408 protein-coding genes, 5 tRNA genes, 6 pseudogenes, 3 riboswitches and 1 other annotated feature (2 of these 423 cut by a window edge) are annotated in these 461,373 nt (G+C 62.9%); of the genes and pseudogenes, 184 read left to right on the top strand and 235 right to left on the bottom strand.

Annotated features, from left to right (window positions below):
* From HQ843_RS13415 to ligD, 3 genes are all read right to left on the bottom strand, one after another.
* On the bottom strand, window positions 1-315 hold the 5' portion of the coding sequence (locus HQ843_RS13415; protein ID WP_180897843.1) for a hypothetical protein. Its footprint begins 234 nt before the window's first position; 315 of the gene's 549 nt are visible here — the first part of the coding sequence; the start codon lies at window positions 313-315; its stop codon lies off the left edge, out of view.
* 1 nt (window position 316) lies between these two features.
* A complete protein-coding gene (locus HQ843_RS13410) occupies window positions 317-1,957 on the bottom strand; it encodes an anti-phage dCTP deaminase (protein WP_180897844.1) in 1,641 nt (546 codons plus the stop codon).
* 294 nt (window positions 1,958-2,251) lie between these two features.
* Window positions 2,252-3,148, bottom strand: a complete 897-nt coding sequence (gene ligD, locus HQ843_RS13405) for a non-homologous end-joining DNA ligase (RefSeq protein WP_246710105.1) — start codon at window positions 3,146-3,148, stop codon at window positions 2,252-2,254.
* Window positions 3,149-3,375: 227 nt separating this feature from the next.
* Window positions 3,376-3,431: a sequence feature (sul1 is cis-regulatory element that is thought to sense ions involved in sulfur or methionine metabolism; They are found in Alphaproteobacteria), on the top strand.
* A gap of 66 nt (window positions 3,432-3,497) precedes the next feature.
* Here ligD and HQ843_RS13400 point away from each other — a divergent pair.
* On the top strand, window positions 3,498-4,994 hold the full coding sequence (locus tag HQ843_RS13400; RefSeq protein WP_180897845.1) for a SulP family inorganic anion transporter: 1,497 nt from the start codon (window positions 3,498-3,500) through the stop codon (window positions 4,992-4,994).
* 66 nt (window positions 4,995-5,060) lie between these two features.
* The gene (locus tag HQ843_RS13395) at window positions 5,061-5,909 is read left to right on the top strand and encodes a universal stress protein (protein ID WP_180897846.1); all 849 of its coding nucleotides are present in this window, start codon (window positions 5,061-5,063) and stop codon (window positions 5,907-5,909) included.
* A gap of 116 nt (window positions 5,910-6,025) precedes the next feature.
* Here the strand turns inward: HQ843_RS13395 and HQ843_RS13390 are convergent, their stop codons facing one another.
* The 4 genes from HQ843_RS13390 to HQ843_RS13375 form a co-directional block, all read right to left on the bottom strand.
* Window positions 6,026-6,235 (bottom strand): cold-shock protein, encoded by a 210-nt coding sequence (locus tag HQ843_RS13390; RefSeq protein WP_018067558.1) that lies wholly within the window; start codon window positions 6,233-6,235, stop codon window positions 6,026-6,028.
* A 353-nt stretch (window positions 6,236-6,588) separates the two neighbouring features.
* The gene (locus HQ843_RS13385) at window positions 6,589-6,732 is read right to left on the bottom strand and encodes a DUF1127 domain-containing protein (RefSeq protein ID WP_180897847.1); all 144 of its coding nucleotides are present in this window, start codon (window positions 6,730-6,732) and stop codon (window positions 6,589-6,591) included.
* Between the two features lie 347 nt (window positions 6,733-7,079).
* Complete coding sequence (locus HQ843_RS13380; protein WP_180897848.1) at window positions 7,080-7,223, bottom strand: DUF1127 domain-containing protein; 144 nt, start codon at window positions 7,221-7,223, stop codon at window positions 7,080-7,082.
* Window positions 7,224-7,472: 249 nt separating this feature from the next.
* Window positions 7,473-7,547 (bottom strand) — tRNA-Thr (locus HQ843_RS13375).
* A gap of 138 nt (window positions 7,548-7,685) precedes the next feature.
* Here HQ843_RS13375 and HQ843_RS13370 point away from each other — a divergent pair.
* The 9 genes from HQ843_RS13370 (at window position 7,686) to HQ843_RS13330 (ending at window position 14,120) form a co-directional block, all read left to right on the top strand.
* Entirely contained in the window at window positions 7,686-7,871 is a 186-nt protein-coding gene (locus tag HQ843_RS13370; protein ID WP_180897849.1) for a hypothetical protein, read from the top strand.
* 221 nt (window positions 7,872-8,092) lie between these two features.
* Entirely contained in the window at window positions 8,093-9,385 is a 1,293-nt protein-coding gene (murA, locus tag HQ843_RS13365; protein WP_180897850.1) for a UDP-N-acetylglucosamine 1-carboxyvinyltransferase, read from the top strand.
* 193 nt (window positions 9,386-9,578) lie between these two features.
* The gene (locus HQ843_RS13360) at window positions 9,579-10,016 is read left to right on the top strand and encodes a DUF2948 family protein (protein ID WP_180902205.1); all 438 of its coding nucleotides are present in this window, start codon (window positions 9,579-9,581) and stop codon (window positions 10,014-10,016) included.
* A 31-nt stretch (window positions 10,017-10,047) separates the two neighbouring features.
* A complete protein-coding gene (hisD, locus tag HQ843_RS13355; RefSeq protein WP_180897851.1) occupies window positions 10,048-11,346 on the top strand; it encodes a histidinol dehydrogenase in 1,299 nt (432 codons plus the stop codon).
* Window positions 11,347-11,348: 2 nt separating this feature from the next.
* Window positions 11,349-11,822, top strand: coding sequence for a UPF0262 family protein (locus tag HQ843_RS13350; RefSeq protein WP_180897852.1), 474 nt, complete (start codon window positions 11,349-11,351; stop codon window positions 11,820-11,822).
* A gap of 247 nt (window positions 11,823-12,069) precedes the next feature.
* On the top strand, window positions 12,070-12,288 hold the full coding sequence (gene infA / locus HQ843_RS13345; RefSeq protein WP_018067566.1) for a translation initiation factor IF-1: 219 nt from the start codon (window positions 12,070-12,072) through the stop codon (window positions 12,286-12,288).
* A gap of 25 nt (window positions 12,289-12,313) precedes the next feature.
* Window positions 12,314-12,934 (top strand): Maf family nucleotide pyrophosphatase, encoded by a 621-nt coding sequence (locus HQ843_RS13340; RefSeq protein WP_180897853.1) that lies wholly within the window; start codon window positions 12,314-12,316, stop codon window positions 12,932-12,934.
* Window positions 12,931-13,131, top strand: a complete 201-nt coding sequence (gene yacG, locus HQ843_RS13335) for a DNA gyrase inhibitor YacG (RefSeq protein ID WP_246710104.1) — start codon at window positions 12,931-12,933, stop codon at window positions 13,129-13,131. The genes HQ843_RS13340 and yacG overlap by 4 nt, the downstream gene beginning before the upstream one ends.
* A 314-nt stretch (window positions 13,132-13,445) precedes the next feature.
* Window positions 13,446-14,120: a ceramidase domain-containing protein gene (locus tag HQ843_RS13330; RefSeq protein WP_180897855.1), complete on the top strand. Its 675-nt coding sequence runs from the start codon at window positions 13,446-13,448 to the stop codon at window positions 14,118-14,120.
* Here the strand turns inward: HQ843_RS13330 and xth are convergent.
* From xth to HQ843_RS13290, 8 genes are all read right to left on the bottom strand, one after another.
* Window positions 14,117-14,920, bottom strand: a complete 804-nt coding sequence (gene xth / locus HQ843_RS13325) for an exodeoxyribonuclease III (RefSeq protein WP_180897856.1) — start codon at window positions 14,918-14,920, stop codon at window positions 14,117-14,119. The genes HQ843_RS13330 and xth overlap by 4 nt on opposite strands.
* A 66-nt stretch (window positions 14,921-14,986) precedes the next feature.
* Complete coding sequence (locus tag HQ843_RS13320; RefSeq protein WP_180897857.1) at window positions 14,987-15,718, bottom strand: outer membrane lipoprotein carrier protein LolA; 732 nt, start codon at window positions 15,716-15,718, stop codon at window positions 14,987-14,989.
* Between the two features lie 99 nt (window positions 15,719-15,817).
* Complete coding sequence (locus HQ843_RS13315; RefSeq protein WP_180897858.1) at window positions 15,818-18,502, bottom strand: FtsK/SpoIIIE family DNA translocase; 2,685 nt, start codon at window positions 18,500-18,502, stop codon at window positions 15,818-15,820.
* 388 nt (window positions 18,503-18,890) lie between these two features.
* The gene (locus HQ843_RS13310; RefSeq protein ID WP_180897859.1) at window positions 18,891-20,441 is read right to left on the bottom strand and encodes a tripartite tricarboxylate transporter permease; all 1,551 of its coding nucleotides are present in this window, start codon (window positions 20,439-20,441) and stop codon (window positions 18,891-18,893) included.
* Window positions 20,442-20,450: 9 nt separating this feature from the next.
* Window positions 20,451-20,882 carry a tripartite tricarboxylate transporter TctB family protein gene (locus tag HQ843_RS13305; protein ID WP_180897860.1) on the bottom strand — a complete coding sequence of 144 codons (432 nt, stop codon included), beginning with the start codon at window positions 20,880-20,882 and terminating at the stop codon, window positions 20,451-20,453.
* 103 nt (window positions 20,883-20,985) lie between these two features.
* The gene (locus HQ843_RS13300) at window positions 20,986-21,966 is read right to left on the bottom strand and encodes a Bug family tripartite tricarboxylate transporter substrate binding protein (protein WP_180897861.1); all 981 of its coding nucleotides are present in this window, start codon (window positions 21,964-21,966) and stop codon (window positions 20,986-20,988) included.
* A 26-nt stretch (window positions 21,967-21,992) separates the two neighbouring features.
* Window positions 21,993-22,793 carry a citryl-CoA lyase gene (locus HQ843_RS13295; protein WP_180897862.1) on the bottom strand — a complete coding sequence of 267 codons (801 nt, stop codon included), beginning with the start codon at window positions 22,791-22,793 and terminating at the stop codon, window positions 21,993-21,995.
* On the bottom strand, window positions 22,790-24,001 hold the full coding sequence (locus HQ843_RS13290; RefSeq protein WP_210275224.1) for a CaiB/BaiF CoA transferase family protein: 1,212 nt from the start codon (window positions 23,999-24,001) through the stop codon (window positions 22,790-22,792). The genes HQ843_RS13295 and HQ843_RS13290 overlap by 4 nt, the downstream gene beginning before the upstream one ends.
* Window positions 24,002-24,099: 98 nt before the next feature.
* On the opposite strand from HQ843_RS13290, the gene HQ843_RS13285 reads away from it, so the two are divergent.
* Window positions 24,100-24,786, top strand: coding sequence for an IclR family transcriptional regulator (locus HQ843_RS13285; RefSeq protein ID WP_180897863.1), 687 nt, complete (start codon window positions 24,100-24,102; stop codon window positions 24,784-24,786).
* 18 nt (window positions 24,787-24,804) lie between these two features.
* Here HQ843_RS13285 and purD read toward each other — a convergent pair whose 3' ends face one another.
* Complete coding sequence (gene purD, locus HQ843_RS13280; RefSeq protein ID WP_180897864.1) at window positions 24,805-26,076, bottom strand: phosphoribosylamine--glycine ligase; 1,272 nt, start codon at window positions 26,074-26,076, stop codon at window positions 24,805-24,807.
* A 183-nt stretch (window positions 26,077-26,259) separates the two neighbouring features.
* Here purD and HQ843_RS13275 point away from each other — a divergent pair, with 183 nt between their 5' ends.
* The 3 genes from HQ843_RS13275 to ubiA all read left to right on the top strand — a co-directional run bounded on the left by HQ843_RS13275 (window position 26,260) and on the right by ubiA (window position 31,137).
* Complete coding sequence (locus tag HQ843_RS13275) at window positions 26,260-28,545, top strand: Tex family protein (RefSeq protein WP_180897865.1); 2,286 nt, start codon at window positions 26,260-26,262, stop codon at window positions 28,543-28,545.
* Between the two features lie 351 nt (window positions 28,546-28,896).
* Window positions 28,897-30,159: an SAM-dependent methyltransferase gene (locus HQ843_RS13270; RefSeq protein WP_180897866.1), complete on the top strand. Its 1,263-nt coding sequence runs from the start codon at window positions 28,897-28,899 to the stop codon at window positions 30,157-30,159.
* Between the two features lie 24 nt (window positions 30,160-30,183).
* Window positions 30,184-31,137 carry a 4-hydroxybenzoate octaprenyltransferase gene (gene ubiA / locus HQ843_RS13265; protein ID WP_180897867.1) on the top strand — a complete coding sequence of 318 codons (954 nt, stop codon included), beginning with the start codon at window positions 30,184-30,186 and terminating at the stop codon, window positions 31,135-31,137.
* 17 nt (window positions 31,138-31,154) lie between these two features.
* Here ubiA and HQ843_RS13260 read toward each other — a convergent pair whose 3' ends face one another.
* Entirely contained in the window at window positions 31,155-31,715 is a 561-nt protein-coding gene (locus HQ843_RS13260) for a DUF6101 family protein (RefSeq protein WP_180897868.1), read from the bottom strand.
* 461 nt (window positions 31,716-32,176) lie between these two features.
* A complete protein-coding gene (gene glyS / locus HQ843_RS13255; protein WP_180897869.1) occupies window positions 32,177-34,291 on the bottom strand; it encodes a glycine--tRNA ligase subunit beta in 2,115 nt (704 codons plus the stop codon).
* A gap of 174 nt (window positions 34,292-34,465) precedes the next feature.
* Here glyS and HQ843_RS13250 point away from each other — a divergent pair, with 174 nt between their 5' ends.
* Window positions 34,466-35,050: a hypothetical protein gene (locus HQ843_RS13250; RefSeq protein WP_180897870.1), complete on the top strand. Its 585-nt coding sequence runs from the start codon at window positions 34,466-34,468 to the stop codon at window positions 35,048-35,050.
* Between the two features lie 5 nt (window positions 35,051-35,055).
* On the opposite strand, the gene HQ843_RS13245 is transcribed toward HQ843_RS13250, so the two are convergent.
* The 9 genes from HQ843_RS13245 to HQ843_RS13205 all read right to left on the bottom strand — a co-directional run bounded on the left by HQ843_RS13245 (window position 35,056) and on the right by HQ843_RS13205 (window position 44,721).
* On the bottom strand, window positions 35,056-36,966 hold the full coding sequence (locus HQ843_RS13245; RefSeq protein WP_180897871.1) for a DUF2207 domain-containing protein: 1,911 nt from the start codon (window positions 36,964-36,966) through the stop codon (window positions 35,056-35,058).
* Between the two features lie 430 nt (window positions 36,967-37,396).
* Window positions 37,397-38,644, bottom strand: coding sequence for a 3-phosphoshikimate 1-carboxyvinyltransferase (locus tag HQ843_RS13240; protein WP_180897872.1), 1,248 nt, complete (start codon window positions 38,642-38,644; stop codon window positions 37,397-37,399).
* A 44-nt stretch (window positions 38,645-38,688) separates the two neighbouring features.
* Window positions 38,689-39,249, bottom strand: a complete 561-nt coding sequence (locus HQ843_RS13235; RefSeq protein ID WP_180897873.1) for a LemA family protein — start codon at window positions 39,247-39,249, stop codon at window positions 38,689-38,691.
* A gap of 48 nt (window positions 39,250-39,297) precedes the next feature.
* Window positions 39,298-40,248, bottom strand: coding sequence for a glycine--tRNA ligase subunit alpha (locus HQ843_RS13230; RefSeq protein ID WP_180897874.1), 951 nt, complete (start codon window positions 40,246-40,248; stop codon window positions 39,298-39,300).
* Between the two features lie 97 nt (window positions 40,249-40,345).
* Window positions 40,346-41,833: a sodium/proline symporter PutP gene (putP, locus tag HQ843_RS13225; RefSeq protein WP_180897875.1), complete on the bottom strand. Its 1,488-nt coding sequence runs from the start codon at window positions 41,831-41,833 to the stop codon at window positions 40,346-40,348.
* Window positions 41,834-42,198: 365 nt separating this feature from the next.
* A complete protein-coding gene (locus tag HQ843_RS13220) occupies window positions 42,199-42,387 on the bottom strand; it encodes a hypothetical protein (protein ID WP_180897876.1) in 189 nt (62 codons plus the stop codon).
* A 121-nt stretch (window positions 42,388-42,508) separates the two neighbouring features.
* Complete coding sequence (locus HQ843_RS13215) at window positions 42,509-43,375, bottom strand: S49 family peptidase (RefSeq protein ID WP_180897877.1); 867 nt, start codon at window positions 43,373-43,375, stop codon at window positions 42,509-42,511.
* Window positions 43,376-43,696: 321 nt separating this feature from the next.
* A complete protein-coding gene (locus HQ843_RS13210) occupies window positions 43,697-44,494 on the bottom strand; it encodes a tRNA1(Val) (adenine(37)-N6)-methyltransferase (RefSeq protein ID WP_180897878.1) in 798 nt (265 codons plus the stop codon).
* Complete coding sequence (locus tag HQ843_RS13205; RefSeq protein ID WP_180897879.1) at window positions 44,491-44,721, bottom strand: putative signal transducing protein; 231 nt, start codon at window positions 44,719-44,721, stop codon at window positions 44,491-44,493. The genes HQ843_RS13210 and HQ843_RS13205 overlap by 4 nt, the downstream gene beginning before the upstream one ends.
* Before the next feature lie 102 nt (window positions 44,722-44,823).
* Here HQ843_RS13205 and HQ843_RS13200 point away from each other — a divergent pair, with 102 nt between their 5' ends.
* From HQ843_RS13200 to moaB, 4 genes are all read left to right on the top strand, one after another.
* A complete protein-coding gene (locus tag HQ843_RS13200; RefSeq protein ID WP_180897880.1) occupies window positions 44,824-45,840 on the top strand; it encodes a polyprenyl synthetase family protein in 1,017 nt (338 codons plus the stop codon).
* An 82-nt stretch (window positions 45,841-45,922) separates the two neighbouring features.
* Entirely contained in the window at window positions 45,923-47,728 is a 1,806-nt protein-coding gene (locus HQ843_RS13195) for a tetratricopeptide repeat protein (protein WP_180897881.1), read from the top strand.
* Window positions 47,725-48,624 (top strand): 4-(cytidine 5'-diphospho)-2-C-methyl-D-erythritol kinase, encoded by a 900-nt coding sequence (locus tag HQ843_RS13190; RefSeq protein ID WP_180897882.1) that lies wholly within the window; start codon window positions 47,725-47,727, stop codon window positions 48,622-48,624. Before HQ843_RS13195 ends, HQ843_RS13190 begins: the two co-directional genes overlap by 4 nt.
* A complete protein-coding gene (gene moaB / locus HQ843_RS13185; RefSeq protein ID WP_180897883.1) occupies window positions 48,621-49,154 on the top strand; it encodes a molybdenum cofactor biosynthesis protein B in 534 nt (177 codons plus the stop codon). Before HQ843_RS13190 ends, moaB begins: the two co-directional genes overlap by 4 nt.
* 6 nt (window positions 49,155-49,160) lie before the next feature.
* Here the strand turns inward: moaB and HQ843_RS13180 are convergent, their stop codons facing one another.
* A complete protein-coding gene (locus tag HQ843_RS13180; protein WP_180897884.1) occupies window positions 49,161-49,682 on the bottom strand; it encodes a glycosyl transferase in 522 nt (173 codons plus the stop codon).
* A gap of 182 nt (window positions 49,683-49,864) precedes the next feature.
* On the opposite strand from HQ843_RS13180, the gene HQ843_RS13175 reads away from it, so the two are divergent.
* Both HQ843_RS13175 and HQ843_RS13170 read left to right on the top strand, forming a co-directional pair.
* Entirely contained in the window at window positions 49,865-50,977 is a 1,113-nt protein-coding gene (locus HQ843_RS13175) for a PA0069 family radical SAM protein (protein ID WP_371822178.1), read from the top strand.
* Window positions 50,978-51,106: 129 nt separating this feature from the next.
* Window positions 51,107-51,763, top strand: a complete 657-nt coding sequence (locus tag HQ843_RS13170) for a ribonuclease HII (protein WP_180897885.1) — start codon at window positions 51,107-51,109, stop codon at window positions 51,761-51,763.
* A gap of 50 nt (window positions 51,764-51,813) precedes the next feature.
* Here the strand turns inward: HQ843_RS13170 and HQ843_RS13165 are convergent.
* The 6 genes from HQ843_RS13165 to HQ843_RS13140 form a co-directional block, all read right to left on the bottom strand.
* Window positions 51,814-51,890: transfer RNA gene (locus HQ843_RS13165), tRNA-Pro, on the bottom strand.
* 188 nt (window positions 51,891-52,078) lie between these two features.
* The gene (gene iolB / locus HQ843_RS13160; RefSeq protein WP_180897886.1) at window positions 52,079-52,894 is read right to left on the bottom strand and encodes a 5-deoxy-glucuronate isomerase; all 816 of its coding nucleotides are present in this window, start codon (window positions 52,892-52,894) and stop codon (window positions 52,079-52,081) included.
* A gap of 34 nt (window positions 52,895-52,928) precedes the next feature.
* On the bottom strand, window positions 52,929-53,831 hold the full coding sequence (gene iolE, locus HQ843_RS13155) for a myo-inosose-2 dehydratase (protein WP_180897887.1): 903 nt from the start codon (window positions 53,829-53,831) through the stop codon (window positions 52,929-52,931).
* Window positions 53,832-53,833: 2 nt separating this feature from the next.
* Window positions 53,834-55,657, bottom strand: coding sequence for a 3D-(3,5/4)-trihydroxycyclohexane-1,2-dione acylhydrolase (decyclizing) (gene iolD, locus HQ843_RS13150; RefSeq protein WP_180897888.1), 1,824 nt, complete (start codon window positions 55,655-55,657; stop codon window positions 53,834-53,836).
* Window positions 55,654-57,564 carry a bifunctional 5-dehydro-2-deoxygluconokinase/5-dehydro-2-deoxyphosphogluconate aldolase gene (locus HQ843_RS13145; protein ID WP_180897889.1) on the bottom strand — a complete coding sequence of 637 codons (1,911 nt, stop codon included), beginning with the start codon at window positions 57,562-57,564 and terminating at the stop codon, window positions 55,654-55,656. The genes iolD and HQ843_RS13145 overlap by 4 nt, the downstream gene beginning before the upstream one ends.
* A gap of 127 nt (window positions 57,565-57,691) precedes the next feature.
* Entirely contained in the window at window positions 57,692-58,501 is an 810-nt protein-coding gene (locus HQ843_RS13140) for a MurR/RpiR family transcriptional regulator (protein ID WP_180897890.1), read from the bottom strand.
* Window positions 58,502-58,619: 118 nt separating this feature from the next.
* Between HQ843_RS13140 and iolG the strand changes: the two genes are divergently transcribed.
* Both iolG and HQ843_RS13130 read left to right on the top strand, forming a co-directional pair.
* Window positions 58,620-59,612 carry an inositol 2-dehydrogenase gene (iolG, locus tag HQ843_RS13135; protein WP_180897891.1) on the top strand — a complete coding sequence of 331 codons (993 nt, stop codon included), beginning with the start codon at window positions 58,620-58,622 and terminating at the stop codon, window positions 59,610-59,612.
* Between the two features lie 456 nt (window positions 59,613-60,068).
* Window positions 60,069-61,076 (top strand): LacI family DNA-binding transcriptional regulator, encoded by a 1,008-nt coding sequence (locus HQ843_RS13130; RefSeq protein WP_180897892.1) that lies wholly within the window; start codon window positions 60,069-60,071, stop codon window positions 61,074-61,076.
* A gap of 133 nt (window positions 61,077-61,209) precedes the next feature.
* Here HQ843_RS13130 and HQ843_RS13125 read toward each other — a convergent pair whose 3' ends face one another.
* Window positions 61,210-61,686 carry an Lrp/AsnC family transcriptional regulator gene (locus HQ843_RS13125; RefSeq protein ID WP_180897893.1) on the bottom strand — a complete coding sequence of 159 codons (477 nt, stop codon included), beginning with the start codon at window positions 61,684-61,686 and terminating at the stop codon, window positions 61,210-61,212.
* 105 nt (window positions 61,687-61,791) lie between these two features.
* Here HQ843_RS13125 and putA point away from each other — a divergent pair, with 105 nt between their 5' ends.
* Window positions 61,792-65,220, top strand: a complete 3,429-nt coding sequence (putA, locus tag HQ843_RS13120; protein WP_180897894.1) for a bifunctional proline dehydrogenase/L-glutamate gamma-semialdehyde dehydrogenase PutA — start codon at window positions 61,792-61,794, stop codon at window positions 65,218-65,220.
* 14 nt (window positions 65,221-65,234) lie between these two features.
* Here putA and HQ843_RS13115 read toward each other — a convergent pair whose 3' ends face one another.
* The 7 genes from HQ843_RS13115 to HQ843_RS13085 all read right to left on the bottom strand — a co-directional run bounded on the left by HQ843_RS13115 (window position 65,235) and on the right by HQ843_RS13085 (window position 70,899).
* Window positions 65,235-65,876, bottom strand: a complete 642-nt coding sequence (locus HQ843_RS13115) for a nucleoside triphosphate hydrolase (protein ID WP_180897895.1) — start codon at window positions 65,874-65,876, stop codon at window positions 65,235-65,237.
* A 220-nt stretch (window positions 65,877-66,096) separates the two neighbouring features.
* Window positions 66,097-66,786 (bottom strand): hypothetical protein, encoded by a 690-nt coding sequence (locus tag HQ843_RS13110; protein WP_180897896.1) that lies wholly within the window; start codon window positions 66,784-66,786, stop codon window positions 66,097-66,099.
* The gene (gene hpaH / locus HQ843_RS13105; protein ID WP_180897897.1) at window positions 66,783-67,565 is read right to left on the bottom strand and encodes a 2-oxo-hept-4-ene-1,7-dioate hydratase; all 783 of its coding nucleotides are present in this window, start codon (window positions 67,563-67,565) and stop codon (window positions 66,783-66,785) included. The genes HQ843_RS13110 and hpaH overlap by 4 nt, the downstream gene beginning before the upstream one ends.
* A gap of 9 nt (window positions 67,566-67,574) precedes the next feature.
* Window positions 67,575-67,940 (bottom strand): YciI family protein, encoded by a 366-nt coding sequence (locus HQ843_RS13100; protein WP_180897898.1) that lies wholly within the window; start codon window positions 67,938-67,940, stop codon window positions 67,575-67,577.
* 9 nt (window positions 67,941-67,949) lie between these two features.
* Window positions 67,950-69,104, bottom strand: a complete 1,155-nt coding sequence (locus HQ843_RS13095) for an oxidoreductase (protein ID WP_180897899.1) — start codon at window positions 69,102-69,104, stop codon at window positions 67,950-67,952.
* A gap of 7 nt (window positions 69,105-69,111) precedes the next feature.
* Complete coding sequence (locus HQ843_RS13090) at window positions 69,112-69,996, bottom strand: VOC family protein (protein ID WP_180897900.1); 885 nt, start codon at window positions 69,994-69,996, stop codon at window positions 69,112-69,114.
* A 27-nt stretch (window positions 69,997-70,023) separates the two neighbouring features.
* Window positions 70,024-70,899, bottom strand: a complete 876-nt coding sequence (locus tag HQ843_RS13085) for a fumarylacetoacetate hydrolase family protein (RefSeq protein ID WP_180897901.1) — start codon at window positions 70,897-70,899, stop codon at window positions 70,024-70,026.
* 120 nt (window positions 70,900-71,019) lie between these two features.
* Between HQ843_RS13085 and HQ843_RS13080 the strand changes: the two genes are divergently transcribed.
* From HQ843_RS13080 to HQ843_RS13070, 3 genes are read left to right on the top strand one after another with little or no spacing between them, the layout of a single operon-like run.
* Window positions 71,020-72,066 (top strand): TRAP transporter substrate-binding protein, encoded by a 1,047-nt coding sequence (locus tag HQ843_RS13080; RefSeq protein WP_180897902.1) that lies wholly within the window; start codon window positions 71,020-71,022, stop codon window positions 72,064-72,066.
* A gap of 3 nt (window positions 72,067-72,069) precedes the next feature.
* Window positions 72,070-72,552, top strand: a complete 483-nt coding sequence (locus HQ843_RS13075; protein WP_180897903.1) for a TRAP transporter small permease — start codon at window positions 72,070-72,072, stop codon at window positions 72,550-72,552.
* Window positions 72,549-73,841 carry a TRAP transporter large permease gene (locus tag HQ843_RS13070; protein WP_180897904.1) on the top strand — a complete coding sequence of 431 codons (1,293 nt, stop codon included), beginning with the start codon at window positions 72,549-72,551 and terminating at the stop codon, window positions 73,839-73,841. The genes HQ843_RS13075 and HQ843_RS13070 overlap by 4 nt, the downstream gene beginning before the upstream one ends.
* Window positions 73,842-73,846: 5 nt before the next feature.
* On the opposite strand, the gene HQ843_RS13065 is transcribed toward HQ843_RS13070, so the two are convergent.
* On the bottom strand, window positions 73,847-74,524 hold the full coding sequence (locus tag HQ843_RS13065) for a GntR family transcriptional regulator (RefSeq protein ID WP_180897905.1): 678 nt from the start codon (window positions 74,522-74,524) through the stop codon (window positions 73,847-73,849).
* Window positions 74,525-74,693: 169 nt separating this feature from the next.
* Here HQ843_RS13065 and HQ843_RS13060 point away from each other — a divergent pair, with 169 nt between their 5' ends.
* From HQ843_RS13060 to HQ843_RS13040, 5 genes are all read left to right on the top strand, one after another.
* Window positions 74,694-76,169, top strand: coding sequence for a 2-hydroxymuconic semialdehyde dehydrogenase (locus tag HQ843_RS13060; protein ID WP_246710374.1), 1,476 nt, complete (start codon window positions 74,694-74,696; stop codon window positions 76,167-76,169).
* Window positions 76,170-76,205: 36 nt separating this feature from the next.
* Window positions 76,206-77,075, top strand: coding sequence for a VOC family protein (locus tag HQ843_RS13055; RefSeq protein ID WP_180897906.1), 870 nt, complete (start codon window positions 76,206-76,208; stop codon window positions 77,073-77,075).
* Between the two features lie 54 nt (window positions 77,076-77,129).
* Complete coding sequence (locus HQ843_RS13050) at window positions 77,130-77,987, top strand: VOC family protein (RefSeq protein WP_180897907.1); 858 nt, start codon at window positions 77,130-77,132, stop codon at window positions 77,985-77,987.
* Window positions 77,988-78,089: 102 nt separating this feature from the next.
* Window positions 78,090-78,962: a hypothetical protein gene (locus HQ843_RS13045; RefSeq protein WP_180897908.1), complete on the top strand. Its 873-nt coding sequence runs from the start codon at window positions 78,090-78,092 to the stop codon at window positions 78,960-78,962.
* Window positions 78,959-79,642, top strand: coding sequence for a class II aldolase/adducin family protein (locus tag HQ843_RS13040; protein WP_180903503.1), 684 nt, complete (start codon window positions 78,959-78,961; stop codon window positions 79,640-79,642). Before HQ843_RS13045 ends, HQ843_RS13040 begins: the two co-directional genes overlap by 4 nt.
* Here the strand turns inward: HQ843_RS13040 and HQ843_RS13035 are convergent, their stop codons facing one another.
* The 6 genes from HQ843_RS13035 to HQ843_RS13010 all read right to left on the bottom strand — a co-directional run bounded on the left by HQ843_RS13035 (window position 79,643) and on the right by HQ843_RS13010 (window position 85,337).
* The gene (locus HQ843_RS13035) at window positions 79,643-80,494 is read right to left on the bottom strand and encodes a TAXI family TRAP transporter solute-binding subunit (RefSeq protein WP_180897909.1); all 852 of its coding nucleotides are present in this window, start codon (window positions 80,492-80,494) and stop codon (window positions 79,643-79,645) included.
* Complete coding sequence (locus HQ843_RS13030) at window positions 80,491-81,846, bottom strand: TRAP transporter large permease (RefSeq protein WP_180897910.1); 1,356 nt, start codon at window positions 81,844-81,846, stop codon at window positions 80,491-80,493. Before HQ843_RS13030 ends, HQ843_RS13035 begins: the two co-directional genes overlap by 4 nt.
* Complete coding sequence (locus HQ843_RS13025; RefSeq protein WP_180897911.1) at window positions 81,843-82,382, bottom strand: TRAP transporter small permease; 540 nt, start codon at window positions 82,380-82,382, stop codon at window positions 81,843-81,845. The genes HQ843_RS13030 and HQ843_RS13025 overlap by 4 nt, the downstream gene beginning before the upstream one ends.
* Window positions 82,383-82,451: 69 nt before the next feature.
* Entirely contained in the window at window positions 82,452-83,462 is a 1,011-nt protein-coding gene (locus HQ843_RS13020; RefSeq protein WP_180897912.1) for a TRAP transporter substrate-binding protein, read from the bottom strand.
* Between the two features lie 135 nt (window positions 83,463-83,597).
* Entirely contained in the window at window positions 83,598-84,413 is an 816-nt protein-coding gene (locus tag HQ843_RS13015) for an SDR family NAD(P)-dependent oxidoreductase (protein ID WP_180897913.1), read from the bottom strand.
* 96 nt (window positions 84,414-84,509) lie between these two features.
* On the bottom strand, window positions 84,510-85,337 hold the full coding sequence (locus HQ843_RS13010; RefSeq protein WP_180897914.1) for an AtaL-like protein: 828 nt from the start codon (window positions 85,335-85,337) through the stop codon (window positions 84,510-84,512).
* A gap of 265 nt (window positions 85,338-85,602) precedes the next feature.
* Between HQ843_RS13010 and HQ843_RS13005 the strand changes: the two genes are divergently transcribed.
* Together HQ843_RS13005 and HQ843_RS13000 are read left to right on the top strand one after the other, a co-directional pair.
* The gene (locus HQ843_RS13005; RefSeq protein WP_180897915.1) at window positions 85,603-86,271 is read left to right on the top strand and encodes a TetR/AcrR family transcriptional regulator; all 669 of its coding nucleotides are present in this window, start codon (window positions 85,603-85,605) and stop codon (window positions 86,269-86,271) included.
* Window positions 86,272-86,401: 130 nt separating this feature from the next.
* On the top strand, window positions 86,402-87,622 hold the full coding sequence (locus HQ843_RS13000; RefSeq protein WP_180897916.1) for an acyl-CoA dehydrogenase family protein: 1,221 nt from the start codon (window positions 86,402-86,404) through the stop codon (window positions 87,620-87,622).
* 36 nt (window positions 87,623-87,658) lie between these two features.
* On the opposite strand, the gene HQ843_RS12995 is transcribed toward HQ843_RS13000, so the two are convergent.
* Window positions 87,659-88,162 (bottom strand): flavin reductase family protein, encoded by a 504-nt coding sequence (locus HQ843_RS12995; RefSeq protein ID WP_180897917.1) that lies wholly within the window; start codon window positions 88,160-88,162, stop codon window positions 87,659-87,661.
* A 163-nt stretch (window positions 88,163-88,325) separates the two neighbouring features.
* Here HQ843_RS12995 and HQ843_RS12990 point away from each other — a divergent pair, with 163 nt between their 5' ends.
* The 11 genes from HQ843_RS12990 (at window position 88,326) to HQ843_RS12940 (ending at window position 100,325) form a co-directional block, all read left to right on the top strand.
* Window positions 88,326-89,099, top strand: coding sequence for an HpcH/HpaI aldolase family protein (locus HQ843_RS12990; RefSeq protein ID WP_180897918.1), 774 nt, complete (start codon window positions 88,326-88,328; stop codon window positions 89,097-89,099).
* 153 nt (window positions 89,100-89,252) lie between these two features.
* Window positions 89,253-90,212 (top strand): LysR substrate-binding domain-containing protein, encoded by a 960-nt coding sequence (locus HQ843_RS12985; RefSeq protein ID WP_180897919.1) that lies wholly within the window; start codon window positions 89,253-89,255, stop codon window positions 90,210-90,212.
* Window positions 90,213-90,378: 166 nt separating this feature from the next.
* Complete coding sequence (gene dctP, locus HQ843_RS12980) at window positions 90,379-91,437, top strand: TRAP transporter substrate-binding protein DctP (protein WP_180897920.1); 1,059 nt, start codon at window positions 90,379-90,381, stop codon at window positions 91,435-91,437.
* An 11-nt stretch (window positions 91,438-91,448) separates the two neighbouring features.
* Complete coding sequence (locus HQ843_RS12975) at window positions 91,449-91,973, top strand: TRAP transporter small permease (RefSeq protein WP_180897921.1); 525 nt, start codon at window positions 91,449-91,451, stop codon at window positions 91,971-91,973.
* Entirely contained in the window at window positions 91,973-93,268 is a 1,296-nt protein-coding gene (locus HQ843_RS12970; protein ID WP_180897922.1) for a TRAP transporter large permease, read from the top strand. The genes HQ843_RS12975 and HQ843_RS12970 overlap by 1 nt, the downstream gene beginning before the upstream one ends.
* Window positions 93,269-93,293: 25 nt before the next feature.
* Window positions 93,294-94,913 (top strand): alkaline phosphatase family protein, encoded by a 1,620-nt coding sequence (locus HQ843_RS12965; RefSeq protein ID WP_180897923.1) that lies wholly within the window; start codon window positions 93,294-93,296, stop codon window positions 94,911-94,913.
* Window positions 94,914-94,956: 43 nt separating this feature from the next.
* A complete protein-coding gene (locus HQ843_RS12960) occupies window positions 94,957-95,970 on the top strand; it encodes an ABC transporter permease (RefSeq protein ID WP_180897924.1) in 1,014 nt (337 codons plus the stop codon).
* Window positions 95,971-96,016: 46 nt separating this feature from the next.
* Window positions 96,017-97,126, top strand: a complete 1,110-nt coding sequence (locus tag HQ843_RS12955; protein WP_246710373.1) for a sugar ABC transporter substrate-binding protein — start codon at window positions 96,017-96,019, stop codon at window positions 97,124-97,126.
* A 51-nt stretch (window positions 97,127-97,177) separates the two neighbouring features.
* The gene (locus tag HQ843_RS12950) at window positions 97,178-98,686 is read left to right on the top strand and encodes a sugar ABC transporter ATP-binding protein (RefSeq protein ID WP_180897925.1); all 1,509 of its coding nucleotides are present in this window, start codon (window positions 97,178-97,180) and stop codon (window positions 98,684-98,686) included.
* Window positions 98,687-98,737: 51 nt separating this feature from the next.
* Entirely contained in the window at window positions 98,738-99,517 is a 780-nt protein-coding gene (locus HQ843_RS12945; protein WP_180897926.1) for an SDR family NAD(P)-dependent oxidoreductase, read from the top strand.
* A 40-nt stretch (window positions 99,518-99,557) separates the two neighbouring features.
* Window positions 99,558-100,325: an SDR family NAD(P)-dependent oxidoreductase gene (locus HQ843_RS12940; RefSeq protein WP_180897927.1), complete on the top strand. Its 768-nt coding sequence runs from the start codon at window positions 99,558-99,560 to the stop codon at window positions 100,323-100,325.
* A gap of 233 nt (window positions 100,326-100,558) precedes the next feature.
* Here the strand turns inward: HQ843_RS12940 and HQ843_RS12935 are convergent, their stop codons facing one another.
* The 5 genes from HQ843_RS12935 to HQ843_RS12915 all read right to left on the bottom strand — a co-directional run bounded on the left by HQ843_RS12935 (window position 100,559) and on the right by HQ843_RS12915 (window position 107,287).
* Window positions 100,559-102,550 (bottom strand): TRAP transporter permease, encoded by a 1,992-nt coding sequence (locus HQ843_RS12935; protein ID WP_180897928.1) that lies wholly within the window; start codon window positions 102,548-102,550, stop codon window positions 100,559-100,561.
* Window positions 102,551-102,563: 13 nt separating this feature from the next.
* Window positions 102,564-103,697, bottom strand: a complete 1,134-nt coding sequence (locus HQ843_RS12930; RefSeq protein ID WP_180897929.1) for a TAXI family TRAP transporter solute-binding subunit — start codon at window positions 103,695-103,697, stop codon at window positions 102,564-102,566.
* A gap of 243 nt (window positions 103,698-103,940) precedes the next feature.
* On the bottom strand, window positions 103,941-104,804 hold the full coding sequence (locus tag HQ843_RS12925) for a helix-turn-helix domain-containing protein (RefSeq protein ID WP_180897930.1): 864 nt from the start codon (window positions 104,802-104,804) through the stop codon (window positions 103,941-103,943).
* A gap of 157 nt (window positions 104,805-104,961) precedes the next feature.
* Window positions 104,962-105,369 (bottom strand): lipocalin-like domain-containing protein, encoded by a 408-nt coding sequence (locus HQ843_RS12920; RefSeq protein WP_180897931.1) that lies wholly within the window; start codon window positions 105,367-105,369, stop codon window positions 104,962-104,964.
* A gap of 1 nt (window position 105,370) precedes the next feature.
* The gene (locus tag HQ843_RS12915) at window positions 105,371-107,287 is read right to left on the bottom strand and encodes a flavin-containing monooxygenase (protein ID WP_180897932.1); all 1,917 of its coding nucleotides are present in this window, start codon (window positions 107,285-107,287) and stop codon (window positions 105,371-105,373) included.
* Window positions 107,288-107,444: 157 nt separating this feature from the next.
* On the opposite strand from HQ843_RS12915, the gene HQ843_RS12910 reads away from it, so the two are divergent.
* Both HQ843_RS12910 and HQ843_RS12905 read left to right on the top strand, forming a co-directional pair.
* Window positions 107,445-108,374, top strand: coding sequence for a DUF6282 family protein (locus tag HQ843_RS12910; protein ID WP_180897933.1), 930 nt, complete (start codon window positions 107,445-107,447; stop codon window positions 108,372-108,374).
* Window positions 108,371-109,282, top strand: coding sequence for a DUF6282 family protein (locus tag HQ843_RS12905; protein WP_180897934.1), 912 nt, complete (start codon window positions 108,371-108,373; stop codon window positions 109,280-109,282). Before HQ843_RS12910 ends, HQ843_RS12905 begins: the two co-directional genes overlap by 4 nt.
* 313 nt (window positions 109,283-109,595) lie before the next feature.
* Here HQ843_RS12905 and HQ843_RS12900 read toward each other — a convergent pair whose 3' ends face one another.
* The 3 genes from HQ843_RS12900 to HQ843_RS12890 are packed head-to-tail and all read right to left on the bottom strand — an operon-like array spanning window position 109,596 to window position 112,245.
* On the bottom strand, window positions 109,596-110,513 hold the full coding sequence (locus HQ843_RS12900; RefSeq protein WP_180897935.1) for a DUF6282 family protein: 918 nt from the start codon (window positions 110,511-110,513) through the stop codon (window positions 109,596-109,598).
* A gap of 11 nt (window positions 110,514-110,524) precedes the next feature.
* On the bottom strand, window positions 110,525-111,448 hold the full coding sequence (locus tag HQ843_RS12895; protein ID WP_180897936.1) for a cupin domain-containing protein: 924 nt from the start codon (window positions 111,446-111,448) through the stop codon (window positions 110,525-110,527).
* 11 nt (window positions 111,449-111,459) lie between these two features.
* Complete coding sequence (locus HQ843_RS12890; RefSeq protein WP_246710372.1) at window positions 111,460-112,245, bottom strand: HpcH/HpaI aldolase family protein; 786 nt, start codon at window positions 112,243-112,245, stop codon at window positions 111,460-111,462.
* Between the two features lie 192 nt (window positions 112,246-112,437).
* Here HQ843_RS12890 and HQ843_RS12885 point away from each other — a divergent pair, with 192 nt between their 5' ends.
* Together HQ843_RS12885 and HQ843_RS12880 are read left to right on the top strand one after the other, a co-directional pair.
* Window positions 112,438-113,181: an SDR family NAD(P)-dependent oxidoreductase gene (locus tag HQ843_RS12885; protein WP_180897938.1), complete on the top strand. Its 744-nt coding sequence runs from the start codon at window positions 112,438-112,440 to the stop codon at window positions 113,179-113,181.
* A 35-nt stretch (window positions 113,182-113,216) separates the two neighbouring features.
* Complete coding sequence (locus HQ843_RS12880; protein ID WP_180897939.1) at window positions 113,217-114,212, top strand: alpha/beta fold hydrolase; 996 nt, start codon at window positions 113,217-113,219, stop codon at window positions 114,210-114,212.
* Between the two features lie 184 nt (window positions 114,213-114,396).
* Here HQ843_RS12880 and HQ843_RS12875 read toward each other — a convergent pair whose 3' ends face one another.
* The 4 genes from HQ843_RS12875 to HQ843_RS12860 form a co-directional block, all read right to left on the bottom strand.
* A complete protein-coding gene (locus tag HQ843_RS12875; RefSeq protein ID WP_180897940.1) occupies window positions 114,397-115,929 on the bottom strand; it encodes a tripartite tricarboxylate transporter permease in 1,533 nt (510 codons plus the stop codon).
* Between the two features lie 12 nt (window positions 115,930-115,941).
* Window positions 115,942-116,370 carry a tripartite tricarboxylate transporter TctB family protein gene (locus HQ843_RS12870; RefSeq protein ID WP_180897941.1) on the bottom strand — a complete coding sequence of 143 codons (429 nt, stop codon included), beginning with the start codon at window positions 116,368-116,370 and terminating at the stop codon, window positions 115,942-115,944.
* A 19-nt stretch (window positions 116,371-116,389) separates the two neighbouring features.
* Window positions 116,390-117,346 carry a Bug family tripartite tricarboxylate transporter substrate binding protein gene (locus HQ843_RS12865; RefSeq protein ID WP_180897942.1) on the bottom strand — a complete coding sequence of 319 codons (957 nt, stop codon included), beginning with the start codon at window positions 117,344-117,346 and terminating at the stop codon, window positions 116,390-116,392.
* A 132-nt stretch (window positions 117,347-117,478) separates the two neighbouring features.
* Complete coding sequence (locus HQ843_RS12860) at window positions 117,479-118,357, bottom strand: MBL fold metallo-hydrolase (protein WP_180897943.1); 879 nt, start codon at window positions 118,355-118,357, stop codon at window positions 117,479-117,481.
* A 192-nt stretch (window positions 118,358-118,549) separates the two neighbouring features.
* Between HQ843_RS12860 and HQ843_RS12855 the strand changes: the two genes are divergently transcribed.
* Entirely contained in the window at window positions 118,550-119,368 is an 819-nt protein-coding gene (locus HQ843_RS12855; RefSeq protein WP_180897944.1) for a sugar phosphate isomerase/epimerase family protein, read from the top strand.
* Between the two features lie 24 nt (window positions 119,369-119,392).
* Complete coding sequence (locus HQ843_RS12850) at window positions 119,393-119,875, top strand: nuclear transport factor 2 family protein (protein WP_180897945.1); 483 nt, start codon at window positions 119,393-119,395, stop codon at window positions 119,873-119,875.
* 10 nt (window positions 119,876-119,885) lie between these two features.
* On the opposite strand, the gene HQ843_RS12845 is transcribed toward HQ843_RS12850, so the two are convergent.
* Window positions 119,886-120,947, bottom strand: a complete 1,062-nt coding sequence (locus tag HQ843_RS12845) for a cytochrome c3 family protein (protein WP_180897946.1) — start codon at window positions 120,945-120,947, stop codon at window positions 119,886-119,888.
* Between the two features lie 241 nt (window positions 120,948-121,188).
* On the opposite strand from HQ843_RS12845, the gene HQ843_RS12840 reads away from it, so the two are divergent.
* The 9 genes from HQ843_RS12840 to HQ843_RS12800 are packed head-to-tail and all read left to right on the top strand — an operon-like array spanning window position 121,189 to window position 128,138.
* On the top strand, window positions 121,189-122,457 hold the full coding sequence (locus HQ843_RS12840) for a Na(+)-translocating NADH-quinone reductase subunit A (RefSeq protein WP_180897947.1): 1,269 nt from the start codon (window positions 121,189-121,191) through the stop codon (window positions 122,455-122,457).
* On the top strand, window positions 122,454-123,266 hold the full coding sequence (locus HQ843_RS12835) for an RnfABCDGE type electron transport complex subunit D (protein WP_246710371.1): 813 nt from the start codon (window positions 122,454-122,456) through the stop codon (window positions 123,264-123,266). The genes HQ843_RS12840 and HQ843_RS12835 overlap by 4 nt, the downstream gene beginning before the upstream one ends.
* Window positions 123,259-124,059 (top strand): FMN-binding protein, encoded by an 801-nt coding sequence (locus HQ843_RS12830; RefSeq protein WP_180897948.1) that lies wholly within the window; start codon window positions 123,259-123,261, stop codon window positions 124,057-124,059. The genes HQ843_RS12835 and HQ843_RS12830 overlap by 8 nt, the downstream gene beginning before the upstream one ends.
* Window position 124,060: 1 nt before the next feature.
* Window positions 124,061-124,726: an NADH:ubiquinone reductase (Na(+)-transporting) subunit D gene (locus HQ843_RS12825; protein ID WP_180897949.1), complete on the top strand. Its 666-nt coding sequence runs from the start codon at window positions 124,061-124,063 to the stop codon at window positions 124,724-124,726.
* On the top strand, window positions 124,723-125,334 hold the full coding sequence (nqrE, locus tag HQ843_RS12820) for an NADH:ubiquinone reductase (Na(+)-transporting) subunit E (protein ID WP_180897950.1): 612 nt from the start codon (window positions 124,723-124,725) through the stop codon (window positions 125,332-125,334). Before HQ843_RS12825 ends, nqrE begins: the two co-directional genes overlap by 4 nt.
* Window positions 125,331-126,557 carry an NADH:ubiquinone reductase (Na(+)-transporting) subunit F gene (gene nqrF, locus HQ843_RS12815; protein WP_180897951.1) on the top strand — a complete coding sequence of 409 codons (1,227 nt, stop codon included), beginning with the start codon at window positions 125,331-125,333 and terminating at the stop codon, window positions 126,555-126,557. The genes nqrE and nqrF overlap by 4 nt, the downstream gene beginning before the upstream one ends.
* Before the next feature lie 3 nt (window positions 126,558-126,560).
* Window positions 126,561-127,562, top strand: a complete 1,002-nt coding sequence (locus HQ843_RS12810) for an FAD:protein FMN transferase (RefSeq protein WP_180897952.1) — start codon at window positions 126,561-126,563, stop codon at window positions 127,560-127,562.
* 19 nt (window positions 127,563-127,581) lie between these two features.
* Window positions 127,582-127,749, top strand: a complete 168-nt coding sequence (gene nqrM / locus HQ843_RS12805; RefSeq protein ID WP_180897953.1) for a (Na+)-NQR maturation NqrM — start codon at window positions 127,582-127,584, stop codon at window positions 127,747-127,749.
* On the top strand, window positions 127,746-128,138 hold the full coding sequence (locus tag HQ843_RS12800; RefSeq protein WP_180897954.1) for a CBS domain-containing protein: 393 nt from the start codon (window positions 127,746-127,748) through the stop codon (window positions 128,136-128,138). Before nqrM ends, HQ843_RS12800 begins: the two co-directional genes overlap by 4 nt.
* 65 nt (window positions 128,139-128,203) lie before the next feature.
* On the opposite strand, the gene HQ843_RS12795 is transcribed toward HQ843_RS12800, so the two are convergent.
* From HQ843_RS12795 to HQ843_RS12750, 10 genes are all read right to left on the bottom strand, one after another.
* Complete coding sequence (locus HQ843_RS12795; RefSeq protein ID WP_180897955.1) at window positions 128,204-129,349, bottom strand: mandelate racemase/muconate lactonizing enzyme family protein; 1,146 nt, start codon at window positions 129,347-129,349, stop codon at window positions 128,204-128,206.
* Window positions 129,350-129,352: 3 nt separating this feature from the next.
* Entirely contained in the window at window positions 129,353-130,390 is a 1,038-nt protein-coding gene (locus HQ843_RS12790; protein WP_180897956.1) for a tagatose 1,6-diphosphate aldolase, read from the bottom strand.
* Window positions 130,387-131,313: a PfkB family carbohydrate kinase gene (locus HQ843_RS12785; protein WP_180897957.1), complete on the bottom strand. Its 927-nt coding sequence runs from the start codon at window positions 131,311-131,313 to the stop codon at window positions 130,387-130,389. Before HQ843_RS12785 ends, HQ843_RS12790 begins: the two co-directional genes overlap by 4 nt.
* The gene (locus HQ843_RS12780) at window positions 131,310-132,767 is read right to left on the bottom strand and encodes an NAD-dependent succinate-semialdehyde dehydrogenase (RefSeq protein ID WP_180897958.1); all 1,458 of its coding nucleotides are present in this window, start codon (window positions 132,765-132,767) and stop codon (window positions 131,310-131,312) included. The genes HQ843_RS12785 and HQ843_RS12780 overlap by 4 nt, the downstream gene beginning before the upstream one ends.
* Window positions 132,764-133,849, bottom strand: coding sequence for an ABC transporter ATP-binding protein (locus tag HQ843_RS12775; protein ID WP_180897959.1), 1,086 nt, complete (start codon window positions 133,847-133,849; stop codon window positions 132,764-132,766). Before HQ843_RS12775 ends, HQ843_RS12780 begins: the two co-directional genes overlap by 4 nt.
* Window positions 133,849-134,862 (bottom strand): alcohol dehydrogenase catalytic domain-containing protein, encoded by a 1,014-nt coding sequence (locus tag HQ843_RS12770; protein WP_246710370.1) that lies wholly within the window; start codon window positions 134,860-134,862, stop codon window positions 133,849-133,851. Before HQ843_RS12770 ends, HQ843_RS12775 begins: the two co-directional genes overlap by 1 nt.
* Window positions 134,859-135,686 carry a carbohydrate ABC transporter permease gene (locus tag HQ843_RS12765; RefSeq protein ID WP_180897960.1) on the bottom strand — a complete coding sequence of 276 codons (828 nt, stop codon included), beginning with the start codon at window positions 135,684-135,686 and terminating at the stop codon, window positions 134,859-134,861. The genes HQ843_RS12770 and HQ843_RS12765 overlap by 4 nt, the downstream gene beginning before the upstream one ends.
* Before the next feature lies 1 nt (window position 135,687).
* Complete coding sequence (locus HQ843_RS12760) at window positions 135,688-136,557, bottom strand: carbohydrate ABC transporter permease (RefSeq protein ID WP_180897961.1); 870 nt, start codon at window positions 136,555-136,557, stop codon at window positions 135,688-135,690.
* A gap of 9 nt (window positions 136,558-136,566) precedes the next feature.
* Window positions 136,567-137,304 (bottom strand): SDR family NAD(P)-dependent oxidoreductase, encoded by a 738-nt coding sequence (locus HQ843_RS12755; protein WP_246710369.1) that lies wholly within the window; start codon window positions 137,302-137,304, stop codon window positions 136,567-136,569.
* A gap of 146 nt (window positions 137,305-137,450) precedes the next feature.
* Window positions 137,451-138,746 carry an ABC transporter substrate-binding protein gene (locus tag HQ843_RS12750; protein WP_180897962.1) on the bottom strand — a complete coding sequence of 432 codons (1,296 nt, stop codon included), beginning with the start codon at window positions 138,744-138,746 and terminating at the stop codon, window positions 137,451-137,453.
* 193 nt (window positions 138,747-138,939) lie between these two features.
* Here HQ843_RS12750 and HQ843_RS12745 point away from each other — a divergent pair, with 193 nt between their 5' ends.
* From HQ843_RS12745 to HQ843_RS12660, 18 genes and pseudogenes are all read left to right on the top strand, one after another.
* Window positions 138,940-139,953 (top strand): LacI family DNA-binding transcriptional regulator, encoded by a 1,014-nt coding sequence (locus tag HQ843_RS12745; RefSeq protein ID WP_180897963.1) that lies wholly within the window; start codon window positions 138,940-138,942, stop codon window positions 139,951-139,953.
* 260 nt (window positions 139,954-140,213) lie between these two features.
* A complete protein-coding gene (locus tag HQ843_RS12740; protein ID WP_180897964.1) occupies window positions 140,214-140,534 on the top strand; it encodes an FGGY family carbohydrate kinase in 321 nt (106 codons plus the stop codon).
* Window positions 140,535-140,584: 50 nt separating this feature from the next.
* Window positions 140,585-140,779, top strand: a complete 195-nt coding sequence (locus HQ843_RS12735) for a sugar ABC transporter permease (RefSeq protein WP_180897965.1) — start codon at window positions 140,585-140,587, stop codon at window positions 140,777-140,779.
* 2 nt (window positions 140,780-140,781) lie between these two features.
* Window positions 140,782-141,288 (top strand): carbohydrate ABC transporter permease, encoded by a 507-nt coding sequence (locus tag HQ843_RS12730; protein WP_180897966.1) that lies wholly within the window; start codon window positions 140,782-140,784, stop codon window positions 141,286-141,288.
* A gap of 10 nt (window positions 141,289-141,298) precedes the next feature.
* Window positions 141,299-141,820 (top strand): annotated as a pseudogene (locus HQ843_RS12725) (ABC transporter ATP-binding protein); the annotation flags it as partial.
* 134 nt (window positions 141,821-141,954) lie between these two features.
* A complete protein-coding gene (locus HQ843_RS12720) occupies window positions 141,955-143,433 on the top strand; it encodes a sugar ABC transporter ATP-binding protein (RefSeq protein ID WP_180903500.1) in 1,479 nt (492 codons plus the stop codon).
* Window positions 143,434-143,570: 137 nt separating this feature from the next.
* Complete coding sequence (locus HQ843_RS12715) at window positions 143,571-144,536, top strand: ABC transporter permease (protein ID WP_180902213.1); 966 nt, start codon at window positions 143,571-143,573, stop codon at window positions 144,534-144,536.
* An 82-nt stretch (window positions 144,537-144,618) separates the two neighbouring features.
* On the top strand, window positions 144,619-145,614 hold the full coding sequence (locus HQ843_RS12710) for a substrate-binding domain-containing protein (RefSeq protein ID WP_180897968.1): 996 nt from the start codon (window positions 144,619-144,621) through the stop codon (window positions 145,612-145,614).
* Window positions 145,615-145,702: 88 nt separating this feature from the next.
* On the top strand, window positions 145,703-146,458 hold the full coding sequence (locus HQ843_RS12705) for a GolD/DthD family dehydrogenase (protein WP_180897969.1): 756 nt from the start codon (window positions 145,703-145,705) through the stop codon (window positions 146,456-146,458).
* A gap of 24 nt (window positions 146,459-146,482) precedes the next feature.
* Window positions 146,483-148,234, top strand: a complete 1,752-nt coding sequence (dhaL, locus tag HQ843_RS12700) for a dihydroxyacetone kinase subunit DhaL (protein ID WP_210275225.1) — start codon at window positions 146,483-146,485, stop codon at window positions 148,232-148,234.
* Between the two features lie 67 nt (window positions 148,235-148,301).
* Entirely contained in the window at window positions 148,302-148,964 is a 663-nt protein-coding gene (gene dhaL, locus HQ843_RS12695; RefSeq protein ID WP_246710368.1) for a dihydroxyacetone kinase subunit DhaL, read from the top strand.
* The gene (locus HQ843_RS12690; protein WP_180897971.1) at window positions 148,964-151,027 is read left to right on the top strand and encodes a bifunctional sugar-binding transcriptional regulator/dihydroxyacetone kinase subunit DhaK; all 2,064 of its coding nucleotides are present in this window, start codon (window positions 148,964-148,966) and stop codon (window positions 151,025-151,027) included. The genes dhaL (HQ843_RS12695) and HQ843_RS12690 overlap by 1 nt, the downstream gene beginning before the upstream one ends.
* Before the next feature lie 161 nt (window positions 151,028-151,188).
* Window positions 151,189-152,232 (top strand): LacI family DNA-binding transcriptional regulator, encoded by a 1,044-nt coding sequence (locus tag HQ843_RS12685; protein ID WP_180897972.1) that lies wholly within the window; start codon window positions 151,189-151,191, stop codon window positions 152,230-152,232.
* Between the two features lie 44 nt (window positions 152,233-152,276).
* On the top strand, window positions 152,277-153,518 hold the full coding sequence (locus HQ843_RS12680) for an ABC transporter substrate-binding protein (RefSeq protein WP_246710367.1): 1,242 nt from the start codon (window positions 152,277-152,279) through the stop codon (window positions 153,516-153,518).
* A gap of 287 nt (window positions 153,519-153,805) precedes the next feature.
* On the top strand, window positions 153,806-154,702 hold the full coding sequence (locus HQ843_RS12675; protein WP_371822034.1) for a carbohydrate ABC transporter permease: 897 nt from the start codon (window positions 153,806-153,808) through the stop codon (window positions 154,700-154,702).
* The gene (locus HQ843_RS12670; protein WP_180897974.1) at window positions 154,699-155,541 is read left to right on the top strand and encodes a carbohydrate ABC transporter permease; all 843 of its coding nucleotides are present in this window, start codon (window positions 154,699-154,701) and stop codon (window positions 155,539-155,541) included. Before HQ843_RS12675 ends, HQ843_RS12670 begins: the two co-directional genes overlap by 4 nt.
* A gap of 4 nt (window positions 155,542-155,545) precedes the next feature.
* Window positions 155,546-157,165: an FAD-dependent oxidoreductase gene (locus HQ843_RS12665; protein ID WP_180897975.1), complete on the top strand. Its 1,620-nt coding sequence runs from the start codon at window positions 155,546-155,548 to the stop codon at window positions 157,163-157,165.
* Between the two features lie 5 nt (window positions 157,166-157,170).
* Window positions 157,171-158,211, top strand: a complete 1,041-nt coding sequence (locus HQ843_RS12660) for an ABC transporter ATP-binding protein (protein WP_180897976.1) — start codon at window positions 157,171-157,173, stop codon at window positions 158,209-158,211.
* A gap of 6 nt (window positions 158,212-158,217) precedes the next feature.
* Here HQ843_RS12660 and HQ843_RS12655 read toward each other — a convergent pair whose 3' ends face one another.
* The 20 genes from HQ843_RS12655 to HQ843_RS12560 form a co-directional block, all read right to left on the bottom strand.
* Window positions 158,218-158,715 (bottom strand): cytochrome b, encoded by a 498-nt coding sequence (locus HQ843_RS12655; RefSeq protein WP_180897977.1) that lies wholly within the window; start codon window positions 158,713-158,715, stop codon window positions 158,218-158,220.
* Between the two features lie 360 nt (window positions 158,716-159,075).
* Entirely contained in the window at window positions 159,076-160,482 is a 1,407-nt protein-coding gene (gene lpdA, locus HQ843_RS12650; RefSeq protein WP_180897978.1) for a dihydrolipoyl dehydrogenase, read from the bottom strand.
* 99 nt (window positions 160,483-160,581) lie between these two features.
* Window positions 160,582-161,220 carry a LysE family transporter gene (locus tag HQ843_RS12645; RefSeq protein WP_180897979.1) on the bottom strand — a complete coding sequence of 213 codons (639 nt, stop codon included), beginning with the start codon at window positions 161,218-161,220 and terminating at the stop codon, window positions 160,582-160,584.
* A gap of 19 nt (window positions 161,221-161,239) precedes the next feature.
* Window positions 161,240-161,854 carry a LysE family translocator gene (locus HQ843_RS12640; RefSeq protein WP_180897980.1) on the bottom strand — a complete coding sequence of 205 codons (615 nt, stop codon included), beginning with the start codon at window positions 161,852-161,854 and terminating at the stop codon, window positions 161,240-161,242.
* A gap of 36 nt (window positions 161,855-161,890) precedes the next feature.
* On the bottom strand, window positions 161,891-163,123 hold the full coding sequence (gene odhB / locus HQ843_RS12635) for a 2-oxoglutarate dehydrogenase complex dihydrolipoyllysine-residue succinyltransferase (RefSeq protein WP_180897981.1): 1,233 nt from the start codon (window positions 163,121-163,123) through the stop codon (window positions 161,891-161,893).
* Between the two features lie 96 nt (window positions 163,124-163,219).
* A complete protein-coding gene (locus HQ843_RS12630; protein ID WP_180897982.1) occupies window positions 163,220-166,204 on the bottom strand; it encodes a 2-oxoglutarate dehydrogenase E1 component in 2,985 nt (994 codons plus the stop codon).
* Window positions 166,205-166,364: 160 nt separating this feature from the next.
* A complete protein-coding gene (sucD, locus tag HQ843_RS12625) occupies window positions 166,365-167,270 on the bottom strand; it encodes a succinate--CoA ligase subunit alpha (RefSeq protein WP_180897983.1) in 906 nt (301 codons plus the stop codon).
* A 6-nt stretch (window positions 167,271-167,276) separates the two neighbouring features.
* Complete coding sequence (gene sucC, locus HQ843_RS12620; protein ID WP_180897984.1) at window positions 167,277-168,473, bottom strand: ADP-forming succinate--CoA ligase subunit beta; 1,197 nt, start codon at window positions 168,471-168,473, stop codon at window positions 167,277-167,279.
* A 29-nt stretch (window positions 168,474-168,502) separates the two neighbouring features.
* Window positions 168,503-169,465 carry a malate dehydrogenase gene (gene mdh / locus HQ843_RS12615; protein WP_180897985.1) on the bottom strand — a complete coding sequence of 321 codons (963 nt, stop codon included), beginning with the start codon at window positions 169,463-169,465 and terminating at the stop codon, window positions 168,503-168,505.
* A 174-nt stretch (window positions 169,466-169,639) separates the two neighbouring features.
* A complete protein-coding gene (zapE, locus tag HQ843_RS12610; protein ID WP_180903498.1) occupies window positions 169,640-170,794 on the bottom strand; it encodes a cell division protein ZapE in 1,155 nt (384 codons plus the stop codon).
* Window positions 170,795-170,886: 92 nt separating this feature from the next.
* Window positions 170,887-171,474: an AprI/Inh family metalloprotease inhibitor gene (locus HQ843_RS12605; RefSeq protein WP_180897986.1), complete on the bottom strand. Its 588-nt coding sequence runs from the start codon at window positions 171,472-171,474 to the stop codon at window positions 170,887-170,889.
* 255 nt (window positions 171,475-171,729) lie between these two features.
* Window positions 171,730-172,509, bottom strand: coding sequence for a succinate dehydrogenase iron-sulfur subunit (locus tag HQ843_RS12600; protein ID WP_180897987.1), 780 nt, complete (start codon window positions 172,507-172,509; stop codon window positions 171,730-171,732).
* 38 nt (window positions 172,510-172,547) lie between these two features.
* Window positions 172,548-172,985, bottom strand: a complete 438-nt coding sequence (locus HQ843_RS12595) for a type II toxin-antitoxin system VapC family toxin (RefSeq protein WP_180897988.1) — start codon at window positions 172,983-172,985, stop codon at window positions 172,548-172,550.
* Complete coding sequence (locus HQ843_RS12590) at window positions 172,982-173,218, bottom strand: FitA-like ribbon-helix-helix domain-containing protein (protein WP_180897989.1); 237 nt, start codon at window positions 173,216-173,218, stop codon at window positions 172,982-172,984. Before HQ843_RS12590 ends, HQ843_RS12595 begins: the two co-directional genes overlap by 4 nt.
* A 14-nt stretch (window positions 173,219-173,232) precedes the next feature.
* The gene (gene sdhA / locus HQ843_RS12585; protein WP_180897990.1) at window positions 173,233-175,074 is read right to left on the bottom strand and encodes a succinate dehydrogenase flavoprotein subunit; all 1,842 of its coding nucleotides are present in this window, start codon (window positions 175,072-175,074) and stop codon (window positions 173,233-173,235) included.
* 7 nt (window positions 175,075-175,081) lie between these two features.
* Window positions 175,082-175,462, bottom strand: a complete 381-nt coding sequence (gene sdhD, locus HQ843_RS12580) for a succinate dehydrogenase, hydrophobic membrane anchor protein (RefSeq protein ID WP_180897991.1) — start codon at window positions 175,460-175,462, stop codon at window positions 175,082-175,084.
* Window positions 175,463-175,472: 10 nt separating this feature from the next.
* Window positions 175,473-175,865 carry a succinate dehydrogenase, cytochrome b556 subunit gene (gene sdhC / locus HQ843_RS12575; protein WP_180897992.1) on the bottom strand — a complete coding sequence of 131 codons (393 nt, stop codon included), beginning with the start codon at window positions 175,863-175,865 and terminating at the stop codon, window positions 175,473-175,475.
* A 280-nt stretch (window positions 175,866-176,145) separates the two neighbouring features.
* On the bottom strand, window positions 176,146-176,796 hold the full coding sequence (locus tag HQ843_RS12570) for a class I SAM-dependent methyltransferase (protein WP_180897993.1): 651 nt from the start codon (window positions 176,794-176,796) through the stop codon (window positions 176,146-176,148).
* Window positions 176,797-176,999: 203 nt separating this feature from the next.
* Window positions 177,000-177,605 (bottom strand): 3-isopropylmalate dehydratase small subunit, encoded by a 606-nt coding sequence (gene leuD / locus HQ843_RS12565; RefSeq protein WP_180897994.1) that lies wholly within the window; start codon window positions 177,603-177,605, stop codon window positions 177,000-177,002.
* A 155-nt stretch (window positions 177,606-177,760) separates the two neighbouring features.
* Window positions 177,761-178,000 carry a hypothetical protein gene (locus tag HQ843_RS12560; protein ID WP_180897995.1) on the bottom strand — a complete coding sequence of 80 codons (240 nt, stop codon included), beginning with the start codon at window positions 177,998-178,000 and terminating at the stop codon, window positions 177,761-177,763.
* A gap of 155 nt (window positions 178,001-178,155) precedes the next feature.
* On the opposite strand from HQ843_RS12560, the gene HQ843_RS12555 reads away from it, so the two are divergent.
* Together HQ843_RS12555 and HQ843_RS12550 are read left to right on the top strand one after the other, a co-directional pair.
* The gene (locus HQ843_RS12555; protein ID WP_180897996.1) at window positions 178,156-179,055 is read left to right on the top strand and encodes an HpcH/HpaI aldolase/citrate lyase family protein; all 900 of its coding nucleotides are present in this window, start codon (window positions 178,156-178,158) and stop codon (window positions 179,053-179,055) included.
* Window positions 179,052-179,258, top strand: a complete 207-nt coding sequence (locus tag HQ843_RS12550) for a DUF1737 domain-containing protein (RefSeq protein ID WP_180897997.1) — start codon at window positions 179,052-179,054, stop codon at window positions 179,256-179,258. The genes HQ843_RS12555 and HQ843_RS12550 overlap by 4 nt, the downstream gene beginning before the upstream one ends.
* A gap of 24 nt (window positions 179,259-179,282) precedes the next feature.
* Here the strand turns inward: HQ843_RS12550 and HQ843_RS12545 are convergent, their stop codons facing one another.
* The 7 genes from HQ843_RS12545 to HQ843_RS12515 all read right to left on the bottom strand — a co-directional run bounded on the left by HQ843_RS12545 (window position 179,283) and on the right by HQ843_RS12515 (window position 187,730).
* Window positions 179,283-179,681: a bleomycin resistance protein gene (locus tag HQ843_RS12545; protein WP_180897998.1), complete on the bottom strand. Its 399-nt coding sequence runs from the start codon at window positions 179,679-179,681 to the stop codon at window positions 179,283-179,285.
* Entirely contained in the window at window positions 179,678-180,685 is a 1,008-nt protein-coding gene (locus HQ843_RS12540; protein WP_180897999.1) for a class I SAM-dependent methyltransferase, read from the bottom strand. The genes HQ843_RS12545 and HQ843_RS12540 overlap by 4 nt, the downstream gene beginning before the upstream one ends.
* Window positions 180,686-180,949: 264 nt before the next feature.
* Window positions 180,950-183,088, bottom strand: a complete 2,139-nt coding sequence (gene pnp / locus HQ843_RS12535) for a polyribonucleotide nucleotidyltransferase (RefSeq protein WP_180898000.1) — start codon at window positions 183,086-183,088, stop codon at window positions 180,950-180,952.
* 275 nt (window positions 183,089-183,363) lie between these two features.
* Entirely contained in the window at window positions 183,364-183,633 is a 270-nt protein-coding gene (gene rpsO, locus HQ843_RS12530) for a 30S ribosomal protein S15 (protein ID WP_180898001.1), read from the bottom strand.
* 272 nt (window positions 183,634-183,905) lie between these two features.
* Window positions 183,906-185,234: a cytochrome c gene (locus tag HQ843_RS12525; RefSeq protein ID WP_180898002.1), complete on the bottom strand. Its 1,329-nt coding sequence runs from the start codon at window positions 185,232-185,234 to the stop codon at window positions 183,906-183,908.
* A 12-nt stretch (window positions 185,235-185,246) separates the two neighbouring features.
* Window positions 185,247-187,019, bottom strand: coding sequence for a GMC family oxidoreductase (locus HQ843_RS12520; RefSeq protein ID WP_180898003.1), 1,773 nt, complete (start codon window positions 187,017-187,019; stop codon window positions 185,247-185,249).
* Window positions 187,020-187,022: 3 nt separating this feature from the next.
* Window positions 187,023-187,730, bottom strand: a complete 708-nt coding sequence (locus HQ843_RS12515) for a gluconate 2-dehydrogenase subunit 3 family protein (RefSeq protein WP_180898004.1) — start codon at window positions 187,728-187,730, stop codon at window positions 187,023-187,025.
* A gap of 459 nt (window positions 187,731-188,189) precedes the next feature.
* On the opposite strand from HQ843_RS12515, the gene HQ843_RS12510 reads away from it, so the two are divergent.
* Window positions 188,190-189,878 (top strand): aspartate-alanine antiporter-like transporter, encoded by a 1,689-nt coding sequence (locus HQ843_RS12510; RefSeq protein ID WP_180898005.1) that lies wholly within the window; start codon window positions 188,190-188,192, stop codon window positions 189,876-189,878.
* A gap of 11 nt (window positions 189,879-189,889) precedes the next feature.
* Here HQ843_RS12510 and clcA read toward each other — a convergent pair whose 3' ends face one another.
* Window positions 189,890-191,233 (bottom strand): H(+)/Cl(-) exchange transporter ClcA, encoded by a 1,344-nt coding sequence (gene clcA / locus HQ843_RS12505; RefSeq protein ID WP_180898006.1) that lies wholly within the window; start codon window positions 191,231-191,233, stop codon window positions 189,890-189,892.
* 331 nt (window positions 191,234-191,564) lie between these two features.
* Between clcA and HQ843_RS12500 the strand changes: the two genes are divergently transcribed.
* Entirely contained in the window at window positions 191,565-192,791 is a 1,227-nt protein-coding gene (locus tag HQ843_RS12500) for an META domain-containing protein (RefSeq protein WP_180898007.1), read from the top strand.
* A gap of 19 nt (window positions 192,792-192,810) precedes the next feature.
* Here the strand turns inward: HQ843_RS12500 and HQ843_RS12495 are convergent, their stop codons facing one another.
* The 10 genes from HQ843_RS12495 to HQ843_RS12450 all read right to left on the bottom strand — a co-directional run bounded on the left by HQ843_RS12495 (window position 192,811) and on the right by HQ843_RS12450 (window position 201,986).
* Complete coding sequence (locus tag HQ843_RS12495) at window positions 192,811-194,052, bottom strand: ArsB/NhaD family transporter (protein ID WP_180898008.1); 1,242 nt, start codon at window positions 194,050-194,052, stop codon at window positions 192,811-192,813.
* A 78-nt stretch (window positions 194,053-194,130) separates the two neighbouring features.
* Window positions 194,131-195,372 carry an ammonium transporter gene (locus HQ843_RS12490; RefSeq protein ID WP_180898009.1) on the bottom strand — a complete coding sequence of 414 codons (1,242 nt, stop codon included), beginning with the start codon at window positions 195,370-195,372 and terminating at the stop codon, window positions 194,131-194,133.
* Between the two features lie 62 nt (window positions 195,373-195,434).
* Complete coding sequence (gene yut, locus HQ843_RS12485; protein WP_180898010.1) at window positions 195,435-196,421, bottom strand: urea transporter; 987 nt, start codon at window positions 196,419-196,421, stop codon at window positions 195,435-195,437.
* Between the two features lie 26 nt (window positions 196,422-196,447).
* Entirely contained in the window at window positions 196,448-197,383 is a 936-nt protein-coding gene (locus HQ843_RS12480; protein ID WP_180898011.1) for an urease accessory protein UreD, read from the bottom strand.
* 4 nt (window positions 197,384-197,387) lie between these two features.
* Complete coding sequence (ureG, locus tag HQ843_RS12475) at window positions 197,388-198,032, bottom strand: urease accessory protein UreG (protein ID WP_180898012.1); 645 nt, start codon at window positions 198,030-198,032, stop codon at window positions 197,388-197,390.
* A 47-nt stretch (window positions 198,033-198,079) separates the two neighbouring features.
* Window positions 198,080-198,802 (bottom strand): urease accessory protein UreF, encoded by a 723-nt coding sequence (locus HQ843_RS12470; protein WP_246710365.1) that lies wholly within the window; start codon window positions 198,800-198,802, stop codon window positions 198,080-198,082.
* A 21-nt stretch (window positions 198,803-198,823) separates the two neighbouring features.
* A complete protein-coding gene (gene ureE, locus HQ843_RS12465) occupies window positions 198,824-199,399 on the bottom strand; it encodes an urease accessory protein UreE (RefSeq protein ID WP_180898013.1) in 576 nt (191 codons plus the stop codon).
* A 111-nt stretch (window positions 199,400-199,510) separates the two neighbouring features.
* Window positions 199,511-201,229, bottom strand: a complete 1,719-nt coding sequence (locus HQ843_RS12460) for an urease subunit alpha (protein ID WP_180898014.1) — start codon at window positions 201,227-201,229, stop codon at window positions 199,511-199,513.
* 36 nt (window positions 201,230-201,265) lie between these two features.
* Window positions 201,266-201,700, bottom strand: a complete 435-nt coding sequence (locus HQ843_RS12455) for an urease subunit beta (protein ID WP_246710364.1) — start codon at window positions 201,698-201,700, stop codon at window positions 201,266-201,268.
* A complete protein-coding gene (locus tag HQ843_RS12450; protein ID WP_026173120.1) occupies window positions 201,684-201,986 on the bottom strand; it encodes an urease subunit gamma in 303 nt (100 codons plus the stop codon). Before HQ843_RS12450 ends, HQ843_RS12455 begins: the two co-directional genes overlap by 17 nt.
* A gap of 27 nt (window positions 201,987-202,013) precedes the next feature.
* Here HQ843_RS12450 and HQ843_RS12445 point away from each other — a divergent pair, with 27 nt between their 5' ends.
* Both HQ843_RS12445 and HQ843_RS12440 read left to right on the top strand, forming a co-directional pair.
* Window positions 202,014-202,400: a hypothetical protein gene (locus HQ843_RS12445; protein ID WP_180898016.1), complete on the top strand. Its 387-nt coding sequence runs from the start codon at window positions 202,014-202,016 to the stop codon at window positions 202,398-202,400.
* On the top strand, window positions 202,400-203,326 hold the full coding sequence (locus HQ843_RS12440) for an FUSC family protein (protein WP_180898017.1): 927 nt from the start codon (window positions 202,400-202,402) through the stop codon (window positions 203,324-203,326). Before HQ843_RS12445 ends, HQ843_RS12440 begins: the two co-directional genes overlap by 1 nt.
* An 18-nt stretch (window positions 203,327-203,344) precedes the next feature.
* Here the strand turns inward: HQ843_RS12440 and nikR are convergent, their stop codons facing one another.
* The 6 genes from nikR to HQ843_RS12410 all read right to left on the bottom strand — a co-directional run bounded on the left by nikR (window position 203,345) and on the right by HQ843_RS12410 (window position 208,671).
* On the bottom strand, window positions 203,345-203,773 hold the full coding sequence (gene nikR / locus HQ843_RS12435; protein ID WP_180898018.1) for a nickel-responsive transcriptional regulator NikR: 429 nt from the start codon (window positions 203,771-203,773) through the stop codon (window positions 203,345-203,347).
* A gap of 90 nt (window positions 203,774-203,863) precedes the next feature.
* A complete protein-coding gene (locus tag HQ843_RS12430) occupies window positions 203,864-204,451 on the bottom strand; it encodes an ABC transporter ATP-binding protein (RefSeq protein ID WP_180898019.1) in 588 nt (195 codons plus the stop codon).
* Complete coding sequence (locus HQ843_RS12425) at window positions 204,444-205,241, bottom strand: ATP-binding cassette domain-containing protein (protein WP_180898020.1); 798 nt, start codon at window positions 205,239-205,241, stop codon at window positions 204,444-204,446. The genes HQ843_RS12430 and HQ843_RS12425 overlap by 8 nt, the downstream gene beginning before the upstream one ends.
* Window positions 205,238-206,104 (bottom strand): ABC transporter permease, encoded by an 867-nt coding sequence (locus HQ843_RS12420; RefSeq protein WP_180898021.1) that lies wholly within the window; start codon window positions 206,102-206,104, stop codon window positions 205,238-205,240. Before HQ843_RS12420 ends, HQ843_RS12425 begins: the two co-directional genes overlap by 4 nt.
* Window positions 206,097-207,116 (bottom strand): ABC transporter permease, encoded by a 1,020-nt coding sequence (locus HQ843_RS12415; protein ID WP_180898022.1) that lies wholly within the window; start codon window positions 207,114-207,116, stop codon window positions 206,097-206,099. The genes HQ843_RS12420 and HQ843_RS12415 overlap by 8 nt, the downstream gene beginning before the upstream one ends.
* Window positions 207,109-208,671: an ABC transporter substrate-binding protein gene (locus HQ843_RS12410; protein ID WP_180898023.1), complete on the bottom strand. Its 1,563-nt coding sequence runs from the start codon at window positions 208,669-208,671 to the stop codon at window positions 207,109-207,111. The genes HQ843_RS12415 and HQ843_RS12410 overlap by 8 nt, the downstream gene beginning before the upstream one ends.
* Window positions 208,672-208,845: 174 nt before the next feature.
* Here HQ843_RS12410 and HQ843_RS12405 point away from each other — a divergent pair, with 174 nt between their 5' ends.
* Window positions 208,846-209,565, top strand: coding sequence for a helix-turn-helix transcriptional regulator (locus HQ843_RS12405; RefSeq protein WP_180898024.1), 720 nt, complete (start codon window positions 208,846-208,848; stop codon window positions 209,563-209,565).
* Window positions 209,566-209,678: 113 nt separating this feature from the next.
* Here the strand turns inward: HQ843_RS12405 and HQ843_RS12400 are convergent, their stop codons facing one another.
* Window positions 209,679-211,073, bottom strand: a complete 1,395-nt coding sequence (locus HQ843_RS12400) for a glutamate decarboxylase (protein WP_180898025.1) — start codon at window positions 211,071-211,073, stop codon at window positions 209,679-209,681.
* Between the two features lie 223 nt (window positions 211,074-211,296).
* Between HQ843_RS12400 and HQ843_RS12395 the strand changes: the two genes are divergently transcribed.
* The 12 genes from HQ843_RS12395 (at window position 211,297) to HQ843_RS12340 (ending at window position 225,987) form a co-directional block, all read left to right on the top strand.
* Entirely contained in the window at window positions 211,297-212,328 is a 1,032-nt protein-coding gene (locus HQ843_RS12395; RefSeq protein WP_180898026.1) for a magnesium transporter, read from the top strand.
* Window positions 212,329-212,518: 190 nt separating this feature from the next.
* Window positions 212,519-213,610, top strand: a complete 1,092-nt coding sequence (locus HQ843_RS12390; RefSeq protein WP_180898027.1) for an alpha/beta hydrolase — start codon at window positions 212,519-212,521, stop codon at window positions 213,608-213,610.
* A 154-nt stretch (window positions 213,611-213,764) separates the two neighbouring features.
* Window positions 213,765-215,213, top strand: coding sequence for a metal-dependent hydrolase family protein (locus HQ843_RS12385; RefSeq protein WP_180898028.1), 1,449 nt, complete (start codon window positions 213,765-213,767; stop codon window positions 215,211-215,213).
* A 3-nt stretch (window positions 215,214-215,216) separates the two neighbouring features.
* The gene (locus HQ843_RS12380; RefSeq protein ID WP_180898029.1) at window positions 215,217-216,047 is read left to right on the top strand and encodes a porin family protein; all 831 of its coding nucleotides are present in this window, start codon (window positions 215,217-215,219) and stop codon (window positions 216,045-216,047) included.
* Window positions 216,048-216,336: 289 nt separating this feature from the next.
* Entirely contained in the window at window positions 216,337-216,531 is a 195-nt protein-coding gene (locus tag HQ843_RS12375; RefSeq protein WP_246710363.1) for a YtcA family lipoprotein, read from the top strand.
* Between the two features lie 4 nt (window positions 216,532-216,535).
* Window positions 216,536-217,570: a multidrug transporter subunit MdtN gene (gene mdtN / locus HQ843_RS12370; protein ID WP_180898031.1), complete on the top strand. Its 1,035-nt coding sequence runs from the start codon at window positions 216,536-216,538 to the stop codon at window positions 217,568-217,570.
* Entirely contained in the window at window positions 217,554-219,401 is a 1,848-nt protein-coding gene (locus HQ843_RS12365) for an FUSC family protein (RefSeq protein WP_180898032.1), read from the top strand. Before mdtN ends, HQ843_RS12365 begins: the two co-directional genes overlap by 17 nt.
* Window positions 219,398-220,879, top strand: a complete 1,482-nt coding sequence (locus tag HQ843_RS12360; RefSeq protein ID WP_180898033.1) for a TolC family protein — start codon at window positions 219,398-219,400, stop codon at window positions 220,877-220,879. The genes HQ843_RS12365 and HQ843_RS12360 overlap by 4 nt, the downstream gene beginning before the upstream one ends.
* Window positions 220,880-220,947: 68 nt before the next feature.
* Entirely contained in the window at window positions 220,948-222,069 is a 1,122-nt protein-coding gene (locus HQ843_RS12355) for a calcium:proton antiporter (protein ID WP_180898034.1), read from the top strand.
* Between the two features lie 31 nt (window positions 222,070-222,100).
* Window positions 222,101-223,789 (top strand): aspartate-alanine antiporter, encoded by a 1,689-nt coding sequence (gene aspT / locus HQ843_RS12350; protein WP_180903496.1) that lies wholly within the window; start codon window positions 222,101-222,103, stop codon window positions 223,787-223,789.
* 24 nt (window positions 223,790-223,813) lie between these two features.
* Window positions 223,814-224,662, top strand: a complete 849-nt coding sequence (locus HQ843_RS12345) for a YrhK family protein (RefSeq protein WP_180898035.1) — start codon at window positions 223,814-223,816, stop codon at window positions 224,660-224,662.
* A gap of 227 nt (window positions 224,663-224,889) precedes the next feature.
* A complete protein-coding gene (locus HQ843_RS12340; protein ID WP_180898036.1) occupies window positions 224,890-225,987 on the top strand; it encodes a linear amide C-N hydrolase in 1,098 nt (365 codons plus the stop codon).
* A gap of 122 nt (window positions 225,988-226,109) precedes the next feature.
* On the opposite strand, the gene HQ843_RS12335 is transcribed toward HQ843_RS12340, so the two are convergent.
* The 8 genes from HQ843_RS12335 to HQ843_RS12300 form a co-directional block, all read right to left on the bottom strand.
* Window positions 226,110-228,017, bottom strand: a complete 1,908-nt coding sequence (locus tag HQ843_RS12335) for a heavy metal translocating P-type ATPase (RefSeq protein WP_180898037.1) — start codon at window positions 228,015-228,017, stop codon at window positions 226,110-226,112.
* Window positions 228,018-228,301: 284 nt separating this feature from the next.
* The gene (locus HQ843_RS12330) at window positions 228,302-228,814 is read right to left on the bottom strand and encodes a hypothetical protein (RefSeq protein ID WP_180898038.1); all 513 of its coding nucleotides are present in this window, start codon (window positions 228,812-228,814) and stop codon (window positions 228,302-228,304) included.
* On the bottom strand, window positions 228,807-230,111 hold the full coding sequence (locus HQ843_RS12325; protein WP_180898039.1) for a hypothetical protein: 1,305 nt from the start codon (window positions 230,109-230,111) through the stop codon (window positions 228,807-228,809). Before HQ843_RS12325 ends, HQ843_RS12330 begins: the two co-directional genes overlap by 8 nt.
* Window positions 230,108-230,866 (bottom strand): ABC transporter ATP-binding protein, encoded by a 759-nt coding sequence (locus tag HQ843_RS12320; RefSeq protein WP_180898040.1) that lies wholly within the window; start codon window positions 230,864-230,866, stop codon window positions 230,108-230,110. Before HQ843_RS12320 ends, HQ843_RS12325 begins: the two co-directional genes overlap by 4 nt.
* Window positions 230,863-231,918: a FecCD family ABC transporter permease gene (locus tag HQ843_RS12315; protein ID WP_180898041.1), complete on the bottom strand. Its 1,056-nt coding sequence runs from the start codon at window positions 231,916-231,918 to the stop codon at window positions 230,863-230,865. The genes HQ843_RS12320 and HQ843_RS12315 overlap by 4 nt, the downstream gene beginning before the upstream one ends.
* The gene (locus HQ843_RS12310; RefSeq protein ID WP_180898042.1) at window positions 231,915-233,003 is read right to left on the bottom strand and encodes an ABC transporter substrate-binding protein; all 1,089 of its coding nucleotides are present in this window, start codon (window positions 233,001-233,003) and stop codon (window positions 231,915-231,917) included. Before HQ843_RS12310 ends, HQ843_RS12315 begins: the two co-directional genes overlap by 4 nt.
* Before the next feature lie 339 nt (window positions 233,004-233,342).
* Window positions 233,343-233,419: transfer RNA gene (locus HQ843_RS12305), tRNA-Arg, on the bottom strand.
* A 60-nt stretch (window positions 233,420-233,479) separates the two neighbouring features.
* Complete coding sequence (locus HQ843_RS12300; protein ID WP_180903494.1) at window positions 233,480-234,643, bottom strand: M20 aminoacylase family protein; 1,164 nt, start codon at window positions 234,641-234,643, stop codon at window positions 233,480-233,482.
* A 148-nt stretch (window positions 234,644-234,791) separates the two neighbouring features.
* On the opposite strand from HQ843_RS12300, the gene HQ843_RS12295 reads away from it, so the two are divergent.
* Both HQ843_RS12295 and HQ843_RS12290 read left to right on the top strand, forming a co-directional pair.
* Entirely contained in the window at window positions 234,792-235,919 is a 1,128-nt protein-coding gene (locus HQ843_RS12295; protein ID WP_180898043.1) for a D-alanyl-D-alanine carboxypeptidase family protein, read from the top strand.
* An 8-nt stretch (window positions 235,920-235,927) separates the two neighbouring features.
* Window positions 235,928-237,016 (top strand): CobW family GTP-binding protein, encoded by a 1,089-nt coding sequence (locus tag HQ843_RS12290; RefSeq protein WP_180898044.1) that lies wholly within the window; start codon window positions 235,928-235,930, stop codon window positions 237,014-237,016.
* A gap of 23 nt (window positions 237,017-237,039) precedes the next feature.
* Here HQ843_RS12290 and HQ843_RS12285 read toward each other — a convergent pair whose 3' ends face one another.
* From HQ843_RS12285 to xerD, 4 genes are all read right to left on the bottom strand, one after another.
* Window positions 237,040-237,282, bottom strand: a complete 243-nt coding sequence (locus HQ843_RS12285) for a sulfurtransferase TusA family protein (protein ID WP_180898045.1) — start codon at window positions 237,280-237,282, stop codon at window positions 237,040-237,042.
* Window positions 237,279-238,484: a L,D-transpeptidase family protein gene (locus HQ843_RS12280; protein WP_180898046.1), complete on the bottom strand. Its 1,206-nt coding sequence runs from the start codon at window positions 238,482-238,484 to the stop codon at window positions 237,279-237,281. The genes HQ843_RS12285 and HQ843_RS12280 overlap by 4 nt, the downstream gene beginning before the upstream one ends.
* A gap of 144 nt (window positions 238,485-238,628) precedes the next feature.
* Window positions 238,629-239,582: an acetyl-CoA carboxylase carboxyltransferase subunit alpha gene (locus tag HQ843_RS12275; protein WP_180898047.1), complete on the bottom strand. Its 954-nt coding sequence runs from the start codon at window positions 239,580-239,582 to the stop codon at window positions 238,629-238,631.
* A 74-nt stretch (window positions 239,583-239,656) separates the two neighbouring features.
* On the bottom strand, window positions 239,657-240,595 hold the full coding sequence (xerD, locus tag HQ843_RS12270) for a site-specific tyrosine recombinase XerD (RefSeq protein ID WP_180898048.1): 939 nt from the start codon (window positions 240,593-240,595) through the stop codon (window positions 239,657-239,659).
* 100 nt (window positions 240,596-240,695) lie between these two features.
* Here xerD and HQ843_RS12265 point away from each other — a divergent pair, with 100 nt between their 5' ends.
* The 3 genes from HQ843_RS12265 to HQ843_RS12255 are packed head-to-tail and all read left to right on the top strand — an operon-like array spanning window position 240,696 to window position 243,725.
* Entirely contained in the window at window positions 240,696-241,289 is a 594-nt protein-coding gene (locus tag HQ843_RS12265; protein ID WP_180898049.1) for a shikimate kinase, read from the top strand.
* Window positions 241,282-242,409 carry a 3-dehydroquinate synthase gene (gene aroB, locus HQ843_RS12260; protein ID WP_180898050.1) on the top strand — a complete coding sequence of 376 codons (1,128 nt, stop codon included), beginning with the start codon at window positions 241,282-241,284 and terminating at the stop codon, window positions 242,407-242,409. The genes HQ843_RS12265 and aroB overlap by 8 nt, the downstream gene beginning before the upstream one ends.
* A complete protein-coding gene (locus HQ843_RS12255; RefSeq protein WP_180898051.1) occupies window positions 242,406-243,725 on the top strand; it encodes an HlyC/CorC family transporter in 1,320 nt (439 codons plus the stop codon). The genes aroB and HQ843_RS12255 overlap by 4 nt, the downstream gene beginning before the upstream one ends.
* A gap of 398 nt (window positions 243,726-244,123) precedes the next feature.
* On the opposite strand, the gene infB is transcribed toward HQ843_RS12255, so the two are convergent.
* The 4 genes from infB to rimP all read right to left on the bottom strand — a co-directional run bounded on the left by infB (window position 244,124) and on the right by rimP (window position 249,968).
* A complete protein-coding gene (gene infB, locus HQ843_RS12250) occupies window positions 244,124-246,856 on the bottom strand; it encodes a translation initiation factor IF-2 (protein WP_180898052.1) in 2,733 nt (910 codons plus the stop codon).
* 100 nt (window positions 246,857-246,956) lie between these two features.
* Entirely contained in the window at window positions 246,957-247,613 is a 657-nt protein-coding gene (locus HQ843_RS12245) for an RNA-binding protein (protein ID WP_180898053.1), read from the bottom strand.
* A 2-nt stretch (window positions 247,614-247,615) separates the two neighbouring features.
* The gene (gene nusA, locus HQ843_RS12240) at window positions 247,616-249,262 is read right to left on the bottom strand and encodes a transcription termination factor NusA (protein ID WP_180898054.1); all 1,647 of its coding nucleotides are present in this window, start codon (window positions 249,260-249,262) and stop codon (window positions 247,616-247,618) included.
* An 88-nt stretch (window positions 249,263-249,350) separates the two neighbouring features.
* The gene (rimP, locus tag HQ843_RS12235) at window positions 249,351-249,968 is read right to left on the bottom strand and encodes a ribosome maturation factor RimP (RefSeq protein WP_180898055.1); all 618 of its coding nucleotides are present in this window, start codon (window positions 249,966-249,968) and stop codon (window positions 249,351-249,353) included.
* Window positions 249,969-250,273: 305 nt separating this feature from the next.
* On the opposite strand from rimP, the gene HQ843_RS12230 reads away from it, so the two are divergent.
* Window positions 250,274-251,914 carry an MFS transporter gene (locus HQ843_RS12230; protein WP_180898056.1) on the top strand — a complete coding sequence of 547 codons (1,641 nt, stop codon included), beginning with the start codon at window positions 250,274-250,276 and terminating at the stop codon, window positions 251,912-251,914.
* A 287-nt stretch (window positions 251,915-252,201) separates the two neighbouring features.
* Here HQ843_RS12230 and HQ843_RS12225 read toward each other — a convergent pair whose 3' ends face one another.
* Window positions 252,202-253,488 carry a lytic murein transglycosylase gene (locus tag HQ843_RS12225; RefSeq protein WP_246710361.1) on the bottom strand — a complete coding sequence of 429 codons (1,287 nt, stop codon included), beginning with the start codon at window positions 253,486-253,488 and terminating at the stop codon, window positions 252,202-252,204.
* Between the two features lie 105 nt (window positions 253,489-253,593).
* Window positions 253,594-254,001: a DUF805 domain-containing protein gene (locus tag HQ843_RS12220; protein ID WP_180898057.1), complete on the bottom strand. Its 408-nt coding sequence runs from the start codon at window positions 253,999-254,001 to the stop codon at window positions 253,594-253,596.
* A 203-nt stretch (window positions 254,002-254,204) separates the two neighbouring features.
* Here HQ843_RS12220 and HQ843_RS12215 point away from each other — a divergent pair, with 203 nt between their 5' ends.
* The 4 genes from HQ843_RS12215 to HQ843_RS12200 all read left to right on the top strand — a co-directional run bounded on the left by HQ843_RS12215 (window position 254,205) and on the right by HQ843_RS12200 (window position 257,918).
* Window positions 254,205-255,044, top strand: a complete 840-nt coding sequence (locus tag HQ843_RS12215) for an undecaprenyl-diphosphate phosphatase (RefSeq protein ID WP_180898058.1) — start codon at window positions 254,205-254,207, stop codon at window positions 255,042-255,044.
* Window positions 255,045-255,160: 116 nt separating this feature from the next.
* The gene (locus tag HQ843_RS12210; protein WP_180898059.1) at window positions 255,161-255,853 is read left to right on the top strand and encodes a glutathione S-transferase family protein; all 693 of its coding nucleotides are present in this window, start codon (window positions 255,161-255,163) and stop codon (window positions 255,851-255,853) included.
* A gap of 68 nt (window positions 255,854-255,921) precedes the next feature.
* On the top strand, window positions 255,922-257,061 hold the full coding sequence (queG, locus tag HQ843_RS12205) for a tRNA epoxyqueuosine(34) reductase QueG (RefSeq protein ID WP_180898060.1): 1,140 nt from the start codon (window positions 255,922-255,924) through the stop codon (window positions 257,059-257,061).
* Window positions 257,052-257,918 carry an SDR family oxidoreductase gene (locus tag HQ843_RS12200; protein WP_180898061.1) on the top strand — a complete coding sequence of 289 codons (867 nt, stop codon included), beginning with the start codon at window positions 257,052-257,054 and terminating at the stop codon, window positions 257,916-257,918. The genes queG and HQ843_RS12200 overlap by 10 nt, the downstream gene beginning before the upstream one ends.
* Before the next feature lie 251 nt (window positions 257,919-258,169).
* On the opposite strand, the gene HQ843_RS12195 is transcribed toward HQ843_RS12200, so the two are convergent.
* Entirely contained in the window at window positions 258,170-258,964 is a 795-nt protein-coding gene (locus HQ843_RS12195; RefSeq protein ID WP_180898062.1) for a tetratricopeptide repeat protein, read from the bottom strand.
* Window positions 258,965-259,081: 117 nt separating this feature from the next.
* Here HQ843_RS12195 and HQ843_RS12190 point away from each other — a divergent pair, with 117 nt between their 5' ends.
* Together HQ843_RS12190 and HQ843_RS12185 are read left to right on the top strand one after the other, a co-directional pair.
* Window positions 259,082-260,455 (top strand): leucyl aminopeptidase family protein, encoded by a 1,374-nt coding sequence (locus HQ843_RS12190; RefSeq protein ID WP_180898063.1) that lies wholly within the window; start codon window positions 259,082-259,084, stop codon window positions 260,453-260,455.
* Window positions 260,456-260,458: 3 nt separating this feature from the next.
* Window positions 260,459-261,316, top strand: a complete 858-nt coding sequence (locus HQ843_RS12185) for a C40 family peptidase (protein WP_180898064.1) — start codon at window positions 260,459-260,461, stop codon at window positions 261,314-261,316.
* A 213-nt stretch (window positions 261,317-261,529) separates the two neighbouring features.
* Here the strand turns inward: HQ843_RS12185 and HQ843_RS12180 are convergent, their stop codons facing one another.
* Complete coding sequence (locus HQ843_RS12180) at window positions 261,530-264,001, bottom strand: heavy metal translocating P-type ATPase (RefSeq protein ID WP_180898065.1); 2,472 nt, start codon at window positions 263,999-264,001, stop codon at window positions 261,530-261,532.
* A 242-nt stretch (window positions 264,002-264,243) separates the two neighbouring features.
* Window positions 264,244-264,447 carry a heavy-metal-associated domain-containing protein gene (locus HQ843_RS12175; RefSeq protein WP_180898066.1) on the bottom strand — a complete coding sequence of 68 codons (204 nt, stop codon included), beginning with the start codon at window positions 264,445-264,447 and terminating at the stop codon, window positions 264,244-264,246.
* A 169-nt stretch (window positions 264,448-264,616) separates the two neighbouring features.
* Between HQ843_RS12175 and HQ843_RS12170 the strand changes: the two genes are divergently transcribed.
* The 4 genes from HQ843_RS12170 to HQ843_RS12155 all read left to right on the top strand — a co-directional run bounded on the left by HQ843_RS12170 (window position 264,617) and on the right by HQ843_RS12155 (window position 268,264).
* On the top strand, window positions 264,617-265,249 hold the full coding sequence (locus HQ843_RS12170; protein WP_180898067.1) for a LysE family translocator: 633 nt from the start codon (window positions 264,617-264,619) through the stop codon (window positions 265,247-265,249).
* Window positions 265,250-265,288: 39 nt separating this feature from the next.
* Window positions 265,289-265,366, top strand: a riboswitch (SAM riboswitch).
* 59 nt (window positions 265,367-265,425) lie between these two features.
* Window positions 265,426-266,358, top strand: coding sequence for a homoserine O-succinyltransferase (locus HQ843_RS12165; RefSeq protein WP_180898068.1), 933 nt, complete (start codon window positions 265,426-265,428; stop codon window positions 266,356-266,358).
* Window positions 266,359-266,416: 58 nt separating this feature from the next.
* Window positions 266,417-267,454 (top strand): aldose epimerase family protein, encoded by a 1,038-nt coding sequence (locus HQ843_RS12160; RefSeq protein WP_180898069.1) that lies wholly within the window; start codon window positions 266,417-266,419, stop codon window positions 267,452-267,454.
* Between the two features lie 15 nt (window positions 267,455-267,469).
* A complete protein-coding gene (locus HQ843_RS12155; protein WP_180898070.1) occupies window positions 267,470-268,264 on the top strand; it encodes a YdcF family protein in 795 nt (264 codons plus the stop codon).
* 5 nt (window positions 268,265-268,269) lie between these two features.
* Here the strand turns inward: HQ843_RS12155 and irrA are convergent, their stop codons facing one another.
* The gene (gene irrA, locus HQ843_RS12150; protein ID WP_180898071.1) at window positions 268,270-268,686 is read right to left on the bottom strand and encodes an iron response transcriptional regulator IrrA; all 417 of its coding nucleotides are present in this window, start codon (window positions 268,684-268,686) and stop codon (window positions 268,270-268,272) included.
* A gap of 302 nt (window positions 268,687-268,988) precedes the next feature.
* Here irrA and fabA point away from each other — a divergent pair, with 302 nt between their 5' ends.
* The 4 genes from fabA to HQ843_RS12130 all read left to right on the top strand — a co-directional run bounded on the left by fabA (window position 268,989) and on the right by HQ843_RS12130 (window position 273,359).
* Entirely contained in the window at window positions 268,989-269,504 is a 516-nt protein-coding gene (fabA, locus tag HQ843_RS12145) for a 3-hydroxyacyl-[acyl-carrier-protein] dehydratase FabA (RefSeq protein WP_180898072.1), read from the top strand.
* Window positions 269,505-269,540: 36 nt separating this feature from the next.
* Window positions 269,541-270,767 carry a beta-ketoacyl-ACP synthase I gene (gene fabB, locus HQ843_RS12140; RefSeq protein WP_180898073.1) on the top strand — a complete coding sequence of 409 codons (1,227 nt, stop codon included), beginning with the start codon at window positions 269,541-269,543 and terminating at the stop codon, window positions 270,765-270,767.
* A 7-nt stretch (window positions 270,768-270,774) separates the two neighbouring features.
* Window positions 270,775-271,584 (top strand): enoyl-ACP reductase FabI, encoded by an 810-nt coding sequence (gene fabI / locus HQ843_RS12135; RefSeq protein ID WP_180898074.1) that lies wholly within the window; start codon window positions 270,775-270,777, stop codon window positions 271,582-271,584.
* 698 nt (window positions 271,585-272,282) lie between these two features.
* Window positions 272,283-273,359 carry a porin gene (locus HQ843_RS12130; RefSeq protein ID WP_180898075.1) on the top strand — a complete coding sequence of 359 codons (1,077 nt, stop codon included), beginning with the start codon at window positions 272,283-272,285 and terminating at the stop codon, window positions 273,357-273,359.
* A gap of 91 nt (window positions 273,360-273,450) precedes the next feature.
* Here HQ843_RS12130 and HQ843_RS12125 read toward each other — a convergent pair whose 3' ends face one another.
* The 4 genes from HQ843_RS12125 to HQ843_RS12110 are packed head-to-tail and all read right to left on the bottom strand — an operon-like array spanning window position 273,451 to window position 277,716.
* Window positions 273,451-275,034 carry a 5-guanidino-2-oxopentanoate decarboxylase gene (locus tag HQ843_RS12125; RefSeq protein WP_180898076.1) on the bottom strand — a complete coding sequence of 528 codons (1,584 nt, stop codon included), beginning with the start codon at window positions 275,032-275,034 and terminating at the stop codon, window positions 273,451-273,453.
* Window positions 275,031-276,227 (bottom strand): pyridoxal phosphate-dependent aminotransferase, encoded by a 1,197-nt coding sequence (locus HQ843_RS12120; RefSeq protein WP_180898077.1) that lies wholly within the window; start codon window positions 276,225-276,227, stop codon window positions 275,031-275,033. The genes HQ843_RS12125 and HQ843_RS12120 overlap by 4 nt, the downstream gene beginning before the upstream one ends.
* A 9-nt stretch (window positions 276,228-276,236) precedes the next feature.
* The gene (locus tag HQ843_RS12115; RefSeq protein ID WP_180898078.1) at window positions 276,237-276,866 is read right to left on the bottom strand and encodes a TetR/AcrR family transcriptional regulator; all 630 of its coding nucleotides are present in this window, start codon (window positions 276,864-276,866) and stop codon (window positions 276,237-276,239) included.
* Window position 276,867: 1 nt separating this feature from the next.
* A complete protein-coding gene (locus HQ843_RS12110; protein ID WP_180902218.1) occupies window positions 276,868-277,716 on the bottom strand; it encodes a dimethylarginine dimethylaminohydrolase family protein in 849 nt (282 codons plus the stop codon).
* A 178-nt stretch (window positions 277,717-277,894) separates the two neighbouring features.
* Between HQ843_RS12110 and HQ843_RS12105 the strand changes: the two genes are divergently transcribed.
* The 4 genes from HQ843_RS12105 (at window position 277,895) to HQ843_RS12090 (ending at window position 281,269) form a co-directional block, all read left to right on the top strand.
* Complete coding sequence (locus tag HQ843_RS12105) at window positions 277,895-278,686, top strand: ABC transporter ATP-binding protein (protein ID WP_180898079.1); 792 nt, start codon at window positions 277,895-277,897, stop codon at window positions 278,684-278,686.
* Between the two features lie 50 nt (window positions 278,687-278,736).
* On the top strand, window positions 278,737-279,516 hold the full coding sequence (locus HQ843_RS12100; protein WP_180898080.1) for a transporter substrate-binding domain-containing protein: 780 nt from the start codon (window positions 278,737-278,739) through the stop codon (window positions 279,514-279,516).
* Window positions 279,517-279,728: 212 nt separating this feature from the next.
* Window positions 279,729-280,439, top strand: coding sequence for an ABC transporter permease (locus HQ843_RS12095; protein ID WP_180898081.1), 711 nt, complete (start codon window positions 279,729-279,731; stop codon window positions 280,437-280,439).
* Window positions 280,436-281,269 (top strand): ABC transporter permease, encoded by an 834-nt coding sequence (locus HQ843_RS12090; protein WP_180898082.1) that lies wholly within the window; start codon window positions 280,436-280,438, stop codon window positions 281,267-281,269. Before HQ843_RS12095 ends, HQ843_RS12090 begins: the two co-directional genes overlap by 4 nt.
* A gap of 45 nt (window positions 281,270-281,314) precedes the next feature.
* Here HQ843_RS12090 and HQ843_RS12085 read toward each other — a convergent pair whose 3' ends face one another.
* Window positions 281,315-282,343 carry an alpha/beta hydrolase family protein gene (locus HQ843_RS12085; RefSeq protein WP_180898083.1) on the bottom strand — a complete coding sequence of 343 codons (1,029 nt, stop codon included), beginning with the start codon at window positions 282,341-282,343 and terminating at the stop codon, window positions 281,315-281,317.
* Between the two features lie 438 nt (window positions 282,344-282,781).
* Between HQ843_RS12085 and HQ843_RS12080 the strand changes: the two genes are divergently transcribed.
* Window positions 282,782-283,456, top strand: coding sequence for a hypothetical protein (locus HQ843_RS12080; RefSeq protein ID WP_180903492.1), 675 nt, complete (start codon window positions 282,782-282,784; stop codon window positions 283,454-283,456).
* A 236-nt stretch (window positions 283,457-283,692) separates the two neighbouring features.
* Window positions 283,693-284,697: a helix-turn-helix domain-containing protein gene (locus HQ843_RS12075; RefSeq protein WP_180903490.1), complete on the top strand. Its 1,005-nt coding sequence runs from the start codon at window positions 283,693-283,695 to the stop codon at window positions 284,695-284,697.
* Window positions 284,698-285,277: 580 nt separating this feature from the next.
* Here the strand turns inward: HQ843_RS12075 and HQ843_RS12070 are convergent.
* From HQ843_RS12070 to HQ843_RS12060, 3 genes are read right to left on the bottom strand one after another with little or no spacing between them, the layout of a single operon-like run.
* On the bottom strand, window positions 285,278-285,796 hold the full coding sequence (locus tag HQ843_RS12070) for a methylated-DNA--[protein]-cysteine S-methyltransferase (protein WP_180898087.1): 519 nt from the start codon (window positions 285,794-285,796) through the stop codon (window positions 285,278-285,280).
* Window positions 285,793-286,353, bottom strand: coding sequence for a bifunctional transcriptional activator/DNA repair enzyme AdaA (locus HQ843_RS12065; RefSeq protein WP_180898088.1), 561 nt, complete (start codon window positions 286,351-286,353; stop codon window positions 285,793-285,795). Before HQ843_RS12065 ends, HQ843_RS12070 begins: the two co-directional genes overlap by 4 nt.
* Window positions 286,354-286,399: 46 nt before the next feature.
* Window positions 286,400-287,293: an AraC family transcriptional regulator gene (locus tag HQ843_RS12060; RefSeq protein WP_180898089.1), complete on the bottom strand. Its 894-nt coding sequence runs from the start codon at window positions 287,291-287,293 to the stop codon at window positions 286,400-286,402.
* 96 nt (window positions 287,294-287,389) lie between these two features.
* Here HQ843_RS12060 and HQ843_RS12055 point away from each other — a divergent pair, with 96 nt between their 5' ends.
* The 5 genes from HQ843_RS12055 to HQ843_RS12035 all read left to right on the top strand — a co-directional run bounded on the left by HQ843_RS12055 (window position 287,390) and on the right by HQ843_RS12035 (window position 294,052).
* Window positions 287,390-288,133 (top strand): SDR family oxidoreductase, encoded by a 744-nt coding sequence (locus HQ843_RS12055; RefSeq protein WP_180898090.1) that lies wholly within the window; start codon window positions 287,390-287,392, stop codon window positions 288,131-288,133.
* 159 nt (window positions 288,134-288,292) lie between these two features.
* On the top strand, window positions 288,293-288,775 hold the full coding sequence (locus HQ843_RS12050) for an ImuA family protein (protein ID WP_246710360.1): 483 nt from the start codon (window positions 288,293-288,295) through the stop codon (window positions 288,773-288,775).
* The gene (locus HQ843_RS12045) at window positions 288,723-290,171 is read left to right on the top strand and encodes a Y-family DNA polymerase (protein ID WP_246710359.1); all 1,449 of its coding nucleotides are present in this window, start codon (window positions 288,723-288,725) and stop codon (window positions 290,169-290,171) included. Before HQ843_RS12050 ends, HQ843_RS12045 begins: the two co-directional genes overlap by 53 nt.
* 9 nt (window positions 290,172-290,180) lie before the next feature.
* Complete coding sequence (locus HQ843_RS12040) at window positions 290,181-293,510, top strand: error-prone DNA polymerase (RefSeq protein WP_180898093.1); 3,330 nt, start codon at window positions 290,181-290,183, stop codon at window positions 293,508-293,510.
* A gap of 38 nt (window positions 293,511-293,548) precedes the next feature.
* The gene (locus tag HQ843_RS12035) at window positions 293,549-294,052 is read left to right on the top strand and encodes an AAA family ATPase (RefSeq protein WP_180898094.1); all 504 of its coding nucleotides are present in this window, start codon (window positions 293,549-293,551) and stop codon (window positions 294,050-294,052) included.
* A 45-nt stretch (window positions 294,053-294,097) separates the two neighbouring features.
* Here the strand turns inward: HQ843_RS12035 and HQ843_RS12030 are convergent, their stop codons facing one another.
* From HQ843_RS12030 to HQ843_RS12010, 5 genes are all read right to left on the bottom strand, one after another.
* Window positions 294,098-294,745 (bottom strand): pyridoxamine 5'-phosphate oxidase family protein, encoded by a 648-nt coding sequence (locus HQ843_RS12030; RefSeq protein WP_180898095.1) that lies wholly within the window; start codon window positions 294,743-294,745, stop codon window positions 294,098-294,100.
* Window positions 294,746-295,044: 299 nt separating this feature from the next.
* Window positions 295,045-295,485 carry a 6,7-dimethyl-8-ribityllumazine synthase gene (ribH, locus tag HQ843_RS12025; RefSeq protein WP_180898096.1) on the bottom strand — a complete coding sequence of 147 codons (441 nt, stop codon included), beginning with the start codon at window positions 295,483-295,485 and terminating at the stop codon, window positions 295,045-295,047.
* A gap of 49 nt (window positions 295,486-295,534) precedes the next feature.
* The gene (ribB, locus tag HQ843_RS12020) at window positions 295,535-296,746 is read right to left on the bottom strand and encodes a 3,4-dihydroxy-2-butanone-4-phosphate synthase (RefSeq protein WP_210275226.1); all 1,212 of its coding nucleotides are present in this window, start codon (window positions 296,744-296,746) and stop codon (window positions 295,535-295,537) included.
* A complete protein-coding gene (ribD, locus tag HQ843_RS12015) occupies window positions 296,743-297,750 on the bottom strand; it encodes a bifunctional diaminohydroxyphosphoribosylaminopyrimidine deaminase/5-amino-6-(5-phosphoribosylamino)uracil reductase RibD (protein ID WP_180898097.1) in 1,008 nt (335 codons plus the stop codon). Before ribD ends, ribB begins: the two co-directional genes overlap by 4 nt.
* Window positions 297,751-297,849: 99 nt before the next feature.
* Window positions 297,850-298,004, bottom strand: a riboswitch (FMN riboswitch).
* Window positions 298,005-298,113: 109 nt separating this feature from the next.
* Entirely contained in the window at window positions 298,114-298,467 is a 354-nt protein-coding gene (locus HQ843_RS12010; protein ID WP_180898098.1) for a DUF1428 domain-containing protein, read from the bottom strand.
* Window positions 298,468-298,535: 68 nt separating this feature from the next.
* On the opposite strand from HQ843_RS12010, the gene HQ843_RS12005 reads away from it, so the two are divergent.
* Window positions 298,536-299,018, top strand: a complete 483-nt coding sequence (locus tag HQ843_RS12005) for a MarR family winged helix-turn-helix transcriptional regulator (RefSeq protein ID WP_180898099.1) — start codon at window positions 298,536-298,538, stop codon at window positions 299,016-299,018.
* On the opposite strand, the gene uxuA is transcribed toward HQ843_RS12005, so the two are convergent.
* Window positions 298,999-300,195, bottom strand: coding sequence for a mannonate dehydratase (gene uxuA, locus HQ843_RS12000; RefSeq protein WP_180898100.1), 1,197 nt, complete (start codon window positions 300,193-300,195; stop codon window positions 298,999-299,001). The genes HQ843_RS12005 and uxuA overlap by 20 nt on opposite strands.
* Window positions 300,196-300,403: 208 nt before the next feature.
* Here uxuA and HQ843_RS11995 point away from each other — a divergent pair, with 208 nt between their 5' ends.
* From HQ843_RS11995 to HQ843_RS11975, 5 genes are all read left to right on the top strand, one after another.
* Entirely contained in the window at window positions 300,404-301,099 is a 696-nt protein-coding gene (locus tag HQ843_RS11995; protein ID WP_246710358.1) for a GntR family transcriptional regulator, read from the top strand.
* Window positions 301,100-301,152: 53 nt separating this feature from the next.
* Window positions 301,153-302,136, top strand: coding sequence for a C4-dicarboxylate TRAP transporter substrate-binding protein (locus HQ843_RS11990; protein WP_180898101.1), 984 nt, complete (start codon window positions 301,153-301,155; stop codon window positions 302,134-302,136).
* A 146-nt stretch (window positions 302,137-302,282) separates the two neighbouring features.
* Window positions 302,283-302,807 carry a TRAP transporter small permease gene (locus HQ843_RS11985; protein WP_180898102.1) on the top strand — a complete coding sequence of 175 codons (525 nt, stop codon included), beginning with the start codon at window positions 302,283-302,285 and terminating at the stop codon, window positions 302,805-302,807.
* A 4-nt stretch (window positions 302,808-302,811) separates the two neighbouring features.
* Complete coding sequence (locus HQ843_RS11980; RefSeq protein WP_180898103.1) at window positions 302,812-304,092, top strand: TRAP transporter large permease; 1,281 nt, start codon at window positions 302,812-302,814, stop codon at window positions 304,090-304,092.
* A 205-nt stretch (window positions 304,093-304,297) separates the two neighbouring features.
* Window positions 304,298-305,605, top strand: a complete 1,308-nt coding sequence (locus tag HQ843_RS11975) for a diguanylate cyclase (RefSeq protein ID WP_180898104.1) — start codon at window positions 304,298-304,300, stop codon at window positions 305,603-305,605.
* Between the two features lie 61 nt (window positions 305,606-305,666).
* On the opposite strand, the gene HQ843_RS11970 is transcribed toward HQ843_RS11975, so the two are convergent.
* The 6 genes from HQ843_RS11970 to HQ843_RS11945 all read right to left on the bottom strand — a co-directional run bounded on the left by HQ843_RS11970 (window position 305,667) and on the right by HQ843_RS11945 (window position 315,258).
* The gene (locus HQ843_RS11970) at window positions 305,667-306,788 is read right to left on the bottom strand and encodes a Gfo/Idh/MocA family protein (RefSeq protein ID WP_180898105.1); all 1,122 of its coding nucleotides are present in this window, start codon (window positions 306,786-306,788) and stop codon (window positions 305,667-305,669) included.
* Window positions 306,789-306,891: 103 nt separating this feature from the next.
* Window positions 306,892-307,884: a TRAP transporter substrate-binding protein gene (locus tag HQ843_RS11965; protein WP_180898106.1), complete on the bottom strand. Its 993-nt coding sequence runs from the start codon at window positions 307,882-307,884 to the stop codon at window positions 306,892-306,894.
* Window positions 307,885-307,896: 12 nt separating this feature from the next.
* Entirely contained in the window at window positions 307,897-309,726 is a 1,830-nt protein-coding gene (locus HQ843_RS11960) for a TRAP transporter large permease (protein ID WP_180898107.1), read from the bottom strand.
* 126 nt (window positions 309,727-309,852) lie between these two features.
* A riboswitch (TPP riboswitch) is annotated at window positions 309,853-309,955 on the bottom strand.
* Between the two features lie 123 nt (window positions 309,956-310,078).
* Window positions 310,079-311,218, bottom strand: coding sequence for a lytic murein transglycosylase (locus HQ843_RS11955; protein WP_180898108.1), 1,140 nt, complete (start codon window positions 311,216-311,218; stop codon window positions 310,079-310,081).
* A gap of 222 nt (window positions 311,219-311,440) precedes the next feature.
* A complete protein-coding gene (locus HQ843_RS11950; protein ID WP_180898109.1) occupies window positions 311,441-313,555 on the bottom strand; it encodes a GumC family protein in 2,115 nt (704 codons plus the stop codon).
* Between the two features lie 560 nt (window positions 313,556-314,115).
* Entirely contained in the window at window positions 314,116-315,258 is a 1,143-nt protein-coding gene (locus HQ843_RS11945; protein ID WP_246710357.1) for a glycosyltransferase family 4 protein, read from the bottom strand.
* 331 nt (window positions 315,259-315,589) lie between these two features.
* Here HQ843_RS11945 and HQ843_RS30035 point away from each other — a divergent pair, with 331 nt between their 5' ends.
* A complete protein-coding gene (locus HQ843_RS30035; protein ID WP_180898110.1) occupies window positions 315,590-315,829 on the top strand; it encodes a glycosyltransferase in 240 nt (79 codons plus the stop codon).
* A 108-nt stretch (window positions 315,830-315,937) separates the two neighbouring features.
* Here HQ843_RS30035 and cysQ read toward each other — a convergent pair whose 3' ends face one another.
* Genes cysQ through cysD form a run of 3 tightly spaced genes read right to left on the bottom strand, consistent with a single transcriptional unit; the run spans window position 315,938 to window position 319,529 of the window.
* Window positions 315,938-316,732 carry a 3'(2'),5'-bisphosphate nucleotidase CysQ gene (cysQ, locus tag HQ843_RS11935; RefSeq protein ID WP_180902222.1) on the bottom strand — a complete coding sequence of 265 codons (795 nt, stop codon included), beginning with the start codon at window positions 316,730-316,732 and terminating at the stop codon, window positions 315,938-315,940.
* A 5-nt stretch (window positions 316,733-316,737) separates the two neighbouring features.
* Window positions 316,738-318,630, bottom strand: coding sequence for a bifunctional sulfate adenylyltransferase/adenylyl-sulfate kinase NodQ (gene nodQ, locus HQ843_RS11930; RefSeq protein WP_180898111.1), 1,893 nt, complete (start codon window positions 318,628-318,630; stop codon window positions 316,738-316,740).
* On the bottom strand, window positions 318,630-319,529 hold the full coding sequence (gene cysD / locus HQ843_RS11925) for a sulfate adenylyltransferase subunit CysD (protein ID WP_180898112.1): 900 nt from the start codon (window positions 319,527-319,529) through the stop codon (window positions 318,630-318,632). The genes nodQ and cysD overlap by 1 nt, the downstream gene beginning before the upstream one ends.
* Before the next feature lie 376 nt (window positions 319,530-319,905).
* Between cysD and HQ843_RS11920 the strand changes: the two genes are divergently transcribed.
* The 4 genes from HQ843_RS11920 to HQ843_RS11905 all read left to right on the top strand — a co-directional run bounded on the left by HQ843_RS11920 (window position 319,906) and on the right by HQ843_RS11905 (window position 323,580).
* The gene (locus tag HQ843_RS11920) at window positions 319,906-320,904 is read left to right on the top strand and encodes a TRAP transporter substrate-binding protein (RefSeq protein WP_180898113.1); all 999 of its coding nucleotides are present in this window, start codon (window positions 319,906-319,908) and stop codon (window positions 320,902-320,904) included.
* Window positions 320,905-320,974: 70 nt separating this feature from the next.
* Window positions 320,975-321,478 (top strand): TRAP transporter small permease, encoded by a 504-nt coding sequence (locus tag HQ843_RS11915; protein ID WP_180898114.1) that lies wholly within the window; start codon window positions 320,975-320,977, stop codon window positions 321,476-321,478.
* Complete coding sequence (locus HQ843_RS11910) at window positions 321,475-322,743, top strand: TRAP transporter large permease (protein WP_180898115.1); 1,269 nt, start codon at window positions 321,475-321,477, stop codon at window positions 322,741-322,743. The genes HQ843_RS11915 and HQ843_RS11910 overlap by 4 nt, the downstream gene beginning before the upstream one ends.
* A 135-nt stretch (window positions 322,744-322,878) precedes the next feature.
* Entirely contained in the window at window positions 322,879-323,580 is a 702-nt protein-coding gene (locus HQ843_RS11905; RefSeq protein ID WP_180898116.1) for a Crp/Fnr family transcriptional regulator, read from the top strand.
* Between the two features lie 6 nt (window positions 323,581-323,586).
* On the opposite strand, the gene trpA is transcribed toward HQ843_RS11905, so the two are convergent.
* From trpA to HQ843_RS11850, 11 genes are all read right to left on the bottom strand, one after another.
* Window positions 323,587-324,420, bottom strand: a complete 834-nt coding sequence (gene trpA, locus HQ843_RS11900) for a tryptophan synthase subunit alpha (RefSeq protein WP_180898117.1) — start codon at window positions 324,418-324,420, stop codon at window positions 323,587-323,589.
* A gap of 1 nt (window position 324,421) precedes the next feature.
* Window positions 324,422-325,609, bottom strand: coding sequence for a tryptophan synthase subunit beta (gene trpB, locus HQ843_RS11895; RefSeq protein ID WP_180903488.1), 1,188 nt, complete (start codon window positions 325,607-325,609; stop codon window positions 324,422-324,424).
* Between the two features lies 1 nt (window position 325,610).
* Complete coding sequence (locus HQ843_RS11890; protein WP_180898118.1) at window positions 325,611-326,543, bottom strand: ABC transporter permease; 933 nt, start codon at window positions 326,541-326,543, stop codon at window positions 325,611-325,613.
* Window positions 326,540-328,054 (bottom strand): sugar ABC transporter ATP-binding protein, encoded by a 1,515-nt coding sequence (locus HQ843_RS11885; RefSeq protein ID WP_180898119.1) that lies wholly within the window; start codon window positions 328,052-328,054, stop codon window positions 326,540-326,542. Before HQ843_RS11885 ends, HQ843_RS11890 begins: the two co-directional genes overlap by 4 nt.
* 69 nt (window positions 328,055-328,123) lie before the next feature.
* Window positions 328,124-329,041 carry a sugar ABC transporter substrate-binding protein gene (locus HQ843_RS11880; protein ID WP_180898120.1) on the bottom strand — a complete coding sequence of 306 codons (918 nt, stop codon included), beginning with the start codon at window positions 329,039-329,041 and terminating at the stop codon, window positions 328,124-328,126.
* A gap of 40 nt (window positions 329,042-329,081) precedes the next feature.
* A complete protein-coding gene (locus HQ843_RS11875; protein ID WP_180898121.1) occupies window positions 329,082-330,557 on the bottom strand; it encodes a xylulokinase in 1,476 nt (491 codons plus the stop codon).
* The gene (locus tag HQ843_RS11870) at window positions 330,550-331,329 is read right to left on the bottom strand and encodes a tryptophan synthase subunit alpha (protein WP_180898122.1); all 780 of its coding nucleotides are present in this window, start codon (window positions 331,327-331,329) and stop codon (window positions 330,550-330,552) included. The genes HQ843_RS11875 and HQ843_RS11870 overlap by 8 nt, the downstream gene beginning before the upstream one ends.
* Window positions 331,330-331,511: 182 nt before the next feature.
* Window positions 331,512-332,450, bottom strand: a complete 939-nt coding sequence (locus HQ843_RS11865; protein WP_180898123.1) for an AraC family transcriptional regulator — start codon at window positions 332,448-332,450, stop codon at window positions 331,512-331,514.
* Between the two features lie 289 nt (window positions 332,451-332,739).
* On the bottom strand, window positions 332,740-333,978 hold the full coding sequence (locus HQ843_RS11860; protein WP_180898124.1) for a styrene monooxygenase/indole monooxygenase family protein: 1,239 nt from the start codon (window positions 333,976-333,978) through the stop codon (window positions 332,740-332,742).
* A 36-nt stretch (window positions 333,979-334,014) separates the two neighbouring features.
* Entirely contained in the window at window positions 334,015-334,794 is a 780-nt protein-coding gene (locus tag HQ843_RS11855; RefSeq protein WP_180898125.1) for an SDR family oxidoreductase, read from the bottom strand.
* 39 nt (window positions 334,795-334,833) lie between these two features.
* Complete coding sequence (locus HQ843_RS11850; RefSeq protein ID WP_180898126.1) at window positions 334,834-335,337, bottom strand: flavin reductase family protein; 504 nt, start codon at window positions 335,335-335,337, stop codon at window positions 334,834-334,836.
* Window positions 335,338-335,484: 147 nt separating this feature from the next.
* Between HQ843_RS11850 and HQ843_RS11845 the strand changes: the two genes are divergently transcribed.
* A complete protein-coding gene (locus HQ843_RS11845) occupies window positions 335,485-336,474 on the top strand; it encodes an AraC family transcriptional regulator (RefSeq protein ID WP_180898127.1) in 990 nt (329 codons plus the stop codon).
* Between the two features lie 55 nt (window positions 336,475-336,529).
* On the opposite strand, the gene HQ843_RS11840 is transcribed toward HQ843_RS11845, so the two are convergent.
* Complete coding sequence (locus HQ843_RS11840) at window positions 336,530-337,438, bottom strand: LysR family transcriptional regulator (protein WP_180898128.1); 909 nt, start codon at window positions 337,436-337,438, stop codon at window positions 336,530-336,532.
* Between the two features lie 159 nt (window positions 337,439-337,597).
* Between HQ843_RS11840 and HQ843_RS11835 the strand changes: the two genes are divergently transcribed.
* The 8 genes from HQ843_RS11835 to HQ843_RS11800 all read left to right on the top strand — a co-directional run bounded on the left by HQ843_RS11835 (window position 337,598) and on the right by HQ843_RS11800 (window position 352,812).
* A complete protein-coding gene (locus tag HQ843_RS11835; protein ID WP_180898129.1) occupies window positions 337,598-338,485 on the top strand; it encodes a carbon-nitrogen hydrolase family protein in 888 nt (295 codons plus the stop codon).
* Window positions 338,486-338,564: 79 nt separating this feature from the next.
* The gene (locus tag HQ843_RS11830; protein WP_246710356.1) at window positions 338,565-340,157 is read left to right on the top strand and encodes an ABC transporter substrate-binding protein; all 1,593 of its coding nucleotides are present in this window, start codon (window positions 338,565-338,567) and stop codon (window positions 340,155-340,157) included.
* A 9-nt stretch (window positions 340,158-340,166) separates the two neighbouring features.
* Window positions 340,167-341,828 (top strand): dipeptide ABC transporter ATP-binding protein, encoded by a 1,662-nt coding sequence (locus HQ843_RS11825; protein ID WP_180898130.1) that lies wholly within the window; start codon window positions 340,167-340,169, stop codon window positions 341,826-341,828.
* Window positions 341,825-342,757, top strand: a complete 933-nt coding sequence (locus HQ843_RS11820; protein WP_180898131.1) for an ABC transporter permease — start codon at window positions 341,825-341,827, stop codon at window positions 342,755-342,757. Before HQ843_RS11825 ends, HQ843_RS11820 begins: the two co-directional genes overlap by 4 nt.
* The gene (locus HQ843_RS11815; protein WP_180898132.1) at window positions 342,754-343,614 is read left to right on the top strand and encodes an ABC transporter permease; all 861 of its coding nucleotides are present in this window, start codon (window positions 342,754-342,756) and stop codon (window positions 343,612-343,614) included. The genes HQ843_RS11820 and HQ843_RS11815 overlap by 4 nt, the downstream gene beginning before the upstream one ends.
* A 35-nt stretch (window positions 343,615-343,649) precedes the next feature.
* Complete coding sequence (locus HQ843_RS11810; RefSeq protein WP_180898133.1) at window positions 343,650-344,141, top strand: hypothetical protein; 492 nt, start codon at window positions 343,650-343,652, stop codon at window positions 344,139-344,141.
* Window positions 344,142-344,400: 259 nt separating this feature from the next.
* On the top strand, window positions 344,401-351,390 hold the full coding sequence (locus tag HQ843_RS11805; protein WP_180898134.1) for an autotransporter outer membrane beta-barrel domain-containing protein: 6,990 nt from the start codon (window positions 344,401-344,403) through the stop codon (window positions 351,388-351,390).
* Window positions 351,391-351,618: 228 nt separating this feature from the next.
* On the top strand, window positions 351,619-352,812 hold the full coding sequence (locus HQ843_RS11800) for a TIGR03032 family protein (protein ID WP_246710355.1): 1,194 nt from the start codon (window positions 351,619-351,621) through the stop codon (window positions 352,810-352,812).
* 63 nt (window positions 352,813-352,875) lie between these two features.
* Here HQ843_RS11800 and HQ843_RS11795 read toward each other — a convergent pair whose 3' ends face one another.
* Window positions 352,876-353,814 carry a LysR family transcriptional regulator gene (locus HQ843_RS11795; RefSeq protein WP_180898135.1) on the bottom strand — a complete coding sequence of 313 codons (939 nt, stop codon included), beginning with the start codon at window positions 353,812-353,814 and terminating at the stop codon, window positions 352,876-352,878.
* Between the two features lie 122 nt (window positions 353,815-353,936).
* Between HQ843_RS11795 and uraD the strand changes: the two genes are divergently transcribed.
* From uraD to HQ843_RS11770, 5 genes are read left to right on the top strand one after another with little or no spacing between them, the layout of a single operon-like run.
* Window positions 353,937-354,491, top strand: a complete 555-nt coding sequence (uraD, locus tag HQ843_RS11790; RefSeq protein WP_180898136.1) for a 2-oxo-4-hydroxy-4-carboxy-5-ureidoimidazoline decarboxylase — start codon at window positions 353,937-353,939, stop codon at window positions 354,489-354,491.
* A 6-nt stretch (window positions 354,492-354,497) separates the two neighbouring features.
* Window positions 354,498-355,493: a TRAP transporter substrate-binding protein gene (locus tag HQ843_RS11785; RefSeq protein WP_180898137.1), complete on the top strand. Its 996-nt coding sequence runs from the start codon at window positions 354,498-354,500 to the stop codon at window positions 355,491-355,493.
* Between the two features lie 5 nt (window positions 355,494-355,498).
* Complete coding sequence (locus HQ843_RS11780) at window positions 355,499-355,984, top strand: TRAP transporter small permease (RefSeq protein WP_180898138.1); 486 nt, start codon at window positions 355,499-355,501, stop codon at window positions 355,982-355,984.
* Window positions 355,981-357,261 carry a TRAP transporter large permease gene (locus HQ843_RS11775; protein ID WP_180898139.1) on the top strand — a complete coding sequence of 427 codons (1,281 nt, stop codon included), beginning with the start codon at window positions 355,981-355,983 and terminating at the stop codon, window positions 357,259-357,261. Before HQ843_RS11780 ends, HQ843_RS11775 begins: the two co-directional genes overlap by 4 nt.
* Complete coding sequence (locus HQ843_RS11770) at window positions 357,261-358,007, top strand: aspartate/glutamate racemase family protein (protein WP_180898140.1); 747 nt, start codon at window positions 357,261-357,263, stop codon at window positions 358,005-358,007. The genes HQ843_RS11775 and HQ843_RS11770 overlap by 1 nt, the downstream gene beginning before the upstream one ends.
* 91 nt (window positions 358,008-358,098) lie before the next feature.
* On the opposite strand, the gene cysG is transcribed toward HQ843_RS11770, so the two are convergent.
* The 9 genes from cysG to HQ843_RS11725 all read right to left on the bottom strand — a co-directional run bounded on the left by cysG (window position 358,099) and on the right by HQ843_RS11725 (window position 372,510).
* Complete coding sequence (gene cysG, locus HQ843_RS11765) at window positions 358,099-359,580, bottom strand: siroheme synthase CysG (RefSeq protein WP_246710354.1); 1,482 nt, start codon at window positions 359,578-359,580, stop codon at window positions 358,099-358,101.
* An 11-nt stretch (window positions 359,581-359,591) separates the two neighbouring features.
* On the bottom strand, window positions 359,592-359,927 hold the full coding sequence (gene nirD, locus HQ843_RS11760; protein ID WP_180898141.1) for a nitrite reductase small subunit NirD: 336 nt from the start codon (window positions 359,925-359,927) through the stop codon (window positions 359,592-359,594).
* A 10-nt stretch (window positions 359,928-359,937) separates the two neighbouring features.
* On the bottom strand, window positions 359,938-362,385 hold the full coding sequence (gene nirB, locus HQ843_RS11755; RefSeq protein WP_180898142.1) for a nitrite reductase large subunit NirB: 2,448 nt from the start codon (window positions 362,383-362,385) through the stop codon (window positions 359,938-359,940).
* Between the two features lie 5 nt (window positions 362,386-362,390).
* The gene (locus tag HQ843_RS11750) at window positions 362,391-364,157 is read right to left on the bottom strand and encodes an ABC transporter ATP-binding protein (RefSeq protein ID WP_180898143.1); all 1,767 of its coding nucleotides are present in this window, start codon (window positions 364,155-364,157) and stop codon (window positions 362,391-362,393) included.
* Between the two features lie 7 nt (window positions 364,158-364,164).
* The gene (locus HQ843_RS11745; protein ID WP_180898144.1) at window positions 364,165-365,241 is read right to left on the bottom strand and encodes an ABC transporter permease; all 1,077 of its coding nucleotides are present in this window, start codon (window positions 365,239-365,241) and stop codon (window positions 364,165-364,167) included.
* Window positions 365,242-365,281: 40 nt separating this feature from the next.
* Complete coding sequence (locus tag HQ843_RS11740; protein ID WP_180898145.1) at window positions 365,282-366,655, bottom strand: CmpA/NrtA family ABC transporter substrate-binding protein; 1,374 nt, start codon at window positions 366,653-366,655, stop codon at window positions 365,282-365,284.
* A 259-nt stretch (window positions 366,656-366,914) separates the two neighbouring features.
* Window positions 366,915-368,135: a CmpA/NrtA family ABC transporter substrate-binding protein gene (locus tag HQ843_RS11735; protein ID WP_180898146.1), complete on the bottom strand. Its 1,221-nt coding sequence runs from the start codon at window positions 368,133-368,135 to the stop codon at window positions 366,915-366,917.
* Window positions 368,136-368,137: 2 nt separating this feature from the next.
* Entirely contained in the window at window positions 368,138-368,728 is a 591-nt protein-coding gene (locus tag HQ843_RS11730; protein ID WP_180898147.1) for an ANTAR domain-containing response regulator, read from the bottom strand.
* A gap of 29 nt (window positions 368,729-368,757) precedes the next feature.
* Window positions 368,758-372,510: a bifunctional nitrate reductase/sulfite reductase flavoprotein subunit alpha gene (locus HQ843_RS11725; protein ID WP_180898148.1), complete on the bottom strand. Its 3,753-nt coding sequence runs from the start codon at window positions 372,508-372,510 to the stop codon at window positions 368,758-368,760.
* A gap of 301 nt (window positions 372,511-372,811) precedes the next feature.
* Here HQ843_RS11725 and HQ843_RS30030 point away from each other — a divergent pair, with 301 nt between their 5' ends.
* Complete coding sequence (locus HQ843_RS30030) at window positions 372,812-373,339, top strand: DUF488 domain-containing protein (RefSeq protein ID WP_180898149.1); 528 nt, start codon at window positions 372,812-372,814, stop codon at window positions 373,337-373,339.
* A gap of 5 nt (window positions 373,340-373,344) precedes the next feature.
* Here the strand turns inward: HQ843_RS30030 and HQ843_RS11715 are convergent, their stop codons facing one another.
* The 11 genes and pseudogenes from HQ843_RS11715 to HQ843_RS11665 form a co-directional block, all read right to left on the bottom strand.
* The gene (locus HQ843_RS11715; protein ID WP_180898150.1) at window positions 373,345-373,635 is read right to left on the bottom strand and encodes a DUF6522 family protein; all 291 of its coding nucleotides are present in this window, start codon (window positions 373,633-373,635) and stop codon (window positions 373,345-373,347) included.
* A complete protein-coding gene (locus HQ843_RS11710) occupies window positions 373,632-374,135 on the bottom strand; it encodes a group III truncated hemoglobin (protein WP_180898151.1) in 504 nt (167 codons plus the stop codon). Before HQ843_RS11710 ends, HQ843_RS11715 begins: the two co-directional genes overlap by 4 nt.
* A 49-nt stretch (window positions 374,136-374,184) precedes the next feature.
* Window positions 374,185-374,706, bottom strand: a complete 522-nt coding sequence (gene mog, locus HQ843_RS11705) for a molybdopterin adenylyltransferase (RefSeq protein WP_180898152.1) — start codon at window positions 374,704-374,706, stop codon at window positions 374,185-374,187.
* A 74-nt stretch (window positions 374,707-374,780) separates the two neighbouring features.
* Window positions 374,781-375,008: pseudogene (locus tag HQ843_RS11700) on the bottom strand (GTP 3',8-cyclase MoaA); the annotation flags it as partial.
* The gene (locus tag HQ843_RS11695) at window positions 374,998-375,564 is read right to left on the bottom strand and encodes a DUF2478 domain-containing protein (protein ID WP_180898153.1); all 567 of its coding nucleotides are present in this window, start codon (window positions 375,562-375,564) and stop codon (window positions 374,998-375,000) included. The pseudogene HQ843_RS11700 and the gene HQ843_RS11695, both read right to left, overlap by 11 nt.
* A gap of 10 nt (window positions 375,565-375,574) precedes the next feature.
* Complete coding sequence (locus HQ843_RS11690) at window positions 375,575-376,480, bottom strand: peptidylprolyl isomerase (protein ID WP_180898154.1); 906 nt, start codon at window positions 376,478-376,480, stop codon at window positions 375,575-375,577.
* Window positions 376,481-376,486: 6 nt separating this feature from the next.
* Complete coding sequence (gene narI, locus HQ843_RS11685; RefSeq protein WP_180898155.1) at window positions 376,487-377,206, bottom strand: respiratory nitrate reductase subunit gamma; 720 nt, start codon at window positions 377,204-377,206, stop codon at window positions 376,487-376,489.
* A gap of 10 nt (window positions 377,207-377,216) precedes the next feature.
* A complete protein-coding gene (gene narJ / locus HQ843_RS11680; protein ID WP_180898156.1) occupies window positions 377,217-377,927 on the bottom strand; it encodes a nitrate reductase molybdenum cofactor assembly chaperone in 711 nt (236 codons plus the stop codon).
* Window positions 377,927-379,465, bottom strand: coding sequence for a nitrate reductase subunit beta (gene narH, locus HQ843_RS11675; RefSeq protein ID WP_180898157.1), 1,539 nt, complete (start codon window positions 379,463-379,465; stop codon window positions 377,927-377,929). The genes narJ and narH overlap by 1 nt, the downstream gene beginning before the upstream one ends.
* On the bottom strand, window positions 379,462-383,205 hold the full coding sequence (locus HQ843_RS11670) for a nitrate reductase subunit alpha (RefSeq protein ID WP_180898158.1): 3,744 nt from the start codon (window positions 383,203-383,205) through the stop codon (window positions 379,462-379,464). Before HQ843_RS11670 ends, narH begins: the two co-directional genes overlap by 4 nt.
* Window positions 383,206-383,229: 24 nt before the next feature.
* Complete coding sequence (locus HQ843_RS11665) at window positions 383,230-385,911, bottom strand: nitrate/nitrite transporter (RefSeq protein ID WP_180898159.1); 2,682 nt, start codon at window positions 385,909-385,911, stop codon at window positions 383,230-383,232.
* A gap of 241 nt (window positions 385,912-386,152) precedes the next feature.
* On the opposite strand from HQ843_RS11665, the gene HQ843_RS11660 reads away from it, so the two are divergent.
* Together HQ843_RS11660 and HQ843_RS11655 are read left to right on the top strand one after the other, a co-directional pair.
* Entirely contained in the window at window positions 386,153-386,854 is a 702-nt protein-coding gene (locus tag HQ843_RS11660; RefSeq protein ID WP_180898160.1) for a cyclic nucleotide-binding domain-containing protein, read from the top strand.
* A 2-nt stretch (window positions 386,855-386,856) separates the two neighbouring features.
* Complete coding sequence (locus HQ843_RS11655; RefSeq protein WP_246710353.1) at window positions 386,857-387,342, top strand: deoxycytidylate deaminase; 486 nt, start codon at window positions 386,857-386,859, stop codon at window positions 387,340-387,342.
* A 90-nt stretch (window positions 387,343-387,432) separates the two neighbouring features.
* Here the strand turns inward: HQ843_RS11655 and HQ843_RS11650 are convergent, their stop codons facing one another.
* The 6 genes from HQ843_RS11650 to HQ843_RS11625 all read right to left on the bottom strand — a co-directional run bounded on the left by HQ843_RS11650 (window position 387,433) and on the right by HQ843_RS11625 (window position 394,070).
* A complete protein-coding gene (locus tag HQ843_RS11650) occupies window positions 387,433-388,548 on the bottom strand; it encodes a mannitol dehydrogenase family protein (RefSeq protein ID WP_180898161.1) in 1,116 nt (371 codons plus the stop codon).
* 143 nt (window positions 388,549-388,691) lie between these two features.
* Window positions 388,692-390,194: a UxaA family hydrolase gene (locus HQ843_RS11645; RefSeq protein ID WP_180898162.1), complete on the bottom strand. Its 1,503-nt coding sequence runs from the start codon at window positions 390,192-390,194 to the stop codon at window positions 388,692-388,694.
* The gene (locus HQ843_RS11640) at window positions 390,191-391,231 is read right to left on the bottom strand and encodes a zinc-binding alcohol dehydrogenase family protein (protein ID WP_180898163.1); all 1,041 of its coding nucleotides are present in this window, start codon (window positions 391,229-391,231) and stop codon (window positions 390,191-390,193) included. The genes HQ843_RS11645 and HQ843_RS11640 overlap by 4 nt, the downstream gene beginning before the upstream one ends.
* A complete protein-coding gene (locus HQ843_RS11635; RefSeq protein WP_180898164.1) occupies window positions 391,228-391,998 on the bottom strand; it encodes an ATP-binding cassette domain-containing protein in 771 nt (256 codons plus the stop codon). The genes HQ843_RS11640 and HQ843_RS11635 overlap by 4 nt, the downstream gene beginning before the upstream one ends.
* Window positions 391,999-392,064: 66 nt before the next feature.
* Window positions 392,065-393,009 (bottom strand): ABC transporter substrate-binding protein, encoded by a 945-nt coding sequence (locus HQ843_RS11630; protein WP_180898165.1) that lies wholly within the window; start codon window positions 393,007-393,009, stop codon window positions 392,065-392,067.
* A 35-nt stretch (window positions 393,010-393,044) separates the two neighbouring features.
* Complete coding sequence (locus tag HQ843_RS11625; RefSeq protein ID WP_180898166.1) at window positions 393,045-394,070, bottom strand: ABC transporter permease; 1,026 nt, start codon at window positions 394,068-394,070, stop codon at window positions 393,045-393,047.
* 131 nt (window positions 394,071-394,201) lie between these two features.
* Between HQ843_RS11625 and HQ843_RS11620 the strand changes: the two genes are divergently transcribed.
* On the top strand, window positions 394,202-395,104 hold the full coding sequence (locus HQ843_RS11620) for a GntR family transcriptional regulator (RefSeq protein ID WP_180898167.1): 903 nt from the start codon (window positions 394,202-394,204) through the stop codon (window positions 395,102-395,104).
* 94 nt (window positions 395,105-395,198) lie between these two features.
* Here HQ843_RS11620 and metC read toward each other — a convergent pair whose 3' ends face one another.
* The 6 genes from metC to HQ843_RS11590 all read right to left on the bottom strand — a co-directional run bounded on the left by metC (window position 395,199) and on the right by HQ843_RS11590 (window position 401,737).
* On the bottom strand, window positions 395,199-396,362 hold the full coding sequence (gene metC, locus HQ843_RS11615; protein WP_180898168.1) for a cystathionine beta-lyase: 1,164 nt from the start codon (window positions 396,360-396,362) through the stop codon (window positions 395,199-395,201).
* A 1-nt stretch (window position 396,363) separates the two neighbouring features.
* Entirely contained in the window at window positions 396,364-397,953 is a 1,590-nt protein-coding gene (locus HQ843_RS11610) for a rhodanese-like domain-containing protein (protein WP_180898169.1), read from the bottom strand.
* A 13-nt stretch (window positions 397,954-397,966) separates the two neighbouring features.
* Window positions 397,967-398,572 (bottom strand): cysteine dioxygenase family protein, encoded by a 606-nt coding sequence (locus tag HQ843_RS11605; RefSeq protein ID WP_180898170.1) that lies wholly within the window; start codon window positions 398,570-398,572, stop codon window positions 397,967-397,969.
* Between the two features lie 42 nt (window positions 398,573-398,614).
* Window positions 398,615-400,165 (bottom strand): tripartite tricarboxylate transporter permease, encoded by a 1,551-nt coding sequence (locus tag HQ843_RS11600; protein ID WP_180898171.1) that lies wholly within the window; start codon window positions 400,163-400,165, stop codon window positions 398,615-398,617.
* A 2-nt stretch (window positions 400,166-400,167) separates the two neighbouring features.
* Complete coding sequence (locus tag HQ843_RS11595; RefSeq protein WP_180898172.1) at window positions 400,168-400,653, bottom strand: tripartite tricarboxylate transporter TctB family protein; 486 nt, start codon at window positions 400,651-400,653, stop codon at window positions 400,168-400,170.
* 133 nt (window positions 400,654-400,786) lie between these two features.
* Entirely contained in the window at window positions 400,787-401,737 is a 951-nt protein-coding gene (locus HQ843_RS11590) for a tripartite tricarboxylate transporter substrate binding protein (protein ID WP_180898173.1), read from the bottom strand.
* A gap of 110 nt (window positions 401,738-401,847) precedes the next feature.
* Between HQ843_RS11590 and HQ843_RS11585 the strand changes: the two genes are divergently transcribed.
* The 5 genes from HQ843_RS11585 (at window position 401,848) to HQ843_RS11565 (ending at window position 407,647) form a co-directional block, all read left to right on the top strand.
* Window positions 401,848-402,711, top strand: a complete 864-nt coding sequence (locus HQ843_RS11585; protein WP_180898174.1) for a LysR substrate-binding domain-containing protein — start codon at window positions 401,848-401,850, stop codon at window positions 402,709-402,711.
* 126 nt (window positions 402,712-402,837) lie between these two features.
* Window positions 402,838-403,323: a GtrA family protein gene (locus HQ843_RS11580; protein WP_371824617.1), complete on the top strand. Its 486-nt coding sequence runs from the start codon at window positions 402,838-402,840 to the stop codon at window positions 403,321-403,323.
* Window positions 403,316-404,284, top strand: coding sequence for a glycosyltransferase family 2 protein (locus HQ843_RS11575; RefSeq protein WP_180898176.1), 969 nt, complete (start codon window positions 403,316-403,318; stop codon window positions 404,282-404,284). Before HQ843_RS11580 ends, HQ843_RS11575 begins: the two co-directional genes overlap by 8 nt.
* A gap of 57 nt (window positions 404,285-404,341) precedes the next feature.
* Window positions 404,342-405,955 carry a hypothetical protein gene (locus HQ843_RS11570; protein ID WP_180898177.1) on the top strand — a complete coding sequence of 538 codons (1,614 nt, stop codon included), beginning with the start codon at window positions 404,342-404,344 and terminating at the stop codon, window positions 405,953-405,955.
* 126 nt (window positions 405,956-406,081) lie between these two features.
* Complete coding sequence (locus tag HQ843_RS11565) at window positions 406,082-407,647, top strand: hypothetical protein (RefSeq protein WP_180898178.1); 1,566 nt, start codon at window positions 406,082-406,084, stop codon at window positions 407,645-407,647.
* A 278-nt stretch (window positions 407,648-407,925) separates the two neighbouring features.
* Here HQ843_RS11565 and HQ843_RS11560 read toward each other — a convergent pair whose 3' ends face one another.
* The 6 genes from HQ843_RS11560 to HQ843_RS11535 all read right to left on the bottom strand — a co-directional run bounded on the left by HQ843_RS11560 (window position 407,926) and on the right by HQ843_RS11535 (window position 414,288).
* Complete coding sequence (locus HQ843_RS11560; protein WP_180898179.1) at window positions 407,926-408,810, bottom strand: aminoglycoside phosphotransferase family protein; 885 nt, start codon at window positions 408,808-408,810, stop codon at window positions 407,926-407,928.
* Complete coding sequence (pdeM, locus tag HQ843_RS11555; protein WP_246710352.1) at window positions 408,810-409,532, bottom strand: ligase-associated DNA damage response endonuclease PdeM; 723 nt, start codon at window positions 409,530-409,532, stop codon at window positions 408,810-408,812. Before pdeM ends, HQ843_RS11560 begins: the two co-directional genes overlap by 1 nt.
* Window positions 409,513-412,062, bottom strand: a complete 2,550-nt coding sequence (locus HQ843_RS11550) for a ligase-associated DNA damage response DEXH box helicase (protein WP_180898181.1) — start codon at window positions 412,060-412,062, stop codon at window positions 409,513-409,515. The genes pdeM and HQ843_RS11550 overlap by 20 nt, the downstream gene beginning before the upstream one ends.
* Window positions 412,063-412,111: 49 nt before the next feature.
* On the bottom strand, window positions 412,112-412,747 hold the full coding sequence (locus tag HQ843_RS11545; RefSeq protein WP_180898182.1) for a YitT family protein: 636 nt from the start codon (window positions 412,745-412,747) through the stop codon (window positions 412,112-412,114).
* A gap of 188 nt (window positions 412,748-412,935) precedes the next feature.
* Window positions 412,936-413,241 carry an XRE family transcriptional regulator gene (locus HQ843_RS11540; protein ID WP_180898183.1) on the bottom strand — a complete coding sequence of 102 codons (306 nt, stop codon included), beginning with the start codon at window positions 413,239-413,241 and terminating at the stop codon, window positions 412,936-412,938.
* Between the two features lie 99 nt (window positions 413,242-413,340).
* Entirely contained in the window at window positions 413,341-414,288 is a 948-nt protein-coding gene (locus HQ843_RS11535) for a methyltransferase (RefSeq protein WP_180898184.1), read from the bottom strand.
* Window positions 414,289-414,417: 129 nt separating this feature from the next.
* On the opposite strand from HQ843_RS11535, the gene HQ843_RS11530 reads away from it, so the two are divergent.
* Window positions 414,418-414,684, top strand: coding sequence for a DUF6460 domain-containing protein (locus HQ843_RS11530; RefSeq protein WP_180898185.1), 267 nt, complete (start codon window positions 414,418-414,420; stop codon window positions 414,682-414,684).
* Complete coding sequence (locus tag HQ843_RS11525) at window positions 414,681-415,172, top strand: CAP domain-containing protein (RefSeq protein ID WP_246710351.1); 492 nt, start codon at window positions 414,681-414,683, stop codon at window positions 415,170-415,172. Before HQ843_RS11530 ends, HQ843_RS11525 begins: the two co-directional genes overlap by 4 nt.
* Window positions 415,173-415,175: 3 nt before the next feature.
* Here HQ843_RS11525 and HQ843_RS11520 read toward each other — a convergent pair whose 3' ends face one another.
* Complete coding sequence (locus tag HQ843_RS11520) at window positions 415,176-416,252, bottom strand: quinone-dependent dihydroorotate dehydrogenase (RefSeq protein ID WP_180898186.1); 1,077 nt, start codon at window positions 416,250-416,252, stop codon at window positions 415,176-415,178.
* Entirely contained in the window at window positions 416,252-416,599 is a 348-nt protein-coding gene (locus HQ843_RS11515) for a DUF952 domain-containing protein (RefSeq protein ID WP_180898187.1), read from the bottom strand. The genes HQ843_RS11520 and HQ843_RS11515 overlap by 1 nt, the downstream gene beginning before the upstream one ends.
* 254 nt (window positions 416,600-416,853) lie before the next feature.
* Here HQ843_RS11515 and HQ843_RS11510 point away from each other — a divergent pair, with 254 nt between their 5' ends.
* The 5 genes from HQ843_RS11510 (at window position 416,854) to HQ843_RS11490 (ending at window position 424,001) form a co-directional block, all read left to right on the top strand.
* Window positions 416,854-417,501, top strand: a complete 648-nt coding sequence (locus tag HQ843_RS11510; protein ID WP_180898188.1) for a response regulator — start codon at window positions 416,854-416,856, stop codon at window positions 417,499-417,501.
* Between the two features lie 103 nt (window positions 417,502-417,604).
* Window positions 417,605-418,279 (top strand): S24 family peptidase, encoded by a 675-nt coding sequence (locus HQ843_RS11505; protein WP_180898189.1) that lies wholly within the window; start codon window positions 417,605-417,607, stop codon window positions 418,277-418,279.
* Between the two features lie 22 nt (window positions 418,280-418,301).
* Window positions 418,302-418,718, top strand: a complete 417-nt coding sequence (locus tag HQ843_RS11500) for a tellurite resistance TerB family protein (protein ID WP_180898190.1) — start codon at window positions 418,302-418,304, stop codon at window positions 418,716-418,718.
* A 304-nt stretch (window positions 418,719-419,022) separates the two neighbouring features.
* Window positions 419,023-420,807 carry a glycosyltransferase family 2 protein gene (locus HQ843_RS11495; protein ID WP_180898191.1) on the top strand — a complete coding sequence of 595 codons (1,785 nt, stop codon included), beginning with the start codon at window positions 419,023-419,025 and terminating at the stop codon, window positions 420,805-420,807.
* A 260-nt stretch (window positions 420,808-421,067) separates the two neighbouring features.
* On the top strand, window positions 421,068-424,001 hold the full coding sequence (locus HQ843_RS11490; protein WP_246710350.1) for an autotransporter outer membrane beta-barrel domain-containing protein: 2,934 nt from the start codon (window positions 421,068-421,070) through the stop codon (window positions 423,999-424,001).
* Between the two features lie 109 nt (window positions 424,002-424,110).
* Here HQ843_RS11490 and HQ843_RS11485 read toward each other — a convergent pair.
* From HQ843_RS11485 to HQ843_RS11475, 3 genes are all read right to left on the bottom strand, one after another.
* Window positions 424,111-424,184 (bottom strand) — tRNA-Gly (locus tag HQ843_RS11485).
* Between the two features lie 56 nt (window positions 424,185-424,240).
* Window positions 424,241-425,617 carry an FAD-containing oxidoreductase gene (locus HQ843_RS11480; RefSeq protein WP_180898192.1) on the bottom strand — a complete coding sequence of 459 codons (1,377 nt, stop codon included), beginning with the start codon at window positions 425,615-425,617 and terminating at the stop codon, window positions 424,241-424,243.
* The gene (locus tag HQ843_RS11475) at window positions 425,614-426,072 is read right to left on the bottom strand and encodes a DUF4126 family protein (RefSeq protein WP_180898193.1); all 459 of its coding nucleotides are present in this window, start codon (window positions 426,070-426,072) and stop codon (window positions 425,614-425,616) included. Before HQ843_RS11475 ends, HQ843_RS11480 begins: the two co-directional genes overlap by 4 nt.
* A 328-nt stretch (window positions 426,073-426,400) precedes the next feature.
* Between HQ843_RS11475 and HQ843_RS11470 the strand changes: the two genes are divergently transcribed.
* Window positions 426,401-427,468 carry a DUF475 domain-containing protein gene (locus HQ843_RS11470; RefSeq protein ID WP_180898194.1) on the top strand — a complete coding sequence of 356 codons (1,068 nt, stop codon included), beginning with the start codon at window positions 426,401-426,403 and terminating at the stop codon, window positions 427,466-427,468.
* 45 nt (window positions 427,469-427,513) lie between these two features.
* Here HQ843_RS11470 and HQ843_RS11465 read toward each other — a convergent pair whose 3' ends face one another.
* Window positions 427,514-431,017, bottom strand: a complete 3,504-nt coding sequence (locus HQ843_RS11465; RefSeq protein WP_180898195.1) for a PAS-domain containing protein — start codon at window positions 431,015-431,017, stop codon at window positions 427,514-427,516.
* 186 nt (window positions 431,018-431,203) lie between these two features.
* Here HQ843_RS11465 and HQ843_RS11460 point away from each other — a divergent pair, with 186 nt between their 5' ends.
* Window positions 431,204-432,370: a pyridoxal phosphate-dependent aminotransferase gene (locus tag HQ843_RS11460; RefSeq protein ID WP_180898196.1), complete on the top strand. Its 1,167-nt coding sequence runs from the start codon at window positions 431,204-431,206 to the stop codon at window positions 432,368-432,370.
* Between the two features lie 208 nt (window positions 432,371-432,578).
* Here HQ843_RS11460 and galE read toward each other — a convergent pair whose 3' ends face one another.
* The 3 genes from galE to galK are packed head-to-tail and all read right to left on the bottom strand — an operon-like array spanning window position 432,579 to window position 435,829.
* A complete protein-coding gene (galE, locus tag HQ843_RS11455) occupies window positions 432,579-433,571 on the bottom strand; it encodes a UDP-glucose 4-epimerase GalE (protein ID WP_180898197.1) in 993 nt (330 codons plus the stop codon).
* A 54-nt stretch (window positions 433,572-433,625) separates the two neighbouring features.
* Entirely contained in the window at window positions 433,626-434,663 is a 1,038-nt protein-coding gene (locus HQ843_RS11450) for a UDP-glucose--hexose-1-phosphate uridylyltransferase (protein WP_180898198.1), read from the bottom strand.
* Window positions 434,664-434,671: 8 nt separating this feature from the next.
* A complete protein-coding gene (gene galK / locus HQ843_RS11445) occupies window positions 434,672-435,829 on the bottom strand; it encodes a galactokinase (RefSeq protein WP_180898199.1) in 1,158 nt (385 codons plus the stop codon).
* A 285-nt stretch (window positions 435,830-436,114) separates the two neighbouring features.
* On the opposite strand from galK, the gene HQ843_RS11440 reads away from it, so the two are divergent.
* The 4 genes from HQ843_RS11440 to HQ843_RS11425 are packed head-to-tail and all read left to right on the top strand — an operon-like array spanning window position 436,115 to window position 439,590.
* Window positions 436,115-436,999: a metal ABC transporter substrate-binding protein gene (locus tag HQ843_RS11440; RefSeq protein WP_180898200.1), complete on the top strand. Its 885-nt coding sequence runs from the start codon at window positions 436,115-436,117 to the stop codon at window positions 436,997-436,999.
* Window positions 436,996-437,880: a manganese/iron ABC transporter ATP-binding protein gene (locus HQ843_RS11435; protein WP_305793952.1), complete on the top strand. Its 885-nt coding sequence runs from the start codon at window positions 436,996-436,998 to the stop codon at window positions 437,878-437,880. The genes HQ843_RS11440 and HQ843_RS11435 overlap by 4 nt, the downstream gene beginning before the upstream one ends.
* A complete protein-coding gene (locus HQ843_RS11430) occupies window positions 437,873-438,736 on the top strand; it encodes a metal ABC transporter permease (protein ID WP_180898201.1) in 864 nt (287 codons plus the stop codon). The genes HQ843_RS11435 and HQ843_RS11430 overlap by 8 nt, the downstream gene beginning before the upstream one ends.
* Window positions 438,733-439,590, top strand: a complete 858-nt coding sequence (locus HQ843_RS11425) for a metal ABC transporter permease (RefSeq protein WP_180898202.1) — start codon at window positions 438,733-438,735, stop codon at window positions 439,588-439,590. Before HQ843_RS11430 ends, HQ843_RS11425 begins: the two co-directional genes overlap by 4 nt.
* On the opposite strand, the gene pyrC is transcribed toward HQ843_RS11425, so the two are convergent.
* Window positions 439,566-440,609: a dihydroorotase gene (gene pyrC, locus HQ843_RS11420; RefSeq protein ID WP_180898203.1), complete on the bottom strand. Its 1,044-nt coding sequence runs from the start codon at window positions 440,607-440,609 to the stop codon at window positions 439,566-439,568. The two genes, HQ843_RS11425 and pyrC, sit on opposite strands and share 25 nt — an antisense overlap.
* 172 nt (window positions 440,610-440,781) lie before the next feature.
* Between pyrC and HQ843_RS11415 the strand changes: the two genes are divergently transcribed.
* Together HQ843_RS11415 and HQ843_RS11410 are read left to right on the top strand one after the other, a co-directional pair.
* Window positions 440,782-441,549, top strand: coding sequence for a LamB/YcsF family protein (locus HQ843_RS11415; RefSeq protein ID WP_180898204.1), 768 nt, complete (start codon window positions 440,782-440,784; stop codon window positions 441,547-441,549).
* 116 nt (window positions 441,550-441,665) lie between these two features.
* Complete coding sequence (locus HQ843_RS11410; protein WP_180898205.1) at window positions 441,666-442,841, top strand: MFS transporter; 1,176 nt, start codon at window positions 441,666-441,668, stop codon at window positions 442,839-442,841.
* Between the two features lie 242 nt (window positions 442,842-443,083).
* On the opposite strand, the gene lysS is transcribed toward HQ843_RS11410, so the two are convergent.
* From lysS to HQ843_RS11395, 3 genes are all read right to left on the bottom strand, one after another.
* Window positions 443,084-444,577 (bottom strand): lysine--tRNA ligase, encoded by a 1,494-nt coding sequence (gene lysS, locus HQ843_RS11405; protein WP_180898206.1) that lies wholly within the window; start codon window positions 444,575-444,577, stop codon window positions 443,084-443,086.
* Window position 444,578: 1 nt separating this feature from the next.
* A complete protein-coding gene (gene gltX, locus HQ843_RS11400; RefSeq protein ID WP_180898207.1) occupies window positions 444,579-446,045 on the bottom strand; it encodes a glutamate--tRNA ligase in 1,467 nt (488 codons plus the stop codon).
* A gap of 113 nt (window positions 446,046-446,158) precedes the next feature.
* Window positions 446,159-447,364 (bottom strand): ISAs1 family transposase, encoded by a 1,206-nt coding sequence (locus tag HQ843_RS11395; RefSeq protein ID WP_180898208.1) that lies wholly within the window; start codon window positions 447,362-447,364, stop codon window positions 446,159-446,161.
* A gap of 212 nt (window positions 447,365-447,576) precedes the next feature.
* Between HQ843_RS11395 and HQ843_RS11390 the strand changes: the two genes are divergently transcribed.
* From HQ843_RS11390 to dhaL (HQ843_RS11375), 4 genes are all read left to right on the top strand, one after another.
* Window positions 447,577-448,521 (top strand): substrate-binding domain-containing protein, encoded by a 945-nt coding sequence (locus HQ843_RS11390; protein WP_180898209.1) that lies wholly within the window; start codon window positions 447,577-447,579, stop codon window positions 448,519-448,521.
* A gap of 113 nt (window positions 448,522-448,634) precedes the next feature.
* Window positions 448,635-450,164: a sugar ABC transporter ATP-binding protein gene (locus HQ843_RS11385; protein WP_180898210.1), complete on the top strand. Its 1,530-nt coding sequence runs from the start codon at window positions 448,635-448,637 to the stop codon at window positions 450,162-450,164.
* Window positions 450,154-451,146, top strand: a complete 993-nt coding sequence (locus tag HQ843_RS11380; protein WP_180898211.1) for an ABC transporter permease — start codon at window positions 450,154-450,156, stop codon at window positions 451,144-451,146. The genes HQ843_RS11385 and HQ843_RS11380 overlap by 11 nt, the downstream gene beginning before the upstream one ends.
* Window positions 451,147-451,166: 20 nt before the next feature.
* Complete coding sequence (gene dhaL / locus HQ843_RS11375) at window positions 451,167-452,927, top strand: dihydroxyacetone kinase subunit DhaL (RefSeq protein WP_180898212.1); 1,761 nt, start codon at window positions 451,167-451,169, stop codon at window positions 452,925-452,927.
* A 206-nt stretch (window positions 452,928-453,133) separates the two neighbouring features.
* Here dhaL (HQ843_RS11375) and HQ843_RS11370 read toward each other — a convergent pair whose 3' ends face one another.
* The 5 genes and pseudogenes from HQ843_RS11370 to HQ843_RS30025 form a co-directional block, all read right to left on the bottom strand.
* Window positions 453,134-454,108 carry a sugar-binding transcriptional regulator gene (locus HQ843_RS11370; RefSeq protein ID WP_246710349.1) on the bottom strand — a complete coding sequence of 325 codons (975 nt, stop codon included), beginning with the start codon at window positions 454,106-454,108 and terminating at the stop codon, window positions 453,134-453,136.
* 243 nt (window positions 454,109-454,351) lie between these two features.
* Window positions 454,352-454,622 (bottom strand): annotated as a pseudogene (locus tag HQ843_RS11365) (IS256 family transposase); the annotation flags it as partial.
* Window positions 454,623-455,059: 437 nt separating this feature from the next.
* Entirely contained in the window at window positions 455,060-457,009 is a 1,950-nt protein-coding gene (locus HQ843_RS11360; protein WP_180898213.1) for a MacB family efflux pump subunit, read from the bottom strand.
* A gap of 3 nt (window positions 457,010-457,012) precedes the next feature.
* Entirely contained in the window at window positions 457,013-458,206 is a 1,194-nt protein-coding gene (locus HQ843_RS11355; RefSeq protein ID WP_180898214.1) for an efflux RND transporter periplasmic adaptor subunit, read from the bottom strand.
* A gap of 269 nt (window positions 458,207-458,475) precedes the next feature.
* Window positions 458,476-458,600, bottom strand: a pseudogene (locus HQ843_RS30025) (IS3 family transposase); the annotation flags it as partial.
* Window positions 458,601-458,748: 148 nt separating this feature from the next.
* Here HQ843_RS30025 and HQ843_RS11350 point away from each other — a divergent pair.
* Together HQ843_RS11350 and HQ843_RS11345 are read left to right on the top strand one after the other, a co-directional pair.
* Window positions 458,749-458,907: pseudogene (locus tag HQ843_RS11350) on the top strand (IS5/IS1182 family transposase); the annotation flags it as partial.
* A 188-nt stretch (window positions 458,908-459,095) separates the two neighbouring features.
* Window positions 459,096-459,519 (top strand): annotated as a pseudogene (locus HQ843_RS11345) (IS110 family transposase); the annotation flags it as partial.
* A gap of 133 nt (window positions 459,520-459,652) precedes the next feature.
* On the opposite strand, the gene HQ843_RS11340 reads toward HQ843_RS11345, so the two are convergent.
* The 3 genes from HQ843_RS11340 to HQ843_RS11330 form a co-directional block, all read right to left on the bottom strand.
* Entirely contained in the window at window positions 459,653-459,838 is a 186-nt protein-coding gene (locus HQ843_RS11340) for a hypothetical protein (protein WP_180898215.1), read from the bottom strand.
* A gap of 93 nt (window positions 459,839-459,931) precedes the next feature.
* A complete protein-coding gene (locus HQ843_RS11335) occupies window positions 459,932-461,083 on the bottom strand; it encodes a tyrosine-type recombinase/integrase (RefSeq protein WP_246710348.1) in 1,152 nt (383 codons plus the stop codon).
* Between the two features lie 256 nt (window positions 461,084-461,339).
* Window positions 461,340-461,373: transfer RNA gene (locus HQ843_RS11330), tRNA-Ser, on the bottom strand; it runs 56 nt beyond the window's last position.

Here is a 461,373-nt window from a genome sequence, read left to right as displayed (position 1 = left end):
AGCCGATTTGAAATAAGCGAATAAAGTATCTCTGTTGGAGCCGTATTGGTCAAAACGCGCCACATACCGAAGATCAATTATTGACCTAGGCTTGTGCGCTAGAACCGCTCTTTGGAGGGTGCGACCATGCACTTTATCCATAGCAACGATAAAAATCATCAAATCAGGAAGAGTCGGCGCGTCGAATAAATCGAGCTGATGGACGAGCGGCAGATGCTGATCAGTGTGACCCGCAGATACCACATGTGTCTGCGGGTTTGCGCGACCATGCCAGCCACCGGTATTCTCGACAAGTGTCAATTGCGGCTTGGTCACGTTATTTCGCCAAGGCTGCTTCGAGTTCAGGATAGCCTACCGTTAAAGCGGCCCATTCGCTACCCCAGTCTGGTGCCCGCATTTCAAATTCTCCGCTTACTTTATTCTTTAGCTGCCACGTCTTCTCGAATGCACGAATGTACATCCGAGGTGCGACTCCTACGAACGGTCTGAAAAGCACTTTAGACTCTTTGAGCTTAACATCGTCTTTATCCTCTTCCGCTGTGACGCGCAACTGCACGATATCCTTCGGTATTGGCGGTGTCCACTCTGACGGAGTCACCTCGATGGAATCACAATGCAATTTTCTTGCTAAGCTCTTCGGGTAGGGCTCGATAAACTGGACTTCGTAAACGCCAGCGCTAACGATGTGTCTAGCACAATAGTGACATGGATATGTCGTTACGAACAGCCTCGTGCCAACGGTCGAAACACCTTCGCGCCCCGCTGATAGCAATGCATCCATTTCAGCATGAACCGCCCTACTAAACTCAATAAGGCCTCCGAGCCGGGTTTTGCGAATCCGAGCAGCCAATTCGATTTTATTCGAAACGTCTTTTAGTTCCGGAAGAACCTCAATTAAGTCGTCAATTATGTCGTTCTGCTCTCGATTACTGCTGCAAAAAACCTCGGCACGAAAAGCACAACGGTGATCGTCAATACCGCCGCTTGAGGTGGAAAAACGTTCGCCATATACACCACCACCCGCTGAAGGTACCTCGTTTGTTCCAGTTGCAATCACGGTGCCATCAGCGTCCACCAACGCCGCCCCGACTTGTCGAGAAAGACAGGCACTGCGTACTCGCGCCGAATGCGCGTGATGCATCGCAGTTTCCTCGATGGTCGGTCGCTCGACACGGTCATGCGCGATAATGCTCACAAACCTGCTCAAGTCTGTGTCGAGCAAATTCTTGCTACCGTTAAGATCGTCGCGCGTATTGTCAACGAAGAAATCTGCCTCGTAGAATGCTTCAGAAACGTGCTGTCCGTGTTTTCGGGCGGAATCATCCGAGTCGCGCTCCATGAAGCACTTCACGGCATCCTTTGTTTTTTGCTGCCCTTTTTCCGGCCCACGGAAGTATTTTTCCAAGATTCGATTACGGCGTACGTCCTCTTCGCAGACGACGCCAATTAGACCGAATGCGTTTCCGTAGGTTCGGCGCAATAAATGTATTTCAGATGGATGCCTTATCGAGTCTATGAGGTATACTCGTTTCGTATTGTCAGGGGTAACTTTCTCACCTTTGACATACGCTTGACCAATATGACCAGCCCGTCGTCGCGCAATTTCGCGCATAGCTGCCTTGGCAACCTCTGCCATGTCATGCTCGCGCATTGCGTCGCCAAGTTCCTGCAGTTCAGTAACCACTTCCAAGGTCTTTGGTTCAAGACCGGGGAGGTTTCGACTATTTTCTTCTGCCCAAACCCGTATCAAGTCGCTCGCCTTTATCAACTCGACGTCATAGGAGCCGGACCTACAAACACGTTCAAGTGCCCTAATCGTCTGCGAAGCCCCCGCGCCAACCGGGCCTACTACGGCAAAAAAAAGTTCATTCGAATGGCTGTTAGCCAAAACACTCCTACTATCTGGCCTCGGCCCCTCCTTTTTTTCCAGTTTTTTTACAGTAGCCGACTTAGCCATATTCCGCCTTCCCAAGCTCGATTTAATTCATCCTCATTCTGGGTATCAAATAAAGTGCTAAGCGCATACTTTAATACATGCAATCAAAAAACATATAAAAGCGTCAGCAAATACCGATCGTAGACCTCCTAGTAGCGAGGTCAGTGAGGTGGCCCGAAAGTATTTTACGCGTTCTAGAATGAAGAAGAGTAGTCAAGGGCAAAGCAAATAGGTTGATGCTAGAAACCATTTTTTAGCGACCTGTATTCCAACGGTGCTTACGAAGCCGCTCGCCTATTTCAACCACCAGCCCCCTCACCCCACCCGCTTCTCCAGCCGCCCGATCACCGCCTTCCCCAGCGTCTGCGGCTTCACCGCCAGCGCCGGTTCCTTCCCCTTCAGCCGCCCCGCCATATTCCCGATCGTAAACGCCGAGGCGCTCTTCAGCCCCTCCAATTCCTCCCAGGTCACCGGCGTTGCCACGGGGGCGCCGGGGCGGGCGCGGAGGGAATAGGGGAGGATGGCGGTGGCGCCGCGTTCGTTGCGGAGCCAGTCGATGAAGATGCGGTTGTTGCGTTTGGCCTTCGACATGGTGGCGGTGTAGCGCTCGGGCGCTTCCTCGGCCAGCATATGGGCGAAGGTTCTGGAAAACGCCTTGAGCGTGTCCCAGCTCACAGTCCGCCGCAGCGGCACGATGACGTGGATGCCCTTGCCGCCGGTGACCATGGCGGTCGATTTGAGCCCGATGGCGGAAAGCGTCTCGCGCATCTCGAAGGCGGCCTTCTTCGTTTCGGTAAAGCCGAGGCCCTCATCCGGGTCGAGGTCGAAGATCAGCCGGTCGGGCGCTTCCAGCCGGTCGGCGCGCGCGCCCCAGCCGTGAAACTCGATCGTGCCCATCTGGGCGGCGGCAACCAAGCCGGCCACATCCTTGGCATAGAGATATTCGCCGGTCTCGCCGTCCTTTTCCGCGATATCGATGCGGGCGAGTTCGTCGGGAAAGCCCTTGCCCGCATGTTTCTGGAAGAAGCTCTCGCCATCGATGCCGGTGGGGCAGCGGAACAGCGACACCGGCCGGGGCCCGGCGATTTCCAGCATGCGCGCGCCGACCAGCGCATAATGACGCGCGACATCGGCCTTGGTGACACCGGCCTTGCCGTAAAGCTGGCGATCCGGATGGGTGATCTCGATGCCGGCGACCGCAACCTTCGACATCCGCGCCTGACCTTTCCGTATCGCTTCTGAAGCCATTGTCCACGCACCCGATACAAAATACGCTGCAGGCGTCTTCAACGCGCTGTCGGGCCCTTTGGTTCCGCGCGGGTCTGGCAAGGCTGATCCAAGGGCAACGGGGAAGCGGCGTTTGGCGCATTTCCGCCATATTCTGCCCGGCCAAACCTTGCCCCCGCGCACGCACCCCGCTATTGAATGCCTCATTGAACCCCGGACCCGGTGAAAACCCGGGTGGCTCTTCCGGCCGCCGATCCGCCGGACAACCGTTGAAACCTGTTTCCTCCCAAGGCCCGCGCCTCGCGCGCCGCAAACAGATTTTCAGGGACCATACATGACATTTTCGCTTATCCAGTACCGCCGCGAGTGGTTCGGCACGCCCCGTGCCGATATCCTTTCCGGCCTCGTCGTGGCGATGGCGCTCATTCCGGAAGCCATCGCCTTTTCCATCATCGCCGGCGTCGACCCCAAGGTCGGCCTGTTCGCCTCGTTCTCGATTGCGGTGATCATCGCCTTTGTCGGCGGGCGGCCGGGCATGATCTCGGCAGCAACGGCTGCCACCGCCGTGCTGATGACGCCGCTGGTCGCCGGCCACGGGCTTGAATATCTGCTCGCCGCCACCGTGCTTGCCGGCGTCATTCAGATGATCTTCGGCGTATTGAAACTGGGCGCGCTGATGCGCTTCGTCTCGCGCTCGGTGATGACCGGCTTCGTCAATGCGCTGGCGATCCTGATCTTCATGGCGCAATTGCCGGAACTGACCGATGTCACGCCGATGACCTATGTGCTGGTCGCGGCGGCCCTTGCGATCATCTACATCCTGCCGCGCTTCACCAAGGCCGTCCCCTCGCCGCTGGTTGCGATCGTGCTGGTCACCTTCGCCGCCGTGGCGCTTGGCCTCGATGTCCGCAATGTCGGCGATATGGGCGAATTGCCGGAGAGCTTCCCGTTCTTCCATCTGCCGATGGTGCCGCTCTCGCTTGAAACGCTGCTTATCATCCTGCCCTATTCGCTGGCGGTCGCCGTGGTCGGCCTGCTGGAAAGCCTGATGACCGCGCAGCTTATCGATGACCTGACCGACACCCGCTCAAACCGCAACCAGGAATGCGCCGGCCAGGGCATCGCCAATTTCTGCACCGGCTTCATCGGCGGCATGGCCGGCTGCGCCATGATCGGCCAGTCGATGATCAACATCAAATCCGGCGGCCGGGGCCGGCTTTCGACCTTCGTCGCCGGCGTCGTGCTGCTGATCCTGGTGGTCGTGCTCGACCAGTGGGTGCGCCAGATCCCGATGCCGGCGCTGGTGGCCGTGATGATCATGGTTTCGATCGGCACCTTCTCATGGTCGTCGATCAGGAACCTCAGGGATCATCCCCGCTCCTCCTCGATCGTCATGATCGCGGTGGTGGCGGTGGTCGTCGCCACCCATAACCTCGCCATCGGCGTTCTGGTGGGCGTGCTGCTTTCCGGCATCTTCTTTGCCTGGAAGATCGCGCAGTTCTTCGGCGTGCGTTCCGAACTGTCGCAGGACGGCAATACCAGGACCTACCACGTCGAAGGACAGTTGTTCTTCGCCTCGGTGGAGGATTTCAATGCCGCCTTCGATTTCCATGAAGTGCTCGAGACCGTGGTCATCGATCTGACCCGCGCCCATATCTGGGATATTTCAAGTGTTGCGGCCCTCGACATGGTTGTGATGAAATTCCGCCGCGAAGGCGCGGAAGTTGAGGTCATCGGCCTCAATGAGGCAAGCGCCACGATCGTTGATCGGCTCGCGGTTCACGACAAGCCCGACGCACTCGAAGAATACATGAAACAACAGGGCCATTAAGCGCGACCAGGAAAAGTGGATGCCGCTTTTCCGTCCGGACGCGCGTATAAAAACAGGGAGACCACCATGGAAAAGCTGACAGCTTTCATCGACGCCTCGAACTACGCCGAAAGCGTGTGCGACCACGCCGCATGGATTGCGGGACAGCTCGGCATTTCCGTCGAACTCGTCCATGTTCTGGAGCGCAGTACCCAGCCGCATGCCAACCTCTCCGGCTCCATCGGCCTTGGCGCGCGCTCGGCGCTGCTGGAGGAGCTTGCGGAGGCGGACGCCCATAATGCCAGGCTTGCGCAAAAGCGCGGCCGGCTGCTGCTGGAGGCCGCCGTCGAGCGGCTTTCCACGGAGGGCGTCACCGCCGTCACCACCAAGATGCGCAATGGCGATTTCGTCGAGGCGATCGAGGAGGTCGGCGCGGATTCGCGCCTGATCGTGATCGGCAAGCGTGGCGAGGGCGCCGATTTCGCCACCGGCCATCTCGGCTCCAATCTGGAGCGGGCGGTGCGCACGGCAAAACGGCCGGTGTTCGTCGCCGCCCGCGCGTTCAAGCCGATCCACAAGGTGCTGATCGCCTATGATGGCGGCGCCAGCGCCGACAAGGCCGTGGAACGGGTGACGACAAGCCCGATCCTGGACAAGACCGACGTTACGCTTCTTGCCGTCTGCAAGGAGGGAGACGCGCTTGCGGACAAGGCGGCCGATGCCGTGAAACGGCTTGAGGACAGCAATGTCGCAGCAAGGCTGGTCACGCGGCCCGGTCACGCCGAAAAGGTGATCGAGGAAGTGGCGGCCGAGGAAAAGACCGACCTTCTGGTCATGGGCGCTTACGGCCATTCCCGCATCCGCACGCTGGTGATCGGCTCGACCACCACGGCCGTGCTGCGCGCCTGCAAGATCCCGGTCCTGCTGGTGCGCTGAGTTTCATCGATCTCCCCTGCCGGGGAGATCGCGACGACCGTCGCCCCCCACAACGAAAAACCCTCCGAAGCGGATGCTCCGGAGGGTTTTCAATTTCAGCCGATGGCTTTCGCCAATCAGGCGGCGCTGAGGTTTTCAGCGGCGCTCTTGCCGGTGCGGCGGTCGGCGACAACTTCGAAATTGACCTTCTGGCCTTCCGAAAGCGTGGTCATGCCGGAGCGCTCAACAGCGGAAATGTGAACGAATACGTCCTTGCTGCCGTCTTCAGGCTCGATGAAGCCATAGCCCTTGGTGGAATTGAAGAATTTTACTGTTCCGACGCTCATAACGATTTCCTTTCAAATCGTGCGTTCAAAGATCACATGATCTACATCATGCAGTGCTCGACTTTGATAGGAAGATCGTTCTGGGCGCTCTCGCGCAGACGTAACTTAACAAACAAATTCGATGGCTAAAGTTTTACGCGACATTGGTGCGCGTAGCAATACGCTAAATTTTTAAATTTGGGTACGGTTACCGCGATAAGGGTACGGTCGGGGCAGAAGCGAATGCCGGTTTTCGCCCTGAGGCGGGGCCGATCAGCGCCCGCCGGAAACAGGAACGCCCCCTGCCCGGGAGGATGGGCAGAGGGCGCGTGGGAAAATTTGCCGCCGGCTTTGGGCGGCTGAACCGCTATCGCTTACTTGACCGCTTTGCGGGCAATGTGGCGGATATCTTCGCGGTTGATACCGAGATCGGCCAGCTCGCGGCTGTTCATGCGATTGAGTTCGCTGACGGTCTGACGGTATTTCATCCAGCTGTTGAAGCTACGTGCCATGCTCATGTCTATCTCCCTTCGTTTGAAGGTTTTCGGCGTCGCATTCGTTGCGGCGCATCCCTGTCTTTCGACACTTCCGATATAGTGGTTTCAGGCAGTGCCTGGCAGATAGGCAAAAGCAGAAGTCCTATGCGCTGAGTGCAGGGCTTGGCCTTTTCTCCGCTGAAACCGGCGCGGAACCGGCAACAATGCTGACATGCAGACAAAAAAATAACGCTCACCGGGGGAGGAGGAGTCCGGTGAGCGTCATTTTGGTTGGCCGGTGATTTGGGAGGAGGAGGAGGATCACCGACCTATCGAGGGGCATTTGGGAGGAGGAGGAGAATGCCCCACGAATTCCAAATTTGCTTGCGTCAGAATGCAGCCTTGCGGGCGATCCGACGAATGTCCTGACGGTTGATGCCGAGATCGGAGAGTTCACGGGTCGACATACGGTCAAGCTCGACAACGGTCTGGCGATACTTCATCCAGTTGTTGAAAGTGCGTGCTACGCCCATGTCCATTCTCCTTCGTTCGCAAGCGTCTGATTGACGCTCATCAATTCGTCTTGACGGGGATATAATCGGTTAGCCCCGGGGCGAACAGAGACGTTTAAGCATTGCGCCTATGCAAAAAACGCAGGGCTCGGAGGAACCGGAATGATGCCGCCTCGCAAAGGTGCAAAAAGCCCGCCGTCGCTGGCGAGATGTCTGCTGCCGGAAAACCGACGTTTCGAAGTCGAACGATAAATTCGGAAGAAAAATGACTGGTGCTGCCGGAGAGATTCGAACTCTCGACCTCTCCCTTACCAAGGGAGTGCTCTACCCCTGAGCTACGGCAGCACGGTTCCGACTTGCGGAAGGTTTCCCGCACCGGTCCGGTGCAGGCAAGCGGCCTATTGCCATAGCTCGACTTGGAGTGCAAGACGCTTCAAGAGAATTCTTTCGCTTCCCGACAGTTTTGCCGAAACGATGACCGCCATGGACGACAAGCCGCACAAGAAAGCATCCGAGCGCGCAGCCGACGAACGCAAGGCCCGCGCGGCGCAGAAGCTCAGGGAAAACCTGATGCGGCGCAAGCAGCAGTCGCGGGCGCGCCGCAAGGGCGCCGCCGACGAAACCGATGGCCTGCCGGCGGCCGACAGCCGGGAAGACGGCGATCATTAACCCTGCATTTTCATATGGCGGTCTGTTTGGCCGTGCCGCCACGCCCCTGCCATTTTTGGCCGGTCCTTGTGGCTCCCATGTGCCTTAAATCCAATCTCGCGCAAATCAGCCGGTTTCGGCAACGACTTGTCAACCAATGCGATTGATCATACGGGCCGTTTCGTCTAATGCGACGCCCCATACTTTCAAGGAGAGGCCGGGCCTGCCCGGAATAACATCATATGGATAGAATCAGAGTTGTCGGCGGCAATCCGCTCAAGGGCGTCATCCCCATTTCCGGCGCGAAGAACGCCGCCCTTCCTCTGATGATCGCCTCGCTCCTGACCAGCGACACGCTGACGCTGGAGAATGTGCCGCATCTGGCCGATGTCGAATCGCTGATGCGCATTCTGGGCAGCCATGGCGTCGATATCTCGGTCAAGGGCCGGCGCGAGCGCCAGGGCGACGGCTACGCCCGCACGATGCATTTCTCCTGCCCGACGATTACCGACACCACCGCCTCCTATGAACTGGTGCGCAAGATGCGGGCCTCGTTCTGGGTCATCGGTCCGCTTCTGGCGCGCGAGGGCATCGCGCGGGTTTCGCTGCCCGGAGGCTGCGCGATCGGCACCCGTCCGGTCGACCTGTTCATCGAGGGCCTGAAGGCGATGGGCGCCGAGATCGAGATCGACAGCGGCTATATCGACGCCAGGGCGCCGAAGGGCGGACTTGCCGGCGGACGTTATGTGTTCCCCAAGGTCTCTGTCGGCGCAACCCACACGCTGATGATGGCGGCGACGCTTGCAAACGGCACGACCGTGCTGGAAAACGCCGCGCGCGAACCGGAAGTCGTCGACCTTGCCAACTGCCTGAAGGCCATGGGCGCGAAGATCGAAGGCGAAGGCACGGCAACGATCGCCATCGAGGGCGTCACCTCGCTGTCCGGCGCGCGCCATACCGTGCTGCCGGACCGGATCGAAACCGGCACCTATGCCATGGCGGTGGCCATGACCGGCGGCGCGGTCACCCTTGAAAATACCGATGCCAGACTGCTTTCGGCGGCATTGGCAGCGCTCAGCGCCACAGGCGCCGAGATCACCACCACCGAAACCGGCATCCATGTCGTCGGCCACGGCGACGATATCCGTCCCGTCGACGTCACCACCGAGCCCTATCCCGGTTTCCCGACCGACCTGCAGGCGCAGTTCATGGCGCTGATGACCCGCGCCAGGGGCACGGCGCGCATTGTCGAGACAATCTTCGAAAACCGGTTCATGCACGTGCAGGAACTGGCCCGGCTTGGCGCCGACATCGCGCTTTCCGGCCAGACCGCGACGATCCGCGGCGTGAAGGAACTCCACGGCGCGCCGGTGATGGCAACCGACCTGCGCGCATCCGTGTCGCTGGTCATTGCCGGGCTTGCCGCCAGGGGCGAGACCAATGTCTCGCGCGTCTACCATCTCGACCGCGGCTTCGAGCGCCTGGAGGAAAAACTCACCAATTGCGGCGCGGAAATCGAGCGTATTTCAGACTAGCGCCGATAAACTGGCCGGAAACTGCCCAGGGACGGGCTCCAGCGGTTGCGAAAGCCCGCCCTTGGCTCTATCTCGGTCTAAAGCGTCGGGCGAAAAAGTGGAAACCGGTTTTTCGTCAACCCGACGCGGTAAACGAAGAATCTGGAACATCGCATGGTGTTCCAGTCACCAACCGCCGGGAATTTTTCACATGATGACCGATCCCCTGAAGCTTATGGCGCTGGACGAGGAAGACCTCGCCGTGATCTCGGCGCATATGCAGGATGCCGTCTTCCTCTCGCCGGATGTGTCTTTCTCGAAGGTCGCGGGGCAGCTTCAGCTCCTCACCAACCGGTTCGTCTGGGAAAAGAAGCGCGGTTTCTTCAAAAAGCCCGAACGGCGGCGCGCGGCGCTGGTGTTCAAGCGGGTGACGGCGGTGCGCAGCATCGGTCTCGATCGCAAGGCGCGCGACGAGGTCAACAATCTGCTGTCGATCCAGTTCGAGAAAGCCGGCGAAGGGCCCGAAGGCTCGATCGTGCTCACCCTGTCCGGGGATGGCGAGATCGTTGCCGACGTCGAATGCATCGAAGCGCTGATGAGCGATCTTTCCGGAAGCTGGGAAGCGCGCGCCAGACCGCACCACCCCCGCTGATTTTTTTCCGTAATGAGTGACCGAGGCAAACATGGCGATCTGGCTGAACGCGGCGGATGAGGGTTTCGAGAGCGCCTTCGCGGACCTGCTTTCGATGAAGCGCGAGGTTTCGAAGGATGTCTCCGACGTCGTCGAAACGATCCTCGCCCGCGTCCGGGCAGAGGGCGACGCAGCGCTTGCCGATTATTCGGCGCGTTTCGACAGCATCGATTTCACCGTCACCCCGATGCGGGTCGGCGCTGACGAGATCGAGGCCGCCCATGCAGCCGTCGACCCGAAGGTGATCGCGGCGCTGACGCTTGCCGAAAAGCGCATCCGCAGCCACCACGCAAGGCAATTGCCGAAGGACGATTTCTACGAGGACGATATCGGCGTCGGCCTTGGCCATCGCTGGACGGCGGTCGAGGCGGTCGGGCTTTACGTGCCGGGCGGCACCGCGAGCTATCCGAGTTCGGTTCTGATGAACGCGGTTCCGGCGAAGGTCGCGGGCGTGGAACGCATCGTCATGGTGGTGCCGGCCATGAAGGGCGCGGTCAATCCGGTTGTGCTCGCGGCCGCGAAGATCGCCGGCGTTACCGAAATCTACCGGATCGGCGGCGCCCAGGCCGTCGCCGCCCTTGCCTATGGCACCGACACAATAGCGCCGGTCTCCAAGATCGTCGGTCCCGGCAATGCCTATGTCGCGGCCGCCAAGCGCGCGGTTTTCGGCACGGTCGGCATCGACATGATCGCCGGCCCGTCTGAGGTGCTGGTGATCGCCGACGGCGACAACAATCCCGATTGGATCGCAGCCGATCTGCTGGCGCAGGCCGAGCACGATACCGGCGCGCAGGCAATCCTGATCACCACCGACGCCGCTCTCGGCCGCGCCGTCGAAGACGCCGTCGAACGGCAGTTGAAGACGCTGCCCCGCGCCGAGATCGCGACCGCGAGCTGGCGCGATTTCGGCGCGATCATCACCGTGCCGGATCTCGATGCCGCCATGCCGATCGCAAACCGCATCGCGCCGGAACACCTGGAGCTTGCCGTCGACGACCCGGAAGCGCTGATTCCGCGCGTTCGAAATGCCGGCGCGATCTTCGTCGGCCATTTCACGCCCGAGGCGATCGGCGATTATGTCGGCGGATCCAACCATGTTCTGCCGACGGCCCGCTCCGCCCGGTTTTCCTCCGGCCTGTCGGTGCTCGACTTCATGAAGCGCACCTCGATCCTCAGACTTGGCCCCGATCAGCTGAATGCGCTTGCGCCGGCGGCCATCGAGCTTGCAGAATGCGAGGGCTTGAGCGCCCACGGGCGATCGGTATCCATCCGCCTCAACCGCAAGGAATAGAGATGAGCGAGGGCGAATTCAGGCTGAGCGATGTCGAACTCGACGAGAGCATCGGCCGGGCCTCGCCCGATGTCGAGCACGAACGCGCGGTCGCGATTTTCGACCTTCTTGAGGAAAACGAATTCAAGCCCGCCGGCCATGTCGGCGGCCCCTACAAGCTGACGCTGTCGATCATCGAGAAACGGCTGGTGTTCGACATCACGCTCGAAAACGGCGAGAAGGTCGCGACCCACATCCTGTCGCTGACGCCGTTCAGGCGGATCGTGAAGGACTATTTCATGATCTGCGACAGCTATTACGAAGCGATCAAATCCGCCTCCCCCGCCAAGATCGAAGCGATCGACATGGGCCGGCGCGGCGTCCACAACGAAGGCTCGCAAACCCTGCAGGATCGGCTGAAGGGCAAGATCGAAATGGATTTCGACACTGCCAGACGGCTGTTCACGCTTTTCTGCGTGCTTTACTGGCGCGGTTGATCGGCCCGGGCCGCGCCTTGCGGGCCCGCACGGAACAAAAAGCGTATATGGCCCCAAACAAGGTTCACAAACGTTGAACTATTGTGTAGGTTCCGCCGCAAATCCCGCAGCCGCGCGCGCTTTCAAACGCTGCGATCAGGTTGCGAACCATTGAAAACAAGAACCGCCCCGTCGGCCGTCGGCCTCAGCGGGGTCGTGGCGTTTGGCGCATGTGACGCCAACGCAGCAGAGAGAAGAAACGACATACATGGCAAAAGAAGAAGTACTTGAATTTCCGGGCGTCGTCGTCGAGCTTCTGCCGAACGCGACCTTCCGGGTCAAGCTCGAAAACGAGCACGAAATTATCGCCCACACCGCCGGCCGCATGCGCAAGAACCGCATCCGCGTTCTCGCCGGCGACAAGGTCCTGGTCGAGATGACCCCATACGACCTGACCAAGGGACGCATCACCTACCGCTTCAAGTAGAAGCGCACGGCGTCGAGGATCCGGCTTGACCGCAACGAACCCCAAACTCGTGCTGGCATCGGCCTCTCCCAGAAGGGTGGAGCTTCTCGCCCAGATCGGCGTGACGCCCGACCGTGTCTATCCCGCCGATATCGACGAAACCCCGCTTGCGAAGGAAACGCCGCGCCAGCTTGCCGGCAGGCTTGCCCGCCAGAAGGCGGAAGCCGTTTGTCGCGCGCTTTCAGGCGATGCCGAATGGCGGGGCGCGCTTGTGATCGCGGCGGATACGGTGGTGGCCGTCGGAAGGCGGGTGCTGCCGAAGGCCGAGACCGAAGACGAGGCCAGCGCCTGCCTTGCGCTTCTTTCCGGACGCGGACACAGGGTCTATACCGGGCTCTGCGTTCATCCGGTCGGTGAAGACGGTCACAAGGGCCGGGTGGTCGAAACCCGCGTCACCTTCAAGCACCTCTCGAAACAGGAAATCGCGGCCTATCTCGCCTCGCGCGACTGGCACGGCAAGGCCGGCGGCTACGCCATACAGGGCCCGGCGGCGGCCTTCATAAGCCAGATCGTCGGCTCGCATTCCGCCGTGATCGGCCTGCCGCTTCATGAGACAGCGATGCTGCTTTCCGGACGCGGTTTCGATATCGCAGGAGAATGGACATGAACACCAAAGCAAGCGTGGAACCGCTCCGCAAACCGCGCAAGTGCCCCGAATGCGGACGCCCGTCGACCCGCGAGGACTATCCGTTCTGCAGCAATCGCTGCCGCGAACTCGACCTGTCGCGCTGGCTGACCGGCTCCTACGCCATCCCCGTCGCCGAAGACGAATCGAAGGCGGACGGCGACGAAGGCGAGTTCTGAGGCTTGGGGAAGCGCCGGAAAACTCCGGCTCAGCTTGTACACCCACCCCTCAAGCAATCACGGCGCCCCCTCCCCGCCGTCATCCCGGCCCTGAGCCGGGATCCAGGGCCATACGACGGGCGTCTCAGACCGCATGTCAGGCAATACCGCTTCGGCAAACCGCCCTGGATGCCGGGTCGAGCCCGGCATGACGGAGAAAATTGGGCAGGGCTTTGTCAGCAATCTATGCCGGAAAATTCCGGCTGCCCCTTGCATAAGGGCGCAAAACACGGAAACCATCCGGGGCGTTGCAGAAAACTGCCCCGGTGGAGACGATGGACCCAGCACCCTATATCGACATCTATTGCGAACGCGCGGCCGCCGGCTTCTGGGCCGAACCGGTCAACGCGCTCACCAATCTGGCCTTCATCATCGCCGCGCTCGTCGCCTGGCCCACCGCCTGGCGCAGACCCGAGCGGGGCCTGCTGGAACTGACGGTCATTGCGCTGGTTGCGGTGATCGGCGTCGGATCGTTCCTGTTCCACACGCTCGCAACGCCGTTTTCCGCCGCACTCGACGTCATCCCGATCTGGCTGTTTTTCTTTCTCTACATCCTGCTGCTGTTCGTGCGGGTGGCCGGAGAGAAAACCTTCGACATTATCGGCTACATGATCGGGACGATCATGGGCTTCGCCCTGCTCGTCTATCTCGTCGGGCTCGCTTCACGCGGCGGCGAGGCACCGCTCAACGGCTCGCTGCAATACGCCCCTGCCCTCGTCGCCATGGCGATCGCATCTGTGGTCGCGGTCTGGCGCGATCATCCCGTCTGGCGTTATTTCGCCGGCGCGACCGCGATCTTCATCATGTCGCTGACGTTCCGCAGCCTCGACCAGTCCACCTGCATGGCAACGGCGGGGCTCGGCACCCATTTCCTCTGGCATATTCTCAACGCCACGGTGCTCGGCATATTGCTGCAGGGCGCGGTTCGGGAACTGCCGCCGAAGAACTAAAACGAAAACGACGCCGTTACCGGCACATGGTCCGACGGCTTTTCCCAGCCGCGGGCCGCAGTCAGGATATCGAAGCGTTCGAAGGCGGGAACGAGGTCCGGCGAGGTCCAGATATGGTCGAGACGGCGTCCGCGATTGGCGGCCTGCCAGTCCTTGGCGCGGTAGCTCCACCAGGTGTAGAGCTTTTCGTCTTCCGGCGTGACATGGCGCATCAGATCCACCCAGCCGCCTTTGGCGATCAGATCCTTCATGCCCTCGGTCTCGACCGGCGTGTGACTGACGACCTTCAGGAGCTGCTTGTGGGACCACACGTCGTTTTCCATCGGCGCGATATTGAGATCGCCAACCAGAATGGAGCCAATTCCATCGCCCTGATCCGCCTTCAGCACCTTCATCTCTTCCAGAAAATCGAGTTTGTGGCGGAATTTCGGGTTGATCTCGGGATCGGGTTCGTCGCCGCCGGCCGGCACATAGAAATTATGCAGCCTGACCTTCCGGCCCCCGGCATCGAACACCACCGAGATGTGGCGGGTGTCGCCCATGGCGCAGTAATCGGTCGAAAACCCTTCGCCCAGCGGAATCCGCGAGACGATGGCGACCCCGTGATAGCCCTTCTGGCCATGCACCTCGATATGCTCGTAGCCGAGTTCACGCAGCGGCTTGTAGGGGAACTGGTCGTTCAGGCATTTTATCTCCTGAAGGCACAGGATATCAGGCTGATAATCCCTGAGGAACCGTTCGACGATCGGCATGCGCAGGCGCACCGAATTGATATTCCAGGTGGTAAGACTCAAATCCACGAGCGCGCGCCTTCCTTGCTGAACGGACATCAGCAATAGGCGATTCGCCCGGCGGCCGAAAGGGCGTCAGTTGTCGCTGCCCGGGCTCGCCATGATCTGGTCGTAGGGAATACGGAACACCGAGCGGGCGAATTTGACGCCGGTGCGGACATTGGAGAGGATCACGGTGGTATCCTTGCCCTGGGCATCCGTGATCGTCCACTGGCGCAGGTCGAAGCTCTTGCTGTCGAACATCATCGTGATCACCTGATCGCCGAAGATCGACTTGTCGCCGAGCACGATCACCGTCAGCCCGTTCTGCTCGCGTACATCGCGCACCATGCGGTGCTGGAGATCGATCTGGTCGGCGAGAAGCAGCGACAGCGGCGTGCGCGACAGCGGATAGAAATCCCAGGTATCGAGATCACCGTTGCCGACCGCGACGTTGCGGTTGTCGGCAATCACCTTCAGCGTCGAGGGCGGATCGTAGTCGAAGCGCAGCTTGCCGGGGCGTTCCAGATAGAACTTGCCGCCCGCCTGCTCGCCGCGCGGTCCGAACTGCATGAACTCGCCGGTCATCGACTTGACCGAGGAAAAATGGTCGGCAACGCGCTGTGCCGCGGCGCCGGAGGAAGCGGAAGTTGCCTGCGCCATCTGGACAGTACCATCGCGCTTTGTCGGCATCGGTACGTCGCCCCCTGTCGGAAGCGTCTGCGCAAAAGCCGGCAGCCCGATCAGCAGCGCGGCGCCTGCCACAAGACCGCCGAGAAACCGGCGACGGGCGCGGATCGTGGACGAAGTGTTCTTAAGCTTGCTCATATATCCGATCCTGAAAACTGATTGCGGCCCGGTTGCGCCTCGAAGGCGGCGTTTTCGGGGCGAAACGTCCTGATTGTCACTGGCAGCCAAGATGGTGCGTCAATTCGGACCTTCAATGATATCGCGTTCCGTCGGCACCAGAATCTCGCGCTTGCCGGCGTGATTGGCGGGGCCGATGATGCCTTCCTGCTCCATCCGCTCGATCAGGCTTGCCGCGCGGTTGTAACCGATGCCGAGGCGGCGCTGAACGTAGGAGGTCGATGCCTTGCCGTCCCGCAACACGATCGCCACCGCCTGATCGTAAGGGTCGTCCGACTTCGCCAGATTACCGGAGCCGCCGCCATCGCCGTCATAACCGCCATCGCCGTCATCATCGTCATCGGCGGTGATCGCGTCGAGATATTCCGGCGTGCCCTGGGTCTTGAGATAGGCGACGATTTCCTCGACCTCCGGGTCGGAGACGAACGGACCGTGGACGCGCTGGATGCGGCCGCCGCCGGCCATGTGCAGCATGTCGCCCTGGCCGAGAAGCTGTTCGGCCCCCTGCTCGCCAAGGATTGTGCGGCTGTCGATCTTGGAGGTCACCTGGAACGAGATGCGGGTCGGGAAGTTGGCCTTGATCGTGCCGGTGATGACATCGACAGACGGGCGCTGGGTCGCCATGATCACGTGGATGCCGGCCGCGCGCGCCATCTGCGCCAGACGCTGGACCGCGCCCTCGATATCCTTGCCGGCGACCATCATCAGGTCGGCCATCTCATCGATGATCACGACGATATACGGCATCGGCTCGAGATCGAATTCCTCCGTCTCGTAGACCGCCTCGCCGGTTTCGCGGTCGAAACCGGTCTGGACGGTGCGCGACAGGGTCTCGCCCTTCTCCTCGGCCAGCGCGACGCGGCTGTTGAAGCCGTCGATGTTGCGCACGCCGAGCTTGGCCATGCTCTTGTAGCGCTCCTCCATCTCGCGCACGGTCCATTTCAGCGCCACGACCGCCTTCTTCGGGTCGGTCACCACCGGCGACAGCAGATGCGGAATGCCGTCATAGACCGAAAGCTCGAGCATTTTCGGGTCGATCATGATCAGGCGGCACTGCTCGGGCGAAAGCCGGTAAAGCAGCGACAGGATCATGGTATTGACCGCGACGGATTTACCGGAGCCCGTGGTGCCGGCAATCAGCAGATGCGGCATCTTGGCAAGGTCTGCCGTGACCGATTCGCCGCCGATGGTCTTGCCGAGCGCCATGGCGAGCTTGGCCTTGGAATTCTGGAAATCCTGGCTCGCGATGATCTCGCGCAGGAACACGGTTTCGCGGTGCGGGTTGGGCAGTTCGATGCCGATGGCGTTGCGGCCGGGAATGACGGCGACGCGGGCGGAAATCGCCGCCATCGAGCGGGCGATGTCGTCGGCAAGGCCGATGACGCGCGAGGATTTGATGCCGGGCGCCGGTTCCAGTTCGTAAAGCGTGACGACCGGGCCGGGACGGACGTGGATGATCTCGCCCTTGACGCCGAAATCTTCGAGCACCTTTTCGAGCGTGCGGGCGTTCTCCTCCAGCACCTCTTTCGACAGCGCCTTGTCACGGGCAAGGCCCTTGGGCTCGGAGAGCAGCGCCGCCGAGGGCAGTTCGAAGCCGCGCGGGGAAAACGGCCCGCGAACGGGCCTGCGCACGGTTTCCGCGCTCACAGGCTTAGGCGGCGGCGCGGGTGCGGCAACCACCGGCGCGCGCGGCGGCTGGCGGCCGACGCGCGGCTCGGCGGACATGCGTCCGGTCGGCCCGAAATCGGCGCTCAGCACGCCCTCCGGAAGGTCGTCCTCATCATCGAGATCGTTATCCGCATGCCCGTCATAATCGAAGGGCGGCGGGTCGGCCGGGGCGTAGCCGGTCTCGCGCCGGCGATCGGGATCGACGAGGCTCGGCTCGCCGCTGCGGCGCCAGGACGGATAAGCCGGCTGATCGTCGTCCAGCCGCTCGAAACTGTCCTCGTTGAAATCGTAAGGCGCGTCGAACTCCTGCTCCTCGTCCCGCCGACGGCCGAAGACCTTGTTGAAGCGGGCGCGTGAAATGTACCAGAAATGAGCGGCATGACCGATCACCGGAGCCAGCGAGAAGCCCCCGTCACGCTCCTCGGCAAGATCGGAAACGGTCGGCGCGCCCGGATCGCTGGACTGGCGCTTTGCGGCAGGCCTTTCCGGAGCGATCCGCGGCTGGCGGATGATCAGGCCGGCTGCATAAAGCTGCAGGAACAGCGCCGGCAGCGCAAAAATGCCGCCGACGATCATCGCGGCCAAGCCTTCGGGATACTGACCGATGAAAAGCGCCGGGAAACGCAGGATCAGATCGCCGGAAACGCCGCCGAGTCCGTTCGGCAGCGGCCATGTCGGCGGCGGCGGCACGCAGCCGAGAACGGCGGCGGTGAGGATCGCGGCGCCGACCCAGGCGAAGAACCGCGAGGGCTTGCGATAGATCCGCCTTCCCGCCATCATCGCCAGCGACCAGGACAGCACCGGCAGCAGCGCGAACACGCTGGCAAGCCCGAACGCCTGCATCACGATATCGGCGAAATCGGCGCCCGGATAGCCGAGGATATTGGTCGGCAACCGGCCTGTGGCATGGAGCGCGCTCGGATCGTCGACATTCCACGTCGCCATCGCCGCGATTGCAAGGCAGAGCACCACAAACAGCGCGAATCCGAAAAGCGCTGCAACATAGCGCCGGACAAATCCGATGAGCGAGAACTCACCGCCGCTTCTGTGTTCAAACCGCTCTGCCCGTGCAGCCATACCCGATACCCTCAAAACAATATCATCAACCGAAAGCATCCGCCCGAAAACAGGACGGTCTTCGGGAGATTCGCGAGTGAGGCTAGCAGCGATGGGTTAAAGCCTCTTTAACCATCGCCGGTTGAGGCGATGCAGGCCCGGACGGAAAACGGCCGGGCGTTGCAGCCCGACCGTCAAAAACCGCGCGCCAGCACGATCCGCATCTGATGAGAACGGCGACCGCTCCAAGCTATTGAATCTACGCATCGTGTTTTCCGAAAATCGATTCCGATTTTCGGGCCGACGCGCTAGCGTTTGTCTGGGAAAAGTGGAATCCGGTTTTCCCGAAAAGACAAACGAAAACAAATAAATCTAGAGTCTGTCTGGTTCGATTTGAACCTGACAGACTCTAGTCGCCTTCCGAGACCTCCTCGGTGCGCAGCTTCGAGGGGTCGATGCGGCGGTTCATCAGGCTCAGCACGATCGGCAGCATGAAGCCGGCGATTGCGAGAACCCAGAGCGAGATCGACAGCGGCGAAGCCCAGAGCGTGCTCCAGTTACCGTCCGAAATCGTCATGGCGCGCCTGAGGTTGACCTCCATCTGGTTGCCCAGAAGAACGCCCATGATGACCGGCACCAGGGGCACGTCAAGCTTGCGCAACAGCCAGCCGCCCAGACCGAACAGGACCATCACCGTCAGGTCGAAGACCGAGCCGGATATGCCGTAGATACCGACGAAGGAGATCATCGCCACCGCCGGCATCAGATAGCGGGTCGGCACCAGCAACAGCCGCACGAACAGCCCGACCATCGGGATGTTCAAAAGCAGGAGCATGAAATTGCCAATCATCAGCGCGGCGATCAGGCCCCACACGACATCGGGGTTCTGGGTGAACAGCAGCGGGCCGGGGGTGATGTTCAGCGCCAGCAGCATGGCAAGCAGCACCGCCGTCGTGCCGGAACCGGGAACGCCGAGCGCCAGCATCGGCACCAGAGCGCCGCCGGCGGCGGCATTGTTGCCGGCTTCGGGTGCGGCCACGCCGCGCGGATCGCCCTTGCCGAAGGTGTTCTTGCCGTTCTTCAGGCTACGCTCGGCGCCATAGGCAAGGAACGATCCGAGCGAAGCGCCGGCACCCGGCAGAACGCCGGCCAGGAAGCCGATCACCGTGCCGCGTGCCATCGAGCCGCTGGTTGCGCGCAGCATCTTCCACCGCGGAAGAATGCGACCGATCTTGACCTTCTCCTCCTTGCCGCCGGCCTTGTCGACATCGCTGCCGCGATGTTCGAGGAAGGTGAAGACTTCCGAAAGCGCGAACAGCCCGACAATGGCGACCAGGAAGTCGATCCCGTCATAGAGATGGATCTCGCCGAAGGTGAGCCGGGGAACGCCGGTCTGCTGGTCGACGCCGATCATGGCGATGCCGAGGCCCAGCGCCGCCGCGAGAGCGGATTTCGCCTGGTTGCGGCTGGTAACCCCGCCAAGCGTCGCAAACGCCAGAGCATAAAGCGCGAAATACTCCGCCGGACCGAACAGAAGCGCCACCTTGACGAGCTGCGGCGCGAGCACGGCAAGACCGCAGATCGCGAAGAAGGAACCGACGAACGAGGCGATGCCGGACAGCGCCAGCGCCTCGCCGGCACGACCCTGCTGGGCCATGGGATAACCGTCGAGCGTCGTCATCATCGCCGGCTCGTCACCGGGAATGTTGAGCAGGATCGATGAAATGCGACCGCCATACATCGCGCCGAAATAGATCGAGGTCAGCAGGATCAGCGCCGGCGTGGCGGGCAGGCCAAGCGTGAAGGCAAGCGGGATAAGGATGGCGACGCCGTTTGACGGGCCAAGGCCCGGCAGAGCGCCGATAATCGTTCCGAGAAAGCAGCCGAGCAGCGCCAGCGCCAGGTTCTGGAACGTCAGGGCGACGGTGAAACCGTCGGCCAGTGCGGAAATGGTCTGCATGGTTTCCCCCTAGATGCCGAGCGGCCCGGTTGCCAGATGCAAGCCGAGAACGAGATGGAAGACGACATAGATGCCGACCGAAATGCAAATGCCGGCGATCGCTGCCTTCAGTGCCGGCGCGCCGAGCCGCCAGGACAGGAAGCCCGCGGCCACCATCGTGGCGATCACAAAGCCGGCGATCGGCAGGAAATAGGCATAGGCGAACAGCAAGCAGGCCGAGATTGCGATTTCAGCCAGTGATTTCGCCTTCGGCCATTCGGGCTCGCCGTCCGGCATGAGAATGATGAAGAGGCTCGCCACTGCCAGGATAACCCCGATAATGATGGGAAATGTCTTGGGGCCCACCGGATCGCTCATGAAGCTTTCCTGGGTCAGCAGCGCCTGCCAGATATAGATGGCGGCTATGACGATGCCGAAGCCGCCGAAAATACGATCACTCATGGAATGCCTCCCCATGGGCAGATTGTTACCGGGCGCTTTATACGCCTTGCGAATACGAAAAAGGGCCGGCCGGTCTCCCAACCGGCCGGCCCTCGCATCGATACTACTTCAAAATGCCGATCTCGCGCGACAATTCCTGAATCTCGGCGATGGATTCCATCACGAAGGCCTGGAATTCCGGGCCGCTCTTGTCGAGAGGGGCCAGGCCGCTCTGGGTCATGATCTGCTGCCATTCGTCGGACGTGTAGACCGTCTGGACGGCATCAACCCAGTAATCATAGGCTTCGTCGCTGATCTTGCCGGGGGCATAGAAACCGCGCCAGTTGGCGCCGACGACATCGATTCCCTGTTCCTTGGCCGTCGGGAAGCTGGAGAAGTCGCCGGGCATGCGTTCGGGCGCGAGAACCGCAATCACCTTGATATCACCGGAATCGACGAAGCCCTTGGCTTCGGATGCGTCGCCGGTGAAGGCCTGTACGGAACCTGCCAGAAGCTGGGTCACGGCCTCGCCGCCGCCTTCGAAGGCGACGTATTTGACCTGGCGCACGTCCTGAACGCCGGCCTTGCGGGCTGCCATCAATACCTTCAGATGGTCCCAGCCGCCAACGGCGGAGCCGCCCGCGATCGCGATGCTTTTCGGGTCTTCCTTGATCTTGTCCAGCAGTTCGGGAAGCGTGTTGATCGGCGAATCCTTGGCGACGGCGATGATGCCATAGTCAGCGCCGACCGAGCCGATCCAGCGAACCTGATCGGCATTGTTGCCCGGGAATGCGCCCTGCGCCAGACGCGTTGCGGTGGCGGAAGAAGCTGCCACCAGCAGGTCCTCGTCGCTGTCGCGCTTGGTCACAACCGAGGCAAAAGCCACGCCGCCCGAGCCGCCAACCAGGTTGACCACCTGCATGGTGCCGGGCACCAGCTTCAGGTCCTGCATCACCTTGCCGACCTGGCGGCAGGTGAAGTCCCAGCCGCCGCCGGGTGCTGCGGGCGCAATGCATTCGGTTGCGCTCGGCTCGAACGCCGCTGCCGGGCTTGCCACGGCAAGCCCCAGCGAGAGCGCTGCCAAGAGGTTACGTATTTTCGTCATGATGGTCCTCCCTTTTTTCGACCATTTCAGGATATCGGATTGGGCCCCGTGTAGGTCCACCGGTAATGCGGAGGCGTCGGCCCCTTGTTGCGGCCCCCCTGCTGCATCTGTTCATAGGCGTGCGACATGGCGCCGACCGAGCGCGACAGGCAGAACAGCCCGCGGGCAAGCGGCGCCGGGAAGCCGAGTTCGCCATAGATCACGGCGGTCGCGCCGTCGATATTCATGGGCACCGGTTTGCCGCGGGCGGCCTCCAGATGCGCGCCGAGCGCGCGGCCGACTGCGGCGAACCTGCCGCTGACCACGCCGTTCGCCGCGGCCTCGTCCACAAGCGCCAGAAGGCGCGGACTGCGCGGGTCGACGGGCTTGTGAAAGCGGTGGCCGAAGCCCGGAATATATTTGCCGCGGGTGGCCTGGAACTCGGCGACGCAATCGGCGACCGCTTCGTCAAGCGGCGCGCCATCGGTCGCGGCCGAATCAATCAGGCGATAAAGCTCAAGCGCCTGTTCGCCGGCTCCGCCATGGACGTCATCCAGCATATTGACCGCATTGGCCATTGCGCCGTTGAGCGACAGGCCGCAGGTCACCGCCATCCGGGCAGCCGCGATCGAGGGCGCTTGCGGGCCGTGATCGACGGCGGCGACGAGGGCCGCTTCCAGCAGATCCGCCTCCGGCTTCGAGGGCAGGTCGCCGCGCGTCATCAGCCACACCATCTGTGCAAAGCTGACATTGCCGATGAGTTCCTCGATCGGCCTGCCGCGCATGCGGATCTGGCCCGGGGCCATGTCGATGATTTCGGTGCTCCACCAGTCGGCGACGTCGCTCATATGACCCCTGCATCCTTCAGTTCGTTGATCTGCTGGCCGGTGAGGCCGAGATCGGTATAGATTTCGTCGTTGTGCTGGCCGAGAATCGGCGGCGCGTCTTCAACGGCGGGTGCCTTGCCATCGAGTTTGAAGCCGGTTCTGACGACTGTAATATCTCTTTCGACGCCGGGCACTTGGCCAAAAGTCGCAAGCAGGCCCCGCTCGGTGATCTGTGGATGGGCGAGAACCTCCGGCACGGAAAGCACAGCCCCTGCGGGCACGCCGATCCGGTTCATCTCCCGCGCCCATTCGCGCGCGGGCCGGGTGACCAGCACGGTTTCTATTTCGGCTTTCAGCGACAGACGGTTCTGCTTGCGCAGTTCGCGGTTGAGAAAGCGCGGGTCCTCAAGCAGTTCCGGCCGGCCGATATGGCGCGCCAGCGCCTCCCACTGCTCGTCCTTGTTGGCCGCGATATTGATGGGCGCATCTTCGGCCTGGAACGTGCCGGATGGTGCCGATGTCAGGTTCTCGTTGCCATTGGGGGTCGGCGCCACACCGCCGATGAGATAGTTCGAGACGGCCCAGCCCATGGTGGCGATCGTCGCTTCCAGCATCGAGACATCGATGAAGCTGCCCCGTTCCGGCGCATTGAGTGCCGCGGCGATCGCGAAGGCGGCGGTCATGCCGCCGATCGTGTCGGCGATCGGATAGCCGACGCGCATCGGTGCGCTGTCTGCATCACCGGTTATCGACATGACGCCGGAACTGCCCTGAATGATCTGATCATAGGCCGGCCGATGCACCCAGGGACCCTCCTGGCCGAAGCCCGAGATCGCGCAGTAGATCAGCTTCGGGTTGACGGCCTTCAACACCTCGTAGTCGAGGCCGAGCCGCTTCATCACGCCCGGCCGGTAGTTTTCCACCAGCACGTCGGCGGTTGCGACCAGTTGTTTGAGAAGCGCCTTGCCGGCCTCGTCCTTGAGGTTGAGCGTCACGGATTTCTTGCCGGCGTTCTGCGCGAGAAACGAGATGCCCATATTGCGCTTGTTCAGCTCTGGATCGACGCCGAGCTGCCGGGCCAGATCGCCGCCCCGGACATTTTCGACCTTGATCACCTCCGCCCCCATATGAGCGAGCTGATGACAGCAGAACGGACCCGCCAGAACATTGCTAAGGTCCAATATCCTGATGCCTTCGAGGGGAGACGGTTTTTGTTGATTATACGTCAATTTACCCTTGCCAATCAGATTTTATCGTTCTATCTAACGAAACGCTGCTCACAATAACAGAACGGTATTCAATCGTCCAGTCCACTGAGGGATTCTCCATGGGTCAGCTCGCCGAGCAAAAAGGCGTCGACGCCGTCGATCGGGCACTTGCTATTCTCGAATGCTTCGCGACGGCAGATCAGCCGCTTTCACTGGCGCAGATCGCGCGGGAAACAGGGCTCTACAAGAGCACTATCCTGCGGCTTCTCAACTCGCTGATACGGTTTGGCTATCTGGAGCGGGACGAGCTTGGGCAATACCGGCTGGCGAGCACGGTCTGGCGGCTGGGAGCGCAATACCGCGCATCCTTCTCGCTCGGCGACGGGATCAGGGCAGAGCTTGCCCACCTGGCGAAGGCGACGGGGGAAACGGCGTCATTCTACGTGCGCCGCGGCGACGCCCGGCTGTGCCTTTATCGCAGCGAGCCGGAGCGCGCGATCCGCCACTCGGTTGCAGAAGGCGTCGAATTGCCCATCGGGCTGGGAGCCTCGGGAAAGGTGCTGCAGGCTTTCGACAGGGATAGCGGATCAAAGTGGGATGATATCCGTGAGGCAGGCTTTGCCACCTCGCGCGGCGAGCGCAACCCGGATGTGGCGGCGATTGCCGCCCCCGTCTTCGACCAGAGCGGCAGGCTGCGCGGCGCAATCGCGGTATCGGGTCCGGTCACGCGGCTTGATGAGGTTGCCACCGCAAGGGTTGCGAAACTCCTGACCGAGCGCGCAGCCGCGCTGATTATTCCAGCCTGATAACCGGGATTCTGCTTTTCAGCCCTCTTCGCGGGCAACCGCGCGCCAGCCGATATCGCGGCGGCAGAAGCCTTCCGGCCAGTCGATGCTCTCGATCAGTTCATAAGCGCGGGTCTGCGCCTCGGTGACATTGGGGCCGAGCGCGGTGACGTTCAGCACCCGACCGCCATTGGCGACAAGCCTGCCGTCCTTCACCGCCGTGCCGGCATGGAAGGTGCGGGCGGAGCCATCGTCGGCGGGCAACGCCTTGATCTCGCTGCCCTTCCTGTAGCCGCCCGGATACCCCTTGGACGCCATCACCACCGTCAGCGCGGTCTGCTCGCTCCACACGGCCGAAACGCCATCGAGCGTGCCGTCGGCGCAGGCGACGAGTATCGGCAGCAGATCGCTCTTCAGCCGCATCATCATCACCTGGCATTCGGGATCGCCGAAACGCGCATTGTATTCGATCAGCTCCGGCCCCTTTTCGGTGATCATCAGCCCGGCATAGAGCACGCCCTGAAACGGATGTCCCATTTCCGCCATGCCGCGGATCGTGGGTTCGATGATCTCCTTCATCGTGCGCTCGATCATCGCCGCGTCCATCACCGGCGCCGGCGAATAGGCGCCCATGCCGCCGGTGTTGGGTCCGGTATCGCCATCGCCGACGGCCTTGTGATCCTGGGCGGTGGCCAGCGGCAGCGCGTGCTTTCCGTCCGACAGGCAGAAGAAGCTCGCTTCCTCGCCCACCAGAAATTCCTCGACCACGACTTCCGCGCCGGCCGCGCCGAACGTGCCTGAGAAGCAGTCATCGATCGCGGCGAGTGCCTCGTCATTGGTGCGGGCCACGGTGACGCCCTTGCCGGCGGCAAGGCCATCGGCCTTGATCACGATCGGCGCGCCGATTTCGTGCACATAGGCCTTGGCGGCTTCCGCATTGTCGAACCGCTGATAGGCGCCGGTCGGGATATCGTAGCGCGCGCACAGATCCTTGGTGAAGCCCTTGGAGCCTTCAAGCTGCGCGGCCGCTTTGGTCGGCCCGAACACTTTCAGCCCGGCCGCCTGCAGATCATCCGCGAGGCCGGCAACCAGCGGGGCCTCGGGGCCGACGACCACGAGGTCGATCGCTTTTTCCCCGCAGAACGCCACCACCGCCGCGTGGTCGGTAACATCGAGCGCCACGCAGACGGCATGGGCTGCGATGCCCGGATTGCCGGGAGCGGCATAGAAAGCGCCGATTTCGGGGGATTGCGCGAGTTTCCAGGCCAGCGCATGCTCGCGCCCGCCCGAACCGATCAGAAGGACATTCATGGGTCCGCTCCGTTTGTCACCTGCTCGCGGTTGGGTAAGCAGGCGGGCGGCAAAGGTCAAGGCCGGGATGCGTTAACATCCGGGGCAATATTGTGGACGGTCGCAAACGCCATCGCCAAAGCCATTGTTTCGGCGCTATGAACGCCTAAATTCACCGCTCCCGTGGAAGATGGAATGAAATTGATGGCCGCAGCAAAAATCGCCCGCATCGTCGCCGAGGAAATCAAGGCCCGCCCAGATCAGGTGGACGCCGCGCTGAAGCTTCTGGATGACGGGGCGACCGTGCCGTTCGTTGCGCGCTACCGCAAGGAGGCTACCGGCGGGCTCGATGACGGACAGTTACGCACTCTTGCCGAGCGCGTCACCTATCTGCGCGAACTGGAGGCGCGGCGCGCCACGATCGTCGAATCGATCACCGGCCAGGGCAAGATGACGGACGAGCTGTCCGGCAAGATCGCCGCTGTTGCCACCAAGTCCGAACTCGAAGACCTCTATCTCCCCTACAAGCCAAAGCGCCGCACCCGCGCGATGATCGCCCGCGAGAACGGCCTTCAGCCGCTGGCCGATGCGATTTTCCAGAACCGGAACGTGGACCCGGAAAAGCTTGCCGAGGCCTACATCAATGAAAAGGTCGCCGATACCCGCGCCGCGCTCGACGGCGTCCGCGATATCCTGTCGGAGGAGTTCGCGGAAAACGCCGAACTCGTCGGCAGGCTGCGGCACTATATGCGCGACAATGCGATGCTCTACGCCACGGTGGTGGCGGGCAAGGAAGAGGCCGGACAGAAATTCTCCGACTATTTCGATCATGCCGAAAAATTCGCGACCGCGCCGGGCCATCGCGTGCTCGCCATGCTGCGCGGCTTCAACGAGGAAGTACTGTCGGTCGCGATCGAGGCCGACCGCGATAACCCCGCCCCGGTCAAACCCGCCCAGCAGATGATCGCCCGCTTCTTCGATATCGGCAAGGAGGGCAAGGCCAACGCCTTCCTGATGCAGGTCGCCGGCTGGTGCTGGCGGGTCAAGCTTTCCACCTCGCTGTCGCTCGATCTGATGCGGGAAATGCGCGAGCGCGCCGAGGACGAGGCGATCCATGTGTTCGCCCGCAATCTGAAGGACCTGCTGCTGGCAGCCCCCGCCGGCTCCCGCGTCACGCTCGGCCTCGATCCGGGCATCCGCACCGGCGTCAAGGTCGCGGCCGTCGACGGCACCGGCAAGCTACTCGATACCGCGACCATCTATCCGTTCCAGCCGCGCAACGACATTCAGGGCGCGATGGCCGTGCTGAAGGCGCTGATCGCGCGCCACAACGTCTCGCTGATCGCGATCGGCAACGGCACGGCCAGCCGCGAAACCGAAAAACTGGTCGCCGACGTGCTGAAGACGGTTCCCGAGCCGAAGCCGATGAAGGTGATCGTGTCGGAGGCCGGCGCTTCGGTCTATTCGGCCTCGGAGATGGCGGCGAAGGAGTTTCCGGAGCTTGACGTTTCGCTGCGCGGCGCGGTCTCGATCGCCCGGCGATTGCAGGACCCGCTGGCCGAACTCGTCAAGATCGAGCCGAAATCGATCGGCGTCGGCCAGTATCAGCACGATGTCGACCAGATGAAACTGTCGCGCTCGCTCGATGCCGTGGTCGAGGACGCGGTCAACGGCGTCGGCGTCGACCTCAACACCGCTTCCGCGCCGCTGCTTGCCCGCGTTTCCGGTCTCGGCCCCTCGATTGCCGAGGCGATCGTGCTGCACCGCGACGCCAATGGCGCGTTCAGGAGCCGCAGGGAATTGCTGAAGGTTGCCCGGCTTGGTCCGCGCGCCTTCGAACAGAGCGCCGGGTTTCTGCGCATCCGCGACGGCGTCGAGCCGCTCGATTCGTCCGCCGTCCATCCGGAGGCCTATGACGTGGCGAAGAAGATCGTCGCCGCCTGCGGGCGCGACCTGCGCGCGCTGATGGGCGACAGCGCCGCCCTGAAGACCGTCGATCCGCGCGCCTTCGTCGATGACCGATTCGGCCTGCCGACCGTGCGCGACATTCTGTCAGAACTCGAAAAGCCCGGCCGCGACCCGCGTCCCGAATTCAGGACCGCGAGCTTTGCCGACGGCATCGACGCGATTTCCGATCTGAAACCCGGCATGATGCTGGAAGGCACCGTCACCAATGTCGCCGCCTTCGGCGCGTTCGTCGATATCGGCGTGCATCAGGACGGGCTGGTGCACGTCTCGCAGCTCGCCGACCGCTTCGTCAAGGATCCGCATGAGGTTGTGAAAGCCGGCGACGTGGTGAAGGTCCGCGTCGTCGACGTGGATGTCAAACGCAAGCGCATCGCCCTGTCGATGAAGAAGGATGACGGCGCCCCGCCCGTCAGAGCGCCCCGCAATGACCGCCCGCAGGAACGCAGCAATAATCGCGGCGGCAAGCAGCAAGCCCAGGGCGCATTCGGCGCGGCGCTTGCGGATGCGATGCGCAAGAAGTGAGCGCTCAGCTCCACCGATCGGCGCCCGCGGATAGCCCGTCTGTGATTTGCCGACGATGACCTCAACAACGAGGCTGCGACTGCAGCCGCCGGAACGGACGGAAAAAGCTCGCCGCCCCGTTTCGATCGCTTTCGCGCCGCAATACCCATTTTCGCGATTCGGCTTGCTATCGGAATTGATACCTTCGCCGACACAATCCAGGGATGCATCAGAGAAGATTTCCCGCAAAAGGCATGTCAACCGTCCAACTTACCATTGCATTGTCGCGTTTCCCCCGCCTTGTTTCTTGCGTCAAGTTGAATAATGTGCGTCAAATAATATGTGACATACGCAGGCATTCGGGGGATTGCGATGGCTTCACCGCTGTTCAACCTGATCGAAAAGATCATCAATACCGGGACATTAAGGGTCAAGGACGCAACAGGAGCAATAACGAGTTTCGGAGATGGCACCGGTGATCCGGTCGCGATCCGGTTCGCCGACAGGGAAGCCGAAAAACTGGTGGCCACCAACCCGGCGCTCGCCCTCGGCGAGATGTATATGCAGGGCCGGTTCATCATGGAGGAAGGCGATATCTACGACTTCCTGTCGCTGGTGCGCCGCAACACGCTCGAGATCGTATTCTCGCCGCTGATGGCGGCAAGGGTGTTCTGGCGCACGGGACTTGCGCAGTTGCAGACGCGGCTGCCGATCAACCGCAACCGCAAGAATGTCTCCCATCACTACGACCTGACGCCGCCGCTGTTCAGCCTGTTTCTGGACGAGGACTGGCAGTATTCCTGCGCCTATTTCGATCCGCCGGATATCTCGCTTGATGAGGCGCAACTGGCCAAGAAGCGCCATATCGCAGCCAAGCTGAGACTGAACGAGGGCCAGCGCGTGCTGGAAATCGGCTCCGGTTGGGGCGGGCTCAGCATGTATCTCGCCGAGATGGCCGGCGTTGACTGCACCGGCATCACGCTTTCCCACGAGCAGCATAACATTTCGGAAAAGCGCGTGGCAAAGCGCGGGCTGTCGGACAGGGTACGGTTCGAGCTGCAGGACTACCGCACAATGAAGGCCAGGCCCTTCGACCGGATCGTCTCCGTCGGCATGTTCGAACATGTCGGCCTTGGCCGCTACCAGAATTTTTTCAACAAGTGTTTCGAACTTCTGGACGATGACGGGGTGATGGTGCTGCATTCGATCGGCCGCGATGTCGCCGGCCACGGACACACCAACCCGTTCATCGAAAAATATATCTTCCCCGGCGGCTATATCCCCTCGCTTGCGGAAGTGCTGCCGGCGATCGAGAAGTCCGGCCTTCTGGTGCGCGATATCGAAATCCTGCAGATGCATTATGCCTATACGGTGAGGGCCTGGCGCGAACGCTTCGTGGCGCGCAAGGAAGAGGCGATCAAACTCTACGACGAAAAATTCTTCCGGATGTGGGAATTCTATCTCGCCGGCTCCGAAATGGCATTCGCGTGGGACAAGATGTTCATCTTCCAGATCCAGCTTTCCAAGAGCCAGTTTGCCACGCCCAATAACCGCCGCTATATGTTCGAGGCGGAAGACAAACTGAAAGCCGCGGAAGCGAACCGGGCGCCGTTGGAGCCTGTCGACTTCCTTTGATCCGGCTTCGTTCAAGGCGGGCAGATGAGCAAAATTCGCGAGGATGACGGCCGCGTGATCGACGCGCCGTCGGATAATTTCGTTTACCGGCTGCTGCCGCCTTTTCTGTGGCCATACGCCCAGCTCGCCCGCTGGGACCGGCCGATCGGCTGGCAGTTGCTGATGTGGCCCTGCTTCTGGTCGGCGGCGATGGCGGCCGGCGTGAGCGCGCATGCCAATGCCTTCCGCCCCGGGCAGTTCATCGCCCATCTGCTGTTGTTCTGGCTTGGCGCCGTTGCCATGCGCGGGGCCGGCTGCACCTATAATGATCTGGTCGATCACGATATCGACAATCAGGTGGCCAGAACCCGCTCGCGCCCCCTCCCCTCCGGCCGGGTCACGCGGCGGCAGGCGAAGGTGTTCATCCTGCTGCAGGCGCTGACCGGGCTTGCCGTGCTTCTCTGCTTCAATCTTTTCACCATCATGCTCGGCATCGCCTCTCTGGCGATCGTGGCGATCTATCCCTTCGCGAAGCGCTTCACGGACTGGCCGCAATTCGTGCTGGGGCTGGCGTTTTCCTGGGGGGCGCTGGTGGGATGGTCGGCGGTGTTCGGCGCGCTCTCCGGGCCCGCCGTGCTCGTCTACATCGCCTCGGTGGTCTGGACCATCGGCTATGACACGATCTACGCCCATCAGGACAAGGAGGACGATGCCCTCATCGGCGTCCGCTCCACCGCGCGTCTTTTCGGCGACAATACCAAGCCGTGGCTGATCGGCTTTTACGGCGCGATGCTGGCGCTGATGGCGCTTGCGTTCCGGGTTGCCGGTCTCGGCTGGCCCGCTTTTGCCGGTCTCGCCCTCGGCGGCGGCATTCTGTTCTGGCAGATCTTCGTGCTCGATATCGAGGACGGCGATCAGTGCAAGCGGCTGTTTCTTGCCAACCACCATGTCGGCATCGCGATCTTCGCCGGACTGGTGGTCTCGATCTTCATCGGCTGATTCTTGGGGGCTGCCCCTCAGGCCGCGACCGCGCGGCCGGCGAGCTTGAGCATGACGCCGAGGCCGCCGTCGTCCATGCGAACCGTCAGACGCGGGATCGGTCGGGTTGCCTTGCGGCGGCGCGGGCCCGCCTCGTCATTGGCGGCATGCACGCGATGCGGCTGGAAATCGACCGCGCGGGCGGCGCCATCGGCCTCGACCATCAGCATCGGAATATCGTAGAGAAGCGACCATTCCTGCCAGTCGGCCACGATCGCGTCGAGATCATGGGCGATCAGAAGCGGAATGCACAATTCCGGATCGGCGTGATGCAGTTCCAGCGTCACCGTGATCGCGCCGTCGACATGGGCAACCGCGCGCGCGGCGACCCCCCTGAAGGCGCGGCCCGGCAGCGCGATCGAGAACGGCAGGTTGCTCGACGGCAGGTTGCGTCGCACCACCGCGCCGCGGGTATCGAGCTTGACGGCGATGCGGGTATCGGTGCCCTTGGCCGTGTAGGAGAATTTCTGCGGGAAGTGTGCCGGATCGATCCGGAGAACCGTATCGTCCTGTCCCCTCAACACTTGCGAATTCGTCATGTCATCACCCTTGTCTTAGTCCCCGGTATCCGGCGCAAACTTGCGAACTTTTCCGTTCGTCTGAGGGGGATATTAGGCGAGGATGTTACCAGCCGCCTTAACAAGCACGGTTAAGAAATTCCAACGCGGATCAATGGTTATCAAAATCCGATTTTGCAGGGTTGAGAGAGAGTGAACGGGGTGGTGACGGGGCGTTAACCGCGTGGGGGCGAACAATCCTCGCTGGAAACTCCGTTGGGCCGAACCGCATAGCCCCCAAGTCTTCTCGCCCCGGAGGGGAGAGATGTCGCGACAGCGACAGTGAGGGGGGAGTCTATCCACACGAACGCCCTTACAGGAGGAAATGCTGTATCACCCTCACTGCCCCTTTCGGAGCATCTCTCCCGCAAGCGGGAGAGAGTATTGGGGGGCTATGCGGCGGAGCTTCTGCAAACGCCCTGCTCTCAGGCGAGGTGTGTTTCTCAGCCAGAAATCTTCGAGAAATCCGCCACCGTGCCGGTGGCCTCGCGGATCATGGCGAGCAGCGCCAGACGGTTGGCGCGCACGGCCTCGTCCTCGGCATTGACCAGCACATCCTCGAAGAACCGGTCGACCGGCGCGCGCAGCACCGAGAGCGCCTCCATGGCGGCAAAGAAATCCTCCTTCGCCGAAGCGGCCCTCGCCTTCTCCCCGGCGGCGAGAATGGCGGCGTAAAGCGCCGTCTCGGCCTCGAGTTCGAACAGCCCCGGATCGACCTTTTCGGCAATCCGCGTCTTCTTCTTTTCTTCCGCCGCCAGCAACTGGCCGGCGCGCTTTTCGCCCGCCAGAAGGTTTTGGCCATCTTCGGAATCAAGGAATTTCGTCAGCGCCTCGACCCTGCGGGCAACGACTTCGAGGTCGTCGGCCTCAGGCCCGAGCACCGCGTCGATCAGGTCATACCGCGCGCCCATGTCGCGCAGGTAGACCTTGAAGCGGTCGTGGAAGAAGGAGAGGAGGTCGCGGTCATCGAAAACGTCGAGCAGCGGCAGCCGCACCCCACGTTCCAGAATAATCCGGATAACCCCCAGCGCCGCACGCCTCAGCGCATAAGGGTCGCCCGAGCCGGTCGGCTTTTCGTCGATCGACCAGAAACCGGTCAGCGTGTCGAGCTTGTCGGCGAGCGCCACCGTCAGCGACACCTTGCCGCGCGGCACGACGTCGGAGGGGCCGAGCGGCTTGTAGTGCTCCTCGAGGGCCGCCGCCACATCCTCGCTCTCGCCCTGCAGGATCGCGTATTTGCGGCCCATCGCGCCCTGAAGCTCGGGGAATTCGCCGACGGCCTCGGTGCGCAGGTCGGCCTTGGCCAGTACCACCGCGCGGTCGACTTCGGCCGGATCGGCGCCGACGATCGGAGCAAGCCTGCCCGCAAGCGCGCGGATGCGGGCGACGCGGTCGCCCTGGGTGCCGAGCCTGGCATGAAACGTCACATTCAGCGCGTCGAGCTTGGCCATGCGCTGGTCGAGCGGCTTCTTGAGGTCGAGGCCGAATTTTTCCGCCGAGGCATGAAGCGTTCCAAGGTCCGGCAGATCGCGCTGGTCGATATGCCAGAAATGCAGCGCGTCGGAAAGACGCGCGCGCACGACCTTGCCATTGCCGTGACGGATTTCCCTGCCGCCGTCGGTGGCGGCGATATTGGCGACCAGAATGAATTTGTTGGTGAGCCTGTCCTCGCCATGCTTGCGGGTGACGAAGCATTTCTGGTTGGTCTTGATCGTCAGCCGGGTGATCTCGTCCGGAATTTCGAGAAAGGCCTCCTCGAATTCGCCGAGCAGCACCTGCGGATATTCGACCAGTCCCGCGACCTCGTCCAGAAGCCCCTCGTCCTCGACCACGTCGAGCCCGTTGGCGAAGGCCAGATTGGCGGCGTCCTGGCGGATGATCTCCTTGCGGCGCTCGGCGTCGAGCACGACGCAGGCTTTTTCCAGGCCCGCCGCGTAATCGGCGAAGCGCTTCACGGTGAAGGGTTCCGGCGCATGGAAGCGATGGCCATAGGTGACATTGGAGGCGACGATGCCGTCAATCTCGAAATCGACGACCCTGGTTTCCTCGATTTCCGTACCGAAGGTGCAGACGATCGACTGCAGCGGCCGCACCCAGCGCAGGCTTCCCGGTTTTGCCGAGGCAGCACCCCAGCGCATCGATTTGGCCCAGGGGAAAGTGCGGATGATGCCGGGCATCACGTCGCGGATGATTTCTTCCGCGTCACGGCCGGGCTTTTCGATGATGGCGACGTAGAAGTCGCCTTTCTTGGGGTCCGACTGGATTTTCGCTTCGGAAATGTCGGAGAGTCCCGCGCCGCGCAAAAAACCCTCCAGCGCCTTTTCCGGCGCGCCGACGCGCGGGCCCTTGCGTTCCTCGCGGACATCGGCCGAGCGCGCCGTCAGGCCGTGAATGTCGAGCGTCAGCCGGCGCGGCGTGAAATAATCGCGCGCGCCCTCATAGGTCAGACCCGCATCGACCAGCGCATCGGTGACGCGCTTCTTCAGTTCGCCGGCCGCCTGCCGCTGCATGCGGGCGGGGATTTCCTCGGAGCGAAGTTCAAGCAAAAGGTCTGGCATCGGGAACGGCTTCTGTCATGTTCTGGAACGTGGTAGCGGCGGTGTTAGCAAGCTCCGTGAAAAAAGTCATCCGGCAATACGGTTTTTCGAGGTGCGACCGGAAAAGAACCGTTTTTGCGCCCGCATTGAGCCGGATTTCCTACTATTCTGCGCGGATAGACAGGAGAACCGAACTTGCACACATTGTCCCTTTTGCCGCTCGTCATTCTGGCAAGCAATGCCACCGTCGTTTCCGCCAACCCGCTCCTGCCCCAGGGAAATTTCCGCACCGAATGCCTGCAGATCGGCAAGGGCGGACGCCACGGCTTGATCGCCGAGGTCACCATAGAGGGCAACACGATTTCGGCGAGCGCGCAGACCTATGCGCATGACAATTGCGATATCCCGACAGTGCGCGCCGATTATCGCGGCATTATTACCGAGGCACGCACCAATGGCGACCGCATCGAGCTCACGCAGGAAACCGGCCCGTTTCTCTACACGCTGCTATCGGATGAGGTGACGACCTACTACAATGCCAATGCGGGTTCCGCCGGCTGCGGGTTTGACGACTGGCAGACCGGGGTGCCGCGCGATGCCGCCGGCAGAACATGCGCGCCCTACACCTTTCCCGCTATCGGCACCGAACTGAAGGACAGCGTCTGGGCCAACCAGACCGGCATCGAATTCGGTCGCATGCCGCTTGTGTGGGACAGCGCGCCCGATGCCGGCTATCCCGAAAAGCCGTCGGGCATACTGTTCACGCGCGTGACGGACTGAACGCCCTACCAGCCGCCCCCGCCGCCGCCGCCCCCACCGCCGCCGGAGAACCCGCCGCCGCCCGAAAAACCGGAGGACGAGGTGTTCTGGGTCGGCATGGAGGACGACATGGTCGAGGCCATCGACGAGGAGAAGCTGCCGATCTGGTCGGAGAGGTTCTGGTGGCGGAAATCGCCGGCGTACCAGTAGGGCGAATAATAGCCGACCGTGCCGGCGGCAACGGCTGCGGCAAGCCATTTGTCGAAGGTTGCCGACCACGGTTTTTCGACGCCGAGCGCCACGGCATAGGGCAACAGCGTCTCGAAATGCTGTGGCGACATTTCCGGCGCGCCGGCCATGTTCATGCGGTTGGCTTCCGCGAGCGTCAGATATTGTTTCAGTCCGGCGATCTCGTCCATCTTCCTGCGGCCGGCCGTGGTCGGCGCGCCCATGATGAAGAAGAAGATCAGGTTGGTGAGCACGATCCCGCCGCAGGCGACGATCACGGCCCAGTCCTGAGCATCGATCTGATCGCTGACAAGCGTCACCGCCATGCCGCCAACGGCATGCAGCAGGAAAAACCCGATGGCTCCCGCGGCAACCAGCGTTCCGATCGCCGACGACATCGAGCGCCCGCGCCGCCGGAACGCCTTGGCGATCATCGATGCGAACAGGCCGATGAAGACCGAAATGAACACCGAGAAGAACAGCACCGGAATGACGGCGTTGGAGATATGGCCGAACACCAGCAGCGCCAGCCCCGCAAGCGCCGAAAGCGCGACGCCGCCGACCGTGTAACCGATATTGCGGACAAAGAACTCGTCGCGATGCTCGCCGGTAATGGCGGAGGTGAAGGCGCTCGCCATCGACGCCACCGAGGTGCTGTGGGCCTTGTCGACGATGAACACGCCGCCGGCATCATCGACCGATTTCAGCAACGCCTTCTGCCCTGCCGGCAAGGCAGGATCGTAAGGCTTGTCGGTGCGCTTCAGCGTCATGCCCTTTTTCGGCTCGTCGATGATCAGGAAGCCTTTCACCGCGAGATCGATGGCGGTTGCGGCGATCGCGTCGAACCGGCTCGACCCGAAACCCTGGTTCTGGACATAGGCCACCAGCGCCGGCGACAGACCCTCCGGCGGCTCCCAGCGCGGCACCACCACGCCTGAGGGCGGGTCGCGCCCGACCTTGCGCCACGACAGGAGGTAATAGGCAAACACCAGCAGCAGCCCGCCGAAGCCGATGAAGTAGTTGCGATAATCGCTGAGGAACCACGACGCGCTTTCGGAGGATGAGGGAGCGTCGATCGCGCCTTTCGGCACGGCGATGACCACGGACAGCCCTTCCTTGGGGCCAAGCGGCGCGGTGGTTTCGAACGTCACCACATTGCCGCTCGTGGTTTCGCGGGCATTCTGCGCGCGCGAGCCGTATTCGCCGGTGTAGAAGGTCGTCTTCGTCGGCGTGACGCCTTCCGGCAGGGTGATCACGGCCTTGGCGGCCTCTATCGGGAACGCCCAGAAATTGCCGGTGACGTTCCAGTAAATCTCGTCGTGGTCGTCGAAGATGCGGACATGCCGGTCTGTCTCATAGGCGAGCTGATAGGTATGGTCGCCGGGCGGAACCATCGTATCGGCGGAGCCGATATAGATGCGAATGCCGTCCGGGATGCTCTCGGTGTGATGATCGACCGGCTGGCCGTCGAGCGTCACGGACTTCAGGTCGAAGGTGACATCGCCGCTGCGCCCAGAATCTGTCTCGAAGCGAAGGGGAAAGTCACGAAAGATGCCGCGCTTGATCTGGTCGCCCTCGGCATGCACCGCGATGGTCTCGGTGACGTCGTAGACGCCGGACTTTTCGACGGTGACCTCGGAGGTGAAATTGTTGATGACTTCGGCGGCGTGGACGGGGGCGGCCGCGAGGAGGACGGTGGTGAGTAGCACAACGATGCCGAGCGACCTCCAATCTCCCCCCTTGAGGGGGAGATGTCGCGAAAGCGACAGAGAGGGGTGCAGCGTATCCGATTGGCTCTGAGTGCGTGGCTTGCGGCTCACCCCTCTCTGCCCCTGTCGGGGCATCTCCCCCTCAAGGGGGGAGATTGATTGGAGTGCGCCCGCCAGGGCGGATATCGAGGCCGGTTCTGTGCTCTTGCCACCATTTCCGTCATGCCGGCCTTGAGCCGGCATCCAGGGCCGGGGTCTCAGGCCGTTCATCGATCGGCTGGTCCTCGGCATAGACCTCCCGTGTTGCCCTGGATCCCGGCTCAAGGCCGGGATGACGGAAGAAAGGAAGGCGACAGAAGTCGAAAACCACCGCATGGCAAAACCCCGCAAATCTGACACTGTCCGGTTTGCCATCGCCATGGCGTTCTCCTCAGGTTTCGTATTCGACGCCGAGCGAGGCCAGTGCGTCCCAGTAGCCGGGATAGGTCTTGCCGACGCAGAGCGGGTCGAGAATGGTGATGCCGGAAATCTTCAGACCGGCAAGCGCGAAGCTCATCGCGATCCGATGATCGGCGAAGGTGTCGATTGCGGCGGGCAGGTGCTGGCCGGCAAGTGCCGGATCGGAATGGACGATCAGGTCGTCGCCGTCTTCCTCCGCAAGGCCCTCGCGGATGGCGTTGAGGCCGAGCGACAGCGCGCGGGTGCGGTCGCATTCCTTGACGCGCAGGTTCTCGATGCCGGTGAAGCGCACCGGGGTCTCGTTGAAGGCGGCGAGCACGGCGAGCGTCGGCACGGCGTCCTGCATCTGGCTGCCGTCGATTTCGGCGGGCATGTGCGGAAAGGCGGCCATCACGGCGTGGGACTTCGCGTCCGGCTGGGTGAAGTCTTCCGCCGGCGTGCCGATATCGATTGCGCCGCCCGTCAGGATTTCAGCCGCCCAGAGATAGGTGGCGGCCGAGGCGTCAGGCTCGATATGGAAGTCGGTGGCCCGGTAATCGCCCGGCTGCACCGTCCATGTGGCCTCGTCCACCTGTTCGGCCTTCGCGCCGAAGGCGGCCATGGCATCGAGGGTGAGGCGGATATAGCCGCGCGCGCCGATCTCGGTTCCGGTCAGCGCGATGGTCACCGGGGCGGAGGCGAGCGGCGCTGCCATCAGCAGCGCCGAGACATACTGGCTCGAAAGTCCGGCGTCGATCTCGACGCGGCCGGAGCCGAAGCGGCCATTGCCGGTGATGGTGACCGGCGGGCAGCCGGTCGGCGCTTCAATCGAAATGCCGAGCCGCTGAAGGGCAGCGACCAGCGGGCCGATCGGCCGCTTGCGCATGTGCTCGTCGCCATCGACGATGACGGTGCCATCGACGCTGGCCGCCGCCGCCGTCAGGAACCGGGTCGCCGTTCCCGCATTGCCGAGGAAGAGCGGGCCGGAAGGGGCTTCAAGACGGCCTGTGCCTTTGACGACGAAACTCGTCGCATCCGGCTCCTCGACGGTGACGCCCATCGCCCTGAGAGCATTCGCCATGTGCTTGGTGTCGGCGCTTTTCAGCGCGCCGGTCAGCCTGCTGGTACCCTTCGAGAGGCCGGCAAGCAGCAGCGCCCGGTTGGTGATCGACTTCGATCCGGGCGGGCTGACATGGCCCTCAAGCGCATGGCCGGGCGGGATGATGGTGAGCTTTTCCATGCGAATGCACTTTCATCAGGGCCGACTCTATCGGCGGCAGGCAGTCAGAACGAGACGTTCGGCACGGCGCGGTCGCCGGCATCCTCGATCTCGAAATAGTCGCGCTTGCGGAACCCGAACTGGCCGGCGATGATGTTGCTCGGGAAGCTTTCGACCTTGATGTTCAGGTCGCGGGCCGCGCCGTTATAATAGCGCCGGGCCATCTGGATCTCGCTCTCGGTCTTTTCGAGCGAGGCCTGAAGATCGGCGAAATTCTGGTTGGCCTTGAGGTCCGGATAGGCTTCGGAAAGCGCAAACAGCCGGCCGAGCGCCTGTGTCAGTTCGCCTTCGGCCTGTGCACGCCCGGCCACATCATTGGCGGCGACGCTCTGGGCCTTGTTTCGTTTTTCGACCACCTCTTCCAGCGTGCCGCGTTCGTGGGAGGCATAGCCCTTCACGGTCTCCACAAGATTGGGGATCAGGTCGGCGCGGCGCTTCAACTGCACGTCGATGCCGGACCATGCCTCCTCGGCGGTCTGGCGGGCGCGCACGAGCGCATTATACAGCGCGACCACGAAGCCGATCAGGGCTCCGATGATGACGATGAGGACGATCAGGGTAATCATGCGCACTTCTCCCGGTTATCCGCTTGACTGCCGTACCAACGGCCGCTTTCAGGCGGCCCTGGCCTCGAAACCGCCGGCGTCGGTTAGAAGATAGGCCTCTCCGCAGGCCTTGGCCAGTGTGCGCACCCTCAGAATGTAGCTCTGCCGCTCGGTCACCGAAACGACGCCGCGGGCGTCGAGCAGGTTGAACAGATGCGAGGCCTTGATGCACTGGTCATAGGCCGGGAACACGCAGCGGTGCAGCATGCCCGGCTCGGCGGGGCTGCCGGCGGCGAGCAGCGCCTTGCACTCGGCCTCGGCATCGTTGAAATGGCGGTGCAGCATCTCGGTATTGGCGTATTCGAAATTGTGACGCGAATATTCCTGCTCGGTCTGCAGGAAGACATCGCCATAGGTGACCTTTTCATCGCCGTCGCGGCCGTTGAAATTGAGGTCATAGACGCTGTCGACGCCCTGGACATACATGGCGATGCGCTCAAGGCCGTAGGTCAGTTCGCCGGCGACGGGCGCGCATTCGATGCCGCAGACCTGCTGAAAATAGGTGAACTGCGAGACTTCCATGCCGTCGCACCAGCATTCCCAGCCAAGGCCCGCCGATCCGGTGGTGGGATTTTCCCAGTCGTCCTCGACGAAACGGACGTCATGCAGCAACGGATCGAGGCCGATCGCCTTCAGCGAGCCAAGGTAAAGCTCCTGCAGGTCCGGCGGCGAGGGCTTCAGCAGCACCTGATACTGGTAGTAGTGCTGCAGGCGGTTCGGGTTTTCGCCGTAACGGCCATCCGCCGGGCGGCGCGAGGGCTGGACATAGGCGACGTTCCAGCGCTTCGGCCCGAGCGCCCGGAGCGTGGTCGAGGGATGCAGCGTGCCGGCGCCCACTTCCATGTCGTAGGGTTGCAGGATGGCGCAGCCCTTGTCGGCCCAATAGGCCTGCAATGTCAGGATTAGCCCCTGGAAGGAGCGCGTGGGATGCATATGGGGCGGTATCGTCGCTTCGGACATGGCAGAAGGCTTCCGTCATTTTTGTATGAGCGGTGAGTGCCACTAAAGCGGATAAGGGTCAAGGGTCGGGTGGCCGAGCCGGCCACCCGGTTGATGCCTATTCCGCCGCAAGCGGGCGGAACTCGTCCTTTGTCGGCGTTGCCAGGCTCACCAGCCAGATGGCAAGCCATGCGACGATGAAGCCGGGGATGATTTCATAGACCCCGGGGCCGCCCATGAAGCTCTGGTCGAGACCGAGGGCGATCCACACGATCACCGTCACGGCACCGGCCACAAGGCCCGCCACCGCGCCCGCGCCGGACATGCCGCGCCATGTCAGCGACAGGATGATCAGCGGACCGAAGGCCGCACCGAAACCGGCCCAGGCATGGGAGACGAGGCCCAGCACCTCGGAATCGGGATTATGGGCGATGACCGCGGCGACGATCGCCACCACCAGCACGAACACCCGGCCGATATTGACCATTTCGCGCTCGCCGGCGTTACGGCGCAGGAACAGGCGGTAGAAATCCTCCGTCAGCGAGGAGGAGGCCACCAGAAGCTGACTCGAGATCGTGCTCATTACCGCAGCAAGCAGCGCGGCCAGCAGGAAGCCGGTCACCAGCGGAATGAAAAGCTGGTTGGCGAGAATGATGAAGATCGTTTCCGGATCGGGAACGTTGATATTGTTGCCGACGGTATAGGAACGCCCGAAAATGCCGACGCCGACGGCGCCCGCAAGCGAGATGATCATCCACGTCATGCCGATATTGCGCGCGGTCGGAACATCCTTGACCGAACGCACCGCCATGAAGCGCACGATGATATGCGGCTGGCCGAAATAGCCGAGCCCCCATGCAACCGCCGACAGGAAGCCGATCACGGTGAGCCCGTGGAACATCGACAGGAAATTCGGATCGACGCTCATCATCCGCGCCTCCGAGACGCCAAACCCGCCGGCCTTGATGAGGACGACCAGCGGCATGATCACCAGCGCCAGCATCATGATGCAGCCCTGGACGAAATCGGTCAGGCTGACCGCCAGAAAGCCGCCGATCATGGTGTAGATCAACACGATGCCGAGGGTGAGATAGATGCCGGTCTGATAGGCGCTCATGCCGCCGATATGGATCAGGTCCGGGAAGGCGGTATCGAACAGCTTGCCGCCCGCCACCAGCCCCGAGGCGGTGTAGACGGAGAAGAACACCACGATCACGATCGCTGAAACGCTTCTGAGCGAAAGCGCCCGGCTCGGGAACCGTTTCGACAGGAATTCGGGAATGGTGAGCGAATTGTCGTAGCGCTCGGTCTGCTCGCGCAGGCGCGGCGCGACAATGACCCAGTTGAAGAACGCGCCGACGACAAGGCCGATCCCGATCCAGCTCTGCGTCAGTCCGGAGACGAACAGCGCGCCCGGAAGGCCCATCAGCAGCCAGCCGCTCATATCGGACGCGCCGGCCGAAAGAGCCGCGACCCCCGGCGAAAGTTGCCGGCCGCCCAGCATATATTCTTCGGAATTCGATGTGGATTTTCGCCAGGCATAAATGCCGATGCCGATCATCAACAGAAAATATGCCGTCAGGCTGATCGTGATGCCAAGACTCATGGCCCTCTCCTTCGCTTGGTTCCCCTTGGAGGAAATCGCGAAAGCCAGTGGCCGCCGCGTCTTCCGTGTCGCGAGGAGCAGGCTTTGAAACGGCGCACAGCCCAACTCCGGCTGAACGGCGCCGCATCTTGCGCGCGAATCCCCGGTTGCCGTTCAGGAAGAAAGTGTAGCACCGGGAAGAAAGCAGGGGCAAGCGGGCTACGGAATGTCAACTTTTCAAGGGGGAAACGCAAAGGAGGAACGGCTCCCTAGCATACGAGGTGCGGGCACGTGATCATCCGAGGACGCCACAAAGGAGCTCGTTCCGATGACAATTTAACAATCAGAAACGCAAAAAAACAAATTCTTTTGTGTGTTGACGAAATCTAGTCAGTGCTCTTGACCCGATACTCGCCGGTCACCGGGTCCTGCACCAGCGTGCCGGTGGCGCCGCTTTTCTGTTCGGCGCGTTTCTGCTCGCCGCGCGCCGAAAGCGCCTCGGCATCGCTGATGAATTTGCGGTAGAGCATGTAGCCGCCGCCGGCAATGGCTGCCAGAAACATCAATCGTCCCATTTCACGCTCCTCCTTCGCCTGACGCATCGGCCCGGAAATCGGAATCGATTTTCGGAAAGCACGATGCGCCGATTCACTGTGTTAGAGCGTCCTTTGTGCATCCGGATGGACGCACGGCGCTCTAAAGCCCGTAGCGCGCCCATAATGCCCGTTCTTCGGCGGTTTCCGCAAGCCCCGTCGCAAAGCCCGCCGCAATTTCCGCGCCGCTGATCCCGCCGGCGACAACGCCCGGCAGCTTGCGCCCGAAGAAATTGGTCGGCCCGGTCACGAGTTTCAGCTCGACCTTGTCGCCATAGCGGCCTTTCAATATGGCGCGCATCTCGCCGATGCCGTCGACGAGGCCGCGCTCGACGCCGCCGAGGCCGCTCCAGAACAGGCCGGAAAACAGCTCCGGATCATCGGAAAGCTTCAAGCCGCGTCTGTCCTTCACCATCTGGATGAAGACCTGATGGATTTCGTTCTGCAACCCCTTCAGGAATTCGACGTCCTTTTCCTTTTCCGGCTGGAACGGGTCAAGCATCACCTTGTTCTCGCCCGAGGTATAGACGCGGCGCTCGACGCCGATTTTGCCGATCATTTCGGTAAAGCCGAAACCGCCGGAAACGACGCCGATCGAGCCGACGATCGATGTCGGGTCGACGAAAATCTCATCGCCGGCAAGCGCGATCATGTAGCCGCCGGAGGCCGCGACGTCCTCGACGAAGATCAGCACCTTTTTCTGCTTTTCCTCGGCGAGCGCGCGGATGCGCTGATAGACGAGCCGCGACTGGACCGGCGATCCGCCGGGCGAGTTGAGCGAGATTGCAACACAGGGCGCGCCCTTCATCGAAAACGCCTTTTCAAGCGCTGGAGCCGCCGAGGCCAGGTTCAGATTGCGCCGCCCGAGCGACCCGCCCGCCATGATCGTTCCGGCAAGCCGGACGACGGGCACGACCGTCTTATCCTTGCGGAATCTCTTCGGAACAAGACCGGCAACCAGGCTTTTCATGGCGTCCTCTTCGGGTTTCAACTCGATCGACCGCATGTATGCGCGATGCCGCCAAAGACAAGGCCGCGGAGGTGAATAAGCCTGCGATCAGGCGGATTTACCTGTTTGTTGACAAAGTCTGCCCCACCCTCTTTCGTCACCCTCGGGCTTGTCCCGAGGGTCTAAGCACATCCCGACACGACAGGCGTTTTAGGTAAAAAATTAATAGTAAACAGTGTCTTATGAGCAGCGAACTCCGCTCGAATCGTGAGGGGATTAGATCCTCGGGACAAGCCCGAGGATGACGCCCGTAAAAGGGGATAGGTTTGTCAGCAGACTGATTTACCTGTTTTTGCGGCGTGAATAGCTCGCCCGGCCATTGTTGAGATCATCGACGGCCGGCAGAAAGGCGTGGCCATCGCCGCCGTGCATGATGATCGGCGGCCGCAGCGCAAGCCGGGCCCGCGAGCCCTTGATGGCGCTTGCCAGAATGCGGAAGGCATCCTCGCCGGCGCGGGCATGCACCGGCGTGATCTCAAGCCCGCCGAAGCGCCTGCCGCAGGCGGCGATGATATCGCTCAACGATTGCGGGCGGGCGATCAGGGAAAGCTGGCCGCCGGGCTTCAGGATCGCGCCGGCGGTGCGGATCCAGGCCTCGAACAGGCCCTCCTCCATGGCATGGGCGACCTGTTTCAGCCGGTCCGGCGTCTTGCGGTCGGCGGCCTCGTTGAACGGCGGGTTCATGATGACGTGATCGAAGGCGTCATCCGTCAGGCCAGCGTCATTGCGACGTGCGCCGGTGAGCGTGACATCGGCTTCGAAGACGCGGATGCGAGGCCGGATCCCGGCGTTTTCCGCGAGCGCCACGGAGCGGCGGGCAAAATCCGCCATTTCCGGCGAAAGCTCGAACAGCGAGATTTCCGCATCCGGAATGCGGGAGGCAACCGCAAATCCGGCAGCCCCCGCCCCCGCCCCGAGATCGGCGACACGAAAGGCCTGCCCGTCGCTTGCGGCCTTCCGGTCGACCATTGCGGCGAGCAGCATCGCGTCCATACCGGCCCGATGGCCTCTCCCCTTCGGTTGCACGAGATGGAAGCGGCCGCGATGAAAGGCGTCGACGGTGAAGCCATCCGCCGTCATTCCGGCTCCAGTTCCTTGCCGAGCCCGGCATCGGTCAAAAGCGCGCGGGCCTCCGCCTCGGCACTCTCGTCCACCATCAGGCGGCGCGGCAGAAGACCGAGCGACCCCTCCATCACGCTCATCGAGCGGTCAGCCACGAAATAGTGAATTCCGGCTTCCTTGAAGAGGCTTTCGGCGAGGCCCAGCACCACGGCGTCATTGGTGCGCAACAGATTGACAAGGGCCATTCATCACTCCTGAATTTCATGCAAAAGGAACACATTGCCCCTTGTCGCTGCTTCTGCCGCTCCCTATTGTCGGCATGAATGCATGAAAGGGAGCGAACTCACTTGGGTTCCGTTATACCACTGGTTAAAGAGAACAAAACCTCCGGCTCGGTCAAGCCCATCGTGGATTTGACCCGTTCCGATATGGAGCGCGTCAATGCGCTGATCCTGTCGAAGGCGGGGTCCGATGTCGAAATGATCCCGGAGGTGGCCAATCACCTGATTTCTTCCGGCGGCAAGCGGCTGCGCCCGATGCTGACGCTCGCGACCGCGTCGCTGTTCGGCTACCGGGGCGAGCATCATATCCGGCTGGCAACCAGTGTCGAATTCATGCATACCGCAACGCTGCTTCATGACGATGTCGTGGACGAGAGCGACCTGAGGCGCGGCAAGTCCAGCGCCCGGATGATCTGGGGCAACCAGGCAAGCGTTCTGGTTGGCGATTTTCTGCTTGGCCAATCCTTCAGGATGATGGTGGAAACGGGCTCGTTGGAGGCGCTTTCAGTGCTATCGGATGCCGCCGCCGTGATCGCCGAGGGCGAAGTGCTGCAGCTTTCGGTCTCCAAGAAGATGGAAACCACCGAGGACGATTACATCGCCGTCATCCGCGGCAAGACGGCCGAGCTATTTGCAGCTGCCGCCGAGGTTGGGCCGATCATCGCCGGGGCGTCGGCTGCCGATCGCAAGGCATTGCGCAATTACGGCATGGCGCTCGGCATCGCCTTTCAACTCGTCGACGATGTGCTCGATTATGGCGGCAACAGCGCCGATCTTGGCAAGAACGTCGGCGATGATTTCCGCGAGGGGAAGGTGACGCTGCCGATCATTCTGGCCTATCAGCGCGGAGATGATGGCGAAAAGACATTCTGGCGCAACGCCATCGAAGGCGGCGAAAATGACGACGCCGCCCTCGAAAAAGCCCGATTCCTCCTCGAAAAGCATGGGGCGCTCGCCGATTCTGTCGATCGCGCCCTGTTCTATGGCGAGGCCGCGCGCGAAGCGCTGTCGGGTCTGCCGCGCTCCACCGGCCGGCACGCCCTTGAGGAAGTGATCGATTTCTGCATCGCGCGGATCAACTGACCGACGCGCACCCGCCCGGACTGCCAATGCCGGACCGTCAACGCCCGATCGTCAATGCCCGATCGTCAATGAAAGAGAGCGGATGACCAGCCTGAACAAACGTCGCCTGAGAACCATGCTTTTTGCCGCGGCGCTCGCTTTGCCAGTGTCGGCGGGGCCGATGACGGCAAGCGCCAGGGACGCGACGGTGACCGACCCCGTCTATGATGCCCAGGGCGCGTTGAGCTTTGCCGGAGCGCTCCTGGCCGGCCAGACTGCTGCGATGGACAATGACCTGGAACGCGCGATCGCCTATTTCCGCCGCGCGCTGCAGCATGAACCTTATGACACCGGCACCAACAACCAGCTGTTCGTCACCCTGATCTTCAACGGCGATCTGAAGGCGGCCGAAGCGCAGGCGGACAAGACATCGGACGAGCCGCAACTCGTGCCGCTACGCGATCTGGCGCTCGGGCTCGCAGCCCTTCAGGACGGACGATACGAAGAGGCGATACCCCGCTTCGAAGCCTATGGCGGCGCCCCGCTCAACGACCTGATCTCCGGCCTGCTGGTGGCCTGGACGCTCTACGGCGAGGGCAAGACGGACGAGGCGCTGAAGGCAGTTGACGCGCTTTCCGGCCCGCCCTGGTACGATCTTTTCACCAATTACAACGCCGGCGCGATCGCCGCCGCCTCCGGCAATACCGCCAAGGCGCGCAGCTATTTCAACGATGCCCTGCTCGATCGCGAAGGCGGGGCGACCTCGCCCGATACGATGCTGAAGACCGTCATCGGCCTTGCCGCGATCGAAGCAGAGGCCGGCAATACCCGCAAGGCGCTCGATACGGTTTCTACCGCGGAGACCTATGGCCTCAACCCGGCCATTCTCGACCCGGTTCGCGAGCGCATCGAGGCCGGCGATCCGATCCAGGCGCTGCCGAAAACCGCTGCCGAGGGCGCCGGCAGCGTCCTTTTTCAACTTGCCGCGGCTCTCAACCAGGGCGGCAGCGACGATATCGTTTCGCTCTATCTGGCGCTCGCCGAAGCGCTGACGCCGGATGATACCGATGTGCTTTACCTGCGAGGCGTGGTTGCCGCAGCCAACGACAAGCCGGAACGCGCGCTCGGCTATTTTTCCCGCATACCCGAGGATGCCCCGCAATATCGCCTCACCGAGTTGCAGCAAGGCCTCGCGCTTGCCGGCCTCGACCGCCTTGATGAGGCGCGCGCCCATCTGACCGCCCTGATCGAGGAAGCGCCGGACGACCGCCGGGCCTATCTGGCGCTTTCCGGCGTCTATTCGGAACAGAAGGATTTTCAGGCGATGGCCGATATCCTGGATCAGGCGGTGGCGCGTATCGGCCCGGTCGCATCACCCGAGGACTGGGGCATTTTCTACCGCCGGGCCATCGCCTATGAGCGGTTGAAGCAATGGGACAAGGCCGAACCCGATTTCAAACGGGCGCTCGAGCTTTATCCGAACCAGCCGCAGGTGCTGAACTATCTCGGTTATTCCTGGATCGATCAGGGCATCAATCTCGAGGAAGGCCTCGACCTGATCCAGCAGGCCGTCGATCAACGCCCCGATGACGGCTATATCGTCGATTCGCTCGGCTGGGCCTATTTCCGGCTCGGGCGCTACAATGACGCCGTGCGCGAACTGGAACGCGCGGTGATACTCGATACCGGCGACCCGACGATCAACGACCATCTGGGCGATGCCTACTGGCAGGTCGGGCGCAAGCTCGAGGCGATCTACCAGTGGAAGAAGGCGCTTTCCGACGAGCCGCCGGCCGATCTGGTGCCCGAGATCGAGGACAAGATCGCCAACGGACTGACGATCGAAAGCGACGACACTCCGCTCGCCAGGGCGGCCGAGGGAGACGGAGACGCCGTCAAGACGCCGTGACCACGGCTTGCGGCGCGGCCTTGCAAGCCGAGGCCCGCGCCAAGATCAACCTGGCGCTTCATGTCACCGGCAGGCGCGGCGATGGCTATCACCTGCTCGACACGCTGGTGACCTTTGCGGACTTCGGCGACCGGCTGACCTTCACCGAGGCTGAAGCCGACCGTTTCACGCTGTCCGGCCGGTTTGCCGACAGCGTGCCGCGCGGCGACGATCCTGAAAGCGGCAATCTCGTGCTCAGGGCCCGCAACCTGCTGCGGACCCATGCCGAGGCTGAGGGGCTTTCGCCGGGGCCTGTCCATATCCATCTGGAAAAACGCCTGCCGCCGGCTTCCGGCATCGGCGGCGGCTCGGCGGATGCCGCCGCGACCCTGCGCGGCCTCGCAAGCCTGTGGCGCCTGCCCGGCGACATCCCGTCGCCACTCGCGCTTTCGCTCGGCGCCGACGTACCGATGTGTCTTGCCGGAGAACCACTCCTTGCCCGCGGGATCGGCGACGTAATAACGCCGGCGGCGGGCTTTCCAACGCTTTTCCTCGTGCTTGCGAACCCGCTGCGGCAGGTGGCGACGCCTGCCGTTTTCAAGGCGCTCGAACATCGCGACAATCCGCCGGTTCTTGCCGGCGACATGCCGCAAAGCGCCGATGACTGGCTTGACCTCATCAGGGGCGCGCGCAACGATCTGCAAATTCCCGCAAGCCGGATCGCGCCGGTGATCCACGCCGTCACCGATGCGCTGGCGGCGACCGGGGCGGATCTCGTGCGCATGTCGGGTTCCGGGGCAACCTGTTTCGGCCTCTACCCCGACCTCGCAAGCGCCGAAATTGCGGCGCGCAGCCTCGCGACGGCTTTTCCCGACTGGTTCGTCGCCGCCACGCTCGCCTCAGGAGATACCGCATGAACGACCGCCCTTTCATTCCCGTGCGCTTTGCCGTGCTCACCGTGTCCGACAGCCGCAGCCTCGCCGACGATCGCTCCGGCGACACGCTGGCCGCGCGGATCGAGGCTGCCGGGCATGTTCTGGCCGCCCGGCGGATTGTCGGCGACGACCGGGCAGCGATTGCCGAGACCGTGAAAGCCTGGAGCGCGGATGACGGGATCGATGTGGTGGTGACCACCGGCGGAACCGGCTTTACCGGGCGCGATCTGACGCCGGAAGCGATCGAACCGCTGTTCGACAAGCGGATGGACGGCTTTTCGGCGATCTTTCACAGGATTTCGTTCGAGAAGATCGGAACCTCGACGGTCCAGTCGCGTGCAACCGCGGGCCTTGTCGGGCGAACCTTCGTGTTCGTGCTGCCGGGCTCGCCGGGCGCCTGCAAGGACGGCTGGGACGGGATCATCGCCCAGCAGTTCGACTATCGCCACATGCCCTGCAATTTAGTGGAAATCATGCCCCGGCTCGACGAGCATCTGAAGCGGACCTCGTAGCCCGGTTCACGCGCTCCGAATCATCGCCCATGCAGGGATGATTTCGCAGGAAAGCCGCCGCGTCATCTGCCGGCGGGCGAGCAGAAACGGCGAGCCACCGCCGGCGGCGGCTTTTTCCAGCGCCATGGACCTCGGCAGCAGCACACCGACTTCCAGCTGGCATTGCCGGGTGAAAAGCCGTTGCCAGAGCGAACGGCGATGCCTTTTCGAGCGCGAGAACCGCGCCGGCCTGTTTTCGAGCGCGATATGCTCCGACACCGTCTCCACCCAGCCGGAAAGCGGCCGCGCGCCGGGCTCGAGCACGAGAACCCAGTCACCGCGAAGCTGACCTATGACCTCGGGCAGGTCCCACGTCCTCATGAACCGGCAGCCGGCCGCATCCGCCACGCGCTCGACGCCCTCGCCGGAGCCGTGTTCGAGAACGATGACATCGCTGACAAGCCCCTCAACGGCACCCGTCACCAGCGCCGAGAGCGTATATGCAAGCTCGGCGTCCTGATTTCTGCTTTCGATCAGCACACTTATCATGCCGCTATCTAGGCAACTTCAACGGCGCTTGCCAAGAGCGAAGGCCCGTATTGGTAGAAGGAACAGTAAATGTTCTTGCTTTGTTCCTGAAGTTGCCCTATATTTCCCGAGTGCTGTTGCCAATGGGCAAGAAGACCCACCGGCAAATCAGACGGGAGATGATCATGGAAGACGCATTCGATATGGACATCGCCGGCTTCACGCCGCCGCCGTCCCGTCATTTCGAGCCGGTCGATCATGGTCGCCGGCGGGGCCGCGCGGCGACCGCGAACCCGTCCGGCCGGTTCGAGCCGGTAAGCCGCGAGCGCTTTGACGACGGCTGGCATCTTGAGGAAGACCTGCCGGCATTCGCCACCGAGGTGCAGGTCGAAAAGGTGAAATCGATCATCACCCGCAATACCTCGCCGGACGTGCCGTTCGAACGCTCGATCAATCCCTATCGCGGCTGCGAACACGGCTGCATCTATTGCTTTGCGCGGCCGACCCACAGCTTCATGGGGCTGTCCGCCGGGCTTGATTTCGAAACCCGGCTGTTTGCCAAGCCGGATGCGCCCCGCCAGCTTGCCCGTGAGCTTTCCAGACCCGGTTATCACGCGAAAACCATCGCGATCGGCACCAATACCGATCCCTATCAGCCGGTGGAGAAGGAATGGCGGATCATGCGCCAGGTGCTGGAAGTGCTCGCCGACGCCAACCACCCGGTGTCCATCACCACCAAATCCGCGCTGATCCTGCGCGATCTCGATATCCTGTCGCTTATGGCGGAAAAGCATCTGGTCAAGGTTTCGATGTCGGTGACCACGCTCGACCGCAAGCTTGCCCGCAGCATGGAACCGCGCGCCGCCACGCCGCCGCGCCGGCTGGAGACGATCCGCGCACTTGCCGGGGCCGGCATACCCGTCGGCATTTCGGTAGCACCTATCATTCCGGTGCTGACCGATCACGAGCTTGAACGGATCCTCGACAGCGGCGCTGCCGCGGGCGCGACCGAGGCGAGCTATATCCTGCTCAGGCTGCCGCTCGAAGTCGCGCCGCTGTTCAAGGACTGGCTGCTGGAGCACCACCCCGACCGCTATCGCCACGTGATGAGCCTGATCCGCTCGATGCGCGGCGGCAAGGATTATGACGCCGAATTCGGCAAGCGGATGAAGGGGAGCGGACCTTATGCCTGGCAGATCGCCCGCCGCTTCGAAATTGCCGTCAAGCGGCTGAAGCTCGCGCGCCGCAGCACGGCGCTCAGGGAAGACCTGTTTGCGCCGCCCGATGGCGGCGGCGCCCAGCTCAACCTGTTCTGATTTCCTTTCCGGCCGGGAGAGCCCTTGGACCCGGCCGAAGAAGTCCCCTTCAATGCCGCACATGAGCAGTTCGCAGAATTGCTCCGAAGGGGACTTGCGGGAGATCGGAAGGCGGTGTGAAATGACAGCATGTCATCCGCGCTCCCTTCCGATTCTCCCGCTCTTTTCGACCTGCCCCCGGCCATGCCCGATTTTTCGCTGGAAATCGCGGCGCGCCGGAGAGGGTTCTGGCCGGTTGCCGGCTGTGACGAGGCAGGACGCGGCCCGCTTGCCGGCCCCGTGGTGGCGGCCGCCGTGATCCTCGATCCGGAGAATATTCCCGCCGGCCTCAACGATTCGAAAAAATTGTCTGCGAAGGCCCGCAACGCCCTGTTCGAGCAGATATTCGATTCTGCGCTGGTGTCGGTCGCCTCCAGCAGTCCTGCCCGGATCGATCGCATCAACATTCTGAGAGCATCCCTCGATGCGATGCGCCGCGCCGTGCTGGGCCTTGCGCTGCCGCCGGCGATCGTGCTTGCCGACGGTCGCGATCAGCCGCCGGGAATCCCGTGCCGCGCCGAAGCGGTGATCAAGGGCGACGCCCGTTCGCTTTCGATTGCCGCCGCCTCGATCATCGCCAAGGTCACCCGCGACCGGATGATGGAACAGGCCGCGACCATCTATCCCGCCTATGGCTTTGCCGGCCATGTCGGCTATGGCACCGCGATCCACCGCGCCGCGATCATCGACGCCGGCCCCTGCCCGCTTCACCGCATGAGCTTCCGCCCTCTGCGCCAGGTCGAATAGCAGCCTCAGCGCCGCATATATTTTTTTTGAATTTTCTCGGGAAATTGCGATGGTCGGAGTGGCAAGATTCGAACTTGCGACCCCCTCGTCCCGAACGAGGTGCGCTACCAGGCTGCGCTACACTCCGTGACCAGCGGCTGCTCTATAAAACAGCCTGCATGCTTCGGCAAGCGCCCCGCGACATTTTTTTCCGCGAGGCCCGAGGTTATGAACCGCCGGGGGGCTCGAGCACTGAAGGCGGCGGCGCGATTTGGCGATTCTCGTAGGAAAAGCGCGCCCCAAACCCTCTGTTCCCCCTCCCCGGAAGGCTTGAAATCAGGAGGTTTTGGCGTCCCTTTGATAAATCCAGTCGTGATCCGGGTGGTTCTCGAATCGCCACTTGCGCAGCGGCCCGGCCATGACGTTGAGATAATAGAGTTCGTAGCCATAGGGTGCGCCGCAGGGGTGGTGTCCCTTGGGCACCAGAACCACATCGCCATCCGCGACCGCCATGGTCTCGTCCAGCGAACCGTCCTCGGTGAACACCCGCTGGAAGGCGAAGCCCTGGGCCGGGTTCAGGCGGTGGTAATAGCTTTCCTCCAGATAGGTCATCTCGGGGAAACGATCCTCGTCATGGCGGTGCGGGGGATAGGAGGACCAGTTGCCGGCCGGCGTGAACACCTCCGTCACCAGCAGGCTATCGGCGACATCGCGCTCTTCCATGGCGATCGGATAGATATAGCGGGTGTTCGCGTCCTTGCCGCGTTCGGTCAGCGTGATGCCTTCCGGGCCGATCACCTGCGCCGTGCGGCCGGGCTTTGCCGGTGCTGTACAGACCGCGAGCGTGCAGTCGGTCGTGGCGGTCGCCGACCATTCGGAACCCGCCGGGATATAGACGCAATGCGGCGGCAGGCGCTCGAACACGCTCATGCGCTCGCCGAGCTCGCCAAAATTCTCCTCGCCCGCCGCAATCTCGGCCTTGCCCTCGACCAGCACGAGAATCACCTCTGTGTCGCCGGTGTTCTCGCGCGCGCTTTCGCCGGGTTTCAGGCGGTAGAGCCCGAAGCCGACATAGCCCCAGTTCGCGGTTTCGGGCGTGATGTCGTGCACCTTGCCGGTCGCGGCGGTCGGTTTTCTGAGAAGATTGCTCATGGCTTGCTTTCCCTTTGTCTGTCGTCTCCCGGCCTCAGGCGGCGGTGTCGAGGCCCGCTTCCTTCGCCATCGCCTTCAGGCTTTTCAGGCCGAGCGACTGATATTCGAACGGAATGCGCACATCCGGATCCTGCTCGGCCTCGATCACCAGCCAGCCCTGATAGCCGGCATCGGCCGCGCTTTTCAGCACGGGCGCGAAATCGACGCCGCCCTCGGCATCGCCCGGCACGGTGAACACGCCGCGGCGCACGCCTTCGAGGAAGGAGAGGTTTTCATCGCGCACCTGCCGGGCAATGGCGGGTCGCACATTCTTGGCGTGGATATGGCCGACGCGACCGATATGTCTTGCCGCCAGCCGCGCCGGATCGCCGCCGCCGAACAGGCAATGGCCGGTATCGAGCAGCAGCTTCGCCGCCGGACCGGTGTTTTCCATCAGCCGGTCGATCTCGTCCTCGGTCTCGACGATCGTGCCCATGTGATGATGGTAGACCAGCGCGATGCCCTGGTCGGCGGCATATTGCGCCAGCGCCTCGACGCCCGCGCCGAAACCGGCCCACTGATCCTCGGCAAGCTTCGGCCGATCATTGACCGGCTTGCCGTCATCGCCGTGGATCGCGTTCGAGGTCTCGCACACGATGATGACCTTCGCACCCATCGCCTTCAGCAGATCGAGCGCCGGCTGCATCGCCGCCTTTTCGTCGTCCAGCGACCGGGTCAGCAGGTTCAGCGAATGCCAGCCGGAGACATATTTCAGGCCGCGCGGTTCCAGCACCGCCTTCAGGCCCTCGGCGTCCTCGGGAAACTTGTGGCCCTTCTCGATGCCGTCGAAACCGATCTTCGCGGTCTCGTCCAGGCATTGCTCGAGGCTGATATGGGCGCCGAGGCTGCGGTCGTCGTCATTGGTCCAGGCAATCGGATTGGTGCCGTAAAGGATCATGCTCAGCTTCTCTTTTTGAGCGCGGCCTCATAACCGGCGCGCGCTTTGTTGACTTCGGTTCGCTCAGAAACTTCCGGCACCGCGACATCCCACCAGTGACCGCCAAATTCGGGCGTCGGATAGGGATCGGTGTCGATCACGATCACGGTGACCTCGCTTGACGCGCGCGCAGCAGCCAGCGCGTCGTCGAGTTCCGCGATCGAGGCAACCTTGGCGGCTTTCGCGCCCATCGCCGCCGCGTGGGCGGTAAAATCGATGGCGATCGGGTTTTCGTGGTTGGAATGGGCATAGAGATTGTTGAACTCGGCGCTGCCGGTCGACATCTGCAGCCGATTGATACAGCCATAGCCGCGATTGTCGGTGATCACGACGGTGATCTTGATGCCCATGGCGACGGCGCTTGCAAGCTCGGAATTCGCCATCATGTAGGAGCCGTCGCCGACCATGACGATAACGTCGCGATCCGGTTCCGCCATCTTGATGCCGAGCCCGCCGGCGATCTCGTAGCCCATGGTCGAGAAGCCGTATTCCATGTGGTAGGAGAGCGGCAGTTTCGCCTTCCAGAGCTGGTGCAACTCGCCCGGCATGGTGCCGGCGGCGCACATCACCACGGTGTTGTCGCGCGCGGCGCGCTGAACCGCGCCGATCACCTGCATGTCGGTCGGCAGCGCGTTGGTGTCCTCGGGCGCGGCCGTCACGGCATCGGCCTTGGCGAACCATCCGGCCTTGAGCTTGGCATCCGGGGCGGCAAACCGCTTGTCGCCCAGCGCGGCGCTCAGCCGCTCAAGACCGACGCGGGCATCCGCCACCAGCGGGATCGCATCGTGCTTGGCACTGTCATAGGGCTGAACGTTGAGCGCCAGTATCCTGCGGTCGGGATGGCTGAACAGCGACCACGAGCCGGTGGTGAAATCCTGAAACCTTGTGCCGACGCCGATCACCAGATCGGCCTTTTCGGCAATCGCGTTGGCGCTTGCAGCACCGGTAACGCCGACCGGGCCGAAATTCAGCTCATGGTCCCAGGCAAGCGCGGATTTGCCGGCCTGCGTCTCGACAACGGGAATGCCGTGCCGCTCGGCGAATGCCGCGAGCGTTGCGGTCGCGCCGGAAAAATGCACGCCGCCGCCGGCAACGATGACCGGGTTGTTCGCCGCCCTGATAACCTCGACGGCTTCGGCGAACTCGGCCGCGTCCGGCTCCGGCCGGCGCTGGCGCCAGATCTTCTTCTCGAAAAGCTTCTCGGGGAAATCATAGGCTTCCGCCTGCACGTCCTGGCACAGCGACAGCGTCACCGGGCCGCATTCGGCCGGATCGGTCAGCACCCGCATGGCGCGCGGCAGAGCGGTGATCAGCTGTTCGGGCCGCATGATGCGGTCGAAATAGCGGCTCACCGGACGAAAGCAGTCATTGACCGTCATGGTGCCGTCGCCGAAATCCTCAAGCTGCTGGAGCACCGGATCGGGCCCGCGATTGGCAAACACATCGCTCGGCAGCAACAACACCGGCAGGCGGTTGACATGGGCAAGGGCGGCCGCCGTCACCATGTTGAGCGCGCCCGGGCCGATGGAGGACGTGACCGCCATCGCCCGCCCGCGCCGCAACTGCTTGGCATAGGCGATCGCGGCATGGGCCATGGTCTGCTCGTTCTGGCCGCGATAGGTCGGTAGCGTGTCGCGCATGCCGTAAAGCGCCTCGCCCAGGCCCGCGACATTGCCATGGCCGAATATTGCCCAGACGCCGGCGATGAAGGGAACGCCATCCTCGGTATACTGGTTTGCGAGATAGCGCACCGTCGCCTGCGCCGCCGTAAGCCGGATGGTTTTCATGCTGCATTCTCCTTGCGCGCGCGATCCCAGACTGCGGCGAGACTACGATATTTCCCTGCCATCTCGGCAATCGCCGTATCATCGTCAATGCGGCCAGCAAGCCATTTGCGCGCGGTTTCTCCGAATATCGTGCGGCCGACAGCAAAGCCTTTGACGAGATCGAACTTCGCGGCCGTCGCGAAGCTTTCCTCCAGCTCAGCGGCCGGCGCATCGAGCCCGAGCACGACGATGCCGCGCACATAGGGGTCGTGGCGGGCGATCGCCGCGCACGCCTTTTCCCAGGCCTCTCCGGATTTCATCGGCTCCAGCTTCCACCAGTCGGGATAGACGCCGATCTCATAGAAGCGGTCGATGATGACGGCCGCCGTGTCGTCATCCGTGGCGGCCACCTTGGAGGGGATCACCTCCAGCAGGAATTCCAGGCCGTTGCGCCGTGCGGCGGCAAACAGACGCGACACCGTCGCCTCCTGATCGGCCCGCATGGCGGCGTCATCATCCGGATGATAGAAGCAGAGCACCTTGACGACGTTGTCGACCGGCCATTCGCCAAGCCCGCCGAAATCCGGGCCGATCTCTGCTTCCGTCTCGAGCGGGCGCGAACCGGGCAGTTCCACCGGGCGGCCGATCCAGAGCCCCGTTCCGGTGGCGGCATAGAGCGCGTCGCGTCCGAGCCGGCCATCGCAGAGAATGCCGTAGCCCGGCCGGCCGTCGGCAACGCCGAGCGCCGCCTTCAGGCAGAGTTCCTTGAACGGGCTGATCTTCTCCGGCGAGACGCCGGCCTCCGCCGCCATTTCCTCAAGCTGAATACGGTGATCGAAGGCGAAGACGCGCATCACCGGCCAGTCGCCCGCGCGGTTGGTGGACCAGTGCACCTGCTCCAGCGCCCGATCCTTGCGCAAGGCCTTGTCGCGAATGCCGGTGCGGAAGAAATACTGCAGCTCTTCCCAACTCGGATAGGCTGGCGTGCAGCCATGGCGCGAGACCGCGAAAGCGCCGCAGGCATTGGCGTATTTCAGGCTTGTCGGCCAGTCCTCGCCGGTCAGCCAGCCCTTCAGCAGGCCGGACATGAACCCGTCGCCGGCGCCAAGCACGTTGAACACCTCGATCGGAAAGCCTTCGCCGGTCTCGCCGTCATCGAGGCTTGCCGGAATATCGCCCGTAAACACGACGGCACCCATCGGCCCGCGCTTGCACACCAGCGTCGCCTTCGAGACCGCGCGCACCGCTCTCAACGCCTCAAGCGTATCGGTGCTGCCGCCGGCGATGTGGAACTCCTCCTCCGTGCCGACGATCAGATCGAACAGGCCGAGGGTGGATTGCAGCTTGGCGGTGACGGCTTCGGATTCGATGAACCGGCTTTCGCCCGCGCCGTGGCCGGCAAGCCCCCAGAGGTTGGGGCGGTAATCGATGTCGAGCGCGGTCAGCGCGCCGTTTTCGCGCGCCAGCCGCAGCGCCTTCAGCACGGCGGCCTCCGTTTTCGGATGGGAAAGGTGGGTGCCGGTGGCGCAGACGCAGCGCGCCTCGGCGATATAGGCCGGATCGATATCCTCTTCCGACAGCGCCATATCGGCGCAGTTCTCGCGGTAGAAGATCAGCGGAAACCGTTCCTGGTCGCGGATGCCGAGCAGGACCAGCGCCGTCAGCCGCTCCGGATCGGTCTTGACGCCGCGCACGTCGACGCCCTCGCGCACCAGCTGTTCGCGGATGAACCGGCCCATATGCTCGTCGCCGACGCGCGTCAGCAGGCCGGATTTGAGGCCGAGACGGGCAGTGCCCGCGGCAATGTTCGTGGGTGAGCCGCCGATATATTTGTTGAAGGAGGCCATGTCCTCCAGCCGACCGCCAACCTGCGCGCCGTAAAGATCGACCGACGACCGGCCGATGGTGATCAGGTCAAGTGACGACAATGATGCCTCCCTGCCGGACGCGATCGCCGGCCTCTGCGCCACGTGGGATCGCGGCGTCTGTCCAATTCATTTTGGATTATAAATTCTATTTTTTAAGTTTTCAACACAATCATTCGGATTTTAGTGCTTATGTTCCGTTGCGCGCGGCGCCGACGGCAACCGTCAGTGCGATTGCAAGACCGAGCGTGGCCGAGAGCGAACGGAAGGCGCCGAAATCGACCTCGGAAACCGAAAGCGTTGTCGCCGAAAACGGCCGCAGCGGGCTCACAACCGTGTCGGTAATGCCGATCACCGGAATGTCATTGCCCGCCGCCTGTTCGGCAAAGGACACCGTCTCGGCGGTATAGGGCGCGAAGCTGATGGCGATCACGACATCGCCGGGCCGCACCGCCTGATAATTGGCAAGGCCGCCGACAGCGCCATGCAGCATGGCCGGCACATTCATCCGCTCGAACGCATAGGCGATGTAGGTCGCCACCGAAAACGCGCGCCGGAGGCCGATGATGTGGATCATCGCCGCGCCGGAGAGCAATTGCACCGACTTCTCCAGCTCCGCCGGCTCCACCGTCTTCAGCAGGCCTTCAAGCGAGGTTCGCCCCGCATCGGTGAATTCGGCAAGCAGCGCCACCGGGCTTCCCGCCGCCGTCTCGCGCAGATGCTGGAGCCGGGTGCGGTAATCCGGCCAGCCGCCGACATAGGAATCGCGAAACAGTTTCTGCATTTCCGAAAACCCGGAAAAGCCGATGATCTGGCAGAAGCGCATGAAGGCCGAGGGCTGAACGCCGGCGCCCTCCGCCATTTCCGCCACCGTCGAAACGGCGATCCGGTCCTGGTTGGCGGCCACGAAATCGGCGCATTGACGCAATCTTTTGGGCAGGGTGCCCGCAAGCTCCGCCAGCCGTTCCTCGAATTCCCTGACCGTGGCCGGCGCCGTCATGCATTCCCTCCAACAATGATATTGACATAAACCATGTCACAAACTAGCAAAATGGAATATATATTCCAACAAGATTTACGCCGCCGGGATTTCCGGCAGCGCTCACCGGGAGGATAACATGGTCACGACGATAGCGCTTCTGGGCGCAGGCCGCATCGGCAAGGTGCATGCAAAGGCAATCGCCGAGGACAAACGCGCCCGGCTGGTGGCGGTCGCCGACGCGATGGCGCCAGCCGCCGCCGCGATCGCCGAGGCGACCGGCGCGAAGGTGATGACCATCGAGGAGATCGAGGCCGACGGCAGCATCGACGCGGTGATCATCTGCACCCCCACTAACACCCATGCGGACCTGATCGAGCGCTTCGCCCGCGCCGGCAAGGCGATCTTCTGCGAAAAGCCCGTGGATCTCGATGTCGCTCGGGCACGAGCCTGCGCCGATGTGGTCAAGGCGGCCGGCGCGCGCGTCATGCTCGGCTTCAACCGCCGCTTCGATCCGCATTTCCTGGCGGTTCGCAAGGCGATCGACGACGGCAGGATCGGCAAGGTCGAGATGGTGACGATCACCAGCCGCGACCCCGGCCCGCCGCCGGCGGAATACATCAAGGTCTCCGGCGGCATCTTCCGCGACATGACCATCCATGATTTCGACATGGCCCGCTTCCTGCTCGGCGAGGAAATCGCCACGGTCTCCGGCTCGGCGGCGGTTCTGGTCAACCCGGAGATCGGCGAACTCGGCGATTACGACAGCGCCAGCCTGGTGCTCGCCACCGAAAGCGGTCGCCAATGCGTGATCTCGAATTCCCGTCGCGCGGCCTACGGCTATGACCAGCGTATCGAAGTGCATGGCTCGCTCGGCTCGGTATCGGCTGAAAACCAGCGCCCAGTGTCGATCGAAATCGCCAACAAGGACGGCTACACCCGCCCGCCGCTGCATGATTTCTTCATGACCCGCTATACCGCCGCCTATGCCGCCGAAATCTCCGCCTTCATCGACAGTATCGAGAACGACACCGCCCCATCGCCCTCGATCGAGGACGGCCTGATGGCGCTGACCCTTGCGGATGCGGCTCTGCGGGCGGTGAAGGAACAGAAGACGATCGCGGTCGGGTAAGAAACTGGGCTCCCCTCCCAACAACCTGAAAAAGGGGCGCCGGACTTGGGGGCCCAGAGCGCTGACAAAGCCCGTCCCGATTTTCTCCGTCATGCCGGCCTTGAGCCGGCATCCAGGGCCGCTTGCTGGGTGTTCCAATAAAGAGTCTTTGCGCTCTAGGACTTGGCACTTACTGGATTCCGGCTCAAGGCCGGAATGACGGAAGAGAGGTAGGCATCACCCCGATTGCGCACGATGTTTGTCAACAAACTGAGGGGGCGCCGGCGTTGGCGCCCTTTTTCGGCCTCAACCCCACCCTCCTCCCGTGGCAGCGCCTCCACGCCGCACGCTTTGCAAGCGCGTGCAACGGTCGCGCAAGCCATGGATGGCTGTCAACGACCTGTCACAAAAACTTCATGAATGCTCGGTTGCACAACAGTGCATTCCAAAGCAGAATGAGGCGGCTGAGGGGGAGACATGTCCGAGAAAGAATTTGTCAGCGCGCAGGAAGTCGCCCGCCGCGCCGGTGTTTCCCGCTCCGCCGTCTCGCGCACCTTCACGCCGGGCGCCAGCGTTTCGGCGGAGACGCGCCGCAAGGTGATGGCGGCCGCCGAGGAGCTCGGCTACCACGTCAACCATCTCGCGCGCGGCCTGATGCGCAATGAAAGCGGGATCGTCTGCCTGATCGCCTCCGAGGTCGCCACGCCCTATCGTTCGTCCCTTGTCAGCGCCATTACCCAGAAGCTTCAGGATCGCGGCAAGATCGCCATGCTGGTCAACACCGACCGCTCGGATGGCAGCGTCGACAAGGCGCTGCGCCAGGCGATCAGCTACCGGGCGGACGCCTCCATCATCCTTTCCGGCCTGCCGGACAAGTCGATCGTGCAGCTCTGTCTGAGAAACGGCCAGCGGCTGGTGCTGATTAATCGCGATGACGATCAGGAAGGCCCGCTCAGGATCAATTTCGACAATGACGAGGCCGCGCGGCGGATACTGACCGCGTTTCTGCGCGCCGGCTGTCGCCGCCTCGCCTTCGCCAATTCGGCTTCGATGACGCCGAGCCTGATGGCGCGCGAACGCGGTTTTCTGGCCGCCGGGCAGGCCGAAGGCATCGAGGTGATCGTCGAGCGCTATGGCCAGACGGCCTATGATGCAGGCCGCACCCTCGCCCACCGCATGCTCACCCGCAAGGACCGTCCGGACGGCGTGTTCTGCGCCACAGACCTGATCGCCTGCGGCTTCATGGACGCCGCGCGCAACCAGTTCTCGCTGTCGATCCCCGATCAGCTTTGCATTTCGGGCTTCGACAATATCGAACAGGCCGGTTGGGAATCCTACGATCTTACGACCTTCGACCAGCCTGTGGAACAGATCGCGGCACAGGCGGTCGACTGGCTTTCTTCCCCGCTGGCGGTACCCGCTGCCAATCCGACGGTGACGCTGCACGCCGACCTCGTGTGGCGCTCGTCTATCCGCGGCGGTTAGAGCGTCAGGCGAAAAAGTGGGCGCCGGTTTTCGTTAACCCGACGCGTAAAAACAAAGAATCTAGAGTTTGTCAGGGAAAAGTGGAATCCGGTTTTCCCGAAAAGACAAACGAAAACAAATAAATCTAGAGCCGTCAAATGACCTCCGCGATCCCGTTTTCCTTGATCGACTGCATAGCCATATAGGTCGAGGTCGAGGCCACATGCGGCAGCGTCGAAACCCGCTCGGCAAGCACCCGGCGGTAGGCCCGCATCGAGGCGGTGCGGATCTTCAACAGGTAGTCGAAACGGCCGGCGATCATGTGAACCTGTTCGACCTCGACGAGCCCGACCACCGCCTTGTTGAATTCCGCGAGCGCCTTTTCGCGCGTATCCGACAGCTTCACCTCGACAAAGGCAACATAATCGAGACCCAGTTGAATGGGATCGAGAATGGCGCGGTAGCCCCTGATCACACCCGCCTCTTCCAGATGGCGCACCCGCGCCTGGGTCGGCGATTTCGACAGGCCGATGCGTTTGGCCAGATCGGTAATCGAGATGCGGCCGTTTTCGGCCAGCGTATTCATGATCGCCCGATCGAATCGGTCGAGATCGGCACTGCCTTCATTCACTGAACAAGCCCTCAAAATCAGTCAGAATGATCACATTTCTCTCATCAATCAGGCAAAACGGCTGCAAAGTACAGACTATAATATGGCGATCCAGAGGGAATTGTCATGACAGAAAACACTGAGGAAACCCTGCGCGGCGCAATCGACGCAGGCACCTATGCAGACGAAGCGCAGTTGCTCGACACATTGAAGGAACATGCGCGGCTGAGCGACGAGGATCGCGCCCGCATCTCGGAAAATGCGGCTGATCTCGTTCGCGCGATTCGCAACCATGCCAAGCCCGGCATGATGGAAGTTTTTCTGGCGGAATACGGCCTCTCCACCGATGAGGGCATCGCCTTGATGTGTCTTGCCGAAGCGCTCCTCAGGGTGCCCGATGCCGAGACCATCGACGCGCTGATCGAGGACAAGATCGCGCCGTCGGACTGGGGCCGGCATATGGGGCATTCCACCTCGCCGCTGGTCAACGCCTCGACATGGGCGCTGATGCTGACGGGACGGGTTCTGAAGGATGAGAACAAGGGCCTCGTAAGCACCCTTCGCGGCGCAGTCAAGCGCCTCGGCGAACCGGTGATCCGCACCGCCGTCGGCCGCGCGATGAAGGAGATGGGCTCGCAGTTCGTCCTCGGCGAGACGATTGCGTCGGCTCTCAAACGCGCCGCGACCATGGAGGAAAAGGGCTACACCTACAGCTACGACATGCTGGGCGAAGCCGCCCGCACCGAAGGCGATGCCAAGCGCTACCACCTCGCCTATTCCCGTGCGATCGGCGCGATCTCGGAAGCCGCGACCGCCGACGATATCCGCAACAATCCCGGCATATCGGTCAAGCTTTCAGCACTCCACCCGCGCTATGAAGAGGCCCGGCACGACACGGTGATGGACCAGGTCGTGCCGCGTCTGCGCACGCTGGCGCAGCTTGCGCGCTCCGCCGGCATCGGCCTCAATATCGATGCGGAGGAGGCAAACCGGCTGAGCCTTTCCATGGATGTGATCGAGACCGTGCTGTCCGAGCCCTCGCTTGCCGGGTGGGACGGGTTCGGCGTGGTGGTGCAGGCCTATGGCAAGCGCGCCGGGCCGACCATTGACTGGCTTTATGCACTGGCGACACGGCTCGACCGGCGGATCATGGTGCGGCTCGTCAAGGGCGCATACTGGGACACCGAGATCAAGCTTGCGCAGGTCGAGGGCATCGACAGTTTCCCGGTGTTCACCGCCAAGCCGGCCACCGACATTTCCTATATCGCCAATGCCCGCAAGCTGCTCGGCATGACCGACAGAATCTATCCGCAATTCGCCACCCACAACGCCCATAGCTGTGCGGCAATCCTGGATATGGCCGGCGACAACCAGGCATGGGAGTTCCAGCGCCTCCACGGCATGGGCGAGGCGCTGCATTCGATCCTGAAGGAACGCCACAACACCCATTGCCGGATCTATGCGCCCGTCGGCGCCCATCGCGATCTGCTGGCCTATCTCGTACGTCGCCTGCTTGAAAACGGCGCCAATTCCTCGTTCGTGAACCAGATTGTCGATGACGAGGTGCCGCCGGAAACCGTTGCCGCCGATCCGTTCGACAAGGTGAAACCGACCAAGCTCAGGACAGGCGCCGACCTGTTTGCGCCCGACCGCAGGAACTCGGCCGGCTTCGATCTCGCCCACCGCCCGACGCTGGCGCTGATCGATGAGGCGCGCGCGCCCTTCCAAAACCATCAGTGGCAGGCCACGCCGCTGATCGCCGGAGATGCCCCTGCCGGCGAAACGGCGCCGGTGCCCAACCCGGCCCGCACCCATGATATCGCAGGCACCGTCACATGGGCGACGGCGGAAACGGTTGCTGCCGCCTGCGCCGCCGCCAGGCCCTGGAACGCCGATGCCGCAACGCGCCGCGCGGTGCTTGAAAAGGCCGCCGATCTCTATGAGCGGAATTTCGGCGAGATCTTCGCGCTTCTGGCGCGCGAGGCCGGCAAGACGCTTCCCGATGCGGTCGCGGAACTGCGCGAGGCGGTGGATTTCCTGCGCTATTACGCCGGGCAGGCCGAAGGCGCGCCGCCGGTCGGCGTGTTCGCCTGCATCAGCCCGTGGAACTTTCCGCTGGCAATCTTCACCGGCCAGATCGCCGCGGCGCTCGCAAGCGGCAATGCGGTGCTTGCCAAACCCGCCGAGCAGACGCCGCTGATCGCCTGGCGCGCCTGCCAGCTTCTCCATGAGGCCGGCGTGCCGGAAACCGCCTTGCAGTTCCTGCCCGGCGCCGGCGATGTCGGCAAGGTGCTGACCGAGAACCCGGCCATCGGCGGCGTCGCCTTCACCGGCTCCACCGAAACGGCGCAGATGATCCACCGCGCCATGGCCGAAAACCTCGCGCCCGGCGCGCCGTTCATCGCCGAGACCGGCGGCCTCAATGCGATGATCGTCGACAGCACGGCGCTGCCCGAACAGGCTGTCGCGGCGATCGTCCAGTCGGCCTTCCAGTCGGCCGGACAGCGCTGCTCGGCGCTCAGATGCCTTTATGTCCAGAAGGACATCGCGGATCACTTCCTGCGGATGCTAATCGGCGCGATGGACGCGCTGCAGATCGGAAGGCCATGGCACATTTCTACCGATGTCGGCCCGGTCATCGACGCGGAGGCAAAGGCCGGGATCGCCGAATATCTCGCCGTCGCCGAAGATGAGGGACGTATCCTCAAGACGACCACCACGCCGGACACCGGTCATTTCATCGCCCCGACCCTCATCAAGGTCAACGGCATCGCTGACATGACCCGCGAGATTTTCGGCCCCGTGCTCCACGTCGCGACCTTCGAGGCCGGAGAGATCGATGCGGTGATCGACGCCATCAATGCCTCCGGCTACGGCCTGACCTTCGGCCTGCAGACCCGGATCGACGACCGCGTCCAGCATGTCGCCGACCGTATCCGGGCCGGCAATATCTACATCAACCGCAACCAGATCGGCGCAATCGTCGGCAGTCAGCCGTTCGGCGGCGAGGGCCTGTCCGGCACCGGCCCGAAGGCCGGCGGCCCGCGCTATCTCGACCGCTTCCGCCGCCATGCGCCCGAGGCCGAGGCGAAAGCATGGGATGGCGATATGTCCCCCGAGGCGCTCAAAGCCGAGATTTCGCGCGCGTCCACCGAGACGGGTCGCGTCTTCAGAAACACGCTTCCCGGGCCGACGGGCGAATCGAACGTGCTCACCGCGCTGCCCCGCGCGCCGCTGCTTTGTCTCGGACCGGGCAAGGAGGCGGCAAAAAAGCAGGCGATGATGGTCGGCGCGCAGGGCGGACGTCCGGCCGTCGCGACCGGGTCAATCGCGCCGGAAAGCCTTGTCGGCCTGGATGGCATCTCCGCCGTGCTCTGGTGGGGCGATGAGGACACCGCTCGCGCGCTGCGCCGGGCGCTTGCCGGGCGCGAAGGCCCGATCCTGCCGCTGGTGACCGGCGCGCCGGATGCCGGCCACGCCCTGAAGGAGCGCCATGTCTGCGTCGACACCACGGCGGCAGGCGGCAACGCCAAGCTTCTCGGCGGCGTAAGCTGAGGCGAAACGGCCTGTCAGGCAACCGGCCGGAAGACGATATCCGCCGGATGGCTGTTGTCGATGACGGTCTTCGCGTTCGGGAGGTCGTTTTCGTGGGCACGGGCATGCGCCGCCTCAGGTTCGAAGCCCATATCCGTCCAACGCTGCAGCAGCCGGCGCTCCAGAACGGAAAACGGAACGTCAAGGCTGATGGTCAGGTCGAAAATGGCGCGGAGATCGCGCCAGCCCGGCTCGTCGAGCAGCAGATAATTGCCCTCGACCACCAGCAACGGAAGCGAGCGCGAGACGGCGCGCGCGCCAGCACGCGAGATTTCGAGCTTCCTGTCGAACAGCGGAACGATGACCTCGTCTTCCTCGTTGGCGCTGAGGCGACGGAACATCACCGCCAGTCCGCCGACATCGAACGTATAGGGCGCGCCCTTGCGCGACAGCGTCCCGCGCGCCTTCAGCAAGTCGTCATCGAGGTGAAACCCGTCCATGGGAATGACGGCGGCGGAGCCCGGCTTCTGCCGATTGAGGCGGGCGACGAGATCCTCTGCAAGCGTGGATTTGCCGCTGCCGGGCGCCCCGGCAATCGCAACGAGCCGGCGTGCGCCGGTTGGCAGTGCTGAAAGCGTATCGAGAAGGTCTTCGACCCTGGTTATCGTCTTCGGCATCGGCCCCTCCCACGGCAAGTTCACGCGGCGCACCCGCTCTACCCATCTGTGACGCATTTTCGCGAAGGTCAGGCGATTCCAGCTGACAGCGAATTTCCATGGAACTCTTAACCCGTGGCGTCTTCGTCCACAATGACCTGAAACTTGACGAGGGTAGGACGCCTCTCGGCGGCCCGTTCGAACGCCGCGCAGCATTCACAGCAGAAAGACCCAATGCCGTTCATATGCGGCTCAGAGAAGCGACGCCCCGATGCGAATGTCCCTCGCGGCGGGCCACGAAAAGAAAGCCGCATGCGAAATAATATTCAGGCTCGGCATCATGTGGAATGACGATTCCGGGCGCTTTTCCAAGGCTTCTGATCTTGTGGGCGATCCTGCAGACCCGCTCTTGCGATATTGCGGGAACCGGATCGAGGATCAGCCCGCTCAGGCCCTGCATCTGCGCGATCGCAACAAGGTTCTCCATATCCACCGCCCCGTCAACCAGGGCGAGCGCACAGATTTCGGCCCCGTCGGCATGGGTCTCATTCTCCTCCCGCATGCCGCGCCAGCGATCGCCGGCGGACAAGCGGCGGCGGTCGGGGCGCCGGTGCAGCGCCATGATCGCGGCGCGCGCATCCGATGGGCCGGCAATGCCCGTCAGCACGATATTCTGGATGCCCTTTCGCAGAAGGCTCTGCAAAACCAGTCTTGCATGGCTGTCGGCGCAGACCGCGATCTCGCAACTATCGGCCTGAAGCGCGGCGAACCCGGAACGGGCGAAGATCTCACCCGCTTCGCAGATCACGCAATCAAGCCCGGCTTCGGAAAAACCGCTTTCGCCAGGTGGTACGGAAAACAGGCCACGCTGCGGCCGTCCTTCCCAAAGAGCGGCCTTCAGCCGGTTCGGTTGGGCGGCCACCGCGATCATGTGAACTGCACCGCGACCGAGCCGAGCGGTCCGAAATCGGCATGGAGCGTGTCGCCCTTGTTCGCCCAGACCGGCCGCGTGAACGAACCCGAGAGCATCAGATGGCCGGGTTCGAGCTGCGTGCCGAAGGGGCCGAGCTTGTTGGCGAGCCAGGCGATCGCCATTGCCGGATGGCCGAGCACGCCGGCGGCGAGACCGGTCTCCTCGATCTCCGAATTGCGGTAGAAGATCGCGCCCACCCATCTGAGGTCAACATCCTCGACCCGGACCGGGCGGCCGCCGAGCACGATGCCGGCCGCGGCTCCGTTGTCGGCAACGGTGTCGAAAATCCTGCGAGGCTCGGTCACCCGCGCATCGATGATCTCGATCGACGGCACCACCCATTCGGTGGCGCGCAGCACGTCGATCAGGCCAACGCCCGGGCCCTTCAGCGGTTCCTTCAGGATGAAGGTCAGTTCCGGCTCCACCCGCGGCACGCAGAAGCTCTCGAACGGCACCTTGGCGCCGTCGGCCAGCACCAGATCGTCGAACAGGTAGCCATAATCAGGCTCGTCGATCTTCGAGGACGCCTGCATCGCCTTGGAGGTCAGGCCGATCTTGTGGCCGACGATCCTGCGGCCCTCGGCAACCCTGGCATCGGCCACGGCAGATGAAATCGCATAGGAATCGGCGATTTCTATATCGGGAAACATCTCCGAAGGCCGCCGGCCCTGCACTTTGGTGCGGTGGCTTTCGAGAAGCGATGCAACGGCCTGGCCGCGTTGTTCATCTGTCAGCATGTGCGTTCCTCATGCAAAGGTGAATGTACCGCGCGAAAGATTCACGCCGATGCCGATATGCCCTTCCATCAGCATCCAGTCATGGACGACGAAGGATCGGAGCCCCGCTTTGGCGAAAGGATCTCCGGCGGCAAGGCGTTCGGCCTCCGCGCGGTTTTCCGCGCGCAGCAGGATCAGCCCGTCGCCGTTCGGCCTGCCGTCATCGCCGGTGAACGGACCGGAGGCAAACAGCTTGCCCTCGGCCTCGAGCCCGATCAGATATTCGAGATGATCGGCAAGCACCGGGCCGATGTCCCTGCCCTCGTTCAGGGTGCAGATCACGGCATAGAGTTTCTTCTTGAGCATCGGCGCCATCAGTTCGGGTGGTGTCGGCATGGGTGCTCCTCAGGCCTGATAGCCAAAATAGCCGGCTTCCGCAGCGGCTTTCGGCCAGCTCTCGCAGCGCGAGCCGGTCAGTTGTGTGCGAAGACAGGTCGCCTCGGTGCAATCGCAGAACCGGAGTTCGCAGACGCGCCCTTCCCGCACCTTTTCCGGCCAGTCCGGATCGGAGAACAGCGGCCGCGCCAGCGCCACGCCGTCCGCGTCGCCGCGCGCCAGAATGTCCTCGGCCACGCGCGGGTCGCGGATGCCGCCATTGGTGAAGATCGGCACGGTGGCAAATCGGCGGATCGCCCGCACCTCCTCGTGCTGGAAGGTCGGACGGGCGAACAGCCCGGCATTTTCCGGCGTCTTCAGCGTCTCGAAGGTGGAAACCACCGGCACGGCGAAATCGATGCCGGCTTCTTCGAGGCGCGGAATGAGCGACGTCGCCTCATCCAGCGACCACCCGCCAGGGCGCAGTTCGTCGCTCATCAGCTGGATGCCGACGATGAAATCGCGGCCCACGTCGGCGCGGATGCGACGCACGGCTTCGAGCGCGAACCGGGTGCGGTTTTCGAACGATCCGCCCCAGCCATCCTTGCGCCGGTTCATCACGGGCGAGAAGAAACTGGAGACGAGAAAGCCCTGCGCGCCGTGGAGTTCGACGCCGTCGAAGCCAGCCTTTTCGGCAAGCCTTGCCGTGTTAGCGAAATCGGAAAGCGCCTGCTCGATTTCATCTTCGGTAATTTCCGCCGGCGTCACCGTCTTGCCCGGCAGAAGCTCGAATGGGACGGGTGACGGAGCGAGCCGCCGCGCCTTCTCGTATTCCGACCACGGGCCGGCATAACGCCCGGCATGGACGATCTGGGCGACGGCGAGCGCGCCATGGCGCTTGATCTCGCCGGCGACGTTGGCGAAGGCATCGAGACTATCGTCGTCCTTCAGCATCGGCTGCAGCGGCATCTGCCGGCCGGCGACGGAGATCGCAAGGTTCTCGGTGATGACCATGCCCGCGCCCCCTTTGGCGCGGCGGCCGTAATGCTCGGCCATGGCCGGCGTCGGGATGCCGTTTTCGTCGGCATAACATACCGACATCGGCGCCTGCGCGATACGATTTCTCGCCTCGCGCAGGCCGATCGTCATCGGCGAAAACAGGGTCGGGTAGATTGCGTGGGTCATGGCCGCCTCACTTCATGAACCAGTCCGGCGGCATCACGCCCCAGAGATTGGCGGAGCCCGGGCCCGGCTCCCAGGTCTTCGGCTTCAGCGGGGTTTCGCCGTGCCATGGCCGCGGCTCGAAATAGCCGAGTTCCTCGTCATTGATCTGATCGAGTTCGGTGAACAGTTCGATGATCTGGCCGTCAGGATTGAAATGATAGGTAAAGACATTGTGGCCGATGCCGTGGCGACCCGGCCCCCAGATCAGGTGGATGCCGCGGCTGGCCAGATAGTCGCAGGCCTTCTGAACATGGTTCCAGTCACGCAGTTCGAACGCGCAGTGGTGCATGGCAATCGCGCCGGTATTGATCAGGTTGATGGTGTGATGATCGGGACCGCAGCGCAGGAAGGCGAAGAAATCGCCCATCCAGTCGCTTTCGCGAAAGCCCATGACCTCCGCGAAGAATTTCACGTCGCGCCTGATGTCATCGGTCTTGAAGGCGACATGGCCGAGCTTCAGCGGCTCGATGCCGCGCCCGCTATAGGCCTGGGTGGCGGGCTCGGGCTGCTCGAACACCTCCATCGTCGTGCCCTTGGTATCGGTGAAGGAAATCACCGTGCCGATGCCCGGTTGGGAGTCCGTCGCCTGTGAAACGGAAATGCCGGCGCCTTCGACCTGCTTCCTGAACGCGTCGAGTTCGCCTTCGGCAACCTGAAAGGCAAGCCGGGTGCAGGCCGCCTCATCGCCCGCCATGAGCACCACGGAGTGGTGGTCGAGGGTGGAGGCCAGATAGACCGCATCCTTGTCCTTGTCCGTGACGGTGAGTCCCAGCACGTTTTCATAGTATTCGGTCTGCGATCCCATATCCCTGGTGGTGAAGGTCGCGTGAGAGATGCGTCGGACGCGTTGCATGGTTTTTCTCCTCCTCCGGCCGGCGCTTCAGCGGGCAGCGGCAAATGTGTTGGTCAGTTCTCCAAGTCCGGTGATCGACACGCTCACGGTGTCGCCATCGGCCAGAAATTCGCGCGGTCGCCGGCCGAAGCCAACGCCGGAAGGCGTGCCGGTCGCGATGATATCGCCCGGGAAAAGCGTCATGATCCGGCTCAGATGCACCAGGATGTCGGCGACGCCGAAGACCATCTTTCCGGTCGACTGCTTCTGCTTGATCGCTCCGTTGACGGAAAGCTCAAGCTCCAGCGCCTGCGGGTCCGGCACATGGCGCGCCGGCACCAGGAACGGGCCGGTCGGCTGGAAACCGTCCCAGGCCTTCTGCATCACCCAGTCGACGCCGACGAAGGGGGCGCTTTCGATCCAGTCGCGCGCCGAGACATCGTTGATCACGGTGTAACCGGCAACCGCCGACAGCGCATTCTCCCGGCTCAGCCCGCGACAGGTGCGGCCGATCACGACGCCGAGTTCAGCTTCCCAGTCGACCATTTTCGGCCAGTCCGGAAGCGTGACGGTGTCGCCATGCGCCGCGAGGCAGCCGAGGGGACGCAGGAAAGCATACGGAAATTCCGGCGCGTTGACGCCCATTTCCGCGATGTGGTCGTGATAATTGATGCCGATGCAGATCAGCTTGCCGGGGTGGGCGATCGGCGGCGCGAAGCGCATGCCTCCGGTGTCCACCGGAGCGGCTCCGGCGGCGATGGCGGCGTCGATCGTGTCGAGATGGCGCTCCCAGTCCGTCATCAGTTCCATCGGATCGGTCACGGACCGGCCGAGCAGTTGCGGGAGCGCGTAAAAAACACCGTCCTTTTCGGCAAGGCAGATGAAGCCGCCAGCCGTGTCCTGAAACCGAGCCAGTCTTGTCATGAATTCCTCCCACTGGGTTGAACTTATGGCTAAAAAAATCGGTAGTCAAGAAAATATCGATAATATTGACTTCTTGGTATTTTTGTTTTTATCTCGATAACACTAATGGGAGGAATTCGGATGACACATATGACACGGCGGGCCGTGATGGCCGCCATGGGAACGGGCGTCGCCTGGCTGACGCTCGCGCAGACCGGGGCGAAGGCCCAGCAGAAGACCCTTCGTTTCAGCACCTATCTGCCGTCGCAGCACCCGATGATGACGCAGTTCGTGGCGCCGTTTGCCGCCTCGATCGCCGAAGAGACCGGCGGCGCGGTTCAGGTGGAGATCGCCGCCGCCGCCCTTGCCCCGCCGCCGCGCCAGTTCGACATGGTGACCGACGGGCTCGCCAATATGAGCTTCACCACCCACTCCTATACGCCCGGCCGGTTTGCGCTGACCGGCATCGCCGAACTGCCCTTCCTCGGCAATTCGGCCGAAGCGATGTCGGAGGCCTATTGGGATGTGCATGAGAAATACCTCGCCGCCGCCGGCGAGCACAAAGGCATCAAGCTTCTCGCGCTTTCGACCCACGGGCCGGGCGCGCTCTGGTCCGACAGCGGCCCGGTCGGTTCACTGGCCGATCTCGCCGGACTGAAGCTGATCGTGCCCGGCGGCCTCGGCGCCGATATCGGCGCGGCGCTCGGCGTCGTCACCGTCCAGGCGCCAGCGCCGCAATGGTATGAACTGCTGTCGCGCGGGACCGCAGACGGGGCGCTGTTTTCGGTCGACGCACCGATGAAATTCAACCTCGAGGATTTCCTGCCGCATTACACCAGGGTGCCTGGCGGCCTCTTCAACAACTCCTTCGCCTTCTTCATGTCGGAGCGCGACTGGGATGGCCTCGGCGCCGACAATCAGGCGGCGATCGCGCCGCTGATCGGCAAGCCGCTGTCGAAAAAGATGGGCATCGTCTGGGATGCCGGCGACGCGGCCGCGATCGCCCGCTTCCCCGAGAAGAACATCACCGTGACGGATGTCGAAGGACCGTTCCTCGCGGAAATCAGGGCGGCAGTCGCCCCGGTTGAACAGGGCTGGATCAAGCTTGCCGATGACAAGGGTATCGACGGAGCCGCGGCGCTTGCGATGTTCCGCGAACGGGCCGCCGAATACGAAGCCGGGAAGTGATCCGTGACCACGGGAAACAAGACTTTCCGCCGCGCTGAGCAGGCCCTGCTTGCGCTCGCGGCGGTCACGATTCTGTTCATGATGACGCTGACGGCGGTCGACGTCGTCGGCCGCTATTTCCTGTCGAGCCCGGTTGCGGGCGCCTTCGAGCTGACCGAATTCGCGATGGCGATCGCGATTTTTGCAGCACTTCCCGTGGTGACGCTCAGAAAGGCGCAGGTCACGGCCGACCTCGTATCCGGCACGCTTGGCCGGCTGGGCACGCATGTGCTCGGCTTCGTCACCGATCTCGCCGGCCTCGTTCTGTTTTCCCTTCTGTGCTGGCGGCTGTGGATCGAAGGCATCGAAGTCGCGCACTACGGAACGACAGCGGGCATACTGCACCTGCCACTGGCTCCGCTTGCCTTTTATGCCTCCGCACTCTCGGGTCTCTCGGCGCTGGTGCATGTCTCCCACCTCGTCACGCGGATGAGGGGACAGGCATGAGCGCCGCGATCATCGGGCTCCTCATCCTGCTGGCGCTCGCGCTTTCCGGCATCCCGCTCGCCTTCGCCATGGCCTTTGTCGGCCTCTTCGGGCTGACGGCGCTGATCGGTTTCGAGCCGGCGATCGGCCAGCTTGCCCGGGTCACCCTCGACAACATCGCCAATTACAGTTTCTCGATCCTGCCGCTGTTCCTGCTGATGGCGAATTTCGTGTCGCGTTCGGGCATGGCGAAGGAACTCTACGAGGCCTCCTACGCCTTTGTCGGCCACCGCCGCGGCGGGCTGGCGATGGCGACGATCATGGCCTGCGGCGGGTTCTCGACGGTTGCCGGCTCCAGCCTCGCCACGGTCGCCACGATGGCGCCGATCGCGATGCCGGAAATGCGGGCACGCGGCTACAAGGCGGAGCTTGCGGCGGGCGCGATCGCCTCCGGCGGCACCCTCGGCATTCTCATACCGCCCTCGATCATCCTCGTCATCTACGGCAACCTGACCGAGACCGATATCGGCATGCTGTTCATCGCCGGCATCATTCCCGGCATTGTCGGGCTCGCGCTTTATCTCGGCGCGGTCTGGGCCGTCACCCGTTTCGATCCCGAAGCCGGGCCGGCCGGCGAGCGCGCGTCCTGGCCGGAACGGATAGTCGCGCTCAGGGGCATATGGGCGCTGCTGGCGCTGTTTGCGGCGATAATCGGCGGCATCTATTTCGGCGTGTTCACCCCGACGGAGGCCGCAGGCATCGGCGCGGTCCTGTCGCTCGCCTTCGCACTGATGCGCCGGCGCATGACGTGGCCGGTGCTTGCGGCGACGCTTTCGGAAGCGGCGGTCACGACGGCCGCGCTGCTTTTCCTGGTCGCGACCAGCCAGGTCTTCGCCACTTTCGTCAATGTCGCCGGCCTGCCCTACGCCCTGTCGAACTATGCCTCGACCGCCGATATCGCGCCATGGGCGGTGATCGCGATCATTCTCGCGGCCTTTCTCGTGCTCGGCTGCGTGTTCGAGGCGTTCTCGCTGATCCTGCTGTTCGTTCCGATCATCTATCCGATCGTCGCGGCCCTTGGCTTCGACCTGATCTGGTTCGGCATCGTGCTGGTCGTGGTGGTGGAGGTCGGGCTGATTTCCCCGCCGGTGGGCCTCAACGTCTTCGTGCTGCGCACCGTCCAGCACGACGTGCCGCTGATGGCGATCTTCCGCGGCGTGATGCCGTTCATCGCGGCCGACATGGTGCGTCTCGCGCTGTTCTGCCTGTTTCCCGGCATCATCCTGGCGCTGCCAGCCATCATGCGATGACGACGTCAGCCGTCCCCACCCTCGATCACCTTCAGCACCGCCTTGGTGGTCTTGTCGATATGTTCCTTGGAAAGCCGGATCGCTTCCCGGGTCTGACGCCCGAGCGCCGCGTCCATGATCGCCTGATGCTCGGCCTGGATGTCGCGATCCGGATCTGGATGCGTCAGCGAGATGCGGCGGTAGCGCTCATGCTGGTAATAGAGCAGCGAGCGCAGGCGCTTCAGCCAGGCGCTGTCGCAGGCCGAAACCAGCGCCTCGTGGAACTCGCGGTTGCGGTCCTCCCATTCGTCGGAGCCATCCTCCGGCTTCGCCCGGCGGCGCTGGTCGGCCTTGCCGAGCTTGTAGAAGGCAGCCACGATCCGCGATTCCCAGGCCTCGTCGCCGCGCGCGATCGCCCGGGCCACGGCCTCGCTTTCGAGATCGCAGCGGATCTGCGAGATGTCGCGCAGATCCTGCGCCGAAACCGGCGCAACCGAAAAGCCGCGCTGGGCCTCGAAATTCACCAGAAACTCGGACGACAGCTTCGACAACGCCTCGCGCAAGGGACTTGCGCCGATATCATAGTCCTTGCTGAGCCTGGCGATCCGGAGACGCGTTCCGGGCGCGAGATTGCCGGAAACGATGTCCTTGCGGATAGCCAGATGCGCACGATCCGAAAGCGTTGCCTGAGGTTCTTCCCACATAATGGTCCTTGTCCGGGTGTCTGGGTTCCGACCCTTCAATAGCATCGGTTGATTCAGCGATCAACGAGGTCGTTCGCAAGTATCGCTTTTGCGCAAAATATCGATAATTTTGTTGACTACCGATAATATGCCGATTACGCTTGAAACCATGCAAGCATCGGAGCGCCTTATGAATGTCCTGAGCCATCCACGGATCACGAGCTTTATCGGCGGACAGCCGGTATCCCCCGGCGGACGGGATGCGTTCGAGAACATCGATCCGGCAACGGGCGAGGTGGTCTCTACGGTCGAAGTCGCCACTGCCGAGGATGTCGACCACGCCGTTTCCGCCGCGCGCGCGGCGCTTTCCGGCCCCTGGGGCAAATTGACGCTCGACCAACGCGCACGGGCGCTTCATGCCATCGCCGACGGCATCGAGGCCCGGTTCGACGACTTCCTGAGGGCGGAGATGCTCGACACCGGCAAGCCGGTGAACCTCGCCTCCCATCTCGACATTCCACGGGGAGCGGCCAATTTCCGCGCCTTCGCCGAGACGCTGAAGCATGCGCCGGGCGAATTCTTTCCGATGGTGGCGCCCGATGGCGGCGATGCGCTGAACTACACGCTGCGCGGTCCGCGCGGCGTCATCGGCGTCATCTGCCCGTGGAACCTGCCCTTCCTGCTGATGACGTGGAAGGTCGCGCCGGCGCTTGCCTGCGGCAACACCGTCGTCGTCAAGCCGTCGGAGGAAACGCCCTCGACCGCCGCCCTTCTCGGCGAGGTGATGCGCGAAGCGGGCATTCCGGATGGCGTCTACAATGTGGTGCAGGGCTTCGGACCGGGTTCGGCCGGCCAGTATCTCACCGAACACCAGGGCATCGACGGCATCACCTTCACCGGCGAGACCCGCACCGGCGAGGCGATCATGCGCGCAGCCGCCAAGGGCGTGCGTCCGGTCTCCTTCGAACTCGGCGGCAAGAATGCCGGGATCGTGTTTGCCGACTGCGACATGGAGAAGGCGCTGGAACAGACGGCCCGCGCGGTGTTCATGAATGCCGGTCAGGTCTGCCTGCAGACAGAACGGCTCTATGTAGAGCGCCCGATCTTCGATGCCTTTGTCGAAGGGCTGGCGGAACGGGCCCGCGCGCTGAAACCCGGCGATCCCTTCGACAAGGCCACCAGCTTCGGTCCGGTGATTTCCGCCGAGCACAAGGACAAGATCACCGGCTATTACGATGTCGCAGCCCGGCATGGGGCGAACGTGGTCACGGGCGGCGGGCTCTACGCGATGGACGGCCGGCTTGCCGGCGGCAACTGGGTGGAACCGACGATCTGGACCGGTCTCGACGATGCCGACACGGTGCTGCGCGAGGAAATCTTCGGCCCCTGCGTCCACATTGCCCCCTTCGATGACGAGGACGAGGCGATCACGCGCGCCAATGACAGCGAATTCGGGCTCGCCTCGATGCTCTGGACGCAGGACCTCAGCCGCGCCCACCGCGTCGGCGCAAGGCTGCAGTCGGGCATCACCTGGGTGAATTGCTGGTTCCTGCGCGACCTTCGTACCGCCTTCGGCGGCATGAAGCACTCCGGGATCGGCCGCGAGGGCGGGGTTCACGGGCTCGAATTCTATACCGAGCTTCGAAATATTTGCATCAAACTGTAACGACTGTTACGGTCAGGCATCTCTGGGGAGGAGAATGTGACGACAATCGAAAAACTCCGCTATGTCCGGCTCGGCGTCGAAAACCCCTCGGTCGCCGGCCATTTCGCCACCCGTATTCTCGGGCTGCAGCGGATCGATGCGCCGGAGGGGCTGCAGATGTTCCGCTCCGACAATCGCGACCACACGCTTGCCCTCTTTCAGAAGGAAGGCGGACCGGGGGACCAGACGCTCGCAATGGAGGTCAGGAACACCGATGGGCTGGACGCGGTCTGCCAGAAGCTTGCCGCGGCCGGCCATCAGGTCGAGCGCGGCAGCGCGGAGGAATGCGCGGCCCGGCGCTGCCGGGGGCTGGCGTGGTTCACGCTCCGCGACGCGGTGCGCATCGAACTCGTCGTACGCGCGCAGGACAGCGGCTGGCGCTATTTCGGCAGCCGCGATGCCGGCATCACCGAGTTCTTCGGAGTCGCCTTCGCCTCCACCAATGTCGAGGCCGACACGGCGCTGTGGACGGCGATCTTCGGCGGCAAGGTGGCAGATTATGTCGGCGACGCGGTCTATATCGCGCTCGATGACGAGCATCACCGCATCGCCATCCATCCCTCGAACCGCGACGCGATCCTCGAGGTCCAATTCATGGTCGAGGGCCTGCAACAGCTGATGCAGAACAATTATTTCATGCAGTCGGCGCAGGTGGCGATCGTTTCCGGCCCCGGCCGGCGACCCGCCTCGGGCGAGTTGTTCCTGACCTTCAAGGGGCCGGACGGCGTGCTGTTCGGCTTCGTCGCGGAAGGCGACCGTCATCCCTTCCGCGAAGACCGAGTGCCCCGGCAGTTTCCGCATGCAAACGAGAGCTTCTGCGCCTGGGGCAGCCATTCGACCGTGCCGGAATATTCCGCCGGCGTGTGAGCCGGCTCCGGACCTGCAGCATATGTGTAGCCCGAGACAAGATGGAGGAATGGCATGATCAATCTTCAGGACGTCAGTTACGTGCGCATGGGCACCCGCGACATCGAGGGCGCGGAATTCTTCGCCCGGGATTACCTCGGCCTCGAGGTCGAGGACCGGCACAAGGGGTCGGTCTATTTCAAGTCGGACCAGCGCGCCCACACCCTCTGCTATTTCGAGGGCGATCCGGCCGATCAGGCGGTCGGCTTCGTTGTCGGCTCCGAGGCTGATCTCGACCAGGCCGCCGCCTCGCTCGAGGCGCTTCAGACCCCGGTCCATATCGGCACCACGGAAGAAGCCACGTTGCGCAAGGTGAAAAGCTTCATCCGCTTCAGGGACCCGACCGGCAACACGATCGAGCTGGTGGTACGCCCCGAACATTCCGGCCGGCGCTATCATGGCACCCGCGACGCCGGCATCACTGGCTTTTCCCATGTCGGGCTCTGCACCACCAACGCCGCGCGCGACGAGAAATTCTGGACGGAGGTCTGCAATGCGCGGGTTTCCGACCGGATCGGCGATGCACCGCTTCTGAGGATCGACGAGGTGCATCATACGATCGCGCTGTTTCCGACGAACCGCGCCGGCATCCAGCACATCAACCACCAGGTCGAGACCGCCGACGACATCCAGCGCTCCTACAATTTCCTGCGGGAGCGCGATGTCAAGATGGTGTTCGGGCCCGGACGGCACCCGACGTCCACCGCCAAATTTCTCTATTTCGAGGGACCCGATGGCATGGTGTTCGAATATTCCTCCGGCGTGCAGGAAATCGCCGACGAGCTTTTATGGCGCGAACGCCAGTTCCCCGCCGAGCCGAAAGGGTTCTGCAGCTGGGGCGCGGAACCGGACATCAAGGAATTCAAGAACTGAGACCGGGCCGGACGGGCCGCCCGACATAGAGCAGTGGGGCGAGAGGAGAGCGTTCCACGGCAAAAGCAATCAGGCAATCGGGTTTTGAGGGAGGAGAAGCCGATGTTTCTGACCATGCTGTTTTCACTGAAGAAGCGTCCGGGCATACCGCTCGACGTGTTCTATACCTATTGGGTCAACGCCCATGCCGCGCAGATCGCCGCGCGGCTGCCGGGGATCGATCATCTCTGGCTGCATGAGATTTCCTATGAGGACGGGCAGGTGTTTCCGAAGACGGTGGGTGTGGAGTCCTGCCTGGCCGAAGGCGACCGGTTCCAGGGCGTGCCCGAACCGTGCTTCGAAAGCGAGGAGCACCTGCACCAGTTTCTCGGTGCCATGGAACCGCTGATGACCGACGAGGCCAATATCTTCGAGGAAACGGTGGCCTATCCGGCCGTGGGCGACAATTCGAAAACCTTCGTCGACCGCAACACGCCGGCATCGTTTGCCGCACCCCGGCTGCTCAAATTCCTGCTGTTCATCCGCAGGGCCGGAAGCGTCGAGGATTTCCGCCGCTACATGAGAGAAGAGTTCGCCCCGGCGATCGCGGACGATGGAGAGGTCCAGAAGCTGCGCATGCACCTGTTCGAACCCTTCAGCGAGGATTCGCAGATGGCCGATGCCAGTGCCGTCTCCGCGCTCGCCCCGCCGCCGCGCCGTTATGACGCGGCCGTCGAGATCGCCTTCGAGAACGGTCTTGCACTCGCCCGTTTCGCCAATGGCGCCGCATGGCGCGAAGGCGCTGCGGGCCGCGCGAAACACATGGCCGCCTGCCATGCCTTCAAGGTCAACGTCACCCACACTCTGAAGCGCGACGGCGGGCTGACCTTCGAGGGCTTGCGCACGCCGATCATCGCCCGCTCGATCGAGCAGGTGACCGCGATCACGCAATTCAGCGATTCCGTGATGGCATTGCAGAACACGGGGACGAGATGACGGCAGTTTCCGAGCCATCGGACGAACGGCGTGTACGCATGGCCGCGCGCGCCCTTGGCCGGCATGGCCTTGTCCATGCCTATGGCCATTGCAGCGCGCGGCTGGACGAAAGCCATTTCCTGGTCTGCGCCCCGGTTCCGATGGGGCAGATGCCGCGCGAGGCGACCGGCTCGGTCGTGCCGATCGACGGCCCACTGCCCGATGGCGTGCTGGGCGAGGTCCGTATCCACCGGGAGATATATCGACGCCGGTCCGACGTCGGCGGGGTGGTGCGCTCGATGCCGCCGAACCTGATGGCGCTTTCGACGCTGCGGCTGACGCCGAAGATGCGCCACGGCTTTGGCAGTTATTTCTACCCCGGCATCCCGCTCTGGGACGATCCACAACTGATCCGGGACGATGATGCCGCCGCGGCGCTTGCCGAACTGATGGGTGACGGTCGCGGCGTGATGATGCGCGGCAACGGCCTGGTGACGGCGGGCGAAAGCCTCGAGGAGGCGGTGGTGCTGACGTGGTATGGCGAGGATGCCGCCCGCGTCGAGCTTGCCGTGCTTGCAGCCGGAGACGCCGGCAACCCGGCCTTCTTCACGCAAGAGGAGGCAACCCGCCGCGCCACCTGGTCGGGCCGCATCCTGGAGCGGATGTGGGACCACCTGACTTACGGCGACCCGGAGGCCTGACTATCGGAAACCGTCCCGGACGGCGAGCAAGGCCCGGTGGCGGTGTTCATCCCGCAGTCCGGGCCATGCGGAGAGGTCTTCGTATTTCGAAAAGAACGGACCTTCATTTTGACCGCTCAGAACATCCACGATGGCGGCAGCGATGTCATCGGGGGTATCGTCCCAAACGGCGATGCCCTGACGAAAGGCAAGAAGCGGCACACCCGAAACCGAACAACCACCGATTTCGAAATGCAAACCATCATTGATACGGCCTCGCGCCTCCTCATCGACGGCCAGGAAACGCGCATTCATGATCCTGAGCATCGGCTCAGCCTTGCCGTTTTCGAGCGTCGTGATATTCCAGCTTGTCGCCTTCAGCGCGCCGCGCCCGATCGCCGGTCCGATATCGAGCGGCGTCGAATCGAAAAGCTCCGCGCTGGCTGAAAGCCCATAGCCCTTTTCCACCAGAAGCTCCGTCAGAAGACGCACAGAAGACGGACGCGGCGGCGCGAATATTCGTTTGCCGGCAAGATCTTCCGGCCATTCGATCAGCGCGCTGGCGGCGGTAATCCCGAATGCGACGTCATAAAGGCTCGCGGCAAGCTTCAGATCGGGGCAAGGGCGATCATAACCATGCCAGTCCGGCCCGGTCGCGTTGATGGCGGGCAGAAAATCGGCAACCGTGACAATCGGCAACCGGAAGCGTCTTTCCTCAGCAGACATCGCTGCGGGGCGATTGATCGCATCGGGAAGCGCGAGTGCAACCACCTCGTTTTCGAAACCGGCCTCTGCCAGCAGCGCACCGAATGCGAGGTTCAACTCGTGCAGCCGGGTCATCGGCGGGGCGGGTGAGTAAAGGGTCAGTTTCATCCAATCACCTGACTTGGGAGATAAAGGGCGATTTCGGGAAAGACGACCAGCAGGGCGATCATAACCAGCATGGCCAGCCAGAAGGACCAGATGCCCCGGAAAATCCGGCCCATGGGCACATCCGGCGCTATCGATTTCACGATGAAGACGTTGATGCCGACCGGCGGCGAGATCATCCCCATTTCGAGGGCGATGACCACGATGATACCGAACCAGACGAGATCCCAGTCAAGGCCCAGTGCAATCGGTATTACCACCGGAATCGTCAAAACCAGCATGGCCATCGTGTCGAGGAACATGCCGAGTATCAGATAGGCCGCGATGATCACGATCAATACGCCGACATCGCCGATCGGCAGCGCCGTCAGGACGGTAACAAGATGCTGGGGAATTTCCGTGAGCGCCATGAACGGGATGAAAACGAAAGCCCCTATCAGGATGAGGAAGATCGTCGCTGTCGCGGACAAGGTCTGAAGGATCACCTCCCGCATTGCCTTGATGCTGAGGCGCCGCCGCAAAACGGCGACGGCGAAGGCAAAAAACGCGCCGACGGACGAGGCCTCCACCGGCGTGAAAAAGCCGGTATACATGCCGCCGATAACCACCATCACGACCAACAGGATGGGAAGCGCGCTCAACAGCGAACGACTACGCTCAGCCCAGCTCGCCCGCTCCCCCGCCGGCCCCGCCGCGGGGTTCCTCAGCACCGTCAGCATGATCGTGAGAATGAAAAGCGCGGTCAGAAGAATGCCGGGAATGACCCCTGCCATGAACAGCCGTCCGATGCTCTGTTCCGTCAGTACCGCATAGATGATCATGCCGCCGGAGGGGGGGATCAGAAAGCCGAGCGTGCCGCCCGCGGCAACCGCGCCGGTGGCAAGCCCGTCGTCGTAGCGGTAGCGGCGCATGGCCGGAAGCGCGACACGGCCCATCGTCACAGCGGAGGCAAGAGAAGAGCCCGACAGCGCCGCAAAACCTGCGCAGGCGGTGATGGTCGCGGAGGCAAGGCCGCCGCGGAAATGCCCCATCCAGCGATAGGCGGCACGGAAAAGATCCGCCGACATGCCGGAGGCGCCGGCGATATTGCCCATCAGCACGAACATCGGAATGACCAGAAGATTGTAGCTGGACGCCGCCTCGAAGGTCTCGCCGGAAAGATTGGAAAAGGCGATGCGCACGGCCCGCGACCAGGCAAGCTCCGACGGCATGCCGAAAGACAGAAACTTGGCGGCATTGGCAGCGATCGTACCCGCGAAGCCGACCCCCAGCATGGCAAGGGCGACGGGCAAACGGAGCGCCATCAACAAAAACATCAGCGCAAGGCCGAGAATGCCGATCAGCGCCAGCGTCATGAACCGTCTCCGCGCAAAAGGTCGATCTTCGGAATTTTGCCACCGCCGAGAAGAACGCCGAACTCAAGCGCGAGAACCAGCACGTAGACGGAAAAGGACAGCGCCAATGCCCGGTAGAACGGCCCGAACGAGATCATCAGCGTTGGCGAGGACTCTCCGAAGCGGCTTGCCTGTCCGCCGGCCACCCACAACCGCCACGCCAGAAACGCGGTCAGCGCGATGGCGAGCAGTTTCATGGCGGCGAGGCTGAAACGGGCAACAGGTTGGCTCATATGCTCTTCCAGGAGTTCGATTTCGATATGCGCGCCGGTGCGCGCGCCGAAGGGGATCGCAATCGCCACCACCACGACCAGCGCGAGCGTCATCAGGTCCTCGCCGCCCCGAACAGGATCGTTCAGCGCCTTTCGCATCACCAGAACGTTGATCGTCGAGAACGCGGTCATGAAGGCAAGAGCAGTTCCGCCGACGAAAAGCGCCGACCATTTCAGTATGCGGTCGATATGGCCAAGAAGGCCTGGCGTTTCCTGTCCTGTCATGATCGCTCTCTTGTGGTGTGCGCGGCAGCGCAGGGACGCCGCCGCGAATTGTACCGTTTCGGAAGTGGTTCAGTCGTCCACCGCACCGTGCAGATCGGAATAGATCTGGCGGGCGTTGGAAATGCCGCGCGCTTCATACTCGTCAAATATCTGCTCCATGCCCTCGGCGACGGCTGCGTCCATCCTGGCCCGTTCGGCATCGGAGACGGTGATGAACGCGAACGGCAGGTCGCCGGAAGCTTTCATCTTTTCCAGCGCCTGCTGGTCGGCGTTGTGAAAGCTTGCCGAGGCGACGTCGGTGAACGGCTTTCCCTTGAGCGCGTCGATCGCGGCGCGTTGATCTTCCGGCAGCGCCTGGTAACGGTCCTTGTTCATTATGAAATAGACCGTCTGAAACTGCGGCGGGATATTGTCGATGTAATGCGTCGTCACTTCCTGCCAGTTCCACGGCGGCAGCATGTTGTTGTGGGCGGCAATCGCGCCGTCGATCGTGCCGGTGGAAAGCGCGGTATAGACATCGGTGACCGGCATCTGCACCGGCACGGCCCCAAGCGCTTCGATCATCGGCGCCATCTGGGCGGTATAGGGGACAATCTTGGCGCCCTTCCATGAGTCCAGCGTCGACAGGTCCTTGGTGGCCGCAAGCGACGTGCCGGCCGGAAAGCCGATGCCGAGGAACACGACCTCGTCGAACTCGTCGGCGAAAAGATCCCAGTTCTCGATGAAGGCATCGGAAAGCTCAAGCGAGTTCGCGGCCTTGCCGGGCGGGACCGTGAGCATGACCTTCGGGAACAGTTCCGGCGTATAGCCGGCAACGCCGAGCACCACATCGGCCACGCCCTCCACGGCGCGCTTGTATTGCTGCACCGGTCCGGCGCCAAGCTGGCCGCCGGGATAGATGCGCACGGCAAGCTCACCATCGGTGCGCCCGGCGAGTTCATCACCAAACCACTCGAAAACATTGACATTGGTGTGATGCTGCGGCGGCACGAAAGTCGCCACCGAAAGCTCGTCTGCGCATGCCATGCCGGCCGAAACGCCGATGGCAATGGCGGCAAGGCCGCTCGTCCAGGTCTTCATTTTCTTTCTCCTCCCTTTGTCAAGTGCATCGACTGACCGGCATCCGCCCTCCCAAGCCGATGGTCTGATCCGCCGCTTTTGAAAAACCCTGTCTTACATCTCCATTCACCTTCGCCAGGCGATCCGCGGCGCCTGTCAGAACACCAGGTCGCCGCCGTCGATATAAAGCGCGCCGCCGGTCATCATCTGGCCGAGATCGCTCACGGCGAACAGAACGACGCGGGCGATGTCATCGGCGACCGCGATGCGGCCGAGCGGCAGCCGTCCGCCGTAGAGCTCGTGGGCGTCGCCGATATTGCCCATCGCCTGCTCCAGAAACGGCTTCTGGGCGAGTGTGCCCTCCGTGCGCGTCAGCGTCGGACCAACCGCCAGAACGCGGATATCGGAGGGGCCGAATTCGAGCGCGAGCGCCCGCGTCAGCGCCTCGACACCACCCTTGGCGGCGATATAGGCTGCGAGACCGGGGGCCGGCACCTTGTGCACCGTGGTCGAGACCGTGTTGACGATCACACCCGGCCTGCCCGCCGCCGTCATCCGCCGCGCCGCCTCGCGCGCGCCGTAAAACGTCCCGTTGAGATTGATGCCGATGATCCTGTTCCAGTCGCCATCGCTCATGTCGAGCGTCGGGATGACGGGATAGACACCGGCGATATTGGCCCAGCCATCAATGCCGCCGAGCTTTTCGACGGCCGCGTCGGCCGCCGCCGCGACCGAGGCAGGGTCGGTGACATCGATCCTCTGCGCAAGGTGGCCGCTACCCGCAAGGCCGGCCACCGTCGCCTCGGCGGCCTCGACGTTGAGGTCGGCCACCATTACCCGGCCGCCGGCCTCCGCAAGCCGACTGGCCACCGCCCTGCCGATACCGGCCCCCGCACCGGTGACCACATAATTGCGTCCCGCAAGCGAGACCAGAGCTTCCAGCGACTTCCCGCTGACATCCGCGATTGCCATTATCCTGTTCCTTGAAGAGATATGTTTCGGTCAATGGAAGCCCATGCCCGGCCACGCGGAGCGATGCCGGGCATGTTGCTTGCCGTCGGACTGGGTTCAGGCCCCGACGGCTTCTTCCTGCTTTGCATAGATCGGCGCGACGTCGATGAAGACGCGCAGTTCCTTGACCTTGTCATCCTCCGGCCTGATGATCGAAACGCAGGGCAGCACGACATGGCTGCCATCAAGCCGGGTGTAGTCGACCGCCACTTCGAGGATGGTCTCGTCCGCATGATCCCAGCGGTTGACGATGCGGTGGCTGAGCCCCCCGATCGTTGACCAGAAATGGCCGATCGCGCCGGCAATGGCCGCCCGCCCCTCTGCCGCGGGAAAGTTCGCAAACAGCACCCTTGCGTCCGGCGTGTGCATGGCTTCGAAGGCGGCAAGATCCATCGAATCGACGACCTTGTAATATTGCCCGATCAGCGCGCTGCGCTGGTTCTTCAACTTGCGGATCGCGGCGAGCGTGGCATCCACGGCCTTGAGGTAATCGCGCTCGACCACCTTGCCGTATTCGATCTCCTCGGAACTGCCGTCGGCGACACCTTCGAGGCTGAGGGAGAAGCTGAAGCGCAGGCCGAGCCCATCATCGTCTTCTTCGATATCATTGTTGATGGTGCCGAGCACCGTTCCGTCGAGACGGTCGAACCGGACATTGGTCTCGGGCGTCAGCGTCACCTTTTCATGGCAGCGCTCACCGCGAAACTCGATCTCGCGGATGATCGTGTTGTCATCGATGCGCTCGGTCACTTCGCAATGCGTCATGGCGGGAACGAACGGCAGGGCGTTGTTGGCTTTCCTCACCAGTCCCTGCCAGACATCGGAGCGGGTGAGATGCGGCTGGCCCGGCTCGTTGACCGGGATACGACGGCTGACTTCGATCATGGTTTTCTCCTCCTGTTTGCGGCAGCGCCTCCCCGGCGCTGCGAACCGAAACCGCGGGCCTTTCCCCAAGGCGCGGCGAAACAAAATGCCACCATGCGACGCGTTGCTTTGTCGCAGATGAACGTACTGTAACGTATGTTACGATAACGATGCTTTGCGAACTTGTCAAAGTGTTCGCAATCGCCTATTCGAATATTTAACGAGTTCATGCCGACCGGACGCGCCCGGCGCGCTCCGATAGGTCCGCAGGATCTGGGAGAACAGGGTGTCCAATGACGTTCCCGCTACGCAAGCGCTTGATCTGAGCGGCAATTTCGAGCCGCGTCCGGCGGGCGAGGAAGAAAGCAAGCGCGACAGGATCGTGCGGCTCGCCGGAGAGCTGTTTCTCGAACGGGGCTATGATTCCGTTTCGATCAACGACATCATCGATGTTACCGGCGGCTCCAAAGGCACGATTTATTCCAACTTCGGCAGCAAGGAAAAGCTGTTCGAAGCCGTTGTGGAATGGATGTGCGGCGAGGTGACGGTTAAGATCGACATCCGCACGACCGGCACGATCGAGGAACAGCTCACCCGCATCGCCTACAGCTTCGTCAATATAGTACTCAGCACCGAAGTGCTGAAATTCCACCGGCTGATGACGTCGATCGGCCGCGCCTTCCCCGAGGCAGGGCGGCTGTTTTACGACACAGGCCCACGCACGGCCTGCGGCGTCATCGCCTCCTGGATTGCGCTGCAGCAGGAACGCGGTGCGCTGCGGAACGACGTCGACCCCTTTCGCCTCGCCATGCTTTTCCATGATGCGCTGATCGGCGAGGCCATGCTGAAATGGCTGACGTCGGCGGTGAGCGAGGAAAGCCGCGTCGCCCGGATCGACGACACTGTTCGGCTTGCCGTCGATATCTTCCTGAACGGCAGCCGGCCGACCCGCTGATCCTCTTCCCGTTTGGCCCATTATTGGCCTGTTGCGGGCAACCGGACACTTCCGGTTTGACTTTCCCTTCCTTCAATGGCAGCTTAGAAACTGTAACGATCGTTACGGTATGCAGCTCAGGGAGGAGTGAATGCAGAACACATCAACCGTACGTGCCGCCGAGCCGTTACGGCCGGAATTCGACACGATCCTGCAGCGGGTGGCAGCGCTCGGATCACGCTTTGGCGAACGCGCGCCGGCAACCGAAAAGGCCAAGCGTATTTCCGAGGAAACCATGGCCGAACTCCGCGAGACGGGGCTTTTCAAGGTAATGCAGCCGAAACGTTTCGGCGGCTATGAGTATCCGCCCTCGGCGATGGCGCGGGTGGGCTTCGAACTCGGCCGCCATTGCGGCTCGACGGCGTGGTGCGGCACGCTTGCCGTCTGCTTCGGCTGGATGACGGCGTTCTTTCCGCTCGAGGCGCAGGAGGAGGTCTGGGAAGATACCGACAATCTGCTTGCCGTTTCCTATACGCCGACGCCGAAGGTGACGCCAGCCGATGGCGGCTACATGATTGCCGGCTCGTGGCCATGGGCATCCGGCATCGACAGCGCCGCATGGGCCATTCTTGCTGGATTGGTGCCGAACCCGGCGGGGGAAGGCCCGCCGATGCTGTCCTGGTTTCTGGTGCCGGTGACCGACATCACCATCGACCACGACAGCTGGAATGTGGCGGGCCTGCAGGGCACCGGATCGAAGACGGTGCATATCACCGAACCGGTTTTCGTTCCTGCGCACCGCGTCCTGCCGATCAAGGCGGTCATGACGGGCGCGGTCCCCGGCCGTGATATTCCTGACAATCCGCAGGCAAAATACACCTATCCGACCTTCGGTCCCACCGCGCTTGTGTCGCCGATCGTCGGCATGGCCCAGGGCGCAGTCGAGGCATTCACGGAAATTGCGGCGGGGGCGACCCGGCTCGCGCGTCCGGGGGTGTTCGAAAAGGTCGCCGAGAGCAAGCTGATCCAACGGCTCGTGGGCTCCAACGCCGCCCGCGTCGACGCAGCCCGGGTGATGATGCTGATGTCGCTTCAGGAGGGAGAGGCCGTGCTCGATAACGGCGGGACGCTGACGATCGAACAGCGAACCCGCATTCGCCGCAACCATGGCTTCGCCGGCCGGACGGCGGCGGAGGTGACGCAGGAACTCTACAACAAGTCGGGCGCGGCGGCGGCGGGGCTCGATTTCAAGGTGCAACGCCAGTGGCGCGACGCCAATTCGGCTGCCACCCATTCGAGCATAGACTGGGACATGCTTGCCGAAATGTACGGCACGCAGATGCTCGGCCTGCAACCGGTCGGGATATTTTAACGAGAGAAGCCGGGCCGCGATCGCGGACCGGCATCGTCACAGCGCCGGCAGCGAGGTGTGATAGGCTGCATCCTGATAGAGCAGCGGCCGCGTTTCCTCGTCCACATGGGCGCGCAGCACCCGACCGACGAAGATCGTGTGGGTGCCGAAGGGAACGGCCGCGACGCGTGAGCAGATCACGGTGGCATGGGCCGTCGGGAGGATCAGCATGTTTTTCGGGTCGCGAACCCAGCCGCCGGTCGAAAACCGCTCTTCCGGCGCGACCTTGCCCGAAAAGGCCTCGGAGACCTCCGGGTGACTGACACTCAGGACATTGACGGCAAAATAGGGTTGGTTCAGCAACATCGTGTGCAGAAGCGTGCGGTTGTTGAGGCATGCCATCATCGACGGCGGGTCCATCGAGACCGAGGTCACCGCGGTCGCCGTCATGCCATGATCGCGAATGCCGTCATTGGCCGTGATGATGGTTACGGCAGCCGGGTATTTGCGCATGGTGGCGCGGAACTGCAGGCCGATTGCTTCGCTGTCGAGTTCTTCCATTAGCCCCTCCAATTTTATCGATGATAATATATATAAACGATGAAAACTCAAGTTATCGTTTATTTTTTCGTCCATTCATTGCCATGATCATCGATTTATTTATAAATATGGATAGCTATGGATTTATCGATGATAATGATCAAAACCCACAGGATGGAAAACCATGTCCGTGACCGCGCCCCGCAATGCCTTCAAGCGCCGCCTGCTCTCCGGAGAGACGGTTTATGGCCTCTGGATGATGTCCGCGAGCCCGGTGCTCTCGGAAGCGGCCTCGCTTCTCGGCTATGACTGGATGCTGATGGACAGCGAGCATTCCGCCATCGATATCGGCGGTCTGCAGCCGCTGCTTCAGGCTGCGGCCGCCGGGCCAACCGCGCTTTTGGCACGCCCTGCCTGGAACGACCCGGTGCTGATCAAGCGGGTGCTCGACATCGGCGCGCAAACGCTGGTCCTGCCCTTCGTGCAAACGGCGGAGGAAGCCCGGCAGGCGGTGGCCTCCACCCGCTATCCGCCGGAAGGCCGGCGCGGCGTCTCCGCAGCGACGCGCGCGGGGCGGTTTGGGCAGGCAGCCGACTATTTCGCTGTCGCCAATGACGAAATCTGTGTTCTGGTACAGGTCGAGACCCGTGAAGCGATTGAGGCGATCGACGACATAGCGGCGGTCGAGGGCGTAGACGGCGTCTTCATCGGCCCTTCCGATCTTGCGGCATCTCTCGGCCATATCGGCAATCCCGGACATGAGGAGGTCCAGGCTGTGCTCAGATCGGCGCTCGGGCGCATCGTCGCTGCCGGCAAGGTGCCCGGCATTCTTGCGGCCGGCGGAGCGGCAGCGCGGCTTTATGCCGAATGGGGCTATCGCTTCGTCGGCGTCACCAGCGATATCGGCGTTTTCTGCGCCGGAGCCAAGGCTGCGCTCGGTGAAGCGAAGGCCGGGTGACTGTCGTTCCGCGCCGACATGACGGCATGCGATGAGCGCCTGCATGGCGCCGCAAGAGGCGCCGAAATTGCCGCTTTCGCGTTTTGACGTTGCGTAAGGTTTCGAACACGTTCTCAAACCATTGCCGGAGCATCCGCGATCGCGAGGTAGGCCATGTCGACAACCAACCCGGCCAGTCTGCAGGGCATCCGTCTGCGCCACATCCGCTGTTTTCTGGAGATCGCAAGCGAACGCAATATCTCGCGCGCAGCCGCCAACCTCGGGACCGCGCAGCCGGCGCTCTCGCGATCGCTTCGTGAACTGGAGGATCTGCTGGGCAGCCCGCTTTTCGACCGTTCGCGCGACGGGTTGACCCTGACGGATGCGGGACAGACGTTTCACATGCACGTTTTGCGGGGCATGCATGAGATCGCCGAGGGCGTCGGCAGAGTGCGCACCAAGGACAGAAAGCCCGCGCTCGTCATCGGCGCGATGCCGAGCGTGGTGCGGACGCTGCTGCCCGGCTGGATCGCCGAATTCAAGAAACGTCATGGCGACACGAGCGTCAGGATCATAACCGGCTCGAATGCCGATATCATGGACAAGCTGCGCGCAAACGAAATCGAGATGGCGATCGGCGTCGGCGTCGACAGCCAGTCGATGAAGGGTATCCGTTTTGAACGACTGTTCAACGAGGAACTGGTCTTCGCCGTCACGCAAAACCATCCCCTCCGTCAGATAAAGTCGCCCGGTTTCGACGACCTCGACCGCTATCCCGTTATCATCCCCCTCCCCCGCTCGACGATCCGCGAGGACATCGACAATTATCTGGCCTCGATCGGCGCCGGCGCTTTCTCCAACACCATCGAAACAGCCTCGGTGGAGTTCGCTTGCGAATATGCGCGCGAAAATAACGCCATTGTTGTCTTCCCCGTCAGTGCGCTCAAGCCGGAACTCGAATCCGGACGGTTCACCGCTTTGTTCTTCGCCAATATCCGCCTGATCAGCCCCATCGGGCTGGCTTTTCCCCGCGAACGCGAGACCGGCGACATGGCCATCGCCCTCGCCGAGATCATCCGTGACCAAGCGAGCCGAACTCAGAACGACAGAGTCACCATATCAAAAAAAGTATAGTTCTATAAAATATCGATATTTTAATATAATATCTATTGACGGACGAATTGTGGGTAATTAGCGTCAAGCCATCACCGGCGGTTGGTGCGCACGAAATTCTGCCTGGGAGGCAGGCAGGCTCCATTTTCCGCGCTATCGAAAGTCCGCCGGAAAGGGAGGACAAATCATGATTGCCAAGCTGACCGCGCGCGCCGGTATGTTTGCCGTGGCGCTGGCGCCCCTGATGGCGCCGGCCACCGCCAATGCGACCGAGACCATCCTGTTCAACTGCTTCCACGCCCCTCAATATTACACCTGCGCCAAGACTTTGCCTGAAATGGACCGCCTTGTGGATGAAGCGACCGAGGGGCGCGTCAGGGTCCGGATTCCGGCCAAGAGCCTTGCCGGCGCGCCGGATCAGCTCGACGGCGTGCGCGGCGGTGTCATGGACGGCGCGATCTCCTATATCGGCTTTGCCCGCGAGGAGACGCTCGGCCTGCAGATCCCGATGCTGCCCTTCGTCGGCCGCGCCGACGCCTCCGCCTCGTCCGTGGCGCTGTGGGACACCTACCAGAAATTCTTCGCCGGAAAGCCAGGCGAATTCGAGGATGTCGAACTCGTCGCTATCTATGCGATCAACGGATCGGACATATGGTCGCTGACCGACCAGCCGATCATGACCGTGAAGGACATCGCCGACCGCAAGATGTGGGCCGTTTCGGGCACGGTCGCGGACGTCATCAAGACCACCGGCTCGCCGGTGGTCGCAGGTCCCGCGGTGCAGATGCTGGAAATCATTTCCCGCGGCGTCGTCGACGGCTATGCCGGCGTCACCTGGGACACGCTGGAATCATTCAAGCTCGGCGAATATACCAGGTCCGGCACCTTCATGACCCGCAAGATTTCCCAGCCCTCCTTCGCCCTGTTCATCAACAAGGACAAATGGGCGAAGATTGCGCCAGAGGACCAGGTGGCGATCAAGAAGACGCTCGGCCGCGACTATTCAAAATGGTTCGGCGCCATCGTGGACGAGGAATTCGAGGCCGCCCGCGACAAGTTCATCGCCGAGGGCGTCAAGGTCATCGAGCCCGATCCGAGCCTCGAAACGGATCTGGCCGCACTTGCCAAGCCGATGCTCGACGAATGGAAGGCCGCCACTGCGAAGATCGGCGTCGATGGCGACGCGGCGATCGCCTATTTCGAGGATGCCTATGACAAGGCGCTGGCGGAAGAACAGGCCAAGTGAGACCGACCGCCATGTTTGCGCGCATCTACAAGGCGATCGAGACCGTGCTGGCCGTGCTGGCCGGCACCGGATTGCTGGCAATGATGATCCTGACCTTCGCCGACGTCATCGGACGCTATGGCTTCCATCATTCGATCTTCGGCACCGCCGAGTATGTCGAATTCCTGATGGTGGTAACCATCTTCGCCGGCGTCGCCTTCGTCAGCGCCCACAATGAGCACATCACCGTCTCGATCTTCGAGAGCTGGTATTCCCTCCACTTTCCAAACCTGCAGCGTTGGGCGGTGCTGATGGTCACGCTCCTCGTCTATGCGCTGATGACCTTCGAACTCTATCGCCACGCCGGCTCGCTTCTGAAGAGCGGCAAGATGACGGCCGTGCTCTCGCAGCCGCAATGGCTGATGCCGATGGCCGCCGCGATCTTCTCGACCTTGGGCGTCGCCCTGTTCGCCATCGCGATCATCCGCTCGAAAGGGCGGCTTTCGCCCGGCGCGGGAGATCCCGGTTATGAACCCGGCAATGTGGGGATCGAATAGTGGAACTCTCGCTGATCGGCTTCGCCATTCTGCTTTCCCTGTGCTTCCTCGGCTTTCCGCTGGGCTTCACCACGCTTCTGGTCGGCCTCGTCGGCTTTGCCTATACCCGCGACTGGAACTTCGCCGCCGCTTTCACCATGTCCAGCCAGCAGATCATGGAAAGCGGCGCCAATTATGGACTTTCGGTGATCCCGCTGTTCATCGTCATGGGCGCTTTCATCCACCGTTCGAACATATCGGAGGACCTGTTCAGGGCCGCCTATGCGCTTGTCGGCGCGCGGCCGGGCGGTCTTGCCCATGCCACGGTGCTCGCCTGCGCCGGATTCTCGGCCGTCTCCGGCTCGTCGCTCGCAACGGCCGCGACGATGACCAGGGTGGCGATGCCGCATATGCGCCGCTACGGCTATGACGATCGCCTGTCATCGGGCGTGGTGGCCGCCGGCGGCACGCTCGGGATCATGATCCCGCCCTCCGTGCCGCTGGTAATCTATGCGCTGGTGGCCGAGCAGGATGTCGGCAAGCTGTTCGTCGCCGCCTTCATCCCCGGCATTCTTCTCGTCGCACTCTATCTCGGCGCCGTTGCCATTTCGGTCTGGCTCAAGCCGGGCCTCGGCCGCGCCGGCGCGCCGATGAGCCGTGCCGAACGCCTTGCCGCCTATGCCAGGGTCTGGCCTATCGTGGCGCTGTTCATCATCGTGCTGGGCGGCATCTATTTCGGCATCTGCTCGCCGACCGAGGCCGCCGGGATCGGAGCCGTCGGAGCCGCGGCCTTCGCCGTCATGCGCGGCTATGTCCGCTCGGTTGCCGCGCTCTACCGGATCCTGATCGAATCCTGCCGCACCACCGCGATGCTGTTCGTCGTCATCTTCGGTGCCCAGGTGTTCGCCAATTTCATCAATCTCACCGGCCTGCCCTATGAGCTGGTTTCGATCGTGGAGACATTCCATCTCGGTCCGCTCGGCCTCGTGCTCAGCATATGCCTGATCTCGATCGTGATGGGCATGATCTTCGATTCCATCGGCATCCTGCTGCTGATCGTGCCGGTCTTCCTGCCGTCGCTGCTGACCCTCGACGTCAACCTCGTCTGGTTCGGCATCATCATGATCGTCGTGGTGGAGATGGGTCTCATCACTCCGCCGATCGGCATGAATGTCTTCACCGTACGCTCCGTGATGCCGGATATACGGCTCGGCGCGATTTTCTCCGGCGTGGTCTCCTTCGTCATCGCCGATGCGGTGGCGCTCGCGATCCTGATCGCCTTTCCGATCGTCGCGCTCGGCCTGCTGGCATGGTGACAAACATGAATGAGGTGGTTCTGAAATGAATGTCTTGTGGATCATGTGCGACCAGTTGCGCTTCGACTATCTGTCCTGCGCCGGCCATCCGACCTTGGAAACCCCGAATATCGACGCGCTGGCCGCGCGTGGCGTCCGTTTCGACCGCGCCTATGTGCAATCGCCGATCTGCGCCCCTTCGCGGATGAGCGCCTATACCGGCCGCTACTGCCGCTCGCACGGCTCGACCTGGAACGGCTTTCCGCTGCGCATCGGCGAGCCGACGCTAGGTGATCACCTGAGAAAGATAGGGGTGCGCCCGGTGCTGGTCGGCAAGACCCACATGGTTCCCGACAGGGCCGGGATGGAATGGCTCGGCATCGACCCCGCCTCGCCCGTCGGCCGCAACCATGCCGAATGCGGCTTCGAACCCTTCATCCGCGACGACGGCATCCATCCGGACGGACCGCTCGCCGAGCCGGAGTTGAGCTACAACCGCTATCTGCGCGAAAACGGCTACGGCGGCGACAACCCTTGGGAGGAATGGGCGAACGCCACCGAAGACAAGGACGGTAGCGCCCATTCGGGCTGGCTGATGCGCTACAACGGCCTGCCGGCCCGCGTCCCGGACGAACATTCCGAAACGCCCTATATGACCCGCAAGGCGATGGAATTCATGGAGACCGCCGGCGATGGTCCGTGGCTCTGCCATCTGTCCTTCATCAAGCCGCACTGGCCCTATGTGGTGCCGGCGCCCTACAACGACATGTATGGCAAGGACGACATCCAGGCGGCGATCCGTCACGACCGGGAGCGCGACGGCGACCATGCCCATCCGGTGTTCCGGGCGTTTCAGCAGTCGCGCATCTGCCGCGGCTTCGTCGACGAGGCGGTCCGGGAGGCGATCATTCCGCCCTATATGGGCCTGATCAGGCAGGTCGACGACCAGTTGGGCGAGCTCTTCGCCTTCATGGAAGCGCGCGGGATGATGGACGACACGATGATCGTGTTCTCCTCCGACCATGGCGACTATCTCGGTGACCACTGGATGGGCGAGAAGGACCAGTTCCACGATGTCTCCGCGCGCGTGCCGCTGATCATCTGCGATCCCCGCAGCAAGGCCGACGCCACGCGCGGCATGGTGCGCGCCGACCTCGTCGAATATATCGACCTCGCGCCGACCTTCCTCGACGCCTTCGGCGGCGCACCGCTGCCGCACATCCTCGAGGGCCGCAGCCTGATGCCGCTGCTGCATGACAGGGCAGAGCCCGAGGCCTGGCGACAATACGCGATCTCCGAATACGACTACTCGACCCGCTACGCCCGCATCGCCCTCGACGTGCCGCCGGAGGACGCGCGCATGACCATGGTCTGTGATGCCCGGTGGAAATACATCCACGCCGAGGGCTTCCGTCCGATGCTGTTCGACCTCGAAAACGATCCGCTGGAGCTCAACGACCTTGGCGCCGATCCGGCGCATGAGGCCGTGCGCAACCGCATGTACGAGGCGTTGTGCGCCTGGTCGCGCAAATTCCACACCCGCATCACCGTCCCGGCAGCCCTGGTCGAGCGCAATACCAATGTCGAAGTGCCCGGCGTCTATATCGGCGTGTGGGACGAGACGGATCTGAAGCGACACTTTCCAAACGCCACCCCACAGCCCTGAACGGTCCGGCGGCAAGGACAGAAGCGAAACAACGAACATGGCCATGACCTCAACAGAAAAACAGGCGCCGGAAGGCGCGCAGGCGGCAGCAAGCCGGGTCGGGCTCTGGAAGAGGCTGACCGTCTTCGACGAGGCCGGCCTGGTGCTCGGCGTGCTGGTGCTGGTGCTCGCCATCGGCATTCCCCATCCCGAGCTTTTCTCCCCCGGCTCGATCAAGACGCTGCTGCGCGATGCCGCCTTCGTCGGCATGATGGTTTTCGGCATGGTGTTCCTGATCTCGATGGTCGAGATCGACCTGTCCGTCGGCGGCATGTATGCCGTCAGCGCCACTTCCGCAGCACTTCTGATCAAGGCCGGGATCGACCCCTGGGTCGCCTTCGCCGCCGCCCTTGCCGTCGGCGCGGCGCTTGGCGCGATCAACGGTCTCCTGACGGTGCTTCTCGACGTACCGATGATCATCGTCACGCTCGGCACGCTGTCAGCCTATTTCGGGCTCAACCTGATCATTTCCGGCGGACGACCGATCTTCGGCATGCCGCGCGATCATTCGTTCTTCCAGTTTTTCGGCGGCGAAATCCTTGGCCTGCCCACCCCTTCCTGGATCCTGCTGATCGCGCTTGTGGTCCTGCATTTCGTCTTCAAGCGCACCCGCTTCGGCGCGACGGTGCGCGCCATCGGGGCGAACCGGGCGGCCGCTGAATTCATCGGCATCCGTGTCGGCGCCACCCGCATCATGGTGACCACGTTGGTCGGCGTGCTCTGCGCCCTTTCCGGCTGCATGACGCTCGCCTTCTTCAAGGCGGTCGACCCGTCGATGGGGCTTTCGAAGGAGCTGCTGGTGATCGCCGCCGCCGTGATCGGCGGCACCTCGCTTGCCGGCGGCACCGGCACGCTGATCGGCGCGCTGCTTGGCGTGTTCGTGATCTCGCTGATCAACACCGCCGTCGTGTTCTACAACATCGACCCCAATTACAGCCGCTTCGTCACCGGCTGCGTCATTCTCGGCGCGATCGCCCTCGACCGCTTTCTGAAAAGGCGCAATGCCGAGAAACCCTGACCAGCTTGCCAGCGCCCAACAGGGCCAAACACGGGAGGAACTCACAATGAAACCGATGAATATCCGCAGACGACTGCTTCTTGCGGCAGCGGCCGGCGCCGCCCTGACGGCGGCGACCCTGCCCGGCAGCGCGCTTGCCGCCGATGATCCGATCCGCATCTCCTTCATCCAGGCTCTGACCGCCGGGGAATGGAACACCGAGATCCTGGCCGGGGCCGAGGCCGCCGTCGCCGATCTCGGCTTCCCTGTCGACCTCAAGGTCGTCGGACCGACCAATTTCGATCCGGGCCAGCAGGCGATGATGATGATGCAGGAAACCCAGACCGCGCCCGACGCGCTGATCGTGACCAATGTCGCCCCGGCGCTGTTCACCGAGCCCGCGCTTCAGGCCGAGGAGGCCGGCGTGAAGGTGGTGTGGATCAACGCCGCCCCGACCGAGGAATTCGCCGACAGCCTGTTCGTCTCCAACGATCCGGCAGCCCAGGGCGCGGTCTCGGCGGACTCGATTGCGGCCACACTTGAGGAAAAACTCGGCAAGCCGCGCACCGATATCGAGGGCACGGTCGTTGTCGGCCTCTGCGTTCCCGGCCTTTCGACGCTGGAAAACCGGGTCACCGGCTTCCGCGCGGCGATGGCGACGGCGCTTCCCAAGGTGACGGTGCTTCCAACCATCGAAACCAAGCCGGATCGCGAGGGCGCGTTTCTCGCCTGGAGCCAGGCGATGCAGCGCACGCCCGATGCGCTTGCCTATGTCGATGCCTGCGAGCCGGGCATTCAGGCCAATATCAAGATCATCGAGGATGACGGGCTCGACGCGATCACCGTCGCGATGGATTCGCCGGAAGACGTCCGCCTCGGCGTCAAGGACGGAAGCGTGACCGGCATCGTCAACTCCTCGTTCTTCACCCAGGCCTATGTCGCGACCTACCTCACCGCCAAGTCGATCCATGACGGTACGCCGCTTCCACAGGGCTGGCTCAAGATCGATCCGCGCCTGATCGCCGCCGACGACATCGATGCCTATATCGACGCCTGGACGGACCCGGAGGCCAGGCTGACCGTGTTCCACCGGCCCGATATCGACGCGGCACTGGAAAAGGCAACCTCCGGCAATCTCGCCGTCTCCAGCACCTACGATACGCCGGAGCTCGACTGAACCTGCGGCGCGGAGGGGACAAAGTCCCCTCCGCCCACCGGGAAGACCGCCATGAACACAGCAATAAACACAGCCATCTATTCCACCCGCAAGATATCAAAGTCCTTCGGCGCGACCCGCGCGCTTGCCGGCGTCGAGATCGATATCCATGCCGGCCGGATCACCGGGCTGCTCGGGGCCAATGGCGCGGGCAAGTCGACCCTGATGAAAATCCTCTCCGGCGCGCTTCAGCCGGACGGCGGCGAGCTTGTGTTCGAGGGCAGGCCGTTCCACATGGGCTCGATGCAGGAGGCCTGGCAGCGCGGCGTCGCCTTCGTCTCCCAGGAGCTCAACCTGTTCCCGGCCCTCAGCGTCGGCGAAAACCTGTGGCTGGTGCCGGGCCGCGCCGGCCTTGTCCCGACCCGGGATTTCCTGCGCAAGGCGAAAGCGCAGACCGAGGCGCTCGGCCTCTCGGTGGCGATGCCGACGCCGGTCGATGCGCTCACGCTCGCCGACCGGCAGATCGTCGAGATCGCCCGCGCCCTGTTGCAATCGCCTCGCGTGCTGATCCTCGACGAGCCGACCTCGGCGCTTCAGGCCGCCGAGGTCCACCGGCTTCACGATATCCTGCTGAGGCTGCGCGATACCGGTGTCGCGATCATCTACATCTCTCATTTTCTCGAGGAGGTGCTGGAAGTCGTGGATGACGTCATCGTCATTCGCGACGGCGCCAATGTGGCCCTCCCGGCAGGACGCCCGACCATTGCGCAGATCGTCGAGGCGATGCTCGGCCGCGCGCCGGCGCCGCTGCATTCGGCTGCGGCTCCTGACACGGCGGCGGGCGCGACCGGCGGCAAGGCACTGACGATCGCCGGCCTCGAAGTCGGGACGGCGCTCAGGATCGAACGCCTCGTCGCCCATGAGGGCGAGGTGGTCGGCATCGCAGGTCTTGCGGGCGCCGGCACCGACACGCTGATCGAGGTGCTGTTCGGCATGCGCCGCCCTTCCGCCGGCACGATCACCCTTCCGTCGGGAAAGGGCACGCCGGCAAGCAGGGCCGAGGCGGTCAGGAACGGCGTCGCCTATTTCCCCTCGGACCGCAAACGGCTCGGGCTCACCCTGCAGCAGAGCATTCACGAAAACATTTCCGCCGTCCGCTCCCTTGCGCTCGGCCGCGACGGGCCCGTCCCCAATGTCGCGCGCCAGCGCGAGACGGCGCGCGCCCGTTCCGCCGAGATCGGCATCAAGATGGCCGATGTCGACGATCCGGTCGCAACCCTTTCCGGCGGCAACCAGCAGAAGGTCGTGTTTGCGCGCTGGCTGGAGGCCGCGCCCGACCTCCTGCTTCTCGATGATCCGATGCGCGGCGTCGATGTCAACGCCAAGCGCGAGATGTACCGCATCATCCGCGGGCTCGCAGAACGCGAGCGGATCATCCTGTTCCAGTCCACCGATCTCGGCGACTACGTCGCCTGCGCCGACCGTGTCCTCGTGTTCGCGCGCGGCCGCATCATCGATGAACTGAAGGGCAGCCGCCTGACCGAACATGAGCTGACACACAGCATGAACGGATCGGGATGAGGCGATGCCCGCCCGATCGCCAACAGACGCAAACCATAATGGAGAACACGCATGATCAACCTTGAAGGCAGGATCGCCGTCGTGACCGGCGGCGGCATGGGCATCGGCGCCGGCATTTCGAAGGTGCTTTCCGGCTACGGCGCGGCAATCGCGATCGCCGACATCAATCCCGACACGGCAGAGCCGACGCGGCGCGCCATCGAGGCGACCGGCGGCAGGGCGATCGTGCTGCGCCACGACGTGACCGACTGGGATTCGGCCTTCGCGCTGGCGGAAGCGGTCGAGGCAAAACTCGGGCCGCCCGACATTCTCGTCAACAATGCCGGCGTTTCCGGCCGCAAGCCGCTGCTCGAAATGACCGAGAAGGACTGGGATTTCGTGCTCGACATCAACCTGAAGGGCCAGTTCATCACCACCCGCGCCTTCATGCCCGGCATGGCGGCGCGCGACCGCGGCCGGATCATCAACCTCGCCTCGGTCGTCTCCAAGCAGGGGGTGGGCAATTTTTCGCACTACTGCACATCGAAATTCGGCGTCATCGGCTTCACCCAGAGCATCGCTCAGGAATTCGCCCGCACCGGCATCACTGTCAACGCCGTCTGCCCCGGCATTCTGATGACGCCGCTGCATGACGGGATCGTCGGTCAGATGGCCGATGCCGATCACGTGGACTTCGAGACGGCGAAGAAGAATTTCGTCGGACTGGTGCCGCAGGGACGGCCGCAAACGCCGGAGGATGTCGGCCATCTGGTCGCCTATCTCGCCTCGGACCTCGCCAGAAACGTTACCGGCCAGTCCTATCACATCGACGGCGGCATGCAGATGGACTGAGCCACGGCCAGCCGCAAAACCACCAAGGGAGGAAAATAGCATGGACCTGACACAACGCCTCAAGGGCAAGACCTGCATCATCACCGGCTCCGGCGGCAGCATCGGCCGGGCAACCTGCCTGCGCTTCGCCGCCGAGGGCGCCAATGTCGTCGGCTGCGATATCGCCCCCGAGCCCGCACAGGAAACAGTCCGGCTCGTCACCGAGGCCGGCGGCACTATGATTTCCATCGACCCTGCCGATCTGACGAAGACGGCCGATTGCGACCGGGTCGTCGCCGGCGCGGTCGAAAAATTCGGCGCCGTCGACATGCTGTTCAACAACGGCGCTATGGCCTATTTCGCCTGGATCGACGGCATGGACGACGACACCTGGCACAACACCATCAACCAGGAACTCGACCTCGTCTTCCTGATGACGCGCGCGGCCTGGCCGGAGCTGTGCAAGAACGGCGGCAATATCGTCAACACCGCCTCGATCAATTCCTGGATCGGGCTCGAAATGCTGCCGGCGCTCGCCCATGTCGCTGCCAAGGGCGGCGTGCTGTCGATGACCCGGCAGCTCGCCATGGAGGGCCGCAAGCACGGGGTGCGCGCCAACTCCGTCTCGCCCGGCACGATCGAGACCAACCAGACCCGATTCATCCTTCAGGACGAGAACTGGTCGCGCATCCAGCTCGGCCGGGCGATGATGAATCGGATGGGCCAGCCGGAAGAGGTCGCCGCCGCCGTCGCCTTCCTCGCAAGCGACGACGCCAGCTACATCACCGGCGCCGACATCGCCGTCGACGGCGGCATCCGCGCCTGGTGAAGTCGAGCATTTGGCAATCAGGTCAAATCACCTGACGTCCGCGAAGACGCAGTGAAACAAAAGAGAGGAAGCAGGGCCGCGTTTCCGTGAAAGGCGACCCTGCTCTTGAACGGTCCAATCCCGATTTGCATCTGTGAACCGCGCCATTGGTGCATAACGAGGTTTGCGTTCTGCGATACCATGCTGGCGCGGACCGCTGCTGAGCGATGTCGCGGCGGCCCCGCTCCGGGGGATCAGGCGGCGGCGATAGCCGTCCTTCGGTTGAGGATGAAGGCGGCGGTCAGGATCGGGGCGATCAGCGCAAGTCCCGCGATCAGCAGCTCGATATCGCTCACCCCCGGAATGGCCTCGCCCGGCAGGGCGATCAGCACCGCGCCCACGAGTACCGGGAGCCGCAGCAACAGGCCCGCCGGGCTTCGCGCAAACAGCGGTCCGATCCCCGCCAGATAGCCCTGAATGGCGCCGGCGAAGATATAGACGCCGAACACGGCAAGAGCGGTCGAAAACACGATGTTCTGCCAGTGCCCCACCAGAACAAGCCCCGGATCGAGCACGAAGAAAAACGGGATGAAATAGATCACCGAGCCGATCTTCATCGATTCGAACCCGGTCTGCATCGGCGGCGTCCTGGCGACGGAAGCGGCGGCGAATGCGCCAAGCGCAAGCGGCGGCGTGATATAGCTCAGCATGCCCCAGTAGAAGATGAACAGGTGCACCGCGATCGGCTCGAGCCCGGCCTGGATCAGCGCCGGGGCCAGCATGATCGCGAGGAAGATGTAGCAGGCCGTGGACGGCATCCCGACCCCGAGGACGAGACTGGTGACCGCGCCCATCATCAGGAGCACGTATGGGTTTCCGCCGGCGATGAACAGCAGGTCGTTCACCAGCGTGCCGGCAAGCCCGGTCATCGACAGGCCGCCCACGATCATGCCGACGCCGGCGAGGATCGCGGCGAGATTGGAAAACAGATGCGCGCTGCCATCTATGAACGCCAGCACCTCCTTCCTGCCCCAGCGCCCGTCCTTCGAGACGATCTGGTTGATGATCAGCAGGATGGCGGTCGCATAATAGGGCGCGAGCGATTCCTGGCGCATGACCAGCAGCATGAAGACCAGCAGGACGATCGCGAAGCTGTGGTGCCAGCCCTCCTTCAGCGTCTGTTTCAGATCGGGCAGCTCGGTCTCCGGCAGGCCCTTCAGCCCGTCGCGCGCGGCGCGCGCATCGATCTGGATGAACAGGCCGAAGAAATAAAGCAATGCCGGGATCGCCGCGGCCAGCGCGATCGTCGAATAGGAAACCTGCAGGAAGCTCGCCATCACGAAAGCGGCAGCCCCCATCACCGGCGGCATCAGCACGCCGCCGGTGGAGGCGCAGGTCTCGATCGCCGCCGCCGTGACGCCCTTCATGCCCGAGCGCTTCATCGCCGGGATCGTCATGACGCCGGTGGTCAGCACGTTGGTCACGACGCTGCCCGAAAGCGACCCCATCAACCCGCTCGACATGATCGCGACCTTGGCCGGCCCGCCGCGCACATGGCCGAGCAACGCGAAGGCAAGATTGATGAAGAACCGCCCTGCCCCGGTATGTTCCAGCGCCACGCCGAACAGGATGAAACCGAACACGAGGTTGGCAAAGGCCCGGAGCGGTATCCCCATCATGCTTTCAAGCGACATCGCGTGATAGGCCGCGACATATTCGAACGGCGATGCGAAGGCGGAGATCGGCCCGGGCAGCTTGTCGGCGAAAAGCGGATAGGTCGAGAAAAACAGCACGATCACCGCCAGCACCGTGCCGCCGGCCCGGCGCGCCGCCTCGATCACCAGAACCCACAGCACGGCGCCGACCACGACCGTGTTGAACGGCGGCATCATCTCCCAGCCATAGCGGATGATTGAATAGGAATAATAGACGAAGAAGATGAAGCAGGCGGCCGACAGGCCCGCGAGGCCCCAGTCCAATATCGTCGGCCCGCGCTTCGCCTGGCTGGCCCGCATCGGAAAAAGAAGGAAAGCAATGGGGATCGTCAGAAACAGCACGGTGTAGAGATATTGCTGCTCGATCAGCGTGTGGCCCATGCGCGCGCTGATATTGAACGCCTGGTTGATCGACAGCACGATCAGCGCCACCGTCGCAAGCCGCGCAATCCAGCGCGCCGCGCCGCCGAGATTTCTGGCGGAGACCGTATCCCCGCCAGCAACATCGTTCTTGACTGTATTGTCGGACATGTCGCGCTTTCGTCTACTGGAAATAGGCCGGCATGCCGGCCGCCTGCAGGGCCTCCGCGCGGATTTTCATCCACTGCTCCTGAAAGTCGGCATCGCCGCGCATGTCCTCGGTCGTAGCCCAGGCATCGGCGAGCACGGCGGCGCGGGCCAGAAGCGCGTCATTGTGGGCGTCGAGTTCGTCGGTCCAGGTTCCGGCCTCCCTGTAGGCCTTGATCGAGGCTTCATGATAGGGAACCGTCCACTCGAACATCTGCTTGTCGGCGGCAAAGCCGGCCGTGCTGGGATCGGCCTTCGAATAGACATCGACCTGCTCGACCAGCGCCCGCGTGAAATTGTAGACGAGATCGGAATCATCCGAATAGGTGATGACGTCGGGATAGGGTACGCCGATGCATTCCAGCGGCTCCTTCAGCCCGCCAGCAGCCTGGGTCGCGACCCGCTTGGCGAAATGCGGATTGACCTCGCGCATCCGCGCCCAACCCTCGGCATCGTCATGGGGATAGGGGACGTATTTCAGCCCGCGCGGACCGGCGACCGCCTTTTCGACGAGACCGCCGGTGCTGACCGTGGTCACGCCATCCACCTGTCCGTTGATCATCGCGTCGATCGCCGCGCCATAGCTCGGCATTTCGACCAGCGTGACATCGTCGATCGTCAGCCCTCCGAAGGCCAGCATCGCCTTGGCATTGGCCTGAAGCGGGCTGGAGCCGACGACCCAGGGGATGCGTTTGCCCTTGAAATCCGCCATGGTTTCGATGCCGGCGTCACCGGCCACGATATAGGTCAGGCAGTTATCGCCGCCGACAAGGCTGACAGCCCGCAAATCCTGCGGCCCCCAATCCGGGGAGGCATAGTCGTCGACCCCCTCGAAGGCGAAGAAGACATCGCTGCCGGCAATCGAGAACGGCATGCGGCCATCACGCACCGGCGCCACCTTGGCCTGCGGATTGCCGGTGCCGACAACGCGAAGCGAAACGCCATAGGCATCCTGAAGCGCCTTGCCGATGGCGATAGCCTGATTATAGGACGTTCCGCCGACATCGGCCGCAGTAACGGCAATCGTGCCCGGCAGTTTGACGTCGTCGGCAAGGGCGACCGAAACCGGCATCAGAGCCAATCCGGCGATGATCGAGAACTTTTTCAGCATTTTTATCTCCTCCTGCGGCCCTGAGGCCTGCTCCTCCGAATGAGTCGCCCGATGTTCGGCTTTGCCATTTTCTCCCATGGATGCGGAAACGCTTTTCCGCTTCCGGCAGGCGCGTCAGTCAGGGCTTGATGAAGGAGAGTAGAGCAAGGAAAGGGCTGCGCCAGTCGCAGCCCCGCGCATTTCACGTCATGAAACTCATCCGAATGACAAACCGAGAGCGCTCACCGAACAGCTCAACGGGTCTCAGACGCTTGCCGCAACCGGCGCGGCCTCGCCGTTTTTGACCACGACATCGCCCGACCATTCCGCCTTTTCGGCATCGAGGGCATGGCTCATGCGCTTGATGCTCTCGGTAATGGCAGCGGATGCTGCCTTCAACTGGGGCACATAGCGTTTGAGAACATCCTCGCGGCGCACCGCCCGCGTGTAATAGGTCATGCCGATCGTGGCGAGGATCTTGCCCTCATCATGCCCGTAGATCGGCACGGCAACGCTGGAGGACGGCTCCGAGGCCTTGACGCCTATGCGTTCGGCGAACCGCATTTTCTGGGTCACCCGGATCACATGGTCAACCATGTCGGAGAGTTCCATGATCTCGCTGTCGGGATGGGCGGAATTCTTCAGCAACTGCATCGTCAGCCGGCGTTCCTCGGGCGGGCAGAAGGCGAGATAGGCGCGCCCGAGCGCGGTCGTCACCAGCCCCATGCGCTTGTAGATCAGCGCATGATAGGGCGCCATCGGGCTTTCGCCGCAGGTGGTGTCGCACACCATGACCGCATTGCCATTGGGCACGGCGATCGCGACCGGCCATTTGTGGACGCGGGTGAGTTCCTGCGCCCAGGGCCGCCCCGCCTCCACCGCCAGCGGCGCCCCGTGAAAGCCGCAACTGAGGGCGGCCACCTGCGAGGTGACGCGATAGCCCTTGTCGCTTTCCCGCTTCGAGACATAGCCCGCCTCGATCAGCGTCTCGAGAAGACGCACCACCGTCGGCTTCGGCAGACCCGACACCCGGTGGATATGATCGACCGACGAAACCCGCTGGCGGTTGAGGATCTTCAGAACCTCAAGCGAACGGAGAACGGAATTGACCGGCAGATAAGAGTTCATGTTTTCCTCCCTTGAACCCCGCTCGCTTTCTCAGCCGCACCCGCTCGCGGGAACCGGATACGGATCGCCGCGCGTCCTCCAACGCGGTGCGGCGAACCATTGTTCTGAGCGTGCGCATGTATCGGCGGCGGAGCATTCCGATCTTTCCGCCACAGGATTAGTGTATCTTCTCCCAGGTGAGATTGCGATAGTTAACAACGCCGTCGAATGTGGCCGGCGGCGCGGTCAGCACCAGCCGCATGCCCTCGAACCGCGCCGGGCGGACCTGATCGGTGTCCATCCGGTCGGGCACGGTCGAACAATCGACGCGCGTCACCAAGGTTTCGCCGTCGAAACGGTAGGTTCCGGCATAGGACGAATATTCGCGCGGTCTTTGCGAGGGCCGGTGCTCGCGGCCGTCCTGGATGACGACCATCATGCGGTGATCGTCGTTGAAGCTGATCAGCCCCATCTTCTTCGGACCGTAGGACGAGCGCAGGATGTTGCCGTCGCCATCGCGGTTTTCGATATTGACCAGTTTCCAGGTGCCGATGAGCATATAGGACTTGTCGGGTTGTTGCTGCATATCAGGCGTCCTCGCCAATAAATCTGAAGGCTTGCGGGTCCGGCTTGCGGGTCAGTTCCCAGTATTCCACCAGTTTCCAGGGCGAGTTGGTGGTGACGCGGCCGCGCTTGTTCTGGTACCAGTTGGTGACCCCCTCATTGGTCCACACCATCCGGCTCAGGATCGCGTCCAGTTTGTCGTTATAGGCATCATGCGCCGCCTTCGTGCATTCCATTGCCGCCTCGCCCCGCTCCAGCAGCATTTCGAGGCATTCGACGATGTAATGCACCTGGCATTCGGCCTGGAAGATGATGCTGCCGCCATGGGCAAGATTGGTATTGGGCCCGTAGGTCATGAAGAAGTTCGGGAAATCCGGCACGCAGATGCCGAGATAGGCGCGCGGATCGTCATCGCCCCAGAGTTCGCGCAGCGATCTGCCGTGGGCGCCGACGACTTCCATCGGGTATATCATCCGGCTGGCATGAAAACCCGTGGCCCAGATGATCGCGTCGACCGGCGTGCGCCTGCCGGCCTTGTCGACGATCGCATCGGCCTCGATATGGTCGATCCCGTCATTGTCGAGCTCGACATTGTCGCGCTTCAAGGTTTCGAACCAGCCATTGTCGCGCAGCGAGCGTTTGCCGAAGGGCGCGTAGTCCGGCAGCACCTTGGCGCGCAGGTCCGGCCGGTCGGCCATCACCTCGTCGATATATTTCGTCCATTCCTTGCGGATATCGGCCGAGCGCTGGGAGATCGCATCCTTGCGGCCCTTCCACGCCGGATCGCGCACCAGCGCGTCGTGAATACCGTCGCCGTAAGCCCAGAACAGCAGGAACCGGTACCAGCGGGCATAATGGGGCACGTTTGCGAGCACCCATTTGACGTTGTCGGTGACGAGGTTGTGGTAATTGTGGCGCGGAATCACCCAGGGGGCGGCCCGCTGATAGATGGTCATGTGCCTTGCAATCCGGGCCGTCGCGGGACCGGCCTGCATGCCGCTCGCCCCGGTGCCGACCATGGCGACGTTCTTGCCCGTGAGATCATAATCGTGATTCCAGCGCGCGGTATGCATCTGCTCGCCCCTGAAATCCTCAAGCCCCTTGATTTCGGGGATCATCGGCTGGTTGAGCTGGCCGACGGAACTGATGACGGCATGGGCGCTCGCCTCCCGCGTACTGCCATCGGACATGCGGATCACGGCATGCCAGAGCTTTTCGGCATTGTCGTATCGCAGCGACAGCACCTCCTGCCGGAAGCGGACATGGTCCAGAACGCCGTAGCGCACGGCGCTGTCCCGGAGATAGGATTTCAGCTCCTCCTGGCGCACGTAATAGCGCGACCAGTTGTGATTGAGCGCGAAGGAGTAGCAATAGAGATGGTTGGCGCTGTCGACCCCGCAATCGGGATAGGTGTTTTCGTGCCAGACGCCGCCGACATCCTCGTTGCGCTCGATGATCTCGTAGGCAATGCCGGCCTCGTTCAGCTTGATGCCGGCATTGATGCCCGAGGCCCCTGCCCCGATCACCAGGACATTGAATTTCTCGGCCCGGGCCTTCGCCGCGGGGCTGGCATTTTCGAAATGTTCGGGCGTGGGCCGGAACCCCAGATCCTCGAACAGCATGGGCAGATAGCGCGCCGAGACCTCCTCCCGGCAGAACACGTTCATCATCCGATGCAGTTGTTCCGGGGTGATCTCAGGGTCAACATGGTGCGGATCGAGCAGAACATCGGCAAGCCGGCCGAGCAGCGTCTGCATGTCGCCAGCGGGAATGCCGTGTTCGAAAGCGCCCGGCTTCGAGAGCATCGGGCCGTAGTGATCGAGCAGCGACATATCGCCGGTGAGCTGCACGAGAACCATCACCAGCGTCGAAGGGTCGGCGTCCGACAACCGCTCGACCAATGCAGCGTGGTCGTTGGCAAATGGCTGGAGTGTATTCATTCTGGTTATCCTCCCGAAATCTTCAGGAAGGCTAGCCAAGTCTTCGGCGATCCGGACTTGCTTGTTCCCGGGATTTCACATTGTGAAACGCGATCGAAACGCCGGTGTCGTCACGCCTGCGCTCTGTTTCCCTGTGGACGAGCCGGGGAGGAAAGAGATGGGCGACCAGCAAGACGCGATACAATCGCGCTCCGAGATCGTGGACAGCCTGCTGCGCGGGGCGGTGGATCTGCATTGCCACAGCGGTCCCTCGATCATGGAACGCAAGCTCGACCATATGGAGGAGATCAGGGACGCGGAGGCGGCGGGGCTTCACGCCGTGCTGTTCAAGGATCATTTCTATTCCAACACGCCGGTCATGCAGGTACTCCAGCGTTTCAGGCAGGGCAATGCCAACCTGACACTGCTTTCCGGCGTGCCGCTCAACAACCAACTCGGCGGGCTGAACCCGTTTGCGGTCGAACACGGGCTGATGCTGGGCGCAAGAATGGTCTGGATGCCGACGCTATGCGCGCATAACCACCTGACCACCGCCTTCCGCTACAACCTCCACGGACGTCTCGGGCTTCGCGAACCGACGCGGCTTTCGGTGCTGGACGAGCGGGGCCGGATCAAGCCTGAAGTCAAGGATATCCTCGACCTCATCGCCGAACATGACGCGGTGCTGTGCGGCGGGCATCTGCATGTCAGCGAGATGTTTCCGCTGTTCACCGAGGCCCGCGCGCGCGGCGTCACGCGCATGCTCGTCAGCCATCCGACCTACTGGATCGAAGCCAAGGCCGAGGACCTCAAGGCATTGGCCGCACTCGGCGTCTATCTCGAACACTGCGCCTGCATGCTGATCGAGGGACCGTCGCGCAAGTTTCCGTTCGAGGCGCTGCGCGGATATGTCGATGCCGCCGGTCTCGATCACACCATCATCGGCTCGGACCTCGGGCAGACCTTCAACCCGAAGCCGGTTCCGGGGTTTCGCGCGGTCATAGAACTGTGCCTCGAACTCGGCTTCACCGCCCAGGAAATCCGGGCCATGACCTCGACCAATGCCTGCCGACTGATCGGCATCGATCCACCGGACGATCCGCTATGAGCCCGCTCCCCCAACAGCCTGCCAGCGACGTCGTCGATCATCTCCTGACCGGCGCGATCGACCTCGACTGCCGCACTGGTCCTTCGCTGCAGGCGCGTCATTTCAGTCATGATTTTGCCGCCGAGGAAGCCGCGGCCGCCGGCATGGCGGCCGTCGCGTTTCGCGACGATTTCTACCCCACGACCCCGGTCGCCGCGATCCTCGAAAAGGCGGTTTACGCCGATCTTCCGCTGAGATTGCTGTCGGGCGTCGTGCTGAACAATTATGTCGGCGGGCTCAATCCCTATGCCGTCGAGCATGAACTCAAGCTCGGCGGACGCATCATCTGGATGCCGACGATCTCGGCGGCCAATCACCTGCGCATGGCCTATCGCGACACGCAGGACGGCCCCGCCATGCGTCCCCGCGAGGCTCTCAGCGTGATCGACGCCAGGGGCGCGATTACCGGGCCGGTGCGCGAGATTCTCGAAATCATCGCCGAACATGATGCGGTGCTTGCCTCCGGCCATCTCCATATCAGCGAGATCCTGCCGCTGTTTCAGGCGGCGCGGACGGCGGGCGTCACACGGATGCTCGTCAATCAGCCGCTGCACCGCGCGGGTGCGACGCTTGCGGATATCGCGGAACTGGCGCGGGACGGCGCATTCATCGAACTGACCGCCGCCGCGTTCATCGAAGGGCCGGACCGCCGCCACGCGCCCGGCCTTCTGACATCGGTGGCCGCCGCTGCCGGCCCCAGCCGCATCGTCTTCAGTTCGGGACTTGGCCAGACGCGCAACCTCAAGCCCGTGGAAGGGCTGCGCGCGCTGACGAGGCTCTGTCTGCAGCACGGCGTTCCGGAGGAAGACATGGCGGTCATGCTGTCGAGAAATGCCGCACAATTGGTGGGAATCGCGCCGGAACGCTGACGACGAGACCGCTTAAAAACAAAAGCCGTGGACACTGCGTTCCGCAGCCAGTTTGTTGACAAAGCCTATCCCCCTCTCCGCCGTCATACTCGCCCGAGCATCTAAGCACGCATCTACTCGACAGGCGTCCCGGACGAAAAGTCATTTCAAATACAATCCCTTACGGGTCTGTACGAAACGCCAACGCCGCTTGTGCGGGACCGTGGTTAGATCCTCGGCACAAGGCCGAGGATTGTCCGTAAAAAGGATAGCTTTGTCAGCAGTCTGAGCCGCCAACACTGCGTTCCGCCGCTTCGTTTTTCCAACAGGAGCCTCAATCCAGGTTCAGCATCCCCGCGGCATTGCGGCCACACATCGTCTGGATATCCTCCTCGGAGTATCCGGCGTCGAGCAGTTCCGCGATCATGATGCGGAAGCCGTCCACCGGACGCGCGGCCCCCTTGAGGCCGAGGTCGGACCCGAAGACCGTGTTCGCCACGCCGGCGGCCTCGATCAGCGGAATGACGGCCTGCGGCGGGCTTTTCTGACCGCGGCCGGGAATGAACTGGGTGATGGAGTGCTCCATCATCACCCCCATGCCGGCAAGCTGGCGGATATGGGTCTCGTTACAGCCGATCAGATAGGTCGGATGGTTGACGAGCATCTTGCGCACGCCGCGCGCCTTCGCCTCCTCGAACATGATGAACTGCTCGTCGACGCCCAGATGGCCGCCCGCCAGAATGATGTCGCCCGCCGCAATGATATCAAGAACATGTTTGGTATCGTCGGTGAGGCGGCCATTGGCATCGAGCACGCTCAGCGGGATCGGGTCGGGCGCGCCGGCGACCTTGGGAAAGCCCTTGGCCTCGGTCGAAACCTTGTTGATGTGGTTGGCCGCAGAAAGCGTCGGCATCCACACGATCTTGCCGCCGAGCCGCACGGCATGGTCCACCGCATGCGGATTGATGCCGCCAGAGGCGTTGTTGAGGGCGATGCCGGAGAAGAGCCGCACCCCCGTTTCCGGGAACAGCTTTTCCAGGATAATCGCATGCGAGGTGCCGAGATAATAGTGATCCTTGGTGACCACGGCCTTGAACCTGGCCTCTGCGGCCTCCATCAGCTGATCGTGATGGTCGAGGATGCGCGGCATCGCGGCGGGGCCGCTATGGCAATGCAGGTCGACCGTCCCCTCCAGCAGCTTTTCCACCCGCGCGTTATGGTCCGGTCTTGGCGGCGCTTCGAATTCAGCCATTCAGTGTCTCCTCAGGTCTCGTTGGCGGTTTGCGCGGGGGCGGGATAGTCATCGGCGTTGAGCACCCAGCCGGTCTGTCTGGTGAAGTCCCGGCGCGGCGGGCAGAAGACGTCCACAAGCTGGTTGGTTCCCTTGCCGACCGCTTCGGAAGTGTGCAGCGCCCCTGCCGGAATGATCGCGATGGAGGGCGCGCCGATGGTCACATGGTCGTCGTCGCGCCATAAATTCGCATCCGTTTCCCACGGCCAGCGCAGGTGATGGACATAGCTTCCCGCAAGGCACAGCGAGCATTGCTGGAAATCGTCGTGCTTGTGCGGCGAAAGCTGCGTGCGATCGCGCGGCCCCTGCCTCGGATAGACGAAATTGATCATGAAATTGGTGGAGCGGAAGATCCGGCCGAACCGGCCCTCCTGCTGCGGCACGTCGAGCGAATAGGCGCGCACCTTGAACCCGTCCGTGGGATCGGGCCACGGTTCGAGCGGCGGCACGTTCAGATCCGGCTCGTGGGCGGGCAGCAGCGCCTCGCAGCGCGCGACGATATCGGCAGCCTTGCGGGTGAAGAAGCAGACCGCCGGTCCGCCGGCCTCAAACGAAATCGTGCTCGGCCCGCCCGGCACCACAACCACGGAATAACCCTCGACGGCAGTTTCCGTGCCGTTCCAGGTGACGACGGCGCGGGTCTCCCTTTCGGGCAGGATCACGACGTATTCGTCCTCCTGCCGGTCGCGAACGATCCTGCTGCCGGCAGGCTGATCGGCATAGGTCGCGACGAAATTCTGCGCCTGGGCGTACCATGTCCGGACATCGCCGTTACGGTCGCAGGGCTGGCTGTCGTCGAACTTGAAATAGCCGGCCGCCGCAACCGGCGCTGCATCCGGCTTTTCCTCGCTTTCGGCCTTGGTCAGTTTCGACCTCGGGTCGGAGGCAACATACATGATCTGGTCCTTTATGATTTCGATTTCTGATCGACGGCGCGGCAGGCGGCGAGCGCTTGTGCTGCCGCGCGGCGGAGAAACGCCTGATCCGAGCCCGTAAGGAAGGCGCTGACGCCGAGCCGCATCAGCGCGGCCTGATCCGCATCGCTGGTGGCAAGCATCAGAACCGGCTTGCCCGCCTTGCGGCCCGCCGTGATCACCTTCTCGGAGGCGTCCTGAACGGCTTTCGAGGTCTGGCTCGCCTCGCCCATCGCCACCGACAGATCGCCGCGGCCGACAAACAGCGCGGCGATCCCGTCCACGGCGGCGATGGCATCGATCACCTCGATCGCCTCGGGATCCTCGATCATCGGGATGCAGAGCGTATCGGCATCCTGCGCGGCGATATGCTCCCCGGTTGCGACGGCGCCGTAATCCCCGGCCCTGCCGGTGCGCGAAAAGCCGCGCCGGCCGCCCTTGTAGCGGCAGGCCGCCGCCACGCGCTCGGCCTTTTCCACCGAGTTCACATGCGGTATGAAAACGCCCGCAGCACCGGCATCGAGCTGTGCCATCAGGTTGAAATCGGTCGGCTCGCCGACGCGCACCAGAGCGGCCACGCCCCGCGCCCGCGCGGCGAGAATCATCGCCTCGATCGACTCGCGATTGATCGGCGCATGTTCTTCGTCGATGACGACGAAATCATACCCCACCGAGCCGAGGATTTCGGTTGCGTGGAATGTCGGCGTCTTCACGAATGTGCCATAAAGGGGCTCGCCTCCCCGCAACCGCGCCGCAAAGCCGGTCTTCCCCTGTTCCATTGACATGTTCCGCTATGTCCCTTTGGTTTTCTCCACGCGAAACTAGTGCGGCACACGATCTCCAAGACACCGGGGATTCGCAGGGTTTCACACTATGAAACACGGTCAGGAACGGGTCGACCAAAGCGCCCGGCTGATGATGATTTAGCCAGCACAAACATAAATCTGAACGCTTGGCAGGAGGCACCGGGAATGAAACGGCTAGAGGGCAAACGGGCATTCGTAACGGGGGCGGGCCGCGGCATCGGCAAGGCGATCGCTGAAGGCCTGGCCGAGGCCGGCGCCGAAGTCGCCGTGGCCGATATCGATCCCGCGACCGCCGAGGCGACCGCGCGCGAAATCCCGAACGCCACGCCCGTCGTCGTCGATGTCTCCGACCGCAAGGCGGTGTTTGCGGCAATCGACGGTTACGCCGCCAATGGCGGCCTGCATATTCTGGTGCCCAATGCGGTGTTCTTCCACTATGCGCCGCTGGTGGACATGCCCGAGGAGGTGGTCGACAGGATGCTCGATATCGGCCTCAAGGGCACGTTCTGGGCGGTCGCCGCCGCCACGCCCCATATCGCGAAATCGGGCGGCGGCTCGATCATCACGCTGTCCTCGATCGCCGTCTCCATCGCCATTCCCCGTGCCGCGGTCTATACCTCCATCAAGGGCGCGATCGATGCCTTCACCCGGCAGCAGGCGATCGAGCTTGCGCCACTTGGCATCCGCGTCAACGCGCTGGCCCCCGGGACTGTGCCAACGCCGGGGGTGGCGACGATTGCCGATGCTGCAGCCCTTGAGCGCCGCAAGGCGCTGTCGCCGTTCAACCGGCTGGTGCAGGCGGACGAGATCGCGGACGGAGCGGTGTTTCTTGCGTCCGAAGCGGCCAGATCGATCACCGGCATCACTTTGAAGATCGATGCCGCCCAGACCATTTCCGGCCCCCGATAGGGTGCCCGGACAAGCGCAGCAAGGAGTGAGAACTTATGTCAGATGTCGTGCGAAGGGACTTCCACGTCGAAACGGTCGACGGCTATTCCGTCGCGATCCGCGAGGTTCGCTCCGGCAGGGCCGACCGTGTCCCGATGATCCTGCTGCATGGCACGCGGATTCCGGGGCTTTCGGAATTCGACCTGCCGGTCGAAAACGGGTCGCTCGCAGCAGACCTCGCAGCCCGGGGACATGTGGTCTATATCCTTGACGCGCGCGGCTTCGGGCGCTCCGAACGCCCGGCCGCCATGGACGAGCCGCCGGTGCCCGGAGCCGATCCGCTGGTCAGGACCATCGAGATCACCCGCGATGTCGATGCCGCCGTCGACCATCTGCGGGCCGCGACCGGAAGCGACAAGGTCGCACTCTTCGGCTGGGGCGTGGGCGGCACCTGCTGCGGGATGTATGCCGCGCTCTGGCCGGAAAAGATCAGCCATATCGTGCTCTACGCCGTGATCTACGGCGGCGCCGGCGACCAGCCCAGCTTCCAGATCGGCTCGATCTGGGATGACCCGGAAAATCCCGGCCATTTCAACCAGAAGCGCTTCGGCAATTACACCTTCAATTCGCTCGAGGTTCTCGACAAGCACTGGAACGAGCAGATCCCGATCGCGGACAAGGATGCCTGGCGCGATCCGGCGATGTTCGAGGCGTTCAGGCAAGCGCTGATCGATGGCGACCCGACCGCGATGGACCGCGATCCGCCGAGCTACCGCAGTCCCAACGGCATGCTGGAAGACCTGTACCGGATGGGCTGCAACGCCCAGAAGCTGTTCCATGCAAGCCAGATCTACTGCAAGGTCATGATCGTCAAGCCGGAATTCGATACGCTCTGCACGCCGGCCGATCTCAAAGCGCTGGTTGCCGATCTGGAACACGCCGAAACGGTTGACGTCTGGGCCGAAGGGAACACCACCCACTACGTTCTGCTCGACCGCCCGGAGCGCGGCCGCGACAATCTCCTGTCGCGCATGGATGCGTTCCTGCGCTGAGCACGTTCAACGGCAAGCAAAGAGGTCGGGGGCGGATCATCACCCCCCGGCCTCTTTGTTTGTCTCGGCTGTTCCCGGGTTCCTCCGTCATGCCGGCCTTGAGCCGGGGTGACGGAAGAGAGGGACGCCACGCCGCGATGGCGCACAGGCAAACGCCGTTCATTCCATTGAATGCGGTTCCGCCTCAGCCCACGGAAACCGAACCTGGCAGGCGCTTGCGTCTGCCGAGATACAGGATCGAGACGATGGCCATGACGAACAGGGCGATCGCGATCGGGTGTTTCAGCAGCAGCGTCCAGTCGCCGTCGGTCAGCAATATCGTCTGGTTGATCGAACGTTCCAGCATCGGCGTCAGCACGAAGGCGACGATGAAGGCGATGATGGAATAGCCGTAGATCCGCATGCCCCAGCCGACGACGGCCGCCACAACCATGATGACGATGCCGAGCGTGCTCCCCGTGGCGAAAAACATGCCGGTCGCACACATCAGCAACGCGCTCGCGTAGATGACCGATGCCGGCGCGCCCACGACGAAGGCCCAGAACCGCATGCCGAACTGCCCGATGCCGAGATTGAACAGGTTGGCGATCAGCATCGCGGCAAACAGGCCGTAGATCAGCCGTCCCTGGTTCTGGAACAGCAGCGGTCCCGGCTGGACGCCGTGGATGATGAAGGCCGAAACCAGCAGCGCAGCCGCGATATTGCCGGGAATGCCCAGCGTCAGAAGCGGAATGAGATTGGCGCCGACGACGGCGGAATTCGCTGACTCCGACGCCGCGATCCCGCGCGGATCGCCGGTGCCGAGCTTTTCCGGATCCCTGGCGGTCTGCTTGGTGATCGAGTAGCTTAGAAAGCCAGCCGTCGTGGAACCAAGACCGGGGATCGCGCCGATCACCGTGCCGATGACCATCGCCCGGAATGCCACCACCCGGTGCGCCCAGAACTCGGCGAAAGTCAGCTTCTGATCCGCGCTGTCGGCGAATTCCAGCGTCGCATCGGTGACGCTCGCCTGCCCGCTTGCGCCAGGGCCGGAGGGCGCGCGCTCGGACAGCCGCACGAAGATCTCGCTCAGCGCCAGCATGCCGACCGCAAGTGCTGTCAGCGGCAGGCCGTCCAGCATCTCGACATTGCCGAAGGTAAACCGTCCGGAGCCGGTGGAGGGATCGATCCCGGCGGAGGCCAGAAGGCAGCCGAAGGCAACCGAGATCATGCCCTTGATCATCGATTCCCCGACAAGCCCGACGATGACGGAAAAGGCGAGGATCATCAGCGCCGTGATCTCGATCGGGCCCATTTTCAGCGCGACCACCGCCAGCGGCGCCGAAACGGTGATCAGGATGATGTCCGAGAACACGTCGCCGGAGACGGAGTAATAGAGCGAATATTTCATCGCCTTGCCGCCCAACCCCTTCTTCGCCATCGGGTAGCCGTCGAGTGCCGTGGCGGCACTTTCGGGCGTGCCGGGCGTATTCAGAAGAATGGCGGGGACCGCGCCCCCGACCGTTCCGCCCTTGTTGACGGAAATCAGAAAGGCGATCGCCGTCAGCGTGTCCAGCGCGTAGGTCAGCGGAATAGCGATCGCGAGCGCCATCAGGATGCTGAGACCGGGGATTGCGCCCACGATCTGCCCGACCAGAACGCCAAGGGCGATGTATAGAAGCGTGGAGACGGTGAAGACGTCCGTCATTCCGGCCAATATGACACTCAGATCAGGCATCGACGGCTCCAGTCAGGGTAAGGGACGGCTCAGTATCTGCTCGAAAAACAGCCAGGTGCCCACCGGCAGTCCGACGACGACGGCGGCGAGCCATACCGGCCGCCTTTCGCCGGTGATAACGCAGATGAGAACCATCAGAGCGATGGCGACCGGCAAATAACCGAAGGTTCTGATCCCCACCATGGCGAGAAGCGTGGCTGCGGCCACCGCCATGAACAGCGCGAACCTGCGAAACCCCGGCACATCGGCCTTGGTCTTCGTGAACGCGATCTGCATCACGCCGAGTGCAACCAGCAGCACGGCCGCAATCTGCGGAAACAGCGCCGGATTCGGGTAGACGAACACGCCCGGCACCGTCTTGACGTTTTCGGGAATGCCCCAGAGGAGGAGGAAGACGCCGAACAGCGCGACGGCTCCCCCCAGGATACGATCAGCGGTCATGTCGATTGGCCCGCCGGTCTCACTCTGCAAACATCTTCTGATAGCGGGCAGCCTGTTTTTCCATCAAGGCGGTGAGCCCGTCAGGACCGAGATTGGCGGCCCGGTTGTCGAAATTGGCCATCAATTCCAGGTAAGCGTCGGAGGCCATCGCCTCCTCGATCACGCCCTCGAAGCAGGCCTGCAAGTCCTCCGGCAGGTCCTTCGGCATGACGAAGATGGTGTAGGCGGAGGCCGACAGGTCCATGCCGTATTCCTGAAGCGTCTTGACGTCGGGCGCGTAAGGCACGCGGTCGTCGGTCAGGGTGGCGAGCTGGACCATATTGCCCGCGGCGATCTGCTGGATATGCTGGCTGCCCTGGATCGTCGCGTCGACATGGCCGCCGAGCGCCTTCTGCATCGCGTCGGCAGAACCGTCGCTCGGGATCGGCACGAACTCGACGCCGTAGAAATCGCCAATGTCCCGAACCAGCCGTTCCAGATGGATGGCGGAGGTGGAAATCGTCGCCCGGCCGTTCTCGCGGGCATAATCGGCCAGTTCCTCCAGCGTATCGTAGGGCTTGTCCTCAAGCGCCACGAGGCCGAAGAGCACCTCCATGGCGGAACCCGGATAGTAGAAATCCGTCCAGTCGTAATCGACGGCGTCGCTGGCATAGGGATCGATCACGATCGGGTTGGTGGCGCCGACAAGCAGCGTGTAGCCGTCCGGCCTGGTCGATTTCAGAATGGTCGTCGCCACGGCCCCGCCGGCGCCCGGACGGTTGCTGACCGGGACGGTCCAGCCCTGCTGCTCCTCTATCGCCGCTGCGAGCGTGCGCCCGATGGCATCTGTTCCGCCGCCGGCGCCATAGGCGACGACGAATTCGACGGGCTTTTCGGGAAAGCCGGCCGGGCATTCGGCGGCAAGCGCGAGCGCCGGCATGGCAACAACCACGCCAGCGGCGACGAACGTGCGGAAACTCCGTATTGCGATGGTCATAAATTCCTCCCTTTGATCTCCCCAAACGGTTGTCAGCGCCTGCGCTTCACGACCGTTGGGAAATACCGTACCGGCACAACCGGACGGTTCTATCGTCCATCCAGTCGATTTCACTGAATGAAACGCCCATCCTCAATCCTCATGGAAATCGAATTGAAAGCCCTCGCCGCGCGCGCTCAGCCGGCCTGCCGTCGGGCTCGGGAAATGCGTGGGCAACAGCAGCGCGCCGCTGTCGACCGCCTCGCAGAAAAGTTTCCGGCGCGATTTCGCCGCCATTGCGGGATCATGGCAGAACGGCGTCGACCAGTCGGGTTCGCAGCATTGCAGCTTGTGGTGGGCAAGATCGCCCAAGACGATCGCCTCAAGGCCCCGCGACTGGATCCGCACGCAATAATGTCCGGGACTATGGCCCGGCGAGGGCACGATCGAGACATGCTCATCCAGCCGGTAGGCGCCATCGACAAGCACCGCCTGTCCGGCGTCCGCAACCGGAAGGCAGTTTATTCGCCAGACCTCTTCGCGCTGCCTGGGCGGCACGATGCCGGTTTGCGAGACCTGCTGCCAATAGGCGTATTCGCCCCGGTCGAACAGATAGGTGGCATTCGGGAAGGTCGGCACCCACCGGCCCTTCTCAAGCCGGGTGTTCCAGCCGGTATGGTCGATATGCAGATGGGTGCAGAGCACATAATCGACATCCTCGAGCATCAGGCCCGACTGATGAAAGCGGTCAAGCCAGGGCTGGGTATCCCATGTCACCGCATCGGGCATCTTGTCGGCGCCGTTGCAGGTGTCGACGAGGATGATCTTCGTCGGCGTGCGGATCAGAAAGCTCTGGAAGGCGAGCGTGATGCGCCCCGAGCCCGGGTCGAACAGAAACGGCTCCATGCCGGCAGCGTGGCGACGGATCGTGTCCGTGTCGCTGCCCGGAAACAGGTCCTCCGGCAACATGCCGAACTTCTGATGTTCGAGGATGACGGAGATCGTGACGTCGCCCAGACGGATATCGTTCATCGGTGCTCTCCCTGTCCGGACTGCCCGGATCGCCTGTTCTTCCGCCCCCGGCACGGCCCGGCGCAAGGTGAAAGGGGCTGGCGTTTCAGGATATGAAACGCCACTGCTCGCTCGTTTTTCGCCGGGCGCGTCTCGTTATTGTGTTTCATTGTGGACCAAAACGATGTTTCATCGAGAGGTCGAGGAGGAAACATGTATCTGTCGCTCACATCCTGGTCATTTCCAGCGCTTACGCTGGAGGAGGCCGCGGGTATTTCCCGCATACTCGGCATCGGCGCGCTCGACATCAGCACCAAGGGACGTCCGGGCCTCGACAAGGCGCAGGTGCTGGGCGATCCCCAGGCTGCCGCCGAGCGGGTCGCAGCGCTCGGGGTGACGACGCCCAATTACTACCATCATTTCGGCGACAGCCTTGCCGACCGCAACCTCGCCCTCTCCGGCTCCATCGATGCCAATGCCCGCGATCTCGAAAGGGTTCTGACCTTTGCCGATGCCGCGGGGATTTCGACCGTGTTCTTCCTGCCCGGCATCATCAATCCCGGCCAGTCGCGGTCCGAGGCGATGGCTGCGTCGGCGGAAAGCCTCAAGGTTCTGCTGGATGTCGCCAGAGGTTTCAGCGCCGAGATATGCATCGAGCCGATCATCCGCTCCTTCGCGGAATCGCCGGTGATTGTGGAAGAGCTGGTCGATCGCACCGGCATCCGGCTGGCGCTCGATTATTCGCATTTCGTCTGCCTCGGCTATCCGCAGGAACAGATCGATCCGCTGTGCAGGAACGCCGCCCACATCCATCTGCGGCAGGCGCGCATGGGCAAGCTGCAGGAACGCTTCGCCCGTGGCAGCATCAACTTTCCGGCCCTGTTCGGTACGCTGAGGGACATCGGTTATGACGGCGCGCTGGCGATCGAATATGTCCATCAGGATTTCCTGAATGCCAGCAGCGACGATGTGATGACCGAGACCGTGACCATGCGCGACTGCTTCAATGGCTGGAGCGCGGGCACAGCCTGAGGATCCCGCGCCGGAGGGCCAGCAATGCACACCGACAGGACCAGCGCCATTTCCCGCCACCTGGAGCAGCGCCTCATTGCCTATTGGCACGATGTCGACTTCAACTGGGGCGAAAACGCCGCCGAACACTATACCCCGGACGGCCTGTTTCTAAGCCAGACCGCACGATACGAGGGCCGCGAACAGATCCGCGCGTTTTATGGCTGGCGCAGGGAACGCGGCCCGAGGGTGAATGTTCACCTTGTCGGCAATTTCTGGCTGAAGTCGCTTAGCGACACCGGGGCCGAGGCGGACTGGATCTGTACGCTCTATGCGCACGATGGCGACCCGCCCCAGACCTCGAAGCCGCCAATCGCCATCAGCCGCGTGGAAGATATCTATGTGCGGGAAAACGACGGGCCGTGGCTATGCCGGCAACGCACGTGGCACAGCCTTTTCCGCGGCGGCGCGCCAACGACAGGACTGACCGCGCGGGAAATGGCCCGCCGCGTCGCCGGCAAGGCGTAACGCTTCGCCGTCAGCGCTGGATGCCCAGCGCCTCGACATCGATATTCAGCGGGCCCGCGAGATCCGCAATGGAATCATAGAGCAGTTGCAGCGCATAATGCGGGTTATGCACGAAGGCTCCGGAATCCGCGTTCACGAACTTCCAGTTATAGGCAGCCTTCAGCATGCGCGGGGTCCAGGATTTGTAGGTCTGCGGCTTCCCGTCGATCCTGTCGCCGCGCCCATCCCGGTCGGCATCAAGGAAGAAATAGGGATAGGAATGCTCGAACACGATCGGCGCGCCGGCGATGTTGACGCTGTAGTCCTGAATGGTTTTCAGCAGCAGCGCCGAATTGGCCTCAATATCGGAGCGGATGCCCTTGGAGATGTCGCCGCTGCCGTCATAGCTGATCATAGAGATCCGGATCGCCTCGGGCGCCCCGTTCTCATGACAGGTGAGACAGGTTTCCTCGGCCACCGTCAGCGTGTGCGGATCGTGACAGGAGGCGCAATCGGCGATCGGACGGGCATGGAAGAACCGCCCGCTATAGGCCTTTCCGGGATATTCGAAGCCGCCCGCCCCGATGCTGCCGAGCCGCATCGCCCCGGCCAGCGCATAGTGCGGATTGACGAAATTGATCGACGGGTCCGGCGTATCCTCGGCCTTGTCGCCGACAGCCCTCGTCACGCTGGCGCCGGCCTCGCGGCCGATATGACAGGTCATGCAGGCGGCCTGAACGCCCGGCGCCACCGGATGCTCTATACCGCTCGGCAGGGTGATTGCCGCAATTTCGCCAAGGCCGGGACTGTGACAGGTATCGCAATCGACCACGCCGCCGATCGGCGTCGGCCCCTCGATGCCCGGCGCGCTGCCATCCAGCCCATGGAAATCGCGGAAGCCGGCGCCGGCGTGACAGGCCGCACAATTGGCGGGTATTTCGCCGTCGCCGTCCCAGTGGGTGAAGGCTTCGGCGGAGGCATCGGCATGGGCGGAACGCGCCCAGGCGGAGATCAGTTCCTGCTGGGGAACCGGTATCTGATCGGGGCGGAATGGACCGGACTGCGGCATGACATAGAGCTTCAGCGCCTCCACCGCATCAGAAGAATTTTCCTGCGCATGGGTAGTACTAAAATTGACAATTGTCAATATTGCAGCCACCATCAAGAGGATTTTTGAGGTATTTCGACCAACTTCCGATGACATGTCTTTCCACCCCTGTTGAAAACCCTTAGTCTGAACGTGTGGGAATGCTAAACAATATGTTTCACCCCGGCAAATCAAATGTCAGTATGTTTGAATTGTATTTGCATTCAAGTTTTTGAGGAGAGGCGCGTTGATCGGCCTTTTTGGCTCTGGTCTGTCTTTGACCGCCGGCTCGATATCACCGGATTCTAGCGACATTCCCACGGTATTGACCGTCGAGGCCGCACTGACGCCGGCCCCGGGCGAGGAGTTGCGCGTCACGCCGCTCGTTGGCGTTGACGACATCGTGTCGCAGGGCCAGCCATTGCTGAGCCTGCGCAATGCGCCGGATATTCAGCTGGTTGCCCCGATGGCCGCGCGCGTCGCATCCATCGAGATGGAGCCCGGCCGACGGCTGATCCGGCTGGTGCTGTTTGGCGAGGAGACCGGCCAGCGCTTTGCCTATGACACCGGAAGCGTCGGGCAGGATGCAGCAAAGCTGCGTTCGCTGATCAAGGCGGCAGGGCTCTGGCGCCGCATCCGCAGCCGCCCTTTCGGGCGCATGCCGGGGCCGGACGAGATACCATCGGCGATCATCGTGATGGCGACGGACAGCCGGCCCGGCGCGCCCTCCCCCTTCCTTGCCCTGAAGGGGCGAGAGGATGCGCTCGCCCGCGGGCTCGAAGCGCTCGGGCGTCTGACCGGCGAGCGGCTTTTCTTCTGCGAGGCCGGCAATGCGCGGATCGACGCCGATCTGCCGCAGGGCGTCCGCCGCGTCCGCGTCGGCACATTGCACCCGCTCGGCCTTGCGGGGCTGCAGGTGCACCGGCTTGCGCCGGCCTCGATCGAGGACAGGGTATGGGATATCCATGCCGAGGATGTCGCCGATATCGGCGAACTGCTTGAAACCGGAATGGCGCCGGAAACGCGGCTGGTTTCCGTCACCGGTCCAGCACTCACAAGGCAGCGCCTGGTGCGCTGTCAGCCCGGCGCGGATATGCGCGGCCTCTGTCTCGGCTTCGTGCGGCCCGGACCGCATCACATCATGGCGGGCTCGCATATCGACGGCCATTCGGGCCACTGGCTCGGGCCGCGCGACCGGCAGGTGACGGTTCTCGGCGATAGCGCCGGCCATCGCCGGAACCACTGGTTCTCAGCGGCGCTGACCAAAGCCGCGCGGCCGCTTCCCATCATCCCGACCACGGCGCTCGAACAGGCGCTCGGCGGCGATATTCCAGCCGTGGCGCTGATCCGCGCGCTTTCCTCCGGCGACCAGGAAAATGCAGCCCGCCTCGGTGCGCTTTCGCTTCTGGAGGAGGATCTGGCGCTTGTCGATTATGTGACGGCGGCCGAGCCGAGCCTCTCCGCCCAGCTTCGCGGGCTTTTGAACCGGATCGAGAAAGAGGAGGTGGCGGCATGATCCGTGGCCCGATGCGGGGCCCGACGCTGGGCCCCACGCTTGGATTGTGGGACCGCGAGACGGTCGCCCTCCTGCTGCTGGCGGCGGTGATGCCGATTGCCCTTGCCTGGCTCTGGTATGGCGGCACGGATGCCGTGCTGCGGCTCGCGCTGGCGCTCGTCATTTCCGGGCTCTGGCATATCGTCTTCATGCTGGCGCGCGCCCAGCCGCCATCCTTCGCCGGCGCGCTGACGGCGCTCGCCGTCGCGATCCTTGCGCCGGAGGAACTCGGCCTCCTGGCCTTCGTGCTCGGCATCAGCTTCGGCTCGGTGATGGCGGAGCTGGTGTTCGGCGGCTGGGGGCGCAATATCCTGAACCCGGCGACCGTGACGCTCGCCTTTCTCGGCTTCGGCTTTGTCACCGCCCCCTGGCCGGATATGGTCCTACCGGTCGCCTGGGCGGCGGTTCCGGCCGGTATCATCGGCATGGTGGCCGGGGTAATGCCGGCACGGGTCATTCTTGGCGCAGTGGTTGTTGCCGCCGCCGGCCTTTTCGCCGGGCTGCCGCTGCAGCCGGTGCTGCCGGCCTTCGCGCTGGTGCTCGTGCTGCTGGTGGCCGATCCGGTCGCAAGCGCCTCGACCCGGCTCGGCGGCTGGCTGAACGGCGCGATTTTCGCCGCCCTCGTCATCATGTTCACGCTCAACTGGGAGGGCGCGCCGCCGGTGCGCATTGCGGTGTCGGCAGCGCTGCTGGCCTCGCTTGTCGCTCCGCTACTGGATGAAACCGCGATCGCCCTCTGGCATGCCCGCAGGAGAAAACGACATGGCTGACCTGAACCCGATTTCGGCGTGGCGCCGGTTTCTGGCTCTGCCGAACGAGAACCGTTTCAAGACGGTGGCAATCGCCTTCATCGTATCGGCCGTCTGCGCGCTGATGGTGAGCGGCGCGACGGTGGTTCTGCGCCCGATCCAGACAGCGAACCGCGCGGCCGAGCAGCAGGCGCGGCTGGAGGCGCTGGTGGCCGGCATTCCCGGCATGTCCCGGCTTCTGGAACAATCCGGCGGCGCGCTTTCGACCGTCATCATCAACCTGCCCAAGGGCCGGGCCGCCGCCGATATCACGCCCGAAACCCTTCCCGCAGCGCTTGAAAACGACTCCAACTGGAAGACGCTGACGCCGGGCGAGGACACCGCCGGCATCGGCCGCCGCCCGGATTTCGTGCAGATCTACCTGTTGCGCAACGATGCCGGCGATATGGAGCTCGCGCTGTTGCCGATCAGCGGTGCGGGATATGTCGGCCCGATCAACGCAATACTGGCGCTGAACGGCGACATGAACACGATCGCCGGCCTTGCGATCACCGACCAGGTCGAAACCCCCGGCCTTGGCGGGCGCATTGAGGAGCCCGCCTTCCTCGCCCAGTTCGCCGGCACCGAAATTGCCGACGACGCCGGCAATATCCGCTTCGCCGTCGCACACGGAAAGGCGGGCAATGCCTATGAGGTCGATGGCATTACCGGCGCCACCCGAACCTCGAATGCCCTTACCAGAACAATGCGTTTCTGGCTCGGTCCGGACGGTTACGGCCCGCTGATCGCCGCGATCAAGCGCGGGGAGTTCTGAGATGGCCAAGCGCACCAGCCTGTGGACGACGCTGACGGAACCACTGATTTCGCAGAACCCGGTGACGCTGCAGATCCTCGGCATCTGTTCGGCGCTGGCGGTGACCACATCCGTTGCCACCGCCGTCACCATGTCGGTATCACTGACGATCGTGATCGTGCTGTCGGCATTGCTGGTGAGCCTGATCCGCCGCCATATCCCGGATTCGATCCGGCTGATCGTGCAGATCGTCATCGTCGCCTCGCTGGTGATCGTCATCGACCAGTTCCTGCAGGCCTATTTCTTCGACATCAGCAAGCGGCTTTCGGTGTTCGTCAGCCTGATCACCACCAATTGCCTGGTGCTGGGACGCACCGAGTCCTTCTCGCGCAACAATCCGCCGCTGCCGTCGATGATCGACGCTCTTGGGAATGGCCTCGGCTATTCGCTGGTGCTGATCGTCATCGGCTCGCTGCGGGAACTGTTCGGCACGGGCAAACTGCTCGGCTATCAGGTGTTCGCCACGGTCGAACAGGGCGGATGGTTCACGCCGCTGAACCTGATGCTGCTCGCGCCGAGCGCCTTCTTCCTGATCGGCGGGTTGGTCTGGGCGATCCGCTCGGCGCTGCCCGAACAGGCCGAAGCCGCCGAGTTCACGCCGCCGGAAACCGGGGAGGCGGGCCAATGAACGAACTCGCAGGCCTTTTCCTGAAGGCAGCCTTCGTCGAGAACATGGCGCTGACGCTGTTTCTCGGGCTCTGCACCTTTCTGGCGCTGTCGCGCCGCACGGGAGCGGCCGTCGGCCTCGGCATTGCCGTCGTGGCGGTGATGGGCGTCACCATGCCGCTCAACAACCTGATCTACAACGCGCTCCTGAAACCCGGCGCATGGGCCTGGGCCGGCATGCCGGACACCGACCTCTCCTATCTGAAGCTGATCGCCTTCATCGGCGTGATCGCGGCCACGGTCCAGCTCGTCGAAATGGTGCTCGACCGCTATTTTCCGGCAATCCACGCCTCGTTCGGCGTGTTTCTGCCGCTGTTGACGGTGAATTGCGCGATCCTCGCCGGCAGCCTGTTCATGGTCGAGCGCGACTATGATCTGGTGGAATCGACCGTGTTCGGGCTCGGCGCGGGCTTTGGCTTCGGCGTTGCCGTGGTCATGCTCGGCGCCATCCGCGCCCGGCTTGCCTATGCCGACCTTCCGAAGGGCCTGCGCGGGCTCGGCATCACCTTCACGATTGCCGGCATGATGTCGCTTGGCTTTTCGGCCTTTGCCCAGATGGTGTCGCCATGAGCGAGATCGCCCTTGCCGCCGTCATCGTCATCGCGCTGGTCGTGATCCTGACGCTCGCGCTGCTGACAACCCGGGCGCGTCTGGTCCCGGCTGAAACGATCAGGATCAGCGTGAACGGCGCCATGACGCTCGAGGCCCGGCGCGGCGACCGGCTGCTTACGGTGCTGCACCGCGCGGGCATCGGCATACCTGCCGCCTGCGGCGGTTCCGGCACATGCGGGCTCTGCCGCGTCCATGTCGAGGGCGAAGGCGCGGGCGAACCGCAGGCGACCGAACGGGGCGTGTTGTCGGCGGCCGAGCGGCGGTCCCACATGCGCCTTGCCTGCCAGACCGCGCTGCGCGGACCCTGCTCCGTCACGGTACCGCAGGATTTCGTCGGTGCGACCGGCTTCACCTGCCGGGTGGTTTCCAACACGATGAAGGCGCCGCTGATCCGCGAACTTGTGCTGGCGCTTCCGGAAGGCCAGCCCTTCGATTATCGCGCGGGCGGCTTCATGCAACTGACCGCGCCGCCCTACCGGCTGGATTTCCACGATATCGAAATCGACGCGGCCTTCTCCGGCTCCTGGCGCATCGCCGGCTGGCCGGACATGACCGGGGCCTCCGATATTCCGGTCACGCGGGCCTATTCGATCGCCAACCGCCCGAGCGACGCGGCGGAAGGCCGCGCCGTGTTCAACATACGGCTTGCCGCCCCGCCGCCGGGGCGCGAGCGCGAGATCCCGCCGGGCATCGTCTCGTCCTATCTGTTCGCGCTGAAGCCGGGCGATGACGTGCAGGCCTCCGGCCCGTTCGGCGAGTTCCACGTGCAGCAGAGCGACCGCGAGATGGTGTTCATCGGCGGCGGCGTCGGCATGGCGCCGCTCAGGGCGATGATCCACGAACAGATCGGCAAGGGCACGAAGCGAAAGATGCGCTATTTCTACGGCGCCCGCTCGCTTGCCGACCTGTTCTATGTCGAGGAGTTCGACGCGATCGCCGCAGAGCATCCGAACTTCTCGTGGACGCCGGCGCTGTCCGATCCCGCGCCCGGCGACCGCTGGACGGGCGCCACCGGCTTCATCCACGAAAATGTCCGCGCCGCCATGCAGAAGCATCCCGCGCCCGAGGACTGCGAATATTATCTCTGCGGCCCGCCGGTGATGATCTCGGCGGTGCTGACCACACTTTCGCGGCTCGGCGTCGAGCCGCATTCCATCTTCAACGACGATTTCGGAGTCTGACCCATGACCACGCTGAACAGCCCGACCCGCCGTCGCTTTCTCGCCCTGACCGGGGCCGCCGGCCTCGGCCTCGCAACGCCCGCGCTGCTCCGCGCAGCACCCGCGACCGCCAGCGTAACCGGTTCGGCCTTCGCCTCCAACTGGAGCGTGACGCTGGCCGATACCGCCGATGTCGCACCGCTGAAACAGCGCTTCGACCGGCTACTCGCTGGCATCGACCGGATGATGTCGCCCTGGCGCGCCGACAGCGAGATCACCGGCTTCAACGTCGCAACGCGCGAAGCCAGTCGGATTTCCGCCGAGACCGCGTTCACGGCCGATGCCGCGCTTGCCATGGCTGCGGCAAGCGATGGCTGGTTCGACCCGACCATCGGCCCGCTCGTCGCCCGCTACGGCTTCGGGCCGATCGAAGGCAATGTCGGCCCCGAGGACAAGGCCGCGCCGCGCTGGCGTTCGCTCGCCGTCGAGGGCGATCTTCTGGTCAAGCAAGAGCCGGGCCTCACCATGGATCTGTGCGGCATCGCCAAGGGCCGGGCGCTGGACCTGATGGCGCTGGAGCTCGGCAATACCGGCCATGACGATTTCCTGATCGCCATCAGCGGCGAGTTACTCTCAGGTGGCCGCCATCCGGAAGGCCGGCCATGGCAGGTGGCGGTGGAAGACCCGCGCCCGGACGCCGACAGCACCTTCGGCGTGCTCAGGCTCGACAATGCCGCCGTCGCGACCTCCGGCCTCAGGGCGCAGAGCTATGATCTCGACGGCAGACGCTACAGCCACATCATCGACCCCTATCACGGCCGCCCGGTCGAGGGCGAAATCGCCTCGGTTTCGGTAATCGCGCCGGATGCGATGACGGCCGATGGCTGGGCGACGGCGCTGACGGCTGCGGGCGCGGCAGGTCCCGCACTTGCCCGCCGCCGCGGCATTGCCGCGCTGTTCCTGTTCCATGACGGGGCCGGACTAAGAAATGAAAGCGTGAACGGTTTCGACCGTTTGCTGCTATAAGAGGGGCGAGGAGACGACGATGGAAATCGTTCTGGCAATCGGAATTTTCGCACTGGTGGCAGCCGGTCTAGGACTTGGACTGATGCTCGGGCGCGGGCCGCTCAAGGGCTCGTGCGGTGGCATGGCCTGCCTCAAGGACGTCGCCTGCGAGGGTTGCCCGCACAAACGCGGGAGGGAGGACGCGTGAGCGACACGATCGAGAGCATCACCCGCACCGATACGCTGACGGTGACGCCGGAGATGGCGATCCGGCGCGCGGTGGCGCTGATGCTGGAAAGCCGCGCCGCCGGCGCGCCGGTCATCGACGACGCCGGCGTGCTTTGCGGCATACTGACCCAGAAGGATTGTTTCCGCCCGACCCTTCAGGCGGGCTATTATCAGGAATGGAAAGGCACGGTTGGCGAGTACATGTCCACCGAAGTCGTAACCCTGCCGGCAAGCGCCGACCTGATGACGGCCGCGGAAGCCTTTCTCGAACACCCGCACCGTATCTTTCCCGTGGTCGACGGCGACCGGCTGGTGGGCCTGCTGCGCCGCTCGGATGTGCTGGCGGCACTGGTGCGGCTGAGCAACTGAAACCGCTCCGATCGCGGGCATCCGCCCGGTCCGACCAACGGCAGCGGCGAAAGCCGAGCGGTCGACTATCCGCGCCTGACTTCGCGGCGATGGGTGATGCAGGCGCCTATCTCGCCGGGCAGTGACGTGATCCCGAGACCCGGTATTTCATCAATGCGCCACAGACCATGTTCGATCCTGTCTCCGATAGCCCCGAAAGCATCGCGCAGCGGGTTCGGATTGACATCGACCTCCAGCAGACCCGGACCGCCGGCTGCGGCGAGAACGCTGGCGGAGGCTGCAAGCCCGATACCGCCGCCGAGAAAATGCGGGCAATAGACCCGTCCTCTTTCAAGCGCCTTGCGGGCGACCGCCAGACAGCCCGTCAGGCCGCCCCATTTGGCGACATCGGGCTGGTAGAAGGTCAGCGCCCCGTGGTCGAGCGCAGCGTCGAACGCATCGAAACCGGCGATATTCTCGCCGGCGGCAAGCGGAACGGGCCTGCGGGCAAGTCTCTTCCAGTCATCTGCCGCCGCGTAGGCCGGGATCGGTTCCTCGATCCAGCCAAGGTCCGCCTCCGAAACCGCGTCCAGAAACCGCTCGGCGGCTTCGACATCCCAGGCCTGATTGGCATCGGCAAACAGCGTATCATCGGCGCGCAGCGTCTCTGCGAGGCGAACCAATTTTGCGGGATCGGCCGCGTCATCAAAGCCGACCTTGACCTTGAAGGCCGAAAACCCTGTTTTTCTCGCGGCCGCGACCACATCGGCGGCGGCATCGATATGGATGCCGCTGGCATAGGCGGGAACGGCAAGCTCTGCCTGCGACGAGAGAGCGCGCGCCACCGGCAGCCCCTCGCGCCGCGCCACAAGGTCCCAGGCGGCGATATCGAGAGCGGCCACCACCTGTGCGAAAGGTCCGGGCTCGCCGCATTGCAGGGCGCGGATCCGGGTCGCGCGGGTAAGCTCGTAGAACATCGCTTCCGGGCTTTCCCAGTCGCGCGCCAGCACCAGATCGGCGATATCGTCGATCAGCAGGTTGACGCGATGCTCGGCGCCGGCGGCGGGCCAGTTGGCAAACGCCTCGCCGAAACCGAAGGCGCCGTCCGCGTCCTCGATACGGACGAAGACGGCCGGCCGGTTATGCATGACGCCGAACGACGTCGCCACCGGCCGGGCGATCGGCGCCCGGCAGGCAAAGGCTTCGATACGGGCGACGCGAAAGGCCCTCATGGCTTAAGCGTAAGCGCAGGTAAACGCGCCCTCCCGCCCGATATCGTCGAAGCGGTAGCGCGGCTTGAACGGCAGCGCCTCTTTTCGGGTGAGGTCGCCCAAGCGATGCAGGATGTCGAGCCCATTGCCCTCCAGCGCCTTCAGCACCCCTGCCTCGTCCGGGAAATGCTGCTGGATCGCCTCGAGCCAGATCGTGCGCCCCGCCAGAAAGCCCTGCGCGCCGGCGGCATAGGAATAGGACAGAACACGTTCGAACATTTCCGGCGCGGCCCCGCCCGAAAGCAGCACCCACGGAATGCCGGCATCGGCACAGATGCTGCCGAGGGTTTCGAACGCAGCGGCGGCCTCTTTCGAGGCGGCGCTGCCATCCAGCGGCGGCAGGCTTGCGGCCGGCAGCGGCGTTTCCAGCTTGAACAGGTCGACGCCGTATTCAGGCTTGGCGAATTCGCGGACGCTGTCGATCACCAGATCGGCGCTCTTGTCGGCGCTTTCGACATAGGCGGTTGTATGTTTGGCGCTGTCGGGGAAGGGATAGACGAGCAATTCCAGCACATAGGGAATATCGTGGCGCGCGCATTCGGCGCCGACAGTGCGGACATAGTCCTGCTGATGGGCGAGCACCTCCGGCGAAGCGTCGGGACGATACCAGGCCAGCACCTTGACCGCATCGCCGCCCATGCGGCGGATCTTCTCCACCGTCCAGTTGTCGATCGAGCGCGACTTGCGGCCGCCGGGGGTTTCCTGGAAACGATGTTCCTCCAGCGTGACGATCAGCCCGGTATGGGCCGGCAGCGCGTCGATTGCGGCCGGAACGGCATAGTTCGGGTCGAACAGCATCGACGAGGCCTCCCCCGACAGCGCCCGCACCAGCAGGCGCTTGGCGGCCACCATGTCGGCATAGGCGACGGCCTCGACCTCGATCCCGCGTGCCTTGGCGATCGATTGCGCCAGCGGCGGGCGCTGATCCAGCGCGACCATCGTGAAGTGGCCGTTTTCGTCGGCAAGGCGCTGCAGCCCTCTCTGCTTTCCGATGCTCGTCATGTTCTTCTCTCTCTCCATAATCTGACAGTCTCGTTGAAATCGGGAATTCCGCGCCGACCCGTCGGGCGGGTGCATTTCAGTCCGGCGGCGGCGGAAGCAAAACCCGCGGCCGCAGTGGCATCGGCGCCGGCGGCAACCGCCATGGCCCAGGCGCCGTGGAAGACATCGCCCGCGCCCGTGGTATCGACCACGGCGACGGGAAAGGCCGGATAGTGATGCGGCTTGCCATCTTCCAGCCAGTCGATCCCCTCACCGCCCCTGGTGACCGCTGTAATGGCTGAGCCGTATGACGCCGCCTTTTCAAGCGGTCGATCCGCACCCGCGAAGGCGGCGAGCGCCTGCTCGGAAAAGATCACGTGATCGGTGAGCGGCAACAGCCTCTCGAAAACGCTGGCTTCTGCCACATCGGCGTCGAGCACCGTCGGCACGCCGAGCTTGCGGGCTGCGGCAAACACCGCCTCAACAGCCTCCGGCCAGCGCGGATCAGCCAGTACCGCGCCCGCATTTGCGATATCGCCAAGCGGTAGCCAGTCGGGCGCAACCGGCAGGCCGCCGCCCCGGAAATTGACGATCAGCCGCTCGCCCGCCGCATCTACGATGACGCCGGAGACGGAGGATTGCGCGCCCTCAAAAAGCTTCAGCCCGCCGACATCGACACCCGCCGCCGAAAGTTCGTCGCGCATGGCATGGCCCGCCGCATCGTCGCCGGCGCGGCCCCAGAACCGGGCCCGGCCGCCGAGCTTGGCCACCGCGACGGCCGCCGTTGCGGCCATGCCGCCGCCCGTGGAGACGAAATCGGTGGCGCGCCACTTGCCAGCGCCCTCGGGGATGGACTCGACGTTCCAGATATGATCATAGGCCGTCAGCCCGAGGCAGATCACCGTCGGATCGCGCCGCGTCCAGCCCTCGGGAAGCGCAGTCACAGGCCGGCTATGCAGAGATATTTGATCTCCACATACTCCTCGATCCCGTATTTCGAGCCTTCGCGGCCAAGGCCGGATTGCTTGACGCCGCCGAAGGGGGCCGCCTCGTTGGCGATCAGCCCGGTATTGATGCCGACCATGCCGGCCTCCAGCGCCTCTCCGACCCGGAAGACGCGGGCGAGATCGCGACTGTAGAAATAGGCGGCAAGGCCGAATTCGCTGTCATTGGCCAGCCGGATCGCTTCCGCCTCGTCGGCGAAGGGAATGACCGGGGCGAGCGGGGCGAAGGTTTCCTCGCGCGACACCTTCGCCTTCGGGCTGACGCCGGAAATCACCGTCGGCCTGAACCATGTGCGGCCGAGCTCATGCCGCCCGCCGCCGGTGATGAGCGTCGCGCCGAGCGCCAGCGCATCCGCCAGATGCTCCTCGACCTTGGCGACGGCCGCCTCGTCGATCAGCGGCCCCTGTTCGACGCCGGGGTGAGCGCCGTTGCCGACCACCAGCGCATCGGTCGCCTTCGCCAGCCTGCGGGCGAATTCATCGACGATGCTTTCATGCACGTAAATGCGGTTGGCGCAGACACAGGTCTGGCCGGAATTGCGGAATTTGGCGATCATCGCGCCTTCGACCGCGGCATCGAGATCGGCGTCCTCGAACACGATGAACGGCGCATTGCCGCCAAGCTCCAGCGACAGCCGCTTGATGTCATGCGCGCTTTCGCGGATCAGCCAGCGGCCGACCTCGGTCGAGCCGGTGAAGCTGATCTTGGCAATGGTTTCGGATTTGCAGAAGATTTCACCGATCATGCTGGCCTTGCCGGTGACCACCTGGAAGATGCCCGCCGGTATGCCCGCGCGCTCGGCCAGAACCGCGAGCGAAAGCGCCGAAAGCGGCGTCTGCGAGGCCGGCTTGACGATGATCGGGCAACCGGTGGCCAGCGCCGGACCGGCCTTGCGCGTGATCATGCCATTGGGGAAATTCCACGGCGTGATCGCCGCGCAAACCCCGATCGGCTGCTTGACGACGATCACCCGGCGATCGGGCGACGGCGAGGGAATGACGTCGCCATAGATCCGCTTGGCTTCCTCGGCGAACCATTCGAGATAGGCGGCATTGGCAAGGATCTCGCCCTTGGCTTCGACCAGCGGCTTGCCCTGCTCAGCTGTCAGGATCGCGGCCAGATCGTCGGCATTCTCGACGATCAGATCAAACCATTTGCGCAGCTTCACGCTGCGGGCCTTGGCCGGCAATGCCGCCCAATCGGCCCTGGCCCTGGCGGCCGCCGCAATCGCGCGTTCGATCACATCGGCATCGAGCGACGGTACGCGGCCGACAAGGCTGCCATCGGCGGGATTGGTGACATCGATGCCGGCGGCATCGGTCGCTGCTATCCATTCGCCGTCGACATAGGCATCGGCGGTCAGAAGGGTCGGGTCTTTGAGGGAAATCGTCATGCTTCGAGCTTTCTGGTTTTTCCGAGCGCCATGCCGGTTTCGGGATCGAACAGATGGGCCTTTCCGGCAACCGGCGACAAATAAAGCGTCTCACCGGCCTTCGGTTTGATATCGGGGGAGACGCGGGCGATGACATCCTGACCTGCGAGCGTGACATGGATCAGCGTGTCGGAGCCGAGCGGCTCGACCAGATGGATCAGCGCCTTGAGGCCTTCATCCTCGCAAGCCGGGGCAAGGTGTTCGGGACGCACGCCGAGGGTCACATTACCCGCCACATCCGCAGCGCCGGCCACCGAGGTCGCCGACAGCACGCTGCCGTCGGCAAGCACGATGCTGCCGCCGTCGACCTTTGCCGGCAGGAAATTCATCGACGGCGAGCCGATGAAGCTTGCGACGAAGGTGTTGACGGGATTTTCGTAAACATCCTCCGGCGTTCCGACCTGCTGGATCTCGCCGAATTTCAGCACCACGATCCGGTCGGCCATGGTCATGGCCTCGACCTGGTCGTGGGTCACGAACACCATCGTCGTCTTCAGCTTTTTCTGCAGCTCCTTGATCTCGGCCCGCACCTGCGCCCTGAGCTTGGCATCGAGGTTCGACAGCGGTTCGTCGAACAGGAACACCTGCGGATGGCGCACGATCGCGCGGCCCATCGCCACGCGCTGGCGCTGGCCGCCAGACAGCGCCTTGGGGCGGCGATCGAGATAGGGCGTGATGTCCAGAAGCTCGGCGGCCTCGGCCACCAGCGGCTCGATTTCGGCCGCCGACATGCCGCGCATCTCGAGCGCAAAGGTCATATTCTGGCGCACGGTCATATGCGGATAGAGCGCGTAATCCTGAAACACCATGGCGATGTCGCGCTTGGCCGCCGGCGTGTTGTTGACCAGCTTGTCGCCGATCCTCAACTCGCCGCCATTGATCGATTCCAGCCCCGCCATGATGCGCAGCAGGGTCGACTTGCCGCAGCCAGACGGGCCGACGAGCACGATGAATTCCTCGTCGGCAATTTCCAGGTTGAGGCCGGAGATCACCTCGTGCTGACCATAGCTCTTGACGAGATTGCGGACCGAGATCGAAGCCATCAGCTTTGCTCCCCGAATGACAGGACAGGTTTGATCGAGCGGCCTTCAGCGAAATGCGCGAATTTTTCCGGCAGCGCATCGAGCGGAAAGGCGTCATCGACGAAGCCGGCGTATTTTTCCCGGTTGGCGCGCAGCAGCTCGACATTGGCGTCGAAATCGCCCTTGGGGAAATAGAAGGTGCGCAGCATCACGAAATCCTTGCGGCGAAACACCTTGTCCTCGGTGATCGTCCACGGTGCGGCGTTCTCGCCGACAAGCACGATCACGCCCTTGGGCAGGACCAGTTCGATAGCGAGATTGCGCGCCGCATGGTTGCCCGAGCATTCAACGATCAGATCGAAACGATGGTCTTTGCTCCCGACCGGAACGAGGATGGCGCCGAATTCCTCCGCAAGCCTTGCTCGTTCCGGATTGGGCTCGGAGACATGCACATTGGTGTAGCCGAGCGCCTGGGCGGCGAGCACCACGCCAAGCCCGACGGGGCCTGCGCCGGTCACCAGCACTTTCGGATGTTCGGCGGCGAGATGGCGGGCGGCATCCCGCAACGCATGGGCGGACGTACCGATCGTGTCGAGCAGCAGCGGCGCGAGATCGGCGTCGATATCATCGGGCACCGGCAGCAGGCAGTTGTCGGGGACAGTGACATATTCGGCATAGCCGCCATCGCGGTTCCAGCCGATCAGCGAGGAAACGGTCACGCAGCTTTGGGTATGGCCGGCGAGGCAGGGCGCGCACTGCCCGCAATGAAGCGGAATGTAGACGGCGCAGAGCCGCCCGTGAAGCGGGTGGCCGGGCTGGTCCACATAGCCGGCGATCTCGTGGCCGGCGATATGCTGCGCGCCATTGTGCCACAGCTTGAAATCGGAACCGCACAGCGCCGTGCGGGCGATCTTCACCAGCGCCTCGCCGTCAGCCGGAACAGGACGTGGGACGGTGGCGATCGCGATCCGGTCGCCGCCCTGAAAATCGGCGGCGCGCATGGCGGGAGCTTCGTTGGAAATGGTCATGGTCATCCTTTCACCGCACCAAGCGTCAGGCCCGAAATCAGCCAGCGCTGGACGACAGCCGCGAGGATCAGCGGCGGCAGCGCGATAATCGTCGCCGCAGCCATCAGCCCGCCCCAATTGGTCGAGCCCTCGCCTATGAAATTGAAGGAGGCGGCAATCAGCGTCTTGGTCCTGGAATTGCTGAGCACCAGCGCGAACAGGAAGAAATTCCAGGAGAAGATGAAGGCGAGGATCGCCGACACCGCAAGCCCGGAGGACACCAGCGGCAGGGCGATGCGCCGGAAGATGCGCGCCGGCGAGCAGCCATCGACCTGGGCGGCCTCGAATACCGAGCGCGGAATGCCGTCGAAATAGGGCAGCAGCACCCAGATCACCACCGGCATGGTGATCACGGCATGGGTCAGGATCAGCGCCCAATAGCTGCCGATCATGTCGACCTGGCGGAACATCACATACCAGGGCAGCAGGAACAGCGTTCCCGGCGCCATGCGCGCCATCAGCGTGACCACCGCCGGCCAGGTGATCCGCGTCCACGAGGCGACAAAGGCCGCCGGCGCGCCGAGCAGCAGGCCGAGCGTGGTCGAGCCGATCGTCACCACCAGCGAATTGATGGTGTAGCGCACGAACGGCACCGTGCTGTTGAGGGTCTTGTAGTTTTCGAGCGTCGGCTCGAAGAACAGCGTCGGCGGATAGGCCGTGACCTCGTAAGAGTGCTTGAAGGAGGACAGGATCATCCACGCCGTCGGCGTCATGACGATCATGCCGGCAAGCACCAGAAGCACGATATTGACGCCGTCGAGCCAGCGAGAATCGGAAGGTCTGTTACTCATCTTACCACTCCACCGCGGCGCGCAGCCGGTTGAGGACAATCACCGCCCCGAAGACGACCGCCGAGAGCGTGATCATCAGCGCGCTGGCATAACCAAGCTGGAAGAACTCGAAACCGGCGCGGAAACCGTAGATGTTGAGCGTCATCGACCGGTCGGAGGGGCCGCCCTGGGTGGTGATGTAGATCAGGTCGAAGAAGCGCAGCAGGTCGACCGAGCGCAGCACCATGGCGGTCACCAGCGTCGGCAGCAGCAGCGGCAGCGTGATCCGCCAGAACACCTTTCCGCGCGGCGCGCCGTCGATCTCGGCGGCCTCGTAGACCGAGGGCGGCAGCGATTGCAGCCCGCCGAGCACGATCAGCGCGACATAGGGCGTCCACTGCCAGGTATCGATCATCGCCAGCGTCGGCACCACGAACATGGGCGAGGCAAGCCAGGCCGAAGGCGGCAGGCCGAGCGATGTCAGGATATAGTTGGCAGCGCCGAGCGAGGGATCGAGGATCACCAGCCACATCATGCCGGCCACCACGGGCGGGATCATGAAGGGCGAGATGAACAGCGAGCGGATGATGCCGGGAAGCCGCTTGGCGCGGAACAGAAGCAGCGCCAGCCCCGTGCCGAGCAAGAGCTGCAGGGCAAGCGACAGAAAATAGAGATAGAAGGTGACCCAGATGCCATTCCAGAACTGGTCGTCACCCACCATGCGGACGTAATTGACGGCGCCGTAGCCGCGCACCTGCCCCGTGGACGAAAAGCTCTGGAAGCTCAGCCAGACCGTATAGACCACCGGAAAGGCGATCATGCCGATGGTGAATAGGAGTGCCGGCAGCGACATCGCCGCCAGTTGTCCTCGATGTTCTTCAGTCCTGCTCATCGGTTCCCCTCACCCGGCCAGAAAGCCGCCATCGACCATGGCGACGCTACCAGTGACATAACCCGCCGCCGGCATGCACAGATAGACGACCGTTCCGGCAACGTCATCCGGCTTTCCCCAGCGCTTCAAGGCGGTGCGGGCGGCGATGCGGTTGTAATGTTCGCTGTCCCTGCGCCCCTCGGCGTTGATCGCGGTTTCAATATAACCCGGAGCCACGGCGTTGACGCGGATGCCGTCCCCGGCCCAGGCATGGGCGAGCGCCCGCGTCAGCATCACCAGCCCGCCCTTGGAAGCGCAATAGGCCGGAAGGCGCGGCAGGGCCGCGAAAGCATTCATGGAAGCGATATTGACGATCGAGCCTCCGGCCGCGCCAAGGGCTGACCGAAACGCCGTGCAGCACCGCATCGCTCCGGTGAGGTTGACGTCGATCACCTTCTGAAACACTTCGATATCGAATTCCTCGTCGCGCCGCAGAATGCCGGCGCAATTGATCAGGGCATCGACGCGATCATACTGCGCGGCAAAAGCCTTCACGGCTGCGTCGTCGGTCACATCCAGCACGGCAAGCGTGACGCCGTTGCGGCCGGAAAGCGCCGAAGCGCCGATTTCCGCCTCGGATGCGCCGGTTGCGACAAGCTCGGCCCCGAGCTCGAGAAAGGCCTCGGAAATGGCGCCGCCAATCCCGCCGGTACCGCCAATGACGACCGCACGGAAAGGCTTTGGCAATTTGAAAGAGCGGGATGACACGATGATGCCTTCCTGTTGCGGATGCGGGGATTTTGGCGGCCGCCCGGGAGGAGGGCGACCGCAGGCACTTGTCGTGCCTTTTGTGTTGCGCAGTTCCGAAGCGGAAGCGGCTGCCGCCTCTCCGGGACTTGCGCCAGACTTGCGGATCAGTCGCGCGCGATCAGATCGTTCAGCGAGGCATCCGCCGCGGCGCAGGCCTCATCGACCGTCTTCGAGCCGAGCAGGACATCACCCACGGCCTGGCCGATATACTGGCGCGATTCCGGGTTGCCGATGATCGGGTATCCGATCTGCGATGAACCGGTGGAGGCGAGCGTCGAAAGCGCTGCCTGCCACTGCTGGCGAACCGGGCTTTCGCTGAGCCAGGCCTTGTAATCTGCCGAGTCTGCGACAGCCGGGCGCGGCGGGGCGATGCCCTTCAGCGCCAGCTTGGCCTGCATTTCCGGGCTCGATGCCCATTGCAGGAAATACCATGCGGCATCGGCATTGTCGGAGTAGCCCGAGATCGCCAGCGCCCAGCCGATGACCGTCGGATGCGAGCCGCCGGGACCCGCAGGCAGCGGAATGATGGCGGTGTCCTTCTCGCGCTCGCCGCTTTCCATGATCGTGCCGAACTCGTTGGAACTCTCATACGACATCGCCGAACGGCCGCCGCCATAAAGCGCGGTCAGCTGCTGGAACGAGTAGTTGACCGCGCCGGGCGGGCCGTAGTTCTTCAGCAGGTCGGCATAGAGCTGGATCGCCTTCTTGCTGTCATCCGAGCACAGCGCCGATTTGCCGTCGACCATATACTGGCCGCCCATGTTCCGCATGAAGCCGGAAAAGGTGTAGGGCAGCGCCGGGGCAAGGCCGCGCGTGGCATAGGGCGTCAGATCCGCGCAGTCCTTGAGCTTGGCCGCGGCATCGGCCATCGCCTGGATCGAATCCGGTTCGGCGATATCGCATTTTTCGAAGACGTCGGTGCGATAGTAAAGCAGCGGACCTTCGAGGTTCAGCGGAACGCCGGTGAACTTGCCGTCAAAGGTTGCCGCGTCGATGAGCGCCTTTCCGAAACCGCTGAAATCGTAATCCGGAGAGACGTCGTCCCGGGTGTAGTCGCTCAGGTCCTTGTACCAGCCGGCAGCGGCGAACTGCATGCCCTCGCGCGAAGGCAGCGTCATGAACACGTCGACCTCGTCGCTGCGGGCGTTCATCACCGTCATCAGACGCTGGCGCATCTGCTGTTCCTGATAGCCGTCGACGACCAGCTCGATGCCGGTCAGTTCCTCGAATTCGGCCTTGTGTTCGACCAGAAGATTGCCGATCGGATTGCTGTTGACCAGAAAGGTGACCTTCTCGCCCTCATGCGCCTTCCAGTCGAAGTCGGCGGCGATCGCGCCGGTGGCCATCACGGCCACGATCAGCGAGGTCGCGCTCAGTAGAGATGCTTTTCCTGAAATCATTTCATCCTCCTCTTCAAGCTCCTCTCCTCGGAAACTTGTAACCGGTTACATATCATACTCGATGAATGTGTCAACACGGAAGACGACGGCGATTGCCAAAAAACCAAGACGGAAGTTTACCTTGCAAGCGCGCCGAAACCGGCTAGAAACGGATAATGACAGTTAAATACCTAGAGAATGGCGGCGTTCTTTGATGGGGAAGTCGATCGGAATTCGCGATGTCGCCCGGCATGCCGGCGTGTCAACGGCCACGGTTTCGCGCGCGCTCAACAACCCGGATACCGTCAGCGCCGCCCTGCGCGACAAGATTCGCAAGGTTATAGAAGAAATCGGTTACATTCCTGACGCCTCCGCCCGGGCGCTTTCTTCGCGGCGCACGCGAACGATCGGCGCGATCGTGCCGACCGTCGACAATGCGATGTTCGCGCAGGGGCTTCAGGCGCTTCAGAGCTATCTCGCAACCCAGAACTACCTCCTGCTTCTGGCCACCAATGAATATGACCTCGACGTCGAACTCGAGCAGGCGCGCAACCTCGCCGAACGCGGCATTGACGGGCTGATCCTGCGCGGCGACCGGCGGCATGCGGTGCTCCGGCGCATGCTTGACGCCCACCGCATTCCCTTCGTCAATGTCGGGGTCTACGAGCCGGAAAAACCCTATCCTTCGGTCGGCGTCGACAATGCCGAGGCGGGCCGCACGCTGGCGCGCTACATCACCGGGCTCGGCCACAGGCGGATCGCGATCGTCGCGGCGCAACAGCGCAACAACGACCGCGCCGCGGCCCGCCTCAGGGGCATTCTCGAGGTTCTGGAAGCCAATGGCTGCGCGCCGCCCGACAACTGGGTGCTTCAGGTCAACTACGCGCTTGACGATGCCCGCGACGCCTCGCGCGCGCTGCTGATGGGCGACGAGCGCCCGACAGCGGTGATCTGCGGCAATGACGTGATCGCCTATGGCGTGATGCTTTCGGCGATCCGCATGGGGGTCTCGGTTCCCGAAGAGCTTTCGGTGGCGGGCTTTGACGATCTCGAATGGAGCCGGCATCTGCAACCGAGCCTGACGACGATCCACATCCCGACCAACGAGATCTGGGTGCGCGCCGGCCGCTATCTGGTGAACGCGCTGAACGACGAACCGGCGGTCATGCACCAGAAGGTCGACTTCTCCCTGGTGGTGCGCGAGTCAACCGCGCCGCCATCCAGGTAGGCGCGCTAGAGCATCGGGCGATGAGTTGGCATCGCCCGATGCTCTAGATTCTTTATTTTGACGCGTCGGGTTAACGAAAAACCGGTAACCACTTTTTCGCCCGACGCTCTAAAACACGGATGTCTGCTTGCCGGCCACGCGAACCAGCGTGAGACGCGTGACCCGACAACGCCCGTTCCTCGAAGCTCGACAACCGGTTTGCGTTCCGCGATATCATGCCTGCGTAGGCCGCGGGCCGCGGCAAGAGCAGGACCTTTCCCATGAAAGACTATTTCATCGGCATCGATGCCGGTTCATCCATTCTCAAATGCGCTGTCTTCGACCGCGCCGGGCGGCAGTTGAGCGAGGCCGCCGAGCGGACGCCGATCGACCGGCCGAAGCCCGGCTTCAGCGAACTCGACCCGGCGCACTCATGGCAGGCGACGAAAAAGGTGATCGCCGAGGCCGTCCGGGCAAGCGGCATCGCCCCGGACGATTTCGGCGGCTGCGGGCGTTCGACAAAAGCCTTCTCATCCAATGCCGTCATGCCGGCCTTGAGCCGGGATGACGGCGGAGGGGGAAATAGAGCGCCCTCAACCTGAGTTTATCCCGAGGTCAGGAGGCCGCGATCGGAACGCTGCTGTCGTTCAACGTGTTCGACATCATCTGGCTGCTAACGGCAGGCGGCCCCGCGAACGGAACCCGCACCATGCCGGTGCTGATCTACGAGACCGCCTTCAAGGGCTATCGGCTGAGCGAGGCGGCAACCGTTTCGGTGATCGCGACCGTTCTTCTGCTCGCCTTCGCGCTCGTCACCGCGCGGGCGCTCGACCGGGAGGAGAACTGACCATGAAGCGCTCTCTTGCCGTCAACATCCTGCTTGCCCTTACCCTTCTGGCGCTGGTCATACTGGTGGCGCTGCCGTTCTACTGGGTGGCTTCGGGCTCGTTCAAGCTGCCGCAGGAGATCATTGCGCGAAAGCCCACCTTCTTTCCGCATTCCTTCACGCTGCAGCATTATGTCAAGCTGCTCGCCAATTCCGCCTACACCACCTATGTCGGCAACAGCCTGATCCTGCGCCGGGTCATGCTGCCGCTGATCGCCCCCGGCATGGCAAGTGTGGCCATCTTCGCCTTCATCACCTCATGGACCGAATATGTGTTCGCCTCGGTTCTGATCATCTCCGACGCCAAGCGCACCGTTCCGGTCGGCTTTGCCGGCATTATCGGCCAGTACCAGATCGACTGGGGTCTGCTTCTGGCCGGCGTCGTGCTGGCGGTCGCGCCGGTGGTCATTTTCTTTGCCTTCATCGGGCGCTGGTTCGTCAGCGGTCTGACCGAAGGCGCGGTCAAATAGAATTGCTTCGATGGCAGAACTCTCGCTCCGCAATATCCGCAAGTCGTTTTCCGGCATGCAAGTCATCCACGATGTCAATCTAGATGTCGAAAGCGGCGCCTTCGTCGTGTTCGTCGGCCCGTCGGGCTGCGGAAAATCGACGTTGCTGCGCATGATCGCCGGCCTCGAGGATGTGACGGCGGGCTCGATCTCGATCGAAGGCCGGGACGTCACCAACACCGATCCCGCCAAGCGCGGCATCGCCATGGTGTTCCAGTCCTATGCGCTCTACCCGCACATGACGGTGGAGGAAAATATCGGCTTTCCGCTGGAAATGGCCGGCATGTGCAAGGAAGACCGCAAGGCCGAGGTGCGCAAGGCGGCAGACATCCTGCATCTCGGTCCCTATCTGGAGCCCAAGCCGAAGGCGCTTTCCGGCGACCAGCGCCAGCGCGTGGCCATCGGCCGCGCCATCGTGCGCAACCCGAAGATCTTCCTGTTCGACGAGCCGCTCTCCAATCTCGACGCGGAACTCAGGGCGCGCCAGCGGCTGCGGCCTCGCTTGCGTACACATCTGCTTTAAAAATGTCGGAACGCGTTTGACATACGGCAAACATTGCCGTTAAAAGACAATTGTCGAACATAATTTTACATTAGTTCGATTGACTGGGAATGGGAGGAATTGTCGTGCAGGCTTTGCTTGAGGTGCATGGTCTCGGAAAGTCGTTTTCCGGGGTTCCCGCGCTGATAGACGGTGCATTCCGGCTGATGCCGGGATCGGTCCACGCGCTTTGCGGCGGCAATGGCGCTGGCAAGTCGACATTCCTCAAGATCGTCATGGGCATCCAGCCGCGTGATCGCGGCACGATATCGCGCAATGGCGAGACCGTTCAGTTCTCCTCCCCCGGCGAAGCGCTCGCCAACGGCATCTCGATCATCGAGCAGGAGTTAAGCCCGGTCCCCGCGATGACGGTGGCCGAGAACATCTTTCTCGGGCGCGAGCCGAGCGGCGCCTTCGGCCGGATCGACTTCAAATCCATGAACGCCCGCGCGCAGGAACTGCTGGACGGCCTGAAATTCACCATCCGGGCGACCGACATGATGATGGACCTGACCGTGGCCCAGACCCAGCTCGTCGAAATCGCCAAGGCGCTCTCCTACGACGCCGAAATCATCATCATGGACGAGCCGACATCGGCGCTCGGCGAGGCCGAGGCCGATCAGCTTTTCGAAGCGGTCAAGACGCTGAAGGCGCGCGGCAAGGGCGTGATCTATGTCAGCCACCGCCTCTCCGAGATCTTCACGATCTGCGACAGCTACACGGTATTCCGCGATGGCCGGTTCGTCGAGGAAGGCGCGCTCGCCGATATCGACAAGGACCGCCTGATCAGCCTGATCGTGGGGCGTCCGCTGACCGAGGAATTCGTCAAGGACAACACCGCCGGAACCGAGCCGACCCTGCGCGTCGAGGGACTTTCCGCGGCCCATGGCGTACGCGACGTGTCATTCACCGCTCATCGCGGGGAAATTCTGGCGCTTTACGGGCTGATGGGCTCCGGCCGCAGCGAGATTTTCGACCGGCTGTTCGGCCTGTCGGACGAGACCGCCGGCACGATCGAGATCAACGGCGTTCGCCGCGAGATCACCCGCCCCGCCCAGGCGATCGCCGCGGGCCTTGCCTATGTCACCGAAGACCGCAAGGGCTCGGGTCTGGTGCTGACGGGCGATGTCCGCGAGAACCTCTGCCTTGCGACCCTTGATCGCTTGTCGACCCCGCTGATGATGAACGGCAGGGCCGAGACGGAAGCCGCCGACCGGATGGTCGAAACGCTCAATATCAAGACGGCATCGCTGAAGCTCGGCGTTTCCAGCCTTTCAGGCGGAAACCAGCAGAAGGTCGTTCTCGGCAAATGGTTCCTGACCGAGCCGAACATGCTGCTTCTGGATGAGCCGACCCGCGGCGTCGATGTCGGCGCCAAGCGGGAAATCTATCGCGTCATGTCCGATTTCGCCAGGGCCGGCGGAACCGTCGTCATGATCTCTTCCGAAACCGACGAAGTGCTCGGCATGGCCGATCGCGCCATCGTGATGCGCGATGGCCGCGTTGCCGGGACGCTGGACCGGGCGGACATGTCCGCCGAAAAACTGCTGCATCTTGCAGCGTAAAAATGTGTCGCAGAGCCGGGAATGCCGTGAAAAACACGCACCCTTTACCTGCCGATAACCCGTAAATCGGGGAGGAACATACGTTGAAAGACACCGTCAAAACGCCGACCGGAGCCGGGACTGAGCAGCAACGCACTTTGACCGAAAGGCTGGGCCCGATCGCGCAGCGCTACGGCATCCTGATCGCGCTGATCCTGGTCTGCGTCGTGCTCTCCGTGGTCAGCGAGAACTTTCTGAGTCCGCGCAATATCGTCAATGTGCTGCGGCAGACCTCGATCAACGGCATCCTCGCCATCGGCATGACATTCGTGATCCTCACGCGCGGCATCGACCTCTCTGTCGGTTCGGTCGTGGCCCTTGCCGGCGTGGTTTCGGCGTCGTTCGCCACAACCTCTTCCAGCGCCTTTATTCCCGGAACGCCCTATATCGCCCCGCTCGCGATCGTCATTGGCATTGCCGCCGGCATTGCCATGGGCGCGATTTCCGGTACGGCGGTTGCCCGGTTTTCGGTGCCCGCTTTCGTTGCCACGCTCGGCATGCTGTCGGCGGCGCGCGGCCTGACGCTGATCTATTCCGGCGGCCGCCCGATCCCGGCGCTGACCGACGGTTATCGCTGGATCGGCACTGGCGATGTGTTCGGCCTTCCGGTCCCGATCATCCTGTTCGCGCTGGTGTTCCTCGTCGCACATTTCGTTTTGACCAACACCCGGTTCGGTCGCCATGTCTATGCCGTCGGCGGCAACCCGCATGCAGCCAAGGTCTCCGGCCTCGGCGTCAACCGTATTCGCTTTATGGTCTACGTCATTTCCGGCGGACTGGCCGGGCTTGCCGGCATGGTGCTCGCGGCCCGCACGGGCTCGGCGCTGCCGCAGGCCGGCATTGCCTATGAGCTTGACGCGATCGCGGCGGTCGTCATCGGCGGCACCAGTCTTTCCGGCGGCATCGGCCGGGTCAGCGGCACCGTCATCGGCGCGCTCCTGATCGGCGTGATGAATAACGGCCTCGATCTGCTGGGCGTCGAATCCTACTACCAGCAGGTCATCAAGGGCGCGTTGATCGTCGCCGCCGTCATGCTCGACCGCTCGCGCAAGAGCGAAGCCTGAGATCCGGCCTGGCCGGTTGTTCCATGCCGCATGTTTGGCGCGGCAGATCTATCCATATGTCACCAAAGGGAGGAAACCCGACATGAATATCCGTAATATCCTGGCAACCACAGCACTGGTCGGCGCCGCATTCGCCGCCACCACCGCCAGCGCGCAGGACCCGCTGAAGATCGGCGCCGCCGTTTATGGCCTCAACGCCGAATTCATGCAGCTCTGGGCCAATGCCGCCGAAAACCATCCCTCGGTCAAGGACGGTTCGGTCGACCTGACCATCTTCGACGGCCGTTACGACGCGCTGGTCCAGCAGGAACAGTTCGAAACCATGGTCACGCAGGGCTATGACGGCATCGTCTTCGTGCCGATCGATATCGAAGCGGGCGCGACCGCCGTCGAGGAAGCCGCCAATGCCGACATTCCGGTCGTGGGCTCCAATACCCAGGTCAACTCTGATCTCCTGACCTCCTATGTCGGCTCCGACGACGTTGAAGCAGGCTACCTCGAAGCCAAGGCCGCGCTCAACGACATCAATTGCTCCGGCGATGTCGTCGTGATCGAAGGTCCGATCGGCCAGTCCGCGCAGATCCAGCGCGGCGAGGGCAATGAAAAAGCGATCGCCGAATGCGGCGACGGCGTTACCGTTGTCGAACAGCAGACCGGCAACTGGAGCCGTGCGGAAGCCCAGTCCCTGATGGAAAACTGGCTGACCGCTCACGGCGACGACATCAAGGGCGTGATCGCGCAGAACGATGAGATGGCGCTCGGCGCGATCGAGGCGATCAAGGCCGCCGGCCTCAACGTCAGCGATTTCTCGATCGCCGGCGTCGATGGCGTGACCGATGCGCTGGAAGCCGTCAAGCGCGGCGACATGCATTCGATCCTGCAGGATGGCCAGGCCCAGGCGCTCGGCGCGATCGATGTGGCGATCAAGGCCGTCAACCCGGACTATCAGCCGACCTCGGGCATCTGGGAAAAATACCCCGAGATGCAGTGGAACAACGGCGAATCCAAGCAGTACAATGTACCGTGGACGCCGGTGACCGCCGACAATGTCGACGATCTCCTGAAACAGCGTCAGTAAACCCTGAAAAGCGCCTGCGGCCTACAATGGCCGCAGGCGCCACCGTCGCGGCACCGCCGTCACAGCAGCCAGAAGAAAGGACGTTTCGATGGCGTCTTCGCTTGAATTTTCACTCGCCGGCAAGGTCGCGGTCGTCACCGGCGCGGCATCCGGCATCGGCGCGGCAATCGCCCGGGCCTTTGCCGCCAAGGGCGCGCGCGTCGCCATTCTCGATATGAACCGCGATGCCGCCAATGCCATGGCCGTCGAACTTTCCGGCGCGAAGGCCTTTTCGTGCAACGTCGCCGACAGCGAAAGCGTGGAAGCGGCAGTTGCCGATGTCAAAGCCGCCTTCGGCGATATCGATATCCTCGTCAATTCCGCAGGCATCGTCGATCTCGCGCCCGCCGAAGAGCTTTCGAAAGCGGCGTGGGACCGCACAATCGCCGTCAACCTGACCGGCACCTACCTGATGTGCCAGGCCGCCGGCCGCCAGATGATCGCCGCCGGCAAGGGCGGACGGATCGTCAATCTCGCAAGCCAGGCCGGCTCGGTCGCCATCGAGGGCCACGTCGCCTATTGCGCCACCAAATTCGCGGTCATCGGCGTCACCAAGACGCTGGCGCTGGAATGGGGCAAGCACGGCATTACCGCCAACTCGATTTCGCCCACCGTGGTGATGACCGATCTCGGCCGCAAGGCCTGGGAAGGTCCCAAGGGCGATGCGATGAAAGCGCAGATTCCAGCCGGCCGCTTTGCCGAACCGGAGGAAATCGCAGCCGCAGCCGTGTTCCTCGCCTCCGATGAGGCCGCGATGATCAACGGCGCCGATCTTCTGGTCGATGGCGGCTACACGGTGCGGTGAATGATGAACGATAAGGTCGCTTCAATGCAGAGATTTATCAACAACCCCGACGATCTTGTCGATGAGACCGTGGCCGGTTTCGTCAGGGCGCACCGCGATCTGGTGCGCCTCGATCCCGCCAATCCACGCGTGATCGTGTCGCGAAACGCTCCGGTTTCCGGCAAGGTCGGCATCGTCACCGGCGGCGGCTCCGGCCACGAGCCGGCGTTCATCGGCTATACCGGTCGCAACATGGTCGACGCGGTCGCGGTCGGCGAACTGTTCTCCTCGCCGACGGCCAAGAGCTTTGCCGACGCGATGCGGGCCGCCGATGGCGGCGCGGGCGTCGCGGTGCTCTACGGCAACTATGCCGGCGACAACATGAACGTCAAAATGGCCGCCCAAATGCTCGAAAAAGAGGGCATCGAGGTCGCGACCGTGGTCGCCAATGACGATGTCTGCTCCGCGCCGCTTTCCGAGCGCGAGAAACGCCGCGGCGTTGCGGGCGAGATCTTCATGTGGAAAATCGCCGGGGCCGTCGCCGCCAAAGGCGGCACGCTCGCCGAGGTGCAGGCCGCCGCCCAGACGGCGATTGATTCCGTGCGCTCGGTCGGCGTCGGGCTCGGCCCTTGCACATTGCCGGCCGTCGGACATCCGAATTTCCAGATCGAGGCCGGAACCATGGAGGTCGGGATCGGCCACCACGGCGAACCCGGCACCCGCGTGGAACCGCTGAAGAGCGCCAATGAAGTTGCCGGCGACATGGTCAAGATCGTCATGGACGATCACGACCTGCCTAAGGGCAGCGAGGTCGCGGTGCTGGTGTCCGGCCTGGGCGCGACCCCGGTCAACGAGCTCTACGTGCTTTACGACCGCATGGAGCAGGAGATCGAGGCGCGCGGCGCGACCGTCTACCGCGCCTATGTCGGCAATTATTTCACTTCGCTGGAAATGATCGGCGCAACGCTGTCGGTCATGGTTCTGGACGATGACATGAAGGCGCTGCTCGACATGGAAGCGGTCGCCCCCGGCTTCAGTCAGACCGGCAACGCCGCGCCGGCAATTCAGCCGTCCGCCGCGCCGAAGGCCGCAACTGCTGCCAAGGCGCAGACAGCAACGGCTGAGGGCAACGCGCCCCGCGCGCCAGAAACCATCAACGGCCCGTCAGTAAAAAATGCCGGCAATGCGGCGATCGTCGAGGAGATCGCGGCGGTGATCGTCGAGAACAAGGCCTGGCTTTCTGAAATCGACGGCAAGATCGGCGATGGCGACCACGGCATCAACATGGCCAAGGGCTTCGGCCGCGCCGCCGAACGGATCTCCGGTTCGAAGATGACGCTGGACGCGGCGATGAGCGTGCTTTCGGACGTTCTGATGTCCGAAATCGGCGGCTCGATGGGCCCGCTCTACGGGTTGATGTTCCAGGAAATGGCCTCGTCGATCAAGGGCCGCACCGCCATCGACGCCGATGCGTTTTCGAACATGCTCAATGCCGGGCTTTCGGGCGTGCGCTCCACCGGCTCTGCCAAGGTCGGCGACAAGACGCTGATCGACACGCTGGTTCCGGCGGTCGAGGCTTTCGATGCCAGCAAGGCCGACGGTTTCGCCCCTGCCCTTCAGGCGATGGCGGAAGCTGCGGAAAAGGGTCGCGATTCCACCGTCGATCTGGTCGCCCGCATCGGGCGCGCAAGCCGGCTTGGCGAGCGCTCGCGCGGCGTTCTGGATGCAGGGGCAACCTCCTGCTGCATGATCCTGACGGAACTTGGAAACGGGTTCTCCCGCCGCCTTCAGGATTGATGAAGGCGGCGCGGGCGGGCACAGGAATCGCTTGTGCTCGCCCGCCACCTCACAGCATAATGCGGTCATGATGTATCTCGATTGCCATGCTCTCGCCGACCTGTTTCGCGCCTTCGCGCGGCGTATGAACGATGAACGCGATTATCTGGCGGAGCTGGACGGGGCGATCGGCGATGCCGATCACGGCACGGCCATGGCCGAGGGGTTCTCGGCGGCGGCGGTGGCGCTCACGCACAATGCTTCCGACTATCCCTCGCTCAGGGTCGCGCTGACGCAGGCCGGGCGCTCCTTTCTCAATGCCGTCGGCGCCACCACCGGACCGCTCTATGCCAGCGGCTTGACGCGCGCCGGCCTTGCCATGCCGGAAGAAAAGCAGGTGCCGATCGAGCGGCTTGCCGATATTCTGCTCGCCATCTCGGAAGGAATCGAGGAACGCGGCAAGGCATCCCCCGGCGACAAGACCATGCTCGATGCCTGGTTGCCGGCGACCCATGCAATCCGCGATGCGAGGGCCGAGGGCGATACGCTCTGTCAGGTCATGGCCCGTGCCGCCTCAGCAGCCTCCGAAGGGGCCGAGGCGACGCGCGGCATGGTGGCGGCAAAGGGCCGCGCCGCCCGTCTTGGCGCCCGCACTATCGGCCATCTCGATCCCGGCGCCGTTTCCGCCGCCGCGCTGCTCGACACCGCGCGCGATTGGGTATCAGCGGCAACCGAGCGAGAGACCGGTTGATGGCAAGAAAAAGCGGTCCGCGCGCCACGCCCGCCTCCGAGAGGCAATCCGGTTCCCACCTGCCCCTGCGCTTCGGCGGCGACCCGCTGTTGTGGGCGGCATGGCTTTACTATGAAGAGGGCATGACGCAGGGCGACATCGCGGTTGCCATGGGCATCTCCCGTCCCACCGTGAACGCCTATCTCGCCGATGCCCGCACGCGCGGCATCGTCTCGATCGAGATCGCGCCGGAGAAATTCCGGCAATTGTCGCTGGCACAAAGCCTCAAGGAACATTTTGGCCTCGCCGATTGCCTGGTGATCCCGTCGACCGGCGGCGAGCGCACCCTGACGGAGCGGCTGGGGGCGGCGGGCGCGCAGGTGCTGGCGCTGCATGCGCAATCCGGCGATACCATCGCGGTAACCTGGGGCCGGACGATGCTGGCGATCGCCAATGCCGTCGAGCGGGTCAGCCTCAGGGACATGCGCGTGGTTCAGGCCACCGGCGGCACGACCGCCAAGATCCCGTGGACGCCGGAGGCCTGCGCCACACGGCTGGCCGAGGCGCTGGACGCGCGCTGCATTCCGCTTTCGTCTCCCGCGATCCTGTCATCGCCGGCCGTCAGGGATGTGCTGTTCGAGGAGCCGGTGATTGCCGAGCAGCTTGGCGTGCTGGCGGCGGCGAACCGCATCCTGCTGGGCATCTCGTCGCTCCGGGCGGAAAGCACGATCCACACCAGCGGTTTCTTCGACAAGGTGAACGTCAACGAGCACTATCACGCCGCCGTCGGAAGCATCGCCGGCCGACTGATCAATGCCCGTGGCGAGCCCGTGGCCGGCCCGCTCGACGGGCGCACGGTCGGCATCGAGCTTGCCGCCCTGCGCGCCATCCACCAGCGGATCGCGGTCGCCGGCGGGATCGACAAGGTTCAGGCCATTCTGGCAGCCCTGCGCGGCGGTTACGTCAGCGTGCTGGTGACGGACGTGGACACGGCATGGGGCATTCTGCGATCCGAGAACGTCGAGATCCGGCCGCAGCGGATGGAAACCGCCCGGTCTCCGCAACTCCCCGAACGGGTTCACACCAAGAAATTCATCAACCGCCCGCAGGACGCGGTTGACGAAACGCTCGCCAGCGCGCTTCTGGCGCATCCGGAAATCCTGGCCCCGGTGCCAGGCGCTGCCCGCGCCCTGCGCTCGGTTCACGCGCCCCGTCCCGGCAAGGTCGGCCTCGTCATCGGCGGCGGCGCGGGCCATGAGCCCGGCTTTTTCGGCTATGTCGGTCGGGGTCTGGCGGATGCGGTCGTCGTCGGCAATGTGTTCGCGGCTCCCCCGCCCGACCCGATCCTCGCCTGTACCCGCGCGGTCGATACCGGCGCCGGCGTGCTGCATATCTTCGGGAATTTCTCCGGCGACGTGATGAATTTCGAGATCGCGGCCGAGATGGCCGCTGCCGAAGGCATCGATGTGCAGGCCGTGGTCACGACCGACGATATCGCCTCCTCGCCCCGGGAGATGCGGGCGACGCGGCGCGGCGTCGCCGGCAATGTGTTCATCTTCAAGATCGCGGGCGCTGCCTGCGACCGGATGCTGCCGCTGGAAAGCTGCGTGGCGGCGGCACGGCGCGCCAACCAGCGCACATTCACCATGGGACTGGCGCTCGAGCCCGGCGCCTCGATTGAAACGCGGCGACCGACATTCCAGCTCGGACCTGACGAGATGGAGATCGGCGTCGGCGTCCATGGCGAGCCGGGCATCGCCCGCGCCCCCATCGGCACGGCGGATCAGGCGGCCGATCTCGTGATTGACCGCCTGCTCGACGAAATGATGCCGAAGGAGGGCGACCGCGTCGCCCTGCTGGTCAATTCGCTCGGGGCGACGCCGGACATGGAACTCTATATCCTGAACGGCCGCATCAGGAAGCGCCTCAAGGCCCACGGGCTGAACGTCACTTGGTCGCTGGTCGGACGCTATTACACATCGCTCGACATGGCCGGCGTCTCGATCTCGCTCATGCATCTGGATGACGAACTCGCCGACCTGCTGGACGCCCCCTGTTCCTCGGTGGCGCTGTCGCGGCAGTAGGACACTTCTGCTGCAAAAACGGATACCGGCAAGCTGACATCTCGGTCTCTGAACCGTTGGCATGGTTGCGAACACGACCACTCGCCACATTTCAGCCAACCGCTATTGACCGCGTTTTCGTTTGATTATACGCTTAATCAAACGCATTCGGGAGGATAAGCTTGACTTTGACCGGGCCGAAACGCGCGCGGCGCGTGACCCAGAGCGATGTCGCGGCGATGGCGGGGGTTTCCACCGCCGTCGTATCCGCCGTGATTTCGCCCAAGCCCGGCAAGACCATCCGCGTTGGCGAAGAGGCCGAAAAACGGGTGCGCGCCGCCATGCTGGAACTCGGCTATGCGCCGAACATCGTCGCGCAGTCGCTGGCGCGCGGACGGCGCAATATCATCGGCGTGTTCACCTATGAGGCGATGTTTCCTTCCGATCGCGAGAACTTTTTCTATCCGTTCCTGCTTGGTATCGAGCGCGGCGCGATGAAACTCGGGCAGGATCTTCTGTTGTTCACATCCTCCTCGCTCGACACCGGCCCGCGCAGCATCTTTCCTGCCGGCACCAATCGCATGGGCGTTGCCGATGGCGCGGTGCTGCTTGGCGAGGAGCCGGACAAGAGCGAACTGAAACGGCTTTATGACACCGGCTTTCCGTTCGTCACCATAGGACGCCGCGAGGCGGCCGGCGCCGAACTCGACTGGGTTGCCGCCGACTATGCTTCCGCCGTCAGCGATGTCGTTGGCCGCTGCGCCGCCCTCGGCCACAGGAAAATGGCCTTTCTGGGCGGCACCGAGGTGCGCGAGCAGAATGCCGACCGCGAGGAAGGCTTTCGCCGCAGCGCTGCCGATGGTCTCGCGCTTGCCGTCGAACGCCTCGAGCCCGCGGCAATCGACACGGACCGCGTTTCCGCCTGGCTTGCCGCCGGCACGACGGTATTCCTGACCGAAACCTTCAACCACGCCGTAGCACTCGAACGTCAGGTCGTGGCGATTGGGGGCAGCGTGCCCGAAACCACATCCATCGTCGCGCTCGCCGCGCCGATGCACGACCCGGCCGGCGTTGAACGCTGGACGCGAATTTCCATTCCCCGTGAGGACATGGGGGAAAATGCGGTGCGCAATCTGATCGCGAAGATCCGCGTTCCCGAGCATGAAACCATGCGCACCACCCTGCCCTGCGGCTATGTGCCGGGGGCAACATTGCAGGCAATCTGATTCTGATCTGAAACGGGAGGTTTTAAGAGATCATGTCGACCCAATTGATTAAGCGTTTAATCATCGCCACGGCCCTCACTGGCACGTTCGCTTCGGCGGCAGCGGCCGAGGAGCTTCGGTTCACCGTATGGACCGGCAGCGAGGCGCATCTCGCCATGCTGAACGGCATTGCCGAGAGCTTTGCCGAAACCCATCCCGACGTCACGGTGAAATTCGACACCATCCCGTTCGGCGATTATGTGCAGAAACTGACGCTCCAGCTCGCCGGCGGCAATCCACCCGATCTCGGCTGGCTGCTGGAAAGCTCGGCGCCCGCCTTCGTCAATGCCGGCGTTCTGGAGGATGTTTCCGGCGTGCTCGAAGCCACCGAAGGCTATGATTATGCCGATTTCTCCGAACCGGCGATGGGGCTCTGGACCAAAGGCGATGCGGTCTACGGCATTCCCTTCTCCACCTCACCCTTCCTGATCTACTTCAACGCGTCGCTCTATGATGCGGCCGGCCTTGAAACGCCCGCGGAGCGCGCGGCGGACGGCACCTGGACATGGGAGCAGCTCAAATCCGACGCGGCAGCGCTGCGCGACGCCGATGCCGGGGTCTGGGGCTACGAGACGGTTGACGGCCAGGGTTATGACGCCCGCGTCATGCACAATCTGATGCCGATCGTGCGATCCTATGGCGGCGATGCCTGGACGGATGGCATCTGCACGCTCGACAGCAAGGAATCGGCTGCGGCCGTCCAACTGTTCCACGACATGGTCTATGCCGACAAATCGACCGTGCCGCCCGGCGAGCAGGGCGACTTCTTCTCAGGGAACGCGGCCCTGACCATGACGCAGATTTCGCGCGTTTCGAAGCTTGCCGATGCCGGTTTCGACTGGGGCATCGCGCCCCTTCCCTCGGGTCCGGCCGGTGTTGCCTCGACCGTCGGCCAGGCCGCCGTCGTCGCTTTCGCCCAGGGCAAGAACAAGGAGATCGCCGCCGAATTCCTGGCGCATATGACGTCGGAGGAAAACGTTGCCGGCATGGCCGAGTTCTTCCCGCCGGCGCGCAAAAGCGTTCTGGAAAGCGACGCATTCCTTTCCAGCAATCCCGCCGTTCAGCCCGAACAGATGGAAATCGTGGCGGCCGGCATCGAGGGCGGCTCGGTGCTGCCGAGCCATGAGCGCTATCCGCAGATCGAGGCCGCCGCGCGGCCCGATTTCGATGCGCTGTGGGCGGCGGATGCGGATGTTCCCGCAGTGCTTGCCCGGCTCTGCGACGATATCGACCCGCTGCTGAAGTAGACGGGTTTCCGCTGAAAGGTAGGGCCCCTCCCTCTTCTGCGTCATGCGCGGGCTTGTCCCGAGCATCTAATCACCATTGTCGCGACAAGAGCCTGCGGCACGTGCGTTCTGTTCGCCCAAGGCCGGGAAAACCGCCCACGCCTGTCGATGAGCAAAGTGGTTAGATCCTCGGGACAAGCCCGAGGATGACGCCGAGGAAGGGGAGATGTTTTACGATACCCGGCGGACTGCCTACAGATAAAGGCGATCCGCCGGAACATTCGAAATTCGCTCGCATAAAGGAAGCGATGATGTCCGCTCTCCGTTCGGGACTGACACTGAAGACGCGTGAGGCGATCGCCGGCTGGCTGTTCGTCAGCCCGATCCTGACCGGGTTCCTGATCTTCTTCGTCGGCCCGCTGATCGCCGTGTTCTACTATTCCACCACCGAGTGGAACCTGCTGTCGCAGCAGTCCCGGTTCGTCGGCATGGAAAACTATGTCGATGCGCTCACCCGGAACGACACGTTCTGGCATGTGCTCGGCAATTCGCTGGTGTTTGCGGCGGGCCTTGTTCCGCTCAACATGGCGCTGGCGCTCGGGCTTGCCATCGCGCTGTCGCGGCCCTTCCGCGGCGTGGTCGTCTTCCGCACCCTGTTTTTCGCGCCCGTGATCACCTCCGCGGTGGCATGGGCGATCATCTGGACCTTCCTGCTCCAGCATGAAAGCGGCGCGGTCAACCGGGCGCTTTCGCTTGTCGGCATCGACGGGCCGAACTGGCTGCATGAGCCGCGCTGGGCCATGGCCGCCGTCATCGTCACCCGCGTGCTGAAAACCGTCGGCCTCAACATGATCCTCTATATCGCGGCGCTGCAATCGATCCCGCGCGATTATGAGGAAGCCGCCCGGCTGGAGGGCGCCAATGGCTGGGACATCTTCCGCCGCATCACCTGGCCGTTGCTCGCGCCGACGACGCTGGTGATCATGGTGATCACCGTGGTCGGCTCGCTGAAAGTGTTCGACCATATCTACCTGATGACCGGCGGCGGACCGCAGAACGCGACGCTGGTGCTCGCATTCTACATCTACGAGCAGGGCTTCAAGTTCTTCAACACCGGCTACGCCTCGGCGCTCGCCGTCGTGCTGTTCGTTCTGATCCTGGCGCTCACGGTCCTGCAGATGCTTTTGAAAACGGTGCGCAAATGAACTATCGTCTGCAACAGAAAATCACCCGCATCTGCTGGATCATCGGCCTTTCAGCACTCGCCATCCCGTTCGTTTTTCCGTTCGTCTGGATGCTGTCCGGCGCGCTCAAGGGACAGGCGGACGTGTTCTCCTCGGCCTCGCTGATCCCGGCGACCATCCACTGGTCGAATTTCTCCGAGGTGTTCGCCTATCAGCCCTTCGCCCGGCAGTATTTCAACTCGCTCTATATCGCCGTGATCGTGACCGGGCTGACGCTGTTTCTGGCGTCGATGGCCGGCTATGCGCTGGCAAGGCTGCGGTTTGGCGGCAGTGCGCTGGTTCTGCTGCTGCTGATCTCGGCGCTGATGATGCCGGAGGAAGTCACCATCGTGCCGAACTTCTTTCTGATGAAGAATCTCGGTCTGATGAACACCCACATGCCGCTGATCCTGCTGCCGGTGTTCGGTTCGCAGGGCGTGATGGCGACCTTCCTGATGCGCCAGTATTTCATCGCCCTGCCGAAGGAACTGGAAGAAGCCGGCCGCATGGACGGGCTCACGCGGTTCGGGGTCTATTTCAAGGTGGCGTTGCCGCTGTCGAAGCCGGCGCTTGCGGCCGTCGGCATCATCACCTTCCTGTTTTCGTGGAACCTGTTTCTGGAACCGCTGGTATTCGTCAACGACATCAAACTGTTCACCCTGCCGCTGGCGCTTGCCAATTTCACTGACACCTACGGCCTGCCGCTCTGGCACCTGCAGCTTGCAGCAACCGCGCTCGCCGTCATTCCCATGCTCATCGTCTACATTCTGGCCCAGCGCCAGATCGTTGAAAGTTTCGCCTTGTCTGGCGTGAAAGGATAACAAAATGAAGGAACTCACCAGCGACATCGTCATCATCGGCGGCGGTCTGGGCGGGGTCGCAGCGGCGCTTTCGGCGCTGAAACTCGGTCGCAGCGTCATCCTGACGGAGGAGTTCAAATGGCTTGGAGGCCAGTTGACGACCCAGGCCGTGCCGCCGGATGAAAATCCGTGGATCGAGAATGACGGCTCGACGGCGAGCTACCGTGAGCTTCGCCGGAACATTCGCGACTACTACCGCGATCACTATCCGCTGACTGATGAGGCCCGCAACGATGCCAATCTCAACCCCGGCAGCGGCAATGTCTCGCCGATATGCGCGGAGCCGCGCGCCGGCGTGGCGGCCATCGAGGCCATGCTTGCGCCGTGGTACGCGACCGGACGGCTGACCGTGCTGCTGTGCACCAAGCCGATCGCTGCCGAAACAGACGGCGACCGTTTCACCGCCGTTACCGTGCGCTCCGCCGAATATGGTGATATGGTGCTGACGGGCCGCTATTTCATCGACGCCACAGAGCTCGGCGACCTGCTGGAACTCGGCAATGTCGAACACGTCATCGGCGCGGAAAGCCAGGCCCAGACCGGCGAGCCGGCAGCCCTTGCGGGCGAGGCGGACCCCAACGATCAGCAGGCGGTGAGCTGGTGTTTCGCCATGAGCTATCATCCGGATGAGGACCACACCATCGAGCGGCCGCGCGATTATGATATCTGGCGCGATTTCAAGCTCGATTTCTGGCCCGACCGCCAGCTCTCCTTCATCGGCCCCAATCCGGTGACGCTGGAGCCGGACAACCGTCCCCTGTTCGTCGGCGACAGCGACGCCAAATTCGCGCCCGACAACTGGCATTACCGGCGGATATTCTATCGCCGCAACCACACCGGCAACCGCTATCCCTCCGATATCTGCCTCGTGAACTGGCCGCAGATCGACTATTGCGGCGGTCCGGTCGTCGGCGTTTCGCCCGAGGAGGCGGAAAGGCACCTAGAGGCTGCGCGCCAGCTTTCGCTCTCCATGCTCTACTGGATGCAGACCGAAGCCCCGCGCCATGACGGCGGCTATGGCTATCGCGGACTGAAGCCGGCGGCAAGCGTCATGGGCACGCTCGACGGCCTGACGGTCGCCCCCTATATCCGTGAGAGCCGCCGCATCAAGGCGCTGTTCACGGTGACCGAAAACCATGTCGGAATCGATGCCCGCGAGGGTCTGAAGGGGGCCGAACAGTTTTTCGACAGCGTCGGCGTCGGTTCCTACCGGATCGACCTTCACCCCTCCACCGCGCCGCGCAACTATGTCGATATCGCCAACTGGCCGTTCCAGATTCCGCTCGGCAGCCTGATCCCGGCGCGGGTCGAAAACATGCTGCCCGCCTGCAAGAATATCGGCACTACCCATCTCACCAATGGTTGCTATCGCCTCCATCCGGTGGAATGGAATATCGGCGAAAGCGTCGGCGCACTCGCCGCCTACTGCCTCGACAACGACATCACCCCGCGCGGCGTGCGCGAGACGCCGGAACGGCTCGCGGACTTCCAGAACTTGCTGGAAAGCCGTTTCGAGGTGCCGCTCGCCTGGCCGCAGGCGATCCGCGAAACGCCGCGGCTCGAACTTTTTGGACGTGTGGAGTAACGACGATGGCCAGGCTTGAACTGAAGGGCGTCAGAAAGTCCTATGGCGCGGCGGAAATCATCAAGGGCATCGACCTCGCGGTCGAGGACGGCGAATTCTGCGTCTTCGTCGGCCCGTCAGGCTGCGGCAAGTCCACGCTGCTCAGGATGATCGCCGGCCTCGAGGATATCACCGGCGGCACGTTTGAGATCGGCGGCCGTCGCATGAACGATGTCGCGCCCGCCAAGCGCGGCGTGGCGATGGTGTTCCAGTCCTACGCGCTCTATCCGCATCTGACGGTCCGCGAAAACATCGCCTTCGGGCTGAAGGTGCGCAAGACGCCGGCCGCCGAAATCGACAGGCTGGTGAACGAGGCCGTCGTCACATTGCAGCTCGACACGCTCACCGAACGCTATCCGCGTGAATTGTCCGGCGGCCAGAGGCAGCGCGTGGCAATCGGCCGCGCGATCGTCGGCCATCCGGAAACATTCCTGTTCGACGAGCCGCTTTCCAACCTCGATGCCGAACTCCGGGTTCATATGCGCACCCAGATCTCGGAACTGCACGCGCGGCTGAAGCGGACAATGATCTACGTGACCCACGACCAGGTCGAGGCGATGACGCTCGCCGACAAGATCGTGCTTCTGCGCGACGGCCGGATCGAGCAGGTCGGCAGTCCGGAAGATCTTTACGAACGTCCGGCCAACCTGTTTGCCGCCCGGTTCATCGGCGCGCCGCAGATGAACGTCTTCGAACTGACGCCCGGGTTCGAAAAGCTCCGGACGGCGTCCGGTCTTGCGCCCGAGACCCGCTATTGCGGCATTCGTCCGGACAGTTTCGAAATCACGTCAGAGGCCGATGCGGTGATGTCCGCGAAGGTCAGGCTGACGGAATATCTCGGCAATGCGCGGCTGGTTCATGCCGATGTCGATGGCCATGGCTCGATCATACTGGAGCAGCCGGCAGGCCGCGAACCTGCCGCCGGCACCACGATCCACCTCACGACCGACCCTCAGCTTTGCCATGCGTTCAACGAGGCGGGCAACCGCCTCGTTCCAGCCGGATAGGCGCGGTCAGCCGGTGGTGATCCGCTTGAGTATCCCGGTCTTCCAGTAGAACTGGTGGACCGCGACGGCGGCGATATGGGTGATGATCAGAAACCACATCACGAGCTTCATCTGATTGGCATGCGCCAGGGCGGCCGCGCCGCTGTCGAAATAATAGCCGGCGATGCCGGCAAGCGGCATCACGATGAACATCAGATAAAACGTCCAGTGAGCCACCTTCGACAGCAGGCGAAAGATCGCCGGCTCGCCCTCCGGTTCCGGCGGCACGCCCTGAATGAAGCGCAGCGCCAGCCGGATCAAGGCGAGAACGAGAATCGTGATCCCGACATAGGCGTGGATGTCGGCCGAGAGCTGAACATCGTCAGGAATGGGCTTGTTGCCGTAGTAAAGAGCCCCCCAGCGGACCAGATCGTCGGAAAACAGCAGGTTGAACAGGATCAGCAACGCCATGATCCAGTGCAGGGCGCGCTGCGGGAGCGAAAAGGAAACCGGAGTTTGACGCACAGGATTTACCCCTTTTTTCAATACCTTATTCGGTTACGCCATGAAACGAGAATGCGGCCTGCAAAGCAAGCCGCACTTTCATCCATGACAAAATTTTCATGAAAAAAGGTGCAAAACGCTCTCAGACTGCTGACAACCCTATCCTTTGTACGGACGTCATCCTCGGGCTCGTCCCGAGGATCTAACCACCATTCCCCACGAGCGGCGTTGGCGTTTCGTAATGCAGTGTATCTGAAGGCCTTTTCGTCCGAGACGCTTGTCGCATTGATACGTGCTTAGATGCTCGGGACAAGCCCGAGCATGACGGCGGAGAACAGGGTAGGCTTTGTCAACGAACTTTGGGCGTAAAATGCCCTCGCCTCACATGTGGATCGGCTTGAAGAAAGCGCCCATCGCCGCCTCCTTCACCGCTTCCGACATGGTGGGGTGCGCGTGGCAGGTGCGGCCGAGGTCTTCCGCCGAGCCGCCGAACTCCATCAGCACCGCCGCTTCGTGGATCATCTCGCCTGCGCCGAAGCCGACGATATGGACGCCGAGCACACGATCGGTCTCCTTGTCGGCCAGCACCTTGACGAAACCGTCGGTCGCTTCCATCGCCCGCGCCCGGCCATTGGCCATGAACGGGAACTTGCCGACATTGTAGGCGACGCCGTCCTTCTTCAGCTCTTCCTCGGTCCTGCCGACGGAGGCTACTTCCGGCTGGGTGTAGACGACGCTCGGGATCACGTCGTAGTTCACGTGCCCTGCCTGTCCGGCAAGAATTTCGGCAAGCGCCACGCCCTCGTCCTCGGCCTTGTGGGCGAGCATCGGGCCCTTGACCACGTCGCCGATCGCATAGATGCCGTCGACATTGGTCTTGAAATGGCCGTCGATTTCAACCCGGCCGCGCTCATCGAGCTTGACGCCCGCCTCTTCGAGGCCAAGGCCTTCGGTATAGGGCTTGCGGCCCGTCGAGATCAGCACGATGTCGGCCTCGATGGTTTCGGCATCGCCGCCCTTGACCGGCTCGAAGGTCACCTTCGCGCCCTTGTCGGCCTTCTCCACGGCCGTGACCTTGGCCGACAGCTTGAACTCGAGGCCCTGCTTGGCCAGCATCTTCTGGAACTGCTTGGAGACCTCGCCATCCATCGGGCCGAGGATCTTGTCGAGGAATTCGACGACCGTCACCTTGGCGCCGAGGCGCGACCAGACCGAGCCGAGTTCCAGTCCGATCACGCCGCCGCCGACGACGACCATCTTTTCAGGCACCGTCTTCAGCGCGATGCCGCCGGTGGACGACACGATGGTCTCTTCATCGATCGCGACATCGACGCCCGGAATACCGGCAACGTCGGAACCGGTGGCGATCACGATGTTCTTCGCCTCAAGTTCCTCGGTCGAACCGTCTTCCTTCGTCACCTGAACCTTGCCGGCCGAAACGATCCTGCCGGTGCCCTGAATGCCGTCGATCTTGTTCTTCTTGAACAGGAAGGCGACGCCCTCGACATTCGACTTCACCACGGCGTCCTTGTGACCCATCAGCTTTTCATGGTCGAGCTCGACGCCCGAAAGCCTGATGCCGAGGCTTTCCATGCCGTGGGCGGCGTGGGCGTAGTATTCGGAGGCATGCAGCAGTGCCTTGGAGGGAATGCAGCCGATATTGAGGCAGGTGCCGCCATAGGTGGCGCGCTTTTCGACGACGGCGACCTTCAGGCCGAGTTGCGACGCCTTGACCGCGCAGACATAGCCGCCGGGACCGGAACCGATGATGATGAGATCGTAGGACATCAGATTTCCTTCTCTTTATTGAGGTCATCGCCGATGCGAGGGATGGGCGCTGCATGACCGTGTTTCGTCGAGGCCGGAGGGCCGGATTCAGTTCGTCGCTCAGCCCGCCTTTTCCGTCGCCAGTTTCAGGCCGAAGGCAATGAACACCGCGCCGCTCGCGCGGTTGATCCAGACACTGGCCCTTTCGAAAGCCGTGCGCATGCGCGGCGTGGTCAGGAACAGCGATACGCCAATGAACCAGGCGATGAGGCACGAGGCCATGACGAGGCCGTAGCCGAACTTTACCGCGACAGGCGTTTCGTGACTGACAACGGTCGAGAATATCGACAGGAAGAACAGCACCGGCTTCGGGTTCAGCGCGTTCGCGAGAAAGCCGAGCGAGAATGCCTTCGCCGGACCCTGTTTCGCCTTCACACCGGCCTCCGAAACGGGTGCGGCCTGGGTCTTGCCGGAACGCAACGACTGGATGCCGAGATAGATCAGATAGGCTGCACCGGCCCATTTGATCATGTTGAACACCATGACCGACTGCGAAATGATCAGCCCCAGCCCCATGATCGTGTAACTGACATGGAACATCAACGAAGTGCCGACGCCGAAGCTGCTCAGCATGGCCGAGCGCCTTCCGTGCACCAGCGCCTGCCGGATGATCATCGCGGTATCCGCGCCGGGGGCGACGATGGCGAAGGAGAAGATCGCCATCAGCGACGCAAGTTCGATCAGGTATTGATGATCCATAAAAGGGCTTTCCCGGTTGCTACTGCCTGCTGAGCGCGAGTTTAACGCCGAATCCGGCAAAGGCCAGCGCCACGCTCCGCCGCATCCACGCCATTGCCCGTTCACTCGAAAGCACCCGGTCCCGCATCAGCCCGGAGAACTGGCCGTACAGCACGAAAACCGCGAAGGTCATCGCCATGAACACCGCAGACAACATCAGCATCTCGACGACCGGTGCAGCGGCAGCGGGCGATACGAACTGCGGCAGGAAGGCGAGAAAGAACACCGAAAGCTTTGGGTTCAGGATATTGATGAGAAAACCGTTGCGGGCGATCGCGAACAGGCTGCGCTGCGACGTCCCCTCGCCCGAGACCCGCAGCGTGCCGCGATCCCTCAACGTCTGCCATGCGAGATAGAGCAGATAGGCAACGCCGGCGAACTTCACCGTCTGGAACAGCAGCGCGCTGGTGTGAAACAGCGCGGCAATGCCGAACACCGAGGCGAGAATTGCCGGAATGATGCCGAGCGTGCAGCCGAAGGCGGCGGCAACGCTTGCGAGCCGTCCCTGCGACAGGCCGGTCGCGAGCGTGTAGACCACGCCCGTGCCGGGAGCCAGAACAACAATCAGCGCCGTAACCAGAAATTCGATGCTCATGCTTCCGGCTCCCCGGATTTACGATCGGGGTTCAGATCAGAGATCGAGAACCAGGCGTTCCGGATCTTCCAGCGTCTCCTTGACGCGCACGAGGAAGGTCACTGCCTCCTGGCCGTCGACCATGCGGTGGTCGTAGGACAGCGCCAGATACATCATCGGACGGATCACGACCTGGCCGCCGATCGCCATTGGCCGCTCCTGGATCTTGTGCATGCCGAGAATGCCGGACTGCGGCGCGTTCAGGATCGGCGAGGACATCAGCGAGCCGTAGACGCCGCCATTGGTGATGGTGAAGGTGCCGCCCTGCATGTCGGCCATCGAAAGCTGGCCGCCGCGGGCAGCCTTCGCCAGACGCGCAATTTCCGCCTCGATCTCGGCAATCGACATCTGGTCGGCATCGCGCACCACCGGCACGACGAGGCCCTTGTCCGTGCCGACGGCCATGCCGACATGGCAGTAGTTCTTGTAGATGATGTCGGTTCCGTCGATCTCGGCGTTGACCGCCGGGATTTCCTTCAGGGCGTGGCAGACGGCCTTGGTGAAGAAACCCATGAAGCCGAGCTTGACGTCGTGCTTCTTCAGAAACAGGTCCTTGTACTTGCTGCGCATCTCCATGACCGCCGTCATGTCCACCTCGTTATAGGTGGTCAGCATCGCGGCCGTGTTCTGGGCATCCTTCAGCCGCTTGGCGATGGTCTGACGCAGGCGGGTCATCTTGACGCGCTCTTCGCGGTCGGCGTCCTCGACCTTGGATGGTCCGCGGGCAGGCGCCTTTGATTCCGAGGGGGCGGGAGCCGATGTGCCCTTGGTCGCAGCGGCAATGACGTCGCCCTTCAGGATCTGGCCGCGTTTGCCGGAGCCCTCGACCTGATCCGCCGATATGTTCTTCTCGGCCATCATCTTGGCGGCGGCGGGAGCGGCCGGCATGTCGCCGGACTTTTCTTCAGCCTTCGGCTCTTCCTTCGGCGCTTCGGCCTTGGACGCCTCTTCCTTGGGCTTTTCTTCCTTCTTCTCGCTGGCAGCAGCGCCGTCACCTTCGCCGATCTGGCCGAGCAGAGCATTCAGCTCGACCGTCTCGCCGGCGGCGGCAACGATTTCGGACAGAACGCCGGCAGCGGGTGCGGGAACCTCGATCGTCACCTTGTCGGTTTCAAGCTCGACAATCGGCTCGTCGGCGGCAACCGCGTCGCCGACCTTCTTGTACCAGGTGCCGACCGTTGCCTCGGTAACGGATTCGCCCAAAGTGGGAACGCGGATTTCAGTGGCCATTTCAAAAGTCCCGATCTTGGTAATGTCTGTTTCAAAACGCCGTCTGGCGGCTTGCGCATGCCGGGCTCCTGGTCCGGCATGCTGGGAATGGTTCGATCATTCGCCGAGCGCGTCTTCCAGGAAGGCCTCGAGCTGCGCCAGATGGCGCGACATCAGGCCTGTCGCGGTCGATGCCGCGGCCGCCCGGCCGGCGTAGCGCACCCTTGTGTGCTTGGCATCGATATGGGTCAGCACCCATTCCAGATAGGGCTCGATGAACGACCATGCGCCCATGTTCTTCGGCTCTTCCTGGCACCATACCATCTCCGCGTTCTTGAAGCGCGACAGCATGTTGATCAGCGCCTTGGCGGGGAAAGGATAGAGCTGCTCGACGCGCAGCAGGTAGATGTCGTCGATGCCGCGCTTCTCGCGTTCCTCGAACAGGTCGTAATAGACCTTGCCGCTGCACAGAACCACCCGGCGGATCTTGGCATCCTTGACCAGCTTGATCGGCGTATCGTGCTCGACCGCGTCATCCCACAGCAGACGGTGGAACGCAGTCTCGCCGGCCATTTCCGAAAGCGTCGAGGTCGCGCGCTTGTGGCGCAGCAGCGATTTCGGCGTCATCAGGATCAGCGGCTTGCGGAAGTCGCGCTTCAGCTGGCGGCGCAGGATGTGGAAATAATTCGCCGGCGTGGTGCAGTTGGCGACCTGCATGTTGTCCTCGGCGCACATCTGCAGCCAGCGCTCCAGACGGGCGGAGGAATGTTCCGGCCCCTGCCCCTCATAGCCGTGCGGCAGAAGGCAGACGAGGCCGGACATGCGCAGCCATTTGCGCTCGCCCGACGAGATGAACTGGTCGAAGATCACCTGCGCGCCATTGGCAAAGTCGCCGAACTGGGCTTCCCAGAGCGTCAGCGCGTTCGGACGCGCCAGCGAATAGCCGTATTCGAAGCCGAGCACCGCTTCTTCCGACAGCATCGAGTTGACGACTTCGTAGCGGCCCTGGGCCTGATGAATGTGCTGGAGCGGGATATAGCGCTCCTCGGTTTCCTGATCGTAGAGCACCGAATGGCGCTGCGAGAAGGTGCCGCGCTCGACGTCCTGGCCGGACAGACGGACCTTGAAGCCTTCATGGCAGAGCGCGCCGAAGGCCAGCGCCTCGCCCATGGCCCAGTCGATCCCTTCGCCAGTCTCGATCATCTTGGCACGGTTGTCCAGGAAGCGCTGCACGGTGCGGTGCACGTTGAAGCCTTCGGGAACCTCGGTCAGCTTCTTGCCGATTTCCTTGAGCGTCTTCATCGGAACCGAGGTCTTGCCGCGGCGCAGTTCGTCGGCATTGTCGGCAGCGCGCAGACCCGACCATTCGCCATCCAGCCAGTCGGCCTTGTTCGGCTTGTAGGAGGATCCGGCCTCGAATTCCTGTTCGAGAAAATCCTTCCAGTCGGCGAGCATCTGCTCGAATTCACCCTCGGAAATCAGGCCTTCCTTGACCAGCCGGTCGGCATAAAGCCGGGTCACGGTCTGATGGGAGCGGATCGCCTTGTACATCTTCGGCTGGGTGAACGAAGGCTCATCGCCCTCATTATGGCCGAAGCGGCGGTAGCAGAACATGTCGATGACGACCGGCTTGTGGAACTTCATCCGGAACTCGGTCGCGATCTTGGCGGCATAGACCACCGCTTCCGGGTCGTCGCCGTTGACGTGGAAGATCGGCGCCTCGATCATCTTCGCCACATCGGACGGATAGGGCGAGGAGCGCGAGAACGCCGGATTGGTGGTGAAGCCGATCTGGTTGTTGACGATGAAATGCACCGTGCCGGCGACGCGGTGGCCGCGCAGGCCGGAAAGGCCGAGCACCTCGGCAACCACGCCCTGTCCGGCAAAGGCGGCATCGCCGTGCAGCAACAGCGGCATCACCTTGGCGCGCTCGGAAAGCGGCACGATCTCGCCGTCGCGCTGGGTGGCGATGATATCCTGCTTGGCGCGGGCCTTGCCCATGACCACCGGATCGACGATTTCCAGATGCGAGGGGTTCGCCGTCAGCGACAGGTGCACATTGTTGCCGTCGAACTCGCGGTCGGAGGAGGCGCCCAGATGGTACTTCACATCGCCGGAACCCTCGACATCGTCCGGCTTGGAAGAGCCGCCCTTGAACTCGTGGAAGATCGCGCGGTGCGGTTTTGCCATGACCTGGGACAGCACGTTGAGGCGGCCGCGATGCGGCATGCCGAGCACGACTTCCTGCAGGCCGAGCGAACCGCCGCGCTTGATGATCTGCTCCATCGCCGGGATCAGCGATTCACCGCCGTCGAGACCGAAGCGCTTGGTGCCCTTGTACTTGGTATCGAGAAACTTCTCGAAGCCCTCGGCCTCGATCAGCTTCTGCAGGATCGCCTTCTTGCCGTTTTCAGTGAAGGTAATGCTCTTTTCAGGGCCTTCGATCCGCTCCTGGATCCAGGACTTTTCCTCCGGATTGGAGATGTGCATGAACTCGACGCCGAGCGTCGAGCAATAGGTGCGGGTCAGGATATCGATCATTTCCGGGATCTTGGCGTATTCCAGCCCCAGAACATTGTCGATGAAGATCGGCCGGTCGAAATCGGCTTCGGTGAAACCATAGGCCTGGGGCGACAATTCGTTGTAATCGTCGTCGGCCATGCCGGCGAGCCCCAGCGGATCGAGCTTGGCATGCAGGTGGCCGCGCATGCGGAAGGCGCGGATCATCATCAGCGCGCGCACGGAATCGCGGGTGGCGCGCAGCACTTCCTCGCCGGAAAGCGCGGAACCTTCAGCGGCGGCCTTGGCGGTGAGCTTCTTTTCTACCACGCGCTCGACATCGCCCCAATTGCCATCAAGGGCGGCCGTCAGTTCGTCCGCGGGCTTTACCGGCCAGTTGTCCTTTTTCCAGGACGCGCCTTCGGCAGCCTTCCTCACCGCTTCCGGATCATCGCCGAGCGCCTTGAAGAAATCGCGCCACTCTTGCGAAACCGCGTTCGGATCATCCTCATAGGCCGCGTAAAGATGCTCGATATAGGTCGCATTGGCCCCATCGAGAAACGAGGTCAGGAGAAATTGTTCGTTGGCTTCTTGCCTGGACATGTGCACGCGCGGACGAATTCGCCCGCCTCCCGCTTGAAACGGTGAAACCGGCCTCACGCCGGTCCACCCTCTAAAATTCCGTTCAGCCGCCGTGAGATCACGAGGAAAACGGTATTTTCGTGGCGGCGCGAAAGCCGCCACGACATCAATCCTAACTGGATCAGCCCTTCAGGACTTCAACCAGCGTCTTGCCGAGACGGGCCGGAGATGGCGAAACCGTGATGCCGGCCGCTTCCATTGCCTCGATCTTGTCTTCCGCGCCGCCCTTGCCGCCGGAGATCACGGCGCCGGCATGGCCCATGGTGCGGCCGGGAGGGGCGGTGCGGCCCGCGATGAAGCCGACCATCGGCTTCTTGCGGCCCTTCTTCGCCTCGTCCTTCAGGAACTGGGCTGCTTCTTCCTCGGCCGAGCCGCCGATTTCACCGATCATGATAATCGATTTCGTGGCGTCGTCGGCGAGGAACATTTCCAGCATGTCGATGAACTCGGTGCCCTTGACCGGGTCGCCGCCAATGCCGACAGCCGTGGTCTGACCGAGGCCCTCATTGGTGGTCTGGAACACGGCCTCATAGGTGAGCGTACCGGAACGCGACAGTACGCCGACCGAGCCCTTCTTGAAGATCGAGCCCGGCATGATGCCGATCTTGCATTCTTCAGGGGTCAGCACGCCCGGGCAGTTCGGCCCGATCAGGCGCGACTTGGACTTGTCGAGACGGGCCTTGACCTTGACCATGTCAGCCACCGGAATGCCTTCGGTGATGCAGACGATCAGCGGGATTTCAGCCTCGATCGCTTCGAGGATCGCAGCGCCAGCGCCGGCCGGCGGCACGTAGATCACGGACGCATCCGCGCCGGTGCGCTCCTTGCCCTCGGCAACCGAGGAGAAGATCGGCAGCGACGTACCGTCCACGCCCGAACTCCACTGCTCGCCGCCCTTCTTCGGGTGGATACCGCCGACCATCTTGGTGCCGTAATAGGCCAGCGCCTGCTCGGTATGAAACGTACCGGTTTTGCCGGTGAGGCCCTGAACCAGAACCTTGGTGTCTTTGTTGACCAGAATGGACATGGTTACTCAGCCCTCCTTAACGGCCGAAACGATTTTCTGGGCCGCGTCGTCGAGATCATCGGCGGAGATGACGTTGAGGCCACTCTCATTGATGATCTTCTTGCCGAGTTCGACATTGGTGCCTTCGAGACGGACGACCAGCGGCACCTTGAGACCGACTTCCTTGACAGCCGCGATCACGCCTTCAGCGATGACGTCGCAGCGCATGATGCCGCCGAAGATGTTGACGAGGATGCCCTTGACAGCCGGATCGGCGGTGATGATCTTGAACGCCGCCGTGACCTTTTCCTTGGAGGCGCCGCCGCCGACATCGAGGAAGTTCGCGGGCTCCGCGCCGTAGAGCTTGATGATGTCCATGGTCGCCATGGCAAGACCCGCGCCATTGACCATGCAGCCGATATTGCCGTCGAGCGCGACATAGGCGAGGTCATACTTCGAGGCCTCGATTTCCTTGGCGTCTTCCTCGGTCGTGTCGCGCAGCGCGCGCACGTCGTCGTGGCGGAACAGCGCATTGCCGTCGAAGGAGCATTTGGCGTCGAGAACGCGCAGATGGCCGTTTTCCATGACGATCAGCGGGTTGATCTCCAACAGGCTCATGTCCTTTTCGACAAAGGCCTTGTAGAGGATCGGGAACAGACGCTCGGCGTCCTGGGCGGCATCGCCGTCAAGCTTCAGGGCTTCACAGAGCGCCCTGACGTTCGAGGCGGTCACGCCGGTTTCCGGATCGATGGCTACGGTGATAATTCTGTCGGGCGTTTCCTCGGCCACCGCTTCGATGTCCATGCCGCCCTCGGTCGAAACCACGAAAGCGACCTGACCAACCGTGCGGTCGACCAGCAGCGAGCAGTAAAGCTCGCGGTCGATATCGGCGCCGTCCTCGATATAGAGGCGGTTGACCTGCTTGCCGGCGGGGCCGGTCTGCTTGGTCACCAGCGTGTTGCCGAGCATTTCGTCCACGAACGCCTTCACCTCATCAGCGGACTTCGCCAGACGAACGCCGCCCTTGGCATCGGGGCCGAGTTCCTTGAACTTGCCCTTGCCGCGGCCGCCGGCATGGATCTGGCTCTTGACCACGTAAAGCGGGCCGGGAAGCTTGGCCACGGCCGCGTCGACCTCATCCTTGGTCAGGATGGCGACACCATCGGCAACCGGCGCGCCATAGCCCTTCAGCAGGGCCTTGGCCTGGTATTCATGAATATTCATTCGATATCCGTCCTTTTAGAGAAAGCGGCTTATTTCAGCGAGGGCGCGATTTCCTTGCAGGCATCGCAGAGGCCCTTCACGGCGGCGACCGAGGCTTCGAAACCGGCCTTGTCCTCGCCTTCCAGCGGAATTTCGACGATGCGCTCGACGCCGCCTTCGCCGATCACGATCGGAACGCCGACATACATGCCGTCAACGCCGTACTGACCGGTCAGGTGAGCGGCGGCCGGCATGACGCGCTTCTTGTCCTTGAGGTAGCTTTCGGCCATTGCGATGGCGGAAGCGGCAGGGGCGTAGTAGGCGGAACCGCTTTTCAGAAGGGCAACGATCTCGCCGCCGCCGCCACGGGTGCGGGTGATGATCGCGTCGAGCTTTTCCTGGGTGGTCCAGCCCATCTTGATCAGGTCGGGCAGCGGAATGCCGGCAACTGTCGAATACTGCGCGACCGGCACCATGCTGTCGCCATGGCCGCCGAGAACGAAGGCGGTGACGTCTTCAACCGAAACGTTGAACTCCTCGGCGAGGAAATAGCGGAAGCGGGCCGAGTCCAGCACGCCGGCCATGCCGACGACCTTGTTGGCCGGAAGGCCGGAGAATTTCTGCAGCGCCCAGACCATGGCGTCGAGCGGGTTGGTGATGCAGATGACGAAGGCGTTCGGCGCATGCTGGGCGATGCCCGCGCCAACCGCTTCCATGACCTTCAGGTTGATGCCGAGCAGGTCGTCGCGGCTCATGCCGGGCTTGCGCGGCACGCCGGCGGTGACGATGCAGACATCGGCGCCCGCGATGGCGGAATAATCGGATGCGCCGGAGAATTTGGCGTCGAAGCCGTCGACCGGCGAGGATTCAGCGATATCGAGCGCCTTGCCCTGGGGAAGGCCATCCGCGATATCGAACAGGACGACGTCGCCCAGTTCCTTGAGCCCGGCGAGATGCGCGAGCGTGCCCCCGATCATGCCCGAACCGATCAATGCGATTTTATTGCGCGCCATGAATTATATCCTCTGAAAATCCATTTCTGAGCACACCTCAACGCCTGCCCATGTCGCAAGCTGGGATATCGTCAATCCGGCCGATTTTCAACCGGTTTTTCCAACGCTAATATTTTCAATCGGTTATATATATTTCTATTGACGTAAAGGTAAGAATTCCAAAAGGCGGCACCTTTATTCAGCCTCATTCCCAGCCCATTTTTCCTTGTGCGCCGCGAGATAATCGCTGCTGCGCATCTCGAAAAGCCGCGATGCCGTGCGTTCGAATTCGAAACCCTCGCGGCCCTTACGCTCCGGGAGCAGATCCTCCGGCATGGCCGCAGCCGAGATCACCGTGCGGATCGTCTGGTCGTAGAGCGTATCGATCAGCATGATGAAGCGCTTGATTTCATTGCGGCTATCGCTGCCGAGCACCGGCACCCCCTCGATGAACACCGTGCGGTAGCGCCGCGCGATCGCCATATAGTCCGATGCCCCGAGCGGCTTTTTGCACAGATCGTCGAAGCTGAACCGGGCGACCCCGCCACAGGCCCTTGGCACATGCAGCACGCGGCCGCGCATTTCGATCTCCTCGGCCTCCCCCTCCTTGCCGCCGGTCAGCAGGCTCCAGTTCTCGTCCATCCGCGCCGCCGCTTTTTCGTCAAGCGGGGTCAGGTAGACCGGACGGCCCTCGAACTTCTCCATGCGGTAGTCGGTAGCAGAATCGAGTGTCGTTACCGTGACATTGTCCTTCAGCACATCGATGAAGGGCAGGAACAGGCCGCGGTTGAGGCCGTCCTTGTAGAGATCGTCCGGCGCGACGTTGGAGGTTGCCACCAGCACGCAGCCACGGGCGAAAAGCGCCGAGAACAGCCGCGACAGGATCATCGCGTCGGCGATATCGGTCACGGTGAATTCGTCGAAGCACAAAAGCCGGTTCTCGGCGATGATATCGTCGGCCACCGGGCCGATCGGGTCGGCCTCCTTCACCTCGCCCGCCTTGAGCTTGCGGCGATAGGCGTTCAGCCGGTCCTGCACATCGACCATGAAGGCGAGGAAATGGGCGCGGCGTTTGTCCGCAACCGGCGCGAGATCGAAGAACATGTCCATCAGCATGGTCTTGCCACGGCCGACGCTACCATGAATATAAAGCCCCCGGGTCAGCGGTCCGCTGCTGTTCTTGCCGTTCAGCAGCCGCGACAGCAGCTTTCCTTTCCGCCGCGAAGGCGCTGCCTTGAGCCCTTCCAGCACCGAGTCGAGTTCAGCCGCCACGGCGCGCTGCGCTTCGTCCGGGCTCAGCTTCTTGTCGTCAGTCAGCGCCAGCAGGCGCTCGGTCACGGTCGCAGCCATGTATATTTCCGATTTTTCGGGATATGTTTGTAGGATCGCCTGCGAAGCCCCTCCGGGGCGGCAGAAAAAAGGGCCCGGACGGGCCCTTTTCATCAGCGGCTCAACACGACCTGCTGGCCGGAGCTGCTGGTGCCTTCAATACGGGTGTCGGCGGTTTTGTAAAGCCTTGCAATGGCATAGCCATTGGCATCGTTGAGCACGACCTGATCGCCGTTGATGCCCCAGGACTTCATCGTCGAAAGCCCGCCGGTGCAGCCGCGCGTACCGCCGCGCAAGCCTTCGCCGAGATTGGTGAGGGTGAGGAACATGTCGCAGGTAACGCCGCCCTCGTTCACCTTCCAGCTTCCCACCAGCGCCGCGTTGGAAACCGCGACCGCGCCGGCGGGGGCTGCAACATTGCCCATGCCGCCGGCCGTTTCGGTCGCGCCAGGGGCTGCGGGATACTGCCCGGTCGTCATATCGGTCGCGCCCGGCTGGGTGGTGCCGTAGGTTCCCGTGGGATAGGCCGTCGCGCCAGCAGGCGGCGGCAGCGATCCACTCTGCACCTGACCGGCAGGCGCCGGGGTCAGCGGCTGCGGCGGCGGTGGCGCCGGCGGGGAATAATCATAGGTTGTCCGCTGACACGCGCTGAGGGCGAGAACCCCGGTCACTGCCGCGACCACCAAAACCTTGTGAACCATCAACCCGAACTCCTGCTCCTCTGGCGCAATTGCGACAGCCATTCCCGGCCGACCGCAATGCACAGCTTCAAAGTGCCTGCCCGCCCGCCACACCGATAGGGCGAGAAGACGACCGGACCCGGCAACAATCATATCGTGCGCAAGTCCAGTCCGGCAAGGGCTACACCACATTCATCTGAAAGCGCAACCAGCAGAAGGCCAACCCGCTTCACAATTGCGTAAGCCGGCGAAGCGAGCCGCGGAGCCCGGCAGGCCTCAGACCGACCGCTCGACCATCATCTGCTTGATGCCCGCGATCGCCTTGGCCGGGTTCAGGCCCTTCGGACAGGCCTGGGTGCAGTTCATGATCGTGTGGCAGCGATAGAGCCGGAAAGGATCTTCCAGATTGTCGAGCCGCTCGCCGGTGGCCTCGTCTCTGGAGTCGATCAGCCAGCGATAGGCCTGCAGCAGCACGGCCGGGCCGAGATAGCGGTCGCCGTTCCACCAATAGGAGGGACAGGAGGTCGAGCAGCAGGCGCACAGAATGCATTCGTAAAGCCCGTCGAGCTTGACCCGATCCTCGTGGCTCTGCTTCCATTCCTTGGCCGGCGGCGGAGAAACGGTCTTCAGCCACGGTTCGATCGAGCGGTGCTGGGCGTAGAAATTGTTGAGGTCCGGCACCAGGTCCTTGACCACCGGCATGTGCGGCAGCGGATAGATCTTCACCGCGCCCTTGATGTCGTCCATGCCCTTGGTGCAGGCCAGCGTATTGGTGCCGTCGATGTTCATCGCGCACGACCCGCAAATGCCCTCGCGACAGGAACGGCGCAGCGTCAGCGTGGGATCGATATTGTTCTTGATGTACAACAGCGCATCGAGAACCATCGGCCCGCAATCATCGAGGTCGACGAAGTACGTATCGATCGAGGGATTTTCGCCGGCATCCGGGTTCCAGCGGTAGATCTTGAACTCGCGAAGATTGGAAGCGCCTTCCGGCTTCGGCCAGGTCTTGCCGGTCTTGATCTTCGAGTTCTTGGGAAGCGTGAATTCAACCATGGCGGTTACCCTGTGTTCCTACAATATACCGTCTTGCTTCAGACGTTCAATGCCGGCGGCTGTCCGGACAGCGGTCGGACCGCCATCGCAAAGCCGTTTTCCGATGCCTTCGTCAAAAATCTCTCGTCAGCCGACACCAGGACATCATCCTCACTCCTCAGTGCACAGGCGAGAAACATGCAGTCGTAAACACTGTGCTGAAGCCGTCCGGCAAGTTCAAAAGCCGCCTCCAGCAATTCAAAAGACGGTACGACCGCATCGAAGAAGCCCGCCAGCTGACCAACGGCCTCGCTTGCCTGCGCGGGCCCGATCTCGCTCAGGCGCACTTTCCGCCAAAGCACATTGGCGGCCTCGACCAAGGCAAAGTCCGGGCAACAAATTCGTTCCGTCGTCTCCAACAGTCCCAGCGCCTCCGCGTGCCCTTCTTCCTGCACGAACCACTTCACGATCACCGAGGAATCGATGACCAATGTCATCGCGCCCGATCCTGACGCAACATTTCTGTCGCATCCGTCTGCCGCCGCTGCGGCGTCAGGGCGGCAATCCGCCTCGCCGTCTCCACTCTGCGCCCCCGATCGCGCGAAACGCCGGTGGCACGGCGGAGAATCTCGGTCGCCTCGGCTTCCGGCGAGATTTGATGGGTGTCGGCCAGTTCGGTCAGGCGCCGGACCAGCGCCTCGTCCACGACCTTTATCGTTATCTCACCCATCGCACTCTCCTCGATCAGTACACCCGCGCCTTGGGGGCGATCTTCTTGATGTCGATGCCGTCGGCGATCAGGTCGGTGTGGACCGGGCGGTAGTCGAGCCTGACGTCGCCGGCCTCGTTCACCCAGGCGAGCGTGTGCTTGCGCCAGTTCTCGTCGTCGCGGCCGGAGAACGGACCGTCGGCATAGTCCTCGCGGGCATGGGCGCCACGGCTTTCCTTGCGGGCCTCGGCGCCATAGACGGTGGTGATCGCGCAGGCCATCAGGTTCTGCAGCTCCAGCGTCTCTACCAGGTCGGAGTTCCAGATCATCGAGCGGTCGGTGACCTTGACGTCCGGCAGTTCCTTCCAGATTTCCGAAATCCGGCGGCAGCCTTCCTCCAGCGTTTCCTGGGTGCGGAACACGGCGGCCTCTTCCTGCATGGCGCGCTGCATCTTGTCGCGCAGCACCGCCGTCGGCTGCGAGCCGGAGGCGTGGCGGGTCTTGTCGAAGCGCTCCATGATCCTGTCGCAGGCGGCGATGTTCAGCGCCGGGATCGGGCTTTCGCGGTCGATCACCTGGCCGGCGCGGATCGCGGCGGCGCGGCCGAAGACCACGAGGTCGATCAGCGAGTTGGAGCCGAGGCGGTTGGCGCCGTGCACCGAGGCGCAGCCGGCCTCGCCGACCGCCATCAGGCCGGGCGACAGGCGCTCGGGGTTTTCGCTGTCCGCATTCAGCACCTCGCCGAAATAGTTGGTCGGGATGCCGCCCATATTGTAGTGGACGGTCGGCAGCACCGGGATCGGCTCGCGGGTGACATCGACGCCGGCGAAGATCTTGGCGCTCTCGGAAATGCCCGGAAGACGCTCATGCAGCACGGCCGGATCGAGGTGGTCGAGATGCAGAAAGATGTGGTCCTTGTTCTTGCCGACGCCGCGGCCTTCACGGATTTCCATGGTCATGCAGCGCGACACCACGTCGCGCGAGGCCAGATCCTTGGCCGACGGCGCATAGCGCTCCATGAAGCGCTCGCCCTCGGAATTGACCAGATAGCCGCCCTCGCCGCGCGCGCCCTCGGTGATCAGGCAGCCGGCGCCGTAGATGCCGGTCGGGTGGAACTGCACGAATTCCATGTCCTGCAGCGGCAGGCCGGCACGGGCGATCATACCGGCGCCGTCGCCGGTGCAGGTATGGGCCGAGGTGGCGGAGAAATAGGTGCGGCCGTAGCCGCCGGTCGCCAGCACCACCATCTTGGCGGAAAAGCGATGGATCGTGCCGTCGTCGAGGTTCCAGGCGACGACGCCGGTGCAGACCCCGTCATCGCTCATGATCAGGTCGAGCGCGAAATATTCGATGAAGAATTCCGCGTTGTTCCTCAGCGACTGGCCGTAAAGCGTGTGCAGGATGGCGTGGCCGGTACGGTCGGCGGCGGCACAGGTACGCTGCACCGGCGGGCCTTCGCCGTAGTTCTGCATGTGGCCGCCGAACGGGCGCTGGTAGATCTTGCCCTCTTCATTGCGGGAGAACGGCACGCCGTAATGCTCGAGCTCATAGACCGCCTGCGGCGCCTCCATGGCGAGATACTGCATGGCATCGACGTCGCCGAGCCAGTCGGAGCCCTTGACGGTGTCGTAGAGGTGCCACTGCCAGCTGTCGGGCGTCATGTTCTGCAACGAGGCGGCAATGCCGCCCTGGGCGGCAACGGTGTGCGAACGGGTCGGGAAGACCTTGGTGATGCAGGCGGTCTTGAAGCCCTGCTCGGCCATGCCGAGGGTCGCGCGAAGGCCGGAACCGCCGGCGCCGACGACGATCACGTCATAGGCGTGGTCGACATATTCATAGGCCTTGCCATTGGCGGCGGGAGAAGACGGTGTTGCCATGTGAATATTATCCTACAAACGCGATTTTCAGGATGGCGAACAGACAGAGCCCGCCGATCAGAACGGTAAAGAACGTGTTCGCCATCACGGCGCACAGCCTCGCCAGTTCGTTGTGGATGTAATCGTCGATGATTTCCTGCATGCCGATGCGCATGTGAATGAGGCCGGCAATCACCATCAGCCCCATCAGCACGGCGATGAAGGGATTGCCGAGGCTTGCCACCACCTCTTCATAAGGCGCGCCGATATGGGCGATGATGAAGATGATGAACAGAACGAACAGCGGCACGAGGGCGACGGCCGTCATCCGCTGCACCCAGAAATGATGGGTGCCTTCCCGGGCGGAGCCGAGGCCGCGAACCTTTTTTAGCGGTGTACGCATATCCATGGTGCTCTCCCTACCAAACCAGAAGCCCGACGATCCACAGAAGGACTGTGACCGCGACCGAGACGAAGGGCAGCGCGATCGCCATCTTCGTGGTGAATTCCTTGCCGATGCCGTGACCGAGATCCCAGGCAAAATGGCGAAGACCGCCAAGCATGTGATGCACCAGCGCCCAAGTGTAGCCGAACAGGATCAGAACGCCGAGCCAGGAGCCGAAGAACCAGCTCACGCAATCGAAGGCCCCCTTGCCCATGGCCGCCGAAACCAGCCAGGCGGCAAGCAGGATCGTACCGAAATACATCGCGCCGCCGGTAATGCGGTGGATGATCGACATCGCCATGGTCGGAATGAACCGGTAGACTTGGAGATGCGGCGACAGGGGCCGGTTGCTGGTCGGGTTGGCCATCAGAACCTCGCAGGCGTTCAATAGGACGCGGCATTTGTGCATTCGGCCTCACCCGGCAACCAATGTCGGGCGGAACCGATGTTCCCCGGTGGTGTAGCCACCGCAAACGACCGCGACAAGCCCATTCGATCCGCCCGCGCCGATTTAATCGGTTTGACACGCGGCGGATTGAAAAAGACCGTTTGTCGGGCCCGGAAAATCGCATGCTTTTGTCATCAAGTCCATCCGGGGCGTGGAAATTCAAGCAGTTAACATGAGCCAGAAACTCATGTTTGACGACTCAGTTGCTCCCGACGAAACGCCAGACCGTGGTCCGCTTCACCTCGCTGTCCTCCAGAACGCGGGTGACCGGCACGTGGTATTCGGCAAGCCGCTCCAGCCGCTCCTTCGGGCAATAGGCCCGCCCCGGATCGCCGACGAGAATGGTGATCCCTGCCGCATCGAGCCGCTCAAACCAGGGCAGCAGCGCCGCCGCCCATTCGGCATCGTAAAACACGTCACCGGCAAGCAGCACATCGCAATCGGGGATCGTCGCCATCAGGTCGAGCCCGGTGAACCCGACTGAAACGCCATTCAGTTCCGAATTGAGTTGGACGGCAATGGCCGAAAACGGATCGATATCCGCCGCAAGCACTGCGATCGCGCCCGCCTTTGCCGCCGCGATCGCCACCAGCCCGGATCCGCTGGCGAAGTCGACGACCCGCTTGCCCGCCACGCTCGTCGGATGATCGAGCACATAGCGCGCCAGCCCCTGCCCGCCGGCCCAGGCAAAGGCCCAGAACGGCGGCGGCACGCCGATGTCCTCAAGCTCGCCCTCGGTCTTCAGCCACAGTTCATGCACCTCGCTCGCCAGCCGGAGGCGGATTTCCGGCACATGCGGCGGGACCATGATCACGGTATTGTCGAGGATGAAGCGCCTGGGGTTTTTCATGCTTTTCCCATACACGGGAAAACCGGGTCCTGCCCAGCCACGACGCAGGGAGAATATCATGCCCGCACTACCGACAGATCAACAGAGTTCCGCCGGCAACCGGGCCCCAAAACACCGGCGGTTCCTTGATGGCTACGTTCGCAGAAAATTGCGAAGCCATTCATTCTCCGCAATTTCGACTGTTCGGCAGAAGACCGCCGCTCTCAGGCCCAGGGGCGTTCGGCGGCGAGCTTTGTTTCGTAGCTGGCGATATTGTCGCTCTTGGCAAGCGTCAGTGAGATGTCGTCGAGACCGTTCAACAGGCAGTGGCGCCTGAACGCGTCGAGTTCGAACTTGATCGAGCCGCCGTCGGGACCGGAGATTTCGCAGCTTTCAAGATCGACCGTCACCACCGCGTTCGACCCGCGCTCGGCATCGTCCATCAGCTTCTCCAGCTCTTCGGGCGAGACGATGATCGGCAGAATGCCGTTCTTGAAGCAGTTATTGTAGAAAATGTCGGCGAAGCTGGTCGAGATCACGCAGCGAATGCCGAAATCGGCAAGCGCCCACGGCGCATGCTCGCGCGAGGAGCCGCAGCCGAAATTATCGCCGGCAACGAGGATCTTGGCATCGCGATAGGCGGGCTTGTTCAAAACGAAGTCGGGATTTTCAGAGCCATCCTGATGATACCGCGCTTCGGCGAAAAGGCCGGTACCGAGACCGGTGCGCTTGATCGTCTTCAGATAATCCTTAGGAATGATCATATCGGTATCGACATTGACCACCGGAAGGGGCGCGGCAACGCCCGTCAGCTTGACAAATTTTTCCATAAGGACATCCTCGGCGCGTTTATTGAGCTCGCCATCGCTCTATAGCGGTTTTACGCCGCTTTCAACGGAAAACTGTACCTTTTGGTACGCGCGAAAAAAACAGAGGCAGCCGCAAGGGCTGCCCAAAAAGCGATCGACCGGCGATATCGAACCTCTCAGAGGTCGATGATCTTGCCCTTGCCGTCATCCCACACGCGCATGCCATCCTTGCGGCGGCAGTCGCGGGTGCGAACCGGAACGGGCACACGGCTGAGCTTGAACGCCACCATGCGCGCGACGGTCAGCACGGCGAGTAGGCCGAGAAGCGCCAGTCCAACGGAAGCAGCAAAAACAGTCACGAAGGCCACGGCGGCCAGCCCGACAATTGCCATCACTACGGAGCGGAAATTTTCCATTGTCAGTTTTCCTTTCACACTTTGTAATCTGGCGCGTCGGGGGCCGTTGCGCAAGAGGTGCAGGCCATTTTGTCTCACTGAATGCTGGCGAAAACTCTGCAAGGCATTATTTTCAAGCACTGGTAAAACTAGTGAGTCCGGAAATTGTCAGGAATATGACCATGACGTCCATCAAACTGTGGCGTTCACTGCTAAGCGTTCCCGCCATCAATCAGCGCGCGCTGCAAAAGTCGAAAACGCTTGCCGCCGACGCGATCATCTACGATCTGGAGGATGCCGTCGCGCCGGAGAAAAAGGCCGAGGCGCGCGAAAACCTGAAGCGGCTCTACGGCGAGACCCGGCCCCAAGGCGTGACCGCGATCCGGGTGAACCCGCTCGACACAGAAGCGGGAAACGAAGACCTGAAGACCGTGCTCGCCTGCCGGCCGGATGCCGTCCTGCTGCCCAAGGTCGGCAATGTGGCGACGATGGAGGCAGCGGGCGCGCTGCTGGAGCAAAACGGCGCGGCCACGCGCATGAAGCTCTGGGCGATGATCGAAACCCCGGAAGGCGTGGTCAATGCCGCGGCCATTGCAGGCGCCTGCTCCGATGTTCGGACCGGCGGGCGGCTTGCGGCGCTGATCGTCGGCGTCAACGACCTGCGCGCTGAGACCGGCGTGGCGCCATCGCCCGGCCGCGCCTATCTCGTGCCATGGCTGATGCAGACGGTGCTTGCCGCCCGCGCCTACGGCCTCCATGTCGTCGACGGCGTCTATAATGATTTCGCCGATCATGAAGGTTACGCGGCCGAATGCGCTGAAGGCGCCGCCATGGGGTTTGACGGCAAGATGCTGATCCACCCGAGCCAGATCGACGCCGCCAACCGCCATTTCAGCCCGTCGGAAGACGCTGTGGCCGAAGCGCGCGCGATCATCGCCGCATTTGCAAAACCGGGCGCTGCGGCGTTAAACGTCATCGATCTTGACGGCCGCATGGTCGAACGCCTGCATCTGGAGCAGGCCGAAGCGCTGCTTGCCGGCATGGTCGCCATTCAAACAACCAAGGAGACACAATGAAACTCTATCGCTTTCTCACCGGCCCGGATGAATCATCCTTCTGCCATCGCGTCACCGACGCGCTCAACAAGGGCTGGCAACTCCACGGCTCGCCGTCGCTGACCTTCGACCCGCAGCTCGGCAAGACCTATTGCGGCCAGGCCGTCACCAAGGAAGTCGAGGGCAAGGATTACGATCCGTCGATGAAGCTCGGCGAGCAGTAGACGCCAGTCAGGGCCGGACGGCGCTCAGATCGGCTGAAACGGCCTGAGAAGATAGCCGTCCGGGTCGCGGACCCAGAGTTGGCGCTGGCCCCTTTCGCCATCCGGCGTTCGATACCGGCGCTCCTCGGGGCCAAGCACGACAGGCCAGTCCGCTGCCGCAAGGCGGCTCACGATCCCGTCGAGATCGTCCACTTCGAGCTGGAAATTGATGCCGCCGCCGAGGGGCGTTGACGCAGCTTCGCCGAAGCTTCGTCCCATGCCGATCGTGTCCAGCATAAGCTGCGCCGCGCCAAGCTCCAGAAAGGCAAAGCCCTCCTCCGGCCGATCATAGGCTACCGAAAAGCCGATCAGGCCGACATAAAAATCGAGGCTTGCGGCCAGGTCCCTCACGCCGAGTTCGGGAATGAGGGCGTTGAACTTCACTTCCGGCCCCAGAGGATCTTGAAGCGGGCGTTGCGATACTCCTCGCCGCTCGCCTTGAAGTTTTCCGCAAGCACCGGCTCGTAGGGCAGACCGCGATTGGCGACCAGAAGCAGCCGGCCGCCGGGCTTCAGGGCATCGCTGGCTGCCTTGATCAGCGCCTTGCCGAGCGAGGGCTCCGCAGCCTTGCCGGCATGGAAGGGCGGGTTCATGACAATCAGGTCGTAGCGCGTCCTGACCTTTTCGCCCGCAAGATCCTGCCAGAAATAGCGGAACGCGCCCTGTTGGCCGGCGAGATTGACCTTCGCCCGCTCCAGCGCGCGATAGTCCGCCTCGTAGAGATCGATCGTCTCCGCGCGTGGCGCGCGTTCGGCAAGCATCGCCGACAGATAGCCCCAGCCGGCGCCGAAATCAGCCGCCATGCCGGAGAAATCCTCCGGCAGGCGTTCGCCCAGAATACGCGATCCCTCGTCGACCCGGTCATGCGAGAACAGGCCCGGCACGGTGGTGAACCGGCCGTCGATCTCGACGGTCGGATGGGTCAGTTTTCCGATCGCCTCCGAGGCATCGTCCGGCCGGGTGAACCAGACCGCGACGCCATGATATTTCGGCATCGAATCGAGGTCGGAAAACAGATGGCCGAGCCGCTTCCTCAGCGACTGGATGCCTTCCTCCTTGGTGCCCGCGATCACGATGAAACCGCCGGGCACGGTCTTCTCGAGCGCTTCCGCGATCCGGTTCTCGTTTTCGCCGCGATGCTTGGTGAGCAGAATGAGCGCCAGGTCGTAAGGCCCCTCGCCCGCCTCAGGCGTTACGGCGACGCCGGCGCGCTCAAGCCCCGTATACGGCGGACGAAACGGCTGCACCGCCTCGATTTCCGCGGCAAAGCCTTCCGGCGCCCGGTAGCCGGGCTCGGCCCCCAGAAACAGGCAGCGTCCCGCCTCCGGCATGGCGATCGTGCCGCTTTCGAAGGGATGGAAGATGGTTTTCAGCGTCTCGCGAGCCATGATGTCACCTGTGAAAAAGGCGCGAGCGATTTCAGCTCACGCCTGGAATTGTCGGTCTGCCAGGCCGCGCCTCTTGCAATCTCTCCCCTTGAGGGAGAGATGCCCCGACAGGGGCAGAGAGGGGTGCAGCGCAAACCGCATATTCTGAGAAAGCAGAGAGGGTTCACCCCTCTCTGTCGCTTTCGCGACATCTCCCCCCTCAAGGGGGGAGATTGGAAGGAGCATCAATGCTCCGACGGATCAGAAACCGACCGTCCGCCGCCCTTATTCGGCGGCGTCGTTTCTGGCGCCGCGATCGACTTCCTTGCCGGTCTCCTGGTCGACGACCTTCATCGACAGCTTGACCTTGCCGCGCTCGTCGAAGCCGATGAGCTTGACCCAGACCTTGTCGCCTTCCTTGACCACGTCGGTGGTCTTGTTGACGCGCTCAGAAGCCAGCTGCGAGATGTGGACGAGACCGTCGCGGGGGCCGAAGAAGTTGACGAAGGCGCCGAAATCGGCGGTCTTGACGACCGTACCCTCGTAGATCGCGTTGAGCTCGGGCTCGTCGACGATCGAGTGGATCCACTTCTTGGCCGCCTCGATTTCCTTGCCGGAAGAAGACGCGATCTTGATCGTGCCGTCGTCCTCGATGTTGATCTTGGCGCCGGTCTTTTCCACGATCTCGCGGATGATCTTGCCGCCCGAACCGATAACGTCGCGGATCTTGTCCACGGCGATCGTCATCATCTCGATGCGCGGGGCATATTCGCCGAGCTGCTCGCGGCCCTCGGTGATGGCATTGGCCATTTCGTCGAGAATGTGCTTGCGGCCGCCCTGTGCCTGGCCGAGAGCGACCTTCATGATCTCCTCGGTGATGCCCGCGATCTTGATGTCCATCTGCAGCGAGGTGATGCCGTCGGCAGTGCCGGCGACCTTGAAGTCCATGTCGCCGAGGTGATCCTCGTCACCGAGAATATCGGAGAGAACCGCGAAGCGCTCGCCCTCAAGGATCAGGCCCATGGCGATGCCGGCAACCGGCTTTGCCAGCGGAACACCGGCATCCATCAGTGCAAGCGAGGTGCCGCACACGGTCGCCATCGAGGACGAGCCGTTGGACTCGGTGATCTCGGAGACGACGCGCAGCGTGTAGGGGAACTGTTCCACCGTCGGCAGCATCGGGCGGATCGCGCGCCATGCAAGCTTGCCGTGACCGATTTCGCGGCGGCCCGGGGAGCCCATGCGGCCGGTTTCACCGACCGAATAGGGCGGGAAGTTGTAGTGCAGCAGGAAGCGTTCCTTGTACATGCCGGTCAGGGCATCGACATACTGCTCGTCCTCGCCGGTGCCAAGCGTGGCGACGACCAGCGCCTGGGTCTCGCCGCGGGTGAACAGCGCCGAACCATGGGTGCGCGGCAGCATGCCGACTTCGGAAACGATCGGACGGACGGTCTCGAGATCGCGGCCATCGATGCGGCTCTTGGTGTCGAGAATGTTCCAGCGCACGATCTTGGCCTGGAGATGCTTGAACACCGCGCCGATTTCCTCGGCGGTATACTTGGCCTCTTCGCCTTCGGCCGGTGCGTAACGCTCCTTCACCTTCGCCTTGCAGGCGTCGACGGCGTTGTAGCGGGCGGCCTTCTCGGTGATCTTGTAGGCGTCGCGCAGTTCGGTCTCGATGAAGGACAGCATGTCCGATTCGAGCGCGGAATGATCTTCCGGTTCGAATTCGCGCGGCTCCTTGGCGGCGACTTCGGCGAGCTTGATGATCGCGTCGATCACCGGCTGGAAGCCCTTGTGGCCGAACATGACGGCGCCGAGCATGATGTCTTCGTTGAGTTCCTTGGCTTCCGATTCCACCATCAGAACCGCGTCGCCCGTGCCGGCAACGATCAGGTCGAGCGCGGTTTCAGGCATTTCGTCGACATGCGGGTTCAGCACATATTCGCCGTTGATGTAGCCGACGCGCGCGCCGCCGATCGGGCCCATGAACGGAACGCCGGAAAGCGTCAGCGCGGCCGAGGTCGCGATCATCGCCAGAACGTCCGGATTGTTTTCGAGGTCATGCTGGAGAACGGTGACCACCACCTGGGTGTCGTTCTTATAGCCTTCGGGAAACAGCGGGCGGATCGGGCGGTCGATCAGGCGGGAAACGAGGGTCTCGTTCTCGCTCGGACGGCCTTCGCGCTTGAAATAGCCGCCGGGAATCCGGCCGGCGGCGAAGGTTTTTTCCTGATAGTTGACGGTGAGCGGGAAGAAGTCCCGGCCCGGCGTCGGCTGCTTGGCCGAGACGACGGTCGCCAGAACGACGGTTTCGCCGTAGGTGGCCATAACCGCGCCATCAGCCTGACGGGCAACCTTGCCGGTCTCAAGCTTGAGTGTGCGGCCGGCCCACTCGATTTCCACTTTGTGGGTGTTGAACATGTCTTGTCCTTTAACAAATGCTGCGACCCCGCCCTTCCACAGAACGGAAGGCGATGCCGCGGCGTCACGTTTCATTCGACACGTCACGGGCAAGACAACGTGCTGCTTCCGGTAAGCGAAGCAGCCTGCAATCCTGCCCCATGACAGGTCCGTTTCGGCATGCAGCGCCGGACGTTCCGGGGCTGCGCTTTCTGATCCTGTGCCCGCCACGGCACAAAACCGGCGCTCTTCAGCGCAAATGGAAACGGCGGACGCAAACGCCCGCCGGATAAAACTTAGCGGCGAATGCCGAGACGGCCGATAAGGCTCGTATAACGGCTTTCATCGATGCGCTTTACATAATCAAGCAGCGAACGGCGGGTCGAAACCAGCGTCAGCAGACCACGGCGGGAATGGTTGTCCTTCTTGTGGTCCTTGAAGTGCTCGGTCAGGTTGGTGATCCGCTCGGTGAGGATCGCAACCTGAACTTCGGGCGAACCGGTGTCGCCTTCCTTGATTGCGTATTCCTTGATCAGCTCTGCCTTGCGTTCAGCAGTAATCGACATCGGTCATCCTTTCTTTGAGAAATGAGGGTGTTTCAAGTCGCCCGGGCCGGGATGTCGTCCAGCAGGGGCCATTCATGCGCATCTATTTCAATGCTGGCGCCCATATAGGCCAAACGGAAGGCAATGTCGAGTGCCGCGTTGCCCGCGCCGGAACGGGCAGTCCGGCAGGCATCTCATGCGAAGACAAGGAGAAATCACATCCGTTACTGCAAAAGGTTCAGCCCGATCTTGCAGGAGCCCGCCGCGTCATCAACGCAGCGGGTCCTTTGGTGTTACTGCCGCACGGCCTTGACATCATCCTCGGTCACGGCCGGCGCGGAATTGCCCCAGGCGCCGCGCAGGAATGTTTCCAGCGTGGCGATGTCGGCATCCGACAAGCGGTCGGCGAAGGCCGGCATCTGCAGCCGTTCCGGGCGCTTGGCCGTCGACGGCATCGCCGCGCCGTGGAGAATGACCTCGGTCATGCCCCTGGTCGTGTCCGCCGTGACCAGCGAGTTTCCGGAAAGGGCCGGGAACACGCCGGGGGCGCCCCTTCCGTCCGGCATGTGGCAGGCGTTGCAGTTGTTGAGATAGAGCAGTTCTCCATCTGTGAGGTCTGCCGCCGCCTTGAGCCTGGCCGTCGTCGGATCGTCGGCGGCATCGAGGCGGTCGGTGGTCCGCTGGTCCGGCACCGGCCGCGGGTCGGGCCTGACGTCCGAGATCGCCCGCAGATAGGCGACCATCGCATCGGCGTCCTCGTCCTTCATGTATTGAAGGGATTCGCCGACCACAAGCTGCATCTCCCCAACGACTGCGGAGTGGGCGTTGCGGCCGGTGGTCAGATAATCCTTCAGGTCCTGATCGGTCCAGGTCTGGAGAGCGGACTGGGCCGTGCGGAGATCGGGCGCCGTCCAGCCGCCGATTTCACCGCCCGTCAGGAAGGCGGGATTGCCGGCATCGGTCCCGTCCTCGGCCATGATCAGGTTGCGCGGGCTGTGGCAGGCCGCGCAATGGCCTAGCGCCTGTACCAGATAGGCACCGCGGGCAAGCGCGTCGCTTTCGCCCGCGATCTCATCCGGATGGAAGCCCGGCTTGCCGAGCGCCAGCCAGTTCCAGACCCGGATGCCCCAGCGCTGGTTGAACGGAAAGGCGAGTTCGGTTTCCCTGACCGGATTGTCGACCGCCGCGACGTCATTGTGGATGTAGGCCCAGATCGCCCGGATATCCTCCTCCTTCAGGTGGCGGTAGTTCTCGTAGGGCATCGCCGGATAGAGATGCCGGCCGCCGGGCGCGATGCCGTCGACCAGCGCGGCGTGGAACTGGTCATATGTCCAGCCGCCGATGCCGGTGTTTGCGTCAGGGGTGATGTTGCTCGACCAGATCGTGCCCATCGGGCTTTCGATCGCCCGCCCGCCGGCGAACGGCTCGCCGCCCTCGGCGGTGTGACAGGCCTGACAGTCGGCCATCTGCGCGACGTACTGGCCTTCGCCCGGAGCCGGCTTCCAGTCGGCCGCGAGCTTGTCATCCGGCCCGGTGACGAATGGCGGCACGAATATGATCGCCGCCAGCGCGACAAGCCCGATGACGATGAGCGCGAGAATGATGCGAAGAAAGGTTTTCATGGTCCGGACTCCTCACATCAACGGTCTTGGGTTGGGCAGGTAATCCTTGCGCAACGCATCCAGCGCCCAGTAGGCCAGACCGCCGACCGCGCCCGTGGGGTTATACTGCAGGTTCTGCGGGAAGGCGGAGGCGCCCATGACCCAGACATTGTGACAGTCCCAGCTCTGCAGATGGCGGTTGATCGCCGAGGTCTTCGGGTCAATGCCCATGATCGCGCCGCCGACATTGTGGGTCGACTGGTAGGGGCGCACATCGTATTGCGCGCCGTCGCCCTTGTAGCCGGAGGCCATCGAATCCGGGTTCATGCTCTTTGCGATTTCCTCGATCTTCTCCTTCATGAACTGGGTCATCCTGATGTCGTTGTCCTTCCAGTTGAAGGTCATGCGCATCAGCGGACGGCCGTGGCGGTCCTTGTAGGTCGGATCGAGATCGAGACAGGTGTCGCGATAGGCCATGTTCGAGCCATGCGAGCCGATCGAGAGATTGTGACCATACCATTCGCCGACGGCTTCCTTCCAGCCAGCGCCCCAGGACGGCGTGCCGGGCGGCAGCGACATCTGCTGGATCGGGCGGCCGCCGGTATGGCCGCAGGTGATATAGCTGCCGCCGATGAAGCCCTCGCTGCCGAAATCGATCTGCGACATCGAGAAATCGTCGATTGTCATCCCGCCGGAGCCGGTGCCGACGAACGGATTGAACACCTTGTCCTTGAACCAGAGACTGGTTCCGCCGGTCATCTGGTAGGAATAGTTCCGCCCGACCACGCCTTCGCCGGTATCCGGATTGTAGGGCTGACCGATTTCGGAAAGCAGCAGAAGATGGACATTGTGCAGCGAATAGGCGCACACCAGCACGAGATCGGCCGGCTGGAACACTTCCTCGCCGGTATTGTCGTCGAAATAGGTCACGCCCGTGGCGGTCTTGCCGTCGGCGGCCTTTTCGATCTTCAGCACTTCGCATTTGGTCTTGTAGCTGAAGTTCGGCTTGCGTTTCAGCGCATCGAGAACGCAGACCTGCGGCGATGACTTCGAGTAGTTGTTGCAGCCGAACCGCTCGCAGAAGCCGCAGTAATTGCAAGGCCCGAGCTGCATGCCGTAGTCGTTGACATACTGGATCGAGGCATTGGCCGCGGGACGCGGGAACGGATGATAGCCCATCTTGCGGGCGGCATCGGCGAACAGTTCCGAATCCCAGGTGTTCTTCAGCGGCGGCATCGGATAGTCGGCCGAGCGCGGCGCCTCGAACGGATTGCCGCCCTCCTGGATTTCGCCGTTGATATTGCCCGCCTTGCCGGCAATGCCCGCGACGCTCTCGAACTTGGTCAGGAACGGCTCCATTTCCTCAGCCGTAACGCCCCAATCCTGAAGCTGCATGTCGTCGGGAATGATATCGGCGCCGAAGGTTTCCTCGACATAGGAGCGCAACCGGTATTCGACCGCCTGCGGACGCCAGGTCTGGCCGTTCCAGTGGACGCCGGCGCCACCGACGCCGTCGCCCGGCAGAAACGAGCCGAGATGGCGATAGGGAAGCGCTGTCTCCTGGGTATTGTGGCGCACGGTCAGCGTGGAGTTGACCGGCTTCTGCATCAGCCCGTAACGGACGCCGTATTTCAGTTCATCGAAAATATCGGGATACTGGAAGTCGGGAACCGTGCTGCGGTCCTCGCCGCGCTCGAGCGCGAGGATATCGAGCCCTTCTCCGGCCAGTTCCATGCCCATGATCGCCCCGGTCCAGCCGAGCCCGATGATGACCACGTCTTTTTTGGGATCTGTTCTCGTTGCCATGGTTTACGCCCTGTCCCCGTTGATCGCGACAGGCCCCAGAGGGTATTTCGCATTCTCGCGACCCGGCCAGGAGGTGAAGGCGCCGCGCGCGCCCGGGAAACCGATATAGACCCAGGCCTGCATGTCGTGATTGCCGCCATGGCTCGGATCGGCGAAATAGCCCTCCTTGGTGTTGGCGAGAAGAAACTGGAAGAAATCGCGCAGCTCCGGGGCAAGCGGCACCTCCCCCTTCTGCAGCGCGGTCAGCGCGGCATCCTGCTTGGCGGCCTCAAGGTTTTCGAAATTGTCGCCATGGGTCTCGTTGCACCAGTCCTGAAAGACCGGGATCGCCTGGCGGTAGATCTCCGCCGGCGTGAGCGGGCTCTGGAAGCCGAGCGTGGGCGGCGCCGAAGGGTCGAACGGTCCCTGCATGTACCAGGTCGAAGCCTTGCCGAAATCGCCTGCGAGCTGCCGGTCGATGAAGACCGGCACCCGACAGTCGATCGCGCCGGGCCCGTCGCCGCCGGAGGGAATGAGGCGGGCGCAGGCGGCCATCACAAAAGCCCATTCCGCGTCATTGAGATAGACCCGCTTGACCTGATCCAGCGGCGGCGGGGTTTCCTTTTCGGGCGCTTGCGCATTGGCTGAGCCGGCAAGCGAAGCAATCGCCACCCCGGCAGCAGTTCCCTTGAGGAAACCGCGCCGAGACGGACGTCCTGGCATGTCACGCATGATCATTTCCTTTCGCCGGCCAAGGCCGGTCTGCTCTCCCCGCCTGCGAATGGTCCGGATTTCTCTCCGGAAACGGAGGCGGCTCCAGTCTTCCGGACTATCTCCGGAAGACGATCGGCCTTGTCGCGCACGACAGGCCGACATCCTCAACATCAAACATTGTGACGCATGATCGCCGACAAGAGAAGGCGAATTTTTTTCCGCATCTTTGGAAAAGGCAAGGAAAAGCGAGCGATCAACCCTGGATTGACGTGAAGCACATCACGAAAGCAGCGCCCGAAAACCTGCACTCCTGCGGATCAGATGACCAGGGCGCCGCAGAACATCCGTTCCGGTTGTCAGGCCTTACAGTTTTCCGGAGTGGCCTTTGCTCCTATTCTCGGCCGCTGATCGGCCGGCGGCGCGGATTTGCGCATCGGCTCGAGGAAAACTGCAAAGCATGATGAAAGAATGTCCTGAATGACCGAATGGCTCGTCACCACGTTGCGGGAAAACGTGGAAATACCGCTCTTTCTCTGCCTCGTTGTCGGTTTCACCGTCGGACGGATTCAGGTCAAAGGCATATCGCTGGGCGAAGTGACGGCGACGCTGCTTGCGGCGCTCGCCATCGGCCAGATCGGCATCGAAATCTCGCCGAAGATGAAATTCGTGTTTTTCGCGCTCTATCTGTTCGCCGTCGGCTACAGCGCGGGCCCGCAATTCGTGCGCGCCCTGTTCGAAGGCGGCCTCAAACAGGCGGGATTTGCGGTCGTCATCTGCGTCATCAGCCTGCTCAGCGTCTATGCCGTCGCCCGGCTTGCCGGCCTCGACGTCGGGGCGGCGGCGGGTTTCTTCGCCGGCTCCGCGACAACCTCGCCATCCCTGCCGCTTTCGGAAACCGCCATCGCGAAATCGACCATGACGGCCGCGGCCAAGGCCCACGCGCTCGACATCATGCCTGCGGCGTTTTCGATCAGCTTCATCATCGGCACCCTCACTTCGGTCCTGATGCTGGCAATCATCGGGCCGCGGCTGTTGAAGGTCGACCTCGCCGCTGCCTGCCGCGCCTATGCCGCCGGGATGGGAGGCGATGGCGGGAGAACGCGGCGCGGCACCGCCTGGCACCAATATGTCGCGCGGGCCTACCGCGTCGATCCGGCCTCGCCGCTGGTCGGCCTCAGCGTCGCCAGCGCCGAGCATTTCTTCGACAATCACAGGCTGTTCCTGGCGCGGCTGCGGCGGAACGGCCAGATCATGGAGGCGACCGCCTCGGTCGAGATCGCGGCCGGCGACATCATCGCCCTTGCCGGGTCGCGACACGTGCTTTTGAGCGAGGTCAGCAAGGTGCTCGAGGAAGTCGATGACGCCGAACTGCTCGGCGTCGAGGTCGAAGGCACCGACGTGCTGATCACCGCGCGCCAGTTCTCCCAAAAGCCGCTGCAGGCGCTCGCGGACCTTCCCGAGACGCGGGGCGTGTTCATCACCGCGATCCATCGCGGCGCCCTGTCGGTATCGATCCCTGTGCTCGACGATACCGTGCTCTATCGCGGCGACGTCATCCGGATCATCGGCCGTCCCACCGACATTGCCGATTTCGCAAGAAAATTCGGCTATCTCGACCGGGAGACCGAGCGGGCCGACATCGCCTTCATCAGCGCCGCCATCGTCGCCGGCGCCGTGATCGGGGCGCTGAGCTTCAGGGTAGGAGACGTGCCGCTGACGCTGTCGACGGCCGGCGGCATTCTGCTGATCGGCCTGTTCTTCGGCTGGCTGCGCTCGGTGCATCCCGTCTTCGGCCGCGTTCCCGGCGCCACTCTGTGGTTCATGAATTCGATCGGCCTCAACCTGTTCATCGCCGCACTTGGCCTTGCCGCCGCCCCAGCGCTTGTCGGCGGCCTGAAGGAACTGGGCTTCATCTTCCTGCTCTGGAGCCTGATCGCCTCCGTTGTCCCGTCGCTGCTGGCCATGTATCTCGGCAAATACGTCTTCCGCTTCGATGACGCCATCCTGTTTGGATGCTGCGCGGGGGCCAGGAAGTCCTCTCCGGCGCTGGCGATGCTGACGGAAAAGGCCGAAAGCCAGATCCCGGCGATCGGCTTTTCGGTCGGATATGCGGTCTCGACCACGCTGCTGATCCTGTTCGGCCTGGTGATCGTGATGATGATGTGAGCCGGGACGGCTCACGCCAAGCCGATCTTGTCCTCGCCCCTTGCGTCCGGTTTGATGCCCGCCTGTTTCAACGTACGCTCCAGCAACTGGTCGTAGATCGGACGTCCGCCTATCCACTCGGCGACCATGTTGGCCGTCATGCAGGTGACGATCAGCGGCATCACCATGGTGTAGGCCCCGGTCAGTTCCAGCGACAGCACCACGCCGACGATCGGCGCGCGCACCGATGCTGAAAACAGTCCGCCCATGGCCGCCATGCCGAAGGCGAGCGGCACGCCATGCGGTGCCACCAGTTCGACGATGCCGCCAAAGGCAAGGCCGACGCACATCGAAAGCGCCAGGATCGGCGCGAAGATGCCGCCCGGCGTGCCCGCCGAATAGCTCGCCGCCATCGTGACGTAGCGGATCACGGCGAGCGCCAGCAGAACCTGAAGGCTGGCGCTGTGGGCTGCAAGCGCGGTCACGACATGCTCGCCCCCGGTCACCGAAAGCGGCATCACCACGAACAATCCGCCAACGACAAGGCCGACCACCGCCGGATAGAGATAGGGCACGCGCCGATTGACGCGGGCGGCGAACGATCCCGTCCACATCAGCGCGGCGTTAAGGCTGACGCCCAGAAAGCCGAGCAGCACGCCGAGGACGACAAAGGCGGGAAGCAGGTAGAGTTCCGGGCTTGCCACCGCCATCGAGAAATCCGGCGCCGTGCCGCCGATGATCTGGGTCATGACCGTCGCCAGCACCGCGGCGATGATCACGCCCATATAGGTCCGGAAGGTGTAGGGAAACTGCCGGTGGGTCTCCTCGACGATGAACAGGATGGCGGCCAGCGGCGCGTTGAAGGCGCAGGCGAGACCGGCGGCGGCGCCAGCCCCCAGCATGCCGCGCCGCTCGGTTTCGCTGACCTTGAAGAAATCGGTGATCGCCGCCGAAAACGAGGCGCCGATATGGATCGTCGGGCCTTCGCGGCCAAGCACCAGCCCCGACGCGATCGAGACGATGCCGGTCAGGAACTTGACGGGCAGCACCCTTTGCCACCGGACGGGGCGCAGCCCAAGCATGGCGCCTTCGATTTCCTGCACGCCGCTGCCGCCGGCCTCGGGCGCGAAGCGGCGGACGCAGTAGACCGACAGAAGCGTCGCGCACATGGTGATCAGCGCCGCGGCCGCCACCAGCACGATGCCGTCGACGTGTGCGGCGAGGACGCGCGGCCAGGCCTGAAGCCAGTCGATCAGAAGGTGGAACACGGACCCGACGGACCCGGTCAGGATTCCCGCAAGCGCCGCAAGCATAACGTAGCGGATCTGCGCGTTCCGGCTGCCGGGCTGCTCGAGTTCTTCTGCGGAATTTTCCATGGCGCCTCATCGTCCGGAAAGGGAGGTTGAAAGAAGAGCGGGCGGCGGGGCCGCCATCACCGGATCGGCGCGGAGCCAACCGAACCTGCTGATAGTCAGGGCGGTTGCACACGGTCAACTGTCCGGTCTGACATGTTGTTCAGGCGGTTGCGGTGACCTAAAAATGATGTGTTACATTGACAAGGCCGTGCAGCCGCGACGGCGTCCCCTCATTATTCGTGCGAGGATAAGCGCGGCCCTCGCCGGTGGTCCGGCCTGCTCCGTGACGAAGCGCAGAGCCGTCTCCGGCGCGGCATACCATCCCACCCGTGAAGACGACAAAGGAAAGACCATGTCCCGTTCCGTTCTGACCCTTCTGGCAAGCCTTCTTGCGGCAACGACCGCGCATGCGCAGGACATGCGCTCGATTTCCGGCGAGGCCCTTATACGCGAACGCATGGCTCTGCCGGACGATGCCGAACTCGTGGTCGAAGCCAGAGGTTTCCGGAACGCCCTGCTGGCGACGGAGAGCGCCGAGGCGAACGGCCAGCAGGTGCCGTGGCCGTTCACACTCGCCATCCCTGCCGGCGTGGAGGCGAACCTTTCCGCCGCGATCCGGATTGATGGGGCCAACCGGTGGGTGAGCGCGCCCGCCGCGATTGCCGCCGGAAGCGATGACATCGATCTCGGAGAGATCATGCTGACGGCCGATACGCCCGCAGCCTTCAAGAGCGTCTATAGGTGTGGCGATACCCGTCTGGAAGCGGGCTTTCAGGGTGAGGAAGCGGTGATCGAAACCGATGACCGGATCTACCGCCTCGCGCCGGCAATCTCCGCGGATGGCGCCAAATACCAGTCCGACGACGGCGACAACATGTTCTGGAGCAAGGGCGACAATGCGCTGGTGACACTTGATGGCAAGGCGTTGCCGGAGTGCATCGGCGTACCGGCAGGGGCTGACAAGCAATGGACAGCGCAGGGCAACGAACCCGGCTGGCGCGCCGTCATCGCCGGTGACCGCATCACGCTCGACATGAATTACGGCGAAGACCGCCTCGACCTCCGCCTGCCGGAGCCGGAGGTCGTCGACGGGGCCTATCGCTACGGCTTCGACCAGTACGCCCTCGCCTTCAGCGTGCGGGCCGGTATGTGCCAGGATGACATGAGTGGACGGTTGTTTCCGCAGAGCGTCGAACTGAAGACGGCAACCGGGACGCTCACGGGCTGCGGCGGCGATACGTTCGATCTCCTGACCGGCCCCGAATGGAGCGTGGACGCGATCGACGGCAGCGCGCTTGACGATGCGGCCGACCGCCCTTCCTTCGCGATCAGCGACGAGGGACAGATCTTCGGCGCCACCGGCTGCAATCGCTTCACCGGCGCGTTCTCGGTCAACGGCGAGGGCGGCATCGCCATCGGACCGCTGGCAACGACGCGGATGGCCTGCGGCGACGCGGCGATGAAACAAGAACGGTCCTTCCTTGAGGCGCTGGGCGCGAGCGAGGGCTTCGGGTTTGGTCCGGATGGCGCGCTTGTGCTGACGTCGGGGACCGAAACGCTTGTGGAAGCGAGCCGCTGATAAACGCGTCCCGTGTTTCTCAGGCGAGCAGCGCGATCCATGCAAGCGCGAGAACCATGCACAAGAGCGTGACGGGAACGCCGGCGCGGCAGAATTCGCCCATGCCGATCTTCACGCCCCGGTCCTTCGCCTGCTCGACCACGATGATGCCGGCGAGGCTTCCAAAGATGATCAGGTTGCTGGAAAAGCCCGTGCCGAGCGCAAGGGCCGCCCCCAGCGCATCGTTGTCCGCCGCATGCGGCAGGAAAGGCGCGAGCAGCATGACCGCAGGATTGTTGCCGACGATATTGCTGAGCGCGGAGGCAACGAGGAACAGGGTCGAGGGATTGGCGAAGTCGACGCCGGCCGACTGGAGATCATGAACCACCTTTTGCGGCATGCCGGTCTGGGCCAACGCCGCGTTTACGACAAACAGGCCGGCCAGCAGCAGAAGGAGATTGCCATCGACCGTTCCGATGACCTCTTTCGAGGACACCTGCCGGTTGACCAGCATGACGGCGGCGGCCGAAAGGGCGACCATTTCGCGCGGCCAGTCTGTAAGAACGAAGGCGGCAACGACGGCGGCAGTGACGATCGCGGCCTTGATGGTCTCGCCGATATCCAGGGCCTGAGCGGACGCGGCGATCGCGGCGGACGGGGTCTGATCTTCCACCGCGCCAAGGCTCCAGCGCCCGCGATAGATCAGGCATACCGCGCCCCAGACGATCGGCAGCGAGACCAGCGCCGGCACCAGCGCCACCTTCATGAAACCGGTGAATGAAAGGCCGAGCGTCTGTGCGGCGATCATGTTCTGCGGGCTGCCGATGATCGTCGCCACCGAGCCCGTGTTGGTGGCGAAGCAGAAGCCAAGCAGGAAGGGGATGGGGTTGAGGCCGCGCGACATGGTGATCGAGACCAGAAGCGGCGTCATGGCGACCACCACGACGTCATTGGTCAGCACGGCGGAAAGCCCACCGCCGGTGACCACCAGAAACGCAAGCAGCGCCGGCGGCGAGACCTTGAGCGAAGCCACCCGCCCCGCCAGCCACTGATAGAAACCGGAAACGGTGAAGGCTCCGGAAACGATCATCAAGCCGAACAGCAGTCCGACGGTCTGGTAATCGATCGCGTCCCAGGCCTGCTTGTCGGTGATCCGACCGAAGCCGATCATCGCCAGCGCGCCGACCACCGCCGCTCCCGTTCGATCGACGCGAAAGCCGGGCAGATAACCGAGCGCCAGCGCCAGATAGACCAGGAGAAAGATGATGACGGCGATATCCATGGCGGCTCCGGCGATTGTCATGAAACCCAAAACGGCAGCCGGATGGCCATGAAGCCACCCGGCTGCCGCGATGATAGCCTACTTGTTGATGTCGTTCTTCATGTTCCAGAGATTGAAGGCGCGTTCGCCAACCATGTCTTCATCGACACCTTCCTCCTGAATATCGTCAGCCACCCGCAAATGGCCGAAGCCTGCGAGGATCTTCAGAAGGATCGTCGTGATGACCCACGAATAGGCAGCGACGATAACGACGGCGAGAACCTGCACGAAGAGCTGATGGGCGCTCGCCGAAACCGCATTGATATGCGAGCTGGCCATGAACCCGATCAGGACCGCGCCGGTGAGGCCGCCGACGCCATGGGCGCGCCAGACTTCCAGCGTATCGTCGATCTTAAGCCATTCCTGGACGTATTTGGCATTGTAGCAGACGGTTGCGCCGATCGCCCCGATCAGCAGCGCCGCCATCGGTTCGACATAGCCGGCGGCGGGCGTGATCGTGGCAAGACCGGTGACCGCGCCGACGAGAACGCCGGAGAAGGAAACCCGCTTGCTCTCACGCCATTCCCAGAACATCCAGACCAGCATGGCAATTGCCCCGGCGAGCATGGTGTTGGTGAAGGCGTAGGCCGCGAGCGCATCCGCCGCATAGGCGCCGCCGGCATTGAAGCCGAACCAGCCGAACCACAACAGACCCGCGCCGAGCGCCACCAGCGGCAGGCTCGCCGGCTGGCTTTCCGGATCGCCGACGGCGACCTTGCGCTTGCCGAGGAAGCGGGCGGCGGCGAGCGCCGAGAAACCGGCGGAGGTGTGGATCACGATGCCGCCGGCGAAATCGACGACGCCCATCTTGGCCAGGAAACCGCCGCCCCAGATCCAGTGCGCCGCCGGCAGGTAGATCAGGATCGTCCAGGCCGCCACGAAGATCAGATAGGCGCCGAACTTGAAGCGGCCGACGAACGCCCCGGTCATCAGCGCCGGCGTGATGATGGCGAACATCATCTGATAGGCGAACACCATGATGAACGGCACATTCGGCGCATAGGCGTCATTCGGCGAGATGCCGACATGATACATGCCGAAATAGGGGCGGATATCGCCGATAATGCCGCCGATCGACGGACCGAAGGCCAGGCTGAAACCGCCGAACACCCAGATGATGCTGACGATCCCGATGCAGACGAAGTTCTGGATCATGATCGACAGCACATCGCGCTGCTTCACCAGACCGCCGTAGAACAATGCCAGTGCCGGTGTCATCATGCAGACCAGCGCCGTGCAGATCAAAACAAACGCGGTATCCCCCGCATTGATCGCGTGCATAGCTTTCTCCTTTGAAAGCGCGTGTTTTGGAATTGACGCGACCGCCCCGGTCGCGCCGTGTTTCAGGTATCGGTATCGGAAACGAGATGCTCTCCGACCGCGCTGTGCGGATGCGGCGCAAGCAGCTTCTTCGGCGCGATGAACAGGTACATTGTCAGCACGTAGGGCGCGGTGAAGGACGGCAGGCCGAGCGGCTCGGTCAGCGCGTCATAGGCGCCCTGCAGGAAAACCGTGACGATGGTGGCGAGCAACGCATAGACGACAACACGCGGCGACGGCTTCAGGAACACGACGCCGACCGCCATCGCCGTCAGCACCGCGCTGAAGCCATAGAGCCCCTGGACCACCGAATGCGGCTCCGCCCGCAGCGCGATCGCCGTCGCCATGGCGATCAACGAGCCGCAAATGGCGGCGATACCGGCCACCCGCGAGGCGATCAGGATGCCGACAAGGATGATCGCGCCGCTGATCTCGTTGCCGAGAAGATAGACCTGGCCGATATTGCGGAAGAATATCTGGACGAGTTCGATATGGGACGGGACCATCGTCACGCCGTTGATATAGTCCGACACCAGTTCGGGATGGTCGCCGGAGACATCGAGCGCGCCGAAGGTATAGGCCCCCGCCACCAGCAGCCAGCCGGTCAGCACGAACGGGCCGGTAGACCCCGGAATGCCCCAGCTTTTGGTGATCATCGCCCCGAGCGCCGCCGTCACCACCGTGCTCATGGCCGCGCCGATGACGACATAGAACCAGAGCTGCGGCGAAACGCTGATGAAGGTGGGGATCGCGACGCCGACGAGGATGCCGTTGAAGCCGAAAAGGCCTGAGGTGATCGAATCGCCATCGCAATCCAGAAGCCGCGCGGTGAGCGTGGCGACGACGAGACCGACAATGGCGCCGATCGTGGTCGCCCAGTTGCCCCCGGCATAGCTCGCATAGGCGATCGCGACGATGAAAAGCGCGCCCGTGAGCGCGTTCTCCATGAAGAACACCTGTCCCGCCCCGCGCAGGCACTGGGTCGCAAAATCTTTCCGTTTCTCCGCCATATCCGCACCCCCTTCTTGGTTGTTGATCAACGCCAGAGAAATTCCTCCGGCAGCGTTCTGCCGCGGGCTTCTTCCCTGACGACCTTCCAGAAATTCCTGACTTCCGCGCGCACGTCGTAACTCTCGATGCCGACGACACGCAGCATCAGTCCGGCGCCGTTGGGAAGCGTCGAGACGCCGGAGACGGCGCGCGGCCGCTCATCGCCGAAACTGACGCCGACCCGCTCGCGGATGCGCTCGGCGACGGCCGGCGGCGTGATGCAGAGGATGTTGGCAAAGGCATCGTAACCGCCCATCACCGCGGCAAAATCGATGGTCTCGTTGCCCTTCTCGATCAGCACCTTTTCGGTGAACAGCTTGCGTCCGTCGGGCCGGCGGGCATTGACGGTCATCGACAGCAGGTCGAAGCCGAAACGTTCGCTTTCATGATGGTGCTTGCGGCCGGTCATCATCATCTCGCCATAGAGCAGCGTCGCCTCCTCGTGGACCACGAGATCGGTGTCGTTGATGAAGCGCGAGCCGCGATAGGGAATGGTGAAGTCCGGCAGGAATTCGAGATAGGCGTCCTTCTCAAGCGTCACCGTCTGGTGCTGCGAGGCGTAGTTGGCGTCCATCTGGTGAATGCGGTTGGCGCCCTGCGAGGTCACCTGGGCGCACGCTCCCTCGCCCACCGAAATGTCGATCGTGTAGCGATCGCCCTGCAGGATGCCGCCGCCGATCGAGATGATCGAGCAGATCGGCAGTTCCGGCATAGCCTCATCCCAGTAGAGCGCCTGCTGCACCAGAAGCGGCGTCATCCGGTAGAGATCGGACAGCACCGAACGGCCGCCTCGGACCGAAAAGCCGAGGCGCAGCGCCCCGATCTTTCCGGGGCCGGCGGCCCGCATCTGCGCGGGCTCGGTCTTGTAACCGCTCAGTTCCCGGTATTCGTCGATCCGGCGCAGGCGTTCGTGGAGGCTCATGAAATCACTCTGCGGCTTCGCCGGCTGCGGGCGTCACGTCGAACAGCGCCATGTCCATGATCAGCTTCATCAGTTCGTCGACGCCCTCGCCGGTCTTGCAATTGGTGAACACGAACGGCTTCTTGCCGCGCATCAGCCTGGAATCGCGGTCCATGACGCCGAGGTCCGCGCCGACGTAAGGGGCGAGATCGGTCTTGTTGATGACGAGAATATCCGACTGGCAGACGCCGGCGCCGTTCTTGCGCGGGATCTTGTCGCCGGCGGCAACGTCGATGACGTAGATGTAGAAATCGGCGAGCGCCGGGCTGAAGGTCAGCGTCAGGTTGTCGCCGCCCGATTCGATCAGGATGACGTCGCTGTCGGGGTATTTCTCCTCCAGTTCCTCGACCGCGGCGATGTTCATCGACGGGTCCTCGCGCACGGCGGTGTGCGGGCATGCCCCTGTTTCAACGCCGACGATCTTTTCCTCGACCAATACGCCCTTGAGCGTGCGCCGCACCTGCTTGGCGTCCTCGGTGGTGACGACGTCGTTGGTGATGATCAGCGGCTTGACGCCAAGCTCGATCAGACGCGGCGTGATGGTTTCGATCACGGCCGTCTTGCCCGATCCGACCGGGCCGCCAATGCCGATACGCGTGATTTTCTTCATTGTGCCAATCCTTTTCGCCGGCCTTTTTCACCGGCCTTTTTCGCCGGTCAGTTCATGAACAGCCGGACATGGGTTTTGGTGTGATGGGCCACCAGGACATCGAAGACCGGCGCGAAGCCGGACATTTCATCGAGTTCCAGACCGCTGACGCGCTCGTAATCGTCCCCGACGCGGCCCTGCACGGAAAACAGGATGCGCTGGGTATCGAGATGATCGATCCGCATCAGCCGCACCGCAGCACTCATGATCATGGCCGAAACGCCATATTGATGGACCACGAAGGCCTGTTTCTCATCCGCGCCCATATGGGCAAGCGCCATGGCCTGGCCGATGGGAAAACAGCCGGGCGTATTGCCCGCCTTGATGTCGGCCAGCCAGCGCTCAAGATCAGGAAAACTGCTGATCTTGAGTGAAAGCTCGGCGAATTTGCGCCCCATGCGCGCCAGCATCATCTGCTGTTCCTCGCCAACGCGGCGGTTCCACAATTCCCGGTCGGCCTCAAGCACCGCGTCATAAACGCCGCTCATGGCTGACCGATGGGCATGCAGGAAGGCGATGCCATCCATGTTCGAGGCCTGACGGACGACCGTTTCGACGAACCGCTCAAGGCTTTTCGCATCGCTGACGACGCCGGTCTGGATCGCGGATTCCAGTCCGTTGGAAAACGCGAACGCTCCCACGGGAAGCGTCGAATCGGAAAACTGCAGAAGACGCGCAAGCAGGATCATCTCGTGTTCGCAGTGGGCCCGGCCGTTATTCTTGTCTGACATTCCCTGCCCCGTGCCTTGCGCTCAGTGATGGTGATCGCCGTGCTCGTGATGATGATGGTGCGGCGTCGCATCGGCGCCGGCAAACAGCATTCGCACCTCGCGCGCGTCGAGCTTGGCGGCGATCTCCTCGCCCGGCGCGAAGCGGCTCGTCACGCCTTCGAAGGCATGGGTCTTCATCACCGAGGCCATGACCTTCTGATCGACCGAGAGCGGCACATAGACCGTGCTGCCCTTGATCACCGCCGGCCAATGCTGGTTGCCGAGCCCGTGGCCCAGTTCGAAGCACACCCGCAGGATTTCCTGCGGCGCGAGCGTTTCGAGCCCTTCGAGCTCGATCACCATGACCTCTTTCAGCGCGATCTGCGCGGCGATGATGGTGTTGCTGGCCTCGTCGTAATAAAGGACGTCGCCATTGTGGAGATGCTCCGAGCGCGGCAGCGAGATCGCCAGCTCGGTTCCGCCCTCGCTCGCCTTGCGCAGGCGGTTCTTGGGCGCTTCCCACTGTTCGAGCGCGAGGTAGTCGACCGTCGCCTCGTGGGAGCGCTTGTGCCAGTCGGCATCCTTCAGGTTGCCAAGGATTTTTTCGACAAGGATCATGGTGTTCGCCGCATTCTCTGCGCCTGGAAAGGACAGCCTTCCGGCTGAACTTTCCGGCGTCGTTGTTGGTGGACGTACCGGGCGAAGACATGCTCCGCCCGGCCATCGAAACTAGCTGAAGAAGTGGAGCTGGTTCAACGGAATGGTCGTCGCCGGCTCGACGGTCGCGTGCTTGCCGTCCACGGTGACCGCGAAGGTTTCCGGATTGACCTCGATCTCCGGCAGGGCGCTGTTGCGCACCATCGAGCTCTTGCTGATCGTGCGGGTGCCATAAACCGGGACGACCTGCGACCGGAGCTGGTAGCGGTCAACGATACCGTCCTCATAGCCCGCCAGCGATGTGAACGTGACGCGGGTCTTCGGCAGCGCCGAGCCATATGCGCCAAACATCGGACGGTAGAGAACCGGCTGCGGCGTCGGCAGCGAGGCGTTCGGATCGCCCATCAGCGCCCAGGAGATCAGGCCGCCCTTGATCACCATTTTCGGCTTTGCGCCGAAGAAGGCCGGCTCCCAGAGCACGAGGTCGGCCATCTTGCCGACTTCGACCGAGCCGATCACATGGCTGACGCCCTGCGCGATTGCCGGGTTGATCGTGACCTTGGCAACGAAGCGCAGGACGCGCTCGTTGTCATTGCCGGAGCTGTCACCGTCATAGGCGCCCATCCGGTCCTTCATCAGATGCGCGGTCTGGATGGTGCGCGCCCAGTTCTCGCCGACGCGGCCCATGGCCTGGCTGTCGCTGGACAGGATCGAGATCGCGCCGAGATCATGCAGCACGTTTTCCGCCGCGATGGTTTCCGGGCGGACGCGGCTTTCGGCGAAGGCGACGTCGGTCGGGATCTTCGGGCTGAGATTGTGGCAGATCATCGTCATGTCGAACAATTCGGCCTGCGAATTGATGCCATAGGGCAGCGTCGGGTTGGTCGAGCTCGGAATGACGTTGGACTGGCCGGCGACGCGGATGATGTCCGGAGCATGACCGCCGCCGGCGCCTTCCGTGTGGTAGGTGTGGATCGTCCGGCCTTCGAAGGCGGCGATCGTGTTTTCGACGAAGCCGGCCTCGTTCAGCGTGTCGGTGTGGATGCAGACCTGGACGTCGAAGTCATCGGCGGTCCGAAGCGCCGTGCGGATCGCCTCCGGCGTGCTGCCCCAGTCCTCGTGGATCTTGAGCCCCATGACACCGGCGCGAAGCTGCTCTTCCATCGGCAGGCGCGCCGAGCAGTTGCCCTTGCCGAGAACGCCGGCATTGACCGGCCAGCCGTCGAAGGACCGCAGCATCATCTCGACATTCCAGGTGCCGGGGGTGATGGTGGTGCCGTTGGTGCCGTCGGTCGGGCCGATGCCGCCGCCGAACAGCGTGGTGACGCCGTTGGAAAGCGCCGCTTCCGCCTGCTGGGGCGAGATGAAGTGGACGTGGGCGTCGATGCCGCCGGCCGTCAGGATCAGGTGCTCGCCGGAGATCGCGTCCGTGCCCGGCCCGAGCGCCAGGCCCGGCGTGACGCCCGACATGGTGGACGGGTTTCCGGCCTTGCCGATCGCGCAGATATTGCCGTTCTTGACGCCGACATCGGCCTTGATGACGCCCTGCACGGGGTCGAGGATGGTGACGTTGGTGATGACGAGATCGGGGGCGCCCGCGGCACTGGTGAGCTCGTTGTCGTAGCCCATGCCGTCGCGCAGCGTCTTGCCGCCGCCATAGACGGCTTCCTCGCCATAGACACGGAGGTCCTTCTCGATCTCGATGTAGAGGTCGGTGTCGCCGAGACGGATCTTGTCGCCCGTCGTCGGGCCGTAGAGGTCGGAATACTGCTGTCTTGAAATCTTGGCCATTTCAAAAATCCTGTCGAATGAGGTTGTACCGGGCGGTTACTTGGCGGACTTGAAGCCGTATTTTTCAACGCGCTCCATCGCATCGGCCAGCCGAGGACGGGAATCATTGTAGCTCTCGTCGCCAACCCAGCCGTTCACCAGACCGTTGAAGCCAAGCACCCGCTGCTTGCCCTGGTAGGGAACAAGGGTGACCTCTTTCTCATCGCCCGGCTCGAAGCGCAGGGCGGTCGTTGCAGGAATGTTCAGGCGCTTGCCGAAGGCCTGCTCGCGGTCGAATTCCAGCGCGGCATTGACCTCGAAGAAATGAAAGTGCGAACCGACCTGGATCGGCCTGTCGCCGGTATTGCGCACCTTGAGCGTGGTCGTCGGATAGCCGGCGTTGATCTCGATATCGCCCTTGCCGAGAACCAGCCCACCGACCGGCGTTTTCTTGTCATTCGTCATGTCGAAGCCCTCACTGAATGGGATCATGGATGGTGACGAGACGGCTGCCATCGGTGAAGACGGCCTCCACCTGCACGTAGGGGATCATGTCGACGACCCCTTCCATCACATCGTCGCGCGTGATTTCCTTGCGCGCGATTTCCATGACCTCCTCGACGGTCTTGCCCGCGCGGGCGCCGTTCAGCGCGGCCACGGAAATGAGCGAGACGGTTTCGGGGTGGTTGAGCTTCAGACCCTGATCCTTGCGCTGCTGCGCGACCTGCGCGAGCGTGTAGATCATCAGCTTGTCGATCTCTCGAGGCGTGAAATGCATATAAGTCTCCCCTGTCACAATGGCTGGATGCGCACCCGCGTGGCCTTCAGCAACAAGCGTGTTTTCTGGCGATTCGCGCCGGGTAAACACTTGAAGAATTACGATTTTCTCTCTTTCGCCCTGCGCCGGAAACATCTACCGGAATGCAGGGGGCCGAAGAGGAACCGCTTTGATCTGAAGTCCCGCTTTGTGAGGGCAAGGATATGGCCAAACATGTTCTGCGATAAACTGTCAGATATGACAGTTGTCAGGTTTTGCGGACCGGCGCATCATGCATTGCTTGTGGTCGGCGCGCCCAGACCGGCATCTCCGGGCGGCGCTGTCGGCGACCGACCTTTCCACGCGTTAAAGCAGGTTCTCGACCGGAAATGCGCTTCATCGATTTTGGCGGAAGAGGTCGAAGCGCGGGCGTGATGGCGCTCGCCATCATCGCGCCCTGGGTCGCGGGCATCGCCGCGGGCGCGACTTCCCATGGCATGGTGGCCTCGTTCGGGGCCTATCTGCTGGGCGTGTCGTTTCCCCGCCTTCCGCCCTCCGGCCGGGCTCCGCTGCTGTTCGCCTCGGCCATCGCCATCAGTCTCTTCGCTACGCTGGGCGCTTCCGTTTCGCTGGGGTCCGGCCTGTTTTTCGCCGGCGCGGTGATCGCGGCGCTGGCGCAATGCCTCGGCGAATTGAAAGGCGGCTATCTTCGCCTGCCGATCGCCCTTGGCGCGCTCGCCTATTTTCTTTCGGTCGGTCAGGTGCCTGCCGGAGGGATTACCGCCTACGGCCTGAGCTTTCTTGCCGGAACGCTCTGGGCAGGCATTTTCGTCAGCCTTGCCATTCCGACCGCCACGTCGCCGCCCGAAAGCGGTAGGCTCGCACTTGCGGCAGATCCCGGCCAGCGTCGCTTTGCGGCGGGCATGGTCGCGGTCTCCCTCGCGGGAAGCGGCCTCGCCTCCCTGATACCCGGCACGCATCCGTGCTGGCTTCCGGCAGCCGGGCTCAGGGTGATGAAGCCGACGCGGCAGCAGACGCTCTACCGGATGAGGGCAAGGGGGCTCGGCACCACGCTTGGCGCCGCAGCCGGCGGCCTGATCCTCGGCCTTTCCCCCGTCCCGTGGCTCCATGCCGCCCTTGTTGGGTCCCTCGTGTTCGCCATGCTGATGATCGGCGCGAAGAAATACGCGCCGTGGTCGTTCTGCCTGACCGCGATCGCGCTTGCTTTCAACCTGCAGGCGGATGGCAGCGTTCTCGCGATCACGGCGAACCGGGTGCTGCTGACGATCGGCGGGATCGCGCTCGCCGCGCTGATACTGCCGCTACTGGCCGGCACTGCGGCTTCCGCCAGAAAAGCCTGAGCGGACGGACAGAAGTGATCAGGCGCCCTCGCCGCCCGGCTCGCTGTCGTCCACCGGGATCAGGACCAGCTTGCCATGGAGCACATGACGCTCCGTGATCACGTGATCGGCGAGGTGTTTCACCACGCCCGGCTCGCCCCTGAGGATCGAGACTTCGAGGCAGCGGTCATGGTCGAGATGGACATGGGTGCTGACGACCGAGAGGTCGTGGTCGTGATGGAAGGTGTTGGTCAGCCGGCGCGCCAGATCGCGCGCCTCGTGATCATAGACATAGCTCAACACGCCGATGCAGTCTCCGACCGCGCCGCTGTCGACGAGGGTCTGCTGCATGCCGGCCCGCGTCAGGTCGCGGATCGCCTCGGAGCGGTTCTGGTAGCCGCGCTCCCGGACGACCTTGTCCAGCTCGTCCATCAGATCGTCGTCGAGGGTCACGGTGACACGCTGCATCGCTCGGTTTCCTTCATTGCTCGGCCAGCCCCTTGATAACCGCCTTCCCGCTATTCGCCAACCGCCGATCGGCCGACCGGACAAAGACGATCAGAGCGTGACGACGCGCCCGGACAGGCGGGCGAGCAGGGGACGGTCATGGCTGATGACGAGCATGCCGAGATTGCGTTTGCGCACCGCGCCAATGAGAGCGTCCCAGATTTGGGCCTGGGTCAGCGGATCGAGCGGCGCCGAGATCTCGTCGGCAACGAGGTATCGGGTGCGCGGGCCGAGCGCGCGCAGCACCGCGATCCGCTGCAGTTCCCCGCCCGAAATCTCGTGCGGGAAACGGTCGTACCAGTTCTTCGAAACGCCGAGCGCCTGCCGCGTCTCCTCGTCGGGCGACCAGCCCTCCGCGATGATCCGACCCACCGTCCAGCGCGGATCGACGGCGAAGATCGGCGACTGGTGGAGGTACTGCACCGTGTTGTAGCCCTTTGCATGGGCCTTGCCATCGACCAGAACCTGGCCGGAGGCCGGCCTGTGATATCCGGCGAGAAGACGTCCCAGCGTCGATTTGCCGGCGCCCGACCGGCCCGTGAGGCCGACGATCTCGCCCGGGCGGATAAAAATATCGAACCCGTCGACCACCGGCGCGCGCGCGCCGTAACCGAACCGGACGCGTCTTGCCTCAAGCATGATCGCCACCCCGAAATTCGTTCTGCGGCAAGGCCCGCCACAAGACGCGCGCATAGGCCGTGCGCAGCCCGCCGCCGCCGCCCGAAAAACCGGCGGCGTCTTCCTCGCCTTCGAGCCGGCCATCGCGGATCAGGCAAACCCGGTCGGCATAGGAAAGCGCCGAGGCAAGCGAGTGCGTAACCAGCAGAACGCCCTTGCCATCGTTCGCAAGCCGGCGAAGCCGCGCCAGCACGACATCGGCATTGTCGTCATCGAGCCCGCTCGTCGGCTCGTCGGCGACGATCAGATCCGGATCGCCGATGGTCGCGATCGCCATCAGCATGCGCCGCGCCATGCCGCCGGAAAGCTGGTGGGGAAAGGCATTGCCCGCTTCCTCCCCGAGCCCGAACCGCGCGAGGGTTGCGGCAAGGCGGGCATCATCCGCCGTAGCACCCGCCCGCCGCGCCGCCCAGCGAAGCTGGCTGATGCAGCGCGCCATCGGATCGAGATGGCTGATCGATTGCGGCATCAGCGCCATGCGCCGCCCGAGCAGCGAGGGGCGGCTGTCCCGGTCGACGATCCGGCCCTCGAAGCGGATCGCGCCTGAGGTCAACGCATTCGGGGGAAGGACGCCGAACAGCGCATGGGCGATCAGGCTCTTGCCGCCGCCAGAGGCGCCGATCAGGGCCACCACCTCGCCGCGCCGTACGGAAAAACCGATACCGCTGACGACCGGTATCTCCCGCGTCGAAAGCAGGCCGCTGTAGCGGCGGAAGCCGATGCCAAAATCGTGGAAGGAAAGGAGCGTCATGTTTCGGCCGTCCTTGGATCGAGGATGAGACGAAGGCCGTTGCCGACCGCATCGAAGCAGAGGACGAGCGCGAGCAGGCAGAGGCCGGGAAACAGGCCGAGCCACCATTTCCCGGCGGTCAGGTAGCGCATCGAATCCGCCAGCATGACCCCGATCGCCGGCCGCGTCGGGTCGAGGCCGAACCCCAGGAAGGTCAGGCTCGCCTCGTGCAGGATCGCATGCGGAAACATCAGGACGAGGCCGACCAGCATCTGCGGCAGCAGATGCGGCAGGATGTGGCCGATGCCGATCGCGGCCCAGGACCGGCCGAAATGCCGGGCCGACACGACATAGGGCGCCTGCCGGATCTGCAGCACTTCCGCCCGCAATATCCGCGTCAGGCGCGGCCAGTGGGTGAGCGCGACGGCAAGCGTCACCGCAACCGGCCCGCCGCCAAGGGCAAAGCAGATCAGGATCAGCAGCACCAGATGCGGCAGACCGATCGCGGCATCCACCAGTAGCGACACCAGCCCGTCGACCCATTTGCCTCCGACGATGGAGACGATCGCCAGAACCGTGGCGATCACCACCGAACAGGCCGAGGCCACAAGCCCCACCCAGAGACTGGTGTTGAGGCCCTTCACCGTACGCGCCATCATGTCGTGCCCCATCTGGTCGGTTCCGAACCAGTGCTGCCAGTCCGGCGAAGCCAGCCGCGCGGCGAAATCGGGGGCGATTCCGGCCGACCCCGCCATCAGCGCGGCAACGGGAACGAACAGGATCAGCGCCAGCCCGATCGCGGCGACCGAGAGCGTCCAGACCCTGTTGCCCATGCGCGGCAGGATCATCGGTTCCGGCGCGGGCGTCTGGCAGGTTTCAGCCATGCACGCCTCCCGCTGCGAATTCCGCCTCCCGGATCCGAGGATCGACCAGATGATAGAGCATGTCCGCGATCATGTTGCCGACCGAGACGAACAAAGTGAGGAACAGGGTGATTGCAAGCAGCAGCGGCACGTCGCCACGGACGCCGGCGGCAACGGCGGCCTGGCCAAGGCCCGGATAGGCGAAGACCTGCTCCGCAAGGATCGAACCGCCGAACAGTTCGCCGAGCGAGGCAAACAGGATTGTGATCGCCGGCAGCGCCGCATTGCGCACCCCGTGCCGGAGCACGACGTCCCATTTCCCCGCCCCTTGCGCGCGGGCGTAAAGGGCGGCATCGAGCTGCAGGATCTCGGCGATCTTCGCCCGCGTGTGCAGCGCGACCTGCGCGACGCCGAGCAGGGTGAGAGCCGCAAGCGGAAGGGCGAGATGCTGCAGCCGCTCGGCGAACGTGACGTCGGCCGGCACGACGCCGAGCGGCCCGGCGCAACAGACAGGCGACCAGCCAAGCGCGACGGCAAACACGATCAGCAGCAGGATCGCGATCCAGAAAGTCGGCGCAGCGGAGAGAAAATAGGCATAGAGCCGGATCACCCGATCGAGCCACGACCCCGCATTCGCGCCGGCAACGACCCCGAGCACAAAACCGAAAATGCCGGAGAACAGCCATGCGAGCCCGACGAGCGGCAGCGACGTCCAGAAACGCGCGGCGATCACCTCGGCAACCGGCGCATTGTAGATCATCGAAAAGCCGAGATCGCCGTGAAGCAGGTTCCCGGCCCAGAGCACAAACTGCGCCAATGGCGGCTGATCGAGCCCCCAGCGCGCCGCGATCAGGTTGCGCTGTTCCGGGCCGACTCGTGCGATGTCGATGCCGAGATAGGCATTGACCGGGTCGACCGGGGAGACCTTGGCGAGCGTGAAGGCCACGACGGCAACCAGCAGCAGCACGGCCGCGAGCCGCGCGATGCGCGTGGCAAGGAACCTGAAGACGGGGCGGAAGGCAGGGTTACTCACACGTCCATTTCCATTGTTCGATCATCGCGGTCATCGGCCATCCATGGCCGTGCGGCTCGATCTGGGTATCGCCGGGATCAAGGCAGTCATTGACGAAATAGACATGATCGAGATTGACGAGCCAGGCCCAGCCGGCAAGGCCCTTCGCGGAAAATCCCGTTTCCCCGTCCCATTCCGCCGCCTGCCAGTCGGGGTAGGACGCCTCCAGGCTCGCCGAGTGCTGGGCATCGGCGAAATGGGTATCGACGGTTTCGTCGGAAAAATAGCCGGGATTGTAGAATTCGATGCCGCCCCAGGCCGAATTATAGAGGCTGTAGACCTCGAGCGGACTGTGGCTGCCCCAGCCGAACATCACCGGTTGGCGATGGTCGACGCGCCCGATCTGCTCCCAGGTCGCGCCCATCGGCCGGGCGGCGATCCCGAGCGACTTCAGCTGTTCGGCAGTGACGATCGCGAGAGCCTGGCGGACGGAATCGGAGGCCGGAAAATAGATATCGAAGGTGGCGCGCACGCCATCGCGGACGCGGACGCCGTCATCGCCGACGACCCAGCCCGCCTTGTCCAGCAATGCGCGCGCGCCATCCGGGTCATGGGCGACGGCGGCCTCGGGATTGGACCATGGCAGTCCGTCGGCGGGCCCGTAGGCCGGACGGCCGTATCCGTTCAGCGCCACCTCGACGAGTTGCTTTCTGTCGACGCCGAGATTGATGGCGCGGCGGATGGCGATGTCGGAGGTCACTTCACTGCCCACCGCCTCGCCGTTGATGACGCCGGGAGCGGTCATCGGAAACGAGAGACCGCGATTGTCGACGGACGGCACGACGAGCTTGCGGAACCCGTCGATGCTGTCGTCTGCCATCAGGGCCGGAACCGAGACCATGTCGACCTGGCCAGTGCGGGCAGCCGCAAGGCTGGTATCCTCGCCGGAAAACACGAAGGTCACCCGGTCGAAGGCGGGCTTTTGACCATAATAACCGGGATTGGCCTCGACGATGAGCTGCTCCCCCTCCACCCACGAAACCAGCCTGAAGGGACCGGAGCCGATCGGGTTGCGGGCATAGCCGGGGCCGTAACTGTGCGATGGCACGATGCCCAGCGAATAGAAATTCTCGGAAAACGTCACCCAGGGGTGCTTCAGGCGGATTGCCACCGTCAGATCGTCGATCGCCTCGGCGCTTTCCATCACCGTCAGATCGAGCGCGCCGCCGGCTTTCGCCGCCTCGTTGTAGGTGAAGGCCACGTCTTCGGCCGAAAGCGGCGTGCCATCGCTGAAGGTCACGCCGGGCCGCAACGTGATGGTCCAGACCAGCCTGTCATCGGAGAGCGACCACCCGCTGGCGAGGTCGGGAACGGTGTCGAGGGCGGCGTCGCGCTTCAGCAGCGTCGACTGAAACAGCGGATGGCCGTAGCGCCCCCAGCCCAGCAACGGATCATAGCCAGTGTCCGGCTCGCCGCCGATGGCAAGGATGAGGTCAGTTTTGGCAAAGGCCGGCGGCGCGGCAACGAGCAGGCCCGACACGAGAAATACGCTTGCCCTGAAACCCAATCCTGTCATGAAAAGCCCCGGTTCGAGAGTGACAGCCAATCAGCACAAGTATGACATCAATGACGAAACATCATACTCATTCATGATCGATAGTCGATCCCTTGCCAAAGCGAAACTGTCAGAATTGACAGTCATCATTTAACAATATTAGTATGTTCTAAAACAGGTAGTTAGGGGGAAGAAATGCTGCGACCACTATCCGAAGACGTGAGCAGGATAGCTTTCGCCCGGAACCTTCCTGAGCTCAAGACCGCCTTCACCCTGGGTCTGAACAGGCTGGGCTTCATCAGCTACAACATCAGCGTCAACAGGTCATCACCCTCAGAGTTCATGGAAAAACCGACACTCACGACCTGGACGACGAAAGAGCTGGACACTTACGTCAACGACAAATGGTCCGGACGCGATCCGCTGATGATGCACCTGGAGCTCAACAAGACCCCGCTCCTGTGGCACCAGAAAAACTGGGACACGTCCGACCATCAGGAATATTATGACTATGTGCGCTTCCAGGGGATCACCGGCGGCCTGACGCTGCCGCTGCCGGCGCTCGACGGAAAATCCAGCGCGATCACCCTGCTGTCGATCGACAAAATCCCACAATGCCCCCACGTCATCGATGCGGTCACGATCCTGTCGAGCGTCGCGGTGGCGCGTATGGCGGCTTTCAAGGAAGGCCAGTTCTCCGAATACGATATCCGCCGTTTCAAGCTGCTGTCGGACCTTCAGGTCGAGATCCTGAACTGGATGGCCAAGGGCAAGACGAACAACGAAATTTCGAGCATCGTCGGCCGCTCGGAACGCGCGATCGCCTACCACGTGAGTGAGATTCTCGCCAAGCTCGATGTCACCTCGCGGGCCCAGGCCGCCGCCTTCTATGCCGCGATGGGGTTCAGCGATTGACGGGACCGCCGCCGTCGCGCCCGGAAGACGCGACGGTCGCTTTCCGACGTTAGATTTATTTGTTTTCGTTTGTCTTTTCGGAAAAACCGGATTCCACTTTTCCCTGACAAACTCTAGTGGTGGAAGCCGGAGGCCTCTTCACTGGAAACCGACCTGACGATCGGATGCGCCTTGAAGTATTCCACCGACGCCGCAATGTCGCGAATCAGAAGCGAGCAGAGGTCGATGCTGACACCGTTGCGCACCAGAATGCGCTGGACCGCCTGGTTCTCGCAATTGGCGGGAAGCGTGTAGGCCGGAACCTGCCAGCCGCGCGAGCGCAGCCGGTCGGCAAGGTCGAACAGCGTGTAATCGGTCTTCAGCCCTTCCTTGAGCTTCCATGACACCGCCGGGATGCCGCGTTTCATGTCGCCGTCGAACACGATATCGACAAGGCCGGACTTTTCCAGCTCGGCGGCAAGATAGGCCGCGCTGCGATAGCAGGCCTCATGCACCTTGCGATAACCGTCCCGACCGAGACGAAGGAAATTGTAGTACTGGCAGACGACCTGGCCACCCGGTCGCGAGAAGTTCAGCGTGATGTCCCGCATATTGCCGCCGAGGTAATTGACCCAGAAAATCATTTCCTCGGGAAGGTCCTGCTCCTCGCGCCACACGACCCAGCCCACGCCAAGCGGCGCCAGACCGAACTTGTGGCCGGAAGCATTGATCGACTTCACCCGCGGAATGCGGAAATCCCACTCGAGTTCCGGCGCGCAGAACGGCGCCAGGAAGCCGCCGCTGGCGCCATCCACATGGATCGGGATATCGAGCCCGGTGCGCACCTGAAGGTCATCCAGCGCGTCCGCGACGGCCTTCACCGGCTCGTACTCGCCCGTGAAGGTGACGCCGAGGGTCGGCACCACACCGATCGTGTTCTCGTCGCAGAGCTTCAGCACTTCCTCGGGCGTCATCAGAAGCCGGCCGTTTTCCATCGGGATCTCGCGATGCTCGATATCCCAGTAGCGCGTGAACTTGTGCCAGCAGATCTGCACCGGCCCGGTGATCAGGTTGGGCTTGTCGGTGGGCTTGCCCGCGGCCTTGCGCCGCGCTTCCCAGCGCCGCTTCATCGCCAGCCCGCCCAGCATCGCGGCTTCGGAGGACCCCGTGGTCGAGGCCCCGGTCGCAGGCCCCGACGGCGCGTTCCAGAGGTTGGCGAGCATGCTCACGCATCGCGCCTCGATCTCGGCGGTCTGCGGATACTCGTCCTTGTCGACCATGTTCTTGTCGATGCAGTCATCCATCAACTGATGGACTTCGGGCTCTTCCCAGGTCTGGCAGAAGGTCGCGAGGTTCTGGCGGGCATTGCCGTCCATCATCAACTCGTCCTTGACCGCGGCATAGGCCGAACGCGGGGAGCGGACTTTCTGCGGGAATTCCGACTTGGGCAGGACGGTCAGGAAATCCGCTGAACCGTAGGTTTCGTCATTCGGATCGAACAGGTCGTCTTCGGCAGGTTTGTCGGCCACAGGTCTCTCCCTAATCAGAACTTCGATAAAAGAAGTACCGACCCGTTGACTCGGGGTCAAGGAGTGACAGTAAGTTGATACTATCTCATGCGCAGCGTTCGTCGCCGTGGCGACCTTCGAAAAACTTTAATCCTGACCCGCTATAGCTGCGGGCCAGAGGCGCAAACAGCCGACGACAGAGAGGGCGCAGCCAGCCGCGCCGACGGAAACGGGAGACGACAGGATGACCGATATTGCCAGTTCCATGCTTGCGCCGGAAAGACCGGTGGAAACGATCTGGGATGCCGATCCGCTGCTTCTCTCCCCTGACCTGACGTGCTCGGAGGCGACAAAACGTTTTGCCGGACGAAGCGGTTTTTTCCACACCAGTGCCTGCGTGGTTGACGGCAACGGGCATTTTCTCGGCATCGTCAGCCTGCGTGACTGCCTCAACGGGAGCGTAGACAGCCCCGTCGAGCAGGTCATGACGAGAAAGGCGCCGACAGTGCGGCGCGGCGAAGCCGAGGCGGAGCGCACATCCTATGACATGATCGACCGCGACATCGATCTCATGCCCGTGCTCGAAAAGGATGGCCGCGTGGCCGGCGTGGTGCATGCCGAAAAGGCCAAGGCCTTTCTGGTCGAGGAACTGCATGAGGATGCCGACCGCTGGGTCGGCATCGCGGGCGGCATGAAGGACGATTATTTCGATCATACCGTCTGGACCGACTTCCGCCGACGCGTTCCCTGGGTGCTCGCGCTCGCCGTGGCCGGCCTCGCCGCGGGTTATGTCGTTCATATCTACGAGGACGCGCTCGATGCGCTCGTGATCCTCGCGCTCTACATGCCGATGGTGGCCGATACCGGCGGCAATGTCGGCACCCAGTCGGCGAGCCTGGTGACGCGCGCGCTCACGACCGGCGACGTCAAGGCCCGCGAGGCGCTGTGGATATTGTGGCGGGAAATGCGCGTCTCCCTGCTGATGGCGGGCACATTGTTCCTGTTCGCCTTCCTGAAGGTGCTGCTGATCTCGAACGCCGCCGACGTGCCCGACACCATGACGCTGGAGGCAATCGGCCTTGCGATCGCCATCGCGCTCGCCGCCCAGGTCATTTCCGCGACCCTGATCGGCGCCGTTCTGCCGCTCGCTGCCATCGCCGTCAGGCAGGACCCGGCGGTCGTGTCCGGCCCGGCCCTGACCACGATCGTCGACCTGACGGGGCTGCTGCTCTACTTCACCATCACCGCCTCCATGCTCGGGCTGGCCGCACCGTAGCGGAACCCCATTTGCCGCTACACGGCATGCCCGCCATTGATTTTCGGCGGGTTCACCCCTACTAAAAATCATGGGGTCAGGCAGTGACATTCCGTAAGTCTCAAATTTCGATCTACCGAGGGCAGGTACAATGCGGATCGCTATTCCAGGGAATATGTTCCCACGCCAGGGGACCGCAAATCCGCCCCGCATGCTCGCCGGCGCCCTGCGCGCGATCTCGCTTTGCCTCCTGCTGGTGGCCATCGCCGGCTGCGGAAAGCGCCCCGGAACCGAAGTCCTCTACCCCCATCCGGATGCCGTCGCGGCGCGGAGCGTCACCATCTACGTCGCGACGACGCGGGAGCCCGCCGAAAATCGCGTCGACGGCTTCACCCGGGAGCGCGAGGACGAGTTGAGCTACGCCGAATTCGTGATCTCGATCCCGCCGGGCCATGTATCCGGCGAAATCGAATGGCCCATTTCCCGCAAGGCCCGTCCGGACGAGGATTTCACCGTGATCCGCCATACGGCGCTGTCCAGGGCCGCTTTCGACAGCCGGATCGGAAGGGCCGCCCGCCCGAACGGCAATGCGGCGATGTTTGTCCACGGCTTCAATGTCAGTTTCCAGGAAGCGCTGTTCCGGCTCGCGCAGCTCTCGACCGATTCCAACATCTCCGGCGTGCCGATCCTGTTTTCCTGGCCCTCGCAGGCCCGCGTCCTCGACTATGCGACCGACAGGGAATCCGCGACCTTTTCCCGCGACGGCCTGACCGACGTGCTTCGTCAGGTCACCTCTCAGTCGGCCGTGCGCTCGGTTCTGCTGTTCGGCCACAGCATGGGGGGCTGGCTGACCATGGAAGCGCTCAGGCAGCTCAGCCTTGAGGGCGACGCCAAGGCGCTCGGGAAACTCAATGTCATCCTGGCGGCGCCCGATATCGACGAAGACGTATTCGCGACCCAGGTCAACGCCATCGGACCGCTCGATCCGCCGCTGATGGTGCTGGTTTCGGGTGATGACTATGCATTGCGCGTTTCCCGCCTGCTGCAGGGCAACCGCCAGCGCGCCGGGCAATTCGACATCACCGATCCGGAGGTCGTGGAAGCCGCCGAGGAGATGAATATCCTGCTGCTCGACATTTCATCGATTTCCTCCAGCGATGCCCTGCGCCACAGCCGCTACACCGCCATGGCGGCGATATACTACGAGCTGGAAGACGATGACGACCTGCTCGGCGGCGGATTTCGCCGGGCGGGCGGGCGCTTCTTCACGCCCGTGCCGGCCGCCGAAAAGCCATCGCCCTGACCGTGCGATCCAGGAAAGATCGCAAAGAGCAGGCTCACATCCCGCCGGCCCTGCTTGCTTTGAAACGTGGCACTTTCGAGATGCCCCCGACTTGCAATTGCGTTGATCTTCACAAACAATTGGCCGCACATAATCAATCGCATGGGGAGGAAATATGCGCGCCGGCTCCAAATACCAGCACCTTGTCCACAACGCTGGCTGCCCGTGCCACACGCCTGAGGTCATCCGGCTGAACGAGAGGCTGATGCAAGGCGTCAACCGGCGCTCGGTCCTCAAGGCCATCTTCGCGGCGGCGGCGACCAGCGCGCTCGGCGCGGTCCCATCCTTTGCCGCCGATGGCGATCGCGCCACCCTGTTTTCGAATGTCAGGATATTCGACGGCGTTTCGAACGCGCTTGTGGAGGGCCGGAACGTTCTCGTGCGCGGCAATCGCATCGAGGCGCTGATTCCGGTCAGCGAGGACGTGGCCGATGCCGACGTCATCGATTGCGGCAACCGGGTGCTGATCCCGGGCCTGATCGATTCGCACTGGCATTCACTGCTTTGCGCCATTCCGATGCAGACTGCCGTGACCGCGCAGGTCCCCTATGTCCATCTGGTGGCGGCCAACGAATCGGAAAAGACGCTGATGCGCGGCTTCACCACGGTGCGCGACGTCGGCGGGCCGTCCTTTGCGCTGAAGCGCGCCATCGATGGCGGCAAGGCGATCGGGCCGCGAATCTATCCTTCCGGCGCGATGATCTCCCAGACCTCCGGCCACGGCGATTTCCGGGCGCAATACGAGATACCGGCCTCCGACCAGTCAAATCTCAGCCATGCCGAGGAAGCGGGCATCTCTTCGATCGCAAACGGGGTGCCGCAGGTTCTCAATCGTGTTCGCGAGCAGTTGCTGCTGGGGGCAAGCCAGATCAAGATCATGACCGGCGGCGGCGTTTCCTCGCTCTACGACCCCGTGCCGAGCCTTCAGTTCACGCCGGAGGAAATCCGCGCCGCGGTCCAGGCGGCGACCGACTGGGGCACCTATGTCTGCACCCATGTCTACACCGCCGAGGGAATCCGCCGGTCGATCGACAACGGCGTCCAGTGCATCGAGCATGGCCAGCTTGCCGACGAGGACACGGTCCGCATGATGCTCGACAAGGGCATCTGGTGGAGCATCCAGCCCTTTCTCGGCGGCGAGTTCGCCAACCCCATGAGCACCGACAAACAGCGCGGCGAGCAGCAGATGATCGCCGAGGGCACGGTGCGCTGTTTCGAATGGGCGCAGAAGTTCAATTTCGAGCGCATGGTCTGGGGCACCGACATCCTCTTCAATCCGGCCAGGACAGAGACGCAGGGCGCCCAGCTCGCAAGGCTTTCCGAATGGTTCTCGCCGGCCGAGGTGCTGAAGCTCGCGACTAGCCGAAGCGGCGAACTTCTGGCACTCTCGGGCGAGCGCAACCCCTATGATGGACGTCTCGGCGTGATCGAGAAAGGAGCGTTCGCGGACATGCTTCTCGTCGACGGCAATCCGCTCGACGATATCGGCCTGATCGCAAATCCGGATAATCTCGCGGTGATCATGAAGGATGGCCGCTTTTTCAAGAACTCCCTCCAGGGCTAGACAATGCGCACATGTTTGACGTCCGTTCTATTCGCCTTGTCGGCATTCGCGGGTCCGGTGGCGGCCGGCGCGGCAGACCTGGCCGCCGCCCCGCCTTCGCCGGCGCCCGTCGCCGAAACGCCGGGTGACGGCTGGCATTTCGAAGTCACGCCCTATGTCTGGATGACCGGCATGTCGGGAAACGTCTCGCCCTTCCGGCGGGCACCCACCGTTCATATCGACAGCAGCTTCTCGGATATCCTGGAAGAGCTGAACCTTGCCGGTTTCGCCAATGCCTGGGGGACCAATGGAAGGTTCGGGTTCTACGCCGACCTCATGTATGTCGACACCTCCGAGAGCGAGGCCTCCGGCCCGGTAACCATTCCCGCCTACGGCATCACCGTGCCGGGTATCGATGTCAGCGTCGACAGCACGATCTTCACCGGCGCGCTGTTCGGCGCGGTGCGCCTTGCCGACACCGATGACTTCCGCCTCGATGCGCTCGGCGGCATCCGCTTCGAGCGTCTCACCACGGAGGTCTCCGCCGTCATCCCGTCGGTCCCGCTCGGCTACAGCGCGAAAAGCGATTTCGGCTGGATCGATCCCGCGCTCGGCTTCAGGATGGCCTATGATTTCGGAGACCGCGTCAGCCTTGTGGGCCAGGCCGATGTCGGCGGTTTCTCGGTGGGCTCGGACCTGACCTGGCAGGCGATGGCGACGGTCAATTACCAAATCACCAGGGCGACCGCCCTGTCCTTCGGCTACAGGTACATGTCCATCGACTATGATGACGACGGACATGTTTTCGATACGGTTCTGCAGGGCCCGACGCTCGGGCTGAGCTTCAGGTTCTAGAGCATTTCCGGTGAAAACGGGATCACCAGAAATGCTCTATCTATTTGTTTTGACGAATTTTCACGGACGCCAGGTGGCTCCACCTGACTGCGAAATGCTCTAGAGACTGTCAGCCCTGACGGTTGACAGGCTTTCCTGCTATGCAGGATACTCGTCGTTGCGCCACAACCCTCGACGGCGGAAGTGACATAAAAACAAGCTGGGTGCTTGCGTGCGTATAACTGGTCCAATGCTCCTGCTCATGGCGGGACTACTTCTGTCGTCTTGCGCGTCTGCGGACGGCAGCCCCGTGATTCCCTTCTTTGGCGCCTATTTCCCGTCCTGGATCGCCTGTTCCCTTATCGGCATTTTCGGATCGATCATCGTCAGGCTCGTGTTCATCAAGGTCGGGCTCGATGATGTGATGCCCGTTCGGGTGATCGTCTACCTTTTCCTGGCAATCGCCATCGGGCTTGCCTCATCCCTCATCCTGTTCGGACGGTAGAGCCATGCTGAGCCCCAAGACCGCGGCACTCGCCCTGATCCCCATCGTCGTCATTGGCGCGACCGCCTTTCTCGGCTGGAAGCACATGGCGCGCATGGGCGCCGATATCCTGTCGCAGGACGCGACGCTGACGGCCCCGATCACCCAGATTTCCTCGACCGTGCCCGGCCGGATATCGCAGATCCTTGTCTCGGAAAACGACAGGGTCGAAAAGGGGCAATTGCTTTTCGAGATCGACGATGAGTCCTACCGGCTGCTCGTGGTCCAGGCCGAAGGCGACCTGAAGGCCGCCGAGGCGATGCACGAAACCCAGAAACGCAATATCGAGGCGGAAGGGGCCAATGCGGAGATCGCCCTGCAGCAGATCGAACGCGCCCGAGTCAATCTCGAACTCGCGCAGGAAACCCTCGACCGCCTGCTGCCGCTCCAACCCAAGGGCTACATCACCGATCAGGAAGTGCAGGATGCGCGCACGGCCAAGCGCGATGCAGAAGTATCTCTCGAACAGGCGTTGCAGCAGAGCAAGGCGGCCGACGCGCTGGTCTCGTCCCCGGAGGAAACGCTGGCCCTGATCCAGAGCCGCAGGGCGGCGCTCGACATCGCCCGGCACAATCTCGCCAACACCAGGATCTACGCCCCGCATGATGGCCGGGTCGTGGGTTTGACAACATCGAGCGGCCAGTTCGTCGCCTCCGGCGCGCCGCTGTTCACGCTTGTCAACACCGGCGAGTGGTACGCTTCGGCGCTCTATAGGGAAGCGGAGCTGAAAAACCTGACAGCTGGCACCTGCGCCTCGGTCTATGTCATGGCCGACCGTTCCGTCGAGGTGAAGGGCGTGGTCCAGGGCATCGGATGGGGCGTGATCTCGGGCGGCGCGATCGATATTCCGAGCGCCCTTCCCTATGTGCCGAAGGAACTTGACTGGGTCAGGATCGCGCAGCGCTTCCCGGTGCGCATCAAGCTCATAGACCCCCCGGAAAACCTGATGCGCATCGGCGCATCCGCCTCGACAGTGGTTCGCCATGGCGAGCACTGCTGAGCGCAGCGACTTCAGGCGGCGGTCGCACCGCCTGATCGAAGACCTGATGCCGTTTCCGGGACGGCTGCGGCTGTCATTGTCGATCGGCGCGATCTGCGCGATCTCGACCGTGCTGTCGATGATGTACCATTTCCCGGAAGCCGCCATCGGCTGCTATCTCGTGATCTTCCTGATGCGCGCCAATGCCGCAGAGAATGTCGTCACCGGCATCGGCATCATCATCGCTGTCAGCTTCGTGGTCTTTCTGCTGATCGGCATCATCAACCTCACGATCGACCATCCACCGGCGCAGATCGCCGCGATCGTGATCGCCTCGTTCATCTTCCTCTATCTCGATTCCGCCACCAAGGCCGGCGAGCAGGCCGGCATCGTCGCCCTCGTGATCGCCTTCGTTCTGACCCTGCTCGGCAATGTGCCGATCGGAGAGGTCGCGACCCGGGCCGTGCTTTATGCCTGGGCGATGGTGTTCGTGCCGATGGCGGTGATGGCGGTGTATAATCTCCTGTTCGGCATCCCGCCGCAGAAACTGCTGCGCGAGGCCATAGCCGAGCGGCTGGAAATATCCGCGGCTGCACTGGAGGGAGACGCCTATGCCCGGGAAAGGCTGATCGAACTCATCGGCGAGGGTACCGCCGAGCAGGAAAAGCGGCTTCTGCTGATCAAGCTGCTCTCGATCCTTCGCGGCCCCGCCTACGCGTTTCTGGAACGGACCCAGTCCCACAGCTATCGCCTGATGCTGGCCGTCTCGGCCCTGCCGGAGGACGGCCATGACGAAGGCGCGGCGCGTCAGCGCTTGGCTACCGACTGCCGCGCGCTCGCCGACGCCGTGCTTTCCAGAAAAGACCTTCCCGCGGTGACGGCGGACAGTCCGGCGGAACTCGAAGCGGTTGCCGGCACGCTCGCGGACCTCGCCCGCGTGGCGCCGCTCGAAAAAGGCGCCCCCGTGGTCGACCCGCCGGTCGCGCCCGATATCTTCTCGAGCCCCCGCCACCTGCATTTCGCGCTGAAGACCACGCTTGCCGCCGTCACCTGCTTCTTCATCTACACCGCGATCGACTGGCAGGGCATCCACACCGCGATGATCACCTGCTATGTCGCGGCGCTCGGCACCACCGGCGACACGGTCCACAAGCTGGTTCTGCGGATCACCGGCTGCCTGATCGGCGCGTTTTTCGGCCTGATCGCCATCCTGTTCGTGATACCGCAGCTCGATTCGGTCGGCGGGCTGGCCTTCCTGATCTTCGCCGTGGTTTCGCTTGCCGCCTGGGTTTCCACAGGCAATGAGCGCATTTCCTATGGCGGCGTCCAGATCGCGCTCGCCTTCCTGCTGACGGTGATCCAGGGCTTCGGCCCCGGCACCAGCCTGAGCGCCGCCAGCGACCGCATCATCGGCATCCTGCTCGGCAATGCCGTGGTCTATGTGATATTCACCAATATCTGGCCGGTCAGCGTCAAGGACGAGGTCAAGCGGCGCACGGCGGCGGCCATCGCCAAGCTGAAGTCGCTTGCGGGCGCGGAAGGATCGGTGCGTCAGGCCTCGACCGGGCTTCTCGCATCGATCCAGTCGGATCTCGGCGTCATCCGCGAAGCGGTTGACATGGCCTCCTATGAACCGCGACATATGCGTCCGGGCAAAATGGAGCGCGAGGGTTATCGCCATGATGCCGCCCTGTTGGGGAACCTGTCGCTGGCGCTTTACTTCAGGCCCGGGGTCGATGACGAGACGCGGACCACGCTGGCTGTCGCGGAACAACGACTGGACGCCGGGCAAACCGCCGGAACAGAAGAAGCGGCCGTGATGGACGAGGCGGGAACGGGAGAGAGCCGATGAAACGACACCTCATGCCTGCCCTGGGCAGCGGCATGTTGCTTGCCTTGATGTTGGCGCTCTCCGGCTGCGTCGCCGATACGCTCGCGCTTGCGCCGCAATCCCCGGATAAGCAATGGCAACCGGCCGATGGCGAGGCAGGCGAAATGCGCCGGCAGGCCGAGGCGAGCGGAGCGCTGGCGCTCACCGCCCCGGCGGTGGACGAGAGCAAGGTCTACAGCCTGCCGCAACTGATCGACCTCGCCCAGCGGACCAATCCCGATACCCGCGTGGCCTGGGAACAGGCCCGGCAGGCAGCCCTTGCCGTCGGCATGGCTGACGCGACCTATCTGCCCGTGATCACCGCCAATGTCATCGGCGGCAGCAATGACAATGCCGCCGAGCTTCCGATCCCGATCGGCGGCAGCGCCTATTTCAACTCCAATATTAACGGCGTCGTGCCATTCATGGCGTTGCAATGGCTTGCCTTCGACTTCGGCGGCCGCAGCGCGGTCGTGGAAGGCGCGAAGCAATTGTCGCTTGCCGCGAACTACCAGTTCAACGCCACCCACCAGCGCCTGACCTTCGAGGTCACGAGCGCCTTCCACGATTACAACGCCGCCCGCGCCCACAGCCGCGCCGCCAGCCAGGCGCTTGCCAACAGCCGCACCGTTTACGACGCGATCAAGGCCCGGCGCGAGCGCGGGCTCGCGACCTCGGTCGATCTCGCCCAGGCCGAGCAGATCGTGGCGCAGGAGGAACTGCGCGTGGTCCAGGCGCGCGGCGGCGAACAGGATACCTATCAGGCGCTGCTCGGCGCCATCGGCGTGTCGCCGATGACGAAGCTGAAGATCGTGGATACCAAAGACCGGCGGCTTCCCGCCGCCGCGAACATGCCGACCCAGACGATGATCGAGATCGCGCTTGCCAACCGGCCCGATATCTTCGCCGGCTATGCCGCGCTGGAGGCGAGCCGCCAGGGCGTCAGGAAGGCGAAATCCGACTTCATGCCGAAGATCGGCGTTTTCGGAACGCTGTCCACCTACCAGACCGAGCTCGACGCCGCCGGCCTGCCGGCCGTGGAAAACAACGGTCTCAACGGCAACATCATGTTCGGCGCCACGATCCCGCTCTACGACGCCGGCATGCGCGATGCCAATCTGAAGCAGGCCCAGAGCCGGGTCGAGGCCGCCGAGCGCAGTTTCGACCAGTTGAAAGATGCCGCCGCCCGCGAAATCGTGGTCGCCTCCAATGCGCTAACCACGGCGATCCAGGCCAATGATTCCGCCGTCAAGCTCCGGCAGGCGGCCTACAAGACCTATGATTCCGCGCTGGAATCCTACCAGAGCGGCGTCGGCACGGTTTCGGCGCTCGCCACGGCGCAGAACGGCCTGCTCGACGCGCAGCTCGCCGAGGGCGATGCGCGCGAGGCCGCATTCACCGCCGCCGCCAATCTCGCCTTCGTGCTCGGCACATCGACCGCAGCGACGACGCCACGATAACGCAAAAGCCGCTCCTCGCGATACGCCGGGACAGAGCGAAGCATTGAGAGCCGGGAAGAGAGAAACGCATGCACGCCCGCAGTTCGATCCCCTTGTGGAGCCTGTTGCTGCCCATCGCCGCCCTGGTGTGGGCGGCACTTGAAATGGTGGGCATCCTGCACGAAACCGCCATGCTGTTCGTGCTTCCGGCCGTCCTGCTTCTCGGCGGTTCGGTGTTTGCCTCCGTGCTGCATGCCGAGGTGCTGGGCGCGCGTCTTGGCGAGCCGATGGGCTCGATCATCCTCGCCTGCTGCGTGACGCTGATCGAGGTCGCGCTGATCATCTCGATCATGCTCTCCGGCATCGAAGGCGCGGAAGAAGTCGCCCGCGACACGGTATTCGCGGCCGTGATGATCGTCCTGAACGGGATCATCGGCCTCTGCCTCGTGCGCGGCGGCAGGATATATCACGAACAGACCTTCAAGCTGCCTGCCGCTTCCGCCGCACTCGCCGTGCTCGGCACGCTCTCGACGCTCGCCTTCGTGCTTCCCAATTTCGCGATCTCCGGCGCGGACCGGCAATATTCCTGGGCACAGCTTCTGGTCATCAGCCTGTGCTGCCTTGTTCTTTACGGCGTGTTCCTGTTCGTCCAGACCGTGCGCCACCGCAATTACTTCGTCGATGAACCCGAGGCCGCCGCGACGGATGCTTCTCACGGCGAGGATTTCTTTCCCGAACACCCAGAAAAACCATCCGCGCGGATGACGGCGATCAGCGCCGTGATGCTGCCGGTATCACTGCTGGTGGTCATCCTGCTTGCCGAGGCCCTGTCACACCCGCTCGACCTCGCCATCTCCTCCGCCGGCCTGCCGCACGCCCTGGTCGGCGTCGTGATCGCGGCGCTCGTCCTGTTGCCGGAAGGGATTTCCTCGGTGCAGGCGGCGGCGCGCAACCGGATCCAGCAGAGCATCAATCTGGTTCTGGGCTCAGCGCTCGCCAGCATCGGCATGTCGATCCCGATCGTCGCGCTGGTTTCGATCTTCATCGGCCAGCAGATCACTCTCGGCCTCGAGCCGGAACAGATGGTGATGCTGCTGCTCACCCTGTTTGTCAGCACGCTCACGCTTGGCACGGGACGGACGACGGTGCTGCAGGGGGCGGTCCACCTCGTCATCTTCGTCGTCTTCGTCCTTCTGGCACTGGTGCCCTGAAGGGGCGACAACCAACGGAGCACATGCAACAATGCTTGACTGGCTGGCAACCACACTGCGCGACAACGTCGAAATCCCGCTCTTCCTCGCCCTCTTCGCAGGTTACACCCTGGGACGGGTCAAGATCGCGGGAATATCGCTCGGCGATGTCACGGCGACGCTTCTGGCGGCGCTGGTGATCGGCCAGATCGGCATCACCGTCTCCAACGACGTCAAGACCATCTTCTTCGTGTTCTACCTGTTCGCCGTCGGCTACAGCGCCGGGCCGCAATTCGTGCGCGGGCTGTTTTCCGGCGGCCTGCAGCAGGCGGCGTTCGCAGCCCTCGTCTGCCTCATGAGCCTCGGCGCCGTCTACCTTGCCGTCCGGCTTGCCGGATATGATGTCGGCATCGCCGCCGGGCTATACGCCGGCTCGACCACGACATCTTCCGCCCTCGGCCTCTCCCAGACCGCGATCTCCCAATCTTCGATCACCGCCGCGGCCAGGGCCAGCGCGGACAGCATCCTGCCGGCCGCCTTCTCGATCAGCTACGTCATCGGCACGTTCGGCTCGGTGGTGATACTCGGCATACTGGGCCCGAAGCTGATGCGGGTCGACATCGCCGCCGCCTGCCGCGACTATGTCCGCCGGGTGGGCGGAGGAAGCGACCGCAGCGGCAGGGGCACGGCCTGGCACCAGTATGTCGCGCGCGCCTACCGCGTCGACGAGCAGTCGCCGCTGAACGGCCTGACGATCTTCGCGGCCGAGCACTTCTTCAAGGGGCACCGCCTGTTCATTGCCCGCCTGCGGCGCAACGGCGCGATCACCGAGGCGACCGCCGACACGGTGCTCGAACCGGGCGACGTGCTGGCATTCGCGGGCGAGCGCCACGTGCTGCTCGGCGAGATCGGCAGGGTGCTGGCCGAGATCGATGACGCGGAGCTTCTGGGCGTACAGGTCGAGGGCACGGACATTCTGGTGACGGCGAAGAACATCCACCGCAAGTCGCTTGCCGAACTCGCCCACATGCCCGAGACGCGGGGGATCTTCCTGACCGGGATCCGGCGCGGCGCCATGTCCGTCGACATTCCGATCCTGCCCGACACCCGGCTCTACCGCGGCGACGTCGTCACCGTCGTCGGGCGCTCGGCGGATATTTCGGCGGTGGCGCGCAAGTTCGGCTATCTCGACCGCGAGACCAATCGCGCCGACATCGCCTTCATCGCGGCCGCGATCATCGTCGGCGCGCTGATCGGTTCGCTCACGCTGAGAGTCGGCTCCGTTCCACTGACGCTGTCGACGGCCGGCGGCGTGCTGATCGTCGGCCTGCTGTTCGGCTGGCTGCGCTCGATCCGTCCGGCGTTCGGGCGGGTGCCGCAGGCAACGACCTGGTTCATGAACTCGATCGGGCTCAACATGTTCATCGCCGTCGTTGGGCTTTCAGCGGGGCCGAGCGTTCTTGCGGGGCTGAAGGAACTCGGCTTTATCTTCGTGCTGTGGAGCATCTTCGCGGCGGCACTCCCGATGCTGCTGTCGATCTATATCGGCAAATACATCTTCCGCTTCGACGACGCGATCCTGCTCGGCTGCTGCGCCGGCGCGCGCACGGCCGCTGCCCCCCTCGGCATGATCACCGACAAGGCGGAAAGCCAGATCCCCTCCCTCGGCTTCTCGGTCCCCTACGCGACCTCGAGTACGATCCTGACCCTGTTCGGCATCGTGATCGTGCTGATCAGCTAAATGAAAACGTCGCGAGCCGAAGCCATGAAACAGAAAACCCGGAACGCCGCGACAAAGCCTCATGAAGAGGCGCGCGGACCCTGGCCGTTCGTTACCCTGCGCCGCTATCACAGGGCCGGCCGGCCGGTTCTGTGGCTTGCCCGCGACCACCGCAAGGGCCTGTTCCGGGAGCGCCGCGCGCTGGAGCACACCCGCGCCGCGCCATGGCATACCGCGCGCTACAACTGGATCATGGGCCTCGTCTTCGTCATCGGCTCGTTCCTGTTCATGCTCGGCAGCGTGCTGTCGCTGTTTCCGGCGCTGACCCGGGGCCTGCCGGACTGGACGGCCAATGTCACATTCTTCGCCGGGTCGATACCGTTCACGACCGCCGCCTACCTGCAGCTTTTCCAGGCGGCCAATGCCGATGACGACTATACCAGCGGCAGCAAGAGGCCTTCCCTTCTGGGATGGGACCCGAAGAGCGCCGGCTGGATCAGCGCGGCGACCCAGTTCGCCGGCACGATCGCCTTCAACTTCAACACCTTCGATGCCCTGAACGCGCCCACCGGCTGGCTGATGCAGAACGCCGTGATCTGGCTGCCCGGCATGATCGGCTCGGTGCTGTTCCTGGTCTCGGCCTATCTCGCCTATATCGAGACCAGCCATGCGCATAATGTCCGGCCGCGCCGCGAGATCGCCTGGTGGATCGTCGCGATCAACCTGCTCGGCTGCATCGCCTTCATGATCGCGTCGATGGTCGCCTATGTGCCCCGCGGCAAGGACCCGCAATGGGCGCTCGACGCCTCCAACGCCAATCTCTGGTTCGGGGCGCTCTGCTTCTTCGTCGCGGCCGGTCTGAGCATGGTCGAGGCACGCCATGCGGCGCATTGAAAAATGGCGTCTGATATGCTGAAACCAAACGAACAAGGGGGAAATCAGATGCCGGAAATCACCCGAACCCGCAAAAACGCAATCTTTGCGCCGGCAGCAGGGCGATGCCTTGACCACGCGCGACTGTTCAATCGGACAGTGCACCAAAACACGCCGTCACGCTAATCTAAACCTTCAGCCGCAACCGACACACACCATCAGTCCAGCGAAGCTCCAAAGAGGACTCCATGTGCACATCGCTTCTTCTCAAAGACCTTTCAGGCTCCGTTTATGCCGGGCGTACGCTCGAACTGCCGGTGGAACTGCCCTATCTCGTCGCGTACCTTCCAAAGGGCACGCGGCTTTCATCGAAAGCCGGCGACCACGCGCCGCTGAATTACGACTGCAAATATGATGTGTTCGGCATCGTCGTGCCCAACGGCAGCGCGGAAGACCTCAAGGTTGTCGAGGGGTTGAACGAAGCCGGCCTCAACTTCAGCCTGCTCGCCTTTTCCGAAACCCATGGCCCGGATGACACCTTCGCTGCCGACGTGCCCGTGCTCTCCGCCATCGATCTCGGCGCCTGGATGCTGGCGCGGTTTTCAAGCGTCGCCGAGGTCAAGGCCGCGCTGGAAGAACAACCCGTTCTCGTCGATCCGCTCGCGGCCCTCGGCGGCGGCGTGCCGCCCTTCCACTACACCGTTCACGACAAGACCGGCGCATCCATCGTGATCGAGTTCTTCGACGGCGAGCGCCATGTGTTTGACAATCCGACAGGCGTGATGACCAACAGCCCGCGCTTCGACTGGCACCTGACGAACCTCAACAACTACACGCATCTGAGCAATGTCGACCATTCGAACGCGACGTTTCTCGGCCAGGACTTCATCCAGCCGGATTCAGGCATCGCCACGGTCACGCTGCCTTCATCCGACACCGCCGTCGATCGCTTCGTGCGCGCGGTCTATTATGCCAATTTCTCCGAGAAGACGGACGGCCAGGAAGCGACCATCAGACAGCTTGGCCACGTGATGAACAAGTTCGATCGTCCCAAGGGCGCGTCGATCTATTCGAGCGCGAAAGCCAGCGCGCTGACCAAATCAGCCGGCGACCTCACGGGCCAGTCCTCCGAAACCCCGCCCGAATTCATCACCGAATACACCTCCTGGATCACGCTGATCGACCTTGCCCGCGGCGCTTTCTTCGTTCGGACCTATAACAGCCTGGGATATGTAAGGTTCGATTTGTCCACGCTGAAGGAGCAGGTGTCCGCGCCGAAAATCATTCCGCTCGAGGCGCTCGGCCAACACGCATCCGACGCTCGCGGGCTCATGGTTGCGCACTGACCGTTGCTTTCGGCAAGCCGGTAAGGGGAAGCGCTCTGCGGCTTCGCATGATTGCCTCCGCTACCGTTGGCGACCGGCCTATTCAAGCTGCGCCATCAGCATTTCGGAATGCGGCGATCGGCTCATACAGTATGAGTCTTCAAATCCGGCGCCTCGTGGCCCACTTGGTTCGGGTCTCCGGATTTCGCCGCCTGAGTTGGCATGATCCTCAACGCACGGAGCGCGTTCAGGATGACGGCAACGTCTATCAATTCCTGAAGCATCGCGCCCTGGACGGGCGTCAGATACCCGAAGGCAGCGGCAATCATCCCCGCAACGGAAAGGCCAATACCGACCGCGACACTTTCAAGCGCGATCCTGCGCGATCGCCGGGCGATCTCGATCCCCGACAGCAGGTGGTCAAGGCTGTCGACCAGCAGAACCACGTCCGCAGCCTCTGCCGAGGCTGCGGCTCCGCGCGCGCCCATGGCGACCCCGATATCGGCCGCGGCCAGCGCTGGCGCGTCGTTGACGCCGTCGCCGACCATCATCACCGGACCGTTCTTGCGCTCGGTCAGAACCAGAAGCACCTTTTGGTCCGGCGTCAATTCGGCTCGAACCGCATCAAGCCCCAAACCGTCGGTCACGGCCTCTGCCACCGCCCGGCGATCCCCGGTCGCCAACAGGATGCGCGTGATCCCCTGCCGGCGCAGTCCTGCCAGAAGCCCGGCGGTGCCCGACCGCAACGCATCCGCCATCACCAGATGCCCCATGAGCTTTCCGTCGACCGCAAGCGAGACGACAACGGAACCCGCCGCCGTGACCGCGCTGTCGGCGTCAGCCTTCCCGCCCTGAGAGGCGACGAAACGCGCGCCCCCGACCACCGCCTTCCGGCCCCCGATGGTTCCCGAAACGCCTTCGCCGGGCATCTCGACCACGTTTTCCGGAACCGGCAGGATGGCGTCACGCTGCTGGGCCGCAGAGACGATGGCCTGAGCAATCGGGTGTTTCGACGCCTGATCGAGGGCGGCGGCGAAATACAGGACCTCGTCCTCCGACATATCGCCAAGCGTCTTGATTGATACGAGTTGCGGGCGTCCGTCGGTCAGCGTGCCGGTCTTGTCGAGAATCAGCGTCTTGATCCGCGCCAGCGCCTCCAGCGGCTTTGCGCCCTTGATCAGAACGCCGAACTGGGCCGCCCGCGACATGCCTGCGACCAGCGCCACCGGCACGGCCAGGATCAGCGGGCAGGGTGTGGCCACGACCAGAACCGCAACGGCGCGGATCGGGTCGCCGGTTGACCACCACGCCGCCGATGCAAGGGCAAGGGTCACGGCGAGAAATATCAGCGACCAGCGGTCGGCCATGCGGGCCATCGGAGCCTTCGACGCCTGCGCCGCCTCGACCAGCCGGACGATCCCGGCATAGGTGCTTTCGGCGGCCCGCCGCGTTGCCCGCAGATCGAACGCTTCGCCCGCATTGGTGGAGCCGCTCATCACATCCTGGCCCCTGTCCAGACGCACAGGCATGGCTTCGCCCGTCAGCGCCGACTGATCCAGCACGGCCCGGTCGCTTTCGACCGTGCCGTCAACGGATGCGACATCGCCCTGACGTATCAACAGAAGATCGCCCGGCGCGATGGCGTTCAATGGCACCTCATCCAGCGCGCCATTGCTGTACCGCGTCGCGGTTCGTGGAACGCGGGACAGAAGATCGCTCATTTCGCGGCGGGCGCGGCCTTCGGCAAAGCTCTCGAGAAAGGTGCCGCCCGAATACATCACGGCCACCACCGCCGCCGCGAGAGTCTCGCCGACAAGCAGGGCGGCCGACATTGACAGAACCGCCACGATGTCGAGCCCGACCTCGCCCTTGGAAAGGCCGCGCACGATCTCGATCAGCAGCGCGGCAAGGACGGGCGCCACGCCCGCCGCCCATACAAAGTCCGCCGGCCCTGGAAGGCCGGCCACCCTGAGCGCGAGCCCCGCAGCCAGCCCGAGCGCCGCAATGGCAAGCAGAGCGGTCTTGAGATGATTGGGAAGCCACGCGTTCATGTGAGAGATCTGCCTCTGGTGACGGCCTGAAAACACAGGAGCCAGGAATTTCCGGACAAAGGTGCCGGGGATTCTTGGGCAGCGTGTTTGTCGCAAGCATTATATGCCGCGTCACCTCTTCCTTTGCCATAGCGACGACATCATATCGCCGCTGAAAGCAAGGACAGCGCCTTGATCTGTATCAGCCCGGCATGGCTTAAGGAGGATCAACCCCATAGACTGGCTCGAGTCGACATGAACATCTGTCGATGTTCAACAACTGCGGCACCAGAACCGATCAAGGCTCATTCAACGAGTCGCGCGACGTAGATCTCGTCGGCGGCAAGCGGCAGAAGGCGCTCCGCCATCTCGGCCTTCAGGGCTTCATGGCGCGCGGTTTCGTCTGCCGTCTTGTCCTTCTTGCCGCCAAGCCGCACGAATTCCTCGCGAACATGGCCGGGCTTTATCACCGCTTCCGCGACCTTTCCGCGATAGGCGAAGCGGAAGACATAAGGTCCGGGCGGATCGGTGATGATATCCTTGCCGCCGAGGGCACGGAAGACGGCCAGCCGGTTTTCGGTCAGCGCCCGCGTCACCATTTCCAGCGCATCGCGACCGCCCGGCCCCGTAAAGGCCGTGAGAATGGATATTTCGCGCCTCTCAAGCGGTTTGTCATCGAGAAGCGGAAACGCTGCCTGCATCGCTTTCAGCCCATGCACCACGCCGCCGGGAAAGCCGCCGCCGTGATAGGCCATGATGGCATCGAACGAAAAGCTCAGCTCCCGTCCGTTTTCGCAAACCGTTATCGTGTCATGCATCGAGATAATCTTTCAGATTGGGAATGAACCGGTCGAGGAAACGCGTCGTCGCCGGCATGAAATGCGATCCGTGATGGAACATCGGGTCGAGCGACGAGACGATCATCCGCCCCGGCGTCGACACTTCATCGATATAGAGAACGGCCCTGCCCTCGCCGTCCTGGATCAGGACGTCCGCGCCTTCGGGCGGCGTGAACCAGCCATGCAGATGCCAGGTGGCATCCCGATCGCCCATGCCCGCCATCAACGGATGGTCAGGGGCGGCGATCCTCACGCCGAGATCGGCGCCCTCTTCAAGCCACCACCACCAGTTTGTCGGCGTCGGGACAAATTCCACATTCGGCAGCCAGAGATGCGAGTGGCTCTCCCCCAGCGCCACGACAGTCCCGCCAGCCTGAAGATGCGCCGCGACGACATCTTTTGCGGCAATCATCCGCTGGGCCGGTGTGCGACACGGCACCCACAGCGCGTCTTCGGGCCTCAGCGTTTCGCGCAAGGCTTCAGGCGTGGTGATGGCGTCCAGATATCGCGCATGGCGCGAGCCTTCCAGCGCGTGGATATGGTAGTAACAGCCGGACGATGGCAGCACCAGACGCCCCCCACGGCCCGAGCCGCTTCTCATGCCCCGATAGGCTTCCGCTTCCGCCAGAGCTTCCCGGTAGGTCTCGGAAAGAGGCTGCGCGGTCGTCTGCCCGATGCAGGCACCGCCGGCCGCCCAGTTCACGATGCGGGCGGCAAGAGTTGCCGGCAATTCCCATTCGCGCCCCATGCTCGCCAGATCATTGCCGGCATGGCTGAAGATGCGCCCGCCGCCGGGTCGTTCCCAGACCCAGTCGACAGGCACCCGCGCCGGACCGAGACCATTGACGGCGACCGCTCCTTCGGGAAGCGGATTGCAGCCGCGGCCGTAAAACCCGGCAACGTCCTTGTTGGTTTCCAGCTTCTTCAGGTCGATGCCGTCGAAGATCGGATGAGCGTTGATGGCCTTGAGGTCGAAATCGGCCCGTTTCGGTGCCCTGATCGGCCGATACTGTTCCATCCCGGCAACCATAGGGCGCACCATATGGCCGTTGAAGAACCAGCGCCCGCCCCTTGCTAGAAAGGCTTCCAGCGCCGGCCTGAGTTCCAGCATGGCATTCTGATCGAGCTGATTGGAGGTGATCAGCCCGCCATATTTCGACAGATCCTGCGGTTTCAGGGCGCTCTGTTCGACGATGTCGAGCAAGCCATCGGCCGCGGCACGGCGGAAGGTTTCCGAGGGGCCTTCAAAGGTTGATCTCACATAGAGCACGGTCATGCGTATTCGCGTCCCGCAAACGCCGGCACCACGGCGCGACGCGCGCTGCCGGTCTGGCCTTCCATTTCCACCCAGCGCATGTCGACGCCGTAGAGCGTATTCAGCAGATCCGGCGTGATCATTGCCTCGACTGTCCCGTTGATTTCACGCCCGCCCGGCATCATCAGCAGCACGTCATCGGCTGCCGCCAGCGCATGGTTGGGGTCGTGCGTAGTGAAGAGTATCGCCCGGTCGCGGCGGGCGCGCAGCATGTTCAGAAGATCGAGCGTCTTCGACTGGTTGCCAAGATCGAGCGCTGACGTCGGCTCGTCAAAGACGAGCGCCGGCGAACCGGTGGCGAGCGCACGGGCGATCAGGATCATCTGCCGCTGACCGCCGGACATCCGGTCGTAGCGCTGTTCGGCGAGATGGGCGGCACCCACAATATCAAGCGCCTCCCGCGCCGCCTCGATATCACGCTTCCCGGGCTGGCCGAAAAGCCCGATGCGGGCGGCATGCCCCATGACCACGACATCGAGACCGGAAAGTTTCGCCTGCGAAGCGCCATGCTGGGGCACATAGCCGGCAATCCTCGGCGCGGTGCGCTTCCCGGCCGCAAGCGGCTGAAAGCCCAGAAGCGCGCGCAGAAGCGTCGTCTTGCCGCGACCGTTCGGCCCGAGAATGGCCATGGTCCGTCCGACAGGAACCTCGAAGGTGACATCGCGAAAGATAGCCCGGCTGCCGAAGGAAACGGCCGCACCCTCAAGTCCGATCATGGCTGGTTCGCCTTTGAAAAATGACGCCTGAGCAGAATGCCGAACACCGGCGCGCCGATCAACGCCGTCAGCACGCCGAGCGGTATCTCCGCCGCCGTCAGCGTGCGGGCAAGCGTATCGACAAAGGTGAGATAGGCTGCGCCCAGAATGGCGGAAGCCGGTATCAGAACCCGGTGGTCCTCGCCGACAAGAATGCGGGCGGCATGCGGTACGACAAGGCCGATCCAGCCGATAATGCCGGCAACCGCGACGGATGTCGCCGTCATCAGCGCCGTGGCGACGAAGATATACCAGCGTTCGCGATCCGGATTGACGCCAAGCGAGCGGGCCTCGGTGTCCTCCAGCGCAAGCAGGTTCAGCCGGTAGCGAAACAACCAGACGGCGACAATGCCAACAACAAGTCCCGGAAGCCCCAGCCAGAACCGCGCCCAGGTGGCTGTCGAAAACGATCCCATCAGCCAGTAGACGATCGCGGGAAGCGAGGTGTTGGGATCGGCGATGAACTGGACGACGGAGACGAGTGCCGAGAACAGCGCCCCGATGACCATGCCCGAGAGGATAACGGTAACGATTTCGGTGCGTCCGTTGATGCGGGCGAGAAGACCCACCAGAACGAGAGCCGCGAGGCCGAAGATGAAGGCAAGCCCCAGCAGCGTCACGCCGGCATAGCCGAGCAGGATCGAAAGCGCGCCGCCGAAGGCCGCGCCCTGGCTGATGCCGAGCACCTGCGGCGAGACCAGCGGGTTGCGGAAGACACCCTGAAGCGCCGCGCCCCCGACAGCAAGGGCTGCGCCCGAGACGGCCGCGATCAGCACGCGCGGCATACGCACCAGAAGCACGATGCGCTGGTCGATGCTGTCAAGCGGCGCGGACGGGTTGGCGATCCATTGCACGATGATTTCCGCGATCCGGCTGGGCGAGACCGAAAACCGCCCTGCCCCGATGGAAAAGATGAAGGCTGCGACAAGCGCCGCCAGCATCGCCCCAAACAGACCCGCCCTGAGAGCGCCGGTCCCGCCATGAAGACGGGCGCCGGCTTCCGTCATGCTCATGACTTCGACTTGAACTGGTCGTAGTTGGCTGCACCCTCGTTGCGATCAACCCAGAGAATGTTGTCGATATCCTCTTCGCTCAGGTCGTAGTCGTAGATGGTCTTGTAGGCCTTCTTCATCTCGGCCCTCAGATCGTAATTGAAGACATCCGGATGGAGGAGATCGGCGAGCCACATCCAGGTCAGCGGGCTTTCCGTGTTCGGCGGGTCCCAGCGATAGCCGCCCAGCGGCATGCGGTAGACCTTGCGATTCTGCGCCGCGCTGGTGAGCGAAAGGATGGGGTCGTTGTAAATCCGCTCCGGCGAAATGTCGCTTTCGAAATTGTTGAGCAGGATGACGTCGGGGTTCCATTCGGCGATCTGTTCCGGATTGATCGTGACGCCATTGGCCTCAAGGTCAGCCGATGCGCTCGTTCCGCCTGTCAGCTCGATATACCAGGTGTGGTAGTTGTTCTTCGCGCCGGAGGCGATCAGGGTTTCCATGGCGCGCTGCAGATAGAGCACTTTCGGCCTGTCTGCGTCGGCGATCGCGGACGCCTTGCTCGCGACATCCGAGGCCACGTCCTCGCGCCACTCGATCAGCGGGCCGATACGGTCCTCGCGGCCCATGGCCTTGGCTGACATCGTCATATATTCGCGCGTCTTTTCCTCCGTGCCGTAGGAAATCAGCATGGCGGTGAGACCGGCATTGGTGATCGGATCGACAAGGTCATCGCCGCGATCCGCCCACTGGATGACGAGGTCGGGATTGGTGGCCGCCAGTTCCTCGACATTGGGAATGAAATTCGGCGCGGTGATATCGGAGGGAATGTCGATGGCTTCCGGATAGATCTTGCCCAGAATACCGTCAAGAACCGCCTGCTTGGCCACCGGATTCATACCGACCTGCTTTTCGACGCCGCCATCGATTGCGATCAGAGTCGATGCCATCGGCATCGGGATTGAAGCGACCCGTTCAGCCGGCCCTTCGAGCCTGACCTCCCGTCCCGCCTGATCGGTGATTTCGATCGGATCGGCCATGGCGGCATGCGCGGCCAGAGCAATGAACGCACCCGACAGGATTCCCGAGGCTTTGCAGACTTTCATCAATGTCTCCCACGAATAAGGTGATACATGGATCGCGTTATATTAATGTGACTTTTATAGTCAAGTTTTAACGGCGAATGCAAGACAACTCACAGGCCTCGCGGGTGAGGTAAAGTCTGAGGCAACAAGATTGGTGAGGCTACGCGGCGTCCGTCCCGCCAAAAAATCGGACGCGTCGCTCTGGAGTAAATCGCCCGCGCCGGCTCCAACACGTCATGTCGCCGCGCTTCGGGTCGCCCGAAGAAAGACCGTGGACGCACCAAAAACAGCCGTACCGGACCATCCTTGGAAGCGCACAGTAACGCACGGTGGATCATCTGATTGAAATCATTAAGAAAATGGTGATCCCGACGCGATTCGAACGCGTGACCCTCAGATTAGGAATCTGATGCTCTATCCTGCTGAGCTACGGGACCACTCGCCCCTCCATACAAAAGCGAGAGCCGGATGAAAAGCCCTGATTTTGCTTTGCGGGTTCAGGCGGCGAGGCGGGCTTCGGCGAGGCGGACCCAGTAGGAAATGCCGTAGGGGAGCGCCTCGTCGTTGAAATCATAGTCCGGGTTGTGCAGCCCGGCGCTGTCGCCATTGCCGAGAATGATGAAGGCGCCCGGCCGGGCCTCGAGCATGTAGGAAAAATCCTCCGCCGCCGTCCACGGCGCGAAGTCGGTATCGACCGCCTCGACGCCGGCAACCGTGATCGCGGCGTCCGCGGCATGGCGCGTCTCGCCCTCGTGATTGACCGTCGGGGGATAGTTGCGGGTGTAGGTCACCGCTGCCTTTGCGCCGTGGACAGCGGCCAGCCCCTCGGCGATGGCCCTGATCCTGCCTTCGGCAAGGTCGCGGTTTTCCGGGGTGAAGGAGCGCACCGTGCCGCCGAGTTCGGCTTGCGACGGTATGACATTGTGGGCAAAGCCCGCGTGGAACTCGGTGACCGAGACCACCAGCGCGCTCACCGGATCGGCGCTGCGCGAGACGATCATCTGCAGCGCGCCGACGATCTGGCTGCCGATCATGATCGGATCGATGGCCTTGTGAGGCTGGGCCGCGTGCCCGCCCCTGCCCGTGATCACGATCCGGAACTCGTCGGTGGCCGCCATGATCGGGCCGGGGCGGATCGCAAAGGCGCCGACGGGAAGGCCGGGAAAATTATGCATGCCATAGACCTCGGCGATCGAGAACCGGTCCATCAGCCCATCCTCGATCATCGCCTTGCCGCCGCCGCCGCCTTCTTCGGCGGGCTGGAAAATCACGGCCACCCTGCCCCTGAAATTACGCGTCTCGGCGAGGTATTTCGCAGCCCCCAGCAGCATCGCCATGTGGCCGTCATGGCCGCAGGCATGCATCTTCCCCGGGATTGTCGAGGCCCACGGCCTGCCGGTTTCCTCGCCGATCGGCAACGCGTCCATATCGGCGCGCAGGCCGATCGTGCGCCCCTCGCCCGCCCGGCCATGGATGAGGCCGACCACGCCGGTGCGGCCAATGCCCTCGATGACCTCATCGACACCGAACTGCCGCAATTTGCCTGCTATGAAATCCGCCGTCGCCTGCACGTCATAGAGCAGCTCGGGATGACGATGCAGGTGGCGCCGCCATTCGGCCGCTTGATTTTGAAGTTCGGCGGCATAGTTCAGCACCGGCATTAATGATACCCCTGCATTTTTCTAAAATTCGTTGTAAAACACGCTAACATTATGTGGGATCGAACGTGTCCGCATCAAGAAGACGAGCCCTTCAAGGGGTATATCGATAGCAGCCGACAGGCAAGTGGAGAGAACTCCCGTGTTTCAAATGGCCAGGACGAAATCGAGAACCCGGCAACTTGGCCGGACGGTGGCCGGCGCCCTGCTGCTGGCCGGGCTGATGCTTGCCGGACTGGCACTTCCGGGCGCCGCCTACGCCAACCCCTATGTCGTGGTCGATGCCAAATCCGGGCGTGTGCTGTTTGCCAACGAGCCGTTCAGGAAATGGTATCCGGCCTCGCTCACCAAGCTGATGACAGCCTATCTCGTGTTCGAGGACATGAAATCGGGCCGGCTCGATCCGCGCGCGGCGATCACCTTTTCGGCAGCCGCCGCCAATGAACCGGCCTCGAAGATGTATTTCGCGCCCGGCACCCGCGTGACGGTCGACAATGCGCTGAAGATGATGCTGGTGCATTCTGCCAACGACGCCGCCCATGCCGTCGCCGATGCCGCGATCGGCGGGCGCGAGGCCTTCATCGCCCGCATGAACGCCAAGGCCGCCGAACTCGGCATGGTCGACACCCGTTTCGTCAACGCCAACGGCATGACCTCGATGGCCAGTCCGCAGACCGGCCAATATACCACCGCGCGCGACATGGCGGTTCTGGCGCTCGCAATCAGCAACGATTTTCCGGAATATCACTATTATTTCACCATCCCCGGCATCGCGGCGGACAGCGGAAAATACCGCAACACCAATCTGCTTGTCGGCAATTTCGACGGCGCGACCGGCATGAAGACCGGCTTCGTCTGCGCCTCGGGTTACAACCAGGTTTCCTCGGCCTCGCGCGGCGGCCGCACGGTGATCGCCGTCGCCTTCGGCGCCAACAGCGTGCCCGCGCGCGCGGACAAGGCCGCCGAACTGCTGCAGGCCGGCCTGACGACGAATGAGCGCTCCGGCCCCGAACTTGCGAGCTATCTGCCGCCGCCGGCCCCGGACCGCCCGGTTGCCGATATCACCAGTCAGATCTGTACCGCGGAAGCGATCCAGGACCGTGGCGACATACGCGACGACGACGGCAATTACATCTTCAAGTCGCCCTATCTGAAGCCGCTGCCGAAGGAATTTGCCACCATCGATGCATTCCGCCTGCCGAACGACACCGAAACCGTGGCAAGCTCGCTCGACAATCTCACCTATGTGCCGCTGCCCTATGCCCGGCCCGAGCAATAAAAGTCAAAATGTACCAGCCTTCGCATCCTATCCCCGTTTCGATCGTGACCGGCTTTCTCGGCGCGGGCAAATCGACGCTTCTGAACCGCCTGCTCGGTGATCCGGCCCTTGCCGATGCCGCGGTGATCATCAACGAGTTCGGCGAAGTCGGCATCGACCACCTTCTGGTCGAACGCTCCGGCGATTCGATCATCGAGCTTTCCAATGGCTGCCTCTGCTGCACGGTGCGCGGCGAACTGATCGACACGCTCGCCGACCTGCTCGACCGGATGCAGACCGGCAGGATCAGGCCGGTTAGCCGGGTGATCATCGAGACCACCGGCCTTGCCGACCCGGTTCCCGTGCTGATGGCGATCATGGCGCATCCGGCGATTGCCGCCAGCTTCCGGATCGATGGCGTGGTGACGCTGGTGGATGCGGTTACCGGGATCGGGGCGCTTGAGCGTCATGACGAAGCCGCCCGCCAGGTCGCCGTCGCCGATCGCCTCGTCATCACCAAGACCGACCTCGTCCCGGCTGAGGCGACGGCCGGCCTCGCCGAGCGGCTTGCCGCCATCAACCCGACCGCCGAAATCGTCGATGGCGCAGCACCCATGGCCGCTCAACCCGGCCTTCTGGTTGCGGGCCTGTTCGATCCGGCGCGCAAATCGGCGCAAGTCGGCGAATGGTTGCGGGCGGCGGTTGCCGGCCACGATCACCACCATCACGACGTCAACCGCCACGACGAGCATATCCGCGCCTTCGTGCTGTCCGCGGGCGTCCTTGCGTCGCGACCGGTGATCGAGGCGTTCCAGCATCGGCTGGCCGGCGAGCACGGCGGGCATATCCTGCGTATCAAGGGGATCGTGGCGCTAGCCGGCGAACCCCGCCCACTTGCGATCCACGGCGTCGGCGACAGGGTCTATCCGGCACGTCTACTTGCCGGCTGGCCCGAGGGCGTCGCGCCGGAGACGCGGATCGTGGTGATCGGCTCGGATCTTTCCGAAACGGCGGTGCGCGAGCTGTTTGCAAGCTTCCTCGACCGACCGGCAATCGACCGGCCGGACCGCGCGGCGCTTGAGGAAAACCCGCTTTCCGCCTTCGGCTTCAGGCGCTGATCTTTTCGGCCCGTCCGAGGCGGTCAGGCCCGCGCAATCACGAAACGGTGCCCGCTTTCGGTCTTTTCGGTGGCAATCAGCCGGTGGCCGTTCTCATGGCAGAGGTGGGGAATGTCGATCACGGCGAGCGGATCGGTGGTCTCGACGGTCAGCAGACTGCCGGGCGCAAGGTCCTGCAGGCGCTTGCCGGTCTTGAGCGCCGGCAGCGGGCATTTCAGCCCCTTCAGATCATAATGGAAGGACTGCGGCGCTAAGCCTTCGCTCACCAGAATTTCCAGAACGGCTTGTCGGCCTTCTTCGCGGGCTCGGGCTCGGCGTAAGCGGCCATCGGGCTCGGCTCGGGAATCGGAACCGAAGAGGAAACCGGCACGTCCGGCACATCCGGGATTGCAGCCGTCTGGGTGACGGTGTCGATCTCGACCGGCGCTTCGGCGGGCGTCTCCAGCGGACCGTATTTGGCGATGCGGTACTCGTCGACGGTGACGTAACGGCCGGCCTCCAGCGCGGAGCCGGTCGGCTGGTAAAGCGCGTCTGTCGGGTCCTTGCGCAGATCGGCGACGATCGCCTTGCGTTCCGATTCGCTCGGATCGATCCAGACCTTGTCCTCGTTCTTCGCAAGCGCTGCGGCAAATTGCTTCTGGTACTCGGTGCGGCTCGTCGCAAGCGGCATCATGTCCTGGGTCGGGATATTGGAGGCCATGACCGGGCAGGCGCGATCGGAGGCGACATCGCCGCCATTGACCGGATCCTTGTTGAACACATAGTCGCCGCCGCAGACATCGACGTCGGGCACCTTGTGGGTCACGTCGAAATAGTCGTAGCCTTCCTTCAGCGTCTGCCAGAAGGGGTAGTTCTCGTTGTGGCGGTGGCGCACCATGTTTTCCGCGGTCATGCGGAACGGGTAGGCCTGCAGCATGATCGCCTGCTGGCCGCCGGCAAAGGCGTCGCGCGAAAGGGAGAAGATTTCGAGGATCTGCTCGTCGGTCATCGAATAGCAACCGCGCGATGAGCACGCGCCGTGGATCATCAGATCGGAGCCGGTGAACTGGTTGGCGCGGTCATAGCGGTTGGGATAGCCGGTATTGATCGCCAGGAAATACTGCGAATAGGGGTTCAGAAGCCCCTTGGAGAGCGGATAGAAACCTTCGGGCGCCTGCCGGTCGCCCTCCTTCTTCTTGGGGCCGAGCTTACCGGACCAGGCGCAGATCTCATAGGTCTCGAGTTCGCCATAGGTGCCGTCGCGTTTCTGCTTCCAGATTTCCAGAACGCCCTCTTCCTTGAAGATCCGGATCGTGATCGGCGCGTTCTTGGCCATGTCGCGCGAACTCATCTTCGCCACCATGGAAGAAGGCAAAGAATAGTTCATCTTCTCCTGCACGGAGGAGAAGTCGGTACTGTCAAAAAAGCTGTTGCAGCCCGTTAGCGCCACAGCGGCGAACATTATCGGGGCCAGTACAGTCAAGCGCATGGATAGAACCTGCCGGATTTTGCCTTCAAACGCAACGGTTGCCCGCCACGCAGTGGAAATCATAATGCACTGTCAAACTTCAAGAAAGCGTTAACCGTTTCTTTCCGCCCCGGCAACAGCAACCCGGTGAGGGATCGCAAATCCTCAGAGGTTACGGCCGATGGCGAGGAATTTCTGGCGGCGCAGATTGCGGATTTCCTCCGGCGACTTGCCGTCGAACTCGCCGAGCCCCTCGGCAATCTGGTCGCCCGAAGCGTCGATCACGATATCGGCATTGCGGTGCGCGCCGCCGACCGGCTCGGGGATGATCTCCTCGACAATGCCGAATCCCTTCAGATCCTGGGCGGTGATCTTCATGTTGGTTGCCGCTTCCTTGGCGCGGGCGGAATCGCGCCACAGGATCGAGGCCGCCCCTTCCGGCGAAATCACCGAATAGATCGCGTGTTCCAGCATATAGACCCGGTTGGCGGCCGCGATCGCGATCGCGCCGCCCGACATGCCCTCGCCGATCACCAGCGTGATCATCGGCACGCCGATCCGGAGGCACATCTGGGTCGACCGCGCGATCGCTTCCGCCTGTCCGCGCTCCTCCGCGCCGACGCCGGGATAGGCGCCCTGGGTATCGACGATCGAGATCACCGGCAGGTTGAAACGGTCGGCAAGCTCCATCAGGCGGATCGCCTTGCGGTAGCCTTCCGGCCGCGGCATGCCGAAATTATGCTTCAGCCGGCTTTTGGTGTCGTGGCCCTTCTCCTCGCCGATCACGGCGACGGGGCGTCCGCGGAAACGGGCAAGCCCCGCCTGGATCGCCGCGTCCTCGCCGAAATTGCGGTCGCCGGCGATGGTGGTGAATTCGGTGAACAGCCGCTTGGCGTAATCGAGGAAGTGCGGGCGCTGGGGATGGCGGGCCACCTGCGCCTTCTGCCATGGCGAAAGCTTGCCGTAGATATCGGTCATCGCCTCGCTGACGCGGGTTTCCAGGCGCGCGATCTCTTCCGACGTGTCGATGCTCTCGCCATCATCGGCCAGTTTCTTCAGCTCGATAATCTTGGCTTCCAGATCGGAGATCGGCCTTTCGAAATCGAGATAGCTGTACATTGTCGCAGTTTCCCTGGGTTTTCCGCCGGGCCCGGAACCGGGTTCTCGGGCTTCCACTTACAATATTGTGCCGCTTAATCCCGTTTTTTGGCTTCTTTTGCAAGGGGGTGATGCATTTCCACCAGTTCCCGGAGCCGCTCTTCCAGCACATGGGTGTAGATTTGCGTGGTCGAGATGTCGGCATGGCCGAGCATTTCCTGCACCGCGCGCAGGTCGGCGCCGTTCTGCAGCAGGTGGCTTGCGAAGGCATGGCGCAACACATGCGGCGAGATCGTGGTGGTTCTGAGCCCCGCCCGGCCGGCAAGCCCTTTCAGGTCGCGCGCGAACACCTGGCGCGAAAGATGCCCGGCAGCGCCGCGGGAGGCGAACAGATAAGGGTTTTCGTGGTCGCCCGCGGCTTTCTGCCGCTCGGCATCGAAGGCGGCAAGCGCATCCAGCGCGCGGCGCGACAGCGGAACGGCACGTTCCTTGTTGCCCTTGCCCCGCACCGTGAGAAACCGCTCCTTCTTCTTCATCACCGACGCCGGCAGCGTGACGAGTTCGGAAACCCGCATGCCGCTGGCATAAAGCGTTTCCATGAGCGCGCTCATGCGCAGCTTCTCAAAATACTGTGGACCGTGTTCACGCGCCTCCGCCGCCGCCTGCTCCAGCAGCCGGTCGACATCGGCGACAGAGAGGATTTTCGGCAGCGGCCGGGACTTTTTCGGTGCATCGATGATGCCGGTCGGATCGTCGCCGCGCATACCCTCGGCATAGAGAAACTGATAGAACTGCTTCAGCGCCGAAAGTCGCCTTGCCTGAGAGCTTGCCGCGAACCCGCGCCGCGAAAGCTCGGAGAGATAGGCGGCGATATCGCCCGAACCCGCGTCGTCGACGGAAACGCCGCGGTCAATCATGAAGTCGCGATAGTCGTCGAGATCGCGCTGATAGGCTGAAAGCGTGTTGTCGGCCGCACCCCGCTCCGCGCTCAGCATTTCGATGAACGCCTCGATATGAGCGCCTGAAAGATCCAATGCGGTCCACTCCCTGCTGTCCGAACCCGAATTCGACGCCGTTCGGCTTGACGCCCCCCGAGCATTTGCCGATACGTGGCAGGACAAGAATGGGCACGCTATGAACGTAAAACAAGATACCGGCCAGGCGAGACTGCGGCAAAAGGCGATTGCCGGACTTGCCGGGCGCAATCTGATCCTGGTCGGATTGATGGGCGCCGGCAAGAGCGCGATCGGCAAGCTCGTCGCCGCCCAGCTCGCCCTGCCCTATATCGACACCGACCACGAAATCGAATCCGCCGCGCAGATGACGATCGCCGATATCTTCGCAGCTTACGGCGAACCGGAATTCCGCGCGCTCGAGACCCGGGTGATCGAACGGGTCCTGGCGGAGGGGCCCGCGATCGTGTCCACCGGCGGCGGCGCTTTCATCAACCCGGTCAACCGGGAGCTTATCGCCCGCTCCGGCCTGTCGCTGTGGCTGAACGCCGATCTTGAAACATTGTGGGATCGCGTCAGGCGCCGTCACACCCGCCCGCTTTTGAAGACCGAGAACCCGAAGCAGACGCTCAAGGACCTGATGGACAGCCGCTATCCGGTATACGCGGAAGCCGACATCACCGTCCACTCCCGCAATGTCCGCAAGGAAGCCGTGATGCGCGATGTGCTGAATGCGCTCGCCGCCATCGATGAAGGAAGATATTCCCATGACTGAAAGCGTATCCGACAAGCGGATCGTCCGCGTCGACCTCGCCGACCGCAGCTATGACATCCTGATCGGGCGCGATCTTCTGACCAGCGCCGGCGGCGAGACCCTTGCCCGGCTGAACTGCCGCAAGGTCGCGATCGTCTCCGACGTCAATGTCGCGCCGCTCTATCTCGACACGCTCACCGAGAGCCTGCAGACCGATGGCATCGAGACCTTCGCGATGACGCTTGCGGCGGGCGAAAAGACCAAGAGCTTCGACAACCTCACCGCCGTTGTCGATTTCATCCTCGAGGCCCGGATCGAACGCTCCGACGCGGTGATCGCGCTCGGCGGCGGCGTGATCGGCGACCTCACCGGCTTTGCCGCCGCGATTGCCCGGCGCGGCATGCATTTCATCCAGGTCCCGACCTCGCTGCTTGCTCAGGTCGACAGCTCCGTCGGCGGCAAGACCGGCATCAATTCGCGCCACGGCAAGAACCTCGTCGGCGCGTTCCACCAGCCCGATCTGGTGCTCGCCGACACAGCGACGCTGGATACGCTGAGCCCGCGCGAATTTGCCGCGGGCTATGCCGAAGTCGTCAAATACGGGCTGATCGACCAGCCCGATTTCTTCCACTGGCTCGAAAAGCACCGCCAGGCGGTGTTTGCGGGCGGCGATGCCCGGATCGAGGCGATCGCGAGGAGCTGCGAGGCGAAGGCCGCCGTGGTTGCCGCCGACGAGCGCGAGAACGGGCGCCGCGCCCTCCTCAACCTCGGCCACACGTTCGGCCATGCGCTGGAACAGGCAACCGGTTACGACAGCGCACGGCTGGTCCATGGCGAGGGGGTGGCGATCGGCATGGTGCTGGCGCATGAGTTTTCCGCGCGCATGAACCTTGCAAGCCCCGACGACGGCGAATGCGTGGCCGCCCATCTGAAGGAAGCGGGCCTGCCGACATCACTTGCGGATATTGACGGGGACCTCCCTCCGCCTGATATAATGCTGGATGCCATTGGCCAGGACAAAAAGGTAAAGGGTGGAAAACTGACCTTCATCCTCACGCGCGGCATCGGAGAGGCCTTCATCGCAGACGATGTACCCGCCTCCGAGGTTCTGGCATTTCTGACGGAAAAACATCCGCAATGACCACAGGCGATATTTCGCACATCTTCTCTGAATACGGTCTGACGATGGCGATCATTGTCGCCCTGATCATCGTATCGGCGTTCTTCTCGGGCTCGGAAACGGCGTTGACCGCCGTCTCGCGGGCGCGCATGTATACGCTAGAGCAGCAGGGCGACCGGCGGGCCGGTTTCGTCAACACCATGATCGCGCGGCGCGACCGGCTGATCGGCGCGCTTCTGATCGGCAACAACCTCGTCAACATTCTGGCCTCGTCGCTCACCACGACCCTGTTCCTGAGCATATTCGGGGATAGCGGCGTCGCCTACGCGACGCTGATCATGACGACGCTTCTGGTGATCTTCGCCGAAGTGCTGCCGAAGAGCTGGGCAATCTCGGCGACCGACCGGTTCGCGCTGGTGGTGGCAGTGCCTGTCAGGGCCTTCGTGCTGGTGGTCGGCCCGCTTTCAAGCCTCGTCAACATGGTGGTGCGCCTGATCCTGGGCGTTTTCGGCGTGACGCTCACCAAGGGCGGCGAAATGCTGACCGCGCATGAAGAATTGCGCGGCGCCGTCGATCTGCTTCATCGCGAGGGCTCGGTGATCAAGGCCGACCGCGACCGGCTCGGCGGCGTGCTCGATCTCGGCGAGCTCGAGGTTTCCGACGTGATGATCCACCGGACCGCGATGCGCGCCGTCAATGCCGACGACGCGCCCGAGCAGGCCGTCAAGACGGTGCTCGAAAGCCCTTATACAAGGCTTCCGGTCTGGCGCGGCTCGATCGACAACATCATCGGCGTCGTCCACTCGAAAGACCTTTCGCGCGCGCTCGCCGAACCCCATGCCGCGCCCTCCACCATCGACATCGTCAAGGTTTCGCAAAAGCCGTGGTTCGTGCCCGACAGCACCAATCTGAAGGACCAGCTCAACGCGTTTCTGCGCCGCAAGGTGCATATCGCGGTTGTGGTCGACGAATATGGCGAGGTGCAGGGCATCGTCACGCTGGAGGATATCCTGGAGGAAATCGTCGGCGATATCGCAGACGAGCACGATCTGGAAATCTCCGGCGTGCAGCAGGAGGCCGACGGCTCGATCGTGGTCGACGGCACGGTCCCGATCCGTGACCTCAATCGCGCGCTCGACTGGAACCTGCCCGACGAGGAGGCGACCACCATTGCCGGCCTCGTCATTCACGAGAGCCAGACGATCCCCGAGGAACGCCAGTCCTTCACCTTCTACGGCAAGCGCTTCATCGTCATGAAACGCGAGAAGAACCGCATCACCAAGCTCCGCATCCGCCCGCTCGGCGCCGCCGCAACGGTAACGCCGCCGGCGGTGTGAGGGGCGATGTCGCTCGGCATGCTGACGATTGGTGTCGCTGAGCTGCATTGATTTCAGGAGTGCTCGGCGCCCCCTCCTGAACCGACTCGCAGGAACGTAAAATTTACCCGAGGCCCCGCCGTTCCCAATCTCCCCCCTTGAGGGGGAGATGTCGCGAAAGCGACAGAGAGGGGTATCGGGCATAAGCCGCAAACGCCGTGCCCGCAGAAACGGTTCACCCCTCTCTGCCCCTGTCGGGGCATCTCTCCCTCAAGGGGAGAGATTGTGGGCTGATAGGTGCGAACGCGACCGATAGTGCGAACCAGACTGCATTTCATTGAGCGGTAAAAAGCCCCCATCACAAACAACAAAAGGCCGGCATCGCTGCCGGCCCTTTCAATTTCCGCAGGCTCTGAAAATCAGAGCGTACGCGTGATGTGCTCGACGCGGAAGGCTTCGATGATGTCGCCGGCGCGGATGTCCTCGTAGTTCTCGAAGGCCATGCCGCATTCCTGGCCGACCGGCACTTCGGAGACTTCGTCCTTGAAGCGCTTCAGCGTCTTCAGCTTGCCCTCGTGGATGACCACGTTGTCGCGGACAAGGCGGACGCCGGCGCCGCGTTCCATACGGCCTTCGGTAACGCGGCAACCCGCGACCTTGCCGATCTTGGAAATATTGAACACCTCGAGGATCTCGGCATTGCCGAGGAAGGTCTCGCGACGCTCCGGCGACAGCAGGCCCGACATCGCCGCCTTCACGTCATCCACCAGATCGTAGATGATGTTGTAATAGCGGATTTCGATGCCTTCCTGTTCGGACAGCCGGCGGGCCTGCGCATTGGCGCGGACATTGAAGCCGATGATCGCCGCGTTGGACGCTTCGGCAAGCGAAATATCCGATTCGGTGATGCCGCCGGCCCCCGCATGAACGATCCGGGCGCGCACTTCGTCGGTCCCGAGCTTTTCGAGCGCGGCGGCGATCGCCTCGACCGAACCCTGAACGTCGCCCTTGATCAGGAGCGGGAATTCCTTCAGCCCGGTATCCTGCAACTGGCTCATCATCTGTTCGAGCGAACCGCGCGAACCAGACTGTCGGGCCGCCGCCTTGTCGCGGGCGAGCCGCTGGCGGTATTCGGAGACTTCGCGGGCCTTGCCCTCGTTTTCAACGACGGCGAAGCGGTCACCGGCAGCGGGCGTGCCGCTGAGGCCGAGCACCTCGACCGGCATCGACGGACCGGCTTCCTTGACGTGGTCGCCGCGATCGTTGACCAGCGCGCGAACGCGGCCCCACTGATCGCCGGCGACGACGATCTGGCCCGGTTTGAGCGTACCCTTCTGAACCAGCACGGTTGCGACGGAACCGCGGCCACGGTCGAGCTGGGCCTCGATGACGACGCCTTCGGCGGTGCGGTCGGCATTGGCCTTGAGGTCGAGAACTTCGGCCTGCAGCAGGATCGTTTCGAGCAGTTTGTCGAGGTTCATGCCGGTCTTGGCGGAAACCTCGACGTCCAGCGTCTCGCCGCCCATGGATTCGACGAACACCTCATGCTGAAGCAGTTGGGTCCGGACCTTCTGAGCGTCGGCTTCCGGCTTGTCGATCTTGTTGATCGCAACAATGATCGGCACGCCGGCGGCCTTGGCGTGATTGATGGACTCGATCGTCTGCGGCATGACGCTGTCATCGGCCGCAACCACCAGAATGGCGATATCGGTCGCCTCGGCGCCGCGGGCGCGCATCGCGGTAAAGGCGGCGTGACCGGGGGTGTCGATGAAGGTGATCTTGTGACCGTCCTGCTCGACCTGATAGGCGCCGATATGCTGGGTGATGCCGCCGGCCTCGCCGGAGACCACGTTGGCATGGCGGATCGCGTCGAGCAGCGAGGTCTTGCCGTGGTCGACATGGCCCATGATGGTGACGACCGGAGCGCGCGGCTGCAGATCGCCCTCGTCGTCCTTGACGTCGAAAATGCCCTCTTCCACGTCCGATTCGGCAACGCGCTTGACGGTGTGGCCGAATTCGGTGGCGATCAGCTCGGCGAGATCGGCATCGATCACGTCGCCGGGCTTCATCATCTGCCCTTCCTTCATCAGATACTTGATCACATCGACCGAACGTTCGGACATGCGCTGCGACAGTTCCTGAATGGTGATGGTTTCCGGCAGCACGACTTCGCGCAGAACCTTTTCGCGCGGCTCCTGCGCCTGGGCGCGGCGCATCTTTTCCTGCCGCCGGCGCATGGCCGAAAGCGAGCGGCCGCGCTGGGCGCCGCCTTCCTCATCGCCGGTTACCGCGGTCACGGTCAATTTGCCGCGGCGGCGCTCTCCGGTGCTCTTCGGGCGGGAGGCGGGCTTCGCAGCAGCATCGGGCCTCAGCGTCTTGCCGCGGGCCGGTGCGCCATCGTCCTCACCTTCGCGGCGCGGCTTGCGACCACGTGCCAGGCTATCATCATCTTCGGCTGTCGCGCCCTTGGGACGCGGACGCTGTGCGGTTCGGCTCGGCTTGGCGTCTTCGTCCGGCGGCAAATTGGGCACGACCGGCACTTCAGCCGCCGCAGGCGGCTGCTCGACCACCGGTTCCGGGGCCGGAGGACGGGCTTTGGCTTCCTCGGCCTCGCGCTTTGCCTTTTCCTCGGCCTCGCGCCTGGCGGCTTCTTCGGCTATGCGGGCCTCTTCGGCTTCACGCTTGCGGCGCTCGGCATCCTCGACCTCGCGCTGCTGGGCCATTACCAGCGCACGGCGACGGGCGTCCATTTCACCCTGGGAGAGATCATGAAGCACATTGCCGCGGGGGCGGTTCTGGCCGCCCCTGTCGGAACCGCCGCGATCCGGCTGTCCGCCGCGCTGGCGGTTCTGCGCGCCCGGGCGCGAGGGCTGGCCCTTGGGCTGGTGCGTCGGGCGGTCATCATTGCGGCGGGTCTCGCCCGCGCGCGGCTGGCCGCCCTGAGGCGCGGGCGCGCGCGATGCGGGAGCCGCAGTTGGGGTATCTTCACCGGGTTTGTGGATCCGGCGTTTGCGTGTTTCGACCACGACCGCCTTGCTGCGACCGCGGCCCATATCCTGGCGCACGGTGCCCTGGCTCACACCCGATGGCTTAAGCTTCAGTGTCTTCTTGCCTTCGTTGTCGAGTGTCTTGTCGTCTTTACTGTCCGTCATTCGGTTCCCGTTCCTTGGCGCGGGAACCGTCTCCGATCGGAGACAGTATACCCGCCCTAATAATTCATATTCTGGCGTCCGGCCAACTTCCGTGACGTCGTCATGTGTTCGTCATCGCGGCTTTTCCTTCGGCTCCGGGGTCTAACCGGTACCTTTGAAGTATCATTGCGCGCTTCACTACACCCTCACCGGCCTTTCCCGCAAGCACTGCGGCGTGTTTAAACGCATTCTCATGCAAAAGAGTGCCGATTTCGTCCGCCTTGAAAGGCCTCAGCGCCGGGACCGGCGCATCGGCCTCGCTTTGATGCATGAAGGCCGTACGAGCCTGGTTCAGCTTGCGAACGCCGTCGGGGGCGGCATCGGCGGAATGAAACACGGCGATCGCCGCACCGCTTCTGATCGCAAGGTCGACCTTGGCCGAACCCGTAACAAATTCCCCGGCCTTGATCGCCATGTTGATCATACCCGCCAATTGGCGCGCCATCAACATGTCAACGATCTGGCCGAGATCATCCGCGGCCTCGACCTTCTGTTTCAGCGCCCGGGAAAACAGGCCCTTGGCGACCGCCTTGTCGATGGCCCAGCGCTCCGCCACAACCCAGCAGCCCCGGCCCGGAAGCGCGCGCTTCAGGTCCGGCACCACCTGTTGGTCGGGGCCGGCGACGAACCGGATGAGGTCATCCGGATCGCCGCCCTTGCGGGTGACGATGCAGGTGCGCTCGTTCATCGCCGCCGCCTCGACCGCTTTGCGGGGCATGGTCACGACTGCGGGAATACGCCGCTCAGATCGTCAGCCGCCGGCTCTTCCTCGCCCGCGGCTTCCTCTTCCTCTTCCTCGGGAAGATCGGCCGCGAGGTCTTCCTCGGTGATCCAGCCGACGGCCAGACGCGCCTGCATGATCATGTTTTCGGCTTCGACGCGGGAGAGAGCGAAGGACGACAGCGTGCCTTCGAAACGCTTGGTCTGGCCGTTCTGACGCTCGGCCCAGCCGACCAGATCGTCCGCTGCGCAGCCGGCGAAGTCTTCCATCGTCTTGATGCCTTCCTCGCCAAGCGCCACCATCATCGCCAGCGTCATGCCGTCGATCTGGCGCAGGTCGTCGGAAACGCCGAGTTCCCGGCGCTTTTCGTCCAGTTCGGCCTCGAGACGCTCGAGATGCTCGCGGGCGCGCATCTGGATTTCCTCGGCGGTCTCCGCGTCGAAACCCTCGATCGAGGCGATTTCGTCGAGTTCGACATAGGCCAGTTCCTCGATCGCCGCGAAGCCTTCCGAGGCCAGAACCTGGCCGACCATCTCGTCGACGTCGAGCGCGTCCATGAACAGCTGCGAGCGTTCGTTGAATTCCTTCTGGCGGCGCTCCGATTCCTCGTTCTCCGTCATGATGTCGATGTCCCAGCCGGTGAGCTGCGAGGCAAGCCGGACATTCTGGCCGCGACGGCCGATCGCCAGCGAAAGCTGGTCGTCCGGCACGACGACGTCGATACGCTCGGCATCCTCATCGAGCACCACCTTGGCGACTTCCGCCGGCTGCAGCGCATTGACGATGAAGGAGGCCGGATCTTCCGACCACGGAATGATATCGATCTTCTCGCCCTGCAATTCGCCGACCACCGCCTGGACGCGCGAACCGCGCATGCCGACGCAGGCGCCGACCGGATCGATCGAGGAATCCGACGAGATCACCGCGATCTTGGCGCGCGAGCCCGGATCGCGGGCGACCGACTTGATGGTGATGATGCCGTCGTAGATTTCCGGCACTTCCATGGCAAACAGCTTGACCATGAACTGCGGATGGGTGCGCGACAGGAATATCTGCGGGCCGCGCTGTTCGCGGCGGACATCGTAGACATAGGCGCGGATGCGGTCGCCATAACGCGGCACTTCGCGCGGGATCATCTCGTCGCGGCGGATGATCGCCTCGCCGCGGCCGAGATCGACGATGACATTGCCGTATTCGACGCGCTTGACCGTGCCGTTGACGATCTCGCCGATGCGGTCCTTGTATTCATCGAACTGGCGGTCGCGCTCGGCTTCGCGGACCTTCTGGACGATGACCTGCTTGGCCGACTGGGCGGCGATGCGCCCGAAATCCATCGGCGGCAGCGGGTCGGCGATGAAATCGCCGAGCTTGGCTTCCGGGTTGCGGTCAAGCGCCAGTGCCAGCGGGATCTGGGTGCCGTAATCCTCGGCTACCTCGACAACCTCAAGCAGGCGCTGCAAATGGATTTCGCCGGTCTTCGGATTGATATCGGCGCGGATATTGGTTTCCGACCCGTAACGCGACTTGGCCGCCTTCTGTATGGCATCGGCCATCGCGGTCAGGACGATCTCGCGATCGATCGATTTTTCCCGCGCCACCGCATCGGCGATCTGCAACAGTTCCAGCCGGTTCGCACTTACTGCCATGTTCCTGTCTCCATTCTTGCTTGCGAGCCTCAAGGCTTCGCGAAATTGCTGTCACGCCCGCGCGTTGGAAGCGGCGGCCAGGCGATTGTCAATTCTCTTCGGTGCCGTCGATGTCTTCAGCACCGTTGTCTTCGTCATTTTCATTGGCGGCCTTTCCCTTGGCCAGCTTGTCGGCCCGAAGCGCCTCGCGGATCAACTCGTCCGTCAGGATCAGCTTGGCTTCGGAAAGCGCCGAAAACGGGATTGTGACCTCATTCGGCTCGCCATAGGCCACGCCGTCGCGCAGCAGCGTGACGCCGTCATTGTCGGCCTCGATGATGCGGCCGCGGAACCGCTTGCGCTCGCCGATGAGGACCGAGGTCTCACATTTCAGCAAGTGGCCTTTCCAGCGGTAGAAATCGGATTTGCGCACCATCGGCCGGTCGATCCCGGGCGAGGAGACTTCCAGGTGATAGGCCCGGTCGATCGGGTCCTCGACATCGAGCACCGGCGAGACCGCCTTGGACACGTCCTCGCAGTCCTCGACAGTCATCGTGCCGTCGAAACGCTCGGCCATGATCTGCAGCGTCAGCCCGTTCTGGCCGGAGAGGTTGACCCGCACCAGCTTGAAACCGATATCCTCCAGAACGGGCTCGATCATGTCGGCAATCCGTTTCTCGACGCCGGTTTCAACAATCAGCCGTTCTTCTCTCGCCTTGTCAGCCATGTTCCTCAAATCTGTCCCATCAGGCTCCCGGCGCCTGGCGGCCGCGCCAAACAAAAAAGAGCGGGTCCGTGCGGCCCCACCCTTCATCTGACGATCAAGAATTTGAGTTCTAAATACCCCCCCGGACGGAAAATTGCAAGTTTTATCGTGCCCCGCACGTGGAACCGGCCTCGCGGGATATAGGCAATCGCCCGATTTCGGCCCTATACTCATGGTTCGGCTGGGCAGCCGGATCGAACGCAGCGTCGCATCCGCAATGCCATGCCCGTACGAAAACAACAAAATGCCCGGAGGAACGACCACCCATGAACACGGCGACTCCCTCGCTTTTCGCCCCGTTTGCGCATGCGACATTCCGCAATATCTGGGTTGCGTCGATCGCCTCCAATCTCGGCACCAACATCCAGAGTGTCGGCGCCGCCTGGATGATGACCTCGATTTCGAATTCGGAAAGCATGGTGGCGCTGGTTCAGGCCTCGACCACGCTGCCGGTCATGCTGTTCGCGCTCGTCGCCGGGGCGGTCGCCGACAGTTTTAACCGCCGGCGGGTGATTCTCGCCGCCCAGGGATTCATGTTCGCCGTCTCCGTGGCGCTGGCGCTTGCGGCGGTTGCCGGCGTGATAACGCCGTGGATGCTGCTCGCTTTCACCTTTCTCATCGGCAGCGGCAATGCGCTCAACAATCCGTCCTGGCAGGCCGCCGTCGGCGACATGGTGCCGCGCTCCGATGTACCGGGCGCGGTCACGCTCAATTCCGTCGGCTTCAACATTACCCGCAGCGTCGGCCCGGCCGTCGGCGGCACGATCGTCGCCATCGGCGGCGCGGCGGCGGCCTTCACCGTCAACGCCATGAGCTATCTCGGCCTGCTGACGGTGATCGTTCGCTGGAAGTTCATGGCCCCGGAAAACCCGCTGCCGCGCGAGAACATGACCACCGCCATCGGCGCCGGGCTGCGCTATGTGTCCATGTCGCCCAACATATTGAAGGTGTTGCTGCGCGCCTTCCTGTTCGGCCTTGCCACGGTTTCGGCGGTGGCGCTGTTGCCGCTGGTGGCGCGTGACGTGATCGACGGCGGACCGCAGACCTTCGGCATCATGCTCGGCGCCTTCGGCATCGGCGCGATCGGCGGGGCCTTTGCCAATGCCAGGCTCCGGGCCGCCCTTTCCAACGAGGCGATCATTCGCGCCGCCTTCCTGCTGTTTGGCGCGAGCGCAGTGGTCATGGGGCTCTCGACGTCCCTGATCCTCGACTGTCTGGCGCTGTTTGCCGCCGGCGCCTGCTGGGTGCTGGCGCTTTCGCTGTTCAACACGGTGGTGCAGCTGACGACGCCGCGCTGGGTCGTCGGCCGGGCGCTGTCGCTTTACCAGACCGCCGCCTTCGGGGGCATGGCGGGCGGAAGCTGGCTTTGGGGGTACGTCGCCGAAAACCATACGATAACCCATGCCTTTCTGGCGGCGGCCGGCGTTGCAGTCTTTGGGGCGGCAGTCGGCCTGCTGTTCAAGATGCCAGCCTTCGAAAGCCTGAACCTCGATCCGCTCAACCGGTTCCAGACACCGGAGCCGGCGCTCAATCTCGTCGCCCGTTCCGGCCCGATCGTGGTCGAGACCCGTTTCGTGATCGCGGCTGAAGATACCCGGGAATTCCTGCGGCTGATGGTCGAGCGCCGACGCATCCGGCTGCGCGACGGCGCGCGCAAATGGGCGCTGATGCGCGATATCGAGGAACCCGATGTCTGGTTCGAGACCTATCACGCCCCCACCTGGGTCGATTATGTGCGCCATAACCAGCGCCGCACCCAGGCCGATGCCGAAAACTTCGACCGCCTGCGCGAGCTGCACCGGGAAGACGGCATGCCGCGGGTCCGGCGCATGATCGAACGCCAGACCATCCCGCCGCGCGACGGGATCTTCAACCGCCCCTACGATGTGCACCAGCACCATCATTGAGGGGTGGCGGGGCGAAGCGGAGAACGCCTGTATCGCAGCCCGTTTCAGCCTAACGACGTTCCCATCCACCTCGCAGCCTTCAATCTCCCCCCTTGAGGGGGAGATGCCCCGACAGGGGCAGAGGGGGGTGAACCGCAAACCGCATACTCAGAGTAAATTGGAAGCGCTGCACCCCTCTCTGTCGCTTTCGCGACATCTCCCCCTCAAGGGGGGAGATCGATTGGGGGCTATGCGGGTATGGGGTTCGGTCGACATTCGTTTCAATACGAGCCCCAGCAGCCCCGCGACTACCGCAGCAATTCGTTCTTCAACGCCGGCGTCGGCCAGCAGGTCTGGTTTACGCGGTTTCTCGCCTGCCAGTCGCCGATCGAGCGGCGGGTCTTGAAGCCGACCAGCCCGTCCGCGCCGCCAACGTCATAGCCCATGCCTTCCAGCTTCCGCTGCATGGCGGCGACATCCGAGCGCAGCAGCGTGCCGGTGCGCTGCCAGGGCTGGGCGAACGCGCCCATGCCATACTGGATGCGATCGGCGAGATTGCCGACGAACAGGGCATAAAGGTCGGAATTATTATATTCCTTGAGCACGTAGAAATTTGGCGTGACGATGAATTCCGGCCCGTAGCGGCCCTGCGGCACCAGCATCATGCCCGGCTTGCGCATCTCTTCTGCGGGAAACGCCTTGCCGTTGACGCGGGTGATGCCCTGCTTCACCCAGGCGGAGATTGCCCGCGCATTGTCCGGCCCTTCCTGGGCGCAGGAGACATTGTCCGGGATCGCCGCCTCATAGCCCCAGTCGCGCCCGCGCTCCCAGCCGTCGCTTGCCAGATGCTTGGCGATGGTGGCGAGCGAATCAGGCACAGAATCCCAGACGTCGATGACGCCGTCGCCGTCGAAATCGACGGCGTAGCTCTGGAAATTGGAGGGCATGAGCTGCGGCTGGCCGAAGGCGCCGGCCCATGACGCCTTGCGCTTGTCGAGAGGCGCGGCGCCGCTCTGGATGATCTGAAGTGCTGCAATGAACTCGCGCTGGAACATCTGCTGGCGCGATCCTGTCATGAACGCCTTGGTGCCGAGCACCTGCAGAATGTCGTATTTTTCCTCAGCCGCGCCATAGCCCATCTCGCGGCCCCAGATCGCCAGCACGATCCGGCCCGGCACGCCGTATTGCGCCTCGATCCGGTCGAGCACCGGCTTGTACTGATTGTAGAGCTGACGGCCTTTCACAGCGAGATAGTTCAGATTGCTCTCGCTGAAATAGGGACCGGGCTCGGAGAATTCCGGCTGGGTCTGGCGACGCTCGGCCGGCGGCTTGGTGCCCGGCGGCACCAGGTCCGGCAGCGACCAGTTGATCGTGAGGCCTTGCGTTGTCCGGTCATAGACTGCCGCGGAAACCCCGGAGCGCAGCGCCGCCTGGCGCATGTCGCTCGCAAGCCACTGGCTGAACTGGCGATCGACGCTCGCTTTGTCATAGGCGTTGGCGACCGAGGAGAAACCCGCCCCGGCAAGGAAGGCGAGCGCAATCGCAAACAGGGCGCAGACGATGCGTATCGCCATCAGCGGGCGGGATCTGGTCATTCCGGCTTCTCCTTTTCGCGCGGATTCTCGGGCATCAGGGTTACCGAATGATAAATCAATTATGGCGACTACAAGGCATTACGATGGCGCCGCGTAAAGAGCCCGTCAGTCCCTCCCCGCCTCGGCGTCCGGTCCGAAATCATTGGTCTGTTCCTGGCCCGGCTTGACGAACCAGTAGAGCAGAACGAGCAGCCCGATCACGGTAATCCCGATAAGCTGCCACCAGCCGCTGCGATTGACGTCATGAAGACGGCGCGCGCCGATGGCAATGCCCGGAATAAAGGTCACAAGGTTCCAGATACCGCCAAAAAAGCCGACCCTGGCGCTGCCGAACAATATCGAATCAACCGCGCTCAGCACGATACTGATGATCAGCGTCCACAGCACCCAGAACCAGAAAGCCCCGCGCGAGGAGCGGCCGCTGAACAGAAAATAATTCCTGAAGGCAAGCTGCAAGGCCTCCACGAAGCCGACATTGCGGTGGTCGCGACCGATGATCGATGAATCCGACATGATTTTTCCCCTGTTGACCCAGTCTCAACCTACGCGCAGTGCGCCATGAGTGCAATAACCGCGCGCTCGCCACAGGCACGCTCCGTTCTTTCCAAGCCCGCCCTCTTCGGATAGTAAACGTCTGCGCGTGGCCGGGCGCTTTGCCTCCGCGCCTTTGCTGTGCATCTCCGTTTCTTTCATCAATTCGAGGTCGGCTGAAACTCATGATTATCGGTTGGATCGAGGCCGCCTTTCTGGGCCTGTTGCAGGGGCTGACGGAATTTCTTCCGATCTCCTCCAGCGCGCATCTGCGCATCGCCGGCGAATTCCTGCCTTCCGGGGCCGATCCGGGGGCGGCGTTTACCGCCATTACCCAGATCGGCACCGAACTCGCCGTGCTGGTCTATTTCCGGTCGGATATCGTGCGGATCGCGAAGGCCTGGCTCGGCCACAATCTCAGGCTCGGCAGCGGTTACGACAAGGCCGACATCCGCATGGGCTGGCTGATCATCATCGGTTCGCTGCCGATCGTCATCCTCGGCCTGCTGTTCAAGGACGAAATCGAGACCTCGCTGCGCAACCTCTACATCACCGCCGCAATGCTGATCATCTTCGGCGTCATCATGGGCATTGCCGACAGGATCGGCGCCAAGCGCATCCGGCTGGAGCAACTGACCTGGCGCGACGGCATTCTCTTCGGCTTGGCCCAGGCGATGGCGCTGATACCGGGCGTTTCGCGCTCAGGCGGCACGATCAGCGCCGGACTGCTGCTCGGCTACACGCGCGAGGCGGCGGCGCGCTATTCGTTTCTGCTGGCCGTTCCGGCCGTCTTCGGCTCCGGCTTTTACCAGCTTTTCAAAAGCATCGGCGAGGACAATCCGGTCGGCTGGGGGCCGACGGCGCTTGCGACCGTGATCGCCTTTTTCGTCGGCTATGCGGTGATCGTGTTCTTCCTGCGGCTGGTCTCGACCCGCAGCTACATGCCGTTCGTCTATTACCGGGTGGCGCTCGGAGGCGGGCTTCTGGTCCTGCTTGCGCTTGGCGTGATCAGCCCCGACGGCTGACGGTCACCCATCATTAATCCTTCGGTGGTTATATAGGCGACAACGCAACCCCGAGACCGGGTCTTGCCGCGGCGTCAGGCCGGGCTCCGATCCGAGCCTCCCGCGACGGAAGCCAGATGTCTACGCTCTATCACCACCCCATGTCCGCCGCCTCCCGCTTCATTCGCCTGGTGATCGGCGAATATGCCTTCGAGGTCGACCTGATCGAGGAGCGGCCCTGGGAAAAACGCAGGGCCTTCCTGACGGCCAATCCGGCCGGCACGCTGCCGGTCTATGTCGATGACAACATGCGCGCGCTTTGCGGGCCGTTCGTGATCGCCGAATTCATGGACGAGACCCATGGCGTGCTCCAGCGCGAACGCCGGCTTCTGGCCGAGGAGCCGTTCCAGCGCGCCGAAATCCGCCGGCTCACGGAATGGTTCCTGCTGAAGCTCGAACAGGACGTCACCCATCCGCTCTGCCGCGAGCGGGTCTACAAGCTGCAGATGAGCACCGAATATGGCGGCGGCGCGCCCGATTCGCGGGTGCTGCGCGCTGCCCGCGCCAATATCCGCCAGCACATGAAATACCTCGCCTGGCTTGCCGGAAGCCGGGGCTGGCTGGCCGGCAAGCGGATGAGCTATGCCGACCTTGCCGCCGGCGGCGCGATCTCCGCGCTTGATTATCTTGGCGAGATCAAGTGGGACGAGACGCCCGCCGCCAAGGAATGGTACCAGCGGCTGAAATCGCGCCCCGCCTTCCGCGCGCTTCTCGCCGACCGGGTGCGCGGCGTGGTTCCGGTTTCTCACTACGCCGATCTGGATTTTTAGGCCGCAACACGCCACCTTGGAGAAAGCATCGTCTTTGCGGCGATGCGGATCGACGAAACGGCGGCAAGATGGACGAGCGTTCCGACAAGCTGAAACATTTCCTGCGCGAGGAAGCCCTCTTGCAAGGCTTCTCTGCCTGCCGGATCGCGCGCGCCGAAGATATGCCGGAAGCGGCAAAGGCGCTCGCCGAGGGGATCGCAAAGGGCCATTATGGCGAGATGGCGTGGATGGCGGACACGTTCGAGCGCCGGTCCTCGCCGCTGAAGCTCTGGCCCGAGGCGCGCTCCGTCATCATGCTGGCGATGAATTACGGGCCGGAGGAGGACCCGCGACCGCTTCTGAAACGGAAGGAGCGGGCCAATATTTCGGTCTATGCCAGAAACCGCGATTACCACGATGTCATCAAGGGCCGGCTGAAGCAGATCGCCGGCCGGTTCGCCGCCCGCACCGGCGCCGAGGTCAAGGTTTTCGTCGATACCGCGCCCGTCATGGAAAAGCCGCTTGCCGAAAAGGCGGGCATCGGCTGGCAGGGCAAGCACACCAATCTGGTGAGCCGGGAGTTCGGCTCATGGCTGTTCCTGGGCTCGATCTTCACCACCGCTGACCTTGCTCCCGATGCCGGCGAGCGTGACCATTGCGGCTCATGCCGCGCCTGTCTCGATGTCTGTCCGACAAATGCCTTTCCGGCGCCCTACCGGCTCGATGCGCGGCGGTGCATTTCCTACCTCACCATCGAGCATCACGGCGTCATCCCGCTCGAATTCCGCGCGCCCATGGGAAACCGGATCTATGGCTGCGACGACTGTCTTGCGGCCTGTCCGTGGAACAAGTTCGCGGAACAGTCCTCGGAGATGAAACTGGTCGCGCGCGACGATCTGAAAGCCCCGCGCCTGTCCGAATTTCTCGGCTTCGACGATGCCGCCTTTCGCGCCTGCTTCGCCGGCTCGCCGATCAAGCGGATCGGCCGCGACCGGTTCGTCCGCAATTGCCTGATCGCTTCCGGCAACAGCGGCGAACCTTCGCTTGCCCCCTTTTGCGAGCGCCTGATCGATGATGACAGCGCAGCTGTCCGGGCGATGGCGGTCTGGGCGCTGGCGCGGCTTCTGCCCCGAGATGAATTTGCGGCATTGGCAAGAACGCGCTTACATGAGACTGATGAAACCGTCCGTCACGAATGGCAACGCGAGGAAGAGACGCTATGCATCTGATGATTTTCGGCGCCGGATATTCCGGAAAGGCGATCGCCGCCGCACTAGCCCCCTCCGCACGCCATGTCGCCGGCACAACGCGCACCGCCGAGAAGGCCGCCAGTCTCGGCGATGTCGGCATTGAGGCCTTCGTCTTCGACGGCAACGCCGTCGACCCCGCACTTGGCCACAAGCTTTCCTGCGTCACCCATCTGGTGCAGTCGATCCCGCCCGGTCCCGATGGCGATTGCGTGCTCAATATCGCAAGCCGCACCGCTCATAACGAACTGCCGGACCTGCAATGGCTCTGCTATCTCTCGACCGTCGGCGTCTACGGCGATCATGACGGCGCATGGGTGGACGAGACCTCCGAATGCCGACCCACCTCGGAGCGCTCAATACAGCGTCTGGCTGCCGAGGAACAATGGCTGGAGACCGGCGAGAAACACGGTCTTCCGGTGGCCATTCTCAGGCTTTCAGGCATTTATGGGCCCGGCCGCAACCCGTTCCGCAAGCTGATGGACGGCTCGGCCCAGCGCGTCATCAAGAAGAACCAGGTCTTCAACCGCATCCGGGTGGAAGATATCGGCTATGCCGCGGCGTTTCTTGCCGAGCGCGAGATCGGCGGAATTTTCAACGTCACCGACGATGAACCGGCGCCGCCACAGGATGTGATCACCGAGGCGGCGCGGCTGATGGGCATCGAGCCGCCGCCGGAAATCCCGTTCGAGAAGGCCGACATGTCGCCCATGGCGAAATCGTTCTGGGGCGAGAACAAGCGGGTCAGCAACGCCAAGCTGCGCAAGCTCGGCTATGAATTCGAATTCCCGAACTACCGCCAGTCGCTGAAGCAGTTGTGGGATATGCGGGCGTATTGAGGATGGCTGGCTCATATGTCTTTCCGCAGATCCTGAACATAGCTTTTCTCTTCCGCGACTCAGTTTGACGAACGCCCTCTCCCCCTATTCAGGGTCACCCTCGGGCTTGACCCGAGGGTCCAGGCGGCGTTCTCCGTGTCGCCTGGATGCTCGTGTCAAGCACGAGCATGACACAGGTGGACGGGAGAGTGCGGCGGAACGTCGCCAAACCGGACCACAATAGCCTCGTGCAAAAGTGACGACGCTTATCCCTACATCCCGACCGCATACTGCTCCCACGCCCCGCCGGGCGCCGTTGCCGCTGCCAGCGCCGCGAGGTTCTGCTGCGCCTCGTCGGCCGAGACGCCGGCGGTGACCACGCGCCGGGCTTCTTCCTGCTTGCCCTGAAGCGCCAGAACGAGGCCGAGATTGAGCCGGACGTCGGAGCCGGCATCGCGCTGTTCCGCCGCCTGACGCAGAAAATCTTCAGCGTTCTGGAGATTATGCGTCAGCACATAGGAGGTCGCCATCGCCGACAACACGTCGGGATTGTTCGGCGACAGGCTGAGCGCCTTGCGATAGCGCATCCGCGCTTCCATCGGCTGGCCCATCTGGTCGAGGATCGCGCCTTCTTCCATATAGACGCGCCAGTCGTCGGGGCTGAGCTGGCCGGCCTGGCGCACGGTTCTGAGCGCATCCGGATAATAGCCGAGCGCTGCCTGCGACCTGGCGTAGAACAGTTGCGCCTCGCCCGAACCGGGATTGAGTGCGGCCACCTGCCGCATCACCTCATTGGCCTTTTTGTAATCGCCGGTCGCCTTGAGATACTCCGAATACTCAATACCGGTGTTCAGCCGGCCGGGGCGGGAAAGATAGGCGCCTTCCAGCCGATAACTGACCTGCGCCTGCTGGGAAACCGAAAGCCCCGCGAAGTCCTCGGCCATGCGGTATCCGGAACTGTTCGTGCCGCCGCCGCGTACGCTGGCGCACCCCGACAAGGCAACAAGGCCTGCGGCGAGCAGGATCGCCGCGCGCGATGCCTGACCGGTGGGATTGTTCATTTTCATTCAATCTCCGTCTGTTCTCAGCGCCCCGATGGGCGTATGGAATCACCTCCACCGCCTTTGGTTAGTTTACAGAAAGTTTTTTCGCGCGAAAGTACGCGGGAACCCGAGCAAAGCAACATGCCGCACTTCCAGTATATCACCCGACCACTCCCTTTCTGTCCCGCCGACGCGGCGACCCGGCCGCTCTACGCGCTCGCCCAGGGCGAGACGGACAAGCTGCCGGACAGCATCCGCGCCTTCGCCGCCGCCGCCGGTTACTCAGGCAGCGAAGGCGAGTTCCTGCTTGTTCCCGGCGATGACGGTGGCCTCGGCGGCGCGCTTTTCGGCCTCGGCAACGGCGCAAATCCCTTCGCCTTCGGCCGGCTGACGAAACTGCTGCCGGCGGGCGACTGGCGGCTGGCGCAGTATGCCGGCGATGCGACGCTCGCGCTGACCGGCTTTGCAGCCGGTTCCTACCGCTACGAGCGCTACATCAAGCCGGCCGCGAAAGCCGTGCGGCTCGCGATGCCCGACGGCGTCGATGCTGCGGCGATCGAACGCAACTGGGCCGCGATCTGCCTTGCCCGCGATCTCGTCAATACGCCCGCCAACGACATGCAGCCCGACCATCTGGAAGAGGTGTTTGCAGGCCTCGCCCGCCACCATGACGCCAGCTTCAAGGCGATCCGCGGCGACGACCTGCTGTCGGCGGGCTTTCCGCTGGTCCACGCCGTCGGCCGCGCCGGCGAGAAGGCGCCGCGGCTGATGGAGATGCGCTGGGGCCGCAGGGGCGCCCGCGCGATCACCCTTGTCGGCAAGGGCGTGTGCTTCGACACCGGCGGCCTCGACCTGAAGACCGCGAGCGGCATGGCGGTGATGAAGAAGGACATGGGCGGGGCGGCCAATGTGATGGCGCTGGCGCTGATGATCATGGATGCCGGTCTCGATATCGATCTGCGCGTCATCATCCCGAGCGTCGAAAATTCCGTCGCGGGCAACGCTTTCCGCCCGGGCGACATCTACCGCTCGCGCAAGGGCCTGACGGTGCAGATCGACAATACCGACGCCGAGGGCCGCCTGATTCTGGCCGACGCGCTGGCCTATGCGGATGAGGAACTGCCCGACCTTCTGATCGACATGGCGACGCTGACGGGGGCCGCGCGCGTGGCGCTCGGCCCGGATATCGCGCCGTTTTTCACCACCTCCGACGCCTTTGCCGAAACGCTTTCGGCAGAAGGCGAGCGGCTGTGCGATCCGGTGTGGCGGATGCCGCTTTTCAACGGCTACGAGGCCAAGCTGAAGACCGGCATCGCCGACCTTACCAATGCGCCTTCGGGCGGATTGGCGGGCGCGATCACCGCCGCGCTGTTTCTCAAACAATTCGTCGGCCGCGCCAGGGAATGGGCGCATTTCGACATCTACGCCTATGCCCAGGCCGATCGCGATTTCGGCCCCGCCGGCGGCGAGGCGCAGGCGATCCGGGCCATTTTCGAAACCATCCGCAAAGGCTGATGCATGGAACTCGACCGCCGGCTTCACGCCTTCAGGGATGATCTCGCCGACGCCCGGCTGTCCGGCATCGTCCGCGCGGCCCGGTTCGCGGATCCGCTCCCGGCCCAGGTGATCGTTCCGGTCGCCGCGGTGCGGCGCAAGCCGGCGCATTCGGCAAGGGTCGATACCCAGCTTCTTTTCGGCGAGACGGTCGATATCTTCGAGCGCGCCAACGGGTGGCTGTGGGTGCAGTCCCGTTTCGACTGCTATGTCGGCTACCTGCCGGAGGATAGCGTTGCCGAGGGCGCCCAGCAGGCGGCGACCCATGTGATCTCCGTCCCCCGGACCTTCCTCTACCCCGAGCCCGACCTCAAGACGGGCCCGGTATCCGCGCTTTCCATGGGCAGCCGGATGACGTTCGTGGACGAGGCCGAGGCCGGCGGCAACCGCTATCTCCTGTCGGCGGACGGAACCGCCGTCTTCGCCGACCATTGCTTTCCGCTCGGCCGTCCGTTCGAGCGCGACCCCGTGAAGACGGCGCTGCGCTTTCTCGAGACGCCCTATCTGTGGGGCGGGCGATCCGGCTTCGGGCTCGATTGCTCGGGCCTGGTGCAGCTTGCGATGATGATGGCCGGGCGCACCGTGCCGCGCGATTCCGACATGCAGGAACTGATGGACGGCGACCCGGTGACCCGGCGCGGCCTGAAACGCGGCGATCTGGTATTCTGGAAAGGTCATGTCGGGCTGATGGAGGATGCCAGGACGCTGATCCACGCCAATGGCGCGACCATGCGCGTCACCCGTGAAAACCTCGATCACGCCATCACCCGCATCGCGCCGCATTACGGCAACCCGACCTCGTATCTGAGGCCGGTTAAGTAGGGCCACTGTTCGGTTTCCTCCTTCTCTGCCGTCGCCCCGGACTTGATCCGGGGTCCAGGGCGACACGACGGGCGCATCAATAAGAATAGATCGCAAAGACATTGCCATACGGCCCTGGATGCCGGCTCAAGGCCGGCATGACGGACGATGGGAGACAGGCTTTTGCCTTGATCTCAATCCTCGGAGAAGGAAATCGGCTGAAGCCCCACCCGACTACGCCACCTTCCGGAACCGCTTCAGCCGCAGCGCGTTGCTCAGCACGAACACACTCGATAGCCCCATCGCCGCCGCGGCCAGCATCGGCGACAGCAGGATGCCGGTTGCGGGATAGAGAGCGCCGGCGGCGACCGGAATCAGCACCACATTGTAGGCGAAGGCCCAGAACAGGTTCTGGGCGATATTGCGCATCACCGCCCGCGACAGCGCGATGGCGTTGACCACGCCGGACAGATCGCCCGACATCAGCACGACATCGGCGGTTTCGATGGCGATATCGGTGCCCGTGCCGATGGCGATGCCGGTATCGGCGGCGGCAAGCGCCGGGGCGTCGTTGATGCCGTCGCCGGCAAAGGCGATCACGCCGTGGGCCGCGCGCAATTCCTCAAGGGCTGCGACCTTGCCATCCGGCAGGACGTCGGCAACCACGGTGTCGATCCCGACCTCGGCGGCAATCGCGCGGCCGGTGTTCTCGTTGTCGCCGGTGATCATCGCGGTCTTCACGCCCGCCGCATGCAGCGCCGTGATCGCGGCCTTTGCCGAGGGCTTGACCGGATCGGCGACGCCGATGACGCCGGCGGGACCACCGTCGACCGCGACGAACAGCAGCGAACGCGCCTTCGCCGCCAGTCGTTCCGCCTCGTCGTCAAGGCCTGCTGTTTCGACGCCAAGCTTTTCCATGAACCGACGCGCGCCAACGGTGACGGACCTGCCGCCAACCGATGCCGTCACGCCATAACCCGGCACGGCTTCGAAATCCTGCGCCTTTTCCACGGTAAGGCTCTTCTCCCGCGCACCGGCCGCGACGGCTTCGGCGAGCGGATGTTCCGAGCCCGCCTCGACCGCGGCGACGAGCGCCAGCAGCGCATCGTCGTCGAAGCCGTCGACGGTGAAGATATCGGTCACCAGCGGCCGGCCTTCGGTCAGCGTTCCGGTCTTGTCGAAGGCAACGATCCTGGTGTCGCGCAGGGTCTGCAATGCCTCGCCGTTCCTGAACAGCACACCGGTTTCCGCCGCCCTGCCCGTGCCGACCATGATTGAAGTGGGCGTGGCGAGCCCCATGGCGCAGGGGCAGGCAATGATCAGCACCGCCACCGCATTGACGAGCGCGAAGGACAGCGCCGGCGCGGGTCCGAAGATCAGCCAGATGACAAATGTCAGCGCGGCAGCCGCCAGCACCGCCGGCACGAACCAGGCCGTGACCTTGTCGACCATCGCCTGCACCGGCAGCTTCGCGCCCTGCGCGGTTTCCACCATTTTGACGATGCGCGCCAGCACGGTATCGGCGCCGATGGCGGTGGCGCGGAAGGTGAAACTGCCGGTCTTGTTGATGGTGCCGCCGGTGACGCTGTCACCCTCGGTCTTCTTCACCGGAACCGGCTCGCCGGAGATCATCGATTCATCGACATGCGAGCCGCCCGAGACGACCTCGCCATCGACCGCGATCCGCTCGCCCGGGCGGACCACGACGATATCGCCATGCTTCACATCGGCAATCGGGATATCGAGGGTCGCGCCGTCGCGTTCCACCCGCGCCGTTTTCGGCTGCAGGCCCATCAGATGGGTGATCGCGGCGGAAGTGCGGCCCTTGGCCTTGGCCTCCAGATAGCGACCGAGCAGGATCAGCGTGACGATGACGGCGGCGCTTTCGAAATAGACCTGCGCGGCCCCTTGCGGGAAAAGCTGCGGCATGAAGGTCGCCAGCGTGGAATAGCCCCAGGCCGCGAGCGAGCCGATCATCACCAGCGCGTTCATGTCCGGCGACAGTCTTCTGAACGAGGCAGCACCCTGGCGGATGAAGCGGCGGCCGGGACCGAACACGACGATGGTCGCCAGCGCGAAATAGAGGATATGCAGAGGGAAGATGCCGACCGCGTTCATCAGGGCGTGGCCGAGCGGCGGGATCAGGTGAGACCCCATTTCCAGCACGAACAGCGGCAGGGTGAAGAGGAACGCCGCCAGAAAATCGCGCTTCAGCGCGGCCTGTTCCTTCGCCCTTATATCCGCATGCGTCTCGGTCTCGGCGGTGGTGTCGGTGATGCGGCGCGGGGTGTAGCCCGCCACCTCGATGGCGGCGGCAAGCGCTGTGATATCCGCCGCGGCCTTCACGGTCGCCCGCTCGCTTGCAAGGTTGACATGCGCCGAAACCACGCCCGGCACGGCCATCAGCGCGCGTTCGACATTGCCGACGCAGGAGGCGCAGTGCATGCCCTCGATGCCGAACTCGACGGTTTCGAGCGCCACGCCATAGCCGGCCTTCCCGATCGCCGCGACGACGTCGCCAGCGATCTTCGGATCGGCGAGCGTGACATCGGCCGTCTCGGTGGCGAGATTGACGGAAACCCCAGAGACGCCCTCCACCCGGCCCACGATCCGCTCGACGCTGCCCACACAGGAGGCACACGTCATGCCCGTCACCGGGAGGGTGATGTGGGTCGGCTTCTTTGCCGTCGAGATGGTCTGTTCCATGGTCGGTTTTCTTCCTGGCGGACGGTGGCCACTCGCTCCAAACAATCTCCCCCCTTTGAGGGGGAGATGCCCCGACAGGGGTAGAGAGGGGTGCAGCGACAACCGCAAATTCTGAGTACATTGAGAGGGTTCACCCCTCTCTGTCGCGTTCGCGACATCTCCCCCTCACGGGGGGAGATTGATGGCTGCGGCGCTTCAATTCAAAACAAGGGTCAGGCAATAAGCTGCCTCCCCCGGTCGTCTCACCCCTTCACGTCGTATCCCGAATCCTCGACGGCCTTGACCGCCTGTTCGCGCGTTGCCGGCGCGTTCAGGGAGAAGCGGGCCTCGTGCTTTTCAATACTGACGGCCACGTCGGAAATGCCCGGAACGGCGGAAAGCGCCTTCGTCACAGTCGTCACGCAGCCGCCGCAGCCCATGCCTTCGATTTTCAGGGTCTCGGTCATCGTCATTCTCCTTCTGGCTCCTTTTGGCATTCGTTGCAGCAGAGATGGGGCTTCCAGTGACTGGAAGGTCAAGAGCACCGTTGAAGATTTTTGCAAGTACTGCTTGAAAACCGACAGAAGCTCTGTCTTTGCTCATCGAAACCGCGTCAATGCCCGGAAGGAAACGATCATGGACCTGCATATCTGGCTGGCCTTCGCCGCCGCCTCGACCGCGCTTCTGCTGATCCCCGGGCCGACGGTGCTGCTGGTGCTGAGCTACGCATTGAGCCAGGGAAAGCGGGTGGCGCTGGCAACGGTCGCGGGCGTCGCGCTTGGCGATTTCATCGCCATGACCGCCTCGCTTGCGGGCCTCGGCGCGCTGGTGCTGGCGTCCGCGCAACTGTTCGTCGTGCTGAAATGGGTCGGCGCGGTCTATCTCGTCTATCTCGGCTTCAGGCTGTTCCGCAGCAAAGGGATCGGCGATGCCGTTCCATCGTCCGCCGCCGCCTCGCTTTCCCCCCGGCATGTCTTTCTGCATGCCCTGATGGTGACCGCGCTGAACCCGAAATCGATCGTGTTCTTCATCGCCTTCGTGCCGCAATTCGTGAAGCCGGAAGCGCCCCTCGTGCCGCAATTCGTCATCCTGATTTCGACCTTCGTCGGCCTCGCCGCGCTCAACACGCTCGCCTATGCGCTGCTTGCAGACAGGTTGCGGGAAAAACTCGCCTCCCCCGCCGTCAACGCTTTCCTGCCTCGCCTCGGTGGCGGCGCGCTGATGGCCATGGGCATCGCCACGGCGGCATGGCGGCGCTCGGCCGCGTGACCAGGAATATTGACGTTCGCCCTTTGCGGCGCTATCTACGGACTTCCTCGTGGTGATTTGGCCGGCCGGCTTGCAGCCACGTTAAACAAGTCGCTAAAGGGCCGAGCGAGCGGAAGCCCATTCGGACCGGCCTGCGATTTGGACGCGGCCGGTTTTCTGTTTGTACGGATGTGAACATGCCTATCAAGATTCCAGACACGTTGCCCGCCTATGAAACGCTGATTGCCGAAGGCGTGCGGGTCAAGACGGAAACGGTTGCGGAGCGGCAGGATATCCGCCCGCTCCACTTCGGGCTGCTCAATCTCATGCCGAACAAGATCAAGACCGAGTTGCAGTTCGCCCGCCTGCTCGGCGCCTCGCCGCTGCAGATCGAGCTGTCGCTGATCCGGGTCGGCGGCCACAAGGCCAAGAACACCCCGATCGAACACCTGCTGTCGTTCTACAACACCTGGGACGAGGTTTCGACACGCAAGTTCGACGGCTTCATCATCACCGGCGCGCCGATCGAGACGCTCGATTTCGAGGAAGTCACCTACTGGGACGAGTTGAAGACAATCCTCGACTGGACGACCACCAACTGCCATTCGACGATGAATATCTGCTGGGGCGCGATGGCGGCGGCCTACCACTTCCATGGAGTGCCGAAACATCTGCTCGACAAGAAGGCCTTCGGCATCTATCGCCACCGCAACCTGAAACCGGCGTCGATCTATCTCAACGGCTTTGCCGACGATTTCCAGGTCCCGGTATCCCGCTGGACGGAAGTGCGGCGCGACGAACTGGCGAACGCGCCCGGCATGGAGATCCTGATCGATTCCGACGAGGTCGGACCGTGCCTTGCCCAGGAGGAATTCGCCAACCGGCTCTACATGTTCAATCATATCGAATATGATTCGAACTCGCTCGGCGACGAGTACCGGCGCGACGTTACGGCCAATGTGCCGGTCGACCTGCCGCATAACTACTTCCCCGACGATGACCCCGACCGCATGCCGCAGAACCGCTGGCGCTCGCATGCCCATCTTCTGTTCGGCAACTGGATCAACGAGGTTTACCAGACCACGCCCTATCATCTGGAAGAAATCGGGACCGACCGGCAGAGCGCTTGAAGCGCTCTGCTTTCCGGCGCACTATCCGCGCCGCAATGACATTTCGCGGAGAAACACAATGAATACGCCCCAGGTCTTCGGAAAAACCCGCGACGGACAGGCGGTGCAACGGGTCACGATCTCCGGCGGCGGACTGACCGCCAATATCCTGAACTGGGGCGCGGTGGTGCAGGACCTGCGTCTTGAGGGACATCCTCACGCGCTGGTTCTGGGGTTTGAAACATTCGAGCATTATCTCGACTATTCGCCCTATTTCGGCGCCACGCCCGGACGCTCCTCCAACCGCATCGCCGATGGACGCTTCACCATCGACGGCACGGAATATCAGGTCGAATGCAATGAAAACGGCATCACCAATCTCCACGGCGGCAGCGACGGCACCGGCGTCAGCCTCTGGGAATTCGAGGAGATCGGCGATGACCGGGTGACGCTGAAGATCGTGGATCGCGACGGCCGGGGCGGCTTTCCCGGCAATTGCACGATCCGCGCCCATTTCCAGCTGAAATCGCGCGGCGTGTTCTCGGTGGTCTACGAGACCACCACCGACAAGCCGACGATCGCCAATATCTGCAATCACAGCTATTTCAATCTCGGCAACGGCACGGATACGCTGGAACACCAGCTCATGATCGCCGCCGAACATTACCTACCAACCGATGAGCGCCAGATCCCGACCGGCGCGATCGAACCGGTGGCGGGTACGCCATTCGATTTCCGCAAGCCCCAGCCGATGAAGCGGGATTATCCCAACAGCCGGCAGGTGCTGTTCGACCATAATTTCTGCCTGTCGTCGGAACGCATGGAAAAGCGCCCGGTGATCAGCGTGCGCGCGCCCTCCTCCGGCGTCACCATGGATGTGCTGACCACCGAGCCCGGCGTACAGTTCTACACCGCCTTCAAGCTGGACGAGACCCCGGAGGGGCTGAGCGGCTTTCCCTATGGACCGTTCGCCGGCTTCTGTCTCGAAACCCAGGTCTGGCCCGACGCCGTCAACCATCCGGGTTTTCCGAACGCCGTGCTGCGCCCGGGCGAAGTTCTTCGGCAGGAAACCGACTATGCCTTCCGCAAGAGCGAGGCGAAAAAGGGTCCGGAGTAAGGCCGGAGCGGCCGGATGTTTGTCGTTTCAAAACTGTTCTGGATGATATGCCAGCCGCTCGCCCTCGCATTCCTGACAATGCTGGTCGCGCTTGTCTGCCTCGTCTTTTCGCGGAGCGACGCAGCGGCGGCGTTTGCCGCGCTGGCGGTCGTCACGCTCGGCATCGCCTGTTTCACGAATATCGGGACAATGCTGATGGCGGGTCTCGAAAACCGGTTTGCCCGGCCGGCGCTCGAGACGCCGCCGGCCCTGGCGATCGTGCTCGGCGGCGGCATCAGCACCGACATTTCGGCGCGGCGCGGGACCTATGTCTTCTCCCGCGCGGCCGACCGCTATATCGAGGCGCTCAGGCTCGCGCGGCTTTATCCGCAGATGAAGATCCTGGTGACCGGCGGCGACAATGCACTCTCCGGCAATATCAATGGCGAGGCCGCTCCCGCCGCCCGGTTCTTCGCCGATCACGGCATTGCGGGAGAACGGCTGATTTATGAACCGCGCGCGCGCAACACGGCGGAAAACGCCAGCCTGACGGCGGCATTGTTGGAGAAGCATGACCTGGGAGACGCCCGCTGCCTTCTGATCACGTCGGCCTATCATATGCCGCGGTCGGTGGAACAGTTCCGCCGCCAGCGCATGGAGGTGACGCCGTGGCCGGCCGACTATCGCACCGACGGAAATGTCCGTTTCGCCTTCAGCCACGACAAGCCGATGGTCAACGCGGCGATGCTTTCGACGGCTTTGAGGGAATGGGCGGGATTGGCGCTTTCGCGGCGTCCGGCGAAAACGGCCGGGCCGGCGACCGGGACATGATCGTGTCAGCGCCGCTTGGGGCGCAGGCGGACCACGACATCGATATGGGCGATTTCCATGCCCTCGGGCGGGGTCGGCATGCCGGTCAGCGAAATGCTGCTTTCGGGCATGTCCACGACCTGGTTTTCACCCTCGATGAAGAAATGGTGATGGTCGGAGGTATTGGTGTCGAAATAGGTCCTGGCGCCCTCGACCGCGAGCACCCGGATCATGCCGGCATTGGTGAACTGATGCAGCGTGTTGTAGACGGTGGCAAGCGAAACCGGAACGCCGGCCTCGGTCGCCTCGTCATGCAGTTCCTCGACCGTCAGATGGCGATCGCCCTTGGCAAACAGCAGCTCGGCCAGCGCCACGCGCTGGCGCGTCGGGCGCAGACCGCTTTCACGAAGCCTGTCTTCTGAGATACGATTTCTCGCTGCCATAATTCCCTTGGGTGCCGGAACTGTCACAACACAAATATAGTTTGATATAACGGGCTTGAGAATCGCTTTCAATAGGGCAAGGGCTTGCAGCACCTTAAATTAAACTGCAAATACGGGCACCCGGGGCGTTTCACTCTGGCAGCAGGCGGCGGCTTCCTGTATGGCCACGGGTGGAGCGAAACGATGAAGGGTTTGCAGATTTTGGTAAAGTAACGCCGCGGCGCATTGCTGCAAGGTGATTACGCCCTTATCTTGAGGCAGGCACGAAACCCCCTCGCTGAACGAAGGGAAGCAGAGTTTTAATGAGTACGAGACAATCGCATTTCGACTATGAAGACATCATAAAATGCGCCGAGGGCGAGCTTTTCGGCCCGGGCAATGCGCAATTGCCGCTTCCGCCGATGTTGATGGTCCACAGGATCACCGAGATTTCGGAGACCGGCGGCGCCCATGGCAAGGGCTTCGTCCGCGCCGAATATGACGTCGCGCCCGACGATTGGTATTTCGCCTGTCACTTCAAGGGCAACCCGATCATGCCCGGCTGCCTGGGTCTTGACGGCATGTGGCAGTTGACCGGTTTCTTTCTCGGCTGGCTGGGCGAGGAAGGCCGGGGCATGGCGCTTTCCACCGGCGAGGTGAAGTTCAAGGGCATGGTTCGTCCCACCGTCAAACTTCTCGAATACGGTATCGACTTCAAGCGCGTGATGCGCGGTCGCCTGGTGCTGGGAACAGCCGATGGCTGGCTGAAGGCCGATGGCGAAACGATCTACCAGGCGAGCGACCTGCGCGTCGGCCTGTCCAAGGACAAGGCAGAGTGACGTTTCGCTTGCAAGACAAATAAGAGGTCAACAGATATGAGACGTGTTGTCGTCACAGGGTTGGGAATCGTATCCTCGATCGGAAACGATGCGGCCGAAGTCACCGCCTCGCTGCGTGAGGCGAAATCGGGCATTTCCTTTTCGCCGGACTTTGCGGAAAACGGCTTCCGCTGCCAGGTCTGGGGCAGCCCGAACATCGATACCAGCGACAAGGTCGATCGCCGCGCCATGCGGTTTCTCTCGCAGGGCGGCGCCTGGAACCATATCGCCATGAAGCAGGCGATCGCCGATTCCGGTCTTGAGGAAAGCGAATACAGCCAGAAGCCGCGCGTCGGCATCATCATGGGCTCGGGCGGACCGTCGACCCGCACCCTGATCGAAGCAGCCGACATCACCCGCAAGAACGGCTCACCGAAGCGGATCGGTCCCTTCGCCGTGCCGAAGGCGATGTCGTCGACGGCGTCTGCCACGCTTGCGACCTGGTTCAAGATCCACGGCATCAATTATTCGATCTCATCGGCCTGCTCGACCTCGGCGCACTGCATCGGCAATGCCGTCGAGATGATCCAGTGGGGCAAGCAGGACATGATGTTCGCCGGCGGCCACGAGGACCTCGACTGGACGATGTCCAACCTGTTCGACGCCATGGGCGCGATGTCGAGCGATTTCAACGAAAGCGATCCGACCCGGGCATCGCGGGCTTATGACGCCAAGCGCGACGGCTTCGTGATTGCCGGCGGCGCCGGCGTCGTGGTTCTGGAGGAACTGGAGCGCGCCAAGGCCCGCGGCGCCAAGATCTACGGCGAAGTTGTCGGCTACGGCGCCACGTCGGACGGCTACGACATGGTCGCCCCTTCCGGAGAAGGCGCGGTGCGCTGCATGAACATGGCGATCGAGACCGTCGCTGACGAGATCGACTACATCAACACCCACGGCACCTCGACACCGGTCGGCGACAGCCGCGAGATCGGCGCCATCAAGGAAGTCTTCGGCGACAGGATGCCGCACATCCAGTCGACCAAATCACTGACGGGGCATTCGCTGGGTGCTGCCGGCGCTCAGGAGGCGATCTACAGCCTGTTGATGATGCAGGAAGGCTTCATCGGCAAAAGCGCTCACATCGACGAACTCGACCCCGAATTCGATGGCGTTCCGATCGTGCGCGAGCGCATCGACAACGCCAGGATCGATACCGTCCTTTCCAACTCGTTCGGCTTTGGCGGCACGAACGCTACGCTGGTCTTCCAGCGCTACAATGGATAATGCGCAAATGACCGGACTTATGAATGGCAAACGCGGCCTGATAATGGGCGTTGCCAACAATCATTCGATTGCCTGGGGCATCGCCAAGGCGGTTCACGCCGAAGGCGCGGAACTCGCCTTCACCTATCAGGGCGAGGCCCTTGGCCGCCGGGTTCATCCGCTGGCAGCCGAAGTCGGCTCCGACTTCGTGGTTCCCTGCGACGTCGAAGATATCGCAAGCGTCGATTCGGTATTTGCCGCGATCAAGGAACGGTGGGGAAAGCTCGATTTCGTCGTTCACGCGGTCGGGTTTTCCGACAAGAGTGAACTGAAGGGCCAGTACGCCAACACATCGCGGGAGAATTTCGTCCGCACCATGGTGATCTCCTGCTTTTCCTTCACTGAAATCGCCAAGCGCGCCGCCGAACTGATGCCGGATGGCGGTTCGCTGTTGACGCTGACCTATGGCGGTTCCACCGCGGTGGTGCCGAACTATAATGTCATGGGTGTGGCGAAGGCCGGTCTCGAGGCTTCGATGCGATACCTTGCCGGCGATTTCGGACCGCAGGGCATACGCGTCAATGCGATCTCCGCAGGTCCGGTGCGCACGCTGGCCGGCTCCGGCGTCGGAGACGCGCGCCTGGTCTACGCATGGCAGCAGCGCAATGCGCCGTTGCGCCGCTCGACCACGATCGAGGATGTCGGCGGTTCTGCGCTCTATCTGCTCTCAGATCTCTCTTCCGGCGTGACCGGCGAGATTCATTTCGTCGACAATGGCTACAATATCCTTTCGATGCCCATCCCCGAAATGATGCGGCGCGGCGACCCGGAGACCTGATTCCGGGATATCGCAACACTTAATTAAATCTTAGGTTGTGTATGACGCGTTCATCATGATGGGCGCGTCCTTTTTTCAACTGGAGGAATTGTCCACGCTATCGATGCCTTACTCGCTCCAGCGGCTGGCTCAAAACCACTCCTTGTGATCGCCGCCGTCAGTGGAACGAATGCCTCGACATCCATCTATCTAATTGTTTTAAAAGCTTTATATCATAAATACATTAACCGACAGGCCCTTGGAGAGCAAACGTACGGACATCCAGATGGGCTTTTTCTCAGCGCCCGAACGGGCGTGCGGAGGCGAATTAACACTTTGTTCATTTTCTCCTCCATTCTCCGGGTCGAAGAACGGCACAAACATGCGTCGCACCACCGGTGCGGAGAGTGCACCTGCGAATGAATTTCGTTTTAATCATCTGATTTATATGGGTCTTTCTGCCAGATCACGAGAAACCCGATGAATCGCCGATCGTGATCGGGTTGATTCGCTCACAATTCCTCGCATGAGTTTTTGTTGCGAATTTGCACCACCCCCTTTTATTCAATCAATTGATTTATATTTCCACCTAGGGTTCATTGAGACCGGCGCCTAAGACGTTGTTAATGGGTGACAGAAGCCGGGGGGCAATTCGCCGGACTTCACTAAATCGGGGCTAACGCCTCCTTTCCATGCTCGATTAAATTGAGGATTTAACTATGACCATCAAAAGCCTTTTCCTGGGCTCCGCGGCAGCTTTCGCAGCTGCCTCCGCTGCTCAGGCAGCTGATCCGGTCGTCGTGATCGAACCCGTTCAGGCGAACTATGTAGAAGTCTGCGACGCTTTCGGCGCCGGCTATTTCTACATCCCCGGCACTGAAACCTGCCTCAACGTCGGCGGTTACATCCGTTTCCAGATCGACGCCCAGACCGGCGCCAACAGCCCGGACACCTGGAACGTCTGGACGCGTGGCCAGCTCGCCATCACGTCCAAGACCGACACCGAACTCGGCGCCCTGACCGGTGCGATCGTTCTGAACAGCGAATACTATTCGAACGACGGCTCGACCACCACTTACATTGACGAAGCCTACCTCTCGCTTGGCGGCTTCCAGGCTGGTAAGTTCCTCAGCTACTGGGATGAAGGTCTTCTCGGCGAAATCGACGACCTTGCCGGTCAGACCAACTTCAACTCGATGCGTTACGTATATGTCGGTGAAGGTTTCGTTGGCGGCCTCTCGCTCGACGCTCTTGAGCCGTCCATGGTTGGCCTCTCCAACTCTGGCGACAATGTGCCGAAGCTCGGCGTTTCCGGTCGCGTAGGCTTCCAGGCCGGCGGCTTTGGCGCCAAGCTTGATGTCGGTTACGACACCTACAACGAAGAAGCTTCGTTCCGTGCCATGGCTTCGCTGGCGCTCGGCCCGGGCTCGCTCGATCTCGGTGCTAACTACTCCACCGGTTGGAACGCTTACTCCAACAACTACGACAATGAATTCGTCGACTACTCGCTGCCGACCCCGACCGTTGCGACGGGCGTCTACGCCGAGTGGGCACTTGCTGCTGGCTACAAGCTGAACGTGACCGACAAGTTCGCCGTCACGCCTGCTGTTCAGTGGACCTCGGCTAACGTTCCTGGTGCCGACAACGAGGACTTCTGGTCCGCTGGCGCCCTGTTCGACTACACCATTGTCGAAGGCCTGAGCGCCAAGCTGAACGTTCAGTACACCGACACGCCTGATCAGTACTATGCTGATGACTACTGGGCTGGTTGGTTCCGTCTGCAGCGCGACTTCTAAGTCACGCAAAAGCATCGCCGGGCCTCATGGGCCCGGCACTACCCCCGGAGCGGCAACGCTTTCCGGGGGTATTTTTTGAGAATTGCAGATTCTAGACGGCGTATTCCACCAGATGCGCGCCGCCCTTTCGAGCGCAGACGGCAACTGCCTCAACCAGTTGCGCTTCGTCTTCTGCCCTGCGGAAGCCAAGTCCGTAGGCCTTTGCGATCAGGGCCATGTCGGGCGGCGGAGGCTTCACGCCGACAGGCGCTATGCCGGCATCCAACATGAAGGTCTCGATTTCGCGATAACCGTGATTGTTCCAGACCAGGAACACGACATCAAGCCGCTCTTCCGCCGCCACGCCGATCTCGCCAAGCGAGAACTGCAGGCCGCCATCGCCGACGATCGCCACAACCGGAACCGCAGGATCGGCAAGCGCCGCGCCGATGGCGCCCGGCGGCACATAACCGAGCGCTCCATAGCCGGTCGCCGCGTTGAACCAGTGTCCCGGTCGCGGTGCATCGCAATAGAGATTTCCCGCATAGACGAGTTGGGTCGAATCGCCCACGAACCGGGCGTGGGGCGTCGCCCCGTACAACCGCTGAAGCAACGCAACCTCGCCCGCAACCCTGGGCTCAAGAGTTGCCATGGCGGCCCGGCGGGCGGCATCGGCCCGGGCAGCGCCGTTGCGCCCCCCGGTCTCCGGAAGCATATCCAGAAGGCGGGAGAGCACGGCGCTGCTGTCTCCGACAAGCGCCACGTCAGCCTCGGGCCCCGCGCCGATCTGCCCCTCGCTGATATCCAGCCGCACGAGTTTCCGCAGCGTCGGAAACCCGCCATCGGCATACATGTCGTAATCGGTGGGACCGAACTCCGTGCCCACCGCAATCACCAGGTCGCTTGCCGCCAGCAAATCGCGTACCGGCGCAAGGCTGGGGCTTGCGGGAACCCGCAGCGCATGATCCGCCAGCAGCCCGCGCCCGTTCACGGTCAGCACCACCGGAGCGTCGATCCTTTCGGCGAAGATGCGCAATGACAGATCCGCACGGATGGCGCCGCCGCCGGCAAGGATGACAGGAGCGCGCGCGCCTGCGATCAGGGCGGTTGCGGCTTTTAAAGCGCCCGCATCAGTCTGGGGCTGCGCCGGTTCGACGGCGACCATTTCCGCCTTCGGCAGACGCGCGACCATCACATCCGTCGGGATTTCGAGGTGCACCGGCCCCGGCCGGCCCGAAATTGCAAGCGCGAGGCTCCGCGCCAGCGTCCCGGCGAGTTCCGACGCATCAGTCAGCGTGAACGAGGCCTTGGCGAAGCTCCTGATCAGGCCGCTCTGGTCCGGCAGTTCGTGGAGATAACCCTGCCCCCTGCCAAGCGTCGAACGCGCATTGACGCCAGAAACCACCAGCATCGGCACCGAATCGGCGCGCGCCTGCGCCATCGCGGTGATGGTATTGGTAAGTCCCGGCCCGGTGATGACGAAGCAGACGCCCGGCCGGCCGGTGACGCGGGCATAGCCATCCGCCATGAAACCCGCCCCCTGTTCGTGACGCGGCGTCACATGGCGAATTTTCGAAGCGGCAAGCCCGCGATAGAGCTCGGCGGTATGCACGCCGGGAATGCCGAAAACGATCTCGACCCCGTGGGCCTCCAGCAGATGAACCAGCGCCTCCCCGACACTCATATCCGTGCTCATGCCGAAGCCGCCTTGCCCGCGCCGGCAAGGCCTTGCGCATAGCGCCTGATGCGCCGGGCGGCCTCGGCGATCGTTTCTTCCGGCACGGTGAGGCTGATGCGGATAAAGCCGCCTGCGCCGTTGCCAAAGGACGACCCCGGCATCACCGCCACTTTTTCCGCTTCGAGCAGTCCGAGCGCGAAACTCTCGCCATCGATACCGGTTGCGCGCACATCCACGAAGGCGAACATCCCCGCCTCCGGCATGAAGCAGGCAATGCCCGGCGCGCCGGAAAGCGCATCGACCAGCCGTTCCGCCCTGCGCTTGAGCGAGGCGCGCAACGTGCTCGAAACCCCGCTCGGGCGTTCGATCGCCGCGGCCGTGGCATCGGCGATAAAGGGCTGGTTTCCAAACAGCATGGTTTCCGCCACCGGCAGTAGTCGGAGGCAGAACTCCGCCGGCCCGACCGCCCAGCCGCTGCGGAAACCGGGAGCGGCATGGGATTTCGAGATCGAGGAGACCGCGATGGTGCACTCGGCAAGCCCGGCATCGTCGAGCGGCGAGGCGAATGCGTTGCCGAAGATCAGTTCCTCGTAGACCTCGTCGGCGACGATCCAGAGATCATGCCGGCGGCAGACCTCGCCGATCCCGGCAATCTCGTCAGCGCTCAAAACAGCCCCGGTCGGATTGTGCGGCGAATTGAGGAGCAGGACCCTCGAATTCGGCGTGACCGCCTGCTCCAGCATCTCGGCGCGCATGTGGAAACCATCGCCGGGCGCAAGCGGCACCGGCACCATTTCGGCTCCGGTGGCGCGGATCAGCCCCTCATAGGTGGCATAGAGCGGATCGCCGACAAGCACGCCGTCCCCCGCCTCCACCAGCGTCAGCATCACCGCGAACAGGGCCGTCTGGGTGCCGGGAAAGCAGACGATATGCTCATGGCCGATGGCCCGCCCGGTGCGGGCGCTGTAACGCTTCGAAAGCGCATCGAGGAGCGGCGCTTCGCCGCGCCCGTTCGAATAACCGGTGCGGCCGCCGGCAAGGGCCGCGATCACCGTCTCGGCCAGCACCGGGTCGGGCGCGATATCGGGTTCGCCGATGGTGAGTTCAAGGACGGGCGCTCCCGCCCGCTTCATCGCCCGCGCCTTCAGATGCACCGCCCACTTGTCGGAGCCGAGGCCACCGAGCCGTTCGGAAATTTTCGCGTAGTGCATGGTCAAACCTCATTCCTCTTCGAGCCGGAGACCGGTGATGGCTTCCACCGCGTGCAGCCCGGCCTTCAGCAATTCATCATGCTCGAACAGATCCGCGGCCAGCGAACCCTCGAGCCAAAGCCCGTCGAGCACCGCGTTGATCTCGATCGCAAGCCGCGCCAGCCGGTCCGGGGTTTCCTGGCGGCCCTCGGCAGAACAGGCGCCGGCAAGCAGCCGCTCGATCAGCGCCCGGTAGGCGAGATAGTTCTCGCGGTGGATCGCGCCCATTGCCGGGTCGATACGCGCCATGGCAACGAAGGCCGCCCAGAGCGAAAGCCTGCGGGCGTCGATCATCGGCGGCGTCAGGCAGGCAACCACGAAGTCGCGGAGCCGATAGCGCGGAGACCCCTCGCCGGTCTCTTCGGCGGCGGCGCCGATATCCAGCATCACCGCCATGGTTCGCTGGTAGGCGGCGTGCAGCAACTGTTCCTTGGTCTCGAAATAATGCCGGATCAGGCCGCCGCTGACGCCGGCGCGCTCCGCCACCTCCCGCACCGTCGCATGCTGCATCCCGCCCTCGGCGATGCAATCCAGCATCGCCTCGATCAGGTCGGCGCGCCGTTCGGCATCGCCCACGCGACGGAAGGTTTTCCGGCTCATCTCAACCTCGCCAAATCGGCCTTGTCAGGCAGGTCGGCCCGCCCTCGCAGGCAATGCAGAGCGCATCCGCCTCGAAGGTGGAGACGGTACAACCGGCCGCCTCCATCGCTGCCCCGGTCTTTTCGAAACCGGCAACGGCGATGACTTCGAAAGGCCGCGTCGGCAGCACATTCAGGTTGAGTCCGTTCGAGGCCATGAACTCGTCATCGGGCGCTTCGACCAGCGTATAGCCGCGCGCCTTCAGGAGTTGGTAGAACGGCGCCGGCAGCAGCGGCGCATAGACCAGCGCCAGTTTCTCGGCGAGCGGCGAGATCACGCTCATCAGGTGCAGGCATGCCTCTTCGCCCTGCCACAGCGGCAGGTCGAACGAGAGAACCTCGATCCCATGCGGGGCAAGCAGTTCGCGCACCTGCGCGATGCCCTCGGCATTGCTCCTGACGCCGCGACCGATCGCAAGCGTCTTCTCGTCGACCCAGACGCAATCGCCGCCCTCGACCGTGGCATTCCCGGTGAGCCGCCCGAGCACCGGAATGCCGGCGGCGGCATAGACCGCCTCATGGCCGGCCACTTCGTTGCGCCGCAGCATCTTGCCCATGTTCAGCAGGATCGCGCCATGGTTGGTGACCAGCGAGGGATCGTGGGTGAACATCGCGTCGGCCAGCCCGTCGCCCTCGTCCTCATACCAAAGTATGTCCGCGCCGGAGGCGGCAACCAGATCGGCGAACACTGCGTATTGCGACACGGCCCGCGCCGGATCGAATGTTTTGCCATAGTGCCAGACCGCCGGATCGGCCGAAATCAGGCTCTTTCCGGGTCTTCGCATCATTACCCGCCGGATCGGCTCCGCCATTGTCTGGGCTCCGAAACTCATCACGCGTCTCCATGCTGACTGAAATTCTATCGTAGTTATACACTTGCATAATAAGCTCGCAAGTGTACAAATATGGTGACATCATAATTTTTGATTGCCGGCCGATTGCACCGCAAGAAGTGCAGACCGGCCCACCGGGAACGGCAAAGCGTTTTTGATGAAGGCTGAAAACAATACGGACGGCGCCGCCGAGGCGGTCGCCGTAGAGGAACTGCACAAATCCTTTGGCGATCTCGAGGTGCTGAAAGGCGTGTCGCTTGCCGCCCGCCAGGGCGAGGTGATCGCGATCATCGGCGGCTCGGGCTCCGGCAAGTCCACGCTGCTGCGCTGCATTAACATGCTGGAATGGCCGACGCGCGGCCGGGTCAGCGTGCATGGCGAGGAGATCGCGCTTAAATCCGACGGCCATGGCGGGCTGATGCCCGCCAACCGCAGACAGGTCCAGCGCATCCGCACCCGGCTTGCCATGGTGTTCCAGAGCTTCAACCTGTGGCAGCACATGACGCTGATGCAGAATGTCATCGAGGTGCCGGTGCATGTGCTGGGCGTGAAGCGCGACGAGGCGATCGCCGAGGCCGAAATCCTGCTGAAACGCGTCGGCCTCTACGAAAAGCGCGACGCCTACCCGGCCTTTCTCTCCGGCGGCCAGCAGCAGCGCGCCGCGATTGCCCGCGCGCTGGCGATGAAGCCGGAGGCGATGCTGTTCGATGAGCCGACGTCGGCACTCGATCCCGAACTGGTGGGCGAGGTGCTGACCGTGATCCGCGACCTTGCGGAAGAGGGCCGCACCATGCTGCTCGTCACCCACGAGATGGGTTTCGCCCGCGAAGTGGCGAGCGAAATCGTGTTCCTGCACAATGGCCGCGTCGAGGAACAGGGCGCGCCCGAAACCGTGTTCGACAATCCGACTTCCGAACGGCTGAGGAAATTCATCAGCACGGTTCAGTAATCCGGCGGGCTCGCCCGCCTTTCAATTAAAACCAAAAGAGGGAATAGATCATGAGAAAATTCAAATCCGCACTGATCGGCGCAGCCGCTGTCGCGGCGTTGCTTTCGGCCGGCAGCGCTGCCGCCGAGACCGTCAAGGTCGGCGTCGCCGCCGAGCCCTACCCGCCGTTCACGGTGCCGGACGCCTCGGGGACGTGGAGCGGCTGGGAAATCGACTTCATGAGTGCTGTCTGCGATCAGGCCGAACTCGACTGCGTCGTCACCCCGATCGCCTGGGATGGCATCATCACGGCTTTGACGGCCGGCAAGATCGACGCCATCATGTCGTCGATGTCGGTCACGCCGGATCGCGAGAAGGAAATCGCCTTCTCCGACAAGTATTACAGCACGCCTGGCGCAATCGTCGCCGCCAAGGGCTCCGGTATCGAGCCGACGGCCGAGGCGCTTTCGGGCAAGATTCTTGGCGTCCAGATTTCCACCACCAATCAGGACTACGCCGAAAAACACTTCCCCGACGCCAAGCTGAAGACCTACCAGACCCAGGACGAGGTCAATCAGGATCTCTATGCCGGCCGCATCGACGCCGAGATCGCCGATCTGGTGACCCTGCAGCCCTTCCTGGAAAGCGACGACGGCAAGGCCTGCTGCGAAATGGTCGGCACGGTCGCCGAGGACCTTGACATCTACGGCCCCGGCATCGGCATCGGCCTGCGCAAGGACGACACCGAACTGCTCGAAAAGTTCAACGCAGCCATCGCCGCGATCCGCGAAAACGGCACCTATGAGAAAATCTCGGCGCCGTATTTCGATTTCGACATCTATGGTGACTGATTGAAGCCAATGAGTGCCTCGCAGCCTCAATCTCTCCCCCTGAGGGAGAGATGTCGCGAAAGCGACAGAGAGGGGTGAACCCTCACCACCATCTCAGAGCTTCGGGCATGCGCTGCACCCCTCTCTGCCCCTGTCGGGGCATCTCCCCCTCAAAGGGGGAGATCGTTTGGAGAGTCGCACCGCCTCCTTAGGTGCCAAAACAAGGAAAACGAATGAACTGGGAATTGCTGGCCTTGTCGCCGCCCGGATGGGGCGGGGTGCTGCTGAGAGGGCTTGTCACCTCGCTCGAAGTCGCCGCCGGTGGTTTTGCGGTGGGGCAGGTGATCGGCATTTTCGGCGCGGCGGGCAAACTCTATGGCGGACCGGTGATCCGCGACCTCCTGGAGATCTACACCACCGTCGTGCGCGCCATTCCCGAACTGGTGCTGATCGTGCTGCTTTATTATGCCGGCACCGCCTCGCTCAACAACCTGATGGGCGCGCTCGGCTTCTCCTCCATCGATATCTCCGGCATGCTCGCCGGCATCGCCGTCATCGGCCTCGTCCAGGGCGCCTATTCGACCGAGGTGCTGCGCGGGGCGATCCTCGCCATACCCCACGGCCAGATCGAGGCGGCGCGCGCCTATGGCATGCCGCCCGCGATGACGATGCGGCGGATCACCCTGCCGGCGATGCTGCCGCATGCAATCCCCGGCCTTGCCAATCTCTGGCTGGTGACCACCAAGGACACCGCCCTTCTCGCCGTCGTCGGCTTTACCGAACTGACGCTGGCAACCCGGCAGGCGGCCGGCGTGACGCATGAATATTTCCTGTTCTTCTCCGCCGCCGGCGTCCTCTACCTCGCCGTCACGCTGGTTTCCAACGTGCTGCTGTCGATCCTCGAACGCCGCGTCAGCCGCGGCACAGCGAGGCAGCGGACATGAGCGACCGCGATATATCCGGCGATCTCGGCGAACTTGAGACCCCGCCGCCGCTGCCCCGACTTTCCGCGCTGATGCGCCCGCACCGGCTTATCATCATCGCGGTCGCTATCGGCCTGCTGGTGCTGATGGCGGTGAAGATGCGCTGGGACTGGCTTCCCGAATATGCCGGCATGCTGGCGACGGGCCTGTGGGTGACGGTGCTGCTGCTGATCGCCTCGACCGTGCTCGGCCTGCTGATGGCAATCCCGCTCGGCCTCGTGCAGGTGACGGGACCGTTCTTCCTGGCCTGGCCTGCGAAAATATTCTGCACCATCATCCGCGGCACGCCGCTGCTGTTGCAACTCTGGCTGCTCTATTACGGGCTCGGCTCGCTGTTTCCCGGCATTCCCGGCATCCGCGAGTCGTTCATCTGGCCCTATCTGCGCGAGGCCTGGCCCTATGGCCTGCTCGCGCTGACGCTTTCCTATGCCGGTTACGAAGGCGAGGTCATGCGCGGCGCCTTTGCAGGCGTGCCCAACGGCGAACTGGAGGCCGCCCGCGCCTATGGCATGGGTCGCTGGAAGGTGCTGACCCGGATCTGGCTGCCGCGCGCCATCCACCGCGCGCTGCCGACGCTTGCCGGCGAGACCGTGGTCCAACTCAAGTCGACGCCGCTGGTCGCGACCATCACCGTCATCGACCTTTATTCGGTCGTCAGCGATATCCGCCAGTCGACCTTCCTGACCTACGAACCGCTGCTGTTCCTCGCCTTCCTCTACCTCTGCCTCACCGGCATCCTGGTGACGATCTTCCGCTATTACGAGAGGAAAATCCCGACGCGTGGCAGATAGGCGCGCCACACAGGCGACGCCCGTTGCCACGAGCCGTGATTGCGCTCAGTCCGAAGCTTTATCGAGCCCGGCCGCGACGGCCTCGATGATGCGCTCATGCACCAGAGCGCGATCCGCCCCGGCAGGATCGGTGCAGACCGGATCGTCCCGCTCCTCTGCCAGAAGGGCTGCCCCCTCCGGCTTGCAGAGCGCCAGAAAGGTAAAATGATGCGCGGGCGCGATGACAACGCGCTCGCCGTCCGGCAGGCGCGCAACAAGATTGCTGCCCTTGTCGGAGACATCCGCCGCCTTCATGAGGTCCTTTTCTCCCAGATTGATCACCAGAACGGGACGCTCGACAGCGGCAATGCTGTCTGCTGTCGCCGCGTAGGTGAAACCGGGATCGATGGCGATGACGCGGCTGATCCGATCGTCGCGCGCGTCACCTTCAAAACCTTCCGGCAGATGATCGAAGTCGACATTGCCCTTGGCAAGAAAGACGCAATCGGCCGCCTCCGGATTGTCTCGGCAGTAGTCGCCATAGGCTGCCCGGTCGAACCGCAGGCCGCCGAGATTGAGCACGGTCGCGCCGCCGAGCGAGAAGCCGAGCGCGGTTATCCGCGACCGGTCCACATGCGGCCCCAGAACCGGATCGGCGAGCAGTGCGTCGAGTGCTGCGGAAATATCGCCGGCGCGACGGTCCAGAAACACCGTGGCCCGCGGTGAGGAATCGCCCGACGTGCTGCCGGGATGATTGACGGCAAGCACCATCGCGCCCTTTTCGACCAGTGCCGAAAACAGCCAGGCGCTGTTGTCCATATTGCCGCCGGAGCCGTGAGAGAACACGAACAGCGGATATTGCCCTTCGGCAATCTTCGCGCCCATCCAGACGGATGTGCCGTAAAACACCGGATTGTCGCCGACGTGGCCGCGATAGCTCTGAACGCCCGCGGGATACCAGAGGGCGGCGGCCACCGGGGTTGCGCGCTGTTTTGGAAAAACCGTCATCCGTTCATAGCCTGGAAGATCTTCCGTCGCCAAGGCATTCGCGGCGAGACCGCCGAGGAGCAGGATGGAAAGAAGAAGTCGTTTCATGGGCGTTGTCCTTTCGGGTTGAGACGCCCCTTTCTTCTGATTTTCAGCGCCTCCAGCGTCCTCAATCCGGTTTCAGGTCGCCCGAAACCGGTTTATGAACGATCACACCGGAAACTGAAGGAGACGAATTGCAGGTGAGAAGAAGGCGCGGCTGCCGGCCTCCTACTGTCCACGCGCAATTCATGTTGTCGAAAGACTGCCGCTGACGATGGCTGGTAAGGTCGATCGCCAGAAACTGGCGGGACTGCTGTTTGCTGCCGTGCCAGCTTAAGGCCCAGAATGTGTCCTGATATGCGGTCTGGGCCTGGAAAAATGACCTGGATCGCGTATCAGGACGACCAGAAACAGGATCAAGGTCGATTTAATCTCCGAATTGGCAGAGTTTCCAGTCATCAAGTCCGCTGTAAAAGGAGTTTGACTGTGACCTGCAAACGAATCTTGGCAACCTTGCTCATGACCTTGCCTTTCGCCTCAGCGCAGGCTGCAAGCGATCATCTAGACCTGACCGGGGTCACCCATATACGCATTCTGGGGCAGCCCGGCAGTGTTGTTCTGACGACCGGGCCCGCGGAAGCTTATAGCGGGGCGATCAGTCACAAGCGCAGCGGCTGGATCGGTCAACTCTCGTCAATCTGGAGCTATGGTGAGTGCACCACAAAAAGCACCCTGAAAGTCGAGAGTGACACGCTGACAGTGGACATCGCATCAAGCGAACTGTCGAATTGCCATGCCACCTTCACCGCGAATGTGAAGGAAGGCAGTTCTGTTACCATTGAGCAGCCGGCTGCGGAAATCGATCTTAAGGGCGTGTTCCGTCAGGTACGGCTTGTCAGCTCCGCCGCAGACTTCAACTTCAGTGGTGAGGTGCGGGATCTGGACCTGAACAGCAACGCGTTGAAGGCGAATATTGCCTATACCAGCGTGCACAAGGACGAGACGATCATGATCGACTCAAAGTTCATGGATGCCGACATGCGCTTTGCTGATACAGATGCGATTAGCTATCGCATCGATGCAGATGCCTCGATGGTCAACAGCCGTTTCCCCAATACTCAGGGTGTGAAGCCCGAGGTTCTGATCAAAGCGGAGAAAGCCAAGGTCAGCATCAATTGAAGCGGGGGATCCGTCAGGAAAACCTGCCGGGCAAGTTGATGCAATCTGCCCGTTTTCGTTTGTTGGATTATGGGGGAGCGAATGTCTGTGCGATCAGTTATGTTTCATGGATATGGTCCTTTCGGGTTGAGAGGCCCTCTTCTCCCGATTTCCAGCGCCTTCAGCGTCCTCAATCCGGTTTCAGGTCGCCCGAAACCGGTTTATGAACGATCACACCGGAAACTGAAGGAGACGACATGCTGGTTTTGCCGGTCCCGCTGGTCACCGCGCTGGTGCTTGGTTTTCTGATCCTGCGGGTGCTGACCGTCGAGGCACGGCCGCCGGTGGTCATCGTGTTTCTCTCGGCCTGCGCCATGCAGAGCCTGATCGTCGCCCTGTTGCAATATTACGGGCTTTCCCTGCTGCACCCCGTCCAGCCGGTCACGGCCACGCTGATACCGGTTCTCGCCTGGCTGACCTTCCAGACCGCATTCCTGCGGCCGATAAAGCCTGCCCGCGACAGCCTCCATCTGCTGGTGCCGGGGTTTACCATCTTCTGCATCCTGTTCGCGCCCGCCACCATCGACATCATTCTGCCGGCGATCTTCATCCTCTATGGCGGCATGATCATTTACGTGCTGAAATCGGGCGGGGACGCCCTGCCGCTGGCGCGGCTGGAGGCGGGACGCCAGTCGCAATGGCTCTGGACCGGCATCGCCGTCAGCCTGCTGCTGTCGGCGCTGAGCGACAGCCTGATCGCGGCCGCCTTCCTCTCCGAGAGGCCCGAATGGGCGCAATTGATTATCAGCATTTTCACCTCGGCCGCGCTGCTTGCGGTCGGCCTGCTGAGCGTTTCGCCGAACGCATTCGGCGAACTCGAGGAGGAGGAGCCGCAACGGCCAGCGCCCTCGCCCGTGCCGGAAGAGGGCGATCGCGACATCCTCGAACGGCTCGATCGCCTGCTTGCCGACGAAAGGCTTTACCTCGAACCCTCGCTCACCCTTGCGCGCCTCGCCCGGCGCCTGCAGATGCCGGCCAAGCAGCTTTCGGCAGCGCTCAACCGGGCGACCGGCGAGAATATCTCCCGTTACATCAACCGGTTCCGCATCGACCATGCCTGCGAAAGGCTCAGTGCCGGCGACAATGTCACCACCGCCATGCTGGAAAGCGGTTTCAACACCAAATCGAATTTCAATCGTGAATTTCTGCGGGTCACCGGCAGGAGCCCGTCGGCCTGGGTGAAGTCCGCCGGGACGGCCTGAAGCATTTCGCGGTCGGACGGCAAAAAATGAGCGGGCTGCCGACAAAGCCCTCCCCATCCGTCATGCCGGCCTCGAGCCGGCATCCAGGGCCATGTGTGGTGAGTTGAGAAGGAGCCTTTGCGCGCAAGGACTCGCCACGTACTGGATCCCGGCTCAAGGCCACAGATGTCCGGTTTAGTTTCGATAATACAATGCAAGATATTGAATTAAAACAGAATTACGACGATCTGGCGTAACCGGACACGGTTGCCATTCCTGCGCTGCACAGGTTTGGCATCGCGTTCGCCACTCTCTCGGGCGTCATCCTCGTGCTTGACACGAGGATCCATGTACCTCTCCTCATGCAACACCGGTTACCGATTTTATGCCCTGAACCATAAGCCTCAATCGTTTTCGTGCCGAAACCGTGAATGGATCCTCGTGTCAAGCACGAGGATGACGCAAGTGGGGAGGGTTGTGGTCAACACAACGGCCCGGAATGAGGACGGATCGCTAAACCGGACAGCAGTGGCTCAAGGCCGGGATGACGGCGGAGAGGGAGGCAATTCCGTGATTGCAAACAGGGTTTGTCAACGAACTGCTACAAACGACCGGCGAACAGGTCTGCCTGGGGCGGTTCCTGCAGCGCGTTTTCCAGCCGCAGCAGATATTCCTTGGTCGGCAGCCCGCCGCCGAAACCGGTCAATGCGCCATTGGCGCCGATCACCCTGTGACAGGGCAACAGGATCGGCAGCGGATTGTTGCCGTTCGCCGTCCCCACCGCCCGGCTTGCGTTCGGATCGCCGAGCGCCCTGGCGATCGTGCCGTAGGTGGTCGTCTCGCCATAGGGGATCGTCGCCAGATACTCCCACACCCGGTTCTGAAAACCGCCGCCCGACAGATGATAGGCGAGATCGAATTGCTTCAGCTCGCCCGAGAAATAGGCGTCGAGCTGCCGCCGCGCCTCGGCGAAGGGGGCGTCGTAGCGCTGCCAGTCCGCCTGCGGCCCGAACGCCTTGTGGCCGGTCGGAAACGAAATGTAATGCAGCCGGTTGCCATCGCCGGCGACCAGCAGCGCGCCCACGGGACTGTCGACATAGGTGTAAAACAGCGCGGTCATCGCGTCGGTCTCCGGATCGAGGACGGCGGACGCCCGTAAAGTCTCGAAAAGGCGGCATTGAAGCGCCGCACGCTGCCAAAGCCGGCCCTGAAGGCGACTTCTGTGACGGGAAGCGCCGTCTCGTCCAGAAGCCGCTTCGCCCGGCCGATCCTCAGCGTCTGCGCGGTCTGCAGCGGCGATGCGCCGACATGGGCGGCAAACAGCCGCGACAGGTGCCGGACGCCGACGCCGAGGCGTTCGGCCAGTTCATTGACAGAACCATTGTCGAGCGCGCCTTCCGCGATCAGTTTCAGCGCCCGCTCGACCGTGGTGCGCGTGCCGTTCCAGGCGGGTGAAAACGGCGCGGTTTCGGGCCGGCAGCGCAGGCATGGCCGGTATCCGGCCCGCTCGCAGGCCGCCGCCGTCTGGTAATAGCTGACATTCTTGGTCAGCGGCTGTTTCACCGGGCAGACCGGCCGGCAATAGATCATCGTCGTGCGAACGGCGGTAAAGAACCTGCCGTCAAACGCCGGATCGCGCCTCAGCCGCGCCTGATTGCATGTTTCGAAATCCAACATGGGGGAAGTCTAGCAGCAGCGGTTTTACGAGGCGAGCGCGATATGATTATGAGGTCCGAAAACGGCCGGGCGGGCTGCCCGTATGGCGGCTGAAGGCGGTGCTGAAGGTGCTTGCGGAGCTGTAGCCGATCGTCTCGGCGATCTCGTCCAGCGTGTGGCCGCCATGGCGAAGCAGGTCCCTGGCAAGGCTCATGCGCCATCCGGCGAGATATTCCATCGGCCGGGTCCCGAGCATGCGGGCGAAACGATCGAAGAAGGCCGAACGGGACATGCCGGCGATGCGGGCAAGGTCCGGCACGGTCCAGGCGCGACCGACATCGCCATGCATGGCCCTGAGCGCCGCCGCGATCCGGGGATCGGCAAGGCCCCTGAGCAGGCCGGGCAGCGTCCTTTCGGCCGGCACGGCCCGCAGCGCCTCGATCAGCAGGATCTCGACATAGCGCTCCAGAATGAGTTCGCGGCCGACCTCCTCCCCCGCAGCCTCCTCGCCCACGAGGCGGACGAGTTGCGCAAGTCTTGAGACCCCGCGGATATGGATCATGCGCGGCAGCAGCGCCACAAGGAGACCGGCGTCGGGCGACGCGAAGCTGAACCAGCCGCCGAACTGCCTGAGATCGGCCGGCCCCTCCTGCCGCCCATAACGCACCGCGCCATCAGGCAAGGGATCGGCTTTGGGGTCGATGAAGACCGGCTGCGCCGGCTCCATGCCGGACATGGTGAAGGCCGGGGTGGCGGACAGCAGCACGAAATCGCCCTCCTCGAGCACCACCGGGGCCTCGCCATCGACGGCCAGCCTGCAGCGCCCCTCGAGCACCGCGCAAAAACCCGGCTGGCCGAATTCGGCATAGCGCACAGCCCAGCGACCGGCGCCGCTGATGCCCTTTGAAAACACGGCGCCGGGCCGGAGAAGCCGGACAACATCGGAAAGGGGATCTGCCATAATGGACTATCGCAAATTAAAATAGGACTTTTGATTGATGATAATCCAGTTTATCCACGCTACATCGGTCTCGTCAACATCACACAGGAGATTGATATGAAAACCGTTCTGATTACCGGCAGTTCGTCCGGCTACGGGCTTGAGACCGCCCGCCATTTCCATGCCGAGGGCTGGACCGTGATCGCCACCATGCGCTCCCCCCGCCCGGACCTCTTTCCCGCCTCCGAACGCATCCGCCTTCTGCCGCTGGATGTCACCAGCGCCGACAGCATTGCCGCCGCGATCGCCGCCGCCGGCCCGATCGACGTTCTGGTCAACAATGCCGGCATCGGCGTCGTCGGCGCATTCGAGGCGACGCCGATGGCCCATATCCGCAAGGTGTTCGAGACCAACACCTTCGGCGTCATGGCGATGACCCAGGCGGTGATCCCCGCGATGCGCGCGCGCAAATCCGGCGTGATCGTCAACGTCACCTCCAGCGTAACGCTTGCCCCAATGCCGCTCGCCGCCGCCTATACCGCCAGCAAGCAGGCGATCGAGGGTTTTACGGGGTCGCTCGCCCATGAGCTCGGCGCTTTCGGGATCGGCGCGAAGCTTGTGGAACCCGGCTATGCCCCGACGACGCAATTTGCCGCCAATACCGATATCCCGGTCATGGATCTGATCCCCGAAACCTATGCGGACTATGCGGGTCCCGTTTTCGCCGGTTATGCCAACCCGCCACTGACGACGAAGGAAAGCGACGTTGCCGAGGCGGTCTGGCGGGCCGCACACGACACATCGGGCCGGTTGCGCTTTCCCGCCGGCGCGGATGCGGTGGCCCTGATGGAACAGGCATGAGGGCTCGCTCTCGTTTTTGTTCCCTTTTCATTCTCATCCGATCCGCTATATCATCCCTCCATGCAGGATGAATTTTCGACCATATTTCCGCTCCAGCGCGGCCGGGTGCATGACGCTTCCGGCCCCGGCGCCACGTTTTTTGCGGCAGCGCTTTCCGGCATGACCGGCGGCACGGTGCTGTGGATCAAGCCTTCGTGGTTTACCGAGGAGATCAATCCGGTGGCGCTCTCGGCATTTTTCGATCCGCGCGACATCATCCTCGCGCGCACCGCCGACCAGACGGAGACGCTGGCCGCCGCCGAGGAAGGCCTGCGCTCCGGCGCCGTCGGCCTCGTCGTCATGGAGATGGACAAGCCTATCGAGCTCACCCCCGGCCGCCGCCTGCAGCTTGCCGCCGAAAGCGGAAGGACGATCGGCCTTTCGCTCCATCCGGAAGGGGCCGGCAATCAGGCGGCGACCACGCGCTGGCTCTGCAAACCGATGTTTTCGGCTTCCGACTCGACTCTTCAGGCGTGGTCGATTATAAAGAACAAAACAGGAACAATTAACAGTTGGGCAGTTCGCTGGGATGAAACGGCGCGTCGTATCCATGTGGTTTCAAAGACTGCCGAGCGAGCGGGTTCTGAGGGCCCGCCCGGTTGATGGTCCGTTCGCCGTCACGCTGAGCGAGGGCAATCACGACCGGCTTTATTGCCTGAACCGGGACGCGGAGCGGCAAGGGCTGGAGCGCGGCATGGGGCTTGCGGATGCCCGCGCCTATGTGCCGGATCTCGTCACCCGGCCCGCCGACCTTGACGCCGACCGGCGGTTTCTCACCATGCTCGCCCGCTGGGCCACGCGCTACACGCCCCATGCCGGGCTCGACGGCGGGGATGGGCTGGTGCTCGATATCACCGGCGCATCCCACCTTTTCGGCGGCGAGGCGGCGATGCTCGAAGACATGAAGGCACGGCTTTCGCGCACCCGGCTTTCCGTGAATATCGGCATCGCCGACACGCGCGGTGCTGCCTGGGCGCTCTCGCATTTTGCCCCCGGCATTGCGCCTGCCGGCAAGACCTCAGCTGCGATTGGCCCGCTTTCGGTCGCCGCACTGCGTATCGACGAAAAGACCGCGACCGCGCTGAAACGCCTCGGCCTCAACACCATTGCCGACATGACGGCCCTGCCGCGCGCCACCCTTGCCCGCCGCTTCGACATGGCGCTGATCGAGCGGCTCGAGCAGGCCACGGGGACACGCGGCGAGGCCGTGTCGCCGCTTTCCGAGCCGCCGCATTACGGCGTGCGGATGACCTTCCCCGAGCCGATCGGCCTTGTCGATGACGTCATGGCCGCGCTTTCCCGCCTGCTGGACACGCTCTGCCTGCGGCTGAAGGCGAAGGAAGCGGGCGCGCGCGCCATCACCCTCGTCGTCGAGCGGGTCGACCAGAGCGATCAGCGCGTCACGCTCCGCCTTGCCCGCCCGATGCGCGATGCGTCCCGCATTCTCAGGCTTTTCGAGCGCCCCGTCAGCGAGATCGAGGCCGGGTTCGGCATCGAGCGGATCAGGCTTGAGGCCGGCGATGTGGAAAACCTGCCCGCCGAGCAGATCGGCGAAGGCGGGCTGGTCGAGGGCGAGGCGCTGGACGATCTCGTGACCCGTCTCGGCGCCCGCATCGGGCTCGACAACATCGTCCGCTTCCAGCCCGTCGCAAGCCATATCCCCGAACGCGGTTTCACCGACATCCCCGGCGCCTATGGAAGGGTGGAGGCCGAATGGCGCATGGACCATCCCCGCCCCTTGCGCATGTTCCTCCCCGAACCGGTGACGAGCGATGCCGCCCGCCGCCCGCCGTCGCGCTTTTCCTGGCGGCGCATGCGGCTCGAAACGGCGTCGAGCCGCGGGCCGGAGCGGATCGCGCCGGAATGGTGGAGGCCGGACGAGGCCTGGCGTTCGGGCCTGCGCGACTACTGGCGGGTCGACACCCGCCAAGGGTTGAGGCTGTGGATGTTCCACACCCCGCAGGCCCCCGGCTGGTTCGTGCATGGCCTGTTCGCGTGAGAGTGTCCGATGGATTATGCCGAGTTATGCGTCACCTCCAATTTCACCTTCCTCACCGGGGCATCGCATCCGGAGGAGATGGTGATCCGCGCCGCCGAACTGGACCTCGCCGCCATCGCCATCACCGACCGCAATTCGCTGGCGGGCGTGGTGCGCGCCTTCCGGGCGCTGAGGGAAATCAGGCGCAAGATCGAGAAGGATGCCGAGGCGCAATCGATAACGCTGACCGCCAACGAACATGTCGATCCCTCGTCGCGCCAGCCGGTCGGCGATGCCAAGGCCGTCCCGCTGCCGCCGATCCGTCGCCTGCCGCGCCTGATCGTCGGCTGCCGGCTGGTGCTTGCCGACAGCCCCGTCGATTTCGTGGCGCTGCCGAAGGACAAGCCCGCCTACCAGAAACTCGTGCGGCTCTTGAGCCTCGGCAAGCGGCGCGCGCAAAAGGGCGAATGCCTGCTTTATCTTCAGGACATGCTGGAATGGGCCGAGGGCTCCATCCTCATCGCGCTGCCGCGGGGCATGGAGAACAAGGCGGAGGCGACCGGGCATATCACACGGGCGCTCCGGCGTTTTCCCGGCCATGTGTTCACCGGCGCCGCCCCTCGCTATGACGGTTCCGACGCCGCATGGTTTGCCGCCCTGACGACCCTGTCGCACACGACCGGGGCGCCGATGGTCGCCGTCGGCGACGTGCTGATGCATCACGCGAGCCGCCGCCAGCTCGCCGATGTGCTGACCTGCATGCGCCACCACATCACCATCGACGCGATCGGCCACCTTGCGCTGCCGAATGCGGAGCGGCGGCTGAAACCGGCCACCGAAATGGCGGATATCTTCCGCAACCACCCCGCCGCCATCCGCCGCACGCTGGAGATCGCCGCGCGCCTCACCTTCGAGCTGACCGAGCTTTCCTACAATTATCCGGCCGAAGTCGCCCATGGCGAGGCGCCGCAGGCCCGGCTCGCGCGGCTCACCTGGGAGGGGCTCGGGAGGCGCAATCCCGAAGGCATTCCGGCGCGCCATCGAGAGCTTGCCGAAAAGGAACTGGCGCTGATCAATGAGCTCGGTTTCGCCGCCTATTTCCTCACCGTCCACGACATTATCGTGTTTGCCCGAAGCCGGGGCATCCTGTGCCAGGGCCGCGGTTCGGCGGCCAATTCCATCCTCTGCTATGCGCTGCGTATCACAGATGTCAGCCCGGACATGATCGGCATGGTGTTCGAGCGTTTCGTCTCCCGCCATCGCGGCGAGCCGCCGGATATCGACGTCGATTTCGAGCATGAGCGGCGCGAGGAGGTGATCCAGCACATCTACGAGACATATGGCCGCGAGCATGCCGGGCTCTGCGCCACCGTCATCCATTTCCGCTCGCGCGCGGCGATCCGCGAGGTCGGCAAGGTGATGGGGCTTTCGAACGACGTCACCGCAGCCCTTTCCGGCCAGATCTGGGGCATTTCCAGCAAGGGCGCGGAGCCCGGACGGCTGAAGGAGGTCGGCCTCGATCCTTCCGACCTCAGGCTCGGCCAGACCGTGCGCCTGATCGGCGAGATCATCGGCTTTCCCCGCCACCTGTCGCAGCATGTCGGCGGCTTCGTGATCACAAGCGACCGGCTGGACGAGCTCTGCCCCATCGAAAACGCCGCGATGGAAGACCGCACCGTGATCGAATGGGACAAGGACGATATCGACGCGCTGAACATCCTCAAGGTCGATGTGCTGAGCCTCGGCATGCTGACATGTCTGCAGAAATGCTTCGATCTGCTGACCAACCACTATAACCGCCCGCTGACCATCGCCGCGGTGCCGCAGGAGGATATGGCGACCTATGCCATGCTGCAAAAGGCCGATGCCATCGGCGTGTTCCAGGTGGAAAGCCGGGCACAGATGAATTTTCTGCCGCGCATGAAACCGGAAACATTCTACGACCTCGTCATCGAGGTCGCGATCGTGCGCCCCGGCCCGATCCAGGGCGGCATGGTGCAGCCCTATATCCGGCGGCGGCTCAAGCAGGAGAAGGTCACCTACCCTTCGAAGGCACTGGAAGGCGTGCTGAAAAAGACGCTCGGCGTGCCGCTGTTCCAGGAACAGGCGATGCTGATCGCCGTGGTCGCCGCCGGGTTTTCACCGGAGGATGCCGACCGGCTGCGGCGCTCGCTCGCGAGTTTCCGGCAGATGGGCACCATCGGCGAATTCGAGGAGCAGTTCGTCAACGGCATGCTCGGGAACGGCTATGAGCCCGATTTCGCCAAACGCTGCTTCGCCCAGATCAAAGGCTTTGCCGATTACGGCTTTCCCGAAAGCCATGCGGCGGCCTTCGCCATGCTCACCTATGTCTCGGCCTGGCTGAAATGCCACTATCCGGCGGCCTTCGCCTGCGCGCTCCTGAATTCCCAGCCGATGGGCTTCTACGCTCCGGCCCAGATCGTGCGCGATGCCCGCGAGCATCAGGTGGAGGTGCGACCGATCTCGGTCAACCGCAGCGCCTGGGACTGCACGCTGGAACGCCGCGCCGACGGCACTCAAGCGCTGCGCCTCGGCTTCCGCCAGATCAAGGGGCTGAAGAAGGAGGATGCCGAATGGCTGGAGCAAGCGCGCGGCAACGGCTATCAGGCGCCGGAGGACATCTGGCTGCGCGCCGGTCTCAAGCCGGCGGTGCTGGAGCGCCTCGCCGAGGCCGATGCCTTCGCCGACGCCGGGCTGTCACGCCGCGATGCCCTGTGGCGCGTCAAGGCGATCCGCGCGCCCAAACCGCTGCCGCTGTTTTCCGACCCGATCGACGGCGAGCATATCCGGGAACCCGATGTGACGCTTCCCATGATGAATCTCGGCGAGCAGGTGGTCGAGGATTATGTCGCGACCCGCATGAGCCTCAGAGCCCACCCGATGGAATTGCTGCGCCCGAAAATGCCCGGCCTGACGCTCCATTCAGACCTTGCCACGACCCCGCAAAGGCGCGTCAGCGTCTCCGGCCTCGTCATCACCCGCCAGCGCCCCGGCACCGCCTCCGGCGTGATCTTCCTGACGCTCGAGGACGAGACCGGCGTTTCCAACATCGTGGTCTGGAACAAGGTCTACGAGCGCTTCCGCCGCACGGTGATGGGCGGTCGCCTGCTGAAGGTCACCGGGCCGTTGCAGCGCGAGGGCATCATCGTCCATATCATCGCCGAGACCATCGAGGACTGCTCCTTTCGCCTCTCCGAACTCGGCCACCCGATGGACGACGCCATCGGCATCACCGACCCCAAGGCCGACGACACCCCGCGCCGCCCCAAACTCCAGCCAAGGGCGCACCACCCGCGCGAACAGGCCAAACGCCTGTTCCCGAGCCGGGATTTTCATTGAGTTTGCCCTCGAAATCGGGGATGCAGCAACGAGAGGACATGAGCTTGAAAACCCTTATCGCTTTCGCAGGCCTGCCCGGCACGGGCAAGAGCACCATCGCCAGGGCGCTTTCCATCAGGACAGGCGCCGTTTATCTCCGTGTCGACGAGATCGAGACCATCATGCTGGCGCATGACCGCGAACGGGTCATCGGATCGGAAAGCTATGAAATTCTCGCTGCACTCGCCACCTCCAATCTCGCGCTCGACCATCATGTGATCACCGATTGCGTGAACCCCTGGGCGCTCACGAGAGAGATGTTCGCCGCGGCAGCCGCGCGGGCCGATGCCCGCTTTCTCGGCGTCGAGATCATCTGCTCCGACCCCGCCATGCACCGTCTGCGCGTCGAAGGACGGCCGATCGATATTCCCGGCTGGAAGAAGCCCACATGGCAGGACGTGATCGAGCGTGACTATACGGGCTGGTCCATTGCCGATATCCGCATCGACACTGCCAGAAACAGCGTCGAACAGGCGGTTTCGGAAATCGCCTCAAGACTTTGAGAAAGCCGGCGACACCCGGTCGGAGGCGCGGGAGAGCGAAACGTCTCAATACATCGACGACTTGTAATCCGCCTCAAGCCCCGCATCGATCTTCTTCATCTCCTCCGGATCCTCGGGAGCGGCTTCGATCTGGTCGAGGATGATCTTTGCGAGCGACGGCATCTCGCTGCGGTCCTGACGGGAGGCCGGGTCCCAGAGCTTGGAGCGGCGGAAGGCCTTGGCGCAGTGCAGGAAAACCTCCTCGACATGAACGGCGATCGCGGTCAGCGGCAGGCGGTCTTTGACTGCCAGCAGTGCCAGAAGATCGGGGTCGCGGGTGATCACGGCCCGGCCATTGATCCGCAGCGTGTCATCAAAGCCCGGCACCATGAAGATCAGCCCCACCGAGGGGTTCGCCAGAATATTGGACTGGGTATCGAGCCGGTTGTTGCCGGGACGGTCGGGGATCAGCAGCGTCTTCTCATCGAGCACCCTGACGAAACCGCGCGGATCGCCGCGCGGGCTGACATCGGCCCGGCCATCGGCCGCCTGGGTGCCAATACAGAGAAACGGCGAGCGCGCGATGAAATCGATCGCATGCCTGTCGAGGCGGGTCAGGGATTTCCTCGCCGCAAGGTCATGGGTCGCTGGAAACAGGGTTCGCAGTTCCTGCTCGTCCCCGACCAGGAATTCCGGTTTCAATTCGCGCGCCATAGCCTCATCCTCCGTTCCGGTTCGGGCCATGGATGCCCCGTGAAAGCTTCATTGACAAGCAAAAACCGTTTCCGGTCGGGCAGCGGCCGGCATGTTGAGGAAGCCCAGTCCTCCAGTTCCGTCATGCCGGCCTCGAGCCGGCATCCAGGACCGCACGGGAGATCGCGCGACAGCGCCCCCCCGTGCAGAAAACGTTCATCCGAGCCGGTCGTGTGGCCCCGGATCAGGTCCGGGGTGACAGCGGCGGGTGAGGCGGTTGCCGGCACGGGAACGGCGTTCGTCAACGCTCTGGCGCCCGGTCAGGCTGCGGCCACCTTCGCCAGCGCCTCCAGCGCCTCGATGCAGGCGGCGGCCGATTCGCGGCCCTTGTTGTCCTCGTTGTCGTCCGAGCGTTCGAAGGCCTGGAAGGCGGTGTAGGTGGTGAGGATGCCGAAGGTCACCGGCACGCCGGTTTCCAGCGAGACCTGCATCAACCCGTGGACGGCGGCCTCCGAGATATATTCGAAATGGGCGGTCTCGCCCTTGATCACCGCGCCGATGGTGACGATGCCGTCGAACTTTCCGGTCGCAGCCAGTTTCTTCGCCACCAGCGGGATTTCGAAGGCGCCCGGCACGTCGAAAATATCGGCGTCGGCGACCGGCGCGCCGCGCTCAGTGAGTTCGGCCCTGGCGCCGTTCAGAAGGCCGGTGGTAACCTTTTCGTTGAAGCGGGAGATGACGATGGCGATGCGGTAGGACACGCTGTTTCCTTTCAGGGTAAAAAATACGTCAGAACAAGCAGACAGAAAATCAGATCGGCAGAAGGTGGCCGAATTTCTCGCGCTTGGCCGCAAGATAGGCTTCGTTGTGCGGGTTGGTGGCGGTGATCAGCGGCAGGCGCTTTTCAATCGTCAGTCCGCAGCGGGCAAGTGCGGCTGGCTTGTCGGGGTTGTTGGAAAGAAGCTGCAGCCGGGAAATGCCGAGGCTTTTGAGGATATGGGCGGCGGTATAATATTCGCGGGCATCGGCGGGCAGACCGAGCGCCAGATTGGCCGCATGGGTGTCGAGCCCCTGGTCCTGCAGGCCATAGGCGCGGATCTTGTTGGCAAGGCCGATGCCCCTGCCCTCCTGCCCGCGCAGATAGACCACCACCCCGCCCTTCTCGCCGATCATCGCCATGCTCTCGCGCAACTGATCGCCGCAATCGCAGCGCCGCGAGCCGAACACATCGCCGGTCAGGCATTCCGAATGCACCCGCACCAGCGGGCTTGCCGAAAGCGGCCCGTTGACCAGCGCCAGATGCTCCACGCCATCGATCCTGCTTCTGAAGGCGTGGACCTTGAACGCGCCGGGGCCGGTGGGCAGGTTTGCCGCCGCAACCGCGTCGACCAGGATTTCGGTGCGCATGCGGTATTCGGCAAGTTCGGCAATCGTCAAAAACGGTATGCCATGCTCCTTGGCAAAGGCCATGAGATCGTCGCGGCGCGCCATCTCGCCGTCATCGCGCATCACCTCGCAGATCACCGCCGCCGGATTAAGGCCGGCAAGGCGGGCGAGATCGACCGCCCCCTCGGTGTGGCCGTCGCGGACCAGAACACCGCCTTCGACAGCGCGCAGCGGAAACATGTGGCCGGGCGAGACGATATCGCCGGGTTTTGCCTCAGGATCGGCGGCGGCGGCAACCGTGCGGGCGCGTTCGGCCGCGGAAATACCGGTGGTGATCCCCTCCGCCGCCTCGATCGAGACGGTGAACGCTGTGGTATGGCGGGCGCGGTTATCGGCCACCATCGGCGGCAGGCCCAGACGATCGACCTGCGCGCCTGTCAGCGTCAGGCAGATCAGCCCGCGCGCATATTTCGCCATGAAATTGATGGCGGCGGCATTGGCGAATTCGGCGGCGACCACGACATCGCCCTCGTTTTCGCGGGTCTCGTCATCGACCAGCAGCACCATGCCGCCGGCGCGCATGGCTTCAAGCGCGCGCTCCACCGGTTCCATCGAGAAATCGCGTTCCATCTTCATTGTTCTTCTCCGGGCGCCTTCACGGCATCAAATTCGGGGTTGGCATGGGTGATCGCGACATGGTCGGGATTGCCCTTGGTGATCAGGACATGCTCATCGGCAAGGCCGGCATCGAGCACGGCGGCGGTAAGCGACGGTCCGGCCTCGACCAGCACTTCGAGCGCGCCTCGGGCACCCAGCAGGGCGAGCGCGTCGTCGAGGTCGGCGGGGCGCAGAACCGTGAAGCCGCGCGCGCGGGCGGCCTCGATATAGCCCGAAGGCACCCGCCGGCGGCGGTCCAGCAGTGCCAGAAAACGCTGCTTGCCGGGAAAATCGGCGACATGGCGCACCGTGAATTCCGGGTTGTCGGCAAGCACCGTGCCGGATCCGGTGAGGATCGCATCGGCGCGGCGGCGCAGCCTGTGGGCGAGAAGCAGCGAGGACCTCGCGGTGAAGGTCTTCCGTCCGGGCGGCGGCACCATGCCGCCAGCCTCATCGACCGCCTGCTTGACGGTGACCCAGGGCCGGCCGGTGCGGGCGTGTTTGGCAAAAGGCGCAATCAGCCGTCGGGCGGCTAGGCTTTCAGCACGGAGTTCCGGATGGTCGGCGGCAAGGACAATATCGAGCCCTGCGGCCTTGAGCCGCGCGGCGCCCCCGCCCCTGACCGCCGGATTGGGATCAGCGGCTGCGATGACCACGCGGCGCGCGGGGGTCGCGAGGATCGCATCCGAGCAAGGCGGGGTGCGGCCATGGTGATTGCATGGCTCGAGCGTTGCCACCACGGTGTGGATGCGGCCGGCGACGCCCAGCGCGCGGGCGCTGGCGATTGCAATAGCCTCGGCATGCGCTTCGCCGGCCATCATGTGAAAGCCCTCGGCCAGCACCGCGCCGTTTTCATCCAGCAGCACACAGCCGACCGGAGGATTTGGGGAGGTGGCGCCGGCGAAGCGCGCGGCACCGGCCAGCGCTTGCCGCAATGCGGTGCGCTCGGCGGCTGAAATCGTCATTTCCGGGGCGGTTGTCATGCCCTTGGCCTCGTTGTTGCAACAAGACGCAAGCAGGGCAAAAGCGAAAATAACGGCGTGAAATACCCCGCAAAAGGGTAGATTCCGCGCGTCGATCCGCCTTGTTCTCTTCCATCCGGACTCTAACCGTCGGCTCCGGAATTACACCGGATCTGCTGACCCTTCTTCGTCTTCTCGAAAAAGGCGCTCGCGGGCTGATGCTCCAAAGAGCAATTACCGCCGGTGGGGAATTTCACCCCGCCCTGAGAACGTCACCGGCCCAAACGAGCCAGCGACGCAAACTTAGGGGCGCGTTTGGAAAATAACAAGCCCGTTTTTGATTCCAGAGCCCACGGAACCGCGGACACAGTGTCAACGCAATGTCTATGCGCCGAGTTCGAACACGGGGATGAAGCCGCCATAGATCATGCGTTTGCCGTCAAAAGGCATCTTCATGTCGCCCATTTCCGGGTCCTGCATCATCTTTTCCCAGGCCGCGTTGCGCGCCGCCTTGTCCGGCCACACCACCCATGAAAACACCACGACTTCGTTTTCCGCGCGTTTGACCGCCATCGGGAACGATGTCACCTCGCCCTCCGGCACATCATCGCCCCAGCATTCGACGTAGTCGATCGCGCCCCATTTCCGGAACTTTTTTGCCGCATGTGCACACAAATCCACATAAGCCTTCTTGTTTTCTGCAGGCACAGCCACCAAAAACCCGTCTACATACGCCATCAAATCCTCCGATATCTTGACTTTGTCCGCTGCGGAACATACGTTGATATCAACATAAAGGCACGGATATGCGCGAAAGTCTACCCCTGTCGGTCACCCTGGAGGTTCGGGACAGGTGCCTTTGCCTTCATCTGCAGCGCGCAGCGCGGGCGGTGGGACGGTATTTCGACGAGGTGTTGAGGCCGCTGGGGCTTACCAACGGACAGTATTCGCTGCTGGTCTCGCTCAACCGGCCGGAACCGCCGCGCGTGGCCGAGGTTGCCCATGTGCTGGCGATGGACCGGACCACGCTGACGGCGAGCATAAAGCCGCTGGAGCGCCGCGGACTGATGACCTCGTTCCAGGACGACAAGGACAAGCGCATCCGGCGATTGAAGCTGACCGATGAAGGCCTCGACCTTCTCGAGCGCGCCGTGCCGGTCTGGCGGGAAACGCATGACCGGATCGACAAGGTGGTGGGTGAGGACATCGAGCGCCTGCGCGGAAACCTGCTGGCGCTGACCTTTGCCCTGCCCGACATCAACGACGACGTCAGCGATCCAGCGCCTTGAGAATGCCGCGCAGTTCCGCAAGCCCCTTCAGCCGGCCGATAGCCGGATAGCCGGGCTGGGCCTTGCGCGTCTGGTCATCGAGAATATCGAGGCCGTGATCGGGGCGGAAGGGAATATTGCAGTCGGCCCGTCCCGCCGCCTTGCGCCGCCGTTCCTCGGCGATCGCCGCCGCCATCAGCGCCACCATATCGGTATCGCCGCCGAGATGCTCGGATTCGTGGAACGACCCCTTGATGCCGGCAGTCTCGCGATGGACATTGCGCAGGTGCAGGAAATGCACCCGGTCGCCGAGCCGCTCCATCATCCCCGGCAGATCATTGTCGGGCCGTGCGCCAAGCGAACCTGAGCAGAGCGTGATGCCATTGGCGGGCAGATCGACGGCCTCCATCATGGTCTTGTAGTCGGCTTCCGTCGACATCACCCGCGGCAGGCCCAAAAGGCCGAAGGGCGGGTCATCGGGGTGGCAGCAGAGCCTGAGGCCGAGCTTTTCCGCAACCGGCGCAACCTCCTCCAGGAAATCGATGAAATGGGCCCGGAGCCCCTCGGCCGAGATCGACGCATATTCGGATAAATGCCGGCGGACATCCTCCAGCGTAAAGCTCTCGGCCGCACCCGGAAGGCCGAAGACGATATTCCGCGCAAGATCCGCCCTGCGCGCATCGTCCATTTCGAAAAAGCGGCGAGCGGCCTCCTCGCGCATATCCTCGTCGAAATCCTCGCAAGCCCCGGGGCGCTCCAGGATATGGATGTCGAAAGCCGCGAAATCGGCGTAGTCGAAGCGCATGCAGGTGGCGCCGGTCCTCAGCCGATAGGCGAGATCGGTGCGGGTCCAGTCCAGCACCGGCATGAAGTTATAGCAGATCGTGTCGATCCCGGCCCCGGCCAGGTGCTCCATGCTGATCTTGTAGTTGTCGATATGGCGGCGCCAGTCGCCCTTCTGCTTCTTGATGTCCTCTGAAACCGGCAGGCTTTCGACCACTTCCCATTCGAGATCGGACAACTCGCCGTCGCGCATCCGGGAAAGTTCGTTCTGGCGCTTCTCGATCTCGGACGGCGTCCAGACCTCGCCCGTCGGCACATGGTGAAGCGCCGTGACCACACCTTCGACGCCCGCCTGCAGCATGTCGTCGATCGACACGCGATCCAAAGGTCCGAACCAGCGCCATGTCTGCCGCATTTTCTCACTCCCGAAGCATTTTTTTTTCATTTCATTAGAGCGCCGTGCGTCCCTTCGGACGCACAAGGGACGCTCTAACTTATTAAATCTGCGCAGCCGGACGCAGGCGCGCAAGCACCCGAATGGCCACGCCACAGCCTTAGCATCGAAATCCACTGTTGACTAGTATGGAAGTATGGTGCACCTTGAAGATACAGGGAGGAGTGCAATGCTGCCAGAGACAGTGCAAACGATGATTGCGCCCGGCGCGCCGGTTGGCGCCCAGTTGCATGGCATTCTGCGTGAGCTCATTCTTCACAATGATTTGCCGCCCGGCTCCAGGCTTTCCGAGTCGGATATCGCTGCCCGCTTCGCCGTCAGCCGCCAGCCGGTGCGTGAGGCTTTCATCAAGCTTTCCGAGGAAGGTCTGCTGGAGATACGCCCGCAGCGCGGAACCTTCGTGCGTCGGATATCGCAGGCCGCCGTCATGGATGCCCGCTTCGTTCGAGAGGCGATCGAGGCCGACATCGTCAAGCTTCTGGCCGCAAAGCCCGATGCGGGGCTCATCGAGGAATTGCGGCTGCAGCTTGCAGAACAGCGCGAGGCGGCGCGCACCGACGCCACCCGTTTCATCAAGCTCGACGAACTGTTTCACAAGACGCTGGCTGACGCCGCCGGAAAGGCGCGGGCCTGGGCCCTGATCGAGGGGCTGAAAGTACAGATGGACCGGGTGCGCTATCTCAGCCTGCTGCGCTTTCCGATGGTCAAGCTGACCGCCCAGCATGAAGCCATCGTCGAGGCCATCGCCGCTGGCGATCAGGTGACGGCGGAAGCCGCCGCGCGCGGACATCTACGCGAAATCCTGAGCGACCTGCCGGCCATATTCGCTGAAAAACCCGAATTTTTCGAGGAGCCGGGACGCTAATCCCGGACGTTGCCACAGGGGCGAAGCCCCGCCGTTTCACATGGGAGGACGATATGAAATACATCGCCAATATAAAAAGCATCGCGCTTGCCGGCCTTGCCGCAAGCCTGATGGCGGGCACAGCACTTGCCGCCGACTACACGCTGAGCGTCAACACGGCGCTGGCCACCACCGACCCGCTCTACAAGGGCCTTGAAGCCTTCCGCGACAATGTCGCCGAGGCCTCCGACGGCGCGCTCGAAGTGCGCCTGTTCCCGAATTCGCAGCTCGGCCCCGATGAGGACGTGCTGGAGCAGGCCCGCGCCGGCGCACCGGTTGCCGTCGTGGTCGACGGCGGCCGCCTTGCCGTTTTCGTCAACGAATTCGGCGTGCTGGGCGCGCCCTACCTCGCCAATGGCTATGACGGCATCCGCAAGGTCGTCACCTCGGAGATGTTCGACGAATGGGCCGAAAAGCTTCATGATGATGCCGGCCTCGACGTCTTGAGCTTCAACTGGTGGCAGGGCGAGCGCCATCTTCTGACCAAGAAGGAAATCAAGGGGCCCGACGATCTCTCAGGCGTACGCATGCGCACCCCCGGCGCGCCGGTCTGGACCGGCACGATCGAGGCCATGGGCGCCACGCCGACGCCAATGCCCTGGGGCGAAGTCTATTCGGCGATCTCCTCCAACGTCATCGACGGCGCCGAAGCCCAGCTTCCCGCCGTCGTCGGCGCCAAGCTTGACGAGGTGATCACCAACATCACGCTGACCGGCCACATCAACCTGATCACCGGCCTGATCACCTCCGCCGGATGGGTCGATTCGCTGCCGGAAAACCTGCAGACGATCCTTCACGAGGAAGCGCTGAAGGCCGGGGACATCGCCTCCTACGGCACCAGGGACGCGCTGGCGAGCCTCGAACAGCAGTTGAAGGACAACGGCGTGATGGTTGAGGAAATCGACGTCACCCCGTTCAAGGAAAGAACGGCCGTCGTCTATGACAACCTCGGCTATGGCGACCTGCGCGACAAGCTTCAGGCAATCGCCGCGCAGTAAACCCGGCGGACCTGCCACAGCCCAGGTCGGCCGCGCCTCGCTCCAGAGGCGCGGCCGAACACCCTATCCGGCTTTCCCCGCGGGAAGTCCAAGGCAAACATGCCGGGGAGCGTTCCGCTCCGCGCGCCATATCGGGAGGGGCCACCATGCCCGGTTTCCTCGCAAAGATCGAATATGTCGCAGGCGCGATCCTGCTTGCGGTCATCACCTTTCTGGTGTTCATCGCCGCGACCATGCGCTTCTTCGGCCATCCGCTGATCTGGTCCGTCGATCTGGCGCAGCTTCTGTTCATCTGGCTCTGCTTCATAGGTGCGACCCGCGCCATGCGCGAGCGCGGGCATCTGGGCGTCGATTTTCTGGTCCGCCCGTTCCCGCATCGCTATCGGCTGGCGCTGGAAACGGCGCTGGCCGCCCTGTTCCTCGCCTTCCTGATGTTGCTTGCCTATGAGGGCTACAAGCTCACCATGCTCAACAAGGAGCGCCAGTTCGGCGATTCCGGCCTTTCCTATGCCTGGGTGACGATTGCCGTGCCCGCCGGCTGCGTGATGCTGTCGATCTCGATCCTCGGCAATCTCTGGCAGGCCTGGCGCAATGTGAAGGACCGGACGCTGGTGTTTACCCGCACCCCCACCTATGACGAGCCGGTTGTCCACGCCGGCGCGGCGGAGTAGACCGATGGCCCTGATCGGTATCGTGTTCTTCGCCCTGATGCTGCTTGGCGCACCGATTGCCTTCGCGATCGGGATATCGGGTTTCACCTTCTTTCTCACCTCCGACATTATGCCGGTGTCGATCGGCGTGCAGAAGATCGCGACCGTGTCGCAGAGCTTTCCGCTGCTGGCGGTGCCGTTTTTCGTGCTTGCGGGTCACCTGATGAACGAAAGCGGCATCACCGACCGGCTGTTCACCTTTTCAAAGGTTGCCGTCGGCTGGATGGCGGGCGGCCTGGCGCAGGTCTCGATCATCCTGTCGACGCTGATGGGCGGCGTCTCCGGCTCTGCCGTCGCCGATGCGGCGATGGAGGCGCGCGTGCTCGGCCCGCAGATGATCTCCAACGGCTACTCCAAGGGTTATTCCTCGGCCGTGATCGCGATGTCCTCGCTGATCACCGCGACCATTCCGCCTTCGATCGGCCTGATCCTCTACGGCTATGTCGGCCAGGTTTCGATCGGTCGGCTGTTCATGGCGGGCATCGTCCCCGGCATGCTGATGATGGCGTTCCTGATGGTCGCCGCCTGGCTCGTCGCCCGCAGGCGCAACTACGTGATGAGCGACATGAGGAAACCGACCCCGCGCGAACTCGGTCGCGCGGCCTGGGGCGCCAAATGGGCGCTGCTGTTTCCCGTGCTGCTGATCGGTTCGATCCGCGGCGGGCTGTTCACGCCCTCGGAAGTCGGCGCCTTCGCGGTGGTCTACGCGATCCTCGTCGGCGTCTTCGCCCACCGGGTGATGACCTTTGCGACGATCAAGCGCGCCTTCGGCCATGCGCTCTCGGATATCGGCCTGATCATGCTGATCATCCTGATGTCGGGCATGATCGGGTTCGCGATCATCTTCCTGCAGGTGCCGCAGAGCGTGGCAGGCTTCATGCTGGGAAGCCTCGCCAATCCGGTTCTGATCGTGACCGTCATCCTGATCGGCCTGTTCATTGCCGGCCTGTTCTTCGAAAGCACGATCCTGGTTCTGCTGCTGACGCCGATCCTCGTGCCGGTTGTCGTCAAGGCCGGCGTCGATCCGGTGCATTTCGGCATCCTGATGATGACGATTGTCACCTTCGGCAGCATGACGCCGCCGGTCGGCGTCGCGATGTTCACGGTCTGCAGCCTGCTCGACACCAAGATCGAGGATTACGTCAGGGAATCCTGGCCGTTCATCGCCGCGATCATGGCGCTGGTGGCGCTGCTTCTGTTCGTGCCGGGCATCGTGCTGTTCCTGCCCAACCTGATGTACGGATAGCCGGTTCACGCAGGTAGATACCCGTTTCAGCCTCGCCGCCGCCCGAGGAACAAATATCCCTGTGATCCCGAAGACAACTTGGAGATAGTTGAACAAGCCTCCCTTGATCGGTTTATTGCAGAACACACCAAAGCGCACCACATTCGGGACGTTTCAGCACGCCGGAGTGCAAACAACGGCAGGATGCCGCAAGGGATATCGTTTGATGAACAAATCGGGTGAACTGAGCCTGCTTCGCCGCTGGTTTCGCGGCCTGTCTCTGCGCGCCTGGCTGATCGTCGGCTTCATGATGGCGCTGCTGCCGGTCGCGACCCTTTCGGGCTTCTGGTATCTCGACTATCGCGACCAACTGCGCGAACCCTTCCGGCAGGTCCTTCACGTCCAGCACAACGTGTCGCTGGCGCTGGAGCGTATCCAGGGCAATCTCTGGGATATCGCCACCGACGTCAACGATTTCGCGCAAACCGGCGATGAAAGCTACCGCAATAATTTCGAGGCGGCGGAGCGCGAAATCGCCGCCAACCTGCGCAACCTGGAAATGATTACGGAGGCGTATCCCTCGTTCGATCCCGTGCTCGAGGGCGTGCGCCAGCAATGGGCGTTGCTGCTCGATGCCGCGTCAAACGTCAGGCCTCAACCCGGCACGGCCGATCAGTCGGTGATACGCTTTGAAAGCGTGATCGGCGAAACCGGCAAGCGCGTGGAAAGCCTTGCCGAGAGCATGCGCCTCCTGAATGAGGAGAGCCATCTGAAAGCGCTTGCCACGATGGAACGGCTCGACCGCTTTGCCGCGATTGCGGGCGTTCTGGCGTTGGTGTTTTCGGGGATCGGCATCGTCATCATCGACCAGGCGCTGATCCGCAGCACCGACAAACTTGTCGAGGGCGCGCTGTTGGTTGCCGGCGGCACGCGAAATCGCGAAATCGAGGTGCAGGTCCCGCCGGAACTTGCCTCCGTGGCGCAGGCCTTCAACACCATGCTCAAGCAGATCAACCAACAGGAAGAGGCCCTTGCCGCGGCCGCGCGCGCCGATGGTCTGACAGGCCTCTACAACCGCCGCGAGTTCGACCGGGCGCTCGACGAGGCCGTCGCCGTATCGAAGGAGAGCGGCGAGCCGTTCTCGTTGCTGATGATCGACGTCGACCATTTCAAGCAGTTCAACGATACCCATGGTCACCTCGCGGGCGATGACGCATTACGGCAGGTGGCCGAGACGATCGCAAGGGCCGCGCGCGCGAATGACCGGGCTTACCGCTATGGCGGCGAAGAGTTCGCGATGATCCTGCCGGGGCTCAGGACCTACGAGGCAACGGCGATCGCCGAGCGCTTGTGCAACACCATCGCCTCCCAGACGCTGATCCTTCCCGACGGACAGAAACAGACCCTGACCGTCAGTATCGGCATTTCCGTCTTCAGCCCACGGGTGTCGCCGCCCAATATCATCGAACTCGCCGACCGCGCGCTCTATGGCGCCAAGCTCGAGGGCCGAAACAAGGTGAAGGTCACCGGCTGAAAAGCGCGTCCGCAAGGAAGCGATGCTTCAGCCCTGATAGCCGCCGACCTTGCGCGGCCGCTCAATATTCCGGGCTGAAACGGCGCCCCTCGCGCGCCGACCGGTCGATCGCATGGATGACGCTTTCGAAGCCGAGCGCATCGGTAAAATTCGGAAACGCCTCCTCGCCCTTCGCGATCGCGGTGAGGAGACCCGCCGCCTCGATGATCTTGAGATCGCCGAAGCCGAGCTGATGGCCGGGCGCCGGGCAGAACGCGCCATAGGGCGGGTGCTCCGGGCCGGTCAATATCGTGCGGAAGCCCTGCTCCGCCTTTGGTCCGTCATTGGCGTAGAACTGCAACTCGTTCATCCGCTCCTGGGCGAAGGTGATCATGCCTCTGGTTCCGTGCACCTCCCAGTCGAGCTTGTTCTTGCGTCCCCAGGCCGAGCGCGAGGTGCAAAGCGTGCCCTGCGCGCCGGAGGCAAAGCGCAGGATCGCCGAGGCCGTATCCTCGTTTTCCACCGCGCCACGCCCGGTGCCATCGGCCAGAGGCCGTGTTTCGTGAATGATCTGGGTATCGGCGATGAGGCTTTCGATCGGCCCCATCAGCACATGCGCCATCGAAACGAGATGGCATCCGAGATCGCCAAGCGTTCCGAGCCCGGCGTCCGCGCGTTTGGCGCGCCATGTCCAGGGCAGGTCGGGATCGGCCTGATAGTCTTCGTCCACCCATCCCCGGAAATGGACCGGACGGCCGATCGTCCCCTTTGCGATCAGCGCGCGGGCGTGGGTGACGGCGGGATTGTGGATGTAATTGTAGCCGACAATGGTGCGCACACCCGCAGCACGGGCGGCCTCGGCCATTTCCCGCGCATCCTCGAAGGTCAGCGCCAGCGGCTTTTCGCAATGAACGTGCTTGCCGGCATCGATCGCGGCGAGCGCCATCTCGCGATGGAGGCCGTTCGGCGTGGTGATCGACACGATGTCGACGGCGGGGTCGGCCACAAGCGCGCGCCAGTCATCTGTCGCGCGCGCGAACCCGAACTGACGGCCAAGCGTTGCGGCCTTGTCGGCCGGCGTATCGCAAAGAACGGCAAGGTCCACGTCCGGAAGCCCGCCGAAAACCGGCCCTGCCGAGCGATACGCCAATGCATGGGCCTTGCCCATAAACCCAGTCCCGATCAGCCCGAGGCCCAGTCTCATATCCCGCTCCCATGGAAATGCTCCTGAAGGCTTGGTGGTCCTTATCAAATCCGCTGTCAAGATCGGCAGCGCCCTGCAAAGGCCATATCGGGCGCAATGCAGATCAGCCCTGCTCGACCGCCTCGATCGCGCTCATCCCCCCGACGACGGGCGCAAAATCGGACCAGACCGCCCGCGCCCCCGCGCGCCAGGCGTCCATATCCTCCGGCTCAAGGAAGGTCGCGCCACTGGCGCTCGCAAGGGCCACCGATTGCGCCTCGTCCTCGACGATCAGGCGATTGAAATAGAGCGCGGCCTCGGATGAGATGGCGCTGAGCACGGCCTGCGTGTCGGGGTCCAGGCTGTTCCAGAAGCCGGCCGAAAAATAGATCACCCCGGAGGCGCGGATATGACCGGTCTCGGTCATGAACGGAACCACTTCGTAAAGCCTGAACCCGGCATAGGCCGACTTCGTCAGATCCATCGCATCCGCGACCCCGGAGGCGAGCGCATTATAGGTTTCGGTGATCGGGATGCCGACCGGCGTCGCGCCATACGCACTCCATAAACGGGTGTGGAGCGGCGTGTTGATGACGCGGATGGTCCTGCCCTCCATCTGCCCGGGCCGCGTGACCGGCTCCCTGGCAAGCAGGTTGCGGGCGCCGTAATCGATGTAGCCGCCAACGATGAACTGCTCGCGCGCAAGCCTTTCCGCAAGGTCCTCGCCGACCGGACCGTTAACGACGTCGCGAAGATGACCGGCATCGCGAAACAGGAATGGCAGGTCGAGCAGCTGCAATTGCGGCACCCAGGCCGAAAGCGCCGAAACGGTGGAGAGACTGGCCTGCACCGAACCGAGGCGGATATTTTCCGCCACCTGCTTTTCGCCCCCCAGCGCGCCATTGGTCACGATCCGGAAACGGAACCGGCCCGGAAGCCGCCGCTCGGCCGCATCGGCGAAGAAGCGCCAGACCCGGGTTTCGGGCTTGTCCTCGCCGAGAAGCGAGGCGACGACGATATCGCGCGTGGCGGCGCTGGCGGTCCGAATAGTGGCAGGGGCGGCAAGAAATGCTCCGGCGGCGGTTTTGAGCAATTCGCGGCGGTTGAGAGAAGACATGGGGACATCCTTTCAGAAAACAACAGCGAGGACGCTGAGGACGAACAAGGCGGCGACATGCGCCAGAAGAAATGGACGCATCGCCCTGAACAGGGTCTCGGGCGAAAGACCGGTGACGCCGCCGACCACAAACACCAGCATGCCCACCGGCGGCGTGAGCCCGCCGATCATCAGGTTGACGACCAGAATGACGCCAAAGCGGATCGGATCGATCCCGGCGGAAATGGCGACCGGCAGAAGGACAGGTCCGAAAAGCAGGATCGCCGCCCCGATATCCATCACCAGACCGGCGAGCAGCAGAATTGCGTTGGCGAGGAGGAGGACGGCAACAGCGCCGCCCCCGAGCATCATGGCGGCCTGGCTCACCACCCCGGCGATATCGTCGACGGCCAGCAGGAAGGCGACCGGGGCCGCCGCACCGATCAGCAGGCCGATCGCCGCCGCCTCGGCGGCCGACTGGCGGAAGGCCGCGACAAGGCTCCCCCCGGAGCGGCGGGACAGCACAGCCAGAATGAGCGCGTACATGGCCGCCAGCGCCGCCGCCTCCGTGGTCGTGACGATGCCCAGGCGAATGCCGAACACCACGATCAGGCCGAGACCGAAGGCCGGCAGGGCCGCGATCCCGGCACGCTTGCGCATGGTTGCCGAAGCCGGCGGCCCGCCGCTCGCGGCGGCCATCGCAAATCTTATGGCGACGGCGAGAAAAGCGGCCATCAGCAGGCCGGCAAACAGCCCGCCGACGAGCAGCGCGCCAACCGGAAGATTGGTCGCCGTCGCCAGTATGAGAAAGGCGATCGATGGGGGAATGACATTGTCGAGAACGGAGGACGCGGCGACAAGCGCCCCGGCGCGGGCGGGCGGATAGCCGTGACGCACCAGTTCGGGATGGAACGTCGAGGCGGAAAACGCGGCATTGGCAACGGAGGAGCCGGATGCTCCTGAAAACAGAACGCCGGTCAACAGCGTCGTCTGCGCCAGCCCGCCACGATAATGGCCGACCAGCGAAGCCGCGAATGTGACGAGTTTGCCGGCCGCGCCCGACAGTTTCAGGAACGCGCCCGCGAGGAGAAAGAAAGGGATCGCCAGCAACAGGAATTTAGACATTCCGGCAACGCTATTGACGATGATCGCCTGTTCCGTCTGCAGCGCCCCGAAGGCGATTGCGATATAGGACGATGCCAGAAAGACATGGGCGAGCGGCGCGCCCGCCAGCAAGCCGAGAGAGGCGGCAACCACCAGCGGCAGGCTTGCCGGCAGCCCGGCGTCGATTGCAAGTCGGCCGACCGCCCCATAGACAACGCCGCCGAAGATGAGGGCGAGAAGCAGGGGCCAACCGGCGGACCGCTCCAGCCGGCGCAGGCACAGCAGCGCGAGCAGCCCCAGACCGCCGAAGGCGGGAAAGGTGAAGCGGACCCATTCCGGCAGCCCGAGCGTCGGCGACATGCCGCCAAGCCCGAGGCTCGCGCCGATGCCGCCGACGAGGAGGATCAGCCCGGCGACAACGCTGACGCCGTCGGCCACGACGCGCAGCATCCCGGACGCGCGACCGGACAAGCGCTTTGCGAGACCGTCGAACCGCATCGACAGCGGACCGGAGAAGGTCAATGGCAGGCCCGCGGAAATCAGACCGATGTTCAGCCAGATGCCGAGATCCTCCATGCCGATGACGCCGGTGTGAAAGACATAGCGCAGGCAGACGCCGGCCATGACAAGTGCCAGCATCGCCATCAGGATAACCGCGGCGAGCAGACCGAGGGCGGTTTCCAGCCCGTCCGCAAGCCGTCCGGCCGCGCGACGGGTGACCGTTGCAGCCCGGGTCACGGCCGGCACGGCCTGACGCATGAACGGTCGCCCAGACGGCGGCGCCATTGGCGGCCTGCGGTTCTCATCGGGAGGCAAGGCTTCATGGTGCGATCTCCAGGATGTTGCAATCACGGAGACCGGCGGAGAAGAGAAACACAATGGCGAAGCGGCCAAATTTTCCGTTCCTACGCCGGCATGACCCGGATCAGGTTCAAGGGTCCGGCTCAGCGCCGTCTCAGCATCGCATGATGCACCCCTCGGAATAGTCAGGTTTTGTCCGCCTTTCAGGCCTCTGTCAATGGCATGGCGCGTACGCGATGCCCGGCGGCGGGAATTTCGGGAGCCCGCGATATCCGGAAAAGCCTGTCGGGTACACTCTGTCGGCGCGGGCTCACTGAAGCCTGAGCAGCAGAGCCATCGACGGTTCGCCCGTGACGTTCAGCCCGTTCTGCCGCTGGTAGGCGGCGATCGCCGCGCGGGTCTGGTCGCCGAATACGCCGTCGACGGCGCCGGCATCGTAGCCCGCCGCCGCAAGCCGCGATTGCAGCTGTTTGCGCTGATCGGCGGTGAAACCATAACCGTCTGCGGGGAAACCGCCCCTCAGCGGGCCCGCGCCCGCAATACGGTCGGCGAGATATGCCACGCCCAACGCATAATTGGTGGAATTGTTATAGCGCTTGATGACGTTGAAATTCGGCCCCACGACAAAGACCGGGCCGCCGGGCTGGGGCTGTATCCTGGTGGTTGCGGCGGCGGCGCCCGGCGAGCCCTCCTCGCCGCCCCAGGGCTGGCCTTTCCGCCAACCGGAGCGGGCAAGATAATTGGCCGTGCTCGCAAGCGCGTCGGTCGGGTCGCTGTCCCAGATATCGCGACGGCCGTCACCGTTGAAATCGACGGCGTAGGCCAGGTAGGAGGTCGGAATGAACTGGGTGTGGCCCATGGCGCCCGCCCAGCTTCCGGTCAGCCGTTCGGGGGTGGTGTCGCCGTTTTGCAGGATCCTCAGCGCGCCGACCAACTGGTTTTCGAAGAACACCCCGCGCCGCCCGTCAAACGCCAGCGTCGAGAGCGAGGAAACCACCGGGGTGCTGCCGCGCCGCTCGCCATACATGCTTTCCAGCCCCCATATGGCGACAATGACATTGGCGTCGACACCGTAGGTCGCCTCGATCCGCTCCAGGACATCGCGATAGCGGGCATAATTGGCGCGCCCCTTGGCGACCCGCTCGTCGGATCCGGCGATGGCCAGATAATCTTCTAGCGTGCGGTTGAATTCGGTCTGGTTGCGATCCCGCTCGATGACGCCCGGCGTGTAGCCGGCGTTGGCGAAGGCCGCCGTCAGCGTTCCGTCGGAAATTCCGCGTGTTGCGGCGCGTTTCCTGAACCCGGCCACCCAGGAATCCCATGCGGGATTGGCAACCGGGCGCATCGCCGGATCAGAAACGGACGAAAAACCTCCGGCCGAATTGCCTGCACAGGCCGAAAGCAGAGAGGCAATCGCTCCGAGAGAAAACGCGCGCCGTGTCAGATACATACCGGTGATCCCGTTTCGACGATGAGCGAGTCTAACGCAATGACCCGCCGCCGGAAAGTGCGAGAGATCATCTCGGGCGCCACGGTCCTGATCCGAAAATACGCCATCGCGTTGCTTTTGCGCGCAACCGAACGGAAAACCGGCATCCGGATTTTCGTTAACCCGACGCGTCGAAATAAAGAATCTAGAGCATCGGGCGATGCCAACTCATCGCCCGATGCTCTAGTCGCCGTCCATATCGTAATATTTGTCGCCGTAGTGGGCGGCATAGCCATAGCCATAGCCGTAATTATAGCCGTAGCGCTTGAACCCGTCGGGATCGATCTGGTTCAGGACCAGGCCCTCGACCTTGCCCTCTTCAAACGACCGGATCGCCTCTTCCACCTGATTCTGATGGGTCGAATCCCATTTGACGAGGAAGAGAATGGAATCGACAAACTGGCTGAGCACGCGTGCGTCGGGAACGATAAGCACCGGCGGCGCGTCGACGATGATGAAATCATACTTGGACCGGGCCTCGCGAAGAAGCTCATCCATCTTTCGGGAGGAAAGAACATCGGCCGCATTTTTCGTTGAGCGCTCACCAAAGAGAATGTCGATATCGAGTTCGTCATGATGGAAGACGGCTTCCTCCAGAGTCTTTTTTCCCGAAAGCACGGAAATCAGACCGGCATCGTTCTTGGAATTACCGAAATACCAGTGGAACGTCAGCCGCCGCAGGTCGCCTTCGACCAGAAGGACCTTCTTTCCCATGCTCACAAAATTAAGCGCCAGCGCGATACTGCTCGTTGTCTTTCCCTCGCCAGGGATGGAAGACGAAAGCATGATCACCTGCGGCGGACTGTCGAGATTGGCGAGCACAACCGACGTTCTGAGATTGCGCATCGCTTCGGCAAACGGCGAGGTCGAATGAGTCTGAAGGTAATGGAAGAAATCGCCCCGGTGTTTCGCGGGCACCAGAGGCAACATGCCAACCACCGGCAAACCGGTCAGTTCCTCAAGCTCCTGCGATGTCTTGAAGGTCTTGTTACGCATCTCGAGAAGCAGGCTGAGCAAACCACCGAGAACGAGCCCCATAAGGCCGGCAAGAAGAACGATTCTTTTCTTTTTCGGGGCGCTCGCGATCTCAGGGACGACAGCATAGGAAAGAATGACGCTGTCCGCCTGCTGTACCCCCTGCTGGGCGGAAGTCTCCTTGAGACGCGCCAGAAAATATTCGTATAGCGTTCGGTTGGCTTCCGCTTCCCGCGTCAACTGCTCCAGTTCGAGATAGGCAGAACTCTCGGTCTGAATTTTTGTCTCAAGCGCCGTTTCCGCGGTCTCCAACGAGGCAAGCTGGCTCTTGATCTCGGCCGCGTCCCTGCGGCGATCGACAAGCAGGGTCTCCATCCTCGTGTTGAAACGCGCGGCATCGTTTCTATTGCCTGGAGCGGTGGCCGAGAGGTCGATGAGCGTCGGGTCGCCCAACAGAACGGCTTTGTCCTCATAATTCGATGCTTGCTCGAGTTTCGCGAACAAAGCGTCCGAGGCTGCGACCCTCTGGCGGGTCTCGCTGATGCGATCGCGAATCGACTTCAATTGCCGCTCCAGCCCGCTCAACACTTCCGGCGTGGTCAAGGGCGTATCGGTCTTGAACTGCTTTACGGCATTTTCGGACTTTTCGAGCGCAACCTTCAGTTCGGCAACCCGTTCGCTGAGCCAGTCGATCGCATCGACCGTCGCGCCGCGTTTGACATCGATCTGGCGCTGCACATACTGTTCAGCGATCGTGTCGGCGATCAGCGCAGCCTTTTCAGGGTTCTCTGAGCTCACGGTTATCCTGAAGGTGGTGGTGTCGGGAACCACGCTTGCCGTGAAATGATCCAGCAGGGCGCTCACCACCCGGTCGCGCGTCCGCTCCGGAGCGACGGCCTTGGAGACGGGCTCAGAACCCGTTGGCAACAGACTCTTGACGTAGGCGACAAGTTTCGAAACCGCCGTCGGTTCACTCAAGGCCCCGTTGAATTCCGGATCCGCCGTCAGATTGAGAGTATCGACAACTTTTCCGAGCAGAATTCGCGACCTGATCACTTCGATTTCCGATTGCAGCGCGACATCGTCTGTACCGAGTTGCGCAAGGACGCTCGGCAGATCGATAATTTTTTCTGCCTGGCTGCTCACCATCGTGACCGAATATGCCTGATAGATCGGCGTCGTCATTTTGACGGCGTAATACCCCCCCGCCAAAACAAACAGGCTGAATATCCCCGCAATCAGAAATTTGCGCCTCCAGAAAATAAAAAATATTTTCTGGAGGTCGACCTCGTCATTTTCAGTATTGGTTTTGCTATTTAGCATGTTGCTCAAATACTCAGGTGTAAAACGTGTTGGTTATGCCCTCGATCGATCCCGCTTCTTTTCGCAGTCTTTCCCAGTGTGAGCCGGCCGGGCGATAGACCAAGCGAGCCGACCAGTCAAGTTCCCGGCCGTAGTCGTCGCGACCTGCCGCATTCTTGCGCATGTCAACCTGACTGAGAAATGTCCGGAGCGGAAGATAAGAGCGCGGCATGCCGGGACGCAAGCTCCCGTGCCAGCCTGCCACATTGCGGCCTGTCTCGCACAGTGTACTGAATGACTTGGGGTCTATGGCCGGGCCAGAACCACAAATATCCGGGAAGAATGAAAACACCCGCATCACGCGCAACGCCCAGGACAGCGGCGACCGCCAGAAAGCGGTGGTGCGGGTTGCTCAAGCTTGATCAAAATAGTTTCCCGTCAAAACCAGAATTCATAGTCACTGAAAATGCCGGAAAGCGCAAGCTGCCGACAGCGGTCCGTCTTCACGTGTCCCTGTCATACCAGACGCTGCGCGCAATGCCCTGTGTCCAGCCCCATGCTTGACCTGCCGCCACGCGCAATCACACATCTTTTTTATGGGACAGTCTCTTATACTGCGCCCAGTTGAATTGAACCCTATGGCCGGACTGAAGGCGAAGGCTGGCCGTGAAACGGGCTCCGAACTGATAGGCCGCCACGAACAGGCCAGCAAAAAAGACAAGAGAAATAGCAGCCGCCGCCGGCTTGTCCCAGAGCAACACCCCGGCAATAGCGGGCACCGTGAACATCGGCGCGAGGATCACCGTCGTCATCGGATTGCTGATATGCCGCGCATTCCGGCCAAGGACACTGATCTCAAGCGCGCGCATGACCAGTTGATGAAAATGCAGCCTGTCCGGCTGGTCGGCGGGACGCCCGGCGATGCGACGGCGGAAAATCGCGAGCATCGTGTCCGCGATCGGCCAGAAGAATATCAGCAGCAGCGCCCACGGTGTCAGATCCGGAATGAAGTTCAATATCAGGAATGCCAGCCATGCGAGAACGTGACCGATGCCGTAGGCGCCGGCATCTCCCAGGAAAATCTTCCCCAGCGGAAAGTTGAAGACAAGAAAGCCGAGCATCGCACCGATGACAACGGCGCACCAGGCGCTGACCTCGAACAAGCCGTTCTGGGCGGCAATAGCCGCCAGAGAAGCCGCAACGACAACGGCGATCAGACCGGACAGGCCATTGACGCCATCGACCAGATTGAACGCATTGCAGATACCGGCCCCACCGAAAATGGTTATGGCGATCGCAAACGGCGTAAACGCCATAAGTGCGCCTATCAGGGGAATATCCGCTCTCGGAATCCAGAGTTTGAACAACAGGATCGCGAGCAACGACGATATCGCGGCGGCGAGCAGGCGTTTGCGCGGCGATACGTGAAAGCCGAGATCTTCTGCCAGGCCGGCAAAAAAGACAGGCACAAGAGAGGGAAGCAGCAACCAGAGATGATGACCTGTCGTATCGGGTATAACGAGGCCGAACGCCACGAGAGCGATCAGGATGGCAACTCCACCGATTCTCGGCGTTGGCACCCGGTGAGCGCTCTGAACAGCCGCGGTATCCTTTCGACGATCCGACAATCTGAGGTGGAACTTTCGAGTCGACAAAATCACAGCGCAAATCACGGCTGAAATGACGAACGCACTCGCTAACGCTTGAAAAAAATACCCACTCATGAATGGTGGCACCCCTGAAAAAAAACATGGCTGACCAGGCCGTTCAAATTTAATCAATCAATCAAAATCAAATACAACTATGAAATGTAGAGTGGTAACCCGGAAAGCGGGACAACTAAAAAATGTAAGGATGTAAAAATTACAAGCATTGTGTAATCAATCTACCGTTAAATTACCATATAGCAGCACCTCGTCAACAGAGAACCACAAGATTTATTAGGTCATGAAAAGCTGCGCGGCCAGATAGGGTACACCATATGAGACTTCAACCTATCTCTGTACAACATGCGATCTACAACCACAACGAACAAACGGAGAGGAATGACAGCGAATGTCGGCAAAAGGAATTCTCATCAGCGCCTATGGCACCCGCGGCGACGTCGAGCCTTTTCTGGCTCTGGCAAAGGGGTTGCAATCAGCGGGCTTCGACGTCGTGCTCGCGACCTCGTCCCGTTGGCGGCGGCCATCAGAGCAGCGGTGTCGAACACGCATCTGCGCCAAAACGCCGGAAATCCGGCCTCGCGTCTCCGTCAGGAGAATGGCGTCGAAGCCGCAGTGGACATCGTTATGAATGCTTCAACCATTCCGCAGCCGGGGCACTCCATCTGACTGCGAAATGGGCTGGAGAGAATCCAGGAAGCGCATCCGCACGGCCGGGGCCGCGCAAATACATCGCGGTTTAGGGACGAGAAAGCCGATCGGCCCATCCGATAAAGGGCGGATTGGCAAAATCGCTGTCGGTATCCTGTCTGGTCTTGCCATACACGAAGATCGTGCTGTCCGCACATTCGGTGGCGCCTCCGGCGGCGCGCAGCACTGCATCGCCGGCGGCGGTATCCCACTCCATTGTCCGCCCGAAACGTGGATAGACGTCGGCAACGCCTTCTGCGAGAAGGCAGAATTTCAGCGACGAGCCCACGGAGGTGAAATCGGAGACCCCGATCTTCCGCATGAAATCCTCGGTCTCCGGACTGTTGTGCGACCGGCTGGCAACCGCGGTCAGAACCTCGCCTCTGGAGCGGCATCTGATCGCTTCGGATCGCACCACGGCACCATCCGCAACAATCAGTTTTTCTGCGCCTTCGGCTGTCGTGCGGTAAGCCACGCCCTTGGCCGGCGCATAGACGATGCCGGCGACCGGCACGCCGTTTTCGACAAGCGCGATATTGACCGTGAAGTCCTCGCGCCTGTTGATGAACTCCTTTGTCCCGTCGAGCGGATCGACCAGGAAGAAGGGTTTGCCGGTGATATCGGGAACCACGCCGGCGGCGACGCTCTCCTCGGCGATCACCGGAATGTCGGGAAACGCCCGGGCGAGATGGGCGAGAATGATCGCCTCGGCCTGCTCATCGGCTGCCGTCACCGGCGAGTGATCGTCCTTGTAGGACACGTCTATGCCGTTCTCGTAGATCGACATGATCGCCCTGCCGGCTTCAAGCGCCGCATCAAGAAAGACCTGCTGCATATCGGCCATGGCGCTCATTCCCCCGTCTCCCGATTGGTGAGGAATTCCTCGATCCGGCTTGCCAGCTCGAAGGGATCGTGGCCGACGGTGTGAAGGTGAAGTTCGGCGTTTTCCGGCGCTTCGTAAGGCGAGGATATGCCGGTGAAATTGGCGATCTCGCCGGCCTGTGCCTTTCTGTAGAGCCCCTTCGGGTCCCGCTCGGCGCAGACTTCGATCGGGGTGTCGATGAAAATCTCGATGAACTCGCCATCATCCATCATCTCGCGCGCGAACCGCCGTTCGGAGCGGAACGGCGAGATGAAGGACACCAGCACGACCAGTCCGGCATCGGCCATGAGCCTGGCCACCTCGGCCACGCGACGGATATTCTCGACCCGGTCCTCGGCGGTGAAACCGAGATCGCGGTTGAGGCCGTGGCGGACATTGTCGCCGTCAAGCAGGTAGGTGTGCTTGCCCTTGGCGTGAAGGATCTTTTCCAGCGCGTTGGCGACCGTCGATTTGCCCGAGCCCGAAAGTCCGGTGAACCACAGCACCGCCGGCGTCTGGGCTTTCAGATCGGCATGAGCCTTCTTGTTGACCTCGACCGCCTGCCAGTGGACATTTTGCGCCCGGCGCAGCGCGAAATCGATCATGCCGGCGCCGACGGTCTTGTTGGAAATCCGGTCGATGATCACGAAATTGCCGGTGGCGCGGTTGTCCGCATAGGCATCGAACACGATCGGCGCCTGGGTCGAGATGTTGCACACCCCGACTTCATTCATGTGGAGCGCCTTGGCCGCCTCATGGGCGAAAGTGTTGATGTTCACCTGATATTTGAGGGCGGTTATCGTCGCCGGCGTCTGGTCGGCCTCGGTCCGCAGGATATAGGAACGGCCGGGGATCATCGCCTCTGCATCGAACCATATGATCTTCGCCTGAAACTGGTCAGCAACGTCTGGCCGGCCATCGGGAGCCACCAGAATATTGCCGCGCGAGACCTCGATCTCGTCATCGAGCGCAAGCGTCACCGCCTGCCCGGCCTCGGCGCTGTCGAGATCGCCGTCCATGGTCGCGATCTGGCGGATCGTCGAGGACTTTCCGGACTTGGCGACCGTGACCCGATCGCCGACGGCAACCCGGCCGGACGCGATCTGTCCGGCAAAGCCGCGGAAATTGAGGTTGGGGCGGACGACGAGCTGCACCGGCATCCGGAACGGCTTTTCGGCAAGATCGGAGGCGACCGGAACCGTTTCGAGATGGTCAAGCAGGGCCGGCCCCTGATACCACGGCATGTTTTGCGAAGGCAGGGTGACATTGTCGCCGTAGCGCGCCGAAATCGGGATCGGCACGATCGTCTCGAACCCGAGATCCTTCGCGAATTCCAGATAATCGGCGACGATGTTGTCGTAGACCTCCTGCGAATAATCCATCAGGTCGATCTTGTTGATCGCCACCACGATATGGCGGATGCCGAGCAGCGAGGCGATGAACGAATGCCGGCGGGTCTGCGGCAGAATGCCCTGGCGGCTGTCGACCAGCACGATGGCAAGATCGGCGGTCGAGGCGCCGGTGGCCATGTTGCGGGTATATTCCTCGTGGCCGGGGGTATCGGCGACGATGAACTTGCGTTTCGCGGTCGCAAAGAAGCGATAGGCGACATCGATGGTGATGCCCTGCTCGCGCTCGGACTCCAGCCCGTCCACCAGCAGCGCGAAGTCGATGTCCTCGCCGGTGGTGCCGTGCCGGGCGCTGTCGCGTTCGAGCGAGGCGAGCTGGTCCTCGAAGATCAGCTTGGTATCGTAAAGCAGCCGGCCGATCAGGGTCGACTTGCCGTCATCGACAGAGCCGCAGGTCAGAAACCGCAGCAGCGATTTCTTTTCCTGCTCGGCGAGATAGGCGATCATGTCGCCGGAGAAATCCTCGACCATCAGAAATACCCCTCGCGCTTCTTCTTCTCCATCGAGCCGGCTTCGTCCTTGTCGATCATGCGGCCCTGACGTTCCGAGGTTCTGGCCGTCAGCATCTCGCGCACGATCGCCTGCAAGTCGCTGGCATCCGATTCCACGGCGCCCGTCAGCGGATAGCATCCGAGCGTGCGGAAACGGACCATCCTCTCCGTCACGGCCTCGTCCGGGCCGATCGGCATGCGCGCGTCATCGACCATGATCAGCGCGCCGTCGCGCTCGACCACCGGGCGTTTCGCCGCAAAATAGAGCGGCACGATCGGGATATTCTCCTTCATGATATATTGCCAGATGTCGAGTTCGGTCCAGTTCGACAGCGGGAAAACCCGGATCGATTCACCCTTGCCGACGCGGGTATTGTAGGTCTTCCACATTTCCGGACGCTGGTTCTTCGGGTCCCAGGCATGTTGCGCATTGCGGAACGAGAATATCCGCTCCTTGGCGCGCGATTTCTCCTCGTCGCGCCGCGCGCCGCCGAAAGCGGCGTCGAAGCCGTATTTGTCGAGCGCCTGTCTGAGACCGACCGTCTTCCAGATATGGGTATGGGTGTTGGAGCCGTGATCGAAGGGATTGATGCCGCCCTCAACCCCATCCGGATTGACGTGGACCAGAAGGTCGATGCCCAGATCCTCCGCCATCTGCCGCCGAAAGTCATACATCGCCTGGAACTTCCAGGTCGTGTCGACATGGAGGAACGGAAACGGCGGCTTTGCCGGATAGAACGCCTTCATCGCCAGATGCATCATCACCGACGAATCCTTGCCGATCGAATACAGCATCACCGGTCTGGAAAAGCTTGCGGCGACCTCGCGGAAGATGTGAATCGATTCCGCCTCCAGTCTCTGCAAATGGGTAAGAGCCATTGAATATTCCCGATAATATGAATGAAACCGAATTTTCTAAATGCGGCCTATGAATAAAGGTTCAGCATGAGAAGTAAATCTCATTTTGACCATTGATCCCAGGGTTCTTGGAAAAAAATCCTACGGGCCTGCCGACCCCTGGCAAGGGCCGGCGGCATGCGAGATTGTTCTACCGTTCCGCGTGAAAGGCACTACTCAAAGGATGACAGTCATGCCATGCTCGAAACAAAGGTAAATCACTCATTTTACAGCAGGCTCGGTCAGTTCCGCGGGTTCGCCCGGACGACGAAATCGGGAGAAACGTAACAATCTGGACAATCCGCGGGAAGGTTCGCGGCTAAACTTATCAATTGAACCAATCATCCGGGGGAGGCCGATGAGGATTTCTGTCAAAGGGCTGCTGACCGCCCTTATCGCCTGCATGGCGACCGCGGCGCAGGCCGAACCGGTAACGCTGAAACTGGCGACCGGCGCTCAGGACTCGACGATCTGGGCGAGGCAGGCGCAGGCCTATGCCCAAAAAGTCGAAGAGCTTTCCGACGGTCAGGTCAAGATCGAGATATTCTACGCCGGACAGCTTGGCTCAATGGGCGACACCCTGACAAGCGCCTTGAGCGGCAGGATCGATATGTGGTCGGGATCATTGCCGATCCTGTCCGGCATCGTGCCCGAGTTTGATACGCTGATGTTCCCGTTCATGTTCGACAGCGACGAACAGACCGTGTGCGTGGTTCCCAAGCTGACCGAAACGGCCCGGAAGGCGGCGGGGAGGAAATTTCACTTGCTCACCTTTGCTCCTGTCGAGCATCAGGCCATGGTCGGATCCGTGCCGCTGGTGTCGCCGGATCTCCTGAAGGGCAAGAAGGTGCGCAGCGCCCCCTCCAGATCTTCGATCAACTTCTTCCAGTCGATCGGCGCCACGCCCCTGCCCTTGCCGGCCGAAGACACCCCCTCCGCGGCAAGCACGCATCTGGTGGACGCGGTGAACTTCGGACTGAGCTATGCGATGGCGTCCGGGCTGACCGAGACCCTGCCCGTCTATACCCGGGCGGACGTGCTGTTCAGTCTGGGAGCGGTGATCATGTCGCCGCGGAGCTGGGCCAAGCTCGACGATCAGCAGAAGGCCGCCCTGACCGACGCCCTGTCGGTGATGGAATTCGACGCCAAGCTGCAGGAAATCGATGCCTTTGAGAAAATAATGTCGGAGAAGCTTACGCAAACCGGCGGCACGATCGTCCACCTGACGCCTGAGCAGGAGCAGCTCTGGAAGGATGCGGCGCACGCCACCTGGGACAAATCCCTGAGCGAACTGAGTGGCGATGCCACCGGGTTTTTCGAAGCCGTCCAGACCGCAAAGGCTGACTGTGGATCATGATGCCTGAAGCCGGAAGCAGGAGACGCGCTGCCAGCCGTGTTCCCGTTCGTTTCTCCAGAAGAAGCCCCTCATGATCCGCATGCTCCGACGCTTTCTGAAGGTGATATCGACCATCGAGAAAGCCATCGTCATTCTGACCTTCTCGGCCGTGCTGGCCGCCCTGTCCATGGATGTGATCGGGCGTGAAGTCTTCGCGCAGGGACTGTTCGGCTCCGTCAAGTTTGCGGTTTACGCACTGATTCTGTGCGCCATGGCGGGTTTCGGGCTTGCCACCGCCAGCGGCGCGCATCTCAGGCCCAAATTCCTGGATTTCGTCACCCAGGGCCGCGCCGAAATGCCCGCGCGCCGCGCCGGTCGGGTCGCCTCGGCTGCAATCCTGCTGTTCTTGGCATGGGGCGCCCTGAACATGGTGTTGTTTTCCCGCATGATCGGAGATCGCGACCTGACATTGGGCTGGCTGATCTGGCCGGTGCAGATGGTCCTGCCCGTCGCATTTGTCATCTCCGCCCTGCGCCACCTGATCTATGCGGCCTTTCCCGAACTGGGGCCCGCCGAAGAGGAACAGACGGAATGACAGTGGCTCTGGTTCTGCTGGGGATCGCGGTCCTGCTCCTGATCCTTCGGGTCGAGCTGGTGCTGATCCTGATGTTCGTCGCCGCCATCATCCACCTTGTCTGGGGCGGCGGCGCGCTTGAATATCTGCTTCAGGACATGTGGGCGACGATGGATCGCGAGTTGATCCTGTCGGTGCCTCTGTTCATCCTTGTGGGCGCGGTGATGGGCCGGGGCAGCATCGCCGCGCGGCTGGTGGCGGTCATGACCGCGCTGACCCGGTCCATTCCGGGCGGACTGGCGGTGGCCACGATCCTGTCCTGCGCGGTGTTTTCCGCGATTTCAGGCTCTTCCATCGTGACGATGCTGGCGGTGGGATCGGTCCTGTATCCGGCGCTGATCGCGAACGGTTATTCCCGGTCCTTTGCGCTGGGAGCGCTGTGCGCGGGCGGCACATTGGGCATCGTCATCCCGCCGTCCTTGCCGATGATCCTTTATGGCGTCGTCACCGAAACCAATATCGCAGACCTGTTTCTGGCCGGCATCGGACCGGGACTTCTGCTGACAGGCGTGTTTTCGATCTATGCCATCGCCGTCAACTGGAAGGTACCGCGCCAGCCTTTCAGCCTGACCGATCTGGGCAAGGCCGCCTTTCGGGGCATTCCGGCCCTCCTGATGCCGGTCATACTGCTCGGCGGAATCTACAGCGGCTATTACTCCCCGACCGAATCCGCCGCCATTGCACTGCTTTATGCGCTTGTGGTGGAGGTCGTGTTCTACAGGGAGCTGAAATCCCGCGACTATGTTCAGATATGCGTGGAATCGGCGAAGCTGGTGGGCGCGCTGTTTCCGCTGATCGCCGTCGCCGTTTCCCTCAATCTGGTCATCGCCGAACACCGGATCCCGGACCAGATAATCGCGTTCATGACGGACCATGTGCACAACCAGACCATGTTCCTGTTGCTGACCAATGTGTTGCTGCTGGCCATCGGCTGCTTCATGGATACGGCGTCGTCCATCGCCATCGCCGCGCCGCTGCTGAAGCCGCTGGCCGAGGCTTACGGCGTTGGCAGCACGCATCTGGGCGTGATCATCGTTCTGAACCTGGAAATCGGCATTCTGACACCCCCGCTCGGGCTGAACCTGATCGTGGCGATGACGGCCTTCAAGGAAAATTTCGGGTTCGTCTGCCGGGCGGCCATACCCTTTGTATTGCTGATGATCCTGTGCCTGCTGCTGGTGACCTTCCAGCCCTGGATTGCAATGGCGCTGGTCAACGCTCGGTAAAGCATTGCCGGCAAAAGCCGGATCACCGAAAACACGAAATCTCCCCGTCTCCACGAGCGACCGGATGGAAAACCGATTGCGGGATTGTATCCTTTGTTACATTCTTCCGCCGGCCGGCAGCGAGGGAGTGCGAATATGGCAGAAAGTGTTGCCCAGCTTTTCAGGGTGTTCAGCGACACCCATCAGTTTCTGGGCGGGATGACCTCCGAGCAGAAAGAGCAGCTCGCAGCGCTTGCCTCGGTCAGGAAGTTCGCCAACCGCCAGCCGATCGCCAGGCTTGGTGCCCCCGTGGACGGAATTTACTTCATTATCCGCGGCAGCATCAGGCTGGAGAACATCGTTGAAAGCGGAGACCGGTTTCTATCCGGAGATCTGATGGCCGGCGACGTTTTCGGGTTCCTGTCCGTGCTCGATGGCAAGCGCCCGAGCCATCACGCCACCTCGAATGGCGCATGCACGGCCATTTTCGTTCCGGCCCATCAGTTCAGGGAGTTTATCTTCTCCGATCTTGAACTGACAAAGGCGATGCTTCAGTTCATGTGTCTGCGTGTTCGGATGTCATTGATATCGTTCAATCGTTTTGCTCCGGGCAGCCTCACCGCCCGCGTTGCGCGCTGCCTCCTGAACTATATCGACCAGCTTGGATTTCACCCTGAAAAAACGAACCGAAAGCAGATCGCGATCAATCAATATGATATCGCCGCGATGCTGGCGGTCTCCCGACAGAGTGTTCACAGGGTGCTCAAGGAACTTGAGGCGGACGGCATCTTGGAGGTCGGATACAATTCCATCGATATCCACGACCTGCCGAAACTGAGAAGCCTTCAGTCAACATGAACCGCGCTATATCGCGGCCCGGAACCTCGCCACCGTTTCCGCGATGCGGCTATGGAATGCGGGATCGGAGACCGGTATTTCCTGTTCCAGCGCCAGGAACGCGTCGATCAGCGCGGTGGCGACGATAACGCCGTCGGCGACGCTCGCAACGCCCGCCGCCATCTCCGGCGTCTTGACGCCGAAGCCGACCATGACCGGAAGCCGGACCTGGCGACGGCAGCGTTCGACGGCTTCCGCAATCGCATCCTGCGAGGCCGAGGGGCCGCCGGTGGGGCCGACGACCGGTATGCAATAGAGAAAGCCGCCGAGCCCCGGCTGATCCGCTGCGAAATCCCTGGCCTCCAGCGTCGGCGCTGCCAGCGGGATCATGTAGAGCCCGTGGCGGGCGAGCGCCTTCAACAGATCGCCTGCCTCGCGGAGCGGAAGGTCGGCGGCGATGATGCCGTCAATCCCGGCCTCGGCCGCCTTTTGCGCAAACCGCTCATAGCCGAGCGCGACGATCGGATTGGCATAGCCCATCAGCACCAGCGGGGTCGTGTCGTCCCCGGTCCTGAAGGCCGTGCAAAGTTCGAAGGTCTTCGAAAGATTGCCGCCGGCGGCGAGCGCGCGCCGGTTCGCCTTCTGGATCGTCGCGCCGTCGAGGATCGGATCGGAGAACGGATAGCCGATCTCGATCAGGTCGATGCCGGCCTTGACGAATGTCTTCAGCCGGGCGAGGCTTTCCCCGAATGTCGGATCGCCGCCGACCGTGAACGTCGCGAACGCCTTGCGCTTCTCCCTTGCAAGCCGGGCGAACATGGCGTCGATGCGATTTGGGCGTTTGTCGGTTTTTTTCGCCATGTCAGTCATCCTGCCAGAGAATATCGATGTCCTTGTCTCCCGATGACGGCGCCATGACCACGACCACCTCATGCGGTTCCATCGTGCGCGCCACATGCTCGGCGGCGGCGAGCGCGTGTCCCGCCTCCAGGCAAAGCAGAACGCCCTCGGTTTCGGCAAGCCTGCGCACGGCGGCGCGCGCCTGCCCATCCGTCACCGAAACGGTCTCGACGCGTCGGCGCTCGACCAGATCGGCAAGCTGCGGCGCGGAACCCGGATAGGCGAGCCCCGGCGCAATCGAGGCCGCCGGCAGTATCTGCCCTTCGCCGTCGGACAGAACCAGGGTCTCCGCCCCGTGGAAAATGCCGCGCTGGCCATGCTTAAGCCGGGCGGAATGCAGCGCGCCCGGTTCGCCGGAACCTGCGGCCTCGACCGCGACCAGCCGGATCGCGAGGTCGTCGACGAAGGATGAAAACAGGCCGATGGTCGAGGAACCACCGCCGACGGCGGAAAACACCGCCGCCGGAAAAATGCCGCCCTCGATGAGCTGGAGCCGGGTTTCCTTGCCGATGACCGACTGGAAGGCGGCCACCATTTCGGGATAGGGATGCGGGCCGATCGGCGCGCCGGCGAGATAGGCATCGGTTGCCGAATGGCCCATCCAGTGGCGGATCGCGGCGCTGGTGGCGGCACTCAGCGCCCGGTCGGCGTCGTCGACGATTTCGAGCTTCGCCCCGAACAGGCGCATCTTCTTCACCGCCGCCGGCTGTTGGGCGGCATCGCGCGTTCCCATGTAGATGATGCAGCCCATGCCGAAACGGGCCGCGGTGGCCGCCGCCGCGATGCCGTTCTGGCCGGAGCCGGTATCGGTCACGACGGAAGAAAGCCCCATGCGGCGCGCCAGCAGGCACTGGCCGACGGCCGAGTTGGCGTAATTGCCGCCATTGAAGGTCAGGTCGTCGCGTTTCAGCACGATCCGCGCGCCGCCGGCGCGGCTGGGAAAGGCCGGAATATCGAACAGCGGCGTCGGGCGGCCGACGAAGCGGTTGAGAAGGAAGGTCAGTTCCGTGTGGAAGGCGGGATCCGCCCAGGCCTTGCGGAACGCCGCCTCCAGCCTGTCGAGGACCGGAAGCAGGACGGGGGCGACGAACTGGCCCCCGAACGAGCCGTAGCGGCCAGGACGCGCTTCCCGTTTTTGTGTGCGCACCATGTCAGCCCCTCTCCTTTCCGGCGCGGCGGACCAGCACGGCGGCCAGGATGATGGTTCCTGTGATGATATCCTGCAGGAAGGTGGAGACGCCGAGAATGGTGAGCCCGTTGCCGATGACCGCGATGATCGCAGCGCCCACCAGCGTACCCGGCACATTGGCCTCGCCCTCACGAAACGCGGTCATGCCGAGAAACACGGCCGCATAGGCAGACAGCAGATAGCCGCCGCCGCCCGTCGGCCCGGCCGAGCCGATGCGCGCGGTCAAAAGGATGCCGACCAGCGCGGAGAACACGGCGGAGACGATGAAGGCGAACATCGTGTTGGAAACGATCCGCACGCCCGCAAGGCGCGCCGCCTCGCGGTTGCCGCCGATCGCGTAGAGCCTGCGTCCGATCTCGAACTTGTCGAGGATCAGCCAGGCCAGGATGGCGATGCCGATCAGCCACCAGGTCAGCGTAGGAAGACCAAATGTGCGGCCGCGGCCGATATCGCGGAAGCCCGCCGGAATGTCGCCGAACAGCGTCGCGCCCTCGCTGAGCCAGAAGGTGATGCCGCCGACGATCGTGCCGACCGCCAGCGTGGCGATGAAGGACAGCACCTCGAAACGCGCAACCACGAAGCCGGAGACCATGCCGAACACGGAAGCCGCCGCGAGCACGATCACGCAGGCAAGCGGGGCCGGTACGCCGAGCTTGAACAGGACGACCACGAAAATCCCGCCGAACGACACGATCGAGGCGGTCGAAAGATCGAACTCGCCGACAGCCATGACGACGGTCGCGCCGATCGCGACGATGGCGAGCAGGGTCATCTGCTGGGTGATGTTGATCAGGTTGTTCACCGAACCGAACGCATTGGGAGACGCGATCGAGAAGGCGACGATGATGACGACAAGCGCGGCGAGCGTGCCGTAACGTCTGACGAGACCGGTCATGCTGCGGGGTCTTTCCGTGATTGATGTTGAAAGGCGGCGTCGATGATGCGCGCGGGCGTGAGCGCCGCGCCGGCAAGCTCTGCGGTCACCTCGCCGCCGGCGAGCACGAGAACGCGGGTGGAGAGCGCCAGCAATTCGTCCATGTCGGAGGTCGTCATCAGCACCGCCGCGCCCTCATCGGCGAAACGGCGCGCGACCGCGTGGATTTCCGCCTTCGCGCCGACATCGACGCCGCGCGTCGGCTCGTCCAGAATGAGAAGCCGGACCGGCCGTCCGAGCCAGCGGCCGAAAAGCAGTTTCTGCTGGTTGCCGCCCGACAGCGTCAGCGGTTTGGCGAAGGGCGAGCCCATCTTGACCGACAGCGCGTCACGCACCTGTTCCGCCCGGCGCTTCAGTGCGGAAACGCTGGTCCAGGGCAGGTCGGAGGAAGCGCGCACGGAGGCAAGATTGGAAATCGCAAGATTTTCGGCAATCGTGCGGCTCACGATCAGCCCCTCGTGGCGGCGATCCTCCGGCACGTAGGCGCCGCCGCGCGCGATCCGGTCGCCGATGCGGCCCGGACGAAGCACTTTGCCTTCAAGGCTGATTTCGCCCTCGCCATGAGGCGTCGCGCCCCAGACGATCTTCATCAGCGAAGACCGGCCCGCGCCGACAAGGCCGTAAAGGCCGAGGATTTCGCCGGCCCGGATATCGAAGGAAACCCGCGAGCCATGCGCGCCGAAAGGCAGGTCGCTGACCTTCAGCACGGTCGGAGCGCCAACCGTCATCGAAGCCGGCGTCAGCCGCACTTCCTCGCGACCGGACATCAGGCGCACGAGGCCGGCCCGATCGATATCGCCGATGGCCCCTGCCCCGGCAGTCGCGCCGTTTCTGAGCACGGTGAACCGGTCGCAGATTTCCATGACCTCGTCGAGCCGATGGGAGATGAAGATAACGGCGACGCCGCGTTCGGCAAGCCGCGCAACCGCCCGGTATAGCCGCCGCGCCTCGCCATCCGACAGCGAGGCCGTGGGCTCGTCCATCACCACCAGTCGCGCCGGTTCGCCGATCAGCGCGCGGATGATCTCGACAAGCTGTTTCTGGCCAGTGGTCAGCCGTGCCGCCGGCACGTCGAGCGGCAGGTCGGGCGCGATATCGCGGGCGGTCTCGGCGATCTCGGCAGCCATTTGTCCGCGGTCGATGAACGGGCCGCGTTTCGGGTAGCGCCTGCCGACAAAGGCATTCTCCACCGCCGTGAAATGCGGCACCAGGCTCAGTTCCTGATGGATGAAGCGAAAGCCGAGCGCCTCGGCATGGCGGACATTCTCGATTGCGACCGGCTTGCCGTCGATCAGGATCTCGCCCGCATCCGGCGCGATCAGGCCGGAAAGCGTCTTGATCAGGGTCGACTTGCCGGCGCCGTTTTCGCCCAGAAGCCCGTGCACGGAGCCTGCCTCGACCGCAAGATCAGCGCCGGCAAGCGCGCGCGCGCCGCTGAAGCGCTTTTCAAGCCCTGTGATGCTCAGCAACATGTTGATTGCCCCGTGAAATGTGAGAGACGGAGCCGCCGGCATCGGCAGCTCCGGTTTTAAAACGGCGCGTCAGGGGCAGGTCACGCCGAGCGTTTCCGGCGTGATCATGACCGCCGGCACGTAGATTTCATCGCTTTCGGCCGCGCCGCCGCCGAGGATTTTTTCAAGCTCTTCGGCCCCGACCGCCGCCATGCCGGGGAAATCCTGGCGGAAGGTCGCCTTGTAGTGGGTGCAGGACTTGATCATGTCGACGGCCTGTTCGTTGCCGTCAATGCCCATGATGATCAGGCTGGAATCCGGCAGTTCCGATTCCGTCGCCAGTTCCGCGCCGATGCCCGGATCGTCGAAGGCGGCCCAGACGCCGTCGATCTGATCGCCATATTGGCGCAGGATGTTTTCCATCGCGATGCGGCCGTCATCGACCGGGCCCGGCACCTTGACGAAATGATCGGCGATCACCTTGATATCCGGGTATTTCTCCAGCGTCGCATCGAGACCCAGCTCGCGCTGGTGAACGCCCGGATGGGCGGAGTGGAAGAACTTGACGATATTGCCCTTGCCGTCCAGCGCCTTGAACAGCGCCTCGGAAAGCTGGGTGCCGAGCTCGAAATTGTTCGAGGTGACGTTGACATCGACATTGTCGTGCTTCGAGCCGTCGAGCGAGATCACCGGAATGCCGGCATCCGCCGCCATGTCGACCTGATCGCCGACCTGGCCCGGATCGGTCGAGATCAGCACGATGGCGTCGGCCTTGGCGTTGACCGTGTCTTCCATGCGCGAGGCGAGTTGGCCGAAATCGTTGCGCGTGTCGATGATGGTCACGTTCCAGCCGCGTTTCTCGCCTTCCGCCTTGAAGCTTTGCGCCATCTCATTGGTCGGGATCGAGCTGATATAGGGGGTGAGAATGGTGACATCGGTCGCGAATGCGGCGGTTGTTCCGGCAAATGACAGCGCGAGCGCTGCAAGGGTTGTTCCGATCAGTTTCATGTGACTGTTCCTCTCGTTTCTTTGGCTCATGTCTGACCCGTTAGCGGGGCGGGTCGCCCGTTTCGATGATTCCGATGGGTTTCAGCGCATCGATGGCCTTGATATAGGCCTCGAACATGCGGTCATAGCGCCGCGCCCGGCGCGGGTCGGGCTCGAACACGGTCTGGACCGAGGTCATGGCCGGAACGGCCTCCGCGATCGTCGCAAACGCCCCGACGCCGACCGCCGCCATGATGCCCGCGCCAAGACAGCCGACGTCATTATAGGAGAACCGGTGAAGCGCCACGCCGAGACAATCGGCACGGATCTGGCTCCACAGATCCGAGCGCGCGCCGCCGCCGCCATAAAGCAGCCATTCGGGGCGGTAACCCGCCGCCTCGGTCAGCGAATTGAACAGATGCCGGGCCGAGAGCGCCACCCCCTCCAGCACCGCGAGCGCGAATTCCGGCCCGCTTGTGCGGCTGTCGAGGCCGATGAACGAGCCGCGGATATCGGCGTCCCACAACGGCGCACGCTCGCCTTCCAGATGCGGCAGGAACAGCACCGGCCGGCCATCGCGGTCGGCCTTTCCGGCAAGGGCCGCGACATCGGCCGGCTCGACGCCCACGGTGCGGCTCCACCAGCGCAGCGAATCCGCCCCGCTCTGCGTCGGTCCGGCATTGACGACCAGATCATCGACGGCGGCGAAGGTGACAACGCCCGGCGCGCCGATGCGTCTTTCGCCCGCAAGCGCCAGAATTTCGCTGGTGCCGCTGACATACATGCCCTGCCCGGCCCTGAACACGCCGCAGCCGAACAGATTGCCCCAGGCATCCATGGTGCCCACGATCACCGGAACGCGGCGGGCGTGGCTGCCAAGCGCCATCTCGCCGGCGATATCGGTGAAGAAGCGAAGCGGCGGCAGCCGTTCGGCAGCACCCTCGACGCGGGCGATCAGCGGATCGATATAGCTGAGATCGAGACCGACATGGCCGAAGGACGCGATCGGATCGGCAACCGCCGTTCCCGTCAGCCGCAGCAGGCAATAATCCTTGGGCGACAGCACGTAGCGGGTCTTTTCCCAGAGGTCCGGATGATGCTTTTGAAACCACATCATCCTGGCAAGCGCATGGCTCGCGCCGATCGGCATGTCCGCGCCCCACCATGCCTTTTTCTCTTCCGGCGAGATCGTCCTGTCGAGCGCCTCGGCCTCGCGCGCGGCCCGCACGTCCTGCCAGACGATGGCGGGCGCGAGCGGGTTTCCCGCCGCATCCACGAACACATCGGTGTTGACCTGGCTGCAAAGCCCGACGGCAACCACCCGCTCCGGGTCGCGACCGTCAAGCAGGCCGTCAATCGCGTCTCGCACGCCATCGAGCCAGTGCTGCGGGTCCTGCTCGACGAGGCCCGGGCCGGGCCGTTCGGTCGGATAATTCCGGCTCCAGTGATCGACCACCGCGCCGCCAAGGGTGAAAAGTCCGGCCTTGACGGCGGTCGAGCCGATATCGAAGCCGATCACATAGGCATCGTCACGCATCGAGCCCGCTCCTGAGATCACGCAACAGCTCCCGCAGCGCATCGCCGCCGGCAAGGGCTGCGCGCAGCACCTTTGATCCGACGATGACGCCATCGGCGCCGAGTTCCATCGCCTGGCGCGCCTGCCCGCCGCCCGAAATGCCGAAACCCAGAAGGATCGGCTTGCCGGCGCCCGCCGCGCGCAGCCGCGCGATGCGCCCGGCGCTTTCGGGATCGAGCGTTTCGCGTGGTCCGGTCGCGCCCGCATGCGCCTGCAGCATAATATAGAAACCGGCGTCGCGCGCGCGCTGCATGGCCATTTCATCCAACGGCAGCGACAGAAACGGCGAGAGCGCTACCCCGGCGTCTGTGGCAGCCCGTTCCAGCCGCGCCGCCAGCGGATCGCCTTGCCTTGCCACCACCAGAAGACTGTCGAGCCCGCGCCAGAGACCGGCATCGCCAAGCCCGGGATGGGCCGGATCGGCATAGGTCATCAACAGCGCGCGCGGCGGATTTCGAAACCGCGCCAGCCGCTCCAGAACCGCGTCGAGATCCGCCCGCCAGCGATTGCGATCGGCGCGCAGCATGGACTGGCGGACATCCGGCCCGTCGAGGAAGGGATCTGGCGAGGCCATGCCGATCTCGATGACGTCGACGCCCTCGCCGGCATAGATATCGAGGAGCTCGGTGGAGACCCGGGCATCTCCCAACGGGAAATAGCAGCTCAGAAGCGGCGTTGCCGGCAAGCCCCGCCCGCCCGTCCTGCTTTCCTGTATCTCGATACCGGCATTCATTGCCAATCCGCCTCGCCGTCCATTTTCCAAACCGGCGTCCTTCGCCGTTGCTGGGGAAGATGCGGCAATGTCACGCGGTTGTCATCCCGCGCGCGGGCTTCGATCCGCGCCGGACGCTGATTTATGCAGAATGTGGATAAGGCGCGCATCGAAACGCCGCCGGACCAAGGCGGCAGCCGTCTTCAGTGCCGGCTTTTGCTATCCTGAGATGGCAGAATGCCGAAGAAGGCACGATAGGTGGACGAGAACCGGCCGAGATGGCGGATGCCGACGCGCCGGGCCGCATCGCTGGCCGCAACACCCTCCTCGACGATGAGCCGGCGGGCCTCTTCCACCCGGACCCTGGTCAGCATCTCGTAGGGCGACTTCTGGTAATGGCGCTGGAAACCCTCATAGAGAGCGCGTTCCGAGACGCCGGTTTCCCGGGCGATCACCGACATCGACAGCCGCTCGCTGAACCGGGCATGAAACATCTCCATCACCCGCTTCACGTGACGCGGCGTGGCGCTCAGGCGGTCGGGAACCACCGAACGGCCGTTCAGATATGGAACATTGCCTAAAATCAGGTCGATGATCCGGTCGGTAATCGCCTCGCGCTGCGGGTCGTCCTCGTCGCCTGCGCCATCCGAAAGGTCGGCCGCCAGCACCTGAAAGGCCTCCAGAAGCCGCCTTCCGTGGGCCGTCTCCAGATTGATCACCGGGTCGAAGATCGGGGTTTCGGCGCGGTCGCGATGGGTCAGGCGGGCAATTCGTTGTTCGAGACGACAGCGGTCGATCTGGAGCATCCACTGCCGGGTCGCGGACTGCCAGCGCGACCGGAACCGAGGGCCGGGCGAGAGCAGCAGCGCCTGCCCCGGCGCGGAATTGATCTCGGCATTGCCAAAATCGATCCGCACCCCGCCACTCAGCGGCATTTCGAGCATGTAGAATTCTTCGAAACCACGGGCGCTGACCTCGATCTCGGCGCCATATTCGAGACGGTTGAAAGCCCCGCAGGCGGTTTTGACGGCGTGGTGGCGGAAGCCGACCTGACGGCCGGCATAGACCTCAAGGCGATGATCGCAGAACGACCGGGTCATGTAGTATTCGGCCTCGAGCGGATCGCTCGCCCTGTAGCTCACGCTGTTCTCCAATTTCACCCCTCCAGGACATGCGGCCCCCCTGCCGCTGCGAACAAGAATATTGAAACAATTCGTGGCATCAAGTCCAGCGCGGCACAATCATCGCAGATGGTCGCCACAGGATTGGCGAACACGGCCGCCTGCGAGTTTTCCGTCACCCCGGCCTTGAGCCGGGGTCCAGGGCCATGCGGAGAACGCTTCCTCCTGTTCGAAGATAGAAGGAGAGACATCGCCATGCCGCCCTGGATGCCGGCTCAAGGCCGGCATGACGGAGTTTGTTGTCGTAGCCCTATGCCGCAAGCCGGGAGAGGTAGGCGTCCGCTTCCTCGGGAACCGCGAACCACGGGAAGAAGTCGCTCGGATCGTTGAAGCCGTTGGCGATGCGCCTTGCAAGCTCCGGATAGGCCTGGGCCGAACCCATGATGTTGAGCACATGGGGCGGCGGCGGGGCCAGAAGCGCATTGGTCCATCCGACCACAAACTGCGCGTAGGACCAGTAGGCCTCGAAGGTCGCGACCATGAAGGCCTCGTCGAAGGCGTTGTCGCCATGGGCAAGGATCGCGTCGAGATAGCATTTCGCCGCCTTGGAGGCGTTGTTGGACCCCTGCCCCGTGATCGGGTCGTTGAGGCAGACCGCATCGGCGAGACCAAGGACGATGGCCCCGGATGGCAGATGCCCGACCGGCTTGCGCACCGTGGGCGGAAACGCGCCGGCGAGAATGCCGTTGTCGTCGGTCAGCGCGATATCGGTGTTGCGCTCGGCTTCCCATGGCAGGAAAGTGTCGAGGATCCATTTCGACTTCGCCAGATGCTCCTCCGGCGATTTCACATCCTTCCAGCAATCCATCGGGCCGCCGGGAATGCCCTCGAACACCATGATGTCGCACGGGCCTGACACCGTCAGCGCCGGAAAGGTGAAATATTCCCCGACCGTTGGAATGAGGTTGAAGCTGACCGCCGAGTGATCGGGGCGCGCCGCCATGCCGGTGACATAGGTCAGCGCCAGCGCGCGCTGCGGCCTGTCATAGGGCGAGCGCTCGGCGTCACGCTCGAACATCCTTGCGATATCGCCCTTGCCGGCGGCGACGATCACGAGGTCGCTTTCCTTGGCATAGGTCTCGAGATCGTCAAGGCTTGCGTCATGGATCACCATGTCGCCGCCGAGACGGGTGAATTCCTGCATCCAGCGCGGGATCTTCACCCGCTGGTCGACGCTCTGGGCGTAATTGTCGAGCTTGCCGTTCCAGTCGATTGCCTTGACGCCGGGCGCATCCGGTGCTGGGACCGTGAAGTTGATGGAATCGACCGTCGGACAATCGGCCTCCCAGAAATTGATCCCGAGATCGCGTTCGTTCTGAAGCGCGGCATCGAACATGCACTGGCTGGAAAGGACCTTGCCGTTTTCGATCTCCGCGCCGGTGCGGTTCTGCACGATGCGCACGTCATGGCCGGCCTTCAGCAGGCCGATGCCAAGCTGAAGACCGGACTGGCCGCCGCCGATAATGGTGAAATGCCTGGATTTGGTCATGTCGTTCCCCTTTTCGTAGATTGTTTTGTTGCGGTATCAGTCCATCAGCAGCGGGATCGCAGGCTCGGCCTGTTCCGGCCCCATCGCCGTATAGCCGCCGTCGACGCGGATATCCGTGCCGGTGATGAAGCTCGCGCTGTCGGAGAGCAGGAAGGCCACCGCCTCGCCGACCTCGTCCGGGTTGCCGGTGCGCCCAAGCAGATGAAAGGGCTTTGCGACGCTATCGGCCTTGGCGCGGGTGTCGTGGGTCAGTTCGGCCATGATGTTGGACCATGTCCAGCCCGGCGAGACCGCGTTGACGCGAATGCCGTCGGGCGCGAGGTCCATCGCCTGGTTGCGCGTCAGTTGCAGGATTGCCGCCTTGGAGACCGGGTAAACCCAGCGCCCGGTCTGGGCGACGCGGGCGGAAATCGAGCCGAAATTGACGATCGCGCCCTTGTTTTCGGCAAGATGGCCGCGCGCCGCCTGCATCAGCATCACCGAGCCGACGATGTTGACGTCGAGCGCGGCAAGCCAGTCGGCGCGGCTGGTCTCCGCCCCCTCGTCGAGATAGGTACAGGCGACGTTGACGAGATAATCGAGCCGGCCGGTGGCCTCGACGGTCCTTGCAACCAGCGCGGCGATGTCGTCGTCCTTGGTGATATCGGTGGCGATGAAACGCGCGCCGGCGGCGGCTGCCGCCCTTTCGCCGGCCTCGGCATTGATATCGGCAATCACGACGTTCACGCCGTAGCCCGCAAGCACCGTTGCGACGCCCTGGCCGATCAGCGTCGCGCCGCCGGAAATGATGGCCGTCCTGCCGTTCAGACCTTTCATGATGGCTTCCCCTTCATTGTTGCAATGGAATGCGAAAATTCAGACCGGCGATGCCGCCAGACAGGTGGTCAGGAAGGCGCCGTCGCCATAAAGCAGCGGCGGCGCCTCGCCATCGGCGCAGCGCGTCGCCTCGACCTTGCCGATCAGGATCATGTGGGTGCCGAAGACAACACTCTCCGCCAGCCGGCAATCGAAGCTGACGGCGGCATCGGCGAGAACCGGCGCGCCGGTTTCCGCGACGCCCCAGTCGCCAACGGCGAACCGGTCCTCGCGCTGATGGCCGGTGCGGCCCGCAAAGGTTTCGGCGACGGCGCGCTGGTCGGTGGCCAGCACGTTGACAGCGAAGACGCCGCGCTGCTCCACGACCGCCGCGATCGAGGTCTCGCGATTGACGCAGGCCACCAGCGAGGGCGGGTCGGTCGACAGCGAACAGACCGCCGTTGCGGTGATCCCGCAGCGCCGCCCGTCGGCATCCAGCGATGTGATGATGGTCACGCCTCCGGCAAGACGACGCATGCCGGCGCGGAAAAGCCCGCTTCCCATTCTGTTGTTCCCACGATTGCGAATGGATTTCCCATTCATTTTATGTTTAAATTAATCATCCGCCGAACCTGACGAACCGCAATCCGGATTGCGCAATGCCTTGTCCGTTTTCGGCAGACGTGCCTTGTATTCGATTGGGAACGCCCGATGATCGATGCGCCTGCGCCGCCTTTGAAACGTCATGGCCTTGTCGACACCCGCAGCGTCGACGAGGCGCGCGAGGCGATCGGCCGCATCTTCTGTCCCCATTTCCTGAACGTGCGCGACAGGCATGCAAGCGGGTTCCACGCCGTCCACAACGCCGTCGAACAGCCGGGCTATTCGGTCAATTTCGTCTCATACGGCGCCGAGGTTGAAATCGATCCCGGAGAACTGTCCGATTTTTTCCTGCTGCAGCTTCCGGTCCGCGGCGCCGCCCATGTGCGGTGCGGCACCCGCGTCACGGAAGCCGAAGCGGGCCGACGCGCATCGCTGCTGTCGCCGACGCTCGCCTCGCGCATGGTCTGGCGGGATGATTGTGAAAAGCTGATCGTGCTGATGCGCCGGCAGGTGGTCGAGGATTTCTTCGAGACGCTGACCCATCGCGCGCTGACGCCGCTCGAATTCGAGCCCGGCGTCGACCTGACCACGCCCGTCGGGCACAGCGTCCTATCCCATGCACGCCTGCTGTTCGAGGCGGCCGAGGGCGGCGCAGCCCTGCCGGATTCCTACCGCGTTATGCTGCGCGACGGGCTGCTCTCGCTGCTCTTGAACGGGCTTGAGAACAACCGCTCCGACATGCTGCGCGCGCCCGTGGCGGCGGCCGGGCCGCTATCGGTGCAGAAGGCCGATGAGTTCATAAGGACGCGCGCCGCCGATACGATCGCCATGGCGGATATCGCGGCCGCCGCCGGCCTGCCACTGCGCACCCTGCAGGACGCCTATCGCAAGGCGCGCGGCCACACCCTTTCGGACGGCGTGCAGAAGGCCCGCCTGCAGAAATTGCGCGAACTGCTTCTCAAGCCCGGCCCGGAGCTTTCGGTCGCCGACGCGGTGCTGGCGTCGGGTTTCGGCCATCTCGGACGCGCCGCATCGGCCTATCGGATGGTCTATGGCGAAAGCCCGTCGGAAACGCTCCGACGCACGAGATCGGCGTGAGCGCGACGGGACCCTGAACCGGTCAGATGTGCTATCCAGCCCGTCCGTCATGTCATCACAGGCGCGGAGACGGTTTCCACCTTTGCCGGACACGCTCCAGCAACCAGTCGGCCAGCGCCCTGGCGGCGCGGCGGTTCATGCCGTGCTGGGACAGCGTCAGATAATAGACCGAGGCGTGGTCGATCCGGATGTCGGACAGGCGCACCAGTTCGCCGCGTTCGAGATAGGGTTCGATCAGCGCTTCCCGGCAGAGCGCAACGCCAAGGCCGCTGAGCGCCGCATCGCAGATCAGCGCCGAACCGGAGAAGAACAGCCGTCTCTCGCCGCCATCGTTCTGCGCCTCCATCCCGGCGGCGGCAAGCCATGTGCGCCACATCCGCATGTCCTCGTCATGCAGCAGCGTGGCGCGGGCGATGTCGGCTTCGCTCCCGATCGCATGGCGGGCCCGATAGGACGGCGCGCAAACCGGGATCGCCGCGCCGGGAATGATCGGCTCGGCGCCCGCGGGAATCTGGCCATCGAGAGAAAAGCCGATCAGCAGGTCGGGTTCCGGGCTGACCGGCTGGTCCGAGATATGTTCCTGGACATAGACGGAAACCTCCGGGTGCCCCACCATGAAGGTTTCGATCTCGGGCAGCAGCCAGTTGGGGATGACGAAGCGCAGCGCGGCGATCGAGACCGGCAGTCTTTCGCGCATGGTCAGGCGGTCGATCTCGTGCCGGATCGCGCCGAAGCTCTCGTTGATGACCTGCGCCAGACTGTCGCCCGCCTCGGTCAGCGCCGTCTGCCTTCCGTCGCGCCGCATCAGCCGGATTCCGGCCCAGTCCTCGATCTGTTTCAACTGATGGCTGACGGCGGAATGGGAGACGTTCAGCGCCCGCGCCGTCGCCGTCACCGATCCGCTCTGCTGGAAAGCCTCCAGCGTCTTCAGCGCCCTGAGCGGCGGCAAGCGATCCTGTGCCATGTCGGTCTCTCCTGGCTGGCGCAAAAATATGTTAGTTTTATAGACGAGAAGGGGAAATTTTGTACTTTTTTTGTCGAATTTCTCATCTTAGCCTGTGGTTGATCTGTTTTTCAGCTCTGCCGCTTTCGCAGGCATTGCAATCTGGCCGGAGGGAGCCGCATGACCAAGACGACAGTCGAGACTGGCGACCCTGCAACCATCCGTCTCGCGATGGCGCAGATGTGCTCGTCGAACACGCATGCGCGCAATATCGAGATCGTCACAGGCCTTGCCGCCGAGGCCCATGCGGCGGGCGCCGAGCTTCTGGCCCTTCCGGAGGCCTCCGGCATGGTCAACAAGGATGTGGCGTCGGCGCGCCTCTCCGTCACCGACGAGGCGCAGGATCCGTTTCTCGCCGCCTGCCGCGAGCTTGCCGCGAAATACGGGCTCTGGATTCACACCGGCTCGACGCCGCTTGCAGGCGCGGATGGCGGCCGGTTTTCCAACGCCAGCCACCTGATCGACGGCAGCGGAGCGGTTGTCGCGCGCTACGACAAGATCCATCTTTTCGATGTCGATCTGCCGGGCGAGGTCTCGCGCCGCGAATCCGACCGCTACGCGCCGGGCAAGGAAGCCGTGCTCGCCGAAACGCCGTGGGGGCCGTTCGGCATGTCGGTCTGCTACGATGTCCGCTTCCCCCATCTCTATCGCGACTATGCCCATGCCGGCGCAACGATCCTGTTCATCCCGTCAGCCTTCGCGATGTCGACGGGAGAGGCGCACTGGCCGACGCTGCTGCGCGCCCGCGCCGTCGAAAACGGCTGCTATGTCGTGGCTGCCGCCCAGTGCGGCCATCACGATGACGGGCGCGAGACCTGGGGGCAATCGATGATTGTCGATCCGTGGGGCACGGTGGTGGAAGACATGGACAAGCGCATCGGGCTTGCGATCGCCGATCTCGATCTTTCGCGCGTCGAAAAGACCCGCCGCTCCATTCCGTCGCTCCTCAACGAGCGCGACTACAGCTTTGACCCGGAGGCGACGCGCCGGAGGCGAAAGACCGCCTGAAGCGTCGCAACAGCATCGTCAGCAAAACAGTGGGCCCTCGGCCCGCGCCAAGAAACGACTTTCAGAGGGATTGCATACCATGTTGAAACGAAGAACGCTTCTGACCTCCGCCATGGTCTTCCTGGGCGCCGGCGTATCGCCTCTTGCGACAGTGCCGGCCTTCGCGCAGGAGGATACGCGCCCGGACTTCGCCTTTGCCGTCGACAATCTCTGGTCGACGCTCGACCCGGTGATCGGCCTTTCGACCACGGGCGGCCGGGTTTACGGCAATGTCTTCGATACGCTGGTCAGGCGGAACTATTTCGAGGACCCGGAAGGCAACACCATCATCCCCGGTCTCGCCACGAGCTGGGAACAGGTGACGCCGACCACCTGGCGGCTGCACCTGCGCGAAGGGGTGACCTTCCAGAACGGCGATCCGATGACCGCCGAAGACGTCGCGTTCTCGCTTTCCGAGGAGCGCCTCTGGGGCGAGAAGCCGCTGGCGCCGCGCGGCAAGAATTATGCGCGCGGTCTCGTCGGCGTCACCATCGTCGATGACTACACGGTCGATCTCGAGACCGCCTATCCGGACGCGACCTTCATCAACCGCCTGACGACGCCGATCGGCTATGTCCTTCCTAAGGACTATTATGAAAGCGTCGGCACGGAGGCCTTCGGCCAGAAGCCGATCGGGACCGGCCCTTACAAGATCACCGATTTCGATCCCTCCGACCACGCCGTCGCCGTGGCCTATGACGACTACTGGGATGGCGCGCCGCCGCTGAAGAGCGTGACCTGGAAGATCGTTCCCGAGTTCTCGACCCGCTATGCCGGCCTGGCGTCGGGCGACTACGACCTGATCATGAGCGTTCCCATCGACCAGATGGATGCGGTCGAAGCCACCGACGGGATCCATCTGATCGTCGACCAGATCGGCAATTATCCGATGTTCGCCTTCAACACGCTCACCATCGAGGGGATGGACGACAATCCGCTGGTCGACGCCAATCTGCGCAAGGCGATGGTTATGGCGATTGACCGCGACGCCATTACCGAGGCGCTCTGGAACGGCATGACGTTCACGCCGACGCCGTTCAACTTCCCGGAATACGGCCGCTATTTCGACCCGGACCGCAAGGCGACCTACGGCTTCGACCCGGAGCGCGCGGCCGAGTTCCTGGCCGAAAGCGACTATCAAGGCCAGCCGCTGATCTGGAACATCGTGCGCGGGTTCTACCCCAATTACGAGGCGGCCGCCGAATACATGGTCGAGATGTGGCGCGATATCGGCATCAATGTCGAGCTCAACATCGTCGACAATTTCTCGCTCGCCTATCAGCGCCCGTTCCACATGCTCAACATGTCGATGTCGTCGGAATTCACCGGCGACCCCTACCGCCCGCTCTGGCTCGACTGGGGCCCCTCATCGAGCCGCGTCACCGCCGCCCACAAGACCTGGACGCCGACGGAAGCCTTCCTCGCCGATGGCGAGCGCTTCGAGCGGGCGCAGACGTTTGAAGACAAGAACGCGGCCTATCTCGATCTTGTAAAGGACTGGGAAGACGTCACGCCGGGCATGTATCTGTGGCGAAACGTCCAGACCTTCGCCATGAGCGACAAATACGAATGGGATCCGGGCAGTTCGCAGCTGACGATCTTCACCAGCGACTTCCTGACGATCGAACCCTAGGAAACGCCGGTGACTGACAGTCAGTCCGACCTGCTCGAAATCCGCGGCCTGACGATTTCGCTGCCGGAAGGCGCGGACCGCGATCATGCGGTCCGTGGCCTCGACCTTTCGATCCGTCCGGGCGAATGCGTTTGCCTGGTCGGCGAGAGCGGCTCGGGCAAGTCGATCACGGCGCAGGCCTTGCTGGACATGCTGCCGCGCGGCCTCGATATGACCGCCGGCGAGATCATGTTCGAGGGCGCTCCGCTTCCGGCCGGCGATCCCTCCGCCATGCGCCGGCTCAGGGGAGACCGGATCGGCCTGATCTTCCAGGAACCGGCGGCGACCCTCGATCCGGTGATGACGGTCGGCAAGCAGATCGAGGAATTGCTGCTGGTCCACGGCATGCGTTCGGCGCGCGCGCGCCGTGCCCGCGCCATGGAGATGATTACGTCCGTCAGGCTGGCCGATCCCGAACGGATCCACAAATCCTACCCGCACCAGCTTTCCGGAGGCCAGGCCCAGCGGATCGCAATCGCCATGGCGTTGGCGCTGAAGCCGGCGCTCTTGATCGCAGACGAGCCGACGACCGCGCTCGATGTCACCACGCAGGCGGAAATCCTGGCCCTGATCCGCGACCTGCAGGAGGCGTTCCGGGCAGGCCTGCTGTTCATCACCCACGACCTTTCCGTCGTCGCCGATATCGCCGACCGGGTGATGGTCATGCGCGAAGGCGAGGTCGTCGAAACCGGCACGCGGGATGCGATCTTCGCGGCCCCGCGCCATCCCTACACCATCCGCCTGCTTGAAAGCCTGCCGCGTCCGGGCGAAAGGGCATCCGCGGAACCCGAGAAGCCGGTGGTGCTGGAGGCGCGCGATATCGCAATCACCTATCATCAGCGCGACGGTCTTTTCGCAAACCGGGAAATCGAGGCCGTGCGCGGCGTTTCGCTTTCGCTGAAACGCGGCGAGACCCATGGCCTCGTCGGCCAGAGCGGATCTGGCAAATCCTCCCTCGTGCGCGGCATTCTCCAGCTCGAACCGCTGACCGGCGGAACGGTGCTCCTCGACGGGACCGATATCGGCGAGACCGGCATGACGCGCGCCATGCGCAAACGCATCCAGCTCGTGCAGCAGGACCCGTTCAGCGCGCTCAATCCGCGCCAGAAGGCCGGGTGGAGCGTCGCCGAGGGCGCACTGATCCACGGCGCGACACGGCGGCAGGCGGCTGAACGCGCCCGCGCGATGCTGTCGCTCGTCGGCCTGCCGGAACAGACCTTCGACCGTTTCCCGCATGAATTTTCCGGCGGCCAGCGGCAACGGCTGTGCATCGCCCGCGCGCTGGTGGTCGAACCGGAAATCCTGGTCGCCGACGAGGCGATATCGGCGCTCGATGTCTCGATCCAGGCGCAGATCCTGGCGCTGTTCGCCGCGCTGCAGAACAAGCTCGGCTTCGCCATGCTGTTCGTGACCCACGACCTGCGCGTGGCCGCCGCGATCTGCGACGACGTGACGGTGATGTATCGCGGCGAGGCGGTCGAGCAGGGACCGGCCGCGACTGTGCTGGTGACGCCGGCTCATGAGTACACCCGCACGCTGCTGAGCGCCGTTCCCGACCGGGCCGGTCGCGCGACGACATCGTCGCTTGGGCGGGCCGGCGCAATCGCGGTCACAGGGGGTGATGCTTCATGACCCGGATCATCCTGTTCCGCATTCTCCGTTCGCTGGCCACACTGCTGATCGCGGTGACGATCGTGTTCTTCTTCATCCGCCTTTCCGGAGACCCGGCCCAGGCGCTGGCGCCGCCGGACGCGCCGCCGGAAGTGGTGGAGGCCTATCGCGTCAAGCTGGGGCTGGATAAGCCCCTGCCCGTCCAATACGTCAACTACGTTCTCGGCCTGTTTCAGGGCGATTTCGGCTATTCGATCCACACCGGGAAATCGTCGCTCACACTGTTTCTCGATCGGCTTCCGGCGACGCTGCTGCTTGGCGGGACGGCGCTTGCCATCGCGGTCATTTTCGGCATTTCGATCGGCGCGGTCGCCGCGCTCAACCGCAACAGTTTCATCGACCGGCTGGTGATGGGCTTTTCGGTGTTTGCCTTTGCCATGCCGAACTTCTTCTTCGGTCTCGTTGTAATCCTGACCGGAGCGCTGGCCTTCGGCGTGTTCTTCGGCGCGGCGGCCAACGGCCAGATTTCGCTGCTCCTGCTATTGCCGCCGGCGGCAACGCTGGGGCTTGCCTCGATGGGCGCATTCGCGCGGTTCACGCGGTCCTCGTTGCTGGAAACGATCAACCAGCCCTTCATGATGGCGCTTGAGGCGCGCGGCGTTCCTGCCGCACGGCGGCTGTGGCGGCATGCGGCCCCCAACGCAGCCATCCCCATCGTCACCATGCTGGGTCTCAGCCTTGGCAGTCTCGTGGCCGGCGCGGTGGTGACGGAACAGGTCTTCGCCTGGCCGGGCGTCGGACAATTGCTGGTGCGCTCGGTCGCGACCCGCGATATCGCCGTGGTGCAGTTCCTGGTGCTGGCCGTCACCTTCTCGATGACCTTCGCCAATCTCGCGGTCGATATTCTCTACTCGTTTCTCGATCCGAGAATCCGGAGGGCTGCGTCATGAGGACCTCGCTCTTCCACGACATGCCGCTCGCGGTGCGCATCTCCGTCGGCTTCGTCATCCTGTTCGTGCTGTTCGCCCTGTTCGGCGGTTTCCTGACGCCCTACGATTTCCGCCAGACCTCGCTTCTCGACCGGTTCGAGCCGCCGGTATTTCTCGGCGGATCGTGGGACCATGTGCTCGGCACGGACGGGCGCGGGCGCGACCTTCTGGCCCGGCTTGTGATGGGCGCCAAGGTGACGCTGCTGGTCGCCGTCTTCGGAACGCTGATCGGCGCGGTGTTCGGCTCGCTTCTCGGTCTGATTGCCGGCGGAAGGCGCGGCAAGGCGGAGACGCTGATCATGATGGCGGTCGATGTCCAGGCCTCGGTTCCGATCATCATCATCGCCTTGTTCGTGCTGGCGCTGTTCAAGAGCAGCCTGTTGCTGATCGTGATCATGGTCGGCTTCAGCGGCTGGGAAAACTATGCGCGCCTTGTGCGCGCCTCCACGCTTTCGGTACGCGAGCGCGGCTATGTCACGGCCGAGCGGGTTCTGGGCGCGTCCGCCACGCGGATCTATCTGCGCTACATCCTACCCAACATTTTCAACGTCATACTGGTGCAGTTCACCATCAACCTGCCGCTGACGGTGCTTCTGGAAACCGCGCTGAGCTTTCTCGGCCTCGGCGTGCAGCCGCCGATGACCAGCCTCGGCCAGATCATGAGCGACGGGCGCGACCGGCTGATGACCTCGTGGTGGCTCACCATGTTTCCCGGCGCGATCATCTTCTTCCTGGCGCTCTCGGTTTCCATCGTCGGCGACTGGCTGCGCGACCAGCTTGACCCGACACTTCGTAGTTCGGGCCGGCAGCGAACCTGACCTGCGCCCTTCCCTTTCGACAAACGACATACAGAATGAAAGACAAGACCATGCTGATCGACGCTCTCGCCACGGGCCGGGGTCTTCCCGCCATCGAACCGAAACTCTGGGACAATGCGCGCCTGAGCGGCGTCTACCGTTCGCAACATCCGCAAAGCTACTGGAGCAATGGCCTGTTTCCGGAAGGCTTCCGCCTGACGCTGACCATGCGGTTTGCGGAGAATTTCCTGGCCTATGAGGGCGTCAACGACACCAATCCCGACAAGCTCTACATCAACAAATTCGACGCAACGCTGGATGACCGGCCCGGACCGATCGAAGGCAATGCCCGCTATAACGAAGTGCGCATCCGGCAGTTGAGCGGCCACGAATTCCAGGTTCTGGAACAGCTCGATGGCGACGTGGTCATCGGCCAGTACTGGTGCTTTTCCGAAGACGCCTCGACCCTGATGCGCTGGGGCGTCGGCAAGGCCCCAGACGGCGCCTCCAAGGCCTTCTTCGAGACGTTCGTCCGCGTTGCGGAATGAGACGGCAAACGGAAAGCATCGGAGGTATCCATAAGCGATATCAGCGACCTGCTGCCGACGGCATGGTGTGCCCGCCGGGTGGAATACCAAAAAAAGTCCAGCCGCCTGCCGTTTTTCGGATATTTTCCTGATCAACGCGAATAATGTGCGTAGAGTTACATGAAATTCCGCTAATATTTTTATGGCACCCGGGGGGATAGCGCGCATGATCAGGTCCGGCTCTCAAAAACTGGCCGAAAGACCCGCAGGGCGGTCCCGGATGAAATGGATTGCCTCGTCGATCCTGTTTCAGTCCACCGCGCTTGCCGGAACGCTCGCCGGCGTTCCCATCCCGTTTTATTCGCGGGGTTACACCCGCGCCTATGCGGCCGTCAGTTGCGATTCCTCCGTGAAGACGGAGACGGCATCGAATATCGACGAAAGCCAGTTTCAGCAAAGAAACGGGGATGTCTCCTCGCAGACAATCAGTTGCACCATCGGTTCGGGAACGCTGACGACGGCGCAATATGCCTATGGCGGCCCCTATATGTCGCTGTACAATGTGGGCGATGGCGGCGGCAGCGACACCTATCGTGGCACCCCCTATGGCGTTCATTCCAACTGGGCCTGGTCCGGCTTCGGCGTCAAGGTCACAAACAATGCCACGATCGCGGTCACCGAAGCTTCCGACACACAATTGCTGTTTTCGCCGGGCGGGAGCATCACGCTCGGCGATCTGCGCACCTCCGACACGCAGTATAACGCCCTCGGCGTCGTCTCGCTCGGCGCTCTGAACTGGAGCGATACCGACGACAACAAGAAAACCGGCGGCGGCAATGGCGGCGCGGTGACGATCGTAAGCTCCGGCGATGTCTCGAGCACGGTCGGCGGCGGCATCTTCGCCCTGTCCCAGGGCGGCACCAACCAGCATGCCGACGACATCGGAGAACAATATTCCGGACAAGGCTCGCCCGTCACCGTCAAATCCTATGGCAAGGTTTCGGGCAGCAGTTTCGGGATAGCCGCGCTCAGCATCGGCGGGCCTTCGACCTATAGCAGCGACAGCGATTTTTCCGGACCGGGTGGCGGAGACTATGTCTCCGTCTATGCCGGAGGGCCGGTTTACGCGACCAAAAGCGGCCCGGCGATCCTTGCGGCTTCCTATGGCGGCAACACGCCTTACAACGTCAACAGTTTCGGCGATGGCGTGCAGGGCGGCAATGGCGGCAACAGCTACACATCCGAGATAACGGACTGGCAGAAGCGACCCTATTACAACGCCGTCAAGGTCCAGGTCGGCAGCACCGCCAAGCCCATGGCGGGAACGATCAGTACGCGATCGGCGGGTACCGTCAATCTCTGGCTCAACAACCAGAATATCCAGTTGACGCGCGAAACCGGCGCTGCGATTGCGGCGATCACGCGCGGCGGAAACGGCCTTGCCGGAGGCGACAAGCAGGCCATGGACGGCGGTTCCGTCGGTCAGGCCGCCGTCTATATCTATGGCTCGTCGGCGACGACAATTCAGACAAGCGGAACGAACTCGCCCGGCATTCTGGCGATCAGCCAGGGCGGCACATCCTATCAGTCGGACAAGGATGACAACGAAAGGCTTGGCGGACGAGCCTCGTCGGTGACGGTGACCGTCACGGGCGGCGGAACGATCGACACCAAGGCCGGCTACTCGAGCGGCATCATCGCGCAGTCTCTGGGCGGCGGCGGGACATCGACCTTCAAGCAGACCAAGGGCATGGGCGGAGCCGCCGGCGCAGTCACCGTCTCGAACGATTTTGCGATCACCACGACCGGCGATCACGCCCATGGTATCGTCGCGCAATCGGCGTCTGCCGCCGATGGCGACGGGATATACACCAATACCGGTAGTGGCGCGCTGACCTGGGGCGACACAAGCTCCAGCGGTTCGACCAGCAGCGATGTGACGGTGACCAATTCGGGCAATATCACCGCCTATGGTATCGACTCTCACGGTATCGTCGCCCAGTCCATCGGCGGCGGCGGCGGGCTTCTGCAATCGACCGGGACGATATCGACCACGAGTTACAGTGCCGGCTCGGCCGTTTCCGATCCGAGCCTCGGCCAGACCATCGGCGGCCAGACCTACGGCTCTTCTCCGGCCACGGTAACAGTTACCAACAAGGGCAATATTTCGACCTATGGCGGCTATGCCGGCGCAAAGACGCCCGCCAGCAGTTCCGATCAGACGGAACTGGGCGGCGGCATCGCCATTCTGGCGCAGTCGATCGGCGGCGGCGGCGGCACCAACAGCGGCACGGGCGCGACGGGCGCGATCGGCGCGGGAGCAAACTCCAGTCTGGCAGTCTCAAGCAGCAGCAGCGGCACGGCAGGCAGCGATGGCGGCGCGGTCCATGTCACCAATTATGCCAACCTCACCACGGCCGGTTCGGAGGCGCACGGCATCGTTGCCCAGTCCATCGGCGGCGGCGGTGGCCAGGGACGCAACAAGAAGGGCCTGTTTCACACGGTCGGCGGCGCCGGCGGCGGCGGCGGCGGCGGCGGTGACGTCAATATCGTGACAGAATCAAACACCGCGATTTCGCTCGCCGGCGACTATGCGTTGGGGATTGTCGCCCAGTCCGTGGGCGGCGGCGGCGGCGTCGGCGGCCAGGCGACCGCCTGGGGTATCGGATTTTCAAGCGCCACCGGCGGCAGCGGCGGTCCCGGCGGCGATGGCGGCAGTGTCAAGGTCACGCAGTACGGATCCGGGACCAAGGGTGCCAGCGACTACAGCGCGCTCTCGACCAAGGGCGACCATGGCACAGGCATTCTGGTGCAGTCGATCGGCGGCGGCGGCGGCGTTGGCGGCAATGGCAAATCGACCAGCGTCAGCGCCGGCATCAGCATCTCGATCGCCCATGGCGGCAGTGGCGGTGATGGCGGCGATGGCGGCGAGGCCATGGTCTATACCAATGGCGTGATATCGACCTCGGGAACGGACGCGCAGGGTATCGTCATTCAGTCGATCGGCGGCGGCGGCGGCAATGGCGGCCAGGCCTCTTCGAAGGCGATCGCCGCGGGCGTGCCGTTCGACGAGGAGGGCAACACGGTATCGCTTTCCGTGTCGATCGCCCATGGCGGAAACGGCGGTTCCGGCGGCGATGGCGGCAAGGCAAACGCACATATCTACAAGTCATCCAGGATTATCACGACCGGCGACGGCGCGGCCGGCCTTGTCATCCAGTCGATCGGCGGCGGCGGCGGCAATGGCGGCGATGCGACCGCCAGTTCCGTCGCAAAATCGATCACGTCATGGCTGGCCGAAGGTGAAGAGAAGGTCGATGCGGGCACGGATTTCGCCATTTCGGTGAATTCCTATGTCGGCGGTTCCGGCGGCAGCGCCGGCACAGGCGGCGCGGTGAGCGTCAGCCATTATGGCGCGATCAGCACGACGGGCGGTTATGCCGACGGCATTCTGGCGCATTCGATCGGCGGCGGCGGCGGCAACGCCGGAACCGGCTCCGGCTCCACCAAGGCGTCAAATGGCATCAAGTCGGCGGCATTGAATATCGGTCTGGGGGCCGACGGCGGCACCGGCAATAACGGCGGCAGCGTTGATGTCCATATGGACGATGCCGGGGCCTCGATCTACACCGGCGGGCATGTGTCGCGCGGGATATTCGCCCAGTCGATCGGCGGCGGCGGCGGGTCCTCATCCGGCGGCGGCGGCAGCGGCGATGCCGACTGGGATATCACCATCGGTCTCGGCGCCAAGGGGACGGCAGGCGGCGATGGCGGCGAGGTGACCGTCTCGAGCGAAGGGACGATTACCACAAAGGGCGACTGGTCGGATGCCATTCTCGCCCAGTCGATCGGCGGCGGCGGCGGCGCGGCCGGTTCCGGCAAGAGTTCGCTTTCGATCAAGGAAGATGAGGATGACGACGACAGCGATGATGGTGGTGACGATGATGGCGGCGACGATGCCGAATCGACGCAACTGTCCGCGACCACGGTTGCGTCGTCCGACGATGATGGCGGCGGTGATGATGACGACGGCGGCGATGACGACAGCGACGACAAGACCCTCACATTCGGGGTAACCGTCGGCTCGACCGGCGGGGCCGGCGGAGCCGGCGGGGCCGTGACCATCGGCAAGGACAGTTCCGGCACGGTCGTCGGCACCGGAGCGATCCACACCTATGGCACGATGTCGTCCGGCATTGTCGCGCAGTCGATCGGCGGCGGCGGCGGCGCGGTCGCGATCTCGTCGGGCAGCGATGATTCCGACGACAGCAGTTCTTCCAGCGCGTCGGACAGCTCCGACAGTTCCGACAGCAGCGCCACGCTCACCATCGGCTCGGACGGCGGCAGCGGCGGCGATGGCGGCGATGTCTCGGTTTACGCCAGCAACATCTACACCGGCGGGTTCGCCTCGCACGGCGTCGTCGCCCAGTCGATTGCCGGCGGCGGCGGGATAGGCTTTTCCTCGGGACTTGCCGTTTCCAAGGTCAAGATCGGCCTCGGCGGGAAGGCGGATGGCAACGCCGGAACGGCCGGAACGGTAACGGTCAAGACCCTCTCCGATACCCAGATCGTGACCAAGGGCGATGGCTCGCAGGGCATTATCGCCCAGTCGATCGGCGGCGGCGGCGGGCTCGTCGGCGTGGCGCTCGGCACCGCCAACGCGGTCAATGACGATACCATCTCCAATGTGCTCAGCGTGACCATGGGGTCCGACAGCAATTCCGGTTCGGCCCATGGCGGCACGGTGACGATCACCCATGCCGGCAAGATCACCACCTACGGCACCCGCTCGGCCGGCATCGTCGCACAGTCGATCAGCGGCGGCGGCGGTTTCCTGACGGCAGCAGCGGCGGTCACCGACACGATATCCTTCGTCAAGGAACAGGCGCCCAACAGCGCCGACGAGGCGTCGGTCACCCTCGAGGGTGGCGCCTCCATCGTCACCTCCGGCGATGGCGCTTTCGGCATACTGGCGCAGACGATTTCCGGCGGCGGCGGCGTGGCGGGTGATCTGGCGCAGAAGCTCAATGCGTCCTACGGCTATTACGGCGGCACGTCGAGCGGTTCAAATTACTACTATTCCGACAGCGGCAATGCGGAGCGTACCGGGACCGTGGGCGTCACGATCGCCTCCGGCGCGTCTATCAGCACCACCGGCAAATACGCCCACGGCATCGTGGCGCAGGCGATTGGCGGTTCGGGCGGTATCTTCACCCAGAACGGCAAGACCTATGCCGGAACACTCGGTCGTTTCAACAACACGAAAGGTTCTGATGCGGACGGCAATTCGCTATCCGGCTCGCTGGCCGTGACGATCGGCGGTTCGGTCACCGTGACGGATCCGACCGCGTGGGGCGTGTGGGCGCAGACCACCGGCGATACACTGACGCTGACGCTGGATCAGGGCGGAACGCTGACAGGATCCGGCGCGGCCGCCGTGAACGGAGAGTATCAGGGCGGCGCGCTCTATGTTTCGACAGCCAAGAAGACCAGCGTAACGCACAGCAATTCCGGCACATTAACCGGCAATATCGTGCAGCACGACTTCGCCACGTCATCGTCTTCCGCGGCGAACGGAATGGTGCAGACCGCAGCTCTTGGCGGAACCAGCTTTTTCCTCAATCAGGGCACGGGCACCTTCGTGACCGGCGCGATCGCCGATGTCGACAGCGTTCTCAACGCCGGCAGCATCGATCCGGGCGGCGCATGGAACACGATTTCGACGACGTTTACCGGCGATCTTGCCGGCGTCGGCTCAGCGGGAAGCGCCTATGATGTGGCCGACCTCGGCCTTTCGACCACGTTCTCGCCGTTCAGCTACTTCAAGCGCAGCGACAGGATCGACTGGCGGACCGAAAGCTCCAGCAGGGGCGGACTGTTCACCAATCTCGACGTCGACATGGAAAACGGCACGGCCGACAGGCTGCTGATCGAAGGCGATTTCGCCGGGACATGGGGTGTCGACGTCAACGCCAATGCCCTGCTGCCAAACACGCGAACCGAGTTCCTGAAGGCCGAGGGGACCGATACGTCGACGATCACGGCGCTGTCCTCCCTCGTCTTCGACTTCACCGAGGTCACCATGTCGGCCGAGGGTTGGCATGGTTTCTCGGTCGCCGATGCGCATTTCATCGATAACGGCGTCTCGCTCGGGAAAAATGCAGGCGGGGTCTCGACGGCCATGCAGCAGGCCTGGGACAAGATTGCCGATGGCAGCGCGAGCGAAGTGAAATTCGCCGCCGACGAAATTTCTCTTGGCCAGGCTTTCGGCGCATTCCATCAGTCCGAACCGGAAACCTTCTCCGACATGCTGCTGGAACTCGACTCGCAGACGGCGGCGGCTCCTCTGGCCGGTTCGCCTTCCGCCGCCATTGCCGCGGCCAACAGTGTGCTGTCATGTCCCGCCTTCGAGACGACCGGCGTGATGATGGACGAGGGCTCGTGCGTCTGGAGCCGTGCGCTTGGCGGAGAAACGACGCAAGGATCGCACGGAGATGCTTCCGGCTATACCCAGTCGGTCGGCGGGCTGCAGTTCGGCGGCCAGAAGGCGCTGGACGACGGCTGGTTCCTGGGTGGGGGGCTGACCTACGAAAACAGCTGGTTCCGCAATGACAGCGGTTCGGAGAAGACGGATCAGCAATCCTTTACCGGCGCGGTCGCGCTGAAGAAGGAAATCGGACCCTGGCTCTTCGGCCTGGTTGGCGGCGCGGGCTATAACTGGGGCGATTCCAAGCGCTACATCACTCTCGACACGCTCTCGGCCACGGCCCGCGGCGAGCCGGATTCGGCGATGTTCTTTGCCCGGTTCCGCGCATCCTATGAGGTCGCCTTCAGCGATGAGTATTATATGCGCCCGAAGGTCGATTTCGACATCATCAACATGCACCAATACGGCTATACCGAGACCGGCGCCGGCGCATTGAACCTGATGATTGACGGCAATTCCGATACCGCCTTCGGCGTGACGCCCGGGATCGAGTTCGGGGCGCGTATCCCGTTCCTGGAGGACTGGCCGGCGCGGCTTTACGGCGATCTCGGCGTGTCGTTCCTGTCTTCCGACGAATGGGAGACGACGGCGCGGTTTGCCGGCCTGTCATCGATGGACAGTTTCTCGACCTTCACGCCGATTGCGGATACGGTGGGCCATGTCACGCTCGGGCTGGATCTTGCAAAACGACAGGGTATGGATCTGAGATTCCAGTATGACGGCGCCTTTGCCGATGACTATCAGTCGCATACCGGCTCGGTGAGGCTCGGCTATCGTTTCTGACGGCATGTGCCGCGGCCAGCGATATCAGCCGGTTGCTATTGGCGGGAGAAGGTTAGAGCGTCGGGCGAAAAAGTGGAATCCGGTTTTCGTTAACCCGACGCGTCAAAAAAAGAATCTAGAGCATCGCGCGATGCCAATTAATCGCCCGATGCTCTAGACGCGCTACGGTGCGTTGATGCCGGCCTGTTCTCCCGCCCACCGACCCTTCCCAACTGACTGGAATACACGATGCCCGCCGATCTGCCAGAAACACAGGATCCCCGCGCTGTTGCCGAGACTGCCCGGCCCCCAGCGGCTTCGTCCGCCGCGCACGAGCGCGCGGATGCGCCGGAAGCGCCGGTCGACCCCTCGGTGCTCCAGACCAATGTGACCTGTTCGCGGGGCTTTCCGCAGTGGCTGGCGATGCACAATTGCTCGGTTGCCTTTACCTCCTACCAGACCGGGCAATTGTTTCTTGTCGGCACGTTTCCCAACGGATCCTTGTCGCTGCACCAGCGCAATTTCGTCCGGGCGATGGGGTTGATCGGCGATTCGCAACGTCTGCTGCTGGCCGGCCTTGCCCAGATATGGCGTTTTGAAAACGTGCTGGCGCCGCATGAGCGCGCGAATGATCATTTCGACAGGCTCTATGTTCCCCGTCGCGGCCAGACGGTTTCCGATCTCGATGTCCATGAGCTCGGGATCGACGCGGCCGGCCGTCTGATTTTCGTCAACACCAGATATTCGTGCCTGGCGACGGACAGCGTCGCGCATTCGTTCAAGCCGGTCTGGCGTCCGCCGTTCATCTCCAGACTGGCCCCGGAGGATCGGTGCCACCTGAACGGCCTTGCGATGGAAAACGGTGTTCCGCGATTTGTCACATCGGTCTCGACCTCGGATATCGTCGATGGCTGGCGCGAGCATCGCCGCGATGGCGGCGTGGTCGTCGATATCGAGACGGACGAGATTGTCGCCGAAGGCCTGTCGATGCCGCATTCGCCGCGCCTTCATGATGGCGCTCTCTGGTTTCTCGATTCCGGCAATGGCTATCTCACCCGGCTCGATCTGGAAACCAGGGCGAAGGAGCGTGTCGCGTTCTGCCCCGGCTTTCTGCGCGGGCTTTCCTTTCACGACGGGCACGCCTTTGTCGGGCTTTCGCTGGCGCGGCGCGAGGGGGTGTTTTCCGGGCTCAATCTTCAGGACGAGCTCGACCGGCGCAAGGCCGAGGCCTGGTGCGGGTTGCAGATCGTCAACACCGCCAATGGCGATATCGTCGAGTGGCTTCGCCTCGAAGGCGGCATCAAGGAACTGTTCGACGTGCGCGTATTGCCGGGCGTCCGCTGCCCGATGGCGCTGCCGACCTTCGGTCCGGAACTCGCCAGCTTCATCACCATCGAAGCGCCCGACCAGCCACTGTCGGAGCGCGGCTGGAAGCCTGCCTGAAGGGCGGCTTGGAGCCTCCGTCGATGGACACTGCGGCGCGCTTCACCACCGCACATTTCCGGATCAGCGATCGGTCTCTCTGGCGCGCACCTCGCCCAGGATATCGGCAACGTCCCTCGCAAGCAGTTCCGCCACCTTGGTGGCGATGCGCGGAAGGGGGCGGCGGGCGCTGATGCCGAGCGAGATGGTTTGCGGTCCGATCGACAGCCCCCTGACCGGGATCGCCACCAGCGTGCCGTCCAGCAGTTCCTGCGCGGTGTCGAGTTCCGAGGTCATCGCCACATGACTGCCGGAAACCACGAGCTGTTTGAGAAGCTGGAGCGAATTGGTCACGACCGGCGGGCGGTTTTCGGAGAATATCCAGCCATGATGGGCCTCCAGTATCCGCCGGATCGCGAGCGCCGGGCTTTGCACCGCAATCGCATGGTCGCGCACCGTGGCAAGCTTGACCTCCTTCAGGCCGGCAATCGGGTGGCCGGGCGCGGCGATGCAGTGGAGCGGCAGGTCGTCCGTCCACAGCACATGAATGTCACGCTGGGGCTTCATGTTGAAGGCCAGCGCGATATCGGCCTCGTCCGCCCGAAGTGCCGTCACGGCATCATCGGGCGTCGCGATTTCCACGTCGATGCGCACCTTCGGATAGACCTCGGCGACATGGTGCAGGAAGCGCGGCAGGACGCCGTTGGCGAGGCTGTCCATCGCCACCAGCCGGATATGGCCGAGATTGACGCCCTGCATCTGCTTGACGTCCGACCAGATGCGGTTTTCGTCGGCATTCCAGCGCCGCGCCAGAACCACGAACATCTCGCCCGCGGGTGACAGCGTCATGCCGGTTACCGTGCGGTCGAAGAGCTGGACCTCGAGCCGCCCCTCCAGAAGCTTGATCTGCCGGTCGATGGCCGAGGCCGCAATGCCGATGGCGCGCGAGGCCGCCTGGATCGAGCCATGGTCGGAGACCGCTTCGACATATTGAAGACTGCGCGGGACGAGATGAAGTGCCATGGCCAACCATACTATAAATTAGAATGAAGAGTTACCGTTAATATCATGGATTGTGATGAAGGAATGCGCGTAGCATTGCGGTCAACAGAAGTGCTTCACAATCAGACCGGGCAATCCCAGACATGAACAACGCCATAATGACCCTCAACACCGCCGCGGATGACAAGGCGCTTTCGATGATGGAGCCGCTTGTCGAGCGTTCGGTCTGGGTCTGCGAGGCAAGCCTGGCGGCAAGGCCGTTCGCCGACGGTTCCGCGCTTGCCGAGGCGCTGATGGAAACGATCTACCGCTCCGGCATCAGCCGGCAACGCGCGCTCTTCGGCGTTCATCCCGAACTTGCCGGCAGCGAGGCGTTGGCCGGCCGCATGACCGCCGCCTCCACCGGCGAACAGGCGCGCCTCGGCCTGCTTGCGCTTTCGCAGGAAGAGGCGGCGCGGCTTGCAACCCTCAACGCGGCCTATCGCGCCCGCTTCGGCTATCCCTTCATCATCGCCCTTCACCGCGTTCCAGATCTCGGGGCGCTGTTCGAGACCTTCGCGCGCCGCCTCAATCATTCGGCGCTCGAAGAGCATGCCCTGACCCTGGCCGAAATCGCCTCGGTGATTGAATCACGTGTGAACCGGCTTTTCGGTGGTTCGCCCGCCTCCTCCCTCGCCCAAGCTGAAACCCTGGAGTAACCAGCCATGAAAACAGTTCTTGCCCTTTTCGCCACCGCCGCGATCGCCCTTTCGGGCGTCACTGCGGCGCATGCCAAACAGACCATCCGCGTCGCCGGCAATTTCGCCACCGAACATTCCTCCTCGCTCGCCATGGCGAAGTTCGAGGAGGAGGTCGAGCGCCTGTCGAACGGTGAAATCGACGTCAATATCTTTCCGGCCCAGCAGCTCGGCGGCGCGGCGGAAAACGTCCAGGCCGTCAAGCTCGGCTCGATCGAGTTGATGTGGGTCGGCACCGCCTATCTCACCCGCACCGTTCCCGGCCTGGAAATCATCGGCCTTCCGTTCCAGTTCAAGGACCGCGAGCAGGCCTTCGCCATCGTCGATGGCCCCGTTGGCGCAGCACTCGACGAGAAGCTTGCCGAAGAGGGCATGACCTCGCTCGGCTATATGGAGCTCGGCTTCCGCCAGCTCACCAATAATGTCCGCCCGATCGAGACCGTCGAGGACATCGAGGGCCTGAAAATCCGCCTGCAGCCGAACGAGACCCACCTCGCCACCTTCCGCGCGCTCGGCGCCAACCCGGTCGCCATGGACGTCAAGGAACTCTATTCCGCGCTCGAACAGGGCGTGATCGACGGCCAGGAAAATCCGTTCGCGATCATCAATGTGGCGGGCTATGCCGAAGTCCAGAAATATCTCTCGAACACCGGCCACTTCTTCGACTTCATCTCCGTCGTCGGCAACAAGGCATGGTTCGACGGGCTCGACAGCGACACCCAGCAGATCATCATCGACGCGATGGGAACAGCGATCGCCTATCAGCGTGAACTGGCCGCCGAGCAGGATGCGGCGGGTCTTGACCAGCTTGTCGAGAAGGGCATGATCTTCACCGAGGTTTCACCCGAACTGGCCGAGGCACTGCGCGAGAAGACAGCAGGCGTGGCCGCCGAAACGAAGGGCCGGATCGACCCCGATCTGGTCCAGCTGCTCGATGATGAAACCGCCAAGTCCAATATGTAACACCGATGGTTTTCAACCAGTTCTTCACCAAGATCCTTGCGGGCGCCGACTGGTGCGCCCGCATCCTCGTGATTGCGAGCGCGGCGGCCATGGTCGTCGTGGTCTCCGCCCAGGTGGTGATGCGCTATGTCTTCAACAGCTCCTTCGACTGGGCTGACGAAATCAGCAGGCTCGCCTTTGTCGCAACGATCTTCATCGCGATCCCGCTCGGCATTCGCGAGGGGAGCCATGTCAGCATCGACATGCTAGTTTCACGCCTGCCCGCAACGTCGCGCCGGAACCTTGCGAGGCTGATGAGCCTTGTTGCCGCCGGGCTGATGGGGATCGTCTTCTGGACCGCCATCATAACCGCCAGGGTGACGTGGTCGGAACGCCTCGGCACGCTCGACCTGACATCCAGCGTGTTCTTCTTCCCGATCATCATCGGTGCGGCGCATGCGGCGCTTCACCTTCTCCATCTTTCGCTCTATCCGGCGGAGCCGCGCCCATGAGCCTGATCGTCATCGCCACGTTTCTGACGCTCGCCTTTCTCGGCATGCCGCTCGCCTTCTCCCTCGGCGTTGCAGCGCTTGCCGGCCTCTGGCTTGCGGGCTTCGATGTCAACGTCATGGCGCCGCGCATCCTCAACGCCGTCAATTCCTTCCCGCTGATGTCGATCCCGCTGTTCATGATCGCCGGCGAACTGATGCTGAAGGGCGGGATCATGGAACGGCTGATCGATTTCGCCAATGCCTTCATCGGCCGCGTGCGCGGCGGGCTGGCACAGGTCACCATCATTTCCGGCGCCGGCCTCGCCTCTGTCTCGGGCGCTGCGGTGGCGGACGCCTCGGCGCTGGCCTCGACACTGGTGCCGTCGCTGAAGAAGCAATACGGCCTCGGCTTTTCATCCGGCATCGTCGCGGCCGCCGCCAATCTCGGGCCAATCATTCCGCCGTCGGGCGCGATGATCGTCTACGCCTTCATGGCCGGTTCCTCGGTCTCGGTCGGCGGCATGTTCATGTCCGGCGTCATACCCGGCATCCTGCTCTTCCTCGCCTTCATGGCGCTTTGCTGGTTCATCGCATGGAAGCGCGACTATCCGCTCGCCGGAGAGCCGATCTCGCTTGCGAACATATGGCGTCAGACGCGCCGCAACCTGGTCGTCTTCCTGATGCCGGTGATCGTCATCGGCGGCATTGTCGGCGGCGCGTTCACGCCGACGGAGGGGGCTGCGGTCGGCGTCTGCTATGCACTGTTTCTCGGGTTTTTCGTCACAAGGCGGCTCACGATCTCGGACCTGCCGCATGTGCTGCTCGATGCGGCGAAGACCTCGGCGCTTGTCGGAGCGATGATCGCGTTCGCCGCCACCGTGACCTTCCTGTTCACCATCGACCTTCTGCCGATGAAACTTGCCGGCTTCATGCAGGGGCTGACCGACAATCCGTTCGTCTTCCTCTGCCTGATCGCCCTGATGCTGCTCGTGGTCGGCATGTTCCTGGAATCGAACGCCGCCTACATCATGCTGGTGCCGCTGTTCCACCCGATCGCCCTGCATTATGGCATCGATCCGCTGCATTTCGGCTTCCTCTTCGTCCTCAACCTGGTGATCGGCATGCTGACCCCGCCGGTTGGCGTGGTGCTGTTCGTCATCTGCGGCGTGACGGGGGTGAAGATGGGGGATCTGGTGCGCGAAAGCTGGCCGTTCATCGCCGCCATGTATGCGGTGCTTGTCGCCTGCATGCTGTTTCCGGCGCTGGTGACCTGGCTGCCCGAAAGGCTCGGCTACTGATGCGGATATTGCTGATCAACCCGAACACCACCGAGGCGCTGACCGAACGCCTTGCCGCATCCGCAAGAATGGTGCTGCCGCCGGACGCCGAGCTTGCGACGGTCACGGCCCGGCGGGGATTTGCCTATATCTCCTCGCGCGCGGAAGCGCAGATTGCCGGCGCCGAAGTGCTCTCGATGCTGGCGGAAAAGGCCGGCGCCTTCGATGCGGCGGTGATCGCCGCCTTTGGCGATCCCGGTCTTTCGGCCGCCCGCGAGCTGTTCGACATTCCCGTCACCGGCATGAGCGAGGCGGCGATGCTGACGGCCCTGTCGCTTGGCGAGCGCTTCGCCTTCGTCACCTTCACGCCCCGGCTTGCCGCCTGGTATGGCGAACAGGTGACGCGGGCAGGCCTTGGCGGCCGGTTTGCCGGAACATTCACGCCGGAAGACGGCTTTTCCGATATTCGCAATGTCGCCGAAGACCTCCGGGAGCCGCTTTTGCGCACATGCCTGACGGCCAGCAAGACGGCGGACTGCATCATCCTGGCCGGCGCCCCGATTGCCGGTCTGGCCGATGAGATCGCCGGGGGCGTACCGGCCATGCTGATCGACCCGGTCAGGGCGGCAGCGGTTCAGGCTGCGGGCTTGTGCCGGCTCTTTCCCGCAGGCGCGAGCCACGGAAGCTTCGCGCGTCCGCCGGCAAAGCCCTCGACTGGCCTTGCGCCAGCGCTCTCACGCCGGATGTCGCCGCCCGAACAGAACTGAAATGTCGGACACAAGGCACTAGATTCTTTGTTTTGACCGTCGGGTTAACGAAAAACCGGATACCGCTTTTTCGCCCGACGCTAGCGACGACCTACCAGGCCGTCGCGGGCAAAGCCTGTGTTTCCTTGAGATAACCCGGCTGGAAAGCCTGCCTCTCAGTCGCCGCATCCGCCTTTGCGAAAACCCGGCCTACGCCGAACAGGACCGGGTTGTCGTAGCCGATTTCAGCCATGCCGCTGCCAAGGCTTGCGAGCGTGCCGTGCCAGCGCTTCTCCTCCGGGCGGCTGATATTGGAGGCGATCAGGATCGGCGTTTCGGGCGCGAGGCCTTCGGCCATCAGCCTGTTGCTGATCTCGTTGGCCGTGCGTCCGCCCATGTAAAACATCGTCGTCGTCTTCGGGTCGGCGATGGCGCGCCAGTCGACATCGTCCGGCAATGCGCCTTTCTTCGAGTGCCCGGTGACGAAACGGACCGACTGGGCACAATCGCGGTGGGTGAGCGACGTGTTGGTTCCCGCGGCCAGCGCGCTCGCGGCGGTGATGCCCGGAATGACAGAGACCGGAATGCCCGCTTCCTTCAAAGCGGCGATTTCCTCGCCGGAACGCCCAAAGATCGAGGGATCCCCTGATTTCAGCCGCACCACGCGCCGTCCCGCCCGCGCCAGATCGAGCATCATCCGGTTGATGTCCTCCTGCCGGCAACTCGTCCGCCCGCCGCGTTTTCCCACCAGCATGCGCCTGGCCTCGCGGCGCGCAAGCTCAAGGATTTCCGGCGAGACAAGGTCGTCGAACAGGATCACATCGGCCGATTGCAGCGCCCGCATGGCCTTGAGCGTCAGAAGCTCGGGATCACCCGGCCCGGCGCCGACAAGCGTAACGCTGCCGGTCCGGGGCGTCTTCGCGATCGTCTCCGCCGTTGCGAGAATGCGCTCCGCTGCGCCTTCATCGGGTCCGGACTGCCCGGCAAAGCTGAGGTCGGCGAAATGCTCCCAGAAGGCGCGGCGCGGGCCACCCGGTTTCAGCCTGGCGCCGACCAAATCGCGCAGAGAAGCGGCAAGGCCCGCCCATTCGGCAAGCGCCTTCGGCAGCAGCGTCTCGATCCGCCGCCGGATCGCCTGGCCCAGTATGGGCGCCGCGCCATCGGTGGAAATGCCGACCACGACCGGCGAACGGTTGACGATGGCGCCGAACTGGAAGCTGCAATGGGCCGGCTTGTCGATCACGTTGCAGGGCACGCCCTCGGCTTTCGCCCGCGCGGCGAAAGCTTCCGCTTCGTCCTCGCCGTCGCAGTCCGCCAGCGCCAGACCGGCCTCACGCCAATCCGCCGCCTGCCAGCCTCCGGCACGAACGCTGATCCTGCCGCCGGCCTCAAGCGCCAGCAATTCATCGCAGGCAGGCCCGCCACCAAGATACACCGTCACATCGGCGCCGGCGGCCGCCAGCAGCTCCGTCTTCCAGGCGGCGGCCTCGCTCGCGCCTGCGACCAATACCGGCCTGCCTTTCAGGCGGAAAAACAGCGGCAGGACGGCAAGTGCCTCCATGCGCGCGGGTGTTTTTGAGCCTCCGGCAGCCATGATCCGCCTCCCTATTCCGCCGCGAGCGGCAGGGCGGAAAGCGCGATCAACAGCCGGCCGTCCTCCACCCGCACCGGATAGGTCTGCACCTCGCCCTCGTCCACGCCGAGCGCCGCGCCGCTTTCCAGCGAAATCACGACATTATGCAGCGGGCAGGTTACCGCCTTTCCGTGCACCATGCCCTCGGACAACGGGCCGCCCTTGTGCGGGCAACGGTCGTCGATGGCGAAGACCTCGTCCTCGGCGGTGCGGAACACCGCGATCCGCCCGAAGGCCGTGTTCACGCAGCGCGCGCCGCGCTTCGGGATGTCCTCGATATGGCCGATGGCGATAAAGTCATTGCTCATGATGGGCTCCTCACTCCGCCGCTTCGTGATGCCCGACCACGGCCATCGGCTTGAATTCGTGCTTGTCCTTGCCGGAGACACGCTCGGACCACGGATCGACCTGGGCATATTTCTGGCTTTCGACGAAGCGGTCGAAATAGGCCTTGCGCTTTTCGGCATTGTCCATGATCTGGGCGCGGACCTCGTCATGGCCGATGCGCTTCGCCCATTTGTAGATGCGCTCCAGATAGCGGCCCTGTTCGCGATACATCTGGGTCAGCGCCACGATATGTTCGAGCGCCTCGTCCTCGGTCTTCACCATGCCGAGTACATCCGTGCCGCGGATTTCCAGACCGGCGGCTCCTGCGAAGTGGATCTCGAAGCCCGAATCGACGCAGATCACGCCGATATCCTTGCAGGTCGCCTCGGCGCAGTTGCGCGGACAACCGGAGACGGCGAGTTTCAGCTTGGCCGGCGTCCACGAGCCCCACATGAATTTCTCAAGCCGGATGCCGAGCCCGGTGGAATCCTGGGTGCCGAAACGGCACCAGTCATTGCCGACACAGGTTTTGACGGTGCGCAGCCCCTTGGCATAGGCCTGGCCCGAGACGAAGCCGGCCTTGCCGAGATCGGCCCAGACCGCCGGCAGGTCCTCCTTCTTGATGCCGAGCATGTCGATGCGCTGGCCGCCGGTGCATTTGACCGTCGGGATATCGAACTTGTCGACCACATCGGCGATCGCGCGCAGCTCCTTCGACGAGGTGACCCCGCCCCACATGCGCGGCACGACCGAATAGGTGCCGTCCTTCTGGATATTGGCGTGGACGCGCTCATTGATGAACCGCGACTGATAGTCGTCGGCATATTCGCCGGGCCAGTCGCAGACGAGGTAATAGTTCAGCGCCGGTCGGCATTTGGCGCAGCCGCAGGAGGTTTTCCATTCCAGTTCCTGCATCACGGCGGGAATGGTCTTCAGCCCCTTGGCGCGGATCAGCCGGCGGACATCGTCATGGCCGAGATCGGTGCAGCCGCAGACCGGCTGGACCGCGGCCGGATTATAGGCATCGCCCAGCGTCAGCGACAGCAACTGTTCAACGAGCCCGGTGCAGGTGCCGCACGAGGCCGACGCCTTGGTGTGGGCGCGCACATCATCGAGCGAGGTCAGGCCCTTGTCGGAGATCGCCGAGACGATCCTGCCCTTGCAGATGCCGTTGCAGCCGCAGATTTCCGCGTCATCGGGAAGTGCTGCCACGGCGGCCGCCGGATCGGCGGCACCGCCGCCCTGATAGGCCTGTCCGAAAATCAGCGTCTCGCGCATCTCCGACACGTCGGTCCCGCGCTTCAGCATGTCGAAATACCAGGCGCCGTCGGCGGTATCGCCGTAGAGCACGGCGCCGATCACGCGGTTGTCCTGCAGGATGACGCGTTTGTAGATGCCGCGCGTGGCATCGCGCAACACCACTTCCTCGCGGTCCGGCCCCTCGGCGAAATCGCCGGCGGAGAACAGCTTGATGCCGGTGACTTTCAGCTTGGTGTTGACGTGGGAGCCCTTGTATTCGGCAGAGCCGCCGGCAAGCCGGTCGGCGAGTGCGGCGGCACTTTCGTAAAGTGGGGCGACCAGCCCGTAGCAGGTGCCGCGATGCTCGGCGCATTCGCCGAGCGCGAAGATTGCAGGATCAGAGGTCGCCATGCCGTCATCGACCACGATGCCGCGATTGGTCAGAAGTCCCGCATCCTTCGCAAGCCCCGCCGCCGGACGGATGCCGACCGCCATCACCACCATATCGGCTGAAATGATGCGGCCATCCTCAAGCTCGACGCCCTCGACCCTGTCCTCGCCGAGAATGCGTTTCGTGTTCGCCTTGGTGATGACCTCGATGCCGCGATCATCCAGCGCCTTTTCCAGCAGGTAGGCAGCGGCCGGATCGAGCTGCCGCTCCATGATCGTGTCCATCAGATGCAGCACGGTGACGCTCATGCCGCGCTGCTTCAGCCCATAGGCCGCTTCGAGCCCCAGAAGCCCGCCGCCGATGACGACCGCATGGCCCTGCCCCTCTGCAATCTTCAGCATATTGCCGACATCGTCGAGATCGCGATAGGCGAGCACGCCCGGAAGATCGTGACCGGGGACGGGAATGATGAAGGGCGCGGAGCCGGTCGCGATCACCAGCCGGTCATAGGACGCGGTGATGCCGTTTTCGGCGGTGACTGTCTTGGCTTCCCGGTCGATCTTCGAAACCTTCGCACCGCGATGCAGCGTCACGCCATGCGCTTCATACCAGTCATCGCCATGGATGATGATATCCTCATAGGTCTTTTCGCCCGAGAGCACGGGCGACAGCATGATGCGGTCGTAGTTCACCCGTGGTTCGGCGTTGAAGATGGTGACCTCATAGAGGCCGGGCGCGCGCTCGAACAGGTCTTCGAGCATCCGCCCGGGCGCCATGCCGTTTCCGATGATGACGAGTTTCTGGGCCATGGTGTCTACTCCGCAGCAGCGTGTTTCGTGAGGGTCTGCCGGCTGATGCGCCGATCGCGCTTTTCCCGGATCGCGGCCAGTTGCGCTTCGGCGGGAGATGCCCCACCCTCATAGGCCTCCAGAAATTCCAGCAGTTCTTCGCGGTAGGCGTAGTAATCGGGGTGATCGAGCAGGACTTTTCGCGAGCGCGGACGCGGCAGGTCGACCTCCATGATGTTGCCGATCGTCGCATTCGGCCCGTTCGACATCATCACCACCCGGTCGGCGAGCAGGATCGCCTCGTCCACATCATGGGTCACGCAGATCGCGGTCACCTTGGTGCGCGACCACACCTCCATCAGCACTTCCTGCAATTCCCAGCGCGTCAGGCTGTCGAGCATGCCGAAGGGTTCATCGAGCAGCAGCAGTTTCGGCGAAAGCGCGAAGGCGCGGGCAATGCCGACGCGCTGCTTCATGCCGTTCGACATGTCGGCCGCCGGCCGGTTCATGGCATCGCCGAGGCCGACGCGCTCGAGGTAATATTCGACCACATCCCTGCGCTCGCGCGGGCTTGCCCTGGGATAGACCCGGTCAACGCCGAGGGCGACGTTCTCGCGGGCCGTCAGCCACGGCATCAGCGAGGGGGCCTGAAACACCACGGCGCGATCCGGACCCGCGCCGGAAATCTCGCGCCCGTCGAGGATCACGCCCCCGGCATTGATCGGGTTCAACCCCGCCGCCATCGACAGCACCGTCGATTTCCCGCAGCCCGAATGGCCGATGATCGAAACGAACTCGCCCTTCTTCATCTTCAGGTCGAAGCCGTCGACGACCGTCAGCGGCCCCTTCGGCGTCGGATAGATCTTGGTGACGTTCGAAAACTCGACATAGCCGTTCTCGATCGCCGACCGCGACTTCTGCCTGTAGGCCGCGGGCAGCGGTTTCGAGGTCGATCTGATCGAGATCGGAACGACATTCGGAAGCGCGTCGACACGAGCGGCTTCCGGCTTCGCGCCGAGGCCCGCATCCATCAGATATTCGGTGATCGCGGAGCGAAGCCGGATGAACTCCAGGTCCGAATTCATCGCGGCGCGCTCGCGCGGGCGCTGGATCCGCACGTCGAAGGACGGGCCGAAGGTGGCCTTGGGGCCTGGCGTCAGCGGCACGATCCGGTCTGCCAGAAGCAGGGCCTCGTCGACATCATTGGTGACCAGGACGATGGTTTTCTTCTCTTTCTGCGAGATATCGGCGAGCTCGTCCTGAAGCTTGGCGCGGGTCAGCGCATCGAGCGCGGACAACGGCTCGTCGAGCAGCAGCAGGTCCGGCTGCATGGCGAGCGCACGGGCAACCGAGACGCGCTGGCGCATGCCGCCGGAAAGCTCCGCCGGCCTGCGGTCGCGCGCATGGCTGAGCCCAACCATGGCGACATAGGCGTTCACCAGCGCTGCCCGCTCCCTTGCCGGCTTGTCCCGATGCACGGCGTCAACGGCAAGCCGCACATTGGCCTCCACCGAAAGCCATGGCATCAACGCGTAGTTCTGGAACACGATGCCGCGCTTCGGCGACGGCCCCTCGATCGCCTCGCCGCGAAACAGGATTTCGCCGCTGTCCGGTTTTTCGAGGCCGGCGAGCATCGACATCAGCGTCGTCTTGCCCGCGCCGGAAAAGCCGAGGATCGCGATGAATTCGCCTTCGCGGACATCGAGCGAGATGTCGGCGAGGACATCATGCCGTTTCGCGCCCTCGCCGAAGCCCTTGTTGACGTCTTTCAACTGAAGAATGGTAGACATCATGCTCTCCTCACCGGTTTGCCGAATAGGTGAAGGCCGTCTGCAGCGCGAACATCACCCGGTCGAGGAAGAAGCCGATCAGGCCGATGGTGATCACCGCGACGATGATGCGGGCGAGCGAATCCGACGAACCGTTCTGGAACTCGTCCCAGACGAATTTGCCGAGGCCGGGGTTCTGCGCCAGCATCTCGGCTGCGATCAGCACCATCCAGCCGACGCCGAGCGAAAGCCGCATGCCGGTGAAGATCAGCGGCAGCGCGGACGGCAGCACCAGTTTGCGGATCGTGGTCCAGGTGGAAAGCTGCAGCACCTTGCCGACATTGACGAGATCGCGGTCGATCGAGGCGACGCCGAGCGCCGTGTTGATGATCGTCGGCCAGATTGAACAGAGCGTGACCGTGATGGCCGAAATCACCATCGATTTGGGAAGAAAGTCGTTCTGGCTTTCATAAAGTGCCGCGACCACCATGGTCACGATCGGCAGCCAGGCCAGCGGCGAAACCGGCTTGAAAAGCTGGATCAGCGGGTTGATCGCCCCCTCGAAGGTCTTCGAAAGCCCACAGGCGATGCCGACGGGGACGGCGATGATCGTGCCGATGAAAAAGCCGAGCGCGACCGTCAGCAGCGAAGTCAGGATCTGGTCGAAATAGGTGGGCTTGCCGGTATAGGGCCGCACCTTCACGCGGTCGGCATAGCCCTCGGCGATCAGCGCCTGATTGCGCTCGTCCTGACGCTCATAGAAAGCCTCTGCCTTCTGCCGCTCGGCGAAGTGATCGTTCATCAGGACCCCGGCCTGCTGGAAGACCGCCGCCGGGCCGGGGATCGCGCCGAGCGAGGTGTGGACCTTCGGCGCCAGGAACGCCCAGGCCGCCAGAAACGCCAGGATGCCGATCAGGGGCACCAGCAGCATCTGCTTCAGGTCCGCCCATTGTTCTGACGGGGTATCGCCGGCGACCAGCTTCGAAAGCGGCACGAGGAAACCGAGGCCGAAGGGCGCGAGCACCTTGCCCGCCCGGTTGATCCGGGCGATGCGCCGTTCACGCCGCACCGCAATCTCGGGATCGATCATGTCTGTCGCGATCGTCATGATGTCTCTACCTTCCGATATGTCCAGATTTCAGCAGCGCTCAGCGACCGGCAATCTTGTTGCCGTCGACGATCTCGTTCCCCTTCAGGCCGATCGGGAAGCTTTCGAGATAGGCGTTCGGTTGGCGCCCGTCATAGGTCACGCCGTCGATGAACTCGCTGGTGGCGGGCTTGTAGCCGTCGGTGTCGAACGGGAAGTCGGCTTCCGTGGCATGGCCCTCCTCGATCAGCAGCCGGGCGGCCTCCAGATAGACATCCGGACGGTAGACCTCGCTTGCGACCTCGGCATACCAGCCGTCATCCTTCGGCTCGGCGATCTGGCCCCAGCGGCGCATCTGGGTGAGGTACCAGACGGCGTCGGAATAATAGGGATAGGTGGCGAAGTGGCGGAAGAAGACGTTGAAATCCGCCGCCGGGCGCTTGTCGCCCTTTTCATATTCGAAGGTGCCGGTCATCGAATTGGCGATCACCTCGGCATCCGCGCCGACATATTCCGGCCGCGACAGGATCTCGACGGCCTCCTCGCGATTGGCGTTGTCGTTTTCGTCGAGCCAGATGGCGGCGCGGATCAGCGCCTTGGTCAGGCCGAGCGTCGTCTGCGGATATTTCTCGGTGAATTCCTTCGTCAGCCCGAACACCTTTTCCGGATTGTTCTTCCAGATGTCGTAATCGGTGACGACCGGCACGCCGATGCCCTTGAACACCGCGGCCTGGTTCCACGGCTCGCCGACGCAGTAACCGTCGATCGTTCCGGCCTCCATCGTCGCCGGCATCTGCGGCGGCGGGGTGACGGACAGAAGCGCGTCGGCCTGGATCTGGCCGGAAACGTCGCTCGGCGAATAATAGCCCGGATTGATTCCGCCGGCCGCCAGCCAGTAGCGCAGCTCGTAATTATGCGTGGAAACCGGGAAGACCATGCCCATCTTGAACGACTTGCCCTCGGCGCCGTAGGCCTCGATCACCGGCTTCAGCGCATCGGCCCTGATCGGGTGCTCCGGCCTGCCGTCCGCGCCGACGGGAATGTTTTCCTTCATCTGGTCCCAGACCGCGTTCGAAACGGTAATGGCATTGCCGTTCAGATCCATCGAGAACGGGGTGACTATATCCGCCTTGGTGCCGTAACCGATGGTCGCCGCCAAGGGCTGGCCGGCCAGCATGTGGGCGCCATCGAGCTCCCCGGTGATCACCCGGTCGAGCAGCACCTTCCAGTTCGCCTGCGCTTCCAGCGTGACATAAAGGCCTTCATCCTCGAAGAAGTGCATTTCCTTGGCGATCGCCAGCGGCGCCATATCGGTCAGCTTGATGAAACCGATGGTCAGTTCATCCTTCTCCGGAAACAGCATTTCGGCATGGGCGCTCGCACCCGCAAAAGCGAGCGAACAGAGCATGGTGGCAGTGCTAAGGAAATGGCGCATGGCGTCCTCCAGGTGGATCGGGAATATCGGAAAAACGAAAAAAGCCGCCTAACGGTCCTCGGGCCAGTTCTGGCTCGAATGCGTTGGCGGCGTTGCCTGATGCCCTCCATTGGGCACCGAATTCTTGGGTATTATGGAAACACAGAAAGTCGCCGCATACAAGCGACTCCCCGGATTTTTTGCATAAAAAATACGTCTATTACAAAAACGATCAAATATTAGGCAAATGCCCGCACCAAGAGCATCAAAAAACGTGCAATCAGGTGCCGGATTTCTGCCGGGCGATATAGGCGTCGACCTGATCGGGATCGAAGGTCCGGCCATCGAAGAAACCGTCCGGGCCGAGGATAAGACCGCCGGCGCTGGCGCCGACGGGAGTCGGCGCCTTCAGCGCGCCCTCCACCTTGAGGCTGGCGCCCGGCAGCGGCGTGTGCAGCGGCTGTAGCGCCTTGCGGTAGATATCCGGCCGGTAGCTCATCTTCGCGATCTCGGCATTGTCAGTGGAGTGATCGCAAAGCCCCCAGCGCACGATCTGGCTGTAGAACCACAGCGCATGGCTCTGCCAGGGAAAGGTTGCCGCCTTGTCGGAGGTCAGGAAGAAATCCTCGACCGTCCGTTCCGCCGTATCGCTGATCGCCACCCGGCCGGAAAGCAGCGGCTGCAGCACGGCGCGATCGACATTGAGGTGATGCGGCTCGGACAGGATCGCGGCCAGCTCCGCGTGGTTCTCCGGCATCGCCGCCCATCGCGATGCACGATAGAGGCTGCGCAGAAGGGCCGCGACTAGGTCTTCATGGGCGTCGACGAAATCGGCGGGAAGCGCCAGCACTTTTTCCGGGCTGGAGCGCCAGATCTTGGCCTTGACGGTGATGATCCGCCCGACGCCCCGCCGGGCCGCCGTCGTGTTCCACGGCTCGCCCGCGCAATAGCCGTCGATCCGACCGGCCTCGACCGCATCCGGCATGAAGGGCGGCGGCAGCACGACGATCTCGATATCCCGGTCGGGATCGATGCCATTGGCGGCAAGCCAGTAGCGCAATTCGAGATTATGCCCGGAAAATACATAGACGACGCCGAACCTGAGGCGCGGCAGGCCCTTGGCCTTGCGCGCATCGACCACGCGTTTCAGCGCAGCACCGGCTCTTGCCGGATCGAGGTCGTGCTCGTCTCCCTCCGCATCCATCGCCCGGCCAAGGGCGACGGAGACCGTCACCGCATTGCCGCCAAGGCCAAGGGCGATCGGGGCCACCAGCTTCGAGGACAGCGGAAACAGGCCGAGATTGGCCGCGATCGGCATCGGCGCGAGGATATGGGCGGCCTGAAGATTGCCGACCGCCAGCCGGTCGCGGATCGCGCTCCAGGAGGTCTCGCGCGTCAGCCGCACATTCAGCCCCTCCTCGACGAAGAAGCCCCGGGCCTCGGCCGCCAGCACGATGGCGCTGTCGAGAAGCGGCACAAATCCGATTGAAAGGTCCTGCATCTCTATCTCTCCAGCATCTCGAACGTCATGATCAGGCTTTGCGCCACGTCGACAATCTTGCGGTTCTGGTCCATTGCCGTGCGCCTGAGCAGCGCGTAGGCCGTTTCCTCGTCCATGCCGCGCGATTTCATCAGCATTGCCTTGGCACGGTCGACCACCTTGCGGTTTTCGAGCTGGCTTTTCGCCGCCTCCAGCTCCTGCGCCATGCGCGAAAACGCGTTGAACCGCGAGATCGCCATATCGAGGATCGGCTTCACCCGCTCCTGTTTCAGCCCGTCGACCACATAGGCGGAAACCCCGGCATCGACGGCGGCATGGATCATGTCGGTATCGGAACGGTCGACGAACATGGCGATCGGCTTCTTCACCGACCGCGACAGCACGAACAGGCTTTCCAGCATATCGCGATTGGGGTTTTCGAGATCGATCACGATCACGTCGGGCGAAAGACGCTCGATCGTCCGCGCGACGCCGACCAGCTCCTCGACAACGGTCACATTATCGTGGCCGGCCTTGAGCAGGCCTTCCTTGATAATGGCCGCGCGGATCGCATTTTCATCGATGACAAGGATCGCCAGATCGCTGGTTTTCATGAGTAAGGCAGGACCTTCCACAACAAACGTCAGTAGACGTCACGCATATAGCGCTTTTCCTTCACGAGCGACTTAACGTAACCCTCGGCCCCCTCGCGCGAAAGCCCGCCATGGCGTTCCGCGATAGTTTTCAGCGCCGCGTCAACATCCTTCGCCATGCGGCTGGCGTCGCCGCAGACGTAGAAATGCGCGCCGTCCTGAAGCCATTGCCAGAGCGTGCGCCCCTGTTCGGCCATGCGGTCCTGCACATAGATCTTCTCCGTCTGGTCGCGCGAAAAGGCGGTATCGAACCGGCTCAGAAGGCCATTCTTCTGCCAGCGCTCCATCTCGTCGCGATAGTAGAACCCGCTTTTACGGCTTTGCTCGCCGAAGAACAGCCAGTTCGGGCCCGTCGCCCCTTCTGCCTCGCGATCCTGCAAGAATGCCCGGAACGGCGCAATGCCCGTGCCCGGCCCGATCATGATCGCTGGAGCCGCAAGATCTGCGGGCGGGCGGAAATGGGCCTGCTTCTTCACCGAGATCGTGACCGGCGCGGCACCGGCCCTGTCCGCGAGGAAGGAGGACGCGACGCCCTTGCGGCTGCGGCCGTGGCGGGCATGGCGCAGCACCGAGACCGTCAGGTGGATTTCATCCGGCTTCACCTTGGGGCTCGAGGCGATCGAATAAAGCCGCGGCTTCAGCTTCTTCAGATGCGCGCAGAATTCCTGCCCGTCCGCGGGCTTTGGCGCCGTGGCGAGAATATCGGCGACCTGCCGCCCCCAGAGCCAGTCGGCAAGCGCGGTCCGGTCGGCCTTGCCCACAAGCGCCCTCAGTGCCCCGTCGCCGCTATACCCCGCCCACCACTGCAAAAAATCATGCGTCGGCTGGGCGATCTCGAAATGGTCGCGCAGGGCCTCGCCAATGCCGATATCATGCCCGTTCAGGCCGGAAATGGGCGTATCGGCCGGCAATTGCAGATAGCCGAGGATTTCATCGACCAGTTCCGGACAGTTGCGCGGCATGATGGAGAGCGCATCGCCCGCCTCATAGGCAACCGGCTCCTCGATCCGGAACCCGAACTGACGAACCTCCTTGGCGCTGTCCTTCCCGCTCAAAAGCCGGTTGACGCTGAGCGTGGCCGGCACGCCGTTCCTGCGTTCCGGCGACCGTGCCTCCACGGCTTTCGTCGGCGTGGCGGGCCTGCCCGTCCCGGACAGGACCGAGACTGCCGCCGCCACCGCGTCCCCCTCCTCGCCCGCATCCAGCGTGCGACACGGGGCCAGGCGTTTGGCGCCGAGATGTTCAAGCCGTGCGTCGAGCTTCCGGCCGAAGCCGCAGAACTGGTCGTAGCAACTGTCGCCGAGCGCGATCACGGCATAGGACAGCCCCTCGAGCCGTCCCGCCGTTGACAAGGCGGACCAGAAGCCGGCCGCGTGATCGGGCGGGTCGCCATCGCCGAATGTACTGACGACGAAAATCGCCGGGCTTGCGGCCTCATCAAGTGCAGCCAGTCCGACTTCGTCAAGCGCCCGCAGCGCGGACCGATATCCCGCCTCGCCAAGCGCCGCGCACACATCAGAGGCGACCATTTCCGCCGTGCCGGTTTGCGACGCGTAGAAGACGGAGAGCTGCTGGCCTGTCTGGCGCTCCGTCATCGCCTTTTCCACGGCCGCAGGCGTTTGCGCCCTCCCCTTGACGCGCTGAAGCCTGATGGCGGTCACCTTGAATTCCGGCTGGAGCGAAATGGGATCGACGGCATCGCCGGTCACGGCATTGACCGCCAGTTGCTCGCCGAAAACATCGTTCCAGTGGAACGGCGCGAACAGCACGCCCGGCGATACCCTGTCGGTGATCAGCGCCGGCAGCACCGCCTCGCCGTGGCGCGAGGTCAGCGAGATCCGGTCACTTTCGCCAATCTTCAACGCAGCCGCATCGTCCGGGTTGATCTCGACGAAGGGCGATGGATTGAGCTTGTTCAGCCGGGCGACACGGCCGGTCTTGGTCATCGTGTGCCACTGGTGCTGAAGCCGGCCGGTATTGAGGATGAAGGGATAGTTATCGTCCGGCATCTCCGCCGGCCCGGCATGGGGGCGCGGCCAGAACCGCGCCCGGCCGCTCTCGGTCGCGAACCTGAACCCTCCGTCAGGCTCGCGATAGCGGACCGGATTGCGCGCGGTTGCGCTGGCCCCGAAGGCCGGCCACTGCATGCTGCCTTCTCTCAGGCGCGAATGCGAGACGCCGGAAATGTCATAGCCCGTCGCGGCATTGGAGAACTGCCGGATCTCCTCGAACACCGCTTCGGCGCTTTCATAGGTGAAGGCATGTTCATAGCCCATCGCGCAGGCCACTTTCGCGATGATCTGCCAGTCCGGCAGGGCCTCGCCCGGCGCCTTCGCCGCCGCCGATGCGAGCGCCATGTTGCGCTCGGAATTGACCATGACGCCGTCTGCCTCGAACGACACCGCCGCCGGCAGGAGGATATCGGCATAGGGCGTGGTTTCGGTCTCGGCATAGGCATCCTGGACCACGACGAATTCCGCCCGTTCAAGTGCTGCCGTCACGGTCTTGCGGTTGGCGACGCTTGCCACCGGATTGGTGCAGATGATCCAGGCGGCCCTGATCGCCCCGTCCTTCATCGCGTCGAACATGGCGATGGTGCCGGCTCCTTCCTCGGCGCGGATCGTACCCGGCGCAAGGTCCCAGCGCTCTTCGCAGAAGCGCCGGTCGCCCTCGACAAGCGCCGAGCGCTGGCCCGGCAGGCCGGGGCCCATATAGCCCATCTCCCGCCCGCCCATGGCATTCGGTTGCCCGGTCAGAGAAAACGGGCCGCTGCCGGGACGACAGACCTTTCCAGTCGCCAGATGCAGGTTGCAGATCGCATTGGTGTTGAACGTGCCCTGCACCGACTGGTTCAGCCCCATGGTCCAGAGCGTCATGAATTCGCCGGCTGCGAGCACCATATCCGCCATGGCGTTGATATCTTCGACTTCGAGGCCGGCGATGGCCGCGACCCGTTCCGGCGGATAATCCGCGAGAAAGTCCGGCATCCCGGCCCAGCCTTCGGTGTGGGCCTCGATAAAATCGCGGTCGATGCCATCCGCTTCGACAATCAGGTGGAGAAGGCCATTGAGAAGCGCGAGATCGGTTCCGGGTTTCGGCGCAAGGTGAAGGTCGGCCTTCTCGGCGGTCGCGGTCCGGCGCGGATCGACGACGACAAGCTTCGCGCCCTCTCTCACCCGGTCCATCATCCTCAGGAACAGGATCGGGTGACAGTCGGCCATGTTCGATCCGATGACGAGAAAGAGATCGGCCTTCTCGATGTCGTCGTAGGACCCCGGCGGCGCATCCGCCCCAAGCGACAGCTTGTAGCCGGAGCCGGCGCTCGCCATGCACAGCCGCGAATTGGATTCGATATGGCGGGTGCGCAGAAACCCCTTGGCGAGCTTGTTGGCGAGATACTGCGCCTCCATCGACATCTGGCCGGAAACATAAAGCGCAACCGCGTCCGGCCCGTGGCGATCGGCAATGGCGCGCAGGCGCCTGGCGGTCTCGACGATCGCCGCATCGGCGGAGGCGGCCTCCGGCCCAACGCCCCCTTCCAGCCGGACAAGCGCGGTTTCGAGACGGCCGGGAGCGGCGATCGCCTCATGGGCGGTCTTGCCTTTGGTGCAGAGCCGCCCGCGATTGGCCGGATGGTCCTTGTCGCCTGACAGCCTGACGATCCGCCCGTCCTCGACATCGAGCACAACGCCGCAGCCGACGCCGCAATAGGGACACACGCTTTTGACAGTCTCTACGCCCATCGCCGCCCCCGACCGTTCTGGTGGCTGCGGATAAGGGGTGAGCGGAGATGACAAGCAGAATTGATGACCCGCAGGGGTGACATCGGCTTTCCTCGCTGTCTAAAATGAAAACAAAAAAGCCGCGGCATCCGTCGAAGCGCTTCCCTTCAAGGAAACGATTCTCAGATCCGCAGCTTTGCGATGGAATGCCCGCCATTGGACATCGATAGGTCAACGATAGTCCGACACGCGCCGACTTTCAAGCCGCAGCCGACCAAATTGCGGGCGGCGACCCGAAACAACAGGAGGAGGGAACTGCATCATGCCGGTGAAGATCAAACGGATCTATGACCAGCCCGACGCCTCCGACGGCCTTCGGGTTCTCGTCGATCGCCTCTGGCCGCGCGGCCTCACGAAGGACAAGGCCGCTGTCGATCTCTGGGCAAAGGAGATCGCGCCCACCAGCGAATTGCGCCGGTGGTTCGCCCATCAGGAAGACCGCTGGGAAGCATTTGAGCGCCGCTATAGCGACGAACTGGCGGTAAATGCCGCGCTGGACGACCTGTGCGCGCGCAGCCGGAAAGAAACCGTGACGCTGCTCTATGGCGCCCGCGACAGAGATCGCAACCACGCCCATGTCCTGGCTGCCGTCATCGCGGAAAGGCTCAGTCCCGCTCCGGACGATGCGACGGAGGATTGTGACGATGGTCCGATGGAAGTGTCATCGCCGCCCTGCTTCCTGCATGAGCTGGATCCGGCATGGCAGGGAGCCCCGGATAACGAGCCGGCTGATCGCGGCGCATCCGGCGGGCGTTCATGCCGAAAGCCTGCCGGTGACGGTTCCGGATAGGGCTCTCAGACGGAGCGCCCGCCGGATGGGACGATGCTGAACTCGTCGTCCTCGATCATGCCGTCGCCACGCACGGTCAGGCGCCAGCGGCGATTGCCGATCCGGAACGACAGACGCCAGCGTCCTTCGTCATCGCCGTCGCCCTTTTCCACCGAGGACCGCACCTGCCCGCGCGCGGTCATGGCATGCAGCGCGTCGACGCTGAGGCCGAAGCGGCGGGCGAGCCTCTCCGCGCCGATCTCGAACTCGCCGTCCTCGTTGCGTTCGATGAAAAGACTGGTCTGATCGGCGGTCATGCCCCCTCCCCGTTTCCTGGCCGGCCGGACGGCAAGGCAAGATCGGCATGCCCAATCGGGCACAGCCCGGTCGTATCCTCGCCGCGATGAAAGCCGATGGCCAGGCGGAAGGAATGGGCAATGCGCAGGGCCCTGTCGAGAAACAGCGCGGCCACGTCTTTCGGGCAGGTGGCCTCCACCGTCTCGGCAAAGAGCTGCAGCCAGCGGTGAAAATGCCGCTTTTCGATTTCGGGGATCGCAAGATGCGGCGGCAGAGGCCGCCCCTGATACCGCGAAGTGCGCAGCAGCGTCGCGGACCAGAAATCGCACATCCGCTGAAGGTGGCGCGGCCAGTCATCGGCGGCGATCCGGCTGCTGAACACCGGCCCCAGCAGCGCATCCTCGCGGATCCGGTCATAAAAGCCATGCACCACGGCCCGGATCATCGCCTCGTCCAGAACATCGGGAAGCGGCTTGCCGTCAATGATCACCATGCGGGCGGGTGCGGAACGACCTTTCATTGTCTTGGAACCTCTTTGTGTTGAATTTGCGGGGTTTCAGGCCGGGGTTTCAGGCCGGGGGGCGATGCGCCTTGATCCTTGCGGAGTCCGTCTCGATCCGGCCGGCGCCGATCAGGTCGAGACAATAGGGGATCGCCGGAAAGACCGCGTTCAGGCAAAGCCGTATCGAAGCGGGCCGGCCCGGCAGGTTGACGATCAGGCTGCGTCCGCGCACGCCGGCTGTCTGCCGCGAAAGGATCGCCGTCGGCGCCTGTTCCAGGCTGACGCGCCGCATCAGTTCGCCGAAGCCCGGCAATTCCTTTTCCAGCACGGACTGCATCGCCTCCGGCGTCTGATCCCTCGGCGCCGGTCCCGTGCCGCCGGTCGTCAGGATGAGATCGGCGTGAACATTGTCGCACAAATCCACCAGCGCGCCAGCCACCGAGGCTGTCCCGTCGGGGATGATTTTCCGGCGCAGATCATAAGGCGAGGTCACGGTTTCCTTCAACCACCCTTCGATCATGGCGCCGCTCAGGTCCTCGTATTCGCCCCGGCTGGCGCGGTCGGAAACGGTCAGTGCGACAATCAGCATCTCATCCTCCAAGCACCGACATCGTCCGTGCGATGCCATTGACGTGGTCGTTCGTAATCGAAAATGCATGCCCCTCGGGTTTTGTCGCCACCGCGCGCGATGAAGATGCGGGAAAGCCGATAAAGCTCCTCGAGATCGAGGATGTCGCGGCGCGGCAGAAACGTCATGTTCTCCGACATGCAGTAGGTACAGCGCAGGTCGCAACGATCCGTCACCGAAAGCCGTAGATAGGTCGCCCTCCGGCCGAAACCGTCGACGAGCGGGCGCGTCACGGTCTCCCTTATCGCGCGTTCATGCCGCATTCTCATCCCTTTCTGCCCGACCGATGACCGTGAGGCTCCAGTCGAGGACCGCGTCGATCTCGGCCGGCAAGGGCTGCGACAGTTCGCCTGCAAAGGCGTACCAGTCATCGAGATAGGCCTCCTTCACCGAAGTCAGCATCGGCACGCCCGCCAGGAACGCGGCCTCGAAGACCGACCTGAGACCGCCGCCCCCTGCCTCGGCCTTGCCGAAACGGCTGAGGAGGACGATGTCCGGCCGTGTCCGGAGCCGGCCCTCGGCGAAGACGGCCACCTCGGAGAGTACGCTGAAATCCAGCCTGCAGCCGCGCGCATTCGGGCCGAGCGCCTGCATGATCTGCCAGCTTCTGCCGGTGGCGATGTCCTGAACATCAACCGCTCCGCAGCACTGACCCTCGTCCTTTTGGGCATGCTGGAGGAGACCTTCGACCCGAAGTCCATGCGCGACGAGCCGGCGTGAAACCTCCCTGAACACCCGGTCCGCGGCATCGTCCTGCCGGAAGGGGATGAAGGCGAGCGGCCTGCCGAAATCGCCATATCCTTGCGGTGCGTTTTCCATCCTTCTGTCCTTACTGGACCAGCGGCCCATCAGCGCCGGCGATCTCGATGCCTTCGATGGTCGCATCCGCCGCCAGGACGGCGATGAACTGCGCAACAGCCTTTGACCATGATGAGGCCTCAAGCCAGGCGGCAATGCGAGGCCTGACCGCCTCGAACGGCAGTTGCTCCCCGTCGATCCGTCGATCCATGCGGATAATGTGGAAGCCGTAGCGGGTTTCAACGGGTGAACCGACCACCTCGCCTTCAGGCAGCCGCATCAGCACCGCCTCGAATTCCGGGACGGTGCTGCCCGGCGAAAGCTGACCGAGATTGCCGCCATGTTCCGCCGAAGGACAGGCCGAACGCGCGCGCGCCAGTTCGCCGAAGCCAACCGCGCCGGCTTCAAGGCCCGAGATCATCTGTTCGGCTTCAGCGCGTGCCTGCCGCCGGGCCGCTTCGTCGGCCGGGTTTGCGGCAAGCAGGATATGGCTGGCCTCGAAAATCGGCTCCGAGCGGAAACGGCTCCGGTTGTTCTCATAAAACCGGCGGCATTCGACCTCATCGGCCGAGGGCGCATCGACCGCCATCTCGATCAGCGCCCGGATCTGCGCATCCTCGGCGGTTTCGTTTCTGCCGTCGGCGGTCCTTTCCGGCGCGCCGGTCACCTGCTGCTCGGCTGCCTTCTGCAGCAGAAGCTCGCGGATGACGAGCGCTTCGGCGGCGGCCTTCAGGGCTGCTCCGGGATTATCGGCCGGGTGGTTCTGGGCCTCGGCCAGGATGGCGCTTTCGGCGATCGCAACCCCGTTGACGGAGATTTCGGAAAACACCGGCCGCGCCTTGGGCGGTATCTTCGTGTCGACGGCCTGATAGCCGCTGCCGGGCTCGGATCCAGCGCCGGACGTCTTCGGCTGTGATGGTGTGAAAAGGTTTACCATTGTCCGTCACTCCGCCGGTTTGCCGTTGATGCGTGATCCGTCGCCCTTCTGGCGGGCGACCTGATAGCCGGGTCGCCAGATGTAGCGCACCGGAACGCTCAGCATGTGCACCAGCCGGGTGAAGGGGAACAGCAGCAATATGGTGAGGCCGAGGAAGATATGCGCCTTGAATATCCACGCGGCATCGGCGACGTAGGACGATGCCGCGAAGTTGAAGGTGAATATCCCCTGCGCCCAGCTCATGAATTTCACCATTTCATGGCCGTCGAGATGATAGAGCGACACCGGGATCGTACCAAGGCCGAGCAGCAGTTGCAGCCAGAGCAGGATGATGATCATCGTGTCGCTGAAAGTCGACGATGCGCGCACGCGCGCGTCGAACAGGCGGCGATGGACCAGCAGGCTGGCGCCGGCAATGCCCATCACCCCGGCAATGCCGCCGGCGACAACGGCCAGCAACTGCTTGGCCCCGTGCCCGATGCCGAGCGTGTCGAAGACCCAGATCGGCGTCAAAAGCCCGACGACGTGGCCGGCGAAAATCACCAGCACGCCGACGTGAAACAGCACAGAGCCCCAGATAAGCTGCTTTCTGCGCAGCAACTGGCTGGAGCCCGAGCGCCACGAATACGGGTCGCGGTCATAGCGGATGACCGAACCGAGGATCAGCACCGTGAGCGCGATATAGGGATAGATGCCGAAAACCAGAGTGTTGAGATAGGCTGACATGGGCTGTCTCCTAGTTCGAAACGGAACCGGCAGCATCGCCGGGTTGGCGCTCTGCCGCGCGCATGCGGGTTCTGAGCCGGTCCGGGCCACAGGCGCCCTCGCCGGCATTGCCGCCGAATGTCACCACCTCTTCTTCCCAGATGCGGTCAAGTGCGGCCAGGTCGTCGGGATTGTCTTCGGGGGCGGCCATCAGCTCCTTCAGGAGCTTCTGATCGGCCTCAGTCGATGACAACAGCGACAGTGCGGTAAACGCCGCGGCATAGACGGAGTCGCGCTTCTTCAACCGTTCCCCGATGGCCTCGGTGATATGCGCGGTCTGGCCGAGAAGTTCGTCGGCCTCCGCCTTCGGGCGGGTCGACAGAAACTCCAGAAACAGCGGCAGATAGTCCGGCAGTTCCTTGGCGTCGATCTCGAAGCCGCCCGCTTCGTAAAGCGCCATCAGATCAACCATGGCCTGGCCGCGATCCCGGCTTTCGCCGTGGACATGCTCGAACAGATGCAGCGACAGCGAGCGGGTGCGGTCGAAGAGATAGACGTAGCGCTCCTGGACCTCGTAGAGATTACGCCCGGTCAGATCGTCGATCAGCCTGCCCAGAGCGACGGCGACGGCTTCGGGAACAGCGGAGGGCGCCAGCGCTGCCTTCAGTTCCGGCAACTCATCCAGCAGCTCCTTCTCCGGATAGGAAAGCAGCAGCGAGGTGATTTTCAGGGCGATGTTCATCAGACCTGCTCCTTGAAGATATCGGTTGGCGTCTGCACCACCTTGCGGCGTCCGGCGCCGAAGAGTTCCGTCTCGGAATTGCCGCCGGAACAGCCATTGCCGAACGAGAAACCGCAGGAACCGCGCACATCATAGGCGTCCTCGGAAATCTCGCGGTGCGTGGTCGGGATCACGAACCGGTCCTCGTAATTGGCGATCGCCATTATGTGATACATGTCCTCGATCATCGCGCCCGTCAGGCCAACGCGTTCGGCAATGGCGGTGTCGATGATGCCGTCAACTGTTTTCGAGCGCATATAGGCGCGCATGGCGAGCATGCGTTCGAGCGCTGAGACCACCGGCTCTTCCTTGCCGGCCGTCAGCAGATTGGCGAGGTAGCGAACCGGAATGCGCAGCGACTTCACATCCGGCATCGCGCCGTCGAGGCTGAGTTTTCCTGCTTCTGCGGCTGACTGAACCGGCGAAAGCGGCGGGATATACCAGACCATCGGCAGGGTGCGGTATTCCGGATGCAGCGGAAACGCGACCTTCCAGTCGATCGCCATCTTGTAAACCGGAGATTTTCGGGCCGCTTTCAGCCAATCCTCGGAAATGCCGTCCTTGCGGGCCTGTTCGATGACGGCCGGGTCATTCGGATCGAGGAAGACCTTCAGCTGCTCTTCGTAGAGATCCTGCTCATTCGCCGTCGAGGCGGCTTCGGAAATCCGGTCGGCATCATAGAGAATGACGCCGAGATAGCGGATCCGCCCGACGCAGGTTTCCGAGCACACCGTCGGCTGGCCGGCCTCGATCCGCGGATAGCAGAAGATGCACTTTTCCGACTTTCCCGAGTTCCAGTTATAGTAAATCTTCTTGTAGGGACAGCCGGACACGCACATGCGCCAGCCGCGGCATTTCTCCTGGTCGATCAGGACGATGCCGTCATCCTCGCGCTTGTAGATCGCGCCGGACGGACAGGCGGCCACGCAGGTCGGGTTGAGACAATGCTCGCAAAGGCGCGGCAGATACATCATGAAGGTGTTTTCGAACTGGCCGTAGATTTCCTTCTCGACGCCCTCGAAATTCACATCCTTGGAGCGCTTCTCGAATTCGCCGCCGAGGATTTCCTCCCAGTTCGGCCCCCATTCGATCTTCTCCATGCGCTCGCCCGTCAGCTTTGAGCGCGGCCGTGCCGTCGGCACGGTCCTGCTTTCGCCGGCGGTCTGGAGGTGGCCGTAGTCGAAATCGAACGGCTCGTAATAGTCGTCGATTTCCGGCAGGTCCGGATTGGCGAAGATCTTGGCAAGGATACGCCATTTGGCCCCCATCTTCGGCTCGATCCTGCCGTTTTTCTTGCGGACCCAGCCGCCGTTCCACTTCTTCTGGTTTTCCCATTCCTTGGGAAAGCCGATCCCCGGCTTGGTCTCGACATTGTTGAACCAGGCGTATTCGACGCCCTCGCGGTTCGTCCAGACGTTCTTGCAGGTGACGGAGCAGGTGTGGCACCCGATGCATTTATCGAGATTCAGCACCATGCCGATCTGTGCGCGGACCTTCATTCTGCGGCCTCCTTTCCAGCAAGGCTTGGGGCATCGTCCATCCAGTCGACGTTTTCGAGTTTGCGGACGACGACGAATTCATCGCGGTTGGACCCGACGGTTCCGTAATAGTTGAAGCCGTAGGACTGATGGGCGTAGCCGCCGATCATGTGGGTCGGCTTGGGAATGACGCGGGTGACGGAGTTGTGAATGCCGCCGCGCTGGCCGGTGAGCGGCGAGCCGGGCGTATTCACGATCTTCTCCTGCGCGTGGTACATGAAGATCGTGCCGTCCTTCATGCGCTGCGAGACGACCGCGCGGGCAACCAGCGCGCCGTTGGCGTTGTAGACCTCGACCCAGTCATTATCGACGATGCCGGCGCGGGCGGCATCCGGCTCGGAGATCCACACCACCGGACCGCCGCGATTGAGCGTCAGCATCAGGAGATTGTCGGTATAGGTGGAGTGGATGCCCCATTTCTGGTGCGGGGTGATGAAATTCAGCACCAGGTGCGGCTGGCCGTCGATACGCGCCTCGATCGCCGGCGTCACGGTTCCGGTGTCGATCGGCGGGCGGTAGACGCAGAGGGCTTCACCGAAGGCCCGCATCCACAAATGGTCCTGATAAAGCTGCTGACGCCCGGAAAGCGTCCGCCACGGGATCAGTTCGTGGACATTGGTGTAGCAGGCGTTGTAGCAGACCTTCTCCGATTCCAGCCCCGACCATGTCGGCGAGGAGATGATCTTGCGCGGCTGGGCGACGATATCCCGGAAACGGATTTTCTCGTCCTCTTTGGGCAGGGCAAGATGCGCATGCTCGCGCCCGGTGATCACCGAGAGCGCTTTCCAGGCCTTGACCGCGACCTCGCCATTGGTTTCGGGCGCAAGCATGAGAATAACCTCGGAGGCGTCGATATCGGTGTCGATCTTCGGACGGTCTTTCGATACGCCCTCTTCCGTCACCGTGCCGTTCAACTTGCCAAGCAGTTCCACCTCATGTTCCGTGTTCCATGAAATGCCCTTGCCGCCATTGCCGAGCTTTTCCAGCAGCGGCCCGACGGAGGTGAACTTGCGGTAGAGATTGGGGTAATCCCGCTCGACAACCGTGACGTTGGGCATGGTCTTGCCGGGCACCGGATCGGTCTCGCCCTTCCTCCAGTCCTTGACGTCGAAGGGCTGGGCCAGTTCGCCGGGCGTATCATGCAGGGTCGGCACCAGCACGATATCCTTTTCGACGCCGAGCACTTCCGGCGCGACTTCGGAAAACCTCTTGGCGATACCCTTGAAGATTTCCCAGTCCGAGCGCGACTGCCAGGCCGGATCGGCGGCGCTGGTCAACGGATGGATGAAGGGGTGCATGTCCGAGGTATTGAGGTCGTTCTTCTCGTACCATGTCGCCGTCGGCAGCACGATGTCGGAATAGACGCAGGTCGTGGACATGCGGAAATCAAGCGTGACCAGCAGATCAAGCTTTCCTTCCGGCGCCTCGTCATGCCAGACGACCTCCTTGACCTCCAGACGGCCCTCCTCACCGAGATCCTTGCCCATCAGGCCATGCGAGGTACCCAGCAGGTGCTTGAGGAAATACTCATGCCCCTTGCCCGAGGAGCCGAGCAGGTTGGAGCGCCACACGAACATGTTGCGCGGCCAGTTTTCCTCCGCATCCGGGTCATCGCAGGACATGGAAAGCGTGCCGGACTTCAGCGCATCCGCGATATAGTCTCCGGGCGTCTTGCCGGAGGCCTCGGCCGCGCGCGCCACTTCGAGCGGATTGGTGCGCAGTTGCGGTGCGGACGGCAGCCAGCCCATCCGCTCGGCGCGGATATTGTAGTCGATCAGCGTCGCATCCCACGGGCCTTCCGGCGCGGTCGGCGACAGAAGTTCGTCAACCTTCACCGTTTCGTAGCGCCACTGGTCGGTATGGGCGTAGAAGAACGAGGTCGAGTTCATCTGGCGCGGCGGACGCGACCAGTCGAGCCCGAAGGCGAGCGGCAACCAGCCGGTCTGCGGCCTCAGCTTTTCCTGGCCGACATAATGGCTCCAGCCACCGCCGGACTGGCCGATACAACCGCACATCACCAGCATGTTGATGATCCCGCGATAGTTCATATCCATGTGGTACCAGTGGTTCAGACCGGCCCCCAGAATGACCATCGAGCGGCCATTGGTCTTTTCCGCGTTTCCGGCAAAGGCCCGCGCCACGGCAATGATCTGTTCGCGCGGAACGCCGGTGATCTTTTCCGCCCAGGCCGGCGTATAGGGCGTTCCGTCGTCGAAGGAGGTTGCGGTATTTTCGCCGCCGAAGCCGCGATCGAGGCCGTAATTGGCGATAAACAGGTCAAAGACCGTCGTGACCACCGCCTCGCCGTCGGCAAGCGCGATCCGGCGGACCGGCACCTTGCGCATCAGGACGCTGTCGTGGTCGGTGCCTTCGAAATAATCGTGCTGGCGGCTGCCGAAATAGGGAAAGGCAACGTCTTCGACGCCGTCGTGCTTTTCCGCAAGGCTCATGACAAGTTCGACGTCGCTGCCTGAACCATCCTTCTGTTCGAGGTTCCACTTGCCCTTTTCGCCCCAGCGATAGCCCGCCGAACCGCGCGGGGCGACGACCTCGCCGGTCTTGGCGTCGAAACCGACCGTCTTCCAGTCGCCATTGTTGGTTTCACCGAGACCGCCTTCAAACTCCGAGGCGCGGACGAAGCGCTCGGGCACGTAGCGGCCATCCTGTTTCACCAACCGCACCAGCATCGGCATGTCGGTATAGCGGCGACAGTAGTCGTCGAAATAGCCGACCTTCCGGTCGAGATGGTATTCGCGCAGGATCACATGGCCGAGCGCCATGGCGAGTGCTGCGTCCGTGCCTTGTTTCGGATGCAGCCAGAGGTCGGAGAATTTGGCGGCTTCCGAATAATCCGGCGACACGACGACCGACTTCGTGCCCTTGTAGCGCACTTCCGTGTAGAAATGCGCATCGGGCGTGCGGGTCTGGGGCACGTTCGATCCCCAGAGCATCAGGAAGCCGGCATTGTACCAGTCGGCCGATTCCGGCACGTCGGTCTGTTCGCCCCAGGTCATCGGCGAGGCCGGCGGCAGATCGCAATACCAGTCGTAAAACGACATGCAGGTGCCGCCGAGCAGCGACAGGTAGCGGGACCCGGCCGCGTAAGAGACCATCGACATCGCCGGGATCGGCGAAAATCCGATGACGCGGTCGGGCCCCCACCTCTTCGCGGTATAGGCGTTGGCCGCCGCGATGAGCTCGTTGACCTCGTCCCATGTGGCGCGCACGAAACCGCCAAGGCCGCGCACCTTGATATAGTCGGCCCGCTTTGCCGGATCCTCCTGAATGGCTCCCCAGGCCGCCACCGGGCTTTTGTCCTCGCGCTCCTTGCGCCAGAGTTTCAATAGCCGCGCGCGGATCAGCGGGTATTTCACCCGGTTGGCCGAATACATGTACCAGCTGTAGCTGGCCCCGCGCGCGCAACCGCGCGGTTCATGATTGGGCATGTCTGGCCGGGTGCGCGGATAGTCGGTCTGCTGGGTTTCCCAGGTGACGATCCCGCCCTTGACATAGATCTTCCATGAGCAGGAGCCGGTGCAGTTCACGCCATGGGTGGAGCGCACGATCTTGTCGTGCTGCCAGCGCTTGCGATAGGCTTCCTCCCAGTCGCGGTTTTCATTCGTCGTCACACCGTGGCCATCCGAAAATGTACCGACATTCTTGCGCGCCAGAAAATTGAGGCGGTCGAGGAGAAGAGACATGATCCGTTCCTTTGTTTCGGGCGATCAGCAGGGCACAGGCGCATTGCGCCGCGTGTAGTAGAAGAAGGTCAGAAGAGCGCAGAGCACGTAGAAGATGCTGAAGCCCCACAGCGCGATGTCCGGCCCGCCGGTCATCGAGATCGAGGTGCCGTAGGATTTGGGGATGAAGAATGCGCCATAGGCGGCAATGGCCGAGGTGAAGGCGATGATCGCCGCGCTCTCGCGGTCGGTCTGCTTCTGAAGTGTCGCAGCATCGAGTTCCGGCATCAGGCGCGGCACCTCGCGGCGCATGATCGCGGGGATCATCTGGAAGGTCGACGCATTGCCGACGCCGGTGAGGAAGAACAGCACCATGAAGCAGGCGAAGAACGCCCAGAAATTACCGCCCTCCCCGCCATGCGGCAGGAATTGCAGCACGCCAACGACAGCGACGAACATGCCGACGAAGGTCCAGAACGTGACCCGCCCACCGCCGAACCGATCGGAGACCCAACCGGTTCCCGCCCGGCTGAGCGCACCGACCAGCGGGCCGAGAAAGGCATAGGCGAGCGCGTTGACGTCCGGAAACTGGGTTTTCATCAGCAGCGGGAAACCGGCGGAATAGCCGATGAACGAACCGAATGTGCCGGTATAGAGAACGCACATGATCCAGTTGTGGAAGCGCGAGAAGATCACCGCCTGGTCGGCGAACGAGGCCTTGGCCGAGGCAATGTCGTTCATGCCGAAATACGCGGCGATGGTGGCCGCGATGATGAACGGCACCCAGACGAAACCGGCATTCTGCAGCCACAGCTTTCCGCCATCCGACAATACCTGCGGTTCGCCGCCAAGCGCGCCGAAAACGCCCATGGTGATGACGACCGGCACCAGGAACTGCATGACCGAGACGCCGAGATTGCCGAGCCCGGCATTCATGGCCAGCGCATTGCCCTTTTCGGCCTTCGGGAAAAAGAAGCTGATATTGGCCATCGACGAGGCGAAATTGCCGCCGCCAAGCCCGCACAGAAGTGCCAGGACGAGGAAGATCAGGTAGGGCGTTTCCGGGTTCTGCACGGCATAGCCGATGCCCATGGCCGGCAGCAGCAGCGAGGCGGTGGAAAGCGTGGTCCACAGCCGTCCGCCGAAGATCGGCACCATGAAGGAATAGAAGATCCTGAGCGTGGCGCCCGAAAGCCCTGGCAGCGCCGCCAGCCAGAAGAGCTGGGCATCGGTAAAGTCGAAACCGATGGCTGGGAGCCGCGCGACGACGACCGACCAGACCATCCACACCGAAAAGGCCAGAAGCAGCGCCGGAATGGAAATCCAGAGATTGCGTTTCGCGATCCGCCGACCGGTGTTCTCCCAGAAGCTCTTGTCTTCCGGGTTCCATTCCGTGAGCGTCGCGGCAGACACCTGGGTCTTCGGCGTCATGCCCTCGAATTCCGGCAGTTCCGGCAGCGTATCGACGCCCGCCCGGTTGCGGTGCTCCATCCGCCGGATCGACAGGTGCATCCATGAAAGGGCGACGGCGACCAGCAGGAACAGGAAGGCGAAACAGGTGGTATAGACACCTGTGAGGTCGAGCAGCGTGCCGAACACGATCGGCAGGACGAAGCCGCCCAGCCCGCCGATCATGCCAACAAGGCCGCCGACGGAGCCGACATTCTCGGGATAATAGACCGGGATATGCTTGTAGACGGCGGCCTTGCCGAGGCTCATGAAGAAGCCGAGACAGAAGATCATCAGCACGAATGCGCCGAAGCTCATCGCGGTCGAGAAGATGATGTCGCCGCCCCTGGCGTGGATGGTGTAGCTCGTCGGCGGGTAGGACAGCATGAACAGCAGCAGCAGCGAAAAGCCGAAGGTCCAGTACATCACCGAGCGCGCGCCGAACCGGTCCGCCAGATGGCCGCCATAGGCGCGGAACAGGCTGGCCGACAGAGAGAAGGTCGCGGCCGCCATGCCCGCCGTGCGGATATCGACGCCGTAGACGTCAACCAGGTAATGCGGCAGCCACAGCGCCAGCGCGACGAAGGCGCCGAAGACGAAGAAATAGTAGAGCGAGAAGCGCCAGACCTGCAGGTTCTTCAGCGGCGCAAGCTGGGCCGCGACCGAACTGGCCTTCGCACCGGAGCGGCGACGCTCTTCGAACACCGGGTCATTTTTCGAGAACACGAAGAAGGCGATGGCGATGGCGGCAAGCGCCAAGGCCCAGACATTGGCGACCGCCTGCCAGCCGAAAGCGACCATGACGAACGGCGCGCCGAATTTCGTCACCGCCGCGCCGACATTGCCCGCACCGAAAATGCCGAGTGCCGTCCCCTGCTTTTCCGGCGGGTACCAGTGCGAGACATAGGTGACGCCGACAGCGAAGGAGCCGCCCGCAAGCCCGACACCGAGCGCTGCCAGCAGAAAAAGCGGATAGGTGTCGGCCGAGGTCAAGAGCCAGGTCGCGCCGGCCGCCAGCAGCATCTGCAGCGGAAACACCAGCCGTCCGCCATATTGCTCGGTCCAGATCCCCAGCATCAACCTGGTGAGCGAGCCGGTGAGCACCGGCGTCGCCACCAGAATGCCGAACTGGGTTTCGGAAAGACCGAGTTCGCCTTTGATCTCGACCCCGATGATGGCGAAGATCGTCCAGACCGCGAAGCAGACCGTAAAGGCCACCGTGCTGAGACCGAGCGCCCGGCGCTGGTCACCTCGCGAAACACCGTCAACCGCAGACATGAAATGCCCCCAAATTCGAGCGGAAGCCCGCTCATTGAAAGATAATGCCTGACAGCTAGAAGGGTTGGGAGGTTCTCGAAGTTGACCTAAGTCAAGGGGGACAGGTGGCGCGACAGAAACAAGAACGACCGGGAAAATTGCTTGCCTGCGCTGAAATCAACATCAAATCGAGCTGTTGCAGGTGAACGTCTACGATGCTAAATTTATCAATTGATGATACGAAAAATATCAAGGCGAGATGATGCGATCTTCCGATCTGCCCCAGGTGCGGGCGCTGGGCCTGTTCAGCAGCATGGGCGAGGAGAATTTCGAGGCGCTGATGCAGGCGGCCTATCTCCAGACCTTTCCGCCGCAGCTCGATCTGGTGCACCAGGGCGATCCGGCCGATTTCCTCTATATCGTCATCGAAGGCTGTGTTGAACTCTATGCCCACGCCAACCGACGCGAGGCGACCATGGCGATGGTGCATCCGGTCAGCGCCTTCATTCTCGCCGCCGTCCTGAAGGACGCCGTCTACCTGATGTCGGCGCGCACGCGGTCGCGCTCGAAGATCCTGCTAATCCCGTCGGAGAATGTCCGGTCGATCTTCGAACTCGACGATGCGTTCGCCCGTGCAATGGTTCGGGAAATGGCCGACAGCTATCGCTATGTGATCAAGGAGCACAAGGGTCTGAAACTGCGCAGCTCCGTGGAGCGGCTCGCCAACATGCTTCTTCGGCTCAATCGTGAATTCGGCGCGGACACCGGCACGTTCGAACTGCCCTACGACAAGCGCACGCTCGCCTCGCTGCTCGGCATGACGCCGGAAAACCTGTCGCGGGCCTTCAACACGCTGAAGCCCTATGGCGTCGAGGTCGACGGAACGAAAATCCGGCTTTCCGACATCAAGTCGCTGGAAACCCTCGCCAGGCCGACGCCATTGATCGACGACCCCAATACCTGACCTTGCCCTGCGCGCACCCTGCCATCCAACTGGCGTCCGATCTCGATCGGATCGAGAAGCTGAAGCTCCACATTCTCAATATCGGCCACACCTATCTGGTCGCCCGCTTTCATGCGCTCTGCGACGAAACCGCCTCCCGGTCGGAGGATCGCGATTTCAAGATCGGCGCGGTGATCGTCGGGCCAGGGCACGAGGTGCGCGCCACCGGCTATAACGGCCTGCCGCGCGGCGTTGGCAACGAGGACGCCACCCGCTTCGACCGTGCCAGCGGCGAGAAATTCTTCTGGATCGAGCACGCTGAACGCAACGCCATCTACAATGCCGCCCGCTCCGGCGCAGCGCTTGCCGGTTGCACCATCTACGTTAACCGCTTCCCCTGCGCCGATTGCGCCCGCGCCATCATCCAGAGCGGCATCGTCTGTGCCGATTGCCGCCGAAGCCGGAAAACGATGGCAAGCTGGATCACAGTTTCGATGTCTCGGAGGTGATGCTGAATGAAGCCGGGATCGCGATCAAGAACGGGTGACGGCACTGCAGCTCACCGGATGTCTTGAGGAACTGGCCGATCCGGCTGGTTTTCATGCTTGGGCCTCCTCTTCGACAATCCGCTTCAACCGGTGCTGATCGCCGGTAACGCCAAGCGCCCTGCCCCATTCGATGAAAGCGCCGATGCGGCGGCGGATCTTCTCGCCGTGATTCTGCGCGATATCGGAAAGCCGGTGCACCAGAAACGGATTGGCGAAGCGCTCAAGCGTGATGTCAATGTAGGTGCGCGCCTCATCGCCATAGCCGGCGGCACGGAAGGTCGGCAGCACCTCTCGTTCATAAAGATCGGCCAGATCGGCGCGGATGGCCGCATCTGCCATAGCCTCGCGCACCAGTAGCCCTTGATCGTCGCCGCGCGCCAGCCATCGGGAAACCAGATAGGTGTGGCCGAGATTGAGAATGTGGAGCTTCAGCTTCTCGATCCGCTCGAGATCGGACACCAATTGGATGGCCCGATGGCTGCAGGGCAAGGTCAGGTTCGGCGCGTCCTCGACGGCCCAGAGCGCATAGGGCTCGGCCACCGCGCCCGCTGGCTCCAGCGGCTCGGAGACAATGCGATCGACCAGCGAATTGGCGAAAACCACATTCTCGACGACCCAGGCCGCGAAATCGGCAGACAGCGGGGCGGCCAGTTCGAGAACCCGCGCGCGCAACGTCTCGCCATTGCGGGCGATCAGTTCCGCGGGCATGACCGTCAGCTTTTGTCCGCCGGCCTGAAAGCGCGCGAACAAAAGCAGCGTCAATTTCGCCGGATAGGACATGGCCTGCGAAAAATGCGGCAGGTTGTCGTCGGCTTGCGGCTTCCAGCCGGCGTCGCCCGTGTTGGAGAGAATGATCTGCGCGTCCTCGACGGCGATGCGGACGATCTCCGGCCAGTCCGTTTCGGTGGTCAGCGCACGGGCGATGGCTGTGACCCGCACCTCCCGCTCAACCGGCGCGCCATTCTCGATGCCTTTGACAAGCACCGGATAGCCGCCGGGCGCGGCCAGCGCCTCAAGCCGTTTGCGCCGCGCCGGATCGCCGCTTGATTGCACCACCGTTACCGGCCCCAGCGCCCGCCCCTCGGCCATCGCCTCTGATATGAACAGATCGGCATGGGCCTGCAGAAAGCGGCTGGTGCCGAATTGCAGGACGGGAGTGATCGACATGCACTTCTCCAGATCATTTGCTGTTCTTAATCACAAGATACAAACTGTCCCGGCGAGGCGGTCAGCGGAACAGGAACGATTGTGGATGCCGGAACAGAAGCCTGCGTTCGACACTCGCCTCGTTAATATCGCGAACCGCCACGCTACATCACCGCGCCGATCTGCCAGGGAACGAATTCCACCCGGCCAAAGCCCTGCGCCTCGCTTTTTGTCGGCTGGCCGGAGGCGACGGCGAGCATCATCCGGTAGATTTCCGCGCCCTTGTCGGCAAGCGGCACGCCGTCGATCACATCGCCGCAATTGATATCCATGTCCTCGCCCATGCGCGCCCACAGATCGTTGTTGGTGGCGATCTTGATGCAGGGCACAGGGCGATAGCCCGAAACCGAGCCGCGCCCGGTGGTAAAGACGATCAGGTTGGCGCCCGAGGCCACCTGCCCGGTCACAGAACAGGGATCATAGCCGGGGCTGTCCATGAACACGAAGCCGTGCCGGTCGATCGGCTCGGCATATTTGTAGACCGCCTCCAGCGGCGCCGACCCGCCCTTGGCGACCGCCCCGAGGGATTTTTCCAGGATGGTGGTGAGCCCGCCCCGCTTGTTGCCGGGCGAGGGATTATTGTCCATCTCGCCGCCATTGCGGGCGCAGTAATCCTCCCACCAGGCAATACGCTCCATCAACGCGGCGGCGATCTCGGGCCGCGCCCGTCGGGTCAGGAGATGTTCCGCGCCATAGATTTCCGAGGTTTCCGACAGGATCGAGGTGCCGCCCTGCGCCACCACCATGTCCGAGGCGATGCCAAGCGCCGGGTTGGCGGTAATGCCGGAAAGGCCGTCAGAACCGCCGCACTGCATGCCGATGACCAGATGTTCGGCGGACACCGATTCGCGCATGGTACCGTTTGCCGTCTCGGCCAACGGGCGAAGCACCGGCAGCGCCGCCTCGACGGTCTTGCGCGTCCCGCCCGCATTCTGGATCGTCAGAAACTGGAAGCGGCTCGGGTCCCGCAGCTCCTTTTTCGCGGCCAGCACGGGGAGCTGCATGACCTCACAGCCGAGCCCAACCAGCAGGATCGCCCCGAAATTAGGGTGCTGCGCGTAACCGGCCAACGTGCGCATCAGCGTCTCGTAGCCCTCGCCCTGCCCGGCCATGCCGCAGCCCGAACCGTGGGCGATCGGCACCACGCCGTCGACATTTTTGAGGTCGGCGAACAGGCCAGAGCGCTCTGCTTCCTCGGCAATGAAATGGGCGACCGAGCCCGAACAGTTCACCGTGGTCAGAATGCCGACGAAGTTGCGCGTTCCGACCCGTCCGTCCGGGCGCTTGTAGCCCATGAAGGTGTCGCGCACCGACGCCGGCGTAACCGGTTGGATTGCGCCCGCGTCGACATCGCCGCCGCGCTCCGTGCCGACACCGAGATTTTGCGTGTGCACATGGGTGCCCGCGGCGATATCGACCGTCGCAACGCCGATGATCTGACCGTATTTGCGCACGAACGCGCCTTGCGGGATGGCCGTAAGCGCCATTTTGTGGCCGCGCGGAATGGCCTCGCCAGCACCCGCCTCCCCCGCTTTCAGATCGGCAAGCGCAATGCAGACATTGTCTTCGGCATGGAGCCGGAGAATGTTGGACCGTTCACCGCTCATGGCCGCACCATCGCCTTGATCAGCCCGCTGCGGTCGCCCGCCAACGCGGCGAACCGCTCCGGCAGGTCGGCCAGCGGCAATTCGACCGACAGCAGCGCATCGGTGTCTATCTTTGCGCTGCGGATCGCGTCCATCACCCGCATGAAGTCGGCTTTCAGCGCATTGCGACTACCGATAATGCGGGTCTCGCGCTTGTGGAACTCGGCATCGTTGAAGGTGATGTCGTCCTTGACCACGGACACGAGCACATAGGTCGAGCCGTGGGCGAGCAACGGGAAACCTGCCTCGATGGCGCGGGCCGAACCGGTGGCATCGAAAACGATGTCGAAGCCTGAGGCCAGTTCGCCGGTCAGCATGCCGGCCGGATCGCTGTCATTATGCAGGTGTTCGAAGCCGAATTTCTCCGCCGCCATGGCCAAGCGTTCCCTGCTCAGATCGAGGAGATGCACGTCGGCGCCTTCCAGCCGGGCAAACAGCGCCGTGCCGATGCCGATTGGCCCCGCCCCGGTGACGAGCACCCGGTCTCCCTTCGCAATGCCCGAACGCGCCACGGCATGCGCGCCGATCGACAGAAACTCCACCATCGCCGCCTGTATCTCCGTCAGCCCCGCGGCGGGATAGAGGTTGCCTTCCGGCACCGCGACGCGCGCGCTCATGCCGCCGTCGCGATGAACGCCTAGCACCTCGATCTTCTCGCAGCAATTGGGCTTGCCGCGGCTGCAGGCATGACAGGAGCCGCAGGAAACGTAAGGATTGACGACGACGAGATCGCCGGCTGCGAGCCCTGCGGCATCGCCAACAAGCCTGCCGCTCAGTTCGTGGCCGATGACGCGCGGATAATTCAGATAGGGATGCTTGCCCTCGAAAATATGATAATCCGTGCCGCAGATGCCGATGGCGCAGATATCCACCAGAGCCCAGCCCTCGGGCGCCTCCACAGGCAAAGGCGCCTGCCGCAGTTCGAAAAGGCCGGGTTCGACGCAGACGCCGCAGGTCATGGTGGCGACGTCGGAATTCATTCGTTCCGGGCGATTCATTGCAATTGTCCTTGGTTCCGAGGCGTCCAGTCCATGGGAAGTTCGCCCTTGATGATCAGGCTCAGAATATCGTCCTTGGTGACCTCTTCGATGCCGTGCGCGCCGACCTGCTCCCCCCGGTTCATCACGATGACGCGGTCACACAGATCGAACACGTCATGCATGTCGTGGCTGACGAGGAAGATGCCGATGCCCTCGTCGCGCAATTGCCGGATGAGATCGGCGACCATGGCGGATTCGGAGGGGCCGAGGGCGGCGGTGGGCTCATCCATGATCAAAATTCTGGCGTTGAAATAGAGCGCGCGGCCGATGGCGATCACCTGCCGCTGCCCGCCAGAAAGGCGCGAAACCGGGTCGCCCAGATTGCGGAAATTCGGGTTGAGCCGGGCCAGAACCTTTCTGGCTTCCGCCATCATTCGCCTGTCGTCCAGATTGCCCCAGCGGGTCTTCAGTTCGCGCCCCAGGAACAGATTGGCGGGCGCATCGAGATGATCGGCGAGCGCCAGGGTCTGGTAGATGGTCTCGATGCCGTGGCGACGCGCATCATGCGGCGTCTCCAGCCTGACCTCCGTTCCGCCGACGCGGATCGTCCCGCTGCTTGGAACCATGGCGCCGGAAAGAATGCGCATCAGGCAGGATTTGCCCGCCCCGTTATGGCCGAGAACGCCGACCACCTCGCCGGGATAAAGATTGAGCGACACGCCGTTGACGGCGTTCACGCCGCCGAAATGTTTCTCGATGTCAATCATCTCAACAAGCGGAGTCATGGTCTGTCCTGCGTTATCATGCATGGATCGCGCGGGACGCCTGAGCCCCGCGCGACGTTTCTTACATCAGTAAAGCACGTTCATGGCTTCGTCGGAGTCGATATTGTCCTTGGTGACAAGCACGACGCCGGTGTCGATCTGAGGCTCGACGGACTTGCCGGCAATCAGATCCATGACCGCCTGAACGCCCTTCTCGCCCATCTGATACGACCCCTGCACCAGAATGGCATTGAGGGTGCCGTCCTTGACGAAGTCCTGGAGGTCCTTGTTGCCGTCAAAGCCGATGGCGGCGATCTGCCCGGCCTTGCCGGCCTGCTTGATGGCGCGGCCCATACCGACCGCCGTCGGCTCATTGGCTCCGAAAATGCCCTTCAGGTCCGGATTGGCGGCCAGAATATCGGTGGTCTGGTTCAACGCGGTCGCCATCTGCGACTGCGAATAATAGGGACCGACGATCTCGACCTTGGACTGGGCCTTGATCTTGTCGACGAAGCAGCCGACGCGGCCGATTTCCGAGCCCACGCCCGCCACATAGGACATCACGGCAACCTTGCCTTCGCCGCCCGTCAGTTCGATCATCCTGTCAGCGGCCAGCTCGCCTGCGGCGCAGTTGTCGGTGGACAGGAAGGTCTGGTAGGTGCCCTCGCCGGCATCCGAAAGGCCCGAGTCGATGATCGCCACCGGAATGCCGGATTCATTGGCCCGCTTGACGGCGGGCACCAGCGCATCCGGATCGGACGGGGCGAGCACGATACCGGCAACGCCCTTGTTGACGGCGTTGTCGACCATGTTCACTTCCGCCGCGATATCGGATTCGGAAGCCGGACCGTCGAAGGTCATGGTGATGTCCGACTGGCCGTCAACGGCGGCCGTTGCGCCCTTGTTGACGTTTTGCCAGAAGTTGGAATTGGTCGTCTTGACGATGACCGCGATTTCCGCGGCACTCGCCCCCGCAAACGGCACGGCGGCGATGGCACTGGCTGCAAGCACTGCTTTCAAAATCGTCTTCATGGTTTCTCCTCCCTTTAAAGACATGATTTGAGTTCTTACCGTCGGTTACTGCGCAACTGGTCTATGAAGACGGCCAGAATGACGACAAAACCGATGATAATCTGCTGGATAAAGGCCGATACGCCGGACATGTTCAGCCCGTTGCGCAGCACGCCGATGATGAAGGCTCCGATCATGGTGCCGGAAATGCCGCCGACGCCGCCCATCAGCGAAGCCCCGCCGATCACGGCCGAGGCGATGGCGTCGAGTTCGTACATCACCCCCTCATTGGGCTGGGCGGTCACAAGGCGCGACATCAGGACGTTTCCGGCAATGCCGGCAAGCGCGCCGGACAGGGCATAGGCGGCGATCTTGGTGGCATCGACATTGACGCCGGAAAGCCGTGCTGCTTCCTCGTTGGAGCCGGTCGCATAGATATGGCGGCCGAGCGCGCGCCGGCGCAGCAGATAGGCCGCGCAGAGGGCGACGATCAAAAGCAGAATGGCCGGATAGGGAATGCCCGGAAAGACGACCCTGGAGAGCCCGTTGGGCAGTTTTTCCACGTCGCGGAACAGCGCGCCATTGCCCAGAACGCCGAAAGCCTCGCCAAGCTGGGAAATCGGCGCGGCACCGGTCAGTTGCAGGGCCGTGCCGCGGGCGATCATCATCATACCGAGCGTGGCGACGAACGGCGTGATGCGCATCTTGGTGATGACGAGACCGTTGATAAACCCGCAGAACGCCCCCACCAGCACCGCCGCCGACATGGCCACCGGCACCGGAAGCCCGGCCTTGACCATAAGACCCGCCGCCGTGCCCGAAAGCGCCAGGACGGAACCAACCGACAGATCGATGCCGCCGGTGATGATCACCATCGTCATGCCGATGCCGATCAGCCCGATCACCGAAGTCTGCAACAGCACCGTCAGCCCGTTATTGACCGAAAGAAAAGCCGCATTGCCGAAGGCGAAAATCACGATGAGCAATGCCAGCGTCATCAGCGCGGACAATTGGTGAAATGTCCCCGCGCTGATCCTGCCGATCCTGCTGCCGGGATGTGTCTCCTCCACCGCCGCCGACATGGGCTCCTCCAAGTTCGGTGTAATATAATTAAGTACCAAACTATCGACGGAGTCATCATTGTCAATTGTTTTTTATCATTGTCGACAAAACAGTCCGCGTGTTAGAGGAGGAAACTTCGGAGAAGCAGGATATGGCAAGAACTGACGAGCGCTTTCGGGAGGCCTATAACCACCTTCTGGATTATTGCGCGGGCAGGCAGGCGGGCAATCAGCTTCCCGCCGAACTGGCGCTGGCGCAACAGCTCGAAGTCAGCCGCACCGTCGTGCGCTCCGCTCTCGAACGGCTCCACGCGGAGGGCCTTATCAGATGGGAAGGCCGCTCGAAAATCCTGCTCAGGCTTCCCGATGAAACGGACAGGCTCGCCGTTCAGTCCACCCAGCCATCGGAGGACGAACTCGAGCGCCAGTTTCTCGACTGGATCCTGCGCTTCGATGTGCCGCCCGGCACCGCGCTGAACGTGACGGACCTGTCACGCAAATTCGGCGTGCAGGCCTATGGGTTGCAGGAATTTCTCGCCTCGTTGAGCCGTTTCGGGCTGGTTCGCAGAAGGCCCAGGGGCGGATGGGAATTGGTCGGCTTCACCCGCGATTTCGCGATCGAACTTTCCGATTTCCGCACCATGCTCGAACTCAACGCCGTCTCACATCTCGTTGCCCTGCCGGCGACCCATGGCATATGGAAACAACTCGAAGACCTCAAAAGCGCCCACATCAAGCTCGCCGAAGATATCGACGAACGCTATCACGATTTCTCGCTGCTCGATGAACGGTTCCACACCGCCATTGGCAGCGTGGTGAAAAACCGCTTTGTTGCCGAATTCCAGAAGGTGATCACGCTCGTCTTCCACTACCATTATCAGTGGGACAAAAAGGACGAACGGGACCGTAACCGCGCCGCGATCGACGAACACTTGAAAATCATCGAAGCGCTGAACGCGCGCGAGGAACAGGCCGCGCTGGCGGCGGCCCGCGACCATCTGAAGACCTCGAAACAGACGCTGCTGTCATCGATGCGCAGCCACGCCTTGCTCTGAACCGCTTCGACACCGCGACAGCGTTTCCGCCGGGAATGTCCCTGTCTGTTGGGTATGTTCCGGGTCCGAGGACCTTTCGCCGCGCTTCATGTTCTCACTGACTTTCCGACAAGGCGTCGAACGCTGTTTGGAGATCCTCGATGAGGTCGTCGATATGCTCGAGGCCCGCGTGGAACCGGAGAATTTGGCTGTCCTCGGGAAGCCCCCGCAGGCTTGCCCTGTCGCGCGCGGGCGCGATCGGCATTACCAGGCTTTCGAACCCGCCCCAGCTGCTGCCGACATAGAACAGGCGAAGCCGGTCGGCGAGCGCGCCCGCGTCAAAGCCTGGAACGAAGGCGACGCTGAACAGGCCGTTCGAGCCGCTGGCGTCACGCGCCCACAAGGCGTGCCCGGGATGGGCCGGAAGGGCCGGATGCAGCACCCGCGCGACTTCGGTCCGCCCTTCCAGCCACCTGGCCAGTTGAAGCGCATTGGTTTCGTGGCGCTCGAGACGCAGCGACAGGGTGCGCATGCCCCGCAGCGTGGCATAGGCCTCGTCGGGGGCAAGCGTCTGGCCGGTCACGATGGCGCCGGCGCGGATTTTCTGCGCGGCCTCGCCGGTTGCGCTGGCGGCGCCCATCATCACATCGGCATGGCCACCGAGATATTTGGTGCCGGCGATCACCGAGACGTCACAGCCGAGCGCCAGAGGCTGGTAGAGCCAGCCGGAAGCATAGGTGTTGTCGGCGACGACCGTGAGACCATGGTCGTGGGCGCTCTTGCACAAGGCGGGAAGATCCATGACTTCGAAGGTCTGGGAACCGGGCGATTCGACGAAGACCAGCCTGGTCTCCGGGCGGATATAGGGCGTCAGATCGGTGGCGTCCGAAGGAAACAGATCGTAGCGCACGCCGAATTCGGCGAGCACATCGTCGCAGAAGGTTCTGGTGGCGGCGAAAATGGTATCCACCAGCAGGAAGTGATCGCCCGGCCTCAAGAGCGCCATCAGGACCGCCGAAATGGCCGCAACGCCGGTCGGATAGAGCCACGCGCCCTCGCCGCCCTCAAGGTCGGCGATCGCTTCCATCAGGGCATGGGCGGTGGTCGTGCCCCGCCGGCCATAGGAAAGAACGCTGTCGTCGCTCTCGCGCGCGGTCTTGCGCGCCTTGTAGCTTTCAAGTGTCTGATGCAGGATCGTTGACGCCCGCACCACCGGCGGGTTGGCAGGCCCCGGCAGACCGGGCTGGCCATAGTGGCAAAGCTTTGTTTCCCGTTTCATGTCACATGCGCTCCGCTTCCATAGCCATAAGAGGGTTAAGCGCACCGCGCTCCTGCGCGTCAAGCTGCTTCAGCAGATTGAGCTCCCAGGTAAGGTATTGGCGCGCCGCCTCCAGATTGTCATTATGCCGGTCGTGGACGAAGAAAAGAAAGTCGATACACGCCTCTTCCGCCGGTTCGTAAGGCGTGGAAACCACCGCAAGTCCGGCTTCCGCCCAGAGATCGGGACCGCCGATAAAGCCGCAGACGTCGCCCGCGCCCAGCGCTGCGAGGCGCTCGATCACGCCGCCCACCAGTTGCTCCGAACGGCCGAGAACAACAATCGGTTCGCTGTCGACATCGTCTTCATAAAGCCGCGCGCGGGTGACCCAGCGTGCGCCTTCGACATGCGCCTTGCGGTATTCCATTCCGCGCGAGGCATCGTAGAGCCGCGCTCCCGAGGCCTGGGCCCGCAACAATTCCGCCTGCGAAATCGCGCGGAATGAGGGCGCGGACGGCAGCGAGGGCATTCCGGCTTCGGTCCCCTTTCTGGAATCGACGTCAAGGATAAAGACCGAATGTCCCATGCCGGCAAGCCACACCGCCGTTCCGGCCGCGCGCAATCCTAGATCATCGCAGAGCACGATCCGCGCATTGCGGGTTGCCAGATATTCGTCGGTGGCCTGCACCAGTTGCCCGCCGGGCGCATGGATCGCGCCCGCGACATGGGCCTCGCGATATTCCGTTTCGGTTCGGACGTCGAAAACATACGTCGTGCGCTCGGCGTCCGCGCGCATTTTCTGAAGCTCCGACGCGGAGATCATCTTCAGTCCGAAACGGGCCACAAGATCGGCGGCGCGCGCTCCCGCCAAGGCCTCCGAACGGTCGCTGAGCCCGGGCTGCGGCTGTGGGCTCTCCCCGTGCTGCAGGTCGAACCCCGCCAGCCGCCATCCCTGCGTGCCGTTGCGCAGAGCGTAGACCGGGTTGCGAACGCCGACATTGCGCAGCGACTGGGCACCGATGATGGAGCGCGTCCGGCCCGCGCAATTGACCACAACCGGCGTCGTTTCATCGCGGACGAGTTCGGGTAGCCGGTAAGCCAGTTCCGCGTTGGGGCACGACCGGGCGCCAGGCAGGGACATCTTGTTGAATTCATGCGGCGGCCGTCCGTCCAACATCACCAGCGGCCCGCCTTTTCGCTGCATCTCCAGCAGGTCCTCAGCGGAGATAGACGGCGTATGGCAGGTCTCTTCCACAAGCTCGCCGAAACTCTTGGAGAGAACATTGACCCCCTTGAACAGGGTGTAGCCGGCTGAAGCCCATGCCGGCGCGCCGCCTTCAAGCACGACAAGCGCGGTATACCCCATGGCGGCCATGCGGCCATGGGCCAGTTCGGCAACGCCGTCGCCATTGTCCATCAGGATGCAGAGCGTATCACGGCGTGGCACCAGCAGCGGCGCGCGCTGCTCGATGACGCTATAGGGAAGGCTCACGCAGAAGAACGGGTGTCCCTCGCCATACTGGCCATGTTCGCGCACATCCAGAAAGGCATACTCGTCCGCTTCCCCGAGCAGCGCCTTCAGCGCGGTCGCGGAGATCATTTCAAAAGGCATTCTTTATTCCTATTCAGGTGCGCGTTTTCACGCCGACATCCATGATCTTGCAGGTGTTGTTCTCAAGATCGAAGACCTTGCGTTCGCTGAGCGTTTCCAGCGGGCGGCCGTAGAAATGCAGATGGCGGATGACCTGCTCGCCGCGAATTTCCACGCTGTGAACATCATCGGGCATCAGGGCGACCGGATTGCCGGGCGCGATCTCGACGATCTCACGCACTTCCAGCTCGGCATGGCCGGGGATGCTGCCGTCATCCTTGCGGTCGTAGAGCGTGTTGTGCTCGCTGCCCTCGACGGCGGCAACGCAGGCCCAGGTGGTGTGGTCATGCGGCGGTATCTTCTTCCCCGAATGCATGACGTTGAGGTAAAGCGTGATGCCGCTCGGACCTTCCGAGCCGATCAGATAACGAGCCTGACGTTCGTCGCCCGCAGGCGGCGCGTAGGTCTCTCCGGTCCACAATTGCGTATTGGCGGCCAGCGCCTGGAGGTCGTTGCGGACAGCATCGAGCATGTCGCGATCGAGCGCGCCGCTCTCAAGGCGCGCGCGGGTGGCTTCAATGAGGTTGCGCACCGCCTGCTGGCGTTCGCCCGCGAGATTGTCAGGGCTTGAAGTTGTCATCGAAAATACTCCCTTGGATCAGTTTCTGTTTGAACGGCTGGCTCAGGCCGCATGGATGAGTTTGCGCCGGCGATGCAGATAGCGGATGCCGTGGACGACCGGCGCAAGCCACATCAGGGCCGCAACCGCGATCATCGCCAGGCTTATCGGATGCGTGACCGGATCGATGAAGACGAGCCAGTTGCCGTGCGAGATCGACAGCGAGTTGGAGAACGCGGCTTCCATCTGTCTGCCGAGCACGAGCCCGAGAATGGCCGGGCCGAGCGGGATATCCGCAACCTTCATCAGATAGGCGGCAACGCCGGCGCCGACGGCGACCCAGACATTGAAGAGATTATTGCCGTCGGAATAGGCGCCCAGCAGGCACAGAAGAATGATGATGCCGACCATGACATCGCGCGGAATGGCGAAGATCGTCCGCGTCACGGTGTGGATCACGACAAAGGCCGCCGGTCCCATCACCAGATTGCAGGCAAGAAATGCCACCATCACCATCCAGGCGATGTCGGCGTGCTGGGCAAACAGCAGCGGTCCGGGCGCCAGTCCGTGCAGCGCCATCGCGCCGATGAAAAGCGCCGAGGTGGAATTGCCCGGAATGCCGAGGGACAGAAGCGGCACCATGGAACTGGCGGTGACCGCATTGTTGGCCGCCTCCGGCGCGGCGATGCCTTCCGGCGCGCCTTCATCCCATTTCGGTTCGCCGGGGCGGCCTTCGTAGTGCTCGCGGAAACGGCGGGCCGCCTGTCCATAGGCGATATAGATCGCCATCAGCATGCCGGCGCCGGGAAGAACGCCGATGAAATTGCCGATCGCCGATGCGGTCAACCATGTCGGGATCAGGCGGCCGATGAGCTTGCGGCTGAGGCGCATCGAGCCGATCGCCGGCAGCGGCTCGTTTTCGATTTCCTCGCGGCGTTCATGGGCATGATCGCGCAGCAGTTCGAAGACAGCGGCAACCCCGAACAGGCCGACCAGCAGCGGCACGAACGGAATCCCCTCGACGAGATTGAAATTGCCGAACATGTAGCGCGGCGTACCGGTGATCTGGCTATAGCCGATGGTCGAGATCAGAAGGCCGATGGCCGCCGACACGAGACCCTTCACGACATTGCCCGAAACCAGCCCGACGACGCTCGAAAGGCCGAGCACTGTCAGGGCGGCATTCTCGACATAGCCGAAGCGCAGCGCGACCCTGGCAAGCGCCGGTGCGAAAATCAAAAGCACTATGGCGCTGAGAATCCCACCGATCACCGATGATGTCATCGCGATGCTCAGGGCCTGCCCGGCCTTGCCCTGACGCGCCATGGCATTGCCGTTGATGGTTGTCAGCAGCGCCGAGGCGGTGCCCGGCACCCTGATCATGATGGCGGGAATCGCGCCCCCGGCCGCCGCCGCGCAATAGATTCCGACCATCAGCGCGAGCGCCTGGTCGACCGGCAGGCTGAACGAGAAGGGAATGAAGACCGCGAACGCGATATTGTCATTCACGCCGGGGATAGAGCCAACGACGAGGCCAACAAATACGCCGATCGAAAGCATCATCAGCACGGATGGCTGTATCAGCGTCGAGAAACCGAGAAGGATCTGATCCATGCTCAAAAACCCGGCGCAATGAAGGAAAGGAAGGATGCCGGCAGGCGGACGTTCAGCAGCAGCGCGAAGATGGCGTAGTTCGTCAGGGCAATCAGAACAGACAGGATTATGACCCGACCGGTTTGTCGAAGCCCGGCAAGCCAGAATATTCCGAAAAGAAACACAGTCGTCGCGATCAGGAAGCCCGCGCCCGCCTTGAGCGCAAGCGCCCACCCCACGATCAGCAGGGCGCCGAGAGCGACGATACCGAAATCATGGAACGGAAGCGCCTGATGTTTCCGCGAAAACAGGGCGCGCAGGAAGATCGCGAGCCCGCAAACGCTCAGGAGCAGGGCAACGGTCAGGGGAAACGGACGCGATGTGGCGTCGAAGCCTGTCGCAAGCCAAGCAGCGCCGGCGCCGAAGGCGGTGAGAACAGCGCCGGTCCAAAGCTCGGTATCGCTAAACGCAGAGCCGCCTGAGGGCGGCGTTTTGCCGGATGAAGACATCATAACCTCGAGAAAATGAGCGCCGGACGCTGTGCGCATGAGAGGCGCATTTCGCCGTCCGAGACACCCGAAGGCGCAATCGCGGTCTGGCGACGCGGCAATGCGCAGCGTCGCCAGAGGTCGGCCGACGACGTCAGTCGGACAGACCGTTATTCTCGATGATCGGCACAACCTGCTCGGAATAGGAGGTGATGATCGCCTCGAAATCGGCCGCGTTGCGGTAGATCGGCTCAAAACCGGCTTCCGTCATTTTCTTGCGGTAGTCGGGGTCGTCATAGACCTTCTCGAGCAGGTCGGAGAGGTAGACAACGACGTCTTCGGGCGTGCCGGCGGGAACGGCCCAGCCGCGGAAGGTCGCCCAGATCGGCACGTTGAGGCCGGCTTCCTCGAAGGTCGGGACGTCGGGAAATTTCGGATCCTGCACGTCGGATGCGATCGCCAGGATCCGCACGGTTCCGGTTTCGGCATGGGCCATCGCCTCGCCCATCGGCCAGAAGGCGCCATCGGCATGGCCGCCGACGATGGCCTGCAACTGCTCGCCGAAACCGTTGGCGGGAATATAGTTGAACTCGAGCCCGGCAGCCTCGGTCAGCGCGAGACCTGCCATATGGTGAGACGTGCCGATACCGGCGACGACCATGTTGAGCGGGCTTTCCTTCGTTGCGGCAATGAAGTCGTCAATGTTCGCAAACGGGGAACTGGCCGGGACGGCGATCACTTCGGGATCGATATTGTAGGCGGCAACCGGCGTGAAATCGGTGATCTTGTAGGGCGCGCCCTTGAGCTGCGGATTGGTCACGACCGAACTGGTCATGGCAAGTACCGTATAGCCATCCGGCCTGGCCTTTGAGACAAAGCTCTGGCCGACGATGCCGCCGCCGCCGGCGCGATTGGCCACCTCGACCTCTTTGCCATCGAGAATTTTGTTGGCCGTCTCGGCGATCAGGCGCGAGGTCACGTCAACGCTTCCGCCCGGCGCGAACGGCACGACAAGCTCGATATCCTTCGTCGGATAGTCCTCAGCGAATGCAGCGCCTGCGATGCCGCCGGCGACGAGCGCTCCGAGAATGAGCGATTTGAACATGGATTGTTCTCCTTCTGGTTGAGAAACTCTTGTTATGGTTAGGCGGGAGGTTAGGGCAAAAAAAATATTAGGTAAATTTAGAAAGATATGGCTAAATATCAGAAACTCTAATGTGTTTGGCCATGGATGTCGATTTTCACATAAGCCAGTTGCGCACGCTGCGCGCCATCTACGAAACCGGAAGCTTCGAAGGCGCCGCTCAGAAAGTCGGACGCACGCAATCGGCGGTCACCCAGCAGATGCAGAAGCTGGAAAGCCTGACGGGCGTGCAGCTTTTCCGCCAGGTCGGCCGCAAGCGGGAGTTTACCCCCGCCGGGCTGACACTGGTCAATTATGCCCGCGAGATCCTGTCGATGTCGCGCTTCGCCATGGCCGCGCTGACCCAGTCCGTCCAGCAGGACGTGGTTCAGCTCGGCGCGCCGCAGGAGATCGCGGAGCGGCTTCTGCCCGATATTCTTGCCGAATACGCCCGGGCCTGGCCTTCGGTGCGCGCCGTCATCCATGTCGGGCGCAGTCCGGACCTGATGACGATGCTGCAGGACGGCCTGCTCGACATAACCTTGAGTACGCGCCGCTCCGAACTCTTCGGCGGAACCCGGATCGCCAGCATCCCGGCCTGCTGGCTGGCTGCGCCCCATTTCAGGCTGGACCGGCAAATGCCGGTTCCGCTCGTCCTTGCCGACGAACCCAGCATGTTCCGACAGATCGCCTTCGACGCGCTCGATATCAACGGCTACTCCTATATCGAGCGCGTCACCTCGCCTTCGCTTGCCGGCGTCAGGCTTTCGGTTGCCGCCGGGCTCGGGATCACCGCCCGCACGGAAAGCGCGTTCTTCTCGGCGACGCGGATACTGGGCCCGGATGACGGCCTGCCATCCCTGCCGCTGGTGAACTACTATGCCCATCTCGGCAAGCAGGCCGATCAGCCGCACGTCCGCTTCCTGCTCGACATGATCCTCGCCAGCAAGGACTGAAGTACACCAATCTCATCGCCTGCAAATCGTCTCGCGGCAAGACCTGCCTTCCTCGTATCGATCCGGCGTGGCGGCCTGGTCATTTGGGTACGGGTCCCTCGCTCATTCACAGCAGGCGTGCCGCGCATGTTATGGTTGTTTGCGCGACTGACAGACACAACGTGCGTGACAAGATCACGAAGACATCTTAAGGAAGCCCGGGCAATATGTTGGAGAAAGCCGGTTCCGCCGATGCCATTGGTTATAGAGCAATTCCTGAAGTACGGACTTGTGGGCGTGATGAACACACTCATCACGCTGTTCGTTATAGCAGTTTTGAGCTATCTGGGTTTTGCTCCAGTCACCTGCAACATCATCGGCTATGCCTGCGGGCTGCTGAACAGCTTCGTTTTCAACGGCCGATTCACCTTTGCTTCGACCTATAACAGGAAAGTTGTATATCGCTTTCTGGCAGGCTTTGCCCTGGCCTATGGCCTCAACCTGACTGTCCTTGTTGCTCTGACGCGGCAAGGCGATTTGCCGGAAATGGCGTCGCAGGTCGTCGCGATGGTGGCCTACAATGTCTGTTTCTTCCTGGTAATGAAATTCTGGGTTTTCGAAAAAGATGGCTAATTCTTATTCTCTGGATGTTGTGATCCCCTGTTACAATGAGGAAGATAACCTTCCTCACACCATTCCAATCCTGAACGACTATCTCACGGGCCTCCTGTCCCGCGATGATGTGGGGCTGGATCGGTTCAGGATGATCCTCGTCGACGACGGAAGCTCGGATCGGACATGGCAGCAGATCGAGGCCTTTACGCAAGAGATTAGCGCCACCGGTTTGAAGCTCAGCCGCAACTACGGTCACCAGAATGCCATGCTGGCCGGGCTCTCGGTCGCAGACGCCGATGTCGTTCTGACGATCGACAGCGATCTTCAGGACGACGTCAACGCCATTCTCGAGATGTTGAAGGCTCATGAAGCCGGCGCGGACCTGGCGCTCGGCGTTCGCCGCTCGCGCGGCAGGGACAGTTTTTTCAAGAAAAGCACGGCAAAAGGATATTATGGGCTGATGAGGCTAATGGGCGCGCAGATCGTGCCCGATCATGCTGACTTCAGACTGATGTCGCAGAAGGCTCTCAAAGCACTTCTCGCGCATGAGGAGACGAACCTTTTTCTGCGCGGGATTATACCCAGCCTAGGCTTTAGGGCCGAGGTGATTAGATACGATCGCCAGACGCGCGAACATGGCGAGACCAAATACACCCTGAGGAAGATGCTCTCGCTGGCCGTCAACGGCGTGACATCGTTCTCCGCCGCGCCGCTTCGGTTCGTGGCCGTTCTGGGCATTTCCGTGTTTCTGATTTCGATGCTGCTCGCCTTCTGGTTCCTCGTGGAGCGGCTGTTCGTCTCTGAAAGTACGGTCCCGGGCTGGGCCTCAACCGTGCTGCCGATGTTGTGGCTCGGCGGCCTGCAGATTTTTTGCATGGGGATCATCGGCGAATATGTGGGCAAGATATATCTGGAAGTGAAACGCCGGCCGCGTTTTATTATAGATAAGAAAATTAGTTCTATATATTTAAAAATATAGAATAGTTCTATTTTTGTAGAACTAATTATTTTAATGGTCTAATGGAAATATGACGAAATGACCCAAACAACGAGCGAAATTAGGCCAATATATTGGAATACAGGAGCGTTCCTTCTATCGCTTTTGATAGGAATCGCTCATCATATTCTATTTTATCCCCTTTTTTTTGATGGCGATGCGGCGGCTATGCAGGTTTTGGCCACCGCTATAGTTGACGGAAGATCAATATTGCCATCCGATTTTAGTTATGGGAATCAAATAATAATTCTCAGATCAAGTCCATTCATTGCTTTGTCTTTGATTGTTGGGCTTAAGGGTTATTTGGCATTCTTAATCGGATCGTCTTTGAGCATAGCGTTTTGGGGGGTGGTATTATATAATTTTCTGAATTTGCATTTTAAATCTCCTCAAAAGTCAATTTTATTTACGCTAATCATGCTTCTCCCCTTGGGGGTATTCGAGGCTAACTACATCTTAGGTCAACAGTCTCATCTATCAAATGTGATATTGGCGTTAGGTGTTATTATTTTAGTAGATGAGTATTCAAATAATATTAACAAAAAATACCTTGTAATTATTTCTTTAACTATATTTTCGCTTTCCTTTGAGTCTCCGATAAGGGGCCTTCTTGTAATAGTTCCGATTTTTTTCGCTATATTATTATTTTCAAAAAAATTATTTATTTCTATTCTTATAACAATTTTTTGCTCATTCATTGTATCTTTTGGCGTAAATAAATATCTTGTTCAGTTGAAGGGAGTTCGCGTAAATTACTTTGACACATTAACATTTCGGTCCACCGACCAAATAGTTTCAAATTTGAGAAATAGCTCAATTGAGACTATAAATAACATTTCAAGCTTAAATATGACTGAAGGGCAAAGGCTTTCATTTTTTGGCTTGCTGGTCGTGGTCTTCTCAATATTGACATTATTTAGTTATTTGTATTGTTTGCTTTCTGGCGCTACACGAGCAAATCAACTCGCTAAATTTAATTTGTTCGCCATTCCAAGTGATCGAGTTCCCAATTCATTGGGGAGTCCAAACTTTGTGCAGCTTGTGGGCATATTCGGCGTTTTTATTGGCGCCATCGCTGTGGCTACATTGAACCCGGATTCATCCAGGCACTACCTTTGGGCTATTTTTGTATTAAAGCTGGTTATCTTCGATTGGTTCTATAGCTTGTTCAGGCATAGAATTCGCAGAACTCCAGCTTCGCTACTTTTGATTTCACTCACATTCGTCATGTCTCTCTGGTTCGCGCTAATTGTTCGGGATGGGGCACATATAGTGCATTCTGTCGATAAAAGATTGAGCGATAATTCTGTATCTGAGATCGGGCGTTTGTCGCGCGAACTTAAAATTAAGACGATATATGGCGAAGACTTCTGGCGGATGATGCCCCTGAATTCGTTCGTTGACGATCTGCATGCGCAAACTCTTTTGCTCTACGATGGCGAAATTCGACCGTATATGTGGCTATCCCGCCCGAGCGTTTTTTGCACTAACGATGAAGTGCTCTATTTTCTTAAAAATGGTGAAGTTGACAAAGCCCTTAAGGAACGGTTGCAGAGTTTTGGCGGTCAAATGGTTGCCGCGGGAAATGGGTATTCGATCTGGAAAGGTCATCCTGCTTGGAAGAAATTAGATGACTTAGACTGTGAGGAATGAAGCGGTGTTGCCCTTTGACTGAAGCGAGGCCGGTTGTTTCACGCAGTCTTTGATGGCGCAATTTTGTTGCGGTAGTAGAGAGCCGATATGGACCTGATGTGTCATATAGAGCTTGCAAGAGGGTGAATGATGCGCTCGAAATCCGGAAATCTCGCCGTGCTGGCGGTCGCTGTACTTGCTTTTGCGGCGCTGAACGTTTCGCTCGCATTGAATGTGGGAGCGTTGTCCGCACCTCCGATCTATGACGATAACGGCTATCTTCTGGATGGCTACTATCGCTTCATGTTCGACGGTGCGCGCTCCCTTTGGTCACTGTCCGAAAGTTTCGTTCAGTACCCTCCGCATGCGCCGGTTGAAACCCTGACGGTAATCCTCGGCTATTGGTTTTTCGGTTCGAGCAATATCGGGCCTTACATCATGAACATCTGGGGACTTTCGGCCTTTGCCCTGATGATGTTCAGTGTTGCGGGAGACAGAATTGAACCCCGGTCGGCGACGCTGCTCGCGATCGCCGCCATGTTCGTACCAGCCGCGGGCGCGATCGTATCCGAGTTAAGGCCCGACATGATCGCGGGCCTTTTTTTCGCATTCTCCGGCTATGTGCTTCTGGTCAGGGATGGCGCGAAGCGCGATCGCCGCTCGGCGGCGCTGGTCGGTCTTCTCTGCGCGTTCTCTCTGGTTATCAAGCTCAGCGCCGTGGTCATTACTGTTCCAATGCTTGGGCTTGCGCTTGTCGCCGGCGCAGCCCTTCGGCGCGAGGCGAGGTCAAAGGCCATCTCTCGAGCTGCCGTCACGGTCGCCACGGCGCTCGTTATTCTTGTGCCCGTCGTCTATATCTGGGGGAACCAGACATATGCCTATATCTACCAGGCCCTGGTTTCAAACAGAGACATCTGGTTTACGCCCGGCGATCGATGGTTCCACTTGAATTACAATGCAACCGGACAGGGCGGTTCGATTGGCCTTGGTGACCTCTTTTATGTCGGCGTCGCGCTGATCCTCTTTGAGATTTTTGTCTCGTTGACGACAAAGAGAAGCGATATTCGTTCCCTTGCCTATTATGTCTGGACATTGCTGATTTTTATCGGGATCGCCAATTCGGCGGAGAAGACGGTCTATCAGGGCAGCTTCTTCTTTTTTCCTTTTATCATAAGTTCGGTGATCGCGCTCAGCAGGCTGCTATCGATGCTCCCTCGTCTGGCTTATTGGCTTGCTGGCGCAATCGCCCTGTCGGCGGCCGTGTTTCTCGAACCAGCGCATACCTATCAGCAAGGGGTCTACCGCAAAGACACCTGGCCTATGCTTGAACAGATCTCGGATTTGGTCGTGCAAGGCGCGTCCGTTACGTCAGTCTGCAGCGGGCCTTTCTATCACTATGCCACTGTAGGCTCCTATCCGGTTACGGCTCATGCAGTGGCGCTTGAAGTGGCGAAGAAAGGTCATATGCGTCTAGCCATAGACCAACTGTTTATCATACGGGAACTGGAACCAATGATGCAGGAGATCGAGAAGGCCAATTTTGTTCTGCTGCCAAATGAAGCAGGAATACGCGAGGCCGTGAACCAACACTTGCCAGGCGTTGCGTTTAACGACCAGATCATGGAATTGCTGCGACAGGATAGTCGTTGGCGCGAATACCGCATCGAAGCCGCGGACCCGCCGACCCTGTTTGTCCGTGAGAGTTGCGAATAGGCAAGACAGTCCTCGGAAAGGGGGATGCCAAGGACCGATGATTAGAACCCATATGACCGGAGCGATTTTGAAAGCCGCAGTCGTAGCCATAGCGACAGTGAGGACTTTCAACGACGCGGGCTTTCAAAAAGCGCCCGGCCCTTTAAGGGTGCGGCTGGAATGGCCACCGAGGGCGTCAAAATCCTCGCGCGATGCTCCTGCATCGCTCTGCGGTATTTTCCTACTCGGACGGCCATTCCAGCACGCATCATATGGGTTCTAATCATCGGTCCTTGATCTCAGCCATCATCGAGAAGGCGGGCGAGCGTGCTGCGGCCGAGCGCCGCCATGTCGGGATTGCTCTGCTCATAATACCAGACGAGCCCGATCGCCTGCGCAAAAGCCCAGGCGGCGCCCCTTTGCCATTCCACCTCGTCCGAGCCGAGGCTCTGCCTGACGCGCGCCCGGCGGGATGTGTCGAAGAGATGCCAGCAGGCCACCAGATCGAGCGCCGGATCAGCCGGCCCGAAGGCGCCGCCATCGAGCACGCCCGCAAGCCGACCATCCTTCACCAGAAGGTTGGCCGGGATCAGGTCGCGATGGCTCATCGCGTCAGGTCCTCCCGGCGGCAGGAGCCGCAACCGCGCCCACAAGGCCGAAAGGCGGGCAACATCGAGCAGACCACGGCTGTTTTCGAGGCAGGTCGCAATCCAGGCGTCGTGATCCGTCAGGCTGCCGCCCCGGCCGCGCCCGTCGAAATGCCGGGCTTTCGTGTCAGCCCGCCTGAGCGACGCAATCAACCGGGCGATATCATCGGCAAAGGCATCGGACCGGGCAAGCCCCGCCGGCGTCGCGATCTCGCCCGGCAGAAATGTCTGCAGCGACCAGAACATCGGATAGCCATGCCCCGGCCGCCCCAGGCCGAGCGGCTCGGGGCAAGGAACCGGACAACAGGCGGCAAGTTCGGCAAGCGAGCGCGCTTCCGCCTCAAGCCGGATGCGGCAGGTCTCGGCCTGCTCCCGGCGTCTGGGAAAGCGCGCCGCGATCTTTGACCCGACGCGAAAAATCGCATGGTCGGTGCCGACCGCGAGCGGCTTTACCGGAAGATCGCGATAGCGCGGAAACTGAGCGCAGATCAGCGCGCCCGCCATCGCCAGACTGACCGGAACCTCATCGTCGTGCATCAGGGGCCAAGCGCGGCAAAGGGCAGTGAATAGACCCTGTCCGGCCCCAGCATGTGAACGTTGAGCAGCTTTCGGTCGAACAGCCCGGCAAAGGCGGAATGGCGCAGGTCGAGACCGCCGCGCGTGGTGGCGAAGGCCGGCAGCATCAGCCGCATCGCATCGGCGGCAAAACAGGGGCGGCGGACGGATTTTCCGGGCCGGCGCAGCACGGCGGACGGGTGAAGATGGCCGCAGATTTCCGCCTCGGCCTTGCGGGTCGGTTCATGGCCGCCCGGCTCATGACGGAAAGTCAGCCCTTCAAGACGCCAGACATCGAAAACCCGTCCGGGAAGACCGCCGACCCCATCGGGATCGTGGTTGCCGTTGATCCAGACCCAGTCGCGGCTTTCCACAAGCGCCGAAAGCGCGTCCCGGGCCTGCGACGGCATTTCCCTCGCACCGACGCGGTCGTGAAAATTGTCGCCGAGCGAAACCACGCGGGCGGGGCGATAGCGGGCGATCACGGCCGAAAGCGCTGCAAGCGTGCGCCCGGTATCGTAAGGCGGCAGGAAGAAGCCGCGGCGCGCATGGGCGGCGCCGCGCTCCAGATGGAGATCGGAGACGACGAGAAGGCCGAGTTCGGGGAAGAAGGCAGCGCCCGAGGCATCGAACGCGACGACATGGCCCGCGAACCGGTGCGCACGGCCGGCATTTCCCTTCCGTTCAATCGTCAGCGCGTCCACGCTCCGCCTCTTCTTTCTCATGCATCATTTCGGCTGCCTCGAGCGCTTCCGCCAGTTCGTCGGCGGCTTCCCGGAGCACCGCATCGCCGGCGCCGCCATTGACGCTTTCGCGGCCGATTTCAAGCAGCACCGGCACGGCCAGCGGCGAAACCCGCTCCAGCCGATAGTGAACCAGATGCCCCTTGATTCGTTCCAGCATTGTGCCAAGCCGGGCGATATCCAGCAAGCCGGCCGCCGCATCCGCCCGTGTCGCCTGCAGCAGGATATGGTCGGGCTCGTGGCTGCGCAGCACATCGTAGATCAGGTCAGCCGACACCGTCATCTGGCGGCCGGTCTTTTCCTTGCCCGGATAGCGCCGCTCGATCAGGCCGGCAATGGTGGCGCAACTGCGGAAGGTGCGCTTCAGCATGTAGCTCTCGTCAAGCCAGGCCTCGAGGTCGTCGCCGAGCATGTCCTCGTCGAACAATTCCCTGAGATCGAGCGCGCCATCCGCCAGCATCGCGCCGATGTCCTTCAGCCCCCAGATCGCGAGCGAATAATCGGTCGACACGAAGCCGGTCGGCTCGGCTCCCAGCCGCTCCAGCCGCCGCGTCAGCAGCATGCCGAGCGTCTGGTGCGCAAGCCGCCCCTCGAAGGGATAGGCCACCATGTAGAACCGGTTTTCGAGCGGGAAGGTCTCGACCAGCAACTCGCCGCGGCCGGGCAGATGCGAGTGCGTCTGTTGCAGCGACAGCCATTCGCGCACCGGGCCGGGCAGCGTCTTGCGGCGCTCGGCATCGGCGAGCATGGCGCGTACGCCATCGGCGAGATAGGTCGACAGCGGAAACTTGCCGCCGGCATAGGCCGGGATCTTCGGGTCGGTATCGAAGGCGACCGAGGCCAGGCACTCGTTCTCGCGAATACCCTCGAAGCGCAGCACCTTGCCGGAAAACAGGAAAGTATCGCCGGGCCGCAGCATCTCGATGAAATATTCCTCGACCTCGCCGAGCGTCGGCCCGCCCCGGAGCGGCCCGCCGCGTTTGCCCGCCCTCACCAGCCTGATCTTCAGCATCGGCATCTCGACGATGGTGCCGAGGTTGAGGCGGTACTGGCGCACGACATCGGGATGGGCAATCCGCCACAGCCCGTCCGCCGTCTGCCGGATTTTCGCATAGCGCTCATAGGTCCTGAGGGCATAGCCGCCGGTCGCCACGAAATCGACGATGCGCGCGAAGGTCGCGCGGTCGAGCCCGGCATAGGGCAGCGCCGTGCGCACCTCGTCGAAAAGCGCATCGATATCGAAAGGGGCAGCGCAGGCCATGCCGAGCACGTGCTGGGCCAGCACATCGAGCGCGCCCTCGCCGATCGGCGGGCTATCCTGCGCGCCGACATAATTGGCATCGAGCGCCGCCTGGCATTCCATCACCTCGAACCGGTTGGCCGGCACCAGAATGGCGCGGCTCGGCTCGTCCATGCGATGGTTGGAACGGCCGATCCGCTGAGCAAGCCGGCTTGCGCCTTTCGGCGCGCCGATATGCATCACGAGATCGATATCGCCCCAGTCGATGCCGAGATCGAGCGTCGAGGTGGCGACGACCGCGCGCAGTTTGCCCGCCGCCATCGCCGCCTCCACCTTGCGGCGCTGGCCGACATCGAGCGAGCCGTGATGCAGCGCGATCGGCAGATTGTCGTCATTGATGCCCCAGAGTTCCTGAAACACGATCTCGGCCTGCGAGCGGGTGTTGACGAAGATCAGCGTCATCCGCCGCTGCTTCAGTTCCTCGTAAATATCGGGGGCGGCATAGCGCGCCGAATGGCCGGACCAGGGTATGCGCGCCGACGCCCTCAGGATGGTGATTTCCGGCCGGGCACCGCCCTTGACCGTGATCAGCCCTGCATGAGGCGGTGCCACCTCCCCGGTCTGGGCCACCAGCCAGCGCTGCAATTCCATCGGATCGGAGACGGTGGCCGAAAGGCCGATGGCGGTCAGATCCGGCTTCAACCGCCGGAGCCGCGCAAGCCCGAGCGACAGCAGATGGCCGCGTTTGGAGGTGACCAGCGAATGCAGCTCGTCGAAAATCACATAGCTAAGGTCCTCGAAGAACCGATCGGCATCCTTGCCGGCAATCAGCAATGCGAGCTGTTCCGGCGTCGTCAGCAGGATATCCGGCGGCTTCAGGCGCTGGCGCTGGCGCTTGGCCTGCGGCGTATCGCCGGTGCGGGTTTCCATGGTGATGGCAAGCCCGGTCTCGATGACCGGCCGTTCCAGATTGCGGGCGATATCGACGGCAAGCGCCTTCAGCGGCGAGATATAGAGCGTGTGGACCCCGCGCGGCCTGCCCCCCGGCTTTTGCGGCCCGCGCCGGTCGAGATCGGAAAGCGCGGGCAGGAAGCCTGCAAGCGTCTTGCCCGCCCCGGTCGGCGCGATCAGCAGCATATCCTCGCCGGCGCTAGCACGCGCCAGCAGTTCAAGCTGATGGGCGCGCGGCTGCCAGCCATTCTCGGCAAACCAGCGACGGAAACGCGCCGGCAATGTTTCCGTTTCGTTCATGAGCGCACGATGACAATTATTCGCGGGGAAGGCCAGCGATTTTCACGGCTCACATCGCGATATAGCGATCGCGCCGGTGATTGATCGCGAGCACCAGATTGATCACCACCGCGCCGGCAACGGAACAGACGATGATGAACGGCGTCGCCACGAAGAACGACAGCGCCAGCACCATGCCGTCAAGCATCAGTTGCACATAACCCGCCTTCCAGCCGAACCGATCCTGCAGATAGAGCGCCAGTATGCCGAAACCGCCGAGGCTTGCCGAATGGCGAAACAGGATCAGCAGTGCCGCCCCCACCAGAACGCCGCCGAACAGCGCGCCGATCAGAGGATCGGTCTCGCCGATCGTTATGAAATCCGGCACCACCGCCGTCAGGACCGAGGTAAGCGCCACCGCAAGAAAGGTCTTGAGGGTGAATTTCAGCCCCAGCCGCTTCCAGGCGAAATAGTAGAACGGCAGGTTGACGATGAAAAAGGCAAGGCCGAAATCGATCGCCGTCGCATAGGTCAGCAGAAATGCAAGGCCGGCCGTGCCGCCCGTCAGCAGGCCACCGGCCTTCAGCACCATCACCCCGAGACAGGCAAGCATGGCGCCGGCGATGATGCCCTGCGCGTCCTCCAGCAACGAGTGGTTTTCGGAGGTCGAACTGACGATCCCGGCAAGAAAGCGGTTTTCAGACAAGGTGGGACGCTCCGGAAATCGGGACCGTGTTGCGGGACGGCCCCGGGATTTCAAAGCGCGTCCGGCAAAAGTGACCACCCGGCCGGACGCGCATAAATAAAAAAGAGTCTGTCCGCTATTCAGAAAAACGCGGACAGACTCTCATCGCCCAATTCGACGCACGCGTCAAACCGGCAGAGGGCGTTGGTTCAAACCACATCGTCCTGATTGACCCGACCGCCCTCGCCTTCCCAGTTCAGGATGCGGCGGGTTTCGCTGCCGGTGAATTTCAGGCGCACGCCGACGCCGCCCGCCTCCTCTTCCGGCAGGAGGACCACACCGAGGGCCTGCAGTGTTGACTTCAGTTTCTCAGCCGAATTGTCGCCGAGTTCGGCTGTGCCGTTTTCGAATTCCTCGATCCGGTCTTCTGAAAGCCCGCTTTCGGCCGCAAGCGTCGAGCGGTCGATGCGGGCGAGAATGCGCGCGGCGTGGCAAAGTTCAGGTGTCAAGGTCATGGTCAACCTCCTTTCGGTCTATTGAAGACACTTTGAAGGTAAACGCCTGCACCCGCGCCCTGGTTCCACAGACAGCGCCAGGCCGTAATTCGCGCGCGGTCAGGCGAGCCGGCGGACGGCGAGAAACAGGATGCCCGGAACCGGTTCGCCGGCATCCTTGCGCAGCGCCGCCCGCTCATGGGATTTCAGGTCGAAGCCCGCGCGCGAAAGCATGCCCTCGACATAGGCAAACGCATGGGCATAGCGCAGCGACGGCAGCAGGGTGAACGTTTCGGCATCCCCGCCATCTTCCACCGAGAACAGGAAGATGCCGCCGGGCGCAATCAGCGACGCGACATTGTCCATCAGGCTGTCGAGCGCTCCGAGATACATCAGCACATCGGCGGCCACCACCAGATCGGCGCGGCGCCGCTCAAGTCCTGGCGCAAACAGGCCGCTTTCCTCCGGGGCAAGCAGCAGGTCGGCCTGGGCAAGGTGATGGTACACCACCTTCTCCTCCGCCTTGGCCAGCATGTTGGCCGACAGATCGAAGCCTTCGAGGCGCGCGACCCGCTTGCAAAACGCAGCGCCTGAAAGCCCGGTGCCGCAGCCAAGATCGGCGCAAAGCCGGAAGCGTCGCGTCTCGCCCTCGCTCCCTGCCAGAAGCGCGGCGAGCCGTTCGGGCGCGTTATACTCGAGCCGCTCCGTCAGCGCCTGGTCGAAATGGTCGGCATAGGAATCGAACAGCGCCTCGACATAGCGCCCCGGCGGATGCGCGGGCGGTTCGGCAGCGCCCAGAACGGCGAGTTTCAGGCTGGCGGCGAAAACATCTTCTGCATCCTCGCCGTCGAGCTTTTTCAGCGTCGCGATCGCCGCCGCGACATCGCCGGCATTCTCGCGATAGGTCGCAAGCAAGGCGAGACCCGCCGGCCAGTCCGGCACAAGCGCCATCGCCTGCTCCATCACCTCGGCGGCGGCGGCATGATCGCCGGCCTCGTCCAGCATGCGGGCGTAATCGGCGCGGCGATCGGCAATCAGATCACCCGAGGAATGGGAAATGGCGGTCATTTTCTGAAACCATTGGGAAGCTGAGCGCCAATGTCGCTTTTCCTACCGAAAAGCAAGCGGAATCGCCGCGCCGTTTTTTCTTGAATGCGCCGCAAAGCATCTTTATCTAGCCGGGTAAAGGAGAGCGGCATGAGCGACAGCGTCAACAGATTTCTGGGCGGCACCGTGGTCGGGACGATCGTCCGGCTGCTGGTGGTGTCGCTGATCGTCGGCTTCATCCTGTCGGCGCTCGGCATCCATCCGCTCGACATCTATTACGGCATTGTCGATTTTCTCGTAAACCTCTGGCATCGCGGCTTTGCCGCGCTGGGCGAGGTCGGCCATTATTTCGTGCTGGGCGCGATCATCGTGGTGCCGGTCTTCCTGATCATCCGCATTCTGAGCTATCGCCGGTGAAACAGTTCGACACGTCCCGCCGCGTCCTCGTTCTGGGCGCGCTGGCCGCCGGCGTTTCCGCCTGCAGCCCGTTTTTCGGCAGCGGTCTTCCCCGTGGCGATGTCGACAGCGAAGCGATGACCGCCACCTTCCTGCCCTGGGTCAACGACTTGCGCAAAAGCCGGGGGCTTTCCGCCCTTTCCTATTCGCGCGCCTGCGAACTGGCGGCGATCGATCAGGCGAGCCGCATGGCGCTTGCCGACAAGATGAACCATATCACCGGCAGCGAAACCGTGCTTGCCCGGTTCAAGCGCATGGGCCTGCAGCTGCCGGCGGCCGAAAACATCGCCATGCAGCAGCGCACGCCGGAACGCGCCTTCCAGGCCTGGGTCAATTCGCCGGGGCACCTGAAGAACATGTTGGGAAATTATTCCCATATCGGCGTTGCCCGCGCCGTCAGCCCGAATTCCGGCAACCAGCCATTCTGGGCCATGTGCCTCAGCCAGTAACGCTCAAAACGGTTTTGAAGCCCATTCTGAAACGCCGCTGTCGCGCAACTGACGCGGCGAACCGACGCCTGCTTCGCTCATCGCCGACAGGATCGCCCTGAAACTGTCCTCGATCAGTTGCGGGCCCTCATAGGTCATGCCGGAATAGATCTGCACGAGATCGGCCCCGGCGCGGATCTTCTCTACCGCCCGCGCGCCTGAATTGACGCCGCCGACGCCGATGATCGCAAGATCGGGCCCGAGGCGTTCGCGCATGCGGGCGAGAAGCGCGGTCGACCGGTCAAACAGCGGCGCGCCGGAAAGCCCGCCGGCCTCGCCGCCGAGCTTTTCCTCTCGGAGCCCCGCCCGCGACAGCGTCGTGTTGGAAACGATGACGCCGTCAAGCGCGCTGTTCAGGATTTCAGCGACGATGTCGTCGACGCCCTCCTCGGTCAGATCGGGCGCGATCTTCAGGAAGACCGGCAGTTTGCGGTGAGCCTTTTCCCGGGCCTCGGCGATTTCGCCGAGAAGGCCCGCAAGCTGCGCGCGCGCCTGCAGATCGCGCAGGCCCGGCGTATTGGGCGAGGAAATGTTGACTGTGAGATAGTCGGCCAGCCCCGAAAACCGGGCGATACCGGCGACATAATCGGCAACCCGGTCCTCCGACGTCTTGTTGGCCCCGATATTGACGCCGATGATGCCCGGGTGGCTGCGGCCCTCCAGCCGGGCGGCAAGGGCGTCATGGCCGGCATTGTTGAACCCCATGCGGTTGATCACCGCCTCGTCCTTCACGAGCCGGAAAAGCCGCGGCTTCGGGTTGCCGGACTGCGGGCGCGGCGTGACCGTGCCCGCCTCGGCATGGCCGAAGCCGAGTTTCAGCAGTCCGTCGAGCGCCTCGCCGTTCTTGTCGAGCCCGGCGGCAACCCCCAGCGGATTTTTGAAGGCAAGACCCGCCACCGTGGTCGCCAGCTTTCTATCGCCGGCATGACGGGCGCCGGGCATAAGGCCGGTGCGGATCGCCTTCAGCGTCAGGCCATGGGCAAGCTCGGGATCGAGCGCGAACGCCGCGCGGCGGCCGCCGCATTTGTAGAGATCTATCATCAAAGCAGTCCCGAAAAATCATGGCGGCCATCACTGGCGACCGGCAGCGGATTTTCCCGGATGACGGCCTTGAGGGAAAGATCGCCGTAAAGATGGGGAAACAGCGCCCCGCCGCGCGATGGCTCGTATCTGAGGGCGCTTCCCAGCGCCGCGGGATCGACCGCCACCAGCAGCAGATCCGCCTGGCCCGCGAAATGACGGGCGGCCGTTTCGCGCACCTGGTCGGCGGTGGAGAGGTGGATGAAACCATCCGCAAGGTCGACCGCCGCCCCCTTGAAGACGCCGGCGGTCCGCGCCGCCTGCCACTCGGCCCCGGTGACGATCTTGAATATCGGTTGCTGGTTCATGTCCGCCTCGCCGCTTTGATCTCTGGCTCGGGTTTGGCAAAGAGCAACCCAAATGTCCATCGCCGTGACGCCCGGATGACCGAAAGCAAGGGGAAATCGGGTATTTCTCGGGCCCTGAACGCTTTTTGGGTTGCTAACGCGGCAAAGCAGCGACCATAAATGGCAGGACCACCATTGTTTTGCCGGCAAACAGTTGCAGCAGCGCGAGGTCGAATGTTAAGGGTTGTGAAACTGCCTTTGGGAGGAGGCCAGGAATGACCGGACAAACCATTCTGATCGCGGATGATCACCCGCTTTTCCGAAGTGCGCTGAAACAGGCGATCGGCGGCATGGCGACGTCCTACGCCGTTGTCGAGGCGGGCGATTTCGAGAGCGCCCAGCAGGCGGCGCGCGACAACCCGGAAGCCGAACTGATGCTGTTCGACCTCGCCATGCCGGGGGTGAGCGGGCTGTCCGGCCTGATCACGCTGCGCGCCGAATTTTCCAGCCTTCCGATCGTGGTCATCTCCGGCAGCGACGATGACGACACCATTCGCCGGTCGCTCGCGCTGGGGGCCTCCGGCTTCATCTCGAAATCGGTCGGGATCGAGGAATTGCGCAACGGCATCCGCATGGTGCTTTCGGGCGAGGTCTATACGCCGCAGAATTTCGGCGGCGGCGAGGAAAGCGATCCCGACATCGCCGACATGCTGCAGCGGCTGCAGACGCTGACGCCGCAGCAGTCGCGCGTGCTCAGAATGCTGTGCGAGGGGCTGTTGAACAAGCAGATCGCCTATGAGCTCGGCGTTTCGGAGGCGACCGTGAAGGCGCATGTCTCGGCGATCCTGCTGAAGCTCAACGTCGACAGCCGGACCCAGGCCGTTATCCAGCTCGGCAAGGTCAATATGGCGATGGTTGCCTGATAACGTGTAAAAGACAGGATTTTATTCCTGTCCGCCTTTACGCTGCGTCCGTCATTACGCTATAGGCTATGTGGATATCAACCGACACCCGAAGGCGATCGGGATGCTTGAAAAACTCACGCATAGCGAGATCTGGAGCGCGATCGACCGGCTTGCGGAGCGTAACAAGCTGACCCCTTCGGGCCTTGCGCGCAAGGCCGGGCTCGATCCGACCACGTTCAACAAGTCGAAACGGCGCGCGGCGGACGGCCGCGAGCGCTGGCCGTCGATGGAATCCTTTGCCAAGATTCTGGCGGCCACCAATACATCGATCACCGAGTTTGTCGGCGATAATCCGGTGATGGCGGGCGGCATTCAGGGACCGGTCGGCAGCTTTCCGCCACAGCCTTCGACAATTCCCCTTCTCGGACTTGCGCGCGCCGGCGCCGGCGGCTTCTTCGATGATGGCGGATATCCGGTCGGCCAGGGTTGGGACGAGGTCGATTTCCCGGTCCCCTCCCGCAGCGCTCAGGGGATCTACGCTCTTGAGGTGCAGGGCGACAGCATGATGCCGCTTTATCGCGATGGCGACGTGCTGATCGTCGAGGCCAATGCCGAAACCCGCAAGGGCGACAGGGTGGTGGCGCGCACCCGCGATGGCGAAGTCCTGGCCAAGGTTCTGGTGCGCCGCACCACCCGCCAGATCGAACTGATGTCGATCAACCCCGCCCATGCCAATATCGTTTTCGACCTTTCAGACATCGAATGGATAGCCCGGATTCTCTGGGCCAGCCAGTAATTCCCAGGACCGAGAGTAGCCCATGTCCCGCACCGAGCTTACCCATTATGACGCGCTGATCTACGTGATGGTGATGGCATCAGCCGTCGACAGCGCGATGAGCGACACCGAGATGGCGCGGATCGGTCATATCACCCGCTCCCTTCCCGTATTCGAGGGGTTCGACGAAGACAGCCTTACCCAAATTGCCCACGACTGCGCCGAGATCGTATCCGGACAGGAGGGCATGGATATCGTGCTCGAGATCATCCGCGACACGCTGCCCAAAAAGCTCTACGACACGGCCTATGCGCTGGCCGTCGAGATCATGTCGGTCGATCAGGTCATCCGGACCGAGGAAATCCGCCTGCTACAACTTCTCCGCGACCGGCTGCAACTCGACAAGCTGACCTGCGCTGCGATCGAACGGGGCGCCATAGCCCGATATCGCGCCGCATAGGACGGCTTCTCCCGCCCTGTATTTTCTTTATTAGAGAATCATAAAGTATCCGGGAAATAATTCCATGAGTAAGACATTCCTTTACGGGTTGTCGTGGCGCTCATCGATGCGCGTCACAAGTCATCCAGAAGCAACATTTAGATATTGTATTTTTCTAAACCAGAAGCTTTACTAGTAAGAAATAAAAGGGTGCGCGGTAAAGAGGGGTTTCATGTCCGCCGTCAAGCAGGCCGTTGTCCATCCTCCGGACCGCGCCTTCGCTGCCCTACGCAATCTTCCCAAAGCAATCTGGAGGGAACGCCAGATGCTGCGACGACTTGGTTTCGATGAGCGGGTCATCGAGGATGGGATCAAGGCCGCTCTTCTCAACAATACCACGATCGAGAAAGAGCTTCTTTCCGGCGGCGTGATCGCGCCGGACGACTATTACAGGCGGCTCGCCCGATATCTCGTCCTGCCCTTCCAAAGCCGGCTCGAACCGGATTGCGTCATAGATCGCCCCGGGATCGACCGCCTCCTGGCAGATCCTCGCGGCCTTCGGCTCGACAGCGGAGAGACTGAGCGCCGCTTTGCCGTGGTGCCCTATGCAGGCGATCTCGCCGACCTCCACATCCGCCTGTCGTCCCGGCCCGAAATCAGGCGCTGCGTCATCATCACGACGCCGGAGGCGGTGCGCGCGGCGGTGTGGCAGGCCGGCGAGCGCAGGCGGCTTACCGATACCATCAACCAACTCATGGTCTGGGAACCGCGCTTTTCCGCCCGGATCGTGTTCTGGGGCAAACAGGGCTTCCTGCTCGGCGGCGGCGCGGCGACACTGATCGCCGGCCTGATGCTCTTTCCCGCGGAAACACTGCTTCTGGCCCATATCCTGTTTACGACTGTCTATTTGTTCTCACTGCTCATCCGCCTGGCTTCGGTGCGGTCGAAACCCCGGTCGAGGCGTCCGGCACCTGACGCCGACGTCGACGACCTGCCGGTCTATACGCTGCTGATCCCGCTTTATCGCGAAGCCGGCATGATCGGGCAATTGACCGAAAGCATGCGACGCATCAACTGGCCGGTATCCAAGCTCGACATCAAACTGATATGCGAGGCGGATGACAGCGCGACCAGAAACGCGATCGAACGGGCGCGGTTGCCGCCGCAATTCGAACTGGTGGTCGTGCCCGCCGGCGGCCCGCGCACCAAGCCGAACGCCCTCAATTACGCGCTCTGCGGCGCCAGGGGCAGGTTCGTCGTGATTTACGACGCCGAGGACCGGCCGCATCCCGACCAGTTGCGCGAGGCCTGGCATGTTTTCAGGCAGGCGCCGCGCGAACTTGCCTGCCTTCAGGCGCCGCTGACGATATCGAATGTCGGCGAGAACTGGATAACCGGGCTTTATGCCTGCGAATATTCCGGCCTGTTTCGCGGCATCCTGCCGTTTCTCGCCCGTCACCGGTTTCCGCTGCCGCTCGGCGGCACCTCCAATCATTTCCGCATCGGGGCGCTGCGCGCCTGCCGCGGCTGGGATCCCTACAATGTCGCCGAGGATGCCGATCTCGGCCTGCGGCTGCATCGTCTCGGCTATCATTGCGGGGCGATCACCGCCGAAACCTACGAGGATGCGCCGACGGCAATTCGACCGTGGGTCGCCCAGAGATCGCGCTGGATCAAGGGCTGGCTTCAGACCGTGCTGGTGGCGCTCAGGGAACCGGGACGGCTGCGCGACGAACTTGGCCTGCTCGGCTTTGCCGTTTTCGTGGCCAATACGGGCGGGATGATCCTGTCATCGCTGCTGCATCCACTGTTATATGTGTCGGTGCTGACAACCGGCTGGCTGATGCTGCGCCCGAGCCCCGATCCGGGGCCGATCCAGCAGATCCTGACGGGCATAGACCTGATCAACATTCTCGCCAGCTACTGGATATTCCTGCGTCTGGGCGCTTCGAAAATGCGTAAGGAGGAAGCACGCCAGATGCGCGCCAGCGCTGTGTGGCTGCCGCTATACTGGCTGATGCTGTCATTTTCGGCGTGGAAGGCATTCCTGGAACTCTACCACGCGCCGTATCTGTGGCGAAAAACCGACCACAAGCCATCAGATACGTGAAGCGGGAGGCGCTTCGGAGGCGAAACCGTGGGATTTTGCACGATGGCGGGCATCATGGATGCTCCGCCACCCCCGGAAATAGCTGCCCCGATCCCTCAGAAAAACGCCGGCAGCCGCTCGAACCGATTTTTATCACCGTTTAAAAGCAAATTCCGTCGTTTAACCATTTTCTCGAAATTGGAATTGTTATGATCGTAATTTCATATATATGTTATATCAGAAATTTCTTATTTTCTTTTTTATCGACGTCAGGAAATATTGTGAATAAAAGTAAAATAGGCACCCGTTTACTGTCGTCCTGTGCATTTCCGCTCGGTTTTCTGACAGTCTTCGGCGTTGCCCTCCATGCCCATGCGCAAACTCCGACGCCGTATAAAACGCTGAATTTCGGGACGAGCGGGACATTTCTCACCGGCATTCGCGGCAATACCATTGTCGGCAATTACGTGGTGCCCGGCACCACCGCCACGGGCGGTCTGCTCTACGATACCCGCTCCGGCACATGGTCGGCGATGCCGGTGGCGACTGCGAACGGCGTCAACTATCCGGGCGCGATCGGCTCCTCGCCCTATGGGCCAAGCTTCGGCAATCAGGGCGGCGTGTTGCGCACCGTGGGCAGCTACATCACCGAGGCTTCATCGCCCTACGACCTCAGCTATCTCTATGACGCGGCCGCCGCTCCGGGGCAGCAGATCACCGAACTGGCCTACCCCGGCACATCCGACAACCCGACGCTCTACACGATCGCCCACAGCACGTTCGGTGATACCGTGGTGGGCAATTACGACACCCGCCTCGCGACCGGCAACGCCATGATCTATACGATCAGCACAGGCACCTATGTCACAAACAACAAGCCCAGCGCCGTCAGCACCACCGCCTATGGCGTCTATGGCGACATGATCGCCGGCGGCTACGCCGAGGTCGGCCTTGGCGGAGGCATCGGGTTTGAACACGGTTATCTCTACAACACCGTCACCGACACCTGGACAACCTACGATCATCCCGGCGCGATCGTCACGCATCTGGAAGGCATCACCAGCGCGGGCCGCTCCGGCGAATATAATATGGTGGCAAACTGGGTCATGCCGGACGGCTCGCTGCATGCCGGCGTGCTGCACGTCAACGCTCTTGGCATCCCAAGCTGGTACGAACTCGACATCCCCGGCGCCGATGTTGTGTCTTCCAACTCGGCCTATGGCGACACCGTGGTCGGTATCTACCTGATGCCCGGGGACACCGCGCCCAACGGCTATGTCGCCACGGTTGCCGGGATTTACAATCCGATCCGCAATACCGGCGCGCTGACCTCCGGCGTAGACGGCGAAGCCGCCCTTTCGGGCCGCAAGGGTGATGATATCATCAATGACGGCACGATCAGCATGACCGGCAATGGCGGCATCGGCATGCGCGGCGAGACCTACGGCGTGCTGACCAATAACGGCACGATTGCCGCCTCCGGCATCGCCGGCGCGGCGGTCGAACTGCACGGCGTTTATGGCACGTTCCTGAACTACGGCACCCTGAGCGCGCCGGCTGTCGCCGATGCCCTGCGCACCGGCCCGGACAGCTTCGGCACCGTGATCGTCAACGCCGGCGTCATCGACGGCCGCATCGCCGCAACCGCGGGGCCGGGAAAGCGGTTCGAAAACAGCGGCTGGATCGGCGTCAGCGGCAACGGGGTCCCGATCACCCATCTGCTCAGCAGCATCTATGCGCAGACCGAGGCCGGAACGCTGTCGCTGCGCGTCGGCGAGGACGGCAATGACAGGTTCGGGCTGACGGGCACCGCCCGGCTTGCCGGCACGCTCGAGGTCCCGTTCCAGACCTCGACGCTGGTCAACAGCTACGATCTTTTCTCTGCCACCGAAGAGATTACCGGCACATTCACCACCCTGACCACGCCCGGCCTGCCGGGTTACGTGGCCACGACGCTCGACTACGCCGGCAACAGCGTCACGCTCGACCTGACCTCGCAGATGGCTTCGCAGACCGGTCTTACGGCCAACCAGTCCGCCGTTGGCGGCGCCGTGGACGCCGCCTTCAACAGCGGCGCGCTGGCGACGGCAGGAAACGCCACCGCCGATGCGCTCAACAGCATCTACAGCCTGTCCGGCAGCCAGCTTGCGCCGGCGCTCGGCAGCCTGTCCGGCGAAATCTATGCCAGCCAGCGTTCGGTTCTGCTCAACGATGGCCGGTTTACGCGACAGGCGGTTCTGGATCGGCTGCGTCAGCTCAATTATGGAAATACGGCAGGGCCACTGACATCGCTCGGCGGCGGCGAGGCTGACGCCGGCAGTCTGGTGACCGGTTATGCCCCCGACACGTCCGGGAGCGCCCCCGGCTTCTATGACAGCGGCAGTTCGGGGTTTTCCGTGTGGGGAACGGGTTACGGCAGCTGGGGCAGCTTCGATAGTGACGGCAATGCCGCAAGCGTCGATACATCGCTTGGCGGGATCGTAACCGGCATCGATGCCAGGCTCGACCCGAACAGCTATGCCGGCGTGGCTCTCGGCTACTCTCATTCCAACAGCACTATCGACGGCGTTGACAGCTCGGCAGACACGGACAGCGGGATCATTGCCGCCTATGCGGGAACAAATCTTGACGGCGTGAACGTGCGCGGCGGCGTAAGCTACACCTTCAGCGACGTGAACACCTCCCGCGGCATAGCGCTTCCCGCGCTTTCGACCAGCGCGGATGGTCAGTTCAATGCCGGGCTCACCCAGGTCTTCGGCGAGATCGGCTACGGCATGGAATTCCAGGAACTGGCGATTGAACCGTTCGCGGGTCTTGCCTGGGCGCATCTCAACACCGACGGCTTCACCGAAAACAGCGCCGCGGCCGGGCTGACCGCCGGCAGCCAAAGCTCCGATGTCGGCTACGGCACCCTTGGCATCCGGATCGCGAAAGACTTTGCGATACAGGGCGGCGTGCTCACACCGCGCGCAGCGCTTGCATGGCAATATGCGTTCGGTGACCTCAACCCCGGCATGGCGATGAGTTTTGCCGCACTCGGCGGATCTGCGTTCACCGCGAGCGGCGTCCCTCTGGCCGAGAATACAGCGCTGCTCGACATCGGCGTCGACCTTCAGATCGGCAATTCGATGACGGCCGGCATTTCCTATGTCGGCCAGTTCGCCAGCGATATGCGACAGAATGACGTTCGGGGCACGCTGAGCTGGCGATTCTGAAGCCGCCTTGCTGTCAAACATAGGCTTTCAGAAGCGGAAGCGCGAGCAAGCATTCGGCTGACAAAATCGGCCGAATGAAACGTTTTAAAACCCAACTATCTGAAATCACTGGAGCGGGTAGCGGGAATCGAACCCGCGCGTTCAGCTTGGGAAGCTGACAGGCTGCCATTACATCATACCCGCCCGTGGCCGTTCAATACCACTGCCTGCGCACCGGCGGCAAGCCGAAAAACGAGGCCTCAGCGAACCGGTACCAGTCCGCCGGCAAGGGTGGGCAGAAGTTCCGAAACCGTCGGGTGAATGGGCACCGCCCATTGCAGGTCGTTTGCCGTGGCGCCCATGTTGATCAGGTTCAGCACGGCGTGGATGGCCTCGTCTCCGCCGGGGCCGAGAATGGCGCCGCCGAGAAGCTTGCCGGTGTCGGCATCGGCGACGAGTTTCATCAGGCCCGCCGTCTCGCCTTTTTCCTTGGCGCGGGAGACGTTGGTCATCGGCCGGCTGCTGACGGCGACAGTGTAGCCGGCCTTTTTCGCCTCGTTCTCGCTCATGCCGGCGCGGCCGAGCGGGGGATCGGTGTAAAGCGCGTAGCCGGAAATGCGGTCATCGACCGAGCGGTTTTCGCCGTCGAAGAGATTGGCGGCGACGATTTCATAATCATTGTAGGAGGTGTGGGTGAAGGCGCCGCGACCGTTGCAGTCGCCGAGCGCGAAAATGCCGGGCTGGCTGGTCTCAAGTCCGGGACCGACGGTGACGAAGCCGCGGCGATCGGTGGCGACGCCCGCTTTGTCGAGGCCGAGATCATCGGTATTGGGCTGACGGCCGAGCGCCACCAGCAGATCCGAACCGGTCGCCGTCCTGGTGTTGCCGCCGCAGTCGGCATGCATGACGATGCCATCTTGCCGCCGTTCGACGCGGATGCACTCAGCCCCGGTCATCACCGTGATGCCTTCATCCTCCAGGAAACCGCGCACCGCGTCGCTGACCTCCGGGTCCTCGCGCCCGATCAGGCGCTCGCCGCGTTCCACCACCGTCACGGTTGCGCCGAACCGGGAAAACATCTGGGCGAATTCCAGCCCGATATAGCTGCCGCCCAGCACCAGAAGGTGTTCCGGCAGGCGATCGAGGCCGATCATGTCGCTGTTGGTGAGATAGGAAATATCGGAGAGACCTTCGATCTCCGGCACCGCCGGCCGGCCGCCGACATTGATGAAAATCTTCGGCGCGGTCAGCACCTCATCGCCGATCGCCACCCGGTCAGGACCGTCGAAACGGGCATGACCTCTGAGCAGCGTCAGGTTGTCGAGACCGGCGAGCCAGCTTTCGAGCCCGGACCGCGAGGCGCCGGCAATCTCGGCCGTGCGCGCCTGAACCCGCTTCATGTCGACGCTGACCGGGCCGCCGACATTCACGCCGAAATCGGCCGCGCGCCTTGCCACATGGGCGGCGCGGGCACTGGCGACCATCGTCTTGGTCGGCGTGCAGCCGGTGTTGACGCAGGTGCCGCCCACCTGATGCCGCTCGATCAGCGCGACTTTCCGGCCCTCGGCAGCAAAACGCGCCGCAAGCGGCGGCCCCGCCTGACCTGCTCCGATGATGATGGCATCGAATGTCCTCATAGGCTCCACACAATAGCCAATGCGGCGAGGATGGCAACCGCGTCCTCGACAAGGCCGGCCGGTAGATCCCGACCGAACCCGGCGGCGAGCCGTTGCCGTGCGGCAGCGCCCCCGAGCGTGCCGAGCACGGCGCCGGCAACGCCGAGCACGAGACCCGCGATCCAGAAGCCGGAGGCGATGCCGAGCGCCGCGCCGCAGACCGCACCGGTCACGATGCGCCCGCCGAACTGCTGCGGCACCTTGCGGCTTGGGGTGGAGGGAAGCTGGTCGGTGACGAGTTCCGCGAGCGCCAGCACACTCAGGATACCGACGGCCCACGGCGAGGCGAGAAAGGAGATCCATGAGCCCGACAGATCGAGAAGCCCGAGCCAGGCCGCCCAGCTGATCGCAGCCGGCGCCGTCATCGCCCTCAACCCCGCAACAATACCGATGAACAACGCCAGAAGATAAAGCATGCCGCCAACGCCCAACCCGATTGCGATTTATCAATCTACCACGCCCCGGAAAGGCCACAATGTAAAAAGCGGAAGCGACGCGGCACTTGACGTCGGCGATTTCAAGGCTAAGTCTGGTGCAGTCCGGCGCATCCCGCCGCGACGAACCCGGTGCCGGGCCCCTCTGGCGAGAGTTTGACGGCGCTCTCGTGATGTCGGCACCGCCCGCAAATTAGCCGGCGGACATGGTTACCATGCTTCAGTATCCGATCTTTCGCGCGCGCGCGCGTCGTTTTCGTGCGCGCGCGCTTCCCTTTCCCCTTTTCCGGAGCGCAGCTTCCCTTTCGACATGGGAGGTCTTTCCGTGAAAGCCTCCACCCTTTCCTATTTCAAATGGGCGTTCATCGTTACCATAGCCGGCCTCGCGGCGAGCACGCTTTACGGCTATTTCAGCTTCGGCATGAGCGGCGCGCTCGCCTTCCTGTTCATCACCGCCGTGCTTGCGGTGCTGGAAATTTCGCTGTCCTTCGACAATGCGGTCGTCAATGCCAACAAGCTCAAGACCATGAGCCATGTCTGGCAGCGGCGCTTCCTCACCTGGGGCATCCTGATCGCGGTCTTCGGCATGCGGCTGGTGTTTCCGCTGGTGATTGTGGTGCTTGCCGCCAAGGTCGGGCCGCTGGCCGCCATTCACCTGGCCTTCGCCGAACCGCGAGCCTATGCCGAGATCATGCATGACGCCCATCTGCCGATCGCGGCCTTCGGCGGCACGTTCCTGCTGATGGTCGGCCTTTCCTATTTCTTCGACCATGAAAAGGACGTGCACTGGTTTGCCCCGCTGGAAAAGCCGATGGCGAAGCTTGCCGCGGTCAAGGGCATCGAAACCGGCATCGCGCTGGTGCTGGTGCTGGTCTTTTCCAAGCTGGTGGAGGATGGCCGGTCACAGGAATTCTTCTATTCCGCCATCTACGGTCTGTTGACCTATCTCGCGATCGAGGTCTTGAGCGGCCTGCTCGATGCGACCCAGACGCAAACGGCGAAGGCGGCGGCCCAGGGTGGTCTCGGCGCCTTCATCTATCTCGAAGTGCTCGATGCCAGCTTTTCCTTCGACGGCGTCATCGGCGCCTTCGCGCTCACCAAGAACCTGCTGGTGATCGCCATCGGCCTCGGCATCGGCGCGATGTATGTGCGCTCGCTCACCATCATGCTTGTCGACCGCCAGACGCTGTCGCATTTCCGCTTCCTCGAGCATGGCGCGTTCTACGCCATACTGGTGCTGGCGGTGATCATGTATGTCCAGACGTTGTTCGAAATCCCCGAGGCGATCACCGGGCTTGTGGGCGCGGGCCTGATCGCGCTTTCGCTCTGGTCGTCGATCCGGTGGCGCAAGCTGCAGGAGCTTGCCGAGACGCTTTGAGACGCCTCCGAACGATCGGACGATCAATCGGCATCGCCCGACGCTCTATTCGGCGGCCGCCCTGTGAAAAATCGCGATCTGATTGAGGAAGGCGCGCACCAGCGCAGGCTTGAGCGGCTTGTGCTGGACGACGATGTCCTCCTCCTCGGCCAGATCGCGCACCTCCTGGGTGCGGTCGGCGGTGAGCAACAGGGCCGGAATATGGCGCTGATAGTGCTCGCGCAGGATCGTCACCGCATCCACGCCGCTCGCGCCATTGTCGAGATGATAATCGGCGATGATGACGTCGGGGACGATATCGATGTCGCGCGCCTCCTGCTGGCCTCTGGCCACATGAACGTCGGCGCCCCAGCCGCCGAGCAGCACCCGCATGCCTTCCAGGATCGCGTCTTCGTTGTCGATGCAAAGCACCTTGAGGCCTTCGATCGCCTGGCCGGGCAGTTTGCCCGCCGGCTTGGCCGCGGGCTGGCCGCTGTCGGCGCCGGCCTCGGCCAGCGGGACGGACAGCCGAAACACCGTCCCCTCCCCCGGCGCGGAGGCCATCGACACCGGATGTTCCAGCATCCGCGCCAGCCGGTCGACGATCGACAGGCCGAGCCCCAGCCCCTGCGCGGCGCGCGCGCCCTCATCGAGCCGCGTGAACTCCTTGAACACGCTCTCGGCCTTGGAGGCGGGAATGCCGATGCCGGTATCATGCACCTCGATCACCGCGTGATCGCCCCTGCGCCTGACGCCCACCAGAACCCTGCCGGTGATGGTATATTTGATTGCGTTGGACACCAGGTTCTGCACCAGACGCCTCAGCGCCTGGGCATCGGAGCGCACCTTCAGCGAAGACGGCACCACCACAAGGTTGAGCCCCTTCTCGTCCGCCAGCGGCCTGAAATCGGTCTCGACCCGCTTCAGCGTGTCGCCGAGGCTGACGGTGGTGAAATGCGGCTTCATCGCGCCGGCATCGAGCCGCGAGATATCCAGCACGGCCCCCAGGATATCCTCTACCGATTGCAGGGCGGAATCGATCTTGTCTGAAAAGTCGCGGCCCTCGCTTTCGGCTGGCAACCGCTCGCCAAGCGCCGTGGCATAAAGACGGGCGGCATTGAGCGGCTGGAGGATGTCGTGGCCGGCGGCGGAGAAGAACCGGGTCTTGCCGATATTGGCCTCATCGGCCGCGGCCCGCGCCAGCCGCAATGCCTTGTTGACCTCGGTGAGTTCGGCGGTGCGGGCGGCAACGCGCTGCTCCAGCGTTTCATTGGCCTGTTTGAGCGCGAGATCGCCTTCCACGCGACGGGTGATATCGGTGAAGGTCACCACCATGCCGGCATCGGGCATGGCGCGCGACTGGACCTCGATGATCCGCTTGCCGCTTTCCAGCACCAGGGGAAAGGCGGTTTCGTGGGCGCGCAGCTTGCGCAGCGCCTCCTTCGCCTCATCGCCGGTGAGATCGCCGCGCGAGGAAAGCCGGCCGATAATGTTGATCAGCGGATAGCCGACCTGGCCGGCCTCTTCCGGCAGGTCGAGCAGCGCGCGAAAACGCCTGTTCCAGACGGTGAGCCGGTTGGCGGAGTCGAAGACGGCGATGCCTTCGTCCATCTGTGACAAGGCGGTCTGCAACAGGCCCTGATTATATTGCAGCGCCTCGCTTGCCTGATCGAGCAGGAAGGCGGCATCGCCCGAGGCGGCCTCGGCGCGCTGCAACACCAGCGACAGCACCAGCCGCGCGGAGGACGAGCCGATGGCGGTGCCCAGCAATTGCTCGGAAAAATGGATCAGCGCCATATCGGCCTGTTCGTCATCGGTCATCTTGCGCCCGGCCGTGCGCTCGAAAGTGGCAAACGACCGTGCCGTTCTTTCCGCGCCGAGATAGCCTTTCAATGTTTCCCTGAGCACGCCGACGGAAACCCCGGTTCCGATCCCGCGCGCCGTCGATTGCCAGCGCGCCTGGCGTTTGACGAAGATGCCGGACTGGATGCGCTCCAGCGGCCTTGCAGGCCGGCTCAATGAACCAATTACCAGCCCGGCGATATTGACCAGCAGCGACAGGCAGGTGACGTTGAGCAGGATATCGGCGTCCGGCCCGGTGAACAGACCGGTGCCCGGAATGATGAAGTTCATCACCGCGCCGGCGACGGCGGACTGGTCCGGCCCGCCCAGGCTCGGCACGAACAGAAGATAGATCCAGGTGACGAAGCCGAGCGACAGGCCGACGATCGCGCCGCGCGCATTGGCATTGCGCCAGACAAGCCCGATGAACAGCGCCGGCGCCACCTGGGCGATCGCCGCAAACGCCAGCAGCCCGATCGAGAACAGGCCGCGATCGCTGTCGATATGGCGGTAATAGGCGTAGCCGAGCAGCATGACGCCAAGGATCGAGGCGCGGCGGACATTGAGCAGCAGCGCGTAGAAATCATGCCGCCGCCCGCTGCCCGACATCATCCGCCGCCTCAGGAAGATCGGATTGACGATATCGTTCGACAGCATGATCGCCAGCGCCACCGAGGCGACGATGACCATGGCGGTGGCTGCCGAAAACCCGCCCAGGAATGTAATCAGCGAAAGCAGCCGCTGACCGGAGGCGATCGGCAGCTGCAGCACGTAGAGATCGGGATCAACGCCGGGGCCGAGCATCATCGCCCCGCCGATCGCCACCGGCAGCACCAGCAGGTTGATCGCGATCAGATAGAGCGGAAACAGGAAGCGCGCAAGGTTCAGCTCCCCTTCCGAGCGGTTTTCGACCACGGTGACATGGAACTGGCGCGGCAGAAGCAGGATGGCGCAGGCCGAAAGCCCGGTCAGCAATATCCAGCGACTGATCGGCGTTTCATAGCTGAGCGCCGCCGCAGCCACCGCGTTCTGACGCGCGGAGGCCAGCAGATCGGCGGGGCCGTCGAACAGCACGAACAGGGCGAACAGGCCGACCGAGGCGAAGGCCACGAGCTTGATCACCGATTCCATCGCGATCGCCAGGATCAGGCCGTCCTGATGCTCGGTGGCATCGGTATGACGGGTACCGAACACGATGGCGAAGCTTGCGAGCGCCAGCGTGACCGCAAGTGGCAGGCCGACGCCATAGGCCGCACCCGCCGACAGAAACCCGGTTTCGCCGCCGACCATGACCGAGACCGAATCCGACACCGCCTTCAATTGCAGCGCGATGTAGGGGATGGCGGCGGCGAGCGAAATGATCGCGACGAGGCCCGCGACGATCGGGTTCTTGCCATAGCGGGCGGCCAGAAAGTCAGCCACGGAGGTCAACTTCTCGGCCTTCGCCAGCGCCACGATCCGCCTGACCACCGGCATCCCGACCGTGAACACCAGGATCGGGCCGATATAGATGCCGAGGAATTCGAGCCCGCGCGTCGCCGCGAGCCCGACGCCGCCGAAATAGGTCCAGGACGTGCAGTAGACGGCAAGCGAGAGCGCGTAGACCATATTGCGCCCGTCGCGCGGCCGCATCTGCCGCTTGGCCTGCCGGTCACCGAAACTGGCGACGGCAAACAGCAGCAGGATGTAAAGCAGCGCCGACAACAATATCAGCCAGCCGGGCAGCATCCGGTCATTCTCCCGTTTCCAACGGCGGCCTGTCGCGACCGCAGGCCATCACGATATGCCAAGGGCAGCAATTTTCAAATGCGACTGTCGCAGCACAACCATCAAAAGAATCAATCGATCAAAGCTTAAAATTCATGGCATTCACCGCCTGCTCCGTTTTATGACTGAAGCGACAGGAGACCACGCATGCGCCTTATCGAGAATATCAGCCGCCGCGCCGCCGACGCGCCCGAAAGCGGCATCGTCGAGATCATCAATCACGCCCGCGGGCGCGACAACCTGCTGCCGCTGTGGGCCGGCGAAGGCGATCTGCCCACCCCCGCCTTCATCAGCGACGCCGCCAAGGCCGCACTCGACAATGGCGAGACTTTCTATACCTATCAGCGCGGCATTCCCGAACTCCGAAGCGGGATCGCGGATTATTACGGCCGCCATTTCAAGGCCAGGCTGTCGCCGGAGCACATCTATGTCACCGGCTCCGGCATGCATGCGATCAAGCTGATGGTCGAGGCGCTGACGGATGTCGGCGACGAGGCGATCTATTTTACGCCGTGCTGGCCCAATATCGCGGCGGCGCTCGGCGTTTCCGGCGCCCGCAAGGTCGGCGTTCCGCTGACCTTCGCCGATGGCCAGTGGTCGCTCGATATCGACCAGGTCGAACGCGCGATCACGCCGAAAACCAGGATGATGTTCGTCAACACGCCCGCCAACCCGACCGGATGGACGGCGAGCCTTTCCGATCTCAAGGCGCTTCTCGACATTTCGCGCCGCCACGGCATCTGGATCCTGGCCGACGAGATCTATGCGCTCTATCACTATGCCGGCGGCCGCGCCGCCTCCTTCCTCGACATCATCGAGGATGGCGACAGGGTGGTGTTCGCCAATTCCTTCTCCAAGAACTGGTCGATGACGGGCTGGCGCCTCGGCTGGCTGGTGGCCCCGCCCGAACTCGGCGACACAATCGAGAACCTGGTGCAGTACACCACCTCGGGCGTTGCCCAGTTCATGCAGCGCGGCGCCGTTGCGGCGGTGACGGCGGGCGACGATTTCATTGCCGAGAACATCGCGCGGGCAACGGCCGGCCGCGACATCTTCTGCGACCGGCTGCTTGCGACCAACCGGGTCGAAACGCTGAAACCCGATGGTGCGATCTATGCCTATCTCAAGGTCGACGGCATCACCGACAGCCGCAAGGCGGCGCTCGATATCGTCGACAGGACCGGCGTCGGCCTTGCGCCGGGCTCCGCCTTCGGACCCGGCGGCGAACCGTTTTTACGCGCCTGTTTCCTGCGAAATGCGGACCAACTCGCCGAGGCCGCCGACCGGCTGGCGGATTATATTGCGCGGATATGAGAGGGCTGCACACAGACATAGCCGCTTGCTCCAACTACTCTCTCCCGCCTGCGGGAGAGATACCCCCGAAAGGGGGAGTGAGGGTGAAGCAGCATATCGACCCGTGAGGGCGTTCGCGGGGATGGACTCCCCCCTCACTGTCGCTGTCGCGACATCTCTCCCCTCCGGGGCGAGAAGATTGGGGGGCTATGCAGCGAGGACCGTCCCCTTAGAGCTTCACCCGCCCCTTCACCAACTGATCCTCCCACGCAAGCGCGTGTTTCACGATGGTGTCGAGATCGTCATATTTCGGCTCCCAGCCTAGAATCTCGCGTACGCGGGCTGACTCGGCAACCAGCGCCGGCGGGTCGCCGGGGCGGCGGTCGGACATGTCCACGCGGAAGTCGACCCCGGAGACGCGCTTGATCGCATCGATCACCTGCAACACCGAGAAGCCGTGGCCGTAGCCGCAATTGGCGACGAAATTGTCGCCGCCGTTCAGAAGATGCATCAGCGCCTTCACATGGGCATCGATCAGATCGGTGACGTGGATGTAATCGCGCAGGCAGGTGCCGTCCGGTGTGGGGTAATCCGTGCCGAACACCTCCATGCGGTTGCGCCGGCCGGTCGCCGCCTGAGCGGCGATCTCAATCAGGTGGGTGGCGTGCTCGCGGGTCTCGCCGGTGCGGCCTTGCGGGTCGGCGCCGGCGACGTTGAAATAGCGCAGCGCCGCATATTTGAGACCGTAGGCGGCGGCGCTGTCGCGCAGCATCACCTCCGTCATCAGCTTCGACCAGCCATAGGGCGAGACCGGCTGCAGGTTCTGCTCCTCGTCCAGCAGGTCGACGCCCGGCTCGCCATAGACGGCGGCGGTGGAGGAGAACAGAAACGCCTCGACCTTCCCGGCAACCGCCGTTTCGATCAGCGCACGGGATTTGACGGTGTTGTTGTCGTAATAGGTCAGCGGGTCGGCAACCGAGTCCGAGACCACGATCGAGCCGGCGAAATGGGCGATCGCGTTGATGCCCTCATCGGCGATCAGCCTGCCCACCAGCTTGTCGTCGGCGATATCGCCCCTGACGAGCTTGGCCGCTTCCGGCACCAGTTCGCCATGGCCGGTGGAAAGATCGTCCAGCACCACCACCTGTTCGCCACGGTCAACCAGCGCATGGGCCATGTGGGAACCGACATAACCGGCGCCGCCGGTAACGAGAATGGTCATTTTTCTTTCTCCCTTGCCCGCTCCCTTGGAAAGCGGGTTCCTTCGAAGCGCGGCTCAGCCGGCGAGGTAGTGCGTATCGGGCAGATCACGCAACCGGTCCGCCGCCTGTTCCGGGGTCAGGTCGCGCTGCGGCGTGCCGAGCAGTTCGAAGCCGACCATGAATTTCCGGATGGTCGCCGAACGCAGCAGCGGCGGATAGAAATGGGCATGCATCACCCACTCGTCATGGGCCTCGCCATCGGTCGGGCGTTGGTGAAAGCCCATCGAATAAGGAAACGAGGTGGTGAACAGATTGTCGTAGCGGATCGTGACCCAGGACAGCGCCTCTGCGAGTTGCACCCGCTCGCCCGCTTCCATCTCGTCCATCGAGCGGATATGGCGCTTCGGCAGCACCATGGTCTCGAACGGCCACACCGCCCAATAGGGCACCAGCACGACAAAGCCGTCATTTTCAAACAGAATGCGCTCGCCAAGCGCCCGTTCCTGCGCGAGATAGGCCATCAGCAGCGGGGTGCCGTGCTGATCGTAATAGCCGCGCTGGGTCTCGGTCTCCGTCGCCGCGGCGTTCGGCAGGTTGCGGCTCGCCCAGATCTGGCCGTGCGGATGGGGATTGGAACACCCCATCATCGCGCCACGATTCTCGAAGATCTGGACATATCCGATATCCGGCCTCGCCCCGAGTTCAAGATACTGCGCGACCCAGCTTTCGACCACAATGGCGATATCATCGACCGCCATGCGGGCAAGCGTCAGGTCGTGGCGGGGCGAGAAGCACACCACCCGGCATATGCCGCTCTCGCCCTCCGCCATCAAAAGCCCATCGCGGAAGGCCTCGTCCGGCGCATCCTCGGTCAGCGCGGCAAAGTCGTTGTCGAACACGAAAGTGTGCCGGTAGTCAGGGTTTTTTTCGCCGTTGATGCGGGTATTGCGGGCGCAGAGATAGCAATCCGGATCGTGGGCCGGCATGTCCGGCACCTCGGCATCTTCCACCTGCCCCTGCCAGGGTCGTTTGGCGCGATGCGGCGACACAAGCACCCATTCGCCGGCAAGCGGATTATAGCGACGGTGAGGATGATCGGTGAATGTGCTCATCTCTTGACTCAATCTGTGAGGCGGCCGACGCCATCCTGTGGCGTGCACGCGAAGATTTCGGATATGTGGCCGGTCGCATCCCGATAGGCGGCCCCGACGCTTTCGATGAAGGCTGCGACCGCATCGCTCTCCACCAGCGCCACCACGGAACCACCGAAGCCGCCGCCGGTCATGCGCGCGCCATAGACGCCGTTCTGGGCCTGCGCGATATCGACCAGGATATCGATCTCCTCGCAGGAGATTTCGTAGTCGTCGCGCATAGAAACATGTGAGGCGTTCATCAGCCGCCCGAAGGCTGCGAGATCGCCGCCAAGCAGCATATCGGCCGCCTGCAGGACACGCTCGTTTTCGGTGACGATATGGCGGCAGCGGCGATAGGTGAGGTCGGGGAGGAAATCGCGGTTCTCCTCGAGGTCCTCGAAACTGACGTCCCTGAGCGCCGCGATATCGCCGAGTGCCGGCCGCAGCAGCCGCACACCCTCCTCGCAGGACTGGCGGCGCTTGTTGTATTCGCCGTCGGCAAGCGCGTGGTGCACCATGGAATTGGCGACCACGATCCGCGCCGCCGGGTCGATCGGAACGGGCTTCCTGTCAAGCGAGCGGCAATCGATCATCAGCGCGTGATCGGACACGCCATTGCAGGAAATGAACTGGTCCATGATGCCGCAACGCATGCCGACATATTCGTTTTCCGCCTTCTGGCAGATCTTCGCGAGTTCGACGGTATCGACCGCATGGCCCGAAAGCGAAAGCAGGGCGTAGCCGACAACTACCTCAAGTGCCGCCGAGGAAGAGAGCCCGGCGCCGACCGGCACGGTGGACGAGATCACGATATCGGCGCCCGCAAGCCTGTGTCCCGCCGCTTCCAGCATCACGGCAACCCCGAAGGCATAATCGGTCCAGTCGCCGCGCGGTTCGGGGCTTTCGGCATCGAGATCGAATTCGGCGGTCTCGCCGTTCTTGAGGGAATGGATTCGGATCAGCCGGCCGGAACGGCAGGCTGCCGCCGCCTGCGCCTCATATTCGAGTGCGGCCGGCATCACGAAGCCATCATTGTAATCGGTATGCTCGCCGATCAGGTTGACCCGCCCCGGCGCCCGGAAGAACTGTGGCTCACCATCGAAATGATCGAAAAACCGTGCACGTAGCAAATCGATCGCAGCCATTGCCGAAGTCCCCCCATTCAAGTCGTGTGCATTTGTTATAGAAAACCCGGCCGCGTCAAGATCGCCCGGCAACCACGCCCTCGACCGAGATGCCCGGATCGCCGCCGCCAGCAGCGGTTTCGGGCCCATGCCATCCACTGTCACGAGCCGTGCGATGGTCGCGGCCTGTCGTTGATATTCGGGAATCGATTCTTTTTGCGAATCATTCGCAATAACGTTTGACATGCCCACAAAACCTCATCATGCTATTTGCAAATAGTTCTTAACTGCATTAAAGGAGAACGTATGAACCTTGCCAGAACCGTAGCCGTGGCAGCGATTGCCATGATCGGAACTTCGGCGCTTGCCGCCGACAAGCCGAAAGTGGTCACCACCTTCACGGTGATCGCCGACATGGCCGGAAATGTCGCGGGCGACCATGCCGAGGTGGTTTCGATCACCAAGCCGGGCGCGGAAATCCATGGCTATTCCCCGACACCGCGCGATATCCTGAATGCCCGCGGCGGCGACATCATTCTGTCCAACGGGCTCAATCTCGAACGCTGGTTCGAGAAATTCCTGCAAAACCTGGGCGATGTGCCGAATGTCGTGGTCTCCGATGGCATCGACCCCATCGATATCGCCGGCGGCGAATATGACGGCAAGCCCAATCCCCATGCCTGGATGTCGCCTAACAATGCCGAAATCTATGTCGCAAACATCCGCGACGCACTGATCGAAATCGATCCGGACAATGCCGAAGCCTACACCGAAAATGCACGGGCCTATGCCGATGAAATCACAGCCAGGCTTCAGCCGATGCGCGCCATGCTGGCCGATGTGCCGGAGGACAAGCGCTGGCTGGTGACGAGCGAGGGCGCGTTTTCCTATCTTGCCCGCGACCTCGACCTCAAGGAACTTTACCTCTGGCCGGTCAATGCCGATCAGCAGGGCACGCCGCAGCAGATCCGTCACGTGATTGACACCATGAGGGAAAACGATATCGGCGTGATCTTTTCGGAAAGCACCGTCTCCGACAAACCCGCCCGCCAGATTGCCAGCGAGACCGGGGCGGCGTATGGCGGCGTACTCTATGTCGACAGTCTGAGCGAGCCGGGCGGCCCGGTGCCCACCTATCTCGACCTGTTGTCCGTCACCACCGAAACCGTGGCGAAAGGTCTGACCGAATGACCATGGCAGAGCCCGGCCTCGTGGTGCAAGGCGCAACGGTGACCTATCGCAACGGCCACACCGCGCTGACCAATGCCAGTTTCGAGATTCCGCGCGGCACGATCACGGCTCTGGTCGGCGTCAACGGGGCGGGCAAATCGACACTGTTCAAGGCGATCATGGGCTTCGTGCCGCTGGCCCGCGGCAAGGTCGATATCCTCGGCCAACCGGCGCGCGCAGCATTGAAGCAGAACCTGGTCGCCTATGTGCCGCAGGCAGAGGAGGTCGACTGGAATTTCCCCGTTCTGGTCGAGGATGTGGTGATGATGGGGCGCTACGGCCATATGGGCTTCATGCGCCACCCCTCCCGTACCGACCGCGACATGGTCGCCGCCGCACTCGAGCGGGTCAGTATGACGGCCTTTTCCAAACGCCAGATCGGCGAGCTTTCCGGCGGCCAGCGCAAGCGCGTGTTTCTGGCCCGCGCGCTGGCGCAGGAAGGGCGGGTTATCCTGCTCGATGAGCCCTTCACCGGCGTCGATGTGAAGACCGAGGAACAGATCATCGCGCTTCTCGGCGAATTGCGCGACGAGGGCCGGATCATGCTGGTCTCGACCCACAATCTCGGCTCGGTGCCCGAATTCTGCGACCGGGCGGTGTTCGTCAAGGGCACGGTGCTGGCCTATGGCCCGACCGAGACCACCTTTACCCAGGCCAATCTCGAAAAAGCGTTTGGCGGCGTCCTGCGCCATTTCGTGCTCGAAGGTCCGGCCCTTCATGACGACGAGGACACCCGCCGGATCAAGGTGATAACCGATGACGAGCGCCCGTTCGTCATCTATGGCGAACGCGGAACGGATACCGCGCCGGCGGCAAGCCGGGGGAGAGGCGGCGATGCTTGACCGGCTGATCGAGCCGCTCGCCTATGGCTACATGGTGAACGCGATCTGGGTCAGCGCGCTGGTGGGCTGCGTCTGCGGCTTTCTCTCGGCCTATCTGATGCTCAAGGGCTGGTCGCTGATCGGCGATGCCCTGTCCCATTCGATCGTGCCGGGGGTCGCGGGCGCCTATATGCTCGGCCTGCCGTTTTCGCTCGGCGCCTTCGCCGCCGGCGGTCTTGCCGCGGGCGCGATGCTGTTCTTCAACAACAAGACCAAGCTGAAGGAGGATGCGATCATCGGCCTGATCTTCACCAGCTTCTTCGGCCTCGGCCTGTTCATGGTCTCGGTCTCGCCGGTTCCGATCGACATCCAGACCATCATCATGGGCAATGTGCTGGCGATAACCCGCTCCGACACCATCCAGCTCGCGATCATCGGCGGCGTGACGCTCGCCGTCCTGGCGGTGAAGTGGAAAGACCTGATGGTGGTGTTCTTCGATGAGAACCATGCCCGTTCGATCGGCATCAACCCCGATGCCATGAAGGTGCTGTTCTTCACGCTGCTCGCCGCCTCCACCGTGGCCGCCCTTCAGACGGTCGGCGCGTTTCTGGTGATCGCGCTGGTGGTCACCCCGGGCGCGACCGCCTATCTGCTGACCGATCGTTTTCCGCGCCTGATCGCGCTTGCCGCCTTCATCGGCGCGGCAACCTCGGCGCTCGGCGCCTACATCTCCTATTTCCTCGACGGCGCGACCGGCGGCGTGATCATCGTCATGCAGACGGCGCTGTTTCTGATCGCCTTCGTGTTTGCGCCCAAGCATGGCCTGCTTGCCGCAAAACGCCGGGCGCGCCGGGCACTTCAGGAGACTGCGGCATGAGCGATTTCTGGATGATGGCCACATTTCCCTTCCAGCTCGATTTCATGCTGAAGGCGTTCGCGATCACGCTTCTGGTCAGCATACCGATGGCGCTCCTATCCTGCCTTCTGGTGCTGAAGGGCTGGTCGCTGATGGGTGACGCGGTGTCCCATGCGGTGCTGCCGGGCGTGGTGCTGGCCTATATGATCGGCCTGCCGCTTGGCCTCGGCGCATTCGTCGCCGGCATGGTCTGCGCGCTGTCGACCGGCTTTCTTGCGGATAACAGCCGGGTGAAGGAAGATACCATTCTCGGCATCGTGTTTTCCGGCATGTTCGGGCTCGGGCTGGTGCTCTACGTCAAGGTCCATTCCGCCGTCCATCTCGACCATATCCTGTTCGGCGATATGCTCGGCATTTCCGGAGGCGACCTGATCGAGGCCGGGCTGATCGCGCTTTCGGCGACCGCCTTTCTCGTGCTGAAGCGCAAGGATCTGCTGGTCCACGCCTTTGACGAGCAGCACGCACGCGCCATCGGCCTGCCGACGAAACTTCTGCATTACGGGCTTCTGATCGTGCTGTCGTTGACAGTGGTGGCCGCGCTGAAAGCGGTCGGCATCATCCTGTCGGTCGCGCTGCTGGTCGCGCCGGGCGCGATCGCGTTCCTGTGGACGCAGCGGTTCTCCGTCATGCTTCTGGTGGCGCTTGCCGTGGCGACAGGGTCCACACTGATCGGCATCTATGCCAGCTTCTACATCGACAGCGCGCCCGCGCCCACCATCGTTCTGGTGATGACGCTCGCCTTTATCGCAAGCTTCTTCCGCACCATGCTGGTGGCCGGACGCCGCGCGCGTCAGGCGGCCTCGACCTCCCAGTAGAGCGGAAATTTCGGGTCGAATACCGTGACCGGCCCGTCCCCGGTTTCGCGCTTTTCAGGATATGCGACGGGGTCTGCCCGTTTTACCAGCGTGATCGTGTCTTCGTTCGGCTTGAGCCCGTACCAGGCCGGGCCGTTGAGCGAGGCGAAGGCTTCGAGCCTGTCGAGCGCGCCTTCGTTTTCGAACACATGGGCAAGGCAGCTCATCGTGTTGGGGGCGGTGTAGATGCCGGCGCAGCCGCAGCCGCATTCCTTGGCGGGATCGACGTGGGGCGCTGAGTCGGTACCGAGGAAGAACCGCCTGTCGCCGGAGGTCGCGGCCGCCACCAGCGCCTTCCTATGCTCCTCGCGCTTGGCGACCGGCAGGCAATAGTAATGCGGATGGATGCCGCCGACGAGAATATCGTTGCGGTTGATGATCAGATGATGGGTCGTCAGCGAGCCGGCAAGGTTCCTGTGCGCATCCTTGATGTAATCAACGCCGTCCTTCGTCGTGACATGCTCCATGGTGATCTTCAGCTCAGGCAGGCGCCATCTGATCTTGTCCAGCACGGTTTCGATGAATACGGCCTCGCGATCGAATATATCGACCTGCCTGTCGGTGACTTCGCCGTGGACGCAGAGATTAAGCCCGATCTCCGCCATCTTCTCCAGCACCGGCATGGCATTGTCGATATCGCGGACGCCGCTTGCGGAATTGGTGGTGGCGCCCGCCGGATAGAGCTTGACCGCCTTGATCAGGCCTTCGCTGAAGGCCGATGCGACATCGGCGGGCTCGGTCGTCTCGGTCAGGTAAAGCGTCATCAGCGGCTTGAACGACATGCCGGGCGGAACGGCGGCGATGATGCGATTGCGATAGGCTTCGGCATCGACGGCCGTGACCACCGGCGGCACCAGATTGGGCATGATGATCGCGCGGGCGAAATGGCGCGCGGTATCGCCGATCACGCCCTCCATCATCGCGCCGTCGCGCAGATGCAGGTGCCAGTCATCGGGACGGCGGATCGTCAGGCTGTTCATCGATCATCTCCAGGGTGGTCACACTGAGGGCATAAGGCCTTCGCCGCCAAATTGGAAGCCTCAGCCGGCAACAGGGCATTGCCGCGAAATTCGGTCGGTTTGACGGAAAGCCGTTGTCGGCCAGCGACGCGGGGCCTAAATAACGCAGAACAACCGGCCGGGAGATAGCAACATGACCGCACCGCGCATCGACATCAACTGCGACATGGGCGAGAGCTTCGGCGCATGGGACAAGGGCGACGACGCCGAAATGCTGAAGATCGTCTCCTCCGCTAATGTCGCCTGCGGCTTTCACGCCGGCGACCCCGATACCATGGCGAAAACCTTCGTGCTCGCCCGCGACCGCAATGTCGCCGTCGGCGCCCATCCCGGCTTTCCCGATCTCATGGGTTTCGGCCGCAGGCGGATCCCCTATTCCGCCACCGAGATCGAGCGGCTGGTCGCCTATCAGGTCGGCGCGGCGCAGGCGATGGCGCAATATGTCGGCCACCCGATCACCCATGTGAAGGCCCACGGCGCGCTTGGAAACCTCGCGCAGGAGGATGCGGCGGTCGCCCGCGCGGTCTGCAACGCCATCAAAGCGGTCGATCCGGCGCTGATCTGCCTTACGATCGCACACGGCGAACAGCAGCGCATCGCTAAGGAAATGGGATTGACGGTGGCATCCGAAATCTTCGCCGACCGCGCTTACGGCGATGACGGACTGCTGGTCCCGCGCGGCCTCCAGGGCGCGGTGATCCACGACCCGGAACAGGCCGCGCGCCGCGTCGGCGAGATGGTGCGCGAAGGCGCGATCATCACCCTTTCCGGCAACCGCATCCCGACCGCCATCGATTCCATCTGCGTTCATGGCGATACGGCCGAGGCCGTCCCCATAGCCGCTGCGGTGCGCGCCGGGCTGGAAAAACAGGGCTATGCGATTGCCAATTTCATTCATTAACATCGAGCCGCGTATCTGAAAGCGCAAAAACCATTCCGGTTTTCGCACGGATGCGCTAGGGACTAACCGGCCCTTCCGCCGACCGACGGTGGAGGATGACGAGGCCGGAGACCCCCATGACCGACAGCACCGCTTTCCGCAACATCAATATCCTGACGATGGCGCAGGCCGTCGGCGGCGCCGCGCCGCCGATCGTGATCTCGCTCGGCGGCATTATCGGCACGGTGCTGGCGCCCGATCCGGCGCTCGCAACCTTTCCGGTCAGCCTCTACAATGTCGGCGTTGCGATCGGTACCCTGCCGGCCGCCTGGATCATGCGCCGCTTCGGCCGGCGCGAGGGCTATATTTTCGGCGCGATGATCGGCATCTGCGGCGGACTTCTGGCCGCGACCGCGATTGCCGCGAGCACCTTCATCCTGTTCTGCCTCGCCATCACGACGGTTGGCCTTTATGGCTCATACATCCAGAGCTTCCGTTTCGCGGCCGCCGATACGGCTTCGGGAGACATGAAGGCGAAGGCGATCTCGCGGGTCATGGTCGGCGGGCTTGCCGCTGCCATCATCGGCCCGCAAGTGGCGATCTGGACGGTCGATGCCGTGCCGGGCCTTCCTTATGTCGCAAGCTTCATCGGCCTTGCGGTGCTTGCGTTTCTGACGCTGCTGCTGGTATCGCGACTGAAAATCCCGCGCCCCGTCGCGGTCTCCATCTCCGGCGGACGACCGCTTTCCGAGATCGCCCGCTCGCCCCGCTTCATCATGGCCGCCGCGACCGGCGTCGTTTCCTATGCGCTGATGGCCTTCATCATGACGGCGACGCCGCTTGCGATGATCGCCTGCGGCCATTCCGTCGGCCAGGCAACGCTCGGCATTCAGTGGCACGTGCTGGCAATGTTCGGGCCAAGCTTTTTCACCGGCCGGCTGATCGCCCGTTTCGGCAAGGAAACGATTGCCGCGACCGGTCTGGCGCTGATTGCCGGCTGCGCGGTGATCGCGCTTTCCGGCCTCGGCCTGACGCATTTCTGGCTGGCGCTGATCCTGCTCGGCGTCGGCTGGAATTTCGGCTTCATCGGCGCGACCGCGATGATCACCGACTGCCATACGCCGGAAGAGCGCGGCAAGGTGCAGGGCCTCAACGATTTCCTCGTCTTCGGCTCCACCGCCACCGCCTCCTTCCTCGCCGGCGCGCTGGTGCATATCGACAATGGCTGGAGCCTGATGAACTGGCTGGTGTTTCCGGCCGTGACGCTGGTGCTGGTCCCGCTGATCTTCAGCCGCAGGCTTGCCGCGCGCTGAGAGACGCTACCGGCCGAAGCCGCAGCTTCAGAGCCTTTGATTCCAGCTAACCTCTCCCACAGGGGTCATGCTCGGGCTTGACCCGAGCATCCATACTGAGCAGGCAATTGAATTCTGACGTTTTTTTGACGCCGTGCGAGCCCGCCTGGATCCTCGGGTCAAGCCCGAGGATGACACCCGTGAGTGTGAAAAGGTCTCTCAACCATCAGAGCTGCCGGCCGGAGCGGGCAGCGTAGCAAGGATCAATCCTTGTGGCGCCGGGCCGGGAACAGGATGACGTCGCGGATCGAGGGGCCGTTGGTCAGAAGCATGATCAGGCGGTCGATGCCGATCCCGAGGCCGCCTGCGGGCGGCATGCCGTGGTCCATGGCGTTGAGGAAATCGTCGTCGAGGCGCTTTTCGGTTTCGCCGCGGGCATGGGACTGCTCGAGCTGCTCGACCATGCGGCGGCGCTGTTCGACCGGATCGTTGAGCTCGGAGAAGGCATTGCCCAGTTCCCAGCCATTGACATAGGTCTCGAAACGCTCGACCAGGCGTGGCTCGCCCGGCACTTCCTTGGCAAACGGCGAAATGTCCTTCGGGAAATGGGTCACATGGGCGGGCTGGATCAGCGTGTCCTCGACCTTTTCCTCGAAGATGAAGGCGAGGCATTCGCCCCAGGTCCAGTCATCCTCGATCTCGAAACCGGCGGCCTTCGCGGCGGCGCGGGCTTCCTCGTCGGTCGCGATCGACCGGAAGTCAATGCCGGTCGCTTCCATGACCGCATCGGGCATCGGAACCCGCCGGAACGGTCCCTTGAAATCGAGTTCGATGTCGCCGAAGGGCAGTTTTGTCTGGCCGTGCAGCCTGATGGCCAAGGCCTCGAACATGCGCTCAACGAGGCCCATCATGTCCTCGTAATCGGCATAGGCCCAGTAACACTCCATCATCGTGAATTCGGGATTGTGCCGGGTCGAAACGCCTTCGTTGCGGAAGTTGCGGTTGACCTCGAACACCTTGTCGGTGAGGCCCGAGACCAGGATGCGCTTGAGATAGAGCTCCGGCGCGATGCGGAGATACATGTCGATGTCGAGCGCATTGTGGTGCGTCTTGAACGGATCGGCCGTGGCGCCGCCATAGATCGACTGCAGCATCGGCGTCTCGACTTCCATGAAGCCCTCGTCCTCGAGGAAACGCCGCACGCCGGAAAGCACCTGCGAGCGCTGGATGAAGCGCAGCTTGGAATCCTCGTTGCTCATGATGTCGAGATAACGCTGGCGATAGCGCGTCTCGATATCGGCAAGCCCGTGGTATTTTTCCGGCATCGGCTTCAGCGCCTTGGTGAGCATGGTAAGCTCCTGGGCGTTGATCGTCAGCTCGCCGCGCCTGGTGCGGCGCACGACGCCGGTGACGCCGACAATGTCAGCGAGATCCACCAGCGACCATAATTCGCGCACCGCTTCGGGCGTCGTGTCCTTGTGCGAGAAAATCTGGATCTTGCCGGACGCATCGCGCAGATCGACGAACATGCCGGAATTGCGCATAGAATAGACGCGGCCGGCAACGGTGACGACATCCTCGGTCGTCACGTCATCGGGCAGGTCGGCGTATTTCTCGGCCAGTTCGGCATTGGTGATGGTGCGGTGGAAATGCGCCGGATAGACGTCGCCGATCTTCTCGCGCAGGATTTCGAGCTTCTGCGCGCGGACTTCGGTCGCGTCGGAGGAGAGCGCCTGCTCTTCAGTCTTCTTGTTCATGTTACTTGCCTGCCTCTTCTGCGACCATTGCCGCGACCACGCCTTCAGCCGTCTTCAGCCGCTGGCGCACAACCGCACGGCCGAGAATGGCCATCGAGTCAAACAACGGCAGCGAGCGTGACGAGCCGGACATGGCGACGAACAATGGCGCGACCACGGTGCGCAGCTTCTTGTCGATGTCTTCGGAAAGCCGGCGCAACGCTTCTTCAACCGTCGCGGCATTCCACTCGACGAGTTTCTCCAGCACCGGCTGCACCGCCTGCAGGATTTCCAGGATTTCCGCCGGATTGGTCTTCTTGATCTTCGCGAAGGCTTCCGCCTCCGGAACCATGTCGGACTGCAGCAGGAAGCCCATCAGCGCCGGCAGTTCGCCGAGCTTGGTGATCCGGCTCTGGGAGAGCTTCAGTCCCTCCTTCAGCCGCGCGTTTTCCGAGGCCCAGACGGCGACGCGGAGGATGAAATCCTCCTCCGACAGCGTCTCGCGCAGGAACCTTCCGTTCAGCCATTCGAGCTTCTGGGTGTCGAACACGGCGCCGGACTTGTTGAGGTTGTCGGCGTCGAATTTTTCGATGAGCTGATCCATCGTCATCAGCTCTTCGCCCTCGGATATCTGGATGAAGAACAGGCCGAGGAAATTCATCAGCGCTTCCGGCAGGTAGCCGAGCGCCGAATAATAGGAGATCGAGGTCGGGTTCTTGCGCTTCGACAGTTTCGATTTGTCGGGATTGCGCATCAGCGGCAAGTGGAAGAACTGCGGCGGTTCGAGCCCCAGATAGGTATAGAGCAGGATATGCTTCGGCACCGAGGCCAGCCACTCCTCGCCGCGCGCCACATGGGTGATCTTCATCATGTGGTCGTCGACGACGTTTGCCATGTGATAGGTCGGCATGCCGTCGGCCTTCAGCAGAACCTGCATGTCGACAGCGTCCCACGGGATTTCGACATCGCCGTAGACGCCGTCGGTGAACTTGCACGCGCCTTCGGTCGGGATCTTCATGCGCACGACATTGGGCTCGCCGGCCGCGATACGGGCGGTGACCTCTTCGGCTTTCAGATGCATGCACAGTCCGTCATATTTCGGGGCGCGGCCTTCGGCGCGCTGGCCGGCGCGCATCCGCTCCAGCCGTTCGGGCGTGCAGAAGCAATGGAAGGCGTGGCCTTCGGCGACGAGGCGATCGACATAGGGCTTGTAGAGGTCCTTGCGATCCGACTGGCGATAGGGACCGTAGGGACCGCCGACATCCGGGCCTTCCGCCCACTCAAGCCCGCACCATTTCAGCGCGTCGAGCACGTTCTTCTCGAATTCGGGGGTCGAGCGCGTGGCGTCGGTGTCCTCGATGCGCAGAATGAAGGTGCCGCCCATCTTTTTTGCGTAGAGATAGTTGAACAGCGCGGTATAGGCGGTGCCGACATGCGGCTCGCCGGTGGGAGATGGCGCGATGCGCAGGCGGGGGCCGGTTGTGCTCATTGTTTTTGTCCGTAGCGCCGGCCAGGCCGGCTGCTTCCCTGAAAATGCTGAATGTGCTGGGCCGCAGCAGGTCCTTGGAAACGGCGGCCGTTCAGGCCAGCCTTAGGCCATATTCAACCCTGTCCGTCAAGCCACCGGGCCTTCGCCCAGTGGAATCGGGTGACCGGATCATCGGCAATGAGGCTTGCGAGGAAGTCGTCGTCCCAGGCGGTGATTTTTCGCCTTGAGCGGAGTGAATCTCTGGAGGTCGGCAATCGCAGCAGATTGGTTGCGATATGTTTGATGGTGGTGAAGTTGGCTGGGGCGTTTTCGGTTCGCACGCGGCATTCGTCGTCGCGGAAGACCATGTCCATCACCCAGTGCAGGCTGTTCTCAATGGCCCAATGACTGCGAACGATCGGTCCGAGCTTGTCGGCGGGCAGATTCAACGAACTGATGTATAAGCGGGTCTCCCGCTCGGTTTTGCTGCCGGTTTCGCGTATGCCGTCGATGACGACGACGGATTTCAGGGCGGGCCATTTGTGGCGTTGCTGAAGCCAGGCGATATCATGCAGGACAGTCGCGGTCCTGGTTTCGATCCGACCATGATCGCCATCGATGGTCTCATGTCGACTGATCACGGTATCGGCGTATTGCCTGGCTTTCCGCTCGGTCACGAACAGGCTGACATCGTCGCGCAGCGCGCTTTGATTGCTCTTGAGGGCGCGGACATAGTCGGCCTTCTGGTCGACGATCTGCTGCGCAATCGTACGCTGGCAGCCCATGGCGTCGATGGTCACGATCGCCCCCTCGATCGCCAGCACCTTCAGAAGGTGGGGGATCGCGACGATCTCGTTAGCCTTGTCGCCAACCTTGTCGCCAACCTTGACCTGACCCGGCACCAGACGTTGGCGCGCGGCGAACGCCGAGACCATGTGGATCGCCGCCTTGGCCCCTTTCGACCGGCGCACGGTCTTGCCATCGATGGCGATCACCTCTGTCGCCAGGCCGGTCAGCGACGTGACCCAGGCGACAAAACAGCGCTGAAACGCCGCGGCATCAAGCGTGGCAAGGATGTCGCCGAGATGATCATGCGACGGTGTGCCACCGGAAAAGGGCCGAAACCGACGCAGAAAACTCAGTTTCCGATGGCCAAAATTCGCGATGTCCGTGAAGGTTTCCGCCCCCGACAATACCGCCAGCAGGCACAGCAGCAGCACCTCGCTCAGTGGGTAGCCGACCTTGCCGACCTCACGCCCGTCCGGAATATCCTCGAAATATCCCAGAAAAACACCCGCCTCCTCAAAAAATCCGCCATGCTCCCGATCGCTATCCGTCATCGTCGTTGTTCCTCCATCCAGAGGAGCGCAACTGATTCAGCAATTCAAACCTTTGTCACCTACTCCTTCACCCGATCGCCCTGGATGATACGTCCGATGCACTTGTATTTTAAATTTAACAGATGTATTCAGTGATTGGCCGTTGGGGATTTTCGCCCCTCTGCCAGGAGGGCCGCTTCCATGAGCGGCAAACATAACCGGGAGGAAATCTGATGAAGAAACTCACCGCCTTGCTGGCGGGATTGGCTATTGCCATTCCCCTGGCCGCTGTCGCGCAGGATGCACCTGGGACTGTCAAGAAGGACAGCTACCGCTTTCTGATCGTGCCGAAGGTCGTTCATCCGTGGTTCGACAAGGTCAATGACGGCGCAAAGATGGCTGCTGAAGCCCTGAAGGCTCAGACCGGCGCGGATATCGACATCGTCTACTCCGCTCCGCAGACGGCGGACGTCGTCCAGCAGGTTCAGATCGTGGAAAGCGCGATCTCGACACGCCCCGACGGCATCGCAATCGATCTGCTCGACCCATCGGGCAATCGCGGGTCGCTCGAAGCCGCTCAGAGCCAGAACATTCCGCTCGTGATCTTCGATTCGATCCCGCCGGAAGGCATGGCGATCCCCTATATCGGTTCCGATTTCTGCGAACAGGCCAAGATCGCTTCGCGGCGGCTGGTCGAGATCCTCGACGGCGAAGGCGAAGTCGCGATCATGATGGGCGTGCCCACCGCGCCCAACCATTCCATCCGCGCCGATTGCCATCGCGAGGTGTTCGCCGAGCATGACGGCATCGAGGTCGTTGCCGAAGGCATCGACAATGACAGCATCGAGACGGCACAGCAGCAGGCTGCCGCCATCATGCAGGCCCATCCGAACCTGAAGGGCTGGGTTGCGTCCGACGCCGCCGGACCGATCGGTATCGGCCAGGCGATCATCGAAGCCGGAAAACAGGGTCAGGTCACGCTGGTTGGCCTCGACAACCTGCCGGAGATGCTCGACATGATCCGTTCGGGTGTCGCGGACAGTTCGTCCGCTTCGCAGCCCGAGCTTCAGGGCTACTGGTCGGTCATGCTGCTCTGGGCACAGGCCACCGGCGCTCCGGTTCCGCAGTATCTCGATACGGGCAATGCGTTCCTGACCAAGGACAATGTGGACGGCTGAGCCGTTTGCCGCGGCCGGCCTTCCGCCGGCCGCATTCTCCGGACCGCATCTGCGGCCCGGGCTCCTTTCAATGCCTCTCAATGGATTGATCGGAAGGATGCTCAGGAGGACACATGACCTACCTAAAGGCACGCGGCCTCAGCAGGGTTTTTCCCGGCGTGACCGCGCTTGACGATGTTGATCTCGACGTGGAACTGGGTCGGACCCATATTCTGGCTGGCGAAAACGGCGCCGGAAAATCCACACTGGTAAAGATCCTGACCGGCTCCGACCGTGCGACAACCGGCACGATCGAGATCGACGGCAAGGACCCCTCCGATCATCCTGATCTCTTTCGAAAAATTGCCTATGTTCCTCAGGAACTGTCGCTTTTCGCCGATGTCAGCGTGGCGGAAAACCTGTTCATGCCGTTCGATCGCACCGGACACGGTCCGTTCGTGAACCGCCGGCGGATGGAGGCGGAGGCACAGACCTATCTCGACAGGTTCGGCATCGAGGCAAGGCCGTCCGATCTTGTGCGGCACATATCGGTGCCCGACCAGCAGCTTCTGCAGATCGCCCGCGCCTCGACCAACAAGGACATGAAGGTCCTGATACTGGACGAGCCGACCTCGGCTCTGACGGCGCGCGAAGTGGCGCGCATCTTCAAGGTGATCCGCGGATTTCTGGACAGGGACCACGCCATCGTCTTCATCTCGCACAAGATGGAGGAAGTCTTCGAGATCGGCGATGATTACACTGTTCTGCGCAATGGCCGGAAGGTGGATGCGGGCCAGGTGGCCGATATCGATGAAGCCGCTTTGATCCGGGCCATGTCGGGCCGCGAGGTGGCGATCAACGAGCATTTCCGCCCAGACTGTGCCGTGACCGACACGATCATGAGCGTGGAACACCTGTCGGGTCACATGTTCAGCGACATCAGCTTTCGCCTGAACCGGGGCGAGGTTCTGGGCTTTGCCGGACTGGTGGGCGCCGGCCGATCGGAACTGATGCAGACCATTTTCGGCTTTCGCAAGGCATCCTCGGGCCAGGTCGAGGTTGAAGGTCGCAATTGGCGTTTGAACGATACGGCAGCCTCGGTCAACGCCGGCATGCTTTATCTGTCCGAGGAACGCAAGCAACACGGGATTTTTCCGCTTCTGTCGCTTCGGGAAAACATCGGGATCTCCGCATTGTCGCTCACGTCTGGCGCCGCCGGCATCGATTTCGGCAAGGAAAGCAAGCTTGTGCGCCGGGTAATCGACGATTACGGCATCATGGCCTCAAGTCCCGGCCAGCGGATTTCCAATCTTTCCGGCGGCAACCAGCAGAAGGCGATCATCGGCCGGGCCATGGCGATCACGCCGCGCATCCTGATCTTCGACGAACCCACGAAGGGCATTGACATCCGTACAAAAGCGGAAATCTACCGGATCATGAAGCAGCTCGCCGAAGAAGGCGTCGGCATCATCCTGATCTCCTCGGAAATGACGGAACTGCGTCGTTGCGCAAGCCGGATCATCACCATGCATGGCGGCCGCATCACGGGCGACTTTGATGCCGCCACCACCGATACCGAAACATTGGTTGGCGCAATCTTTGCGACCGGAACCGGGTCTGACGCACAGACCACCAACGAGGCAGAGGCTTTTCATGTCAATTGATCCGACCGCTCAAAAACGCGCATCCTCCCCGCTTGCAATCCTGGTCCGCAATCCGCTTGCCGGCGTCTTCGTTGCGCTTGTCGTCATTTTTGCCGTTTCAGCGTTGATATCGCCCTATTTCCTGTCGGGCTACAACATGTCGGTGATCGCGCGCGGGCTGGCTTTCGTCGGGCTGGTGACGATCGCTCAGTCGTCCCTGATGATCCTGGGCGAGCTTGATCTGTCGCTTGGAACCATAGGCGGCCTGTGTGGGGTGGTCTCCGGCATGCTGATGGTGCAGGCGGGCCTCCCCTGGGGCGTGGCCCTGGTTCTGGCGCTCGCGCTGGGCATGGCTCTTGGCTTCCTGAACGGTTTCCTGGTCACCGCGCTCGGCCTGCATTCGCTGGTTCTGACGATCGGCACGGCGGGCATTTATGGCGGTGCTATTCTCGTGCTGACGAAGGGCGTTGCCATCACGAACATTCCGCAGGGTATCCAGTTCCTTGGCCGGGGAAACGTGTTTGGCCTTCCGGTACCGTTCCTGATCATGCTCGTCGTTCTGGTCGCCGCGCTTTTTCTGACAATGAAAACCGCCATGGGCCGTTACATGTACGCCATCGGCAACAATGCGGCAGCCGCCCGCATGCTGGGCATTCGCGTTGACCGTATCCGTATTCTGGTCTTTACCTTCGCCGGCATGCTGTCCGCCCTTGCGGGTCTGCTGATGGTGGCGCGGCTCGGAACCGCCCAACCCTCCATCGGGCAGGCCTGGGTGCTGGCGCCAATTGCCGCGGCGGTCATCGGCGGGGTCGCGACCACAGGCGGCGTCGGATCGCCGCTCGGCGCGATCTTTGGCGCCTGCATCATCGCGATCATCGAGAACATCATCGTCCTGTTCGGTGTTTCACCCTATTGGCAGGGCGTCGTATCCGGTGCCATCGTGGTTATCGCAATCTCGTTCGACGCGATCTCCCGCCGCTATCTTCGCCGCGACGGCGCATGATCTGACAAAGTGGAATTCAAATGACCAAGACCAAGAAACTCATCAACGCGCCCGAAGACATCATCCCTCAGCTGATCTCGGGCATGGTGGCGGCGCATCCTGACATGCTGATGCGCGAAGGAGGCACGGGACGCGCCATTGTCGCCGTGGATGGTCCGCGAGACGGAAAGGTGGGGATCGTCGTTGGCGGCGGCTCGGGGCACGAGCCCGCGTTCGCCGGCTATGTGGGACGCGGCCTTGCCGATGCCGCGGCGGTCGGGAACATCTTCGCGTCCCCCTCTCCAGAACAGATCCTCGACGCCGCCCGTGCGGCGGACGGCGGAGCGGGCGTCGTCTTTCTTTATGGTAACTACACTGGCGACGTGATGAACTTCACCATGGCCGCGGAAGAGCTTGAAGCAGCGGGAACGCAGGTACGGCAGGTACGGGTCGCAGACGACGTCGCCTCCGCACCGGCGGACCGACGCGCAGAGCGGCGCGGCATTGCGGGTGATTTCTTCGTGTTCAAGATCGCAGGCGCCGCAGCCGATCTCGGCGAACCGCTCGCGCGGGTTGAGGCGCTGGCCCAAAAGGCAAACGACGCCACGCTGTCGATGGGCGTTGCGCTGGGTCCATGCTCCCTGCCCCAGACCGGCAAGCCGAATTTCGAAATCGGCGACGAAGATATGGAAATCGGCATGGGCCTTCACGGAGAGCCCGGTGTCCGGCGCGAGAAGCTGGCCCCGGCCGACACGGTGACGGACGAACTGCTGGATTCGATCCTGAACGAAATGGCCCCCGTGAAAGGTGACCGCGTCGCAGTGCTGGTCAACGGGCTCGGATCGACCTCATTGATCGAACTCTACATCATCTTCGACCGGCTCAAGCATGTCCTGGACGAAAGAGGCATCGAAATCCATCATTCATGGGTCGGGGAATATGCGACCTCGCTGGAAATGGCGGGCGCGTCCATCACCCTCATCAGGCTGGACGACGAGCTCACGCGACTTCTGGACCATCCGTGCCAGACGCCGGCTCTGACGGTCGGGGCCATCGAAGGCGCCGCAGCGAGCAGCGCCCGTTCGCTGAGAAGGACGGCGCAGACAGGCGACAGTCCCGCCCAGTCGAAAGTCGCAACGAATCTGAAACGTGAAGGCGCTATCACGCCCGCCGTCTTCCGCGCTATGATGCAACGGGCCGGCGACGAGATCATTGCCGAGCGCGATTGGCTGTCCGAACTGGACGGCGTGATCGGCGACGGCGACCACGGCGTCACCATGGAAATCGGCTGGAAGGCCGTTCAGGGTGCACTCGCCAATGCCGAGCAAGACGAGACCATCGAGGGAAGCTGCAAGCGCATGGCGAAAGCCTTCCTCGATGCAGTCGGCGCCTCGTCCGGCCCCCTCTACGCGACAGCCTTCCTGCGCGCAGGCGCAGCGGTCAGTGACCGCCTGAACCTCGATGCCGAGGCGCTGGCTGCATGGCTTGCCGCAGCGCTCCAGGGTGTGCGCGACCGAGGCCGCGCCGACCCGGGCGACAAGACAATGGTCGACGCCTGGGTCCCGGCGGTGGAGCGCGCGCAACAAGCCGCCGCCTCCGGATCGGAAGTCGATGTCATGAATGCTGCCCGCGACGGCGCGGAAGACGGCATGAATGCAACGGTCAACTTTGAGTCCCGCCGCGGCCGCTCCGCCAAACTCGGCGCGCGCTCCAAAGGTCATATCGACCCGGGCGCAGCGTCGACATGGGTCACGCTGCGTGCAATGGCAACCGCTCTGGCAGAGGCCCGCGCGCCCGTATGAGATCTAGATCGTTTCCGCTTTTCCTCGAATCGCGAAAACGATCCATCTCTTTGTTTTTGCGCAATTCCGGACGGTGAACCGGTATCCACTTCACCTGGAATTGCTCTAGAGTCTGTCAGGTTAAAATCGAACCAGACAGACTCTAGATTTATTTGTTTTCGTTTGTCTTTTCGGGAAAACCGGATTCCACTTTTCCCTGACAAACTCTAGCGTGGTCCGGCCATCAGCGCTCGGGCCACGGATTCATTCGTTGCAAGCCGGTTGACGTAGCCGCCACGCAGGATCGCCCGGATGATCTGCACCTTCTCGATGCCGCCTGAAACCAGCATGGACATCGGCTTGAGCTTCATCTTCTCGGGGCTGAGCGCCATAATCGAGTCATTCAGGAAATGATCGACCGGTTGCCCCTGCGCATCCAGGAAACAGCCCAGGAATTCGCCGACGGCGCCCCGTTTCAGGATCTCATCCAGATTATCCTTCACGACCCTGATCTGCGTCAGCGTCGTGTCCTCGGCAAGCCAGCCGCAAGAGGCGATGCCGAGATCCGCGATCTCGGTTCGGGCCAGTACATCCGTCAGTTCATCGATCAGGAGCAGCGCCTCGCGGCTTTCGGGCGAAGCACAATAGAGCGGCGCTGTCAGATAGTGGCATTCGATGCCCAGCTTGCGGGCAAAGCTCGTCGCCACCTCGAAGGTGTTGGTCCCGGACGAGCGCGTGGCGCCGCCGGTCAGGCCGACGACCCAACTGTTAGCATGGGGGCGCGCGTTGAGACGGCGCACGGCAAAGCTGAGCGTACGGCCTGTTGCGATACCGATCCCCAGATCTCGGCGCTCTATCAGGCTGCCGGCCATCGAACCGGCCGCCTCCCCGATCACCCGTTTCTGTTCCAGAAAATCCGGCACGTCGGGAACCACCGTGGCTTCGGCAAGGCCGTAACGTTCGGCAACGGCCTCGGCCAGCGCAATGCAGCCGCTGAGCGGCAGCTTGACATCGATCTGGACCTCGCCATTCTCGCGCACCTGACCGATGATCCTGTTCACCCGCAGCCTGGTCATGTTCATCCGGGCCGCGATTTCCTGCTGGGTCAGTCCGCCCACGAAGTAGAACCAGGCCACGCGCGCGCGCTCAAGCTGTTCCGGAAGGCTTTCGTTCGGATCGTCCACGCTCGTTTCATCCATCATTCTGGTCGGTTATCCGATCGTTCAACAAGACCAAACCGAGATTTGGCCCATATAGGAGGGTCAGCGTTGAAAGAACAATATAAGATGTCGGGTTGCAAGGTAACCGCGAAGCTGTGGCCGTTTATCTCTGGGAGGTGCAGGGAATGAGGCCGATGTCGCGGTCGGTCCAACCACTGTTTTTACCCTAGGCAGGGTGGACGGATTGCCGCAGTTTGAAGAAATGGGGCCGGATGGATTGTGCTATGAGAGGCGCATGCCAACCTGAAAGCCGGCCAGTTCCTTCCTGCCTTCCGGCAGCGCGCCGATGACGACCGGCATGAGAGGCGGCATCGTCCTCCATGCGCGCCTGGAGATAGACACCATCGGCCCGGATGTAGACGTAGCGGCGCGCGCAGGGATCGCGATACTGCCAGCGATCATGGTCGGCCCGCCACTCCTCTTTCAGCCGTCCGATCAACGGCGACAGGTTCGGCGCGTCCTTACCGAGCAACGCGGCAAGCGCCTCCTGGAAGTCGCTTTCGGGAAGCTGGGGCTCCATGCTCGCCAGAGCGGTCATATTTTGCCGATCACTATGCCGTTAAATTCTTCTTTTCAAACAAAGTGATAGTTATCAGACGAAACAATCGCTTTGCCGGTTTTATTGCCGGTTTCGGTTGCGGCCATATTTCTGGGTTACAACCAGACTTTTCGCACCACATGCATCCCCTGGAACGTCGTGTTTGCCAATCTCGCAAAGCGTGGCATCTGTCGATATGGAGCGGCATCATGCCGTCAACAGGAGCCATAATGACAAGAAGACTGAATAAATGGAGTAGGGGCCACGGCTACGACACGATCTTGCGAACCCCTCGAAATATATCCGTCACCACTTTCGTGCCGTGCCGCACGGAAAGGGTGGCATTTCATGCCTTTTTGGCGAACGCCTTGTTCTGAACCTTTGAGCAAGCCGCTTCATTCACCCGAGAGCGCCGCCACCGGATCCAGTTTCGATGCACTCCGGGCCGGAAGATAGCCGAATGTGACGCCGATCAGTGTCGAACAGATCACCGCCACGATGATCGACCCGGGCGAATAGAGCACGGAGAAGCCGGAGCTCAGCGCGGTCAGCAGGCTGCCGAAGCCGAGCGCTGCCGCGATCCCGAGGCAGCCGCCGATCAGGCAGACGATGATGGCCTCGATCAGGAACTGAAGCAGGATATCGCTGCGCCGCGCGCCAACCGCCATACGCACGCCGATTTCCGAGACCCGTTCGGAAACCGAGACCAGCATGATGTTCATCACCCCGATGCCGCCAACCACGAGCGAGATGACCGCGATCGCCGTGATCAGCAGCGCCAGCGTTGACGCGGTGCTGGTGATTGTCTGGCGGATATCGTCTGTGTTGAGGATATAGAAATCCTGGGTGCCGTGCCGTTGCGTCAAGAGTTCCGTCACGGCGTTTTCGGCTTCACGCATGTCATAGCTGTCATCGACCTGAAGAATGACGCTGCGCAGCGTCGTCTCTCCGAGGAAGCGTGTCTGGACGGCGGTGTAGGGCATGTAGAGGGAGAGATTGCCGCTCGAACCGAACCCGGTCTGACTGGCTTTCACCACGCCGATGACCCGTGCCGGAACGTTGCCGGCCAGAATGACCTTGCCGATCGGATCCTCGCCCGCCGCAAACAATGTGTCGCGCGTATCGCTGTCGATGACGACATCCTGCGAGCGGGCCCTGACGGCTGCCTGGTTGAAAAGGCTGCCTTCCTCGAGTTCAAGCGCCCTGGCCTTGAAATACTGCGCGCCGACGCCATTGACGAGCGCATTGGACTCCGTCGATCCGTAACGAACTGTCGCGGCGCGCGAGACGGTCGGCGTGACGGCGGCGGCATAGGGTTGGTTGGAGAGCGCGACGGCGTCGTTGACGACCAGCGTGGTGATCTTGCCGGCGCGGACATCACCGATGGTCTTGCCCGCGAAGATCTCCAGCGTATTAGTGCCGAGACTGGATATGTTTTCCAGAACCGTTGACTGCGCCCCCTGTCCGATGGCGACCACGCTGACCACCGAGGCGATGCCGATGATGATGCCGAGCATGGTGAGAAAGCTTCTGAGCTTGTGCGCCCACATGGCGACAAGCGCCATCTGGAAGGCCTCCGAAAGCGCCGCGCCGAAGCGGAACGACGATCTCCTCTGGCGGGGCTTGCGGGTCTCGCTCCCTGCCGGGCGGCTTGCCGGACGCGTGATCGTGTCGGCCGTGATCTGGCCATCGGCGATCTCGATGATCCGCGCGGCACGGCTTGCCACTTCCGGATCGTGGGTCACGATGATGACGGTGTGACCTTCGACATTGAGCTCCTCGAGAATCTCGAGGACGTCATTCCCGCTGCGCGAATCGAGCGCGCCGGTCGGCTCGTCGGCAAGGATCACATTGGCGCCATTCATCAGGGCGCGGGCAATGGAAACGCGCTGCTGCTGGCCGCCGGACAATTGCCCCGGGCGATGCCCGGTGCGGTCTGCCATGCCGAGCCGCGTCAGCAACGCCGCCGCGCGCTCGCGCCGCGACAATGATGAGGTTCCGGCATAGATCGCGGGAATTTCGACATTGCCGACCGCACTCAATTCGGGCAGCAGATGGTAACGCTGGAAGATGAAGCCGAAATGCTCGCGGCGCTGTGCCGCCAGCTCATCGCTGTCGAGGCTGGAAACCGCGCGCCCGGCGATCCGGTATTCGCCGGCGGTCGCCCTGTCGAGGCAGCCGAGAATGTTCATCAGCGTCGACTTGCCGGATCCCGAAGAGCCGATAATGGCCACCATCTCGCCTTCCTCGATATCGAGGGTGACGCCCTTGAGCGCTTCGATCTCTTCGTCGCCGGCCCGGAAGGCGCGGCAAACTCCAGAAAGACTGATAAGGGGTGCGTTCATGGATCAAAACCCCATCGGCGGACGGGGCGTGTCTTCGCGATCACCGCTCGCATCGCCGCCGCCGGTGGCGATGCGGTCGCCCTCGCTGAGGCCGGATTTCACTTCAACCCTGACGCGGTTGTCGAGACCGATCTCGATCCGGGCCGGCGTGATCTTGCCGGCGTCGTCCAGCACTTGAACCGTGTAGCGTCCGTCGCCATCGGGCGTTCCGAGAACCGACGAGGGGATGGTCAGCACATTGCTGGCCGTGCCGAGCACGATCTCGACCTCCGCGGTCATGTAGGTCTTGAGCGTTCCATCGTCGTTTGGAACGGTGAACACGCCGTTATAGTAGACGGCTTCCGACGAGGACGAACTGGTTGACGAGGATGTCGAGAAACTCGAGTCGGTCTTGACCGATTCAGGCGCCGGCTCGATGGATTCGAGCGTCGAACGGTAGACCGTGTCGGGATCGCCGAACACGGTAAAGGTGACGGGCATGCCGGGTGAAACCTTGGTGATGTCCGCCTCGGAAATTTCCGTGCGCACCGTCATCCTGTCAAGCTGGCCGAGAACGACGATGGTCGGGGCCGACTGCGTCGCGTTCACCGTCTGGCCCTCCTGGCTGACGATGGCGAGCACCGTGCCGTCGCTGGGCGCGGTGATCCTGGTGTAGCCGAGATTGACCTTCGCCGTGTCGACGGCAACCTCGGCCTCGACGATGGCTGCCCGGATCGCCGCAATCTGAGCGGTGGTGACGTCGACTTCGGCAAGCGCACTTTCGTAGTCGGCGCGGGTTCCCGTGTTCTTGTTGAACAGTTCCGTGTAACGCTCGAGTTTCTGCTGGTTGAGCTTTAGCGTCGCCTGTTTCTCCTGAAGCTGCGCCCTGGCGTTGTCCAGTGCCGCCTGGGCGGTGCGAAGGGCATTTTCCTGGGTGCCGGAATCGATCTCGGCGATCAGGTCTCCCTGCCTGACCGTCTCGCCGAGCTTTACGGCCACATGGGTGATGCGGCCGGACGCCTGGGCCCCGACGGCGACGAGGCGAACGGGTTTCACGATGCCCGTGGCAAGCACGGTCTCCTCGATATCGCCGCGCGTGACGGCCGTTGTCGCCGGCAGTTGCCCCTTCGGCGCCTCATACCGGTTCCAGAGCCAGTAGCCTGCGCCGCCGAGAACGACGAGGACGAAAACGATGGTTGCGATTGTGCGGGATTTCATCTCGGGACCTTCGGTTTGCGGCGGGAGCGCCCAACGACGCTTCATCGTCTTATTACAGGACCGCGGGGTAGCCCGATATCAGACAGATCAATTTGCGACGTGGCGTGAACCGTTTTTAGCCGGATGTTTCCGGCGCGATGAAGGCAGAATGCCCGGGATACGGCCCTGCAGCGGATATTATTTTCGGCGCGCCGGGAAAGCGACGCGCTTATTGACGCACTACCATATTCCCGCCGTCCGTGAAAAACCGAAAGCGGCGCCCATCGATGATAAGAAATCATCGCTTGCACGGGCGGACGAGCGCGGATTAAGCAAAATAGGCGGATGCCCTGCGCAAGATCTCGTTCGCCTGCCGCAGCTCCCGTTTCTCGCATTCCAGAGCCTTCATCTTCTCCGCAACGCCGCTGAGCAAGCAGGTTCGTCTGCCGCCAACCACCTCAACCTTCTTCGCCCATTCATTGGGTGAATGTGCGGAAAAGAAGCTGCCTTCGCATAGCCGACAAAACATTGCCCGTGTTCCGGTTTAAAGTGTAAATCGACAGCGCCGATGGGTTGTTGAACGCACCTTCGCCTGACGCGGATGATGCCGCCGGCTGGCGAAGGATTGGGAAAGGTGCATCGAAAGCTCCGCCGCATGGATCAACATCGCCAGCATCAGGGTAATGACGCGAAGGCTCGCAAGGTATTATTTCCCATCATGAGCTTTCGAATCGGGCTCTGAGTCACGCTTCGGAAGAACGGCACGCTATTGTAAGACAATTTCCAGACAAACGGCGCCTGTCTAGACTAAATGTTCGCCTTGGGACCGGGTGACCCGTCTCACACTATGCCGGTATCGAGGGTTGCGTAAGTTAACCTCACACAGAGCCTCATGCATAGGAGACGGGCCATGGACTATGGTATCACGTATGTCGGTTTGGATGTTCACAAAGAGACGATCACGGTGGCACTTGCCGATGGTGGTGGGCGCGGCGATGTGCGTGCATTCGGCCAGATCGCAAATACCCCCCGCCGCTCTGGCACGTATGCTGTCGAAGCTGTCGCGGCCAGGGCGGACGCTGAAGTTTTGCTACGAAGCGGGCCCCTGCTGCTATGGCATTCAACGGCAACTGTCTGCCGCAGGTCATGACTGCGTGGTCGTTGCCCCCTCATTGATCCCTCGAAAGCCGGGCGATCGGATCAAGACAGACCGTCGGAATGCCAACAATCTGGCAAGGCTTCATCGCGCTGGAGAACTGAGCGCCGTCTGGATCCCCGATCCCGCCCACGAGGCGATGCGCGATCTGGTTCGCGCGCGCCTGACCGTCTGCAAGCAGCCCTCGAAACCGTCGCCGCGCTCATAGCAGACGACCCCGTCTACATCCCGATCTTCGAACGCCTGGAGCATGAGATAGAGCTGGAGCTCAGCCGCAACGATGCACTGGCCCGCGCCCGCGCTGTTCTGCGTCAGAGAGAAAGGGAACTCAGCAAACCCTGAACATGTTCGAGGCTGGCGCCCTGACCATAACGTTTCCTGTTCAAAGAGTGCCCCATCAGGTCGCGACGGATACACTCATCCAAGCCTACGGCAAGCATGCGGTCTTCGAAGCTATGGCCGAGTCCGTCGGAGATGTGCACCGCCGTTTCGGTCAATTCGCTCTCCCGCGGATACTTTGAACGCTGCAACGGCCTCAGGAAGGAAAGAACATCGAACAGCGCCGTGAACCATGTTCGGAACTTGCTCGCTCAAAATGACAGCGGCTGAAGCAGATCACTCATCTGCTCCAGGCTCGCGCCCGCGCCGTACCGTTCCCGATTGAGGGTATGGCCCATCAGATCACGCCGGATGCGCTCGTCAATACCGGCGGCAAACATGCGGTCCTCGAAGGAATGCCTCAGGCAATAAAGCGTGTGCGCCGGTGTTTCGCACAAGCCGTTTTCCCTGAGAAACTTGTTAATTGTACCGCTCAGGCCCGCAGAGCGCTTCCGATATCTTCCAAAACCATCCGGAAACTGCCTCATGGCCTCAAGAGAAACACCCAGCAAGGGTATGGTACGCTTGGCATTGCCACTCTTCAGCTTCCGACCGATCGGCTTGATCGAAATGTGCGGAATATCGGCATCAAGATGAATCTCACCGGGCGTCAGCCCTGCGAGTTCGCTTGGTCTCGCTCCGGTATTGATCATGGCGAGAAAGATGGCGCGCGCCTCATCATTCAACCCGTCAAGCGCTCCGGGTCGCAACAATTGATCCCTGATCCACCCATTTGAGAAAGGCGGCCGCGTTTTGGCCTCACCGGATTTAAGCGCGATATCCGTCAGCGGCAGAACCAGGCCCAATCTCTTCATGTTGTTCACTGTCTTGAGCACGTCGCCGAGGTGGGTGAAGTCCTTGTTGGCTGTGTCGGGTGACATGCCCTCAATATCGACGCGTTCGACCCACCACGCCCGAAAATCCAGCATCACGTCGCCGGAGATTTCGTTGATGGGAAGATTTCCACAAACGCCGATGAAGTTCCTGATGGCCTTGATCCGCGGGTTGCGCCAGCGGTGCAATTGATCTTCACTTTTGCCGACTGCTCTGTCCTTTGCCAGCGACCAGTAAAGCTCAAGGGCACGCTCGACCGTGATGAGCGGCTCGGTAACGCCGCCCAGCAATGCAGCTGTCTCCCGTGGCGCGTGCCGTTCCTCTGCGGTGGTTTCAATCCGTTCCAGAAGCTCAGTTCTGGGGAGTTGGGCAACTTTCTCGACCGTCAGATAGCGGTAACCACGCCGCTGGGCCAATTCGGCCGCTGCCTGAAACCGCGCTTCCGCATCATCGCTATCACCAGCAAGCCGAGCTTCCCAGGCCTCGATCTGCTCGGCCCAGATGAGAGGTTCCTTGAACTTTGCCTGCATCTCGGAATCGGTGTGCAGGCTGAGCCAGACCTAGCTCCGTGTTTCGACCGGCGCAAACCGCTTCGGGACCCGTCGCCGGATATAGAATATCGATCCTCTCAACATAAGCGGCATCGCATGCTCCCATCAGAAAATATGGAGCGATATGTGTAGCATATTGTGTAGCGAAACCGAAGAACGTCAAAAGGAAGTCGGAGATTTAAAGGTTTAAGTTATTGATATAAATATAAAAAATAAACTAGCTGGGCAGATTGAATGGCGGACAGAGAGGGATTCGAACCCTCGATACG

Source organism: Martelella sp. NC20, assembly GCF_013459645.1.
Lineage (GTDB): Bacteria > Pseudomonadota > Alphaproteobacteria > Rhizobiales > Rhizobiaceae > Martelella.
This window is presented reverse-complemented; position numbering and strand designations above follow the sequence as displayed.

Coding starts and splice junctions, on each gene's coding strand:
- HQ843_RS13410 (WP_180897844.1), bottom strand. CDS start 1,957: ATGGCTAAGTCGGCTACTGTAAAAAAACTGGAAAAAAAGGAGGGGCCG.
- ligD (WP_246710105.1), bottom strand. CDS start 3,148: ATGTCGAAGGTTGCGGTCGCCGGCATCGAGATCACCCATCCGGATCGC.
- HQ843_RS13400 (WP_180897845.1), top strand. CDS start 3,498: ATGACATTTTCGCTTATCCAGTACCGCCGCGAGTGGTTCGGCACGCCC.
- HQ843_RS13395 (WP_180897846.1), top strand. CDS start 5,061: ATGGAAAAGCTGACAGCTTTCATCGACGCCTCGAACTACGCCGAAAGC.
- HQ843_RS13390 (WP_018067558.1), bottom strand. CDS start 6,235: ATGAGCGTCGGAACAGTAAAATTCTTCAATTCCACCAAGGGCTATGGC.
- HQ843_RS13385 (WP_180897847.1), bottom strand. CDS start 6,732: ATGAGCATGGCACGTAGCTTCAACAGCTGGATGAAATACCGTCAGACC.
- HQ843_RS13380 (WP_180897848.1), bottom strand. CDS start 7,223: ATGGGCGTAGCACGCACTTTCAACAACTGGATGAAGTATCGCCAGACC.
- HQ843_RS13370 (WP_180897849.1), top strand. CDS start 7,686: ATGGACGACAAGCCGCACAAGAAAGCATCCGAGCGCGCAGCCGACGAA.
- murA (WP_180897850.1), top strand. CDS start 8,093: ATGGATAGAATCAGAGTTGTCGGCGGCAATCCGCTCAAGGGCGTCATC.
- HQ843_RS13360 (WP_180902205.1), top strand. CDS start 9,579: ATGACCGATCCCCTGAAGCTTATGGCGCTGGACGAGGAAGACCTCGCC.
- hisD (WP_180897851.1), top strand. CDS start 10,048: ATGGCGATCTGGCTGAACGCGGCGGATGAGGGTTTCGAGAGCGCCTTC.
- HQ843_RS13350 (WP_180897852.1), top strand. CDS start 11,349: ATGAGCGAGGGCGAATTCAGGCTGAGCGATGTCGAACTCGACGAGAGC.
- infA (WP_018067566.1), top strand. CDS start 12,070: ATGGCAAAAGAAGAAGTACTTGAATTTCCGGGCGTCGTCGTCGAGCTT.
- yacG (WP_246710104.1), top strand. CDS start 12,931: ATGAACACCAAAGCAAGCGTGGAACCGCTCCGCAAACCGCGCAAGTGC.
- HQ843_RS13330 (WP_180897855.1), top strand. CDS start 13,446: ATGGACCCAGCACCCTATATCGACATCTATTGCGAACGCGCGGCCGCC.
- HQ843_RS13320 (WP_180897857.1), bottom strand. CDS start 15,718: ATGAGCAAGCTTAAGAACACTTCGTCCACGATCCGCGCCCGTCGCCGG.
- HQ843_RS13315 (WP_180897858.1), bottom strand. CDS start 18,502: ATGGCTGCACGGGCAGAGCGGTTTGAACACAGAAGCGGCGGTGAGTTC.
- HQ843_RS13310 (WP_180897859.1), bottom strand. CDS start 20,441: ATGCAGACCATTTCCGCACTGGCCGACGGTTTCACCGTCGCCCTGACG.
- HQ843_RS13305 (WP_180897860.1), bottom strand. CDS start 20,882: ATGAGTGATCGTATTTTCGGCGGCTTCGGCATCGTCATAGCCGCCATC.
- HQ843_RS13300 (WP_180897861.1), bottom strand. CDS start 21,966: ATGACGAAAATACGTAACCTCTTGGCAGCGCTCTCGCTGGGGCTTGCC.
- HQ843_RS13295 (WP_180897862.1), bottom strand. CDS start 22,793: ATGAGCGACGTCGCCGACTGGTGGAGCACCGAAATCATCGACATGGCC.
- HQ843_RS13285 (WP_180897863.1), top strand. CDS start 24,100: ATGGGTCAGCTCGCCGAGCAAAAAGGCGTCGACGCCGTCGATCGGGCA.
- purD (WP_180897864.1), bottom strand. CDS start 26,076: ATGAATGTCCTTCTGATCGGTTCGGGCGGGCGCGAGCATGCGCTGGCC.
- HQ843_RS13275 (WP_180897865.1), top strand. CDS start 26,260: ATGGCCGCAGCAAAAATCGCCCGCATCGTCGCCGAGGAAATCAAGGCC.
- HQ843_RS13270 (WP_180897866.1), top strand. CDS start 28,897: ATGGCTTCACCGCTGTTCAACCTGATCGAAAAGATCATCAATACCGGG.
- ubiA (WP_180897867.1), top strand. CDS start 30,184: ATGAGCAAAATTCGCGAGGATGACGGCCGCGTGATCGACGCGCCGTCG.
- HQ843_RS13260 (WP_180897868.1), bottom strand. CDS start 31,715: ATGACGAATTCGCAAGTGTTGAGGGGACAGGACGATACGGTTCTCCGG.
- glyS (WP_180897869.1), bottom strand. CDS start 34,291: ATGCCAGACCTTTTGCTTGAACTTCGCTCCGAGGAAATCCCCGCCCGC.
- HQ843_RS13240 (WP_180897872.1), bottom strand. CDS start 38,644: ATGGAAAAGCTCACCATCATCCCGCCCGGCCATGCGCTTGAGGGCCAT.
- HQ843_RS13235 (WP_180897873.1), bottom strand. CDS start 39,249: ATGATTACCCTGATCGTCCTCATCGTCATCATCGGAGCCCTGATCGGC.
- HQ843_RS13230 (WP_180897874.1), bottom strand. CDS start 40,248: ATGTCCGAAGCGACGATACCGCCCCATATGCATCCCACGCGCTCCTTC.
- putP (WP_180897875.1), bottom strand. CDS start 41,833: ATGAGTCTTGGCATCACGATCAGCCTGACGGCATATTTTCTGTTGATG.
- HQ843_RS13220 (WP_180897876.1), bottom strand. CDS start 42,387: ATGGGACGATTGATGTTTCTGGCAGCCATTGCCGGCGGCGGCTACATG.
- HQ843_RS13215 (WP_180897877.1), bottom strand. CDS start 43,375: ATGAAAAGCCTGGTTGCCGGTCTTGTTCCGAAGAGATTCCGCAAGGAT.
- HQ843_RS13210 (WP_180897878.1), bottom strand. CDS start 44,494: ATGACGGCGGATGGCTTCACCGTCGACGCCTTTCATCGCGGCCGCTTC.
- HQ843_RS13205 (WP_180897879.1), bottom strand. CDS start 44,721: ATGGCCCTTGTCAATCTGTTGCGCACCAATGACGCCGTGGTGCTGGGC.
- HQ843_RS13195 (WP_180897881.1), top strand. CDS start 45,923: ATGACCAGCCTGAACAAACGTCGCCTGAGAACCATGCTTTTTGCCGCG.
- moaB (WP_180897883.1), top strand. CDS start 48,621: ATGAACGACCGCCCTTTCATTCCCGTGCGCTTTGCCGTGCTCACCGTG.
- HQ843_RS13180 (WP_180897884.1), bottom strand. CDS start 49,682: ATGATAAGTGTGCTGATCGAAAGCAGAAATCAGGACGCCGAGCTTGCA.
- HQ843_RS13175 (WP_371822178.1), top strand. CDS start 49,865: ATGGACATCGCCGGCTTCACGCCGCCGCCGTCCCGTCATTTCGAGCCG.
- HQ843_RS13170 (WP_180897885.1), top strand. CDS start 51,107: ATGTCATCCGCGCTCCCTTCCGATTCTCCCGCTCTTTTCGACCTGCCC.
- iolB (WP_180897886.1), bottom strand. CDS start 52,894: ATGAGCAATCTTCTCAGAAAACCGACCGCCGCGACCGGCAAGGTGCAC.
- iolE (WP_180897887.1), bottom strand. CDS start 53,831: ATGATCCTTTACGGCACCAATCCGATTGCCTGGACCAATGACGACGAC.
- iolD (WP_180897888.1), bottom strand. CDS start 55,657: ATGAAAACCATCCGGCTTACGGCGGCGCAGGCGACGGTGCGCTATCTC.
- HQ843_RS13140 (WP_180897890.1), bottom strand. CDS start 58,501: ATGACGGCGCCGGCCACGGTCAGGGAATTCGAGGAACGGCTGGCGGAG.
- iolG (WP_180897891.1), top strand. CDS start 58,620: ATGGTCACGACGATAGCGCTTCTGGGCGCAGGCCGCATCGGCAAGGTG.
- HQ843_RS13130 (WP_180897892.1), top strand. CDS start 60,069: ATGTCCGAGAAAGAATTTGTCAGCGCGCAGGAAGTCGCCCGCCGCGCC.
- putA (WP_180897894.1), top strand. CDS start 61,792: ATGACAGAAAACACTGAGGAAACCCTGCGCGGCGCAATCGACGCAGGC.
- HQ843_RS13115 (WP_180897895.1), bottom strand. CDS start 65,876: ATGCCGAAGACGATAACCAGGGTCGAAGACCTTCTCGATACGCTTTCA.
- HQ843_RS13110 (WP_180897896.1), bottom strand. CDS start 66,786: ATGATCGCGGTGGCCGCCCAACCGAACCGGCTGAAGGCCGCTCTTTGG.
- hpaH (WP_180897897.1), bottom strand. CDS start 67,565: ATGCTGACAGATGAACAACGCGGCCAGGCCGTTGCATCGCTTCTCGAA.
- HQ843_RS13100 (WP_180897898.1), bottom strand. CDS start 67,940: ATGCCGACACCACCCGAACTGATGGCGCCGATGCTCAAGAAGAAACTC.
- HQ843_RS13095 (WP_180897899.1), bottom strand. CDS start 69,104: ATGACCCACGCAATCTACCCGACCCTGTTTTCGCCGATGACGATCGGC.
- HQ843_RS13090 (WP_180897900.1), bottom strand. CDS start 69,996: ATGCAACGCGTCCGACGCATCTCTCACGCGACCTTCACCACCAGGGAT.
- HQ843_RS13085 (WP_180897901.1), bottom strand. CDS start 70,899: ATGACAAGACTGGCTCGGTTTCAGGACACGGCTGGCGGCTTCATCTGC.
- HQ843_RS13080 (WP_180897902.1), top strand. CDS start 71,020: ATGACACATATGACACGGCGGGCCGTGATGGCCGCCATGGGAACGGGC.
- HQ843_RS13070 (WP_180897904.1), top strand. CDS start 72,549: ATGAGCGCCGCGATCATCGGGCTCCTCATCCTGCTGGCGCTCGCGCTT.
- HQ843_RS13065 (WP_180897905.1), bottom strand. CDS start 74,524: ATGTGGGAAGAACCTCAGGCAACGCTTTCGGATCGTGCGCATCTGGCT.
- HQ843_RS13060 (WP_246710374.1), top strand. CDS start 74,694: ATGAATGTCCTGAGCCATCCACGGATCACGAGCTTTATCGGCGGACAG.
- HQ843_RS13050 (WP_180897907.1), top strand. CDS start 77,130: ATGATCAATCTTCAGGACGTCAGTTACGTGCGCATGGGCACCCGCGAC.
- HQ843_RS13045 (WP_180897908.1), top strand. CDS start 78,090: ATGTTTCTGACCATGCTGTTTTCACTGAAGAAGCGTCCGGGCATACCG.
- HQ843_RS13040 (WP_180903503.1), top strand. CDS start 78,959: ATGACGGCAGTTTCCGAGCCATCGGACGAACGGCGTGTACGCATGGCC.
- HQ843_RS13035 (WP_180897909.1), bottom strand. CDS start 80,494: ATGAAACTGACCCTTTACTCACCCGCCCCGCCGATGACCCGGCTGCAC.
- HQ843_RS13030 (WP_180897910.1), bottom strand. CDS start 81,846: ATGACGCTGGCGCTGATCGGCATTCTCGGCCTTGCGCTGATGTTTTTG.
- HQ843_RS13025 (WP_180897911.1), bottom strand. CDS start 82,382: ATGACAGGACAGGAAACGCCAGGCCTTCTTGGCCATATCGACCGCATA.
- HQ843_RS13020 (WP_180897912.1), bottom strand. CDS start 83,462: ATGAAGACCTGGACGAGCGGCCTTGCCGCCATTGCCATCGGCGTTTCG.
- HQ843_RS13015 (WP_180897913.1), bottom strand. CDS start 84,413: ATGGCAATCGCGGATGTCAGCGGGAAGTCGCTGGAAGCTCTGGTCTCG.
- HQ843_RS13010 (WP_180897914.1), bottom strand. CDS start 85,337: ATGATCGAAGTCAGCCGTCGTATCCCGGTCAACGAGCCGGGCCAGCCG.
- HQ843_RS13000 (WP_180897916.1), top strand. CDS start 86,402: ATGCAGAACACATCAACCGTACGTGCCGCCGAGCCGTTACGGCCGGAA.
- HQ843_RS12995 (WP_180897917.1), bottom strand. CDS start 88,162: ATGGAAGAACTCGACAGCGAAGCAATCGGCCTGCAGTTCCGCGCCACC.
- HQ843_RS12990 (WP_180897918.1), top strand. CDS start 88,326: ATGTCCGTGACCGCGCCCCGCAATGCCTTCAAGCGCCGCCTGCTCTCC.
- HQ843_RS12985 (WP_180897919.1), top strand. CDS start 89,253: ATGTCGACAACCAACCCGGCCAGTCTGCAGGGCATCCGTCTGCGCCAC.
- dctP (WP_180897920.1), top strand. CDS start 90,379: ATGATTGCCAAGCTGACCGCGCGCGCCGGTATGTTTGCCGTGGCGCTG.
- HQ843_RS12975 (WP_180897921.1), top strand. CDS start 91,449: ATGTTTGCGCGCATCTACAAGGCGATCGAGACCGTGCTGGCCGTGCTG.
- HQ843_RS12965 (WP_180897923.1), top strand. CDS start 93,294: ATGAATGTCTTGTGGATCATGTGCGACCAGTTGCGCTTCGACTATCTG.
- HQ843_RS12960 (WP_180897924.1), top strand. CDS start 94,957: ATGACCTCAACAGAAAAACAGGCGCCGGAAGGCGCGCAGGCGGCAGCA.
- HQ843_RS12955 (WP_246710373.1), top strand. CDS start 96,017: ATGAAACCGATGAATATCCGCAGACGACTGCTTCTTGCGGCAGCGGCC.
- HQ843_RS12950 (WP_180897925.1), top strand. CDS start 97,178: ATGAACACAGCAATAAACACAGCCATCTATTCCACCCGCAAGATATCA.
- HQ843_RS12945 (WP_180897926.1), top strand. CDS start 98,738: ATGATCAACCTTGAAGGCAGGATCGCCGTCGTGACCGGCGGCGGCATG.
- HQ843_RS12940 (WP_180897927.1), top strand. CDS start 99,558: ATGGACCTGACACAACGCCTCAAGGGCAAGACCTGCATCATCACCGGC.
- HQ843_RS12935 (WP_180897928.1), bottom strand. CDS start 102,550: ATGTCCGACAATACAGTCAAGAACGATGTTGCTGGCGGGGATACGGTC.
- HQ843_RS12930 (WP_180897929.1), bottom strand. CDS start 103,697: ATGCTGAAAAAGTTCTCGATCATCGCCGGATTGGCTCTGATGCCGGTT.
- HQ843_RS12925 (WP_180897930.1), bottom strand. CDS start 104,804: ATGAACTCTTATCTGCCGGTCAATTCCGTTCTCCGTTCGCTTGAGGTT.
- HQ843_RS12920 (WP_180897931.1), bottom strand. CDS start 105,369: ATGCAGCAACAACCCGACAAGTCCTATATGCTCATCGGCACCTGGAAA.
- HQ843_RS12915 (WP_180897932.1), bottom strand. CDS start 107,287: ATGAATACACTCCAGCCATTTGCCAACGACCACGCTGCATTGGTCGAG.
- HQ843_RS12910 (WP_180897933.1), top strand. CDS start 107,445: ATGGGCGACCAGCAAGACGCGATACAATCGCGCTCCGAGATCGTGGAC.
- HQ843_RS12905 (WP_180897934.1), top strand. CDS start 108,371: ATGAGCCCGCTCCCCCAACAGCCTGCCAGCGACGTCGTCGATCATCTC.
- HQ843_RS12900 (WP_180897935.1), bottom strand. CDS start 110,513: ATGGCTGAATTCGAAGCGCCGCCAAGACCGGACCATAACGCGCGGGTG.
- HQ843_RS12895 (WP_180897936.1), bottom strand. CDS start 111,448: ATGTATGTTGCCTCCGACCCGAGGTCGAAACTGACCAAGGCCGAAAGC.
- HQ843_RS12890 (WP_246710372.1), bottom strand. CDS start 112,245: ATGGAACAGGGGAAGACCGGCTTTGCGGCGCGGTTGCGGGGAGGCGAG.
- HQ843_RS12885 (WP_180897938.1), top strand. CDS start 112,438: ATGAAACGGCTAGAGGGCAAACGGGCATTCGTAACGGGGGCGGGCCGC.
- HQ843_RS12880 (WP_180897939.1), top strand. CDS start 113,217: ATGTCAGATGTCGTGCGAAGGGACTTCCACGTCGAAACGGTCGACGGC.
- HQ843_RS12875 (WP_180897940.1), bottom strand. CDS start 115,929: ATGCCTGATCTGAGTGTCATATTGGCCGGAATGACGGACGTCTTCACC.
- HQ843_RS12870 (WP_180897941.1), bottom strand. CDS start 116,370: ATGACCGCTGATCGTATCCTGGGGGGAGCCGTCGCGCTGTTCGGCGTC.
- HQ843_RS12865 (WP_180897942.1), bottom strand. CDS start 117,346: ATGACCATCGCAATACGGAGTTTCCGCACGTTCGTCGCCGCTGGCGTG.
- HQ843_RS12860 (WP_180897943.1), bottom strand. CDS start 118,357: ATGAACGATATCCGTCTGGGCGACGTCACGATCTCCGTCATCCTCGAA.
- HQ843_RS12855 (WP_180897944.1), top strand. CDS start 118,550: ATGTATCTGTCGCTCACATCCTGGTCATTTCCAGCGCTTACGCTGGAG.
- HQ843_RS12850 (WP_180897945.1), top strand. CDS start 119,393: ATGCACACCGACAGGACCAGCGCCATTTCCCGCCACCTGGAGCAGCGC.
- HQ843_RS12835 (WP_246710371.1), top strand. CDS start 122,454: ATGATCCGTGGCCCGATGCGGGGCCCGACGCTGGGCCCCACGCTTGGA.
- HQ843_RS12830 (WP_180897948.1), top strand. CDS start 123,259: ATGGCTGACCTGAACCCGATTTCGGCGTGGCGCCGGTTTCTGGCTCTG.
- HQ843_RS12825 (WP_180897949.1), top strand. CDS start 124,061: ATGGCCAAGCGCACCAGCCTGTGGACGACGCTGACGGAACCACTGATT.
- nqrE (WP_180897950.1), top strand. CDS start 124,723: ATGAACGAACTCGCAGGCCTTTTCCTGAAGGCAGCCTTCGTCGAGAAC.
- nqrF (WP_180897951.1), top strand. CDS start 125,331: ATGAGCGAGATCGCCCTTGCCGCCGTCATCGTCATCGCGCTGGTCGTG.
- HQ843_RS12810 (WP_180897952.1), top strand. CDS start 126,561: ATGACCACGCTGAACAGCCCGACCCGCCGTCGCTTTCTCGCCCTGACC.
- nqrM (WP_180897953.1), top strand. CDS start 127,582: ATGGAAATCGTTCTGGCAATCGGAATTTTCGCACTGGTGGCAGCCGGT.
- HQ843_RS12795 (WP_180897955.1), bottom strand. CDS start 129,349: ATGAGGGCCTTTCGCGTCGCCCGTATCGAAGCCTTTGCCTGCCGGGCG.
- HQ843_RS12790 (WP_180897956.1), bottom strand. CDS start 130,390: ATGACGAGCATCGGAAAGCAGAGAGGGCTGCAGCGCCTTGCCGACGAA.
- HQ843_RS12780 (WP_180897958.1), bottom strand. CDS start 132,767: ATGACGATTTCCCTCAAAGACCCGACCCTTCTGACCGCCGATGCCTAT.
- HQ843_RS12775 (WP_180897959.1), bottom strand. CDS start 133,849: ATGGCTTCGATCTCGGTCCGCAATCTCGTCAAGAGCTATGGTCAGCAC.
- HQ843_RS12770 (WP_246710370.1), bottom strand. CDS start 134,862: ATGACCATGACCATTTCCAACGAAGCTCCCGCCATGCGCGCCGCCGAT.
- HQ843_RS12765 (WP_180897960.1), bottom strand. CDS start 135,686: ATGAGTAACAGACCTTCCGATTCTCGCTGGCTCGACGGCGTCAATATC.
- HQ843_RS12760 (WP_180897961.1), bottom strand. CDS start 136,557: ATGAGCAGGACTGAAGAACATCGAGGACAACTGGCGGCGATGTCGCTG.
- HQ843_RS12750 (WP_180897962.1), bottom strand. CDS start 138,746: ATGATTTCAGGAAAAGCATCTCTACTGAGCGCGACCTCGCTGATCGTG.
- HQ843_RS12745 (WP_180897963.1), top strand. CDS start 138,940: ATGGGGAAGTCGATCGGAATTCGCGATGTCGCCCGGCATGCCGGCGTG.
- HQ843_RS12740 (WP_180897964.1), top strand. CDS start 140,214: ATGAAAGACTATTTCATCGGCATCGATGCCGGTTCATCCATTCTCAAA.
- HQ843_RS12730 (WP_180897966.1), top strand. CDS start 140,782: ATGAAGCGCTCTCTTGCCGTCAACATCCTGCTTGCCCTTACCCTTCTG.
- HQ843_RS12710 (WP_180897968.1), top strand. CDS start 144,619: ATGAATATCCGTAATATCCTGGCAACCACAGCACTGGTCGGCGCCGCA.
- HQ843_RS12705 (WP_180897969.1), top strand. CDS start 145,703: ATGGCGTCTTCGCTTGAATTTTCACTCGCCGGCAAGGTCGCGGTCGTC.
- dhaL (WP_210275225.1), top strand. CDS start 146,483: ATGCAGAGATTTATCAACAACCCCGACGATCTTGTCGATGAGACCGTG.
- dhaL (WP_246710368.1), top strand. CDS start 148,302: ATGATGTATCTCGATTGCCATGCTCTCGCCGACCTGTTTCGCGCCTTC.
- HQ843_RS12690 (WP_180897971.1), top strand. CDS start 148,964: ATGGCAAGAAAAAGCGGTCCGCGCGCCACGCCCGCCTCCGAGAGGCAA.
- HQ843_RS12675 (WP_371822034.1), top strand. CDS start 153,806: ATGATGTCCGCTCTCCGTTCGGGACTGACACTGAAGACGCGTGAGGCG.
- HQ843_RS12670 (WP_180897974.1), top strand. CDS start 154,699: ATGAACTATCGTCTGCAACAGAAAATCACCCGCATCTGCTGGATCATC.
- HQ843_RS12665 (WP_180897975.1), top strand. CDS start 155,546: ATGAAGGAACTCACCAGCGACATCGTCATCATCGGCGGCGGTCTGGGC.
- HQ843_RS12660 (WP_180897976.1), top strand. CDS start 157,171: ATGGCCAGGCTTGAACTGAAGGGCGTCAGAAAGTCCTATGGCGCGGCG.
- lpdA (WP_180897978.1), bottom strand. CDS start 160,482: ATGTCCTACGATCTCATCATCATCGGTTCCGGTCCCGGCGGCTATGTC.
- HQ843_RS12645 (WP_180897979.1), bottom strand. CDS start 161,220: ATGGATCATCAATACCTGATCGAACTTGCGTCGCTGATGGCGATCTTC.
- HQ843_RS12640 (WP_180897980.1), bottom strand. CDS start 161,854: ATGAGCATCGAATTTCTGGTTACGGCGCTGATTGTTGTTCTGGCTCCC.
- odhB (WP_180897981.1), bottom strand. CDS start 163,123: ATGGCCACTGAAATCCGCGTTCCCACTTTGGGCGAATCCGTTACCGAG.
- HQ843_RS12630 (WP_180897982.1), bottom strand. CDS start 166,204: ATGTCCAGGCAAGAAGCCAACGAACAATTTCTCCTGACCTCGTTTCTC.
- sucD (WP_180897983.1), bottom strand. CDS start 167,270: ATGTCCATTCTGGTCAACAAAGACACCAAGGTTCTGGTTCAGGGCCTC.
- sucC (WP_180897984.1), bottom strand. CDS start 168,473: ATGAATATTCATGAATACCAGGCCAAGGCCCTGCTGAAGGGCTATGGC.
- mdh (WP_180897985.1), bottom strand. CDS start 169,465: ATGGCGCGCAATAAAATCGCATTGATCGGTTCGGGCATGATCGGGGGC.
- zapE (WP_180903498.1), bottom strand. CDS start 170,794: ATGGCTGCGACCGTGACCGAGCGCCTGCTGGCGCTGACTGACGACAAG.
- HQ843_RS12605 (WP_180897986.1), bottom strand. CDS start 171,474: ATGGTTCACAAGGTTTTGGTGGTCGCGGCAGTGACCGGGGTTCTCGCC.
- HQ843_RS12600 (WP_180897987.1), bottom strand. CDS start 172,509: ATGGTTGAATTCACGCTTCCCAAGAACTCGAAGATCAAGACCGGCAAG.
- HQ843_RS12595 (WP_180897988.1), bottom strand. CDS start 172,985: ATGACATTGGTCATCGATTCCTCGGTGATCGTGAAGTGGTTCGTGCAG.
- HQ843_RS12590 (WP_180897989.1), bottom strand. CDS start 173,218: ATGGGTGAGATAACGATAAAGGTCGTGGACGAGGCGCTGGTCCGGCGC.
- sdhA (WP_180897990.1), bottom strand. CDS start 175,074: ATGGCAACACCGTCTTCTCCCGCCGCCAATGGCAAGGCCTATGAATAT.
- sdhD (WP_180897991.1), bottom strand. CDS start 175,462: ATGGATATGCGTACACCGCTAAAAAAGGTTCGCGGCCTCGGCTCCGCC.
- sdhC (WP_180897992.1), bottom strand. CDS start 175,865: ATGGCCAACCCGACCAGCAACCGGCCCCTGTCGCCGCATCTCCAAGTC.
- HQ843_RS12570 (WP_180897993.1), bottom strand. CDS start 176,796: ATGAAAAACCCCAGGCGCTTCATCCTCGACAATACCGTGATCATGGTC.
- leuD (WP_180897994.1), bottom strand. CDS start 177,605: ATGGAAAAATTTGTCAAGCTGACGGGCGTTGCCGCGCCCCTTCCGGTG.
- HQ843_RS12560 (WP_180897995.1), bottom strand. CDS start 178,000: ATGGAAAATTTCCGCTCCGTAGTGATGGCAATTGTCGGGCTGGCCGCC.
- HQ843_RS12555 (WP_180897996.1), top strand. CDS start 178,156: ATGACCATGACGTCCATCAAACTGTGGCGTTCACTGCTAAGCGTTCCC.
- HQ843_RS12550 (WP_180897997.1), top strand. CDS start 179,052: ATGAAACTCTATCGCTTTCTCACCGGCCCGGATGAATCATCCTTCTGC.
- HQ843_RS12540 (WP_180897999.1), bottom strand. CDS start 180,685: ATGGCTCGCGAGACGCTGAAAACCATCTTCCATCCCTTCGAAAGCGGC.
- pnp (WP_180898000.1), bottom strand. CDS start 183,088: ATGTTCAACACCCACAAAGTGGAAATCGAGTGGGCCGGCCGCACACTC.
- rpsO (WP_180898001.1), bottom strand. CDS start 183,633: ATGTCGATTACTGCTGAACGCAAGGCAGAGCTGATCAAGGAATACGCA.
- HQ843_RS12525 (WP_180898002.1), bottom strand. CDS start 185,234: ATGAAAACCTTTCTTCGCATCATTCTCGCGCTCATCGTCATCGGGCTT.
- HQ843_RS12520 (WP_180898003.1), bottom strand. CDS start 187,019: ATGGCAACGAGAACAGATCCCAAAAAAGACGTGGTCATCATCGGGCTC.
- HQ843_RS12515 (WP_180898004.1), bottom strand. CDS start 187,730: ATGCGTGACATGCCAGGACGTCCGTCTCGGCGCGGTTTCCTCAAGGGA.
- HQ843_RS12510 (WP_180898005.1), top strand. CDS start 188,190: ATGACCGAATGGCTCGTCACCACGTTGCGGGAAAACGTGGAAATACCG.
- clcA (WP_180898006.1), bottom strand. CDS start 191,233: ATGGAAAATTCCGCAGAAGAACTCGAGCAGCCCGGCAGCCGGAACGCG.
- HQ843_RS12500 (WP_180898007.1), top strand. CDS start 191,565: ATGTCCCGTTCCGTTCTGACCCTTCTGGCAAGCCTTCTTGCGGCAACG.
- HQ843_RS12495 (WP_180898008.1), bottom strand. CDS start 194,052: ATGGATATCGCCGTCATCATCTTTCTCCTGGTCTATCTGGCGCTGGCG.
- HQ843_RS12490 (WP_180898009.1), bottom strand. CDS start 195,372: ATGCACGCGATCAATGCGGGGGATACCGCGTTTGTTTTGATCTGCACG.
- yut (WP_180898010.1), bottom strand. CDS start 196,421: ATGGCGGAGAAACGGAAAGATTTTGCGACCCAGTGCCTGCGCGGGGCG.
- HQ843_RS12480 (WP_180898011.1), bottom strand. CDS start 197,383: ATGAGCCTCCACGAACGCCTGCGCCGGATCGACGAATACCGGGAACTG.
- ureG (WP_180898012.1), bottom strand. CDS start 198,032: ATGAAGAAAATCACGCGTATCGGCATTGGCGGCCCGGTCGGATCGGGC.
- HQ843_RS12470 (WP_246710365.1), bottom strand. CDS start 198,802: ATGTCAGACAAGAATAACGGCCGGGCCCACTGCGAACACGAGATGATC.
- ureE (WP_180898013.1), bottom strand. CDS start 199,399: ATGATCCTTGTCGAAAAAATCCTTGGCAACCTGAAGGATGCCGACTGG.
- HQ843_RS12460 (WP_180898014.1), bottom strand. CDS start 201,229: ATGGCCAAGATTTCAAGACAGCAGTATTCCGACCTCTACGGCCCGACG.
- HQ843_RS12455 (WP_246710364.1), bottom strand. CDS start 201,700: ATGATCCCATTCAGTGAGGGCTTCGACATGACGAATGACAAGAAAACG.
- HQ843_RS12450 (WP_026173120.1), bottom strand. CDS start 201,986: ATGCATTTCACGCCTCGAGAGATCGACAAGCTGATGATCTACACGCTC.
- HQ843_RS12445 (WP_180898016.1), top strand. CDS start 202,014: ATGCGCACCCGCGTGGCCTTCAGCAACAAGCGTGTTTTCTGGCGATTC.
- HQ843_RS12440 (WP_180898017.1), top strand. CDS start 202,400: ATGGCGCTCGCCATCATCGCGCCCTGGGTCGCGGGCATCGCCGCGGGC.
- nikR (WP_180898018.1), bottom strand. CDS start 203,773: ATGCAGCGTGTCACCGTGACCCTCGACGACGATCTGATGGACGAGCTG.
- HQ843_RS12430 (WP_180898019.1), bottom strand. CDS start 204,451: ATGCTTGAGGCAAGACGCGTCCGGTTCGGTTACGGCGCGCGCGCGCCG.
- HQ843_RS12425 (WP_180898020.1), bottom strand. CDS start 205,241: ATGACGCTCCTTTCCTTCCACGATTTTGGCATCGGCTTCCGCCGCTAC.
- HQ843_RS12420 (WP_180898021.1), bottom strand. CDS start 206,104: ATGGCTGAAACCTGCCAGACGCCCGCGCCGGAACCGATGATCCTGCCG.
- HQ843_RS12410 (WP_180898023.1), bottom strand. CDS start 208,671: ATGACAGGATTGGGTTTCAGGGCAAGCGTATTTCTCGTGTCGGGCCTG.
- HQ843_RS12405 (WP_180898024.1), top strand. CDS start 208,846: ATGCTGCGACCACTATCCGAAGACGTGAGCAGGATAGCTTTCGCCCGG.
- HQ843_RS12395 (WP_180898026.1), top strand. CDS start 211,297: ATGACCGATATTGCCAGTTCCATGCTTGCGCCGGAAAGACCGGTGGAA.
- HQ843_RS12390 (WP_180898027.1), top strand. CDS start 212,519: ATGCTCGCCGGCGCCCTGCGCGCGATCTCGCTTTGCCTCCTGCTGGTG.
- HQ843_RS12385 (WP_180898028.1), top strand. CDS start 213,765: ATGCGCGCCGGCTCCAAATACCAGCACCTTGTCCACAACGCTGGCTGC.
- HQ843_RS12380 (WP_180898029.1), top strand. CDS start 215,217: ATGCGCACATGTTTGACGTCCGTTCTATTCGCCTTGTCGGCATTCGCG.
- mdtN (WP_180898031.1), top strand. CDS start 216,536: ATGCTGAGCCCCAAGACCGCGGCACTCGCCCTGATCCCCATCGTCGTC.
- HQ843_RS12365 (WP_180898032.1), top strand. CDS start 217,554: ATGGCGAGCACTGCTGAGCGCAGCGACTTCAGGCGGCGGTCGCACCGC.
- HQ843_RS12360 (WP_180898033.1), top strand. CDS start 219,398: ATGAAACGACACCTCATGCCTGCCCTGGGCAGCGGCATGTTGCTTGCC.
- HQ843_RS12355 (WP_180898034.1), top strand. CDS start 220,948: ATGCACGCCCGCAGTTCGATCCCCTTGTGGAGCCTGTTGCTGCCCATC.
- aspT (WP_180903496.1), top strand. CDS start 222,101: ATGCTTGACTGGCTGGCAACCACACTGCGCGACAACGTCGAAATCCCG.
- HQ843_RS12345 (WP_180898035.1), top strand. CDS start 223,814: ATGAAACAGAAAACCCGGAACGCCGCGACAAAGCCTCATGAAGAGGCG.
- HQ843_RS12340 (WP_180898036.1), top strand. CDS start 224,890: ATGTGCACATCGCTTCTTCTCAAAGACCTTTCAGGCTCCGTTTATGCC.
- HQ843_RS12335 (WP_180898037.1), bottom strand. CDS start 228,017: ATGAACGCGTGGCTTCCCAATCATCTCAAGACCGCTCTGCTTGCCATT.
- HQ843_RS12330 (WP_180898038.1), bottom strand. CDS start 228,814: ATGCATGACACGATAACGGTTTGCGAAAACGGACGGGAGCTGAGCTTT.
- HQ843_RS12325 (WP_180898039.1), bottom strand. CDS start 230,111: ATGACCGTGCTCTATGTGAGATCAACCTTTGAAGGCCCCTCGGAAACC.
- HQ843_RS12320 (WP_180898040.1), bottom strand. CDS start 230,866: ATGATCGGACTTGAGGGTGCGGCCGTTTCCTTCGGCAGCCGGGCTATC.
- HQ843_RS12315 (WP_180898041.1), bottom strand. CDS start 231,918: ATGAGCATGACGGAAGCCGGCGCCCGTCTTCATGGCGGGACCGGCGCT.
- HQ843_RS12310 (WP_180898042.1), bottom strand. CDS start 233,003: ATGAAAGTCTGCAAAGCCTCGGGAATCCTGTCGGGTGCGTTCATTGCT.
- HQ843_RS12300 (WP_180903494.1), bottom strand. CDS start 234,643: ATGCCGGTGCTGAACTATGCCGCCGAACTTCAAAATCAAGCGGCCGAA.
- HQ843_RS12295 (WP_180898043.1), top strand. CDS start 234,792: ATGGCCAGGACGAAATCGAGAACCCGGCAACTTGGCCGGACGGTGGCC.
- HQ843_RS12290 (WP_180898044.1), top strand. CDS start 235,928: ATGTACCAGCCTTCGCATCCTATCCCCGTTTCGATCGTGACCGGCTTT.
- HQ843_RS12280 (WP_180898046.1), bottom strand. CDS start 238,484: ATGCGCTTGACTGTACTGGCCCCGATAATGTTCGCCGCTGTGGCGCTA.
- HQ843_RS12275 (WP_180898047.1), bottom strand. CDS start 239,582: ATGTACAGCTATCTCGATTTCGAAAGGCCGATCTCCGATCTGGAAGCC.
- HQ843_RS12265 (WP_180898049.1), top strand. CDS start 240,696: ATGAACGTAAAACAAGATACCGGCCAGGCGAGACTGCGGCAAAAGGCG.
- aroB (WP_180898050.1), top strand. CDS start 241,282: ATGACTGAAAGCGTATCCGACAAGCGGATCGTCCGCGTCGACCTCGCC.
- HQ843_RS12255 (WP_180898051.1), top strand. CDS start 242,406: ATGACCACAGGCGATATTTCGCACATCTTCTCTGAATACGGTCTGACG.
- infB (WP_180898052.1), bottom strand. CDS start 246,856: ATGACGGACAGTAAAGACGACAAGACACTCGACAACGAAGGCAAGAAG.
- HQ843_RS12245 (WP_180898053.1), bottom strand. CDS start 247,613: ATGCCCCGCAAAGCGGTCGAGGCGGCGGCGATGAACGAGCGCACCTGC.
- nusA (WP_180898054.1), bottom strand. CDS start 249,262: ATGGCAGTAAGTGCGAACCGGCTGGAACTGTTGCAGATCGCCGATGCG.
- rimP (WP_180898055.1), bottom strand. CDS start 249,968: ATGGCTGACAAGGCGAGAGAAGAACGGCTGATTGTTGAAACCGGCGTC.
- HQ843_RS12230 (WP_180898056.1), top strand. CDS start 250,274: ATGAACACGGCGACTCCCTCGCTTTTCGCCCCGTTTGCGCATGCGACA.
- HQ843_RS12225 (WP_246710361.1), bottom strand. CDS start 253,488: ATGACCAGATCCCGCCCGCTGATGGCGATACGCATCGTCTGCGCCCTG.
- HQ843_RS12220 (WP_180898057.1), bottom strand. CDS start 254,001: ATGTCGGATTCATCGATCATCGGTCGCGACCACCGCAATGTCGGCTTC.
- HQ843_RS12215 (WP_180898058.1), top strand. CDS start 254,205: ATGATTATCGGTTGGATCGAGGCCGCCTTTCTGGGCCTGTTGCAGGGG.
- HQ843_RS12210 (WP_180898059.1), top strand. CDS start 255,161: ATGTCTACGCTCTATCACCACCCCATGTCCGCCGCCTCCCGCTTCATT.
- queG (WP_180898060.1), top strand. CDS start 255,922: ATGGACGAGCGTTCCGACAAGCTGAAACATTTCCTGCGCGAGGAAGCC.
- HQ843_RS12200 (WP_180898061.1), top strand. CDS start 257,052: ATGCATCTGATGATTTTCGGCGCCGGATATTCCGGAAAGGCGATCGCC.
- HQ843_RS12195 (WP_180898062.1), bottom strand. CDS start 258,964: ATGAAAATGAACAATCCCACCGGTCAGGCATCGCGCGCGGCGATCCTG.
- HQ843_RS12190 (WP_180898063.1), top strand. CDS start 259,082: ATGCCGCACTTCCAGTATATCACCCGACCACTCCCTTTCTGTCCCGCC.
- HQ843_RS12185 (WP_180898064.1), top strand. CDS start 260,459: ATGGAACTCGACCGCCGGCTTCACGCCTTCAGGGATGATCTCGCCGAC.
- HQ843_RS12180 (WP_180898065.1), bottom strand. CDS start 264,001: ATGGAACAGACCATCTCGACGGCAAAGAAGCCGACCCACATCACCCTC.
- HQ843_RS12175 (WP_180898066.1), bottom strand. CDS start 264,447: ATGACCGAGACCCTGAAAATCGAAGGCATGGGCTGCGGCGGCTGCGTG.
- HQ843_RS12170 (WP_180898067.1), top strand. CDS start 264,617: ATGGACCTGCATATCTGGCTGGCCTTCGCCGCCGCCTCGACCGCGCTT.
- HQ843_RS12165 (WP_180898068.1), top strand. CDS start 265,426: ATGCCTATCAAGATTCCAGACACGTTGCCCGCCTATGAAACGCTGATT.
- HQ843_RS12160 (WP_180898069.1), top strand. CDS start 266,417: ATGAATACGCCCCAGGTCTTCGGAAAAACCCGCGACGGACAGGCGGTG.
- HQ843_RS12155 (WP_180898070.1), top strand. CDS start 267,470: ATGTTTGTCGTTTCAAAACTGTTCTGGATGATATGCCAGCCGCTCGCC.
- irrA (WP_180898071.1), bottom strand. CDS start 268,686: ATGGCAGCGAGAAATCGTATCTCAGAAGACAGGCTTCGTGAAAGCGGT.
- fabA (WP_180898072.1), top strand. CDS start 268,989: ATGAGTACGAGACAATCGCATTTCGACTATGAAGACATCATAAAATGC.
- fabB (WP_180898073.1), top strand. CDS start 269,541: ATGAGACGTGTTGTCGTCACAGGGTTGGGAATCGTATCCTCGATCGGA.
- fabI (WP_180898074.1), top strand. CDS start 270,775: ATGACCGGACTTATGAATGGCAAACGCGGCCTGATAATGGGCGTTGCC.
- HQ843_RS12130 (WP_180898075.1), top strand. CDS start 272,283: ATGACCATCAAAAGCCTTTTCCTGGGCTCCGCGGCAGCTTTCGCAGCT.
- HQ843_RS12125 (WP_180898076.1), bottom strand. CDS start 275,034: ATGAGCACGGATATGAGTGTCGGGGAGGCGCTGGTTCATCTGCTGGAG.
- HQ843_RS12120 (WP_180898077.1), bottom strand. CDS start 276,227: ATGCACTACGCGAAAATTTCCGAACGGCTCGGTGGCCTCGGCTCCGAC.
- HQ843_RS12115 (WP_180898078.1), bottom strand. CDS start 276,866: ATGAGCCGGAAAACCTTCCGTCGCGTGGGCGATGCCGAACGGCGCGCC.
- HQ843_RS12110 (WP_180902218.1), bottom strand. CDS start 277,716: ATGGCGGAGCCGATCCGGCGGGTAATGATGCGAAGACCCGGAAAGAGC.
- HQ843_RS12105 (WP_180898079.1), top strand. CDS start 277,895: ATGAAGGCTGAAAACAATACGGACGGCGCCGCCGAGGCGGTCGCCGTA.
- HQ843_RS12100 (WP_180898080.1), top strand. CDS start 278,737: ATGAGAAAATTCAAATCCGCACTGATCGGCGCAGCCGCTGTCGCGGCG.
- HQ843_RS12095 (WP_180898081.1), top strand. CDS start 279,729: ATGAACTGGGAATTGCTGGCCTTGTCGCCGCCCGGATGGGGCGGGGTG.
- HQ843_RS12090 (WP_180898082.1), top strand. CDS start 280,436: ATGAGCGACCGCGATATATCCGGCGATCTCGGCGAACTTGAGACCCCG.
- HQ843_RS12085 (WP_180898083.1), bottom strand. CDS start 282,343: ATGAAACGACTTCTTCTTTCCATCCTGCTCCTCGGCGGTCTCGCCGCG.
- HQ843_RS12075 (WP_180903490.1), top strand. CDS start 283,693: ATGCTGGTTTTGCCGGTCCCGCTGGTCACCGCGCTGGTGCTTGGTTTT.
- HQ843_RS12070 (WP_180898087.1), bottom strand. CDS start 285,796: ATGACCGCGCTGTTTTACACCTATGTCGACAGTCCCGTGGGCGCGCTG.
- HQ843_RS12065 (WP_180898088.1), bottom strand. CDS start 286,353: ATGTTGGATTTCGAAACATGCAATCAGGCGCGGCTGAGGCGCGATCCG.
- HQ843_RS12060 (WP_180898089.1), bottom strand. CDS start 287,293: ATGGCAGATCCCCTTTCCGATGTTGTCCGGCTTCTCCGGCCCGGCGCC.
- HQ843_RS12055 (WP_180898090.1), top strand. CDS start 287,390: ATGAAAACCGTTCTGATTACCGGCAGTTCGTCCGGCTACGGGCTTGAG.
- HQ843_RS12050 (WP_246710360.1), top strand. CDS start 288,293: ATGACCGGCGGCACGGTGCTGTGGATCAAGCCTTCGTGGTTTACCGAG.
- HQ843_RS12045 (WP_246710359.1), top strand. CDS start 288,723: ATGTGGTTTCAAAGACTGCCGAGCGAGCGGGTTCTGAGGGCCCGCCCG.
- HQ843_RS12040 (WP_180898093.1), top strand. CDS start 290,181: ATGGATTATGCCGAGTTATGCGTCACCTCCAATTTCACCTTCCTCACC.
- HQ843_RS12035 (WP_180898094.1), top strand. CDS start 293,549: ATGAGCTTGAAAACCCTTATCGCTTTCGCAGGCCTGCCCGGCACGGGC.
- HQ843_RS12030 (WP_180898095.1), bottom strand. CDS start 294,745: ATGGCGCGCGAATTGAAACCGGAATTCCTGGTCGGGGACGAGCAGGAA.
- ribB (WP_210275226.1), bottom strand. CDS start 296,746: ATGAAGATGGAACGCGATTTCTCGATGGAACCGGTGGAGCGCGCGCTT.
- ribD (WP_180898097.1), bottom strand. CDS start 297,750: ATGACAACCGCCCCGGAAATGACGATTTCAGCCGCCGAGCGCACCGCA.
- HQ843_RS12010 (WP_180898098.1), bottom strand. CDS start 298,467: ATGGCGTATGTAGACGGGTTTTTGGTGGCTGTGCCTGCAGAAAACAAG.
- HQ843_RS12005 (WP_180898099.1), top strand. CDS start 298,536: ATGCGCGAAAGTCTACCCCTGTCGGTCACCCTGGAGGTTCGGGACAGG.
- uxuA (WP_180898100.1), bottom strand. CDS start 300,195: ATGCGGCAGACATGGCGCTGGTTCGGACCTTTGGATCGCGTGTCGATC.
- HQ843_RS11995 (WP_246710358.1), top strand. CDS start 300,404: ATGCTGCCAGAGACAGTGCAAACGATGATTGCGCCCGGCGCGCCGGTT.
- HQ843_RS11990 (WP_180898101.1), top strand. CDS start 301,153: ATGAAATACATCGCCAATATAAAAAGCATCGCGCTTGCCGGCCTTGCC.
- HQ843_RS11985 (WP_180898102.1), top strand. CDS start 302,283: ATGCCCGGTTTCCTCGCAAAGATCGAATATGTCGCAGGCGCGATCCTG.
- HQ843_RS11980 (WP_180898103.1), top strand. CDS start 302,812: ATGGCCCTGATCGGTATCGTGTTCTTCGCCCTGATGCTGCTTGGCGCA.
- HQ843_RS11975 (WP_180898104.1), top strand. CDS start 304,298: ATGAACAAATCGGGTGAACTGAGCCTGCTTCGCCGCTGGTTTCGCGGC.
- HQ843_RS11970 (WP_180898105.1), bottom strand. CDS start 306,788: ATGAGACTGGGCCTCGGGCTGATCGGGACTGGGTTTATGGGCAAGGCC.
- HQ843_RS11965 (WP_180898106.1), bottom strand. CDS start 307,884: ATGTCTTCTCTCAACCGCCGCGAATTGCTCAAAACCGCCGCCGGAGCA.
- HQ843_RS11960 (WP_180898107.1), bottom strand. CDS start 309,726: ATGCGTCAGGCCGTGCCGGCCGTGACCCGGGCTGCAACGGTCACCCGT.
- HQ843_RS11955 (WP_180898108.1), bottom strand. CDS start 311,218: ATGTATCTGACACGGCGCGCGTTTTCTCTCGGAGCGATTGCCTCTCTG.
- HQ843_RS11950 (WP_180898109.1), bottom strand. CDS start 313,555: ATGCTAAATAGCAAAACCAATACTGAAAATGACGAGGTCGACCTCCAG.
- HQ843_RS11945 (WP_246710357.1), bottom strand. CDS start 315,258: ATGAGTGGGTATTTTTTTCAAGCGTTAGCGAGTGCGTTCGTCATTTCA.
- HQ843_RS30035 (WP_180898110.1), top strand. CDS start 315,590: ATGTCGGCAAAAGGAATTCTCATCAGCGCCTATGGCACCCGCGGCGAC.
- cysQ (WP_180902222.1), bottom strand. CDS start 316,732: ATGGCCGATATGCAGCAGGTCTTTCTTGATGCGGCGCTTGAAGCCGGC.
- nodQ (WP_180898111.1), bottom strand. CDS start 318,630: ATGGTCGAGGATTTCTCCGGCGACATGATCGCCTATCTCGCCGAGCAG.
- cysD (WP_180898112.1), bottom strand. CDS start 319,529: ATGGCTCTTACCCATTTGCAGAGACTGGAGGCGGAATCGATTCACATC.
- HQ843_RS11920 (WP_180898113.1), top strand. CDS start 319,906: ATGAGGATTTCTGTCAAAGGGCTGCTGACCGCCCTTATCGCCTGCATG.
- HQ843_RS11915 (WP_180898114.1), top strand. CDS start 320,975: ATGATCCGCATGCTCCGACGCTTTCTGAAGGTGATATCGACCATCGAG.
- HQ843_RS11910 (WP_180898115.1), top strand. CDS start 321,475: ATGACAGTGGCTCTGGTTCTGCTGGGGATCGCGGTCCTGCTCCTGATC.
- HQ843_RS11905 (WP_180898116.1), top strand. CDS start 322,879: ATGGCAGAAAGTGTTGCCCAGCTTTTCAGGGTGTTCAGCGACACCCAT.
- trpA (WP_180898117.1), bottom strand. CDS start 324,420: ATGGCGAAAAAAACCGACAAACGCCCAAATCGCATCGACGCCATGTTC.
- trpB (WP_180903488.1), bottom strand. CDS start 325,609: ATGGTGCGCACACAAAAACGGGAAGCGCGTCCTGGCCGCTACGGCTCG.
- HQ843_RS11890 (WP_180898118.1), bottom strand. CDS start 326,543: ATGACCGGTCTCGTCAGACGTTACGGCACGCTCGCCGCGCTTGTCGTC.
- HQ843_RS11885 (WP_180898119.1), bottom strand. CDS start 328,054: ATGTTGCTGAGCATCACAGGGCTTGAAAAGCGCTTCAGCGGCGCGCGC.
- HQ843_RS11880 (WP_180898120.1), bottom strand. CDS start 329,041: ATGAAACTGATCGGAACAACCCTTGCAGCGCTCGCGCTGTCATTTGCC.
- HQ843_RS11875 (WP_180898121.1), bottom strand. CDS start 330,557: ATGCGTGACGATGCCTATGTGATCGGCTTCGATATCGGCTCGACCGCC.
- HQ843_RS11870 (WP_180898122.1), bottom strand. CDS start 331,329: ATGAATGCCGGTATCGAGATACAGGAAAGCAGGACGGGCGGGCGGGGC.
- HQ843_RS11860 (WP_180898124.1), bottom strand. CDS start 333,978: ATGACCAAATCCAGGCATTTCACCATTATCGGCGGCGGCCAGTCCGGT.
- HQ843_RS11855 (WP_180898125.1), bottom strand. CDS start 334,794: ATGAAAGGTCTGAACGGCAGGACGGCCATCATTTCCGGCGGCGCGACG.
- HQ843_RS11850 (WP_180898126.1), bottom strand. CDS start 335,337: ATGGGAAGCGGGCTTTTCCGCGCCGGCATGCGTCGTCTTGCCGGAGGC.
- HQ843_RS11845 (WP_180898127.1), top strand. CDS start 335,485: ATGATCGATGCGCCTGCGCCGCCTTTGAAACGTCATGGCCTTGTCGAC.
- HQ843_RS11840 (WP_180898128.1), bottom strand. CDS start 337,438: ATGGCACAGGATCGCTTGCCGCCGCTCAGGGCGCTGAAGACGCTGGAG.
- HQ843_RS11835 (WP_180898129.1), top strand. CDS start 337,598: ATGACCAAGACGACAGTCGAGACTGGCGACCCTGCAACCATCCGTCTC.
- HQ843_RS11830 (WP_246710356.1), top strand. CDS start 338,565: ATGTTGAAACGAAGAACGCTTCTGACCTCCGCCATGGTCTTCCTGGGC.
- HQ843_RS11820 (WP_180898131.1), top strand. CDS start 341,825: ATGACCCGGATCATCCTGTTCCGCATTCTCCGTTCGCTGGCCACACTG.
- HQ843_RS11815 (WP_180898132.1), top strand. CDS start 342,754: ATGAGGACCTCGCTCTTCCACGACATGCCGCTCGCGGTGCGCATCTCC.
- HQ843_RS11810 (WP_180898133.1), top strand. CDS start 343,650: ATGAAAGACAAGACCATGCTGATCGACGCTCTCGCCACGGGCCGGGGT.
- HQ843_RS11805 (WP_180898134.1), top strand. CDS start 344,401: ATGAAATGGATTGCCTCGTCGATCCTGTTTCAGTCCACCGCGCTTGCC.
- HQ843_RS11800 (WP_246710355.1), top strand. CDS start 351,619: ATGCCCGCCGATCTGCCAGAAACACAGGATCCCCGCGCTGTTGCCGAG.
- HQ843_RS11795 (WP_180898135.1), bottom strand. CDS start 353,814: ATGGCACTTCATCTCGTCCCGCGCAGTCTTCAATATGTCGAAGCGGTC.
- uraD (WP_180898136.1), top strand. CDS start 353,937: ATGAACAACGCCATAATGACCCTCAACACCGCCGCGGATGACAAGGCG.
- HQ843_RS11785 (WP_180898137.1), top strand. CDS start 354,498: ATGAAAACAGTTCTTGCCCTTTTCGCCACCGCCGCGATCGCCCTTTCG.
- HQ843_RS11780 (WP_180898138.1), top strand. CDS start 355,499: ATGGTTTTCAACCAGTTCTTCACCAAGATCCTTGCGGGCGCCGACTGG.
- HQ843_RS11775 (WP_180898139.1), top strand. CDS start 355,981: ATGAGCCTGATCGTCATCGCCACGTTTCTGACGCTCGCCTTTCTCGGC.
- HQ843_RS11770 (WP_180898140.1), top strand. CDS start 357,261: ATGCGGATATTGCTGATCAACCCGAACACCACCGAGGCGCTGACCGAA.
- cysG (WP_246710354.1), bottom strand. CDS start 359,580: ATGGCTGCCGGAGGCTCAAAAACACCCGCGCGCATGGAGGCACTTGCC.
- nirD (WP_180898141.1), bottom strand. CDS start 359,927: ATGAGCAATGACTTTATCGCCATCGGCCATATCGAGGACATCCCGAAG.
- nirB (WP_180898142.1), bottom strand. CDS start 362,385: ATGGCCCAGAAACTCGTCATCATCGGAAACGGCATGGCGCCCGGGCGG.
- HQ843_RS11750 (WP_180898143.1), bottom strand. CDS start 364,157: ATGATGTCTACCATTCTTCAGTTGAAAGACGTCAACAAGGGCTTCGGC.
- HQ843_RS11745 (WP_180898144.1), bottom strand. CDS start 365,241: ATGACGATCGCGACAGACATGATCGATCCCGAGATTGCGGTGCGGCGT.
- HQ843_RS11740 (WP_180898145.1), bottom strand. CDS start 366,655: ATGCGCCATTTCCTTAGCACTGCCACCATGCTCTGTTCGCTCGCTTTT.
- HQ843_RS11735 (WP_180898146.1), bottom strand. CDS start 368,135: ATGCAGGACCTTTCAATCGGATTTGTGCCGCTTCTCGACAGCGCCATC.
- HQ843_RS11730 (WP_180898147.1), bottom strand. CDS start 368,728: ATGAAAACCAGCGATCTGGCGATCCTTGTCATCGATGAAAATGCGATC.
- HQ843_RS11725 (WP_180898148.1), bottom strand. CDS start 372,510: ATGGGCGTAGAGACTGTCAAAAGCGTGTGTCCCTATTGCGGCGTCGGC.
- HQ843_RS30030 (WP_180898149.1), top strand. CDS start 372,812: ATGCCGGTGAAGATCAAACGGATCTATGACCAGCCCGACGCCTCCGAC.
- HQ843_RS11715 (WP_180898150.1), bottom strand. CDS start 373,635: ATGACCGCCGATCAGACCAGTCTTTTCATCGAACGCAACGAGGACGGC.
- HQ843_RS11710 (WP_180898151.1), bottom strand. CDS start 374,135: ATGAAAGGTCGTTCCGCACCCGCCCGCATGGTGATCATTGACGGCAAG.
- mog (WP_180898152.1), bottom strand. CDS start 374,706: ATGCTGATTGTCGCACTGACCGTTTCCGACCGCGCCAGCCGGGGCGAA.
- HQ843_RS11695 (WP_180898153.1), bottom strand. CDS start 375,564: ATGGAAAACGCACCGCAAGGATATGGCGATTTCGGCAGGCCGCTCGCC.
- HQ843_RS11690 (WP_180898154.1), bottom strand. CDS start 376,480: ATGGTAAACCTTTTCACACCATCACAGCCGAAGACGTCCGGCGCTGGA.
- narI (WP_180898155.1), bottom strand. CDS start 377,206: ATGTCAGCCTATCTCAACACTCTGGTTTTCGGCATCTATCCCTATATC.
- narJ (WP_180898156.1), bottom strand. CDS start 377,927: ATGAACATCGCCCTGAAAATCACCTCGCTGCTGCTTTCCTATCCGGAG.
- narH (WP_180898157.1), bottom strand. CDS start 379,465: ATGAAGGTCCGCGCACAGATCGGCATGGTGCTGAATCTCGATAAATGC.
- HQ843_RS11670 (WP_180898158.1), bottom strand. CDS start 383,205: ATGTCTCTTCTCCTCGACCGCCTCAATTTTCTGGCGCGCAAGAATGTC.
- HQ843_RS11665 (WP_180898159.1), bottom strand. CDS start 385,911: ATGTCTGCGGTTGACGGTGTTTCGCGAGGTGACCAGCGCCGGGCGCTC.
- HQ843_RS11660 (WP_180898160.1), top strand. CDS start 386,153: ATGCGATCTTCCGATCTGCCCCAGGTGCGGGCGCTGGGCCTGTTCAGC.
- HQ843_RS11650 (WP_180898161.1), bottom strand. CDS start 388,548: ATGTCGATCACTCCCGTCCTGCAATTCGGCACCAGCCGCTTTCTGCAG.
- HQ843_RS11645 (WP_180898162.1), bottom strand. CDS start 390,194: ATGAGCGGTGAACGGTCCAACATTCTCCGGCTCCATGCCGAAGACAAT.
- HQ843_RS11640 (WP_180898163.1), bottom strand. CDS start 391,231: ATGAATCGCCCGGAACGAATGAATTCCGACGTCGCCACCATGACCTGC.
- HQ843_RS11635 (WP_180898164.1), bottom strand. CDS start 391,998: ATGACTCCGCTTGTTGAGATGATTGACATCGAGAAACATTTCGGCGGC.
- HQ843_RS11630 (WP_180898165.1), bottom strand. CDS start 393,009: ATGAAGACGATTTTGAAAGCAGTGCTTGCAGCCAGTGCCATCGCCGCC.
- HQ843_RS11625 (WP_180898166.1), bottom strand. CDS start 394,070: ATGTCGGCGGCGGTGGAGGAGACACATCCCGGCAGCAGGATCGGCAGG.
- HQ843_RS11620 (WP_180898167.1), top strand. CDS start 394,202: ATGGCAAGAACTGACGAGCGCTTTCGGGAGGCCTATAACCACCTTCTG.
- metC (WP_180898168.1), bottom strand. CDS start 396,362: ATGAAACGGGAAACAAAGCTTTGCCACTATGGCCAGCCCGGTCTGCCG.
- HQ843_RS11610 (WP_180898169.1), bottom strand. CDS start 397,953: ATGCCTTTTGAAATGATCTCCGCGACCGCGCTGAAGGCGCTGCTCGGG.
- HQ843_RS11605 (WP_180898170.1), bottom strand. CDS start 398,572: ATGACAACTTCAAGCCCTGACAATCTCGCGGGCGAACGCCAGCAGGCG.
- HQ843_RS11600 (WP_180898171.1), bottom strand. CDS start 400,165: ATGGATCAGATCCTTCTCGGTTTCTCGACGCTGATACAGCCATCCGTG.
- HQ843_RS11595 (WP_180898172.1), bottom strand. CDS start 400,653: ATGTCTTCATCCGGCAAAACGCCGCCCTCAGGCGGCTCTGCGTTTAGC.
- HQ843_RS11590 (WP_180898173.1), bottom strand. CDS start 401,737: ATGTTCAAATCGCTCATTCTCGGAGCGCTCGTCGCCGGCGGCATCGCA.
- HQ843_RS11585 (WP_180898174.1), top strand. CDS start 401,848: ATGTGTTTGGCCATGGATGTCGATTTTCACATAAGCCAGTTGCGCACG.
- HQ843_RS11580 (WP_371824617.1), top strand. CDS start 402,838: ATGTTATGGTTGTTTGCGCGACTGACAGACACAACGTGCGTGACAAGA.
- HQ843_RS11575 (WP_180898176.1), top strand. CDS start 403,316: ATGGCTAATTCTTATTCTCTGGATGTTGTGATCCCCTGTTACAATGAG.
- HQ843_RS11570 (WP_180898177.1), top strand. CDS start 404,342: ATGACCCAAACAACGAGCGAAATTAGGCCAATATATTGGAATACAGGA.
- HQ843_RS11565 (WP_180898178.1), top strand. CDS start 406,082: ATGATGCGCTCGAAATCCGGAAATCTCGCCGTGCTGGCGGTCGCTGTA.
- HQ843_RS11560 (WP_180898179.1), bottom strand. CDS start 408,810: ATGCACGACGATGAGGTTCCGGTCAGTCTGGCGATGGCGGGCGCGCTG.
- HQ843_RS11550 (WP_180898181.1), bottom strand. CDS start 412,062: ATGAACGAAACGGAAACATTGCCGGCGCGTTTCCGTCGCTGGTTTGCC.
- HQ843_RS11540 (WP_180898183.1), bottom strand. CDS start 413,241: ATGACCTTGACACCTGAACTTTGCCACGCCGCGCGCATTCTCGCCCGC.
- HQ843_RS11535 (WP_180898184.1), bottom strand. CDS start 414,288: ATGACCGCCATTTCCCATTCCTCGGGTGATCTGATTGCCGATCGCCGC.
- HQ843_RS11530 (WP_180898185.1), top strand. CDS start 414,418: ATGAGCGACAGCGTCAACAGATTTCTGGGCGGCACCGTGGTCGGGACG.
- HQ843_RS11520 (WP_180898186.1), bottom strand. CDS start 416,252: ATGATAGATCTCTACAAATGCGGCGGCCGCCGCGCGGCGTTCGCGCTC.
- HQ843_RS11515 (WP_180898187.1), bottom strand. CDS start 416,599: ATGAACCAGCAACCGATATTCAAGATCGTCACCGGGGCCGAGTGGCAG.
- HQ843_RS11510 (WP_180898188.1), top strand. CDS start 416,854: ATGACCGGACAAACCATTCTGATCGCGGATGATCACCCGCTTTTCCGA.
- HQ843_RS11505 (WP_180898189.1), top strand. CDS start 417,605: ATGCTTGAAAAACTCACGCATAGCGAGATCTGGAGCGCGATCGACCGG.
- HQ843_RS11500 (WP_180898190.1), top strand. CDS start 418,302: ATGTCCCGCACCGAGCTTACCCATTATGACGCGCTGATCTACGTGATG.
- HQ843_RS11495 (WP_180898191.1), top strand. CDS start 419,023: ATGCTGCGACGACTTGGTTTCGATGAGCGGGTCATCGAGGATGGGATC.
- HQ843_RS11480 (WP_180898192.1), bottom strand. CDS start 425,617: ATGAGGACATTCGATGCCATCATCATCGGAGCAGGTCAGGCGGGGCCG.
- HQ843_RS11475 (WP_180898193.1), bottom strand. CDS start 426,072: ATGCTTTATCTTCTGGCGTTGTTCATCGGTATTGTTGCGGGGTTGAGG.
- HQ843_RS11470 (WP_180898194.1), top strand. CDS start 426,401: ATGGGAGGTCTTTCCGTGAAAGCCTCCACCCTTTCCTATTTCAAATGG.
- HQ843_RS11465 (WP_180898195.1), bottom strand. CDS start 431,017: ATGCTGCCCGGCTGGCTGATATTGTTGTCGGCGCTGCTTTACATCCTG.
- HQ843_RS11460 (WP_180898196.1), top strand. CDS start 431,204: ATGCGCCTTATCGAGAATATCAGCCGCCGCGCCGCCGACGCGCCCGAA.
- galE (WP_180898197.1), bottom strand. CDS start 433,571: ATGACCATTCTCGTTACCGGCGGCGCCGGTTATGTCGGTTCCCACATG.
- HQ843_RS11450 (WP_180898198.1), bottom strand. CDS start 434,663: ATGAGCACATTCACCGATCATCCTCACCGTCGCTATAATCCGCTTGCC.
- galK (WP_180898199.1), bottom strand. CDS start 435,829: ATGGCTGCGATCGATTTGCTACGTGCACGGTTTTTCGATCATTTCGAT.
- HQ843_RS11440 (WP_180898200.1), top strand. CDS start 436,115: ATGAACCTTGCCAGAACCGTAGCCGTGGCAGCGATTGCCATGATCGGA.
- HQ843_RS11435 (WP_305793952.1), top strand. CDS start 436,996: ATGACCATGGCAGAGCCCGGCCTCGTGGTGCAAGGCGCAACGGTGACC.
- HQ843_RS11430 (WP_180898201.1), top strand. CDS start 437,873: ATGCTTGACCGGCTGATCGAGCCGCTCGCCTATGGCTACATGGTGAAC.
- HQ843_RS11425 (WP_180898202.1), top strand. CDS start 438,733: ATGAGCGATTTCTGGATGATGGCCACATTTCCCTTCCAGCTCGATTTC.
- pyrC (WP_180898203.1), bottom strand. CDS start 440,609: ATGAACAGCCTGACGATCCGCCGTCCCGATGACTGGCACCTGCATCTG.
- HQ843_RS11415 (WP_180898204.1), top strand. CDS start 440,782: ATGACCGCACCGCGCATCGACATCAACTGCGACATGGGCGAGAGCTTC.
- HQ843_RS11410 (WP_180898205.1), top strand. CDS start 441,666: ATGACCGACAGCACCGCTTTCCGCAACATCAATATCCTGACGATGGCG.
- lysS (WP_180898206.1), bottom strand. CDS start 444,577: ATGAACAAGAAGACTGAAGAGCAGGCGCTCTCCTCCGACGCGACCGAA.
- gltX (WP_180898207.1), bottom strand. CDS start 446,045: ATGAGCACAACCGGCCCCCGCCTGCGCATCGCGCCATCTCCCACCGGC.
- HQ843_RS11395 (WP_180898208.1), bottom strand. CDS start 447,364: ATGACGGATAGCGATCGGGAGCATGGCGGATTTTTTGAGGAGGCGGGT.
- HQ843_RS11390 (WP_180898209.1), top strand. CDS start 447,577: ATGAAGAAACTCACCGCCTTGCTGGCGGGATTGGCTATTGCCATTCCC.
- HQ843_RS11385 (WP_180898210.1), top strand. CDS start 448,635: ATGACCTACCTAAAGGCACGCGGCCTCAGCAGGGTTTTTCCCGGCGTG.
- HQ843_RS11380 (WP_180898211.1), top strand. CDS start 450,154: ATGTCAATTGATCCGACCGCTCAAAAACGCGCATCCTCCCCGCTTGCA.
- dhaL (WP_180898212.1), top strand. CDS start 451,167: ATGACCAAGACCAAGAAACTCATCAACGCGCCCGAAGACATCATCCCT.
- HQ843_RS11370 (WP_246710349.1), bottom strand. CDS start 454,108: ATGATGGATGAAACGAGCGTGGACGATCCGAACGAAAGCCTTCCGGAA.
- HQ843_RS11360 (WP_180898213.1), bottom strand. CDS start 457,009: ATGAACGCACCCCTTATCAGTCTTTCTGGAGTTTGCCGCGCCTTCCGG.
- HQ843_RS11355 (WP_180898214.1), bottom strand. CDS start 458,206: ATGAAATCCCGCACAATCGCAACCATCGTTTTCGTCCTCGTCGTTCTC.
- HQ843_RS11335 (WP_246710348.1), bottom strand. CDS start 461,083: ATGCAGGCAAAGTTCAAGGAACCTCTCATCTGGGCCGAGCAGATCGAG.